Source organism: Haloarcula marismortui ATCC 43049, from assembly GCF_000011085.1.
Taxonomy (GTDB): domain Archaea; phylum Halobacteriota; class Halobacteria; order Halobacteriales; family Haloarculaceae; genus Haloarcula; species Haloarcula marismortui.
Genome location: NC_006396.1, coordinates 279,934 through 726,965, shown reverse-complemented (window position 1 = coordinate 726,965; position 447,032 = coordinate 279,934). Strand labels below are relative to the sequence as shown.

Sequence of the window (447,032 nt, the reverse complement as noted above, 5' to 3'; positions counted from 1 at the left end):
CGGCACGCGGCCGGGCCGCCATGCCGGACGCCGTACCGCCCGGTCGAAGGTCAGATTTAAGCGGCCGACTCACGGTATGAGTAATACATGAGTTCAGCAGCGTCGGAGGCGGACCTTTCTGATGGCGAGCGGGCCGGGCTCGAACTGATTCGTGAGTCCGGTGGCATCCACCAGAGCGACTTCTGGAAGGAACTCGACGTCTCCTCGCGAAAGGGGAGTCGCATCGTCGAGTCCCTGTTCGAGAAGGACCTCATCCAGCGTGAGGAGACGGTGTATGAGGGGCACAACACGTACTACCTGACGCCCGCGGCCCGCGACCTCGACTTCTCGCTTCTGATGGCCGGTGACCAGCTCTCGCCGTTTATCGGCGACGAAGAGGTCGACCCCCACGACGACACCTTCTCGCAGTGGGTCATGACCCTCGCGTACGAGGACTGACCGACGGTTACGCGGCGTGCGTTAGTAGTGCCACGGCACGTCGTCGAAGTCCGGGTCGCGGCCCTCGTTGAACGCGTCCCGCCCCTCCTGGGCCTCGTCGGTCATGTAGGCCAGCCGCGTCGCCTCCCCGGCGAACACCTGCTGACCGACCATCCCATCGGAGTCGAGATTGAATGCGTACTTGAGCATCCGCATCGCCGTCGGTGACTTCTCGTTCATGCGCTCGGCCCACTCTATAGCAGTGTCCTCAAGGTCCTCGTGAGGAACCACGTCGTTGACCATCCCCATGTCGGCGGCTTCGGCGGCGTCGTAGGTCTTGCCGAGGAAGAACACCTCGCGGGCCTTCTTCTGGCCGACCTGTCGCGCGAGATACGCCGAGCCGAAGCCGCCATCGAAGCTCCCCACGTCGGGGTCCGTCTGAAGGAACTTGGCGTGCTCCTCGCTGGCGAGCGTGAGGTCACAGACGACGTGCAGCGAGTGGCCGCCGCCGACGGCCCACCCTGGGACGACGGCGACGACGGGCTTTGGGATGTGGCGGATCTGGCGCTGGACTTCGAGAATGTGGAGGCGGCCGACGTTCTCCGGCGCGTCATCTTCTACGCCGTCGCTCGTCTCTCGTGGGTCGCTTTGCTCCCCGCTCGCTGTGTCCGAGTCGCGTGGCGACTCGCTGTACTCGTAGCCGCTTTCACCGCGAATGCTCTGGTCCCCACCGGCACAGAAGGCCCAGCCGCCGTCCTTCTCGGAGGGGCCGTTCCCGGTCAGGAGAACGCAGCCCACGTCGGTCTGGCGCTTGGCGTGGTCCAGCGCCGTCGCAAGTTCGTCAACCGTCTCCGGGCGGAAGGCGTTGCGCTTCTCCGGCCGGTCGAAGGCGATTCGGACCGCGCCCGTGTCGGTCGAGCGGTGATAGGTGATGTCGGCGAAGTCGAACCGGTCGATGGCTGTCCACCGCTCCGGGTCGAATAGCTCAGAGACCATACCGTGGCTCGGGACGGCCTTCGCAAAAAGATTCCTCGTACGTGTTCCCACAGCAGAGCAAACCCTTTGGTGTCGCGCACGTGAACCGACTAGCGATGCCCTCCACATCGAGGAAAGCGGTGATAGGGATACTCGCTGGCCTCTCTATCGTTGTTGTCGTGTACAGCCTCATCATCGTCCAACAGATTCTACTCGGACTGATTGTGGCCGTGGTCCCTTGGTTCCTCTACCTTCTCGTGCGGTTCATCCTCACGCTCGAACGGATCGCGACGGCACTGGAACGGCTTGCGACAGCGCGTGCCCGCGAGTCGGAACCAGATAGGGATGGACCCGCTGGAGACTACCAGCGGCCGTCGGAGTCATACGGACACAGCACGGAAACCAAAGGAGGCGTAGAGAACGAGTGACCGACGGCGGTCGCGTGCAGCTCCCCTCGCTCACTCGCTTGCAGGTGCTACCCCCGGCATGACAGAGACGTTCTACGAGGTACTGGGCGTTCCAACTGACGCCTCGACGGCGGCTATCGAAGCGGCCTATCGGGAGCGACTGAAGGAAACCCATCCTGACGTGAGCGATGCGGCCGACGCCGGCGAGGCGACACAGCGGCTCATTGAAGCCCGCGACGTGCTCACCGACGAGGGCGAGCGGGCGCGATACGATCGGCTGGGTCACGACGCCTATGTTGCGGGCAAACATGATATACCGGACGACGGCGGCAGTAACGTCTCCGAAGCGGCACGGCGCGCGGGCTACGACGGGTCTGCGTCGGCCGGCGACCGAACCGAAGCGAGCACTGACCGAAGTACAGCCCGGACAAACGCCCGGGATCGGGCGCGACGTGAACGGGCTGCCAGAGACCGCGTCGCCGATGACAGAGACGAGCGATCAACCACCGACACTGATGCGTCGTCGAGCAACGAGCAATCGACTGATACGACCAGCGGGACGGCGACCGCGTCGAACTCTGCGTCGACCCGGCGCTCCGGGGCCACCGCGACCAGCGGCTTCAGCGACAACGCCGGCAACGGTGCCACCTGGAGTTCTTCGTCCGCGTACTCCGTCCGCCAGACTGACACCCCGTCCCGCGGGTCGCTTCTGGAGATGCCGACCGGCCGGGGGCTGACGTTGTTTGCCATCACGTTCGCGCTTTATCCGGTACTGCTGTTCAGCGCGTTACTCCCGGCGTTCCCGCTGTGGGTGAACCTGACAATTGGGGTCTGTACCCTCTTCATGATCGGCTACCTCCAGTCCGAACCTACTATCGCAATTATGGTGTTCGGGAGCTGGAGTCTGACGACGGCGGTGCTGCTGGTCACGTTGAATATCAGCGCGTTCTCGCTTGTGGGGGCCCTCGCGCTGTCGGGGACGTGGCTCCCGTTCGGACTGTCGCTGTTGACAGCATCGGTGTTGCGGCTCTGAAAATCAGTCGCCAGCAAGGGTTTCGGCGACCTGTTCGGTAAGCTGGTCTCTGACTGCGTGGCTGTCACCCGCGTCGAACCGGACCTCGATGACCTGTGTCCCATCTGTCTGGACTGATTCGGCGAACCGCTCGCGGAACTGCCGGCGGTCGGCCACCCGTTCGAACTGCAGGGAATAGAGCGCCTCCGTCGGCTCGAAATCGAGCCCGTGTGGCGTTCGGAACTGGTCCTCGAAGGTGGGATGGTCCTCGATGGGCAGCATGTGGAAGATGCCGCCGCCGTCGTTGTTGAGCAGGACGACCGTCGCGTCTACCGCACAGCGGCCGAGCGCGAGCAGGCCGTTCATGTCGTGGTAGTACGCCAGGTCGCCGGTGACGAGCACGAGCGGGTCGGATGTCGCGCTGCCGGCCCCGAGCGCCGTCGAAGTGATGCCGTCGATACCGCTGGCCCCGCGGTTACCCAGTACGGTCAGGTCGGCGTCACGGGGGCCGCCAAAGCGGTCCATATCTCGTATCGGCATACTGTTCGAAATGAACAGTGTAGCCGGGTCCGGGGCCAACGCAGTCACATCTGAGAGGACGCCCCCTTCCCAGTAGGTCTCCGAAGCGGTTTCAGTAACGGCGTCCCAGTGGGTTTGCTCCGCCCTAATGAACTGTTCTCGCCACGACGCTGCAACGCCACCCAGCGTCTCGCCCGCGAGCGCATCTGCGGTGGCGTCGGGGTTGGCAACAAGTAGGTTCGTGGCGGTGAACTCGGCCTCCGACCAGCCGCCGGCCGGGTCAACGAGGAACTGCTGACAGTCGGCGTCCCGGAGGTAGTGACGCAGTGGCTTCGAGGTCGGCGACGCACCGAACCGGACGACGACATCGGGGTCGTCCCACTGGTCGACGCTGTCGCTTCCGAGATAGCCGTCGTAGCCGCCACAGACCGGCACATCGAGCCGGTCGACGTGGGGGCCGAACCGCAGGTCCGACAGCGGGTCCGCCAGAACAGGGAAGCCCGTGGCTGCCGCCAGCCGTTCAAGCGAATCTGCACTGAGTCCCTGGTCGGCCGGCCCAGCGACGATGAGGCCTCGTTCGGCGGCCTCAAGTGCGTCCTGCACGCGGCGCACTGTCTGCTCGTCCGGTGTCTCGACGCCCTCACTCGTCGTGACGAACGGGCCATCGCGGCCGATTTTGGCCCCGTTGTCACCGCCCGCCCAGTCGGCCGGAACGCCTGCCGGGTCGTCCTCAGGCATCGGCGTCGGCTCCAGTGGCTTCCGGAACCGGCAGTTCAGGTGAACTGGGCCGGGGTCGCTACCGGTACTCTCCGCGAGTGCGCGGGCCGCCGTGGTCCGCAACATCCGGACCTTCCGTGGCTCGGCCTCCGGCTCTGGCATATCGCGATACCAACGGACAGCGTCGCCGTACAGTTTCTCCTGATCGACAGTCTGGTTCGCTCCGCTGTCGATGAGTTCCGGCGGGCGGTCCGCCGTCAGCAGGAGCAGCGGGACGCCCGACTGGTTGGCTTCGATGACCGCCGGGTGGTAGTTCGCCGCGGCGGTCCCCGATGTGCAGACCAGCGGCGTCGGCTCGCCGGTCCGGCGGGCGCGTCCAAGCGCAAAAAAGGCCGCCGACCGCTCGTCGAGGTGAGAGAACACCTCAATATCAGGATGCTCGGCGAATGCGACCGTCAGCGGCGTTGAGCGACTGCCGGGCGAGAGACACACCGCGTCGACGCCGCCGGCGACGAGTTCGCCCACGAGTGTCTCGGCCCACAGCGTGTTGACGTTCGGGGCCGTCATTCTAGCTCGTCGAGTATCGGCCGGTATTTGAGCTGGACCTCGTCCCATTCGCGGTCGGGGTCGCTGTCCGCGACGATGCCCGCGCCTGCAAAGAGCGTCGCCTCGCGCTCCGTGGCAACGGCCGAGCGGATGCCGACGGCGAAGGTGCCGTTGCCGGCGGCGTCGACCCAACCGACCGGGGCGGCGTACCAGCCCCGATCGAATGCCTCTGTCTCGCGGATAGTCCGCAGCGCCGCGTCCGGGGGCAGTCCGCCCACGGCTGGCGTCGGGTGGAGCGCCTCGACGAGCGAGAGGACGTGCTCATCGTCGTCCAGTTCAGCTGTTATCGATGTTCGAAGGTGCTGAACCGTGGCGAGTCGGCGAACGGTCCGGTCGCCGATGCGGACCGTCGAAGCGAACGGTTCCAGTTGGTCCCGTATCGCGTCGGCGACGAGCTTCTGCTCGTGGCGGTCCTTCTCGCTGTCGAGGAGTTCGGCGGCGAGCCACTCGTCCTCGGCGGGTGTGTCGCCCCGTCCCGTTGAACCGGCCAGCGCCTCCGTCCGGACGGTTCGCCCGCGAACTGAGACCAGCCGCTCCGGCGTGGCTCCGAAGAAGGTGCCGCCGGAGTCGGGCGACAACATGAACCGGTAGCAGTCGGGGTACGTCTTCGACAACCGGGCCATCACGTCCGGGACCGATAGCTCCGCGTCCAGTGTGGCGCTGAGACTCTGGGCGAGCACGACCTTCTGGAGCTCGCCCCGGTCGATACTCTCTGTGGCGGCCGCCACCTGCTCGCGCCAGCCGTCCTGTGTTGGCGTGCGCTTCCGGTGTGAGATTCCCGGCGGCGTACCCGGATTGCGCTCGGAGTCTGCGACCAGTCGGTCGCGCCATTCCTCCAGTAGCGCCTCCGCTTCGGTCGCGGCCTCAGGTCCTGTCGCGACCGTTGTGAGCCAGGCATCGTCGTCCCTTCTGGTTACCTGTATTTCGGGGAGGAAAAACGCCGCACTGGGGAACCCATCCCAGGGAGAGTCCTCTCCTTCATGCGTTCCGTTGTGGAAAGCGAACCCGCCGAACGCTCGCGGTCGAGCGATGCTCGGGAGGCTGTCGGGCACTGAGCAGTCATCGAACAGTGCTTCGACTGCTGTCCGCACGTCGTCGAACCGCGACTGCCCGTCGGCAGTCACAGTCGCCGCGCTCCCGCGGGCCGCGATTGACTCTGTACCGGCCGCCCAGAAGAACCGGGGGCGAGCGTCCGTCACCAGTACCGACCGCACCGGTGCATCGTCGAGGCGACACCCGCGTGCGACGACCGTTGTCTCACCAACCGTCGTCTCGTCACCACGCAGTGGTTCCATCAGCCATGCCTTAGGATTGCGCACCTTTGAGCCTAACTATACGCTCGATTCCACACAGTGAACTTCGATCGGACCGCTGTCGTGGCGCGGCCGATTTCACGCCGCTCCGGGCCGCCGCACGACATGGCGGCTCTCGGATTCCGATTCATAGAAATTAATATCTGGGTTCACAAAGTTCCTCTCTCAGTTCTACAATTGTAATTCTGCAATCTACGAACATACCCCCGTCAAGTTTAAATAGGGCATAGTCGAAGCCCCCTATGTTGCGATGCCTAAGGTAGAGATCAATATCCCGGAACACCTGGAGATGCAAATCGCGCAACTCGTCGAGAAAGGCGAGTTCCTCAACCGCGAGGAAGCCATTGAGGACCTCCTGTCGACCGGGCTCAAGGCGTACAAAACCTCCGGACCACAGGACGAAGACGAGGAGCCAGGGTTCGAAGAAGACGGCATGATGGGCCACGACGACGAGTACGTCTTCTGAAAATACAGGCGTGAGCGTCTGGTATCCCTTCTCAAGCAATTCTTATAGACGTGCCACCGCATACTGTAGCTATGCACAAAGACGAGCTTCTCGAGCTACACGAGCAGATGGTGACGATTATGGAGTACTTCCGCGACGACATGGACTCAGTCGACCCGGACCTGTTCGACGCGTACCAGGAACTTGACGTGCGGCCATCGGATGTCCACAAATCGAAAAGCGAGCACAAACACGCCGTGTTCGTACTTGGGAACTCGCTGGCGACGGCGATGAGCGAAGACGAGTTCTCGGATGCGGGTCGGGTCAGCAAGCGGATGAAGGAACTGGCCGAGGACGCCGAGCGGAAACTGTAACCAGGCCGGTCCTGAGTCGCGCCCTCTCGTCTTTATTTCGATCTGTCTCCTCTTGGCTACGATCTCTCGCCGTCAAGCTCGGTGAACAGCTCTGGGTCCGTCTTGAACTTCAGGACGTTGTGAACGACCGAGTTCCGGATGTTCTGAATCACATCGCCGTGTTCCTTGTAGAAGTCGTGTATCCAGCGGGATTCAGCCGTCCGGCTCGGGAACATCATCACTGATTTCCACTGATATTCGCCGTCGGAGAGGAAGTAAAACAGCGTGTGCCGGTCGTCCCGGATGGACACCATCGCGTCGTGCCAGGAGTCGGCAAAATGCTCAGGGTTGAACTTAAACTCAAACAGCGCGAAATTGAACAGCTCCTCGTTCGGGACGATAGTTTCCCTGAAGACGCCTTCGTTGCGCATCTCCCGAATCGATTCACTGATAGTCACATGGGACACGTCGATGTCGTACTTCGATTCGAGGAGATCCGCAAGCTCGCGGGACGAGCGCTTGGGGTCCGCTGAGAGTTCGCGCAGAATGCACATATCCCGCTCACTGAACTCCCAGTCCGGGGCGTTGTCGGTCATGCTGTGGCCTCCCTCCCACTGGGAGCACAGGCGCGCTCGGTGTCAGTGTCGGTGGTCGGTCGAGTCAGTGTTGGAACGTTCGTAGGTACCATCTGTCTGTCTGGTCTCTGGTTGCTGAATCAGTGGTGGTGTCGGCCACGCTAATCAGCTTACTGGCCCGTGAACTCTGGGTCACGCTTCTCGACGAACGCGGTCGTCCCTTCCTCGTGGTCGTCAGTCGTGAACGCGAGCCCCTGCGCGGTGGCTTCGTTTTCGAGTGCCTGTTCCAGCGAACTGTCCAAGCTCCGGTTGACCAGCCGCTTGGCGTGGCTGAGCGCGACTGTCGGTCCAGCGGCGATGTCTGTAACGAGCTCCGAAAAGGCTGATTCGAACGTCTCTGTGTCGAACACACGGGTGAACAGCCCCAGTTCCTCGGCTGTCGAAGCATCCAGCAGTTCGCCGGTAAACAGGAGTTCCTTGGCCTTGTTCGGGCCGACGATACGTGGCAGGAAATAGGAGACGCCGGAGTCACTTGCCAGGCCGACCTGCCGGAAGCCAAAGCCGATCTGGGCGTCAGTGCTTGCGACCTGTGTATCACAGGCCAGCGCGAGTCCTGCACCGGCACCGAAGGCGGGGCCGTCGATTTTCGCGACGACCGGGAGCGGACAGCTGTGGACGGTCCGGATCGCTTCATGGAGTGACGAAACCACCAGTTCGACCTGTGTGGCCGGCGGTCGGTCGTGTTTCACGCCCTGTAACATCGCATTGATGTCCCCGCCAGCGCAAAAGGCTGGGCCTGCGCCTTCCAGTACGACACACCGGGCGTCGCTGTCGGTCACCGATTCGAACGTGGCAGTGAGCGCGTCGGCCAACTCCGCTGACAGGGCGTTTCGCGACTCCGGCTGGTTCAGCGTTATTGTAGCGATCCCGTCGTCAACAGACTGCGTCACGGTCGCGTCTTCCATGTGTGGGCACTTGACCGGCGGAAAGATAACAGTGGTGTCCGTCAGCGCCTGACAGACCAACATCGTTGGGCAGTACCTTTTGCCCGGGCTAGTCCGTGTACTAGGTATGCGCCTGCACTGGCATCGCCGTGATCTCCGGGCAACGGACAACGCTGGCCTCGCCGCGGCGACCCCATCTGACCCGGTCGTCCCGGTATTCATTTTCGACACGGCCGTTCTCGACCACGCCGGCCCGCCCCGGGTCGCGTTCATGCTTGACGCGCTCGACAGTTTGCGCGAGTGGTACCGCGACAAGGGTAGTGACCTCGTCGTTGCCGAGGGCGACCCCACATCCGTCTTGCCAGAACTGGCAGCCCAGCACGGCGCAGAGAAGGTCACTTGGGGCAAGGACTACTCCGGGCTCGCACGGGAACGCGACGCAGCTGTCCGGCAAGCGCTCGACGACGCCGACGTGGCCCGCGAGGCCGTCCAGAACGCTGTATTGCACGAACCGGGCGAGATTACGACGAACGACGGCGACCCCTACAGCGTCTTCACCTACTTCGGCCGGAAGTGGCACGACCGCGAGAAGGCGGCCCCCTACGACCCCCCGTCGGCCGACACACTGGCCGATGTCGACGGCGACGCGCTCCCGACACTGGCTGACCTCGGCTTCGAGGAGCCAGAAGCGGACGTGCCCGCAGCAGGAACCGAAGAAGCGCGCGCCCTGCTTGATGACTTCCTCGACGAGAACGTCTACGAGTACGAGGAGCGACGGGATTTCCCGGCCGACGAATGCACCTCGCGGCTCTCGGCCCATCTGAAGTTCGGAACTATCGGTATTCGGGAGGTGTACGACCGGACACAGGCTGCCAAGGAGGGGACCGGCGGCGACCGCCGGGACTCCGTCCGGGAGTTCCAGTCCCAGCTGGCCTGGCGGGAGTTCTACACACAGGTACTGTTTGCCCATCCACACGTCGTGAGCTCGAACTACAAATCATACGAGAACCCCATCGAGTGGGAGAACGACGAAGAGCTGTTACAGGCCTGGAAAGACGGCGATACGGGCTACCCCATCGTCGACGCTGGGATGCGACAGCTCCGTGACGAGGCGTACATGCACAACCGCGTCCGGATGATCGTCGCCTCCTTCCTCACGAAGGACCTGCTCATCGACTGGCGACACGGCTACGAGTGGTTCCGGGAGAAACTGGTCGATCACGACACGGCAAACGACAACGGTGGCTGGCAGTGGGCGGCCTCCACGGGGACCGACGCGCAGCCCTATTTCCGCATCTTCAATCCGATGACACAGGGCGAAGACTACGACCCGAACGCCGAGTATATCAAGGAATACGTCCCGGAGCTACGGGACGCTGCACCCGAGATCATCCACGACTGGAACGACTGTTCCCTCACACAACGGCGCAGCGCCGCACCGGAGTACCCGGACCCCGTCGTCGACCACAGCGAGCGCCGGGAGGAGGCGCTGGCGATGTTCGAGCGGGCCAGAGGAGACGACTAGAGCGGTTCGTTCAGATCCATTGAACTCTCCTGAGTGCTTACACGCGGGACGAGGCCACGTGCTGGCGTCAGTGCCGCGGGCAGATACGGCTCCGTCTCGCTGCCCTTGTTGAGTGCTACCAAATGGCTCCTAAACGTTTAACAGGCAGCCGCGCGACAATACTGATGGAGGCGTTTTCATATGTCCGAACATTCAAATCCCGAACTGCCACCGCTCCCGTACGACTACGACGCACTGGAGCCACACATCTCCGAGCAGGTGCTCACCTGGCACCACGACACCCACCATCAGGGGTACGTAAACGGCCTCGAATCGGCCGAGGAGACGCTTGCAGAGAACCGCGACGCCGGTGACTTCGGTTCAAGCGCTGCTGCGATGGGTAACGTCACCCACAACGGCTGTGGTCACTATCTCCACACGCTGTTCTGGGAGAACATGGACCCCAACGGCGGCGGTGAGCCGGAAGGCGAACTCCTCGACCGCATCGAGGAGGACTTCGGCTCCTACGAGGGCTGGAAGGGCGAGTTCGAAGCCGCTGCATCAGCTGCTGGCGGCTGGGCGCTGCTCGTGTACGACCCCGTTGCCAAGCAACTGCGCAACGTGCCGGTCGACAAGCACGACCAGGGCGCGCTCTGGGGCTCCCATCCCATCCTCGCACTCGACGTCTGGGAGCACTCCTACTACTACGACTACGGTCCCGCCCGTGGTGACTTCATCGACGCCTTCTTCGAGGTTGTCGACTGGGACAAGGCTGCTGAAGAGTACGAGAAGTCGGTCAGTCACTTCGAGTAACGGGCGACACCCGACGTTTTTTTGCGGCTGTGCCGAGAGCCCGAGCGGTATCTGGGTCGGTTGCGTTCAGTCCGCCGTTAATATCTAACGATACCAACAAAAAATATCGGCGAGACTGTAGCAGACTACGGAACGGCAGTGGCACGGGAGGATATAGTTTTATAAGATGTGAATCAGTGGTAAGTGGTATGAGTAGCGATACCAATCGGCGAGCGTTCCTGAAGCGCACTGGAGCGGTAACCACTGTTGGTCTGCTTGGCGGATTGGCAGGCTGTTCAACCGAACAGACCGGCGGTGACGGTGGAGATGGCGGCGACGGCGGCGACGGTGGGATGACCGGAACCGGGACCGAGTCCGGTGGCGACAGCGGTCCGGAGTCGCCGGATGTGCTGATGGTCGTCGGTTATCCCCAGAGCGGTGTGCAACTGTTCAAGGACTTCTACGCCGACTACGGCGACGACGCCGCCGACATCCTCGTCACCGACGGACTGCAGGACGGCGAACTGCCGAGCAACGTCGGCGACGATATGTCGAATGTCCGTGGCACGGCCCCATCGGCGGCCGGGCCCGGCGTCGATACGTTCACAGAGCAGTTCACTTCCGAGTTCGATTACGAAGAGGCCGGCGTGTTTACGTCACAGGCCTACGACGCGACGGCGGTCCAGATACTCGCGAACATATTGGCCGGCGAAAACGACGGGCAAGCCGTCCGGGACCACATGCGCGTCGTCGCCAACCCGGGCGGCGAGTCGTACGGCCCCTCCGAGTTGCCAGCGGCCGTCGAAGCGGCCGCGGCGGGCGAGAACATCCAGTACGAAGGGGCTTCGAGTGCGGTCAACTTCGACGAAAACGGGGATATGGCCTCGGCGCAGTACCAGGTCTTCGGGTTTCAGGACGGTGGGGGTGTCGATACGCTTAGCACCGTCGACTTCAGCGCTGGCAGCGACATCCCGCAGCCGGAACCGAACGGCTCCGGGAGCGACTCCGGACGGACGATCAAGTTCGGCGTGTTGATGCCCGAAACCGGCGACCTTGGGCCGCTCGGCAGGCCAATCCGCGACGGGGCGCTACTCCCGGCCCTGCAACTCGAAGGCGAAGTCGACTTCGAGTTCGATTACCAGGTCGGTGACACCCAGACGCAGGCGCAGGCGGGCATCGACGCGGCCAACTCTCTCGTCAGCGCAGGCTATCCGTCGATAACCGGGGCGGCCAGCTCCGAAACGTCGATTCAGGTCGCCAGAAACGTGCTCATCGATAGCGGCGTCGTCGGCTGTTCGCCAGCGTCCACGTCACCGACGATTACTGACCTCGAAGACAACGATTACATGTTCCGCACCCCGCCCAGCGACGCGCTGCAGGGACAGGTCCTGGCGCAAGTCGGCGTGGGCGAACTCGGTGCGGAGACCGCATCGACGCTGTACGTGAACAACAGCTACGGCCAAGCGCTACAGGAGGCGTTCGCCGGCGCGTTCGAAGCGGAAGGCGGGACCATCGTCAATCAGGTCGGCTTCGAACAACAGCAGTCCTCCTACACGTCTGAAATCAACAGCGCGATGAACCAGTAACGGGGCTGCCGGCGTCGATTCTTTCTTCGAGCTATCCGCCGAGGAAGTCCTGACGAACCTGCTCGTCGTTGAGGAGGACCGTCCCTTCGTCCTCGTAGCGGTTCTGACCCTGCACGAGCACGTAGCCGCGGTCACACCGCCGGAGGGCCTCCTTTGCGTTTTGTTCGACCATCAGAATAGCCGTGCCGTCGTCGTTGATGCGGTCGATGCGGTCGAACATATCCTCGACGAGGTCGGGGGCAAGCCCGGCGGAAGGCTCGTCAAGCAACAGCAGGTCGGGGTCGAGCATCAGCGCCCGACCCATGGCGAGCATCTGCTGTTGGCCGCCCGACAGCGTCCCTGCTGACTGTTCGGACCGCTCCCAGAGAATCGGGAACCGGTCGTACACGTCCTCGATCCGGTCTTCCGGTACTTCATCGAGGATGTACGCGCCCATTTCGAGGTTCTCGCGCACGCTCAGTGAGCCGAACACGTTGCCGGTCTGTGGGACGTAGCTGATTCCCTCGTAAATGATTTCGTCGGGATTGCGCTGGCTGATGTCGGTCTCGTCGAAAATGACGTCTCCGCCCATGTACGTTGTCAGACCGAAGACGGATTTCATCACCGTCGACTTGCCGGCCCCGTTCGGGCCGACGATGACGACGTACTCGCCGTCCGCAACGTCCATGTGGACGTCACTGAGGACCTGCAGATCGCCGTAGCCCGCATCGAGGTCCCGGATGGCGAGGAGCCGCTCGGCTGGGTCAGGGAGCGTGACAGCCTCGGACTCTGTCGCGCGCTGGCTCATACGTCACCTCCCAGATACGCCTCAAGTACGCGCTCGTCCGACGTGATAGTCTCGGCGTCCCCTTCGGCGAGGACGCTCCCCTGATGCATGACGATGATGTGTTCGCAGTTGTTCATGATAACGTCCATGTCGTGTTCGACCAGCAGGAAGGTCAGGCCCTGCTCTCGGCGGAGTTCGTGAATCCGCTCCAGCAGCTTTTCTTCAAGCGTCGGGTTGACACCGGCAAGTGGCTCGTCCAGAAGGATCATTTCGGGCTCGGTCATCAGAACCCGCGCCATCTCCAGCAGTTTCCGCTGGCCACCGGAGAGATTGCCGGCATTCTCGTGGGCGAGATGGTCGATCTCGAAGAACTCCAGCGTCTCCCACGCGCGGTCGCGAACTGCCGTTTCGGCCTTGACCACATCGCCGCGAAGCCCCGGTGTCACCGACCGGATGACCGACTCGCCGACCTGTCCACCCGGTGCGAGCATCACGTTCTCCAAGACCGTCATCTCGGACAGTTCACGGGCGATCTGGAACGTCCGGACCAGTCCCTGGTTTGCGAGTGTGTACGGCGGGAGCCCGGTAATGTTCTGGCCGTCGAAGGTGACCCGGCCACCAGTTGGCTCGTGAATGCCCGTGATACAGTTGAACGTCGTCGACTTGCCGGCCCCGTTCGGGCCGATGAGGCCGGTGAGCGACCCCTCCGCCACGGAGAACGTTGCCCCGTCCACCGCGACAACGCCACCGAACTCCTTGCGGAGGCCGGTGACTTCCAGCAGCGGCGACTCGATCGCGTCGCTCGTGACGGCGGTCTCCTGTCGCGGTGCCGCGTCGGGTTCACTCATTCGCCTCACCTCCGGACCCGGACTGCGGTCTGTCAAGGCTCACGCTCGTTGCGGGTTCGTTTCGGTGGCCGAGCAGTCCGTCTGGCTGGTTCTGGATGATGTATATCAGCACGACGCCGATGAGGACGAACCGGAGCGTGCTGACGTTGCTAATGGTGTATGCGAGCAGCGGGAGCGGGTCCAGTGACCCGAGCCCGGCGATCGCGTCAACGATGTTGCTAGGTGCGCGAGTGCCGCCCAGCGAGACATTCTCGCCCAGTCGGGCCGGCAGATAGAACAGCAGTCCGGAGAACGTCGCCGCCCCGATGATGCTGCCGGTGTTGGACCCCGAGCCGCCGATGATAAGCGCCGCGAACACGTAGAACGTGATCGTCGGTCTGAACTGCTGTGGGCTGACGTAGCCCGCCTGCCCGCGGAACAGAACGCCGGCCAGCCCCATCAGCGCACAGCCGATCATGAACGTCTTGATCTTGAACCGCCGGGTGTCTTTGCCGAGTGACTGAGTCACGGTTTCGTCCTCGCGGATCGCCTTCAGCACGCGACCGAACGGCGAGTTCGTGATACGGGCGAGCACCCAGTAGCTCGCCGCCACGACCAGCAGGAGGAGTATCCCGTACGTGAGGTTCGCCAGATTTGGCCCGGAGACGCCGACGCCCTCCGCAGCAGTAACGAGTGGCTGTCCGACGCCGTTGATGAGCGTCGACGCGACCTCGTTTGCGGACTTGAACGAGATACCGGTCGCGCCGCCGGTTCCAAACGGCACCCCGAATAGCGAGACCTCGGCGAGCCCGTTCCAGTTGACGACGAGTCGGATGATTTCCGAGAACGCGACCGTCACGATAGCGAGGTAGTCGGCCTTCAGTCGGAGCGCTGGTAGCGCCGCGAGACCGCCGATGATAGCGGCCATTGCCATACCGCCGATGAGACCGACCCACAGCGGGAGGCCGAGCCCCGGGACCGCTCCCGCGGCCGGGTCAGTTGGCGCAGTGAGAACCGCCGTGGTGTACGCGCCGACGGCCATGAACCCCGCAATACCAATGTTGAACAGGCCGGTGTACCCCCACTGAAGATTCAGCGCCAGTGCGAGGATGGCGTAGCCGCCGATGAGGACGGTCACGCTGCCGATGAAGCCGGCGGCGAGGTTCGCCCAGTTCGCCCCGCCGACAGCGATCGCCAGCACGAGCATGACGGCCCAGATACTGGCGATGAAGGCGACGACCAGCCCTACGTCAGGGAGCGCATCCAGACGGTTTCGAACAGTGTCAACAGCACTCATGCTGTCGACACCCCCCCGAAGATACCGGACGGGCGCAACAGCAAGACGACGATGAGCACGAGGAACGCGGAGGCCCGGGTCAGTCCCGATGGCAGCCATATCAGGGCCAGACTGTCGACCAGCCCGATGAGGATGCCACCGGCCATCGCCCCGTATATCGAGCCGATGCCGCCGACGATGACTGCGGCGAAGATGAGCAGGAGCAGAATCCAGCCGAAATTGAATGATATCGTGCCGCTTTCCAACACGAGCAGGTAGCCACCGATGCCTGCCAGGCCGCCACCGAGAATCCAGGTAAGTCGAATCACGCGTTCGGTCGGAATCCCGGTCACGCGTGCGAGGTCCTCGTTGTCGGCCATCGCCCGCATTGCTTTGCCGAGCTTCGTCCGCTGTAGCAGCAGGTGGACGCCGAGCATCAACAGGACCGACACCACCAGCAGGGTGATTTCGTTGTCAGTGACTGAGATCATCGAGAACAGCGTCACCCGGAGCCCGCCGCTTGCGACCCCACTGGTCTGTGTGCCGAAGACGAACGCGATGAGGTAGCGCAACGCGAGTGCGACACCGATTGACGCAATCAGCAAGGAGATGTTGTCCGTATCGCGCATGGGGCGATAGGTGAGTCGGTCGATGAGTAACACGATACCGATCGACCCGACGCCGGCGACGACAAGCCCGAGAAGCACCGGAAGGAACGTCGACACGGTGCTCAATTGCCGCCCCGAATTGAGCATGAACAGTTCCGAGATCGGGGCTCCAGTCCCGAGGCCGGCGGTGATGTACGCGGCGACCCACCCCAGGAACGCCCCGACGGTCACAGTGTCCCCGTGTGCAAAGTTGGCGAAGTCGAGGATGCTGTATGTCATCGACAGGCCGATGCCGGCAAGTCCGACCGCCAGTCCGACGAGCAGTCCGTCCACCACCATTGAGAGCAACGAACTCACGGTGAGAGACCCACCCAGTAACTTGGCTCCGAGGAAGAACACGGTTGTCCCAGCGAGCTTTGCAACTAAATCCAGCAGGAGGAAGCCACTTACAGCGGCCACCACTGCTGCCCCCGGCCGGTCACCCATCACAACACGGCCGTCTCTTGCGAACTCAGCAATTCCCATAGGTTACCCTTCGTTGGACCCTCCTGTCTAAATAACCCACCGGAAATTCGTGCGAAATACCGGTGTAGAAGCCAAGACACCGGTGTCAAAACAGGAATCGTCCCCTCCCATGGTCACGTATCAAGCGAGAGACGATTGATACCACGGGACAGATTGCCGATGGGAGCCACTTCGAACCCAGTGACGGCCGGGTGATCGAGCGCCCGCACAGCGCACGACACCGACTTGGGTCACCAATGCTTTGAGCCGAAACCGTATCGAGAAACCACCGGACATCGGCCCGACATCGACGGAGAACGGTGCTATTCACAGCGCTTTTATGCGGTCCATCGATGATATACGACAGATGGTACGCCTGGTCGTCGCCAGTCTCGTGCTGGCTCTCCTGCTGGGAAGCGGTGCCGCGCCACTGGCGATGTCACAGCCGGCCGACGAGAGCATTGGCGTCCAGACGCCCGACAGGTTCGACCGGACGACGTTTCAGGTCACGCTGTATCAGAACGGGTCGGCGAAGTGGGCCATCCTCTACCGGACGCCGCTTGCAAACGACACTGAACAACAGCAGTTCGAGGAGTTTGCCCGGGAGTTCGAGCAGTCGGAGCAGCCACTGTACCAGAATTTCGTCGAGCAGTCGACGCTGCTGACACAGTACGGGACGAACGTGACTGGCCGGAACATGAGTGCGACCAACTACGACCGGTCGGCGACGGTCGACCCGCTCCAGAACACTGGAACCGTGCGGATGTCGTTCCGCTGGCGTAACTTCGCTGTCGTCGAGGGCGACGCAGTCGTGGTCAGCGACGTGTTCGACGGCGGGTTCTACATCGGGCCGAGCCAGTCGTTCGTCTTCGAGCGCGGCCCCGAGCTAGCATTCGCCGACGTCCAGCCGGCCCCCGCCTCACAGAGCGCCCCGGACTCGCTCGAAAACAGCGAGAGCGTCACGTGGAACGGCGAGCAGTCGTTCAACGACCGTCGGCCCTACGTGGAACTGCAGCCGCGCGAAACCGGGCAGAGCGCTAGTGCTGAGCAGCGCACCACGGCGGACGATGACACACCTGCCGAGGCCGCCGGCGGGCCATCGTGGATGCTCCCGGCCGCCATCGTCGGTCTCATTGTCGTCGCTGGTGGCGTGGCCGCGTGGCGGTCCGGCGCGCTGGGAGGGGTGTTGGGAACCGACGATGACGAACCACCCGCTCCGACGGCGTCGGCCACAGGCGGCACTGAGCAGCCATCGACGGCTTCCTCGGGCGATGCAATGGCGGACACCGACACCCCTGACGAACCGGCAGTCCCCGACGAGGAACTGCTCACCGACAGCGACCGCGTCCGCAAACTGCTGGAGGAAAACGGTGGCCGGATGAAGCAGGTCGACATCGTCGACAGCACCGACTGGTCAAAGTCGAAGGTGAGTATGCTCCTCTCTGACATGGAAGACGACGGCGACATCTCGAAGCTCAGAGTCGGCCGCGAGAACATCATCAGTCTCGCTGGTCAGGAACCCGACGCCGCAGGGTCACCGTTCGACGACGAGTGATACTGGCGGCTGTACGCCTGTGTCGCGTTTCGCTACCGCAGATATCTGGGAATAGTTACAGCTGACAGCATGATAAACCAGCACAGGGCGGGGCTGAAACGCAATGATTATACGTATCTCCTCGCTACGAACTTGTGTATGCTCCGTTGGTGTAGTCCGGCCAATCATATCACCCTCTCACGGTGATGACTAGGGTTCAAATCCCTGACGGAGCATTTCTCTCCGATTCAACGGATACACAGTTACTACGTTCTATGACCGACAGTATTTGTGTCTGCCAGTCCAATCAGGCGGTATGCGCGTCGCGGTAGTCACCGTCGGAGACGAACTGCTCAGTGGCAAGACGGTCAACACAAACGCTGCGTGGCTTGGACAACAACTCGCGGAGCGTGGCGTCACCGTCGGTCGGACGACGGTCGTCCCCGACGAGATCTCGGACATTGCCCGCGTGGTCAACGAGTATCACGCGGAGTTCGACGCCGTCATCGTCACCGGCGGCCTTGGACCGACGCACGACGACAAAACAATCGAAGCCGTCGCCGCGGCGTTCGGACGGGATGTCGTCGAGAGCGAGGACGCCATTGCGTGGCTGGAGGAACACGGCGGGTACACGCGCGACGACCTGACCGACGGAACGGGCGAGGTACCGGAGGGGTCCCGTGTCTTGCCCAACCACGAGGGGGTCGCGCCCGGTTGTGTCGTCGAGAGCTGCTATGTCTTGCCGGGCGTGCCGGGCGAAATGAAGCGGATGTTCGAGGAGGTCGCAGAAGAGTTCGCCGGCGAGCAGCGGTACGTTCGCACCGTCGACGCCGCTGAGCCCGAGAGCGCACTCCTTGACCGACTGGCAGAGGTACAGGAGCAGTTCCCGGTTAAGGTCGGGAGCTATCCGGGCGAGCACGTGACCGTCCGGTTCGAAGGGACAGAGGAGGAGCTAGTCGAGGAGGCGGCTGCGTGGTTCAGCGAACGCGTTGAGTCACCGACGGCAGAGTGACTACCGGTAGAGGTGGTTCAGCCAGAGAAACGTAAGCAGCAGGCCACCGAGCGTGATGGCCGCGCCGGACGCGTTGATAATCCCTGTCTGAACGCCGCTCTGGAGTACGACTGACATAGCTGTGCGTTCTGCGTGGGGTGGCTTGAAAGGCACGCTCCCGGGCCTCTTTTGCCGCGGGGTCGCGTAGTGACGCTGAATGCGACGAATCGGTGTCGTGGTCAACCCCATTGCCGGCATGGGCGGCCGCGTCGGCCTCAAAGGCACTGACGGGAAAGTCGCGGAAGCGCGCCGCCGCGGCGCGGAGCAACGCGCACCGGACCGCGCACGGACAGCGCTTGCCTCACTCGCCGAGGTCGGGACGGACGTGGAACTGCTCACGTACGGCGACCCGATGGGAGAGCGTCTCGCTCGTGAGGCGGGCTTCGATCCGACGGTCGTTGGCACTCCGGCGGGCGCTGATGAGACAGGCAGCGAGGACACCCGAGATGCGGTCCGAGCGTTCGTCGAGGCGGATGCGGACGTGATTCTGTTCGTCGGTGGCGACGGCACGGCTGTCGACGTGGCGACAACCCTCGACGACTTGGACGCGGCTATCCCGATTCTGGGCGTCCCGGCCGGTGTTAAGGTGTACTCCTCCGTGTTCGGCGTGTCGCCACGTGCGGCCGGGCGCATCGTGGCCCGCTTCTCCGAGACGGAGCGCGCGGAGGTCAACGATATCGACGAGGACGCCTTCAGAGGCGGGGAAGTGGTCACCGAACTCCGGGCCGTCGCGGAGGTCCCAGTCGCAGACCAGCGCCAGTCAGCCAAGCAGCTGGGCGGCGGCAGTGTCGAATCCCTCGCCGAGAGCGTCGCCAATGCCGCTGACCCGGATGTGACCTACGTCCTTGGACCGGGGAGTACTGTTGGCGCTATCAAAGAGGAACTGGGGTTCGATGGAACGACGCTTGGTGTAGACGTATGGCGCGACGGAGAGGTGCTCGCCCGCGACGCCGCCGAGTCGGACATCCTCGACGCCCTTGGTGACCGAAATGTCATCGTCGTTTCGCCTATCGGCGGGCAGGGGTTCGTGTTCGGTCGGGGGAACCAGCAGCTATCGCCGGCGGTCATCAGGCAGTGTGACCTCGAAGTGGTCGCCTCGCGGCGGAAACTAGACGGTATCGGCACCCTCCGTGTCGACACCGGCGACCCGGAATTAGACGCGGAACTGCGCGGCTGGCTGCGGGTCCGCGTCGGGCGGCACGAACGCAGACTCGTCGAAGTCGTCTGAAACTCCTACAGCCGATGACAGCAAGCCATGATATATCGCTCCCGGCATTTTATCATGTATAGTCAAGATTAAGGTATCTCACGCCCCACAAAGGACATATGGAAACCCGGAAAGTCCAGCGATTGGGACCGTCGACACTCGCGATGACGTTGCCGGCGGAGTGGGCCAGTGCGCACGATGTCGAGAAAGGCGACGAAGTGTCACTGCGGATGGGCGGCAAAGGCACGCTGACAGTCATGCCCGAGTCCGTCCAGACTGAGGAGTCAGAGGCTATCATCCACGCGGAGAATCTCGATGCCGCGTCCGTCGAGCGGGCTATCGTCGCCCAGTATGTGCTCGGTCGGCGCGTCATCCACGTCGAAGCCCCAGAAGGCGAGACGCTAGAATCGTCCCACATCAACGCCGTCTACAACGCCGAAACCCAGCTGATGGGCCTCGGCGTCATCGAGGAGACGCCGGACAGAATCGCGATTCGCTGCTCCGTCGACCCGGAGGACTTCACGCTCAACAACCTCCTCGAACGGCTGGAATCCACCGGCTCGACAATGCGAAACGAGGCGGTGAAATCCCTCGCCCACGGCAACCCCGACCTCGCTCAGCGGGCGCTCAACCGCGAGCGACAGGCCAACAAGATATTCGTCCTGCTGCTACGGCTCATCTTCACGGCCTACCAGAACCCCAACCTCGCGCGGGCTATCGGCCTCAACGACGGCTTCCCGCTCATCGGCTATCGGTCGATTGCGAAGAACCTCGAACTGACGGCGGACAACGCCGAGGACATCGCCGAGATCGCCCTGGAGACCGAGGACCACTCGCTCAACGTCGACAGCTCCACGATGCGCCGCATCCGCGAGTTTACCGACCAGGTCAACGACATCACCGAGCTGGCGGTGCAGGCGGCTGTCGACCGTAACTACGACACCGCGATTCAGGTCCGAGAACTGTACAAGGATATCGGCGACAAGGAACACGAAATCCTCGACGACCTGCCGGAGATGGACAACGAGGCGCTACTGGAAGTGCGTGAAGTGCTTGTCAGCCTCCAGCAGACCGCCGAGTTCGCGGTCCGGAGCGCAGAGATCGCGACGAACCTCGCGCTCAACGAGGAGTCCGAGCACACGACAATCGAGTGAGGCGGCTCCCGCTGCCCGCAGTTGCGGTTCGCAGCGACAGTCCTGTTTTCCGACTCTACCACGTAATTTGGCAGTTTCACTACCACGATCGGTTGCTGTGAAAAACACCTGCACCTTTCATCGGACATCGTGAACGGTCCAGTATGAAGCGGCCTGTCGACCCATCGACACCCGTTCATATCGCCGTCAAAGAGACCATCGCGGCACTTGAGGACTGCCACCCTACACAACTTGGGAGCCTTGAGATGGTCGTTGACGGTGAACGACTGGACGCGGTGCTGGATGCCCCGTCAGAGGAGTTACCGATGCTGTTCCAGTACTGTGGCTATACGGTATCAGTCGATGACACGGGGACACTCTGTGTCGAGAACTGAGGGAGCAGACTACTATCGGCTACCCGAGGAGGCCGCCATCGTCTGTCTCGGTTTCAGTCGGCGTGGCCGTCTCCGTCGGGGTCGCTGTGGGTGTCTCGGTCGTCGTCGTGGTTTCCGTTTCCGTCTCTCCGTCGTCGAGCAGGCCGTCATCCGTCTCTGTGTCCCCACTGTCCAGTAATCCGCCGTCTGTTTCGGTTTCCGCGGGTGTTGGGGTTGCAGTCGCGCTGTCGGCTGTCGAACGGTCGGACCCATTGCTGGAGTCGTCAGCAGTCCCATCACCGGTCGGGTGCTGCGCCTTGGTGCCGAAGATATCTGTCTCTATCTCCTGCTGGTAGTCAATAGAGTCTAGGTCAACTCTGAACTGCTCGTTGTCGCCCTCAAGCACGAGGTGAACCGCCTCGGGGTCAAGCCCCGAGGCTTCCCGTGGTTTAGTCGGACACTCCCATCCGACCATCGGCCTGATAGCCTCGAACGGTCGGTTGGGTCACGGTCGGGGCGTCCACGGCCCCCGATGCCCGCCGTCGCACCTTCCGAACAACGGGAAGGCTGTTGAGAGCAGGCACATTCCAATCGAGTTTCTTCACGCCTTTCACGGCGATGTTGACGCTTGCACCACGGTCGCTGTGGTCTTGATGCCCACAGTCCCAACAATTGAACCGTTTCTTGTTACGGTTCGCACGTTCCGTGTGTCCGCACATCGGACACCGTTGGCTCGTGTACTCGGGGTTAATCCACGCAGTCGGGATACCCTCGAACGACGCCTTGTACGACGTATAGAACTGGAGGGCGCGGAACGGAAGGTGGTGCAAGCGTCGGTTCATCCGCGTGCCGTAGTCGATACTGTCGCGCATCTCTTTGAGGTCTTCAAAGACGATGCACGGCTTCTCGAACTGACGACTCCACTCCACGATGTGTCGAGACACCTTGTGGAGTCGGTCACGGACGAACCGTTCCTCACGCCCTTCCAGCGTGTCGTGGATGCTGTCTTTCCCCGCGTTCTGGACGCGCTTCCGCATCGTGAAGTAGCGGTGGCGCTCGAACTTGATTTCGGGGAAGTCAATAACCAACGAGTCCTCAATGCCATCCTCGGAGAGAGCGGTGAGAGCCACGTTGTCTTCGTTCACGTCCACACCGACGACCGTCCGCGAGTCCTGCTTGTCTCGAACGGTCTGTTCGGTGTTGGTGACGTTGACGTGCAACTCAGCGTTGTCGTTGTGGAACAGGGCTTCCGCCGTCCCAATCTTCCACTCATCGCTTTCGAGTGCGGTCTGGAGAATGTCGAGGTTGGCGTCACTCCCTTTGAGGACGCCCGTGACGTGCTTGTACGGCTTCGCGCTGATGCGGAACGCCACGTCGCCGTCGTCGGTGAGCGACAGGTTGTACCCCTCCTCGTAGTTCGCTCGGAGGGGGTACGCGCCGTCCTTGGTGTGACTGGGTTTGCCGAAGTCGTCGTACTCGTAGTAGTTCTCCATCGCGCCGAGTGCTTTGGCGACGACGCGCTGTGTCGTGTTTTTCACGAGGTTGGCGTCGTCGGCTACACGGTCGGGAATCGCGTCCCAGTCGACGCCTTGCTTGGCGAGACGGATGGTTTCGTTGTACACCGACCGCGCTTCGAGGGTGGCGTCGTACAGCAGGCTCTCGTTGTCACTCTGGATGTCGAGTTGGAAGTCCAGCGTCTTGACGAGTGCCTGTGAGTCGGTCATTCCTGCTCGTTGGGTTGGACGTGACGGTAGTGGAGGAGGAGCGTGCGGAGTACGCTGTCGAAACTCGTGTGGCCCTCCTCGTCCTTGAGTTCGTCAAGGTCGTCGTACACGGTGTCGGATACCTTGAGTTGTTTCGTCACGTCTACCCCTTGTTCTTCCACAGTTAAAAGTTCACTTGTGGTAGTCTGTGAGTCACTTCAGAGAATACTTTCGATTGGTCGTTGTATTGGTATGTATGGGCGAGAAGCGGTCGAACCACACGGTGTACAACATTAACTACCACTTCGTGTGGTGTCCGAAGTACCGCCACACCATTCTCGAACCAATCGAGGATTCGCTGGAAGCGAGTTTCCGTGCCATGTGCGACGAGTACGGCTACGAGATACTGTCGCTCCACATCTCACCCGACCACGTACACCTGTTCCTGTCAGCCCACCCGAAGCATGCGCCGAGCGAGATTGTGCGAACGGTCAAGAGCATCACGGCGCGGGAGATGTGGGAACAGTACGAGTCGTACTTGGAGGAGTATCTGTGGGGAGGTGGGTTCTGGGAGGAATCGTACTACGTGGGGACGGCGGGTGATGTTTCGACCGACACGATTGAGCAGTATATCGAGCGAACGGAACACGTTTAACGGGGCTTACGGCCTTCACCCTCGGGGTCAAGCCCCGAGGCACTCGGCCTGCTCCGCCTGTAGAGGTCTGTCTGTTGATTTCGCTGGAGATGGGTCACCCACCAGCGGTCTAGATTCTCGTTCTGGATAGCGGTGTTCGCTTCGAGTGTCGTCTTCTCGCCTGGGTTGAGGACGTAGCCACGATCCGTTTCGCCCTCGCCGACGGTCACGTCGTTCATCCGAATGGTGTAGCCGACTTTGGTGATTGTGTAAGGGTACGGCTTTGGGTTGTACACGTCGAAGGCAAGGTTCAGTGGTGTCTCGGACTGGGTGAGGTTCTCCTGGTCCCACGCGCCGCGGGTCTCGTTGATGTAGAGGACGGGGTCCGACACGAGCGGCTGGTCTGCCTCAACGGGCCGCGTCTCGGTGGAGTTGAACTGGCTGAGGAGGTCCGTCTCGATAGTTCGTTCCTGACTGAAGGACACTGACTGTCCGCCGAGCATCGAGGACGTGACGGTGGCGTCGATACCTACTGTCGTCGTCTCGCCGTTGTCGATGTGAGTGACCCACCACGGCGGGATACGGTCGTTTTGCATGTCGGTGGTGAACTGTAGCGTCGAGTTGCCGGTGCCGAGACCGATGCCCTGCCTGTCGCCCTGTGCCATCTCTACGCCGTTCATTGAGACCGTGTAATTGAGTCCGACGCCGCCCAGCTGGACGCCGACCGGGTTGGGATTGGTCACGGTCAGGTCCGTCGCCACGGTAGTCGTCTGGTTCGAGACACCTGCGAAGTGATTGTCCACCGACGCGACACTGGGCGTGCCCAGGACGCCGAGTGCGACGCTGCCCCCCGCGACAGCAGCGACTGCGACAACCAGCACGCCAACTATTTTCAACCGACCCATAGTTGCACATCCATCTCCCATGGGGAGGTATATGTTCTGTGGCTCCAGCCCGAATGAACTAAGTGGGCAACACCGAAAGCGTCGTACATGAGTTCCAAGGCGTCCAAAAGCGACATGGGGACGGGCCTGGCCCTACTGTTCGGGCTCGTCTCTGTCGGCGCGGCCGTGGTCACAGCAACAAACAGCTATAACTACGCGATTCTGCACGCACAGGAACTTGAGACGGGGAACCTGCTCGTGACATCTGGCGGCGCATTCGGGCTTGCGATGCTGGCCGCGGCCGTGGCAATCGTGGCGATCCACGCCTACGACGCCTGATACTGGTATCAGCCGCAAGACTGTGAAGGGAACCGTTAAAAACGCAGAGACCGTATCTCTTGTATGGCCGATTACAGCGAGGAAGACCGACGCATTCTCGAATATCTCCGGGACAGCGTCTCGCGTGGAGAGAGCTACTTCCGCGCGAAGAACATCGCTGAGCAGCTCGGCCTCTCGTCGAAGCAAGTGGGAGCGCGGCTGCCACGCTTAGCTGAAGAGGCCGACGAAGTCGAAATCGAGAAGTGGGGCCGAGCGCGGTCGACGACGTGGCGCGTCACGCCGACCGGATAGCCCCCGTCGGGTTTTACGCACTGTGACAATCGGTGGATTCATCGGCCAGTAGTCCTCAGTACCTTCCATGACTGTCCGGGTCGAACGAACGATGACTGTGCCGGCCACACCGGAACGTGTCTGGGAATTCATCACCGACCCGGATAAACGGGCCCGGCCAATTAGCGTCGTCACTGACTGGGAAATCATCGACGACACACACGCAAACTGGTCGATTGAGCTCCCAATTCCGGTGGTCAGTCAGACAATGACGGTAAAAACTGAGGACGTCGAACAGCGCCGCCCGGAGTACGCCCGCTTTATCGGTCGCTCGAAGGTGATGACCGTCCAGGGCGAGCACGAACTCGAAGAGACGGCCGACGGCGGGACGAAACTGACGAACCGGTTCATCGTCGACGGCAAACTCCCCGGCGTCGAGCGGTTTTTCAAGCGGAACCTCGACGATGAGATGCAAAACCTCGAACAGGCGCTGCGGGACGACCTCGAAGTCGAAGTATGAGGCTCACGCTTGCCCAGACAGACGTATCGTCGGATTCGGTGACCGAGAACGTCAGTCGCGCGACGACCGCCATCAGGGACGCGGCCGCGGAGGGCGCGGACCTCGTTGTGCTCCCGGAACTGTTCAGCATCGGGTACTTCGCCTTCGACCGCTACGCTCGCGAGGCGGAGGGACTGAACGGCGAGACGCTCAGCCAGGTTCGCAGCGTCGCCGCGGACCACGACGTGGCGGTGCTGGCCGGCAGCGTCGTCGAGGACCTCGCGGCCAGCGCTGACAGCGGGTTCGACGTGCCCGCGGATGAGGGGCTGGCCAATACTGCTGTATTCTTCGACCGCGACGGGGAACGCCGGGCGGTGTATCGCAAGCACCACCTGTTCGGCTACGACTCTGCGGAATCCCAGTTACTGGAGCCGGGTGAGACGGTTCCGACTGTCGACTTTGAGGAATTCACCATCGGAGTCACCACCTGCTATGACCTCCGGTTCCCCGAGCTGTATCGCCACCTCGTCGACGAAGGTGTGACGCTGACGCTCGTGCCCAGTGCGTGGCCGTATCCGCGCGTCGAACACTGGAAACTGTTCGGTCGCGCCCGTGCCGTCGAGAACCAACTGTACGTCGCCGCGGCGAACGGCGTCGGACAGTTCGAGGAGGCGGAACTGCTGGGGCGGTCGACGGTGTACGACCCGTGGGGGACGACACTCGCCAGCGCTGACGACCACCCGGCGCTGGTGACTGCCACCCTCGACCCGGCGCGCGTCGAGCAGGTCCGCGAGGAGTTCCCGGCGCTTGCTGACCGCCGGACGGACTGGCCGTAACTGCAGTCGCTGTTTGACAAAAAGCGGTTTTTGAGCGTTCGCCGTCATTATACTGCTCTCAGAACGAGTACGTCCCGTATGGCTTCCCGAATCAGGGTCCTCGCTGTCGTCGGTCTCCTCTTGCTGGCCGGCTGTACCGGCATGGGCGGAAGTGGCGATGCGGGCGAGGCACAGGGCGGCGGCGATGGCGCACAGATGTCCAGCGGCGGCGACGGGTCGAGTCAGCCCGTCGAAGCGGATTCCAAGGCGAGCGCTGGCGATAGCGAAAACATTCAGGCCGGCGACGCGGCGGCCGACCGGGCAATCATTCGCAACGGACGGATGGTGGTCGAAGTGGAGAACTACTCCGCGACAGCCAATGCAATTGCCGCTCGCGCTCGCACGTCCGGCGGATACGTGAGCGACTCGAACCGCGAACTCCACCGTGACGACGGCGAGACGTGGTACACCGGCTACATCGTCGTCAGAGTGCCAAGCGAGGAGTACGAGCCGACGCAGTCGATGGTGAGCAAGCAGGGAACGGTCCGCTCCGAGGAAACAACGACGAAAGACGTGACCGACAAACTGGTCGACCTCGAAGCGCGATTGACCAACCTCCGGGAGCGCCGCGACCGACTGCGGACCTTCTACGAGCGAGCTAACAGCACGGAGGAACTGCTCCGCATCGAAGAGGAACTGTCGTCGGTTCAGAGTGACATCGAACGCCTCGAAGCACAGAAGCGCTCGCTCGAACAGCGGGTCGCCTATTCGACGCTGCGCGTCGAGATCCATGAGCCAGCGCCCGAGCCGTCGGCCCAGCAAGTGCCGTACCACGAGCAGTCGCTTGTCGCTGCGTTCCTCTCGTCAGTGACCGACGTGTACGTGTTCACTCGTGGGCTGCTGGTGACCGCCGCGAGTCTCGCGCCGTGGCTCGTCGTCCTCGCCGTCCCAGTCGTCGGCGGCCGCCGACTCCTCCGCGGTCGGTCGCTCTCGGTGCTGGGCCGACGTGGCACGTCTGAATCGGCCATAGAAGACGGCGACGACGGCAGTAGCGACCCACAGCAGGAACCAACTCCCGAACCGACTGATGAGTCGCCCGACGACGACGCGTAGCCGAAACCCGACACCGGGCCTTTTTTGCGTGTGCACTCGCTACGAGTACCTGCCGGCAAGGCGCTTTTCACGTCGATGCCGGCGCTAACGCCCGTCTCGCTGCTCGGCCACTCGGCGTCGCTCGTCCGCCAAGGCTGTCCGGACAGCCTTTTCACTCCTCTCCCGGAGTCGACCCTTTCGCCTCTCCTCGTCTTTCGGATACTACCGACGAAGCGCTCCCGCTCAGCGGATAGTCCGACCAAGATTCCCAGCGAGCCACGCGAGCTACCGCGTGCGTTCCCGTTCAAGCGCTTCGCTGAAGTGTGCTGGTGTGATCTCCACTTCCTCAGCGTTCTCGGTGGCTTCTTCTGGTCCGTAGGCGGACGCGACCTCCCGGATAGCCAGCATTGACGCTTCGCGGACGACGGCCTCCAGCTCTGCGCCAGAGAAGCCGTCGGTCTTTTCGGCAAGGTCCTCGATATCGGTGTCAGCGGCGAGTGGCTTCCCGGCGGTGTGGACGGCGAGAATCTCTTCGCGGGCGTCACGGTCGGGGTTCGGGACCTCGACGTGCTGTTCGAGGCGACCCGGTCGCAGGAGCGCATCGTCGATCATGTCCCGGCGGTTAGTCGCAGCCAGTACGACCAGATTGGGGTTCTCGGTGATGCCGTCGAGTTCAGCGAGCAGCTGGGAGACGACGCGCTCGGTGACTTCGTTGCCCTGACCGCGGTGGCTGGCGATGGCGTCTATCTCGTCGAGGAAGATGATGCTCGGCGCAGTCTGGCGGGCGCGTTCGAACAGTTCCCGGACCGCTTCCTCGCTCTCGCCGACGTAGCGGTCCATGATTTCGGGGCCGGCGACGTGGATGAAGTTCACGTCGCTCTCGCCGGCGACGGCCCGAGCGAGCAGGGTTTTGCCGGTCCCCGGCGGGCCATAGAGTAGAATGCCGCTTGGCGGGTCGGTGTTCGTCGCGGTGAACAGTTCACCGTACGACAGCGGCCACTCGATGGTCTCGGTCAGCGTCTGCTTGACCTCGGCCAGCCCGCCCACATCGTCGAAGGTCGCCGTCGGCGACTCGGCGACATACTCCCGCATCGCACTGGGGTCGACCGTTGCAAGCGCGGTCTCGAAGTCGTCCTGGTGGACATCGCCATCATCGCGGTCGGTCCGGAGCGCGGCCATCGCGGCCTCAGTAGTCAGTGATGCGAGGTCAGCCCCGACGAAGCCGTGGGTCTGTGCGGCGATCCGGTCCAGATCCACGTCGTCGTGCAGCGGCATGTCCCGCGTGTGGACGTCCATAATCTCGCGGCGGCCGTGCTCGCCGGGGACGCCGATTTCAATCTCGCGGTCGAAGCGGCCACCGCGGCGCAGCGCCGGGTCGATGGCGTCGACGCGGTTCGTCGCGCCAATGACGACGACGCGGCCCCGGTCTTCGAGGCCGTCCATCAGCGTAAGCAACTGGGCGACGACCCGGTTCTCCATGTCGGCGTCCTCGTCTCGGGAGCCAGCGATGGAGTCGATCTCGTCGACGAAGAGGATGGCAGGCGCGTTCGCTTCGGCTTTCTCGAAGGCCTCGCGGAGCCGTTCCTCGCTTTCGCCCTTGTATTTCGAGACGATTTCGGGGCCCGAGATGGTGTCGAAGTAGGCGTCGACCTCGTTGGCGACGGCGCGGGCGATGAGGGTCTTCCCCGTCCCGGGCGGGCCGTGCAGCAGGACCCCGCTTGGCGGGTCGATACCCAGACGGCGGAACTCCTCGGGCTCCGAGAGCGGCATCTCTATCATCTCGCGGATGCGATCCAGTTCCTCGTCGAGGCCGCCGATGTCCTCGTAGCTCACCCCGGACTCTGTTTCGGCGGTCGGCGTGTTCGTTGTTGTTGCCTCGTCGGATGACGACTGGCCCGCGCCGCTGCCGCCGTCGAGTCCCGGCAGCACGGTCACCGCTGTCGCGTCGGTAACCCGGACCGGCCCCGACGGAGACGTTTTGCGGACGAGGAAGGTCCCCAATCCATCGATGTGCGTCCGTTCGTCGGCCTGAATAATCTGGTCGACGAGACGCTTCCTGACCAGACTCTCATAGTCCTCGCTCCCCGGCATCGGTTCGACCGGCTGGACGGCGATTTCGGTGGCCTCTGAGACCGACCCGCTTGTTACTGTGACAGTGTCGCCGATGTTGACGCCGGCGTTCGCCCGAGTGTCCGAATCGATACGGACAAACGAGCCGTCATCGTCAGCCGGCCAGACTTTCACGACAGTCATGTCATCCCCGTCGATGATGACGGGCGACCCGCTCAGCACGCCCAATTCAGTCCGTGCGGACTCCGGCAGTCGTGCGATACCGCGCCCGGCGTCGCGCTTGTTCGCACCCTCGACGGTGAGTTCGACACCGGCCTCAGTGGACCCGCTCATGCCGCCTTCTTGCAATCCGACTCCCTTGAGGGTTCCCGTTGTGTTGCGGGAAAATAATATACGGACGGCAATTCGAGGTTCTGATATGGTTGTCCAAACTGAGCGAGACGAGGTCATGTGGTACAAGTGCGAGACCTGTGGCCTGATGTTCGACGACCAGAACGACGCGCGCCAGCACGAGGAGAACTGTGACGACGAAGACCCGTCCTACATCCAGTAACGGTCCTCGCCCCGCAGTCGCGCCTGTCCCACCGTAGTCTCACCCCTCGACGATTTCGTAGCTCCGCTCGCCGAGTTCGTCCTCCTCGAAGACGAACACCCGGCCGTTCGTCACGTCGTAGTCCACCTCGACCGCCGTCCGCATCTGATTATCCCGGACCGTGACTCCCGGGAACAGTTCGTCCTCCTCACCGTCGTCAAGAATGACCCGTCCGACGCCCGTTTCTTCGAGAATGTCGTCGTGCGTCCGGAGGTCGTTGACGTACACGAGGATACCTGACGTCTCCGTCTTGTCGGTAATCAGGACGTGTGTGTCTTTTCCCGGCGCAGTTTGGATACTCCCCTCGACCGTCGTTGGGACGCCGTGATAGAACGCCTGGCGGCCGTCGAGGTACTCCACGACGACGCCGTCCTCGGTTAATTCGACCGAGACGGTGTCCGGTGCGATGTCCGACCGGTTGCTCATACCAGCCCTTCCGGCGGCGCGCTCAAAAGTGACGCGTTGTCGGTCTGGGTCGAGTGACCGTCCTGCAATCCCACAGACAGGGTGCGAAAGGGACTAGTGACTCGCCTGTCTCCGTCTCACCATGACGAAGACCCTCGTCGTCGGGCTTGACGGAGCGAGCTGGGAACTGCTCGACCCGTGGATCGAGGCCGGCGAGCTCCCGAACCTGGCCGCGCTGCGGGACACCGGCACCTGGGCGGGGACGCGGAGCTGTCTGCCGCCAGTCACGTTCCCGAACTGGAAGTGTTACTCCTCGGGTAAGGACCCCGGCGGGTTCGGCGTCTTCTGGTTCGAGAACGTCGACCTCGCCGCGGGCGAGATCAACGTGATGAACGGCGGCGACTACGACACCGCCGAGCTGTGGGACTACCTCAACGACGAGGGGCAGTCGGCTGGCGTCGTCAACATGCCGACGATGTACCCCCCGCGGGACATCGACGACCTCGTGGTTGCCGGTGGCCCGGACGCCGTTGAAGGGGAGTACCGCTCGATCAGTTCCGGCTACACCTCGCCGCCGGAACTGGCCGAGGAACTCGAATCGCGGTTCGACTACAGCGTCCACCCGGACCCGCTGCTGTCCTCGAACGACGAGCGCGGCGCGGAAGTCGAGGCCATTCTGGACCTGCTGGAGAAGCGCTTCGAGGTTGCCACGACACTCATGGACGAGCGGGACCTCGATTTCGTCCACGTCACGCTGTTCTATCTCAACGTCCTGCATCACTTCTTCTGGGACGACGAGCCGAGCCTGCGCGCATGGAAAATCGTTGATGAGTGGGTCGGCCGGCTCGACGACCGCGAGGACCTGAATCTCGTCCTGATGTCCGACCACGGCTGTGACGCGACTCAGACGGAGTTCTACATCAACGAGTGGCTGGCCGAGAACGGCTACCAAGTCCGGGACACGAGCGTCGACGCCGTGCTCACCCGAATCGGGCTCGACCGAGAGAACCTGCTCGCGGTCGCAAAGCGGGCTGGACTGGTCGACATACTTGCCCGCGTCGTCCCCGAGTCTATCCAGCAACTCGTCCCGCAACGCGACGGCGTCAAACGGGACCGAAAGCTCGAAGCCATCGACCTGGAACAGACGAAGGTCGTCGCCAGCGGGCAAGGGCCGGTGTACATCAATCCCCGATTCGACGTGGAATCGGTCCGTGAGTCGCTGATGGCCGACCTCAGCGAGGTCGAAGACGAGCACGGGCCGCTGTTCACTGACGTGTACAGAGGCGAGGACGTGTACAACGGCCCCTACGTCGACGCCGGCCCGGAGGTCGTCGTCGACCAGCGCCCGGGCGTCCACGTCAACGACGGCATCGGCGGCGGGACCATCCAGAGCGGCCCCGACCGCTGGGCGGCCGAGAACACACCCTACGGCATTTTCGCCGCCAGCGGGCCGGACTTCGAGCCACAGGGCGAACTCGACAGAATCAGCATTCTCGATATCGCGCCGACGGTGCTGGCCGCCCACGGCTGTGCTATCCCGACTGATATGCGCGGCGAAGTGCTCCCGGTGTTCCCTGAGGACCCCGCCATCGGCGAACGTGACCCGCTCAGTATCGAGGACGCCCTCGGAAGCGATGACGGCGACGCAGTCGAGGACCGCCTGAAGCAACTGGGATACATGGAGTAGCCACCTCCGTGAGAGCGACTGGCGGTGAATGAGTGAACCCAATGGGATAAGTAGCCGCTCCCGATACACTCCGGTATGGTTAGCATCGATCTGAACAACAGCCAGCGAACGATGCTTACGACGCTGGTAAACAGGTATCAACAGACCGGTGAGGCGGTTACCGGCGAGACAATCGCGGAGGAGATCGACCGGAACCCCGGAACGGTACGGAACCAGATGCAGAGTCTGACCTCGCTGGGACTTGTCGAAGGTATTCCCGGCCCGACGGGCGGCTACAAGCCGACGTCCGAGGCATTCGACGCAATCGACCGCCAGCAGATAGACGAGGCAGAGAGCGTCGTCGTCGCCCACGACTACGACCGGGTCGACGTCACCGTCGAGGAAATTAATTTCACGAACGTTCACGACCCGGAGAAGTGCCGCGCCCGGTTCCACCTCCAGAGTTCGGTGCAGGATTTCAGTGAGGGACAGGCCGTCATTCTCGGCCCGACGCCGATATCGAAGCTCGTCGTCGCCGGGACAGTTGTCGCTGTCGACGAATCGAACAGCGAAATCCTCCTCGACGTCGCGAAAATAGAAGGGCCTGTAGAAGAACCGGAAAAATAACCGTTCCGTGCGACCACGCAGCGTGCTGTAGCGCTTTCAGGGATCGACGCGGTCGATCCACAGCGTCGGCGTCTCTATCTCGTCTTCGGTGGGGAGGGTGTCCGGCGAATCCCAGACGCGTCCGGCCGCAGCGACGCCGCGGGCGTCGGCGACCGTGTCGAAGAACGCCTTCCCGCGTTCGTACTGCTGGCGTTTCATTCCGAGGCCGAGCAGTCGGCGCATGAGCGACGCGATGGGGCCACGTCCCTGTCGGCGCTCGTCGACTTTCCGCCGCAGGTCGTCGTACTCGTCGTCGAAGGCACGGTCCATCAGCAGTTCCGCGTACCCTTCGACGGCAGTCATCGTCGTATCGAGTTCGCCAAGCGTTGTGCGGTCGATGTTGCCGTCGGTGAGGTTGTCGATGGCGTCCTCCATCGCCGTTTCGAGGTGGTCGGACAGCCACGGGGCCGCGCCGAACTCCGCCGCGTGTGTGACCTCGTGGAATGCAATCCAGCGGCGGAAGCGGTCCCGCTCGACGTTCAACTGGTCGGCGACCCGGTGGATGTTGGGGCGCACGAAGTACAGCGCGTGGGCGTCGTTGTCCGCGAGCAAGACGGGGTCGTACTGGCCCAAGACGTTGTTTCCAAGAAACGACAGCGCAACGGCCATCGATCCGGTGTTGACGACGCGGGCGATGCCGGGCATATACTCGGCCTGCTGTTCTATCGGCTCCATCACGCGGCTGAACGTGGCGACGTTGGCGTCGATCCAGTGATGCCGGTTCTGGATTTCGACGGTTTCGGGAAGATCAAAGGCAAGTTCGCCGACCTCCCGGACGCGATCCCGTGCGTCCCGAACGTCGGTCGCGTAGCCGTCGCGTTCGGGCGTCTCGACGGTGAGGTCACCCGTGTCTGTGGCACCCTTCGCGGCGTCGGCGACAGCACTCCAGTCGATGGGGCCGTCGCCGGTCGCGCTGGCGACAGCCTGAACGCTGTGGTATAATCCCATACGTCTGAAATGTGGCGGGACAAAATAGGCCTTCTCCCTGTGAAAACGACCACTAGCGTTCGGTTCGTTGCTCGCTGTGGCACGAGACGTGGCCCTACAGCGCTTCGTCGCTGTCGTCATCAGCGGCAGACCCGCCGAAATACAGGCGCAAAACGAGCGCGACAACTGCGACGACACCGAGGACCGCGAGCGCGATGCGACCGATGCTGGGGCCACTGCCGCCTTCTGCGTCCGTTTCGTCGCTCGCTTTTTCCGTCTGGGACCGCGACCACCGCGATTTGCGCTCCGATTCGTCGTCATCGTCAGCAGCGCTGAATGGGGCGTTCGCAGTGAACTCCGCGCCGTCGAGATGCAGTTCGAGGAAGGTGAATTCTGCCATACTGACAGTTCGATACCGCGACTCTTAGCCGTGGCGGTACCGGGACCACGCTGGGATGGTCGTAGACCGTCTGCCGTCCGTTGATTTCATCACCACGGGGCGATTATGCTCCATATGGACACACGACGACGAGAGTTCCTTGAATCGCTGCTGACAACGCCCGGCCCGTCTGGATACGAGGCCGACAGCCAGCGGGTGTGGCTCGACTACGTCAGTGAGTTCGCTGACGAGGTCCGAACGGACGACTACGGGAACGCTGTCGCGAAGGTCGAGGGCGGCGACACGACCGTTGCGCTCGCGGGCCACGGCGACGAAATCGGGTTCATCGTTCGGGACTTCACAGACGACGGCTTCGTCAAACTGGGCCGCATCGGCGGCTCTGACAAGACCGTCTCACGCGGGCAACACGTCACTATTCACACGGCTGACGGTCCCGTTTCGGGTGTCGTGGGACAGACTGCGATTCACCTCCGGGATTCGGACGACGATTCAGTCCCCGAAATCTCCGAACAGCACGTCGACGTTGGGGCAGTGGACGGCGACGAGGTAGAATCGCTCGTCGACCGCGGCGACCCGGTGACATTCGTCCAGACGCTGAGTGAACTGGAGAACGGCCGCCTCGCTGCACGGGGGATGGACAACCGTATCGGCATCTGGGCGGCCGCTGAGGGACTCCGCCGCGCAGCAGAGTCAGATGCGGACGCAACGGTGTACGCTGTTTCGACGGTGCAGGAAGAAGTCGGCGTACAGGGTGCGAAGATGGTCGGATTCGACCTCGCGCCCGATGTCGCCATCGCAGCGGACGTGACGCACGCAACGGACGCACCGGGCTCGCCGGGCAAAGCCGCGACGGGTGTGGAACTCGGCGAGGGACCGGTCGTTGCCCGCGGGAGCGCGAACCATCCGGTCGCCGTCGATGCGCTTCGAGAAACGAGCGACGCCGAGGACATTGACATCCAGTTACAGGCGACCGGTATCCGGACCGGGACCGACGCGGACGCTTTCTACACCTCCCGCGGTGGGATTCCGTCAGTCAACGTCGGCCTGCCGAACCGCTACATGCACACGCCGGTCGAAGTCATCGACCCGGACGACCTCGACGCGCTCGCAGACCTGCTGGCTGGCTTCGCCGTCCGAGCGGCCGAGCAAGCGCCCTTTAGCGTCGACGTGTAGGATATCTGAACGCTCTCGCGCGCCATCAGACAAACGGTACGTTTAAGCGGCCATCACTATCCAAACCGTACATGAGTGGACGACCGCTAGATGTACTCGAAGCGTCCCTCGGTGAGACAGTCACCGTACAGCTGAAGGGTGGCGAACTGTTCGAGGGGGAACTCACTGGCTACGACCAACACATGAACCTCGTCGTCGAGGATGAAGACACAACGATTATACGCGGCGATAACGTCGTCTCAATTACTCCATGACTGGCGCAGGAACTCCGAGTCAGGGCAAGAAAAACACCACGACGCACACGAAGTGTCGACGGTGTGGTGAAAAGTCGTATCACACGAAAAAGAAGGTCTGCTCGTCGTGCGGTTTCGGCAAGTCGGCCAAGCGGCGTGACTACGAGTGGCAGTCGAAAGCAGGCGAATAACACACTCAACACAAATGCACGAGAAGTGCGGCGTTGTTGGCATCTCTTTGGAGGACCGTGACGCCGCCCGACCGCTTTACTACTCCTTGTACGCGCTCCAGCACCGCGGCCAGGAATCGGCCGGCATCGTCACCCACGACGGGTTCCAGCAGTACAGCCACGTCGAAATGGGACTCGTCGGTGACGCATTCGACCCCGGCGATCTGGAGGCGCTCAACGGCTCGAACGGTATCGGCCACGTCCGATACCCGACTGCCGGGAGCGTCAACGCCTGCTGTGCCCAGCCGTTCTCCGTCTCGTTCAAGTCGGGGTCGCTGGGACTGTCCCACAACGGGAACCTCGTCAACGCTGACGAGATCGGCGACGAACTGGCTGACCTCGGCCACGCCTTTACCTCCGATGGCGACACCGAGGTCATCGCCCACGACCTCGCGCGTAATCTCCTCGAGGAGGATCTGGTTCGGGCTGTCAAGCGGACGATGAACCGCATCCACGGGTCGTACTCTTTGACCATCATGCACGACGAGACGGTCCTCGGCGTGCGCGACCCGCAGGGGAACCGGCCGCTGTGTATCGGCGAACTCAAGGACGGCTACGTCCTCGCCTCCGAATCAGCCGCCATCGATACGCTCGACGGCGAACTGATCCGGGACGTCAAGCCCGGCGAACTCGTCGTCCTGCACGCCGACGGCACCGGCTACGACACCTATCAGCTCGTCGAACCGGAGAACACGGCCAATTGCTTCTTCGAACACGTCTACTTCGCGCGACCGGACTCGACCATCGACGAGAACCTCGTCTACGAGGTCCGGCGCGAACTCGGTCGGAAACTCTGGGAGGAGTCCGGCGTCGAGTCGGACGTGGTGTTGCCGGTGCCCGACTCCGGGCGTGCGTTCGCCTCCGGATACGCTGAGGCCGCACAGGACGACGGCTCGGACATCGAGTTCGCCGAAGGGCTGATGAAAAACCGGTACGTCGGCCGTACGTTCATCATGCCGACGCAAGACGAACGCGAGCGGGCTGTCCGACTGAAGCTCAACCCCATCAAGTCCACAATCGAGGGCAAAAGCGTCACCATCATCGACGACTCTATCGTCCGCGGGACCACCTCGACGCAACTGATCAAGTTGCTGAAGGATGCCGGTGCCGAAGAGGTCAACGTGCGCATCGGCGCGCCGCCCATCGTCGCTCCGTGTTACATGGGTATCGACATGGCCTCCCGCGACGAACTCATCGCCGGGAATCAGTCCGTCGAGGAAATCCGCGACGAAATCGAGGCGGACTCGCTGTCGTATCTCTCTATCGACGCCATCGCGGAAACGCTGGACAAGAGCCGGACTGACCTCTGTCTCGGCTGTGTCACCGGCGAATACCCCTACGACATCGAGGGCGAGGCGACGGACCGCGACGTTGTCCGCCCGGATATCGGGACCCAATCGAGCCCGGCTGACGACTAGCGTCGTCGGTGCTGCACAGCACTACATTTTTGCCTACTCCGAGTGAGGCGTTGCCCATGCCAGGGCCGTCCTTTTTCGCGACCGACCGAACCGCCCTCCGGTCCCCGGAGCGAGACGACCTCAACTGGATACAGCACGTCTTTCACAACGAGCAGGTCTGGGGCTTGGGGACGTACGCCCGCCCGCCGACCACCGACCAGATGGAAACATACTACGAAGAGACGCTTTCCGACGAGGACTCGGTCCATCTACTGGTCTGTATCGACCCGGCCGGGAGTCCCGGCCCGGTCGAGGAGCGGACCGAGCCGGTCGGACTCGTCGCTATGACGGACCACGACACGGAGCGCGGCACAGCCGAACTGGCATACTGGCTTGACCCGGACGCTTGGGGTCAAGGGTACGCCACTGAGGCGGCGGGCAGGCTGGTCAAGTATGGCTTCGACCAGCGGGCGCTCCGAAAGTGGTCGGCGAAAATCGTGGGCGGGAACGACCGCTCCGTCGCGGTGGTCGAACGGCTGGGATTCACGAAGGAAGGGACACACCGTCAGGAGTGGTATCTCGACGGCGCGTGGCGAGACATGTTGTGGTTCGGCCTGCTCCGAACGGAGCGCGAGTAGTCCTTACCAGACCAGATACAGCATCGCGTACACAACGATACCCATCGAGAAGGAGATGAGCCACAGGCTTGCGGCCAGCTTTCCGGCTCGCGGATGGTTTGTCGATGGCAGTTCCGAGACGGGGTATGTGTAAGCCAGCAGCAGGACGTAGTACACCGCCGGAATGGCGATGATGGCGAGCAAGATGTGGACCGCGAGAAACGGCAGGTAGAAGTAGGTCTCGACGACCGACGGGCCGGTGAAGTCCGTCGGCCCGACAAGCGTTATCCGGTAGAGGTACAGCACGAGAAACAGGGCGAACAGGCCAAACGAGGAGAGCATCAGTTTCCGGTGTCGAGCGATGTTTCCGCGGCGGATGGCCCGGACACCGCCGATGATTGTTCCGATAGCGAGAGCGCTGACTACGGCGTTGGCGTGGGGAATGGCCCCGAGAACGCTCGCGGGCGCAGCGGGGAGAGCCGACTGGGGAATGGCCCCGAGAACGGCCCCGAACACGAGCGCAAGCGACACGACCGTCAACAGGCCAGTGAGTGCTGGCACGCGATACCGAGCCTGAAGATCCATACCACAACTCCGGACTGAATCCAGAATACGGTTTCGAGTCGCGTACGGCGAGGCGGGGTCCTACGTGGTTTTCGCTGACGGCCGCTCAACGTCGGTTACATTCAGCCGGACCCGTCCCGTCGATTCGTTGGCAAGGGTGATTTCCCATCCGTGACCGTGTGCGATTTCCCGAATTACGGCGAGGTGGAGCCCGACTCCTTCATCAGTGGAGGCGTAGTAGAGTTCAAACGGCCCCTCGTTTCCCGCCTCCAACGGAGGGCCGTCGTGTTCGAGGGCGAACCCATCGGCCGTGTCCGTGATCGTTACCTTCCCGGTGTCGGCCTGGTCCGTGGCGAGCCGAAAGAAGTTCTCTGCGAGCTGACACAGCCGGGTGCTATCGGCCAATATCGTCTCGGTACAGTCGATTTCGATGGTCAACCCATCGGTGTCGACCGTCGTCCAGGCGTCCCCCATCACGTCGGAGAGCGCGACCGGCTCGACAGTGTACTGTCTGCCGCCCTGTCGCGCGATTTCCATGAGATCGTCGATGAGGAACGAAATACGGGTGTGGCTGCGCTGGATGGCGTCAAACTCTTCGGCGGCGTGTTCAGCGGCGAGGAGTTCGACCCGTCCCATCGCTGCCTGAAGCGGGTTCCGGAGTTCGTGTGAGATGATCTGTGCGAGCTCTCGGAGTCGCTCTTTTTGTCGTTCCAGTTCCGTCGACCGCTGCTGGAGCGCGTCTTTCGTCTGGCTCGCGTCGATAGCCAGCGCGATGTTGTGGCCGACTTCCCGGAACGTGTCCTGTTCTTCCGTGTCGAAGATATCGACGCGGTCGGCGTACACTCCGAGGACGCCGTACGATGTCCCATCGTACACCAGTGGGACAGCGAGAACTCGGGCGCAGTCCGTTTCCAGTGCGTCTGTGTCATTTGCGAACGTTGCTGGGTCGATATCCGCAACGACCAGTCGGTCCTCCGACTCGGCGCGGCACAACGGCTCCGGCACGGTGATGGAGACGCGGTCCCGCTGTGAACCCAGCGCTCGAACGACCGGCCTGTCGTGCTGACAGGTCACCGTACAGGCTTCGCTGTATCTGGCTGTGCCCGCCAGAACCGCCGAGACGTCGCGTTCGATATCCACCCGCGACTGTGAGCGGACGAGCGCTTGATTGACCAGCCGGACGGCCTCGTTGAGCTGTTTTCGCTTGTTCGCCCGTTGACGGGCCGGGCTGGAAGCGACGGCGGCGTCGACCCGCGCCAGAAGCCGCTGGTGAGCGTCGCTCACTGTGCTCGGAACGTAGCTGAACACGTCGCGGCTGTAGGCCTCGCGGGCGATGTCGCCGTTTGTCACCTCGGCAAAGAGGACGACCGGGAGTTCGGGGTGATTTCGTTGCAGTCGATCAATAAGGGTCAACCCACCGAGATACTGTGTCCCGTCCGGGTTCTCCACTTCGCAGTTCGTGACGACACAGTCCGTGTCGTAGTCGCCGAGCGCACACTCCAGATCGCGAACACCGTCGAACTCGTGGACGGTGAGATCACTGTCCCGGAGCATCGAAATCGCGGCCCTGTCCTGGCTCGGACTACGGACAAACAGGACGGTGGGCTGTGACTTCATCACCCTTCCGAGGAGACACACGCATAAAGAAGTTACACCACGAAACACTCCATTATTGACACCTCCACCATCTCAGCGACACTATTGCCCATTTCAGGGGACGATTTATACACACGGCACCGTATCCTTTGATGATGGCACAACCGGGGCTGGAAATACATCGGACCCAGTCGGCAGTCATCGATGCGATACAATCTCTTATCGACAGTGCCGAGGAGAGCCTCACGGTTGCGGTCCCGAAATCGTCCCTCCCGGAGTTTGTCCCGCAACTCAGCGCCGCTATCGAGCGGGATGTACTGGTACTGTTACTGGTCCACGGCGATGCGACGGCACCGACGCCCGCATACGAGGATATCGCAACAGCGGTCAGGACAATCGAGAGCAACATCACCCCGTTGCTCGTGACCGCCGACACTCAGCGTGGACTCACTGGGCATTCTGGAATGCTGACTGACTCGATTGCAGAATATCAGGCAACCAAGTTCGATAACAAGAACCTCGCGCACGACCAGTTCACGATGTTTCTCGGTAGCCACTGGCTGATGGGGACGGAACGCTACGTCGCCGACGTGTGTGAGTTCCCGCGGACGTTCTCTGCCTTTCAGTTCGCGGTGCTCATGTCGGCGCTGGCGCTTCGCGCGGGGACGCCGATCACTGCTCGCGCCCGGGTACTCTCGACTGCGGACCGAACTGAAACAACGATATCGGGGCCGGTCATAAACGCCCGGCAGAGTCTCGTCTATCCCGCATCGAGCAAGAACCCGGCCGAACGGTCACTCACCATCGAGACCGAGGACGGACCAGTCACTGTCGGCGGGTCCGGTGCCACGAAGGAAGCCTATGAGTGTCTCAAAATCACGATAGACAGGGTTGCAGACGAATAACGCAGCCAGCAAACCGCTCTATTACGCAAAAATCGGCGTCAGTGCCGACCGTCGCTACTGGAAGGTGCGACTGGCCGTGCTCTCGTCAGTGACGCCGGGTTCGGCCCGGTCGAAGCGCTGCTCGATTTCGTCGTAGCGCTCGCGGGTCTCCTCGGTGACGCTGGGGCCGACTTCAGAGAGCGCGTGCTCGAAGTGGTCCATCGTCACGCGGACGTTGCTGACGCTGTCGCCGATGTCCTCGGGGTCCACGCTGTTGATGAACTCCCGGGTCGCGGCCATCGACGCCTCGCGGGCGACCGCTTCGATGTCCGCGCCGACGTAGCCGTCCGTGCGGCTGGCCAGTTCGTCGAGGTCGACGCCGTCGGCCAGCGGCTTGTCGCGGGTGTGGACCTGGAAGATGGCGCGGCGCGCTTCCTCGTCCGGGACGGGCACATGGACGTGCCTGTCGAGTCGGCCGGGGCGCAGGAGCGCGTCGTCGATGAGGTCCGGCCGGTTCGTGGTCGCGACGACCACGACGTTCTCCATGTCCTCGATCCCGTCCAGTTCCGTCAGGAGCTGGGAGACGACGCGTTCGCCGACGCCGGAGTCGGTCGTGCCGCCGCCACGTTCGCCGGCGATGGAGTCGATCTCGTCGAAGAACACCACGGTCGGGGCGTTCTCGCGGGCCTTGCTGAACACTTCGCGGACGCCCTTCTCGGACTCACCCACGAACTTGTTCAGGAGTTCTGGCCCCTTCACGGAGATGAAGTTGGACTGGGCCTCGTTGGCGACAGCCTTCGCTAGCAGCGTCTTCCCGGTGCCGGGCGGACCGTACATCAGCACGCCCTTCGCGGCTTCGAGGTCCATCGACTCGAACACGTCTTCGTACTCGAGGGGCCACTGGATAGTCTCCCGGAGCCGTTCCTTGGTGTCTTCGAGCCCACCGACGGAGTCCCAGGTGACGTCCGGGACTTCGACGAAGACCTCCCGGAGCGCGGAGGGCTCGATGCCCTTCATCGCCTCGCGGAAGTCTTTATCGCTGATCTCCAGGCGTTCGAGCACCTCGGCGTCGATTTCGTCGGATTCGAGGTCGAGTTCGGGTCGGATGCGCCGGAGGGCGTTCATCGCGCTCTCTTTCGTGAGGGTCGCGAGGTCAGCGCCGACGAAGCCGTGGGTGTTCTCGGCGTAGTTCTCGATGTTGATCTCCTCGGAGAGGGGCATCCCGCGGGTGTGGACCTGCAGGATCTCCTTGCGGCCCTTCTTGTCCGGGACGCCGATTTCGATCTCGCGGTCGAAGCGGCCGCCACGGCGCAAGGCGGGGTCGATATCGTCGACGCGGTTGGTCGCGCCGATGACGATGACCTGTCCGCGCTCTTCGAGCCCGTCCATCAGGCTGAGCAGCTGGGCGACGACGCGGCGCTCCACGTCGCCCTGGGTCTCGCCACGCTTCGGGGCGATGGAGTCGATCTCGTCGATGAAGACGATAGCGGGGGCGTTCTCGGAGGCCTCGTCGAAGACTTCCCGGAGTTGTTCCTCGCTTTCGCCGTAGTACTTCGACATGATCTCCGGCCCGGAGATAGTGGTGAAGTACGCGTCGATTTCGTTGGCGACGGCCTTGGCCATCAGCGTCTTCCCCGTGCCGGGCGGGCCGTGCAGGAGGACGCCCTTCGGCGGCTCGATGCCGAGCTGTTGGAACAGTTCGGGGTGGCGCATCGGCAGCTCGATCATCTCGCGGACCTGTTCGAGTTCGCGGTCGAGGCCGCCGATGTCCTCGTAGGTCACATCGGGCGTGTCGCTCGCTTCAGGTGCGCCCTCGCCGCTGTGGACCTGCTCGGCGGGCATCTCGCTGACCTGAATGTCTGTGGAGTCGGTCACGACGACCGTGCCGGAGGGCTCGGTCTCTGCGATCTTCAGCGGGATCTTCTGGCCGGACATCGAGGAAAGCGGTCCGAGACCGAAGCTAACGGGAACCGTCTGGCCCTGCGTGACGGCCTGCCCGCTGAGGTTGTTGCGAATCATCGGCCCGACGTTGCCCCGAACCCGGAGGTTCTGGGGCAGCGCGACGGTGACCGATGTCGCGGGGTTGACATCGGCCTTTTCGATGTTGACGGGGTCGTCGATGCCGACGTTAGCTTCCTGGCGGAGCTGCCCGTCGATACGGACGATGCCGTTCCCTTCGTCCTCGGGGTAACCGGGCCAGACCCGGGCGACTGCGCGGCTGTCCTGTTTCCCTTCGAGAACGATGTAGTCGCCGTTCTCGAGTTCGAGTTCGTCCATCGCGGCGCGGTCGATAGCCGCGAGGCCTCGGCCAGCGTCTTTCTGTTTGAGTGGTTTAACAGTGAGTCTCATCAGTAATCTCCCTCGCTGCCTGACAGTTCGATAGTGAGAACCCCGTGGTTGATAAACGCTCGTGCGTCGCCAGCGGGGATCTCCTGTTCGTACTGGTGGCCGTCAGCGACGACGATGACGGTCCCGTCGACCACATCGACACTCGCATCGGCGGCAGGTCCCACGTCCGCCGCGAACACGACGCTGTCGTCGTACTCGAATCGGCGGAGGGGCGTCTCGTCGAACAACTGCTGTTCTGAAGTCATGCTAACCAAAAGTAAGTGCTATAAGTATATAAACTCATCGCCGAAATACGCCGTACTGCAGAAAAATGAGGAGAGTTGCTTGAATGCGGTTCACACTCTATATGGGTGCGCCAATCTTTTATCCACACCGCTTCCGAACGGTGCCGCATGGAACAGGTCGATCACGATGGGCGAGTCACAGCGTACAGACGAACACAGTCTGCTGGCACAGGGCCGACAGCGTTGTATGTCCACGGCAGCGGTGCGACACACCGTGTGTGGGGCCGCCAGTATGCCCCGTCCGGACCGACCCATCCCGCCGTCGCGCTGGATCTGTCAGGCCATGGGGACTCTGACGACATCGACAGCGGGACCGGGACCACGACACTTGACGCCTACGCGGACGATGTTGTTGCGGTGGGGCAGGAGACAGACGCGGATGTGCTGGTCGGCAATTCGCTGGGCGGGGCCGTCGCCCAGTGGGTCGCGCTGGAGCGGGACTGGACGCCCGAGGCGATAGTGTTGCTGGGGACCGGCCCCGAACTCCCGGTGTTCGACGGGCTGCAGGAATGGCTCGCAGATGACTGGGACCGCGCCGTCGAGTTCCTGCACGAACGGGACCGCCTGTTCCACGACACCGGCCACGAGGCCGCGTCTCGCTCCCGCGAGCAGATGGCGGCGGTCGGGCAGGCGGTAACCCGCCGCGACTTCATGACGTGTCACGGTTTCGACGTGCGCGAGCGACTGGGCGAGATTGACGTGCCCGTGCTGGCCGTCTGCGGCGAACACGACAAACTGACTCCGCGCGCGTATCACGAGACACTGGCTCACGAGATCCCCGACGGAGAGGTGTCGTTTGTCCCCGACGCTGCCCATCTGGCGATGGTCGAACAGGCCGAGACGTTCAACGACCTCCTGAAGGAGTTCATCAAGGACGCGGTCTGAGCGGTTTGAGATATACTGAAGCGGCGCTATTGAGACACACAACTACTGACTGGAGGGGGCGACAGTGGCGGTCACGGCTTCGGCTGTTCTGCTGAAGCAGATGGCAGGCGAATAGTGATGACCGAACCTCGTGGCGTATTCTCGGCAAACGTGATGGTTCCGCCGGAGGTAGTGATAGTCCAGTAGGCGATCCAGAGACCCAGCCCGTTGCTGTGCTTGAGAGCCATTTCTGTCCCCGTTTCGATCACCTCCTGCTCTCGGTCAGGGAGTCCGGGACCGTTATCAGCGACCGCAACCGTAACGTCCCCGTCATCTGTGGGTCCCATAACCGTCACCGATACCTCTGGGACCGACTGGTCGTTGTGTTCGGCCGCATTTTCCAGAACGTTCCTCAGCGCGGAGTCGATCAAATCTACGGCGGATACCTCCGCCCGGTCCGGCCGTTCGACGCGAAACTCCACGTCTGGATACGTCCGTTCGAGGTCAGCTATTACGTCTGCAACGACAGCGCTGAGATCGACGGTCGTAGTTTCGACTGCGCCGTCCCCGACGAACCGCTCAAGGTCGCGAGCCCGCTCGCTTAATGTGACAATATCCTCTCCTTTCCGTTTGATTCGCTTCAGTTGTGGCTGGGCTTGCTGTGATTTGAGGAGGTTCTCAGTGGTCCCCAGAATGACCTGCATATCGTTACGGATGTCGTGGCGGAGGACGCGGTTGACGACCTCTAGGCGCTGGCGCTGGCGCTCGATGCGTTGTTCACGTTGTTTGCGCTCGGTTACATCAGTGAGTGTGATCAGTTGTCCCGTGACTGTGCCGTAGCCACGATGCAGCGGTGTCTGTCGTACTTCGTATGCTCGCTCTTCGCCATTCACGGGCACGGTAATTTCGGCACGGTCTGGGATGTCGTCGGTTGGCGAGTCACGGAGCTCAATCAAACCGGGGAGCACATCCTCAAGTGGCCGGCCGATCCACGCTGCCCCCGGTGTCCCGATAATGGCTTTCGCCTGTGGATTGAGATCGATGACAACGTCGCGTTCGTCGACGACAATGACAGCCTCTTTCATCGACGCGACGATCTCGTCCCGGGCGATCTCTCGGGCTGCAGGAATGACTTGAAGCAGTTGCCGACGAAAAACAGCGCCCCCCAGAAGGACGCCACTGAACACGAATCCGATCTTGGTCAGGTCAAATACGCTTGAGACGCCGGTAAGGTAGAGAATGTTTCCTCCCCACGGGAGGAGTGCTGCCAGGCTGAGTCCGATCGCCTGGGTACGGTAGACGCGTCCTGAGAACAGTGCCAGCTTCAGCATGAGGCCGGTCCCCACAGCCATCACGACGTACGCGTATGCGGTCCATGCCCAGAACGCGGGGCCCCGCTCCGTCACTGAAACGAGGAGCGAGCCCTGGAAAGCCAACTCCATCGAGGACCAGAACCACCCGTGGTATTGGTTTGTCCACACGAGCAAGATCATCAGGACAGGCCCGAGGAGTATGCCCGCCAGCTCTTTGCGGGTCGGAAGGCGAGTCTGACCCGTGTACTGGATGGCGAACAGGAGCCACGCGACGGGAACGGCCCCAATTGCGGGATACATGAGCTTGAGTGCGAGGCGCTTCGTTGCAAGGTCGGTCGCCCCGAGTTCAATCACAGACATCACCGACCACCAGGCGATGGCAACCATCAAAAAAACGAGAGAGCGAGACCCCGTGCAGTCGCGATAGTACACGCCAACACCAGCGATAAGAAGCGAAACTGCGGCGGAGAGAAGAGGGGTATATAGGTACCAAGAGAACTGGAATTCCATTCCTGCTGTTGAACTCCGTATCGCATATGCATGGGATTAACAGACTTTAAACCACCAGATATACCGATCAAGATCGAAAGTTGTACGAGCCTGAGCGGAACTGAACGGCTGAAGCTGCTGGCGTCTTACTCTCCGGGGTAAAACCACGGGCCGAGCGCGAAAAACAGTAGCGCGATGGCGAGCATCGCCCGCGGGCCGGCCCGGAACAGCGCCGCCGGCGCGACGACGGCCACCGCCTGCACGACGCCCATCGGCACCGCGTGTTTGGGACCGGGTTTCGGATAGTCGAAGGGTGCGATCATCGCCAGCGAGAGACCGAGTGCGCCGACACTCAGGACGAGCGGGTTCGTGATGCCGCTCAGATACGCCGTCGCGATGATGATACTCCCGAGGGTGTTCGGCATGCCCGGCCGCTCGTCGGGAGAATCGAAGTACGTCGAGTAGAAGGCGGTCCGGACGATGGAGCACACGACGTACGCGGAAGCGAGCAACGCGAGGCCGACGAACACGGCCGGGTGCGCGGACTCGATACCGCCGTAGGCGTCCGTCAGCAGCACGTAGAGAAAGAGGCTCGGTGTCGCACCGAACGAAACCACGTCGGTCACGGAGTCAAGCAGCGGGCCGACCGCCGAACTGTCGCCGTTCCGGGCAACGATTCCGTCGATAGCGTCAGCGATAACCGCCAGCAGAATGAGCCGAGCGGCCAGATGGGGGTCAGTGAAGGCGATGGCTCCGGCGACGAACCCGACGACGGCGTTGAACAACGTCACCGTGTCGGCGACACTGAGTCGTCGGCGTACCTCGAAGCCCATGGTTCCCCGGTTGGCCACGGCGTATATGAAGGACTCGAAAGCGAACGCTCCACAGTGCCGACCGGCAGCCCATCACTCCTCCGGGAGGTCGTGGCCGATGCGCAGACGGATGGCGGTGGCGAGCGTCCCGACGACGAGGACGACCAGTTCCCAGCCGCTCCGGGCGATTGGGAACACACGGTCGACAGTCTCGGGTTCCGGCTGGCCCGGATTGGGGTCGATACCGGTACTCATCTGCACCTCGCTGGAGTTGCCCATCGACTGCGTGGTCGAGCCACCGCTCCCGCCCGTACCGGTGCCACCGGCTGTCTGAGCGCGCGGCTCGGGTAGCTCGACGAACGTCTGGACGATACCGCGCTGGCTCGACAGCTCCAGATGGCCGCTGAGCTGATAGAACTGGTCGTACAGCGGCCAGAAGAGGTTCGCACCGCCAGTAATCAAGTCCAGCAGTACGTGACCCACCGCATACACCACAACACAGAACCAGCTGACTCGAACACCGTACGCCCCCCAGCGGCGCTTAATATACGATTTGTCGCGCAGGTACAGGTCGGCTCCGATGAGGAGCGCCAGCACCGCCGGGATGACGAGGTTCGTCGTCGCGGCTCGGTGACCGGCCTGCCAGTAGAGACCGAGGAACGCGTCTACATCGGGAAACGTGACGACGAGTATCGACAGGAGCAACGACCGCTTATCGAATGCAGCACCCAGCAGCGTTGCGGCGAGTAACCCAACAAAAGCGTAGTGGACCACCAGCGAAGGCATATAATAATCACTACCACCACAGAAATGAGCGTTGTGGTGGGCTCTATCAGAATTAGAAACTACCCCACCTGATTAATATAGTCACAGTAAATACATTGTCAGTGGGGAATCGGTGGGGTGGAACGGCACCCACTATCATTTCTGTAGATAAGAGCGACACGTCGGGTCAAAACAGCGAAAACGAGGACTGCTCAGTCTGCCGTGATTTCTTGCTGTGTCGTGGCCGTCTCAGTCTTCATTGGGGCGACGAGCCTGTAGACCCCGTACAGGGCCAAGACTAGGAGGCCGGCCAAGACCAGCCCGGTCCGGAGCGTCGGATCGACCATCGGGGTCGCGATGATCTCGCCCGCGTCGTTCGTCAGCGGTGCCGCGCTGTAGGGCTTACCCGCCAGTATCTCCACGATGCCGAGGACAACGACTCCCAGCAGCATCAGTCCGCCGCTGAGTGCCATCGCCGCTTTGTCGATGACGGTGGTGTGTTGTTGCATTGGTGGTCACCTCCTTAGCCGAGCAGGTACCTGAGTTTCGGGTGTCGTTTGACCAGTTTGGTCTTCTCGATGATCGCGTCGAGGCCATAGTAGCGACCGGTGGCCAGCACGATCATCGTCATGAACAGCAGCAGGCCCATGAAGTCGCTGTTGACCAGCCCGTGGCCGAAGCCCGCGTTGCCGATCCAGAACAGGGACATGAAGAAGACCCCGAACACGGATGCGAGCCTGACTAGCGCGCCGACCATCAGTCCCAGCCCGATGAGCGTCTCGCCCAGCGGAACCATCGCCTGAATGAGCCAGCCCAAGTGTTCGCCCATCAGCACGGGGATCGGACCGAGTGCCGTGCCAGTCATCTGCTTGAGATACATCGGCCCGTAGCTGTAGGCCAGCCCGTCTTCGATGAGCTTCGTTACGCCTGCGTGGAAGAACCACCAGCCGGTTACGACACGCAGGAACGCCAGCCAGTATGCGGTCCAGGCCCCGCCGAGCTTGAGCTCGAAGTCGTCTGCCAGGGGGTTCGCCGCTTGATAGGACATCTGTGTCACCTCACATATGGAGTTCCGCACCACGGTGGCATATAAGGGAGAGGGTGTTCCCACAGAGTGAAAACCCATCTCAGCGGCTGAGAAGGCAGATTTCAGCGGCTGGGTGTATCGGGCCCTGTTCGGCTGTGGGTTTTAGGAGCTTTCGCGGGGATGAGAGCCACCTACGGGCCACCGTGAGGTTCAAACCCTCCATGCAACTACGGTACGACACCAATGGTACTCGAACTGACGGGCGAACACACCACAGCACGGGTGATGGTCGACGACGAATCGCTCGTCGAGAGCGGGTGTCGGGAGCAGATCGAGACGCTCATCGACCATCCGGCGTTCACTGAGCCGGTTCGAATCATGCCGGACACGCACTGGGGGGCCGGCGCACCTATCGGCTTTACGATGCCGTTGAGCGAGCGCGTCGTGCCGAACATCGTCGGCGTCGACGTGGGGTGTGGAATGGCCGCGACGAACCTTGGCCCGCAACTCCCGCTAGAAGACGCTGAGCGCGAGCGACGCGTCCGCGAGGCGGTCCCGATGGGGCGGTCGGTCCACGACTACGACGATGCGGTCCACTTCGTCGAAGCGTTCCCGTTCGAGCGGGCCAACCGCATCTTCGAGCAGTTCGACACGGCCTACGCCGAGCGGTTCGGCGAACACATCGACCCCGTCGAGTTCGACTTCAACGGCTACGACGGAGAGTACTTCGAGTCGCTGTGTGACCGCGTTCTAGCTGACCAGCGCCAGGGCATGGGGTACATCATCAAGAGCGCGGGGACGCTGGGCGGCGGGAACCACTTCGTCGAGTTCGGCCAGGCCCGCGAGTCGGGTGACTACTGGCTGGTCATCCACAGCGGTTCCCGGTATCTGGGTAAGTCCGTCGCCGAGTACTGGCAGTCGACGGCGACGGACCGCCGAACAATCGGCGAGATCCGCGACCAGCTTCCCGAAGAGTACGTCGAGTACCTGAAATTCGACCCCGATACAGTCGAATCCCGCGACCTCTACGCCTGGGTCACTGGCGGCATGGGCGAATCCTACATCCGGAAGGACCGCCTCCGCCGCGAACTGGACGGCAAGGAGATCGAGGACGCCTTCGACGCGCTGGGACAGGTTCAGGATGCCATCCACAGCAGCGACGACGAGGACCGCAACACGGACTTAGACTGGCTGGAGGGTCGCGAGGCCCACGGCTACCTCGTCGATATGCTGTTCGCCCAGCAGTACGCCCGCTGGAACCGCGAACTGATGAGCGATGCCGTCTGTGACGCCCTTGGCGTCGACCCCGTCGACCGCTTCCAGTCGATTCACAATTACATCGACTTCCGTGACCTCACTATTCGCAAGGGAGCGACGCCCGCTCGCGACGGACAGCGGTTGCTGGTCCCGTTCAACATGGCCGACGGGTCGATTATCGCACGCGGGAAGGGCAACGACGAGTACCACCAGACAGCGCCACACGGTGCGGGCCGTGTGATGAGCCGCCGGCAGGCCCACAGCGAGGTCGATATGGACGAGTTCGCCGAAGCGATGGACGGTATCTACTCGGAGTCCGTCATCAAAGGCGTCCGGGACGAAGCGCCGATGGCGTACAAGGACGCCGACGCGATACTCTCGGCTATCCAGCCCACTGCCGAGGTCGTCGAGTACGTCGACGCCGTCCATAATCTGAAGGCAACTGAGTGAGCGAACCTGTTGGTCTGGCAGAAAGTGATTAGGACACGAAGGCCCTGTCTCCGGTATGACCATTCTTGTGGCTATCGCCAACGATTCGGTCTCTCCGGCAGTCATTGATACGGCAGTTCGACTCGCCGACGGACTCGACGAGGAACTGTACGTCGTCCACCTCGTCGACGAGAACACCGCTGATGGCACAGCCATGCAACTCCGGGACGAGATGCGCGACCGGTTCCGCGACGCCACCGTCGTGGCGACGGTCGCTATCGAACACGTCGGCCGGTCTGCAATGCGCTCGGGCACGCGGATCGGCAACGAACTGCTCGAACTCGCGGCTGATGTGGATGTTCAGCACATCGTCATGGGCCACGAGCCGAAGGGGCTGGCCGGCAGACTCCGGGAAGGCGACGCCGCAGTCGCCGTCATCGACGCCGCCGATGTGCCCGTTACTATCGTCCCCGAAGGTCCCGTCGACGCGTGAACGCCGTGCGGCGTATCACAGGCCCAGCTCCCGGCCGAGCACCATCCGCTGTATCTCGCTCGTTCCCTCGCCGATTTCCATGAGCTTCGCGTCCCGGTAGAACCGCTGCGGGGCGAAATCCGTTGTGTATCCGTAGCCGCCAAGCACCTGAACGGCGTCTTCGGCGACCTCGCGACAGATTTCGCTGGCGTCGAGTTTCGCTAGCGACGACAGACGCGTCACGTCTTCGCCCTGGTCGTACATCGTCGCAGCCTTGTGGGTCAGCAGGCGAGCGCGCTCGATTTTGCGGTCCATCTAGACGATTTTGTCCCGGACAGCGTCGAACTTCGAGATGGGTCGGTCGAACTGCTCGCGTTCGGTAGCGTAAGACTTCGCGGCCTCAAACGCCCCCTGTGCGAGCCCCGTCGAGAGCGCAGCAATGGAGATGCGGCCGCCGTTGAGCGTCTTCAGGGTCTGTGCCCAGCCGTCGCCTTCCTCGCCGAGCAGTCGGTCCGCGGGAACCCGGCAGTCGTCGAACTGGAGTTCGCAAGTCGGCGAGGCGTTCAGCCCCATTTTGTCCCACTCGGTCGTCACGTCCCAGCCGTCGTCTTCGGGAGCGACGATGAATGTCGAGATGCCATCGTAGCCGGCCTCGGGGTCGGTGACAGCCTTGACCAGCACTGACCCGGCGACAGAAGCGTTCGTGATGAACTGCTTGGTCCCGTTGATGACGTACTCGTCGCCGTCACGCTCGGCCATGGTCTCCATGTCGCTGGCGTCGCTTCCGCTGCCCGGCTCTGTCAGCGCCCAGCCGCCGAGCTGGTCCCCAGAGGCGAGTGGTGTGAGCCAGCGCTCTTTCTGGGCATCCGTGCCGAACAGCTCTATCGGCTTGGCCCCAAGAGAAGTATGGGCCACATACGAGAGCCCGATGCTTCCGGAAACGCGCCCGAGTTCCTCGGCGACGAGCGCATACATCAGCGTATCGCCGCCCAGCCCGCCCCATTCCTCGCTGATCGGCACCCCCATCACGTCCAGCTCGCCGAGTTCCTCGAATATCTCTGCCGGAAACCGGTGCTCGTCCTCGATGTCCTGCGCTATCGGCTGAATCTCGTTTTCACAGAACGTGCGGACCGAGTCCCGTATCATCCGGTGTTCGCCGGGAACGTCGAACTCCATACCGAGCCTATGTGTTGTGTTATTAAATACCACACGAGGGCAGACACAAGCCATTTGACCGCCCACGGCGTTTCTTAGAGGGAATGGCGTTCCGGCGACTCCTCCGTGGAACAGTCCCCTGGGAGCAACTCGAAGGTGTGGTGCGAGCGGTGATAGGGCGGTACGACGAGCCCGCGGCTCGCGTGGCGTTTCTGGAGGCGGACAACTGGCTCTCGACCCCGCTGGTCGTCAACGACCAGTGGTTCGTGAAAGTCATCACGGGGCAGAACTCGCTGGTTCATACACTGTTGACCGCCGGCCGCAACATCGGCGCGTTCTCGTCGGGCACCGAGGGCTTTTTTGAGCACTTCGGGACGCCCTACGAGATGGCGGAACACGAACTGGCGGCGACCCGACGGATGCGGGAGATCGGCGTTAACGCTCCCGAACCAATTGAGGCCTTCGAGTACGACGGAATGGGGGTTCTGGTGCTGGAGTATATTCCCGACTTCGAACCGCTGGATGACCTTCCGACCCAGACCGTCGAGCGACACAGTCCAACGGTGTTTGACTTCCTCAACCGGATGCACAAGGACGGCCTCGCACACGGCGATTTCCGCTGTGAGAACGTGCTCGTGGCCCACGGTGACCTGTACTTCATCGACGCCACGAGCGTCCGCGAGGCGGCTATCAGGGACGCTCGCGCCTACGACGTGGCCTGTGCGCTTGGCGCGCTGGAGCCGCTCATCGGTGCACCGGCTGCTGTCTCCGCTGCCGCACAGTATTACGATACGTCTGAATTGTTGGCTGCCGAGGAGTTCCTCGATTTCGTCAACATTCGCCCGGACCACGACTTCGCCGCCGCCGAAATCCGCGGAGCCGTCGAAAAACACGCGTAGGCCGTCCGGAACAGTTTCAGTCCGCTGGCGCTGCTCCGACCGACCGGCTTCTAGCAACAACGCCGATACCGACGAGCACGACGGCTCCGCCGGCGACGGTCGACGGACCAGGTATTTCCGCGAGCAACAGCAGCGCCAGCAGCGCGCTCCCGACCGGTTCACCGAGCAGTGAGACACTGACCATACTGGATTCGACGTGTGCCAGCGCCCAGTTGAGGACGGTGTGGCCGAATACGCCGGGGCCAACGGCCATCGCGAAGAACAGTGCCCACTCCCGGGGCGGGTAGCCTGTCACAGGGTGGCCCGACGCGACGACGAAGACGAGCAGGCAGACCGCGGCGACACCGTAGACGACGGTCACGTAGGGGATAAGGGGGAACCGCTGGCGGAGCGAGCGTCCGGCGAGCACGTAGCCGGCGGCCATGACACCACCGACGAGGGCCAAGGCGTTGCCGTACAGTGGACGCTGGCCGACAGTCCCGCTTCCGAGCAGTTCGCCGACAGACATCACGATGATACCGCCGATAGCGACCAGAATGCCCGCCGTCGTGCCACGCGTGACACGCTCGTCCAGTAGCGCCCACGCGCCGATGGCGACGAACAGCGGCTGGCACTGGACCAGCGTGACCGACGCCGCAACGCTCGTCCACGCCAGGCTCTCGAACCACGCGGCGAAGTGCACTGCGAGCGCGACGCCCGTCGCCCCGGCCGCCAGTACGTCCCGTCGAGCGAGTCGCCCGAACGCCGACCGATGCCGACCCAGCGCCAGCGGGGCCAGCAGCGCGGTCGTCAACAGGACACGGTAGAATGCCGCTACCGACGCCGCAGCGTCGGTCCAGCGGACGAGAATCGCGCTCGTACTGACCGCAAGGACTGCGACGACCAGCCCGATTCGCGGGTCGATTCGCGGCTCGGTCACGTCCACTCCGCTCCGCTGTGGCGCGGAGACATCACGACCACACCAGTTATCGTAACGACACGTCCACTCATCCTGTGGCAGTATCCGACACGGGGATAAAGAAACACCGGATACGATAGTTGGGACCGTGCCGTCTGCGGGCAGGCCAAGTTACCCTTCGAGTAGTTTCTTCGTCTGCTGATGGCGATACCGGAACATCGGTTCCATCCCGAGACAGCCGAAGGGGCCAAGGGCCCGGCCGAGCGGTCCGCCTGGTAGTTCAAACTCGACGTGGTCGTGGACGAGCGTCTCCCTGTCGCTCAACGCTCGGAAGGTGTGCGTATGCTCCCAGTGGGGAAAGGGCCCTTCCTCCATCACGTCGCGGAACATCGCTTCGTCCTCGCCTTCTTCCCGAGCAACGATGTTCGAGACCCACTGCTGGCGCGGCGGCACGCCAAAGGGCTTGATCGAGGATTCGACGACCGACCCGGCGGTTAGTTCGTCGGGGTTCGGCTCGCCATCCGGTCCCCGCTCCGCCTCGATGCGGATGTTCATCCAGTCGGGGGTCAGTGCGACCAGCCCGTCGCCTGTCGCGTGGAATTTCCAGACTTCTGCTAGCGGGGCTTCGACGCGAACCTGGCGCTCGTAAATGTCCATACACACAGTAGGGGAAGCGCTGGCAAAACACCCGCGGTAGCCGCGACTGATTCCGGGACGCGGTCAGGGCCAGATGCCGCCTTCCTCGGCCGCAGCGACGACGCGCTGGATAGCGACGACGTACATCGCCGTCCGGAAGTTCGGCGCGCCGGTCTCCTCGTAAGTTTCGACGAGGTCGTCAAACGCGTTCGTAATGATGGTCTCCAGTTCGTCGTTGACCCGCTCTTCGGACCAGTAGAACCGCTGGCGGTTCTGGACCCATTCGAAGTACGACACCGTGACGCCGCCGGCGTTGGCGAGGATATCAGGGAACACGGCCACGTCGCGCTCCGTGAATACGTCGTCCGCGTTCGGTGTCAGCGGGCCGTTGGCCGCCTCCACGACGATGTCGGCCTGTACATCCCGAGCGAGGTCGCCGTCGATAGCGTTTTCGAGTGCCGCCGGAACAAGCAGGTCCACGTCCATCGTTAGCAGCTCTTCGTTGGTCAGTTCCTCCGTCGCGCCCTCGTAGCCGGCTAGCGACCCGGTCTCGCTCTTGAACGCCTTCGCGTCGCGTGCGCCGAGCCCGTCGGGATTGTAGACGGCACCTGAGGAGTCCGATACGGCGACGATGTTCGCGCCTAGATCCTCGATGAGTTTCGCCGCCACGGAGCCGGCGTTCCCGTAGCCCTGGACAGCCACCGTCGCGTCCTCGATGTCCTTGCCAAGATAGTCGAACGCCTCGCGGGCCGTGAGCATCACGGACCGGCCAGTCGCTTCGACGCGGCCCGCACTGCCACCCGACTCCGGAGCCTTGCCGGTGATGACGCCGGGTTCGGTGGTGTTCTCCAGCGTCTCGTAGGTGTCCTTAATCCAGTTCATTTCCCGCTGGCCGGTGTTGACATCGGGCGCGGGGATGTCCCGGTCCTCGCCGATGATTAGCCGGAGTTCTTTCGCGAACGACCGCGTTATCCGCTCGATTTCGCTGGCCGAGTACTGGCGCGGGTCGATCTCGATACCGCCTTTCCCGCCGCCGTAGGGGATGTTGACCGCAGCGCACTTGTACACCATCCAGCCAGACAGCGCTTTGACCTCATCGCGTGTGACCTGTGGATGATACCGGATTCCGCCCTTGTACGGTCCCCTGTCACCGTTGAACTGTGACCGGTAGGCACGAAACACCTCGACGGAGCCGTCGTCCATCTCTACGGAGAGGTTCGTCTCCAGCACTCGCTCGGGGTGTTTCAGCCGTTCGAGCACGTCGGTCGAATATTCGAGATAGTCCGACGCGTCGTCGATCTGCTCCTGTAAACTCTCAAATGGGTTTACCTCAGGCGACATACGGCTAATATCTCAGACTGTGGGGAAAAGGGTACCGCCGTCCATGGGATTTTCCAGATAACAGTTACCCACGACGGAACCAGTCGGTCAGACGGAATGTCTGTGACTGAATCGCCCACGGCTACACGATACGTGCAAGATACTGGTCCAGCGAACGAACAGGTAACGTCGGAGAACAACGCAATCCCAGAGCGGCTACAGGCTAACCAAGAGGGCCGCGTTGATCACGACGGCCGCCACCCACGGGAGCGCCAGCCCGAGCGGCACGACGACACCACGTTGGTCGCTCAGCAACTGGCGGGTCAGCCCTGCCAGCCCGAGAACGCCGATCTTCGTCAGGCCAAGAACGGCAATTCCAAACGTCTCTATCGCGGCCCGCATCACGGGGTTTCCTTCGTGGAGACCGTGCTGGAGGCCGATGTGTGTCAGCCACACGTCGACGATGAGCGTCACGGCGACGACAAGCCATAGTTCTCGCTCGACGGCCGCAAGTTCGTCGAGCAGAGCGCTACACCACCCGTCGATGGTCCCTATCAGGACCGTTCGGTCCGTTGTGAACACGTCACCCTCCGCAACCACGCCCCCACGTGGTCTGTTATCCCGTTTTCACCCACCGTATTAGATACACACTGTTTACCACTGAAAGGGAGGGAGTAGGGGCTGTATACTCCCGACGACTACGACCCCAAGGGGTCGACCGTCGACAACACGTTCGATGTCCCAGTGCATATCATCGTAGCTACCCCACGCGTGATTATCACCTCTCATAATGGTGGCATACCATTGATATTGGGTGCCTGAATAGCTAGATACTATGAGTGCCATCGGTCATTCCCGAGTCACGCCTTTGATACCCGGGAGTCCGCGCCGATGGCTCCCGCTTCTGGTTTTGCTTCTCGCGGTCCCGCTTCTCATGCCGATTGCGACAGACACCGTTGTAGCCGAAGACACTGAACCACCAGAATGGGGCAACGCGACGCGGAGCGACGACACGACCATTGAGGTCACTCTGTATGACGACGAGTCGATAGCCACGAACACGATTCAGGCAGACGATTTTACACTGACTGCGGGTCGGGTAGAGAACGTCTCTGTCACGTCGATCAATGCAGCGAAGGGGAATAAAAGTGGGGCGCGTGTGTCGCTCGCCCTCGAAAGCAAGGTAGACAAAAACAATGTCTCAGTCAGCCTCCGCAATACTGCGAACATCACCGATACGGCAGGCAACGAACTCCCGGATGAGGCAGTCACCGCAACCGGAATGGATGCCGTCGTACCGAAGTACAGGGATTTCAATGTCACGCGGGTCAACAGTTCGACCGCCGAAATCACCGTTGAGACACATGAACGATTAGATCAACTACGCGTCTCCATCGGCGGGGCATCGCTTGACACGCTCAATATCTCAGCATTCACTGAACGTACCGGCAACTCAGCCGTCTACACCCGGGAATACACGTTCCCTGAAGAAGGTGAGTACTCACTGTTGCTGATGTCGGTGACCGACAGGCACGGGAACAACAACTCCTTTTCCCGACAGCAGACGTTCCTCTATGATGGGACTGGACCGAACGTCACCGTTACTGGTCCGAGAAACGCGACAGTTGGCGAACCAGTGGCGTTCTCTGCAGCGGAAACGACAGACGGCCAGGGTGTTGAGTCTATCCAGTGGCAGGTGGGTGATGACACGATCCTGAGCGGCGAGAACATCACCGTGGCATTCGCCTCGCCTGGCAGTCACGAGGTTGCAGTGACGGCTACCGATCCATTTGGGAACACGGAAACAGTGACCAGAGTCGTGTCTGTGACGGGGAATGGAACCGTTGGGAACGTGACCGTGCAGCAACCGAATGCGACTGTCGCAAGTGTCTCGGTGAATGGGACTGGGCAGTCACAGGTGATCCAGCCCCAAGTGGGTGCACTCACCAGCGGCCCGAACGGAACACTGGAACGACTCACGGCGTCGTTCCCGTCCAACGAATCTGCGACGCTCACCATCCGCTCTCGCCAGCCTCCGCCGTCGTTCGCGACTGCGACTGGCCACACTGGTATCAGCCGGTTTGCTCTCGACAATGGCGCAGTTCCAACTGCGGATGTGCTGGTTAGGTTTACTGTGAACCGCGACACACTTGCGGCGGTCGACGCGGAGCCCGGAGCTGTGACACTGTTCCGGAACAGCAACGGATGGACGCCGTTACCGACTGAAGTCGCCGACCGGACCGAATCGCACATCGTGTACCGGGCTACATCACCGAGTCTCTCAACGTTTGTTGTCGGAGTCGAGCGGGTGACAGCAGCAGACGCGGATTCGGAGACAGCGACGACAAATGAGACGGCAACGTCTGAAGCCGCGGCAAACGGGATATCGACATCTGAATCCGAGACGACTGAGACATCGACGCCTGAACCCGAGACACAAACAGAGACCGCCGGAGAACCAGATATCGTGGTCACGAACGCCACGGCTGCTCCGTCGACGCTCAGTCCCGGCGACCGGACCGTCATCACTGTCGATCTGGAAAACCGGGGCACTGCAAGCGGCGACCACAACGTAATCGTCGCGCTCAACACCTCGATACTGACAACGCGGACGGTCACCGTCCCTGCTGGCGAGACGCGAACGACGGAGTTTGCCCGCTCCGTTCCGGAAAACAGGACCGGCGAGCTAACGGTCGACGGGCAGCGCGTCGGGAACGTGACGGGTGACAGCGGTGGTCTCCCGATTCCAGCGCTCCCGTCGATCGGCGTTCCGAACCCGCTCTCGCTGTGGCCTGACGGCATCGTCGGAACCGTTCTCGGTGGGCTACTGGGCGTCGCTGTTGGGCTGTACGGCGTTCTCAAAGCGCTGGCGATCTATCTCGGCTACTAAATGACAGAAGCCGGGTCGTCAGTCGATATTCGCTTCGAGACGGTCGATCAGGTCGTCGTTCCCGAGATACAGCGGCGTCCGCTCGTGTAGCTCGTCGGGTTCGATCTCAAGTAACGACTGGTCGCCGTCGGAGGACCGACCGCCGGCTGACTCAAGGATGTAGGCCATCGGGTGGCCCTCGAACTGGACCCGGAGTTTCCCCTCGGGGCGTGATTCAAGTGCGGGGTACGAGAAGATGCCGCCGTAGGTGAGTACCTGATTGATGTCCGCGACCATCGCCCCGCCGTAGCGGAGTTTCAGTTCGTGACGGACCGCCTCGGCGTAGGATTCGAACTCGTCGGTCCAAGAGTCGACGCCGCCGCCAAACCCGAATACGGTGGGGTCTTCAGGGACTGTCACGTCGTCGTCGACGACCCGCTTGTCGCCGTCTTCAAGGATATACTCGCGGACGCTGCCGTCCCGAGCAACGACCATCGAGGTGATCGGACCGTAGATGACGAACCCGGCGGCGAGGAGATTGGTACCGACAGTCGGTGGCTGTTCGCTGTAGATGCCGAAAATCGTCCCCATCCCGCTGTTGGGTTCGAGGTTGCTCGACCCATCGAGGGGGTCCATCGCGACATGCAGGCGACCGTCTGTCGTTTTCACGTCCGCGCGTTCCTCGCTAGCGTAGGAGGCAACGCCGTCGATGCCCAGCACCCGCTGTTCGAACAGTTCGTCGGCGCGCAGGTCAGCCGCGAGCTGGTCGTCGCCAGTGGGGTTGACGGAGTTGCTCTGGCCACGGTAGTCGGCAACAGCGCGGCGGACGTCCGGTGTCGTCGCGACGATGGTGTCGATGACTTCCGTGACTGTCTGCTCGGCTTCGGTGGTCGAAATGTCGAGTGACTTACTCATTTGTCAGGTGTAAGGGCAGAGACTGGCCATCCGGTGACCAGTCGAATTTTCTCCGAGCCTGCTGCCCGCAGGGTCTCTCATCACCAGTTGGTTCTCCGGCACATCATAAGTATCTTTTTGCTGACATTTACTACATTTCGAGTGAATATTCAGCCGCGGGGCAGTGCTTGCCGCTAAGCCTGTGACAGATTCTCTCGGTAGAATTCCAGTCCTGTGACAGTCCGATACCGTCGGCAGACTTACACGACCACCCGACGAAGACGCCGGTATGCATCTCGAAAAAGTAGACACCGTCGGCGTCGTCGGGGCTGGAACGATGGGCAACGGCATCGCGCAGGTCGCGGCGACGGCCGGCTACAACGTCGTCATGCGCGATATGACAGATGAACTGGTTGCCGCCGGGTTTGAGGAGATTCAGTCGAGCTTTGAGACACTCGTTGCGCGGGATACAGTGACAGAACAAGAAGCAGAAGCGGCAACAGCCCGCATCACTGGAACTACCGAGATGGACGACCTCGCGGATGCCGACCTCGTCGTTGAGGCCGTGACGGAAGACATGGATATCAAGCAGTCTGTATTCGAGGATCTCGATGCCGTCTGTGGGCCGGACACAGTGCTAGCCAGCAACACGAGCACGCTCTCGATTACGACTATCGCTAGTGTTACCGAGCGACCCGAACAGGTCCTCGGATTGCACTTCATGAATCCCGTACCGGTCATGAAAGGCGTCGAGCTTGTCGTTGGCGAGAAAACCAGTGACGAGACGGTGACGCTGGGGCGGGAGTTCGCCCACGACATCGGCAAGGAAACCTGGGAGGCCGACGACAAGCCCGGCTTCGTGGTGAACCGTGTGCTGATGCCCTGGATCAACGAAGGCGTTCGCGCGTACGACGAGGGTGTCGCCGACAAGGCCGACATCGACCGTGGGCTGACTCTCGGGACGAACGTCCCGATGGGCCCGCTCGAACTGGCCGACCACATCGGTCTTGATGTGGTTCTCGACGCCTCTGAAACGCTGTATGAAGAGCTGGGAGACCGCTACAAGCCCGCATACCTGCTCAAACGGAAAGTCGCGGCCGGCGACCTCGGGAAGAAGTCCGGGCAGGGCTTCTACGATTACGACTGACCACTCTGCGGTGACAAACGCCGACAGTAGCAGGCCGAATACGATACCCGGCAACGGGCCGCGCGTTGGCCAACAGTAAAGACCCAACCCGCGTTAGAATCTGTCATGGACTTTAGCCCCACACAGGAACAACGCCAGATACAGGACATGGTCGCGGAGTTCGTCGACGACGAGGTCAAGCCGCGGGCAGCGGAGATCGACGAAACCGACGAGTTCCCGTGGGACCTCGTTGACGAGATGGCCGACCTCGGCCTGATGGGGATGCCGATTCCGGAGGAGTACGGCGGGGCCGAACTAGACTATCACAGCTACGCCATGGCCCTCGAAGAGATTTCGCGGGGAAGCGGCGGGCTCGGCACAATCGTCGCCGCACACATCTCGCTGGCCTGCAACATGATCTACGAGTTCGGCAACGAGGCCCAGAAGGAGACCTACCTCACGCCGCTGGCAGCGGGTGAGGAAATCGGCGCGTTCGCCCTCTCCGAAGCGGGCGCAGGCAGTGACGTACCGGCGATGGACACCACCGCCGAACCGGTTGACGGCGGTGACGCCTATCTGGTCAACGGCGGCAAGCTCTGGATTTCCAACGGCTCCGTCGCCGACACTGTTGTCCTGTTCGCCAAGACCGACCCCGAGGCCGGCAACAAGGGCATCTCCTCGTTCATCGTCCGTCCCGAGGAGGACGACGGCTTCATCGTCGAAGGAACCGAGCACAAACTCGGCGATAAGGGCTGTCCGACCGCCGAACTCCGCTTCGACGAGATGCGTATCCCCGCCGACCGGATGCTCGGAGAGGAAGGCCGCGGATTCGTCCACGCGCTCAAGACACTCAACGGCGGCCGCATCACCATTGCGGCCCGCGGTGTCGGCATCGCCCAGGCGGCGCTGGACGAGGCGCTACAATACGCCCAGGACCGCGAGCAGTTCGACCAGCCAATCAGCGACTTTCAGGCCATCCAGCACAAACTCGCCGACATGGACACGAAGACGCAGGCCGCTCGCCTGCTGATGCACCAGGCAGCCGATAAGAAGATGGCCGGCGAATCCTTTGTCAAGGAGGCTGCTCAGGCCAAACTGTACGCCTCAGAGGTGTCCCGGGAAGTGGCGAACGAGGGCATTCAGGTCCACGGCGGCTACGGCTACACGAAGGACTTCCCGGCCGAGCGGTTCTACCGCGACGCCAAACTCAACGAGATTTACGAAGGGACCAGCGAGGTCCTCCGCAACACGATTGCCAGCGAACTTCTCGATTAGGGAAGCGAGAGGAGCGCTTCGACGACCACCGCACGCGTGAAGTAAAACGGCTTTCGGTTCGCACGGTAGCAGTTCGCACTGATTGTTCCGAGCGCGAGGAGTACCGCCACGCCGACGGTCCCGGCGAGCATCCCGACAACTTCCGACGGCTGAACAGCTGTGCGTGCGAAGACGTACGTTGCGACGCTGGCGAGCGCCGCGAACGGGAGGGCGTCCAGGCCTGCCAGGAGGAGCGAGCGGGACAGGGACATACCTGTGTTCTGTGGGAGCGGTCACAAAAGAATATCCCATTCACCAGTGCCGGCGAACGAAATGCAGCAGGTGTCGACGGTCAGCGGCGTCAGCCGTCTTCGTTGAGCGCCTCACGCATCCACTCGAACTGGGCTCGAAGTCGTCGCTTGCCGGCGTCGGTCAGCGAGTACTTGTCGGCGATGCCGTCCTCGCGGTGTTCGACGAACCCGGCCGACTCTAGGGCGTCAAGCGCACCGTAGAAGCTCTTCGGTTCGATCCGTGTGTCATACCGGCGTTCGAGCCGTGTCTTCAGCCGCTGGCCGGAGAGTTCCCCGTCTTCGGCGGCGGCCAGCAGGACACACATATCGCGTCGGCGACCACTCTGGAGCCACTTCGACATAGGCGTTCGTGGCGGGCCGTCCGCTTCGCGTTTATGATTTCGAACGGACCGTCAGGTTCGCATGCCCCCGGTTCATAGTACCGCTGATGACCGATTCCGAACTCCCCGTCGAGGCGTCGGCCGACGGCATCACGGCCACGTACCGAGAGACCGACGAGGAACGGCTACTGATATTCGAGAGCAACGGCGGGAGCGCTGCGGTCGCACAGAACATCGAGGGGTACGCGATGCTGAAGGTCCGCCCGACCGCTGACGGCGACGAACTGGAGCGGTACTACGGCTTCGACATGGCGCTTGACCACGCGGCGGAACTGCTCGGTGTGTCCCCGAACGTGCTTCCGGTCCCCGACCCGGCCGCCGACATGGGGATGTAGCCGTTCGTCCCGCGCTCCACGGCGACGACCTGTTTAATTTTCAACCTGACATATCGTGGTATCGGGCAGTGTCAGCTCCCCGTAGCGCTTACTGGTAAGTAGGTGGGCTCCAACAGGTCCGTGAGCGGATGTTGTCAGAGCTATTCAGTACGTATTCCGCAAAAATAGTACTATTTCTTATACATCTGGAAAATTAGCAGTACGTGTGTATCCGATGTACCAAGACCTCTCTTAATACATCATACAAATATTATAAACTTGCTTTAACAATCACTGCTACCCCTCACTCGCATGGTCGATTTCACTCGACGGCAGGTACTTTCACAGTCGGTGGCTGCTGCACTTGGGGCCAGCGTCATCGGCGTGGCAAGTGGGGAAGAGGTCGAAGAAACAGACACACCCGGGGCACCGAGCGTCGCCGGAAGTCTCAAACGCTTCTCGACGACGGCATTCGGCGCGGAGGTGACGGGACCGTTCGTCTTCGAGGACGGGTCACTGCTGTACAGCCTCCAGCACCCGGAAGGAGAGAACCCCGAACCGTTCGGACGGGCCGCGGTGGGCTATTTCAGCGGCTTCCAGTTCGAGTTCGACGGGAGTAACGACGATTTCTCGGAGGTGGGGATTCCGGACACCGAAGAGAAACAGCGTCAAGTCCGGTCAGCGGCCGGTGACTACGAGGTCCTTATTCAGGGCCGCGAAGAGATTCAGGGCGGCGAGGAGCGCCTCGGTGTCCCACAGACACCCGATGGCGTCGACCTTACTGCGCTCAATGGAAGCAGTGGTGGCTATGGGCAAAATCCGGACTGCAACCAGTTCGTCGCAACAGACGACGAGGGCACCGAAGGATATCTGTTCACAAACTGGGAGAACTACCCCGGTTGCATCTCGCGAGTCCCAATAAGTCAGGATGAGAGTGGTGAGTGGAGTGCCGATGTCGGTTCGGACATGACACTCAACGTCGTCAACACTGAGCCGTTCCGCGATATCGGCGGGACGTGGGTCAACTGCTACGGTGACCTCAGCCCGTGGGAGACGATGATTTCCGCCGAGGAGAACTACAGCCACCCGCGCGTCTCATACACGCACACAGTGGGCGACATCGTGGAGTCCGGCACCGGTGTCGGAAAAATCGGTGGCTGTCAGTTCTGGAACCGTCCGAATCCGTCGGAGATCGGGGAGGCACTCGGTGACTACGTTGAGGCCGGTGACATTGAGGAAGAGTTCACTATTCAGGGCTACTGGTCTCAGGCCGGTGTCGAGAAGGCGGCGTACTACCTCGGTGCGGACACGGTCGACCAGACTGAGGACGGGAACGATATGACGCTAATCGATGACGTCTACCCGAACCCGTACCGCTACGGGTACTTCGTCGACATCCGGGAACCGGCTGCCGAGACGCCGAGTCCGATGAAGTACTACGTCATGGGTCGGGCCGCCTGGGAAGCACCCGATATCCAGGGCGACCAGCGGACTGTCTACGGCTGTTCGGACGGCGATAGCAAGGGCATCTACAAGTTCGTCGCCGACGAGCCAATTCCGGAGTACGACAACACCGACGACATCGCAGGCACGCTGTACGCGCCAAAGATTACAAACGACGCGGCCAACGCCGCCGAAGCCGGCCAACGTAACTCTCCCGCACAGACTCCGCTGGAAATCGAATGGATGGAGCTCGGTCACGCCACGAACGGCGAGGCTGCCGAGTGGATCGCGGAGTACGACGACGTCACGCAGGCCGACTATATCACGGAGCACACCGAATACAGTGTGGACGAAATCGGGACGGACGTCTCGGTGTCCGACGCGGTCAGAGAAGCCGACCTTACAGTCCTCCAGAGCGCAAGCGGCAATCAGAGTTACATCACGAACGAGGACATCGTCGAGTGGGCCGAACAGTACGAGGCGAACGGCCCAGACGGCGTCGACGAGGAACTCCGTCGCATCCCGTTCCTTGAGACCCGCGCAGCCGCCAAGGAGATCGGTGCGACCATCGAGTTCAACAAGGCCGAGGGTGTCGACACCGTGGATAACTCACAGCCCGGCGATTTCATCTACTTCGGCATTTCGGAGTTCAACGACGACCTCGCAAACGACACCGGCGACATCCAGATGGACCGCGTCGACGGCGGCGTCGTCTATCGCGGTGTGCTGGAATCGGATTACAACGTCTCGACGCTCGAACCGGTCATCACCGGCCCCGACTTCACCGACGAGCCAGAAGACGCAAACGACGCACTCCGGAACATCGACAACGTCTACACGATGCGTGATGGTCGCGTCCTCTGCTGTGAGGACGGCTTCGGCGGCCCCGCGCGCTCGTACCCGAACGACGGGCTCTATGTCTACCAGCCGACCGTCACCGTCAGCGCCAACTCCGCCGCGGTCGGGAGTGGGTCGACGGGTACCGTCTCGCTGACTGCCTCGTCGCTCCCTGCTGGCTTCTCCGGCGCTCGGCTCACCGTCAACGTCTCGAACCCCGAAATCGCGTCTATCACCGGCGTCTCATTCCCCGACGCACTCGGACTCACCGAGAGTTCCGTCAGCGATGACGGCTCGTCGGCGACGATTCGCGTGGCCGATGTCAACACGAACGTCCAGTCCGGCGCGAGGGATGTGTCGCTCGCAACGCTCGATGTCCGCGCCAACGGCGGCGGCACGACCGACCTGACTGTCTCCATCGAGCAGATGGATGACGAAAACGGGAACGCCATCGAGGCAGAAGCTCGAAACGGCATCGTTGTGGGTGGCCCGCAGACGGTCGTCGGCGACGCCGCGCCGACCGACCCCGACGGCGACGGTCACTTCGAGGACCTCAACGGCAACGGCCGTCTCGACTACGAGGACGTGCAGGTGCTGTTCTCGAATATGGACTCCGACAGCGTGCAGCTGAACACCGGCGCGTACGACTTCAATGAGAACGGCAAACTCGACTTCGCGGATGTGACGGCGCTCTACGAAGAGGTCAACTGACGGCCGCAACCGACCCCCTCTCATCTTTCCATACAGGAACACAATGACAGACGACAGCCCCCTTTCGATACGCGGTTGCGTCAGAACCGCTGGCACCCCGCTCGCGCTCGTCGCGCTCGTCCTCCTCGCGGGGACGGTCCCCGCGCTCGCTGCAGGGCAGAGTACGCCAGCAATCAGCATCGAGACCGGCTCCGTCGCTGCCGGTGAAACGATGGCCGTGCCGGTCGTTCTCACCAGCGCACCGGACGGACTGGCCGGCTACCAGCTCGAACTCTCCGTTGATGACCCCGCAGTCGCCCGATTTGAGAACGCAAGCTACCCCGACCGCCTCGGCCTCACGACTGACCCTGTCATTAGTTCAGACGGTGGGACAGTCACGCTTGAGGCGGCTGACCTCGACGGGCAGATAGAACCCGGCGCGAGCGACGTGACGCTCGCGACGGTCCAACTCACCGGTGTCGCCGGCGGCGAGACACAGGTGACCGTCGCGTCGAGTCAGGTCGACGCGGACGGCGGCGGCGTGGTCGAACCTGCGACCGAGCCGACGGCGGTCGCAGTCTCTCCGAGCGCATCGACGGAGACAGCGACCGCTATGACCGACGCATCGTCATCCGCCAGCGAGTCCACAGCCGAGTCAGCGGGCACCGCAAACGCCGCAGGTACCACAGCGGATAGCGGCGACCGGTCGACGACTAGCGCGAACGGGCCACTCCCAATAGCGCTGGCCATCGCCGCACTCGCTGCGGTGGCGGCGCTCGCAGCTAGAACGAGCCGACAACCGTAGCATCACCAACCTATCCATGCCACAATCAGACACCACTGTTGCACCGATGGACAGTTCGACCTATCGCGAGTACATCCTCGGCATACGCATCGCAGAACGACCGACAGGCGAGGGTGACACACGCTATCGGTTCGAGGCCCCAGACCACGAGGGCGTCGAGTTCGATGACCCCGAGATGGCAACGCTATACGCTGATGTGTACTTCGATGTGAACGGCTTCCAAGAGGCCGGGACCGGCGAGCGCGGCGTGCCACCGACAGTCATACAGGCTGGCCGTGATACGCTGGTCGCCTACTTTCTCACCCAAGCGGGCGTCGACGTTCACTGGGCGGCGTCGTTCTACGGCGAGAAACCGGAGAAAATTGAACGATACGTCTCACGCGTCCGCAAGCGGTCGAAGAAAATCCGCGAGGGGGCAAAAGAACAGGGCCACGCCTGAGTACCGCTACACTGTGACAGACTGCGGGCCGAGTCCACTGATGGAGCAGACAGACCCCTCACAAGCGTCCTGCTCCTGTAGCACTGTGCCATCTGGCTCGTATATTTAATAGATAATATATTCGGCAAAAATAGCGCTGCATCGTGATTTATTCACAAACTGTCTGTTACCCTGCAACCGAGATATCTCTGTGCAGAAAATATCCTTATACGCACATATTATAAACCGGTTTTAAAGCACCCTCCGCTTGAACAGGTGCATGGTCGATTTTAGTCGACGACAGGTACTCTCGAAATCGGTGGCAGCTGCGCTTGGGGCCAGTGTCATCGGTGTGGCAAGTGGTGATGAGGTCGCAGAATCTGAGACAGTCGGCTCGGGGACTGTCAAGGGTGACCTCAAACGATTTTCGACGACAGCGTTCGGGGCGGAGGTGACAGGGCCGTTTGTCTTCCAGAACGGGGCACTCCTGTACAGTCTCCAGCATCCTGAGGAGGAAAATCCGGAGCCGTTCGACACTGCTGGAATCGGCTATTTCAGTGGTTTCCAGTTCGAACTTGATGGGACTAACGACGACTTCGACGAGCTGTCGACGCCACAGACCGAGGCGGAGCAGCGTCAGGTCCGGTCAGGCGACGGGGAATACGAAATCCTCGCACACGGTCGGGACAAAATCAACGACGGCGAAGAGCGCCTCGGCGTGACGCAGACGCCGGACGGAACGGACATCACGCTAGACAATTTCGAAGGGACGCAGTACGGTGCGGCTGGGACGAACCCTGACTGTAATCAGTTTGTCCCGACAGACGAGGACGGAACTGAAGGGTACCTGTTTACCAACTGGGAGAACAGTCCGGGCAACGTCAGTCGAATCCCGTTGCGCCAGACTTTCGACGGCGAGTGGGAAGCCGACCTCGATGACGCGATCAACCTGGCGAACACGGAGCCGTTCCGTGAGATCGGTGGCACGCGGATCAACTGTTACGGCGATCTTAGCCCGTGGGGAACAATGATCTCTTCAGAGGAGAACTACGCCCACCCCCGTGTGTCGCTGACCAACCAAGTCGGTGACATCGTCGACGCCGGCACCGGAAAGGGACGCATCGGTGGTGCGCAGTTCTGGAACCGACCGAACCCGACTGAGATTCAGAGCGCCGTCGACGACTACTACGGCGACGAAGCTTGGAGCATCCAGGGATACTGGGCGCTGGACGGCGTGGAATTCCTCGCGTATTATCTCGGTTCTGAGCAGTCATATCAGAACTCAAACAGCAATAGCACCGAACCGATCTCTGATACGTATCCGAACCCGTACCGATATGGCTACCACGTCGACTTCCGCGAGCCGACCGCCGACCCGCCACAGCCAGTCAAGTACTACGTGATGGGGCGGGCCTCATGGGAGGCACCGAACATTCAGGCCGACGAGCAAACTGTCTATATGTGCTCGGACGGCGACAGCAAGGGCATCTACAAGTTCGTCGCCGACGAGCGGATTCCGAAGTACGACGACCCGATGGACGTGTCGGGCACGCTGTACGCGCCGAAGATTACGAACCCACAGGCGGACGCGTCGACGGTTGGCACACGGAAGTCTCCGGCTGAGTACTCGCTCGACATCGAGTGGATTCCGCTGGGTAGTGCAAGCAACGCGGAAATCGAAGAGTGGATTGCCGAATACGACGACATCACGCAATCTGACTATCTCCGAGTCCACGCCGGGTCTGACTGGATGGAGGACCGCGAGGCCGCCCTCGAGGAGGCTGACCGAGAAGTCATCGAGAACGGCAACCAGAACTACATCACCAACGAGGAAATTGTCGAGTGGGCCGACCAGTACTACGCCGAAGGTCCTGACGGCGTTGACGAGGAACTCCGCCGGGTTCCGTTCCTCGAAACCCGTGCGGCGGCAAAGGAAGTCGGCGTATCGATCGAGTTCAACAAAGCAGAGGGTGTCGACAGCAAGGACGGTGCCGGACCGGGCGACCCAGTCTACTTCGGTATTTCGGAGTTCAACGACGACCTCGCAAACGACGAGGGCGACATCCAGATGGACCGCGTCGACGGTGGCGTCGTCTATCGCGGTGTGCTGGAATCGGACTACAACATCTCGACGCTCGAACCGGTCATTGTCGGCCCCGACTTCACCGACGAGCCAGAAGACGCCGACGACGCGCTCCGGAACGTCGATAACGTCTACGTGATGGACGACGGACGCGTCCTCTGCTGTGAGGACGGCTTCGGCGGCCCCGCGCGTTCGTACCCGAACGACGGGCTCTACGTCTACGAGCCACAGGAGCCCGAAGAAAAGACGAGAAACGGGAATAGCGGTAACGGCAACAGCGGCAACGGTAACAACGGCAACGAAAATAGCAACAACGGTAACGAGAATGGCCACAGCGGCAACGGGAGCAACAGCTAACGAGGCACGCCGCTGACCAAGCACCACTCCGACAGCTACCCAGCTTTCGATTTTACCCAAGAAATGGCTCAGACTGACAACTCAAACACTGTAACCGACTTAGAGACGTATCGTGAGTATATCCTCGGCGTCCGAATCACCGAACGGACCACTGCTGACGGCGAGACACGGTATCGCTTTGAGGCCCCAGATCACCAGAGAATTGCATTCGACGACCCGGACATGGCGACGCTGTACGCTGATGTGTACTTCGACGTAAACGGCTTTCAGGAGGCCGGGACCGGCGACCGCGGCGTGCCGCCGACAGTCATACAGGCGGGCCGTGATACGCTCGTCGCGTACTTCCTCACGCAAGACGGCGTCGACGTTCACTGGGCCGCGTCGTTCTACGGCGAGAAACCGGAGAAAATCGAACGGTACGTGTCACGCGTCCGTAAGCGGTCGAAGAAAATCCGCGAGGGGGCGAAAGAACAGGGCCACGTCTGACACAGTAGGCGGTTACTCCCGACCAAACAGCCGCTCCCGGAGGGACCGCGACGACGGGCGCTCGGCCAGTAATACTGGTGTATCGAGCGTCTCGATGACATCGAACACCAGCGAGCCACGGACAATACGTGACAGCAATCCCCGCTCTGTGGCACCAACAATAACCAGACTGTAGTCACGACCGAGACGTTCAATAGTGGCTTCGATGTCACCGGTCTCGATACGGAGTTCGGCGTCCGACAGGCCGTGCTCAGCCGCCCACTCGTACATGAACTGGCGGCCGCTCTCCTCCTCGCCGGGGTCGACAACGTGGAGCAGTGAGACGGCCACACCGAACGTTTCTTCGAGAGCTTTGGCGACCGCAGCCGAGAGGTCTGATGAGAGACCACCAGCGGTCGGAACCAAGACATCACTGAGGTCGAGGTCCTGCCCGTCCAGCACGAGGAAATCACAGGGCAAGTCGTGGGCCAGTTCATCCAGCGTGCCTTCGGCGCGGCCGCCGGCAAACTGAGTCCCGCCGTAGCCCATGACAACGGTGTCGGCGTGGTTCGTCCGGGCCGCATCAAACACTTCCTCGATACCCCGGTGTGAGAGAATCGTCTTCGTCTCTATCGGAACATCGAACGCCTCGGCATCGGCCTTCGCGGTGTCCAGCAGGCTCTCTGATGTTGCGTCGATCCGGTCTCTGTTCGCGGCGGCGGTTTCGAGCGCGGTCTGGTCCGGGACAGTCGCGATGTGGGTTGCGAGTACCCGGCCGTCCTCGTGTTGCGCCAGCGCGCTTGCGAGGGTAATCAGTGCGCTCTCGGTACGTGGGTTCGCCAGAGCGACCATGATAGTCGGTCCGCCAGCTCCGTTCGGTGCGACCGCGTCGGCCGCGTTCACCACTTGGTCCGGGAGCTGTTCCTCCCGGTCGCTGATATAGTCAGAGAGCACGCCTTTTTGCGTGGTTTTCCCGCGCGCGTAGACGAAGTACCACACGACCGCGACGAGCACGAAACCGGCCGACAGTGCGATTTCGATGCTATCCATGAATGCGACGAGGCCGAGCGAGAGGACCGCACCGAGTATCGGGGTGATGGGGTACAGTGGCACCGTGAAATCCGGGTCGTACTCCGGCGCATCGGTCTCGCGGAAGACGATGAGCCCCACGTTCAGCAGGGCGTAAACGATGAGGTGCAGGACGCTAGCCGCCTTCGCCAGCACCTCGATGTCCCGCCCGAGGAACGCGATGAACACGATGATGAGTCCGCCGGTGACGAGGATCGAGCGATATGGCGTGGCGTAGTTCGGGTGAATCTCGTTGAGCCAGTTCGTGACGATCTTATCCCGGCCCATCGCGAAATTGATACGAGCCGAGGCGAGAATCGACGCGTTCGCAGAGGACGCCGTTGCCAATAACGCGCCAACCGTCATCACCGCTGCCGCACCGGCGGCGACACCACCGATTGGACCGATGGATTCCGGGAACGCGAGTTGTGCGGCCTGTGCAACCGGCGCGTCCTGACTAAGCTCCGGCCACGGAACGACGCCCAGCATCATCGACACGAGGATAGCGTAGATGACCGTCACGATGCCGACACTGCCGATGATAGCGATTGGGAGGTTCCGCCCCGGATTCTTGAGTTCCTCAGCCACGGTCGCGATCTTTGCGTACCCTAGGAAGGAGACGAACACGAGTGCCGTCGCCGGAAGAATCGCGCCGGTCCCGAACGGTGCTAAGCCGTCTGCGCCGGCGAGCGTCGCGTAGTCGAAGGCGAAAAAGCCCGCAACGGCAAAGACAGTGAGAATCGAGAGCAGAATAAAGACAATGACCGTCTGAACACCACCGGTTTCCTTCGCGCCGATGTAGTTGACAGCGACGAATATTGCCCCCGCGATGAGCGCTCCTATCTGGATGGGATTGAGGAATGCGACTTCCGGCAGCGGGACGAAGACGGCGAGATACTGGCCGAACCCGATACAGTAGAAGGCCGAGGCGAAGGCCAACCCCATCCAGTCACCCATCCCAGCTATCGAGCCAAACAGCGGCCCGAGAGACTTGTTGATGTAGTAGTACCCGCCGCCGGCTTTCGGCATCGCTGTGCCGAGTTCCGACACTGAGAGTGCGTTTACCATCGCAATCAGTCCCCCGACGACGAAGGAGACCACGACAACCGGGCCAGCCGCGTTCGCGGCCACACCAGGAAGGACGAAGATTCCGGCACCGATCATCGTTCCAATGCCGATGGTCATCGCCGACACCAGCCCGAGGTCTTTCGCCAGTTCGTCGTCGCTCATTCGTCCGAGTCCGCTCGCGGAAGTGCAATTACCGGTATCGCTGCGTTCGTGACGAGTTTCAGCGAGAGGTCGCCGGAGAGGAACTGCATGAGACGGCCGCCACCGCGGGACCGGTATGCGATGGCGCTCGCTCCGACCTCGTCCGCGGCATGGAAGATAGCCTCGACAACGTTCCGAGAGTATGCGGTGTGGTCGTCAGCATCAGGGAACACCGTCCTGACGGCCGCGTACGACTCGGCCGCCACCTCCTCCGACTGTGCGACTGGTGTCTTGTCCGGAACCCCCTCGCCTTTCTCGACGACGTGTAGCGCCGTCACCTGCTCCGGCTCGTATGGTTCGAGCGCAGTCACGGTGGCAAGCGCGTCGTCTTCGGTGGCAACCGGCAGCAAGACATGTTCAAGAATGTCCGTGGGTGTGTCGTTGTGGCTACTACTCATACACTGAAGAAGCATATGGATAGGTAAGAATGTATCCACACAATTCGCATATCCGAATCTAATTTAAACGTATACATCCTGATTCGGAAAATATATCGGGTATCGCCGGAACCGCTACACCAGTACCAGGAAGGCCGTGGTGTGTACATGTTGGTATCCCGGCGTGGGGGCACAATCCCACAGCAACGCTGCTTCGGGCATTTCCGCCGGAAGCAGCGCTGTTGGAACGTGGGGCTTTTTCATATCGGGAGTGTGAGCGTCAGGTAATGGTCGGTGTTCAGTGATGTCGGTTCGCGTCGACTGGCGACAGAGCGTCGCCCTGACCGGCACTGTAACCAAGTATCTCGCTGTGGCAATGCTGGTCCCGCTGGGAATCAGTTTCGTGTACGGAGAAGATACCGTCGTGTTCCTGATTTCTATCGCAATTGCCATCGTGGTCGGCCTTGCACTGGAGCAAGTCAGCGATAGCCACGAACTCGGGCCACGCGAAGCGCTGCTGTTCGTCGGGCTCTCGTGGGGGGCTGTCGCAGTCATCGGTGCGATTCCCTACGTTATCGCCGGGTACGGGACCGAATCAGCGCTCGGTGAGCCTGTGAACGCACTGTTCGAGTCGATGTCCGGGTTTACAACCACTGGCGCGACTGCTACCGATGAAATATCGTTTGCTCGCCACTCTCACGCGCTGCTGATGTGGCGACAGCTCACCCAGTGGCTCGGCGGGATGGGTATCATCGTCCTGATGGTCGCCATTCTCCCAGAGGCAGCCGTCAACGGGGCACAGTTGATCGAATCGGAGGCACCCGGCCCCGAACTGCAGAAACTGACGCCGAAGATAGCCGAGACTGCCCGACTCCTCTGGCTGTTCTATCTGGGCTTTACCGTTCTGTATATCCTCATTCTGCTTGGCCTCCATTACACAGGCTACGCACCGAATATGGACGCTTACAACGCCGTTGCCCACGGGTTCACAACGCTGCCGACCGGCGGCTTCTCGCCACAGGCTGAGAGCATCGCCTACTTCTCACCGGCCGTCCAGTGGGCCGTCATCCCGTTCATGCTCATTGCCGGGATGAACTTCGCGTTGTTTTACCTCCTGTTGCAGGACGAGTATGCCGCCTTCCTCCAGGACCGTGAACTCCAGGCGTACCTCGGTGCAAACGCCGGCGTGGCCGTCATCCTCTGGGGCCTGCTGTTTACCGGGTCCGCACCGCCGCTCGAACTCGGTGGCATCACGCAGGGTGCGCTGGAGAACTCGCTCAGGCAAGCCACATTCCAGGTCGCCTCGCTGCTGAACTCGACCGGGTACGCGACGAGTAACTTCGCTGAGTGGGGCAACACCGCACAGGGAGTCCTGTTGTTCGCGATGTTCATCGGCGGCTCCGCAGGGTCGACCGGTGGCGGTGTCAAGATCGTTCGCTGGCTCGTCGTCCTCAAGAGCATCCGACGGCAACTGTTCACGACTGCCCATCCCAGTGCCGTCAGACCAGTTCGGCTCGGCGGGCAGGTTATCGATGAGGACGTTATCAACGCGATATACGGATTCACGCTTTTGTACCTGCTCACGTTCGGCATCGCGACGGTGTTTCTCCTCCTTGATGCGGGCCGTGTCGGACTCGAACTAACTGTCTTCGAGGCCATCAGCGCAAGTCTTGCGACTATCGGGAATATCGGCCCCGGGTTCGGGTTTCTGGGGCCGTTCGGGACCTACGAACTCTTCCCGGAAACCAGCAAACTGCTGATGATATTCCTGATGTGGATCGGTCGACTGGAGATAATCCCGGTGTTCGTGCTATTCACGGGTGCGTTCTGGAACGAGTGAGTCCGGGAAACACCTTCTGCCGTTGTTTGTAGCTGCCAGTTCAGTTATATTCCTCCCAGATAGAGATGTGAGTATGTCTAGTCATGAAAACGAGCCGACACCGCCTGAGGGGCTCCCGGATGAAGTAGCAGCGGAACTGCCACAGTTGACGCCTGATGAACTCCGCAATACGATCATCTATGCGCAGGAGCTGTTACAATTCCACGACGAGACGGCCTCACCGGTAGAGCCGGGCCCCAACGAGGAAATCCTTCGTGCGACCAAACGCGACGGCTACACCGAGGTGGTGAAGCGGACGACCTGTGCTGAAGACTGTGGTGACTGCCCACACGGTCCGTATCTCTACCACGTCAAGGAGGAGACCAGACCCGAGGGCGGTACGAAAGTCCACTGGATGTTCCTCGGCGAAGTCTACCCTGATGAAGAGTGAAAGACTGCGAGGCGACCGCTCAGCTACGGGTCGAGCCCGTACAGCCCGGCTCGGATGAACACGAGTATCGGGATAATCTCCAGTCGGCCGACCCACATATTCAACACGAACATCCCCTCCGCAATCGCGGGCATCGACGGGCCGGTGATGCCCGATGAAAGGCCGACGTTCCCCTGCGCGCTGGCGACTTCGAACAGGGCATCGGCGTAGCCGAACGCTGGTCCTGCGACGTTGGTGAGGACGACGCTGCTGATGATGAGAATGATGAGCCACAGCAGCGTGACGATGGCCGCTTCGCTGAACTCCCGCTCCATCGACTCACGGTCGAGCGTCCGGTTGCCAATACGGGCCGTAATCACCGCGTTTGTCGGGAGGAACACCCGCGAGAACTGCCAGATGATGCCGCGAACGATGGTGTAGCCCCGGATGATTTTGATGCCTCCGACAGTGGACCCCGCAGCGCCGCCAAGCACCATCGCACCGGCCACGAGTACCTTGCCGCCGGCGAGCCAGCGACCGATTGGTGCCGACTGGAAGCCGGTACAGCTGAGGGCGCTGACCCACTGGAACGTCGAGTCCCGGACCGCATCGAGCTGTGCGGCGTTGAGCATCGGCACGGAAACCGGCAGGAACGACTGGGTGGCAAACGCCTCAGTCGTCGCAGGAACGGACCACGCGTTTTGTACTGAGAGACCAACGACGCCGACCGTGAGCAGGATAAACAGCCAGCGGGTCTGCAGGTCCGTCACCAGTTCACGAACCTGCCTGTCGTGTAAGACGACGTAGTGGACCGGGAACGCAATCGCACCGAGAATCATAATCGGCAACAGGACGGTCTCGACAAGCGGCGAGTTGTACGTTGCAATCGAGTTGTCAGTGACCGAGAACCCGCCGGTCGTGAGCCCAGTCATGGCATGGTTGAGTGCCTGCCAGGCGACCTCCCACAGCGGCAGCGACTCCGCGTACTCGCTGTCGCTGGCGAGGATAGCACCGAACAGCAGCGCGAACGAAAGGACTGTGTAGCCGACAACGAGTTTCCAGACCGTTCGGACGGTAGAGACGACGCTTGGATGGATCTTTTCCTCTCGGGCCTCGCTCTGGTAAAGGGCGTAACTACCGCTGCCGGGTCGTGAAAGGATAGACACGGTCAGGACGATGACGCCGACGCCGCCGACGTACTGGATGAACGACCGCCACCACTGGACTGCGCGGGGGAGCGAGGGCTCGTGAATCGCCATCGTCAGGCCGCTCCCGGTCCATCCGCTCATGCTCTCGAAAAAGGCATGGAGCGGATTCCGGAAGTACGCCAGACTGGAAAGCGTCGTCGTTCCGCCGACCCTGATCGGCGCCCACGTACTCGTGTCCGTTCCGACCGGAACGAACGTATCCATGACAGCAGGAGGCGTGAACCACGCGGTCAACAGGAACGGCAACGAGCCGAACGCGGCGACCAGCAGCCACCCGCCGGCGGCGATGACCATGCCGTGTTTCATCTGTGGGGCTGGAGCATCGGAGAACCCGCGGTTCGCGAGACCGCCGACGCCAGCGGTCATCCCGGCCGCGGTAAAGAACCCAAACGCGGCGTAGAACTCTTGAAAGCCCAGCGCAACCGCGGCTGTAATCGTCATCAACCCGGCCTCCATCAGCAGGAGGGACCCGATATCGCGGGCGATTGTCTGCAGGTCTGTCGGGAACAGCCCGCCGTTCCGTCGTGACATATCAGTTGTGGTCCTCGGAGTGACCAAAGATGTCGGTCACCTCCGGCGTCGCACCCTCTCCCGAGTAGACCGTGAGGAGGTCGTCCGCCTCGATACGCGTATCGCCGCGGGGCGTTATTGGGTCACCATCGCCATTACGCTCGATAGCTACGATGAGCGTCTGGCCACCGATGAGGCCCTCCGAGTTGGCTTCCTGTAGCGTCTTGCCAGCAATCGGAGCACCTGGGGTGACCGTTATTTCGAACACTTCCGCGTGATCGCCAATGCGCATGAAGTCAACGATAGACGGCCGTTTGACGGCCCGATAGAGATACTCGGCGATGAGCCGCTGTGGGTTCTGCATCGTGTTGACGCCGATCTGGCGGAACACGTTCATGTGCTCGGGATTGTGGACAACTGAGACGATGTCCGGCACTTCGAGTTCCTGTGCCAGCAGACAGACCATGATGTTGGTCGCGTCCTGATCGGTTGTCGAGATGAGCGCGTCGGCACGGTCTGCACCGGCGTCCTCTAGCGTATCCTTCACCGTCGCGTCGTCGTTGATAACGAGACAGTCGTACTGTCTCGACGCGCGTTCCGCTCGTTCCGCGTCGCGTTCGATAACGACGACCTCGTTGCCCCCTGCTGTCGCAATCTCAAGCAACGGCGACCCGATATCACCGGCACCAACGATGACAATATACATTTTTGCCAGTGTACTGAACCGATGGTTGAAAGCCTACCGTTCCCAGTCACAGGGAGGCCATTGCGGTAATTCGGGGCAGTCCCGCTCCCAAACCACTATACTGTCCCCGACTGAATCCCACGGTATGGCAACTCTCACCGAGCAGTTCGACCATCCAGCGTGGCTGACGGCCGCCGGGACGCTGGCCGGCTATGGCATCATCCTCCTATTCATGTTCCTGTTGCTGTTTATTCTGCCGTATCTCCTGTTCCCAGCCTAAGACGGGGTACTGCAGCCGGACGCCGGTGTATCGCATTACTAGACAGAACCACATCGGCTGCTGCGGTCAATATGACCGCTACAGGGGTATCGCAGTTAGTAAATAGGTCCGTGTGGGAGTACACGTCGATGGAAGGGAAGGCAGCAGCGCCCGCAGCAGGGACGGTCCTCAACGCGCTCGCGACCGGCCGCGGCGCGGCGTTTGCTATCGACGAGTACACGACAGCGACCGTCACGCTCTCGACCGAGACCGACGGCGTCACCGGTGAGGTGGACGGTGCGCCGGACGCCGACACGCGGCTCATCGAACGCTGTGTCGAGTACGTCATCGACGCCCACGGCGGCCCACAGAACGTGGGTGTCCCGGCAGTCTCCGGCGGGACCGTCCGCACCGAGAGCGAGGTCCCGATGGCGTCGGGGCTCAAAAGCTCCAGTGCGGCCGCAAACGCGACTGTCATGGCGACGCTCGACGCGCTTGACGCGACCGAGCGGATGAGCCGCGAGGACATGGCCCGTCTCGGCGTCATGGCCGCCCGCGACGTGGGTGTCACCGTCACCGGGGCCTTCGACGACGCGTCGGCGTCGATGCTCGGCGGCGTCACCGTCACCGACAACGAGGACGACGCGCTCCTTGCCCGCGAGGAAATCGACTGGGATGTGCTCGTCTGGACGCCGCCGGAACAGTCTTTCAGTGCTGACGCGGATGTCGAGCGATGCCGGCAGATCGCACCGATGGCCCGCCTCGTCGAGGACCTCGCACTCGATGGCGACTACCAGCGGGCCATGACCGTCAACGGCCTCGCGTTCTCGGCCGCGCTGGATTTCGAGACGGACCCGGTTCTCGACGCACTCCAGCACGTCGAGGGCGTCTCACTGTCCGGAACGGGGCCGTCGTTTACCGCCGTCGGCGAACGGGCGGCACTCGAAGCTGTACAGGACGCTTGGGACAAGCGACCCGGGGCGACCTGGCTGACGACGACACAAACAGAGGGAACACACACAGTATGAGCACGAATTCAAACCCAGAGGATATGTCGCTGGACGAACTGCGCGACGAAATCCGGACAATCGACCGCGAGATCGTTGAGAAGATCGCACAGCGAACCTACGTGGCCGACACCATCGCACAGGTCAAAGACGAGAAGGGGTTGCCGACGACCGACGAGCAACAGGAGCAGGCCGTCATGGACCGCGCCGGCGACAACGCGGAGCAGTTCGACGTTGACCAGAATCTCGTCAAAGCGATCTTCCGGCTCCTGATCGAACTGAACAAGGTCGAACAGCGAGAGAACAGATAGTAAGAACCTGTTTTGATGTGGTCGGTATAGTCCGAGACTCGGTTTTAACGCTCACTCACCACCTTCACCGCCCTGTTAGTACTCCCAGAGACGGTTGATCCGTGAGTCGATATCGGGATGGGCTGCCCGGAGCGCGTCGACATCGGTTTCGCCGTCGACGTTGATTACGTGGACCTCACCCCGTTGCCCCCCGTACACGTCCTGAAAGTCGTAGACGACACCGAACACGTCGACGGCGTCGGGCACGTCATCGCTGTCTCGGAGGAACTCGACTTGTCTATCGACATTGTACTCGACAAGCCGGTTGATGGCTGCCGCCCGCTCGATATCCTCCGGGAGATGTTCCAGCGCAGGCTCGAGATGGGGCTTGAGAACACCGAGACAGTGCTCGATACCGGCCGGCTCATCGAGGCCGTCCGTCAGGTCGTCGTAGGTCGCCGTCACCGCTCCACAGCCGGTGTGGCCGACGACGATGGCGGTTTCGGTCATCGTGTGCTCGATGGGGTACAACACGTCACCCGAGACCGCCTCGCCGGACGCGGTCTGCTGGATAACTCGGTTCCCGATGTTGCTACAGGTAAAGAGATGTCCCGGCTCGCTGTTGCCCCACATATGGTCCTGCAGCACCCGCGAGTCGGAGCAACAGACCGTGACAGCATCGGGTGTTTGTGAGTTCTGGACGCTGTCGAACCGGTCCCGGAACGCCGCCGCGTGGTCGGCGTTTCCGGCAAGTAAATCACGTAATAACTGACTCATGCGTGGGCAGATAGCCGCCATGCAGTAAACTCATTGGACTTGGGCAGTGTTGGCGTCTGCAACTCGGCACTGACTACAGGTCCGTGCTTTCAGAATGCTCTGGCAGTGCTGAGGATGGGTTTAGAGCCAGATATAGCCGGTTGCGACGTCCTACTGTGATGCAAGCCAGCGAACAGACCGGTCTGAAAGGGTAACGGTATGTGGTCGGAGAGACTTGAGCAAAAGAGCCTCTGCTGGCACTTCTGGAGCGTGAAACGCGAGAAATGGGGTCGGAGGGATTTTCACCTGACTGCGAGACTCACTTCGTTCGTCTCGCGTGGTTCAAATCCCCCTCTCAACAGTTCTGCCGCTCGCGTTGTAGCTCGCGGCAGGAAATGGGGTCGGAGGGATTTGAACCCCCGATCGGCTGATATCTCCGTCCTGCGCCTCGGAACTCCAGAGGGTCATCGTCGCGAACCGGTGATCAGCCGGCCGCTCAGTATATCAGCCCTTGGAGTGTCGTCCCAGGCGCGTGGCCTCTGGAGTCAGCCGCCTTCCCGGACTAGGCCACGACCCCGCACTCCGGCGTAAGCCGACTCGCATTAAAGGGATTTCGATTGGCAGACGGCGCTCAGTCGCGGTCGGTGTCAGACCAGTCGCATTCCTGGCACTTGTATCCAGTAACGAATTCTAGCGCAGAGGGCATGTACCCCACGGAGATGACGTTCTCGCCGCATTCCGGGCAGTCGTCATCGGCGTCTTCGATAGGCTCTGCGTCCATAACACCGTCTCCTTCGATGAGTTCGGCCAGGCTCTCGGGGGTTTGCATCCGACCCTGGACCACGCGATTGTCGCTCATACCGGACGACCGGGCCTGGGAGGCCTAAAAGTTCTCCCTCGTCACAGCCACGGGGCGCGTTCTTGATCCGGTTCGTACTCGACCGCGGCCCCTTCGTCGGTCTGCTCGTCGGCGGCAACGCCCTGGGACGCGCCGCCGTCGGCGAAGGCGGCGGTGAGGTCCACGGCGTCCGGTCGGTATTCCGTGTGACGCGTGCGGGCGTTCTCCGGGTCGAACGACAGCAGCGCCGTGACAGCGAGCACGGCCAGCGCCACGGGCGCGTCGGTCGGCATCACGCCGAGGACCGAAAGGGCGAGGACGCCGAGCGCGACAGCGCTACCGAAGCGAAAGCGGTCGATGTCGACGGCGTTACGCAGCCACGGGCTCGCCAGTGCGACGGCGAGGGCGAAGCCGATACCGACGCCCGTGGTGGCGGCCGCGCGGAGCAAGACACCGGGTTCGATAGCGGTGACCAGCGTTGCGCCGGCGGGGTCAAGGCTCGCCAGGAGGCCGAGGACGACGATGACGGCTGGCCGCGGCAGGTACTCGCCGATTCGGGCGCTCGCGGTCTGTGCTGCGATGGCGAGGATGACGAGGCCGGCGAACCGTTCGAGGGTCCCCAGTTCGACGAGTCCCGCAACCGTCGGCGCAAGGGCCGCTTCGACGAGCGCGATCGGCATCAACACGGCTCCGATGATGAGTACAGAGCGCGCCTGCTGCCGGGGGCCGCCTTCGAGTTCGGCTAACACGACAGCGACGGTGGCCGACCCGCCGAAGACGAGCAAGCCCACTTCGAGGACGCCCATCCAGGTCGAGAGTGCCCCCGCGAGGACGAGCACTGGGAAGATGCCGTCGACGAGCGGCAGACCCATAACGGTCGCCAGCAACCGGCCACCGCGGCCGACCTGCCGCTCGATGTCGAGTGCAATCGGGTGTCTGGAGCTACTCATGTCGTGCTACGGTTGAGCGTAACCCAACTCCCGTCGGGAGGTTCTCACTCGGTCCTGACGAACACGACAGAATTGCCAGAACTTCTTACCGAACCACGTGAACGCTGTATTGCCCGACGCTGTGGACGTCATCTGACGGGCAGTACCGTTCCGTGCGGGTTCGGTGAGTCGCATGTTTTTAATTATCCTTCATTCGCACATAACCGTTGCGTGAGAACTGCGCACATACGCCACCGTTTCTCCGGAATAGCCCGTTGTTTGTGGACGAATGTCTCACCTTCGGGACCAGGGAGTGACAAATGAGAGACCGATAGCGGATTTCTGGAACGGGGTGCCAGAGAGACGTGTGGCATCGAACCTCACGTAGCGCCGAGTCTCGCAACGTTTTTGCCGGGCCGTCGTTGACGATTTACATGGCGAACGATTCCGAGCCTTTCTCAGAGAAGCTCCGAGTGCCGGAGGCGCTGACGTTCGACGACGTACTCCTCAGACCCAAGGAGTCCCGTGTCGAACCCGACGAGGCAGATACCACAACGCGGGTCTCGAAATCGGTCGAACTGACCGTCCCCGTTGTCTCCGCGGCAATGGACACCGTCACCGAGAGTGACATGGCGATCGCGATGGCACGCCAGGGCGGCATTGGCGTCCTCCACCGCAACATGAACGCCGACCAGATGGCGACCGAGATCGAGCGGGTCAAACGCGCCGACGAGCTCATTATCCGCGATGTCGTGACGGCCAGCCCGAACCAGACCGTCCGCGAGGTCGACGAGATGATGGAACACGAGGGCGTTTCCGGCGCGCCGGTCGTCGACGACGACAACGGCGAAGTGCTGGGCATCATCTCCGGGACGGACATCCGGCCGTATCTGGAGGTCGGCGAGGACGACGCCGTCACGGATGCGATGACTGACGAAGTCGTCACCGCCCCCGAAGATGTGACGCCCCGCGAGGCGCTGGAACTGATGTACGACCACAAGATCGAGCGCGTCCCTATTGTCGATGGCGAGAACCGACTCGTCGGACTGGTCACGATGCAGGGCATCCTCCAACGTCGCGAGTACGACCAGGCTGCCCGCGCAGACGACGGCTCGCTCCGCTGTGGTGCCGCCGTCGGCCCCTTCGAGATGGACCGCGCGCAGGTCGCCGACGAGGCCGGTGCTGACATCCTGTTCATCGACTGTGCGCACGCCCACAACGCGAACGTCATCGAGAGCGCCCGCGAGATCAAGGCCGAAGTAGACGCTGACGTGGTCGTCGGCAACATCGGGACCCGGGAAGCCGCTGAGGCCGTCGTCGACTTCGCCGACGGCGTCAAGGTGGGTATCGGCCCCGGCTCCATCTGTACGACTCGTGTGGTCACCGGGTCGGGGATGCCACAGATCACCGCCGTTGCGCAGGTCGCCGACGTGGCGAGCCAGCACGACGTGCCGGTCATCGCCGACGGCGGCATCCGGTACTCCGGCGACGCCATCAAGGCCATCGCCGCGGGCGCTGACGCGGTGATGCTCGGTTCGTACTTCGCCGGGACCGACGAGGCTCCGGGCCGCGTCATCACGATGAACGGCAAGAAGTACAAGCAGTACCGCGGCATGGGCAGCGTCGGCGCGATGAACGAGGGCGGCGGCGAACGCTACCTCAAGGACGACGAAGAGGGCGAGGAGTTCGTCCCCGAAGGCGTCGAAGCCGCGACACCGTACAAGGGCTCGCTGGCCTCCGAACTCCACCAGCTCGTCGGCGGGATGCAGTCCGGGATGGGCTACGTCGGAGCCGAGACGATACCCGAGTTCAAGCAACGCGCCGAGTTTGTTCGGGTCTCTGCCGCGGGACAGCAGGAGAGCCACCCACACGACGTGATGATTACGGACGAAGCACCCAACTACAGCCCCGACAACTAACGCTGTTGACCGAGGAACGCAAGAAAGTCGAAGCCGACTATAATGTGGTTTCGCAGGCCGGACTACACGCTTCTTTCTGTGCCGCATTTGCGTCGGGATACGCTTTGAACGACGCACCACAGCTCGCACACTCGAACGTGTCGAAGTCGGACATAGCGGCCCAATATACTCGCGCCGCGAAAAAAATCATTTCGGGAGTGTCCGTCAGTCGTAGTAGTCTTCGTCCAGCGGCAGTTCCGTCCCGGACGACGTGACTTTGTCGACAGTCGTCTCCAGACGGAGTGTCTCACTGCACTCGGGACAGATGACCGCCACGTCGACCTGAAGAGAGTCATCGGCGTCGTAGATTCCCAGAACCTCCGCGTCAGAGGCGTACAGATACTCCGCCGACAGTTCGTGCTCGTGGTCGCGAGCGTAGTCGTACGTCATACGTGCCCGCTTCACCCGCATCTGTGTTGATGGTTTCGGCGATTCCCAGTGACAGCACATACAGGGGACCCGCTCGAAGTCGCGGACATGGGCGACTTGGAAATCAGTGCCGGCACCTGGGATGCGTTCGAAGATGCGGCAACAGCCGTCAGAACAGCAGTGTTCGTCGAGGAACAAGGCGTCTCCGAGGACGAGGAACTCGATGGAAACGACTCGGATGCGGTCCAGTTTCTGGCCCGTGATGACGAGTATCCTGTCGGGACTGCTCGGCTCCGGTTTCCCGAGTCCACGGTCGGCAAGGTTGAGCGAGTTGCGGTCCGCGAGCCATATCGGGGCGATGGCGTCGGCGCAGCGCTGATGCGGGCTGTCGAAGACGCCGCTCGGGACGACGGCGCAACCGAACTCAAACTCCACGCACAGACCCACGTTGAACCATTTTACCAGCAGCTCGGCTATGAGACGGTTAGCGACGAATTCGAGGAAGCAGGCATCCCACACGTCAAGATGCGAAAGCAACTGGACGGCTAACTGGCCTGCCTAACGGGTCGGAAGAGAGCCAAATCACGGTCGGGCGTGTTCGCTTCGGGCTTCGCGCCCTCTCTGGCTCAAATGTCTCCTACTACACCAGTGGCTCGCGGATTTGCGAGCCACAGTAATAGCGGGCCGGAAGGGATTTGAACCACGGTCGGACGTGCTCGCTTCGCTCCGCGCGACCTCCCTGATTCAAATCCTTCGAACGTTTTCACTGCTCGCTGTCGTTCGCAGGAAAACGGGCCGGAAGGGATTTGAACCACCGGAACTTCGCTCCCACAGGTCGCTCGTTCCATCGTTCAAAACCGCTTCGTAGCCGCTTTGCTCCTCACGAAGTGTTCGTCGCAAAAGCGGGCCGGAAGGGATTTGAACCCTCGACCGACGGCTTAAGAGGCCGTCGCTCTGCCAGACTGAGCTACCGGCCCAGTGCACTCAGTTCTCTGGACGGCCCGGTAAAATAGGTTTTCATTCGAACGCCTCGTGTCGGTTGGTCCCACGTTTCTTGCACACACCAGTCGGCTAGCGGCGATCGGCTATCATCGGTGTCGTTTGGGGCACGACTGTGACCGTGTTAGATGGCGATTGACGGCCCCTCGGGCCGGCTTTTCAGGAAGCCGTTCCCAGTTGTTGGAGAAATAGCTGGCATTAAAGAGGCTTGACGCCAAGCGATACAGACACTAATGAGTACAGCCAGCGGCATCACGATGGCCTCTATGTCGACCTACGCCATCCTCGGGTGTGGGAGTGTTGGCCACGCCGTGGCGGAAGAACTCGTCGAGGAGGGGAAAGACGTCCTCATCCTCGACGCGGACGAGGGGCGAGTCGAGGCGCTCCGCGATCAGGACCTCAACGCACAGCAGGCAGACATCTGCGAGACTGACGTCGCCCAGACGGTCGCCGACCGCGACGTGGTGCTCATCATGTCACCGGACGTGAACGCCAACGCCGAAGCGGTCCGGAACATCCGGGAGTCCGGCGGCGAGCAGTTCATCGTCGCCCGCGCCGACGACCCGGTGTCTGCCGACGACCTCACGGAACTCGGTGCGGACGTGGTCATCAATCCCTCCGCGGTCATCGCCGATTCGGCGCTTCGAGCGCTGGAAACGGGTGAACTGGAGTACAAGGCCTCACAGCTGGGGGATGTCATTGACGGGACCGAAGAACGCATGGCGATACTTATCCACCGGTCGCCGGACCCGGACTCCATCGCCTCGGCGGCGGCGTTGCGGGCCATCGCCGCAAGCCGCGACGTGGACGCCGACATCATCTACGAGGGCGAGATCGGGCATCAGGAGAACCGCGCGTTCGTTAATCTCCTCGGTATCGAGCTAACCTCGAACGAGGATGTCAACCTCGATGAGTACGACACGTTCGCGCTGGTGGACGTTGCCAAGGGAGGCGAACCGGCTGTCGAGTCGGTCGATATCGTCATCGACCACTACGAGCACGAGCACGAACTGGAACACGACGCCGCCTTCTCCGATATCCGGCCGAATATCTCGGCCACGTCGACGATCCTGACGAAGTACATTCAGGAACTGGACCTCAACCTCGACCAGAGCGTCGCCACGGCACTGCTGTATGGCATCCGCGCCGAGACGCTGGATTTCAAGCGAGATACGACGCCGGCGGACCTGACTGCCGCGGCGTACCTGTATCCGTTCGCCGACCACGACACGCTCGAACAGGTCGAATCGCCGTCGATGAGTCCGGAAACGCTGGACGTGCTTGCCGAAGCGATTCGGAACCGCGAGGTGCAGGGAAGCCACCTCGTCTCCAACGCCGGGTTCATTCGGGACCGCGATGCGCTGGCACAGGCGGCCCAGCACCTCCTCAATCTGGAGGGCATCACGACCACAGCGGTGTTCGCTATCGCCGATGATACAATCTATCTCGCCGCTCGGTCCAAGGACATCCGGATGAACATCGGCAAAGTACTATCAGACGCGTTCGGCGGGATGGGCGAGACAGCGGGCCACTCCACCGACGCCAGCGTCGAGATACCGCTGGGCATCTTCACTGGCCTCGATACCAGCGATGACAACAGAGATACACTGCTGGAACTCACTGAAGAAGCAGTTAAGCGGAAACTGTTCGAAGCAATGGGTGTCGACAGTTCCAGTAGCGAGAGTTCGAACGGTAACTAGGCGGGGACTTCTTCTTCTTCGTCGCCGGCCTCGGGCTGGCGGAGCCGTTCGACAATGTCGCTGACGATAACGACATCGCCGACAGCCTGGACCCACCGGTACGGAATGATGACGCCTCGCGACGCGTTCACCTCTTCGTCAAACAGCTCCGTGTTAAGCTGGTGGAGTGCCAGCCCTGTCACTTCCTTGCGGTCGAGTTCCAGCCGAAGGTCCTCGACTTCGCCGACGAACACGCCGTTTTTCGAATACACCTCGCGACCCACGAGGGCTGTAATCTCTTGTGGTAGATTCTCCATTCCCATACGACGGTGGTTGGTCGGATGGCTTATAAAGCTTCTTTGCGACTGAAACGTCCGCGGCGCGGGGAGTCAGTACCATGCAGCACTTCCGAAACCGATTGTCGGGCTAATTCTGTCTTCCCAGTAGCACTACCGGCACACGGGTACCAGTCGTCTGTTCGGGCCGCGGGACTTTTACCCTGCTTTCCCGTTCGCTCGGTATGCTCTCCCCTGGTGACCCTGCCCCGGATTTCGACCTGCAAGGGACCGCGGACGGAGGTGCTGGTGCCTATCGGTTGTCGGCTGCGACGAACCGCGCGCCGGCGGTCGTGGCGTTCGTTCCCGGCGACGACCCCGAGTCGCGGACCGTCCTCAGTGCGCTGGCCGATGCAGACTGGGCGAGCGTATCGGATGCCGTGGCTGTCTTTGGCGTTCTCCCAGCAGGTATCGACGACTGCCGGTCGCTCGCGGCGGCGTTGTCGCTTCCCTACCCGCTGCTGGCCGACACTCACGGCGTCGCTACGCAGTTCGGCGTCCGAAAACAGGGCGGGAGTATCCAACGAGCGGCGTTCGTCGTCGACCAGCGATGTCGTGTTCAGGTGGCAACTGTGTTCGACGACACCGACGGGACCATGCCGGCCATCGACACGGTTCTGCGTGGCCTTGCTGAGTTGTAGCTACTCACCGTGGTCCAGTTCGCCCTCTAACAGACCGTAGATGTACACGTCTTCGTAGCGGCCATCGCGGAACCAGTGGTCCCGCAGCGTCCCCTCTCGCTGGAACCCCGTCTTTTCAAGCACGCGCTGGGAGCCCTCGTTGCCGACGAAGACCTTCGCGTACACTCGATGGAATCGACGCTCCTGAAAGGCGTACTCGGTGAGCCTCCGGGCGGCGTCGGTCGCGTAGCCGTTGCCCCACGCATCCGGCGTGAGCCAGTAGCCAAGTTCGGCCATTCCGATCCGGTCTGTGACATCGTTCAGACCGATTATACCGACCGCCTCGCCGTCGACGCAGATGAGCAGATGCACGTCATCAGTCTCGCCGCTGGTGACGGATTCGACCCACTCACGCTCAGCCTGTTCGGAGATCGGCTCTGTGGCCGAGAGACCGTGCCTGACATCCGGATTGTTGACTGTCTCTTGCAGGAACTCGACATCTTCGCCTTCGACCGTTCGGAGCGTTACTGTTTCGCCCCGGAGGAATGCTGGTCCGGGCATATGTAACCCGACGAAGGGGTGCTGAAAGAAGCTTCGGAAGGTGTGTGAGTGAGCTTCATGGAGCCCAGTTATCGGCGAGCAGGCCGTACTCCAGCAGATCTACGTAGTCGCCGTTGACGAAGGCGTGGTCGCGCCGTCGTCCCTCCTGCTGGAATCCCACTTTTTCCAGCACACGTGCGGAGGCCGGGTTGGTGGCGTAGCAGTCCGCACCGAGTTTGTTCAGTCGCAGTTCCTGAAACGCATACTGTGCGAGACAGTCCACAGCATCGGTCGCGTAGCCGTTGCCCCAGTGGTCCGGACAGATCGAGTACCCGAGCACACCGAATCCCCACGGGTGGTGGTCTTCGTGCAACATACACGTTCCCACCGGATCATCGTCCACACAGACGACGAAGTGCGTGTCAGCACCACGGGCGTTGAGGTCTTCGGCGGCTGGCTCGGAGAGTGGCTCGTTGAACCCGATGTTGTGCCGGACCTGCGGCTCGTTTAATAGCTGCTGTAGCAGGTCGCTATCGGTTGCTTGCTGCGGGTGGAGCGTCACGCGCTCACCGTGGATGAACGCTGGTCCTGACACGCGTGAAACCACTCGCAGATGATACAAGGGTGTTGTCGTGGTATGTGAAGTGACACCATACACATACTAGGCAGTTGAGAACGACACGCCAAAGGGAACCCAGCACTGCCCTGCGGTATGGGAACGCCGCTGGAGTCACGCGAGGAACAGGCAACAGAGGTCGTCGACCGACTACATGAGGAATACCCCGACTCGACGATTTCACTGAACTACAGTAGCCGCCTGGAACTGCTAATTGCCGTCGTCCTTTCGGCGCAGTGTACCGATGAGCGAGTCAATGAGGTCACAGCAGACCTATTCGAGAAGTACCAGGGTGCCGAGGACTACGCTGCGGCCTCCGAGGAGCAACTCGCTGAGGACATCTACGGCATAACGTTCCACAACAACAAGGGCGGCTATCTCCAGGGAATCGGTGAGATTCTGACCGAAGAACACGACGGCGAGGTCCCGGACACGATGTCCGCCCTCACTGACCTCCCGGGTGTCGGCCGTAAAACGGCGAACGTCGTCCTCCAGCATGGCCACGACATCGTCGAGGGCATCGTGGTCGACACGCACGTCCAGCGGCTCTCGCGGCGGCTGGAGCTCACCGAAGAAGAGCGCCCGGAAGCCATCGAGCAGGACCTGCTCGACGTGGTGCCGGAGAGCGAGTGGCAACAGTTTACGCACCTGCTCATCGACCACGGGCGAGCCGTGTGTGGTGCGCGCTCGGCCGACTGCGAGGCGTGCGTGCTCGCGGACATCTGTCCCTCGGAGAAGGGCGACAGCGAGGTCGACCTCGCCAGCGGCGAGGCATGGTAGCCCCGCGCCGAGCGACTCAGCTTTCGTCGTCACTGAAACGCGCAGTGAGCACTGGCACGTCGGACGTGCGAACGACTTTTTCGGCGACGCTACCGAGCAAATACCGTTCAATGCCCGTCCGGCCGTGGGTCCCCATGACGATGAGGTCGATGGCGTTCTCGTCCGCGTAGTCGAGGATTGCTCTGTGCGGGGGACCGCGCTCAATGGCGGTGACGGTGTCGACTGTGTCGACCTCGTCCGCCGCTGCCTCGACGATGGCCTGTGACCGCTCCTGTAGCGACGATTCGATGTTGTGGTCTTCACCGACCATGCCCGGCTCCGACTCGTCGTGTTCCTCCGCAATCATGCCAGTCGTCGCTCCCTCCGGGCCTGCGGAGGTCATCCCAATGTGCGGCGACGACGTATCGAGCACCGTCATGATGTGTAACGTCGCGTCGTGCGTCTCGGCGAGATTGCGTGCATGCGCGAGTGCGGCTGCTGCTCCGTCACTACCGTCGGTTGGAAAGAGGATGTGTTCGTACATTGGAACCACAACTAGAGATGGACATGCAAGGCTAATGAAACATCTAGCCTGTTCGCAGAAACCGAGAATCAGACCCGCTGTCGGCACTCACGCCACGTACCGGAGGGCGTACCGGGCGATACCGACCAGATACGCCAGCAGCCAGAAGATGACGTAGCCGAACACCCCGATGCGGAGCCGAGAACGCCAGTGGCTGAACGTCTCGTCGCCGATTTCGTCCAGCAACAGGTCCTCGTCGTACTCGTTGTAGAGGTCGTGCTCTCGCTTCGCGCGGAAGATGCGGACGATTCCTGTGCCACCGAAGGCAAGCAGCGCGTAGGCTTGCAGGCCGAGCATCGCGTGGACAGCAGACAGGCCACCAAGCTGGTCCGGCAGGCGCGGGATCATCCAGAACACCATTGGGACGGTGGTCAACACCAGCCCTGTTGTGACGAACTTCAGGTGATGTATCAGCACGTCCCAGGTGACTGGCTCCGTCTCGATGATGTAGTACGCACCATACAGGAAACAGGGGAGGCTGAGGCTCACCGACAGTAACACGACTGTGGCCACGAGGCCGTCCGACACCATGGGCCGACCTAGGGACAGTGCTCGCTAAAGACTGCCGGATGCCGAAGGTCAGAACTTGTAAGCCGTCGCGGTCCCTACACCCGAGCAATGGCCGACCCGGACTCGACGTCTCCCACGGAGGACGAGCGCGGGAACACCCCTGCGGATGCGGTAGCTGCCGAAACCGAGCCTGGCGAACCCGGAGCTACGGGCGACAGCGCTGAGACGGCCGGTGCTGGCGAGTCGGGCGATGATGGCGAGTCGGGCGAGGCACTTGATACGGAGGCGCTCCGGAAGCAGGTCGAAGAAAAGTACGACTTCGACAACTTCGGCCCGGCGGACATGGCCGAGATGACCGCCGAGGAGTGGGACGTTGCCTTCGACGAGGAATCCTGGATCATTGGCGACGAACTCCTCGACCGAGTTGCGCGGGACCTGCGAAACCGCGTGGCGAACCGTGATGTGTTCGCTCGCATCGAGCGGCATCAGGACCCGCCGCGGGTGCTCGCGTACTCCGACGAGGGCTACGCAATCGTCTATCCCGATGGGAGCCTCGAAGGTGAGGGGACCGTCATGCGTGACGTAAAGCCCACGGTCGCGCTGTGTTCCATGGATTCCTACGACGTACCTGAGAACGTCCCTGACAGGCCCCTCCCCCAGCCGGAAGAGGTCCCCGAGGGCGGTGGCGAACTCGGAAACTGGATGTTACAGGCGATTGCCGGGGCACAGTTCCTTGCTGGGGTTGCCCTGCTCGGGGGTGCAGCACTGGCGACCGGTGGCGTCATCGGCAACAGGGGGACCAGCATCGCGCTGCTAGTCGTGGCTGGTGTTGCCTTCATCGGTGTGTCGCTTGTCCTCTTTTTCACCGTCGCAAACGCGCGGCTCTCGGACACGTTCCGCTCTGAGGAGTACCGGGACAGACTGCGGGCAATCGGACTCGAGGATGGCGAACGACCGGAGTTCGTTCCGGAGCTGAGCCCGCAGAATTCGGGGTCTGAAGAGGGGGCTGGCGAAACTGACGAAGCCGGGTAATGACGGTTCCTGCGGGTGGTATTCGGTGGGTTTATACAAACTCAGTCCTGATTCCAGAGTGTATATGAATAGACGGGAGTTCGTCCGGACAGCAGGGGGGGCCGCCGGTGCTGCGGCGACCCTCAGCGCCACCGGCGCGGCCGCCGCACAGGAGGAAGGCGGTGACGGTGCCAAAACCGTCCCGGACTACGGCGGTTTCCTGGATTCGGTCGGGAACTTCGACGGGTCGACCGTCGACGCGACCGGGCAGGACACAGTAACTGTCGAGGTCGGCGTGCAGGCCAACGGCGGCGCGTACGGATTCGGTCCGCCAGCCGTCCACGTGGACAACGGCGCGACCGTCCAGTTCGAATGGACGGGTAACGGTGGCGGCCACAACGTCGTCTCTGACGGCGACGGTCCGCTGGACTCCGGCAGCACGGCCTCCAGTGCCGGCGTCAACTACGAGCACACCTTCGAGGAGGACGGCATTTACCCGTACCTCTGTGTCCCCCACGAGGGACTCAACATGAAAGGGGCGATTGTTGTCGGCGAGGAGTACCCGACACAGACAATCGGCGGCGGCGGCCCGGTTGAGGTCGACCCACACTACGCCGGCGTCCCGATTCAGCCCCACTTCGTTGGGTTCGGCGCTGGACTTGCAGTCATCATCCCGCTGATCTTCACCTTCTTCCAGCTGAAGTACGGCGAGTCGCCCCACACTAGCGGAGGGAACAACTGATGGCATCCGAAGGCTCCACCTACGGCGATATTCACCGGTACGAACCGCCACGCGAGAGCACGGCAGCGGCTGTCGGCATCGTGCTCCTGACGATCATTCAGGTCGGCCTTGTCGGGCTCTTCACCTACGGCATGATTGCCGGGTGGGCGTCCGGTATCGGGACGACGTTGACGGTCCGCCTCATCGAGGCCAATATGTTCATGGGCGGCGTGTTGACGGCGATATTCATCGACCTGTCGTTCATCATGCTGCTGTACCGCAAGGAGTTCCTTCCCGACGTGATGATCGTCAAGAAGCGCCGTCGCAAGTGGGAAGACCTCTACATCCGTCAGGAAGACGTCGACGGCACGACGATGGCGGACGGCGACAAGCTCGCAGAGACATTCAAACGCGCAGTGTACCCATACTACAAGAAATAATATGCCACTTGATGAAGACAAATATCCGGCTGAAACAGGCCGTCGTCGCTTTGTAAAGGGCGTCGTCGGGAGTGCAGCACTCTCAGGCGTTGGCGTCGGTGGCGCAGCAGCCGTTGACGCGACAACAGACGCCGCCGGCGAAGGTGGCGGGACAACCCCGTTCGTCGCTGTCGAAAATACCTCCGGACCGGCACCACGGGGAATGCCGATCATCCCGATCGAGATAAACGGTGGCGAGATCAGTGGGCTTTGGCCAGAGTACGACGAGAACGCCGGGGCGGCCGTTGCACCTGACTTCGGCGGGAGCGGTATCGACTACTCCTCGCAGTGGTTCCAGTACTGTGGTATCCAGAGCACTGCCGCTATCTACCCTCAGTCAGACCGGAACAGCACGTTTCTCAACGACACCGGGACCTTCTCCTGGCAGGGAGAGTATGAATCCGGCAAACCACTCACGGTCGATATGTTTGAGGACTACAAGGAGTGGGGCAACGGCATCGGCGACCCCGGCGTCGGGAAGCCTGCAAGCGTCGTCTGGCGGACCAACAGCGACGGAAAGAACGGCGCTCCGGTGCAGATAATCCGATCAGTCGAAGTCGAAAAGATGGCCAACGGCGAGGGCGAGTACGGAGACCTTCCCGGAAACGTCCAGTCATTCATTTCAGAGGCGACTGATCAAGGCTTCATCGCCTGGCTAAACAAATGTACACACTTCTGCTGTGTGCCGGGATTCAAGACGCAGGAAGGGAGTGCAAACTTCGGCGGCGCAAACTCTATTTACTGTCAGTGCCACCAATCAGTGTACGACCCGTTCAGTCCCGTGCAATCGACGTTCGTGGCGCTGCCACGCCCACCACAGACGGATTAACCAATGAGTCTCGAACGCAAAGACGAACACGATCACAAAGGCTGGATGGAATCGCGCGAGCTGACACCGATCGAATCGGTGTACCTGACCGTGCTCATCTGGCTCGACAAACGGCTGCGCGTTGTTGACTATCTGGAGATCCTCGAGGATCTCTACTACAAGGTCAACATGCAGATGCCGAAGAGCCACACGGAACAGTACAACCTCGACAACAAATTCTGGTACTGGTACCCACTGTATGCACTCGGGTCGTTCTCGACAGTTGCGTACATCGTTGCCGCGATATCAGGCGCGCTGCTGGGCTTCTACTACGCTCCGGCCGCCGCGGCTGCTGACGGGTCGCCGACGGTCGCGTACGACTCAGTGATGCTTATCATGGGCCAGCTCAACCTCGGCTACTTCCTGCGCTCGGTCCACCGCTGGGCCGCGCAGATTATGGTTGCCGCGGTGTTCCTCCACATGCTCCGTGTGTACTTCACCGGGGCATACAAGGAACCGCGCGAGCTGAACTGGCTCATCGGCATCGTCCTGATCTCGCTGACGCTGGTGTTCGGATACACCGGCTACCTGCTGCCGTGGAGCCAGCTATCGTTCTGGGCCGGCCAGATCGGTGTCGAGATGTCCCTCTCCATCCCGCTTATCGGTGAGTGGGTTGCACAGCTGATGTTCGGCGGGTTCACGCTTTCGCAGGCCACGCTACAGCGGATGTACATCCTGCACGTGTTCTTCCTGCCGTTCATCACGACTGCCATCATCGCGGTCCACATCGGCATCGTCTGGATGCAGGGGATCGCTGAACCACACTAATACTATGAGCGACAACGACACAGACGACGTTCGCACGGACGGTTCCGGCACCGGTATCGTCTCGCCGGACGACGAGACCCCCGCATGGTCCGAACGCAAAGAGCGGACCCAGGGGCTCTCCCGGCTGACCTACGAGTACTTCGAGCGGGCGCGCCGCGAGGACCAGGACCTTCGCCAGCAGTCGGACTACGTCGAGCGTGACGTGCTCGCGTTCCCGGCTTGGCCCCACGAGATGATGCGCAACATTGCGCTGACTTCCTTCTTTGTGGGCATGATTCTGTTCGTCTCGGCGACACTGCCACCGGAAATGCCGAACCCCGCCAACTCCAGCGTGACGCCGGCGATCATTCTGCCGGACTGGTATCTCTACTGGTCCTTTGGCCTGCTCAAGCTCGGTCCGTTGAACCCGGACCTGAGCATCCTCGGCGGCTCGAAGCTCATGGCTGACCGAACCTACGGTGTGCTGGCAAACGTCGTGGTCGTCGGCTTCGTCGCGATCGTCCCCTTCCTGAACAAGGGGTCTGCACGCCGTCCCGTCGAGCAGCCGTTCTGGGCTGCGGTCGGGATGTCCGGCGTCATCTTCAGCCTGACCATCGCTGCACTGTCCATCAAGAACCTCGTTCCGATGGACTCCCACCTGCTGTTCGACCTGACGTTCCTCGTCCCCATCATCAGCGCGACGATCACCTACGCGGTGCTCAAGACGATGCGCGAGGGCTACATGTTCGACCTCAACCGTCGGTACTACCGGCTGCGACCGCCGAAGTAACCGACTCGGCCAGTTTCTCTGTCGTTTCTTTGCATCCGCCGTTCCATTCCACCGCAAGCGTAGTGACTTCGTCTCGCCGCAGTAAAGTGGCTCCCGTCCGTAGTAGTAGCGATGACAGAGGACCAGTCAGCGGGGACTGAAGACGGGTCGGAGCGGCGGGACGTTGTGGTGCCGCTTCGCGTGTACAAGGCCGTGACAGTGTTTTCAACGCTGTTTGCGGTCGCCAGCGTCGTCGCCGGCTTCATTCTCGTCGACGTGGCAACACAGCGGGCGTCAGCGCCCGCCTCGGAGATCGATGTTCCGGTCGGCATCGCCGGAATCGCGTGCATCCTCGCTGGCACAGTCGTCTATGCGTTTTCGACACGGTTCCGTACCGAGGAAATGGGAAAGTCTAAAGACGACGCTACCTAACGTTCGGATAATGGCTGACGAGTTCATGAAGGGGTTCGCGTGCCTCATGGTCGGCGGACTGGGCTGGATGACCATCAAGGGCTGGTACAACACGCCGAGTTTCGAGGGGGCACAGCTCACCGGCGAACTTACTATCGAGGAACCGACCACGTTCGACCAGATCGCTCTGTTCATGGGCGATGCGTTCTTCTGGTTCGCGGTCCTGGGCGCACTGACCTTCTGGGTCGTGCTCCCGCTGATCAGTGAATTCCAGGCGTACCTCAACGAACGGTCGGCATAATAGTACGCAGTAACCGTGTCTTTCTAGCTGGGACCGACGCTAGTCTCAGTTCGCAGTCTGATCGATCGGTGCGCTGTCCTCGTCACGTACCTGAATTCCGCGAGAACGAAGTGCCGTAGCAAATTTTGTCGGCGACACCCCGCTGTAGGTCGCCGCTTCTTTCAGTGTGAGTGTTTCCCCGCGATACAGTGTCAGCGCCGTAGTGAGGGACCTGTGTGACATTTTCGTCTACACTGAAACAGATACAGTGCGGGTATTAAACTATTTCGGCTAATTCCAGTCCAATTAGTCGCTGAGTTTGTTTCGAATTGGCCATTTGCAGGCTATAGTGGCATAGAAGCACACGAACGCCTGATACTGTCTAGGAAGTAGCTGCTGACCGTATGCGTGCATCTTCCGATAGGCACGGCTAGCAAATTACAGGGACTCGACGCCGGTAGAATGAGAGGACGTGTTTAGACGATGGCGCTCCAAGGACCCTTGATGACCCAGAACAGGCTCTGGTAGCCCGCGTACATGAACACCACGAGAGCGGCGACGATAGCTCCTTTCGGTCGTTCCAGTGGAATGTCACGGCGTGCTTCGACTTTCCGGGACTCGAACTCGAAGAAGTCAGTGATGACTGCGCCGAGCACGAGCACGGACAGGACCATCCCACCGTGATGGTGGAGCGTCATGTAGAAAAACGATAGCACGACCAGTGCGATGTTGGAGAACGTGTGTGCCGGGTGTCGGCTAACCGCCTCCGCACCATCGTTTTTGTACTGTTTGACGTGGCTTCTATGGGCGAGCTGCCGTGTGAGGAAGTTTACAATTACCACTCCGAAGATGACGTATTCGATGAGGAGCGCGCCGCCGACTGTGGGGCTCCCCAGAATGGTATCCAGTGGCCCAAAGAACGTTACGGATGGCTGCATATGCAAAGCTCTGTCCACCGTCCATTAGTGTCTTTCCAATCTCACTCGAACCTGGACTGGCTCTCGTCGACGACAGCAGTCCGAACGGATGACCCGAGCGAGATCGTGATACTTTCCTGATAGCTGACGTGGCGCGAAACCCGGTTATCGACAAGTAACTCGACAGTCGCCTCGTCGCGCTCAATCGAGGCACTGAGTCCGTCGACAGGCAACACCCAGTGGTCCGGGTCGGTCGCAAACGGTGCGATCGGTGCCACCACTGCCTGATTCGACGGCGCCAGAATCGGGCCGTCGACACGGTGGGCGTAGCCCGGTGAGCCAGCGGCCGTCGCAATGACGACACCGTCGGCCCGAAACTGTCCGATGCGGTCGGCTGTCGACGCGATAGTGAACTCGGAGATGCGGGCGGCGTCAGCAGTGACGAGGGTCACGTCCCAGAATGCCTGCTCGACCGTCCCATCAGGCATCGTCACATGGAGAACGGGATGCGTTTCAATCCGGGCGTCAGCAAGCCCCGACACGGCGGCGACAGCGGTGTCCCGTGGTACTGACCGGACGCCGCGACCAGCCGCGACCGGCAACACAAGCGGGTCACCCTCGGCCCGTGCCACGGTAGCGACGGCGTCCTCGCCAACAGCGACGACTCGGTCGGCCTTCGGAACAGCGCCGTCACTACCCCGTTCAACTGCCACGCCGGCGTCTCGAAGCACATCTGCCAGGGCGTCGTCACCGACTACACCAACGGGGGTTCCCATCGTCTGAAACTCCGGGCCGGCGGAAAAAAACCTGCCGCACTTCGCGCGGTCGCCTCAAATATCGAGGCGGCGGCGCGCGTATTCGACGAGAATCGGCATATCCGAGAGGTGGGTTAGCTTCGCAATCGCCCGACGGTCGCCGCCGTTGATCTGCCGAAGGGTGTCCTGTCCGGTGCTCCGGAGGTCGTCCATCAGCTGGTCGTACCGCTCGTTCGGGGCGAGATACAGCAGTTCCGTCATCATCAGGCGGGCGTTGTGTTTCGGGGCCACCTCGCTGTGCCAGAGTTGGTCGTAGACAGAGAGGTTCTCCGCCGAGGTGTCGGGTTCGTCTGGTTTGAGCGCCGAATCAGCCGTTGCGGCGGCGGCGCGGGCCGACTTCATCCCTTTATGAATCCCCTCGCCCCACAGCGGGTCGACGGTCGGAACAGTATCGCCGATAGCCATGAAGTTGTCCGTGCTCATCGAGTCAGGGGGCTGGATGTGGGCCGACCCGCGGTGGGCCTGTGTGCCCTCGATTCGCTCGGCGTCGTCGAACCGGGGGTCCGAATCGAGCCAGTACTCGAGATAGTCGTCGATGCCCATCCCGTCTTTTGCGTACTTCTGGTGGGAGCCGTTCTGGATGTAACAGAGGCCGACTTTCGCCGTGTCTTCGCCGGTGTGGAAAATCCAGGAGTAGCCACCCGGGGCGAGGTCGTGATCCAGGCGGAGCATCATCGCATCTCGGAGGTCAGCGTAGTCGTCGTGGTCGACTTCGACGCCCTCAAACTCGTACTCGACGCCGATAGCCTGATGATTCCGCTGGAGGTTACACACGTCAAGTTCCTTCGCCAGCGGCGCGGCAGGGCCGGTGGCGTCGATGACGATGTCCGCATACACCTCTTCGTCGCCGTCATAGCGGACACCGACGATCTCACCGTTTTCCATGATGGGGGCCGAGACGCGGGAGTCAAAGCGGTAGGTCGCGCCCTTGTCTCGTCCCTCCGAGACAAGCCACTGTTTGAACTCCGCAAACTCCAGAACGGCTCCGGTCTGATTGCGGACGTAGTGGTCGTTAGGGGACTCAAGGACGACGTTGTCCGTGTAGTTCATCACCACGTCATCGGGAATGGCAAAGCCCGTCATCGCCGACATGAATGTCCCGGCGGTGGACTTGTTGCTCTGACGCGGGAACCCGTCTTCGGGCTCGCTTTCGAGAACGAGCACCTCGTAGTTTCGCTCCGCTAGATCACGGGCACACTGCGCCCCGGCAGGCCCGGCTCCGGCTATTACCACGTCAAAGCGCTCGCGCATGGTTGTGAGTATTTCCTGTCGGTAATCAGTCTTTCCGAATCCACCGAGGGCGCTCTCGAAAGGGTAAAGACGGCCCCACTACCATGACGGGAACACCCGGGGCGACATACAATGGTTCTCAAGACAGGCGCGGGCGTGCTCGCGGACAGGCGGCGGCTTCCCACGGCACTACGGGCAGTGCTGGGATACTACGCGGACACCGGCGTGTTCGACGCCGGCAGTCTCTCGCTGAAATCCGAGATCGACGAGCGCACAGAGGCGATGGTCAACGACGTAACCGACCGCATCGAGGACGCCCTCGAAGACGAGTTCGGCCGGCCAGTCGAGTTCTCCTATGACACGAAACTTATTCTGCCCGCACAGCTAACGCTGGGCTACGTCTACCGCAACGCTCGTCAGCAAGCACCCGGTGACCCTGTCATTGACGCTATCGCCAACGGGGTTCCAACAGTCGACGAGACGGCGCTGGAACAGGGGCCGGCACAGGACCTCGCCCCCCGCGAGATGGTCGTCCGCGCCGAGCAGATGACCCGTCTCTCCATTGAGGCGCTCATCGACGGTGACATGCGCGACGCCATCAATGACGACGAGTTCGAAGATTTCGAGGTGGACTTTGACGCGAGCGAGGCCGACCGCCGCCGCGTCGCCGAGGTCGCCCAATCCGCGCTACAGTCCCATCTTGACGGTCTGTTGGAAGACATGCCACCTGTTGTCGAGAACGCGTACCAGTGGGCCGTCGACTACAGCGAAGCCCATCAGGACCGTGACGACTACTTCCGGGAGCTGATGACCGCGGCCGAGGACGGTGACGCCGATGCCCTGACTGATATCCGCGAGGCGTACAAGTTCGCCGAGTACGACGAGGAGCCAGCGACACTCACGGAGACGGAGAAGGAACTCCCCTACAGCAAGACCCAGTACGCCCGTGTCGGCGTCCTTTACGACGGGATGCTTGACCTCTACCGACTCGCTGGCCTCGATATCGACGACGAGTTCGCCAAGGCCATCGTCCTCGCCATCATCGGCGCACAGGTGTGGCTCGACGACGTCGACGACTACGACGACGACCGCGCGGAGGGGCAACTGACACCCGTTACCGCCGAGTACCTGCTCGCGCCCGACGACGAAGCCGCCTATCGGCGCGTCGTCGACGTGACCGAACAGTACCTCGACCTCGCGAAGTCCTACGCAACGGCCGCCGACTCGCCGTTGACCGGCGTCGCTGTCGAGTACATCTACCGCTCCGGCGACCCGGACGTCCTGCCCGGCAAGCCTGAGTAGGCGCACGAGCGATATCGATTCGACCCAAGCGCCAGAGTTTATATCCCGCCGCCCGCACCGAGATTTGAATGCTTCACTCGTGGGTGGGCAGGGCCGCAGCTATCTGCGGATTGCTGGCCGTGCTGTTCGCACTCATGGTCGGATTCGGCACCGCCACGCCGGCCTCCGAACTGGGCGATTATCCCGCAGAGGACGCACTAGCTGCGGACTACGACAGGTACGTCGGCGAGTCTGTTCAGGTGACTGGCACGGTCACCGGAACTGAGCCGGTTGAAATCGCCGTCGAGTACGAGTACGCTGCCAACGGCAAACGCTACAGCGGCACACTCGCGATCGTGGTCCGGAACGTCGACAGAGCCGTCGACGAAGGCGAATCGCTGCAGGTGTACGGGACGCTCGGCCCGGATTGGACCATCACCGCGGAGAACAGCGTGAGTGTGCCCGCGACAAACTACGTTGCGATGTACCTCGTTTCTGCCCTCGCCGGCCTGTGGACCCTCGGACGGCTAGTCTGTGGTTGGCGGCTGAACTGGCAGACAGGGGCACTATGCCGGCGTGAGGAGCCACTCCGGCCGATACGGGCTCTCCGCACACAGGTGCAGGAGGTGCGTGCCTGATGCCGGACCTGCTCTCGCACGCTTTCATCGCGTTCACCATCTGTACCCTCCTGTCACTGCGGTACGACTGGCTCACTGGCGAGTATGTGACTGTGGGTATGGCGGGCGCGTTTATTCCGGATATGGCGAAAATCAAGCTCCTAGTGGACTCCGCGACCGTCGAGGCGGCGCTGGACATCCCCTTTGACTGGCTGGGCGTCCACACGCTCGGCGGCGCGTTCGTCGCCGTTCTCGTAGGGGCGGTCGTCGTGAACCGCTCCGACCGACGGCGCGTGGTCGGGTTGCTGTCGCTCGGGGCGGCCAGTCACCTGTTTGCCGATGCGCTCCTGCTGAAGGCCTCTGGACGGTCGTACGAAGTGCTGTGGCCCCTGACACAGTACCACCCGCCAACGCCGGGGCTGTATCTGAGTACGGACATCTGGCTCACGGGCGTCACCGGAGCTATCGCGGTGTCGGCATGGCTGTTCACGGCCGAATCATGACTATACCGGCTGTCTGCCTGCCAGCCCCGCGGCCATACTTCCCGGGATGACAACTGTATTACCGTTACCTACCTAACTAATTCGTATGGCACTCAGTGCCCGGAACAATCTCAGCGGGACGATTCGCTCGGTGACGACGGACGAAGTGATGGCGGAGATCGTCATCGAACTGGACGGCGGCGAGACGGTCACGTCGACGATCACACGCGGGTCCGCCGACCGACTCGACCTTGCCGAAGGCGACGAGGTGTCGGCGGTAATCAAGGCCAGTGAAGTGATGGTCGACAAGGACTGAAAACGGCGTCAGCAACGCGCTCGAACCGACTACCGCTTCCCCAGCGCTGTCTCGAACACGCGCTGTGCGCGCTCGTAGGCGGCGTTCCGGTCAACGATTGGGTGGTAGTAGTCCGGGGCCAGTTCCTCGCGTTCGCCGTCCGAGAGCGTCGGCCAGTCGACGATCTTGGTCGACGGAACGCCACGAAGTTCCGGAACGTACTCGGTGACGTAGTCCGCCCCACTGTCGTACTTGCTCATCTGTGCGACCGGGTCGAAGATTCGCACGTCCACGGAGTCGGTCCCGGTCGAGGCCGTCCACTGCCAGCTGGCGGCGTTGTTAGCCGGGTCGTGGTCGACCAGTCGCTTCCGGAAGTGTCGCGCCCCCTCGCGCCAGTCGACGAGGAGATGCTTTGTGAGGAAGGACGCGACGTTCTGGCGCGGCCGGTTGTGGATGTACCCCTCCTGTTCGAGCTGGCGCATCCCGGCGTCGATGAATGGATACCCCGTCTCGCCGTGCTTCCAAGCCTCGAAGTTGTCCTCGTCGTTTTCCCACTCGATACGGTTCGGGAACGTCTTGTAGTTCTCCGACAGCAGCGTTGGGTTGTAGTACAGCAGGTGGTAGCTCTGTTCGCGCCACGAGAGTTCGTAGCGGTACTTCTGGATGTTCCGCTGGGCGTCGCCGGTGGCTTCTGTATGTCGGTCAGAGGCATCGCGCCACATCTCGCGGATGCCGATCATCCCCGCTGCGAGGTACGGCGACATACGCGAGACAGCGCTGGTCGGCCGCTCGACGGCGGCCTGCATATCATCTCGGGTATCGTTGTACGTCTCGATGCCGCCGGTGAGGAAGTCGTCGTACCGCTGCCGTGCGCCCTCGTAGCCGGGCGTCGGCAGGTCCATCTCCGTCTCAATGGTCGGCGCTGTCGTCGGGTCCGACACGTCGACGAGTGAGCCCGAGTCCGGACTGCCGACCGGCGGCAGCTTGTGGTGGGCCTGCCAGTCGTCGTAAAAGCGACTGTGGTTCTCGTACTGGCTATCGAGCCCCGCCGGGTCGACGAGCACGAGGTCGGTCAGCGATTTCGTCGGGAGCGCTTCGTCGACTCGCCGCTGGCGGTTCCGCCGCGCGGGCCGGTAATGCTCGTTGTAGTACACCCGGTCGGCATCGTACTCATCGACAACATTCGAAAGCACATCAACGGCGGTCCCCTTCTTGACGAGTAACTCCCCGCCGTGGTCCCGATACGCCTGTTTCAGCGCCCGGACACCAGCCAGCAGAAACGCTTTTTGCCGCTTCCCGATGTTTGCCAGCAGGTCCGTGTCGAGAACGTACACCGGCAGTACTTCGTCGTCCGCGGCGGCGGCAGTCAACCCTCGATTGTCCGGTATTCGGAGGTCCCGCTGATGCCAGAAAACGTGCATGCATTTTGTTAGGGATACCAGCATATGGGTCCGAACCCGATTCTATTGTGTGTGGGCCCGGAGGACATGGTGTCTGGCGCTTCGCCTCCACCATATCGCCGACCTACCGCGACACAGGTTTGCGAACGAAATAGCAGTACTGTGTGAAACTGAAAAACGTCTCCCCGGCGACCTCCTGCTCCCGGAGGTCGTTCGCCCAGGCCTGTGCCGCCATCCGCCCGATAGCTCCATGGTCGGCCGCATAGTCCTCAATGAACTGCATGAGATGATACGCGAACGTCTCTTCTTCGAGTCGGGTGTTGACAATAGTGTTCGGTTCGACCCGGTCGACCGTCAGCCCAGCCTCACGGAGAACAGGGGCCAGACGGGAGCCGAGCCGTGGCTGCGGGCAGTGGTCGTCGAACGCCCTGAGGACGCGGGCCATTCGCTCTGGATTGGGACTGCGCCAGACAAGCGACGCGAAATCAGCGTCACAGACGACAGCGGACCCGCCGGGCCGCAGGACTCGGGCCAGTTCTGCAACCGCCGAAGAAACTGTTTCGAGGTACTCGAACACCTGCACCGCAACGGCCGCATCGACCGATTCGTCGGCCACTGGAAGGTCACCGGCGTCTCCCTGTGACACGGTCACCTGCGGGAGCGAGGCACAGCGTTCTCGGGCGAGTTCAAGCATCGCCTGGCTCCGGTCGATACCGTGAACGTGTCCCTCGTTGCCGACCGCCCAGCCAATCTCCGCCGGCTCGAAGCCCGGCCCACAGCCAATAGAAAGAACGGTGTCGCCTGGTTCGGGTGCGAGCAGGCCCCGGACTCGCTCCCGACGCGCCGCTGCGGCCGGTGTTCTGTATATCGCTTCCTCCTGCCGGGCTTCCGCTTCGTCGTAGTCAAGCGTGCCACCCATCTCCGCACAGTTCTCATTCGGTTGTCATAAATGAAACCATTCGGCAGCGTTACACTCGCCACAACTCGCTGCCAGGGTCCGTTAGTAAAAACGGCCCCCTCGGTAAGCCAATAGAAACAGCAGGTAGCATACGGCGGCCGCAGGCCGCCGTTTCACCGGAATCGAGGCTGTGGCCTCGATTCCGGCCTTTTTAGCGTAGATTTTTGCGCCGAGTGGTGCGCGAAGCGCACCCGAGGCGCAAAAAGGTACTTAGTAGAACTCGCGGACGAGATCCATCGCGCCCTCAGGCGCGCCGTCCGGAATCTCAGCCATCGAGCCCTCGACGCCCTCGCGTTCCTCGAAGGGAACGGAGTCTTCATCCTGATACAGGACGCCCATGTACTCCTTCTCGCTTTCGAGGATCTTGTCCTTGGCCTGGTCGCGGTCCGCCGGGTCGTGGTCGGTCTCGTCGAGGTCCACGATGGCGTCGCGGAAGTAGTCGTAGGTGTCCACGTCGTTGAACGTCACACACGGTGAGTAGACGTTCACGAAGCCGAAGCCGTCGTGTTCGACGGCCTTCTGGACAATCTCGGCGTGTCGCTGTGCGTTCGAGGAGAACGACTGCGCGATGAACGTCGCACCGGAAGCCAGCGCCAGCGCCTTCGGATTGACCGGCGGCTGGTTCGGCCCGTCAGGTGAGGTCGAGGTCTCGAAGTCCTCACGCGAGGTCGGCGAGGCCTGCCCCTTGGTCAGCCCGTAAATCCGGTTGTCCATCACGACGTAGCTCATGTCGACGTTGCGCCGCACCGCGTGGATGAAGTGGCCGGCACCGATGGAGTACCCGTCACCGTCACCGCCCGAGACCATCACTTCGAGGTCCGGGTTGGCCATCTTCACGCCGATGCCCACCGGCAGCGCGCGGCCGTGGACGCCGTGGAGCGCGTAGCTGTGCATGTACGTCCCGATCTTACCGGAACAGCCGATACCGGCGACGATGAAGGTGTTGTCGGGGTCGTTGCCCGTCTCTGCCAGTGCCTTCATCATGCCGTTCATCGTCCCGAAGTCACCGCAGCCGGGACACCAGGTCGGTTGCTTGTCGGATTTGAAGTCTGTGAAGCGAACGTCGGAACTCATTGTGTTGCCTCCGGGGGTGTGTCAAGCGTTTGCTTGATCTCGGTTGCCAGTTCGTCTGCTTTGAACCGCACGCCGTTGTACTTGTTGATGCGCTGTACCCGTTCGAGGACGTCGTGCTCAATGACATCCGCAAACTGGCCAGTGGCGTTACACTCGACGACAATAACGTCCTCTGCGGCTTCGATCTCTTCGGAGAGGTCCGGCCGCGGGAAGATGTACGGCACCGAGAGGAACCGCACGTCGTAGCCGTCTTCCTCCAGCAGCGTCAGCCCCTCGCGCAGGGCTCCTTCGTTGGAGCCCCAGGAGATGACGAGCGTATCGGCGTCGGAGTCGCCGAACTCGCGGTAGTCGAAGTCCTCCTGCTCGCGGGCGGTCTCGACTTTCCGCTGGCGCTTGTCGACCTGCTCGATACGCACGTCCGTGTCTTCGGTCCGCCGGCCGAGTTCGTCGTGTTCGAGGCCGGTCGTCATGTGCGCGCCGTCGGTCGTGCCGGGGAACGCACGCGGCGAGACCCCGTCTGCGGCCGCGAAGTGGGCCTGGAAGCGCCCCTTCTCGTCCAGCCAGGCGTCGATCTCGTTCTCGTCGACGACCTTCCCGCGGTCGATTTCGACTTCGTCCATGTCGAAGGTCTCGGGGGAGAAGGTCTGTTCCGTCACGGCCATTGCGAGGTCCGAGACGAGGAAGACCGGCGTCTGGTATTTTTCGGCGAGGTTGAACGCCTCGACGGTCTTCCAGAAGCACTCCGAGACAGTCGTCGGAGCGACGACGAACCGCGGAATTTCGCCGTGGCCGCCGTACAGTGTCATGTTGAGGTCGCCCTGCTCCTGCTTGGTCGGCATCCCGGTCGACGGACCGGAACGCATCACGTCACAGATGACCAGCGGCGTCTCGCTGGTGGCGACCAGCCCGAACGTCTCGGTCATCAGGTCGATACCCGGACCGGACGTGGCGGTCATGGCTCGGGCACCGGCACGTGCCGCGCCAAGCGCCATGTTGATCGCGGAGAGTTCGTCTTCGGCCTGAACGACTTTGCCACCGAACTGGTCGACACGGCCGGTCATGTATTCCATCACGTCCGTCGCTGGCGTGATTGGGTAGCCGGAGTAGAAGCGACAGCCGGCGGCGATGGCACCCATGCCGATGGCCTCGTCGCCGTTGAGAAGCACGTAGTCCTCGTCGGTCGTCTCCATGTCGTAGTCGAACTCGCCGTACTCCTCCTGGACGTAGTGCTGTCCCTTCCGGGCGGCTTCCTTGTTGTTCTCGACGATGGCCTCGCCCTTGTCGCCGAAGCGCTTTTCGAGGCTTTCGTCGAGGTTCTCGATGGGGAAGCCAGTGACTTCACACGCCGCGCCGAGGGCGACGACGTTGAGCATGATGGCCCCACCCGCGTCTTCCGCGAGTCGTTTCAGCGGTACTTCGAGTGCCGTCGCGTCGCCGGGGACTTCCACGTCCTGCATCGTCGAGCGCTCACCGTCGTAGATGATGACGGAATCCTCGTGGAGTTCGTCCTCGTTCTCGTGGATGGTGCGCTCTGTGAGTGCAATCAGGATGTCTAGGCGGTCAACGACACTCTCGACGCGGTCGACTGACGTCCGTACCTTGTAGGCAGTGTACCCGCCACGGATGCGGGAGGCGAAGTCCTTTGAGGTGAAGACGTGTCGACCAGCCCGGGAGAGTGCCTGCGCGAAAATCTTCCCGGTGGAGTCGATTCCATCGCCGGCTTCGCCGCCGATGGCCCAGTTCAGGTCCTCTGGCATTATATCCCTCGGGTAGCCAGCGTGGTAGGAAAAGCCTTCCGTAACCGCCCGCGCGCGCACTACTCGCTTTTGAGTGAATTCCGGGGTAGTTTCGAGTGAAAACCGGCATAATCACCCGTATGTTAGAAAATTCCGGCAACTGATGCCGGTAGGCGTGAAACTCCGCGACCGTAACCCCCTTGCCCAGTCACGGCAACTCTCAGGTATGGATGAACAAGTCCTCGACGTGGTTGCCGTCCGAGATGTCGGACCGGACACCGTGGCGATCGACTTCGAGACACCGGAGGCCTTCGACGCACAGCCGGGGCAGTTCGTCAAGCTGACGCTGGGCGTCGACGGGGAAGACATCTCACGGTTCTACACAATCTCCTCGCCGACAGTCGACGAGGCGTTCGAGATTACCGTCGGCATCGACCCCGACGGCGAGCTAGCCCCCCAACTCGGCGCGCTTGAAGCGGGCGACGGTGTCCGCATCGCCGGGCCGTTCGGGTCGGATTACTACGAAGGCGAGAGTCGCGCTGTCGTCCTCGCCGGTGGGCCCGGCGTCGGTCCAGCCGTGGGTATCGCCGAGCGCGCACTGGACGACGGCAACGAGGCCGCAGTCGTGTATCAGGACGATGCGCCGGTCCACGAGGACCGACTGGACGCGCTCGCCGAGGCCGGGGCGCTCGTCTCGGTCATCGACAGCGAGGAATCCCTGGCTGAGCCAGTCGCCGACGCTATCGAAGACGGCGGCCAGGTGTTCATTTACGGCTTCGCGGACTTCCTCGACGCCGCCACGGAAGCGCTCGAAGCTGCCGGCGTCAGCACTGACGACGCGAAAGTCGAGAACTTCGGATAGGCGGTCGAGTGCCGTCCAAGCGTCGTCTCGCCGGCTGGCTATAATTCCACGATACACCGCTGGGAGCGGTGTTAGCTTTCCTCGCCGACGTCCGACGCTCGAACGGTCATCACCGGAACCGGCGAGGTTCGGACCAGTTTTTCGGCAACGCTGCCCAGCAGGTAGCGGTCGACACCCGTGCGACCATGGGTCCCGATGACGACGAGGTCGGCATCAGTGTCCTCAATGGCGTCGAGGATGGCCTGATACGGGATACCGTGAGTGATTGCTGTCTCAACGGCTTTGACTCCCATCTTAGTGAGTTGATCGGAGCCATCCTCGACGGCATCCGTCGCGACCGACTCCAGTTCGTCAACGATGACGGTGGACCCCACATCGATACCGAGCGACCGCGTGTCCACCACCGAAACGAGATGGACTGTCGCGTCGGTTTCGCTTGCGAGTGTGCCCGTCGGCTCGATAGCTGCCTCCGCGCCGCTACTGCCATCAGTCGGGAGCAGAATGTCGTCGAATGAGATGGTTCCCGGCTCCGCGTCGGCTTTGACAGAAAGGACGGGCACGTCGGCGAGGCGGACGACTTTCTCGGTGACGCTCCCGAGGAGGAACCGCCGGACGCCGGTTCGCCCGTGCGTTCCCATAATGATGAGGTCGATACCGGTCTCGTTGGCGTAGTCGAGGACCGCGTCATGGACGACTCCCTCGCGAACGGCGGCGGTGATGGACAGGCCCTCGGTGTCGACGTGGTCGGCCTGGGACTCGATGAAGGCTTCCGCCGGAGAGTCGCCGTCGTAGTCCCAGTCGTCCGTGGGTCCGTGCTCGTCAACGACCGAGAGGACGTGGACGGTGGCGTCGTGAGTGCGTGCAAGCGTCGCGGCAGCCTCGAACGCACGCTCGGAACCGGGACTTCCGTCTGTCGGCACAAGGATACTATCGAACATCGATTGGTCTCGCTGTTCACCGCCGTCGGTGATAAAGTACCGTGACGGAGCGAGGAACTGTCCGGGAGACGGCAACGGTGGCGCCACGAGAACAGAACAAAGCCTATAACAGTCGGATGCCAATTTTTCCCATGCGCGAGGCAAGTCGGACGACGCGCCAGCGCATCGCTGACCAACTACGCGACAAAGCGATGGCCGCCGGGACAATCGCAAACGAGTTCGAAATACAGACCAGCGACGCGCTCACACACGTAGAGCATATCTCGAAATCTCTGGAATCAACCGACGAACAGCTCCTTGTTGCCCCACCCGAGTGCGAGGAGTGCGGCTTCACGGACTTCGACGACCTGACGAACCGACCGAGCCGGTGCCCGGAGTGTAAATGCGAGGCCGTCTCGGAGCCGGCGTACCGAATCAGCTGATAGGAGGGCGATTCCCAGCGGCATCGATTCTGTGCGCTCAGTTCCCGGAGAAGCCGATGCGACCGCGTGAGGAAAGGTCATGATTGCCGGAGGGTCCCTGATTTTCGAACTCGTAGCGCTCGTCGGTCAGGTAGACATCACCGTCCTCAGTAGTGATCGCGACTTCCTCCAGCACTGCCCCCTCGCAGGGACCGTAGTTACACAGCCCCGACTCGGATTCGAACGTCGCCCCGTGTTTCTCACACACCAGTTCCCCGTTACGAACCGTCGCCCCACTGCCTTTGTCAAGCCGGACATCTGTCCAGTGTGGACAGTAGTTCTCGAACGCGACGACGGCGTCGGACAACTCAACGATAATCGCTTCTTTTGTGTCGAACCCGTCACGAACAGTGAACAGAAAGGTTCCATCGTCGGGCACTTCATCCAGCGCAACGATACGGCTGTCCTCGTCCATACTACACATCCGTAAGGATGTGAGCCGTTTCAAACCGCCGGTCCCGGCCCTATTCTCGTCTTGAGGAGACGACCACCAGAACTGAATCGGCCTCAGTAATGGCGCTCCTCGATACGCTCGTCGAACAGTCGCTGCAGGAGCTTCGTCATCGGCCCGCTCCCGACGGAGATGCCGTCGACGGTCGCAATGGGGCGGATCTCCCACGTCGAGTTGGTGAGAAACGCCTCGTCGGCGTCACGCAGGGCATCGAGCGAATAGTGACCGGTCTCGACAGGGAAATCCTCGCCGCGAGCGATGTCCATTACCACGTCGCGGGTAACCCCCGGCAGCAGGTCGAGGTCCGTACTCGGCGTCCGGAGGCCGTTGTCCGTGACGAAAAAGAGGTTGCTCGTCGCCCCTTCGGCCAGATTCCCGTCCGTGTCCCGGATGAGACACTCGTCGGCTGGTTCGCCGCCAGCGGCGGCCTTTCGGAGTTCGAGCCGGCCGAGAATCCCGTTGAGGTAGTTGTGGGTCTTCGCGTCCGCTGGAACGGCCTCGCTGGGAATCCGCCGGGTCCGGACCGTCTGAGCCGACGCCGGTTCGTCCCAGACGCGCTCGCCGTCGAGCCCGCCCCGCGGGAGTTCCTTGCAGATGACGACGACCGTCGGGTCGACGTCGGCCCCCGGCGTGAGCTTCCCGGGCTGGACGCCCCGCGTGACAGACAGCCGGACGTACGCCTCCTCGAGGTCGTTAGCCGCGAGCGTCTCGTCGACGCGCTCCCCGAGGTCCTCGGGCACGGCGTCAGCGAAGCCCAGCGTCTCGGCCGTCCGCTGCAGGCGCTCGCGGTGGGCGTCCCACCGGAACGGCTCGCCGCCGTAGGCCCGGAGCGTTTCGAACGCCGCGTCGCCGTACATGAACCCGCGGTCGCGCACCGACACCGTTGCCTCGTCCTCGGGGACGAGCGTCCCGTTTACGTGGTATTGCATAGTAGGCAGAAGTTCTCGATCATGGTCTTGCCGTGGTCTGTCAGGATGCTCTCGGGGTGGAACTGCACGCCGATATGCGGGCGGTCGCTGTGGCGGACGCCCATGACGACCTGCGACTCGTCCGTGCCGTCGGCGGTGGCAGCGTCGGCTGACTCCGGTACCGCAGCGGCCTCAGCGTCGTCGCTGACAGTGTATGCCGTCTCGGTCAGTACGTCGGGGAGGTTCTCGCGGTCGACCGCCAGCGAGTGGTAGCGCCCGACCTCGAACGGGTCCGAGATGTCTTCGAACACACCTGTGCCGTCGTGGGTAACCGACGAAGACTTGCCGTGGACAACCGCCTCGGCGTGGCCGACTGGCGCGCCGTTGGCCGCACACAGTGCCTGGTGGCCGAGACAAACCCCTAGCGTCGGGTATTCCAATTCCTCGAATATCGGCATCGAGACGCCGGCATCCTCGGGCGTCCCTGGCCCCGGCGAGACGACGATGCCATCGGGGTCCATCTCCCGGATACCTTCGACAGCAATGGCGTCGTTGCGCCGAACGACCACATCGTCCTCGGTCCCGCCCAGTCGGAGAACCACCTCGCCGACGTACTGGACAAGATTGTACGCGAAGGAATCGTAGTTGTCGATGACCAGTACGGTCGGAGCCAGCGAGTCCGTCGCCGGGCCGCCCGCAGTGTTGTTGCCGCTATCGTCGCCGCCACGGTGGCCGCTCATTGCTGGTCCTCCATGGCAAGGTCGACACGCCGGCCCAGCGCCTCGTCGACGGCGTTAACGAGCGCGCGGCCCTTGTCCAGCGTCTCCTGATACTCGCGGTCCGGGTCCGAATCGTGAACCACCCCGGCACCGACGCGGAGGTGGTACTCCTCGGCGTACCGGACCAGCGTTCTGATGACGATGTTCAGCGTCGCCCGGCCATCGAAGCCGAACAGGCCGATGGAGCCGGTGTACGGTCCTCGTCGCGTGGCCTCGACCTCGTCGATAATCTCCATCGTCCGGGGTTTCGGCGCGCCGGTAATGGTGCCGCCCGGGAACACCGCAGCGATGGCGTCCTGCAGAGACGCGCCGTCACGGAGTCGGCCCTCGACGACCGAGACGAGGTGCATTACCTCGGAGTAGCGGTCGACGCGGCGGTAGTCAGACACTTCCACGCTCCCGAATTTGCTCACTTTCCCCAGGTCGTTGCGCTCCAGGTCGACGAGCATCGCGTGTTCGGCGCGCTCCTTCTCGTCGTCGAGCAGGTCCGTTTCCAGTCGGTCGTCAGCGTCGGGCGTCTCGCCCCGCGGGCGGGTGCCAGCGATGGGTTCGGTCTCGATACGGTCGCCATCGCGGTGCAAGAGGAGTTCCGGGCTGGCGCTGACGAGGTCAACGCCAGGGAACTCAAGCAGGGCAGAGTACGGTGCGGGGTTCACAGTTCGAAGCGCGTCGAAAGCCTCGACGGGATGGACTGCGGCGGGTGCGCGGAGACGCTGTGAGACGTTCGCCTGAAACGTGTCGCCGTCGCGGATGTACTGCTTGACCGTTTGGACTCGGTCAGCAAATGACTCGCGCGTGCAGTCACTCTCGAAGGTTGCTTCATCGGTCTCGACCGGCGGATCCTCGACACTGGGGTCGCCCTGTGCCGCTGCCCGCGCCAAGTCCAGCGCGTGCTGCTTGCCGAACTCGTAGGCCAGTTCGGGCGTCTCAAAGTCGTCGACCCGCGGGCAGGCTGTCACACGCAGCGTCACCGACTCACCGCGGGGTTCCTCCCAAGCGGCGAAGCGGTCGTAGCGGGCCACCTGCAGGTTTGGGAGCGCGCGGTCGGCATCGGCGCTGTCGGGCAGTGACTCCAGTTCCCGCGCCACGTCGTAGGAGAGCCATCCAACGGCTCCGCAGGGATACGGTACGTCGCAGTCACCACGGACCAGCCGCTCGCCGTCGAGAAACTCAGTCAGTGCGGCGAGGGTCCCGCCAGCTCGGGGGTCGACCTCGCGGAAGTCCGCCGGAGCGGTCCCGAAGTAACCCCACCCCGACTGGCCGCCGGTCGTCGCCAGATACACGCCGCCAGTTTCGTCGCGCGCCCGGCGATAGGCGAGAAACGGGTCATCGACGTCCACTCGAACCTCGACAGGGACGCGCGCCGCTGGATGCGCGTCGGCCGCAAGGTCGGTGAACGTGGTCCGGTCGGTTTCGACCGATTGCATTACCGAACGAAAACAGTGCGGCGACTAATTCCCTTGCGGTTCGGCGCAAAAAGACGGAACGTCAACGGTTTCAGAAGTCTTCGGCCCGCTCGATCCAGCCCGAAACGCGGCTCTCTGAGAGGTCGGTGTCTGCGGCGATGTCCGCTGCATCCGCAGCGGCCAGTTCGCCCACCGTCTCGATACCGATATCAGCGAGTCGGTCGGCGTAGGCGGGACCGATACCCTTTATTTCCGTGACTGGGGCAGTACTTTCCTCGTCCTCAGTCTCGGCATCAGCCTCGGCCGGTTCTTCGTCAGCGGTGGCCTCCGAGTCGCTGGCTTCGTCGTCGACCACTGGTTCTTGCTCGGACCCTGCTGGAGAAGCATCGGTCGCAGATGTCGATTCGTCGTCGGTCGCAGTCGGTGACGCCGCAGTCTCCGACTCGGCCGTCTGAGCAGATGTTGCACTCCCATCCCCTGATTCAGTCCCGGCCCCGTCCGTGGTATCGGATGTGTGGGTCTCGGTAGTCGTCGCGGTGTTCGTCCCCTTCACAGCGTCTTCGTCTTCAGTAGAGGGCTCTCGCTCGACGGTCACGTCCACGTCGCGATTGGTTCCCGACGTGGATGACCCAGTCCCGTCAAGCCCGAGGGCGGATTTCAATTTCTGAAGCAGACCCATACATGAACGTATTTATCCCCAACACAAATCTCTTGCTGGTGACCGCTCCGTTACAAGTGTTCGCGCAATCGGCCGTTCATCCTGTCTACAGGTGCGTCCTCGCCAGTCCAGCGTTCAAACGCTTCAACCCCCTGATACAGGAGCATCCACGCGCCGTCAACGGTCGTTGCGCCCGCGGCCGCCGCGTCCTGTAGCAGACGGGTCTCGATTGGTGTGTACACCGCATCGAGCACCGCGAGGTCGCTGTGTAACGCGTCGGCGGGGACCGGCGTCTTGTCCTCCTCCATGCCGACGCTGGTGCAGTTGACGAGGATGTCGGCGTTTGCGAGCAGGTCAGAGAGCGAATCGAGCCCGTGGCCGGAGGCGTCCGGGACTTCATCGGCGAGCGCGTCGGCTTTAGACTCGGTCCGGTTCGCGATCCGCACCGACAGCCCCTCGTCGGCGAGACCGAACGCGACCGCTCGCCCCGCACCGCCGGCCCCAACGACGACCGCCGTACCCGACAGCGACACGTCGTGGTGGTCCAGCGCTCGGACCGCACCGACCGCGTCGGTGTTGTAGCCCGTCGGCGTCCCACCGGTGAAATCGACGGTGTTGACCGCGCCGATGCGCTCGGCGAGCGGTGCGGGGTCAACGGCGTCTAGCACGTCCTGCTTGAACGGGATTGTGACGTTGAGGCCGTCGACTCCGAGCGTCTCTGCCGCTTCGATGGCTTCGGCACCAGCATCCGCTGGTGGTTCAAACGTGACGTAGCGTGCATCAAGTCCCAGTGCCTCGTAGCCCGCCTCGTGCATCGGGGGCGACAGCGAGTGCCCGACCGGGTTGCCGATGAGTCCGTAAACGTCCATACCAACGCCAGCGCGCCCCGGTCGTATGAACGCCACGCTCTGTGGGAAGCACGGTCTGCAGCCGACACTTTCGCAAGCTTTTCAGCCAGACCCAGCCACACTTCCGACAGTGAGTCGTTTTCGCCATCCACTGATGCAAGTCGCAGTCGCGCTGGCCCTGACTGTCGGCTGGATTTACCTATTTATCTCCGGCATTGAGGTCGGGAACGTGACCACCGTCGCGGTCAGTGGGCTCGCCGTCCTCGGGGCGTCGTTCCTCTTGGCCTGGGGCGCTGAAACCGCCGAGAAAGACGTACCGAGGGCGTTCGCTATCGCCGTCCTCGCCATTCTCGCCGTGGCTCCCGAGTACGCCGTTGACGCGCTGTACGCCTGGAACGCCGGGGCTGGTGGGGCGACGACGGAGGCCTGTCGCCAGTTCACGGCGGCAGAAATCGAGTCCGCAAGCGGGGGGCTCGCTCGCGCCTGTCACGACGCGAACCTCGCGATTGCGAACATGACCGGCGCGAACCGCATCCTCATCGGTATCGGCTGGGCGGGTATCGCCGTGTTCACCGTCTGGCGCGCCGCAAAGACACGGGACCCCGCAGTCACGAAACGCGACGGCTTCCTGAAAGACGCCGTCCAGCTGGACACCGACATCGCAACCGAGATCTCCTTCCTCTTTCTGGCGACGCTGTGGGCGTTTCTTGTCCCTCTCGGCGGCGGTATCGGTATCTTCGATACGCTGTTTCTGGTGGGCCTCTACGTCGCGTACATCGGCCTCGTGCTCAAGTCCGATATCGAACACAACGAGCACACCGTCGGCGTCCCAAAGTACTTCCAGGAGTGGTCGCTGCCGTGGCGGCCACTCGTCGTCTTGGCGTTGTTTGGCTACTCCGGCGCAATGATTTTCACCGCGGTTGAGCCGTTCGCCCACGGCCTCGAAGAGATCGGCGTCGCGAACGGCATCCCCGAGTTCTTCATGATCCAGTGGGTCGCCCCGCTGGCCAGTGAGTCACCTGAGCTCATTGTCGTCGCCGTGCTGGTCAACAAGGCCCGCTCGACGGCGGGGTTCAACGCCCTCATTTCCTCGAAGCTCAATCAGTGGACGCTGCTCATCGGGACTATCGCAGTGGTGTACTCCATCGCACTCGGCGGGTACGACGTCCTGCCGTTCGACGCCAGGCAGGGCGCGGAGATCTGGATTACGGCGGCCCAGTCCTTCTTTGCGCTCGCCATTCTGGTCAACTTCGAGATAAGTATCCGGGAAGCAATCGGGCTGTTCGCGCTGTTCATCTCGCAGGTGGTTCTGGAGTTTGCCATCATCAGGGACCTTCTCGCTCTGCCGATATCGAGTCACGACCTTCTGCTGGCGTATACAGGGCTGTACGTCCTCCTCGGGGTCGGACTGTTCGTCCAGCGCCGCGAGGCGCTGAAACACCTGCTTGGGCTGGCCGGTGACGCCGTCCGGTCCGCGGTGGGTCGTGAACCGGTCCATCTGGAGAACGCCGATTGATGCTCGGAATCGTTGTCTCACACGCCGACGCGGCATCGATGCACATCGGAGAGCACCTGCGCTCATTGCGGGACTGGGAAACGAGCGTCGACGAAACGCGGCCCGACGACGAAGGCGGCGGTACGGTGTACCAGATTGACAGCGTGGAACTCCGCGAGTTCGAGGCGTTACATCTGGACATCGAAAACGTCGCGGCAGCGTTCGACGACCCGGACCTGCTGGTGTTCGCCTCAAAACACGCCGGCGAGACGGACGAGCTCCTGACGGCCCACCATACCGGAAACTTCGGTGTCGCGGAGCACGGCGGCGAAGACGGGCAGTTCGCCCGCGCCTGTCCCGGGGCTCACAAGGCCGTGGTGTCGGCACTCCAGCGCCACGCTCCGCCGGACTACGAAGTCGGGATGGAGTGTACGCACCACGGCCCGACAGCAGTCGGTGTCCCGTCGATGTTTGTCGAGGTCGGCAGTGCGGAGCCACAGTGGGAGGACCCCGACGCCGCCGAGGCCGCTGCCAGAGCGATACTGGACCTCGCCGACGAACCGGCTGACAGGCCGCGTGAGAACGGGACGCGCCGCCACCTCCTCGGGGTCGGCGGCGGCCACTACGCCCCGCGGTTCGAGCGAGTTGTTCGTGAGACGGACTGGGCGGTCGGCCACATCGCCGCCAACTGGTCGTTGGACGCGCTGGCGGAGTGGGCCGACAGCGACGAGGAGCGCGACACAGTGCTCGACCGCGCCTTCCGGGCCAGCGCGGCCGACTACGCTCTCATGGAGGGCGACCGGCCGGACCTCACGGCCGCCATCGAGTCGCTGGGCTACCGCGTCGTCAGTGAGACGTTCGTTCAGGAAGCAACCGGTGTCAACCTTGGCCTCGTCGAGGCGCTAGAAGACGCTATCAGGCCAGTTGACGAGGGCCTTCGATTCGGAGCACTTGCACCTGGATACGACGGCGAGTGGACCGTACTCGACCTCCCGAAGGAACTTATCTCGGACGTGCGCGGCGTTGATAGCGAGGCACTACGTGACACTATTGAGCGTCAGTCCATTGCGTACGCAACCGAGCAAAACGGGACCGTGGTCACCGGACCGATTGTCTGTCCGGCGACGACGGAACTGGAAGCGGTCGTCGACCCACTCGTCGAAATCCTCAAACAACGCTTCGACAGTGTCGAGCGAAACGCGGACGAACTCGTTGCCCGCGAGACAGCGTTCGATCCGGACCTCGCGCGAACTGCTGATATCCCTGAAGGACCGAAGTTCGGGAAACTCGCCTCTGGCGAATCAGTCGAAATCGACGGCGAAGAAATCGACCCGGAGCGGTTCCAGCGCGAGCGTATACGTCGATATACGCTGTGAACACTGGCGCGTTAGCCGCCAAAGGTGGCACTCAACACGTCAGACGGGCGTCAGACACAGGGGGAAAACTAATAACTATTCGTCTGCAAGGACGCTTTAAATTATGGATTCGATAATTGACGACGCTATCGACGAGGCAGAACAAGACGGGGAGGACGCGGCTGGCGGGACTGTCGACGAAACGACATCGACGCCGTCGCAGGACATGTCCACATCGGGGACGATGTCCGACGAGGAACTGGCAAGCGTCGTCAAAGACCTGGAGACGAAGATTACGGTCGTCGGCTGTGGTGGCGCTGGCGGAAACACGGTCACCCGGATGATGGAGGAGGGCATCCACGGGGCCAAACTTGTCGCCGCAAACACTGACGCACAGCACCTCGCCGACGAGGTGGCCGCCAACACCAAGATTCTCATCGGCCGCAAGCGTACCGGTGGCCGCGGCGCGGGCTCCGTCCCGAAAATCGGCGAGGAGGCCGCACAGGAAGATATCGAGGACATCCAGCAGTCTATCGACGGGTCGGATATGGTGTTCGTCACCGCCGGTCTCGGCGGCGGCACCGGCACCGGCGCGGCCCCGGTCGTCGCACAGGCCGCGCAGGAAGCCGGCGCACTCACCATTTCTATCGTCACGATTCCGTTCACCGCCGAGGGTGAACGCCGCCGTGCTAACGCCGACGCTGGCCTCGAACGACTCCGTTCGGTCTCCGATACGGTCATCGTCGTGCCGAACGACCGCCTGCTGGACTATGCGCCGTCGATGCCGCTGCAGGACGCGTTCAAGATCTGTGACCGCGTGCTGATGCGCTCGGTCAAGGGCATGACCGAACTGATTACCAAACCCGGCCTCGTCAACGTGGACTTCGCCGACGTTCGGACCATTATGGAGAACGGCGGCGTCGCGATGATTGGCCTCGGCGAATCTGACTCCGAGAACAAGGCACAGGACTCCATCCGCTCGGCGCTTCGCTCCCCGCTGCTCGACGTGGAATTCGACGGCGCGAACTCCGCGCTCGTCAACGTCGTTGGCGGCCCCGACATGAGCATCGAGGAGGCCGAGGGTGTCGTCGAGGAGATCTACGACCGTATCGACCCCGACGCTCGTATCATCTGGGGTGCGTCGGTCAACAACGAGTTCGAGGGCAAGATGGAGACGATGATCGTCGTCACTGGCGTCGAAAGCCCGCAAATCTACGGCCAGAGCGAGGCCGAGCAGGAGAAGGCCGCCCAGCAGCTCGGCGAAGACATCGACTACGTCGACTAAACTGCCTCGCTGTCTCAGTTTTCTATTTCCCCGTAATCGCCGTTACGTGCCGCCCTATCTACATTTTCTCTATCATAAATGATATTCTCGCCGAAAAGCGTTTATCCGGAAATTCAGACTCTTTCTTTATGTACTCTGACTCGAGGCGTGGTGTTCTCAAAAAATGCATCGCAGCTGGGAGCTTGGGCCTCTCGTCTGGCTGCCTTGGTACCCTGGGCGGGAGCGGTGACACCGTCCAGTTTGGTGCGGTTCTCCCACTCAGTGGTGCGCTCGCTCCGCTCGGGCAACACGGCAAGCGCATGGTCGAGCAGGCAGCGAGCGACGTCAACGCGGCCGGTGGTATCGGCGGTAACGATGTCGAAGTGACCATCCTCGATACCGAAGCGAACGCCGAAACCGCTGTCGAGCAGTACGGGACGCTTGTCGACCGTGGTGTCATCGGCTTCGTCGGTGGCCTCGTCAGTGACGCGTCGCTCGCCCTCGCACCGGAGGCGGCCAGCGACGAGATCATGGAAGTCAGCCCAGCCAGCACCGCCCCGCAACTATCGACGGCCGGCCAGGCCAACGGGCGGAAATTCTTCGCCCGAACGGTCCCGAGCGACGGGACACAGGCGGCGGTGATGGCGAAGGTCGTCGACGACCCGCTGTATGTCGGCGCGGACTCCGTCGCGCTACTGAGCATCGATAACTCGTTCGGGGCCGGACTGGCGGACGCACAGCGTGAGGCGCTGGACGCCGAGGTCGTCGCTGATATTCGGTACGACCCGTCGTCGGAGTCGTTCGACGACACGCTTGCGGACGTGTTCCAGAACGACCCTGATGCCGTCACCTTCACCAGTGTCTCCGGGCAGGAGCGGGGCATCCTCGATGCATACAGCCAATCGGAGTACGATGTTCCGTGGGTGTTGTCTGCAGGGATGTTCGGTGGCGACCTCCCGTCGTACTACGACGGGTTCTACAGCGCGTCGCTGTCCTCTGCACGGACGCAAGCGTACTTCGAACTCGTCCGCCGACTCCCGGATATCGACCAGCCCAGAGCGTACTCGGTCAATGCGTACGACGCGCTGTTTTTGATGGCGTGTGCCGCTGAACAGGCCGGTGAAGCCAGCGGTCCGGCAATCGCCGAGACCATTCAGTCGGTTTCCGGCGGGTCTGGACACACTGTTTCAGTCGGCGACTTCGGTCGTGTTCGGTCACTCACTGAGGCAGGCCGGGCAGTGAATTACCAGGGTGCGTCCGGAAGCGTCGACCTGACTGCGGACCTCGAACCGCTGAGTTCGTACCTGATCGAACAAGTCAATAATGGGTCAGTCGAGTCGCTAGAGCTATTGCAGCGACAGTTCTTCGCATCGGGAGGGAATCAATGAGTTCACTCCCGAGCCGGATGGTTCAGGCGACGGAACGTGCGCTCCCTGACGTTATTCGGCGGCGGTACGCGGCGAAGTTCGGCGTCCTGCTGCTCGGCGTGGTCGTCGTTCTCGCGCTGGGCGGCGCGGCGATCCACCTCGATACGGGGTCGCTGGTCGAGTCACAGACCGAAGAACAGATCATCGGTGTTGCGGAGTCCCAGTCGAGTTCCGTGTCGAGCTGGGTCTCGAACAAGCAGTCGACGGCGACGTTCCTTGCAGCGTCTATCGGTGACCGGTCCGAATCGACATCGGACATAGAACAGCAGCAGTGGCTCGAACAGAAGCTTATCGGGCTCCCCGGAGATGTCCGGGCGCTGCATTACGTCGATGCCGCTGACGGCACAGTCACCGCCAGCACTGACGACGAACTCAACGGCGTCGCACTGAGCAACGTTGACGACCCGTGGACCGACGCGAGTGGTGCAGTCGTCTCGTCGGGACCGACGGGCACGTCCGAAGCGTACCAGAGCGGGAACGAATCGGTCATCGCATTCATCCAGCCCGTCTCCGGCAGCGACGAATACATCGTGCTGACGGCGTCGCTCGAGGCGCGCTCCCACGAGTTCACATCACCATTTGCGACCGGCGACGTGAAGGTCGTCGGGTCGAGCGGGCAGATCATCCTCGACAATCGAAAGAGTTCAATTCTCGAAGAGTATGCGGCAACCGGGGACGCGACCGATACCAGTGTTGACTCGGCACTGAACGGCGAAACCGGCTACAAGTCCGTCTCCGCCAGAACGGGGATGGAAGACGGGCAGTACGTGATGGCGTACACGCCGGTGACCGGCACTGACTGGGCGCTGCTGTATCACGTGCCCCAGGACCGCGCATTCGCCCTGCAGTCGGCTGTCTCGCAAAATATCGCACTCCTGGTGGCGCTTGCTGTTGGGGCACTGTTCGTCGTCGGCGTGACAATTGGGCGCGGAACCGCAAACGCACTCTCCCGCGTGGCCGAAAGCGCCGAAGACATCGCCGCCGGTGAGATCAACAGTACCCTCCCGGAGACCACGCGCGTCGACGAAATGGGACAGTTGTACGACTCATTCGCGTCGATGCAAGCGTACCTGACGACCGCCGCGGACCAGGCTGACGCGCTCGCCGAAAAGCGGTTCGACGACCCATCGCTCGACGAAAGCATCCCCGGAGAGTTCGGTGCGGCGCTGGAGGAGATGGGCGAGGATATCCAGACGTTGATTACCGACGTCGAGGCCGCCAGAGACGAGGCGGAGGCGGCAAAAGAAGACGCCGAGTCGATGGCGTCTGCCCTCGAAGCGAAGGCAGCCGAGTTCAGCAACGTGATGGACAAGTCGGCGGACGGGGACCTCACCCAGCGGATGGCCACCGACAGCGACTACGACGCGATGGTCGATATCGCGGAGAGCTTCAACGAGATGATCGCGGAACTCGAACGGACGGTCAACCGCATCGAAGGGTTCGCTGGAACCGTTGACAGTTCAACGGAGACCATTTCAGCGAGTGCACAGGAAGTGCGGTCGGCCAGCGAGTCGGTGAGCGAGTCGGTGCAACAGATCGCCGAGGGCGCTGACGAGCAAAATCGGAACATCCAGCAGGTGAGCGACGAGATGACCGACCTGTCGGCGACTGTCGAGGAAATCACCTCGTCGACCGACGAAGTCGCGTCGAAGTCCCAGCAGGCCGTCAATGACGGCGAGTCCGGCCGCGAGTACGCCGAGCAGGCCGCCACCGAAATTGAGGCACTCGAACGGAAGTCCACCGAAGCTATCGAACAGGTGGAGTCCCTCGCAGAGGAGATGGAGCGCATCGGCGAGGTCACGACGCTCATCGACGAAATCGCGGAGCAGACGAACATGCTCGCGCTCAACGCGAACATCGAAGCCGCTCGGGCCGGTGAGGCAGGCGAAGGGTTTGCCGTCGTGGCCCGCGAGATCAAGACGCTCGCCGAGGAGACGCAGGAAGCGACGACTGACATCGAGTCGATGATCGGCGAAATCAGGTCCCGGACGAACTCCACCGTCGAGGATATGCGGGACATGGGCGAGAGCGTCGATACCGGGAAAGAGACGGTCGAAAACGCAACCGACTCGCTGACCAGTATTGTCCAGCAGGTCAACGAAGCTAACGACGGGGTGCAGGCTATCAGCGACGCGACCGACGAGCAGGCGGCCTCAATGGAAGAGGTCGTCTCGATGGCCGAGGAAGTCGGCTCGATCAGCGAGGAGACATCCGCCGAGGCCGAGAACGTCGCCGCGTCCGCCGAGGAACAGACGGCGTCGATCACGGAGGTCACCGAGAAGATACAGTCGCTCTCCAGTCAGGCGACTGACCTCAAGCAGCTTATCGACCAGTTCGAAACCAGCGATGCCGATAACGGTAGCGAGCTGGGGACACACGAATCGGGCGGAACTGCGCTGACTGACGACTGACCGAGCGGGTTCGGGTCGCCTGTTCCGGGTATCGCCCCGGTCTGTCGGCTACTTTTCATTCGAGACGATACCCAGCGCATTCTGTGACGGGTTCGGACTCGTCGCCGCGCACCACAATATAGAAAAGCCACCAGTGGGTACGACCCGCTATGGACGTTCCATACGATCTCACCTCCTACATCCGCGTACTCAAACTGGCGAGTACGCCGTCGTGGGAGGAGTTCTCCCAGATCGCGAAAATCGCCGGCGCGGGCATCGCGCTGGTCGGACTGCTCGGGTTCATCATCTTCGCTGTGATGACCTTCGTGCCTGGCAGCAAGCCGGTGTAAACCGATGGGGATCTACGCAGTCAAAACCACGGCCAGCCAGGAACGCACCGTCGCGGACATGATTATCTCCCGCGAGGAAGACGAGATCCACGCCGCGCTCGCGCCGGACTCGCTCACGAGCTACGTCATGGTCGAAGCGGACGACCACAACGTCTTCGACCGCATCCTCGACGAGATTCCCCACGCCAACGGCGTCGTGCAGGGCGAATCTTCGATGGCGGAAGTCGAGCACTTCCTCTCGCCGAAACCGGACGTGGAAGGCATCGCGGAGGGCGACATCGTCGAACTCATCGCCGGCCCGTTCAAGGGCGAGAAGGCGCAGGTCCAGCGCATCGACGAGGGCAAGGACCAGGTCACCGTCGAACTGTACGAGGCGACGGTCCCGATTCCGGTTACCGTGCGTGGTGACCAGATTCGAGTGCTGGACTCCGAAGAGCGGTAGACCCATATCCACCGGCGGAGCCGGTGGTTCACGGGCCTGAACGACTGAGGGCCCGCGTTTTCGCCCACGTTTTTCGAGGAGTGGTGCGCGAGCACAGTGAGCGCACCCGACGAAGAAAAAGGTGGAACAGTAGGAGGCGACGGTCCCGATTCCGGTTACCGTGCGTGGTGACCAGATTCGAGTGCTGGACTCCGAAGAGCGGTAGGCGAACGGGTCTCGTGCAATTCGAACGGATGCGTAGCGACCCGCAAGGGAGCAATCAAGCGTTTTCAAACTAGTTGGCAATCATTGTCGAGCAAAGTCAGGCACCGTCGTAAAATAGCGGTAGTTGCTACGCTTCGCCGCCTTCCAGTCGGTCGATGACCTCGCTCATGTTGGCGGCGGCCTCAACGGATTCCTTTATCTGTTCACGACGGCGGACCTCGGCGGCAGAGGCGTCGTAGGCGCGAACGTACTCCGCGCGGGAGTGTTCGTCGAACGCGTGCTTGATAGCGAAGTAGCCGTCGGGGACGACGGCACCACAGACCTTACACTCGATACGGTCGTGTTCGACCGACTGGTGGATGATAAGCTCCTCGACGCGGTCGAACTGTCTCTCGTCCCCTTCGATGTCGCACTCCCAGCGTGGCATTTGCTCAGTGGCAGGCGACCCGGGGTTAAAAACGTTGGCTGCCACCTGTCAGAAGTCTGTCTCTCAGATTGCCAAAACGGAAACCCCTAATGGCAGTACGGAGTTAGCGTTGACCGTGCAACCCGAGGGGTACGCCGTTGATCTCCACGTGAAAGTGCTCGACGACGGGGTCGTCGAGCGCGCGAAGGCACGTGGCCTCGACGCGCTGGTGTATGCGCCGCATTTCACGCGGCTGTCGGAGATACGGCGGCAAGCAGAGGCGTTTTCCGACGAAGAGCTGACTGTGTTCCCGGCCAGAGAGATATTTACTGGCACCTGGCAACAGCGCCGGCACGTACTGGCGATAGGCCTCGAAGACCCGATTCCGGATTTCATTACCTTCGACGGCGCGATGCGGGAACTGGACCGCCAAGACGCGGCTGTACTGGTTCCGCATCCCGGTTTTCTCAATGTCAGTCTCGGACTGGACGACATCGAAGCGTACGACGACATCATCGACGCGCTAGAAGTGTACAACCCCAAGCAGCTGTCCCATCACCGAGACCGTGCGCAGTCGTTCACGTCGGAAACCGGTCACGAGCCGTTCGTCTCCTCGTATGCCCACGTTCGCGGCACCGTCGGCGAGGCGTACGTAACGTTCACCAAAGCGTTCGAGAGCGTGGCGGGGCTCAGTGCGGCGCTGAAAGACGACGTGGAGCGGTCGCTGTTCCATCGCGATGGTCTCTCACACGACCTCCGCCGGGCGGTCGAGTGGGCGCATCTGGGGCTGGAAAACACGTGGGGCAAGTTCGACCGACTGATGTTACAGGGGACCGAGCCGACACATCCTGACCATGTCGCGTACGACGGTCGATTCAACGACGTGAAGGTGTACTAAACCAGAAACGCGCTGTTCTCGACGACGAAGGTCCTGACCGTTGGCGGCAGATACTGTGGGAGCACGTGGACGAGCAGGGCAACCGCGAGCAGTTCGAAGGCGGTAATCACGACGGTAACGGCTTCGGCGCGGTCGCTTGAGGTTGTCACGCCCGTCGGTGAGCCATACTCTGTGTCCGAGAACGGGTAGAACAGGGCAATCCCCCGTCGGGAACCGAAGTAGTCAAGCACGTAGTGCGTGAGGACACCGAGCCACACCCACTGGAGATTGCCGCCGTGATACAGCGGATGGGCCAAGAATATGATGAGGACGGGGAGATTGTGCAGGGTCTTGCGGTGCTTGCCGAAGGCGGTGTCGACATCGGGAAACAGTGCGCCCAAGACGATGGGAAGGAACACTTCCGCGATTGTTGCGAAGGTCGTCACGTCGCCCGAGGGGTCAAGAACGTATCCCAGTCCGATGCTCAAGAGGACGGCGTTCAGGACGTGCCCACGTTTGTTCATCTACCTGACCGTCCGTGTCCCAACTGAAAGAGCTTACTACTCCTGTAAGGCGGTTTCCAGGTCCCGGAGCGCCTGTGTCGCGATGGCCGATTTGATCTCGCGACGGGTACCATCGAACTCGTAGCGAGACACTGTCACGCCGGACTCGTTGGTTCCCCAGGGGGCGGCCTCGGCGACGGCGATGTACACCGTCCCGACGGGCGTCTCCGGCGAGCCGCCGCTCGGCCCAGCGACGCCAGTCGTAGCGACGCCCCAGTCGGTCCGGGCGGTGTCGCGAACGCCCCGAGCCATTTCGATAGCGACCGGCTCGGAGACCGCGCCGTGAGCGTCCAGCGATTCCCGCGAAACAGCCAGCAGTTCACGCTTGGCCTCGTAGGAGTAGGTGACCAGCGAGCGGTCGAAGTAGTCGCTGGAGCCGGGTATGTCCGTTATTTTCGAACCGACAAGGCCACCGGTACAGGATTCCGCGGTGGCGACCGTGGCAGCAGCTTCTCGGAGACGCTTGCCGACGCGCTTCTCGACCGGGGTCGCAGTGTCGTCTGCCATTGTCCGTAGTTGTCGTGATAGGCGAATAAACGTTCAGGGCAGGCCGATATATTTCAGCTTGGAGACACAACTGTGTATATGAGCTATCAGACGACGCTTGGCTGGTCACTCGTTACATCGGGCCTCGTGACGCTGTTCCTCTGGGTCCTGCCGGGGTCGGACCTCCTGTGGGGGATGCTGTTGCTCGTCCTCGGCGGACTGACGCTGTATATTCGCCAGTAGACAGAAAAGCAGACGGGGCCGGCAGTCGGAGTGGACATATGGACTACACGGAACCCCAGTTCTTCCGGGTCATGCAGTACGCGGCCCGGGCCGACCGGGACGTGGTGGACATGGTGTCGGGCAATCCCGACTGGGACCCGCCTGAGGGGCTTCGGGACGGGCTACGGGACTATGCCGAAGCGTCCGCTGACGACTATCAGTACCCACCCAGCGTGGGGCTGACGCCGCTCCGCGATGAAATCGCCGCTCGGCGCGGAGTGGACCGGAACCGCGTACTCATTACGAACGGCGCTGGCGAGGCGAACCACCTCGCGATGACCGGCGGGCTCCATCACTTCGACGGCAACGAAATCCTCCTGACTGACCCGGTCTACCCGTACTACGCCGGCCGGGCGAACTTCATCGGCGCGGACATCTCCTTCGTTCCGGTCGACGAGCACAACCGACTGGCCCCCGCGGACGTTCGGGCGGCCGCGAGCGAGGAGACGGCCGTCATCGTGGTGAATTCGCCCAACAACCCCACCGGCGCAGTGTACGACGCTGAAGCGATGGCCGAGTTTGCAGCCATCGCCGAGGAGTACGATGCCCTGCTACTCAGCGACGAGGTGTACGACCACTTCGACTACGCAGGTCGGTTCAGTTCAGCGCTGCGCGCCGACTCCGACCACGTCGTCGCCACCAACTCCTTCTCGAAGACGATGGCGATAACGGGGTTTAGGGTCGGCTATGTGATTTTCCCGCCGGAGGACGGCCCCACTGGGACACTGCTCGAACGCGCTCGCACTCAGCACATGCTCACGAACGTCACCGGGAGCCGACCAGCGCAGTACGCCGTCCTGCGGGCGCTGAAGACGACGAGTCCGGACTACTACGCCGCCTGCCGACGGCGACTCGAAAGGCGCGTCGACGACTTCTGTGCCGCACTGGCTGCGGCTGGGGCCGAGTACAACCGCCCCGACGGCGGCTTCTACGTGATGGCGCGGTTCCCTGACTTCCCCGGGTCGTTCGAGAACGTGTACGAACTCATCGACGAAGCCGGCGTCGCCGGGATGCCTGGCGAAGCCTTCGGCGAGTCCCGTAGCGACTGGATACGGTTCGCGCTCGTGACTTCCCGGGTGGACGAGGCAGCCCAGCGGCTGGCGAACTACTTCGGATAAAAAGCTGTTGCCAGCTTAGCCAAAAATCAGTTCCACGTCTCTCGCCCGCGCCAGCAAGTCGTCATCGTAGTACGCCTCGGTCTGGGCAGGGTGTGTCTCGTCGATGGCTCGGACCGTTTTGACGGTGTTGGCGAAGTTCTTGTATGTCGCTTCGTCGACCATCTGGCCGTCGACGACGACCGCGCCAGTGCCCTCGCGTTTGGCCTCGTTGAACGACTCGATTTTGTGGAGGTCTCGCTCCATTTCTTCCACTGTCGGCATGTGGATTCGATTCGCCTGTTCGGTCTGCTTGGGGTGGAGCGACCACGAGCCGTCGATGCCGATTGTCGCTTCGTACGCCACCTGATCGGCGTATCCCTCGGCGTTGTAGTAGGTGACGCCAGCGCGTTCGTGGAACAACTGGTCGAAGGGGCCGCCGATGGCGACGATGTCGGCGGCGCTCGTCTCGTTCGACAGCGCTTCGAGCAGACCGTCCCAGCGGGGCCGCTCGCCGTCGAGCGTGCGCCCGCCGAGTTCTGCCGTGTAGTCGACCGGCCCGAACACGAGCCCGGAGAGCCGGGAGTCTGTTGCGTACTGGCAGATCTCGCGGAGGTCCGAGCGGCCGGGGGCCGTCTCCAGAATGATCGCCATCTCCAGCGTCCCCTCGGGAAGCCCGGCGTCGCGCTCAGCGTCGGCAATGACACCTGCGGCGTCGCGCACGTCGTCAAGGCGACCAACCTTCGGGAAGACGAAGCCGTCGAGTTCCTCGCCGACCGCCTCGGCCAGGCGGGTCACCTGCTCGATGCCACGCTCACGGGCGTTGGCGTCGTCGTAGGCCCACTCGACCCGCGGGAGAATGTCCCCGGCGAAGTCGTCGGCGTGGTCCGGAATGTGTTCGATTATGTTGTCGACGGCTTCGTCTTTCATCGACGGCGCAGTGCCGTCCTCAATGTCGGGGACGAGCCAGTCGGGGGCCTGAAACCCCTTGCTGGTGAGTCCCGAGACGAGGAACTTCGCGCTGTTGTCGTTCGGTATCGCGGCCGGTGCGGTCTGGAATGTGCGACAGAGTCGTGTCATGTATCTCGCTGAATGAGTGCGGTTCGCCGGCCCGAGTAGACCGGGGTCTGGTCCTGATTGAACGCGACGTGCTCGAACGTGACCGCGCCGGCTCGTTCCGGCCCGGCGTCGGGGTCGCAGTCGAGGACGCGAGTGAAGCCGTAGACGGTGTCGCCCAGCGTGACGAAGTCGTGGAACTGCTCGTCAGCGAAGCGACGCTCGCGGTAGGTCGCCTCGTCGGAGCGGGCGTGGGCCAGCGCAACCGAGCGTGTCACATCGCCGTACGCGACGATGTCGCCCGACGGCGAGTCGGCCATTTCGTCGCGATTGTGGTGCTGGCGCGCGGTGTTGAGCGTCGCCAGCGGCAACCCGGCGACGAGCTGGTCGTCCATCGTCCGCCCGCGTTCGTGGCGGTAGGCGACGGCGGCGTTCTCCGTGTCGGCGCGTTCGAGTGCCGCTTGGAAATCCTCGAAGTACTCGCCGTCCGGGGAAATGGGGGTGTCGGGCAGCATAGGCCCATCCTCATCCTGTTCCCCGACTGCGCCGCCATCCGTAGCCGCTGGCTCCCGGCGCGGAATCATGTTCGTTCGCCGGTAGGACACCAGCGTCTCGCCGGTCTCGCGGTCCCGGCCCTCCGTTTCCCAGGTGACGATACCGTACTGGGGTCTGGAGGACGATGTCTTGGTGTCGACGACAGTCGAAGTGACCGACAGCGGCGTCCCGGCCGTCACCGGCTGATGGAACGTCACGTCGTCGCGGCCGAGGAAGTACCCGCCTTTCTCCGAGAGGTCTTCGACGGTGATGCCCATCACACACGCCAGCAGGTAATCCGGGTGGACCGGGCGCTCCTCGAAATCGCGTTCGCGGGCGGTATCGGCCCGCCAGTACGCCGGGTCGTGGTTGAGCGTCTGGCCCATCCACTGCTCGCTGCCGTGATGGGTGAGTCGGAGGCCGGGGTCGTGAGCGAGTTCGTCGCCCTCGGCGAAGAACTCGAAGAAGTGGCCTTTCTCTCGGGTGTCAGCCCGGTCCAGCAGCGAGTCGAACGTCTCGCCGTCCGAGAGGTCCAGCGCGTCCGGGTCAGCCCAGTCAGTCATCAGCCGGCACCTCCTGTGTGGCGTCCCGTCTGGCAAGCGCCCGCCGCATCTCGTTTGTGACAACCATGAACCCCTCATCGAAGCCCATGCCCGGTTTCGCCAGCACCTGCGCGGCGTCGGTTGCCAGCGCGACGTGGGCACAGGCCCGCGCCGAGGTCACTGTCTCGTTACACGTCCCGCCGACGTAGGCCCGGGTGTCCGTGCCGTCGCAGTACAGCACCGCTTCGGCCGAGCGCTGGATGCCGCCGAGGTCCGGCGTCTTTATTTGGACGAGGTCGGCCGCTTCCGCGTCGACGAACGCCTGCACGTCTTCGAAGGTGTTGCACCACTCGTCGGCGACGATGTCCACGTCGACGCCTGCATCGGCCAGTCCCTCGCGGAGTTCGGCCATCTCGGTTATCTGTGCCTGCCGACCGCCAGCGTCCATCGGTCCCTCAACCTGAAGGGGGTACGGTGCGGCGGCCTCCCGCAGCGTCTCGAAGTAGTCGGTCACTTCGGTCCGGTCGTACGGCGGGCCGAACACCTTCCCGAGGATGCCGTACACGTCCACGTGGAAGCGCGGCGAGTACGGCTCCGGCCCGAGCGCTGTCGCCCGGTCCGAGAGCCAGGCGAGGTAGTCGCGCAGCCCCTCGCCGTTCTCGCCGACCTTCTCAACGCTGTTGAACAGGCCGTGGGGCAGGACCGGGACGCCCTTGATGAGCATCTTCTCGGCGTTGATACGACGTTCGTCTCCCGACTGGCCGAACACCGGAACCGGCGAGGTCGCCGGCTCGGTGTCGTAGGTGTCCGCGAGTACGTCCGTCGGCGTCACCCCGCGTGCCTGCGCGGCGGCGTTCAGCAGCGCCTGCGAGACGCCGTAGCGGACCGCGGTGTGGAGCTGGTCGCCGCCCGAGCGCTGTGGGCTCATTTCCTCCAGCATCGTCGCGTTGGCCCCGAACTGGGTCGCGTCCTGCCCACGGAGTGCGTCAGCGACAGCCCCCTCGACGACAGGCCGGTACTTTTCAGCCCGAAACAGCGGGTCACGGCCGCCGGCCCCCGAGTACTGGACCGCGGCGCAGTCGCCCGTTGCGATGGAGCCGTCGGCGAGTTCGATTTCAACGATGAGCGCCTCGCCGGCCTCGCGGATGCGGTCGAACCCGTCCGTGACCGGCTGGCCGTCGTAGGCGAACCCGGTCTGGGTCGCCCCATCCTTGATGGCCTGCTGGTCGTCGAAAAAGAACCCGGAGAGGCCTGGAACCGTTCGAACGTCTTCAATCCGCATCGCTTGCACCCCCTGCGGGGCTGTTGTCGCCGCCCGGCCGCCCGATGAGCTTCCCATCGCTGATGGCGTCCACGTCATCGGCGACCATCCGGAACGACTGGTCGCGGCCTTCGGTCTCGGCTCGCTCGCCGAGTCGCGCGGCGTGAATCTCCTTGATGTCGTCCGGGAGCGCGAGGTCCGCGAACTCGAAGATGCGGACCCGGCCATCGTCGTCTCTGGCCGGGAGCACCGCGCCCTTGGCGGCGTCGCTGGGCGCAAAGGGCACGTCCAGTGCGCCGCTGTCGAAGGCGTTGATAACTCCCTGTGCAACGTCGCCGTCGCCGGCCTCGTAGATAGCGTCCATCAGCGCCCGTGTCTCCCGTTCGATGAGCGCCTGTTCCTCGTCGATACCCCCGAGGTCGATATCCTGTTCAATCATCATATCGATAAGCTGTCTCGTCGTTCGCAGTCCGGCCGCGTTGGCCTCCTTCGTCGGCACGCCCTGGAACTCCTGGGCGGACTTCGTGATGACTTTGTCCGGCTGGGCGACGGCCGCTGTCGCGCCGCCGAGGCTGATGACGCCGTTTGCCCGCGCCTCGTCGGGCGGGAAGCCCCCCATCCACTCGTGGAAAACGGTCGTGACGGTCACTTCATCGCGGAGATACTCGTTGCCGAGCTTCCGCAAGGCCCGCAACGCTGCCACGTCCTGCACGAGGTTTCCGACCTGTCCGTAACCCAGTGTGAGCGACCGGACACCCTGTGTCGCGGCGAGCTCGCCCTCGACGAGCATCACCGCGATTGCGATGCTCGGTGGGACGAGCGTCCCGGTCAGCGGACCGAAGGGCTCGCGGTTGATTGTCACACCGCGCTCAGTGTAGGCCCCACAGAGCCGGTCGACGAACTGCCAGTGTTCGATGGTCGTCGCGAGGTCGTGTCGCTTCGTATATGGGATGTTGTAAGAAATCGGTCCGCCCTCGAAGCTCTGGAAGCCGCCGGCAAGCGTGACCATCGCCAGTAGCCGGGCATCGGGCGTGCCGTGCCGGACCTCGACCGGTGCGTCGAGCGCCCGGATGAGCCGCCGGCAGTCTTCGACGCCGTGGTTCACCGCGGGGAAGCCGTTCAGTTCGTTTTCGTCGCTGCCGCGAGAGGCGGCGAGTCCCTCCTCAGCCTTCTCGTACTCGTTGTCGCGCGTGTATGAGTCGATGGTCGTCGGCAGGAGGTCCGCACCGCCCTCGTCCTGTAGATACCGCAGCAGGTCGATCTGTTCTTCGAGGCAAGGGACGCCCGCTCGCGGCTGGAGGAGCGGCTGGTCGGCGGACTCCAGCACTTGGGCGAACTGCTTTGAGGCCGGCAGCGACTCGTGGAAGGCGATGGCCTCCTCGAAGTCGACTTCGCGGCCTGTGTGCCAGTTGTCTCTGAGGTCGTTTGCGATGCGCTGTAGCTGGTCGTCGCTGAGTCGCTCGTCAGTTGGCATAGTCACCCGTCAACCCTGATCTGCTCCGCTTCTGTTGTCGTCAGTTGCAGGTCTTCGCGGAGCATCTCGATTGCCTCCTCCGGGTCCGTCTCCGCGTCGAAGACGCGGTCGAAACCCATCTGTCGGAAGGTCGCCTGCGTCTCCTCGAAGTCGGACTGTCCGACGGCGAGGTTCCCACCGACGTACGTGAGCACGTCGAGCCCAGCGTCGTCGAGCTCGTCGTGCAGCCCCTCGCAGTCCTGGCGGGCGTGCCCGTACAGCGAGGATACCAGTACTGCCTCGGCGTCATGAGATTTCGCGGCGGAGACGAACTCGTCCTGTGCGGTCTGGACACCGAGGTTGATGACCTCGAAGCCTGCGGCCGAGAGCGCCTGCTCTAGAATCGTGATGCCGACGACGTGCGCGTCGGAGCCAATCACGCCGAGGATAACGGTCCGGGGCATGTACTTCCCCGTCATCGGCGGGTAGTGATAAACCTAATGGTCTTTCATGATAATATGGCCTTAAGGAATTTATAACGGACATTCAAGAAGGTTTATGCGGCCGCCCCGTCGTGGTTTTTGCATGGGTGCGCTTGACGACTTGCGTGTGCTCGACCTGACACAGGTCCTCGCCGGACCGTACTGTACGATGTTGCTCGCAGACATGGGCGCGGACGTGGTAAAGGTCGAACGCCCCGGCGGCGACCTCATCAGGTCGAACCCCCCGTTCGTGAGTGACGGCGACGAGGAAGCCTACGGCGGCTACTTCCAGAGCGTCAACCGTGGGAAACGCTCGCTCGAACTCAACCTGGGGACCGATGAAGACCGCGAGGCGTTCCTTTCGCTCGTTGAGCGCGCAGACGTGGTGGTCGAGAACTTCAAGGCCGGCACGATGGAGAAGTTCGACTGCGGCTACGAAACGTTGCGAGAACACAACCCGGACCTCATCTACTCGTCCATCCGGGGCTTTGGCGACCCGCGAACGGGTGAAACCCACCGACAGGGCCAGCCGTCGTTCGACCTCATCGCGCAGGCGCTGGGCGGGGTCATGGAAATCACGGGGCAGTCGGACGGCCCGCCGACGAAGGTCGGCCCTGGCGTCGGCGACCTCTTCACTGCCGTACTGAACGCTGTCGGCATCCTCGCGGCCGTCCATCACCGCGAACGCACAGGCGAGGGCCAGTACGTCGATACGGCCATGTACGACTCAATGGTCTCGCTGTGTGAGCGAACGGTGTACCAGTACTCCTGTGACGGCGAGTCGCCGACCCGGCAGGGGAACTCTCATCCGACGCTGTTCCCGTACGACTCCTTCGAAGCCGCCGACGGCCACGTCGTCATCGCGGCGTTCGCCGACGGTCACTGGGAGGCGCTGTGTGAAGCGATGGAACGCCCGGACCTCGCCGCGGAGTACCCCGACGCCGGCAGCCGGATTGCGAACCGCGAGTCGCTGCGGGCCGAAATTGCGGAGTGGACCACCGCTATCGATTCGGAAACGCTCCTTGACCTGCTTGAAGGGCGCGTGCCGGCCGCGCCGGTCCAGAATACCGCCGACATCTTCGACGACCCGCATATCCACGACCGCGAGATGCTCGCCGAGGTGGACCAGCCGGGCGCGGACGATCAGATGACCATCGCCGGCAGCCCAATAAAGATGACCGAGACGATGCCCTCGCCCGGCGGTCGTGCGCCGCTGCTAGACGAGCACAAGACGGAACTGCTTGATGAGGCTGGGGTCGATACGGGAACCAATCGAGTGGAAAGCGACGACTAATCGGCAACTGCCGGCAATTTTCACCACATCAGGGCAGGACCATTATCTATCATGAGCCGTAGAATAGGCTATGGTCGAAGTTCCAGATGCGCTCAGTACATTGTTCAGTGCCCAAATAGAGACGGACGGGGACCGATATATTGTTGAAATTCCGAAAAGTGAAGTATCTCACGGTGCAGTCTCGCCGGGCGAGACCTACCGCGTCGGCCTGCTCTCGCAGGTCGACGCCAGTGCGTCGGCAACAGCCCAACCGCAGACGCCCAAACAGGACACCGACCCGGAACGAGCCAACACCGGCGTCCCGCAACCGCCAGTCGACGAAGGCGAAATCCGAAACGTGACCATCGAATCGCTGGGCGACCAGGGCGACGGCATCGCCAAGGTTGAACGCGGATACGTCGTCATCGTCCCCGACGGCGAGCCGGGCGATTCGCCGACCGTCGAAATCGAGACCGTCCAGGAAAACGTCGCGTTTGCGAGCGTCGTCGACAACGACGGCCACACTGTATAGCGGTATCGTCGCGTTTTCAGCGGCTCAGTGACCGCCGGGCTGGCCAGACTACGGGGCCGGAGCAAACTGTCACGGCAGGGTCGTTCAACCGACAGACCCCTACTTGAATGGAATCTGTCGGACGTGGTAGAGGTCGAAGAACGACTAGTAATCACAGCATCACAAACGTTTATATGATTTAAATCCGGTATTTAAAACACTATATGGTCGACCCAAAAGAGAGCATTGACATCGAAAATGTCGTTGCTTCGACCGGTATCGGACAAGAACTCGACCTTGAGAGCGTCGCGATGGACCTCGAGGGAGCCGACTACGACCCCGAGCAGTTCCCGGGCCTCGTCTATCGGACACAGGACCCCAAATCCGCCGCGCTCATCTTCCGGTCGGGCAAGATCGTCTGCACGGGTGCGAAATCGACAGACGATGTCCACCAGAGTCTGCGCATCGTCTTCGACAAGCTCCGTGACCTGAACATCCAGGTCGACGACGACCCCGAAATCGTCGTCCAGAACATCGTCAGCTCCGCTGACCTCGGAAGTTCGCTCAACCTCAACGCCATCGCTATCGGCCTCGGGCTTGAGAACATCGAGTACGAGCCGGAGCAGTTCCCGGGCCTCGTCTACCGACTCGACGAACCCGACGTGGTCGCGCTGCTGTTCGGTTCGGGGAAGCTCGTTGTCACCGGTGGCAAGCGCAAAGAGGACGCCGAAGAAGCCGTTGACACCATCGTCGAGCGGCTGAGCGACCTCGGCCTGCTGGACTAACGGCTCAGTGCCAGTGACTGGGCGGCGGCCAGTCACAGCCCGTTTTTCGGTTCACTGCGGTCCCGACGCGACGCGCACAGAGCAATTACGACGGACAGGAACCCCGCGGTTCAAATACCGGGACGACTAACCCCGTTCCGATGGGAGACCCCGCCTCGACGGGCACAGAGTCCTGGCGCACGTATTTCGGCTTCGACGAGCCCTACGAGAATCAGGCCGACGCCGTCGAACGAGCCATCGAGGCGGGCAAGGCACGCGGCTTTCTCGCGATGGAAGGTCCGTGCGGAACGGGCAAGACGATGGCCGCGCTCACCGCTGGCGCAACGCTAGTCCGCGATACAGACCTGTACGAGCGAATGGTCGTCGTCACGCCGGTCAAACAGCAACTCCAGCAGTTCGTCGACGACCTCCGAGCGCTTAACGCTGGAATCGACGAGCCGTTCGACGGCATCTCACTGGTCGGCAAGCGCGACCTCTGTCCGTACGGTCGTGAGAGCCAGTTCCCGGACGACGTAGGGACACACGACCGCTGTGAGGACCTCAGGGAGGCGACGGCGCGGTTAGTTGAGGACGACGGGCGCTCGGACGGCGCGGCCGTCGCGGACGCCGCAATCGCCGGTGAGGCTGACGATGACCAGTGGTGGGACCCGCGGAAAGGACAGGACCTCGCCGCGGCTGCACGCCCAGATGCGGTCGAGCAATCGACCCTTGGCGACGACACACTTCAGACGGCCGGCGCAGCCTCGCCGTACCGGCAGGCCCAGCCAACGGCTCCAGAGTCGATGGCAGAGGGGTCCGACCCGCCGCTGTACTGTCCGTTCGAGGCGGACTGGTACGCCCGCAACAAGGGCTCGCCCGTCGACTTCTCGGCCGGGGACGAGCACGTGGTGACGATGGACGACTACCTCCCGGCGGCAACGGAGCGCGGGACCTGCCCGCACCGGGTCATGAGCGTGATGCTGAACGAGGCTGACGTTATCGTTGGGAACTACAACCATCTGTTCGACCCGGGCTCTCGCCCGCTGCTGTCTGACGTACTCGACAATCAGACGCTCGTCATCGTAGACGAGGCGCACCGACTCGAAGAGCGCGTGCGAGACCTCCTGTCGGACCGCCTCGGCCGTCAGAGCATCGTGCAAGCGCGCAACGACTGCACGACACTCATCCAGCGCGCCCAGCAGAGCGCCGACCACAAGGCGCAGGTCCGTGAGGTGCTGTCAGCCCGCGAAGTCCCGCTGGACGCAGTTGACCAGGCCCGGAAGTTCTACGACGACCTCGTTCGGTGGCTCGACAACCGCATCGAATCCTTCCTCGACGCCGAACACGAGGGCTGGCGCGCGGACCCGTCAAGCCTCCCCGAGCACGACAGGGAGATTCCGCTTCGGGACCCCGACACGGTCGAACAGGACGAACTGACCGAGTGGGCCGAGCGCAAGGGCTACGAGGGCTCGCTGTGGCGCTCGCTGTCGAAGGTTGGTGCGGCCGTCGAGGACGCTATCGACCAGCTCGGTCTGACCCGCCAGCCGGTGTGTGCCGCTGTCGGCGTGCTGGCCGGGCAGTGGTGGGAGCGCGACCACGCAACGTTCCTCCGGGAGATCGAACTGGAGCATTCGCCGAACCACGGCCAGACCCTTGATGCCGATTACCAGGCCGTCTACACGCCGGGACTGCTGTGTTACAACTGCATGCCAGCGACGGCCCTGCGTAACGTCTTCGACGACCTCGGCGGCGGTATCCTGATGAGCGCGACGCTGGAGCCGCTGGACGTGTTCACCCGCGTGTCGGGGCTGGACTCGATGGCCGAGACGGGCTCGACGGCCCCCGACGAGCAATCCGGCGACGGACGGCCGGTCCGGTCGACGACCTACGACCTGCCGTTCCCGCCTGAGAACCGGGCGTCGTACCTCGTCGACGCGACACCGTTTACCGCACGCAACCGCGGCGACCCCGGAACGATGCGGCCGCTCGGCGACAACTGGAATCCAACGCGAGACGAGTACGCACAGGCGCTACGCGCGCTGGCCCGCTCACCGGGCAACGTCATGGTGGCGATGCCAAACTACCGGGAGGCGCGCTGGGCCGGCGCATACCTGCAAGACGCCGTCGAGAAGCCGGTCCTCGTGGACGAGTCATCGAGCAACGAGGAGACCGAACGGCTGAAACGCGAGTTCTTCAGCGGCGATGGAAAAGTCATGGTCACATCGACTCGCGGGACGCTGACCGAGGGCGTCGACTACGACGGCGAGAAGCTCTCGACCTGCGCGGTCGTCGGCATCCCGCTGGTGAACATCGGGTCGCCACGTGTCCGGGGTGTCCAGCGCGCCTACGGTGACGCCTTCGGCGAGGACAACGCCTTCGAGTATGCCCTGACAGTTCCGGCTGTGCGGCGCGCGCGCCAAGCCATCGGCCGCGTCATCCGTGGCGTTGACGAGGTCGGGGTGCGGGCGCTGGTCGGCCGACGGTACACGCCGGACGCGCGGCATTCGGTGTCTCCGTACCTGCCCGCCGGCGAGCGCGAGGAGTTCACCCGGATGACGCCGGATTTCCTCGCGAGCCAACTGGATTCGTTCTGGGCCGACCACCGTGCCGATTAACCGGAATATTTCGTTGGCAGCGGAAGGCATATACATCGTGGAACGAGTGTACCTATAGATGCCCGAGTGTCAGAACTGCGGTGAATTTGTAACCGAGCAGTACGTACGGGTTTTTACACCAGAAGCCGTCGAAGGCCATGGCCCCCGGGTCTGTCCAAACTGTGAGGACAAACTCCGGGACGGCGCGGATGTCCGTGAAGCGCGGTCCTCGAGACAGTAGGACAACTCCTTTTCGGGAAGTACTCAAGGCCAGACAAGCGTAGCTTCTGGCATGAGCGAACTCGACGTCGAAGCGGTCGACGATATTAATGCACCCGCAGGAATCGATGCGGCGGAGTACGTCCTCTACGGCGGAAAAGGCGGCGTCGGCAAGACAACGTGTGCTGCGGCCACCGCGCTGGCCTCCGCGCGCGACGACACGGCGACGCTCGTCGTCTCTACGGACCCTGCCCACTCCCTGTCGGACACGCTGGATGCGGATATCCCGGCAACGCCGACGCGCATCCGCGAGGACATCCCACTGTACGCCGCGGAGATCGACCCGGAGGCCGCCGTCGGCGAGGGACCGCTCGGTGTCGAGGAGGACGCACTGGGTGGCGTGGGCGAACTGCTCGGCGGCGACGGGATGTTTGGCGGAGGTGCAGGCGGTGCAGCGGGCGCAGGTCAGGCCGAGGACCCGATCGGCGGTGAGGAGGGACTTCTCGGCGGGTCGATGCCCGGAGCCGACGAAGCCGCGGCCCTTCGCCTCCTGCTGGATTATGTCGACGACGACCGGTTCGACCGCGTCGTCATCGACACCGCCCCGACCGGCCACACGCTCCGGTTGCTGGAACTCCCAGAGACGATGGATTCGATGGTCGGGAAGATCCTCCAGCTCCGCGAGCGCTTCTCCGGGATGATGGACAACCTCACCGGCATGTTCGGCGACGATCAGGACGTCGACGCCGAGGCCGGCATCGAGGACCTGCAGGAGCTTTCGGACCGCATTGAGCACCTCCGGGGGATTCTACAGGACCCACAAAGGACGGATTTCCGCATCGTGATGGTGCCCGAGGAACTGTCCGTTGTCGAATCCGAGCGTCTGCTCGCCCAACTCGGCGAGTTCAACATCCCCGTCAGCACCGTCGTCGTCAATCGAGTGATGCAAGACCCGAGCGAGGTGCTTGGCGAGGACGTGGACATCGCCGGCCCGAACCACGCCGACTGCGAGTTCTGCGCGCGGCGCTGGCAGGTACAGCAAGACGCCCTGGCCCGGTCACAGGACATGTTCCGCGGCCACGACGTACGCCGTGTGCCGCTGTTCGCCGAAGAAGTGCGCGGCGAGCGACTGCTGTCGGTTGTGGCGGCCTGTCTGGACTAAACTGAGCGGGGCGGTGATTAGCGTGTCAGCTTCCGGATGACACCGAACGCTGCGTCGCGCCACCGCGCCGGCAAGTAATCGAGCATAAGCAGTAGCTGTGCGCCCTGTCCGACCGGATACCGCGGTTCAGGGTCGCTGGCGTTGGCAGCGTCACGGATAGTCAGCGCAACTGTCCCAGGCGTGACAGAGAGCGCGTCCTGAATGCCGACGAGGTTCGAATCCTCGTGGGCTTGATACAGCCAGTCGTACGCGCCGGACGTATCAAGGTCATCGAGTTCCTCGTCGGCGCGGTTGTCGAAGTTGGTCTCAACCGGCCCGGGTTCGACGAGCACCACGTCGATGCCGAACTCCTCGACCTCCATCCGGAGCGCGTCACTGAGTCCCTCCAGCGCGAACTTCGAGGCGGCGTAGCTACCCTGATTGGGGAAGGCGATACGGCCCGCGACGCTGGAGACGTTCACGATGGTTCCGTTCTCGCGAGCCCGCATGTGCGGGAGCGCTTCACGGATGAGTCGGTGCGGGCCGTAGAGGTTCACGTCAAACTGGTCGTGCAGGTCCGCCGTCGACACATCCTCAACCGCGCCGAACTGCGCATAGCCGGCGTTGTTTATCAGGCAGTCGAGTCGCCCTTCGGACTCGATAAGCGCCTCAACGACCCGCTCGCACTCCCGCGGGTTCGTCACGTCAAGCTCAGCGGTTTTACAGCCTGCATCTTCGAGGTCTTCGATGTCCGATTCCTCGCGGGCGGTCGCCCAGACAGTCCAGTCGTCGGCCAGGAACGCCTCGGCACTCGCCCGCCCGATACCCGAGGACGCCCCCGTAATCAGCACCGTCTTCGCCATGTGTTGGCCGGGAGAACACACCCCGGGAAGTTATACTGTCGGTTATCCGAACGAGCTACTCGACGGTTGCCTTTGCCTCGTCGGCGTAGCTGTCGGCCAGCCGGGTCGGCTCGGGGAGCTTGTAGCCGTCGGCGGTAGCTTCGACGATATCCGCCGCCGTGCTTGCGCTGACGCGATGGCCGGGACTGACGATGAGCGGGTTGATGTGCCGATTCGGTGAGTCGTACTGGCGCGTCTGGAGTGCGTGGCCAATTACTGTCCCGTCGGGGCAGGTCTCGACGCTGTCGTCGGCTGTAATCGGAATCCGCGTCCCTTCCGGGTATCTCTCGTCGAGGGACTGCTCCGGTGTGCCACAGAGGAGGTTCTTTGCGACGCCGACGGCCGGCACGTCCAGCGTGACGCCGATGTGTGTCGCCAGCCCGGCTTCCCGGAAGTGGATGCGGCCACTACCGTCGACAAGTACCACGTCGGGGTCAGTCTCTAGCTCCGCAAACGCGGCCAGAATTGCGCCGCCCTCACGGAACGACAGCAGGCCGGGAATGTACGGAATCTCGGTGCGTTCGACGGCGCTGACTCGCTCGATGACCTCACCGTTCTGTAGCACGACAATCGCCGAGACGGCCTTGTCGTCGACGAACGCTTGGTCGACGCCAGCGATGAATGGCGGCTCCGTTCGGTCGTCGGCGCTGGTGCTCAGTGTCGTCTGGTCGACGTCCGGTGCATCTCCGGTGCGCGTGATCGCCTCGGGCAAAACGTCCATCTCGTCCTCGAACCGCGCCGCCGCCGCGATATCACGTTGCAACTCCTCCATCTCAGTCTGCGAGAGCGACGGGTCGGGAACGAATTCGGGGCGAACCGGGTGCACCGTCATGGACGACGCCGGCCCGGACCGCCGGGACCGCCCGGTCCACCAGGGCCGCCGGGGCCGCCGCCACCGCCGAACTGTATCTGGCCGGGCATCCGGGTCTGGCCCTTGATTTTCTGGCCGTACCAGAGCCCGATGATGAGGCCGATAAGATGGGCGAGATGCGCGATGTTGCCACCAAGCAGGCCGGCCCCCATCGGATTGAGCGACCCGAAGATGCTCAACAGGAAGTAGAAGCCGGTGATCGCCCAGATCGGGACGGGAATCAGGAAGTACAGGTAGACGCGGAGGTCCGGTTTCAGGACCGTCAGGAACGCCATGATCGCCAGCGCCGCGCCACTGGCTCCGAGGACACCAGCAGACGTTCCCTGCACCGTCTGGATTGCGATCTGTCCGAGGCCTGCCAGCGCGCCGGACACGAGGAAGAAGACCGCGAACTTCTTCGACCCGATCTGCTGCTCGACGAGTCGGCCGAAGAAGTAGATGATAATCCCGTTTCCGAAGATGTGATAGAATCCGAAGGGGGCGTGTGAGAACACGGACGTAACCCAGGTCCAGACGTACTCAGGGTTGTTCGGATGGAGAACGAACAGCGTCTGGAACGCTTCGCGGCCAAGCGAGAGGATAACAATATGTTCGAGAATGAACACAATTCCCATAATCGCCAGGAACAGATACGTGACGTTCCCCCGGAAGTACGCCAGCGGACCACCGGGCCCGGTGTCGATACCGAACCGGTCGGCGACACCGCCGCTCCCTGATGTCTGGCCAGTATTTACACTCTCGTCGAACCCGCTGTCGAACACGCCGCCCGGATCGCTCCAGTTGTCCAGTCCGGGGCAATCGTGGGCCTCGGGAAGCCGGTGTTCCGCACAGTAGGTCCCCCCACAGTGCCCACACTGGTACGGCATGTTCTCCTGCTTTCCACAGGCATCGCACTCCGACATTATACTACGGTAGGAGTGGACGGTGCAAAGGGATTGTGCTTATACTGTCGGCTGTTCGTCTGTGACAACTCTCGCCTTCGTGAGAGAGCTGATATCTCGTAACAGGGACAGTCAACAGCAGGACAGTGGACCGGCCACCGATCGATTATCGCGTAGCTGAGAAGTACCCTGCAAAACCGTACGAGCCAGCGAGCAGCACACAGCAGTCAAACGGCGATTCACTCGCCAATATCGGGGTTGGTTTCAGCGTCTCGAAGCACACCGATCCACGCCGGTTCGCCATCGTACTCGATGGACCCGCCGGAGACCTCGATGGTCCGCGTTTCGCCGTTGGCCTGTCGGCCCTCAAACTTCGAATGGAACGTATCGAGCTCGTCTGAGTCCGCTGCTCGGAGTGACTCGGGAAGTCGGTCGCCGTCGCCCTCTGCCGTGAGGAGAGCCGGGGATTCGTCGATGAGTTCACTCTGGTCATAGCTGAAAATGTCGGCCAGCTTCTGGTTCACGTAGACAAACGTCCCGTCCTGAATGATACAGACGCCCGCCAGCTCCTGTTCGACGAGCCGTTGATACCACGAGAGGGCGTTCCAGAACCGCTGCTCGGTTCGATGTTGCTCGACGGCATTTTCGATTCGGTTGGCGAGAACATCGTATGTGTCTGACCGCCCTCCCTTCTGCATGTAGTCCGTAACGCCCGACGCGATTGCCTCGCTCGCGATCTCTTCGCTACCTTTGCCAGTGAACAGAATAAATGGGATATCCTGATACTGCTCGCGGACGAGTTCCAGAAACTCCAGCCCATCGGTGTTTGGCATATCGTAATCGCTGACGATACAGTCGACCTGCTCTGTCCGGAGGAAATCGAGCGCGGCAACGGCGCTGGTCTTCGTCACGACATCGAAGTCGTCGTTGATCCGTTCGAGATACACCTCGACCAGTTCACCCACCTGTGGGTCGTCGTCGACGTGCAACACGGTACACTGCTGGGACTGCTCGACTTTCGCCAGCGGAATCGGGACCTCTGCCCGCATCTCGTCGCGTCGGTCTACTGATTCAGTCCGGAGAAGCGGTGTATGCCGCGTTGCCACGCGTCGGCTCCCGCTGATGGCTGCACTGGAGAGCTCCACTGTCTTGTCTCCGAGCCGCCACTGTTCCTCAGAAGCCATCTTTCCCCCCGGTGCTGCCGACAAAGCCACCAGTGATCATCAATTGCATCAAGAAAGTAGCGATCGTTGTATACCTCGACCACCCTACGTCCGGCAACTGAAGGGAGCCGGTAGGATGTCTATATTTCGGATAGTCATCAGTTAATTTCCATTCATACATCAATACACAACCCTGATTGTCAGTTACATACCTGCCTACTAAACGTTACTGATGGGGGGTATCGCTAGCGTCTTCTCATGCGTACATACGACCTGCGCGTGTAATTTTCCCACTAAATACGCGATTTAACTCTTGTGTCGGTTGTTTTCTGGATTTATCTTTTAATTCTATCCTTAATACAACATATAATATGTAGGTACTTTTCAAATAAATTTAATTATCTCCCACCCAACATCCAAATTGTATCATGTCAGATACCACCATGCGCGAATACCTCGCAGAGCACCCAAAAATGGCCGGCGCACTGTTCACCCTCCTGATGTTACTGTCACAGGCAGGGACTGCAGCAGCTAATAACAATATCTATATTGGACCATAAAGCATAGAACTGGCAGTATTAGCAATTATCAGCGTCTCATTCTTCACGGAAGCAAATACAAAGTCAGCTGATATCTTCGAGTTCCATCGAGTCACTCCAATAGAGATCTCCATCAGCTTTAACAGGTACTTGCTGCATCTGAAGGAACTCGGATAGTTCAGAGCTAGAAATATTGAAACTCCCAACCGACCCCGGCGCTAAAAAGTACTCTTCACATTCCTCAAAAAACGGAAATACGATGGCTCCTAAGCCTTTGTTATCCATCGAATACGCCTTCATTTCTACGTTGTACCCTGCCGTAGTGGCAGAGACATCCAATAGATTCGGTGTCCCGTTCTCTGTTTGTGCAACTGTCACTCCGCCGTCGCCAACAACGATATATTGTCCACCAAGAACGCTCTTTTTGCGTGCAATAGTAAGCGCCGCTCGAAGAGGGAACCCACAGTTCAACAGTCGGGCAACCGCCTCGCCGATGCGAACCGCGCCGTCGTTCAGGACTTCGTTGAGCGTGACGATGCCGGCGATGGCACCCTTTTCGACAAGCCCGAGACCCTGATTGTACGAGTTGCAGGCGTTCAACAGGAACGTGTCGATGCCGACCGAATCGACCGTCGTCACGTCGAGCTTGCCGTCGGAGCAGACGAAGCCGTCGTGTTCAGTGTGGCCGATGTAGTGGAAGAACTCTGCATCGGTCGTGAGAACGGTCCTGAGTTCCGCCGTCGTCAGGTTGTCGTGGACCGTGACATCGAACGGCAGGTCGTCGCGGGTGCCATACACTTCGTCGACGAGCTGTCGTTCCTCGTCCATCCGGGCGTCGTTCTGGACGACTCGAATCGTGATATCCTCGGCGTTCGTATCGCGGTCGAGTCGGTGTTCGAACGCCGCTTTGGTCAGCTTGCTCGCACCGATAGGAATGCTGTCCCCGATCCAGGCCTGTTCGAGTGAGTCGTGGGCCTGTGGCTCGACGTAGTCCGTCTCGGCTGTGGCGGTGCCAGCGTCGGAGCTCGCAGCACGAGTGATGACATCGTCGCGGGTGAACTCGGCCTCGGCCTCCGCCGGAACGCTCGCCTGGTTCAGCCGCTGTTGCTGGTGCGTTCGGACGATAGCGAGGTCATCGACGACGTACGGGAGCTGTTCCGCGTTCGCCGGCACCGGGTCGATGTGCGTTGTCAGCCGCCACTTCGGGATGTGGTCCTCAATAACGTCGTACGGGACCTGCAGATAGGTGGCGACCTGCTCCGCCAGTGGTTGCTGGTACAGCGACTGGAAGTCGAGGTCGACGTAGGGCTCGATAGCTGCTCGCTCGTGCAAGTCGATCTGGTGGAACCCCTCAGTGCGTGTGACACAATCGAGGAAGAAGAGACGCTTGAGCGTGCGTCCGACCTCGGATTCGAAGCCTCGTGCGGTATCGAGCGAGTACGTAAATCCCGTGTCGGTCGTGAGCCGTGGCTCGGATGCGGGGACGAGCGAGGCTCCGAGGTAGTACGAAAGCGGCGCGGCGACGAAGATAGACGCGAGATCGGGCGGGAGTTCGAGCGTGACACCGGTATCCGGACTGTCGATATCCGCTGGGATGTCCAGCGTATCACCGATTTCAAGCGCCGGCGGGTGGCCGCGGAGCGTCGGATAGGAGCGCTCGGGGTCGTGGGCCTTGAGCGCCGACCCGAAGGTTTCGACCGCGGCCATCACGTCAGCCGGCTGCTCGGTCGTCGTGACCGTGGCAGCCGGCCGGTCGTGCTGGGAGCGAGCGCCGATGAGCAGGTCCGTCGGAGCGTCGAACTCGATTCGGGTCCGGTCCGAGTCGACGGTGACCTCGACTTCGGCGTCCTCGACCCGCATATACGGCTTGATCTGCGTCAGCGGGTCAAGGACGTAGTCATCCGCCGGCAGCGTCTCAGACTCGAACTGCGCAACCTCGGCGGCTATCGCTCCGTCGTCGTCACGGACGTACACCATGACCACCGTCGGTAGTTCGATAGCGCGCGTCCGTATCCGGACAGCGTCTCCGACGGGATACTGAAACACGTCGGCCGCCGCCTCCCTGAGCGCGATTGGCGTCGGCGTGTGTATCCGGTAGCGCTGGCGCTCGATCTGGTCAATGACCGCGAGCCCAGGACGGTCGTCAAGCGGTTCGAACGTTAGAGTCATATAATAAACGAGGGGGACAGTATTACTCTCGTACAATGAGAACGGCAGAGACAATGAAAAAGATATCGCCGACCTCGTTTTATTTCAGTCAGGACCGTTCACAGCGTCTCCCAGAAACACGGAGGCTGAACGGGCACACGTGGGTAGAGCAAAAACAGGCGACGCCGTACAACCGCTGGCGACCGATGGGCGAAGCGGGTAAGGGCAACCCGGTCTAAGGCGCTGCTAGTGAAAGAGTTCGAGCGCAAACAGTTGCTGGAGCGCATCGAACGCGACAGCGCGACCGTCGGTGCGAACATTCCCGATGAAATCACCGTGCAGGGCGAGGAGATCGAACTCCAGTCGTTCGTCTTCGAGATCAAGCGTCGGGAGACAATTCCGCGGGGCGAGCGCGAGCGCGTCGAGCAAGCGAAAAAGAACCTGCGGCGCGAGCGTCTCCAGCGCAAGCAACGGATCGAGGACAACGAAGTGAGTTACGAACGCGGCGAGGAGCTTGCCACGGCCATCATCGGCATCGACCGGGCGCTCAACGCCCTCGAACAGCTCGGTGCGGCCAACATCGAGCAGGAAGCGCAGGCTCAGGAGACGGCCGACAGGAAACGCTGGATGAAGTTCCTGCAGAAAGCGCTTGGACACGAGGACGCAGACTCCGGCACGGGTCGTGCCGGACGGAGCTACTAACATGAGCCGGAACGACGAAATCGCAACACTGCTCGAAGAGTTCGCCGACCTGCTAGACGCCAAAGGCGTCGAGTACAAGCCCCGGGCCTACCGCCGGGCGGCCGAGAACATCAGGGACTTCCCCGGCGCAATCGAGGGGCTGGCCGCCGAGGGCGAGGACAGCGTCGGTGAAATAGACGCCGTCGGCGACGCCATTTCTTCGAAGGTGGTCGAATACGTCGAGACCGGCGAAATCGAGGAGCTGACCGAACTCCGCGAGGAGCTTCCCGTCGAGATGGACGCACTCACAGCGGTCGAGGGGGTTGGGCCGAAATCCGTCGGCTCGCTGTACGAGGCGCTGGGTATCACCACCCTTGATGAACTGGAAGCCGCCGCAGAGGCCGGCGAGATACAGGCGGTGTCGGGCTTCGGTGCGAAAACAGAGCAGAACATCCTCGACAACATCGACTTCGCCCGTGAGGCCCACGAGCGGTCGCTGCTCGGCGAGGCCCGACCGTACGGTGACCGGATTCGGAGTTACATGGCCGCCGGTGACGCCGTGACCGAGTGCGCGCTCGGCGGCTCGATTCGCCGCTGGCGGCCGACTATCGGCGACGTGGACGTGCTCGTCGGGAGTACCGACGCTGAGGCCGTCGTCGAGCGGTTCGCCGACTGGGAGGGACTCGACCGGGTTATCGAGTCCGGCGAGACGAAAGCCAGCGCCTACGCAGACGACGTTCGGGTCGACCTTCGAATCGTCGACCCATCGGAGTTCGGTGCGGCGCTGCAGTATTTCACCGGCAGCAAGGACCACAACGTGGCAGTCCGAAACCGCGCCATCGAGCGGGACCTGAAAGTCAACGAGTACGGCGTCTTTGATGTCGAGGACGTCGAAGACGATGACCAGCGGACTGGCGAACTGGTGGCCAGCGAAACCGAGGAAGCGGTGTACGACGCACTGGGAATGGACTGGGTTCCGCCGGAACTCCGCGAGAACCGCGGCGAAGTCGAAGCCGCCGCGAACGGGACGCTCCCCGACCTCCTCGCCAAGGGCGAAGTCCGCGGTGACATCCATACCCATACGAACTGGTCGGACGGCAGCAACAGTATCACGGAGATGGTCGAGGGCGCGGCCGCGTTCGGCCACGACTACCTCGCCGTCACGGACCACGCGACCGGGCCGGGGATGGTCGGCGGCGTCGGCGTCCCGGATGAGAAACTCCGCGAGCAGTTGACCGAGGTCGAATCGGTTGCGGCGGATGCTTCCATCGACGTGTTCACCGGCGTCGAGGCCAACATCGCCGCGGACGGCAGTGTCTCGGTCGCCGACGACCTGCTGGCAGAACTGGATGTCGTGGTCGCCTCGCCACACGCCGCGCTGGACGGGGACGGCACAGACCGCCTCGTCGCGGCCGCACAGCACCCCGACGTGAACGTCATCGGCCACCCGACGGGGCGCTATCTGAACCGTCGAGAAGGGCTGGACGTGGATGTGGAGCGGCTCGCATCTGTCGCTGCCGACAACGACACGGCGCTGGAAATAAACGCCAACCCCGCCCGGCTGGACCTCGGCGGTGGCGCGGTCAAGCAGGCCGTTGAGGCTGGGGCGACAATCGCCATTAACACAGACGCCCACAGCCCGGGTAACTTCGAACTCTTGCGCTACGGCGTCCACATGGCTCGGCGGGGCTGGGCCGAGACGGACAACGTACTGAACACCCGCGACGCCGAGGGCCTCCGCGAGTTCCTCGATGCCTGAGCACACCCCTAGCGACCGACTCGCGCTCGATGCGATGCTCGGCAAACTCGCCACCTATCTGCGGATGTGTGGCTACGACACGGCGTACGCGCTGGACCGGGACGCCGAGGCCGATGACGACCTCCTCGACATAGCGGAACGTGAGGACCGGCTGGTGATTACCCGGGATAGTGACCTCGCCACCCGCGCACCCGAGAGTGTGCTCCTCAGCGAGCGTGAGATTGAAGACCAGCTGCGAGAACTCGCAGACGCCGGCTTCCGCCTCTCGTTGGCTCCGGAGCCGGACTACTGTGGCGTCTGCAACAGCCCGGTCGAGGAAGTCGACCCGGTAGAACCGACGCCGGAGTACGCACCGAGTGCAGGTGACGAGCGGGTCTGGCGCTGTACCGACTGCGGGCAACACTTCTGGAAAGGGAGCCACTGGGCGTCAGTCGAGGCGACGCTGGAAGACGTATAGAATACAGAAAATTACCGGGCGTCGCTACAGTTCTTCAGCGACGGCGACAGCCTCGTCGGTCGTCCCCTCGACGACCACGCCAGTCGTGACATCGTCTTCAGTCCAGTAGACCACAGCCCTGTCGCCGCGTTCGATTGCGGTCGCGTTCTGGCCGTTCACCTGCACCGCCGTCCCGTTCTCCGCATCGTCCAGATAGCTCGATGCGCCGGTCGCGGTCAGAACCGTCACGTTCTCGCCGTCAGTGTCGTACTGCTGTGCCACAGCCGTACTCTCGGGCCGGCTAATGTACCGGGCTTCTTCGAAGGTCCCGTTCTCGTACTCTGGCAGGTCCAGGTCCGTCGCGGACTGGGCTGCGTCGTATGAGTCGTACGTCTCGACGGTCGTAACGGCAACTCGGTCAGCCGGTGGGGCGAACTGGCTGTCGTCGATGCTGACATTGAAGTTCGTCTCCTCGACGGTGAGTTCCGTCCGGTTCGTCCCGTCGTCAGTGGTCATCTTGTGGACGCGGTAGTCCTCAGTATCGACCCACAGCGTCGTGTTCGGCGCGTCGATGCTCTCGTTGGTCGGTTCGAGGTCGAGAACGTACGTCGATTCGCCGTTGACCTCCTCAGTTCCCCGGAGCGTCGCAGTGACGTTCTCCTCGGGAACCGGGTCGGTGGTGCCGTTCATCGCCACGGATTCCTCGGTCAGTTCGCGGGCATACGACTGGTTCTCGCCGACCGCCCAGACGACGGTCCCATTCGTCCCCATCTCGTAGGACCGGTTCTCACTCGTGACGGCGGCCCACGTCTTGTTCGGCTCAGCGGCAGCGTACTCCACCGTCGCAGTCTTCGATTCCGAGTCGTTCGTGACGGTCACTATCGCGGTCCCGGTAATTGTCTCGGCCGCGTCGTAGCGCTGCTCGGTCTCGTCGAGCACGTCGTCGCCGGATGGCTGCCCCATCTGCTCGAAGCCGGAAACGCCGGCGACTGCCCCCACAGCCAGCAGTCCGATGGTGACAAACACAGCGACGATAGCCAGTCTCCGTCCGGTATCGGCTGTCATTGTCCAGCCTTAGGACTGGAATGGTAAGTGGGTTGCTTCTGTCACAGTACAACCACTATCGCCGAGCCTGACCGTGGTCGAACCCCTCATTGCCGTCCAGTCCGTACGCGTGGCCGTGAGCGAGTCAGCGAACACGACTGTCCGCGTCGACGGCGTCAGCAAGCAGTACGACCTCGGCGGGACGGTGACGGCGCTGGACGACGTGAGTCTGGACCTGTCGGCGGGGTCGTACACGGCGGTGATGGGACCGAGCGGCTCCGGGAAGAGCACGCTGTTGAACCTCATCGGCGGGCTGGACACGCCGTCGTCGGGGCAGGTCATGGTCAACGGACAGGACGTTTCGGCGGCCAGCGAGGCCGAGCGGGCCGACATCCGCGGGACAGAGGTCGGGTTCGTCTTCCAGACGTTCAATCTCATGCCGCGACTCTCCGCGGTGGAAAACGTCGCTCTGCCGCTGGTCTTCGACGGTTGGGACCGCGCCCGTCGCCGCGAGCGGGCGAGGTCACTCCTCTCTGAGGTTGGACTCGGCGACCGCACCGACCACGTCCCCTCGGAACTCAGCGGCGGCCAGCGCCAGCGGGTCGCCATCGCCCGTGCGCTGTCGACCGACCCGGCGTTGATTCTCGCCGATGAGCCCACCGGCAACGTCGACACGGACACCGGTGCACAGATACTCGACCTGTTCGATGACCTCCATGCGGCGGGCAATACGTTCCTGCTGGTGACCCACGAGCGCCACGTCGCCGAGCGGGCGGAGCGAATCGTCCACGTCGAAGACGGCCACATCCAGTCCGTCGAGGACGTCTCCGGGGGCGAACACTGATGGACACCAGCGAGAGCGTCCGCATCACGCTCCGGTCTATCAGGGCGCACAAGCTCCGGTCGGCGCTGACGGTCGTCGGCGTCGTTATCGGCATCGCGTCGGTCATCACGTTCGCCACGTTCGGGGCCAGTGTTGAGGCCGAAATCGTCGGCGACATCGAGACATCGAACGCAGGCAACATCTACGTGTTCGGAACCCCGTCCGGCGATGACGACTTCGACCGGACCCTCCAGCCGGTGTTTACCGAGCACGACATTCAGGAGCTAGAGGGGATTGCTGGGGTACAGGCGGTGCTCCCGCGTGGTATCGTCCAGACACAGTCGGTACGGCACGGGAATCAAACGCTTGCTAGACAGCAGGTCACAGCGACGCGGCCGGCCAGTTTCACGCCGGGGGTCCTCGTCGAGGGGCGCTCCTTCGAGACCGACGAGAATGCCGTCGTTGTCAACGAACGCATGGCCGGCTCGTTCTCCGAGAACATCACCACCGGTGAGCGCCTCACGATGACGATGCCTGACGGGAGCGAGCGGAACGTTACTGTCGTCGGCGTCGTCAACGGGACTCGCGGGGAAGTCCCGGTTAGCGAGTTCGCCCGTCAGCCCCGGGTGTACGTTCCTATCGACGCCTTCTATGAGTCCGTCGTCGAGAGCCCGTCGGCGGGTGTGCGGCAACGCGCGTACCCGCAGGTAACCCTCGTCGTCGACCCGCGAGAGATTCCGGAGACGCAGTCGGAGATTCAGACGTACCTCTCCGGTGAGTCCGACGCGCGGTCACTCTCGGCCGACGACACGGAGCTGGTCGCCCGGTCCGGGAACGACTTCGTCGAGGAGATCAGCGATGTCATCGAACGCATCACGCGCTTTGTCACCGGCATCGCCGTCATCGCACTCGTCGTCGGCGCTATCGGCATTGCTAATGTAATGCTCGTCAGCGTCACCGAGCGGACCCGCGAAATCGGCATTATGAAAGCCGTCGGCGCGCGCAACCGTGACGTGATGCAGGTGTTTCTCGTCGAGGCCGCACTGCTCGGAACGCTCGGCTCGCTGCTCGGGGTGCCGCTCGGACTGCTCGTCGGCTATGGGGCGACGCGGTACGCTGAAGTGACCTTCTCGCTCGCGCCGCTGTGGATGGCGCTGGCGGTCGGCGTTGGCGTACTGGTCGGCGTCGTCGCCGGCCTCTACCCGGCGTGGCGAGCGGCGCGGGTCGACCCCATCGACGCACTCAGACACGAGTGAGCCTTACCCGGATTCAGAACACCGAAATACGTGGTCGTCGTACCGACGCGCCATGACCCTCTCGGAGGAGGCCCGCGAGCGACTCGCCGACATCGTCGAACTCCAGCCGACGAAAAACGGCGAGCTACAGGAGCGCTGGGACATGGACAGCGGGAGCGAGGTACACCAGTACCTCGAAGCCGAACTCAAGGAGTACTACTACCGCAACGACAACAGCCTCATCTGTGCGACGCCGGAGGCGACGACGCTCATCGACGGGGAGGACTCCGAACGGATACAGACGGTGACAGTCACCTCGCTCCAGCAGGCTGTCGTCGACGTGATTGCCGGCCCGGATGAGGAGAGCCAGAGCGTCGTCGCCGTGTTACACGCCCTCCGCGAGGTCGGCGAGGACCGAGATACCGATGACGTTCGTTCTGCGCTCCGGAGCCTCGCAGACAAAGGTATCGTGGAGACAGTCGAGAAGACCGTCCCGACGTTCAGGCTGGCCGTTCCGCGCGACGAGCTAGATATTGAGCTGTCCGAGGAGTGAGGGCGGACCGCGGTGTCGGTCAGCTACTCTGACAGCCCCGGCCGCTGGCGGCGTCGTCGCCGCGCTAACAGCCGCTTTATTGCCTTGCCCGGCCCGCCGTCAAGCGGCCAGTCCTTCGACCGCCACGTCGGCGGTTCCGGCTCGTAGGACGGACACTGCCCCCGACACTCCGCCGCTGTCGGTAGACACTCCTTTGCAGCGCAGTGGGGGTACACGCCAGTCTCGCCGGCAGTGAGCTGGAAGTGGCGGCAGTCGGGGCGCATCGTGTCCGCGTAAGCGCGCCACCCGCGAGCGTACGCCCGCTCAGCGATGGCGAGACGCCGCTCGTGCTTCCAGTCGGTGTCTACGTACTCGAACCGGGCGGCGCTGGTGTCATCGTCCGGTCGGTCCAGAATTCGCGTTCCGGGCTCAGCCACTGACAGCGACCGCGGTTGCCAGACCGCCTCAGCCGTTCCGGATTCGGAGTCGACCGTCAACACGCCGGCGGCTGCGGGCAGGTCCGCCAGTAGAATCGGCTCCACGCGCTCGTCGGTCGCCGCCGTCGCAACCCACACCTCATCGGCCAGCGAGAGCGCGATGTCCCGCTCCAGTTGTGGGACGAGATTCCTGGCGGCGCTGGCCGTCAGGTCGGGCTTGTTCTCGATGGCGACGACCCGCCGGAGCCAGTCCGGATAGGGACGTACCCGACGAATTTCGATGCGATTGCTGCGCTTGCGAGTCTCAATGGCATCACGGTCGGCCGCCTCGTGAATCGACTCCCGGACGTACCGCCACGGGTAGCCCGGGTCAGGCAGCGCATCGCGATAGTAGGTCCAGTCCGCCGGCGCGTTCTGCAGGACGTGCAGGTGGTCCGAGTCGAACGCTTCGGTGCCGAATTTCGCCCGTTCCCGGAGTCCATCGGGATCGCACTCCAGTACAATCGTATCCCAGCGGCGGTGTTTCGTTCCGAACTGTCTGGCGACCAGCACCGCCGCGTCGTCGGACGGCGACCACTCGCGCTCGGCCCACTGGCAGACGGACAGTTCGAAGGCGAACTCGGAGTCGACGGACACGAACAGTCGTTGTCGGGTTCGGACCAAAACCCTTTGTTACGACACCGGGGCCTCCGTCCGCGATGGGGTCCTCCAGCGACCGTTTTCGTTCGGTAACACAACCCAATTATTTATGTAATCCCTTCAGAAACAAATCGTCGGTTACACATGATACGTCACAGGTCCGAAGACAGCACACCAGAAAGTGCTGGTACCGCTACAGCGTACCGACCGACAGAGAATAGAGCGCCCAGCGAAGCCGACGGGGGTGCGGTATGAGCGCTGGGGCCGGGAGTAATGGGATATTTGACCAGTACACGACGCTACAGTGGATCGCGGCAGGCATCGTCGCGGTGTTGACGTTCCCAATTGGACTCGCCGTTCCCGCTTACTTCTACATCAAAACGTCCAACGGCAGCGCCCGGGAACAGGGGGCCTGGGAGGCGTGGGCGGTCATCCTTGTCGGAATTCTCGGCATCGTCGCGGTCGAACTCGGCGGGGAAACAGGCGCGAAAATCATCATCGCGCTCGCACTGCTGGGGATTCCGGTGCTATTCATCATCTTTGCCGCTGTGGTCGGAAGCTTCGTGGTCGGCATGGGCAACGCGACGGTAGTAGCGCTGCTACTCGCCGGCGTCGCGGTCTGACAAACGAGTTCCCTCGGCTTCCGCTATTCCTCGTCGTCCGTTCGTTCGTCGAGGAACCCGTGTGCCTGTTCGAGTATCTCGCGGGGGCCGTCCTGCGTGACCGTGTTGATGGCCTGCTCGTAGTCGCGCCACTGCAGGTCGCGGTGTTCTGTGGACAGTTCAGCTGACGCTTCGAACGATTTCGCGACGAACAGGTGGACCGTCTTGTGGATGGTGTTGCCGTTCGCCTCGAACACGTAGTCGTAGTCTTCGCGGAACCCGTCTAAAAGCCGGAAATCGCCGATACCGGCCTCCTCTTTCACTTCGCGTATGGCGGTCTGCTGGAGTTCTTCCTCGCCCTCAACGCCGCCCTTGGGGAATTCCCAATCGCCGGGTCGGCTCTTGAGCAGGAGGTACTCCCGCCGGCCACGCGTATCGCGAAAGAGGATGGCTCCCGCGCTCGTGGCCTCTATCATTATCGGATTTTATGACACCGCTACTTAAGAGAATATCGGAGACACAACGGAAACAGATGGCCTTTTGTCACTCGCGGCTGAGTGTTCGTCTACAGATGCCCTTCGTCACAACGCTGACTTTCACCAGTGGGGACCGACACCGCCTCGAAGACACTGTCACAGAGATTAAACAGAGTGCCGAGCAGAAGGGAGTTGAACTCAAGGGCCCGCACCCGAAGCAACCTCAGGAGTTGCGGATTCCACAATCGAAATCGCTGGGACCAGACGGTGGCCGCTTCGACTCCTGGACCCATACCGTCTACACTCGGACCATAGAGATTGTCGGGTACGAGGAGTTCGCCCGGGACGTTACCCAGCGTACTTTCCCGAATGCCATCCACGTTGAGGCCGGCGTCGAACAGCGGACGCAGGTCGGCAGCGGGTCGTAGGGCCGCCGTCCGCTCCTGTGGATTCTTATAAGTAACTGTGACCCGTTTCGCCGACATGAACGAGGCCCAACAGGAGCGGCGCAGGTCCGTCCGGCGTGACCTACACAGCTACCCTGAACCCGCGTGGCGGGAGTTCTACACTACCAGTCGCATCGCTGAGGAAATCGAGCGAATCGGCGTCGACCAGTTGTATATTGGTCGGAATGTCGTGGACGGCGATGCGCGGATGGCAGTCCCCGACGACGATGAACTCGAAGACTGGCAACGGAAGGCCCGTGACGCCGGTGCCCGCGAGGACGTGCTGGAGGCCGCCGCCGGAGGATTTACTGGGGCTCTCGCTGTGCTCGAACAGGGCGAGGGACCGACCGTCGCGCTCAGAGTCGACATCGATGCGCTACCGATAACGGAGTCAGACAGTGTGGCACACGCCCCAGCGACGGAGGAGTTCCGTTCAACAAACGAGGGGTACATGCACGCCTGCGGGCACGACGCCCACGCGACGATTGGCCTTGGCGTGCTGGAGGCGGTGAAAGAGAGTGATTTCAAGGGGACGTTCAAAGTCGTCTTCCAGCCGGCCGAAGAGGTCATCGGCGGCGGGAAGGCCGTCGCCGAGAGTGGACATCTGGATGACGTGGACCACTTGCTGGCGATACACATCGGTCTCGATCATCCGACCGGAGAGATTGTCGCCGGCGTCGGCGGCTTCCTCGCCGTTCGGCAGTTTGAGGCGACCTTCACCGGTGAGACAGCGCACGCTGGCGGGCATCCAGCACAGGGACGGGACGCTGTGCAGGCCCTGGCGACCGCCGTACAGAACCTCCATGCGATTCGCCGGCACGGTGACGGCGCAACGCGTGTCAACGCCGGGGTTGTCGAGGGCGGCACAGCAACGAATATTGTCCCCGGAGAAGCGACGCTGGAAGGCGAGGTCCGCGGCGAAACGACGCCACTCAAGGAGTACATGAGCGAGCGGGCAGACACCGTCATGTCGTCCGCGGCCGAGATGCACGACTGCGAGGTCGCTATCGAGACGACCGCAGAAGCGCCGAGTGCGGTGAGCGACGATGCGCTCGCGGGTGTGGTGTACGATGCGGCAGACTCAGTTCCCGGCGTCACCAGCCGCCTCCGGACTGACGACCTCGGCGGAAGCGAGGACGCAACCTACCTGATGGACCGCGTCCAGAACCACGGCGGAACGGCGACGTTCGTCGGTATCGGGACTGACCACCCCGGCGGCCACCACACGCCCCTGTTCGATATCGATGAAGACTCGCTGACTATCGGTATCGATGTCGTCACTGAAGCGATCAGCCAACTGAGCGGCTGAATACGCTACGGTGCCTCCCAGCTGGCAAGCTGAATAGATTTGCCGCTGTCCGGCGACTTCCAGTTCAGCGTAACTGCCGCATCCGAGAGGTCAGACGCCTTCGAAAACGTCACACGTGACCCGGCCGTGATTTTTGAACCCGCCGCCGGCGCGCCACTGAGACTTGTGAAATCGTGCTGTCCGTTGGCGGTTGAAGCACCGCTAACGGTGATATACAGATTTCCAGCCTGAATCGAGTCACCACTCCGGTGTTCGATTGTCAGGCTATCAGGACTCCCAGACTCATAATCGAAGGTAAACGCCGCCTGTGGCGCGTTTTGGCCGAGACTCCCAGAGCCAAAATCTAAGAAGAACGTCGCTGCTGTGGCCGCCAGCAGCACCGTTATTGCAACCATTAGTATAACTCCCACAACTGGTGAGACTGCACTATCGTCGGATTTGAATCTGCGTGCTAGCATGATTGACCCCCACTTGGGCGACGGTCGACACGCTGTCGCCGTCTCGGTGACCCCCCGGTCGACCGACCCCAGTGTGACTTCATTTTGATATCATGTTGTTAGATAATAAAACTTGTTGTTCAAAACTATAGTTTACGAATTAATCAACCACTATCCAGATTGCCGTCAAAAACGATAGTTCCGCCGCTGACAACAGGACCAGTATATCAGAATCAGCCGAAAACGCAACGAGCCACCGACTCAGTACTTCGGCTCTGCGCCGGTGACCTCGTAGATATCGTCCATAATCGAATCACGTTCACGTTGCCAGGCCTCGAAGCCGCTACGGTCGCTGGGGTAGGATTCGTAATGCTCCAGCAGCCGGTCGGCGGCCTTTTTCGTCTGGTAGAGGTCCCGGATAGTCCCGAGGTGGCCGATGCTCTTGACGGCCATCTTGAGTTTGAGTCCGAGCCCGATACTGGTCGAACCGCCGTACAGCGCTTCGGCGAGCTTTTCGCCGGGCAGCGCGGCCAGCAGCGCCATCAGGTCGTCGACGTCGTAAGCGGTGGTGAAGATGTTGTATACGTCAAGCGCCGCATACCGGGCGCCGAAGTGGTCCATCACGCGCTCGTTGTACTCCCAGAGGGCGGCTTCGTCGTCTGTCCGTCCGGCTTCGATAGCCTCGATAGCCTGCTCAGCGGCGTAGGTCCCAGCGTAGGCCGCCCCAGCAATACCGCCGCCGGTCGTCGGGTTGACGTGTCCGGCAGCATCGCCAACGGCCATGAATCCGGGCGCAACAGCGGAATCGTACGGCCGGCGCGTCGGCAGTGCAGCGCCGAGTTTATCCTGTACCTCTGCGCCCTCGAACTCGCTTCGGCCCTGAAGGTCGCGTTTGAGGTCGTCGACCAGTTCCATCGGCTCCTCGTTCATCTGGAAGCCGAGGCCGGCGTTGATTTCCGTGTCCGTGCGCGGGAAGTACCAGAGGTAGCCGGCGGAGCGCTCGGTCGGCTTGAACACGAGCGCGTCGTCCCATTCTACCGGTTCGTCGACTTCGATTATCTCGCGGTATGCCGAGCAAAACTGCGAGTACTGGACGTTTGTATCGAAGGTCGCGGCTTCGAGGTCGGTCTTGTCCTGCAGAATCGACAGCGCGCCGGCCCCATCGATGACCATGTCACCCTCGTATGTGACAGGGTCGCCTTTCCGCATGGCTTTCACGCCGGTCACACGGCCACTATCGTCCTGTAACACGTCCTGAACCACCGTATCGTAGTGGAACTCCACACCGCTGTCGTTTGCGCCTTCGATGAGACAGCGACCGTACTCCCAGCGGTCGATGACGGCGAGTTCGCCCGGGACAGGGATTTCGAGAACGGTGTCCTCCTGTGGGATCTCGAACCGGCCGTGGTCGACATCCGTGTTGGTAAACGCCGGTTCGAGCTGGGACTTCGGGATCGCATCGGGGAAGTCGCTGGCTCCTTTTAGTGCGTCCCCGCAGGCGATGTGGCCGGCCTCGGTTTCGTCTTTGCGCTCTACGATGACGACGTCGTAGCCCGCATCTGCGACGGTCGCAGCGGCGTAACAGCCGGATGTCCCGGCCCCGACGACGACAACGTCCAAGGACACGGTCCGTGCCGTCGCCGACGCACCGTCGGCGTTGCCGTCCTGGTGTGTGGTCATGCACTCTCGTCCTGCCCGGAGAGAGAAAATTATTCCGCTACGGGTTTCAGACGGACTGCTAGAACAATCTTTCGAGATGAACGGCCGACTGCGGGTGCTCGGTACAGCATTGACCGATAGCAGTCCGTTTCGCTCCGGGGCGGCGGTGATAAAGAGTTTTGCTGGGGGGTATCAAAAGGCCGAATATGACCGAGCATACGGTGACATTTGTGGGGACGGGCGAGGAGATCACCGTCTCTGAGAAGGAGACGATTCTCTCGCGGTGTATCGAGGAGGGTATCGCACAGGAGTACTCCTGCCGTGTGGGGATGTGCTTGGCCTGTTCGGCGGAAATCGTTGAGGGGTCGGTCACCCAGCCTGCTGCCCGTGGACTGACCGACCGGGAACGGGAGAACTACGCACTGACCTGCATGGCGCGCCCACAGTCGGACCTGAAACTTGACCGTGGAAAGTACCCGCCCAGTATTGAAGGGGATGTCAGTCCAGAGGACGGCGACCCCACACCTGCGGACGACTAGTAGGAACTGGATACCACTAACATATGGCTTGCTAGATGGTCTGTAAATACCTTTAACATACGCCTCAGATCTGGCCTGATATAGAGCGGTCAAACCGCGAATGAAGGACAGGTCATATAAGCAAGTGGCTCCTATAGAGTGATGACTACAGCGTCAGCGGACGGCCTTCGACGACTGATACACGCTTCCCCAACCATGACCAGCCGCGTATACAGACTTCACTCGACACTTGAACTGCCACTGGAAGACGCATACGATTTCTTCGAGGATCCGGACCTTCCACCTGAAATCGCTGACATCGACATCACCCGTCGAAATAATACGCTAATCGTCAGCGCCGTCGCCAAAGACGACTCCATGAGCAAGTACACCCCGACGGCCCAGCTCAAGGCGAGCGTCACGGAGAACCGGGTGTACGAGGAGGACCCCGACGAGATGGGGCCGCCCGGGGCCGCGAGCACCGGAAGCGCCGGCGGTGGCCCCCAGTGGGGCGCACTCGAGGAGGAAGAAGAAGAGATCGAGTCCGAGCTCGTCGAGTACGCCTGCTTCAAGGGCGACCGCGAGACCGTGCTCCAGAATACTGCACTCCAGTACGCGATGTTCGAGGTCCTGTGTGAGGTCGCGAAAGTCGCTGAAAAGGGCACGCTGACGGCGATTGCCGCGGTTGACGAGGAACTAACGGCTGTTCGGATTGTCGATGGGGAGGAACGACCTGCCGCGATCAACGTTGCAGAGGAACCTCGCGACGGCGAGGAAGAAGAGGGCGTCAACTGGCGCGACAACGAGTTCATCTCGTAACGCGGTCTGTCACAGCGTCCAGTCACGGATTCAATTTTCTCGAGCCGCAGCTCAACACTGTGTAGCCGACAATCCAAGCCGCTATGCTGGTGTAATGCCTGAGAGGTCGGTATCTGTAAACCGTGACGCAACTTCGATGGTGAGGTTTGCTTCGATGTAGGCCGCAATCACGATGAGCACGGCAGCCGTCGCAAGCAGCCATCCGGCTTCCCGGATATCCTGTCCAGTGACTAGCTCGTTCGTGCGGCCGCGGATGTACTGGATTGTGTGCCACCCGAACCGGAGCCCGACGGCGGCGACAATAAGCAGTGCAGGGATCTCGATGAAGCCGTGCGGGACAATAAGCGCGGCAACGACGACGGGTGAGACCTGCTTGAGTGCGATGCCGACGACGACGCCGATGAGCAGGCCGTTCAAGACGAGCGAGAGCACCGTCATCGAACCGAGCGAGATAGCACCGAGTGCCATCACGAGCAGTGCGCCGAGGTTGTTAATTGTTAGCGAAAGCGTCGTCAGCTCTGCCGGCATAAAGGGAGTATCGCCGGTCGTTCCGGGGTTCTGGAGCCATTCAGCGGGGATCTGGCTGCCGAGTCCGTAGCCGAGCAGGACACTGACTACCAGTATCAACGCGGCCACGGGGACATAGTGCAACAGCCAGCGGTGAAAGAGACGGGCTGGGAGGCTTGGGCGGTCGTCCATACCATACCTTTCGGACCGGCACCAAAAAACCCGAGTGACCTACCGGGTGTCCGCAATTTTATTTGCCACCGTCTCACACACCTGTCTATCATCCAAAAAGTACTTGGCATTCGTAATTATATCTCATTACACTATGTCCGAATCAGCAGAGTTCCCGGACTATCTGGACGTTGATTACACTGACGGGGAAGGCGAAGACCCCGCTGAGTACCCAACTGTCAACCACAAGATCGAGAAGGCTATCGAGGTCACGAAGACTGGCCTCGAAGAATACGAGAACCCTGTCGTGATGTGGACCGGCGGCAAGGACTCGACGCTGACGCTGTACTTCGTCAAGGAAGTCGCCGAGCGCTTTGACCTCGAAGTACCGCCGGTTGTCTTCATCGACCACTACCAGCACTTCGACGAACTCATCGACTTTGTCGAACACTGGGCCGACGAGTGGGACCTCGATGTCATCTGGGCTCGCAACGAAGACGTGGGGAACTATGTCGACGAGAACGGTCTCGAACCGGGCGACGACATCCCCGTCGACGAACTCTCCGAGCACAACCAGCACCACATTCGGAACATCCTCGAATACGAGGAGGACACGTTTCCGTTCCTGCTCGACACCTACGTCGGCAACCACCTCCTGAAGACGGTGGCGCTCAACGACACTATCGAGGAGCACGACGTCGACGGCATCCTCTCCGGCATCCGCTGGGACGAGCAGGAGTCCCGTGCCGACGAGACGTTCTTCTCGCCGCGTCACGACCCGGACATCTACCCGCCGCACGACCGCATCCAGTCGATTCTCCAGTTCGCGGAAGCCGACGTGTGGGAAGCCTTCTGGAACTTCGTCGTCCCGGACACAGTCGAGGGCTACCCGGACGAGGGCTACGTCCCGCAGGGGCAGGACGACCTGCCTGAGGGTATCGAGAAGGAAGATGTGCCGGTCTCGCCGAAGTACTTCGCCGGGTTCCGCTCGCTCGGGAGCGAGGTCAGCACTGACAAGTCCGCCGAGGAGCCCGCCTGGCTGCAAGACATGGAGAACACGACCGAGCGCGCCGGCCGCGCCCAGGACAAGGAAGACCTGATGGAGCGCCTGCGCGACCTCGGCTACATGTAAGCGGACGCGGAACGACGCCGGTTCCGTGTCGGTGTTTTTCTTATTGACCCAGTAGCAACGTTCGCCACGACAGACAGTAAGCACGCTGCCGAATCTGCCTGTCGACCGGGACGAGCGGTCTTCAGTAGCTGTCCCCCGGAACTCAGAACCGTCTAACGATGTTCCGTATTATCGATCTAACACTTCGACAGGAGTCGATGGAGCCTGCGCCGCCAGCAATCTCAGGGCCAGTGCGCTTGAACGCACAAAGTGGCCACGCCTGTCGGTACGGACGCAGCAACGGCTACAGGCGTCGACCGCCACCAGTTAGGGACCCTTGTTCATCCGTACTGAACGATGTAATTATCCGTCCCACAAACTGGTAGAACGCAGTCTAAGCCTCGGTACTCCGTATAAATCGGTCCAAAAAGTGCTATAGACAATTGTCGAGAAAATGTTTAGGTAATGTCGAACACTACCAGTAGGTGAATGAGTTCAGACCAGTACAACTGTCCGAACTGCGGGGCAGAATTGAGCTACCAGACGACGAAGCACAACGGCTGTTCGAACTGCGGTTTCGTTCCACCACACAGTGCTGAGTAACGCGGATTGGGCTGAGTTAGCGGACGCGCTGTTCTGTCGTCGGTAGTTGGCGTGTTCTACGAGTAGCGTGCCGTATTTTGGTCCGACATCTATTTTTCTCGGCTCGCTGTAGCATTGCCTGTGACGGACCGCACAGACCGGGGCGTTCTCGCGGGTGTTATCTTCGCCGTGTTACTGGCGCAGGTCTTGCTGTATCCGGGAGTCGACAGGCTTGTCCAGTCGCTTGGTGCGACGACAGACCTGAACGCGAGTATGTGGTTTCTCGCCGCTGAGTTCGGGGCGTTCGTCGTCTTTGCTGGTGTGTGGGGCGTACTCAGCGACGCCACCGGGCGGCGTACACCGTACATTGCCGGCGGGGCAGGCGCAGGTGCAGTGCTGTACGCCCTCATCGCGTGGCTCCCTGGAGCGGTTTCGCTCTCCTTTGTTGGCGTGCTGGCCTTGCGAGTTCTTCAGGGTGGGGCCACTATCGCCGCGTTCTCGCTGGCAATGACGATGCTGATGGACCTCGGCGGCGGCCACGGCAAGAACATGGGTGCGGCAGGCATCGCTATCGGCAGTGGGACGGCGCTTGGAGCGCCACTCGGCGGCCAACTCTACGAAATCCAGACGACGCTCCCGCTGTATGTGGCGAGTACATTGTCGCTTGTCGTCGCAGTGGCCGCGCTGCTCGTGACCGACCGCGCACCGTCGGACGGGCGGTCAGGCCTGGCCGCGACCGTGTCCGGGCTCAAACAGCGACCGACGCTCGGCGTGCCGTACGCTTTCGGGTTTATCGACCGGCTCACTGCGGGCTTTTTCGCGCTTGTCGGCACGCTGTATTTCAGGGAGACGTTCGAACTGGGCCCCGGCGAAACCGGAGTCATGCTGGCGCTGTTTTTTGCTCCGTTTGCCCTGCTGCAGTATCCCTTCGGCGTGCTCTCTGACCGCATCGGTCGAACCGCTCCTATCGTTGTCGGGTCGGTGCTGTACGGACTCACTGTTGTCGGCGTCGGGCAAGCGCCGACGGTGGCCATCGCCGGTGCAGGGATGGTACTAACCGGCGTTATCGGGGCACTGATGGCCCCTGCGACGATGGCGCTCGTTTCGGACCTCGCCGTCGAGACGGAGCGTGGGACCGCTATGGCCGGCTTCAACATTTTCGGTAGCGTCGGCTTCCTCGCCGGCATCCTCGTCGGCGGCACTGTCGCCGGAGCCTTCGGCTACCCCGTTGCGTTCCTCGTCGCCGGCGGGACGGAGGTCGTCCTCGCAGTGCTGGCGCTGCCCGGACTGCTACGACTGGAGAAGCCGACCGAGGACGCCGTCGGCGGCTGACTACGACGCCTCGCGAACCTCGTCCAGCGCCGTGGGGTTCTCGATGCTGGACATATCGCCAAGGTCCTCGCCGCGGTAGACGCCAGCAATTGCTCGGCGGATGATCTTGCCGCTCTGGGTCTTGGGGAACTCATCGACGAACAGCACTTCGCGGGGCCGGAACGGCTTGCCAAGTTCCTCGCCGACAGCGGCGCGGATATCGTCCCGGAGGTCGTCATTGGATTCGTAGCCGGGTTCCAGCACGGCGTAGAGGACGACGGCAGTGCCGGTGGTGTCGTCCGGCACACCGACAGCGGCGGCCTGATTGACGGCGTCGTGCTCCATTGCTGCGCCCTCGACCTCCGCCGGCCCGACCTTCCGCCCGGCGACGTTGAGCACGTCATCGGCCCGGCCATGGAGGAACCAGAGCCCGTCCTCGTCTTTCTGGGCCCAGTCGCCGTGGTCCCAGACATCGTCCCAAGTCGACCAGTACTCGTGCAGGTAGCGGTCGTCACCCGACCAGAGCGACCGGGTCATCGAGGGACAGGAGTCCCTGGCGACCAGATAGCCGCGCTCGTGTGTGTCGGCGATTGATTCGCCGTCGGAATCGACGATATCGATGTCCATTCCAAGCCCTGGACCGCCAAGTGTGCAGGGTTTGAGCGACTGAGTCGGCATCGGCATCAGGAAACAACCCATGATCTCGGTTCCGCCGGAGATGTTAATGATAGGACAGTCCTCGTCCCCGACGTGCTCGTAGAACCACTGCCAGCTCTCGGGGTCCCAGGGTTCGCCGGTCGAGCCCAGCAGCCGTAGACTGGAGAGGTCATGCCCCTCCAGCCACTCGTCACCTTTCTTCCGGAGCGCCCGAATTGCGGTCGGCGAGACGCCGAACGTGGTGATGTCGTGCCGGTCGATCATCTCCCAGAAGCGGTCCGGCTCCGGGTGGTCCGGCGCGCCCTCGTACATGAAGACGGTCCCGCCGAAGGCGTGGTTACCGAGCAGCGTCCACGGGCCCATCATCCAGCCGATGTCGCTCACCCAGAAGAACCGATCCGACGGCTTGTGGTCGAAGCCGAAGTAGATCTCTTTGGCTGCCTGCATGAGCGCGCCGGCGTGCGTGTGGACGATGCCCTTCGGTTTCCCGGTCGTCCCTGAGGAGTACAGCAGCATCGACTCTTGATTGCTCGGGAGTTCCTTGGCCGCGTACTCATCGTCAGCTGTCGCTATCGCTTCGTCCCACCACTCGTCGCGGCGGGTCCAGCGGATGGTCTCGTCGGGGTCGTCCGCGATACCGAGGCGGTCATAGACGACAGTGTGTTCGACCGGTGTCGTCCCGAGTTCCTCGCCGGCCTGCTTGATGGCCTCGTCGGCGCTTTCCTTGAGGTGGACACCGGAGCCCCGTCGATAGAAGCCGTCACCAGTGAACAGGACGGAGCACTCGGCATCGGCGATGCGGGTCGCCGTCGCGTCAACGCCGAACCCGGAGAAGATCGGCACGGCGATCGCGCCGACCTTGAGACAGCCGTACAGTATCGACGCGACTTCGGGGACCATCGGCATGTACAGGCCGACGGTGTCGCCGGTGCCGACGCCGACGGATTCCAGATAGTTCGCTACCTTGCTGGCCTGTCGATTCAGTTCGTGGTACGTAATCTCCCGCACGTCGCCGGGCTCGCCCTCCCAGATGAGCGCGACTGTGTTTCGGGTCGGACTGTCCCGTGCTGCGTGGCGGTCCAGGACGTTGTGGGCAGCGTTGATTGTCCCACCGGCGTACCAGTCGGTGAACTGCGGCCCCTCACTGTTGTCCCGGACCTGATCGTATGCGTCGAAGAATTCGATGTCGAGGTACTCCGGGAGCAGGTCCCAGAACCACTCGACGCCCGAGTCGGGTTCCTCGGGCAGGTCTGTGGTCGTTCGCTCGATGAGTTCGTCGTAGTTGTCGATGTCGTATTCCTGCATGAACTCCCAGACGTTCGTCGATTCGACGAACGAATGGCTCGGTTCGTGGACGATAGAGTCTACGTGGTCTTGTTCGCTCATTGCGTCAGTATTCCGTAGTGTTTGTCTGTCTGGTATAAACCCGTACCGCCGCCCGGGACGCCAGACGCGTGGACCGGCCGGGGAACTTGGTTCCGGGCACCTCGTGGGTGTCGGAGAGACAGTGCATATCCGCACACCACCGTCTCACTCGTACGTTTTTGTCATGCCGCCGTCGAACAGCAGGTCCCCGCCGTTGAGATGGTTGGCGTGCCTCGAGAAGCCGAACACGAAGAGGTTCGCCACGTCGATAGGGTCCATCATCTCCTTGATCCGGGCCTGGCCCAGCATCACGTCATCAATGACCTCGTCGACGCTGATGCCCCGTTGCTCGGCGGTGTCGGGAATCTGGTCGACGACCAGCGGCGTCTTGACGTAGCCCGTGCTAATGGAGAACCCACGGAGGCCGTCACCGCCCTCGGCGGCGATAGACTGTGTCAGCCCCCGAAGACCGAACTTCGAGACGTTGTAGGCCACCTTATCGGAGGTGACGTAGTGGCCGTGGACCGACGCCATGTTCCCGATGGCACCCACGCCGTCGTCGGTGCCGCGGATGTGCGGGATGACGCGCTTCGACAGCGCGAGTGGGGCGCGAAGCATTACGTCGTGCATCTGGTCGTACTTCTCCATCGGGAAGTCTTCGATGGCGTCGATGTGCTGGAGACCGGCGATGTTGGCGAGGTAGCGCACGGTGCCGTGAGAAGCCGCGGTCTCGACGATAGCTTCGATGTCCGCGTCGTTCGCAAGATCGCCGGCCACGGTCTCGACGGCCCCATCAAGGTCGAGGTCCGCCGCCGTGTCCGCGACCTCTGCGAGGCCGTCCGCGTCGATGTCTGTGGCAACGGCGGTCACCCCGTTAGCGGCCATCGCAAGCGCCGTCGCCCGGCCGATGCCCGACCCACCACCGGTCACCAGACAGACGGTGTCGCTCGTGTAGTGGTCGTCGTCGGCGAACAGGATCGAAGACTCGTCGATGGGCTCGACTTCGAGCCGTTCGTGAGAAGTGCTGGATGCCATTCAGTCACACGTTCTCCAGACATCTCCGAATAGGGGCGGGTTGACATGTATACCCGACTGACTGCTGTGGTGCTGTCGCAGCACGGCGCGAGAACGCTGTTCCGCTGCCTCACCGGCGACGTGGTTTACGTGTAAACCTCCCGTTATTCGGGGGTTACGTCGGAAGAATCAGTCATCCCTGTGAGCGTGGCACATACCGCGTGACCAGACAGCCCGGGCTTGTCCGGGGCGTATTGGGACACACCTATGCAACAAACGACAACGGACCATGACACTGGTGGCATCGGCAGGCGACAACTGCTCTCCGCCGTCGGCGGCTCGGCCGTCGCCGCAGCGCTCGCTGGCTGCTCGACGCTGCTGAGCGACGGTGAAACAGCGGATCAGGGCGAGCAGTCCGGCGGTGAGATTTCCGACGAACCGATACAGGCCGGGTTGTTGACGTTCACACGTGGCGCACCGGGCGTACTCGGGATTCAGGCCCAGCGCGGGGCCGAACTCGCCGTCCAGCGCATCAACGAAGCCGGCGGCATCGGTGGACAACGCGAAATCGAACTGGACGTCGTCAACGAGGGGTCGAACCCGCTCGACAGCTACAACCAGTTCATCGAGGAGGGGAAAGAGGTCACCTTCGGCCCGATTTCCAGTGGCACACACAGCCAGATCGCCCCTGAGATCGAGAAGAACGGAATCATCAACGTCAGCACTGACGGGACGGTAACGACGCTCTACGAGGAGACCGTCCCCGACCCGACCTACTCCTTCCGCTTCCAGAACTACGACATCATGGAGGTGGTGACGATGGCCCGGGAAGCTGTTGAACGCATCGGCGCTGACAACATCTCGACTGTCGCCGGGGTCAACCCCGGCTACTCCTTCGGCGAGGACGAGATGCGAGTGTTCACGCAGGCCATCCAGAGACTCACTGACGCCGAAATCGTCTACGAGGGGTTCCCGGAACTCGGGGCCAGCGACATGGCGAATCACATCACCTCGATCAACAACGAGGAGCCGGACGTGACCTTCTCCAGTCTGTGGGGCGGCGACGTGACGACGTTCGTCCGACAGGCGAACGCCAACAACATGTTCGAGAACACGACGGTGTTCGGCACGACGCTGTACAGCGCGGCCGGCGATGTGCCGGGCGACGCGCTGGCTGGGACGGATATCTACTCCGGGTCACGGAACTACTACTGGGGGAAGCCGGCGTTGGGCAACTGGCAACCCGGCCGGGAGCTGTTCGACGCCGCGACACAGCAAGAGGGCGTGACGGTCCCGACGGCGCACTACATGAGCGGGTACGGGGCGGTCACCGCCTGGGCAACGGCCGTCGAGAAGGCCATCGACCTGCTGGGCACCTATCCGACTCAGGAGCAGATCGCGCAGGTGCTGGAGGGCCACGGCTTCTTCACGCCGGCCGGCTACCACAACATCGCCGAGGACCATCAGGGCGCGTCGAACTCCTTCGCCGGCCAGATGGTGTATGATGACGACCTCGGGGCGGCCAGGCTTGAAGACGTGAACACATACGCAGCCACCGAGACAGCGCCGCCACCCGGTGTCACCGGGAGCGACTGGCTGGATAGCTGGAGCGCCTGATACCGAGCCATGGCCGTAACACCCACAGCCGCGCTCGTCCAGACGCTCAACGGCATTCAGTTCGGGTTTATCCTGTTCATGATCGCCTCAGGACTCACCGTCATCCTGGGGATTCTGGATGTCCTGAACCTCGCCCACGGGGAACTGTTCTCGCTGGGCGCGTACACCGCCATCGGCGTGTTCGGGTTTATTATCGGCATCATCGGCCCGCCGGGGGGCGGCGTCGTCGGCACCGCCGTGTTCATACTCGCGGTTCTCGCGGCCGTGCTGGTGACGGCAGCCATCCTCCTTCCCGTGGGAACCCTCTTCGAAGCGGTGTTCCTGCGCCAGATTTACGACCGCGACCAGGTGTACCAGCTGGTGCTGACCTTCGCCCTCTTGCTCATCCTCCTCGACGTGAAGAAGTTCATCTGGGGGGACAGTTCGATCCGGACTGACGCCGTCTACAGCGCCATCAACGCGATTCCGACGAGCGAACTCGTCGGACTGAACTACCCGACTTACAACGTGTTCGTCATCCTCGTCGGCTCGGCCGTCGTCGCGGGCCTGTTCTGGTTCTTCGAGCGCACGAAGACCGGGCGCATCATCAGAGCGACGGCTATCGACCGTGAGATGGCGACCGCGATTGGCGTCAGCACCGACCGCGTGTTCACGCTCGTGTTCGCGTTGGGGGCGTTCCTCGCCGGCTTTGCCGGCGCGATGGCCGTCCCGCCGACATCGGCGACGCTGGAGATGGGCACCAATCCGCTGGTGTTGTCCTTTGTCGTCATCGTCATCGGCGGCCTCGGCAGCCTTCGCGGGGCGTTCGTCGGCGCACTTCTGGTCGGCGTCATCCGAAGCTGGATGATTACGCTGTACCCGCCGGGCGAGATTGCGGCCCCGTTCGCCATCATGGCACTCATCCTGCTGGTCAAACCCGAAGGGCTGTTCGGGACGTGGGGTGAGACGGCGTGATGCCGGAGCGCGTCGACCGCGACGGGACGCCGGCGTATCGCGTCCTCGGGGTCGAGGTGACCCGCCGAGAAGCGGTCTTCCTCGTCCTTGGAGTCGTGTTCCTGTTCGTCATTCCAGATATCGCAAGCCTCTCCGACAGCCTCCAGCTCAGCGTCATCCACCAGGGCCTGCTGTTCGGCTTCGCGGCGGTCGGGCTGAATCTCTTGCTTCGGCACACGAAGCTAACCTCGTTCGGCCACGCGGCCTTCTTCGGCACCGGCGCGTACGCGACCGCGGTCCTCGCACGCTATGCCGGCGTCCAGAGCGTCGGCTTGCTGTTGCTCGGAGCCATCGCCGCCGCGACGGTGATGGCGGCCATCATCGGAGTGCTGTCGCTGCGACATACGGGGCTGTACTTCGCGCTCCTGACGCTGGCCTTCGGCCAACTCCTGTACGCCATCGCGCTGGGCCAGAGCGCACTCGGCGGGAGCGACGGGCTCCCGGTCCGGCCGGGGCCGGCGAACCAGCCGCTCCTGTTCGGGACCGCGTTCAGCCCCGACGTGTACCAGATTCTGACGTACTACCTGACAGTGGTCGTCATCCTCATCGGCCTGTTCGTGATGTACCGCATCACGCAGTCGCCGTTCCGAAACGCCCTCGACGCCATCGGGCAGGAACGGACCCGGGCGCGGTTCATCGGCCTGCCGGTCCGCCGCTACGTCTGGGCCGCGTTCGTCATCTCGGGCATCTACGGCGGCGTCGCGGGCGGGCTGTTCGCCGTCGTCCGCCAGTACGTCCGTCCGGAGGGGACGCTGTTTTTCCTCCGGTCGGGCGACATCCTGTTCATGGCGATACTGGGCGGGTTCCGGACGCTGGTCGGCCCGCTCATCGGCGGTGTCGTCCTCGTCTTCCTGCAGGACGTGGGGCAAGACGTGACCCAGTACTACGAGTTCCTGACCGGTGTGGTGCTCCTGATACTCGTGTATGGCTTCCCGCGGGGCATCGTCGGGTCGCTCCGGTCCGGCGGCATCGTCAATGCACGGCTCAGTGAACTGCGTCGTGAGCCGTCCGTCCTGTCGGCGTGGGGCCGGAGCGCCGCGCAGTCGATTGAACGGAAGGTGACAGAGGCGCTGACTAGCCTGCGGATAATCCTCTTTGGAGTCGACTGAGATGCTCGAAGCACGCAATCTGCAGAAGTCCTTCGGTGAACTGGTCGCAACTGACGACATTACGCTCGAGTTCGGCAAAGAGGAGGGTGAACTCGTCTTCATCGTCGGTCCGAACGGGGCCGGGAAGACGACGTTCATCAACCTCCTCACCGGTTTTCTCTCGCCGGACGAGGGGTCCATCGTCCTCGACGGCGACGAGATTACCGGCATGTCGGCAAACGGTCGTGTCGACGCCGGCATCGCCCGGAGCTTTCAGGTCGTCAAGGTATTCGAGGAGATGACGGTCCGTGAGAATCTCCGGACGGTGGTGCTGACCGAACAGGGCAAGACCTGGAGCCTGTTTTCGATGGCCGACGGCCACGAAGAGGTGGAGGCGCAGGTCAACGAGCTGTTGGAGAAGTTCCGGCTCGGAGACGCGGCTGACACCGTCGCCGAGGAACTGCCCCACGGTGACCGGAAACTGCTCGACGTGGCGATGTCGTTCGGTCTCGACCCGGACTATCTCCTGCTCGACGAGCCGACCTCGGGCGTGTCGACCCGCGAAAAGGAGTACGTCATCGAAACGATTGTCGAGGTCGGCCGGGCGGAGGGCGTGACGACAGTGACCATCGAGCACGATATGGACATCGTCACGGAGTACGCCGACCGCGTCGTCGCCCTTCATCAGGGGGCTGTCCACGGGGTCGGCCCGCCGACGATGCTCGAAACCGACGACGAACTCCGGCGACTCCTCCTGGGGGTGGGCGAGGATGAGTAGCGAACCACTGCTGTCCGTTCGCGGGCTCAACGCCGCTGTCGAGGGGTTTCAGGTTACCGAGGACATCGACCTTGACGTGAACGCCGGGGAGGCGGTCGGCCTCGTTGGCCGCAACGGGGCCGGCAAGACGAGTACCTTCCGGGGAATCATGGGTTTGACACCGGTCTGGAGCGGCTCAGTCAGGTTCCGCGGCGAGGAGCTGACCAGCATTCGCTCGGAGCTGATTCCCAAGCGGGGCATCGGTTACCAGCCCGAAGACCGGAAGCTGTTCACCGGGATGACCGTCGACGAGAACTTCCGCCTCCCGATCTGGACCAGCGGGAAAGCCCGCGGTATCGACGACGAGGACGCGGTCATCGAGAGCGTCTACGACGTGCTCACCGAACTCGATGAGCGCCGGGATGCGAAAGTCCAGAACCTCAGCGGCGGCCAGGCGAAGATGGTCGCTATCGGTCGGGCGCTCGCGCTTCAGCCCGACCTGCTCATCCTCGATGAACCGCTGGAGGGATTAGCTCCGGTCGTCGTTGAGAACCTCAAGCGCCACATCCGGGCCATCAACGAACGCGGCATTGCGGTGCTCATCGCTGAGTCCAACGTCACACACGTGCCTGAGGTCGTTGACCGTCTCTACGTCATTGAGCGTGGGGATATCGTCGCCAGCGGTGACCCGGAAGAGCTGGCGGCCGACGAGGACATCCAGAAACTGATGCAGGGTAGCGGAGCGGAGTAGCAGCACACAGCCCCAACCGCTGCTCTCACTCGGTCACGTCGTTCATCGCCGTCGTGACGCGGTCGAGTATCTTCCGCTGACTGCGCCGGAGGTTCTTCGAGATAGCCATCTTGGACACGTCGAACTCTTCGGCAAGTGATGACAGGGTCGCGTCCCGCGGCGTGTCGAAGTAGCCGCCTTCGACGGCCTTCTCCAGCGTGTTTCGCTCTACTTCCGAGAGTTCCCGACAGCCATCGACCAGCCGCTTCGCCGAGTCGATGTTCTGTAGCAGGTCGTAGTAGTCCTCCAGATCGACCGATTCGCGGGACCTGATAGTGTAGTCATTGTCGCGCTCTAGTTCAGACAGGGTCCCTTCCGCGACGCGTTCGGTGTCGAAGCCAACGTGCCAGATTTCCGACCCGTCACGGATGCGGAACGGGCCGGTGATGTAGCCACTGTGGTCGCGGATGACGCTCATCGCGTTCGTCTCATCGATGCGCGAGCGGATGAGCGCCAGGTCGCCCTTCCGGCGGAGAAGCTGATAGGACTCCATGTGGTCGTGCGTCTCCAGTGCGTTCAGCCCGCGGTCCAGCTCTTCCCGGTCCGCGCCGTTGACCATGATCCGCGTCTCCAGCTCCCGCTCGACAGGGTGGAAATCCCACTGCTTGGCCAGAAACGACACCTCGTAGTCCCGTGTCGTGTCGATGTACGGACAGTCGTACTGGACCATGTCCATCTCGAGCGATATCATGAACAATCAATCATGTTGAACTGTCTTAGTGATTGCCTCTCCGCTAGATCGTCTCCAGTCTCAATCACGCCGCAAACCCTTTTGACTGCGGCAGTCAAGTTTAGAGCATGTACGTCCGGGATGCGAAAAACCGCGAGGAAGTCTGGTTGCTCGACCGTATCGAAGAGATGGGGCTGGACGAGACGGCTTTTAGATCCCGGGACTACGTCGTCGCTATCGACGAGGAGAGCCACGAGAAGGCCGGCTTCGGCCGCATCCGTATTCACAAGGGCGGCGACGAGCCAGTCTGTGAACTGACCAGCATCGGCGTCCTGCCCGAATGGCGCAATCAGGGCGTCGGCGCACACGTCATCGAACGGCTGGTCGAGTACGCGGGCGACGAGGGGTTTGACACCGTCTACTCACTGACGAACGCCTCAGAATTTCTCGCGCAGTTCGGCTTCGAGCGCATCGAGCCGGCACAACTCCCCGACGCGCTCCGGGACCGGCTCGCGACCAAACAGGAGAACATCCAGCCGGACGCGGTGCCACTCCGGGTGGCCGTTGACCGCTTCGAGGTGCCCGGCCACCTCCGCAAGCAGTTCAAGCAGGCCAGTGCCGGCGAGTCCGAGGAACCTGAGCCAGAGGAGGGTCCCGAGGACTTCGGCATCGACCCCGACGAAGCGACCTACAAGTACGACACGGGCGACTGATAATCTGCTGACGGCGGACCGATTATCTGACGTCGACGACTTCGATATCGAACACGAGCGTCTTGCCGGCCAACTCGTGGTTGAAATCCACCTCGACGGCGTCGTCTCGGACAGCAGTTACGTCCCCATGAAGCCCGTTTTCGGCCTCAACATGGGTTCCGACTTCCGGCTCTTTTCCCACCATACCTTCGAACGTTTCGGGGTCGTACTCGCGGACGCGGTCGGTCTGAAACTCACCGTAGGCTTTCGCCGGGGGTACCGTGATAGTGGCCTCCTCGCCCGCGACCATGCCGACGAGCGCCTCGTCAATTCCCTCAATGATTTCTCCTGCACCGACAGTGAAAGAAAGCGGTGCATACTCGCTCACATCGACGCCCTGTGCCTCGATGAGTCCGTGCTCCCTGGCGACTTCGGGACGTGACGTATCGAAGATGGTCCCGTCCTCGAAGCGGCCGACGTACTCGATGGTAACGCCGTCACCCGGTTCGATTGGCATACGCCCTCGGTAGATGGCGAAGATATAAACCCACCTCGGAACAGCGCGCCGCCATACCACGGCGAGACGCGTATTACAAATCGTGAAGGATTTAAGAACCCTTAAGCCTCCGCCGTCCGACAATCCGTCCATGTTTGACCCCGACGAGCTGGAGGAGATACGGGAGTCGAAGGCTCAGTGGGAGGAAGACGACGTCCAGCCCACCGTCGACCGCTTTGGCGAACGCAAGGAGACGTTCACCACGGACACCGAAGGTCACGAGGTAGACCGCCTGTACACCCCGGCCGACATCTCCGATCTCGACTACGAGGAGGACCTAGGGTTTCCCGGTCAGGAACCGTACACCCGCGGCGTGTATCCGACCGGCTATCGGGGCCGGCTCTGGACGATGCGCCAGTACGCCGGGATGGGGACTGCGACGGAGACCAACGAGCGGTTCAACTATCTGCTTGACCAGGGCCAGACCGGGCTGTCGATGGCGTTTGACCTCCCCACGCAGATGGGCTACGACTCCGACCACGCGATGGCCGCCGGCGAGGTCGGCAAAACCGGCGTCGCCATCGACTCGCTTGACGACATGGAGACCGTGTTCGACGGCATCCCGCTGGACGAGGTGTCGACGAGCATGACAATCAACGCCCCCGCGTCGGTGCTGCTGGCGATGTACATCGCCGTCGGCGACAAGCAAGGCGTCGACCGCGAGGAACTCCGCGGGACTATCCAGAACGACGTGCTCAAGGAGTACATCGCTCGGAACACGTTCATCTACCCGCCGGAGCCGTCGATGCGGCTCATCACCGACATCTTCGAGTTCTGTGCCGCCGAAACGCCGAAGTTCAACACCATCTCCATCTCTGGGTATCACATCCGGGAGGCCGGCTCGACGGCCGCCCAGGAAATCGCGTTCACCCTCGGTGACGGCATCGAGTACGTCGAGGCCGCTATCGAGGCCGGGCTCGACGTGGACGAATTCGCCCCGCAACTCTCCTTTTTCTTTGCCTCCTACAACAATATCTTCGAGGAGGTGGCGAAGTTCCGGGCGGCGCGGCGTCTCTGGGCGAAAATCATGGACGAGCGCTTCGACGCCCAGAACCCCAAGTCCAAACAGTTGAAGTTCCACACCCAGACTGCCGGATCGACGTTGACCGCCCAGCAAATCGAGAACAACGTCGTTCGCGTGTCTTACCAGGCGCTGGCGGCCGTTCTGGGCGGGACTCAGAGCCTCCACACCAACGGCAAGGACGAGGCCATCGGCCTGCCGACCGAGCAGTCTGTCAGAACCGCGCTGCGGACCCAGCAAATTCTCGCTCACGAGTCCGGCGCGGCCGACACAATCGACCCACTGGCCGGGAGCTACTACGTCGAGTCGCTGACCGACGAACTCGAAGCCGAGGCCCGCGAACTCATCGAGGAAGTCGACGAACGCGGCGGGATGCGCCGCTCCATCGAGGAGCAGTGGGTCCAGCGCCAGATTCAGGACGTGGCCTTCGAGCGCCAGCGCGAACAGGAAGCTGGCGACCGCATCATCGTCGGCGTCAACGAGTATCAGGTCGAGGAAGAGGGCGAGCAGGACATCGAAGAGGTCGACGAGGCCGTCGAGCAGGCCCAGCAGGACAACGTGGCCACCGTCCGGGAGGAGCGTGACGACGAGGCAGTCGAGGCGAAACTTGACGCGCTCCGGGGGGCCGCCGAGGGCGACGAGAACGTCATGCCCTACATCATCGACGCCGTGAAGGTGTACGCCACGACCGGTGAGGTGTGTGACGTGCTCCGGGACGTGTTCGGCGAGTATCAGCCCGGTTCGTCGATGTAAGGTCAGTCGAACCGCGTGGCCGTCCTGTTTTCGAGCCATCTGTGCTCCCAGAATTATAAGCTACCCCGGTGTACGGCCGTCCATGCAATTCGACCACGCCGGTATCGCAACTGACGACGCCGCCCCGCTCGCGGAACTGTTCGCCGAGGCTTTCGAAACACCGGTCGTCCACGACGAGACGTTCGACGGCCTGCAGGTGACGTTTCTGGAGATGGACAACGGCTACTTCGAACTGCTAGAACCGTTGCCGGACGCCGACGGCGCGATTCCCAGATACCTCGACAGCAACGGGCCGGGCATCCATCACGTGGCTCTGGAGACAGACGACATCGCCGCCGCGCTAGAGACGGTCAGCGACTGTGGGATCGACCTCATAGACGAGGAGCCACGGCCGGGTGCGTGGGGCCACGACGTGGCGTTTCTCCATCCGAAGACGACCGGCGGGGTGCTCGTGGAGTTAGTTGAACACTGAACGACATCCGGTCCCGGCTTCACTCGTCGTTTCGGAAGGCCGCAAACCGTTCTTCGGCCCCGGGAGTTAGCTGCTCTGGCGGCTCCGCGAACCACGCCGCGCCGACGAGTTCCGATTCGTCCACATCGAGACTTCCCTTCTTGTACTCCGCTTCGAGGTAGATGTCTAGCGTGTGCACCGACCCCTGCGCGTCAGTGTCGGGATAGTACTTCGAATGGACGACTTCCGCGACGCCGGTAACTGTGCAGCGGATGCCAGTCTGTTCGTTGACACGGCGCACAGCAGTCCCCTGAACAGACTCGTACTCGTCTCCCTTGCCGCCGCCCGGCAGCGCCCACATATCAGCGCCGCGGCCCAGCACCAGCAAGACCCGGTCGCGGGTGTCGCCGGCCGCCTGGTCGGGTATCTGGTCGCTCAGTTCCGGGAAATCGGTGCCATCACGCGTGACGAACACGACGCTGTTCCCGGAGTAGCCAGTCCCGCGGGTCGCAGCGAACACATCAGCGTATTCATCGGGCGATAGCTCGAAGGTCTCCTCGGTGACCGGCACCTTGTCGTAGGCCGCTTCCAGACTCGAAATACGTTCATCAACGTTCGTCTGATTGATTTTCTCCGTGAGGTTCACATCTCCCGCTCCAGCCTCAGGGCCGTCAGCGTCGTCAGTCATACGAGGTTGTACTCCGGGCCACCGATAAGTGCCGTGGTCCAGTCGATGAAAAAGAACTTGTATTCTGGTTGTCTCCTTCCGGACATGAAAGCGATTGTCCTTGCAGGCGGGTACGCCACCCGGCTCTGGCCTGTCACTAAGAACCGGCCCAAGATGCTGCTCCCTGTCGGTGAAACAACCGTCATCGACCGGATTCTCGGGGAGTTAGAGGAGGACGATCGCATCACTGACGTGTTCGTCAGTACGAACCAGCGATTTGCCGGCGATTTCCGAGACCACATCGCTGCGAGTCGCTTCGAGAAAGCATCCCTGACCGTCGAGGAAACTGCCGAGGAAGACGAGAAGTTCGGCGTCGTCGGTGCGCTTGCCCAGCTAGTCAACCGGGAAGGACTCGGTGACGAGGACCTGCTCGTCATCGCCGGCGACAATCTCATCAGCTTCGACATCGCCGAGTTCATCGATTACTTCGAGCAGTACGACGACCCCACGCTTGCCGCCTACGATGTCGGGTCCCTAGAAAAGGCCAGCTCCTACGGCCTCGTCGAACTCGACGGCGAGGAAGTCACAGACTTCCAAGAGAAACCTGACGACCCTAACAGCACCCTCGTCTCGATTGCCTGCTACGCGTTCCCAGCCGATGCGATCCGCTTCGACGAGTACCTCGAAGACGGGAACAATCCGGACGAACCGGGCTGGTTCATCCAGTGGCTCGTCGACGACGGTCCCGTTCGTGCGTTCACCTTCGACGACGCCTGGTACGACATCGGGACGCCCGAAAGCTATCTGGAGGCCGTCGCGTGGGAACTTGACGGGGACAACGTCGTCGCGGAGGACGCTACCATCGAGAACACTACGCTCGGCGAGAACGTCCACATCCTTTCCGGGGCTGAGGTCGTCAACTCCAGTCTCGACGGCACCATCGTGTTCCCGGACACGACTATCCTCGATTCGGATATCCGTCAGTCCATTATCGACCGGGATACACAGGTCGAGAGTTTAGACCTCGCCGGCGCGCTCATCGGTGCGCACACGCAGTTGACGGACGAGAGCTAACGGCCGCCGATTCCGCACGCTCCGCAAGTCACGCCAGCCACGCGTCTTCGATCTGTACCGTCCCGCGACTGCCGTCCCACTCCGTCTCGTACTCAATTTCGATCCGGCGGTCCATGTGCGGACCATCGGTGACGAGCGTCTCGAACTCGCCGCCTTCCCCAAGGATGTGGACGCCGTACTCGTCGTTGAGCGCCTCCAGTTCGTCGAGCGCGTCGGCGTCGAGCGTGCGACCCAGCCAGGACTCGTCGAGGCCGTAAGCGGCCACGCGGATGATCTGTATCTCGAAGCCAGCATCCAGCATTGCGTCGGCGAGGTCACGGGGGTTCTCCTGCCACAGCGGCGCAAACACGTTGGCTTCGAGGCGGTCGGCCATCGACTCGATGCGAGTCGTCTGGTACTCGCTTTCGACAGCCCCGGCGGTGACACCGCTGATACCGCCGTCAAGTTCGGTGTCGAGTTCGTGCAGTGCTGCTTCCAGCGGTTCGAGTTCGGCATCGCCCTGCTCGCCCGAGTCAGGCACGTCGTCGGCCTCGAAGTCATCGGGCTCGATTTCGACCAGTTGGATGCCGATACTCTCGGCGGCCAGGCGGGCTAACCGGGTCGCCGGAACGTGGTACATGTAGGAGTCGCCCTCTGGGTGGACCGTCACCAGACGCTCGACGGGGTGGCCCCGCTCCAGTGCCCGGTACAACGCCCACGAAGAGTCTTTGCCGCCGGAGAACAGCGAAACCCACGCGCCGTCTGTCATAGCCGCCGGTAGCCGTCGGCGGCGTAAATCGCTGTCTATTCCACCAGTTCGTCCTCGATATCGGTGTGGCTGACGTAGGTCGCCACCCGGACGCCAACGAGGCTGATGAGAATGCCTGCGAGGATGAACAGCGCGAGACGGGTGCCAGCCTCCAGCGAGAACCCCTGAATCTGTACGATGCCGAGGTTCGTCTCCGGCACCTGAAACGGCTCGAACACGCCACCGCGTTCGAGGAAGTACGCAGAAAAGCCGCGAACGACGAGCCCGACCGCGACCGCACCGAACGGAAGGTTCACGTACGCGCTCCGGACCCCCTCTTGCTGGATGAGTTCGTCCAGCAGGCGGCCCAGCGAGGCGGCCAGTGCCGCGCCGGTCAGCCACGGGACGGACGCGAAGGCAAAGCGGTTCGCAAGCAGGAAGGGACTGATATCGCCGACCGCAGAAACGCCCAGCACGCCGGCGAAGACGCCGACGAGCGAGAGGCCGGCCGCGACGACGTAGGTCACAAGCGACACCTGCCCCGAGTACAGCGCTTCCCGGGTCTGACTGGGGAGTCGCGACAGGTACGCGTCGATACCCAGTCCCTTGTAGATGAGGAAGACGCCGATGGCGGCCGCGATAGCGCCGACGGCGATGGTCGGGCTGGTGACGACGAGCAACAGCGGGAACGCGAGCATGATGATGCCGACGGGGACCAGCACCGTCTTGCGCAGTTCCTCGTCAGCCAGAAACTGCTTGAGCAGATAGTACGTCGACTCGATGTCGCGGGCCTGGCGAACGACAACGCGGTCGACGGCATCGACCTGAACGCGGCTCTCGATGATGGGAACCAGCCGCTCGTCGTCGGCGCTGTCGACGACGACGACCGCGGAGTCCGGGTTGTGCTCGGCGACCAGACTGTCGATCTGGCTGGCGATCTCCCGGTCCGAGCCGACGCTGTCACTCCCGCCACCGACGACGGCGAGGACCGGCGCAGACTCCTCGGCTTCGAGTTCATCCGCGACTGCGAGCCCTTCGAGGAGGCAGTTGACTCGGCTGTCTTCCGGGTCAACGACTCCTGTCTGCGTGATGAGTGACTCGACGGCGTCGCGGCCGACGACGGGACACGCGGCTGTGGCCGGGCTGTCCCTGTCGATACACACCACCAGCGTGGTCACACTACCGCGAAGGCGGTCCCCGGATAAAAAACCTCCCGAGGCTATCGACGGAAGGAGAGCCCCTCGATATCGCCGTCAGCGACGCCGGCGATACCTGCTCCCAGCGCGAACGCGACCTGCTGTGCGCCCCCGCGGAGCTTGCCCGTCAATCCGCGCTCGGGCTCGTACTCCTTGATCGTCACGTCCTCGCCAAGGCGTTGCTCCAGGCTCGCCTCGACATCGTCTCGCGTCCCGAGTCGGTCGACGAGCCCACGTTCTTCCGCCTCATCGCCGAGGAAGATGCGCGCTTCGGTGTCTTTGAGCGCCTCGGCGTCCATCTCGCGGCCTTCGGCTACGGTGTCGATGAACTGGTCGTAGTAGTCGTCGACAATACTCTGGAGATACTCGCGCTCGTCCGCAGTCATCTCCTTTAGCGGGACGCCGGCGTCTTTGTACTCGCCAGCGGTGAACTGCTCGTAGGAGAGGCCGACTCGGTCGGCCAGTTCCTTGGCGTTGACCCGCGAGCCGACGACGCCGATGGAGCCGACGATAGAGCCCTCACGAGCCCATAGCTCGTCGCAGCCGGCGGCGATGTCGTAGCCGCCGCTGGCACAGACATCCGTCGCATAGGCGATAGTCGGGCCGTCGAACTGCTCGGCGGCGATGCGGATGTCCTCGCTGGGGACGATTTCGCCGCCCGGCGTGTTCAGCTTCAGAAGCAGTGCCTCCGAGCCCCGGTCGGAATCAGCGCGCTCGATCTGTTCGACGATGTCGTCGGCCGACGCACCGACCGGCGGACTGGTGATGCCGCCACCGCCGTCACGACTGATCGGCCCTTCGACGGCGACTTCCGCGACGTTGTGTGCTGGGAGGAGGGAGCCGGCGATGTTGCTGCCGATACGGGCTGTAGCAACGGCGACAGCAACGACCAGCAGGACGCCGAACAACTGAGCAAGGTTGTCGGGTGTTCTGACAAACAACACCCACCCAAGGACCGTGCCGATACCGACGACAAGCACCACCAGCAACCCACGAACGATGTCATCTGCGCCCGCCATTACTGATACATCCCGAGCGGCTGTGCGCTCGTGCTTTCCTCCTGGTTTTCCTGGAGTTGCTGTGCGAGCTGTGCCTTGGCGCGACCGATTTCTTCGGCCTGCTCGACCAGTGCCTCGGTGTCGATATCAAAATCTGCCAGTGGGCTGATCGCTGTCTGCAGCAGGGCTCGCGCCGCTTCGGGGTCGGGGAACCGCTGGTCGGCTTCGACGATGAGTCCGACACTCGTCAACCCGGTTCGCTGTGATTCATGAACTAGCGCGCCGGTCGGCCCGGTAATCGCGCCGTTCTCCGAGGGCGGATCTACGTCCGCCTCCGCAAGCATTGCCGCCCCGTCGCCCGTCGAGATGCCGTACACGTCCGGAACGCCGTCTTTCTCGGCGGGACGGCCGCTGAGGTAGACCGGCGTTGCATCGTTGGCCTCAAACCAGCTAACCATACAGCCGGCGAACTCCGTCGCGCCGGACGGGGAGATCGGGGCATCGCTCTGGAGGACGAGCAGGTCGCGGTCTTCGTCCGCGTACAGCCGGACCGGCGGGCGAACCTCTGGGTCGTCCGTTCCGTACACGGCGATTTCTGGCAACCCTTCGCAGTGGGCCGACGCGTAGTACTCCATGTCGTAGACATCGACAAGATGGTCAGCGGCTATCTTGCCGACGAGTCCGACCCCTGGGAGTCCCTCGATCAGTGTCGGTGAGTCGAGGGACATATCCTCGCGGTGGACCTGTATGTGTGCCATACCTCGGATATCGTCCGCCGACGGCTTGAAAGCCATGGGCCGATGCCGTTCGAAACCCACAAACCGACCGCCAGCGAACGCCGGACAATGGAACCACTCGACCGCTACCGGCCCATCATCGACGACTTCGAGGCGTTCATCGACGCGTGTGAACGCCCGCTGCCGTCGGCTATCAGGGTCAACACGATCAAAGCCACCGTCGAGCGGGTCCGGACGGCGCTTGCGGATGCAGACATCGCCTACGACCCCGTCGACTGGCACGACGGCCTGTTCGTCCTGCCCGAGGACTCTCCCGGCGCGAACTGGCCGTACTTCCACGGCTGGATTCACGGTCAGGAGGAAGTATCCGTGATTCCAGCGACCGTACTGGACCCCCAACCCGGCGAACGAGTCTGGGACGCCTGTGCGGCACCGGGGAGCAAGACGACCCAGCTCGCCGCCCTGATGGAGGATACCGGCGAAGTCGTCGCAACCGACAACAATCTCGGGCGGATTTCGGCGCTGCGGACCAACACCGAGCGGCTGGGTGCGACGACGGTCGCCGTCACCCACGAGGACGGGCGCAACCACTCGCTCAAGCCCTTCGACGGCGAGGGATACGACCGTGCGCTCGTCGACGTCCCTTGCTCCTGTGAGGGAACAATCAGAAAGAACCCGGATACGCTGGAAGACTGGTCGCTCTCGCACGTCGAGGGCATCTCCGGCGTGCAGAAGGGTATCCTCAAGCGGGCCGTCGAAGTGACCGAGCCCGGGGGAACCGTCGTCTACTCCACCTGTACGTTCGCCCCGGAGGAAAACGAGGCCGTGCTGGACTACGTGCTCGACGAGGTGGCCTGTGAAATCGTGGACTACGACCTCCCGCTCAACCACGCACCGGGAATCACCGACTGGGAAGACGAGAGCTTCGACCCCAGCGTGGCAGACGCCAAGCGCATATACCCGCATCACAACGACACGGGCGGGTTCTTCTGTGCGAAACTGGAGGTGCCCGCAGAATGAGCGACCAGAGCACGGAGTTCACGCGGCTCCCAGAAACGAATGAAGAGCGAGACGACCCCGAGCGAGCGACCCGCGAGGAAGTGCTCGACTTCTGGGCGGACCGCTTTGGCGTCCCTTCGGAGACGTTCGAGGGGTACACCTTCTGGGAACGGGGCGCTGGCAAACTGTGGCTGTATCAAGGCAGCCCGCCGTCGCCGGTAGACATCGAAGGACTGGGAATGACGTTCCTACGAACGCGACAGGAACACTGGAAACCGACGCTGGAGGCCGTCCAACGGTTCGGCGAGCACGCCAGCCAGAACGTCATCCATCTTGACGAGGACGCTGCCCGGGCGTTTGTGGCCGGCGAAGACCATGAACTCGACTGGGACGGCGACTGGGGGTATCTGGTCGTCACCCACGACCTTGCTGGTGCGGCTGAACCGGTCGGCGTCGGCCTGTACGTCTACGGCGAACTCAGGTCACAGGTGCCGAAAGGGCGCCGTCGAGACGTCTAACCCGAGGACCCACCCGTCCCACTGAGAACCGATTAGCCACTGGAAGACTGTGCGGCTGCCGTTCCCTGCATCGCGTACAGCTCCGCGTACGTCCCGTTGTCGTTGAGCAGCTCGGCGTGGCTGCCTCGCTCTGTGACCTGCCCGTCCTCAACAGTGTATATCCGGTCGGCGTTTGAAACCGTCGAGAGTCGGTGGGCGATCGCGATCACAGTCTGGTCCCCGTCAAGCGTCTCAACGGTTCGATGGATTTGCTGTTCCAGATTCGAGTCGAGGTCGCTGGTGGCCTCATCAAGCACGAGTACCTCCGCATCGGCCAGAAGCGCGCGAGCTAGTGCGACGCGCTGGCGCTGCCCGCCGGACAGTTTCACGCCGTCGTCGCCCAGTACCGTGTCGAGTCCCTGCGGAAGGTCGTCAAGGAATTCGAGGATGAGTGCCTTCTCAGCGACTTCATAGAGCGTTTCCTCGGTGATATCCCGACCGGCAGTGAGATTGTACCGCAGCGTATCGTTGAAGATATGCGGGTCCTGTCGAACCATCGCAACAGCCTCACGCCATTCCTCAAGCGCATAGGCCGAAATTGGCGTCCCGTTCGCCAGAACCTCACCGCTATCCGGGGTATAGAGTCGCGTGAGCAGTGAGACGACTGTCGATTTGCCGCCGCCGGACTTGCCGACGATGCCGACGAACTCCCCTCGGTCGACGGCCATCGAAAAGTCCGCAAGCACTGGCTCGTCCTCGTAGGCGAACGAGACGTTCTCGAACGCGATTTCCTCAATGCTGTCCGGGACCGACTGCCCGCCAGTTGGTTCCTGCTGGGCTTCGAGGCGGTCGATGAACTGGTGAGTTCGGACCAGATGTGGGAGTTCTCCCTCGATCGCGTAGATGGTGGAGCTGAGCGAACTCAGCCGGGGGGCGAGTCGGAGCATCGCGAACAGGAACACGCCGAGTTCCGCGATAGACAGCGCCCGGAAACTGATGGCGACGTAGACAAGGCCAAACAGGAGCAGCGAGACCGAGAGCCGATAGAGGCTTCCGATTGCAACCTGGTTCCGGCGAACGGCGACGCTAGTCGAAGTGTACCGGTCGAGTGTGGACCGGAACTCGGCAAGCAGCCCGTCGCGCATACCAAACAGCTTCACGTCACGGATACCTTGCGTCCCCGCCTGTGTTGTCTCCTGTAGCTGTTCGTTTGCCGTCGCCACACGGTCGCCAACGGCGTACCCGGGCTCGATGCCGTATCTGATGATCGCCGTGACACCGCCGAGAGCGACAGCTGCACCGACTGCCAGCACCGGAGCGATAGCGAGTGCGATCCCGATATACACCAGACAGAGGATTGCCTGCTGGAAGAACTGGATAATCCGGCCGATGACACGCCCGGCGTAGCGGGTCTGTGTCAGAATCGTGTTCATGATGTCGTCGGACCCCTTGTCGTCGTAGTAGGCGACTGATGCGCCCATCGCCAGTTCGTAGGCCCGGTCTTTGAGGTCACGCTCGTACGTCTGTGTGAGTTTTGCTGCGAGCCATTTCACCGCAAACGACGCCGTAAACCGGATGACCATCACGCACGCGAGGCCGACCAACAGGAATTCGAGTGTGACCGGCAGCCCTGCAGCGACGTACACGGAAAGAAACCGGCCGGTGACGCCGTTTGCCTGAAGCGGAAGGCTCTGCCCGGCCTGTGCGGCGTCGAGTATCGGAAACAGGAACGAGAGGCCAACACCTTCGAGTAGCATTACAAAGAGGCTGGCGGCAACGATACTCCCCGTCAGCGCCGGCCGATACAGCGCCACGCGGCGCAACGATGCGTATTTTTCACTGACGGAAGGAGTAGCAGCCATTGTTCGGCATGCGGTTTCTATGGGGCATAGTTACCGACTTACTACGGTCGGTTCGTTCTGGAACGAAGGGCACGTCTAACGGCAGTCAGAGTTACCACGGGGGCGAAAAGAGGCTATAACAAATAGTACGAGTATCGCCGATAGCCACATGGTCGCGATAGATTTCGAGTCGGCTGTTGTCGCAACTGACGACTGTGTCACTACGACTATCGACGGGGAGATCGTGTTGCTCAACAACGAGACGGGGCGGTATCAGGGCCTGTCAGGGGTCGGCCCGGATATCTGGGAGCGAATTCAGGAACCGACTGAGCCAGTGGACATCGTCTCGGCGCTGGTCGGGGAGTACGATGTCGAGAGAGACCGAGTGGCAAATGATGTGGAACGCTTTCTGAAAACGCTTGCCGCGGAGCAACTCATCAAGGTCGATGCGAGCCCGATTCCGTGAGTTCAGGGCGTTGTCACGGGCGCAGAAGCTATTACTCTGTGAAGCAGTGGCACTGATCGTTGCGAGCAAAGTACTGCTTACAGTCGTTGGGCTGGAGGACGCAGAGCGCTGTTTCGGCACGGTCTCTCAGTTCCTCCCGTGTCATCGTCAGCCTGAAGCACCGAAGTCAGTACGCTGGGCGGTTTTAACAGCAGGGTCGCGTCTTCCGGGCACTTACGATTGTCTTGAGCGAGCACTCACCGGGAGTACCTTGCTGGAGGCGAGTGACTTCCCACATTGTCTCCGCTTCGGTGTGGATACACAGTCCGATACGTTCGAGGCTCATGCTTGGGTCGAGTCAAACGGTGATGTCCTTATCGGGGATGTCGACGACTTTGGGCGTTTCCGAGCACTCACGGAACGCGAAGTACGTGGCTAACAGATAGTAAACACCACATTCTGTGGAAATTCAAGAGTAATAGATAATATAACAAATACAATGATATCTGAAAGCAGGCGTGGAGGTAACCAATGAAGGAATACGAAACGCCGTCGGTCGAAACGTACGGAACTGTTGAAGAGAAGACGAACTGGTGGGACCACGACGACGGATACGGGAAGTGGAGTTAACGTCCACAGCCGGTTCACACATCTAACTGATCCCTCTTTTATCGGTCCTCGACACTGGCACCGTGCAGTGGATACATCGCGATGGTTTCGTGGCTGTGTGATGGAAGTAGAGAGCGCATTCTTATCCACCACAGCAGTCAAGCGCTCTGGTATGAATCAGGGGTGTCGTAGATGGGGTGTGTTTCAGGATGGACGGAATAGATGGACAACTACGCAAGGGGGAAACTAGCAGGATGGCGACGGCGAACACAGCCACGTACGAAGCCTTTGGACTGACAGTCCGCTCGGCCTTCGACGTACCAGAGCTTCCGTCCGCTGAGACAGCGCCTGGCGGGCGGGCTGATGTCACCATCACTGAGGAACGGATTCCTCGCCCTCTGTCTGCTGCGTCCGGGTCGACCTTTCACGCGGTAACCGAGCGCGAATACTACCTTCTATACGACGCCGCAACGGTCAGAATTCTCGACGGTAAATCCATCGCTGTAGACCCGGCTCCGGACGTGCCAAGCGAAGTCCTCCGCCACGTACTGGTCGGCCCGGCGTTGAACCACCTGCTGGATCAACGGGGCTACTTCGTGCTGCACGCCAGTACCGTCAGTATCGACGGGCGTGCAGTTGCCTTCGTCGGAGAGTCGGGGGTCGGAAAAACGACGACTGCGATGGCCTGCCTGCTCGACGGACATCGTATCCTGAGCGACGACGTGGCTGCGATAGCGCTGGACGATGCGGGGCCGGTCGTCCGGAGCGGCTACCCGTCGATGAAACTCGATCCGGAGGCAGTTGAAGCATTTGACCCTCCGGTCGAACCGCCGGAACAGGTCCACAGCGGACGCCCTCGACACTTCTACGGACTCAGGCACGACCAGCCCGCAACCCCGGTGCCGCTAGAACGGATTTACCTGCTCGAAGACGGCGAGACAATCGAGGTGGACGCAGTCAGGCCGGACAAGCAGGTCATGGCGCTCGTGGATAATACGTACACGCTGGGCGCGCTGGAGGCCGACGGCCAGGCCGTGTCCAACTTCACTGCCTGCGGTGAGATTGTCGATATGACCGAAATAAAACGGCTCCGCCGGCCGCGCACTCTCGATATGCTTCCGGATGTCGCAGCCCGAGTTCAGTCTGAGCTCAAGAGTGAGTCATGCTGACGGAGGCTGAACCCGAACTTCAGGTGGTGGTCGACTGTGCTCGTACCGCGATCGTCACCGACGCCGCTCCCGACCCGCCCCCGCTTGATGACGCGCCAGACTGGGACCGTGTCGTTGCACTCGCCCGGTATCACGGCATCGTGCAACTCCTCTACGAGGGACTGGAAGCAATGGCACGCGAGAGTGGTGATGAGTTCACCGTGCCGGCGGCCGTGTTGACCCGACTTAGCAGCATCGTACAGGGAAAACGGATGCGGAATCTCGCGTTCACGACCGAGCTACAGGAGATACTAGAACGCTTCGAGACACGTGGTGTGCGTGCGGTACCGTTCAAGGGACCGGCGCTGTCCGCCGCTGCTTACGACGACGCAACGGTGCGTGAATATAATGACCTGGATCTGCTCGTCCATCCGGAAGATATCCCCGCCGCTGCGGATATTCTCGAAGAGCGAGGATACGAGTGGCGCGGGGGCACGCCGCGGTTGGATGATGCCGCGCTGTTAGGCGGTCCTGTGACGAAGGCTATCGTTCACGAGTACGAAATGCGCGGTCCGGAGTTCGACGTGGAACTTCGCTGGCGCGTTGGCGATGCCGAGCGACCGTTCTCCACATCCTTCGGTGAACTCTGGGACCGCCGCGACACCGTATCGGTCGGCGGCCAACCGCTTCCGGCGCTTGCACAGCCAGATCGGCTACTCGTATTAGCGTTCCATGGCACCAAGCACCGCTGGTATCTCCTGAAGTGGCTCTGTGATTTCGTTGCGGCACTGGAGGCAGCGGAAACCGACTGGCCACACGTCCTCGTTCGGGCGCGGGAAACCGGCGTTGAGCGGAACCTATTACTCGGGGCCGCGCTCGCCCGTGCTGTCTTCGGATACGCCCTCCCAGCGCCGCTCCTGGACCGCCTTCGCACGGACGGCCGCATCTCCGAATTAGCTGAGGCCGTCGTTGAGTCGCTGGCCGCTGGGACGCCACAGGCACCCACGCAGTTTGAGGCCGCTCGATTTTACCTGGCGGCCAGCGATTCGATGACTGCGCTGGTACCGCTCCTACTGTTGCATTCGTCACTTCACCCGACCTACTCGGAGTACCAGTTTTGCCCGCTTCCCGGCCCGATGCACCCGCTGTACTACGTCATCTGGCCGCTCCGACTCCTCCTCGAAACACCACAGTGGCGGCGACAGCTTTCCGAGGAGCGACGTGACGAAGCGACCTGAACGACGATTGCTCGTTTGATAGCGATGTGGAGATGCTGTATCTGAGACCGGGTTCCCCACCGTTTCTCACAGACCACTCACTCCCGTGGCTGGATTGTCCCCTTCCCAAGTCCTTCCCAAGCGACGCGGTAGCCAAGGTGTGCGAGCGCAGCGCTGTCGTCCTCGATTCCGTGCGCGGAGAGTCGGCCAATCGCCGCCTGATACGCCATTTCGGGTTCAATCTCCTCGGCCAGTTCGTCCAGCACAACTGGGTCGATAAGCGTGCGGCCGACGCGCTCGTGCGCCGGAAAGGCCACGTCTTCCAGCGCATCCTCGCTGACACCGTGCTCCGCGGCGAGGTCGGTGAGCGAGATAACGTCAGCGTCCGGCCGCAGTTCGTCGGGTATCTCCGCAACGCTCTCACGCACGAGTCGCTCCTCGTAGGGTCGCAGGGCGTCCCGCACATCTTTTACTCTGACTGTGCCGGAGTACGGAATTGCCCGGTTGTCCGTCGCCTCGATTTCCTCGCCGACGCCAAGTGATTCGTCGACGGCGACCAGCATCTCGACATCCTCCAGTGCGTCGAGGCGGGTGAGTTTCTTCTTGACATACTCCGGCGTCCAGAACCCCATAATTTCGAAGAAGATGCGGAAGGGTGTGTCGCCGTCGGTCCGGTCTGTGCTCTCTCCACGTCCCGTGTCTTGAACACCGGTGTCAGCGCCGGGCCGCCACTCGAATGCGAAGTCCGGAATGACGACGTGTTCGCCGGCCGCCAGCGGCTCCGGTTCGCGTATCAGGTCCCAGTCGAGGTCCAGCGCGGCAAACCGGCCGGCGAAGTCGGCTTCGACGCCGCTATCGTAGCTGACCTCTGTTACGGGCTCGACACCCGGCACGGAGACATCTCCATCTGAGAGCGTGAGTTTCCGCTCGGTGCCCCGGTCATCGACGGTCGCCGTCAGCTCCCACTCGTTCGCGGTCGCGACCGTTCGCAGGAGGCGAGCGAAGCGGGTGCCGTACCGGCGCGTGTTCGAGAACAGCGCGTCGGGTCCTGTAACGACGACTTCCCGGCCGTTCCCTGTCCGGCGAATCTCGTACATCAGCCGGCAGCGTTTGACCGCCGAGACGAGCGCTTTCGGGTCCGACGAGCGGACTCGTACCTCGGTGGCATCGAACAGCGCTGTCTGCGCCAGTGAGAGGTTGTACTGGGTCCGCAGTTCGGCCGGCCCCCAGCGAGAGTCCACCGCAGTAAGGACCTGTCGAGAGTCCCGGTCGGCGTACAGCGTGTCGGCTAGCGACGCGGCGTCCGTTCCGAAGTGATCGGCCGCCTCGGCGAGTGCCTGCTCGCGTTCGGCTTCGGTCACGACGCCAACGTCCGAAGCGGCTTCGAACACCCGCCGACGGGCTCGAACAGGGTCGATCGGGGCTTGTGTCTCAAATGTTGCCTCCCGTTCGACGAGTTTCGCCAGCCCGCGGACCAGCTTGAAATCGTCGGCCTCCTGTTCGACATCCGCGAGTGCCGTTTCCAGCATCTCTCGGGACTCGCCGACGTGGCCCTGATAGATACCGAGCACGCGGGCCGCCAGTCGCTCCGCGTCGGCGTCGGCGAACTGCAGGTGATAGCCGCCGCCAGCGCGGGACACCCGCAGGAGGTCTTTCGTCAGCACGCGCCTATCTCCGCCACGGAGCAACAAAAACACGGGGAGTGACGACGCCCCCGGTCGAGACGCCCGTAGCAGCCAGCATCATTCCGTCGGATGTCTGTCCTCGAAAGTGACTTCGACAGTTGTGTCGTCCGCTATCGACCGGCCAACGGCACGTTCAAGGTCGGAAACCAGAGCCGGATACGGCCGGTCGGCGGGCCGACTGACCGTAACGGTGACCACCCGGTCAGGCCGGTACACCGAGACGCCGCCGAACCGGGTCTGGACCGACTGTAATCGGAGCCGTTCGTATGATTCGTTGGATAATGCTTCGGTAACAGCGTTGTTTACAGACGTTTCGACCTGCATCTGTTGGGCGGTGACCGTCCCGGCACCGGCGAACGCGACCAGCAGCGTCAGGACGGCGACGACGGTCGGTGCGTACGTCCGGACCGTCTCGCTCGGCGGGCGGTCAGCCGCCCAGTTTAGCGGACGGAATCCGAGCCCCCAGAGGACGAGAACGCCGGTGAGGTTGATTGACGCGACGTTGACCAGCAGGAGAATACCCGCCCCAAGTGCGACGGCCGGCAGTCCCCAGGCGATACCGACCCCGATGGCCGCGGCGGCAGGAATGAGCGCGGCGGCAATCATCACACCGACCAGTGAGACCGGTAGCGCCGTTGCCAGTCCAAACGCCCCGGCGGCTCCCGCACAGAGGCCGACCACAAGCGAGAGAAACCCCGGTGAAATACGCTGGACGATCTGCTGGACTGTCGTGACACGGAGCTGTCCGGGGACAAACCCGCTGTACCGGATGAACAGTCCGAACAGGGCCGCGCTCCCGATGGCGACAGCGAGCCCGAGCAACTGGTCGCGGACGCCATCGACAATGAGCCGGCGGTCGCTGAGCGTCGTCCCGACGCTGGCGATGAGTGCGGATCCGACCTGTGGTGCGATGACCATCGAGCCGACGACGATAGCCGGAGAATCGAGGAGCAGACCCGCCGTTGCGACGATCGCACTCAGGACCGTCAGTCCGTAGTATGTCCCTTGTCCGGGGTTCATGCCGACCGCACGATCGCGGAGTTCATCGTGGGAGATGCGGTCCTCGTGGCGGCGGGCGGAGTTCGACTGGTCTGGCCGGGCGGTCTCGGCGTTCCCGACAACAGTGTACCGGTCGGCGTCGAGCCCGGTCGCTTCGAGGTCGTCAAGTACCTCGTCGACGGCTTCCGGCAGGAGCGGAAACTGCAACAGCCACGCCGCCTCGTCGTCGCTCGTCTCCTTGGTCTGAACGTAGCTGATGTCACGGTCGTCCAGCACGTCGCGGACGCTGTCGAGGACGGCATCGGGAACACGGATGTGTATCAACCGCACTCGGACGCACCTCGCGACCCGCAACACTGGCGATTAGCATCGAACATTTCTCTGCTTCTCGCCAGGGAGAGCCATAGTTATCAAGGAGGTAATCCCGCTCAGCGTGGGAGAACGCTTGGACAACGACGGACCGCCTGCTATCTGCGTCGCCTGGCGACTCGCTCCTCCGCGGTTTCCTCAGTCACAAGTTCGTACAGCAGTGCCCGCCCGCCGTCGGCTTTCGGTCGGAGAACACGGCCAAGTCGCTGGGTAAACTCCCGCTCCGAGCCGCTCCCAGAGAGGAGAACGGCGACGTTCGCGTCGGGCACGTCCACTCCTTCGTCGAGGACGTTCGCGGTTACGACCCGGGAGTACGTCCCGTCGCGGAACCGCTCTAGTATCTCCCGGCGCTCGCTCGCGCCGGTTTCATGCGTTATCGCCGGAATGAGAAACCGCTCGGAGAGGCGATACACGAGGTCGGTGTGGGCGGTGAAGACGATTATCCGGTCCTCGCGGTGGCGGTCCAGAATCGTCGCCAGCCGGTCGACCTTTCGCTGGGCATTCATCATCACCTCGCGGGCGCGCTGTTTCGCCAGCAGCGCCTCGCGGGCCGCCGGGTCGTTGCCGGACCGCTTGACGAGTTCCTGATAATCGCTGCCGGACCGGAGCTGGATGTTGGATTGTTTGAGGTAGTCGGTGAACGTCCCCTGATGCTCTTCGTAGCGGTCCCGTTCGTCCGGCGTGAGTGAAACTTCGAGCCGCTTGATATCGTAGTCAGCGAGGTGCTCGCCAGCCAACTCGTCGACGCTGACCCGCTGGACGAGCGGTCCAACGAGGTCCGCAATGGCTTCGTGGGCTCCGTCCGGCCGCTCGAACGTCGCTGTCAGTCCGAGCCGCGGCGGCGCAGCGAGCAGTCGAGCGATATCCCGATACCCTTTTCCACCAAGATGGTGGACCTCGTCGAAGACCACGAGTCCGAAGCGGTCGCCGAGTTCGTCGGCCCGCAGGTACGCCGAGTCGTACGTCGACACCGTGATATCCTCGACGCGCTGCTCGCCCCCTCCCATGCAGCCAATGGGCCGGTCGAACTCCCGCTGTAGCTCGCGCTGCCACTGCTCCAGCAGGTCGATGGTCGGGACGACGACCAGCGTTGGCGTCCCCAGTGCGACCATCGCCGCGATGCCGATGACGGTCTTGCCGCTCCCGGTCGGTAGTTCGAGACAGCCCCTGTCCTCGGCTTCACGCCAGGCGTCTAGCGCTGCCTGCTGGTAGTCTCTGAGGTCGTACGCCGTCGAGAGCGACAATGACGGGAGCGAACAGACGTGGTCCTCATACGCCACCTCACGATCGTCAAGCGCGCTTCGGAGGTCGGCGTACCGGTAGGCCGGCGCTCGCCCTGTCTGTGAACGCCGGTCGTACTCGACGCCGGGCAGGTCCGACGGCAGGTCTCCCGACACGCGAATGGTCCCTGACTCGTACGTCAGCTCCAGCACACTCCGGGGTTCGCCGGTCCGGCTGATAACGCTTTCGCGGGCTGTATCGCTGTGTGTCGCCGGGACTCTCAGCTTCATCTCAGCGTCACGTCGCCAGCAGGTGAATGAACACTACAGTTTACATCTATTCGCCCCCTACACCTCCAACTATGGACGACGCCCGAACGACATTGCCTGCCCTCTTGCTGTCGCTAGTGTTGACGCTGGCTGTCGTGCCAGCCGGCGTGGCCGGAACACAGACGGCGCAGGACACACTGACCGTCGATAAAGACGGGAGTGCCGAGTACCAGTCAATACAGGCCGCTGTGAACGCTGCCGACAGCGGTGACACCGTCGAGGTCCGGCCGGGCACCTACCGCGAAGAAGTCCGAATCAACGAGAGTATTACCCTCGTCGCACCCGACCGGGCGATACTGGGCGGTTCGCGGTTCGTCAACGGAACCGGCGTCACGGTGGCCGGCGCAGCCGACGCGAACGTCACCGGATTCACCGTGCGTAACTACCGCTTTGGCGTCGCCGCCAACGAAACCAGCGGTGACTGGACAGTCACTGACACGACTGTTATCGCTGCCGATGTCGGGGTCTACGCGCCGAATACGGCTGGAAACTGGACTATCGAGGACGCCGCCGTCGCCAGCACAACCTACAGCGGCGTGTTCGTCCGCGGCACCAGCGGCGACTGGACGATTCGCGACACCCGATTCGTCAATGTCGGTGGCGACGGCGTCGATGTCCGCAAGTCCTCCGGTGACTGGACAGTCGCAACGGTTGTCGTCGACCGGTCCGGCGCAGACGGAGTCGACGCCTCCGGGACAACTGGCGACTGGACGGTCCGGAACACAGAGGTCCGCCGAAGCAACACCGGCGTCAAAGCCATCGACAGTGGCGGCAACTGGACGGTGACTGACCTGACGGTCCACCGAAGCGATACCGGCCTCGTAACCGCCTTCTCTGGAGGTGCGTGGACACTTGAAGATTCTACCCTTGAAACCCGAGACATCGGTGTCTTCACCGCTCGAACGACCGGAGCATGGACTATCCAGAATACGACCATTGAGAGCCAACAGCAGGGAATCCACGCCGTCAACACGAACGCGTCATGGACTGTCTCCGAGTCGACTATCTCCGTGACCGCAGAGCAAAATGCCATCGGTGTCGACGCCCGGTCCGCGAGTGGGGACTGGTCGCTTACCGATGTCACCATCGAAAGCCCCGGCATCGAAGTTGCCGAGTGACGGGACCACGCTGGCGGTGTCTTCCCCGTCACAGGCTGCCAATCTCGTCACCAAAGCGAAGCCCTTAATTAAAACACCCCCCTCTCCCAGAGTGCGGGACCGTGGGGTAGCGGTATCCTCGGCGCATGGGGTGCGTCGGACCTGAGTTCGAATCTCGGCGGTCCCACTCCAAAATAAAGGATAGCGGCCTTCTCTGCCGCTTTCTCACTGCAACGAGGTGGTCAGCGTGAGCCACACGGCTGACCCCTCCACCCGGCAAATCTGCCGGTTCTGTGGCTTCGTCATCGACCGTGAGTTGAAACGCTGTCCTGCGCTGGATGAGGGGGTGTGTCGGCCATGAGCCGTGCCGAGCGCAGCTGGCAACCGAGCAACGACCTCCCCGGAACGGTCGGCGGGCCGTCTACGCTGTCGATGCCTGACGACTGGACGCTGTCGACGCCGTGGCAGCGTGCCCAGCAAGAGAGCGACGACGGCGGCGCTATCAACGACGCCGAGCGTATCGTGAGTCTGTCCGACGGCGACGACTACCACCGCGTTCTCTGGGCGCTCAAGAGCCGTACACTCGTCGCTGAGTGCGACTGTCAGGGCTACCACTACAGCGACGGGTGGTGTGCCCACGTCGCTTCGCTGTGGTGGCAGTGGGTCCGTGGGCAGATCGTCGTGGCCCACCTCGACACCGGCCGCGAGTACCCAGCGCCACCAGCATGGCTCCGCCTCGACGACGACCCGACCGCCTACGATCACCTTCCTCCCGCTCAACTCGATGCCTACCTCGCCTGTGACCTCGGTAGCTTCGGTGTTCGGGAGTTCGCCCGCTACACCGACCGGGCGGCCGGCACCATCGGAAACCTGCTGACGGATGCCCGAAAGAAAACGGAGGGCCGCCTATGACGCGCACACACCCGCCCGCCCTCACGCGAGACCTTCTGGCGACCCCACGGGGGGCTGTCCTACAAGTACCAACATCGGCGTCCGTCACCGCGCCGTATGGGGATTCGGCCCCGTCTTACGAGGAGGTGCCTAGTCAGACATGACTGGCGGTTCCCAGCTCCACGAGGAGACCGGCAGCGACAAGATCACCTTCCGACTGCCGACTCACCTGAAAGAGCAGTACAAGGAGCAGGTCGACAACATGAGTGCTGACCTCGAAGAGTACGTGCGACGGAAAGTTTCGGAGCCGACCGAAGACGGTGGCGTGGAACCCTACGCCGACCCCGACGACCGAGACCTCGCCGTCGCCTACCGAACGCTGTGCAAGAAGCGTACGAAGGGTGGAATCGTCCGGGGCGAAACCGCCAAGCGGGCACTGGCCCAAGCCGTCGACAACATCGACCAGCAAGGCGCACAGCGTCTTCTCAACCGACTGGCGAAGCGTGGGTACGTCCACCTACAGAACGGGATTCCCCCAAGCGACTACATGGCGGTCCACGTTCGGCCGTTCTCCCGCCACGACCCCGCTCAGGGAGGTGCAAAAGCCGATGTGTGAACAGTCTGGCGCTGAACACACGCACTACTGTGACGACTGCGAGGAACCACTCTCGTTACTATACGACGACCGCAACGACGACAGTGTCTCGGTAGTCTGTGGACACTGCGGCGGTACCAACACGCGGCGGCTTGAGGAGCCGGAAGTTCTTCCAGAGTAATGGCCTAATCAGTCATTCACCCATTCAGCGGCGCGTTTTACGGGGTTTTAGCAATTCTGTTTCTGCGTATGCTCGTTCATCGAGTGGTGATAATTTGACGGAGCGAATAGAGTACGGAAGTAAGGACGCCGCAGATGCCGCGAGAGACCGACACAGTGAGTATCTGTGTAGCGATGACGACCGCCGGCTCAAGACCGTGGCGTGGGCGGAGAGCGGCACACCTGAGTGGGTCTTAGAGCAGGAGCGACTGGAAGCGGCCGACAGCCGCGACGACGGCGGCGACGACGGCGGACAGGTCGCTCTCTCGGACACTGAGCGCGACGGCATCGACTTCTCCGACGGCCGGGCCAACGTCCTACACGCCCGCTCTGTAAAGGGCATCGCACAGTCTGAGGGCGTAGAGGACTGGACGAGCTACTACGACCCGACCCTGACCGTAGACGAGCACCGGGAGGTGATGGCCGACGCCGCCCGAGAGAGCGGCAGCCGGACGGCCGAGGAGTCCGTCGAGGAGAAGGCCGGCCGTGCAGCCCGAGCCGCCCAATCCAGCCAGTGCGACCACGCCCGAGGGCACTGCGAGAACGGCGACCCCGAAGCCTGCGAGTTCCTTCAGCAGTCCTGTGGCTACGACGACGACGAGGTATCACTGCTGCTCGATGACCAGCGCCATGCGAACGAGCAGGACGTACTCGTGACTGTCGGCGGCGACGAGTACCCCGAGATGGAAGTGACGCCGGAGGTAGCCGGGGCGCTCCGCGACTCCTGGACCGGCTACAAAGCCGGCATGGGACAGCTAGACGACGCCCTCACGAAAGCGAGGGAAGCAGTCATCAACGCCCGGCAGGCATGGCGAGCCATCAACCGGATTCGAGAGGCGAACGGCCAAGAGCCGATGCATCCCGACCGGCTGCATACGCTGCTCGACGCCCTCGACACCATGCCCGACAGCATCCCCGAGGTGCGGACGCTCGATCACTTCACTCAGACCGAGACTGCCGACGAGCAGGCCGACGAACCGGACCAGTTCGCCACTGAGCAGCAGGGAACGCTCGGGATCGACACCGACGCCGAGCAGGTGGCCGAGGAAAAGCAGGTCACGCTTGCAGGTGGCGACGAAGCAGGTAACGAGGTGGCCCCGAAGGCGTGGCGGCAGAAGGGGACGACGTGGACCGGCGGCCCTCACAAAATCGCACTGGACAGCCACCAGCGCGGCAAATGGAACGTCAAACTGACCGGCCCAGCCGGCCCGCTCGACCTCGCTACCAACCTGCCCGACCCGACCGTGGCCGAGACGGTGGCCGTTGGCATCACCGAGCGAGTCCAGCCTGACGAGGTGACGGGCCACAACGCCGACGCAACCCTACAGGAAGCAGCAGCAGCGGCCAAGAGCGAAGCCCTGCCCGACGATGAGGGCGGGCTGATGGAGTACGCATGAAAGAGCCATACTACTGCCCCGCAGAGGGGTGCGACTACGGCACAGAATCGGACAAGTCCCTCGCGGCTGTCCGCTCTCACATCAACGCACTGGGGGACGATCACGACTGGGGCAGCCTCAAACCGCTCCTGCACGAGCAGGGAGAGAGCAACGACGACCAGCCAGACGACCAGCAGGGCGACCCCGACGACGACCCGCCCGGCACGGGGGGCGCGGCTGGTAGCGAAGGGGACAGCGACGACGACCAGCAAACCGAGGGGGTAGAGCAGACTGAAACCCCCCAGAACGGGGAGAACGACCAGCAAGACATGGACCAATCCGACGAGTACGACCAGCAGGTACAGCAGGCACAGCAGGCAAACGACCAGCCAGACGACCTCAACGACAGCAGCCAAAGCGGGGGACAGCAGGGAGGACAGACCAGCCAGACGACCAGCGGCCGAGGGGTGCCTGTGGTCCCCCTCGTGGCTGGTATCCTGCTGCTCGGGCTGCTGCTCGTTGCCCTCTCCGGGGGCGACGACCAGCCGACCGAGGTAGACAGCGAAGTGACCGAGGAGACCGAGCAGGCCGACCCAGTTGCCGACGACCCGGAGGCTGATGTAGCATGGTAGAGACCGAACAGGTCGACCCGGCCGAGCAGGAGAGCGACGAGGGAGAGACCGAGGAAGACGCGCCCGACATCGACCCCGACGAGAAAGCGGACATATCGCTAGACGAGTTGGATGTAGACCCCGACGACGTCGAGGAGGAAGCAGGGGCCGCCAGCGCCGACGAGAGCGACCCCGACGACCAAGACGATACGGACGAGCAGGGGACCGACGAGACGGCCAGCCAGCCGGCCATGCACGACGGCGAGACATGGGGCGACCAGTACGTTTCGATGCTGGCGCTCCTGCTCGGCGAAATTGCGGAGTCGACCGACGGCGAGCCGGGCAAGACCGCCGAGGACATCGAGGAACTGGCCCGCGCTCCGCCGGTCGAACTTGACGAGAACGTGGACGAGTGGCTACAGCAGGCCGGCATGGGGGCCGATGTGCCCCCCGGCAAGGCCGTCGCCATCGGCACGGCCGGTCTCGTCGCGGTGGTCCTGCTGACCGAGACCGACGCAGCGAGCGACCTGATGGATGGACTGAGCGACCAACTGACCGACGCAGACCTACTCTAAGACCATGATGGACAAACTCAAGCAGATTCAGCGAGCAAAGGCCGAACTCGAAAACCCCCGCGAAAGTGACCATATCAGGGTCATAGCGGAGGTGCTGGCAGAAATCGAGACAGCCCAGCGGCGGGCGGTCATGGAGCAGCGGGCCGAACTAGAGCTCGAAACTGGCGACGGCCGGACCAACCTCGACAAGCAGGAGCGAGTGGGGGCCATCCTCGATGTGGTCGACGCACAGACCCCCGGCGGCCCGTCGCTGGCAGAGACGTGGATAGAGCAGTGTGTCGACATCGACGGCGACCCGGCGGCGCTCTCGCACTACTCGGCGATGGACAGCGATGAATGGGCGGCTCAAATCGGCCGCTGGGCAGACACCTACCGCAACGCCGAAGCCGGCGAAATCGACGCGACCGACCGAGACCTCGCCGACCATCACATCAGCCAGAAGTGGGGTGTCTCGCTCTCCGAGTTCGAGGGAACCATTGTGGAGTTCGACGGTGAGAAGGCTATAGAAGACCTGCTCGCCGGTCCGTCGAAAGAGACCAAGCAGGCCATCGAAGCAAATACGGAGGCGATGGCATGAGGCACACTGACATTTGGCTCGAAGCAATGGGAGCGGCACTGCTCTCCTGTGCCGTCTACGAGGTGCTGACCGGGACGCGCTCAACCGACGGCGACCGCGACGACCGGCCCGACTGGGCGACCCTCACCGAGTGCGACCTGCAAGCCCTCGCAGACGGGGACGCTCAGACCATCCGCACCAGCGGGACCGGAGACCTGTACCGTCTCGAAGCCGTCGACGTGGAGACCAACACCGACGAATGAGCGACGACTGCACCAACTCGCGCCGGGAGTGTGACGCCTGCGGCCGCCCTATCTGCCGGCGCTGTAGCCGGTGCATGGTGCGGCGTGCCCACTCGGTCGGTCCGCTCTCGTGGACCTACCGCTGCCCGTCGTGGTGGTGCCGGTTCCGCAAGCGGCTCCGACTCCGACCGCTCCGGCTCGGCGACACACCAAGAACCGGCGTCTGCACGGAGGGAGACGGGTGAACCTCGCGTTTGTCGCACAGAGCGGCTGGGGTAAGGGGTTCCATGCCCAAAGCTGGATGGAAAGCAACGCCAAGGACTACGACGCGCTGGCCGTCCTGGACTACTGCGCGGAGTACCGGGGACTCGTCAAAGCCGGCGTGGCCGACCACCTGATAGTCGGCCCCGTCGAAGCGCAATGGTCCGTACAGGACTGGATGGCGGTCCTGAGAGCGAACCCCTACGTCGTGCTGGAACGGCACAAAGCGAAGATCGGGACCGACCGCTGGCGGGAAATCGCTACCCGCATTGCCTCGGCGCTCCGTCGCCTCGACCGTGACCAGTTGGTGGTCGTCGACGAAGCCCACTTCGTCGCTCCCCAACGCGAGAAGCTGCCGAAACCCATCAAGGAACTGGCGACGACCGGCCGGGGCGCTGGCACGTCGACCATGTGGGTAACGCAACGGACGGCTGAGATAGACAAGACCATCCTAACGCAGTGTCAGGCCCGCATGGTCGGGGGCTTCGACGGCGGGGAGATCGGCCCGCTCTCCACGTCGATAGAGTACCCTGCCGAACTCCACGACCCGCGAGCAGACCCGGCCCCGTCGACGCTACCCGAGGAACTGCTACCGAGCGGAAGAGAGCGGCCCACATCGCTCCAAAAGCACAAGAACGACGAGGGCCAGACCGTCGGGAGCGAGTGGATTTACTCAGACGACGACGGGAACCGGCGGCGTGTCGACACTGGCGGCGTCAAGATGAGCAGCACGCACTACGGCAGCGAAGGCAACGACCTCAACCCACCGGAGTACGCATGATGACACAGATTACCCTACGAGGCGACGACAGCGAACGGTTCGAGGATGCACGCGAGCGAATCGACCGAGACCTTCCCGGCAGCAGCCCCTCAAACGCTGAGGTGGTGCGTATCCTGCTGGACGACTCGCAGTACTGACCCACTCCGAAGCACCCCGAAGCAGACCACTCCGCTTTTTCGTCGGTTCTTGAATATATACCGGTCTAAACGGGGTGATTGCATGGATTTTGGTAATGCGATGGGCACACTCGCCTCGGAGGACTACGTTGTGGACGTAGCCCTCGTGATGGGCGGGTTCGTGGCCCCTGCTGCTGTCAAGTACGGAGTCGAGAACAAGATGGGCAAGGACCTGCCCGACGAGGCGTACGGCGCGACCGTCGCGGTCGGTGGCGCTCTCTACGGAGGGGAGGGACGCAAAGTCGCGCTCGGTGGCGGTGTCCACGTCGTGGAGTCGCTTCGCACCCGGTTCATGGGGGATGACTGAGCATGTCCGAAGACCTATTCGCGTCTGAGGGCAGCACGGCCGAGGCGGTCACGGTCGCGCAGAACGCGCCGGCCAGCCCTCGGCCCACCCCTATCCTCGAAATCACGCCGGAGCGGGGCCAGTTCCTCCGGTTCCTGAACCGAGTCGCACAGGGCGAGCAGGACGGGATGCCCGTCTACATGGACCTGCGCGACTCCAACGGCGACAAGCTCCCGACCAGCACCTCGCTGTACTTCGCCGTCGAGCCGTCCGGTCACGAATCGGCGATGAAGGTCTCCGAGGTGCTGAAGAACATCAGCCAGTACGTCAAGCTCGGCATTTCCGAGCAGCGCAACGTCGACAACATCGACAGCGTGAAAATCGAGCTACAGGCCCCGGAGAACGCCCCGAACGGCGGCGACTCCGTGCCCAAGGTCGATGTGCGCGACATCGACACGCTGTACCTGATGTGCGACTCGCCTGCCCAAATCGATTGGGCGCAGTCCGAGGTGTACATCGAGAGCAACGCAGTCGAGCAGCACGGACGGCGGTGATTCCGATGGGACTGATGGACCGACTGGCCGACGCTCGCCGACAGCCCGGCCACATCACGCCCGACGAGATGGACACCTCGGTCAACTCGCAGGGCCAGCGGTCGCGCATCGGCCGCTACCGGGCCACCACGGCCCACATGCTCCGCGAGGGCCGGCAGAACCCTCTCAAAATCGCTATTCCTGCCTACCAGCAGGAGACGACCAACGCGACGGCTGACGACTCCGAGCAGTTCAACCTCGGCCACTCCGTGACCGACACGCCGGTCACGCAGCCGGTCGTCGTGTGGCTCGACGGCGAGTACTACGGCACGCCGGACTCGGTGGACTACGACAACGACACCATCACCGTAACCGACTCGGGAACCGACAGCACCGTCCACATCTACTACATCAGTGACGCCGCCGCCTCTCTCGAAATCCGCAAGGCGGCGAGCAACGCCGATACAGGTTCTCAGCGGGTGTACACGGGGAACCTCGGGCTGGTACACGAGGCTCCGCAGATCGAGCAGCCCGAGTACCTACGGCTGAATCAGACCCCGCTGCACAACTGGGTCGGCACGGACATGACCGTCGACGTGTACCTCGATGCGCCGTACACCGTCCGCTGGACGGACACCAACGGCGACGGGACAGAGCCGACGAACGCACTCCTGCACGTCCCTGCCATGGTCGGCCAGAGTGAGATACAGGGCCTCACCTCGGCCGTCGCGGCAGACATGGGACGGCAGTAGGAGACTTCTTAGCCATGTTTTCGGCTGACTACACGCCAGTATGGGAAGAAGGAGCATCGGCAACAGAGAGCGGCGACTTCGAGGACTCGGTAACGTTCACGACGACCGACGCTGACCCCGACGAAGTGGCCGGCAGCAACAGCGAGACGAACGGCCCGCTGACCGCGACAGTCGAGCAGTCGGGATGGACGACCGACGATGTGATGATGGCGCTGTCGGCGCTGAACGTCCTGATGTTCGCCATCCTGCTGTACCTGTCCGTGCAGGAGGGTACCTAATGGCCGAGTGGCTACCCGACGACCTCGAACCCGAAGATGGGACGCTGGCAGACTCGGCGGCCGACGCGACCGGCACATATGCCGATTGGGCACTCTCACCAGTCCAGGAGGCCACCGGAGTCGGCCCCACGGCCTCTGAAACGGCTGACTTCATAGTCGGGGCCTACGGCACCCCGCCCGAGGAGGGCGAGGAGTACAACCAAGACGCGGTTCTGACCGGCCCCGCACGGGACGCCTACGACTACGCTTTCGACTATGATGGCGAGTGGGGCGGTCAGGACGATCAGCACGACCTCGCTGGCCCATCCGTGGACTTGGGGGCCGCTCTTGACGCTGAGAGCGATGAGCCGGTGTTTCGTCGACAATCTGACCCGGACGCCGGGAGCGGCCTGCTCGGCTACGGCATGGTCGGCGCTCGGGAAGCCGGCGGTATCGTCGTCGTGGTGGCGCTGCTGTTGCTTGGCGCTCCCTACGTCCAAGCGGCCGCATCGGCAACAGGAGGGAGCGCGTGATGCTTCCCGACCCAATTGTCTACCAGACTGCGGCCATCGTAATCGCGGGAGCACTGTCAGCTATCGCTATCGAAGCCAGATGGACGCACAAGGCAGTCCTACGGCACGACCGGCAGCTAAACGGAAGCGACCATCGGAAGGGAATCGCTGTGCTGGTGAACGAGCATCTACGCGGTACGGAGAAAGATGAGAACTGACGTAACAGCAGAAACGAGAGAGCTATCCGAGGAGGAGATCGAGGAGCAACGCCGTCAAATCGACGGGGAGGGGGGTGCGGCGTGATCGTCCCCCAGCCGGCGGCTGACGACGTGCCGTACAACGACCCTATCTCTCGGTCGCTCGACCCCGGATCACAGCTGACCGTGACCTTCGAGCCGACCAAGCAGGTGACGGAGTTTGTGCTGCCGATTCTGGCCGTTTCGAAGCATCCTAACAGCAGTTATGAGGTGTGGCAAGACGGCGAGAAGATTTACGGACCGGCCCCAATACCGCCGACCGACATTGACGACCTGACGGCGACATGGCTTCCGGCCCGGCGGTTTTCCAGCAAGCTCCGTATCATCGTCCGCAACCTTGGAGACACGACGACGCGGACCTACTCGATTCAGCCCATCGGCTGGGAGGTGAGCGGATAATGCTCGACACAAACGCGGCAGTCGAGCGTATCAACAAGGTGCAGGACTCCGACGGCGAAGACACCACGCCGGCCAACGAGGACCGGCAGCAGGCGATTCAGAGGGCCGTCGGGAACCCGTCGGGGGCGACCATCGAGACCTACACGACCGGCGGAACGGCCGCCGAGCAGCTGCCCGATCTCTCCATCCCGGACGGGGTGACGGCACTCGTCGTCTACCTGCCCGCCAACAGCGGAGACGTGTTTCTCGGAGACACAGACGACCAGTTTATCCCGCTGACCGACGCGGGCCACGTCTTCGAGTGGGAAGGAGCCACGCTGTCGGACCTGCACATCAGGACCAACACGGCCGGCGACGGCGTGGGCATCGTCTTTGAAGGAGGGACCTGAGATGGCGGGACTCTCCGCTACCTCCGGCGGTGGCTTCGACTACATCCAGAGCGCCGAGCCAGCAGACCCGAAGAACGCCGAACTCTGGTTCGACACGGACGGCGGGACCGACCGCAACGGCGAGGTGAAGGTCTACGACGGCAGCCAGTGGGACACGACCGGCTACGTCAGCCACGACCAACTCACGAACGTCTCGCCCGGCGACCACCACGACCCGGTGACGGTCTCTTCACCGCTCACTCGGTCGGGGCAGGCTCTTGCACTGGCACTCGGCAACGCGCTGACGCTGGATAGCAACGACGACCTCGCCGTCGCGGAGGGCAATATCTCGCTGTCGAACCTGTCGGGGTATCCCATCGGGACCGGCGATTTAGGCTTTGACACGGCCACTCAGTCGGAGTTAGACAGTCACGCCGGGGACACTGGCAACCCGCACAACGTTACGGACGACCAGACCGGCGCTGCCACGGCCCTGTCAAATCATGCGAGCGATTCGACGGCCCATCACAGCAAGCCGACCCAGACCCAATCTGCCAGTGCCGACGCGCCGACCGTAACAGTCAGTGAGAACATCAGCGAGGGGTCGACTCAAACCGTCACAGTCTGGACGGCTGCAACGTCTGTCGACGTATCGACCGCCCACACGGTAGATGCCACGGTTGAGGGTTCGACGCAGACCCACGGCAGTGTCTCGGTCAGTGACGGGACCCAAACCGTGCAGGTCGACGGCATCATCAGCGAGATAACCGTTGAGATGACCGCCACTTCCGGCGGGCTGCTCTCGGGCAACGTCGACCTGACCATCTCGCTGCCGACCGGCCCCGGCCACTCTCATCAGATATGACCCTCACAACCATCTCAGATACCGGTATCCCGGTCAAAGCCGGCATATCATCCATCGGTCCAGAGCCGAGCGGTCCCGATGGTTCGTGGCACTCATTCCGGGACCAGATTCCCATCGGGGTCTCCTCTCGTGAGTGGACCGGCAACGGTTATCAGTACAGCAGTCGTGCCGGCCAGCGCCTCCCGGTCGAGATTGGCGGAGTGCCGACTCGGATGGTCGATGTGCCCGGAGCCGAGGATTTCGGCGGTTTCCAGCTTGTCGACATCCCGTTAACTTTGGGGTCCGGTCAACATGCCATCACGGTCGACGGCACGACGGTTTCGACGGTTCAAATCTACAACCCCGACGACCCACCCAAGCCGGACACTGACAGCCAGCCGGACCCGGAGGTGCCCGGCACGACAGGGACCGACGAGCAACCCGGCACACAGCCGTCCGCAGGCGGCTCGGAGAGCAATCAGCAGCGTAGCACAGTCCCGACAAAGACGGTTGCGGCGGCCGGCATCGCCGCGCTTGCACTATTGATATGGGCACGCTAATCACAGGAGGAGCATACGAGGGAGACGCTGGAGAATCGTACGACGGGGTAGTCATCGACGCAGGCGACTACGACTCGACGGAAGAGCTAAACGATGCGAACGACGAGGCCATGACCGACGAGTGGGCCGACGAGGTATCCAACGTCGAGCATCTGGCCGAGTCCGTCCAGTCGTCCGACAGCAGCCTCTCGCAAGACGAGGTAGAGGCACTGGTTGAGGCCAGCAACGGCAGCCTATCGGACGGCGGTGACGACAGCGACGAGACCGCGACCACTCCCGACGACACGGGTTCGAGCGGTTCGGGGTCGAGCGATTCGGGAGGCACTGGACAGCCTCCTATCATCCTGCCGTCGACAGGAGACGGCGACGACGGCATGGGCAACCTGCTGTTGATTGGCGGGCTGGCCCTGCTCGGGGTCGCGGTGGTGGTTCAGCGATGATTCCTCTCCAAGCACTGCCGCAAATACCGGACCCGCAGACCGTCGCGCTGTGCCTGCTGTTTTTCATTTCGGGCATGGCAGTGCCGACCCGCTACGGGATGGAGCGCATCGAGGGCTTCGGGCGGCTGGTGGCGTCGAAGCTCCCATACAAGGCTCCGCCGGGTACAGACGAGGAGACCGCAATGCAAGCAACGCAGGAGGGCGATAAGTGAGCTTCCCGTACCATACTGTGCCGGATGGGTCGGCGGTACTCCCACATCACTACCTGTGGGCCACGCTGGCGGCGCTGGTGCCTATCCTCATCGTGTGGGACAACTACCCGCGCCGAGAGCCATGGGTGGCGCTGTGCGGCGTGCTGGGTGGTCTCGTGAGCTTCGCTCTGATATGGCCCCGGTATCCGGTCATCGGCGCGAGTCTGACGCTGGCGGCGAACGCGGTGGTGCTACTCGCCCCGTTCCGTCCAGGGTGGCGCGAGTGGCCCCGGCGGCACGCGGTCGCGGTGGTACTGCTAGCACTGCTGGCGGCCGACGACTCGCTACAGCACGCGCTGGGCTGGCACACGCCGATAGATTCGGTGTGGAAGGCCGGCGGCCGGCGGGCGATGGTCAACGCGGCGGAAGTGGTGGCAAATGCCGTCTGACGACGCGCCACCGCTCCGGTTCGAGAAGGTCGACGGGCGGCTACTCGTGACGGTCGACGGGACCGACGAGGTACTACGAGCGGATCCGTCGGCTGCTGTCGAACCGCCGCGGTAGGTGTCCGGTTCTGTGGGGAAAATGGGACATCTTTTGCATAGTGATTCTCCACTTATGACCTATATTGTCAATCCTACAGCTAGGAGTAACTCTCTAAAACCGCGAACATTGTTTACCGGACAAACTATCTCAAGTGTTTTCAAATGTTGTAAACTGGCCATACTTTTTTATTCTTCACACCTCGTAGAGTACGATATACAGTACCACGCTGCCGACAGAGAATGGGCAGATATAACAACCGCGTGTAAGCTAGAGTGTTACGAGAACAATAGTACGTCCGACCGATCAATCATGTCCACTACATTAACTTTCGATGAAAGTGCGGCTGAATTCATCATCGAATCATTCGGAAAAACAACCGATGGTGAGGGATACATAGTTGACCCTCAGCGCAATGAGCGCGAAACAACTCCAGAAGGAAACGAGATTCATATTGATGATTTTGCTGGGGTTGAAAAGGGATCCCAGCTATTCCTTGACGATGATTTCACTACACTGGTAGAACACGTGAAGCGTCGTCGTCAGGACTAATATGGTTCTTGAGGCTTTAGAAAAAATCTTAGATATCAATTTTCGACCCAACATTGATATCCGTAATGTTAGTCTAATTAATTATGAAAGCCGAGACAAGCTTCAAAAAGAAGGCGACTCGTTAAAAATAAACATTAGCGAATTATCAGAAAAAGAGCGGAGAGAATTGCTCAATGTCCCTCCTGAGCAATTCGAGATTCAAGGACGGGTCCTTGATGAAAAAGAGGAGTCAGACGCCAACGCGATCGAACAAGGGTATGATGAGTCTGCTGATGAGATCATAGACTATTTTGATGGGATTTTGTCCGAAAATTACCTCTCTATCGTAGATGCGTCTTTATATTTGAGGGCTCTCATTAACCAGAAGGATATAGATAGAGACGAGATTCATGAGAGAAAAAAGGATATTGCAAAAAAATACGGAACTGATGCATTCTATCTATCGTCACTAGTTACGGCTGGTTATTTTGATCCAGATGGCGGTGTGAGAGACATTTATGTCGGAATGGAACTCAATGACCAGTACGACCGATATAAATTTCAAGAACGTCTTGAGGAATTAGTTGGCAAAAAATTACTGTGTATCTTTGTTGAGAATGATGACACTATTCACGATGTTACACAGGAAACCATCCAGAGGCTTGCGCTATACCAGCGTAAAGAGCCGGTAAACGAATGGTTAGATATGAGGGGCATTGGTGATCAATGTGAAGAAATCATTGATGGGGCTCTGACAAACCTAGAAGAAGAGTATATTGGTATTGACTACGATCAATGGAGCGACGGAGATAACCTCTATGTCCGGATACATCCCCATTCACTACCTGATATCACATCATAAACTGGCTACTGCAACTCTATAAGCCGTCGCACCAGAATCCTCCATTACCGTTCAAATCCGCAGATGCATTGCCACACCCAGATTCATATCTTATTATTTCCTTGGTATATTTCTTCTATGAATTCACGGTCAGTGAATGCCCTCTCAAATTTGTTTAGAACCTCAAATGCGTCATTCATCTTCTTTGGAACATCATCTCGATGCCAACCAATCTGCATAAACGTGCCATGTGCGACATCGTTCCTCAGACCCTTGAAATTGCTAATTCGACCCTGTGTCTGATTTGAAAGTATTTCGCAATTGACTAGCAACCTCTCCCTATGCGACTGGCTCATTCCAGAATAAAAATACTCGAAGGCGCGTTCAGAGAAGGAATCTTTGACAACGAAAGCAAGAATTAGGTGTGCTGTGAGGTCTTCAATAGCTGCGTGGGTGGAAATAATGAGCGGTATAATATCTTCCTCCACAGACCGTATGTTCTCCCGGTCATCCCAATTTTCGTAAATTTCCTGCCACTCTTCTTCAAGATGCCCGATTTTCAATCGCAATCTATCTAAGTTCTCTGCGGACTCACAATATGGATCCATATTTTGAATTAAGATTGTCTGAATTAAAATCTATTCCGGTGGTTACTTGGCTTCAGTTCAGTATCGACAACGCCCGAGAACCCGGCATTCTGGTGCAATCTGGCCAAATCTGGGCCCTGTTACCCCCCGAGTTGACCGAAAAAACTAGATGTTTTGCAATAGAACTGGGGAACGAGTGCATGAGGCTGAAGGACTACGACAACGACGACGGGAAACGGGTGTGGCTGTCGGACGACGAACTAACGAGATTCATCGAGCAGGCTGAGACACCACACCAGCGGCTTGCCTTCCTGCTCGCCGGTCGGGTCGGACTCCGGCGCTCGGAAATCATCGAGGTATGTCCGCAAGACCTCGTCGACGGACCGACTGGCGATCACATCCGAGTCTGGGAGAGCTACGCGAAGCGGGACAAGTACCGAGAGCCGCCAGTCCCGCAGGAAGTCGTTACCATCGCGGAGACGCTGGCGTACCAGCAGGACGACGACGAGCCGCTGCTGGACGTGGCTGGGTCAACTGTGTACCGCTGGGTCCGGCGTGCAGCTGACGAACTGGAGGAAGAAACCGGCGACAGGGGTTGGCAGTACCTCGACGTTCACGATCTCCGCCGGACTTGGGGCACGTACCTACTGGAACAGGGTGTGATCCCGTCGGTCGTGATGTCCTTCGGAGGTTGGGAGGACTGGGACACGTTCAGGAAGCACTACCTCGGTGAGTTCAGCCCGGAGGCGATTCGACGAGAGCGCGGGAAGGTCGACTTCCTCGAGGGCGGCGACGAGAGCGCGGAGGTGGTACATCCAGGTACGATGCCGCCGGCCTCTCACCATACAGCGGACTAATTCTCTCAGTCACCGAAACAGATACCAACCTCTTGTACACAACGTATACATATGAGCACTATCCGAGTCACCGACGAAGTGAAAGAACGACTGCGTGACCTGAAGCGAGACGACGAAAGCTTCAACGACCTTCTGGACCGACTCAGTCGAAGCGAGAAAGACGTAGAAGCAATAGCCGAGTCAATTCCCTCTGTCGACGAGAAAGAGATCGAGCAAATGGACGAAGCCCGCGAACGGCTGAATGAATCGCTGGAGGACCGCCGGTAGATGATTGTTCTCGACAGAGATATTCTGGTTAAGCTTCGAAATTCCGAGGCAGCGGTGGTTGAGCATTTGAAGCAGTACCGTACCGACGAATGGACAATCCCCTCTCACGTCGCGTGGGAGTCGTTTCAGCGCTACGACAGTCGGAGCGATATGCTTCAAGAGCAACAGCATCTCCGGTCAAGTCTTGACCGGATACTCCCGTTCACGTCGGACACCGCACTCGAAGCCGCCTATCTCGATGAGAAACTACAGTCCCAAGGCGTGACTCTTGACTCCGCGGACCTCCTGAATCTGGCTACCGCACACACTGAGGGTGGCACCTTCATTACCCACAACAAGAATGATTTCGACAAGGAGCCCCTTCTGGAACTTACCGACGTGGATGTTGTGCATACCGCCTAATCTTGCTGAGGCTTCATTTACTGGACGTTATGATAGTCTGTGACTGGAGCGGCTGGGACGGTCTACAGACGTTCCTCGACCACTACCGCGGGACGCATACGCCCGAGGCGCAACTGCGAGAGCGCGGGAAGGTCGACTTTCTCGGGGGCGGCGACGAGGGCACAGAGGTGGTTCATCCCGGTACAATGGGGATTACAGAAGCTCGAAGTACCTGTAGATAAACTCTACTGGTTGGGAGCACACAATATCTTATTTTTACTTTATTAGATTAATTGACAATGGTATGATTCCGTAGATACCAATAAATAATGAGAATGCGACCAATAATGCGCTTTCCGTCCAAATATCGCTCATGAATAATGCCATACCGAATAGATACAGACCAGTTGACCCGGATAGCGATTTCATTGGATTATCAAGTGTCCAAGCGAAGACCGTCGTAGCCTGTCTCCGAAACAGACGGTATAATAATTCACGAAGAAGGTTGATAAATCTAAAAATGAATCCTGCACTCCCCTCCAAGACAGCATATATGTGTCCAGCTGCGTACATATAGGGAGTTAGTGATAGGATTATTATAGCAAGTAGAGATATTCGCAGCCATACTGGGAAGTCAGCATCCAAGATATCCCTCAGCAGGTAGGCTAGCGAGCCAAATGATACTAAGAGTGATAGGGAAAGAACGCCCCTAACGAATGCTTCAATTGAACCCATTCCGGGATAGCCGTATAAGAGTTGCTCCTGTGCAGTCTGTTCCTCTGGGACGGATTCTAATTCTTTAGCCGTTTCCTCACTGCTCAGGTATGTAACTAAACGAGTCAATTTTGGAGCCGGTTTTTTTGCAAGCCCCTTTCTGTAGAGTAATAACGCTGGCAACGTATTAGCTCTCCATCTGCAGTAGTGGTACGAGGAAATAACAGAAATTATCGCAACTATGGCAAACGAGAAAGCTATAATCAATCCACTAAGTTCCGGTGGAGCAATATTCTCTTTCGATAATGCGGATGAGGTGCCGACAAAAGGTAAGTTACCCTGCTCAATTAAAGAGATAATACTTAAAGAGATTGGCACTATGAACAGCTGTATACTTAATATCTTTAGAGAGTCGTTCGCCAGCGATTCAAATATCTGAATTTTATGGTTTAGAAGTGTTTGGAACTCATCGTGATCATCAATTCCCCTTTCAATACCCGCTAACTGACTGAGTTCCTCGTTATCTTCGGTCATTGGTCAAAACGAGTTATCCGTTTAATACCCGCTCCACGGTCGGTTTTGGCCGATGCCTTGCGTCGATCTGCCCTCTAAGATACTGTATCCCATCAGTCGTTAGTTCGTACATATCGCTTGTGATGGGCGCGACGAAACCGGTGTACTGTAGCATCAGACACCGCTCCCGAATATGTCCCTCTGAGGCGCTGAAACCCTTTGTTTTGGCCATAATTGATGGGGTAGCCCAGCCCTCGCGGTCAAGATGTTCAAGAATCCGTTCGTCCAACTGCTTCATCCAGAATGCCGACTTTCGCCTGCTCATGTTTTAGACCTGCTCGTGATTTTCTCCGGATTTGGACTCTCCCTCAAATACCGACTCAACTTCGTCGGGGGAGTCCTCTGAGGTATCAATTTCACCGTCTAAGTATCGTTCTCCACGTTCCGTGATGACGTAGACACCATTCCCAAGGTCATCAAGCAGTCCATGATCTGAGAGCTTCTTACATCGAGTACTGATATACTGCTTAGAGTAGCGGACGTATCCACTCTCTTGCATTTCGGTTGGACGACCAGATCCTTCTTCTCGGATATATTCGAGAATCCGGTCATCAGCTAGTACCATCCAGCCGCCCGAATAGCGCATGAATCAATCATTGATGCCATAGTCCATAATAGGGCGGATTGTCTGTATCTAATTCAACTGGCCCCTAATATTGCTGCCGTAAACTATATCTGACAAGGGCAACGATTGATTCATGCAATGCCACATGCAAATGTGACCGTGGGCATGGAGCCGTCGATGCTCGCGGACATCGAAGAGGAAAGGAAACGACACGGAATGAGTCGGGCCGAGTATATTCGCCATCTCATTCGCCAGGCGCACGACTCTCCGTTTGATGTTCCAGAAACCGAACTGTGTACAGACGAAAACCGACGAACTGAAGAGTCGAAAACGGGGGCCGCGTAAACTATGTCCAGTAGCTCTGAGGCCCCAGTTTCTGATGACGATTCGAGCGACCAAGAGAGTGGCGACAGCGACACGGAGGACGGCCCATGAGCCTTGCCGACAACCCGGACCCGGAGAACCTTACCAACGCCGACAAGCCTGCCGTCGTTGACGTGGACGGGTCTGGGAACGTGTATGTCGTTTCGGCGAAGGTCCGCGAAAACGGCTGGCTGTGGCTCAAGCAGTGGGACGGGCAGACGTTCAAACTGCCCCCTCACCGCGTGAACGCTGTCCAGAGAATCCGGAAGGAGCGGTACGGCGAAGCCGGCAGCAGCGGGATGAAGCCCCAGCGCATCGAGGACGAGGATTGGCGGCGGCGAGCACGGGAGATGACTTCCGGAACCACCGACGTCGACGGGGCCGACGAGGCCGTGGTCGCTGATGACTGAGAGGCCGTCACTCTCTCCGCGAGAGGCGAGAGATCGCTATCTTGCCCACCGCCAGACGGACGCGGCCGACGCCTCTATCAAATCGTTTCGGTATCGGCTGAAGCACTTTGTCGAGTGGGCAGAAGAGCGCGATATCACCGCCATGCGCGAGCTGACTGGCTGGAAGCTCGATGAGTACGAGACCTTCCGTCGCGGCTCGGATGTCTCGCCGGCCACGTTGAACGGCGAGATGCAGACTCTCAAGAACTGGTTGGAGTATCTGGCACGCATCGACGTGGTTGATGAGGACTTACCCGAAAAAGTCCACGTCCCTACGATACCCGATGGAGAAGAGTCCAACGACGAGATGCTGGAACCGGAGGCAGCCAAGAAACTGCTTCGAGCTATGCGGTCAGATCCTACACACTACGGGACAGTAAAGCACGCTCTGCTCGAACTTCTCTGGTTTACGGGATGCCGGGTAGGTGCAGCCCGTAGCCTTGATCTACGGGACTACCACAGCGGCGAGCGGTTCGTGACTTTCCACCATCGAGAAGGGACGCCGTTGAAGAACGATAGCGATGGTGAGCGGGCGGTTGGGCTACCGGAGGCAGTCTGTGAGGTGCTGGATTACTACATTGAGCATCACCGGGAGAGTAGCCACGACGATCATGGCCGCAAGCCGTTGTTCACCACGACTCAGGGCCGCGCGAGTGAGAACACTGCACGGGTGTGGACGTATCTCGCTACTCAGCCGTGCCTGCATGGCCCGTGTCCCCACGGGAAGGAGCGAGAGACTTGTTCGTATCTCCACATTCACAGCGCGAGTAAGTGTCCGTCGTCGCTCTCTCCCCACCGGATTCGGACGGGGAGCATCACCTGGCAGCGTGACTGTGGCTTACCGGCCGAGGTGGTTTCAGAACGGGTGAACGCCACTCTCGAAGTCATCGAAAAGCACTACGACCAGGCAACGAAGCGCCAGCGGTTGGAGGAGCGCCGCCGCCCCTACATCAACAACTTAGAACTCGACTTAGAGGCCGATTCATGATGAATCCACCATCACCAAAAGAGCTATTAAGCGGTTCAGTGCGGTACAGTGCGCCAATTTTCCTACGTGGGCATTCTCGGCGGTCCCACTTTTCACGAAGCGAAACGAGCGACGGAGTCGTTCAAACAGGCAATCAATGAAAGCTGCCACGCGTCACTTCCAGGTGAAGTACGTCAGCACGCCGATACCAATCGTTTCGAGCATCTGGAGCACCATCATCACCTGAACGGCAATCGCGGGCATCGCCGGTGCGGTGAAGTAGAAGTACAGGGCAACGGCGTTTTCGGCCAGCAGGAACGACGCGAACACGATAGAGCCAAGCGTCAGCGGGGCACGGATTTCCCGGTACGTCTGCACCCAGATGCTGATGAGGACGCCCAGCAACAGGATGTTGACTGCGGCGGCGATACGAGCCCCGTTCAATACAAGACTCATGGTGCGGGCTCCTGTCGTTGGTCAGTGGCCAACTGTCGGCGATGTGGTGTCGTGCTCATGTCAATCGTCCACCTGTGTGAGGATTTGTTCGACCGTGTCCCAGTGGGTTCTCGCGCGCTCACTGGGGAGATAGATAACGCCGTAGTCGGCATCGCTGCTGGTGATGACGCCGTTGTCTTCGAGGACATCGAGATGGTATCGGACTGTGTTGTACGCGAGGTCAAGGTCATCAGCGAGCTGGTTGGCGTTTCGCGGCTGGTCGGCCAGCGCGCGAAGCACGCGGGCACGGTTGGGTCCTCCGCGGGTACCTGCAAGCGTTTGCCAGAGGACCGTCTCCATTCTGGTTCCATTTCCGGACGGGGTGGCAAGAATCCACCGACATGGGGCACGACCGGCCGCGCACGGCCGGAGATTGCGCCCCACGGCTGAGTGGGCGGCAGCCAGGGTGGAAAACACCACCGTTTGGCCCGGGTCTGAGAACCGTCGCCGCACCCAGCGCGAGAAACCTGTTGTCCATGTTGCAAACGTCCGGGAATGTTCGATAAAACAGTTTCGGGGAATTCGAGCAAACGGCGGGTTCGAGCTCTCTAGCCGGATTTGAGAGAGAATTGAGAGAGAGTCTCGCCCGAGTCACGAAATGTACTATTTAACTGACAATCCCAGCAGATGATGGATGTCATCAGACACGACCCGACGACGGATCTTGCTCGGTATCGGAACCGGTGTGACAGTCGGCATCGCTGGCTGTAGCGGCGGCGGTAACGGCGGTGCCGAAGAGCCAGACACCGAGACGGACAGCGGCATGGACACGCCGATGGAGACCGAAACAGACACTCAGACCGAAGCGGAAACCGATCCGGGGACTGCGGCGGTCCGAGTGGCGCACATGTCGCCGAACGCCCCGAACGTGGACGTCTATCTTGAGGGCGATGCAGTCCTCGAAGACGTTCCCTTCGGTGCGGTGAGTCAGTACCTCGACGTGCCCGCGGGAGAGCGGTCGGTCGAGATAACCGCCGCTGGTGATCCGGACACGTCGGTGTTTTCGGGGCCTGTTGCGGTGGAAGCAGACACAGCGTACACCATCGCCGCAGTCGGTGAAATCGGCGATGACGCCGACCAGGCGTTCGAACCGCTGGTCCTGGAAGACGACAACAGCGACCCCGGCGGCGACACCGCACGCGTCCGCCTGGTCCACGCTTCGCCCGACGCGCCGGCCGTCGACGTGACCCTCGCGTCGAACGGAGATGCGCTGTACGACGGCGTCGAGTACGGCGGCTCCGGCTACGTTGAAGTGCCTTCAGGGGACTATACGCTCCAAGTACGTGGTGACACGGAGAGCAACGACGGCGACGTCGCCGCGGAGTTCGACGTGAGCCTGTCCGGTGGCGAGGTGTACACGGCCTTCGCAGCAGGCTATCTCACGCCGGACGACGACCCGGCGGACGCGCCCTTCGACCTGCTCGTGACACAGGACACTGGCGGCAGCGCTACGGAAACTGAAACAGAGTCTGAGCCAGCGAATGTCCGGGTGGCACACATGTCGCCGAACGCCCCGAACGTTGACGTGTACGTCGACGGGTCGGCCGTGCTCGAAGACGTGCCCTTCGGCGCTGTCAGTGACTATCTGGAGGTCCCCGCTGGCGCGCGAACGGTCGAAATCACTGCTGCCGGCGACCCGGACACGTCGGTGTTCGAGGGTGACGTGACCGTTGAGGGCGGACAGGCGTACACCGTCGCAGCGGCCGGCGAAATCGGCGACGATACCGGTGACTCCTTCCAGCCACTCGTGCTCGCCGACAATCTCACCGCACCCAGCAATGGGACAGCCCGCCTCCGACTGGTTCACCTCTCGCCCGATGCCCCACAAGTCGACGTGACAGTCGGATCGAGCGGCGACGTGCTGTTCGATGCTGCCGACTTCCGGGAATTCGACAGCGTCGAGGTGCCAGCGGGTGAGTATACGATACAGGTCCGCGGAGCGACACCTGACAACGACGGGGACGTTGTCGCGGAGTACGACCTTAGCCTGGCTGGCGAAACCGGGTACACCGCCTTTGCGGCGGGCTATCTCACGCCGGACGACGAACCGGCAGACACACCCTTTGATCTGATTGTCGCACAGGACACCGGCGGAATGTAGCGGCCCGCGGGACGCCGTGGGCTCCCCGCAGGTATCGACGCAGTCGACCGTGTCGGAACGAGACCGATTTCCTCTACACTTTTGTGACGCCACTAGCAAGCGGGGGTATGGGAAAGGCAAACGACGTAGACTACGCTGACCTGCACGACCCGAACGCAGAGTACACCATGCGGGAGCTCTCTGCGGAGACAATGGGTGTCACCGCCAAGCGCGGCGGCGGTCGCGACGTGGAGATCACCGACGTTCAGACGACGATGGTCGACGGGAACTTCCCGTGGACGCTCGTCCGAATCTACACCGACGCAGGCATCGTCGGCACGGGCGAGGCCTACTGGGGCGCTGGCGTCCCGGAACTCATCGAGCGGATGAAGCCGTTTGTCGTCGGCGAGAACCCGCTGGACATCGACCGCCTGTACGAGCACCTCATCCAGAAGATGAGCGGCGAGGGGAGCGTCGAGGGTGTCACCGTGACGGCCATCGCTGGCATCGAGGTCGCGCTACACGACCTTGCGGGCAAGATCCTCGAAGTACCGGCATACCAGTTGCTCGGTGGGAAGTACCGCGACGAGATGCGCGTGTATTGTGACTGTCACACCGAAGAAGAGGCTGACCCCGAGGCCTGCGCCGAGGAGGCCCGTCGCGTCGTCGACGAACTGGGTTACGACGCACTCAAGTTCGACCTCGACGTGCCAAGCGGCCTGGAGAAAGACCGCGCGAACCGACACCTCCGCCCGGGTGAAATCCGGCACAAGGCCGAGATCGTCGAGAAGGTCACCGAGGAGGTCAAAGACGAGGCTGACGTGGCCTTCGACTGTCACTGGACGTTCTCGGGCAGCTCCGGGAAGCGCCTCGCGGAGGCCATCGAGGAGTACGACGTCTGGTGGCTCGAAGACCCCGTTCCGCCGGAGAACATCGAGGTGCAGGAGGAAGTCACCAAGTCCACGACCACGCCGATCACCGTGGGCGAGAATCGCTACCGCGTCACCGAGGAGCGACGGCTTATCGAGAACCAGGCTGTCGATATGATCGCGCCGGATATGCCGAAAGTCGGTGGAATGCGCGAGACGCGCAAGGTTGCCGACGTGGCGAACCAGTACTACATCCCAGTCGCGATGCACAACGTCTCCTCGCCGATCGCGACGATGGCGAGCGCACACGTCGGGGCTGCAGTCCCGAACTCACTGGCCGTCGAGTACCACTCCTACGAACTTGGTTGGTGGGATGACCTGGTCGAGGAGACCGTCATCGAGAACGGTTACATCGAGATTCCGGAGGAGCCGGGTCTCGGGCTGACGCTCGACCTCGACGCTGTCGAAGAGCACGTTGTCGAGGGCGACACCGTCTTCGACGAGGCGTAAGGTTCGACCCCCATCGTTGGTGTTGACTGGGGCGGCACCGGGTGACGTGGTGGTCACCCGATAGTACTCACGACGGCACAGTTACGCCGTCTCGAACTCGACGCCGGTGATCTCGAAGCGAGCACCGCCGGCGTCGCTTTCTGTGACCGTTATCGACCAGCCGTGGGTATCGACGATCTCATCGACGATTCTGAGGCCAAAACCGGGACCCGACGCCAGCGAGTAGCCACCCTCAAACACAGTGTCGCGCTCGCCGGCCGGAATCCCAACGCCGTCGTCCGCGACGTAGAAGCCGTCGTCCAGTTCGCCAACAGTAAGCGTCAGGTCAGCGGCTGGTCTCTGCGACTGTGAGAGAGAGGTCGTCGCACGCTGTTCGCCGGCGTCGTCTTGTCTCTCGGTGTGTGGCGTCTGTCCGTGTTCCACGCTGTTGCGGATCAGGTTCCCGAAGAGTTGCCGGAGCCGGCTTGGGTCCGCCCGCACCACGGTCGAGGTCTGTAGTTCCAGTGTCGTGTCGCCGGTCTCGACAGTTTGCCAGCACTGCTCGACGACTGTCTGGAGCGGCACCGGCTCGCTGTCGAGCGCTGTCTCGCCGTTCTGGGCCAGCGTCAGGAGGTCATCGATGAGCTGTCCGATACGGCCGTGGGCTCGCTTGACCGCGTCGAGGTGGTCGCTATCGTGCTCAATCTGTGCGAGTTCTAGCTGGCCCCGGGCAACGTCCAGCGGGTTCCGGAGGTCGTGACTGACGACGCTGGCAAACTCTCCGAGGCGCTTGTTTTGCTGTTCAAGCGCCTGTTGGCGGCTTTCGCGGGCGGAGATATCCCGTCCGATACCGACCACGCCGAGCGGCGAGCCGTCAGCAGCTGTTATCCGGCCCCCGGTGAATTCGTACGGCACTGTCGTGCCATCGGCGGTTAGCAGATCGGCCTCGAACGACGTTTCACCGGTCGAAAAAGCCGTCTCGATGCCCTGTCGAACGGTTTCACGATCTGATGGGGCGAAGAGTGCTGTCAGCGACATCGGCCCGAGATCAGCGTCTGTATATCCGGTGGCTGCCGCCAGTGCATCGTTCCAGCGAGCCAGCTCGCCGTTCTCATCGAGTTCATAGAACAGATCCGGCACTGCATCGACCGGTGCGTCAGGGCGGTCTATTTCTGCAATATGTTCGGACTCGCATCGCTTCCGTTCGGTGATGTCACGCGAGGCACCGACGATTCTGGCGACCGTGCCATCTTCAACAATGGGCTGTGCCTTGGCTCGCACCCAGCGCTGTTCGCCATCCGGTCTGGTGATTTGGAATTCGAGTTCGACGGATTCTCCGGCTGAGACGCGCTGCATCGACTGGATGACTCTATCCTGATCCGTGGGATGAATCGCTGTCATGAACTCATCGGGGCTGGTCTGCAACGACTCGACGGAGCGGCCGTAGAGCGTTTCGTATGCCGAATTGACGAACTGTATCTCGGTCCAGTCCCCGGAGAACACCCACAGCAGTTCGCTCGACTGTTCTGCCAGTTCTGTGAGTTGCTGTCTAGTCCGACTCGCGAGTTCTGTCGACCGGTGATGTTCGACGAGTAACCGAATCCGATTGGCGAGAAGGTCGCGACGGGCAACAGCTGTATCTCTTCTGAAAACGTCGGTAACCCCGTTCGAGATTGCGTCGCTGGCGACGGATTCCGGCTCGGTCAGTAGCAACACCGGGACATTACTGTCCCGCTCGCGGACTATCTCAGCGAATTCACGGCCGGACCGGTCCGGGAGGTTGTCGGCGGCAACGATGCCATCGATAGCGGTGCCTTCGAGACGGTCGAGCGCACTGTCTGCCCGGTCGGTCGTCGTCAGCGTCAGCGAGTCCGGGCCCCGACTATCCGGGAACTCGACAGTCTCGTCGAGTAGCGGCCTGTCGTCTACCTGCAACACGTGCATCGAATTCGCAGCCGCATATGTGTCAGACATATTGTGTAAATAGAAATTCATCATCCCTCTTGAAGCTACGCCTGCAGTGATACATTACGCACCGAAGCGGTCTGAAACTGCACCCCGATCAATCTTGTCTGGGCCGCTGGTCGGCATCGCCTCGACGAACGCGATATCGTGGGGGTGTTTGTACCGTGCCAGGCGGTCGTCGAGGAACGTTCGGAGGTCGTCAAGCGTCAGCGGTCGATCGCTAGCCCCGTCGGTCACAGCAGTGGATGCGGGCTCGATGACAGCCTTTCCGACCTGCCCCCATCTGTCGTCGGGGACCGGAATCACGACGACTTCACCGACCATGGGATGGTCGGCGATAGCGTCCTCGACCTCCGGGGGAAAGACGTTCTCGCCGCCGCTGACGAACATGTGCTTGGTGCGGCCCTCGATGTAGTAGTAGCCGTCCGCGTCGACGCGGGCGAGGTCGCCGGTCGACACCCAGCCGTCGCCAAATGTCTCGGCGGTCGCGTCCGGATTGTCGAGGTAGCCCGCCGCGGCGTGGGGCGAGCGCAACTGGAGTTCGCCAACGGTGCCGGGGTCGACCGGGTCCCGTGAACCGGCAGGGCTGCCTTCGTCGTCGCTATCTTCGGGTTCGACGACTCTGGCGTCGACGTGTAGCACCGGCTTACCGACGGAATCAGCCTTCTCGTGGGGCCAGTCCTCGGGCATCGCGAAGTTGTTCGGCCCGCACTCGGTGAGGCCGTACCCCTGTGAGAGGTCGACGCCCCGGTCCCACCACGTCTCCATCACGCTTTTGCGACAGGGGCCGCCGCCGGATTTGGCGAAGCGGAGCGACGAGAGGTCCGTCTCCGCCCAGCGGTCGTGGTTCGCCATCATCCGCAGGATTGCCGGGACGGCGACAAGGACGGTCCCGCCCTCCGAGTCGATGATCTCCAGTACGTCGCTAGGGTCAAACGCACGGGCGATGACCACTGTCCCGCCCATGTGCCACAGGGGGACGGTGAGAACGTTCCAGCCACCGGTGTGAAACATCGGAAACACCATCGGCGTCACGTCGTCCTCGCGCAGTCCCCAGGCCGTAATCGTATTCAGAGAGTTCCAGACGATGCCGCGGTGGGTTAGTTCCGTCTCCTTTGGCGTTCCAGTCGACCCACCGGTGTGCAGGAGGAGATGTGTGTCGCTGGGGGCCGGCGTTGCTGTCTCGACGGGTGTGTCGTCCTCGGGGAGGGCCGAAGCGTAGGGCGTGCTGTCGAGCGTGGCAGCCGAGGACGCGCTGTCGGCGGCGGTTCCGAGATGGATAAGCTGGGGAGCCGCCGTATCGGCTGTCTCCAGAGCAGTCGAGACAGTCTCGGCGGAGGAAGCCTCGACAACGAGGAGTTCCGGGTCCACGCGGTCGAGGAGTTCGGCGAGTTCCGGGGGCGCAAGCCGGTGGGACAGCGGAGCCAGTCGGCTCCCGGTCTTGGCGGAGGCGAAGAACAGGTCGACGACAGCTGGGCGGTTCCGCGAGACGACGGCGACAGTACCGGTAGACTCACCACTGTCGCCGACGCCGTACCGCCGAAGCAGGCGAGCGGTCCGGTTCGCTCGCCGGTCCAGTTCGGCGTACGTGAACCGCTCGCCGGTGGTCGCATCCACCAATCCCTCGCGGTCCGGCGTGAGCGCGGCCCGGCGCTCGCTCCAGGCACCGACCCACTTTTGTGGGGTACCGGGGCCGAGTTCAGACATCGTCGATAAACTCCTGTATCTGTGTGTTGACGCGCTCGTACTCCTCGATGAACAGCAGGTGCGGGCCGCCGTGGACGGTGATGAAGTCGGCGTTCGGGAGCCCGCGTGCCAGTAGCTTCCCGTTCTCGTAGGGGACCACCTCGTCGGCGGTCCCGTGGATGACGAGGGCCGGGACTGTGATTTCACCGAGGCGGTCCGACGCGTTGAACGCCTGAACCGCCGCGCCTTGCCAGTCCAGTGCCTGGTCGCTGGCGTCGCTGTCGATGCGCCAGTCGATGATGCGCTCGATGAGGTCCTCGTGGGCTTCCATGAACGAATCTGAGAGCGCCGGCTGCATCTTGTACCGTCGGAGTTCGCGTTCGTCGAGGTCATCAGGGACGGCGAACATCCGCTGCTGTGTCTCCTCAGGGACGGGGACCGCTTCGGGACCACCTGGGGAGGTACACATGAGCGTCAGCGACCTGGCCCGGTCGTACTCCAGGGCGTATTGCTGGGCGATCATCCCGCCCATGCTGGCCCCGACGACGTGGGCCTGCTCGATGCCGGCGTCGTCGAGTACGGCCTCCAGGTCGCTCGCCATCTGGCTCATGGTGTACGGACCTCCGGGTTCGTCCGAATCGCCGGTTCCGCGGTTGTCCCACACGATAGTCTGGTACTCCTCAACGAGCGCTTCCTGTTGCCACAGCCACATCCAGCGGCCGTAGCCGATGCCCTCAACGAAGACGACGGTTTCGGCGTCAGGCGGCCCCTCGCGCTCGTAAGCGAGCGAGACGCCGTCGTTGGTTGCGTAGTGCATACTGACTGGTTCTGGTTGAATATTCTTCAAGTAGTTCGGTTCCGCGTTCATTGCTCTGGCTCTGCGTTCGGGTGGTCGCGCGGCGTATCGTTTCGCCGTCGATACGTCTCTGTCGGGTAGCCGGGCAGTGACCGGCCGCTCCATGCCCAGGTCGTCGTTCTGTCAGGCGGTTCGATTGTCGTTTTTACGGGTTTCATTGGTCGGACTCACCCCAGACCTTCGCCGGCAGCGCCTCTGCGAACGTCCCACCGACACGTGCCCGGAGCGTCCCAAGCAGCCCGTCGGGGACGTAGAGCACGAACAGCACAAACACGATTCCGACGTAGAGGCTCGCGTGGCCGTTCAACAGCAGGTCGATGAGCCCGCCGATGGTCGTCTCGCCGACCAGCGTCGCGTCAAGGGTTTCCTGCCCTAACAGCGCACGGAGATAGGGCAACAGGCCGCCACCCTGCCCGGCCTTCGAGAGGAACTCTCGGACGGTCTCGTCGAATAGATGCCCGTACAGCGAGCCGGCAAGCGTGCCGAAACCGCCGATGATACTCGCAAGCAGGGCGTCGCCAGTCACCAGGAAGTAAAAGGAGTTCTCCGGGCTTGCCGAGCGCTTGAAGCCGGCGAATAAGCCACCGGCAACGGCAGCGAAGAAGCCACTGATGGCGAAGGCCCCGAGCTTGTACAGATACGTGTTGTAGCCGATGGCGACGGCGCGTTCCTCGTTTTCCCGGATGGCGAGCATCACTCGGCCAAAGGGGGAGTGGATGATGCGCTGCATAGCGAAGTAGCAGGCCAGAACGACGAGGCCGATCATGTAGTAGGACACTTCTGTGCCGGACAGCGTCGACCCCAGCAGGGCGACCTCGTCGCCGGTAAGGACGCCGATTGACAGCGAGAGCTGGTCGATGCCGGGAACCCCGATCTGAAAGCCCTCGGCGTGGCTTGGCCCGACCGCCGGACCGTCGCGGGGGTTGGTCGCCACGTAGTCCCAGCCGCGGACGAACACGTAGAACACCTGCGCGAAGCCGAGCGTAATCATCGCGAAGTAGACGCCAGAGAGGCGGAACGAGACGAGGCCGACGAGCATCGCCAGCACGACGGCGATGAGACCGCCGACCAGCAGGGACAGCATGAACGGCGTCCCGGGGCCAAGCAGCGGCAGCTTCCCGTTGGCGATGAGGATGACGGTGTACGCGCCGGTGCCGTAGAACACCGCGTGGCCAAACGAGAGGTAGCCGGTGTAGCCGCTGATGAAGTCAAACGAGATAGCAAAAAGGCCGAAGTACAGCACGCCGACCATCGTCTCCACCGTCGGCAGGAGCATCTGCGTCTCGGCGCTGACCGCCGAGTTCAACAGCGTGTGATACACCGGCGGGTATAGCGCCAGCAGGGCAATGACGAGGATGTGGGCGGTGTGGTCTCGCAGGTATTCGCGGGGCCATCCAGTTTCCACAGTCGTGGCCGGTGGCTCGGACGCCGCCTCGGCGTCAGCCTCGGGTTCGGCGCTAATGGCCCCCCACCTCCTCGACGCCGAATAGCCCTTGCGGGCGGACGATGAGTGTCACCACGAGGACCAGAAACAGCACGAGTTCCGGCAGGCCCGTGAACTCGATGACGTTCTGGAACCACCAGGTCGTTACCGCGTCGGCCATGCCGACGACCAGTGCGGCGACGACGGTGCCACGGAACGTTCCGAGGCCGCCGACGATGACGACGATGAACGCCGGCAGCAGCGTCTCGGCCGCGAGCGGGACGCTCGCACCCCACGTCGGGTCCCACATCAGCAGCGTTCCGGCCGCGCCGGCCAGCCCGATACCCAGCGCGAACACGACGGTAAACACCTGCCGAACGTCGATGCCGAGCGCCGACGCCATCTCCGTGTCCTCGCTGCCGGCCCGAATGTACAGGCCGTAGCGGGTCTTTGTGAGGAACGCCCAGATGCCGACCACCGTGATAGTTCCAAGGAGTATCTGGAACAGCGACATCCAGCCGACGCTGACGGGACCGAGGGCGACCGGTTCGCGGAGGAACTGGGGCTTGGTCGCCAGCGCGGCCTGCCAGTCCGACAGCGGCTGGAGGCCGTAGACACCCAGTACAATGCGAACGACCTCCTCGATGACGAGCGTCAGGCCGAACGTCAGCAGGATCTGGTATATTGGCGGCCGGTCGTACAGCGGCCGGATGATGGTTGTCTCGATAGCCCCGCCCAGCATCGTCAACAGTGCGAAGACGACGACGATGGCGACGAAGAACAGGCCGAGGCGGGTCAGCGGCGCTGTTCCGCCAGTGACTGTGACCACCATCAGGAGGCCGCCGAGGTACGCCCCGACCATCGTCAGCGACCCGTGGGCGAAGTTCAGCACGCCCATGAGGCCGAAGATGAGTGTGAGGCCGCTGGCGATCATCACGTACAGCGCCGACTTGGCGAGTCCGTTGACGATGACACCGCCGAGTTCACCGAGGGTCAAAAACTCCGCGAGCGCTTCGACAATCATGCCGATAGATACCTCCTGAACCGCTCGTCGTCAGCCGTCACCGCCGCTGTCTCGCCGTCGTCGACGACGCGGCCCTTGTCGAGGATGTAGAACCGGTCGGCGAGGTCGAGCGCCAGCGGAAGGTTCTGCTCGACCAGCAACATCGTCACCTCCTCGCTCGCCTTCGACAGCGCCTCGGCCACGTCGGCGACAATCTGGGGAGCTAGCCCCTCGCTCGGTTCGTCGACCAGCAGCAGGTCGTTGTCGCCGACCAGCCCGCGAGCGATGGCGAGCATCTGCTGTTGGCCGCCCGACAGCGTGCCGGCGTCCTGCCCCCGCCGCTCTTCGAGAATCGGGAACGAATCGAACGCCAGTTGCAGACCGTCGCTCACATCGTCGGGGTCCGGTATCGCCGCCCGGAGGTTCTCCTCGACACTGAGTTGGCTGAACATCCGACGGTCCTCAGGAATCCAACCCAGCCCCCGAGTCGCAACCTCGTGTGTTTCCAGCCCGACCAGCGACTCATCGCGGAACGTGATCGACCCCTCGCGGGGCGGCGTCAGCTGTAGAATCGTTCGGAGCGTCGTGGTCTTGCCAACGCCGTTTCGGCCGGCCAGCGCGACCACCTCTCCCTCCTCGACGGAGAGGTCAACGCCTTCGAGGATGTGGCTGTCGCCGTAGTACGTGTGGACGCCGCCGAGTTCGAGCAGGCTCACGCCGTCCCCTCCTCCGAGTCCGTTTCGGACCCCGCCGCAGTCGTATCGTCGTCAAGACTGCCCGGTTCGTAGCCGCCGAGATACGCCGACTGGACGTCGGGGTTAGCCCGTACCTCTGCTGGCGGTCCGTCGGCGATGACCGCACCCTGATGGAGCACGACGACGCGGTCGGAGACGCCCATCACGATGTCCATATTGTGCTCGACCAGCAGGACTGGGTAGTCCTCCGCCACTGCTTCGATGAGGTCCCGGATTTCGTCGACGCTCTCCGAGGAGACGCCGGCGTTTGGCTCGTCCAGCAGGAGCACTGCGGGGTCGCCGGCCAGCGCGATGGCGACTTCGAGTTTGCGCTTTGCGCCGTGGCTCAGCGTGCTCGCGAGGTCCTCGGCCCGGTGGGCAAGCCCGACCCGGTCGAGAATCTCGTGGGCGCGCTCCGTGAACTCGTCGTAGTGGTCGACGTTGCGCCAGAACGTCGTGGCGTCGTCGCTGTGGGCCTGTTCGGCGACCCGGACGTTCTCAAGCACCGTGCTGTTGGGGAAGACGTTCGTCACCTGATAGGAGCGGTGGATGCCCTTGCTGGCCGTCTCGTGCGGCGACGCGTCGGTGATGTCCTGCCAAGTTCTGTCACGCCGGAGTTCGACCGTCCCCTCGGTGGGCGAGAGGGTCCCGGTCAGCAGATTGAAGAACGTCGTCTTGCCGGCCCCGTTCGGGCCGATAAGTGAGCACAGTTCCGCTTCGAGTTCAAAGTCGACGCTGTTGACGGCGGTGAGTCCGCCGAACTCCTTTGTCAGTCCCTGTGTTCTGAGCATCCCTACAGTGAACAGTCCATCTGGTCGCTATCCTGTGGGATAGTCGTCTCGTCGGCACTGATTCGGGCTAGCGGTTCGCCGGGCATGATGGCGGCCCCCCAGTTGTCGGCCCACTCGTCGGTCGTCGGAATCGGGTTCGCGACGGTCATCGCCGACTGTGCCTGGTTGTTGTACTCCTGGAAGGTGTAGCCGTTCTCGCCTTTCGGCGTGTCGGTGACGGTCATCCCCTTCAGGGCGTCGGCGATGTCCGCGCCCTCGGTCGACCCGCTCTCCTGGACGGCCTGGTGGATCGCCGACGCGCCCGTGAACGTCCCGGCCGTGAAGAGGTCCGGGACGACGCCGTAGGCGTTGGTGTAGCTCTCGACGAACGCGTCGTTGATCGGGTTGTCGTACTGGTTCCAGTGGTAGCGAGTCGTGAACGGCCCGAGCTGTGAGTCCCTGATCTTCTCCGCTGTCAGGGGCTCGCCGAGCACGCTCTGCATCGTCCCACCGACGACGCTGTTGGTGATTCTGGTGGCGAACCCGCCGAACACCCGATAGGAGTACTCACCGGAGAGGAAGGCGTTGAACATCGCCGGAAGCGTCGCAACGGTGAACCCGCCGACGACGCCTTCGGCCCCGGCCTCCTCGGCGTTGTCAAGCAGCCCATCCCACTCGGCGTAGCCCTGTTCGACGAAGCGTTCGCCGACGATATCGACGCCTTCGGCCTCCAGCACGTCCCGGTAGTTGTTGACGACCGCGCGGCCGAAACTGTAGTCCGCGCCGAACAGATAGACGCTCGATACGTCCGTCTCTCTGGCGACGTACTTCCCGCCCGAGCGGGCGTCCATCGCGGTGTTCTCGCTCGCTCGGTAGACGAGGTCGCTACAGGTCTCGGAGTTGGACGTGATGTCGGCCGACGCCGCCGGACCGAGCATGATGGGGACCTGCGCCTGATTGACGACCGTCGTGACGACCCGGCTGGCGACCGCCGAGGACGCACAGCCGGCGAGCATGTCTACGTCTTCGTTCTCGACGAGGTTCGTCGCTGCCGTCTGTGCCGTGTCCGCCGAGAACTCCGTGTCCCGAATTAGCAGGCGATACTCCGTGTCACCGGCGGTGATCGTAACCTCGCCGCTGCCGGGGTCTGTCGGCGGATCGGTATCACCCTTGTACGCCAGCCCGGAGAGGAACCCCCACAGCGACTGGTCGCCGTAGTACTTCAGGTCACCAGCGCGGGGCTGAAGGACCCCGATACTAACGGTCTGTGCCGAACCACTGCCGCCCGATTCGCCGTTCGTGCTACTGTCCGTCGTCCCGCCGTCCGAATCGTCCTGTTCAGTCATGGATGAGTCGTCACTGACACAGCCGCTGAGCCCGACAACGCCAGCACCGAGCGCGCCGAGAACGCGCCTCCGTGTAGCCGTATTCTGCATAACAGATTATTGTAGACTCGCCGACCATATAGTGTTCTGAGTTAACATGTTAACGCAGTTCTCGTCCGGACCGGGATTGGTACAAAATGGCGGTAGACGGCCTATCTCGCCCCTCGCTTGCGTACTGTCCTCTCACACCGATTTGACTATCTGCTACGTAGCTGCTTCAGCGACTGTTGCCCGGTATATCTCAGCGGTCACCCACGTTAGTAACGGGGGAATAATAGAGAGTCCCAGTCCAAGGGCCACCACGAACTGTGTGTCAGACGAAATGGAGTAGATACCTGCGACAAAGGTCCATCAGAGAACTGTTTATCAACCCGACCAGAGTTCGGACGAAAATACGCCGCTATTCGCTGTCCCAGTCGCATTGCGGGTAGTTAGAGAATTTCGTGGTCAGTGTATCGATGCAGGATACCGAGGATGACCACCCACGGCAAGGTCATTCCGACGGTGATTGAAATCAGAAACCCAATCTGACGGTTCACACCGAGGAAGTCAAACAGTTCCATTCCTCCCGCAAACCCCGCAAAAATGAACACGCCGAGGAATACGGCAACTGGTATCAGGATAACTCCAACAAGCAACCGCCTTGCGAGCCGACGGTACGGTGCGAGTATGATTCGCAAGAGCAACCCGAATACCGTTTTGAAAAGCATCTCAAGAGCCGGTATGGCTCTTCTAGATGATGATTCGTCTTCTTCAGCAGTCATGATTATGTTGTCTTTGCTTTTGTATAAAAATATCTTTGGTCGAAATATTTATTTGACCGGTCCCCTCCTTTGCACTCGTATTGCGTCCGGCCGTGGGAATATGATTTAAGCAGGTCTCAATCTCGGAATCATGCATGGAAGTAACCCTTACTCTATCCGTCTGGGTGGAACCAGCGGTCACCACCCAGCAGCACAGATATGCGGACAGTTCAGGATTCGTTTGACCGGCATTTGCTGATTCATATCTCAGCCCACACAATCGGTGTTGTCTTGTATTGATGTCGCTCTCACGAGTGTCAGTTATGCAGTAAAACAACGCTAAGGCCTACAGTGGGAGCTAGGTACGGCCGTTGTGACAATTGCACCTAGCTGTCATTCTGGACAGAGTAGCGAACAGGCCGGCGGGAACACCGAACTCAGTCCTCGATGTCATCAAGCGCTTCGACGACGCGTTCGATCATCTTGCGCTCGCCGCGCCGGAGGTTCTTCGAGACGGCGGGTTTGGACACGCCGAAGTCCTCGGCCAGCGACCCCAGTGTCGCGTCCCGGGGTGACTCGAAGTAGCCTTCGGAGACGGCGGTTTCCAGCGTCTCGCGTTCGGTGTCCGAGAGGTCCCGACAGCCGTCCACGAGTGTCATCGCCGCGCCGGCGTTCTGCACGAGGTCCTGCAGTTGTGGGAGCGTCGCCGACGTCCGCTCAACCACGTCGTACTCGTTGTCACGGTCAAGTTCCGAGAGCGTCGTGTCGGCGTCTCGGCCACGGTCGAAGCCGACGTGCCAGGTCTCGCTGCCTGCCTCAATGTGGAAGGGCCCGGTGATGTAGCCGCCGTTGTCTCTGATGGTCTGCATCGCCGCCGTTTCCTCGATAGTCGTCCGGATGTGAGCGGCGTTGTTCTCGCGGCGCAACAGCACACAGTCGTTCATGTTCTCGTGGGTCTGCAAGCTGTCCAGCCCCGTATCGAGTACCCCCGCATCCTCAGCCTCAACAACCATCCGTGTCTCCAACTCCCGCGCACGCTGGTCGAAGTCCCAGTGTACCGCTGCAAAAGCGACATCGTGGTCTGCCGTCGTGTCGATGAAGGGGCAGTCGTACTGCTCCATGTCCAGAGCGATATCTATCATTGGCAGTCCACTGTATCACGAACAATTCGTGTGATACGGTAAAGAACCCCACGATTAATAGTAGCTATTTCTCGCAACCGGGTTCTTCACGAACGTCTATCCCTGATACACCGTTTCAATAGTGTTTTAGGGCTCGGTTCTGGATGAAGTGGTATGACTTTGCACGCCAGAGAGATAAACCAGGACGTACGGGAGTTGGGTGCGCTCCTGGGCGAAGTGCTGGAAGCACAAACCTCGACCGAGGCGTTTGACACGGTAGAAACTATCCGGAACTCGTGTATCGACTACCGGCGCGGTGACGCCGAGACACGGGACGAGGTCCACCGGGCGCTGAACCGACTGAATCCGGAAACGCAGGACATTGTCGCACGCGCGTTTACGACGTACTTCGAGCTTATCAATCTCGCTGAGGAACGCGAACGGGTCCGCGAAATCCGAGAGGGCAGTCAGGGGGATGTGCTGGCCGACAGCGTCGAGGAAGCCGTCCGGGATCTGGCCGAACGCGGAGCTGACCCGGAGGAGTTCGAGCAGGTACTCGAAGACGTTCTCATCCAGCCGACGTTCACGGCACACCCCACCGAAGCCCGCCGGAAGACGGTGAAAGCGAAGCTCCGGTCGGTCGCCCGTGACATCGAACGACTCGACGAGCGGCGACTCACCGAACGCGAACAGAAGCGCATCGAGCGGAACCTCGACGCCGAGGTGACGAGCCTCTGGCAGACGCCACAGGTCCGGGACCGCCGCCCGGAGGTCACCGACGAAGCGCTGAACGTCCAGTGGTACCTCGAAAACGTCCTGTTCGACGTTATCGACGAGGTGTACGACGAACTCGAACACACCCTCGAAGACGTGTACGACGAGGACATCGACATCGACACGCTCTACGAGTTCCGCTCGTGGGCCGGCTCCGACCGCGACGGCAACCCGTTTGTCACGACCGACGTGACCGAGGAGACGCTGGAGCGCCAGCGCGAGACTGTACTGCCGCTGTACCGCACCAAGCTCAAGGAACTCTCCGGCGTGCTGAGTCAGGATGCCTCGAACATCGCGACCGACGCGCTGTTCAACGAGCGACTGGACCGTCACAAGTCCAAGCTCCCTGGCGTCGCCAAGGAAGCCGAAGAGCGGTATCCCGACGAGCCCTACCGCCAGAAGCTCCGGCTGATGCGCGAATCCGTCATCCGGGTCAGCGATGTCCGCCAAGGCGGCTACGAGAGCGAGGAAGAACTGCTGACCGACCTCCGCGTCATCGCCGACAGCCTCCGGGAAAATGACGCCGAGGTCATCGCCGAGGCCCACGTCGACCCACTGATCCGCAAGGTCGAGACGTTCGGCTTCACCCTCGCCAGCCTCGACCTGCGCGACCACCGGAAGATGCATACCGACGCCATCGCCGAAGCTGTCGACCGGCAAGGCATCGACTACGCGTCGATGGACGAGGACGAGCGCGTCGAGTTCCTGACCGAGGCCATCCTCCAGGATAACACCGTTATCGACATGGAAGACACCGAGGGTCTCTCGGAGGACGCTACCCGCGTCCTCGACCGCTTCCGTGCGACCGCCGACTGGCAAAACGAGTTCGGCATCGACGCCATCGACACCTACGCTATCTCGTGGTGTGAAGAGCCCAGCCACGCGCTTGAGGTCCTGTTCCTCGCTGACCAGGTCGACATCGTCGACCTGCCCGGCTACTGCGGGTTCGACGTGGTCCCGCTGCTGGAATCGGAGTACGCCCTCTCCGGAGCCCGCCGCATCATGGGCACGCTGTTCGAGAACGAGGCCTACTCCCAGGCGCTGGAAGCCCGGGACAACATTCAGGAGATCATGCTTGGCTACTCCGACTCGAACAAAGAGAACGGCTTCCTCGCCGCCAACTGGTCGCTGTACAACAACCAGAAGCGACTGGCGGACATCACCGACGACTACGACGTGGAGATGCGCCTGTTCCACGGCCGCGGCGGCTCCATCTCCCGCGGCGGCGGCCCGATGAACGACGCCATGCTGGCCCTGCCAAACGAGACGGTGACCGGCCAGATCAAGTTCACCGAGCAGGGCGAGGCCATCGCCGAGAAGTACGCCAACCACGACATCGCCGAGCGGAACCTCGAACAGATGCTCAACGCCCAGATACGGGCGCGGCAAAACGCAATCGAGGAGCCCGTCGAAGAGATTCCCGACGAGTGGGCGGAGGCGATGGAGACAGCGGCCGACGCCGCCCGCGACGAGTATCAGGACCTGCTTGAGACCGACGGCTTCGTCGAGTTCTTCGAGCAGGCGACGCCGATCACCGTCATCGAGAACCTCAATATGGGCTCGCGGCCGGCTTCCCGAAGTGAGGACCGCAGTGTCGAGGACCTCCGTGCCATTCCGTGGGTGTTCTCCTGGACGCAGGCCCGCTGTATCATCCCTGGCTGGTACTCGATCTCGACCGGGCTGGACGCCTATCTGGAAAATGGCGGCGACATGGAAACCTTACAGGAGATGTACGAGAACTGGCCGTTCTTCCGGACGAAACTCGACAACGCGTCGCTGGCGCTCGCCCGAACTGACCTCGGAATCGCCGAGGAGTACGCCGACCTCGCTGACCCCGAACTCCGCGAGCGCATCTACCCGCGTATCGTCGAGGAGTACGAGAACACCGTCGCGAAGGTGCTCGAAATCACCGGGCAGGACGGCCTGCTCTCGCGGGACTGGCTCAAGGAGAACTTGGAGCGCCGGAACCCGTACGTCGACCCACTGAACCTGTTGCAGGTCCGCCTGCTCAAGCAGTCCCACCGGACTGAAACCGAGCGCCGGACTCTGCGGCTGACCGTTCAGGGTATCGCGGCCGGAATGAAAAACACCGGGTGAGCCACTGAACGACGCCGGCCAAGGCGTCGTTGTAACAACTTACTACAAAGGTAGTACCCATCGAAGGATTTACGCGTCTGCCCACGGAGTAGCCGGTATGGCACTCGAAACAGTTCTTCTCGCAGTTGGACCAAACGACGCCGACCGAATCGACGAACTCGCTGACGCCGTGCTTGATATCGCGAGCCCGGCCGATGCGACGGTTATCGTCGCACACGTATTCACCGACGACCAGTACGACGGCGTCGTCAACAGGCTCGAATTCGAATCGACCGGCGAAGCCGACCCCGACGAGGTCGCCGACCGCCACACAACAGTCCGGGAGCTCGTCTCACGGTTTGACGACGCCGGTCTGTCCACACAGGTCCGCGGTGCCGTTGGCAACCACGGCGAGCAGATCGTTAGCCTCGCCGAAGTGACAAACTCGGATCTCGCCGTCGTCGGCGGCCGCAAGCGCTCGCCGACCGGGAAGGCCGTCTTCGGCTCCACAGCACAGGAAGTCATGCTGAACGCGCCGTGTCCGGTCACGTTCGTCCGCGGCGACGAGTAGCGAGGAAGTGTACAACTCCGTTTCAGGGTCGCTTTGCAGGCGTCTATACCGCGATATCGTTCGCCAGCCGCGCATCTCGTATCCCGAATACTACCATAGTACGTACCAGATACACAAATGTTGAAGTCTGAGCAGTCCTGCGAAACGATATGGCACAAGAGATCGTTTGGTACGGGGCTGGGGCTGGAGCGTTTTTCGTGTCAGCTGTTGTCTTCGTGTGGTTCGCTGCAACGAGGGGTAATATCAGGTCCTCGTTCTACTACCTGCCGCCGATACACACCTCAGTCGCGGGAGCGGCATACGTGGCGATGGCACTCATAGCGGGCGGCCAGCTCGGGGACACGGTTAGCATCACGACGCTCAGGTTCGCCGATTGGATCGTCTCGACGCCGATCATCACGTACTATCTCGCACGGCTGGCTGGCGTCGACACACAGACGCGGCGGCTCGCAGTGGCCGCAAACGTGGTGATGATCGGCGTGGGATACGGCTTCGTCAGTATGTCGGGGTCGCTCCGGTGGATTGCCTTCGCCGTGTCCACGGTCGCATTCATCGGGCTACTCTACTTGTATATCAAAACGTTTGCCCGGAAAATTAACGCTGCAACAGCGAGCGTCCGCAGCCTGTTCCAGAGCCTCCGAGACTTGACTGTCGTGACGTGGTCACTCTACCCGGTTGTCTACTTCCTGGGTCCTCTCGGGACGGGGATCATTCAGGCCCCTGACCTGAACTTCCTCGTTGCAGTTCTTGACACCATTGCCAAAGTCGGATTTATGTCGATTCTGCTTGTCAGATACAATTCGGTTGAGACGTTCGTCGACAGCTGGTCCGTAGCTCCCGCCAAGTGACTGACACTGGTACCTCCATGTATATACCAGATACACCGGATTTATCCGAGAAAAATCCCTAAAGAGGCTATATGTCGGCAGTAACCAAGCGGAGCGGCTCGTACGGTCGGACCTTGGGGGTAGGAGCGGTGTTGGTTCTTGTGTTGGCTACGCTGGCGGTGGTGAATGTGTACACCAATCTAGCGCCCGAAATGAGCGGTTCACAGCAGTCGATGCTTCTCTCGGGACTCGTGAGTATACTGTTGATCGTCGCAGTTGCGTTGCTGTTCGTGGCGACGATCATCGGCCGGGAGCGGACCGCAGCCGTAGAGACACTCGCTGCGCAGGCGCGCCAGATTGAGCAGGGAGAGCTTGATGTCGACCTTGCGACGAACCGGACGGACGACGTGGGGGACATATACCGAGCGCTCGCCGTGTTACGCGATTCAGAGCAGCTAGACCGGCAGCATGGGGTCTCTGCGGAAGTCGTCGCACAGTACTGTGAAACGGCTGTCGAAATTTCGAACGGTAACGACGACAGCCGGCTTGAGGAAAACGTAGACGACCCACAACTGGCGGAGTTAGCGATGCGATTCAACGAGATTCTGGACCAACGTAAACGGGACGCAGAGATCGATTCCCGATAAAGCATCTTATCGTTGAACTGTTACCAGCAGATTTGCCGGCGGCAATTGGCCGCGAGAGTCACGAAAGTCAATGACAGACAAGCCTGACGAAGACGCGTTCGAACCGAACCGTGTGAGAATCTCTGGGGAGACCGAAGCGGACATGGTGGCGCTGTCACTCAGTCTCGACTCCGATACGATTACCATCGACACGCGGACCGGCACAGTGTCGAGCGAACAACTGACGCTCCCGTATGACCGCCTAGAGTCAGTCCACATCGTCCGCGAGGGAACATACACTGTGGTCTTCGAGACGGACCGGTGTGAGTACGCGGTCACAAACCTCGCTGCCGACCGGGCAGCCGTACGGGAGCTCGTCGATTACGCCCGGCAACAGGGTGGACTCAGAACCGAGCGAGAGTCGAGCGACTCGACAGCGGAGTCACAGGCTACAGATGCACCAACAGAGCGGGACGACGGAGAGACAGAACAGGAAGCGGCACCGAAGACGGAACTCGACGAGTGGACCTGGGGAGAGACGTCCGGGACCGACTGACCGTCTCAATCACGGCGGCAGTCCGTGAACTGTCGGCCGGACGTTACTCCACCAGCGCAGCTTCCAGCAGTTCGAGCGGATGTCGGATCTCGTAGCCGCTGCCGTGTTCCATCTGCATCGCGCAGGTCGGGCACTCGGTCATGCCGGTTTCGCCTTCGGCGTGTTCCATGTGCTCGAACATCTCCTCGCCGATCTCCATCGACTTCTCGTATTTCTCCTCTTTCCAGCCGTAGGTCCCCGAGATGCCGGAACAGGAGTCACCCACGTCCTTGACCTCAGCGCCGTCGAGGTCGCGGAACAGTTCGACGGCCTGGCGGTCTAGTCCTTGATTGCGCGAGTGACACGGGGCGTGGTAGGCGAACTCCTCGGCGAGGTCGCCGTCCACGTCGGCCGCCTGCACTTCGCCCTTGAGGTCTTCGTGAATGCGGAGGTACTCGACGGCCTCGAAGGTGTTCTCGGCGACCTTGTCGATGCCGTCGATGTCGAACAGTTCGGGGTACTCCTGTCGGAGCGCCATCGAACACGAGGTACAGGAGGCAATGGCGTGGTATCCCTCGTCGACGAGTTCGGACATCGACGAGACGTTCGTCTCGGCGTGGCGGCGGGCGTCGTCGAGCATCCCGTTGGCGAACATCGGCGTCCCGGAACACTTCTGTTCGGGCGCGACGACCTCGTAGCCGAACTCCTCGTACACGCGGACCATCGCCTTGCCGACCTCCGGCGTGTTGTAGTTGGAGTAACAGCCGTGGAAGTACGCCACTTTCTTGTCGGCGTCCTCGGGGAGCCCGCGACGTTTGCGGGCTGCCTTCGCGTTCTCTCGCGACTGGACCTGACCGCCACGGTCGGCCCACCACTCGCGGAAGGTCTGTTTTGCGAATTCTGGGAAATCACGCTCGCTGGTGACGCCGAGCGTCTTCTCCATGACCCAGCGGGCCGGCCCGAAGTTCATGGCGAAGTTCGCCAGCCGCGGGACCTTGCTCGCGAAGAACGCGGAGGTGCGGTAGTTCGCGAGGATGCGGTTCCGGATGTACTCGACGGAGAGCTTGTCCATCTGCTCGCTGACGTACTCCCCGCGAGCGGTGTTGTGCATCTGGCTGAGCGGGACGCCCGATGGGCAGGCGTTGTCACAGCGCATGCAGTTCGAGCAGTCCATCACCGAGTCGTCGATCTCGTGGTCGTCGTCGGACTGCTTGAGCCGCCACTGCTCGGGGCCCTGAAACTTTGGGCCGGGGAAGTCGTCGTCGACCTCCGCGACGGGGCAGTTCGTGTCGCAGGTCGAGCATTTGAAACAGGAGTCCGCGCCGGGCCGGAGGTCGAAGTCGTCGCTGTCGGGGAAGACATCAACTGGTTCGAACTCCTCGCCTGTGTTCGGTGCTACCGGGTCAAACTCTGTCTCTGGTGGGGTTTCAGCGTCACTCATCGTGCTTCCTGTGCGGCGCGCTGGCCCGCCGCGTAGCCTGTTGCGATCGAGACCCCGCTACCGGATTTCTCAGCGGCGAAATCATAGCCGCCCAGTACGGAGCCGGCAGCGCGCAGGTTCTCGAACTCGCTGTGCTCGCTCGCATCGAGGGGTCGAAGGTCGTCGTCGGTCGCCACGCCGTAGCGGGCGAACTCGTGGTCGCCGAACAGTTCACCCTCGAACCAGTCATAGCGGTCCGCGGCGTGGGGGATGTGGCAGTCAAACACCGGTTCGTACACGCCCTCGCGGTCGGATTCGACGCCCTTGCCGACGAAGCCACCGGTCGCGAGAACGTACTGGTCGGCGCTGTTGGGTATCTTCGCGCCGTTCTTCTCGATGAATACCTTCTCGATACGGTCCTCGCCGTCGAAATCGACGACTGGATTGCCGGTCTCGATGCTGGCCCCGGCCTCGTCCAGTGCCGAGAACAGCGCGTCCTCCAGTCGGAGGCCGGGTAGCGACGGCGGCCCCATCGGGACCTCGAACACGTCGACGCCGAGGTGGTCGCCCAGTGCATCACGGATCGCACCGGGGTTGTCGTCGCCGAGAATCGCCGGGAAGCCGACCCGCTCTTCGTCCTCCAGCAACGGGTTCACGCGCTGGGCGAGCGCCTCGCGGGCCGGGACCATTCGCCCGCGAACTGCCACCTCGCTGTTGGTGTCGAGCAGTTTTGCGTACCGCGTGACCTTCGCGTCCGCGCGCAGGTCGCCCGGGAACCGGATGGTCTCGCCGCGGACATCGAATGGCACGCCCGTTGCGTCGAGATGGGCAGCGACGTGGGGCGCGTCGAAGTCGACCATTTCTTCGATGCCGACCAGCAGCGTGTCGCGGGTGTCGCTGGCGAGACCGGCGCTGGCTCCGGCCGGGTAGCGGGCAGTCGGTTTGATACTTCCGCCGTGGGTCGGCAGGAGTGCGTTCGTGTCCGTGTGCTCACCTTCGTAGGTCGGGACCGCATCGTCGAACAGCGATAGTGCGTCCCGGACCGTCTGGACGCCGACCTTTCGGTAGGGATGTGCCTCCGGCAGTGACGGGATCGCCTCGTACGGGTCGGTTAGCGGGCCGTCGCCGTCCGGTGTGTAGCCGAGCACGTCTACCAGACCCGACGCCTGTCGGAGCGTGCTCTGTTTATACGAAACCAGTCGCACGTCGGCTCCCTCGCGGGCGGCCGCCAGTGCGCTGGTCAGCCCGCCGAGGCCGCCGCCGATGACGAGTACCTCCGACTCAATAGCCATTTGTCCCTCCGTCGGCGGCCACGTCTGCGCTATCCACGCTGCCGCCTGTTTGTCCGCGGCCCGAATCGAACGCCGAGAAGTCGACCGGCTCGCCGTCCGCCGGGTCCTGGTCGCGGTTCTGCGTGGTAGCGTGCAGTGCGTAGTTCAGGGCTGCCTGAGAGAGCTGTTCACCCCAGAGGGCGTGTCGCTGCCCCTTCCAGCGTTCCTGAAGCAGTTCGTCCCAGGCCTCCCGGACAACTGGCTCGTCGTACTCCGAGTGGAGTTCACTCGCCATCCGGTGCGAGCAGAAGCCGCCCTGACAGTTGCCCATCGACGCACGGGTCCGGATGCGGACAGCGTTGAGGTCCGAGCCCGAGCCCCCGATAGCGTCTTGAATTTCGGCGCGGGTAACGCCTTCACACGCACAGACTGTCGGGTTCGGCCCGTCGGTCTTGAGCACGTCATCAGCCCGGGAGCCGAGCCGTTCGACGCTCCGACGACCGATCGGCGACCGGAGCCCGAACTCGTCCATGTAATCCCGTAGCACAGAGAAGTCCTCGCTGCCCGGGAGCGGCTCGTCGGCGGTCCGACAGTCAGCGTCGATGCCGAACTTCCCACAGACGTGGTCAGCGATCTGCTCACCCATCATTCGGTAGGTGGTGAATTTCCCGCCGACGATGCTGGTCATGCCGGGCAGGTCGTCGCGCTCGTCGTGGTCGAGCAGGAAGAAGTCCCGCGTGATGTCGGTCGGGTCGTCGCTACCGACATCCGGCGGTTCATACAGCGGACGGACGCCCCAGAACGAGCGGATGGTCCGGGCCTCATCGAGCATCGGAATCAGCTCCGAGAGAGTGTCGATCATCATGTCGACTTCCCACTGCTCTTCGGGGTAGTCCTCGGGGTCCTCGACCTCTTCGTCGGTCGTGCCAAGAATCGCGGTCGTCTCGTGGGGCACGACGATGTCGGCGTCGCCCTTGGGCCGACAGCGGTTGATGACGGTGTCGACCTGACGGATGTTCATGATGGTCATGACGCCCTTGGATGGGCGGACCTCGATGTCCAATCCGGCCATGTCGCCGATGCGACCGGCCCAAGCTCCTGTCGCGTTCACGACGTAGTCGGCCCGGATCTGCTCGGTCCCGCCTTCAGTGCCATGAACTCGCTTCCCGGGGCCAGAGTCGTGTTCGACCTCGATACCGACGACCTCGCCGCTCTCGACGAGGAGGTCAGTGACTTTGGTGTGTGTCTCGATGCGTGCGCCGTGCTCCTGTGCGCTCGCGGCGTTCGCGACGACCAGCCGGAACGGGTCGATAGCGCCGTCAGGGACGCTGATTGCCTTGTCGATGTCCTTGGCAAGATGTGGCTCCATCGCGCGGGCTTCCTCGCCGGAGACGACTTCGGCGGGAATGCCGCATTCCTCACAGCCGTTGAGCTTCTTCTGGAAGTACTCCTCGGAGTCCTCAGGTCGCTTGACGAACAGGCCACCGGTCATTTCGACACAGTGGCTTGCGATATCTCGCAGAACTCGATTTTCCTCGATACACTCGGTCGCACTGGCCTGGTCCGAAACGGCGTACCGCCCGCCACTATGGAGCAGCCCATGCATTCGACCGGTGGTCCCGTGGGTCAGATTCCCCTGTTCTACGAGGGTTACGTCGAGCCCGCGCATCGCGAGGTCCCGCGCGATGCCCGCCCCAGTCGAGCCGCCACCGATGACGGCGATGTGTGGTGTCGGTCCCATCTATCTTTCCGTGATTTTGGAGCGCACACACTTCACTTTACCGTTGCTGGTGCTTGGGTAGTAAATTTTCTATGTAATCATGAGGAATACCGACGAACTGTACTGTCAATTGTAAACGCCTGACATGGAATGTTTCGACTGACAGTTGTCCGAGTGATCGTACACAACTACTCGAATGTGGAAAATAAAATCGAATATTAAAATTCTGGAGCTATAATGACGGGCTCTGGCAGTATTTTACCCCCTCAAACTTTAATTATCACCGCTACCCACCCAACAGTAACTATTATATATTTTGATAGTTGATTATCCCCGAGACCGTGTTGGCCGTTTGGCCAACGGGAGTGACAATGAGTAAATGGAACCCACTTGATTCAGAAGACGGCCCGCCTGACGGGGAACGCACCGACGGTGGCGTCACAGAGGGGCGGGATGGAAGCGAGTCAGAGCGTGGACGGCCGTCAACAGAAGCCCTCCAAGAAGAACAAGCGGCCGGGGAAACGGAACCCGACCCCGAACGGGCGGAACTGAAAGCACAGTGTGAGCAACTGGCGGCGGAACTCGAACAGGAGCGGGCAGACCGCCGGGCGCTCGAAACCGCTGTCGACCACCTCGCCACTGTTGCCAGAGAAAACGCCGACGGCGACCTCACCGTGAAACCGGGAGAGCCGCCGATTGAGACGGCTGCACCGCTGTATGAGGCATACGATGAACTGCTCCGGGAGTGGACAGACACCGTCGACCGGATGGCATCGTTCAGCGAGCAGGTGACCGCCGCAACGGAACAGGTCGACACCCGCCTCGGGTCAGTCAAATCAGCTAGCCGGGACGTGAGCGGTGCTGTCGGAGAGATTTCTACCGGTTCGGACGAACAACGCGACGAGATACAGTCGATCTCCGACGAGATGCGGAACCTCTCGGCGACGATTGAGGAGATAGCGAGCGCCGCAAACGAGGTCGCGGACACGTCAGGCAAAGCCAGCGTTCGAGGCGAATCCGCACTGGAGTCGGCATCCTCGGCAATGACGACGCTTGACCAGCTGACCGACAACGCCGAAGCGACCGTCGACAAGGTCGAACAGCTGAACGACCTGCTGTCGGACATCGAGGAGATTGTTGATTTCATCACGGACGTCGCGGACCAGACCAACATGCTGGCGCTGAACGCCAACATCGAAGCGGCCCGAGCAGGGGAATCCGGCGACGGATTCGCTGTTGTAGCCGAGGAGGTCAAATCGCTCGCAACCGAGACAAAGGAAGCGACCGACGAGATTGCGACCTCCATCCAAGAAGTTCACGAACAGGCTGACGCAACGGTTTCGGAGATGCACGACACTCGAGACAGTGTCGAAGATACCCGCTCGTCAGTCGCCAGCGCACTCGACGAACTGGATGCCGTCGTTTCGATGGTCGAAGAGGTCGATTCGAGCGTACAGGAAATCGATGATGCGACGGATACGCAGGCCGATTCCACACAGGAAGTCGTGTCGATGGTCGACGATGTCGAGGGGATAAGCGCCCGGACGGCCGAAGAAGCGGCCGTCGCCGCTGACGCCGCAGCGGACCAGACGACGGAACTCGCAGAGGTCTCGACGCGTGTCTCGACGCTCACTGAGCGAGCCGAGTCACTGGATGCATCACTCGATTCCTTTGAACTGGCGACCGGTGCGGCGGCGGCCAACACAAACGGGACCGTCGTCGAGTTCTGGCACGCAATGGGCGGTGAGAAAGCGTTACTGCTGGAAGAGCTCGTTCGCGAGTTCGAATCACAGACTGACGGCATCAGCCTCGCACTGCGGTCGAAAGGGAGCTACCGCGGGACGCTCGATGCGACGCTAAACGCCGCTGAAAACGGTAATCCACCGGCAATCGCACAGATATTTGAGATCGGCACCACGCGTGCGCGCGACAGTGGATATTTTAGACCTGTCGAGGAACTCCTCCCGACAGCCCACATCGACTCGCTGCTCGACCCGGTGACGAACTACTACCGGTTCGACGGGACGCTCCACTCGCTCCCGTTCAACGCGTCGAACCCGGTGATGGCGTACAACCGCGATGCGTTCAAACAGGCTGGACTTGACCCTGATTCGCCGCCAGAAACTCTCGCTGACGTTCGGAGCGCGGCTGAGACGCTCGTCGACAGGGGTGGCGTGGATGCTGGGATCACGTTTGCGAACTACTCATGGTTCGTCGAGCAGTGGTTTGCCGAGGCCGACCAACTCCTCGTAGACAAGAACAACGGGCGGTCCGGGGCACCGACAGAGAGCTATCTCGATGGCGAGTTCGCCCACAACTTATTCGACTGGTGGCAGGGCCTCGAAGCGGACGGCCTGTACCACGACCCCGGTATTGAGGCCAGAGGCGCGGCTCGCACCCATTTCGCTGAGGAGAACGCCGCGATGCTGATCGGCTCGACATCGTCGCTGAACAGTATCGAAAGCAGCGCCGACTTCGATGTCGGGACCGGCCGATTCCCCGTCCTTGACGACCGGACCGGCGTACTCGTCGGCGGCGCATCGCTCTGGGTCGGTGACGAAGTTTCCGAGGGGGTTCACGAGGCTGTGGGTGAATTCCTCACCTGGCTCACTGAACCCGCTCAACAGCGTCGGTGGCATCAGGAAACCGGCTACTTCCCAGTGCACGCGGATGCGATTCCACAGCTCCGGTCGGCGGACTGGTTCGAACAGAACCCACACTACAGGACGGCGTTCGACCAGCTCACGGAGACACGTGACACCACGGCGACGCGGGGCGCGCAGATAGGCCCGTTCGACACAGTGCGAACGATCATCGAAGACGCCGCCGACAGTATGGACGGACCCGATTCGGTCCCGTCCGCGCTCAAGCGACTCGACACACAGGTCACAAAACAGCTTGAACGGTACGATTCCGGCCGGTAGCACCGTCATATTCTTTCTTTACTCGCCAAACATCACCATTAGTAATCTTTATAATGGTTCACTATGTTGTTTACTGGCAAGGTGGTAGCTTTCATAAATAAGCTACCTCCACCACGGAGAACACAACAATGGCAGACACATACGTTGGCGCGATCGATCAGGGAACGACCGGTACCCGCTTCATGGTGTTCGACCACAGCGGCCAGGTCGTTGCGAATGCCTACGAGAAGCACGAACAGATTTACCCGGAGCCCGGCTGGGTTGAGCACGACCCCGTCGAAATCTGGGAAAACACGCAGGAAGTCGTGACGAAGGGGCTGGCGGATGCAGGTGTCGGTGCCGAACAGCTCGAAGCGCTTGGCATCACGAACCAGCGTGAGACGACGATCGTCTGGGACAAGGAGACCGGCAAACCGGTCCACAACGCGCTGGTCTGGCAGGACCGCCGAACCACCGACCGCGTCGAGGAAATTCAGGAAGAGGACAAAGTCGAATGGATCCGGGGGAAGACCGGGCTGGAATGTGACGCCTACTTCTCGGCGACCAAGACCGAATGGATCCTCGACAACGCGGAACCACTCAAGATGCAGAGCTCGCGCGGCGCTGACCTCCGTGAGCGAGCCGAAGACGGTGAACTCCTGATGGGGACCATCGACGCGTGGCTCATCTACAAGCTCACCGGCAACCACATCACGGATGTCTCGAACGCATCGCGGACGATGCTGTACAACATCCACGACATGGAGTGGGACGATGAACTCCTCGAAGAGTTCGGCGTTCCGGAGTCCATGGTTCCGGAAGTCCGCCCGTCCTCCGACGAGAGTCTGTACGGGCACACCGACGCGGACGGCTTCCTCAAAGAGGAAGTCCCCGTTGCGGGCGCGCTGGGCGACCAGCAGGCCGCGCTGTTCGGCCAGACCTGCTTCGACAAGGGTGATGCGAAGAACACCTACGGCACCGGCGCGTTCTACCTGATGAACACTGGCTCCGAAGCAGTCGCCTCGGATAACGGCCTGCTGACGACCGTCGGCTTCCAGATGTCCGGTGAGCCCGTCCAGTACGCGCTGGAAGGCTCCATCTTCATCGCCGGCGCGGCCATCGAATGGCTCGAGGACGTCGACCTCATCAACAACGCCGCCCAGACAGCAGAACTGGCCCGCTCGGTTGAATCAACCGACGGTGTCTACATGGTGCCGGCCTTCACGGGTCTCGGCGCTCCGCACTGGGACGGCCGCGCCCGCGGGACGATTGTCGGAATGACCCGCGGAACGCGAAAAGAGCACATCGTGCGTGCGACCCTGGAATCCATCGCGTACCAGACCCGCGACCTCGCGGAAGCGATGGAGGAAGACTCCGGTGTCGAGATGACGACGCTGCGAGTCGACGGTGGTGCAGTCAAGAACAACTTCCTCTGTCAGCTCCAGTCCGACATCATCCAGACGGACATCGCTCGACCACAGGTTGACGAGACCACTGCCCTCGGGTCGGCATACGCAGCCGGCCTCGCCGTCGGGTACTGGGACACCGTCGACGAACTTCGGGACAACTGGCAGGTCGACGAGGAGTTCTCGCCGGAGATGGACGCTGGAAAGGCAGACAAGATGTACGCCCGCTGGGACGACGCCGTCGACCGTTCCCGTGACTGGGCACAGGAGGAATAACAGATGGCAATCGCATTCGGACTCACGGCGGTTGATATGCTCGTCCTTGCCATCGCGGCGTTCGCGGGTGGCGCGTTCGGGGCCTCTATCGGTGCACTCCCGGCGTTCTGTTTCACCGGCTTCATGGTGCTTATCGGAGAGGCCGGCAACGTTGTCTCCGAGTCATTCGTCGGCGGTTCGCCTGATGTCATTGCAGGTGCCGCCGGTGGCTACGGCGCTGGCATCGTCGGTCCACTGGCCTTCGGTCCTGTGTTCGGGCCGCACGTCGCCTTCGCCGGTGGTGTGGCAGCAGCAGCGTACGCTGCGAAGTACGACGGTATGTACGAGCCGGACGACGGTGACTACCACCCAGCGAAGGACATCGCCTACGCCCTCGGTACTCGACCGGATGTCCTTGCTGTCGGTGGGGTCTTCGGTATCCTGGGTATGGCAATCCGGCAGACGTCCGGTGGACTCGGGATTCCGATTGACCCGCCTGCAGCAGGTGTCATCCTGACGGCTGTTATCGCCCGTCTGGTCTTCGGGTACCCGGTTATCGGACGTGTCCGCGGCAGCAGCCTGCTGGATATGTCGCCATTCGAGAGCGGCAAGATGCGGTCGAGTAGCAGTGAAGAAGTCGCAACGGATGGTGGAATGGCCGCCGAACGACCGGCTGTCGAACCGTGGCTCCCACACCAGTACAAGTGGACGCACGTCGCAATGCTCGGGCTCATTACCGGCATCCTTGGTGCGTACATCTTCGCGAAAACGGGGAGTCTCTTCCTCCCGTTCGGTATCTCAGCAGCGAGCCTGCTGTTCCTGAACCTCGGCGTGGAGAAATTCCCGGTTACGCACCACATGACGCTCCCGGCAACGTTCGTCGCCAGTATGGCGATGACGGACGGAGCGAGTGTCTTAGTCGCACTTGTGCTCGGTGCAGCCTTCGGTATCCTGGGTGCGCTGCTCGGTGAGGTCTACCAGCGTATCTTCTACGCCCACTCAGATACGCACTTCGACCCGCCAGCCGCGTCGATCATCACGACGACCCTCATCCTGGGCATTCTGGCACTGGCTGGAGTGTTCACGACCTCCGCAGCTATCCCCCTGCCGTAAGAACTCATACGGCTTTTTATTTACAGGTCCAATCGAATATACACACGATCTAATTTCCAAGCATGGACATTGAAGCGAGAATCAAGCGTCGACAACGCCGGAACGGTGAGCCACGCCTCATTCAGGATTACGAGTCTATCTCACCGGTCGTCCACATAGAGGAGCCGGCCGACCGCGGGCCGGTCCTCGAACGGCTCCTCGACCACCTCGATCCAGTGTTCGATGGGCAGCTTCCGCCGAACGCGTACGTGTACGGCCCCTGCGGTTCAGGGAAGTCCGCGGTTATCACGGCGCTGTTCGCCAACTTAGAACAGCTCCCGACGGAGCAACAGGCGATTATCCACACAACGACCCGTGCACAGCCACCGACCTCTCCGTCGTTCGTCTACGTGAACGCCCGAGAGACCGCAAGCGAGTTCGCGTTCTACCACGCGGTTCTGGACGCACTCGTTGACGACTCGGTGCCGGAGCATGGGATCGGGACGGAGACGCTCAAGTCACGGCTCCACGACCTGGTCCGAGGGCAACGCACAGGCATCGTCATTGCTGTCGACCACATCGGCGAACCGGAGAGCATCCAGGCCCCGGCCCTCGTTGACCTGTTTGCTGGCTTACCGAGCAACGTTAGCTGGCTCGCTATCGGTCGCGATGACCCGTCGACAACTGAACTGACGCGGTACACCGCCGAGTCGATCAGTATCGACCGCTACCAGCGTCAGATGCTCGTCGACGTGTTGATGACCAGAACCTCGAACGGGCTGGCCCAGCAGGGACTTGATCACGGTCAGGCGAGACATATCGCTGACTGGGCCGACGGCAACGCCCACGATGCCCTTGCCGCTTTGTTTATCGCTGCAGAACTGGCCGAGGAACGGGGCCAGGACCGGATCACACAGGCCAACGTCGACGCGGCCATCGCGGAGGTGCCCGACCCCTGTGTTTCGTTAGGCGTTGTTCTCTCTCTGCCGACAAACCGACAGACCGTTCTCAGGGAACTCATCGACCTAGAGGAGAGCGAACGCTCCTCGGTAACGGCGACGACGGAGGCGATTGCCTCGGCACAGTCAGTCGATCTCTCTGCCGGGACCGTCAAACGGTTCCTCTACGAAATGGCTGAATCCGGCGTCGTTGACCGCGTCGAAGCGACGGTCACTAATGGTCAGGGACGCCCACCGAGCCGCGTCGAACCGCGGTTCCCGCCGACTGCGTTCCGACGGCTGTACGACTTGCAGCAGTAGCCCAACGGTTCGCGGTCAGGTCGACGCTCTTTAAACGCGCTGTGACGGGTCGCCTGTGCCGCCAGTCAGTGCGGACGCCAGTGCACCACGAACCACGACATCGTCGCCAAACTGCGTTAACTGGATATCCGGAATGTTCGACATCACCATGTCATCGAGCCGCTCCCGGATCGGATTTAGCACCTGCTCGGGGTTGTTGAGTGCAACGGCCCCACCGACGTAGACAACGAGAGGTGCATACGCGTGAACGATGTTCGCGACGCCGATAGCGTTCCAGTGACAGATCTGGTCGAGAACGTGAGACGCGAACTCATCTTCACCAGCATACTCGAAGATATCTGCCGCCGAAAACTCCTCAGTCTCGATTGGGAGCGCCGTCTCGACGGGGTCCTCTCGGTGCAGTTGTGTGGCATACCGGGGAATGTTCTCGCCCGAGCAATATGCCTCCCAGTGGCCGTCGTGCCCACAGCCACAGGTCATGAAACCGTGCGGATCGATGGTCAGATGCCCGACTTCGCCGGCGTTGCCGTCCCAGCCTGACAGGATGTTCCCGTCAACGGCGACCCCAGCGCCGACTCCGGATGAGATAGTGAGATACACCATGTCATCGGGGCTCCGGTCCGAGTAGAACCGTTCGCCGATGACGCCGGCGTTGGCGTCGTTGTGTAGCGACACTCGCTCGCTGCCGATGAGGTTTTCGACCGGCCCAGTCAGCGGAATCCGGTCGATGGTGTCTGGAAGGTTCGCTGGGTTTTCGACGACACCTTCGGCCAGATCCATCGGGCCGAAGGATCCGATACCGGCGGCAACCACGTCTGTGGGGGCGATGTCGGCGGCGTCACAGGCCTGCCGGATCGCGTCGAGGACCGCCTCCGTGACCGCAATGCCCGCCGGTCCACGTGGTGTTTCAGTTTTGTGTGACGAGACTATCGAGCCCGTCTCGTCACCGATAACAGCGCGAATATGTGTCGCTCCGAGGTCGACCCCTGCGTAAGCGCCCATGCTGGTCGAAGGGTTGCCCCACCGATACTTAACTACACAGATTCTACTGCGGTCAGTAGTCTCGCTCCCTGCCTGAGATGTCCTCTCGTCCAACGGACTCCTCGTAGACGACGCCGCGCTCGGAGTCTAGTGTAACAGTCGACCCGTCGGAGACAGCATCAGGCAGGTCCGCGTTCGATATCATCGGAATCGAAAGCTCGCGGGCGACGATAGCTGCGTAGCTCGTGACGCCCTCGTGGCCGTCGATGATGCCACCGATGCGGCTGGTGTCGCCAACGAACTCGCCGTCGAACCCTTCTGGAACCGCCAGTATCGCCCCCTCGGGGACGTTCGAGAGGTCGCCTGGCGACTCCCGGGGCGGGGCCGTCGAAATCCGATGGACGGGGCCAGTCACTAGGCCATCAACAATGGACCGACCGCTCGCGACCGTTTCGGCCGCAACGTGGACTTTCAGCATATTCGCCGTATTCATTCCCTCCAGTTCGGTCATCATCCCAGAGAGGACGACGACCGTGTCACCGCTGTCTGCGGCCTCGGTGTCGAGGGCTGCCTGCACTGCCGTCTGGATGACGGCATCAGCGCCCTCGGTAGTGTACTCGGTCGTTACGGGTGTGATACCCCACGAGAGCGCGAGCTTTCGGCGGACGCGCTCGCTCGGTGTCGACGCGACGATGGGAATCGACGGCCGGTATTTCGCCGATTTCAGGGCAGTGTAGCCGGACTCGGACGCGGCGACAATCGCCGACGCCCCGATGTCGCGGGCGAGGAACCGACCCGAGCGTGCGAGCGCGTCTGTTCGGGTATCCCCGGCGTTTGGCACGCGCTGTTCGCGGGATTCGGCGTACTCTTCGCTGCCCTCGACATCGCGGATAATCCGGTCCATCGTCTCGACGACACGGGCCGGGTGGTCACCGATCGCCGTCTCACCAGAGAGCATCACTGCATCGGTACCGTCCAGAACTGCGTTTGCCACGTCTGAGGCCTCCGCGCGGGTCGGCCGCCGGGAGTGGACCATCGAGTCAAGCATCTCGGTGGCCGTGATGACCGGGACGCCGGCCTCGTGACACCGGCGGATGATGCGCTTTTGAATGATAGGGACATCCTCAAGGGGGCACTCCACGCCGAGGTCACCGCGGGCGACCATCACGCCATAGGCCTCGTCGATGATCGAGTCGAGGTTTTCGACGGCACCGGCCCGTTCAATCTTGGCGATGATCGGAATGTCGACACCGCGCTCTTCGAGTGCCTGGCTGATCTCGTAGATATCCTCGCCGTCACGGACAAACGAGGCGGCCACGAAATCAGGCTCCTTCTCGGCGGCCACGTCGAGTTCTTGTTCGTCGTTTTCCGTAATCGTCGGCAGGTCGAGTTCGACGCCGGGAACGTTGACGCCTTTGCGGGCGGCCAGTTCGCCGCCGTTCTCGACGGTCGCAAACACTGTCTCGTCCTCGACACGTTCGACGGTCGTCTCGATTCGGCCGTCATCGAGTAACACCCGGTCGCCCGGCTCGACTGCCGTAATCGACTGCGAAAGCCCGACCTCTTCTGGCGTCGCGTCGTCACCGACGACGTACCGGATGGTAGACCCCTCCGTGAGCTGAATCGGTTCGTCGATCTCCGCGGTCCGGACTTCCGGCCCAGGCATATCGAGCATGGCCGCGACCGGTTCCTCGACTGCCTCGTCCACCTGCCGGATGCGATCGATCATTTCACGGCGGTGTTCCGGCGAGCCGTGGCTCGCGTTCAGTCTGGCAACGGACATACCGGCTTTTGCGAGTGACGCGATGTCGTCGACCGAGTCCGACGCAGGACCGAGAGTACAGACGATCTTTGCGCTACGCATTGTGACCTCCGCATCCGGGGAGCCACAGTTTACAGCGTTCATAGTTAATCATACCCTGCCGTTCCCCGCGAAGGGATAAGAAGCTTGCTGGACGCCGTAGCTACCGCGAAATCGCTTCCGTATCACCGCTGAGAATAGAACGGATTTCGTCTGGCGATACGACAGCAATATCGCCTGGTATCGTCCGTTTGAGTGCGGCCGTCGCGGCACCCCAAGCAAGCCCGTCTGCAACGGTGCCACCGGAGAGGTACTGCGAGAGGAAACCACCGACAAAGGAGTCGCCGGTCCCAACCGGGTGCGCATCGGTCGACTCGAACGTCGGTTGCTCCGTTACAGTCCCATCAGCAAGCGCGAGCGCCCCATCGCTACCACGGGTGATCACTGTCGCTTCGAACCCGTACTCGGCGGCGAGGTCCCGAGCGATCGTTTCGGCGTCGCCGGTCCGGTCCAACACGACGTTCGCATCGCGTTCGGCAACAACGAGCAGGTCGACAGACGGGAATAGCTCTGTCAGAACTGAACGGGCTTCCGCCGGCGTCCAGAGCTTCGAGCGGTAGTTCAGGTCGAAGCTCGTCGTCGTGCCCGCGTCTTGTGCGAGCGAAAGGAGGTCAGCAGTGGTCGATTCGAGCGTCTCCGAGAGCGCCGGTGTGATCCCCGAGGTATGGAACCCCGCGGCGTCTGCGATGGCCTCCGTGGGAAGCTCAGCTGGTGTGGCGGTTGTGACACTGGCGTTTTGGCGATCGTAAATAACGTCGTTGCCCCGTGGTGGGCTGCCCTGTTCTAGATAGTATGTTCCCTGTCGGGCGCTGTCGGAGTCGTCCCAGGCAACATCGACCGACACGCCGTGGTGCTTGAGTTCACCCGTGACTCGGCGACCGACCGGTGAATCGGGGAGTTTCGACGCCCACATCGCGTCGACTCCAAGCCGTTGCGCAGCAACTGCGACGTTCGACTCCGCGCCAGCCGCCCTGACGGCGTACTGGTCTGCAGTCTCCAGTCGCTCGTCGCCAGGTGGCGATAACCGCAACATCGTCTCACCGAACGTAACTAACTCCGTCATATCCACCGTTGCTCACTGGCTTAGTATAAATCCCGGAGAACCAGTCGTCTGACGGCGGTGGTAATCACCTCTTACTATATTATAGACAGTTACTTCGTAGTTTTAATTGGTGAGTACCGCCAGCATTAGTTTCATCGTGTTCAGATAAGCTGATTCCATGCGAAGCTGAACGATCTGATCCAATCATCGGCTGTTTCCGCTTCGGCGTTGCTGAAACAGTTTGAGAAACAGACAGTTCGTCGTTTTATTTCTCTGAAGACACGTTCAACAGCATTCCGATTTCCATGTTTTTCGTATCTGAAATCGAAGCCATGTCGTTGACACACAGCTTGTAACGATCTGGAGCCATCGACGAGAAACACGGCGTCGTCGACGTCGTGTTTCTCAGAGAGTTCGGTGAGAAATGCATGGGCGAGAACCTTTGTTGTAGTTGGTCTAAGCTTCGTATGAAGCAATTTGTTCGTTTGTGGATCGACAGCGGCGTACAGCCAATATCTCTCACCGTTGAGTTGGATCACAGTTTCGTCAACCGCAACGTGATCCGGTGACTGTCCATCTTTGGGCTGTAAATCTGCTTTGTGAACCCAATTATAGACAGTTGATCGAGCGCGTTGGACACCGAATATTTCAAGAACCGAGACAGTATTCGAAAGTGATAGTCCAGCCAAATGCAGCTGAATACTCAGCTTCATCAGCAGTCGCGGTGTCGCTTCTCGCTCCACAAAATCTAAGTCGATTTGGTCGATACTACCGCCGAGGCCGGCGTTTTTGGGCATAGACACTTCAAAATCGCCGTGCCTCACTCTTCAATCCTTATCTGAACACTACGACCTCGACAGCCCGTCACACCGGACAGGAACGTTTTAATCGCCGGACCGGTCACACATCCGTATGGATACCGCCGAGCGACTCGATCTGGTGACGCGACACACCACAGAGGTCGTCACCGAGGACGAACTGCGGACGCTGTTCGAGGAGAGCGACCCGTCGGCGTACATCGGCTACGCGCCGACCGGCGAGATGCACATCGGCCACTTCACGACGATGCGAAAGCTCGCTGACTTCCTGCGGGCCGGCGTCGACGTGACGGTTCTCATCGCGGACCTGCATGCTCACCTCGACGACAACAAATCGCCTTTCGATCTGCTGGATGCCCGTTCGGCCTACTACGAGACGGCCATCGAGGGCATGATTGAAGCGGCCGGCGCGGACCCCGAGGACGTGACCTTCGTCCGCGGGACCGACTTCCAGCTCGACGAAGAGTACACGCTGGAGATGTACCGGATGGCCGCTGAGACGACCATCTCTCGTACGCAGCGCGCGGCCAGCGAGGTCGTCCGCGAATCTGAGAGCCCGAACCTCGGCGGACTCATCTACCCGCTGATGCAGACGCTTGACGTGAAGGCGCTGGACGCCGACATCGCCTACGGCGGCGTCGACCAGCGCGGCATCTACATGCTCTCGCGCGAAATCCTCCCGGATCACGGCGGCGAGTCGCCGATCTGTCTGTTCGCGCCGCTGCTGTCGGGCCTGTCCGGCGGCAAGATGAGCGCCTCGGACGAAGCGTCGAAGGTCAACCTCACCGACAGCCCCGATGAGGTCGACGAGAAAATCAACCAGGCGTACTGCCCGGCCGGCGAGGTCGAGGAGAACGGCGTGCTGGAGTACCTCCAGCACCTCGTCTTTCCGGTGCTGGACGTTCGCGGCGATTCGTTCGTCGTCGAGCGCCCGGAGGAGTACGGCGGCGACCTGACCTACGAGAGCTACGACGAGGTCGAATCGGACTTCGTCAGCGGCGAACTCCACCCCGCCGACCTGAAGCCGTCGGCCGCCAGCGCGATCTCGGACGTTATCGACCCGGTTCGGGAGCGACTGGCCGACAAAGACGAGCTACTCGCCGAGGCCTACCCCGAAAAGTACGGCGCGGAGTGACGCGGTCGACCGATGTCACCCTCCGATTCGAGCGGCGACAGTGACGACCCGGCGCGCTCGCGGGCCGCCGTCCGCCGGACCTACGAGGACATCGGTGACCACTTCTCGAAGACCCGCGAGTATGCCTGGCCGGAGGTCGAATCGTTCGTCGACGAGTCCGGCAGTGTCGGGACGGCGCTCGATGCCGGCTGTGGCAACGGCCGCCACGCGGAACTGCTCGCGGGGGTCGCTGACCGCGTCGTCGGCCTTGACGCCAGCCGCGCGCTCCTGCGGGCGGCGACCGACCGCGTCGGCGACAGCGTTGCGCTACTGCAGGGCGACGCGACCCGCCTTCCGCTCGCTGCCGGGGCCGTCGACCTCGCGGTGTACGTCGCGACGCTGCATCACCTCCCGTCACAGACCGCCCGTCGCGCCAGTCTGGACGAACTGGCCCGCGTCCTCGCGCCGGGCGCTCGGGCGCTCGTCAGTGCGTGGAGCACGGCCCACGACCACTTCGACGCCGACCCCGACGCGGACGAGGGCTTTGACACGACCGTCGACTGGACGCTCCCCGGCGGCGAGACGGTCCCGCGGTTCTATCACATCTACGCGCCGGCCGAATTCGAGCGCGATGTCGCCGACAGCGACCTCCGGCTCGTCTCGATGGAGCTGTCAAGCGGCAACTGTTACGGGGTTGTCGAGCCAGAAGGGAAACGCACTTAATTGCCTTCCATCTATGAGGGTATACGTTCGCACTCGGGCGAAACACAGTCCGCCGAGTCTGTGTCTGCACGAGTGAGCGGCGGTGGTGAGCAAATCCGACGGATTTGCGAACGACGCCGCGCGTGAACGAAGACGCGAAGCGATGAGCGGCGGTGGTCTAGTGGTAGGACCTGAGCCTTCCAAGCTCATGGCCCGGGTTCAAATCCCGGTCGCCGCATCCTGCGAGGAACGGACGTGACGAGCGGATGCTGTACAGAGTGATTTGAACTACGGAAAGCCGAGCGATAGCGAGGATTTGCAGTCGAGTTCAAATCCCGGTCGCCGTACTGTGCCACAGACAGTGACGACCAGCCGAGGCGTTTGAATTTCGCCGCGTTCGTTCTCTGGTCGACTCCGCAACTGCCGACACCCTCACTCCGGTTCGACGGCAGCCTGCTCGAACTCCTCCCAGTCGTCGCCCATCCACTCTTGCAGGCGGTCGGTGACGCCGGCAAAGTCCTCGCCGTCCTCAAAGGACTCGACGACAACCCAGCCGTCGCCATCGCGGTCGTAGCCGAGGCTGTAGCCATGGTCCCCGTTGATAATGACGACGAACGCGGCCACTACATCGAGGTCAGGGAAGAACCCGACCGGCGCAAACCCGTAGTCGTCGTGCTGGGCTTCGAGGGCCGAAATCTCGCTCGTCGAGAGCGGTCTATCCGGCAGCGAGTCCGTCAGTTCGGTCATTACGTCGCAGTCGTGGGGAGAGGACTGAAAGCGTTTCGAGCGGAGCGCGCTCAAAGTGTGAGCTAGATATAACTTCAGCCAACATTGAAGTGCTATCATGACTTTTGTTAACATGGAGCTTCCTACGCTCCCGGCGGGAACGACCGTCGTACCATCCGGGATTGGCATCGGCGGACGACAACTCGCCGGTGGAGCAATGGCCACTCCACCGGCCACGTATCGCTTTGCAACCAACGGCGTACAGAGCATCTGGCACCCCACCCCCACCCCACCACTTTCCCTGCGCCCGTTTTTCGAGGAGGATTCGATACACCAGACTACGACTTGACCTGATTGGCTCGGCGAGGGCCGGTGGGGTTTTCTGCCAGTACGCGTAGCGTCGGGTATGGACGCTGCGCGGCTCCCCGGGACCAGCGGCCCCGAGCAGATAGTCGCGCACGTCGATATGGACTGTTTCTACGCCGCCTGTGAACAGCGGCGGGAGCCCGCACTCAGAAATGAGCCACTCGTCGTGGGGATGGGCTACGAGAACGGCGCGACCCACGGGGCTGTTGCGACAGCGAGCTACGAGGCCCGAGCGTACGGTGTCGAATCAGCGATGGCCATCTCCGAAGCACTGGAACGCCTTCCACGGAAGGTCAAGGCTGTTGCGGACCCGGACCTCACTGTCGAAGACGCCGGCTTCTATCGCCCAGTCGACATGGATTTCTACGAGTCCGTTGCTGCGGATGTCCGGGAAATCCTCCATACAGAAGCGGATGTCGTCCGCGAGGTGAGTATCGACGAGGCGTATCTGGATGTGACCGAGCGGGTCTCATGGGAGACGGTCATGTCGTGGGCGCAGGACCTGAAAGACACAATCGAGTCAGCGGTGGGCGTGGTCGCGAGTGTCGGCGTTGCCCCGACGATGAGCGCCGCGAAGGTGGCCAGCGACCGCGACAAGCCGGACGGCCTGGTCGTCGTCGAACCGGGGGCCGTCCGAGAGTTCTTCGATGACCTCCCTGTCGAGGACGTGCACGGCGTCGGCCCGGTCACCGCCAGAGAACTCGCCGCACTCGATATCGAAACCGCGGGGGACCTCGCGGCCGCTGACCCGGAACTGCTGGCCGAACGCTTCGGCGAGCGCGGTCGTGAAATACGCCGCTACGCCCGCGGTGAGGACGAGCGCTCGGTGACGCCGAAAGGCGACCCCAAGAGTCTCTCACGGGAGTCCGCGTTCACTGACGCGACGACCGATATAGAAGCCAAGTGTCGACAGGTCCGCACCCTCGCCGATGCCGTCGCTGACCGCGCCGAGCGAAAAGGCGCGCGGTATCAGACCATCGGCATCAAGGTCGTGACGCCGCCGTTCGATGTGAATACGCGGGCCCGGTCGCTCCCCGGTCCAGTCGAGGAGCCTGAACTGGTCAGACGCATCGCGCTGGACTTGCTCGGCGAGTTCGCCGACGATCCCGTTCGGAAGGTCGGTGTCCGTGTTTCGAACCTGGACTTCTCTGCCGGCGAACAGGCCAATCTGGACGGGTTTGGCGGTGACAATGGTTCCGAGGAGGCGTCCGGTAGTTCCCGCACCAGCAGTACCCCAGCGGCAGCCGACGAGTTGGATGACGACGGGCAGGTCGGACTCGGGACGTTCGTTGCGAACGACGGGGATACCGAGGCTGTCGAAGACACGGCGGGCGAGGGAACAGACGCCAGTGAGACGCATATCTCGCTCCCGCCCGGTCAGACCACGCTCGCAGAGTTCTAGACGTTCTCAGGCGACACCGTGTTCCAGATTTTCCAGCAGCTTCCCGACGAACAGGCCGGCTCGCGGCGAAATAGTGTCATCAGCTGGGACATCCGTCGGATGTGCGGCCAGCGTGTCGACGAACCGCTGGCTGTGGGTCATTGCGTGCAGCATATCGACCACGTCGACCACCAGCCCCTCGTCGCTGGTGTCCATCCCAGCGTAGCGTTCTTTCTCCGCCTCGGTGTAGGAAATCGTCCACGCCGGGCCACCTGCGGCCGCGACGATATCGTCGAGCGGGGCCACTTTCAGGGGACCGTCGTCACTCCCGACGTACACGGTTCCGTCCTCGACGAACGTCTCGTATCTGTCCATGGACAGCCTTACCGAACGGCTATGCTAAGGTGTCCCATCGCAATAGCCGTTACCCCTCCCCGGACTCCGCCGTGAACGTGTACCACAGTTGACGGTCGTCTGACGGAGAGTTATGGGGCCTGCGCGTCTCCGTTCTGACAGAAACGCATGGCAGAGACCGAACAGATAACTGTCGCGACGACGAGCGCGGGGCCGGGTGGGACCGGGGAGCCGGGTGAGACTGTCAATCTCCCGGTGGTGGAGCTGCTGACCGGCCGGGGGTTCATCACCGGCAAGAGCGGGTCCGGAAAGTCGAACACGGCGAGTGTCATCGCCGAGAAACTGCTTGACAACGGGTTCGGACTGCTTATCGTCGATATCGACGGCGAGTACTACGGTCTGAAAGAGGAGTACGAGATACTCCACGTCGGCGGCGACGAGGAGTGTGACATTCAGGTCACGGACGACCACGCCGGCAAGATCGCTTCGCTGGCGCTTGAACAGAACGTCCCCATCATCCTCGACATCTCGTCGTTCCTTGACGAGGAGGAAGCAGAGACGCTACTGACAGAAGTCGCCAAGCAACTGTTCGCGAAGGCAAAAAAACAGAAACAGCCCTTCCTGATGCTCGTCGAGGAGTGCCACGAGTGGATGCCGGAGAAGGGGTCGATGGGCGAGGTCGGGAAGATGCTCATCAAAATCGGGAAACGCGGCCGGAAACACGGGCTTGGCATCGTCGGCATCAGCCAGCGCCCGGCCGACGTAAAGAAGGACTACATCACACAGTGCGACTGGCTTGTCTGGCATCGCCTGACCTGGAACAACGACACGAAAGTCGTCGGGCGCATTCTTGATAACAAGTACGCTGACGCCGTCGAGGACTTAGACGACGGCGAGGCGTTCATGATGAACGACTGGGCCGAGCAGGTCAGCCGGGTCCAGTTCCACCGCAAGCAGACGTTCGATGCCGGTGCGACGCCGGGTCTTGACGACTTCGAGCGCCCTGAACTCAAGTCCGTCAGCGACGACCTCGTCTCCGAACTGGAGACCATCAGCGAGGACCAGCAGGAGACGGAGAACCGCATCAAGGAACTCCGTGAGGAACTGGACAAAAAGAATTCCCGCATCGCCGAACTGGAGGCAGAACTGCAGGACGCCCGGGACCTCTCGCGGATGGCCGAGCAGTTCACCGAAGCAATGCTGGATCAGGCCGAGGACTACAACCCCGGCCGGACAGAACAGGAGAAGATGCGCCGCCAGCGCGAACGGTTCGCCGACCAGCAAGCGTCGGACGGCGACACAGACGCCGTCAGTGAGGCGGACGCCGACGGTCCCCATGAGCAGCCCCCGGAACCAGACGAGACCGCTGACGCCACGTCTGGCGGCGGATTTGGCGATGCGTTCAGTGCCTTTGCCGAGGACGGGGCCGCGATGAACGGCGGCAGCGCCAGTGGCGGCGCAGACGCGAATGAGAGCAGTGCGGACGCCGGACAGGAGTCGGATGCTAGCAGCACGGACGCTGAATCGGCGTCAGACTCCAGCAGTGTGGACGCTGAACCGACATCGAACGGTCACGCTGCGAACACCGACGTAGTGGCGAACGGGGCCGTCGCAAACAACGGTGCGGTGGCCGCGCCAGTCAACGGCCAGACTGAGACAGAAACTGCTGAGGCTGATGACGAAGCTCTGAGGGCGGCCATCGCCGAGGCCGTTGAAGCTGAGCAGTCGGACGAGGCAACGGGGTCCGCTGACAGCGAGACGCCAGCCGACTTTGACGGCCCCGCTGTCTACGGCGATCTGCAAGCCGATATCGAGGAGTTGGACCGAAAGACCTGCCGGATGCTCGCGTACTACCGCGAGCAGGGCCCCGGGACGCCGCTGAACGCACATTTCTCGGCCGGCGGCTCCGGCGACCGGACGGCGGCCTATGCGCGAAACAGAGAACTCCGGCTCCGCGGGCTGGTCGAACACGTTGGCCGCGGACAGTACGACACGCGGCTGGCGGCGCTGGTTCAGGAGGAGAGCGACCGCCGGCTCGACGACAACGAGGTCGAGTCAGTTGTCTCTCGACTCGAATCGGTGTTTCTGGACGGGGACAGCGACTGAAAAGGTAGTACTGCGACGCCGTCGATTTTACAGCAGCGGTTCGACGAGGTCTTCGAGTGCGGCGCGCGGGTCGTCAGCCTTCGCAACGCCGCTTGCCAGTAGGACGCCGCTCGCGCCGAGGTCGCTCGCCGAGACGAGGTCTTCGCCGGTCGAGATGCCGGCCCCACAGAGCACGTCCACGTCACCGTTAACGCGAGCGGCAGCATCGACTGCGCCGGTCACGATATCTGGGTCTGCCTTGCTGACGGGCGTGCCAGTCCCGATGAGTTCCGGTGGCTCGACGGCCACACCGTCGGGGTCGAGCGCGGCGGCCGCGCCGATCTGTGCGGGGTTGTTCGCACAGACGATCGTTTCGAGGTCCGCGCGGTCGGCGGCGTCGAGTGCCCCATCGATGTCCGCGAGCTTGAGCCGGTTTTCGGAGTGGTTCAGCAGCGTCCCGACGGCACCGGCGTCTGCAGCGGCCTCGGCGAGGGTGCTGCCGGTGTGGCTGCCGTGCTCGACGGCGCTGACGTGCTGAGCCCACGTTTCGACGCCGGTCTCCGCCACAGCGCTGATCTGGGCAGCCTGTGGCGCGACGGCAACGCGAACGCCGGAATCGTCGCTGACGTCAGCAGCAGCGGTTGCTACCTCGACTGGGTCACACGGGTACGCCTTCAGATTGACAAGGACGAACATACGAAACGAACCGGTTGCTGTGGGGAAATAGGTTGCGAAGCCACCGCTTGGCGTCCCTACCACTGCGACTTCGTTTTCTCGGTCCACCGCTCGGGGATGACAGTTATTACGATTCAGCCGAGACAAGAAATGAGACAAGCCGTGACAGCAGGGGATGACGACACACCGACCGTTCTGATAGTCGAGGACGAACAACATCTGGCCGACCTGTACACCGATTATCTGGCCGACCAGTACCACGTACAGACGGCTTACAGCGGCGAAGAGGGCTTAGAACTGCTGTCGACCGATATCGACGTGGTGTTACTCGACCGCCGGATGCCGGTCGTCTCCGGCAACGAAGTGCTCGCACAGATTGAAGAGCAGGGGCTCCGGTGCCGCGTCGCGATGGTTACCGCCATCGACCCCGACTTCGACATCATCGAGATGCGCGTCGACGACTACCTCGTCAAACCTGTCACCCGTGACGAGCTACAGGAGGTCGTCGACCGGCTGTACAGTATTCGGGAGTACAACGACCGACTCCGGACACTCACATCAAAAAAGCTCAAGCGCAACGTCCTCCGCGTCGAGAAAACCGACCGGGAACTGCAGGACAGCGAACGGTATCAGAAACTCCAAGACGAGATTGAAACTATCTCGTCGAACGTTGAGTCACTCGCCGACGAACTCGACGTCGAGGAAGGCGACCTCCAGCTGTAAACTAATCCTTTCGCTTCACGACATCGCCGAGCGTGTACTCGCCGTCGCTGCTCCCGCCGGACCACTCCGTCTCGTCGGCGCTCCCGCCGGCGCTCAGGGAGATTTCGAGTGCGCTTTCGAGTTTCTTCTGGACGTCGTCGCTGGGCAGTGAGTTACCCTGTTCGAGCTTCCGGATCAGGCTTGCCTTTTCGTTGAGTTGCTTTGCGAGTTCCTCCTGACTGAGGCCCTGGGACTCACGGCCCTTGCGGATCCGGTCGTCGTAATCCTGTGCGACCTCGTCCATCTCGTCGAACATATCCCGACGGCGGCCACTGGACCCGCCACCCGTGGAACTCGACGAGGAGGACGAACTCGACGACGATGACGAGGAGGACGACGTCGAGTACTTCGTCGACGTAGACGACGTCTCCTCCGTTTTGACCTCCGTGCCGAAGTCGGTACACTCGTCACAGACGTCGAGTTCGGCTCCCTCGATTTTGACGCGGTTCGGAGACGAAACCTCCGTCCCGCACATCTCGCACTGAACCATACCGACGGCTTGGACGGGGCGCGGTTTGAATGTTGCCCTGCGCACGCTGGCGCGGGGAATCCTGTTCTCACGTAGACAGGCTTCCTGTTTCGATGACGTGACTTGCAGACATTCGCTGAAGATCAGCGGTGTCCGTAGCGGTTACAGTCTCCACAGGCGTTGATTCGGGCCATCCCAGCCCTAGTTCAGAAAACCCCTTTGCAAGACGTTCATCGCTGCATTCGCATCCCTATCTGTCTCAAACCCACATGATGGACAGGAGTGTTCCCGGACCCAGATGGACTTCGATGACTCCACACCACACACCGCACATTCTTTTGTCGTCCCTGCCGCTTCGACCTGCACAACGTGCGTACCGTACACATCGCCCTTGTATTCAAGCAAAGTGATACACTGTCGCCACGCCGCATCCTGCTTGTTCCGACCGTTTCCATCCGCTCGAAGCATACTCTGAACGTTCAAGTCCTCCACAAACACGGCATCGTACTCCTTGACGAGCCACGTCGTTATTTTGTGCTGGTAGTCCAGTACTTTCCGGTGGATGTCGCGTTTGGCCTTCGCCACTTCGACTCGCTGATTCTCGTAGTTGTTCGACCCCTGTTCTTTCCGCGAGAGTTTGCGGTGCGCACGTCGGAGTCGTTCGTATTCGCCTTCGAGGTTGAGCCAATCCACGGTCTTCCCGTCGCTGGTATGGATGTAGTTCAAGATGCCGAGGTCAATACCCACGCTGTTGCTCGGGTTGAGTGAGTCCACATCGGGCTTCTCGGGCAAGTTAGCGTCGTCGATTTCCAACCCAAAGGAAACGAACCACTCACCGGTAGTCTCTTTCTTGAACGTGGCTTCCTTTATTGAGGAATCAGCAGGGATTGGACGGGAGTACCGTATTTTGACCCATCCGACTTTGCTGAAGCGAACGTACGCAAACCCGTCTTGGCCCCTCTTTTCATCGAGGTCGAAACCAGACTGGTTGTACGTCACGCTCCGGTAATCGGTAGGTGCTTGCCGTTTGAGACGACCAACGGTGTGCCCGTTCTCTTTTTGTTTACGAAGGTTCGAGAGGTTGCGGTGGAAGCGGGCAACGGTAGCTTGCGCGGCTTTCGAATACGTTTCCGCGAACACTGGCCATTTTTGCTTCCACTCAGGGAGTTTGTTGTTCTGGTCGAACTCACTCGGCTTAGCATCCACGGGGCTGTTCGTGTAGTCCCATCGGACGTGGTTGTATAGTTGGCGATGAATATCTACCTGATGTTCCAGTTCGTCCGCTACCCCTTCTGTCGGATAGGCACGGTAGCGGTAACTGTGTTCCATCGCTATCCTTTATTGTCGACATGTTTATTTAATGGTTTGTGACATGGAGTTTCGGCTTCATCCCCGTTCATGGTGTGTCGGGGGATTCGCCACGCTGATCAGTATAAATAGTGCACTGGTCGTTCTCAGCGGGATGCCGGTCCGTCAATTGCTGAACCGATGTTCAGTCGAGCGCCCGCATCGCGTGATAGAATCGCTGGGCAGCGGTGACGTGGCCGACGACGGCGAACACGACCAGCAGCCAGCCGACCAGCGTCAGTCCGGCCAGTGCGTTCGGGACGAACGCCGCGACGCCCGTGACCACACCGACAAGTGCAAGCCGGTCAGCGCGACCGAGCAGGCCGCCGTACACGCGGTCGAGGCCGACCGCCTGTGCCTGCGTCCCGAGATAGGAGGTCATCAGGACGCCAGTGACGGCGGCGATGCCCAGTTCCCACTGGCTCACACCGGCAGCGAGGCCGACGATGATGCCGATGTCGGCGTAGCGGTCGAGCACGTGGTCCAGCAGGTCGCCGCCCGAGGACGCGACGTTCAGTTCCCGCGCGAGCGCGCCGTCGACGAGGTCCAGCCAGCCATTCAAAAAGACGAGAACGGCACCACCGAGATACAGCAGGGGCTCCCGCGCCGCAACGGCGTACACTCCGCCCGCTCCAAGGGCCAGCAGAAACGCGATGACGCTGACGCCGTTGGGTGAGAGGCCGGCCACCTTGGCGGCGCTGACGAACGGGCCAAGCGCGCGGTCGGCCAGCGGGCGGAACTTATCGAGCGTCATAGCCAGTCGATGTAGGAGACAGTCCCTGCACTCGGCTCGCGTTCACCGGCCACGACGGCCTGAATCTCCTGTGCCACCTCGTCGGGGTCCCGGTCCGTCGTCTCGATTTCGTAGACGGACTCCATCCCGTGCTCCTCGACGGCCTCGCCGAGGATGACATCGAGCGCTTCCGATTCCGCGTTCTCGTAGGCCTTCGAATCGTCGTCGCCGCGCTCACGAAGCCGCTCGACGATGGTTTCAGGGTGGGCTCGCAGCACAATCACCCGGTCGGCGGCGAAATGATGCGCGAGGTGGGATTCGAACAGCACGTCGTCGCGGCTGTCAAGCCACTCCGACAGCCTGTCGAGGTCCGCGACGAGGCTCCCGCGGTCCTCGTCGATGCCCGTTGAAAACCCCTCGTCCTTGATGATGTCATTGAGATGGAGGACATCGAGGTCTGTGTCGAGGTGTTCCGCTGCCGTGGTCTTGCCTGTCCCCGGAGTGCCGGTAACGGCGACTCTCACGCCTTAACCTCCTCGATAACCTCGTTCAGTACCGAGACGGCGCGTTCCGTGTCCTCGCGCGTTCCGCAGGTGATACGGATGCATTCGGGGAGCCCGAACGAGGAACAGTCGCGGATGATGACGCCACGCTCCTGGGCGGCATCCGCGATGGCCGACGCGTCGCCGACCTCCGCGAGGATGAAGTTCCCCGCGCTGTCCCAGGTCGGTGCGTCGAGTTCCGCCGAGAGGTACTCCCGGGCCCACGCGGCGGTGTCGACGGAGCGCTCGACGTGCTCGTCGTCGTCGAGCGCCGCCAGCCCGGCGCGGCAGGCGAGTTCGCTGGCCGAGAACGGCGTGTTGATGCGGGCGTAGGCATCGGCCCAGTCCTCGGGAACGACCGCGTAGCCGAGTCGAATCCCTGCGAGTCCGTACGCCTTCGAGAACGTTCGCAGGAGCGCAACGTCGTCGCGGTCGGAAAGTAACGGCCGTTTGCTCGGCTTTTCGGTGAACTCACCGTAGGCTTCGTCGACAACGACGAGGGTCTGCTCGTCGGTTTCCTCGGCGATAGTCCGGACCGCGTCGGTCGTGAACTCCGCGCCAGTCGGGTTGTGCGGACTGGTGAGATAGACGATGCGCTCGCCGTCGTAATCCTTCAGGACGGTGTCGGCGGTCTGGGCGAAGTCGTCGGCCTTCGAGAGCGTGTACTCGTTGACCTCGCCGTGGTGATAGCGGGCGCTCATCGCGTAGTACGCGAAGCCCGGCGACGGGACGAGCACGTCCTGCCCGGGGTCGAGCATGGCTCGGGCGAGGCAGTCCAGCGCGCCGTCGCCGCCGTTGCTCAGCCACACCTGTTCGGGCGTTACGTCCCACATATCCGCCAGTTCGTCGACGAGGTCGGCGTGGGAGGCCTTCGGATAGGAATGCATCCGTTCGGCCGACCCGCGAATCGCCTCGACGGCGTCCGGGCTCGGTCCGAACATATTCTCGTTTGACGCCAGCTTCACCATGTCGTCCGGGTCGAGACCGAGTTCCCGGGCGACCTCTTCGATACCGCGACCTGCCCGATAGACAGTGTGAGCGGAGAGGTCCCGTGGTTCCATGGCTGTGCAAAACGGACGGGGCGGCTTAAGCGTGCTCACATCGGGCGTGGCCGTGGCTCCCCAGCGCGTATGGCACAGAAATTCGATGGCGGCTTCCCGTGAGAAACCCGTCGATGACGGGTAAGACACGGAATAGCACGCTCCCCACCAAATCTCTGTCAGTCAGTGGTAATGAGGGTTACGGTGGCCCACCGTCGGGTTGCCGACCCTGCAGCCACCGAAAACGGTAACACATCATAGGTCCTGATACTGTGCAATGCCGCTTCTCATCGATATTCGGAAACTCACACTCATCACCAGACTCATTCAGGACGGGGCCGAGCAGGTCGCCGATTCGCTGGCGACACTGGCCGGCGTCGACGCCGCCGTCGAGATCAAGAGCCTCTCGTTTGTCCAGCCGGAGGACATCGCCACCGAGATGGGCGGCGGGACCATCTACAGCGCTCGTGTTCGGCTGACAGAGCCGCCGTACGGCGTCTTCCTGATGACATTCGAGACGGAGACGGCCGCGGAGATCGCGGAGCTGATGACCGGCTCCAGTGTCGAAGATGGGTTCACACAGCTCCACGAGTCCGCGCTGCAAGAGATGTGTAACATCCTCACCTCGGGCTTCATCGACGGCATCGCGAACACGCTGAACGCGACAATCAACATGGGGACGCCGACGGTCGTACAGGACGACGCGACCGAGATTGCAGACAAGGCCCTCTCGCACGTCCGCCGGGACTCGCTGACTATCGTGCTCGACTCGCTCGTCGACATCAAGGAGAGCGATGTGGCGTTTTCGCTCCGCATTTTCCTCATCCCCGATCCCGGCTCATTCGTCCACCTCATCGACCAACTGGACTACGACACCGACCGGGAAACGCACATCTCTGCCGACACCGACGCAGTCAAAGAACTCGATATGTCAGGTGACGCGGACGCGCTCGATGCCTTCGATTCCTCAAAGTAGCTGTGTCGAACCCACGACGTTGAATAGGGTCGCGTCCAACCGCCGCATATGAGTGTCGTAAACGCGGCTGTCTTCGGGGTGCACCTGATATTCGCCGCGCTGTGGGCTGGAACCGTGTTGTTCATGACTTATGCTATTCTCCCGACGGCGATGAACGGCGACTCTTCGCCGGGACCGCTGTCAGCGATTACCGGGAAGCTCCGGACGGTGTCCCGGGCGAGTGCGACGCTCCTGTTTCTGACGGGTGGGCATCTGGCAGCGACCCGCTACACCGCCGAGTCGTTGACGGGAACTGGTCGCGGCCACCTCGTCATCACGATGATCGTCCTGTGGTTCATTCTGGCTGGGCTCGTCGAGGTTGGCGCGTCGAAGCTCAGCGACGGCTTCGACCAGCAGAAGGTGCGCGAACCGGCCCGGAACGCACGGCCGTTCCTGCTGGGGGCGTCTCTTGTGTCAATCCTCCTCCTGCTTGACGCCGGCGCGATTCTCGGCCTGTACTGACCGGCCGACATCTCGGTTGCCGCTTCCTCCTCACGCATACCTGTATCAGCAGATACAAGTCACCATCCGGCATATCAGTTCACAATGTGGCCGTGGGGACATCTCGCCGTCGCCTACCTCGTCTACGTCGTGTACACTCAGTTTGACCCGACCCGTCGCCAGACAGCGGCCACGCTGACCGCGTTGGCGGTGGGGTCGCAGTTTCCAGACCTGATCGACAAGCCCTTCGCCTGGACGTTCGGCGTCTTGCCGTCCGGGCGGTCACTTGCCCATTCGCTGTTCACGCTCCTCCTTGTTGCCGTAGTCTTACACCGGCTCGCAGTCCGATATCGCCGAACGGACCTCTCGACAGCGTTCACGCTCGGTGCATTCGTACACACGCTGACTGATATGGGCCCGACAGCAGTAATCGGGGTGCTTGGCGGTGACCTGACACAGCTTCAGTGGCTTCGCTTTCTCGTCTGGCCGCTCCAGCCACCGCCGCCGTACGCCAACGACACCTCCTTCGTTGAGCAGTTCGCCTCGCTCTCGTTCGACCCGTACGTCCTGTTTCAGTTCGGACTGTTCGGCCTCGCTGTCGCCGTATGGCTCGCTCACGGCGCGCCCGGGCTTCGGTCGGTCACTCGCCGGAGCAAAGCAGCGTTCACCGAATCTGCAGACTAGAGTCGTTCAGAAACGTGGTCCGCGCACTTCAGCGCGAGCGCGGCGATGGTCAGCGTCGGATTCATCGACCCGGCGGTAACGAACACCGACGAGGACGCAATCGAGAGGTTCGCCACGTCGTGTGTCCGTAGTTGCGGATCGACCACGCTCTTGTCAGGGTCGGTCCCCATCCGCGTCGTGCCCATGTGGTGGTACGCCGGCCCGGTGTCAGCCGGTCCGACCGTCCACGAGATGTCGACGCCCAGCTCCGACAGCACGGCGTGTTGAATCTCGTTCGCCCGCGAGAGCGACCGTTCCAGCCTGTCGCCCCACGACCACTTGATGTCCGGCACCGGGTTCCCGTGGTCGTCCGTCGTTGACGTGTCCAGCGTTACGCGGTTTTCCTTCCGCGGCGGCTGGCCGACCAGTCCGCCCATCGCGATGCTGTTGCCGTAACTCTCGCGGAGGCTCGACAGCAGCGTATCGCCCCACTCCTCGCCAGAGAGCGCGAGTTCGACCGGCGACGGACCGGCGTAGTTCAGGAACTCCAGTTTCAGCGGCGACAGCGCCTCGTCGGTCGCCGCAACGACCGTCTCGCTGTCCGCGACACGCTCGACTGCCTGCCCGGGGTCGTCGTAGAACTGGTGGCACTCGCTCGTGAGAAAGCCGACGTGGTTCTGGCGCGTTTCACGGTCGAGCGTCCCGCCTGCCCCGGCGAACAGATGGTCCATGAAATAGTGGCCGACCAGTCCAGAACTGTTCGCCAGCCCGTCCGGGTGGTCCTCGCTCGCCGACAGGAGAAGGAGTCGGGGCGTCTCGACGCCACCTGCCGCGATGACGAACTCGCGGGCCGTCTGTCGGTGTTCAGTCCCGTCCGGCGTCGCGTAGACGGCCGCCTCGATGCGTCCGTCGGTGTCAGTAACAAGACGCTGGACCGGCGCGCGGTCGACAACGCGTGCCCCTCTGGCTTCCGCGTCCTCGATATGGACGCTGGCATCATACTTCGCGCCGGAGGGACAGACCGGCTGGCAGGTCCCGTAGCCGACGCATGGCCCTCGCCCATCGTACGGTTCTGAGTTCCGGGCGTTTGGCACGGAGTGCATCGTGATGCCCAACCGCTCGCAGGCCTCAGCAAACAACGAGTCGCTGTATGATGGCGGGAACCCGGGCAGCGGATATGCACCGTCTCGCGGCGGTGCAAAGGGGTTGTCTGCGTCGCCGGCGACACCCAGCGCCCGCTCAGCGTCGGCGTAGTACGGCCGCAGGTCGTCGTAGCTGATCGGCCATGCCGGATCGTCGGTGTCGTGGCTCCCGTCGAAATCCGAGGGGTGCAGCCGCATCACCATCCCCTGCCAGTGCAGCGTCGACCCGCCGACGCCTTTCACTCGTGAGATGTTCAGCGGGTAGTACCGCTCGCCGCTCGCACTGAACGCGTCGCGGTCGCCGCCCATCTCCCAGACGGAGCCGTGGTCGCCGGGTCGGATTGCCTCTTCCATCTGCTGCTCTCGGTTCGACCTGTCGAACCGCGGCCCGGCCTCTAACACGACTATGTTCTGTCCGTCGCTGGCGAGTTGGCTCGCGACGAGTGCCCCTGCCGGCCCGGCCCCAACGACACAGACATCCGCCCGCTCGGACGGCTCCCGGTCCATTTCAGCAGGAGTTAGGCAAGCCTAAACTTATACGTTGGCATCTCAGGTGCCGTGTCTGGTGGCGACGGCTCGGTTCGCTTGTTGGCTCGCTGTTGCTTCCAAAAGTGGGCGTGGCGGGACTGAGCAAACACGACGCGTTTGCGAGCTACGCGAGACCCGTCTCGACGGGTCTCACGGGATTCGAACCGGAGCAAGACGGTCGCCTCGCTTCGCTCGGCGCTGCGACTTGCAGGGTTCGAACTCCGTGCCCGTTCGCTCGTCGCGTCCGATCCTCGCAGAACGGGCGTGGCGGGACTGAGCGAAACCGCAGGTTTCGCGAAGGTCGCCACGGCCGCGAGTGTGTTTCGAGCGAATGCGAGAAACCACGAAGCGGGCGTGGCGGGATTCGAACCTCCTGAACTTCGCTCGCTTCGCTCCCTCGTTCCGTGCTTCGAATCTCCGTGCGTTTTCACGGCTCACTGTCGTTCGCCGGAAAACGGCCGTGGCGGGATTCGAACCACGGTCGGACGTGCTCGCTTCGCTGCGCACGACCTCCCTGATTAGAATCCCGACATGCCGGTTCGCTCCCTGCGGTCGCTGCACGGGCGTGGCGGGATTCGAACCCGCGTTCTAGGGGTTAGGAACCCCTCGCCCTGGTCCACTAGGCCACACGCCCTACCGGGTGGTCGATTGAGCGGTGAAAAATCCTTTCGTTATCACTGTGGCCCGCTGAAAACGGAGAAGTGGTCGAGATTACGTCTCGGTTTCCGTCGCCGTTTCGGTCGACTCGGCCGAGTCCACGGTGGACGCATCGGTCCCTTCTGCAGCGCCGCCGTCGCGCATTTCTTCGAGTTCCTGTTCGACTTCTTCTCGCCCCTTCTGGAACTCACCCATGGCTTCGCCAGTCGACCGCGCTAGTTTCGGAATCTTGTTCGCGCCGAACAGCAGGACGGCGATGAGGAGGATGACCATCATCTCCGTCGTCCCGGGCATCCCCGGGAACAGTACTCCGGATGTCCCTAACATTGTATCCGAAGGTTACGTGGTTGCTATTATAACCTTTTTGCTCAGGACGGCCTCCTGAGTGACTCACTGCCAGTGGGACTGACGCTGCGCTGACATCGGGTAGAGACAGGATATGTGACACAGGCGAGGCGGACCCACTCAGTCTGTGGAAACGGCCTCGCCGGGAACTGCCGGCGAGGCCCGACAACGGGGTGTGAATCGGACGGGGTAACGCGAGGCACCAGGTCTCCGACCGTTCCATGTCGCTGGTCTGGGTCGGCACGTCGACAGACGGACCACACCATGTCCACGGGACCAGATTGATAGCTGAGGGACCCAAGTGACACGGCTTGCGTGGCCATGTGCTACGTTCGTGGGCTGTCCGTCTGCGGGTTCGCACCCGCGGCACTGGCTACATCGCCCTGTCAATTCATTATCCGCTTGTTAATCTACTTCACAGCGGGAACAGCCCTAGCGAGATGCCTCCGCCGCCCGGGGATATAACTGCTATCGGGCGCTCAGAGATACCAGATGCCGGCCGATAGTCACACGATGGAAGTCAGGAGCGGGGAAGAAGTAACGATTCGACCGATCAAACCCGTCGGGGAGGACGTTGTTCGGGTTGACATCGAGGCTGAGGGGGTGTGGCGACTCGATATCACGCGTGAGGGCGAAATCGCCGATGTTGTCACGACCCGTGATGCCGACGGAACACTTGCGGACCGCGACCTGCCGGAGTGGATCGACGAGGTCACGGCGAAGTTCGCACAGTTCTAATCTCGCCCGGACTCGATCAGGTCGGAAAGGGTTTTACTCGCCTGGGTCCACTCGGCAGTATGGTCTCAGTTGGAGACGTTGCACCTGATTTCACGGCACCGATCGCAAACGGCGACGTTGACGAGATAACGCTGTCTGAAGCGCTTGACGACGGGCCCGTTGTGCTCGCGTTCTTCCCGGGCGCGTTCACCAGCGTTTGCAGTCACGAGATGAACTCGTTTCAGGACCGACTCGACGAACTCACTGAAGCGGGGGCGACGCTGTACGGTGTCAGCATCGACACACCGTTCTCACAGAACGCGTTCCGGGACGAACTGGGGCTCGAGTTCGACCTCGTCAGTGACTCAGGCCGGGAGATTGTCGATTCCTACGACATTTCGATGGACTTTGAGGCGCTCGGCGTCCCGAACGTAGCCAAGCGGGCCGTCTTCGTTATCGACGAAAATCAAGAAGTCACGTACGCTTGGGTCAGCGACGACCCTGGCGTCGAACCGGACTACGACGAGGTTATTGACGCCGCCACCTGACCGCGCCGGAAGGGGGATTTTTCGCGGTGGGTCGTCTGGGTTGTAGTATGAGTGTTGATAGACCTGATACCGGTGGCCGTATTTATGACCCCGAGGCGGATCACGCGTTCCCGGACGGGCGGCTGAACGCAGTTCTCGACACCGTCACGACTGACGAAGAGATTCAGGCGTATCTCGAAGCTCAGAACATCAACCCCGTCGCACGCAAGCGGTACAACGACCACGGCGCGAAACACATCGGCATCGTTCGAAACCGAGCGCTGTGTCTGTATGACCTCCTCAAGCAGGCCGGCGTTGAGTTCAACGGCGCAGCCGACCACGGACTCGATGAGGCCGATGAGGCCGTTATTATTGCACTTGCGACGACGCTACACGATATCGGGCACGTTGTCCACCGCGATTCACACCCGTACTACTCGATTCCACTGGCCGCTGACATTCTCGATGACTTGCTCGATGAGTTCTACGACATCCGTCAGGCGGTTCAAATAAAAGGTGAAGTACTCCACGCAATTCTCTGCCATCACACCGAGGAAAACCCACTGACGCTGGAAGCCGGCGTCGTCCGCGTCGCCGACGCGCTGGACATGGAACGTGGCCGTTCGCGCATTCCGTACAAGCGCGGCGGTCGCGGTATCGACACCGTTTCCAGCCAGGCTATCGAGACGGTGACGCTGAGCCTGGGCGACGACTATCCCGTCCTCGTCGAAATCGCGATGAACAACGCGGCCGGTGTCTATCAGGTCGATAACCTTCTGAAAGCCAAACTCAAGGACTCTGGCCTGGAAGAACACGTCCGTATCGTCGCGCTCAACACTCGGGAGGACGGCAACCAGATTGTCGAGCGAATCGAACTCTAAACCGGACCGACACAACGGTTTTGTACCGTGCTTCCCTAGCTATGTTCATGAGTCTCACACCCATGGATGAGCCACGGGGTGCCCGGGGGAGGACGGACGACGGCGACGCGCCGCCGCCCTCGCTGCTGGACCGGGTCAGGTACCGCGTGCGCTCAGCCATTGAGACCATTTCGTTTGGGGAGCGATGTTTTGCGTGGCTTGATAACCGTGGTCGGGACAAGCCACAGTCGAAGATCCACACCGATGGGTTCGCTGACGACGTTGTTGCGCCGCCGGAGTGCCCGTCGATCAGCGACCTTCCAACGCGGTCACGGCCGTTTACGTACCCGACACGGAATCACACGGAGAGCAACACTGTCGACCTCATCGCAGTCGAGGGCGGGGACCAGCTCACCATGACGCATCCGGACAACTCGGACGCGAAAATAACATCTGATATCTGGATGGACGTCGAACAGTAATCAGTGGAATCGTTGCTCCATTTATTATCGAGTCTTGGTATTTGATATCTTGACGTGATATTTTCGTGTTCGCTTTTGTGTCAAAGTTATCCAGTCGCAGCAGGCCATTAACGGAGCCCAGAGTGCGAAGCGGCAGTCGCGATAGTTGTTGAAACGAAGACGATCCTTGAAGTCTAGACTAGTGTGACCGTCTCAGGAGTGACAGATTTACAGACCGGTGTCGAGCGAGCTGGGGGACTTCTCGCTCGTCGCCCAGTTTGATGGACAGGAACAACAGGCCCAGTCAGGGGCTGTGGGTGCGGGAGCGACGACGGACTAACTGGAGACAACGACTAGAAATCGTACCGCGCGATGTCACTGGAGCCACAGGCCGGACAGGCCGTCCCGTCCGTTTCGAGGGTGGTTCCACAGCGTCGACACTCCAGATGTGACTGCTGTCGAGTCCCCACGACCCGGCGTAATCGCTCCATCATATTGCCAGACAGGACACCGGGACTCATATAATCGGGTAATTCACGGTGAAAGTGAAAACCGCACGACTCGACGCCGATTCTGAGTGCCCGTCAGCCGAGCGTCAGACGCCGTTGTCACACCGCCCGGCCCGCACAGTCACTCACTTACGCGCGAGCCTGCTCACGCCGGTCCCGCCTGCCGGACGCGTACAGAAGTGCCAGAAACAGTCCAACTGCGAACAGCCAGACCGCCACCAGCCAGAGCAGTATCGAGTGGCCCCCACTCCCGAGCATGGACTGTAAAGATCACTGTCGATACTTAATTAGTAGCACTGTATCGGGAGCGGATGCGGTGTCACACAGCGGATTGTGCCACCGGTAACTGTGAGGGCGGCGTCAGTCACCCCTACCGACTCGGTGCACACGAGGGCTGCGCTCTTGTCGGCTGGGTGGCCCCAGACGACTGTCTGGGGTACGCCCAGACATTTTTGTTCACGCCGCCGTAGCCACGCCCGATGACGGGAACAGCCGCAGCCGAGCCCACTGTGACGACCTTCACGTCGAACGTCGACCGTATCGATACGACTGCTGTCGTGCTAACAGACACGTACTTCTACGCTGAAGGCGGCGGACAGCCGGCGGACCGGGGAACACTCGATGGCGTCGCGGTCGTTGACGTCCAGCACCGAAACGGCGACATCGTTCACGAACTGGCCGAGCCGCCGACGTTCGGCCCGGGCGAGACAGTCGAAGGTCAGGTTGACACGGCGTTTCGGACGTACTGCATGCGTGCACACACCGCCAGCCACGTCCTCTACGGCGCTGGTCGGCGGCTGCTGTCGGACCTCGGCTACGGCGGCTTCGACATCAGCGCGAGAGTCCCGGACGAAGCCGATGACGACGACTTTGGGCCGGCCATCACCGGAAAGGTGCGGGTAGATTTCGAAACGACGACCGAAATCGGCGACGAGACACTCACCGAACTTGAGCGGCTGACTAACCGCGCCGTCTGGGAATCCTACGACGTGACCTGGGAAGAAATTCCGCGTGACGAGGCACTGGGTCGCGACGATATCGCGTTCAATACGAAGACCGAAGAGGGAATCGAGGGCGAGACAGTTCGGGTCGTCACCATCGACGGCTGGGACGTGGCAGCCTGTGGTGGGACACACGTCGGGAACACCCGCGAAATCGGGCCCGTGACGGTACTCGGTCGGTCCAATCCCGGAGAGGGATTGACTCGCGTCGAGTTCGCCGTCGGCCCGCGTGCTATCCGCCGGCGGGCGACCGAACACGAGCGGGCGATGACTGCCGCCCAGTCGCTGGATACGAACGTTGCGGAGCTCCCGGCCGCTGTGGACGGACTCCAGTCAGAATGCGACGACCTCCGGGAGACGGTGTCGTCCCTCCGAGAGCGCCTCGTCGATTCCCGTCTCGCTGACCTGCGTGACGACGCCATCGAAGTGGACGGGCAGCGGTGGCTCGTCGGCACCGTGGCAGGGCTCGACGCAAACGCACTGGCCGACCGAGCGGAGTCCGCTGTCGGTGACGACGTCGACGTGGCCGCGCTGGTGGACGCCGACGGCCAGTACCTGGGCGTCGGGACGACCGGCGGCGTCGACGCCGGTGAAGTGGTCGATCAGGTGACTACAGAGTTCGGTGGCGGCGGTGGCGGGCGACCGACAGTCGCTCAGGGCGGGGGACTCGGTGCCGACGGGGACGAAATCGTCGCGTTCCTCCGGGACGAGTCAGTGACGGCAGACAGCGGCGACTGAGCTTACTCCCCGCGGTTCGGCGTCCCGCTGAACCGCGCAACCTCGTTTCGTAGCGCGTCCCGTTTCAGCAGTCCGAACCCGACGAGGATACAGGTGAATCCGACACCTGTGTAGACCGTCGGCGTCTCGCTGAGAAACAGCAGTCCAGTGGCGGCGGCGACGACTGGCGCGGCGTAGGAGACGAGGTTGATTTCGATGGGTCCCAGCCGCTCAAGCAAATCGAAGTAGATGAGGAAGCCGAGGGCGCTGGCGACGACAACCAGATACAGCAGGGCCAGCACGGCCTCAGTAGTCCACTGAACGTCGGCAACCGATTCGGAGACACCGAAACTGATGCCGTGCATGAGCACTGCACCGAGCAGCATCGACCACGCTTCCATCGTCTCTATCTCCAAGTCGTCGTCGAACCGACGGGTCAACACGCTCCCGAGGGCGAACGACGCGGCCGCGAGGAATACAAGAAACAGCGACACGGTCCGGGGGTTGAGAAGGTTCCCCGGGTCGGGGTTGCTGAGAACGCCGACACCGAGGAACCCGACAAGGAGGCCGACGATGCCCAGCGTCGTGAGCCGTTCGTCCGGGAGAAACGCACGCGCGAACCCGGTGGTAAGAATCGGCGAGAGGCTCACGACGATAGCGGCGGCGGCACTGGTGGTTCCTTGCTCGCCGACGAACAAGAAGATGTGGTATGCGGCGATCAGGAGTGAGCCGCCGATACCCACGACAATCCAGTCGGTCCGACTTTTCGGGACCCACTGGTCGGTAGCGTACACCGCGTAGCCGAGCATCAACAGGCCGGCGAGGTCGTACCGGAACGCCGCAAACAGGATTGGCGGGAAATACTCCAGCCCAGCCTTGATCGCGGTGAAGGCGCTGCCCCAGGCGATTGCGAGCGCGACGAAGAGGATGGCGTTGCGGAACCGCATCGTCTGCTCAGTCGGCCGCCTCGCCGCCGTCGTCCGGCTCGTACGTCTCCGCAATCGCGTCGAGGGCCTCGTGATGCTCCGTCGTGTGCGGCGCGGTCAGCGGCGAGACGCTGACCTTTCCGTCGACGACGGCGCGACGGTCGGTCCCCTCAGGGTCGGGGATGTCGCCGTCGGCCATGTGCTCCCAGATGCGGTCGTGGAGCGTCACAGCGTCGCCATCCTGTTCGGCGTCCATCTCGTAGAGGTGGGACGGTCGGGTGACCGTCATCTGTGCGTCGCCCCACTCGGCGACGGGGGCGTTGATATTCAGGTAGTCGCACTGCTCGAACACGCCGGCGTCGACGGCGTGGTCGGCAAGGTAGGTTGTCGCTTTCGCCGCCTCGCGGTAACTGTCGCCGTTGGCCTCGATGTCCGCGAAGGCGGCGTCTTCGCGGACCGGGATGTACATCGAGACGGCCATCGCCGGCACGTCAAAGAAGGTGGCCTCGACGGCGGCGCTGACGGTCCCCGAGCGGCCGAGAACGTACGCGCCGAGGTTCGCCCCGCGGTTACAGCCCGCGACGACGAGGTCGGTGTCGGTGACGAGCGCTTCCAGCCCCGCCACGACGCAGTCTGAGGGCGTCCCCTCGACAGCATAGCCGAGTTCGTGCTCGTGGACGGTTACTTCGTGGGAAATAGCCCGACCGACCGCGCTCTGGTCCTCCGCCGGGGCGACCGCGGTCACGTCGCCGACCGTCGAGAGACCATCGTACACTGCCCGGAGGCCGGCGCTCTCGATGCCGTCGTCGTTCGTCAGCAGAATCGTCGGCTCGTCCATACGCTCCGTGGGGCCGTCCCCGAGAAAAGCCCACCGCTAGCGGGCCCGGTCGATGACCGTCTCGCCGTCGACGACAACGTTGTACGCCTCCTCGTCGTCGTTCCACAGCACCAGCGCGTTCTCGAAGGACAGCAGGTCGCCGTAGTCGGCTTTCCGGAGGTCCTCGTTCAGTATCGACGCCTCGGTGAGCACGGCGAAGTGGTCGACCTGCTGACTTCCATCGCCCAGCAGATACAGCGGATTTGCGCCCTCCCGCTCGGCGAGGTCGTGGCTGAGTTTCACACCCAGAAAATTCACCCGGTCGGTGACGTAGTTCTCGGCGTCGGCCATCGGCGCGTGGATGCCCCGGTCCGGTGTTACATCGTGCACTCGCTTGCCGTCGGTTCGCAGGACGCTGTAGGCGAACTGCACGTCCGTATTGACGAACTCGCCTGTCCCGCCGGCAGGGTCGTCGAGGCGCTGTTGCATGGTTGGCACCTCGATGTCCGGCTTGCGGTCGAACGACCACGACTCGCTGTTGGGGGACTGGTGAGGCCAGAGTCGCACGGTCGGCCCATACACCGTCGCCGGGCCGCCGTCGGCCACCTCGCGCTCGACAGTTCGGAGCTGTATGGCCGTGTTCCGGTCGGCGGGGGCCAGCGCCAGCAACGTCCCGTCGTCGGCAAGCGCCTCGACGTACCGGTAGAGGGTCGCCGCCGCGTCGTCGAGTTCGCTGAGGACGTTGCCGAAGATGATGAGGTCGTATCCCTCGTCGGTGCTGTCGTCGCTACCGCTGTCCCCGTCTCCGGCCCCACTACCGCTGTCGTCGCCGACAAGCGGCGACGACGGGTCGAACTCCTCGGCGAGTGCCCGGTGAATCTCCCAGCGGACGTTCTGGCCGCTGTCCTCCAGCAGATGTTCCAGCACGTCCGCGGCGGCGCTCGGTTCGACCGCGTGGTAGTCGAGCAGCGCGTCGTCCGGAAGCAGGTCGCGCAGGGCGACCGCCGGGCCGCCGACACCGGCCCCCACGTCCAGCACTCGAAGCTGTGACGGGAGCAGGCCGTCGGCGGCGAGGTCCGCAAGGACGTACTTCGCCACGGCGTAGTAGTCCGGGAGGTGGTAGACGGCGTAGCCCAGCGCGGTCAGTTCGTCGTATTCGACGGCCTGGCCCTGCAGATACCGCTCTTTGATGTCGCGGATGCGCTCCCTGAGTTCGTCACCGCTGTCGCCGCTGTGCCACTCCAGCCCGCCCCACTCTGTCAGCAGGTCGATGACCTGCTGTTCGTAGCTGTCGGGGAACCGCTCGACGCCGTCGAAATCTACTGAAAGCCGGCCCTCTGGTGCCGGCACGAAGGTCCCGTCATCCTGCTCGACGATGCCAAGGTCGAATGCCTCCTCTCGGAGCACCTGCTTGACGACGGCGGGGTGGGGCTGGCCCTCGACGTATTCGTGTAGCTCCTCGGGGTCCAGCGGTCGGACGTTCCGGAGGTACTGGGCGTTGTCGCGTATCTGCTGGCGTGTGTCCTGGTTCATGAGAGTTGCTCGTAGAGCCGCTCAAAAGTATCTGCGTCGGCGTCGGCGAGTTCGCTAGCGGCGTCGGCGACCGCGTCCGCGCCGTCGAATGTCCGCTGGATATCGGCGTACACCCGCGAGTCGCCGCCGGTCACCTGCTCGACAAGGTCGAACAGGCCGGCCGAAATCGGCGTCTGAAACTGGTCGGGCACGTCCGCGGCGGCCATCGCGAACGCGAGTACGGCGGCGTGAGCGCTGGCCTGTACCGTTTCCATGGCTTCGTCGTGTTCCGACACCGTCGTCTCGAAGCAGTTGTTTCCGGCTGCAGCGATTGCGTCGACGACGGCAGTAGCATCGGGTCCCAACGCGTCAGCGACGACAGCGACGTTGCCGGGCGCGTTCTCGGGGGCAAACAGTGGGTGCAGGCTGAGTCGCTGGCCATCGGGCATCGCGTCCCGCATTGCTGCGATGGGGCCTGCCATGCTCCCCGTTACGTCAACGATTGCGTCCGTGGCACACGGCGCGAACTCGTCGATAGCCGTCTCGGCGACAGGCATCGGCACTGCGATACAGACAACATCGAAAGTCTCGGCCGCGTCGCTGGCGACAGCGCGCCCGCCGACCGCGTTTGCAGCAGCTTCAGCAGCCGACTGGTCGACGTCGGTAAAGGCGACGGCCGCGTCGGCGTGGGTCCGGACTGTGCGTGCGAACCACTGGCCCATCGCGCCGGCACCAACGACGAGGACGTTCATCGGCCCAGCGTAGCCCGTCCCGTCTCAAAAGCCGTTCGGTCACACGCCTGCTCGCCGCGACACCGCAGGTGACGATGGTCGGGTAGACAACCGTCGAATAGCCCGCTGTAGTCCGGTTTCCCCCTCCTAAACGCTTATCCGTCGGCCCTGAGAGAACGGTGACATGAAGCGCGTTCGATTCCGTGATACTGGGGGGAACGTTCGCGGCGGTCGCTGGACCGTCGAGGACGGCGAGCCCGTCGTCACCGCCGCCGCCGGACCGTACGGCCGTATTGCCTTTGGCGACGAGTCTTACGACCCCGACGAGGTGGACATCCTCCCGCCTTGCGAGCCGACGAAAGTCGTCTGTATCGGGCGCAACTACGCCGACCACGCCGAGGAGATGGACTCGGAGCTTCCGGACCGGCCGATGCTGTTTCTCAAAGCCCCGAACGCCGTCGCGTCCCACGGCAAGCACCTCACGATGCCCTCGGGGAAGGAACGCATCGACTACGAGGCTGAACTCGGCGTCGTCATCGGCGAGCAGTGTCGGAACGTCAGCGAATCGGGGGCGATGGACGTCGTCGCGGGCTACACCTGCGTCAACGACATCTCCAACCGTGACGACCAGCGACGGGAGCAGAACTGGGTCCGCGGGAAGGCCTTCGACAACGCGTGTCCAATCGGCCCGCTCGTGGCCACGCCAGAGCACGTTCCGGAAGACGCCAGTATCGAACTCCGTCTCAACGGCGAGACGAAGCAGTCCTCCTCCCGCGAGCACCTCATCTTCTCTGTCCCCGAACTAATCGCCGAAATAACGTCGTACATGACGCTGGAACCGGGCGATGTCATCGCCACGGGGACCCCTGAAGGGGTCGGACCGATGGAAGACGGCGACGAAGTCGAAGTCGAAATCGAAGGTATCGGCACGCTCAAACACAGCGTCAAGATTCCGTAGGCGGCTGCCACACTAGTTCGGTAGTTATTCCACGACGACCGCGCCTCTCATCCCCAGGCCCTTATGCGGTTTACAGGAGTACAGGTAGGTCCCGGTTTCCGCGAAGGTGTGCTCGTAGGTGTTTCCTTCCTCGGCGACGAGTTCCGAGTTGAGCGGGCCATCGCCTTTTGAGACGATGTTGTGTGGCCCTCCCTCGCCGGTCCACTCCCAGCGGACGGTCGTCTCGGTCGAGATCTTCAGCGCCGGGGGGCCGAACGCGAACTTCCCACCATTCCCTTCCACACCGGCGGTAACAGTTGCAGTGTCAGTGTCGGTGCGGTCGACAATGGTGCCGTCGAAGTTACTCGCCGCTGCGAGCCATTCATCAACAGTGTCGTTACCCGAAGACGGTGGCTCTTTCACAATAATCGCACCTTTCATGCCACCGTCACGATTGGGTTCGGAGACGTAGCGATACTCGCCGGTCTCCTCGAAAAAGTAGTGATACATTGTTCCGGCCTGCGCGTTTGTCCGGCCGCTGTCGAAGGTGCCATCAAGCGCGACGATGTTCTGCTGGCCGCCGTGCCCAGTCCAGTCCCACCGAACTGTCGTCATCGGTGGGATTTCAATGACAGGCGGGTCGAACGCCAGTCCGCCGTCCATCTCCTGCCCAACCCAGACCGTTGGCCGAGACTCGGGGCCGAACCTGCGGGGCTCGCCGTCGTAGCCGTTGGCATCATCAAGCCAGTCGTCAAGCGACTCGGGCGTCGATTCAGGCGTCGCGGTTGGGGTCGCAGTTTCCGTCGCGGTTTCAGTTCCGGTTCCGGTTTCGGCCGCTGGTTCTGAACTACTTCCCGAGGACACGCACCCGGCGGTAATGGCAAGCGCTGCTACCCCTGTGCCTGTAAGAAACTGTCTGCGAGTGGAGGGCCGTTGCATAGCAAGCTAGTCGTTATTTTTCGATGATAGAAAAGTCGGTGTGCCCTTTCCAGATTCTGGAAACAAACAGTCGCCCTTTATCTGAGGGTGGTTTATATTCCCGACACTGACTGGGAGCGGCTGCCGGGGTACCGCAGGACACCGTGGGAACAATATCCCACAGGTTTCACGTCGATGCCCCGTCATATCGAGACCGAACCGTCCGCAGAACCACTTCCACCCGTCCCCTGAGAGGGCCCCTCCGTGGCATACAACGACGCGAGCGAGACACAGGCGCTGTTCGACGCCCTCGCCGACCCTGACTGTCGCGACATCCTCAGGGTGCTCGACGAGCCGTTGCCAGCCAAAGAGGTTGCCTCGGTCTGTGACCTGCCCCAGACAAGCACCTACCGGAAGCTCGAGCAGTTGAGCGAGGCCGAGCTGGTCGCTGAGGAAACAGAGGTGCGTGCCGACGGTCATCACGCGACGGCGTACATTCGGGACTGTGACGGGGTGTTCGTCGGGATCGACGCCGATGGCGCGTTCGAGGTCGACGTGCTGCCTGCCGAGGAGCGGCCAAGCGACCGGCTCGCACTCCTGTGGTCGCGCGTCAGCGAGGAACTATGAACGGAGATATCCCACTCATCGTCATCGGATTCAAGACGGTAACAGTGTTACTTGGCGGGCTCATCACCTACTTCGCTGCTCGCGCAGCGTTGACAACGAGGGCGACCGGGCTCACGTATCTCGCCGTCGGATTCGCGACCATTACTGTCGGGTCGCTCATCGCTGGCGTCGCGGACCAGCTGTTCGGTTTACCCACCGATGCCGCACTGATTTTCGAGAACGCGCTCACCGCGGTCGGCTTCGCCGTCATCGCGTATTCGCTGTACGTCACCAGTCGCTCCACGCTGGTAACACGATAAAATCTGCCAGACAGCTATCCGTTATTCGACGACGACTGCGCCGACCATCCCGAGCGCCTTGTGCGGGACACAGTTGTAGAGGTAGGTGCCGGTTTCCTCAAACGTGTACTCGTAGGTGGTTCCTTCCTCTGCGACAGCCGAACCCGAGTCAAGCGGCCCGTCGCCTTCGGACTTGACGTTGTGGCCGGCCCCCTGGCCGGTCCACTCCCAGACGACCGTCGTTCCGGTCGAGACGTTTATCGCCGGCGGGTCGAAGGCGAACGCGCCGCCGTTGCCTTCGGCCCCGACGGAGACGGAAACCTCGTCTTGGTCCGTCATCACGACCATGGAGCCATCGAAATTCGACGACTCGCCAACGTAGTCTGCGACCTCGCTCGGCGCTTCGGCGGTTTCCATCCCACCGCTGCTTTCGGTGTCCATTTCCTCAGTTTCAGTGGATTCCATCTCCTCGGCTTCGGTGGTCTCCATTTCTTCGGCTTCCGTCTCGTCGCTGCCACCGTCGCCGCCGGACCCGCCACAGCCAGCGAGGAGTCCAGCGCCTGATACGGCCGCCGTCGTGCGAATGAACGTCCGTCTGTCGAGGTCGTTTGTCATGCATTTAAAGTTATGACTGTGTACTTATAAGGAAGTCGCTTCTGTCGTTTGTAAAGAAACAATAATTGAGGTTTTGACCACCCCGCTGTCCCGGGATACCAACACAGTTCGGACGGGGATTGATGCGGATACAGGCATATACTGTAACTAATGGGAGTGTCCGTTTGCCGATGACTGTCTGGCTTCGCGGTGACCACCTCATCCGGCGGTCCGGACCCGTCGCTCGACGACCTGACGAACCGGTGCTTCTGATAGAATCGGAGTCTTTCGCCCGCAAGCTGCCGTACCACCCACACAAGCTGATTCTGCTGTTCAGCGCGATGCGACATTTCCGCGACAATCTCCGGGACGACGGCCGAACGGTCCGATACCAGCAGACAGAGACCTTTGAGGACGGACTGGCGGCACACTTTGAGGCCAACCCTGACGACACACTCGTGACTCACCGACCGCAGACTGAGTCCGCACAGGCGCGCCTCGAATCGCTGGTCGCCGAGGCAGGCGGAGCCGTCGAGTTTGTCGCCGACGACCGCTTCCTCTGCGCACCGTCCCAGTTCGACGAGTGGCGCGGCGACGGCCGCTACCGCCACGAGGACTTCTACCGGTTCATGCGCCGGGAGACGGGCTACCTGATGGCGGATGGCGACCCAGTTGGCGGCGAGTGGAACTACGACGACCAGAACCGTGAGACGCCACCCGACGGGTGGACGCCACCGGAGCCACCGCAGTTTGAGCCGGACGACGTGACCGAAGACGTTATCGAGTGGGTCTATTCGACGTTCGATGGAAGCTACGACGAGCAGCCATTCGGCGGTGATTGGACCGACCCGGAGCCGTTCCGCTGGCCCGTCACTCGCCGCCAGGCCGTCCAAGCACTGGACCATTTCGTCACGAATCGACTCACGGAGTTTGGCTCGTACCAGGACGCGATGCTGGAAGATGAGTGGGCGATGAGCCACAGCCTGCTTTCCACGTCGCTCAATCTGGGACTCCTCGGCCCTGCGGAGGTCATCGAGCGCGCTATCACCGCCTACGAGGACGGCGATGCGCCACTGAACAGCGTTGAAGGGTTCATCCGACAGGTGCTCGGCTGGCGGGAGTTTCTTCGGCACGTGTACCGCCGGGAGATGCCCAGTCTGGCCGAAGCGAACCAGCTTGGCGCGAACGAGGCCTTGCCCGACTTCTACTGGAACGGCGACACCGACATGGCGTGTCTCTCCGACGTGGTCGACGGGGTCCGGGAGCGCGGGTATTCACACCACATCGAGCGGCTGATGATTCTCGCGAACTTCGGCCTCATCTATGGCGTCGAGCCAGCGCAACTGAACCGCTGGTTCCACGCCGGCTACGTCGACGCCTTCCACTGGGTGACCACGCCGAACGTCGTCGAGATGGGGCTGTACGGCGCGGGCGTGTTCGCCACCAAACCCTACGCCTCCTCGGCGAACTACGTGGACAAGATGAGCGACTACTGCTCGGGCTGTCCGTACTACAAAACGAAGACTACTGGTGACGGAGCCTGCCCGTTCAACGCGCTGTACTGGGACTTCCTCGACCGCAACGAGGAGACGCTCCGGTCGAACCACCGGATGGGACTGATGTACAGCCACGTCGACAACAAAAGCGACGAGGAACTCGGGGAGATACGCGAACGGGCCGCAGAAATCCGTGAAATGGCGACCAAAGGCGAACTCTGAGCGCCGCTGTCTTGTGGGAAACCGTCGGCGCTTGCCTACTCGTCTCCGTCCGCAGCGTCGGTCGCCTGCCGCTGTTGCATCTCGTGGCGGGTGAACTGTGGCGTCGACAGCGCTGGTCCGCGCCGTCGGCGGAACGACCACGCGAGAATTCCGAGCACCGCCGCGCTCCCGCCCAGTGCGAGGCCTGCTGGCTGAAGCCCGCTCACGGTGTAGAGGTAGGCACTCACCGGCACGCCGGCACTGGCGACGATACCGAGCAGGAGTCGCTTGGCGAGCACCCGGCTTAGCCCATCAGAGTCTTCGAGCACGGTCTTGACGAGCAGTTCTTCGCGCTCGACTCTGTCGAGTGCGTCCTCCACCTTCGGGGCTGCCCGCACTGCTGACCGGGTCGAGCCAGTCACTGCCTCTTGGATTTCCGTCTTGATCTGCTCTCGAACGTCGTCCCCAGCGCCCTGCTCCATGACGTACTCGGAGATGATCTCGATGAAGTCGAACTCGGGGTCGAGCGTGCGACAGACGCCTTCAAGGACCGTCGTTACCCGGACCACCAGCGCCAGATCCTGTGGCAGCCGCATCGGGAACTCGTACAGTTGCGTCTCGAACTGGCCGACGAGCTGTTCGATGCGGTACTCACTGATGTCCTCGCCGCGGAACTGCTCGATAACGATGTCGAACGCTTCCCGCATCACGTTACGGTCTGCCATCGGGTCAAGCGCGCCCATTTCGACGAAGGCGTCCATCACGCGGTCTACATCATCAGTCGCCAGTCCGACGTAGAACTCAAGCAGCTGGTCCTGTGTTCGGGGACCGAGGTAGCCGGTCATCCCGAAATCGTAGAAGACGAGCGTCCCGTCGGGCTGGACCGCCAGATTGCCGGGATGGGGGTCAGCGTGGAAGAGGCCGTCCTCGACGATCATCTGGATGTACACCTCTTCGAGCCGCCGGACGAGTGCCGGCCTGTCGATGCCGAGTTCGTCCAGCCGCTCTACGTCGTCGATTTTCACGCCGTCGAGGTACGTCATCGTCAGCACGCGGTCCGTCGAGTGGCTCCCAACGACGTCCGGGATGGCGATGTCGTCGTCGTTTGCGAAGTTGTCGCCGATTTCACGGAGCATTCGCGCCTCGTGGCCGTAGTCCATCTCCCGGCGGACCGTCGTTGCGAACTCTTCGGTGAGATTTTCCAGCGTAAATGCCTGGCCCGGGTCCGCGCCGTAGGTGAGCACGGGCAGCAGCGTCGACAGCACGCGCAGGTCGGATTCGACGCGCGTTCTGATGTTGGGTCGAAGCACTTTCACGGCGACCCGCTGGCCGTCGATCTGTGCCTCGTACACCTGGCCCAGCGAGGCTCCCGAAATGGCTGTCGTGTCGAATGCCTCGAACAGCGTATCGATATCGTCGCCCAGTTCGCGTTCGATAACTGGCTCGATGGTCGCCCACGCGTCAGGTGGGACGTTGTCCTGTAGCTCTGAGAGTACGTCGACGTACGCCCGTGGCAGGGCGTCAGGCCGAGTCGAGAGCATCTGTCCGAGTTTAATGAACGCCGGGCCGAGGTCGACGAACGTATCCTTCAGGTAGCGGGCGCGCCGCGTCCGCGTCTCGGGGGCCACTGACCGGGACCGGCCGAACAGGAGGAACCGCTTCCGGTCCCGGCCCCACTGCCAGAGCAGCGGGACGAACTGCCAGACGATGACGAGCGCCCGCCAGAGCGCACGGAGCCGAACGCCGAGGCCGCCCGGCTGTGACACTGTCTCTCCTGTCGGCTCGTCGGCGACACGCTCCTCAGCAGTCACTGTTTGCAAGTGAGGCCCGGCGACAAATGAGTCTGCTGGAGACGGCTCAGCGACGGAGGGACCCGAGCAGCCGGTACGCCGAATCAGGTGTGTACCGGCGGAACGCGAGGCTGTTTGCGAGCACCGACACGGACGAGGCGGCCATCGCCGCGGCGGCAAGCACCGGCTGGAGGAGTCCCAGCGAGGCCAGCGGAATCATCACCGTGTTGTACCCGAGTGCCCAGAAGAGGTTCTGCTTGATCTTCTGGAGCGTGGCCTCGGAGATCCGGATGGCCTTCATCACGTCGGCGGGGTCGTCCCGGAGCAGTGTCACGTCTCCGGCCTCGATTGCCACGTCGGTCCCCGAACCGATAGCACAGCCGACGCTCGCGGCCGCCAGCGCTGGCGCATCGTTGACGCCATCGCCGACCATCATCGCCTGGCCGCCGTCGCTCTGGAGGTCGTCGACGGCGTCGGCCTTGTCCTCCGGCAGCACGTCGGCCATCACGTTGTCGGGGTCGATTCCGACCTCCTCGGCGACGGCGCGGGCAGTCCGCCCGTTGTCGCCGGTAATGAGCCAGACGCCAAGCCCGCGCTCTCGCAGCCCACTGACGGCGGCCTTCGCCGATTCTTTGACCGTGTCCGCGTCGGCGACGATGCCAATGAGCCGATAGTCCGGGTCGCTGTCGTCATCGTCTGCATCTTCGGCCAGCGCGACCAGCATCGCCGTCTTGCCCTCGCGTTCGAGCGCGTCCATCCGCTCCTCCGCCGGCGCGGTGTCGACGCCGGCCTCGGACAGCAGTTTCCGGTTGCCGACGAGGACGCGACCGTGGCGCGTCGTCGCCTTCACGCCCTGTCCGGGAACGTTCTCGAATTCGTCGGGATCATCGACTTCGATACCGCGCTCGCGTGCGCCGTCGACAATGGCCTCAGCCAGCGGGTGTTCGCTGGCGTGTTCGGCGCTGGCGGCGACTTCGAGGACGAACGCCTCGGTCCGTTCGCGCTCGGGCTTGAGCGCCCCGCCGTCCGTCGCAGGACCGACAACCTCCACATCCGTGAGTTCCATCTCGCCTTTCGTCAGCGTCCCTGTCTTGTCGAAGACGACGGTGTCGACCTCGTGGACGCGTTCGAGCACGTCCCCGCCCTTGAACAGGACGCCGTTGCGTGCGCCGATTGCCGTCCCGACCATCGTCGCCGCGGGTGTCGCCAGCCCCAGCGCGCAGGGACAGGCAATCAGGACGGCAGACGCGAACACGACGATAGCGAACTCGCTCACGCCGACGCCGGGCGGGCCGCCCGCAGCCAGCCCCCACAGCGGGAGCGCGTCGACGACTGCAGCCAGCGTCTCCGGCGCGACCGCCCACAGCACCGCCCAGAGGACGGCGTTGCCGATGACCGCCGGGACGAAGTACGCCGAGATACGGTCGGCGACGTTCTGGATGTCCGGCTGGCGCGACTGGGCCTGCCGGACCCGCTCTGCTATCTGCTGGATAGCCGTCTCCGAGCCGATTTTCGTCGCCTCGACTTTGAGGACGCCATTCTGGTTCACCGTCGAGCCGATGACCTCGTCGCCCTCGCCTTTCTCGACCGGGACCGACTCGCCGGTCACCATCGACTCGTCGACCGCCGAATCGCCGTCAACGACGACGCCGTCCGTCGGAATCTTCTCCCCGGGCCGGACTTTCAGCCGGTCGCCGACCCCGACCTCGTCGATAGGAATCTCTTCCTCGCTGCCGTCCTCGCGGACGACCGTTGCCGTGTCGGCTTCCATCTCGAGGAGTTGCTGGATGGCGGCCCCGGCCTGACTCTTCGAGCGGGCTTCGAGGTAGTTCCCGAGCGTGATAAACACGAGAATCAGCGCGGCCGTGTCGAAGTACAGCCCCGTGCTCGCGATGAGACCCGCCAGCGCGGCAACTGAGTAGACGTACGCCGTCGAGGAACCCAGGGCGATGAGCACGTCCATGTTCGCCCGCCCGTTGTTGACCAGCGCCTTGTAGGAATTCTCGTAGAACGGCTTGCCCAGCAGTATCTGGACCGGCGTTGCCAGCGCGAAGGCAACCCAGCCCTGTGGCACTCCCAGCACCGTCTCGCCGACGAGGCCGAGCGAGAACAGGTGGTCCGCCATGAACAGCAAGAGCGGGGCCGACAGCACCGCTCCGAACAGCGTGAGCCGGAGCTGTCTGCGCGTCTCCTCGTTGCGCGCGGCGGCACGGCGGTCAGCGCCGGACTGCTCACCATCGTCGCCGTCGCCGTTTGCACTCCCACTGTCCTCCCTTACGGGTGTATAGCCGGCGGATTCGATAGCGTTGTAGAGGTCCGCACGTGACACGTCGGCCGGGTTGTAGGTGACCTGGGCCTCGTCGGTGGCGTAGTTCACGCTGGCGTCGATGACGCCCGCGGTCCCTTCCAGCGCCTCCTCGTTGGCGTCTGCACAGTTCGCACACGACATGTCGGTGATGCCGACGGTCACCGTCTCCGTCGCCACACCGTAGCCAGCGTCTTCGACGGCGGCGACGATATCAGCCAGTGACACCACGTCAGGGTCGTACTCGACGCTCCCCCCGTCGGTGGCATAGTTCGCACCGACGGACGAGACCCCGTCCAGCTCGCCCACCGACTCCTCGATAGTGCCCGCGCAGTTGGCACAGCTCATCCCCGTCAGTTCGAGCCGAGTGGTCCGGTTACTCATCTTGTTTCATTGTACGTCCCCCGTATTCATGCGGTTTGTCCCTTTGATTCGAATCTCAAAGCAGACTATTAGGTTGGTATCCAAACTCCAACCGCCGGAAAGTCAGCAATCAAAAGGGACTATCGTAGTTTAGGCACTGTCTTTCAGCGACTTGTACTGGTCGACAAATCGCCCTGCACAGGACCCACAGCAGAAGTAGTATCGCTCTCCGTCGAGTGTGCGCTGCTCGCCTTCTTCATCGACGGTGTTGCCACACTCCGCACAGTCGGGCGCGAACTCCGCCGCACCTAGCCCCGCGGTCCATTCGCTGTCCGCAATCATCCGCACTTCATAGCGGTCCACGTCGCCGAGGTCGACGTGTTCGGCGAGGAGTTCGCTCGCGTCGGCCTGAGGAACGGTCGCCGCGAGCACGACTCGGCCGCCGGCAGTTCGATAGACCCGCTCGATGGTGTCGGCGTCGCTGACCGACTCGGCGATATCGGCGGCCCGACCCGGCTTTGCATCTATCTCGATCAGGAACGGTACGCCGGCCTGTAACAGCGAGCGGTCGACATCGACAGTAAACCCCTGTATCAGTCCCATTTCGACGAGTCGGTCGACGCGGTCGGAGACCGCAGGGGCCGAGAGATCCACTCGCTCGGCGATATCGCTGTAGGGCCGTCTGGCGTCTTCGAGCAGCAACCGGAGGATTTCGTGGTCCGTGTCGTCGAGTCCGGGCATATCGGACCAACTTCGAGCGCCGGTTTATGTGTTGTGTCCGCTCGTGTCTGTGACACCGAGTAGATTTCAGCCACGAGTGACCTGCTTTATTAGATTAGTCTAATACTCTAATTAGAGGAGAACTATTATACCCTTTCCCGATAGCAAGCAACACATGGAAACTAACCAACCCTGTGACGATAAGTCGTGTAGGGTCACCCGCAGGCAGGCACTCAGTGCCGGGGCGGGGGTCCTTGCGTCCGGCTTTGCCGGCTGTCTGACCGGCGGCGGGACGGAAGCGGCAACGAATAGCAGCGACAGCGCCAGTGGTGCGGACGGACCGGTCGCGGTTGCGTCGTTTTTCAGTTTCTATGACTTTGCTCGAAAGGTCGCCCGCGGGACGCCGATAACGGTCAAGAACCTCATCCCGACCGGACTGCACGGCCACGGCTGGGAACCGGACGCTGGGATCACGCGAGATATCATCGACGCGGACGCGTTCATTCACGTCGGCCCGGACTTCCAGCCATGGGCCGACCGCGCGATTCAGACCCTCGAAGACGACAACGTCGATACCGAACTCATCAACGTCCGTGAGGGTATCGAACTCGAATCGCTCGCGGCGAGTCTCGACCGCGACGAAGAGGGTGTCGGACAGAACAGAGCCAGCGACCCCCACTTCTGGCTTGACCCGCAACGCGCGAAACAGTCGGTCAACAATATTACCGAGGGGCTGGTCGCGCTCGCACCGGACGCCGAAGATACGCTCCGGGACAACGCCGAGACGTACAACGCGGACGTTCTCGACCGCATCGACGCGGACTACGCCGATATTTTCGACCGGGCCGACAGGAACGTGGTCCAGCTCGCGGCGCACAACGCCTTCCAGTACATCGGCTCGCGTTACGGCGTCGAGATGCGCCCGCTCGTGGTCAACCTCGCTGCCAGCGGTGACGTGAAGCCCTCGGACATCACCGAAGCGAAAGCGGTCATCGAGGACAATGACATCCGGTACATCGGGGCCGGTGTCTTCGAGACGCGCAAGCCTGCAAAGCAGCTCCTCGCCGAGACACCGGTCGAAGCCTACTACCCCGTGACGCCGTATGCTGGCGTCCGTGAGGAGTGGGTCGAAAACGGCTGGGGGTACGAGGAAATCGCCTACCAAATAAATATGCCGACGTTCGAGGTCGTTCTGGGCAACACGGCACCTGCAGACGCGGGCCCCGACGGCTGGAGCGAGAAGTGGCGGAACTTCGAATAAGGATGACCATGCGCTCACACCATCGAGACGATGCCGACGAAGCGACGACCGAATCGAGCGAGAACAGGCCAGCTGTCGTCGAACTCACGGACGTGTCGTTCGGGTACACGTCTACGCCCGTCGTTGAAGACATCAGTGTCAGTATCGACGCCGGGGAGTACGTCGCCGTGGTCGGCCCGAACGGCTCCGGCAAGTCGACGCTCATGCAGTTGCTGCTCGGGCTTCTGGAACCGGATAGCGGAACTGCGGAGTTGTTTGGCGTCGACGCGACGGCGTTCGACGACGGGGCCAGAGTCGGCTACGTCGCACAGCGTGCCGGGACGAGCCGGGAAATGCCCATAACGGTCCGCGAAGTGGTCAAGATGGGCCGGTTCCCACACGTCGGGTTCGGGCGTCTCTCCGCGGCCGATTGGCGTATCGTCGACAGGGCCATCGATACCGTTGGGATGTCGGGGTTCGCCGACCGGCGAATCACCCAGCTCTCCGGCGGGCAGCGCCAGCGGGCGTTCATCGCCCGGGCGCTCGCAGGTGAGGCTGACCTGCTCGTTCTGGATGAACCGACCGTCGGCGTGGATACCGAATCGGTCGACGCCTTCTACGGACTGCTCGAATCGCTCCACGCCGAGGGCATCACCGTCCTGCTCATCGAACACGACCTGCAGGCCGTCATCGAACACGCGGAGCGCGTTATCTGCCTGAACCGCGAGATATACTTCGACGGGCCATCGGCAGAATTCACCGACAGTGCGGCGCTGGCCAGAGCGTTCGGGACGGGTGCGCAGTCGCTGACCGGAGGTAACCGATGACGCTTGCGTTCGCTGCTGGCGGCGTCTACGAGGCGTTCCTCCCGATTCTCGAAGTGTGGTACTGGCTTCTGGCACTACTCTACCAGCTGACCGGACTGGACCTCATCAATCCAGAGTACACGTTCATGTACCGGGCGATACTGGTTGGGCTGTGTGTCGGCGTCATCGCACCGTTAATCGGGACTTTTCTCGTCCACCGCCAGCTCGCCCTCATCGGGGACGCACTCGCCCACACAGCCTTCGCTGGCGTCGCTGTCGGGCTGTTTCTCAACGCCGTCCTCGAACTGAGTGTTTCGCCGTATCTCACCGCCGTCGTCGTGGCTGTCATCGCGGCGTTGCTTATCGAACTCATCTCCGAGGCGACCGACGCCTACAACGACGTGTCGATGGCGATTGTCCTCTCGACGGGGTTCGCGCTGGGGACGGTCCTCATCAGTCTCAACGCTGGCGGTCTGGCCGTCGGTATCAATCAGTACCTCTTTGGCAACCTCTCGACGGTGTCCGCCGAGAATGCGGTCATCATGCTCGGGCTGTTCAGCGTCATCGTTGGGACGGTCGCGCTCACCCGCAATCAGTTGCTGTACGTCACGTTCGACGAGACCGCCGCCGCCGTCGCCGGGCTCCCGGTCGCCTGGTACAACCGGATTATGGTGATGCTGACGGCGCTCGTCGTCGTCGGCGCGATGCAGATCATGGGCGTCATCCTCGTCGCGGCCATGCTGGTCGTCCCGGTCGCCGGCGCGACACAGGTGTCCCGGAGCTTCTCGGAATCACTGCTGGTCTCGATTGTACTGGCTGAACTGGCCGTCCTGCTCGGTATCGGTATCTCGTACTACGCCGGTGCGACAGCCGGCGGCGTCATCGTTCTCGTCGCAGTGGGAATCTACGTCCTCTCGGTCTTTGCCGGGAAAGTCCGACAGACAGGCGCGCCGGATGAAACGCGAGAACTCGACACTATCAGCCAGGACTGAACGACTTTCTCGACTGAAGTTGATGATTGCAACCGGGAGCCACGGCTGGCGACGAAACGCTGGCCGATGAGCGAGTCACTGGAATGCGTCACAGTCGCTGCGCCCGCTCTGCCAGTGGACGACGTTGTCAGCGGTGTACTCGACAATGACATCGTAACAGTTGTTATCATCAAACGTTGTCTCCTCTGAAATATCGGTCCCGGCGATGGCCGTCGCTATCGTTATCTTGCCCTGTCTGTCCGGCAGCGTATCGTCCAACTCCACGGTTGCACCGTCCTCCGCGGCCCTCACAGTATGTGTCTCCTCGTACATCGTCTCACTGTCGACCGTGACCGTGAATTCGAACGTACGTGTCGCCGAACCGGTGTTCGTTAGCCGTACGCCAGCGAGTCGAGCGCTCGCAGGACTGAGTGCTGCACAGCCCGAGAGTGCAACGAGTGTTCCTGCTGTGAGAACGCTACGTCTGGAGGGCATTACTCGGAACTGTTCAGCCGTTCTGGAAAAGTCTTCTGTCGCTCAAATCAGCCGTTCGTCTCAGGCGCCCACCTGCGCCGCGATGGATGAGACCATCGTTTCCCACAGCGAGACCCCCATCGTCACGCTCAGGGCGAAGTCCGCGGCGAAAAACAGGAACAGCCCTGCGCCGACGAAGTGAGCTTTCCGCAGGTTGAACCGATGGGCGAACCGGTGGAAAAACAGCGCATTGGCGAGGCTCACCGGAATGATGGCGAGCATCTCACCGGTCCAGATAGCGCTGGCGTGGGCGCTGTACTGGGCGGCGAGCGTGATTGTAATGAGCTGAGTCTTGTCGCCGAACTCGCCGAAGGCCATCATCGCAAAGATTGGGAGGAAGCCGCCGAGCTTGTTCGGTACTTGCCAGTCGACGACGGGAACGCGAACGTCTAGCTGTCCGCCGTCAGTGGTGAAGCCGGACGCAGGCTCCTGTTGCTCTGCGCCGGCTGCCGGGGCACTGCGGAGCAGTAGTATCGCGAACAGCAGGAACATCCCGGCGGTGAGGCTTTCGAGGACGATGCCGGGCAATAGCGACGTGATTGCGGAGCCAAACCATATCTCCAGCGCCGTCCAGCCAGCGAAGGCCGTCCCCGCCGCGCTGACGACGAGGAGGGGGTTGAACCGCGTCGACAGGCCGGCGATGATGAACTGGACTTTCTCTCCGGGGAGGACCGCCAACTGCGCACCGGCCGCTATCGCGACCACTGTCAGCCACGTCGCGTCGCTCACGCCTGGCTCACTCCGTCTTCGCCCTGCGTATCCGGTGCGCGGACCTGAATCGCATCGGCGATGTGGTCCGGGAGCGACACCGACGACCCGCTCTCCAGCTGGACTGTCACCATCCCGATGGGTGCAACCTCCTCGATAGTCAGCACGGTCCCCGGCGTGATGCCGGCGTCGGAGAGATACGTGAGTTCGTCGGGGTCACGGTCCCGGACCCGTGCAACTTCAAGTCGCCCCCCTTCGCCGTGTTCTGACAGCGCCGTCGCGGACTCGTCGTCGATGGGGTCCAGCGAGTCGCTGGGAATCGGGTCCCCGTGGGGGTCGAACTCCGGTTCGTCGAGGACTGCCGCGACCCGTCGCTCGAACTCCTCGCTGATGTGGTGTTCGAGCACCTCCGCTTCCTCGTGGACCTCGGCCCAGTCGTACCCCAACTGCTCGGTGAGAAACGTCTCAAGCAGGCGGTGGTGGCGGATAATCTCCAGCGCCACCGTCTCGCCTTCCGGCGTTGTCTGCACGCCCTTGTACTTCTCGCGTTCGACCAGCCCGCGGTCAGCCAGCTTCTCGACCATACTGGTGACCGTCGGTGCCGTAACGTCCAGCATCTCGGCGATAGTAGACGGAGCAATCGGCGGGTCGCCGTCCCGCTCAAGGCGATAGATAGCCTTCAGATAATCCTCCATCTTGGCACTCAGCATACACCAAATTAGACGAATCTAACCCAAAAGATTGGCGGTTCCAACAACATTGTGCGCCGTCCACATTTGGCTGCCCGCTGTCACTCGTCGGCAGCGTACGTTTCGCGTCGGTTCCGGGTCAGCAGCCACAGGAACAGATAGCCGATGGCACCCAGAACGAACAGCGTTGCGGGGATGAGAAACGGTCCGAACGTCTGAACAAGCGTCTCAATCCCCGGCAAGCCGACCATACATTGACTAGGGACGTTGCCCTGATAAACCTCAAGGGTACGCCGGAACGGCTAGCGACTCGTTCGTCCGGGACTCTCGCGAGTTATCGCGTGAAACCGGTAAAACGGCCGAGAGCCAGTGTGGCCCGTCAGATGAGGTCCTGGTCTTCGAGCGAAGCCATGACGTCGTCGACGAAGTCGTCGACACTCTCGTACGGGAACTCCCCGTTGAGCTTCGTGTTCAGTTCCATCGCTGTCATCGAGAAATCGCCGGACTCGAACTTCGTCGACGGACCGCCCGGAAGTGCCGGGACGAGGTCCATCGGACTGGATATCGGGTAGTCTGCTTCCTCGAACGCCTCAACGAACTGTGAGCGGAGGTCTTCTCTGTCAACCATGGTCGGACGTTGTGGGAGTATTATGATAAAAGGTTCGACATCGGTACACTTTCCCATTGTTTGGAGTTTATTCGAGGCCTGCGACGTTCTGGACCCTCGTGGTACAGTCCCGATGTCTGAACAACCCACGCCTACAGTCGATGGGATATCCCGAGTACTCACCGGACGCGACTTTCGTCGTCTGTATCGCGCCGAGCAAGCCGTTCGGCGGTCTCACGGTCCGTCTCGACGCGTTGGTCGTGCTCGCTTCGAACCAGCGCGTACAGGGCCAGCGGTGCGGCCACCGCGAGCAACACGACCACGAGGAACAGCCCGGTCATGGCAGGCATCGTTAGCCGAGGAAGATGTCTGCCAGGTCGCTCCCGCCAGACCCGGTGTCACGGTACAGCTCCGAGTAGCCGCAGTTTGTACACGTGACGACCTGAAACTGGTTGGTCTGAATATCGAACATCTTCGAGAGGCCGCCGCCCGTGGTCGAGATGCTACCCACGTCAGTGCCGGTGTGACCACACTTCGGACAGCCGCGGTCATCAGTGGAATGTGTGTCGGAGGGCATTACACGCAACTGTTCTCTCCCCAGCATAACAAATCTGGTGCCACTGTGACACGTCCGTGGCTCCCTGCCAGTCGTCACAACCAGTTACTAGTATCTATCATATTCTATAAGCGCTGAAAACGAGGCGGGCGAACGTAATGGTGCACTATGCCAGTTCCCACCCGCCTCAACGGAGGGAAACGCCCACGTTATTTGTTTGTTATGAATCCCACCAAACTTCTGTGGCCTCAGTCGTCAGCGGGAATCGGCTCGCCGTGGGACACGTCGTCGCCAAGGAGCGTCATGAACTGTGCGAGCCACTCGGGATGGTCGGGCCAGGCCTGCCCGGTGACGAGGTTGCCGTCGGTGACCACTTCGTCGACCCACGAACACCCGGCGGCCTCACACTCGGCGCGACAGGCCGGGTACGACGTCATCTCGTAGCCGTCGAGCACGTCGGCGGCGGCGAGAATCTGCGGACCGTGACACAGCGCTGCGACCGGCTTGTCCTCCTCGAAGAAGTGCTGTACTGCATCCAGCACCTCGTCGTACGTCCGGAGATATTCGGGGGCACGCCCGCCGGGAACGACGAGTGCGTCGTAGTCACTGGGATTTACGTCGGCCATCGTCGCGTTCAGGACGAAGTCGTGGCCGCGGGACTCCATGTAGGTCTGGTCGCCGCGGAAATCGTGTATCGCTGTCTTGACTGTCTCCTCGGCCGCTTTGTCGGGACACACCGCGTCGACCTCGTGGCCAACCATCTGTAGTGCCTGAAACGGCACCATTATTTCGTAGTCTTCGACGAAGTCACCGGCGATCATGAGGATGTCTTTGCCCATTGGAAACACCACTGCAAGGTACGGCCGCCGTCAAAATAAAGTCGCAGGTGAATTACCAGCTCTGTGTCACACGTCGAGCGACGTCAGCACTTCTTCGATGTCTCCCAGCGAGTCGATGACGTAGTCGGGCGTTACGGCGCTCCGTTCCAGTGACCGCTCGTTGGACACGCCGGTCCGGACGAGAACGGTCGTCATGCCGTTCCGCTCGCCCATCGCGATGTCTGTCTCCAGTCGGTCGCCGATAATAACACACTCTGTTGGGGCACAGTCCAGCCGTTCCAGCGCCGCCTGAACGGCAATCTCCGATGGCTTGCCGAGTATCCGGTCCGGATCCCGCTCGATGACGCCGGCAACGGCGTTGATTATCGCCCCGGAACCGGGGACCGGGTCGCCGTCCTCACCGGGGAACGTCCGGTCCGGGTCAGTCCCGAGGAAGACGGTTTCCTCGTCGATGGCCCGGAGCGCGTCAACCATGTCGTGGTAGTGGAAGCCATCCGTCCAGGAGGCCAGCAACACGTCGGTCTCAGCGGGGTCCTCGACCAGCCGTGCCTCTGTCCCCGTGACCATACTGCGGAGCGGGTCACTCCCGATGACGAACACGTCGTCACCCGCATGGGACCCGTTGAGGTACTCGCGGGTGACGACGCCAGAGGAACAGGCCTCACCCTCACGGGCGTCGACACCCAGTCCACGCAATCGCTCGACGTACTCGCTTCCGTCGTGGATGGGGTTGTTCGAAAAAAAGCAGATTCCCAGGCCACGCTCTCTGAACACATCAATTGCCGACGCCGCGCCCGGCAACAGCGTGTCTCCGTGGTACACCGTTCCGTCCAGGTCGATGATAGCCCCCGCAACTGTCATTACCACTACTGGGGACCCGGCAGTAAAAAGTCCGTCTCAGTCGTGTAGTTCGACGCTCGACACCTCAAAACGCGCCCCGCCGCTGTCGCTCTCGGTCAGTGACACTTCCCAGCCGTGGGCCTCAGCGACCTGTTCGACGATAGCCAGGCCGAACCCGGTTCCGTCCTTCGTCGAGGAATAGCCCATCTCGAACACGTCCTCGGCGTCGCCTTCGACACCTTCGCCGTTGTCTGCGATGTAGAAGCCGTCGTTGGACTCCAGTAATCCGATCTCGATTTCGACGTCGCCGTCGTTGTGTTCGATGGCGTTCCGGAACAGGTTCGCCAGCAGGTCCTGCGCACGCCCACTGTCGGCGGCGAGTTTCGTGCTCGACGCGACCGACATGGATGCCTGTTCGGCCTCGATCCAGGTCCACGCGGTCGACGCCAGCGTCGATAGCTCCGTCTCCTGCGGATCACTGACGGTCTGGCCTTGCCGCGCCAGTGTGAGTACGTCCTCGATGATACAGCCCATCCGGTCCAGCGACCGGTCGATCTTGGCGACCAGTTCGGCCTCCTTGCTATCGGCGGGCTCCCCGAGCAAGTCGACCGCGCCCTGAGCGACATTCAGCGGGTTCCGCAAGTCGTGGCTGACGACGCTGGCGAACTCCTCGAGTCGGTCGTTCTGGCGCTCCAGTTCGCGCTGACGCTCGACACGTTCAGTGATATCGCGTGAGACCAGCTGGAAGGTATCTGACTTGCGATGGCTGTCGACAGGGATATACTGGTTGTGGTAATGTCGGCCTCCGACAGCGTCCTCGGAGCGTGTCGCAGTCCCGTTTTCGACCGCGCTTTTCCCGGCTTCGAGACGCTGGTTGGCCGCCTCGCTGTCCATCACCGCACTCAGTTGCTGGCCGACGAGCGTATCGGGGTCAGCACCCAGCCTGCCTGCCATCGAAGGGTTCACTGAGAGGATGGTTCCGTTAGTCGTCAGGTGGACAATACCGTCTGGTGAGTCCGACACAAGCGATTCGAACTTCTTGCGGGTTCGCTCCTGTGAGACGACGTTCTCGATCCGGTTTGCCAGCCGACCGTACTGTTTGTCTTCGACGACTTCGAGTTTCAGGAGGTAGTCGGCGACGCCCGCCGCGATAGCCGCGCTCGCTGTCTCCTCGTCTCCTCGCCCGGTCAGGAGAATGAATGGGATAGACGGGTTTGTCTCTCTGATCGCCTCAAGGAGCTCCAGCCCGTCCATTTCGGGCATTTCGTAGTCACTGACGACGCAGTCGAACCCGCCCCCCTCGAGCCGTTCCAGCGCTTCCGCAGCGCTGTTTGCAGCGACGGACTCAATGTCGTGTTGTTGCGTGAGCGTATCAGCGGTCATCTCTGCGAAAAAATCGCTATCGTCAACAACAAGCGTCCGTATATTAGTTTCAGATGTCATATGGGCGGCAAGGTCCTTATCCCCCCCAACGGTCTGTCCGTACTTATATTTCAAGGGAGCCAGGTTGCCCGCTGGTCCCGGCTATGGCGGTACCGGTGGGGCAATTGACACTCGAAGCGCAGGACTGTGATGAACCAGTGGGTCCGAGTTACGGGCCGATATGTCAACTAGTGAGAGTACAGACCCGGTCACAGTAGCGTCAACGCGGTCGAGTCGCCACGGGTCGTGGCCGACGCTGCCGACGAGCCGTGTCCCAAAGCGTCCCGTTGTGAAGTAACGCTGCCGGTCGACGAGGAACGAGGCCAGCGAGTCCGGCGGGATAGCCACTGGGTCACCACCGGCTGTGTACCGGCACTCGAACAGCCGCCTGTTGCCGGCATCAAGGACCCGGCGACGGTCAGCCGTTGAGAGCATCCGCGGGACGGCATCTCCCACTGTGATACGAAACAGTTCGGAGACCGCTGTCGCCGTCCGCCTGTCGTCACCGAACAGCCCGAGCACGCAAACCCCGCGCTGACCGGTTGGGCCGCGGACGTAGGTCCGAACCGTGAGCAACTCAGACGGCCCGGCGACCTCGATACCAAACGTCTCGACGCGGTCGACAGTCGCCACGACGGCCGACACCCAGGCGTCGCCATCGGCCGTCTCGACGGTAAGCCAGTCGGGAACTGCCGCTCGTACCGCTGCCTCGGAGACCGGCCAGTGACAGAAGCACACGTCGTCTAACGTGACCTGCAGCGGACGGAGGGCGACCACACAGTCATTGGGGGCGACACGCTAATCAGTGTACTGGGCGACCCCGTCGAGCCGGTGGAGCCGCCCCGCAGTCACCGGTATCTCGGCGCAGTAGTGAACGAGCGGGTCGCCGTCGGGCCTGTCGAACCCCGACGCGGCGAACAGGCCGTTCGTCCGAATATCTGCCTGCCCGCGCTGAAGCGGCCACGGCTCGTGGTCGATGTCGGCGTAGTACACCGTCCCGTCGTCGCTCGCGGCATAGAAGCGGTACCGCTCCACCAGGAACGACTCCACCGAGCCCGGTTCGGGTGTCGACGGCGGCTCAGTCGGCTCGTAGGTGGCGTGGAAATCCGCCGGTGGGGCCCGCGAACTGGTCCGCCGGCTCCGGAACTCGACGCTGTCGCCGTCGGTCCGGACCTGCATCGACGCCTGATAATAGGACAGCTGGAACAGCTGTCGGGCCAGCGTCACGCTGAGCCGGTCGTCGGCGTCGAGGTTGTAGAAGTACACCCCTGGCGTCCCGTCGGCGACCACGTAGGTCCGGAGGTTTAGCTCGCCGAAGGACCGCCCGATTGGACTGCCGCGCGGTCTGATGTCCGCCATCTGGAACGGGACCACACTGAGCCATGCCTGCCCGTCGTACGTGTCGACATCGAGCCCGTCCGGCAGTGTCGTCTGGACACTGTCAGGCTCGACTGGCCAGTGCATGAACCCCACGTCCCGCCACGTCATCGTCAGCAGGTCCATACCTGTCCATAGGAACTAGACGGGTTTCTGCCTGTTGTGGGGCGCGGTGACAGACAGCATAAGAGCGGCCGGTCGTGTCAGCACTAAAACTTTGTCAGTGCCGCTCCCAGCATCGCATATGGAGTTCGAGGTAATCCAGGGCGACATCGCTGCACAGTCGGCGGACGCACTGGTCAACGCGGCGAACACGAGTCTGCGGATGGGCTCCGGCGTCGCGGGGGCGCTCAAGCGTGCGGCCGGGTCGGGCCTGAACGACGAGGCCGTCGCGAAAGGCCCGGTCGACCTCGGCGGTGTCGCCACGACCGACGCCTACGACCTCGACGCCGAGTACGTTATCCACGCCGCCGCGATGCCACCGGGTGGTCAGTCAACCGCTGAAAGCATCCGCAACGCAACCCGAAACGCACTGGCTGAAGCAGACGCGCTAAACTGTGAATCAGTCGTTTTCCCGGCCATCGGCTGTGGCATCGCTGGGTTCGATTTCGAGGAGGGTATCAGAATCATCTGTGCTGTCATCGAGGAGTATCAGCCCGAATCCTTGACAGACGTGCGACTCATCGCCTACTCCGACGACGACTTCGAAGGGATGCAACGCGTCGCGGCTGGCGTTCGCAACTGACTGTCTGTCACAACAGGTGGACGCGCCCAGCACGCCACTCCCAGGCGACTTCCAGTGCGATCCAGCAGACGAGCCATATCGCGGCGAAGCTAAACACCAGCCACGTCGGCCCGAGATACGACGTGGTATCGGCGACAGACTGTAGCCACGGATAGGCCTGCAGACCGACGATGAGCGTCGCGACGAGCCCCAGTATCCCGGTCATGTAGTGTTCGGCTGCATTGCCTATCGAGCAAACGCAGGCGTCACCGCCCGCCGTTTCCTCGAGTGTCTCGCTGCTCGGCCCCCGAGCGTTGGTCATTGTTACCTTTCCTCATGCTAGGTTTGATTTTACTGTATCTTAACAATTTCGCCGGGATAAACCGCTGTCTGTACCCGTTTCAGGACACTCGCTTGGGGCGGCGAAACTCCCACGGGCGGACAGCCGACAGTATTATTCGTGGCCTGACACCCGAACCGGCTCGTAGGGGGCCTCCAGCCACTCCACGTCGCTCTCTGAGAGGTCGATTTCGAGCGCTGCAACCGCTTCTTCGAGGTGTTCGAGGCTACTTGTCCCGATAATCGGTGCGTCGACCCACTCCTTGTCGAGCACCCATGCCAGCGCTATCTGTGCCATTGAGGCGTCGTACTCGTCGGCCAACTCTTGTACGCGCTCGTTGACCTCGCGGCCGTTGCCCTCGTAGTAGGGGTGTTCGCGGGCGTAGTCGTCCGTCTCGCCCCGGACCGTCTCCTCGACCTGCTCGTGCGGCCGGGTGAGATAGCCCCGGGCCAGCGGACTCCACGGGATGACGCCGACGTTCTCTTTGTCACACAGCGGCAGCATCTCGCGTTCCTCCTCGCGGTACAGCAGATTGTAGTGGTTCTGCATCGTCTCGAACCGCTCCAGCCCCTCGCGCTCGCTCGTCCGGAGCGCATCGGCGAACTGGTGGGTCCACATCGACGACGCGCCGACGTGCCGCGCCTGTCCCCGCCGGACGGCGTCGTCCAGCGCCCGGAGCGTCTGCTCGATGGGTGTGTCGTAATCCCAGCGGTGGGTCTGATAGAGGTCGACGGTGTCCATCCCGAGCCGGGAAAGCGAGTTCGACAGTTCCTGCTCGATGGCCTTCCGCGAGAGCCCGCCGGAGTTAGGGTTGTCCTCGTCCATCTGGAAGTACCCCTTCGTCGCCACGACCTGCCCGTCGCGGTCGTAGTCATCGAGAACGGTCCCGAGGACGCGCTCAGACTCGCCCATCGAGTACATGTTGGCCGAATCGAAGAAGTTGATGCCGAGGTCGATGGCCCGCTCGATGACCTCGCGGCTCTCGTCCTCGTCGAGCACCCAGTCGCGCCACTCTGAGGTGCCGAAACTCATACAGCCCAGGCAGAGCCGGCTGACCTCCATGCCAGTCGACCCGAGTGTCGTGTACTCCATGCTCGGACTCGCGTCCGCGCTGGCGAAAAAAGTTCGCCGTCGGTTACAGTGATTCGGCTGCGACTCGCCCGATGTACACTCTGGCGACGGCGTAGCCGGCAACCGCCAGCAGGACCGCCCCGCCGACGTGGCTGTAGGTCAGTAGGGTTGGACTATCGACCGCAAGCTTCGCCACCGTCGTTGCCGGGTGTTCCGGGAGGAGTACGGCTCCGCCAAAGAGCACGAGCGTGAGCACGGAGAACAGTAACTGCGCCGGGCGACGGTTCTGGAGCGTGATGCCCAGCACGACCCCGAGCGTCACGACAACGACGGTGACTGCGGTGATGAACAGCAGAATCGCCGCCGGGTTCGAAACGGCGATGCCGTTCGTCGACAGCAGCGCAAGCCACATGAGAGCCTGTGCAGGGGCAAGCAACACCATCCCGAGCGCCTTTCCGTCAATGATGTCGAGCAGCGACACCGGGGCCACACGGAGCAGTTCCATCGTCCCACGTTCGAGTTCCTCGGTAACGGTGTCGACGGCCACCGAGCCGCTGATGAACGGCGGGAGGAACAGGAGCAGCGGAATCAGAATGGTGTAGGTGAACCCGAAGTACTGGCTCGCGCTGACGGTGTCCGGGAGCGGCACGGGCGGCTGGTTGAGATACGGCGTCCGCTCCAGTCGCTCCTGGCGCTCTAGGGCGCTGAGGACCCGGCGCACTTCGACGACAATAAGCGTCGACCGGATGCTCCCTTCGGGGACGGTGGCAGTGACTGCTATCTGCTCCCCCGGCCCGCTCGTCGACGGCACGTACTGGCCGCGCAATATCGCATCTACCCGTCGCTGGTCGAACGCCCGCTGTGCGGCGGCCTCGTTCTCGAAGGCGGTGACGCTGGTCCCGTCCTGTTCAGCGGCCGCGGCCTCCAGCTCCTCGCGGGCGTCGCCGGTGACGGCCATCTCCACCTCGCCGGCTGCGACCGAGCTGGGGTCGTACAGCGACGTGAGGCCGACGACGAGGAACGAGGAGAACCCCGCGACGAACAGCTGAATGAGCAACGCCAGCACGATAGTCTTCTCGCGGGAGAGCGACCGGATGTCCCGCCGGGCTATGACGACCCGCGGGTCGCGCCAGAGGGGGCGGTCCTCAGACAAGGGTGCTCACCACCGTGAAGTTGTAGGCGAAGTGGACGACGATAGCCACAGTTAGCGCAGCGACGTAGGCCCGTCGCCCGCGGCTCGCGCCAACCGATGAGATGGCTGCTGTCACCGTGTGCAGCGCCAGCGGGAGCAAGAACAGGAGCCCTGCAACCCACAGCGGCAGGCCGGCGGGCAACGTTGCGCCCTGCAGGGCAGCTTCGCCGATAGGCAGGCTCTCAAGGTCTGACAGCCTGGCGATAAGCAGCCCTTTCTCCCCGATAAAGAAGCCGAGTCCGGAGAGCGCACCGATGCCGAGCGCCGACCGGAGCGTCCGCTCGTAGCGGGCGTGCTCGTAGCCGGCGTAGACGTGCAGGCTCTTTGCCAGTTCCTCTATGACGACGATGACGCCGAGCACGAGCACGATGCCGAGCGACTGATTGGTCCCGAAGACGTTCAGCGACACCGAGTCGAGGACGAACAGGAACGCGATGGCCGCCAGTTCGGCGACGATGACCAGCGGCAACAGGACGATACTCATCTTTAACGCGCTCCGGCGGGAGTTGATACCACCAGCCAGCGCATCGAGCACCTTCAGCGGAATCGGCCGCTGAGTGAACATATCTTCTTCTCGGTAGAGACCGGCCCCCAGACCGAACAACACCAGTCCGGTCAGGAGCGGCGGTGTCGTCGAGAAGACGAACGACGAGAGCCCGACGGACTGGCCAGTCAGGTCGAGCACGACCAGCGTCAGCGGCGAGATGAGCGCAATCGGCGTCACGTCGGTGAAGATGGCCGGAACGAACGCGTAGGAGGTCAGCGTCACCGTAATGGTCACCGTCACGAAGGTGAGTTCCTTGAACGAGCGGGCGAACATCGCCCCGCAGAACGTCGCCGAGAGGAAGAGCACGACGAGCGGGACCACCGCCAGCACCGCGACGTAACTCCCCGCTGGCGCGATGTTCCCGAACCGTAGCGCCGCGGTGATGAGCGCCGCCACGCCGACAGCGCCCGCGAGGTACGGGAGTGTCTTTCCGCCGATGATGTCGCCCCGCGAGGCCGGCGTCACCAGCAGGAGTTCACCGCGGCGGTTCAAGCGTTCCGAGAGCATCGACGAGCCGTAGGCCTGAATAACGAAGTTCATCGGCACGATGTAGAGGAAGGCAAGCACGAGCGACTCGAAGGGGAACGGCGGCGAGATGTCCGACGGGGTGCCACCCTGTACGTCGCCGGTCAGCCGCGCGCCGATAGCGCCGAGGTTTGCGCCGCTGCCACCGGCGGTTCCGCCGTCACCGCTCGCGACCGAGCCGCTGGTGCTCACATTGCTGTCGACGGTCTCTTGGCTGCTACCGCTGCTATCGCTGTCATCGCCCGTTGCCGAGCTATCGCCATTGCTTCCGTCGCTATCATCGCTGCTGCCGTCGCCCGTTCCAGTACTGCCACTGGTGTCCGAATCGCTCCCGCTCGGAGCACTCGTCTCTCCCTCATCGGCGACACTGGTGCCGCCGTCCGAGGAGCCAGACCCGTCACTGCTGTCGCCGCTCCGGGGGTCGAGTTGGCTGCCCCCCGACTGTTGCTCGTAGACAAGCGTCACAGAAACGGGGAACGCGGCGGTCTGGTTGTCGTCCCGAGCGAGCGTCCGGTCGTTGTACTGCGCCGTGCTGTCGCGGAGTTCGGTAAGCGCAGCCCGCTCTTTGGCTGTCTGTGGCACGTTCTGAAGCCGTATCCCCCGATACAGGAGTTCCTGTTGGCGTCGTTCGATGGCTGCTGGGTCCGGCTCACGGATATCGAAGGTCGAATCATCGGCCGCGACGCCGTAGTAGGGACTGCTCTCGTCGACGCCGATCCGGTAGATGCCGTCGTCCATCCCCGCACCGGTGCCGCCACTGACGGCTATCGCGGCGACCGCGCCCATCGCAACGAGGGACAGCGCCATCACGACGATGGTCCGCTTGTCGACACCGCCAGCGTTTTTTGTCACCTCCCACTTCGCGACGCGCAGGAGCTTATCCAGTTGCATCTACTCCGCGTCCTCCTCGACGTACCGCGTGCCGCGAGTGCCGGCCTCAGCGACGTTGAGGAACACCTCCTCTAGGCTGGACTCCTCCGTCCGTATGTCGACCACGTCACCGCCGTTTGCCTCCGCCTGTTCTCGCGTCGCTTCGACGGCGTCCATGCTCTCGACGACCCGCTTGTACGACCCGTTCTCCTGTACTGCGTCGGGCACGTCGACTGTCGTGTAGACGTGATACCGCGTGTGGCCGTACTCGGCCTGGAGTTCTTCGAGGTCGCCGCGGGCGACGATTTCGCCCTCGTTCATGATGACGACCCGGTCACAAATAGATTCGACGTGAAAGAGGTTGTGCGCCGAGAAGACGATGGTCTTGCCTTCCTTTGCTAACTGCTCAGTGAACTCGATGACGTAGTTCGTCGTCAACGGGTCCAGCCCCGACGCCGGCTCGTCGTAGATGAGCACGTCAGGGTCATTGATAAGGGAGCGAGCGATGGCGACCTTCCGTTTCATCCCTTTGGACATATCGCCGAGCTTTCGGTCGCGGTGTTCGAGTTCGAGTTCGTCCAGCGTGTCGTGCATCCGTTCCTCGGCCACGTCCGGGTCCACGTCGTAGAGGTCGGCGAAGAATTTCAGGTAGGAGATCGGCGTCATCTCCTCGTACAGCGGCGATTCCTCGGGCAGAAAGCCCAGCTGCTGTCGCATCTCCGCGGTTTCGGTATCGAGTCCCGCTATCTCGGCGGAGCCGCTCGTCGGCTCCAGCAGGCCCGCAAGCATCTTTAGCGTCGTTGTCTTGCCGGCCCCGTTTGGCCCGATGATACCGAACACTTCGCCGCGGTCGACCGAAAACGAACTGCCCTGTACAGCGACGAAACCGCCGTACTCCTTCCGAATATCACGGGCGTCAATCATCTGCCGATTGATTACGAGTGAACTAACCTATACCTTGGCTCCGGTCTATTGCTTCTGATAATGGCACTCGAACTGGGAACGAGCAGCGTTTCGCTTGAAAAAACACCGGACGGACGGCGGCTGGTCGTCCGGCACGGCGCCGACACGTCGGTCGACACCGTGTGGAATATCCTGACCGACACCGACTGCTGGGCAGACTGGGGGCCGTCTGTCACAGCCGTCGAAACAGCGACTCGGTATATCGACGACGGGACGACCGGCCGCGTTTGCGTTGCTGGTGCGGTGTGGCTCCCGTTTGAAGTGACAGCATGTACGCCGTACCGCTGGACGTGGACCGTCGCACGGCTTCCGGCGACTGGACACTTCGTCGAAGAACGGGCCGGTGGCTCCGTCGTCGGGTTCGAAATTCCCCCGCTGGCAACTGGCTACGCCCCGGTGTGTGCCCGAGCGTGCCAGCGGATCGCCACTCTGGCACAACAACGCGACGCGTAAGCAGCGACCGCGCCGAGCATCAGGGCTGAATCGGTGTCTTCGAGCGCGTGTCGGTGTCTTCGTCGGAGCGAGGTGTTTTCGTGACGTTCGTGATTTCAAAGCGTGTCCCGCCCTCGTCGCTTTCAGTTATGTCGATTTCCCAGCCGTGGGCTTCGACGATGCGCTGGACGATTGCCAGTCCGAGCCCGCCTTCGCCGTCAGTGGTGGTGTAGCCGTCGTCAAGCACTGCATCACGCTTGGCGGGCGGGATTCCGGAGCCGTTATCGGCGACGTAAAACCCACCAGCCATCTCGCCGACACGGACCGTCAGGTCAACACTGCCACGTTCGAGAGTGTCCGCTGACGGTGACTGCCTGCCCGTGGACCCGTGCTCGACACTGTCGTCGGACTCCGTCTGACTGCCTGTGGAACCATGTTCCACGGCGTTCCGAAACAGGTTCTCGAACAGGTGACGGAGCCGATCCGGGTCAGCGTCGATGACGGCTGTTACCTCGTTTTCTAGCGTCCCATCCATCGTCGGCACGGCCTCCCAGCAGCCGTCGACCAGTTCTGCGAGAGCAACGGTCTCCGTATCGCTGATGACGTGCCCGCTCCGGGCCAACGTTAGCGTCCGGTCAATGAGCGTTTCCATCCGGTCCATCGCTGTTGCAGCCGCCTGCAGGTGCTTCGAGTCGCGGTCCATTCGTTCGAGTTCGACCTGCCCAGACGCGACGTTGAGCGGGTTCCGGAGGTCGTGTGCCACAACGGCGGCGAATTCGTCAAGCCGTTCGTTGCGCTGCTCGATGGCCTCCCGTTGGAGTCGCTGCCGCTCGGCCTCGACAGCCCGGGATATCGCACGTGCCTCGAAGATACCCATCACAAGGCCGCCAGCGCCGCCGACGACAGCCGCGAACAGTGCCCAGCCGATGTCTTCACCCAGCGACCCCGTCGGCCAGGTGAAAATCATCACCACATTCAACAGCAGAAAAGCGACCAGTCCGCCAGCGAACCAGACCCCGATACGCCGATACTGGTCCGGGTCAATCTTCGAGTTGTCGAGCCAGAACCCGCCGACGATGATCGCTGCTGCAAACGGCACAACTGCCAGCATACTGACTACGAAATCTGCCGTCAAAAGGGCTGGCAGTCCAGCGTCAGAAAAATAAAAATAGTTACCCACACCTCCGAGGAGGAGGAAAAACCCGACTCCCTGAATAAGGGCTGGCAGGCGGTCTGAGCGGCGATCTGGGTGTGTCACTTCCGCATTTGTTTGTGATACGCGCATTTACCGCTACTGGCCAACTGAACAGGCGAGCGACATATGTCCAATCGTTGTCGTCCGACAGCTACCGTCCCGGTCTGTTCTTTCTACCAGCTACTGCTTGGTTACGCGTGCGTCCGATACTTTGTGGATGTCGTCGTCAATGCCGGTGCCGTCGCAGTCATCGTTCGGACATCGATAGTGCCAGCCATCTTCTGTGGCCGCTCGTTCGGTAAACCGGTCGCCACATTCGTCACAGTAGAGCTGCCCGTCCGAACACGTGTCGCGGTGGAGTTCGAGTTCGAGCTCTGTGCCAAAGGTCCGCTTGCAGTTCCGACAAATATGAGGCATATTCGAAAATACAGATTCATCCCTTATAGCGATACCGGAACGTTCACGGCCGCTTCTTTCCGTTGACGGAAGGTACCGGTCGGCTGCCGTCCGTCGGTTTTCGGTGTCACATACATCTCACATCTCGGACAGTAAAGCGTGGCAGAGCTGACTATCCATGTACACATCCCGGCAAAGGCCAGTTCGGGGCCAGATACTTCGGCCACTGTGTCTCCGACTCACCACTCTGCTATATGTGACAAAATCGCTAGCCCGTCGTCACGTCGATCCGCGTGCCGCCAGATTCGCTCTCATCGACCGACACGGTCCACCTGTGGGCTCTCGCCGCGGTGTCGACAAGGAACAGTCCGTACCCCTCACCCTCCCGCGTTGTCCCAAAGCCCTGTTCAAACACCTTGTCGCGGTCCGCTTCGGGAATTCCCGGGCCGTCATCGGCCACGTAGAATCCCGAATCAGTGTCACCGACGGTGACGGTTACCGGTCCCTCGCTGTGTGCGACCGCGTTGTCGAACAGTTCGCGGAGGAGCAACTGCAGTCGGTCGTGTTCGGCGTCAATAGCCGCGTCCGTCTGTACTTCGAGCGTCGCGTCCTCGTAGCTTGCTGCGGCCCAGACCTCAGTGGCTACGTCAGCCAGTGCAAGTGAATCGGTTTCCGAGACAGGACATGCGGTGCTTCCGATGCGAGAGAGGTCGGTCAGCAGCGACTCGACTCGGTCGACGGACCGAAACAGGGCATCTTCGTGGGGCTCACCGATGTCCAGTAGCTCTAACCGGCCCATGACGACGTTCAGCGGGTTCTTCGCGTCGTGGGAGACGCCGCTCGAAATCTCGTCCCACTGTCTGGCACCGACCCGCCAGTCAGTCGGCCACCGGGTCGCGTACGCGTCGAGCTTCGCGGCCAGCAGGGATGCCGGCGTTTCTGCGGTCACATACTCGGTGACGCCGGCCCGGAGCGCCTCGGTGACCCGGTCCGGTTCGGGGTTGGTCCCGACAAGCACAATCGGAATCTCAGCCCCGCCTGCCCGCAGTTCCTCGAATGCCGCAACCCCGTTGTACTCACCGTCGTCACCGAGAACGACACCCCTGACGTCCCCGTCGTTCAGCCGGTCCTGTACGGTGCTCGTGTCTGGGACTGCCTCGGCGGTTGTCTCGTCCGTCGTCAGTGCTTCGGAGAGTGCCTTAGCCAGGTCAGTCGCTTCGGTACCGGCCACGAGATAGACGGTGCCACGAGCAGGCGTCATCCCGTGCTACTACGAAAACAGGCGGTAAGAAACCGACGGTGCCCTACAGTAGGTCTTCGACGTGGTCGGCGACTTCTTCCGGCGTGTCACCGACAGGGACGCCGTTGTCCTCTAGCGCGGTAATCTTCGACTGCGCGGTCCCGGTACCGGAGCCGGAGACGATAGCGCCGGCGTGGCCCATGCGCTTTCCGGGCGGTGCGGTCCGACCGGCGATGAAGCCGGCGACCGGCGTGTCCATGTGCTCGCCAATGAAGCGCGCGGCCTCCTCCTCGTCTTCACCGCCGATTTCGCCGCACATCACGACGGCGTGGGTGTCGGGGTCGGCCTCGAACTGTTCGAGCGCGCCGATGAAGTCCGTCCCGATAATGGGGTCGCCGCCGATGCCGATGGCCGTCGACTGGCCGATGCCGCGGTTAGTGAGGTTGTCGACGACCTGGTAGGTCAGCGTCCCCGAGCGGGAGACGAGACCGACGTTCCCGGACGAGAAGATGTTCCCCGGGAGGATGCCGAGCTTGGCGACGCCGGGCGTGATGACACCGGGGCAGTTCGGACCGACGAGATGCGTGTCGGTCTCCTGCAGTTTGCGGTAGACCCGGGCCATGTCCTGGGTCGGAATGCCCTCGGTGATGGCGACAACGAGGTCGATACCCTTCGCATCAAGCGCCTCGAAGCAGGCGTCACCAGCGAAGGCCGGCGGCACGAACACGACGGCAGCGTTCGCATCGGCCTCACGGGCCGCGCCCTGCACGGTGTCGAACACCGGCACACCGGCGACTTCCTGTCCGCCGCGGCCGGGCACTGCGCCGGCGACGACGTTCGTGCCGTACTCCAGCATCTGCTCGGTGTGGAACTTCCCTTCACCGCCGGTAATTCCCTGTACAACGACGCGCGTGTCTTCGTCGACTAGAACACTCATGCTTCCACCTCCTTTGCGTACTCAACCGCACGCTGGACGGCGTCCTCCAGCGTGTGCTCGACCGTCACCAGATCCTCGTTCAGGATTTCCATCCCCTCCTCTGCGTTGGTCCCTGCGAGTCGGACGGTGACCGGCTTCGGGATCTCGTCGAACTGCTCCAGCGCCTGATTGATGCCGTTGGCGACCTCGTCACCACGGGTGATACCGCCGAAGATGTTGAACACGACCGAATCAACATTCTCGTCGGAGAACACCATATCGAGCGCGTTTGCGATACGGTCGGCCTTCGCGCCGCCACCGACATCGAGGAAGTTGGCGGGCTCGCCGTCGTAGTAATCAACGAGGTCCAGCGTCGTCATCACGAGGCCCGCACCGTTACCGATGATGCCGACGTTGCCGTCGAGTCGGACGTAATCGAAGCCGTACTCGTCGGCCTTCTGTTCGAGTTCATCGCCTTCCGCCGCTTCCTCGCCCATCTCCGCGATTTCGGGCTGGCGGAACAGGGCGTCACCGTCGACGTTCATGACGGCGTCGGCCGCGATGACCTCGTCATCGCTGGTAATCATCAGCGGATTGATTTCCGTGTCAGCGCCGTCGCGGTCGTCCCAGAGCTGGTACAGCGTCGTGAGGACGCTCGCCACGTCGTTTGCGACCTCGCGGTCGACACCGGCCTCGTAGACGACTTTCCGGGCCTGGAACGGGTGCATCCCGAAGGCCGGGTCGATGTGCTCGCGGGCGATGGCGTCGGGGTCCTCCTCGGCGACCTCCTCGATGTTGACGCCGCCTTTGGTGGACACCATTGCGACGGGGCGGCCCTCGCCGCGGTCCATCGTCACGCCGACGTACAGCTCGTTGACGAAGTCGACGGCTTCCTCGACAAGCACCTTCGAGACGTGGTAGCCCTTGAGGTCCATCCCGATGATGTCCTCGGCGGCCTCGCGGGCCTCCTCCTTGGACTCGACGAGTTTGATGCCGCCGGCCTTACCGCGGCCGCCCACGTGGACCTGTGCTTTGATGGCGACCGGATATCCGATTTCCTCGGCCGCGTCGACGGCCTCATCTACTGTCTCGGCCAGCTGCGAGGCGGGCGTCGGGATGCCCGCGTCAGCGAAGACTTGCTTCGCCTGGTATTCGTGCAAGCGCATGTCATGCAGAAAGGCGAGCGGTGGCGATTTAAATCCGTCCGTTTCTCTTCTTGCGACCAAGCAGGTAGTCCCAGTTTACTGTGGGTAGCGAGAGCGAGCTATAGTAGCTATTGAAAATCAATGCACACCTGATCGCACGACAGCAGTGCGATTAGTGTGTAAACCGTTTCAATTGTTACTATAGACGCACGCGGTGGTATCCAGTTGCAGTATAGAGGCTCGAAACACGAAGGCGCATCCACGGTCGTCCCTGCTGTCCCGTTCAATCCGATAGACCCACAGCGCTGGACTCCGAAGCAAGCGTATGGCCGACGACAGGCACGGGATCGACGATATTGACGGCGAAACGCTCGATGCGGTGGCCGAGGCGCTTCGCACCGCCGAAACTGCTGTCGCGCTCACCGGCGCAGGCGTCTCGACCGCATCGGGCATCCCCTCCTTTCGCGGCGACGACGGTATCTGGGAACGCCACGACCCCGCGGACTTCCACCGCCGTCGGCTCGACGCCGACCCAGCGGGCTTCTGGGCGGATCGGCTCTCGCTTCGAGAGGCTATCTACGGCGACATCGACCCCGAACCCAACGCCGCCCACGAGGCGCTGGCGGCGCTTGAAGCGGACGGCCACCTCGACGCCGTGCTCACGCAGAACATCGACGGGCTGCACGACGCCGCCGGGACGGACCGGGTCGTCGAACTGCACGGAACCCATCGGCGCGTGGTCTGTGATGACTGCGGTCACCGCCGGGACGCGGAAGTGGTATTCGAACAGGCCGCCGAAAGCAGCGACTTGCCGCCACGCTGTGACTGCGGCGGCGTCTACCGGCCCGATGTGGTGCTGTTCGGCGAACCAATGCCCGACGTGGCGATGAACGAGGCCCAGCGTCTCGCACGGGACAGTGACGTGTTTCTGGCGGTTGGCTCGTCGTTGTCGGTCCAGCCGGCGTCGCTCCTGCCGAAAATCGCGGCTGAGGGAGACAGTACGCTGGTCGTGGTAAACTACGAGGAGACGCCGCGTGACGCGAGTGCGGCCCATGTGCTCCGTGCGGATGTCACGCAGGTGCTCCCGGCGATTGTCGAGCGGCTGTAGCGGGTTACAACTCGACGCCGCCGGGAATCAGGCTCTGCCCGCGCAGGAGGCTCCCGTCGTGGTCGTAGACGAGCAGCGTCCGTAGCTCGTAGGTTCGTGACTCGCCCTCGCCGTCGGTGAGACGGACTGTAAACTGTGGGTCTTCTTGAGCGTCCGCCGCGGAAACGAGCGCGTCGATGTCCGCTGTCGGTGCTGTCGCCTCAAAGATGTACTCACCGGTGAGGCGGTTCGTCAGCGAAAGCACCCCGTCGCTTTCGGGCTGGCGGCGGAAGGTCACGTCGATCTCCTCGCCATCGAGTGTGCCGCCGTCTACTTTACTGAGGCGCTCGCGGAGCTCTCCTGTCGGCCCATCGTATACAATCGCGATCGTCGGGTCGTCGTTGTCGGTGGCCGAAGCCTGGATGTCGACGGTGAAGTAATCACGCCTCATTCCGGTGTTTACAGGTACGTGGCCTGGCCAAATGAACGTAACGGCGCACCGACTGTCGGTATCGGTAGCTTTTACCGGACCGGCCCACCCTCTGACAGTAGTATGGCATGGGTGAAATCAGAGTACGCGGGCGAGTTCGCGGTGCTTGCGACGTGGCTCGTGGGGCTGGCCCCGTGGTCGGTGTCGCTGTTCGAGATTGAGGGGGTGACTGTCGTCGGGCTTCGCTTTCTTCCGTTCCGGTTCCAGTTCATCTTCGGAGCGACGCTCCCCGGAGAGCGGCCGTTTCTCTGGGCGTGGCAGGTCGCCGCGTTCCAGGAGTCGGAGCCGCTTGCGCTCGCCGGGACACTCGGGGTCGCGGCCCTGGTCGGCTTCCTGTTCCCGCTCGGCCTCAGCCTCTACTACTACGCCGCGGAGGACCGCGTTGAAGCGGTTCTCCCTATGGACCCAGTGCGACTGTTCGGCGGGCTGCTTGGACTCGTCGGCGTCCTCACGCTCGCGGCCAGCGGGCTGTTCATCACGTCGTTTCCCGGCGTCACCGTTCCCATCGGCGCGCTCGTCGCGCTCGTGTTCGCCTATCTCCTGTTGACCGTCGACCGAGCCTGACGGGCAGTGCCGTCTCGTTCGTTCGACCGCTGGCGATTATACTCCTGATAATTTGGCGAGCGAATTTAAGTAGGTGGATACGATAGCAGAGGTATATTCCGCGGAGCACCGTGGGCTCCCAACTGAACCATCGATGTCGAACCCAGAAACCCCCGAACCCGGTGACTTCGTTTCGGACCCGCTCGGCCACATCCAGTCGTGGCTCTCGCGGACTGCAACGGTGTTGAGCGGGTCGGCGGTTCCGACGGCGAACTACGACCCCAGCCGCCACGGGACGCTGGTCGAGTTCGACGGCCTGGACGGCTACAACGAGGTCGAACGCTACTGGCTGAACGCCCCCTTCGCCTTCGCCTCTATCAACCACGACCCGGACCGCGACGAGCACCTGTATCAGGTCGTCGAGCCGTCGCTGACCGACATCGAGCGAGAACTGCTCGACCGTCTGTTCGAGGACATCCGCATCCCGCTCATCTACCGCGACGACGTCGACACCGACCCGGAGCGCGTCCTCGCCGAAGAACTCGAAGCCAGGCTTGAGGAGTACGGCGTCGTCATCGAACCCGAGACGTTCTACCGCCTGTTTTATTACCTGCATCGCTCCTTCCAGGGCTACGGTCACATCGACCCTCTGATGCACGACCCGGACATCGAGGACATCTCCTGTGACGGGGCGAACCTCCCCATCTTCGTCTACCACGACGGCTACACGGACATCGAGACGAACATCACCTACGACGCCGACGAACTGAACGACTTCGTCATCCAGCTAGCCCAGCGTTCCGGTCGGCACGTCTCCGTCTCTGACCCTGTCGTCTCGACGACGCTCCCGGGCGGCTCCCGTATTGAACTGGCGCTCGGCGAGGAAGTGACCCCACGCGGCTCCGCGTTCACGATCCGGAAGTACGCCGACGAGCCGTTCACGCCTATCGAACTGCTGGAGTACGGCACGTTCTCCGTCGAGATGCTGGCTTACCTCTGGCTGGCAATCGAGTCCAACAAGTCGCTCATCTTCGCCGGCGGAACGGCGGCCGGCAAGACCACGTCGATGAACGCGCTGGCGATGTTCCTCCCGCCCCGGTCGAAGGTACTCTCAATTGAGGACACCCGCGAGCTATCCCTGTATCACGACAACTGGCTCTCCTCAGTCACCCGCGAGCGACTGGACGATTCGGACATCACGATGTACGACCTGCTGCGGTCCGCGCTCCGGCACCGCCCCGAGTACATCATCGTCGGCGAGGTTCGTGGTGAGGAAGCTATCACGCTGTTCCAGGCGATGAACACCGGGCACACGACGTTCTCGACGATGCACGCGGACTCGGTCCAGACCGTCATTAACCGGCTGGAGAACGAGCCAATCAACGTCCCGCGGCCGATGGTTCAGAGCCTCGATATCCTCTGTGTGCAGGTGCTGGCCCGCTCGGGTGACGAGCGCGTCCGCCGTGCCAAAACGCTCGCCGAAATCGAGGGCATCGACCAGCGAACCGGCGAACTGGACTACTCGACGACATACAACTGGCGGGCCACCGAGGACCGTTTCTCCGAGAACAACAGCGAGCTACTGGACGAAATCCGCGAGGAACGCGGCTGGAGTCAGTCAGAACTGCTGACCGAACTCCGTAACCGCCAGCGGTTCCTCCGCTACCTCCAGTCCGAGGGCATCACCGACTACCGGAAGTTCACGGCGATGGTCAACAAGTACTACGCGGACAAGGAACAGGTCATAGCGAACATCGACGATGCGATAGCCTGACATGGCGCTGAACCCGCTCGGTCTGGCTCCGCTCGCCGTCGTCGTCGGGATTCTCGGGCTTATCGGCTACAGCACCGTCAACGAGCGCTTCGACCGCAACGTCACGCGGCTGTCCCGACGGCTCTTCGGCCGGTACGTAGGCCAGTCGCCAAAACGCGAACGACAGCTCGAAGCCGCCTACATCGACGAGACGTACCGCGGCTACGCCGCCAGAACGCTGGTGTACGCCTGTGTGGGGGCTGTCGCCGGCGCTATCACCGGCGCGTACGCCATCGGCGGCTTTCTGCTTGTGCTACCGGCGCTAGTGAACCTTGCACAGGGGCTCCCCTCGACGATGGTGACCGCCTTCGGCCTGCGAACGTTCGAACTCGTGTTGACGCCGACGCAGACGCTCTACATCCTCATCGGCGGCGGCGTGCTCTCGGGCGCGGCGACGGCCGGCCTCACGTACCTCTACCGCTGGGAACGGCTCAAGAATCAGGCAGACGTGCGAAGCCGGAACATCGACGAGGGGATGGCCCGCACCATTGCCTTCATGTACGCGCTCTCCCGCGGTGGGATGTCCTTCTCGGACGTGATGCGTGTACTGGCCCGGAATCAAGAAATCTACGGTGACACAGCCAGAGAGGTCGGCGTCGCTGTCAGGGAGATGGACCTGTTCGGCCGGGACATGATTACGGCGCTCGAACACGTCTCCCGGCGGACCCCCAGCGAACAATTCAAGACGTTTATTGAGAACCTCTCCAGCGTCCTCCAGAGCGGCCAGTCGCTGGCCCCGTTCCTCCGCGAGCAGTACGAGCGCCATCAGGAGGAAGCCGCCGAGCGTCAGGAGGACCTGCTGGAACGGCTGGCCACGGTCGCCGAGGCGTACGTCACCGTGTTCGTCGCCGCCGTGCTCTTCTTGATGACGATTCTCCTCGTGTTCGGCCTGACGACGACGGACACGCTCTGGCTGTTACAGATGATGGCATATCTCGTCATCCCGCTGGCTAACGTCGGGTTCATGGTATATCTCGATAGCAAGCTCCAGTCGCTTGGTATCGGGAACGGCGGGACGACAGACATTCTGGACCGGTACGAAACGGCGACGCTGGGGAAACCCAGTCTGGGGTCTGGCCCTCTCGGCCTGCCTGATGGCGGCGTCGTCCCGGCCGACGAGGCGAACTGGGACCGGCTCAGGTTCCACGACCGCGTGAAATCGCTTCGGGAACTGCTCAGCTCCCCGATTCAGTCGCTGGTCTGGAACCCGGTGTACGTCCTCTATCTCACCGTGCCCGTCGCGGTAGTGCTGTTGCTCGTCCGTGCCCCACCTGCGTTCCAGGCATCGACGGTCAACATCCGTCTCCTCGACGACCTCGTCATCCAGTCAGTCCTGCTGATTCTGGGGCCGTTCGCGCTGGTTCGGTTCATCTACACGCAGCGGCTGTCCCGCATTGAGGACGCGACGCCGGACCTGCTCGAACGGTTGGCAAGCCTGAACGAGGCCGGGATGACTGTCGTCGAGAGCCTCCGTCGGGTCCGCGGCAGTGACATCGGCGTACTCACAGAGGAGATGCACCGTATCTGGGCCGACATCAGGATGGGCGCGAACGTCGACGACGCGCTCGTCCGGTTTGGCCGCCGGGTCCAGACCACGGCGGTAACGCGTATCGTAACGCTACTGACACACGCGATGCACGCCTCGGGCCAGCTCGGCCCGGTGTTCCGCATCGCGGCGACCCAGTCACGGGCCGACCTCCGGCTGAAACGGCGGCGACGCCAGCAGATGCTTACCTACCTCGTCGTCATCTACGTCGCCTTCCTGGTGTTTCTGGTCATCATCGTCGCCGTGCAGGAAGTGCTCGTCCCGAGCCTGCCATCCAGCGTACCGACGCCGGCCGGCGAGTCGAACCGCCTCGGTGTTGGCGTCGACCAGTTCGCTCGCTTTGGGCGCGTCGACAAGGCCGCGTACACGCTGGTCTTCTTCCACACTGCGCTGATTCAGGCGGTCCTGACCGGCTTCATCGGCGGCCAACTCGGGGAAGGAACGCTCAAGGACGGCGCGAAACACGCTGCGATTCTGCTGGGCGTCGCGTACGTCGCGTTCATCTTGCTGTCCTCGCCGGTCGCGTCGATGACGGTCACCAGCCCCGCCGTGTCCGGCGACCAGATAACGGTCGAATCAGCGTCTCTTTCGGAGGGAGGGTTCATTGTTGTCCGGGAGTTCGAGGAGGACGGCAGAGTGCTCGGGACCTCCGAGTACCTTTCTTCAGGGTCCCACGGCGACGTACAGATAACGCTTGACAGGCCGCCGTCGACTGGCCAGTCGCTCGTACTCGTCGCCCATCAGGACACCAACGGGAACCAGCAACTCGACTACCCCTTCGACAGTAATTCAGGGACCCCGGACCAGCCGTATTCGTCGTCGACGGCTGGCGAGAACGTCACCGTCGAGTACACGGTCGAGTGACGCTGGATTTACGGTTCACAATCGGGTAGGAGGCGCTGATGGAGTTTGCCGCCTTCGCCGACCGCGCCGAAGCAATAGAATCTGAGAGTGCCGATACCGCGATTACGGAGGCGGTGACCGACCTGTTCCGAGCATCCGGTTCGGACCTCTCGACGCTTGCTCGCTTCGTTCAAGGTCGAGTGTTTCCGGCCTATGAATCCCGCACGCTCGACATCGGGCCGCGGCTGTGCTACGAGGCGATTGCTCGGGCGGCCGGCCAGAACGTCAGTGCCGACGACGTAGAGCAGCGCCTCGCGGACCTGGGCGAAATCGGGGCCGTCGCGGCCAGCTACGACCTCGGTGGTCAGCAGGGCCTCGCCGCGTTCGGTGCTGGTGGTGGAGGGGACGACGCGCTGACCGTCGCGGAACTCGACGACGAGCTACGGAACCTGGCGGCTGTCGACGGCAGTGGGAGCCAAGGGACGAAAGTCGATATCCTCTTTGGCCTGTTCTCGCGGTGTTCGTCGACGGAAGCCGGCTACCTCGCCCGCCTCGTCCTCTCAGAGATGCGTATCGGCGTCGGCGAGGGGACGGTCCGGGACGCCGCCGCGGCCGCTTTCGACGTGCCGGTCGAGGCCGTCGAACGGGCCGTGCAGGTGTCGAACGACTACGGTATGGTTGCCGAAGTGGCCCGCGACGAGGGGGAGTCCGGACTGGCAACCGTCACCCTCGAAATCGGCCGCCCCGTTCAGGCGATGCTGGCACAGGCGGGCACGGTCGCTGGCGCGCTCGAAGACTGGGACCGCGCCGCGGTCGAGTGGAAGTACGACGGCGCTCGCGTGCAGGTCCACTTCGACGGCGAGGACGCGCGGCTGTTCTCCCGGAACATGGAGGAAGTCACCGACCCGCTCCCGGAGGTTGTCGAGACCGTGGAGTCGACGCTGGACGCACCGGCAATCCTCGACGGTGAGGTGGTCGCGGTCGACGACGGCGGCGACCCGCTCCCGTTTCAGGAGGTCTTGCGGCGCTTTCGCCGGAAACACGACGTGGCCGCGGCACGCGAAGACGTGGCCGTCCGGCTACACGCATTCGACTGTCTGCACGCCGCCGGTGAGGACCTGCTCGACGCCGCGCTGGAAACGCGCCACGACCGTCTCGAATCACTGTTCCCGGCTGACAGCGACGTTTTCTCGCAGATGTGGCTGTCCGACGACGCCGAGGAAATTGAAAGTCTGGAGGCTGAGGCCCTCGCCGCCGGACAGGAGGGGATCATGCTGAAAGACCCGACTGCAGCATACTCCCCCGGAAAGCGGGGCAAGCACTGGCGCAAGCGCAAACCCGACGTAGAGACGCTGGATTGCGTCGTCACCGGCGCGGAGTGGGGTGAGGGCCGCCGGGCGAACGTGCTCGGCTCGTTCGAACTTTCTGTCCGAACCGACGACGGCTACGCCACCGTCGGGAACGTCGCGACTGGCATCACCGACGAGGAACTGGACGACCTGACCGAGCGGTTCGAACCGTACATCCGGAGCGAGGACGGCCGCGACGTAGTGCTCGACCCGGCCGTTGTCTTCGAAGTCGGCTACGAGGAGATACAGGCTTCCCAGTCCTACGCCTCGGGCTACGCGCTTCGGTTCCCCCGGTTCCTCTCGGTCCGCGAGGACAAGACGCCTGACAGCGCTGACTCGCTTGCGCGCGTCGAGCGACTGGCCGAGTCACAGTAGCGCCGCTGGGCCGTTTCGAGACGGACCGACACGCGTAATGGGCGTCTCCGAGAACACCTGCACATGACAGTCAGACACGACGGCATCACCGCGGAGTGGCTCGGCTACGCGACGCTCCGACTGGAAGGCGAGGACACAGTCGTCTACTTCGACCCCGGCCGGTACGGCGTCCTGACCGGCGAGTGGGAACCGGACACGCCCGGTATCGGCCATCCGCCGACGCAGGACTACGCCCCGAAAGACGGGGATATCGTCTGTGTGACCCACATTCATCACTACGACCCCGACGGCATCCGCCGTGTCGCAAGCGAGGACGCCACCGTCGTCGCGTTCGAGGGTATCAACGTCCACGCGACCGACCGCGACCTCGACCGCCTCGCCGACCTCGACTACGAGGTCCGCAAGGTGTCGATGGAGGCCGACGTGCTGGTCGACGACGTCCCGATCTGGACCATGCCGGCGTACAACCACGAGGACGGCCGGAACCTGAAGGACGACGGCAGCCCGATTCACCCGAAAGGTATCGGCTGTGGCTTCCTCGTCGCCATCGACGACACCCGCGTGTTCTGGCCCGGCGACACCGACGTGCTGGACGGCCACGCCGAACTCGACGTCTCGCTGTTCGTCCCCTCTATCGCCAAGAACTACACCATGAACCGCCACGAGGCCGCCGATCTGGCCGAGGCGATGGACCCGGACCTCGTGCTCCCGATGCACTACAACACGTTCGAGTTGCTCGAAGCCGACTCGGGTGCGTTCGCCGAGGATGTCGCAAAACGCGGCGTTCCGGTCGTGTTGGACGAGAACTGACTGGCGAACCCGTCTTCGGCGACCCGAGACAGCAGACGGTCTATCTGTCAGTCAAAACAATATTGAAGGATTCAGCAGAACACCACCGACATGGAACGCGCCAGTGACCGAACAGGGGAAACACGTTCCCCAGCCGAACGAACGCCCTCGTTCGGTCACCTACTGCTCGTCTGGCTCCTCGTCGGGCCGTCGCTGTGGTCCCTTGGTTCTGCCGTGGCCGATGCGATTCAGGCCGAACTGCCGCTGTCGACGATGGGAGCCGGCCTGCTGTTCGGAACGATAGTCGTCGTGTCGTTCTGGACCGCCGGCTTTCAGCCCTCACTCAGGGCCAGTTTCGGCTATTTTGTCGCGGAACTGAGTATCTATCTGGTCTTGGCTGTCGGGGTCGTTACGGTCTTCGTTCCGACCTTTACACCGTGGGTTACGATTGCTGTCCAACTCGTGTCTATCTGTCTCGCCGCGACGCTGGTGTTCACCCCGGTCGGTGCGAACATACGGAACTGGTTCCGGCGACATGTCCGCTCTCTGCTGAAACTACCGCCACAAGACCGGTCAGTCGATCACGACTGATGGATTCTCGACCGAGCAAACGCGGATTCGTTTTGCCGGTCAGTCGTTCCGGGTAGTACACTAATTGCGCACTGGTCTCACCACGACTGTTCCCGTTTTCCACTCGACAGAAAACATTTACCGAGTGATAGGAGATGGACTCCTAATGCCCTCCTCCCGTCGGCGATACCTTCGTGGCTGTGTGGCGACCCTCGGACTGGCGTCCGCTGGCTGTCTCGGTTCGAACGGGTACATAGAGACTTCACCGATTGGAACTGAGACGACACCAGAATTAGAGGCTGGGGCGGCCGCCCACAAGCAGAGCAGGGAAACGGAACCGTTCGTCGCCTGGCAGCAATCACTCGGTTCACCGATCACTGCCCCGCCAATTAGTACGGGGAGCGGTCTGTACGTCGGGACTGAGTCGGGAACGGTCAAATCATTTGCAACTGCTGACGGGAGCCAACAGTGGATGTACGATGCGAGCGACCCCATCCGCGCGCAGCCGAGATGCGTCGGAAACACCGTCTTCGTCGTAAGCGGGAAAGAAGGGTTGTACGAGGACCACATCGTCGTGGCACTCGACGCCGAAAGCGGTGCAAAGCAGTGGACGTTCTCGCCCGGAGAGTGGTGGCTTGAGTTGCTCGGCGCGACCGATGAGATGGTGTACGTCGGGACGAACACCGACGCCCCGTCGAAGCAGGGACGGACGCTCTACGCGCTCGCTGTTTCTGACGGGTCGGTGCAATGGTCCGGGGAAATCGGGGACCAGTACGAGGGAGCGGTGCGCAACGGGGCGATATACGTGGCGTCGTACGGTCGGTTCTATGCGTACGACGCTGAAAGCGGTGAGCAACAATGGGTCACTGACGTTTCCGACTACTACTCCCAGACGATGGTCGCCGACGACGACACGCTCTGTTATGCCGCCGACGTGGACGAGACCCGCGGTACGCTAGTCGGCGTGGATTCCGACACTGGGGAGACCATCTGGAGCTACGACGACGGGTTCGTGACATCGACGACGCTACACGATGGAACGCTCTACGTCGGTGGCACACACGTCACTGCGCTCGACCCCGAGAGTGGTGAGCAACAGTGGCAAGCGGAGCAGTCGGGCTACGTCCAACAAGCCCCGGTTCAGAACGGCGTCCTCTATGCAGGCGGTGACAAGATACGCAGCTACGACAGTAGCGACGGCGAACAGAGATGGACGTGGGAGCCCAACGTAGACGTTGAAGGGGTGGTGCCGGCAGCGGTCGTTTCCGACACCCTGTACGTGGACTCGTGGACGGACGGCGACCCGCGGAACCGATTCAAGTTCGCGGTCGATACGACGGCCGAAACGAAACGGTGGGCGTTCGATGTCGGGAGCAATCTGACCGATCTGTCCGTCGACGAAAATGGGGCCTATGTCGCCGCTGCCGATACCGTGTACGCGCTGGAATAATCGAGAACGCTCTGTCGATGCCGTGCCTACAGTATGCCCATCTCGTCCAGCCGTTCGGGCAGGTACGTCTCCGTCACGAAGTCAAGCCCCCGAGAAGCGAGCGCCTGCTGCTCAGCTTTCTTGTTGATATCAAGCTGGAGTTCGATCTGCTCCTCCCAGAAGTCAGTCTGGAAACGCGGGTCCTCAAGTTCGCTCTCTAAGGCGTTGACGTCGGAGTCCGACAGGGGGTCCGTCGGCAGTTCGTACTCGACGATGTCCTCCGGGCGGATGCCGATGAACTGCGCTTCAGGCGTCGCCAGATACTCCGAGAGGTGCGCGCTCTTGATGGAGCCGTAGGAGACCGACCCGAAGATGCGGTACGACCACGGGTCACCGTCAGTGAATACCGTGACCGGAAGGTCGAGTTCGTCGTGGAGGCGCTTGATGAGCCGCCGAGTCGCCCGCGCGGGCTGACCGCCGAGGTGGACCACCAGCGCGTCGTACTCGTCGTCGAAGCCGTTCTCGACGAGTCGGTCGCGCATGCCACCAGTCTCCACGCAGAGGACGAACTTCGCGTCGTTGTCGAGGAACTCGATGGTGTCAGGATTGTTCGGAATCTGGTAACCGCCCTGGCCCACGTCGTCCTGACAGTGGATTTCGCGGTCCCCGCGGTTGGTCTGCTCGCGGAGGAGCAGCGGTCCCATCACCTTCGCACCAGACTCCTCCGGACGCATATGGAAGTCCTCGCGCTTGACATCGGAGACGATTTCCAGATCTTCGATGAGGTTGTTCGACTCGTCTTGCGTGTTGAACTGGGCCTCGTCGAGGTCCCAGGACTCCGAGAGGTAGTACAGTTCACGCAGGGTCGATGAGCGGTCCTCCTCTAGTTGCTGGGAGAGGAAATCGATAGTGTAGACGGCCTTCAGGATCTTCTCGGCCCCGGATATCGTCTTGGCCGACCGCGTGGAGTTCCGGTCGCCGTACACCCAGACCTGCTCGTCCTCGTCGAAGACGATGTTGGACTTGGTCCGGGTCGGGATGGTCATCGTCGGCACCTCGCCGTCGGCGAACTGGTCGTAGAAGTCCGCCGCGAGGTCGATGAGTTGCTCGCGCGCTTCCTCGGTGTCGGGTGTGGTGTCTGAGTCGGTGCTCATATCAGGCGTTCACCGTGAGTTTCTCCTCTTCGATGCCGTCGACCGAGACGGTGAACTCGGCCTCGTCGGTCACGCTGTATTCGAGGACGGCGGTTTCACCGGCCCCGACAGTCGGGGACCACTTGACGAACCACTCGCCGTCCATCTCGACGACCGTCGCGCCGTTGGTGACCTGCGGTTCGGCGGTGACGATGTCGGTCAGTTCCACGTCCGCGTTCGTGTCGTCGTTGTTCTCGATACGGACCCGGACCGTGTCGTCCTCGACCTCGCGCTCGACGAGGACGTTGTTCATGATGCGGGCCAGCGAGTCATCAATGTGTAGCTCGTCGTTGTCCGTGACTTCGGTGAGCTTTTCGGCCATCTCGGGCAGGATAGTCGCCAGCTTGTCCTGCTTCTCGCGGCGCTGTTGCATCGAGCGACGCTTGTTCAGGTAGCTCTTGAGTTCGCGAGCAGCCTCCCGGATGGCGAGTTCGATTTCGTCTTCCATCTCGGGGACGTTGGCGATGGCGTCCTTTGACTCGCTGGTGAAGGGCACGTTCGTCGAGGCGACGTGGACCATGATGACGGCCGGCCCCTTCGGGATGCCCGAGCCGCCGGGCTGGTCGAGGTTGTAGTTGCGCCAGCGGATGGACTTCACAACGTCAGTCGTCGCACAGGCCCCGCGCTGGTACACCAGCGGGACCCGGTTGGCGAATCGCATCACGTCGACTGTCCCCTCGCTTTCGAGTTCACCGCCGTAGGCGATACCGGCCTCGACGATGAACGGGTCGCCGCCGTGGACCGACGCGTCTCGCGTCGACGCGGCGTAGAAGTCCGCATCGAACTCTTTCCGGAGTCCTTCCTCGACGAGTTCCGCGCTGATGGGGGAGAGACAGTCCGTCGGCGGCGCGATGATGTCCGTCTCGCGCATCGCCGACAGCAACTGACTCGCCGTATCGCGGTCGTCGGCGATGTCGGAGACCTTCGGCGGCTCCTCCCGGACGCCCTCTGCGGCCGTCCAGAGCGCCTCTAGCACGTTCTCACGGGCCGTCTCGCCGAAGGTGGCGTCGTCTTGCTCCTCGGTCATGTCGGCCGCGCGGTCGATGTAGCCCCGGAGTTCGTCGCGGGTCAGCCGGTGGCGGCCGTCGTCGTCGAACTTGTCGGCCAGTCGGCTCGCCAGCCCCTCGACTGCGGCGTCGTCCTTGCGTTTCGTCGTCACGTCGTCGACGAGGGCGTAGAGGTCACTCGACAAGTTGTCGCTGACGGCGTTCCAGGCCGCGTCGACGGCGTTTTCTCGAACTGTCGCGCCGAACGTCGTGTCGCCGTCCGCTTCGGCGTCTTCGGCCGCCGAATCGACGATGGATTCGACCTCGTGGTACGCGACCCGGTCGCGGTCGTGGATAGCATCGGAGACGGCGGCTGCGAACGTCGCAGTGGTTTCAGCGCCCTTGTTCGCCACGGCGTCCTCGACAGCGCGCTCGATATCGGCGTCCTCGTTGACTTTCGGCGGCTGCCAGGCCATGCCGCGGCCGTAGTGCCGGTCGTTGAAGTTCGCGATGACGCTGTCGGCGGTCTTCCCGCCGACGCGGGTGAACTCCTCCTGCATGAAGCCGGATACGGAGTACGAATCTGTCGCTTCGAGCATCTTCAGGAGCGTCCCCAACTCGACGCCGTGGGGGTGCGGGCGGATCTCTTCGGTCTCGTCGGGGAGCTCCGCGCGCTCGGCCCGCTCGAACTTCAGGGACTCGTCCAGCCCCGGTTCGTCGAACTCGACGCGGGCGTGAGGGTTGACAACAGCGGTGTCCTGAATGTAGTCCCGCAGCGTCGACCGGGCTCGCATGTTGGCCTCCATCTCCAGTTCGATTCGCGTCCCGTGGGGTCGCTCCCACGTCGTTGTCTCGTCGACGCTAATCTCGGGTTCGTTAGTGTCCGTGTCGACGATGAGTTCGAAGTACTGCGCCTCGTCCTGCCCCTTCGGCCGGGACGTTATTTTTGCGGGCTTGCCGGAAGTCAGCTGTGAGTAGAGCACGGCCGCGGAGATACCGATCCCCTGCTGGCCGCGGTTTTGCTCTCTGGCGTGGAATCGGGACCCGTAGAGGAGCTTCCCGAAGATCTTCGGCGCTTGTTCCTTCGTAATCCCGGGGCCGTTGTCCTCAACGACCAGCTTGTAGTAGTCCCCGGACTCCTGAATCTCGACGTAGATATCGGGGAGAATACCGGCTTCCTCGCAGGCGTCGAGCGCGTTGTCGACGGCTTCTTTGACGGCCGTAACGAGCGCCCGGGCCTCCGAGTCGAAGCCCAGCATATGCTTGTTCTTCTCGAAGAACTCGGCGATGGAGATGGCCCGCTGGGATTCGGCCAACTCCTCGGCGATCCCCTCGCCCTCGCCGAGTTGCGACTGATACGAGGTCATTGTCGTGCGGTACGTACCCGCGTCGGGGTTAAAAGGTAATCGCCACCGGAGTGAAAGTAAACCTTCGCTTCAAAATCGCAGTCCCGCGCGCGTGCGGGAGCTTTATACGTCCCCCTCTATTAGGACTGGTAAGTTCCTATGTCAGGAGAGTCTGATGAGTACGGCGCAAAGTCGATCCAGACCCTTGAAGGGCTGGAAGCCGTCCAGAAGCGACCCGCGATGTATATCGGGTCGACGGACGCTCGTGGCCTCCACCATCTTGTCTACGAGGTGGTCGACAACGCGATCGACGAGGCGCTCGCCGGCTACTGTGACAACATCGACGTAACGATTCACGACGACGGCTCCGTCTCTGTCAGCGACGACGGCCGGGGAATCCCCGTCGATACCCACGAAGAGCACGGCCGCCCGGCCGTCGAGGTCGTGATGACGATCCTCCACGCGGGTGGCAAATTCGACAACAAGTCCTACCAGGTCTCCGGCGGACTCCACGGGGTCGGGGTGAGCGTGGTTAATGCGCTTTCGAAGTGGCTCGAAGTCGAAGTCAGGCGCGACGGCGCGCTCTGGAAGCAGCGCTTCGACCACGGCAAACCGGAGTACGACCTGAAGAAGGTCCGCGACCTCAAGCCCGACGAAGAGACGGGGACCACGGTCCGGTTCTGGCCTGACGACGAGATCTTCGAGACCGGCGAGTTCAAGTTCTCGACGCTATCGTCCCGACTGCGTGAACTCGCCTTCCTCAACTCCGGTGTCGCCATCTCTATCGACGATGAGCGCGACGGCGAAACTGAGACGTTTGCTTACGACGGCGGCATCCGCGAGTTCGTCGAGTACCTGAACGAGACCAAGGACCCGCTCCACCGGGATATCATCTACTTCGAGGACGAAGAAGAGATCGCGGAGGGGCCGGTACAGGTCGAGATTGCCATGCAGGGGACCGACGACCTGCAGGGCTCGATCCACGCCTTCGCAAATAACATCAACACACGCGAGGGCGGGACACACCTCACAGGATTCAAGACATCACTCACACGGGTCATTAACGACTATGCGACCGACAATAATCTGCTGAAAGATCTGGACGATACACTCAAAGGCGACGACATCCGGGAAGGACTGACGGCCGTCATTTCTGTCAAACATCCCGACCCACAGTTTGAGGGCCAAACCAAGACAAAACTCGGAAACAGCGAGGTCCGTGGCATCGTCGAATCGGCGATGCACGACGGACTGGCGACTTTCTTCGAGGAGAACCCCGACACGGCCGAAGCTATCGTCGGGAAGGCCGTTGAGGCCGCAAAGGCGCGGAAGGCCGCACAGAAGGCCGAAGAGCTCACCCGGCGGAAGTCGGCACTCGACTCGACCGCACTGCCCGGAAAGCTGGCCGACTGCCAGACCCGGGACCCCGAGGAAGCCGAACTGTTCATCGCCGAGGGTGACTCCGCGGGCGGCAGCGCCAAACAGGGCCGCAACCCGGATTTCCAGGCGATCCTCCCCATCAAAGGGAAGATCCTGAACGTCGAGAAACACCGTCTGGACCGGATTCTGGAGAACAACGAAATCCGGAACCTCATCACCGCGCTGGGGACCGGTATCGGCGACGAATTCGACATTGAGGACCTGCGGTACGAGAAGATCATCCTGATGACCGACGCAGATGTCGATGGGGCACACATCCGGACGCTCCTGCTGACGCTGTTCTACCGGCACATGAAGCCGTTACTGGAAGCCGGCTACGTCTACGCCTCCCAGCCGCCGCTGTACCGGATTCGCTACCGCGGTAACACCTACGACGCGATGACGGACGCGGAGCGCGACCAGATCATCGAAGAGAAGTGTGACGGCAACCCCACCCATGTCCAGCGGTTCAAGGGCCTCGGTGAGATGAACCCCGAACAGCTCTGGGAGACGACGATGAACCCCGACAACCGGATTCTCAAACAGATCACCATCGAGGACGCCGCGGCCGCCGACAAGATGTTCAATATCCTGATGGGCGACGCCGTCGAACCGCGCAAGGAGTTTATCAAGGAGCACTCGCCTGAAGCGGAGTGGGTCGATATATGAGTTCTGACGCTAACGACGCCAACGCCCCGGCAGAGCGGATCGAGCACGTCCGCATCGAGGACGAGATGGAGCAGTCCTACATCGACTACGCGATGTCGGTCATCGCGGGTCGGGCGCTCCCGGACGTTCGGGACGGTCTCAAACCCGTTCATCGACGCATCCTCTATGCGATGCACGAGATGGGCGTCTCCTCGAACACCGCCCACCGGAAGTCCTCCTCGATTGTCGGCGACACCATGGGTGATTACCACCCACACGGCGGCTCAGCCATCTACGACACGCTCGTCCGGATGGCACAGGACTTCTCGATGCGGTATCCGCTGATAGACGGACAGGGGAACTTCGGCTCGATGGACGGCGACCCCGCGGCCGCCATGCGATACACAGAGGCCCGGATGGACCCCCTTGCCGAGGAACTGCTCAAAGATATCGAGAAAGACACCGTCGACTTCTCCAGTAACTACGACGACCGCCTGCAGGAACCCGACGTGCTGCCGTCGAAGGTCCCGAACCTCCTGTTGAACGGGTCGTCCGGGATTGCTGTCGGCATGTCGACCAACATCCCGCCGCACAACCTCGGCGAGCTGGTCGACGCGACGGTCCACCTGCTCGGAAACCCCGACTGTACGGTTGAGGACCTGATGGAGCACATCAAGGGGCCGGACTTCCCGACCGGCGGCAACATCGTCGGCCGCGACGCCATCTACTCGGCGTATGCGACCGGTCGAGGCCGCTTACGGGTCCGCGCCGAATACGAAGTCGACCCCGAAGAGGGGCGAATCGTCATCAGCGAACTCCCCTATCAAGAGAACAAGGCCCGCGTCGTCGAGCGTATCGCCGACGACGTGAACGAGGGGAAAATCGAGGGGATCTCGGACCTCCGCGACGAGTCCGACCGCAACGGCGTCCGTATCGTCGTCGAACTCAAGCGCGGGGCAAACATCGACGTGGTCGAAAACCGACTGCTCGACCATCACCTCGAATCCACGTTCGGCGTGATCAACCTCGCGCTGGTCGATGGCCAGCCCAAGGTCCTCTCGCTGAAAGAGAGCCTCCAGCACTACATCGACCACCGCCGCGAGGTCGTCCGCCGACGCTCCGAGTACGACCTCGCCGAAGCCGAGGACCGTGCCCACATCCTCGAAGGTCGGCTGAAGGCACTCGAAAACGTCGAGGACGTAGTTGAGCTTATCCGTAACAGGGAAGACCGCGACGCCGCTCGCACCGGGCTGCAGGAGTCCTTTGATTTCTCCGAGGAGCAGGCCGCCCACATCGTCCGGATGCAACTCGGTTCGCTCACCTCGATGGAAGCGGCCGAAATCGAAGACGAGTACGAGGACGTGCAGAACACTATTGACTACCTCGAATCCGTCCTCAACAGCCGCGAAAAGCTCGACAGCGTCATCGCCGACGAACTTCAGGAAGTCAAGGACGACTACGACGACGACCGCCGGACAAGCATCATCGAGGACGAGGGGCAGGTCACTCACGAGGACCTCATCCCTGAAGAAGACTGCGTCGTCGTCATCACCGAGGACGACTACATCAAGCGGATGCCGGTCGAGAACTTCGATCCCCAGAACCGCGGCGGCAAGGGAATCATCGGGGCCGACCCCAAGGAGAACGACCGCGTCTCGAAGGTGTTCCGGGCCAACAGCCACGACTACCTGCTCTGTTTCACCAATCAGGGACAGGTCTACCGGCTCAAGACCTACGAGATCCCCGAAATGTCCCGAACCGCACGGGGCAAGTCCGCTATCAACCTCATCGACCTGGACGACGGCGAGGAACTGACCGCCGTCGTCTCGACCGACGAGTTCGGCGACGACGAGTGCATCACGATGGTGACCCGGAACGGCTACGTCAAGCGGACCTGCTGTTCTGAGTTCGAGAACATCCTCTCGACGGGTATCATCGCGGCCAAACTCGAAGACAGCGACGAACTCATCGACGTGGATGTCACCGACGGCACCGGCGACCTCGTCATCGCCACGGAGGCGGGGATGACCATCCGCTTCAGCGAGAGCGAAGTCAGCGAGATGGGCCGTTCCGCACGCGGTGTCAACGGCATCAAACTGCAGGACGATGATAAGGTCGCGGCGATGGTTGCCACTGACGACGACGACCCCCGGTCGCTGTTGACCGTCACGGAACACGGCTTCGGGAAGCGGACCAAACTCGACGAGTATCGCACCCAGTCACGCTACGGCAAGGGCCTCATCGACATCAAGACCGACGACCGCAACGGTCGCGTGTCGACGGCCAAAGCCGTCACCGACGAGGACCATCTGGTCATCATGTCCGAACAGGGCCAGATCATGCGCATCCGCGCCGGCGACGTGTCCCAGGTCGGTCGGAACACAAAGGGTGTGACGATTATGGGACTCGAAGAGGATGACCGCGTGGCGAGTGTGACAGTTGTGCCGGCAGAAACTGAATAGCAGCCGCGAGCGAAGCGAGCGGCCTTTTTCGCCCACGTTTTTGCCGCGAGTGGTGGCCTCCGGCCACCCGAGCGGGAAAAACGTGGAAGCGGGGTGACGATTATGGGACTCGAAGACGACGATCGCGTGGCGAGCGTGACAGTCGTGCCAGCCGTCACCGACGAATACGGCCCGATTCCCGGTCGCGCGGTTTGGATTGCCTTCTTGCCGTCTAAACAGTTACAGTACGCGCTTGCCGAAGGCACTGGCGACGAGTTCACAGGCCAGTTCGGCAGTGCGGTTGTGTTCGTCGAGAATCGGGTTCACTTCGACCAGTTCCATAGAGCGCAGCTGGTCGTGCTGTTCGGCGACGTACTCCATTGCGATGTGGGCCTCGCGGTAGGAGACGCCGCCACGAACCGGTGTCCCGACGCCGGGGGCCTCCGTCGGGTCGAGCCAGTCGAGGTCGAGCGAGACGTGTATCCCGTCCGTCCCGTCTGTTGCGATATCCAGCGCCTCATCGACGACTGCCGGCGCGCTCCGGGCGTCGATATCCGACATCGTGTATGCCGTGATATCGCTTTCTTCGATCAGCCGGCGTTCCCCGTCGTCCACGTCTCGCAGCCCAACGATGACGACGTTTTCTTCGCTTACCGCTGGTGTGTGCGCCCACGCATGGTCGGAGAACGCACCGAGACCGAGGACAGCCGCCAGCGACATCCCGTGGATGTTCCCGCTGGGTGTCGTCGCCGGCGTGTTGAAATCGCCGTGCGCGTCGAACCAGATGACGCCCAGCTCTTCGTCCTCGCGGGCTGCACCGGCGACGGTTCCAATGCCGATAGAGTGGTCGCCACCCAGAACGAGCGGGAACCGTCCCTCCCGGAGGGTCGCGTCGACCGCCGTCGTCACGTCCTCACAGACCTCTTTTGTCTCTCTGAAGAACTTCGCGCGCCCACTGTCCAGACCACCGGCATCGGGGTCGCGCTCCTCCGGTCGCGGCACAGCGATGTCGCCGCCGTCGATGCAGTCGATACCAATATCCGACAACTGGTCGGCGAGGCCGCCGTACCGTATTGCTGACGGTCCCATGTCGACGCCGCGCCGGTCAGCGCCGAGGTCCATCGGCACGCCGAGAACACGAACCTGTTCTTGCATACTGTCGCCTCCACGGGCGGCGAATAAAGACCCAGCGTTGAGCCGACGGCAGTCAGTTATCGCCTACGTATACGGCGCACAGACCAGCTCGATGCCCTCTTCGAAGCTGGTCTCCGGTTCCCAGCCCGTCGCCTCGTGCATCTTCGAGAAGTCGGCACAGGTGTCGTGGACGTACACGTCCTCGGGGATCGGGTTCTCGATGTACTCCGGCTCGATGTCCGTTCCGAGCTCGTCGTTCAGCATCTCCACGACGGTGTTGAAGTCGTAGGCCTCGCCGGTACCGAGGTTGTACACGTCGTTCAGTTCGTGTTCGGCGGCCAGGACGAGCCCGCGGACGATGTCGTCGACGTGGGTGAAATCGCGGGTCTGCTCGCCGTTGCCGTACAGCTTCGGCGCGTCGCCGCTGGCAAGGTCGTCGGCGAACTGGGCGATGACGTTAGCGTACTCGCCTTTGTGTTCCTCCGCGCCGCCGTAGCCCTGATACACCGAAAAGAAGCGCATCCCGGCCAGCGTAAGGTCGTAGTGGTTCTGGAAGTACTCCGCGTACGTCTCCCGGGCCATCTTCGAGGCCTCGTAGCCGGTGTTGACCGTCACGTCCATGTCTTCCGGCGAGGGCTCGGTCCGACTGCCGTAGATTGAGGACGTCGAGGCGTAGACGATGGTGTCACAGCCGTCGTCCCGGGCCTGCTCGACCGTGTTGACGAACCCCTCGACGTTCACGCGAGCGCCGTGGGTCGGATTGTCCTCGTGCATCGCGTAGGAGGAGAGTGCCGCGAGGTGAAACACCACGTCCACGTCAGTCGGCAGGTCGTCGTCGAGGACACTCTGTTCGACGTACTCTACGTCTTCTGATACGTTCTCAGGCGTGCCAAGATAGCCGTCATCCAGGGCGACGACATCGTTGTTCTCGGCCAGTTTGTTTGCGAGGTTTGCCCCGATAAACCCCCCACCGCCAGTCACCAGAACGCGCTGATTTTCCATATCTGTGTCAGGTCAGCGCTGGAATAAAGTACTAACGTTTTCCGCGATTCTAAGACGGTTCCAGACGGTTTACCGTCGCATTTAAGGACGGCTGTACCGAACAAGAGATTATGTCATCTATCGAACTGACACCCAGTCAAAAGAACATTCTGCAGGAACTGGTAAATCTCTATCGGGAAAGTGAAAGCGCTGTCAAAGGCGAGGACATTGCCGAGAAAGTCGACCGGAACCCCGGCACGATTCGAAACCAGATGCAGAGCCTCAAAGCCCTGCAGCTGGTCGAGGGCGTCCCTGGCCCCAAAGGTGGGTACAAGCCCACCGCCAACGCCTACGACGCGCTCCAGATTCAGGACATGGACCAGGCCGCCGAAGTCCCGCTACGCCACAACGGCGAGCTTGTCGAACACTCAAACGTCGAGGAGATCGACCTGACCAGCGTCCACCACCCCGAGGAGTGCCGCGCCGAGATTCAGCTTCAGGGCACGATGTCCGAATTCCACGAGGGCGACTCGGTGACAGTCGGACCGACACCGCTGTCGAAGCTCCAGATTATCGGGACCCTCGAAGGCAAGGACGACACCAACAACAAACTCATTCTCGCTATCGATGATATGCGGGCACCGGCGGGCGAGCCGGAACACTAGTACGTCTCACTGGTCTTTTGAATTGTTTTTTGCGGTCACCGGGGCCGCATCGTACCGCTCTGACGATGAGCAGCGCTGTGGAATTGTTCCCCCGCTGAGAGGGATTTCAAAGGGTTTGTATCAGTCGGTTGCGGAGTCTGCGATATGACAGAGAACGTAGTGGTGCTCGGTTCGGGGTACGCCGGCGCGGGGGCAATAAAGAGTTTCGAGGACGAGTTAGATGGCCAGACGGACGTTGATGTCACCTGGATTTCTGAGACGGACTATCATCTGGTCTTGCACGAGTCCCACCGTTGCATCCGGGACCCGAGCGTGCAGGAGAACATCGCCATCCCTGTCCACGAAATCAAGCAGCCGTCGACATCATTCATTCAGGACGAGGTCGTCGGCATCGACACCGATGCTCAGGAAGTAGACCTCGCCGACTCCGACACCGTCGAGTACGACTACTTGCTCGTTGGGCTGGGCTCCCAGACGGCCTTCTTCGGCATCGAGGGCCTCAAAGAGCACGCTCTGACGCTCAAGAGCCTCGACGACGCGCTTGAAATCCACGACAAGGTTCAGCAAGCGGCCCGCGAAGCCTCCACAAACGACCCAGCACAGGTCGTCATCGGCGGCGCTGGCCTCTCCGGCATTCAGACCGCCGGCGAGGTCGCCGAATTCCGCGACGAACACAACGCGCCAATCGACATCCACCTCGTCGAAGGCCTCGACCAGGTCCTGCCCAACAGCGACCCGGAACTGCAGGGTGCCCTGCGCAAGCGTCTGGAAGCCGCCGACGTGAACATCAAGTGCGGGGAGTTCATCGGCGAAGTCGACGAGGAGACGGTCTACATCGGCGACGAGGACGAACTGGATTACGACGTACTGGTCTGGACGGGCGGCATCACCGGCCGCGATTGTATGCAAGACGTCGATCTGGACAAGGACGAGCGCAACCACCGCGTCCACGCCGAAGGGAACTTCCAGACCGAGGACGAACACGTCTTCGCAATCGGCGACTCGGCGCTGATCGACCAGCCGGGCGACCAGCCCGCCCCGCCGACCGCGCAGGCCGCCTGGCAGGCCGCCGAAGTCGCCGGTGAGAACCTCGCTCGTGCGGTTCGCGGCCAGCCGCTGAAGACGTGGACCCACAAGGACAAGGGGACGGTTGTTTCGGTCGGCGAGAAAGCCGTCGCCCACGACGTGGTGAATATGCCTATCGAGACGTTTGGCGGGATGCCCGCGAAACTGCTGAAGAAAGCGATTGCCGCCCGCTGGATCAACGACATGACCGGTGTCGGTCGGGCCGCCAAGGCTTGGCCTGACATGTAGCGAGTACCTTTTTACGTCACCTCCTCTCCTCGCGCCTCCGGCGCTGCGGGGAGCGGGTTCGTAAAAATCTACGCTAAAAACGACCTTCTCGCTCCCGCTGGTCGCGAGAAGTGAAACCGCTCGCCACTGGCGAGCGGTATGCTGTCTCCTACCGCGCCGCGACTACACGGCGTCCGTTACCGCGCCGCGACTGCACAGCGTCCGCTACCGCACTACTTCTATACTGCAACAGCGGCCGCTCGCGGCTATCGGGTGTTGAGAAGCCTAGCGGTCGATAGACAGGCCGGCGTGCCACCCATCGGCGTCAGCTTCCTCGACAGCCGCGTCCATCTCCGCCAGATACGAAACGGCGAGGCTGGCACATTTGGCCGCTTTGCGCTCCCCTTCGGTGCGGAACTCGCCGGTAACGCGGTTGGCGTACACCGTACAGACAGCGCCGGCCCGCAGGCCGTACAGGTTCGCGAGCGTGAGAATCGTCGCGGCCTCCATTTCGAAGTTGAGGACGCCGGCCTCCTGAAGCGCCGCGATGCGTTCGTCGCTGCCGCTGGCCTCGAAGTCCTCGAACCCCGGGCGTGACTGTCCGGCGTAGAAACTATCCGTCGAGCAGGTGACGCCGAGGTGGTAGTCGTAGCCGAGTTCCTCGGCGGCGGCGACGAGCGCCGAAACGATCCGATGGTCGGCGCTGGCGGGATAGTCCTCGCGGACGTACTCCTTGCTGGTCCCCTCCTGTCGTACTGCGCCGGTCGTGATGACGAGGTCGCCGATGCTGGCTTCCTCCTGGATTGCGCCACAAGAGCCGACCCGAATAAAGGAGTCAGCGCCGACGCGGGCCAGTTCTTCGAGCGCGATAGCGGCCGACGGACCGCCGATACCGGTTGAGGTCACGGAGATTGGCGTGCCGTCGTGATTGCCCGTTGCTGTGCGGTACTCGCGGTGTTCGGCCACGATGTCGTGGTCGTCCCAGTAGTCGACGACCTTTTCGACACGCTCCGGGTTCCCCGGCAGCAGAACGCTGTCGGCCACGTCGTCCTCGCCTACTTCCAGATGGTACTGTACGTCGTCGTTCGGATCTTCACTATCGCTTGTCATTTGTCGAGATGGTCGCTGGTGATTGTCGTCGGCAGAAGCTCCCCGAGCTCGTACACCGTCGGCTCGTCGCCGTCAGTGATGATTTCGAACGACTCGTCACAGAACTCGCTAAACGTCTGGCGGCACATCCCACAGGGAGTGACGCCGTCTCGCTTGCCAGAGGTGACAGCGACGCGTTCGAACGACCGGTGCCCGTCGCTGACAGCCGCACCGATGGCCACTTCCTCGGCGTGCAAGCTGTTGCTGTAGTTGGCGTTTTCGATGTTACAACCGGTGTAGACGCTTCCATCACTCGTTTCGAGCGCCGCGCCGACCGTGTACTCCGAGTACGGCGCGTACGCCTCGTCAATGGCGTCTCTCGCTGCGTCGAGGAGGTCCTCCATGCACTGGGCGTCGAAGGGCCGTGTAGAAATTCTATCGGTCTCGGTAGCAGTCGGTGCTCGGGCGTCAGGCGTCAGCGGCACTGACGACCGCGACGGCGTCACGGACCGCCTGTGTGGTGTCCGCGACCAGCGCGTCGATGTCGTCGCTCTCTGCGTACACCCGGACGTACGGCTCGGTGCCACTCGGCCGGACGAGCGTCCACGACCCGTCGTCGAAGGAGAGTCGGACGCCGTACTCGGTCGAGACGTCGGCCTCGGGGAACGCGTCCGGCAGGTCGGATTCCAGTCGCTCCATCGTTTCGGCTTTGGCGTCGTCGGGGCACTCCACACTTACTTTCTCATAGGGTCGCTCGGAGATGACAGCCCGCCTGTCGCCCACACTCTCTCCGGCGAACAGGCGCGTCAGCACGGCTGCGCTAGCAACGCCGTCGATCCAGCCCCCGAAGGCGGTGTGGATATGCTTCCAGGGTTCTGCGGCAAAGACGACCTCAGTTTCGTCGGTCGCGTCCGCGCGAACGTCGGCGATTCCGACGTGGAGCGAGCCGAGGTGGATACGTTCGACACGGCCGCCGGCGGCTTCGACCCGTTCATCGATGCGGCCAGAGGCGTTGGGCGTCGTTACGACCACAGGGTCCGAAACGTCCGCAGTACGCGTGTAGTGTTCGGCGAGCATCGCGAGTATCGTATCCTCGTGGATGACATCACCGTCGGCATCAACGACGACGATACGGTCAGCGTCGCCGTCGTGGCCGAACCCGAAGTCGGCGTCGGATTCGGCGACGAACTCGCGGAAATCGGCCAGTGTCTCCGGCGTCGGCTTGCTCTCACGGCCGGGGAAGGTTCCGTCGACGTTCGCCTCCGTCGCCAGCACGTCGGCACCCAGTTCTCGGAGGACCTGCGGCGTCGCCACGCTGGCCATGCCGTTCCCGCAGTCAACGGCGACTGTCAGCCTCGACGGGTCGCCACCGAGCGACTCGGCGTAGTCGGCGACAGCGCCTCGATACTCGTCGAGGTAGTCGACCGACTCCGTGTCGCCCCAGTCGCGCCAGGCTGTCGGCGTCGAACCGCCCTCGATTCGCCCTTCGATGCGCGTCTCGTCGTCGTCGCCGTACTCGGTGCCGTCTGCAAACAGCTTGATGCCGTTGTCGGTCGGTGGGTTGTGGCTTGCGGTAATCATCACGCCGTGTCGGCCCTGCGAGGCGTACGCCAGCGTCGGCGTCGGTACGCGGCCGATTCTGACGACGCGCGCGCCGGCGCTTTGCAGTCCCGCGGCCATCGCATCAGCGAGTGCTGGCGAGGTTACGCGCCCGTCGTACCCCAGCACGAACGTCTCGCCGTCTCGGCCAGTCGCCTGTCCAACTCGCAGTGCAAGGTCCGGCGTCACCTTCGATACGACATCACCGCGGATTCCCGCGGTCCCGAACAGTTCCATACCGGCGATGCGGAAGCCGACCGTATAATTCTCTCGTTCGGCCCTCACTTCTTCCCGATGAGGAATGTGTCGCCCTTGCCGTCACGGATGACCCGTTCGGCCACAGCAAAACCATGGCCCTCCAGTTGGCTCCGGATGCCAGCGACGGAGTGGCCATTGGCTTCGAGTCGGTTTCCGTGGACTTCACAGTAGACGAGTCGGCACGAGGGCTGGTCAAGCGTCGTCGAGAGACCATTGAGAACAGCGCCCTCCGTTCCTTCGACATCGATTTTAATTGCGGTTGGTGTCGGCAGTTGGTTGTCGGCGATGAACTCGTCGCCGTGTCGCTTGCTAATTGTGATTGTCTCGTGCGTGTTGGCTGTCGTCACCAGTGAATGCCCGGCTGAACCGACTTTTTCGAGCGTAATGGAGAGTTCTGCCTCACCGTTTTCATCGACCAGTGCGTGTTCGAATAGCGAGATATCGGTCCGGTTGTGTTGCATATTCTGTCGCAACCGCTCGGCGTTGTCAGGGTGTGGTTCGAATGCGATCACCGGACTGTCGGTCACCTGTGATGCCAGACAGGCATACAGGCCGATATTAGCTCCAATATCGTAGAACACGTCGTCGGGCCGAAGTTCCCCCAGTAGATCGGCGAGTACCGGCCGTTCATCTATCTTCCAGAGGTCGGTAAATTCGTTGTAGGTCGGTATCAGAAACTCTGTGCTGACATCGCCGACCGTAACTGCGTACGTCTCACCAGCAATCCGATAGGAGAAGTTGCGATACCGGCTGTAGAGGGTACCGAGAAGCGGTTTAACTCCAGCCTGAGATGCAAGGTGAACAGCTACATCGGAAAGTGTCATTTGGAAACATTATTAAGACCACCTACCTATACTTGTCGATTAATGGTTATTTCACGCGCTTCCACAGTTCCACTCAGGTCACACGACGGTGCGTCCGCCTGCCGTTCAGACTCTCTGGTCGAACTGCTAAAATATCGCAGACTTCGGCAGTGAAAACAGGGTCGGAGACGAGACTTGACTGCAACAATTATGTCGCGTGCCGCTACAGCAGTTCGTCGAAGTCGTAGCCGTTGATATCGACGCCGTCGGCAGTGACATCGGCGAGGTAGATGCCGTTACCGGAGCCGGTGTCACGCTCGGCGGCGGCCTTGATGGAGGCAGCAGCGACCTCTTTTGCCTCCTCGTTGGTCATGTCTTCCTCGTAGCGGTCTTCGAGGGTCCCGTACGCGACGGTGAGCCCGGAGCCGGTGACAGTGTAGTCGTCTTTCATGACCCCGCCAGCCGGGTCGATGGAGTAGACGTGGTGGCCGTCGTCGTCGACGCCGCCGAGGATGGGGTTGATCGCAAAGAAGGGACCGCCGCGAGCGAAGTTGCCGGCCAGCGTCGAGAGGGCTTTCATACTGATGTCCTCGCCGCGCCGAGCTTCATAGAGGTTGACCTCCGCACGAAGCGTCCGGATGAATGACTGTGCGCCGCCGACGCTTCCGACGAGGGTTAGCGCCGCCGTGGGGTGAATCTCCTCGACCTTTTGAACGTTCTTATTCGAGACGAAGCGACCGCCAAGTGAGGCACGCATGTCCGTCGCGATGACGACGCCGTCGGACGTACTGATGCCGATGGTGGTCGTCCCGGTCTTGTTGACCTTCTCCGAATCCTGTGCGGACTGTTCAGGGAGCTCGCCGACTTCGGGCGCGTACGGGTCACTCTGGAACTCGTCGGCAGCCTGGGGTCCAGAAAGGTCCGGCCCCGGAGTCATATCTCGCATTACTGTGGGATACTAGTCGGGTGCTGATAAAACCTCTTTTCCTGATAGACCTGACGGCATCCACTGCGGGCAGGTCTTCAGTCGGCTGCTTCGTCTTACGCGCTCGCCTGGTCGTAGGCCTCGTTGAGTCCCGACACGGCCCGGTCCATCGGCAGCCGGAGTCCGAACTGCTCTGTGAGCATTGCCACCGGCAGCAGCATGATGCCCAGCAGCAGGGTGAGTTGGTACAGTGCGAACAGCGTTGCGGAGTACAGTCGAGCTACCATCTTCCTCGGTCGTTCCAGAGTGAGTCTAGTATATAAGCTTTGTTGCCGAATTTCAGTTGCGCAGTATTGATTATGATGAACTAATGGGCCGCTGTCTTGCGGTTTGCTGAGATGCATGAAAGACAGGACTGTTACTCGACTGATCTCCCGATTAGACATAATGGGAGTATGAGTCAGATAGCTGGTTCGCATAAGTTATAGAGATGGTAATGGTGACGTGCGCAACAGCGGCGAATCAAAACTATCGAATAGTCGGACCACGAGAGTTCGTGTATGAACTACCTCGTGGCGATGGAAGCAGCCTGGCTGGTTCGTGACGTAGACGACATCGACGACGCTATCGGTGTAGCAGTGAGCGAAGCGGGGAAGCGACTCAACGAAGCCGAGATGGACTACGTTGAGGTCGAAGTCGGTGCGACCGGCTGTCCGGCCTGTGGCGAACCGTTCGACTCGGCGTTCATCGCGGCCGACACGGCGCTCGTCGGACTGGTACTTGAGATGGATGTGTTCAACGCCGAATCCCCCGAACACGCACAGCGGATCGCCAAAAGCGAAATCGGCGGCGCACTTCGGGACGTCCCGCTGAAAGTCGTTGAGGTGTTCGAGACCGAAGCCGACGAGGACGAAGCCGAAGCCGAAGCATAGTCGCGCTCCACTTGATTCGCCCGCCGCAGTAGCCGTGGGCTTTTTATATTACCTCTGGTAATTAGCGGATATGGACTTACCGACGCCACAGGATCTGCGGGAGCGCCGCAACGAACTCGGGCTAACTCAGAGCGAACTGGCGGAACGGGCTGACGTCTCTCAGCCCCTTATCGCTCGTATCGAAGGTGGCGACGTGGACCCGCGGCTGTCGACACTCCGTCGGATCGTGACCGCCCTCGAAGAGGCCGAAGGCGGTATCATCAAGGCCCGCGACCTGATGAACTCTCCCGTTGTTGGCGTCGCACCCGACGATTCCGTCCACCAGACGAAGGACCTGATGGACGAGAAAGGGTACTCGCAAGTCCCCGTCATCCGTGACGGGGCACCGCAGGGACTCATCGGGAACTCCGACATCCGACAGCGCCCCGAGGAAAACGTCGGCGACCTCCCCGTGGCTGAAGTAATGAACGAATCTATCGCAACCGTTGAGCCCGACGCTCCTATCGACGAAGTCGACGCTTACTTGAACCACAATGCCGCTGTGATGGTTGTCGAAGGTGGGGAAACTATCGGTGTCATAACCGAAGCGGACCTCGCGCGTACGGTCAGCTAACTCCAATTCTCACAAACGCAAATAGGGATAGTGGGTCCGTACTCCCCGTAGGAGGGACTTAATACCGAAAACAGTGTCAGGGGTATATGTCTATTCTCACTAACGAGAGACGTACGCATATGGCCAATCCCAGCGACCCACTGTATACCGAACTCGAAAAGGCCCTCGAAACCGCCGAAAGTGAAGCGGCCAGATACCACATCCGACAGGCACTCCAGATTCGGATTGCGGAGGAAACCGCCGGCAAAGACATCCTGTCCGCCTGATCGGCTTCTGTCAGCGCCCCAAATCGGTTACTCGGTGAGTTCGAGGTTGCGAATCGCAACCGCCTCGTCTCCGTCAGCCACTTCCCCGATCACGCGAGCGTCCTCGCTGTCGGCGACAATCTCCGCAGCGTCGGCCTCGGGGACCGCAGCGACGAACCCGGTCCCCATATTGAACGTCCGGTGCATCTCCTCGTCAGAGACCTCGCCTTCCGCCTGAACGAACTCGAAGACGGGCTGGGCCTCGAAGGGGTCGGTAATCTCGTACCGATAGCTCCCCATCCGCGTGAGATTTGTCCAGCCGCCGCCGGTGACGTGCGCGGCTGCGTGGGTCTCGCTGGCCCGAAGCGGCGCAAGCACCTCGCTGTAGATCCGCGTTGGCGTCAACAGTGCCTCGGCGATGGTCGTGTCAGGGTTCGGCGGGAACGGGTCGGTGTACTCGTGGTCCTGCGTGACCGCCTCACGAGCGAGCGTGAGTCCGTTGGAGTGGATGCCTGAGGACGGCCAGCCGACGATAGCGTCACCGGCCTCGGCCTCACCGGGGAAGACGGCGTCTTTCGGTGCCAGTCCGGCGCAGGTCCCGGCGATGTCCAGCCCCTTGATGACATCCGGCATCACGGCGGTTTCGCCACCCACGAGCGCCACGTCGGCTCGCTCGGCCCCTGTCCGGAGCCCTGCGCCGATGTCCTCGCTCGTCTTCTCGTCGGGCGTTTCGACTGCGAGGTAATCGACGAAGGCGACCGGCTCGACACCAGTCGCGATGAGGTCGTTGGCGTTCATCGCGATGCAGTCGATGCCGATAGTCGAGTAGTCGTCGACGGCCTCGGCGACGAGGAGCTTCGTTCCGACGCCGTCCGTCGCGAGCGCGAGGTACTGGTCGCCGATGTCTACCAGTCCCGCGTAGTCGCCCTTGAACTCGCCGGCCGCGCCGATGAGCGCCTTCGTGGCCGCCTCGCTGGCGTCGATGTCCACACCGGTTTCTGCGTAGGTCAGTCCCTCCTCGCTGTCGGCGTCGTCGGCCTCGGACTCACTGTCGGTCATACCCGAGAGCGTGCGTGGCGGGGGCAAAAGAGCGTCGTTCCGCCGGAGCGCTCCGACTGCTCAGAGGACGAACAGCGCGCCGACCCCGAGCAGAATCGACGGCACCGCAACGGCAAGAAACACCGGCGTGCTCCACTCTCGAACCGTTCGACCGTCGAGCGGGCCAAAGGGCAGCATATTGAAGCCGGCGAGCAGGAGATTGATCTGCAGGCCCATCTCTGTGAGTTCCCGGAGAAATCCTCCGATGCCCATAGATGCGGTGAGAAAGAACGGAACGAGAAACACAACAGCGAGTGCGAGGTTCGTTACCGGCCCAGCGACGGCGATGAGGCCGTGTTGCTTCGCTGTGAGTCGGCCACGGTGGACGACCGCCCCCGGCGCGGCAAACAGGAAGCCGACGAGGCCGCCCAGAACTGCAAATCCGAGCATCCGGTAATCGGCCTTGAATGCGGCAATCTGACCGAAGCGGACGGCGACAACCTTGTGAGCCAGTTCGTGTAGCAGGAAGCCGACGCCGACCGTCAGCAGGCTGACCGCGAACGTGCTGGCGATTTCGGCACCCGAGAGGCCGCCGAACTGGCCGAAGACGATGCGGCGGAACTCCCGTTCGAGGAAGAAGGTAAACGCCAGTCCGAGCGCGAGCCAGGCGACGAGGAGGTCCCGGAGTTCGCGCTGGCTGAAGCTGAGGCCACCGATAGTTCGGTCCGTGGTGGGTCGCCGTCGTCGACCCGCCATCAGAGCACCCCCACGAGTATCTGGGTCCCTTCGCGGACACCCTGCCAGAGCAAGCGCGAGACACCTTGCATCCCGCCGATGTCCGAGGAGATGTACGGAATCAGCACCGGGAACACGACGTAGGAGGCGATTGCGCTGCCGACGTTCGTCAGCGCGACGACGAGGATCAGGCGGAACAACGGCACCGCACGCATCCGGCTGACGAGGTCCATCACCGGTGATTCCTGGTCGTTGAGTATCTCATTGAGCGTCGCGATATCGCTGATATTGACGGAGATATACCGTAGTTCGACGTAGCCCGCGAACCAGCCGGCCGCGAGCAACGGAAACAGGCTCGTCAGCCAGCCGAACGCGCCGGCGGCGGCCGCACTCGACCAGTGTGCACCGGCCACCTTCGCTAGCCCGCCGGCTAGCACGGCGTTAACGGCGACTAAGGCGACGAACAGCTGCAGTAGGACGGCCTGACTCGCGCCACCGAGGATGAGCAGGCCGAAGAAGACGAGAAAGACGACGCCAAAGCCGTAGCCGACGAGTTTGTACAGCGAAACGCGACGCCCGCCCTCGGTTCCGGTGAGCGACTCCATCGGTGGGAGCGTCTCCGGGTTGTCGAGATAGCCCTGAATCCCCTCGCGGTGGCCCGCGCCGACGACGGCAAGGACGTGATAGCCGGCCTCACGGAGGGCGATAAGTCGGTGAGCAATGAACGCGTCACGTTCGTCAATGAGTGCCTCCGCGCCGCCGGGGGAGAACTGACGGAACTCCTCCATCATCGCGCTAACGACATCAGTGTCGGTCAGTTTCTCCATGTCGAACTCCTCCACGTCGGCCTCGCCGCGGAACCGGACCAGCAGTGCGGCGATGGGGATTCCGATACCGGCCGCGGCTACACAGATGAGCAACAGCGTATCGAGCAGGCCCTCAACCGTTCCGCCGAGACCCCCCGGCAAAACTGAAAGAGCTCCACTCGGGACAATAAACGGACCACCGAAGGCTCCGGCGACCACTGCAAACAGCCCGCCGAAGACAGCACCGATGGTCAGTCCGACGGTCAACGGCGGCCCCATCTCGGCTGCGAGACTGCCGACAAGTTTGAGCTTCTCAACGGCCGTCAGCCGCGCCCAGAACCGCTGGACGGTCGTCTGGATGTCCCGGTCGACGAGTGCAACGCCGAGGCCGAGCCGTTCGGCGGTGTCGATGCCCGCTTTCATATCCGCACCCGGCTCGATGTCGAACCGGTCGCCCAGCCGGGTCTGGATGTACGACAGCATCCAGTACGCGAGGAACTGAAAGACGGTGTTCCCGCGCAGGAGGTCGCTCGCATCGAGGTCATCAGGTGTTTCGCCCTTGATCTGGCGATACCGGCCCTCGTCGAGTTCGACGGCGACGATATCGGGTTCGGATTCTTCAATCGCTGATTCCACTTCCGTGACGCTGTGCTCGGAAACGTGAGCGGTTCCGACGACATCGACGCGTCCCGCCCCTGACGGTTCCGGGAACTCGTCTGCCGCCGACTCCGCGTGTTCGGTCATCACCCGCGTTACACATTCGTTTCCTTTACCCTTGTCGGGTCCGGGTGACCGCCGAGAAACGGCGACCAAAATCATGTCCGCGGCGTTGTATGTTCTCGATACGTGCCGAAGCTATTACCCACTCTTGTGTTAATACAGCCACAGATGCCGTGGTAACTACTGGACGGGGGCGGGATTTGTAAATACACAATAGATTTACTGATTCAAAAGACTGATATGTACGGGGTCAAACTGTATCGGATATACGATGTATGACCTGACTGGATTCCAGCGGGACCTGCTGTACGTCATTGCAGGCCTTGACGAGCCCCACGGGTTAGCAATCAAGGAAGAGCTCGAAAACTACTACGAGAGCGAGGTCAACCACGGCCGACTGTATCCGAACCTTGACACGCTCGTTGAGAAGGCACTCATCGAGAAGGGCGAACGCGACCGCCGAACGAACTTTTACACGCTGACCAAGCGTGGCCAGCGCGAACTCGACGCCCGAAAGGAGTGGGAAGCGCAGTACGTTTCGGCATAGTCACCTTTTCGAACTCCGTTCGACAGACTCAACCCCGGTGCTGGCCAACCTCGCGCCATGCCAACGGTACTGGAAACCTATATCGAGAACCGCTGGATGGTCCAGCCCAACCATTCGAACCACCTGGGCTCGACCCACGGTGGAAACGTACTGAAGTGGATGGACGAACTCGGGGCGATGTCGGCGATGCGCTTTGCCGGCGAAACCTGCGTTACCGCGCGGATGGACCAGGTGAATTTCAAGCGGCCGATACCTGTCGGTGATACGGCCCTCATTGAGGCGTTTGTCTACGACACTGGCGAAACGAGTGTCAAAGTCCGGCTCCAAGTTGCCCGAGAGAACCTCAGAACTGGTGAGACTGAGTCGACGGCAGAGTCGTACTCGGTGTACGTCGCAGTCGACGAGGACAGGAACCCCGTTCCCGTTCCCGACGTGACGACCGAGACTGAGCGCGGTGAACGACTGCGACAGCGCGCCCTTGACGGGGAAGCGAACCGCTGATACTGCTGGCTGTAGTCCCGTGAAATATTTGTCACCGCGGAGTGGCGCATATTGTCACGGAGGCACAGCCAACAGTATGAGCTTTATTCGGCTCCGCCACGTACCACGATTATGACACTCGATGTTGAGACGCCGGAGCGGCCGGAGCTGTCCACCGGCGTCGCTGCCGACGAGTACGATGACGCGGAGGTACAGGGCGACGAATACCGGCGCGAGGAGCTCGCCGAGGCCCTGGACGACGGCGCGTGGGCGGACGCCTTCGAGGAATGGGCCACGGACGCGTCGCTCGATGCCGACCAGTGGAAGATTGTCACGGATCTGGGGCTCATCGAAGAGTTCGATTTCTTCTGGGACTCCTTTGCGGGCCGCGTCGGCTACCACGCTCCGGGCTTACCCGAGGACTGGCGCGAGCGGGAGATTCATCCGGACATCGACTCCTGGGGCACTGTTTCAGGTATCAACGCCGGACTGACCGAGTTCGGACAGGTCGTCTGCGAGGTGCTGGCCGATGAGTACCTCGACTGGGAAGCCGAAGAGGTTGACGCGGACGACCTCCCGGACTTTTGAACACGCCAGCGGTTGCACTACCGGCGTCAGCGTCGGTACAGCACTCTCACGTCGTCGGCTGTGAATCGTTCCGGTCGGACCGGTCAGGGACCGGCAGCCTGATAATCACCCACGCGCTTGCACCAGATATGGCTGAAATTGTCACCCCACGCAAACGCGAGTGTGAGCGGTGTGGGCGGGTCGATGAGTGGGACCCGGACCAACACAGTTGGCGTATCGTCACCGACAGTGGAACCAAACAATCCGGCGACCCACACTGTCTCCACGAGTGGGACATCAACGGCACGTTCAATCCGCTGGCCGAGTGACCGTTCCGCTGCTATCGCCTTTTTGACTGACAGGGCTGTCACCGTTAGAACGTACTCCGCTGACGGAACCCTGCAAAAATCTCAGGTAGATCAAACAGGCGGTCGGCCAGCGACCGACCGCTGGGACTCCGCTATGCGCCCGCTTCAGCTGCGTCTTCAGTCATTGGCGTGCGAGATTCACCGCTGGTGCCATTGCCCTGCTGAATCGTTACCGGTTCCAGTTCGACGGTTGCGGCGTCGTCGTCCTCGCCGATGACCTGTCCTTCAGTGACCTCGGTCGCGCCGGTAAAGCCGGTTCGGTTGCCGTTGTTGGCCCCGATTGCGGTGAACTGGTACTGAGTCTCGGCACGGACGCTCACGTTCGTGTAGCCTTCGTCAGTACCCCAGTCGTCGTACCCAGTAGTCGAGTAGGGAACGGTCATCTCGAAGTTCCCGTTCTGATCTGTCTGGGTCCGCTGGCGGTAGACGAACGTCTTGTTCGTGGCCGGGTTGCGCATCTGGACGGCGGCCCGGACTGTCGCGTTCGCCGGTCCGGTCCCTTCAATTGTTGCCCCTGGGACGCGCTCGAATATCTTTGCCCAGGCGGAGGACTGATACCGCGGGTTGTTCGGGAACGCCTCAGTCTCACTGGAACCGACTAGGCGGTAGTGCTCCATTGCTGAAACCCGTTCAGATGGGTTGTCGCCGAACCCACCGATCTGTGCGGTCGCGTCTTCTTCGACGTACTGACGGGCCTGTTCCATGCTCTCGAACTGGCGGACGATCTGTCCCTGTCGCTGGCCCTCTGGTTCCTGCTCGTTGGTCGGCGCACCGCGGTACTGGGCCCCCTGGCCTGTCTGCTTGTTCTCCCAGTCAACGACAATTGGTTGTGGCTCTGCGGCGCTGCCGTGGAACCGGTACAGCCGAGCGGTCATCGTCTCGTAGTAGGCCTGTTGCTGGAACGTTATCTGTCTGGCACCGTCCTGCGACTGGATGTACATTCGGCTGTAGTAGTCACCCGGCTCCACGCCATCAGCGAAGGTCGCTGGCGCGAAGAACTTGCCATTGAGGTTGCCGTTGGTTTCAGCCATCTTCCAGTCGACGGCGATGTACCGCGTCTTCGCGTCATCCTCATCTGTACTGTCAAGGATGTTGTTCGCCTGCGTTTCATTCTGTGCGACGAGGAACGGGGCGACTGTCTCAGTTCCCTGCTGGAACGGGTTCGCGTTCGGCACGCGCTCTGCTCTGGTGGTAATCCAGTGCCCGTAGTCCCACCACGACAGAACACCATACTGTCCCTCTTGGTAGTCGAAGTCTTCTTGTCGCTCATAGGTGCCGTAGTGCTCGAGTGTCGCGTCACCGCCGGAGCCGTAGGCTCCCTCTGCAGGTGTGTTGCCTTCCATCCACTGCAGGCTCTCGTCCCAGCCCTGAATACTCGGCCCGGGACCGGTCGAACCGGCTTCAACCGGCGTCGTGCCGAACGCAAACAGCGGGACGACGATGACGAGAAGTACCGTGAGAATTGTCATGACCTGATAGTACTCGATACCATCGTCGGCACTGAAATCGAACCAGCGGATGAATCGGCCGACAACCATTCCCGATAGCACTGCAATCGGTGCGACGAGATAGTAGGCGAACCGTCGCTGGGTGAACGTGGCCAGCAGAATGAATACCGCCCAGACTACGACGAGCATCTCTTCCGCAGGCGCGTCGTCGGAGAGGAACTGTTTTCCGAGCAGGAGGAGGCCGCCGATTCCCGCCACGATGACAGCGAACCCGTGCCGGTCAAACAAGACGCCAGCGTTCCGCAGTGGCGAGGCTTCGCCGACGGTGTTGGCCGTTTCGCTGGTTGTGAGTCCGATTATCCGCATCACGTTGTTTGTGAAGAAGCTCCACAGGTCAGGGGTCAATACTGCCATCAGAACGGCCCCGAACGCGAGGATTCCGAACACGGTCGCCGGATACACGTACTGGCCGTACTCTCGCTGCTCCATGAATCGAGCTAGCCACGCCATGAACACACAACCGAAGCCAACGGCCAACGCCAACCCCGGCTGTAGCAGCGACTGAGCGGTTGCTGTAATTTCCAGAACGTTGATCCTCGATGCACTCACCACAGCGGCAGTCACCATCGTGATTGCGCCCGCGATGGCCGTGTGTTCCGGGCTACTGTCGTGAACGTACTCAAGACACAGTCGGAGCAGGAAGAAGACACCGAGTATCCCGAGAAGGAGCACACCCGGCGGCCAGACCCAGAGATACATCGCAATTGCCACACCGGCCAGCATGGACCAACTGATGGTATCCCGGAGTGCGTCTATATCTCGTTCGATAAACTGCTCATAGATCGGCTTGTCCCGCGCGGCGACGCTGACAGCCACCATGACACCGAGGACACCGAGAATCTGGAAGAGCGCTTCAGCGACGTGGTGGTCAGAGAACCCGACGCGGCTCCGCTGTAGGAGCCCCCCCGTCGAGAATGCCATCACAGTAACCGCAGTTACGCCGCCGAGGCGGCCGCCGAGTCGCCGTCCGACAAGGTACGTCGGAACCGCAACGAGCGTCCCGAGCACGGCTGGAGCAAACAGGAGTGTCATCGCAACAGTCTGCTCACTGGGCGAACCCAGACCGATAATCAGGGCAACTGTCGCGACGATCTGATCGAGCAGCGTTCCGAACTGCCCCGTGCTGGTTCCGTATGGGAAATACGTCCAGGGATCAAACGGCATCGTCGCGGGCCAGTTGTTAACGACGTACTGGGTCGACCGGTAGTGATACCAGGCGTCGTTTCCGCTGAAGAGTACCTCGCCGTCAACAATGAAGTTCTCCCAACTCCGTACGCGATTCCACAGCATGAACCCGAGCAGTACCAGGAGGACCGGAACGTGGTACCAGCGCTCGGCCCACTCCAGGGCGGACTCGAGTTCGGGGTTGTCGTCAAGATAGCCCCGTGATTGACTCATTGCACGGAAAAACTGCCAAGGCGCGCATAAGCCTTTTGACCTCTATGCGAGCGCAGGATGGAAACGCCTAACAGCACCGGTGGCACACCACCGACCATGCGAGTCTCGGTCGTGCTCTGTACGCACACGATGGAGCGATATGACGACTGTCGAGCGGCGGCCGAGAGCGTCTTAGCCCAGACCTACGACGACGTGGAACTCGTACTGGTCTCAGATGGGAATCGGGACGTGTACAAGCAGTACCAATCTGACTTCGGCAACCGAGACGATGTCCTGACGCACTGTAACGATGCAAACGTCGGACTGCTAGAGAGCCGGAACAACGGGGCCGAGGTCGCTACCGGAGACGTTGTCGCGTTCATCGACGACGACGCGATCGCTGACGAGGAGTGGGTCGCGGCGCTAGTCGATGCCTACGAACAGCAGGACGCGCTCGCGGTCGGCGGCCGAATGACGCCGGCGTGGGTCGCCGGCAAACCCAGCTTTCTCCCCGCGGAGTTCTACTGGCTCATCGGTGTCACCCACCGCGGGTTCGGACCGAACGGCGACCCCGACGAACCCGGCGTCGTTCGCAACACCTTCGGCTCAAACATCTCCTTCGACCGGGACGTGTTTCTCGAACTAGGCGGCTTCGACGATGACATCGGCGGTCGACAGGGTGAAAAGAACCTGCAGGGCGGCGAGACGGAACTCTGTGCGCGCCTACGAACTGAATACGACGAAGGGGTGTACTACACCCCGGAGGCCCTTGTCGCGCACAAGATATTCGACTATCGGACTGATCCCGGCTGGCTGTTAGACCGGGCGTTCTGGCAGGGGTACTCGAAGCGCGGTATGGAGGTGTTTGTCCCGGAATCGACCGGCGAGGAGTCCGATTTCCTCAGCGACCTCCTGTTCCGGTTTGCCCCCGAAAGGATCTGGGGCCTCGTCCGCGCTCCCTCTGTGGCCGGCGTGTTACAGTTCGTGTTCCTGTTTGCCCTCACCGCCTTCGTTGGCTTTGGCTACTTGTACGGCATGACTGTCTGGGGGTAACAGATGACGGAACCAACACGTCATCAAGAGCATGAAACGGAAACACAGGAAGCGGACCTGCCGAACGTCTGTGTCGTCACGCATCCGCTTGCCGCGGCCGGCGAGAACGCCACGCGGAGCCTGCTGGATATCCTCTCTGCGATCACATCGGTTGCGCTCGTGACAGCTGATCTGCCAGCTGATTCCGAGATCCGCGACCGGCACGAACTCGTCGAACTCACGCAGAAAGGTGCGGGTGACTCCGTTGTCATCGCCGCGTTCCGGTTTCTGCTGAACCAGCTCCGGATGTGTCGCGTCATCGCTGGCCGGGACGAGGACGTGGTCCTGTTTTTCGGCGCAACGTCGTACTTACTACCCATTGTCGTGACTCGGTTGCTGGGGAAGACCGTCCTCGTCGAACCCCGCGGCGACGTGCCGCTGACGCTCCGGTTGAACTGGGAACAGCAGTTGCCTGACCAGGTGGCGGCTGTCCTCGCTGGGGCCGTCCGTGCACTCGAACGAGCCGGCTTCGCCGTGGCACACGGCGTCATCACCTACACGCCCGAGATGGCTCGCCAACTGGACCTGCATCCGGAATCTCCGAGCGTATATCCGACAGGGGCGCGCTACGTCCGGACGAACGAATTCTGCGTCCAGCGACCCTACGCTGACCGCGACCGCGTCGTCGGGTTCCTCGGACGGCTCGACGAAGAAAAAGGTGTCCGGGAACTGGCTGCAGTTGCCACACAACTCCCCGACGACATCACCTTCCGGTTCGTTGGGGACGGCGACCTCCGAGAGTGGCTGGAAGAAGACCTCGCCGCAGATATCGAGGCCGGTCACGTGGAACTGACCGGCTGGGTAGACCACGATAAGGTCCCACACGCCCTGAATGACCTCGAACTCCTGATACTGCCCTCCCAGCCGACCGAAGGGCTCCCGACGACTATTCTGGAGGCGCTGGCTTGCGGAACGCCGGTATATGCCAGTCCGGTCTCAGGTGTCCCGGACGTGGTCAGGGACGAGGAGACCGGTTTCACCATCGATTCGCGCGAATCCACGGCACTGGCGGCGGGTATCGAGCGGATTCTCGACAGGAACGATCTGGCAGCAATCAGCGAGAACGGACGCACCCTGATCGAACGCGAGTACAGTTTCGACGCGGCCTGTGAGCGATACCGCGGTATTCTTCGTTCCGTCGCCGGCTACTCGTCGTAACCCAGCCGTCGGAGCCGTTCCTTGACATCCTCATCCATATCCGGGCGCTCGACATCGTCAGCCTCCGTTGCTCGAACGAGTTGCCGGTGGTCATCGAGCTGTTTGCGCAGCCGCCGTTCCCGAGATGGATGCTCCTCGATGACGTTCACCTGCTCTTCAGGATCCGCTGTCAGGTCGTATAGCTCGTCATCCTCGTCGTCCTCGTGGGCAATGAGCTTCCACTCGGGCTCTCGTATGCGGAGGTGTTCGTAACCGTCGCTATCGCGGTAGCCGCCCAGAATCTCGTTGCGGTCCCACTCTCCGTCGAAGGCGAGTCGCCGGAGGCTCTGTCCAAACCAGTTGTTCGGAATATCGAGCCCAGCGGTGTCGACGAGCGTGCAGGGCAGGTCGGTCAGCCCGACTAGCTCGTCGTAGCTTCCCGTATCGTCCCAGCCGTTAATCAAGAGCGGGACGTGGTTTTTCACATCAAGGAGGCGGGCGCCGCCGAAGTAACCGTGTTCGAGGAAGTGGTCGCCGTGGTCCGCGGTCAGCGCCATCACGTAGTCGTCTCCCCACGTTGACTTGACGGCGTCCATGAGACGACCGACCTCCGCGTCGTTGAACCGTATCTCCGCATCGTAGAGGTCGATGAACGTCTGGTGCTCTTCCGGAGTCACTGCCTCGGGCTCCTCGATATACTTGCGACGAAGTTGGATCGATTCGTCGTCGGACACTGGCTCATCCCGGAACTTCCGCTGGTATTCCTCGGGTGGGAGGAACGGATGATGGACGTCCATGTAGTGTGCCCAGACGAACGTCGGCGTCTCATCGTCGCTCTCCTCGATGAACTGGATCGCTCGGTCTGTGATTTCGTCGGCCGGGACGTGATAGGACCCGACATTGATACCCTGTGAAGACTCAAGGAAGTCGTAGCCCCGCCGCAGGAGGGAGAGCAGTGTGCCGTCGAGGTTCGTCTTGGCCCACTTGCGGAGCTTCGAGGTCGCCGACTCATCGGGCGCCGAGTCGTAGAACTCGTCCCACCCCCGGTCGTAGCCGAACTTCCCAGAGACGTAGAGATTCGAGTGAAACCCGCCGGTGCGGTAGCCGGCGTCGTTGAATACCTCCGAGATGAGTGTCTGTTCCTCGGAAATCCGTTCGTGACCGCCGTACATCATCGGCGTCACGCCCGAGAGGATGCCGGGAAATGAAAAGCGGGTGCCACCGACATGAGAGAAGGCGTTCAGAAACGTACTGCTTTCTTCCGCGTAAGTGTCAATCTGTGGTGTAGTATTTCGCTCGTATCCGTGGTACCCCACGTGGTCCGCTCGTAGCGAATCGATAGTAACGAGGAGGACGTTGTTCATGCTACTGCGTCCGCCAGTGGCACAATTAAGGATTGCTATAGTGTCGTTTCCGGCATAACCAATCGGGCCTTCGCACGGACCCGCGCCGAAATGATTACTAGGACGACAGCGTAGACGACCCCGCCGAAGCCAGCGAGCAGCAGCGTCCCCAACCGACCCGGAGGCATCAGCATGGCGACAGGGGAGACTGCAGCGGCCATCACCGTGGCAGCGGCGACCTGGGTGCCGAGTGTCCGGTACGGAATGTGGATGGATCCGACGATGTTCCCGAGCACCCAGTACCCGATCAGCGCCCGAAGTAGTGACGACAGCGCGGTGGCGATGGCCGCACCTGTCCAGCTGAGTTGCCAGATGAGAACTGCATTCAAGATCGCGTTAGAGACAATAAAAACCATGTTGACACGGAATGCTGCGTCAGGCCTGTCGACCCCGTTGATGACGTTTGTGAACTGGGAGGCGAACGCGTCGGCAAGATAGGCCGCAATGAGGATGAGTAATACTGTCGCACCTTGGTCAAACTCCGGGCGGTAGAACCGAAGGACCCGGTCGCCGATGACGGCCGCGCCGACGAGTCCCGGAATGACGAGGATACTGCTGAACGCCAGTGCCTCGTCGAGGTAGTGAACAATACGGTCGTAGCCGTCCGCCGTACTCAGGTCGCTGACCTCGGGAAAAAGCGTCTGGCTGATGGAAGAACTCGCGATCGCGAGCATCGATGCGATGCCCCACGCCGCCTCGTAGATACCGATGAGAGATGCACTGACAAAAAACGAGAGAAAGATGGTGTCGAGCCAGCCGAAGACCCGGCCTCGAAGCGCTCCCATCCACGCGTACTTGGCGTAGTCGACGAGGCTCCGGAGCTGGTCGACGGTGGGCAGCGCCGGCCGCCGTTCGCTCAGCAGGAAAGCGACCCCAGCAGCAATGGCTAGGGATGAGGCGTGGCCCAGCGCGATACCGGCAACGCCCATCGCCGCCAGAAGCGCCCCGACCTGTAGAGCGGTTCGCATCACGCGCTCGCCGGCCTTGAGCCAACCCGTCGTGGCAACTCGTTTTTGTCCCTGCAAGCTTCCCTGTGTCGTCCGGTATGCTACTGCCGCGGCCAACATCACCACGATCTCCACGTCGTAATCGATGAGGACCCGCATGAGCTCGCGGTTACGGGAGACAATCCCACCAAGGAGTTCGCCGGCCGCCAAGATGAGGACGCCGAGTACGGCAGTCGTAACCGCGTTGAGCAGGATACCGCCGCCGATGAAACCGGCAGGGCTGTCACCCTCGCTAATCCGCTTTTTCATCGCGTTCGCAACAGCGTTACCCGGAATCACCAGCCAAAAGAAGCCCAGCGAGACGATAACAGAATACCGCCCAAGACCGTCTGCACCCAGAACGACAGCGATGAGCCATGTTGCAGCGAAGCCAGCCAGCGAAACGACCACCTGCGAGACGAAATGTGAGAGGGCGGTCTTACCGAGCCTCATTCCATGTAGCCCAGGTCTCGGAGCTGGCGCTGGACCGTGCCGGAGAACTCTTCCTGCTGGCCCTCAGACACCGGCTGGCCGTTCGCCTCAACCCAATCGGTCAGGTCGGACTGTAGCGACTCGGCAACCTCAGGGTACGCCTCGCGAACGTCTGTCTCTTGATCGGCTAGATCGAACAGTTCCGCACCCTCTCCACTCTCCTGATAGCGCCACTCCTCTGTCCGGAGCGCGTTCAGCGTTCCGGTGTGGAACGCCGAGTAGTCGAAGTCAGGGTTGTGTGTGAGCAGTTCCTCGTACGTGTTCGGGCCCCGCTGAGAGACGGCGAATTCACGGCCCTCCTCACGGAGGTCGACTCCGATGGTATCCGACCCGTCCACGCCGGCGACTTCGAGCAGCGTCCGCATCACGTCGCTGTGCTGGATGATGTCGCTATCGTCAACGGTTAGCGACTCGTCAAGTCCGTTAATGACGAGCGGGACGCGGGTAACGGCATCGTTCAGGACGTAGCTGTGCGAGAGCAATCCCCATTCGCCGAACAGTTCGCCGTGGTCCCCAGTCACCACGACGACAGTGTCGCCGAGATCGAGCGAGCGCAAATGAGAGACGAGCCGCCCAACCATCTCGTCTGTGTATGCGATCTCCGCGTCATACATCGCACGCAGCGCGGCCCACTCTTCATCGGTCAGGTCGCAGCCGTTTGCGACGATTTCATCGAGGCTGTAGTGGATCTCGAGCGCACGTTTGGCGGCCTCGCGCCCGGACATCTCTAGATCGTCGGTGAATGTATCGAGGTATTTCCCCGGCGGGTAGTAGGGCCGGTGGGGTTCGTTGTAATGAAGATAGAAAAAGAACGGCTCAGACTCGGATTCGAAGTCGCCCAGCCATCGCTTCGCGACGCCGTTCATCAGCAGTGGCGACGCGTGTTTCGCCGTGTCTGTCGTCAGCCCGGCTGAGTGGCTCCGGATGTTCCAGAGGTACGAGGCGAGGGTCTTTGCACCGGCCCGGTGAATCGTTGATGATGCGAGCCACTGAAACCGATCGAAGCCGCGGTCAAGATTGGTCGCAGAGCTAACATACGAGTTGCGGGACAGGCAGGCCGTCCGGTAGCCAGCGTCGCGGAAGCGCTCCGCGACTGTAGTAATACCGTCTGGAACTGCGTTCCCTTCGATGCCGATATTCGTGTGGGTCGGAGCGTAGCCAGTTAAGATTGCGCCAGTGGAGGGTAGTGTGGATTTACCGTGGGCGATGCACGTATCGAACCCGTGGCCAGAATCAGCTATGTCGGCCATCTCCGGGGTCGTGTCGCGCTCGTATCCCCCGATTGTCGTGTGATCTGATCGGAGGCTGTCGAGAGTTATCCAGACGATATTCGGCGTCGACATGTAGTGTACTATTTGTTGATTTCTCCTCCGGTAATTTATATTCCGGTTCCAGCCGGAGAAGGACGATTTATCACGCATTGTGAGAGAGCCGAATATATGCCAGAGAGCCCGACGGCAGAAACCAGCGCGAGCGAGCAGCTTTCATACCGGCTCAGGAAATGGTTGCTCCAGCATGCCACCTCGACGGTCGGCGCTGATCAGCACCAGCGAATCGCTGAGGACGACTGGGACATCTTGATCATTCTTGACGCCTGTCGGCTTGACACCTGTCGGGACGCCGTCGATTGGCCTGTCCAAGAAGTCACCACACCAGCCAGCTGTACCCCAGACTGGCTCGCAGCTGCTAGAGATCGGAACCTGTTTGCTGACAAGACAGTTTTGACTGCCAATCCGCAGTACAAAAAGTTCGAATTTGAGGCTGACTCACTCGAACACTTCTGGCAGAGCCACTGGGATGAGCGCCGCCAGACCGTGCTGCCTGAACCAGTTCTCGATAGAGTTACCGAACACGTCAGCGGGGACGGACCACCTGTCATCGCGCACCTCCAGCAACCTCACTGGCCCTACGTCGCCCGGATCGAAGATAATTGGGAACTCGCATACCCCGACCTCGGTCCGTGGACGGATGGTGACGAGGAGATAGCCGGAATGCAAGTTGCGATGGCCCGCGGAAAGATCGATGTTGAAAGAGCCTACAATGCCTACCGCGCATCAGTTCGGAGCATCTGGCGGACGTTGCTTCCAGCCATCGAGTCGTGGGTCGCAGACGGTCACAGTGTCGTTGTCACTGCCGACCACGGTGAAGTGTTTGGACGACTCACAGAGGCCACAATGTACGAACACCCTTGCAAGGTGGGAATCAGACCATTGACGGCTGTCCCATGGGTCGAGTTTGGACCCTCTCAGCCTGAGTCGGTAGACAACGGGACGGTCAAAGACCGCTTGGAGGCCTTGGGGTATGCTGAATAGCCAGAGTAAATAAAGTGTTAAATGGGCACGTAGCCGAGTTGAGACAATCATGGTGCTGGTCGTTCTTGGTATCGACGCGCTGGACCCGGAGTTGGTAGACCCTGCGAACCATCCAAACCTCACGCTCGATACCTATCAGTCCATAGAGACAATAAACAGTGTTGAGGGGGAGCCGAGTACCCACGAACTGTGGCCAACGATTATCACTGGGCTTGCTCCCAAAGAACACGGACTCAAACTGGAAGACGGTGTCGCATGGGAGAATCCCTTGCTACGGTACGGGAGTGCGGCCGCGAGCTACCTGCTGCCTGACGGGATTCAAACCAGCATTGGTGCGTGGCTGCTCAACAATACCGGTGAAGACGCGTTTCGTGTTCCATCGACCTACTACGAAAAAGAAGGGATCTCGACGGTATTCGACGGGCGTGAAGCGGCGACCATTGGCATCCCGAATTACGTCGTCGATCCCGAAAATGAGGACCGAGAACACAGCCTTCGGCGGAGCCTCGGAGACCTGTTCGAACGTGACGGAAGCGCTCAGGGTGGCCATACATCATCCGACCCGGCAGCGTTTTATGAACAATGTCTGGAGATGTCGATGGTTCGGATCGCCCGAGCACGAAGAGCACTCCGAGGTGGTCGAGAGAGCCTCATATTCGCTTACACGAGCGGACTTGATCTTATCGGACACGTTACCTACGACCAGCCTAACCTCCAGATGCAGGCCTACAGTGAACTCGATGATTTTGTCGGCGAGGTGGCCAGCGACTTACGCGAGGACGATGAGCTCCTCCTCGTGAGCGATCATGGGCTTCAGAACGGTGTCCACACCCACGAGGCGATGGTGGCAGGCACGTCACCGCGTCTCGTTGAGGGGATAGATAGCGTTCTCGATGTTCGAGGAGCAATTGAGGCGGAACTTCGTCACCGAGATCACAGCGGCCCAAGTAGCGATTCTCTCAGCATAAAGGGGAACGACACAGTGACATCACAACTCGAAGACCTCGGGTACATGTAACCTATCGTAGTGAGATTTATACCGACGACGTGATTCCGATTAGATATGACCAGCGTCGCCCTGATTGTGCTGGATACGCTCCGGAAAGACGCCTTCGACAAACACTTCCAGTGGCTTCCGGGAACCAACTTCGAGAACGCCTATGCACCGAGTCATTACACCGTCCCATCACACGCCTCGTTGTTCACTGGCCTTTACCCGAGTGAAACGGGAACAAACGCCAATTCCCACCAGTTCACCGCGCCCAGTCCCCCGCTTGCCCGCCGACTTCAGGGCGAGGGACTGGAAACCCACGCCTTCAGTGCGAACGTCCAGATTTCACGGCAGTTTGGCTGGGACTGGGGATTCGACAGCTACAGCGGCTCTTGGAACTCCAAACACGCCAATGCGACCGACAACATCTTCGAGTGGAACGCGTTCATTCGGGAACACCGCGATGAGGGCCCAAAGCGCTATTTGAAGGCGCTGTGGTCGTGTCTTTCGGGCGACTGTGACACAATCCCCAGTCTTAAACACGGGCTAGAAATCAAATACCGGACCCATACGGTGTCCGACTCCGGAGCACAGGAGGGGCTTTCATATGTTCGAGGGACAGACTTCGCAGACGATGCCTTCCTTTTTATGAATCTAATGGAAGCTCATGGACCGTACAGGCCACCCGAGGAGTACCAAACAGTGGATTTCGATGAGATGCCTGGCTTTGCCGAGTCTGTCCAAGAGGAACCAATCGACGAAACATACGCTGAAACCATCAGACAGGCCTACGACGACTCGGTACGGTATCTCTCCGAGAAGTACGAGGCTATATTTTCGGAACTCCGTGATGAGTTTGACTATGTGATCACACTGGCCGACCACGGAGAGAACCTCGGTGAAAACGGGATATGGGGCCACGGGCTGGGCCTATATCAGGAGCTGACCCATGTTCCACTGTCAATATGGGGGATGGACGATGTGGAGACACGTGAAGAGATTGTCAGCCTGATTGATGTTCACCGAACGATACTGGGGATGGTTGGCGTTGAGGACGACAGGTACGAGGGTCGTGGCCGAGACCTCCGGTCACCGGTAGATCACGAACCGCAGCTGACTGAGTATCTTGGTCTAAACATGTGGCGTGAACAAAAGCTAGAGGCCGCCGGGAAAGCCGACGAGTTCTCGACGTATGACCGGGAGCTGTATGGCATCGCTGCGGCCGAGAACTATTACGGGTATGAGGACTTCGACGGGAGTTTCGTCGAATCCGGGACAGCCTTGCTTGAAGCTCCCCGTAACCGGATGGACGAACTAGTCGATGATCTCGAATATCTGGAGGATGCCGACGACATCGATGTCTCGGACCCAGTGATGGAGCGCCTCGAAGATCTGGGCTACGCCTGAGGTCACAACCGTTTTGTCCGGTCTCAGCGAAGATGGACCATCGTGGTTTCGTTGGACATCTGTTTCGTCGTGAATGCGGTCGGGGAAGGGAGCATCCCGGCGGAGATTGCGACGGCGGTAACACGGCACACCGATCATACCGTCGACATCCTGACCTGGTTCGATTCAGGACCGTTTGCTGGCGAGGAGCTACTGGACGTTCGGTCCCTTGACGCGCCGGATTCAGCGCTCGGTATCGATCCGGCGACGTACCGCCGTGCTACCGACATCCTTTCGGAGTACGACCTTATCCAAGCCCACCACAACCACTCTGGGGCATTCGCGAAGGTCATTGCGCGACGCGTCGACGTACCGGTCGTCTCTCGCGAGGGGAACACCCGCGACGGGTTCACCAGAAAGGGTCGGATAGCCAATGGCGTCACCAACCCGCTTGCCAGTCGTGTAGTCTGTATCTCCGACAGCGTCTATCAGTCATTCACTCTCTGGGAGCGAGCGATACTACCCAAACGAAGAGTTCGACGAATCCCAAACGGAGTCCATATGGACCGAATCGACGAGACTGCACCTGCGCTACCAGATGACATCACCCCCTCAGACAACGCTTTCCTCGTCGGCAACGCGGCCATGCTTTATGAACAAAAGGCACAGGACACGTTGATTCGGGCCGTCGCCCAACTGAACAGGCGAACCGACCGACCGGTCGAACTCGTTATCTGTGGCGACGGACCCGAACGACCACGGCTTGAATCGCTTGCCGAGGCACTTGGCATTACATCGCGGGTTTATTTTGCGGGTCTGGTCGAGCGCCGGGCCGTCTACGCTATGGCGAAGGCCGTTGATGCCTTCGCAATGCCGTCCCGCTGGGAGGGGTTTTGCTCAGCTGTCGCTGAGGCACTGGCCGCGGAGACCGCGACGGTGCTATCGAATATTGAGACGTTCAGAGAACTGTACGACGGCGCCACGCTGTATCATGAGGTCGACAACGTCGACGGCCTCACCGGCTGTCTGGAGGTGCTGTTGTCGGACGAATCACGTCGGGAGGCGCTGGCACAGACAGGACGGAACTTAGTTGAAAAAAAATACACGATCAGGACCGTCGCACAGCAGTACAGCGCACTGTACGACGATATTGTTGGGTAATTTCAGTTCGACCGCTGGACACTCTCATACTCCCAGACTAGATCGAAGTAGCGTTTCATCCCAGCGACGAACGACCCGTTGTCCGTAATTGCGGCCTGGCGCATATGGTTGGGAACGTCCGGCTCCTCGACCAGCAGAATCGCCTCGCCGCTGTCGTAATCCATACTTGGGTCGACGAGCGTGCCGCGCCAGGGGAGCTTCTCTGTGCTGAACCGCAGGTCGATGGCGGGATATTCCGCCGTCAGGCGGTCAACGATGTCAGCCTGAACAGCAGCTTTCTCCGGTGGGAGTGCATCGGGGTGCAAGAAGAGAACGTTAACTTCGACCCCGCGGTCGAGTGTCTCCGCCAGTGCGCGCTCGACGTTGTCGAGGTAGGCGAAGCTATTGGTAATAACCCGAAGCGTTTCATCGGCGTCGTCGTACAGCCGTCTGGTCTCGCGTTCGCTCGGTTCGCCGACGTCGACGACATGGAACAGTTCGGCCGTCGGTGAGATGTCCTCGTTAGCGCGTTCGAACCGCGGCTCGTACTCGGCGAGGAAGGCGTCGCGGTAGGAGTCCATGTCCGCGGCGAACGATTCGTATGACTGCTTCCGGTTTTCGACGGCCCGGTCGAGGATGTCGCTGGGAGATTTCGGCTGGTACTCCTTGGGGCGGCCGGGTATCAGCTTGATGAAGCCGCGGTCGGACAGCGACTCCAGCACACCGTAGACGCGGGCCTTGGGGATGCCGCTGGCTTCCGCGAGATTCGGGGCTGTCGTTCGGCCCAGCGAGAGCAACTGTTCCAGCGCCGTCGCCTCGTATTCGGTCAGCCCAACCAGGTCGAACACGTCCGCAGGGTCGCTCATACACGCCCATGTGTGGCACGGGATGTAAAACGCGTCGCCCGGCGCCCAAATCTATTAGTGGGTGGCGGCAAGTAGTTACTCGCAGAGTGAGTAACATGACTGCGACATCCCAGACCGAGGAAGACGAGCACTTGGCAGACATCGAAGACGGCTGTGGCTGCGCGGAGGTCTGGGAACACATGAGCGAGCAGCGCGACGACTGAGGTCAGACCCGCATTTATTTGCCTTCGCGTGGATGACGTTGAGTCAATGGCCGACCGAGACGACGTCTGTATACTGTTGCCGACATTCAACGAGGCAGAGACCATCGAGTCGGTCGTGTCCGGGTTTCGTGAGCAGGGCTTCGACAACATCCTCGTCATTGACGGCGGCTCGACTGACGGGACACAGGACCGCGCCGAATCGGCCGGCGCACGAGTCGTCGAACAGTCCGGCTCGGGGAAGGGACAGGCTGTCAGGGAGGCGGTGACGCGCCACATCGAGCAGCCGTACGTCCTGATGGCCGACGGCGACGAGACCTACCGACCCGACGAGGCGGACAGACTACTCGAACCGCTGTTGTCGGGCCAGGCCGACCACGTCATCGGAAACCGGTTTGCGGATATGCGACCCGGAGCGATGACGAAACTGAATCAGGTTGGCAACCGTATCATCAACAGTGCCTTCGAAACGATCCACGGACGAGACCTCACCGATATTCTCTCGGGCTATCGCGCGTTCACGCGTCAGTCCTTCCAGCGGAGTTCGCTGACGGCCTCGGGCTTCGGTATCGAGACGGAGATGGCCGTCGAGTGTGTCAAACACAACATCTCGACGGCGGTGGTGCCGATCACCTATCAGCCCCGCCCGGACGAGTCCGACACGAACCTTCGCCCGTTCCGGGACGGCGCGACGATCATCCTGACGCTGTACCAGATGGCAAAGACAAACAATCCGCTGTTTTACTTCGGGAGCGTTGGTCTCGGGAGCACTGTGGTCGGGTTTCTGCTCGGCGCGTACGTGGCCTACGACTGGGTTGTCAACAGCATCTCACACGAGGTGATTGCGGTTGTGGGCTCCTTTGCTATTCTGCTGGGAATCCAACTCCTCATGTTCGGCGTCCTGTCGGATATGCTCGTGGCGGTGAACCGCGAGCAGACGCGCCGGCTGGAGGACATCGCTGTCCAGCTCACACATGAGAGCCACAGTCAGCCGGCGGACGTGTTTGACGACCAGCAGGTCAGCGGCGCGGAGGGCATCGAAGATAGCGACACAGAGACAGAGCCGGCGGTATCTCCGCACCAGTCCGACGAGTAATGTAAACGACCACGGGTCAGGTGACCCGTGGAACTTTCACTGTTTCCTTTAGAACGGGACCAGCGCGCGTAGCTGGGAGAGAATACTGTTTCTGGTGGCTTCCCGTTTTCGTTCGAATATCGGATGGAGGTCGTTGAGTAGCTCCTGCTCGTTGTCGAACTCCGTAGCGGTCGTCTCGTCGAGCGCCTCGGAGAGCGTCATCGAGTGACCCGACGCGTCGAACGGGACCGCGACGTGTCCGGCGGCGTCCCGGACCTCCCTCGCAGTCGCGGGATACTCGATGTCCACGTCCGACAGGCGGGCGTCGAGTGCCGCGATACCGAACTCGATGACGTCTGGCTCGTCACTGTTATCGGCTGGTGGCCGTACTCCCATTGGTAACGTGATGGGGCCGGGGGATAGAAAAGTCTGCGTTGTCGGCCTAATTCTCGCAACCAGCCAGCCACTCCTCGGCCCAGCCCTCGATTTCGGCGAACACCGGACAGAGGGATTCGCCCTTGGGCGTGAGCTGGTAGTACGTTGCGACGGGGGCGTCCTCTTCGAGCCGCCGGTCGACGAAGCCCATCTCTTGGAGGTCGTCGAGGACCCGCGAGAGGGTGCGAGAGCTAGCGTCGGTGGCGCGTTTGAGTTCGTTGAACCGCTGTTCGCCGTTCTGGAGTTCGTGGAGTACGACAAGTCGCCAGCGCGACCCGATCTGTTCTAGCGATTCGATGACGGCACACGGCCCGCTTTCTTCCTCCTCGTCCGCGGCAGTGAATACTTCAGATGACATCGGTGCTACCTAGTATCTTCTTTGTCCGGGAACGTACAAATAGGTTCGCATACGAACCAAGTAACGTAATGAAACCACCAATCGCGGTTCGACAGTCTCGCAGCGAAATGACCCCTGGCCCGGAGGTGAGCGACTGATGGCGTTCGAGTCCGCCGGTGCGGGCGAGCTGTTCCTGCTGGGCCGACTCCTGTTCGGCGGGGTGCTTGCGTTCATGGGTCTGAACCACTTCCAGAACGCCGGACAGATGGCCCCCTACGCGGAGGCAAAGGGGCTCCCGGCACCGGTGGCGTCGGTCTACGGGAGCGGCGGACTGCTCCTCGTCAGCGGCGTCCTCGTTATCCTCGGCGCGTACCCCGTCATCGCGGCCGGGGCGCTGGCGACGTTCCTCGTCGCTTCCGCCGTCATGATGCACAACTTCTGGGCGGTCCCGGACGACCAGATGCAAGACGAGATGACGCAGTTCCTCAAGAACATCGCACTCGCTGGCGGCGCGCTATCGCTGCTGGCGGTAGCCGGCACGTCGTGGCCGTACACCGTCGGCCTGTCCCTGTTCTGAGGCGGCGACCCAGTCTATGCCGGTCTCCTGACTGTGGCTCAATCACTGTTCGGGAGTGACACCTGCCGCCATCCATAAGCCGTCCCGTACCCGAATAGCTGACAGATGATGCAGTCGCTGCCGACGCCGGCCGTGCCAGCGTGGCTCCCGTGGCAGGAAGCGGTCGTCCTCGTCGTGGTGCTTGCCGTCCTCCTTACCATCTGCCGCGTCTCGGATATGCGGCTTGGCGACGGCTTGCGGGAACGACTACTCCTCGGGGCCCCGTGGGGAACGTTGCTGACGATCGCGGGTGTCGCGGCGGTGTACCTGTTCCTGCAGGGCGCGTGGTGGCATCCACGGAACCCGCTTGTAACCCCGTTCCGGACGTGGTCGTACTTCTACCCGTTCGGGATGCTCACCGGCGCGTTCACCCACGGCAGTCAGGGCCACATCACGGGAAACCTCATGGGCACACTGGTGTACGGGACGGTCGCGGAGTACGTCTGGGGACACTACCCTCGCAAGCGCGGGGTGCAGACTTTCACGTCGCTTCGGACGAACCCGTTTGCCCGAATTCTGGCCGTTCCCGCCGCCATGTTCGTTGTGGGCGTGTTCTCCGCGGTGTTCGCTATCGGGCCGATTGTGGGCTTTTCCGGCGTGGTGTTTGCCATTGCCGGGTTCGCGCTCGTGACACGGCCGACGCTGTTTCTCGGCGCGTTTCTCGGAAACCGCGTGCTCGACCTCCTGTATTCGGCGCTCCGCTACCCGGTGTCGACGGCCTCGGGTCAGACCCGCTTTGTGACGCCGTGGTGGTCCAACATCGCCATTCAGGGGCACGCCATCGGCATTCTGGCAGGCGTCGTCGTGGCACTCGCACTCCTGTGGCGTCGGGACGAACGCCCCGACACGCTGCGGGTGTTCTTTGCGACGCTCGTGTTCGCGGTCGCACAGGGGCTCTGGGCGGTGTACATCCCGCTCGGTGGCGGCCGGTTTCGGCTGTTCCGCTGGGCCGGGACGGCGCTGGTGTTCGTCCTCGCGCTCGTCGTCGCCGCGGCGACCATCGGTTCTGGCCGGCGTTTGCGCCCGTCGTTCGACCGCCGCCCGGCGTCACTCGCAGTGATGGTTCTGCTCGTCGTCCTCGGCGCACTGAGTCTCGCTGCCGTCCCGACGAACGTCGTCGACCTGCAGGCGGACCAGCTCCCCGAAGACGGCATCGAGGTCAGAGACTACGTAGTGACCTACGATGAGAACGTGCCTAACGCGTACTTCGACGGTATCTGGGTCCCAACACAGCGGGGCGGGGCGAGCGTCAACGAAAGCGGTGTCATCGTTGCCAGCGCAGAGCGGGAGGTCTGGATCGCCGCTATCCAGCCGGGCCAGCTCGCCGTCGACGGTCAGGAGCGGGTCACAGTCGGCGGGCCGACCTGGCGCGAATCGGTGTACGCAAACCGGGTGGACTGGTCGGTACTCGGCAATTCCAGCGTCTATCGGGTCCAGCTCAGGCGCGAGGGCGGCCAGCCCCGGACGGCATACACCTCGGAGCCGTTGACGGCGGACGTGATACTCGACGGCCGGAACGTGACAGTCGCGGCCCGGCAGAACGGATTCGACGTGGTCGTCACACAGGGGAACGAAACGGTCGGGCAGGCACCGCTTCCGGCGAATATGACGCAGACGCGGATCGGCGGGCTGACCTTCGAGCGGAACCGCTCACGGCTGTACGCAGAGACAGATGGCACTCGCGTCAAGATCGCGGAGCGTCGCCAGCAAGCGGCGCAGAGCTAGGTCCAGTCGATGCGATACACTTCCGCGGTAATCACCTGTCGCTCCGATTCGTGGAAATCGAACTGTCGCGGCAGGTCGAACTCCGTCTCGAAAGCGTGGGTCACCTCGCCGCCGTTGTCGTCAGTGAAGGATTCGACAAACGATTGGCTTCCGTCGTTGTGAATCGAGTACGAAACGCCCGCGATGGACGCGGCAGTTTCGAGAAACCGTCGGTCAGCGTGTTCATTGTCCGACTGTGCGCCAAAGGGCGGATTCATGACGACAGTGGTTTCCTCGACAGGAGGTGCCAGCGGGGCCATGGTGGCATCTGCTCGAACCCACGACACTGGCGTCGTCGACCCGACCTTCCGTTCGTTTTCGCGTGCTGTCGACAACGGCGCAGGGTCGATATCCAGCCCGACAACCCGCGCCGGTGACCGCAACGCTGCACCCAACGACAGCATCCCGGTGCCACAGCCCAGATCGACGACAGTCTGGCCCTGAATGTCGCCCTGAAGGTCTGCAGTATGGACCAGATGCGCTGCCAGGTCCGGCGGTGTCCGGTACTGTTCGAGACTGGCCCGTGGGTTGTCAAACCCGGCGACAACGGCGAGTTGCTGGGCGAGCGCACTCTTTGTCGGCATTACCCGAGATACGCCCGATTCATTCAAAAACGTTTGGAAATGCCCAGTAGTTATCTTACCGGGAGCGCAACGACGAAGTCGCTGCCGGCGAGGTCGCTTTCTTCAACCCAAATGTTGCCGCCGTAGCTATCGACCATCACTGAGACGAAATAGAGTCCGAACCCGGTCCCTGTCGATTCGGTTCCACGCTCTCCCTTCTCGAAGATTGCATCACGCTCTGCGGGTGGTATCCCGGGCCCGTCGTCAGCGATATGAAGGTGAACCATCGGCCCGACACGTTCCGTCGTCACCTCGATTGTGGTACCTGGGCCGCCGTGCTCGACAGCGTTTGTCAGGATGTTTCCGACGACATCGTCGAGAAGGTCGTCAGCCACGACCTCGATATCGTCATGGATGTCTGTCCTGAGCGTGCAGTCCTCGTCCATCGAGGCCGCTTTTTTCGTTGCCCCTTCGACGACCGGTCCTAGGGCGATTGTCTCTGCCTCTGTCAGCCCGTCGTCCGACATCGTGTTCAGGACGCTCCGGACCTTCTGTGTGAGGTCGACGATGTCCTGACTCCAGTCCAGAATCGTCTCTGCATAGTTCGACTGTGCGCCGTCGAGCGTGTCTGCAAGCGTCTCGGCGCGCGCTTCGATGACAGTCATCCCGTTGAGGATGTCGTGTCTAAGTATACTGTTGAAAAACTCCATCTGCTCTTCGCGGCGCTTGAGGTCCGTGATATCTGTCCCCTCGACGATTATCTTTCGAACAACGCCGTCGGCCGTTACCGGTCGGGCCACGACGGAAGTTGAAATACGCTGGCCATCTGCGCCGACGTGTTCGGCCTCGAACCTGACGGTCTCACCCGCTCTCGTCCGCTCGACGGCCTCCCGACACCGGTTCGCGACCGCCTCGTCGTGGTTCCACCAGGGCGTTTCACAGAACGGCTCCCCGCAAACGTCCGCAGCATCAGCGTCGATGAACCCGAGCGCCGTTTCGTTTGCTCTGATGAGAGTCCCATCCGCGTCGAGAATACCGATGAACGTCTCCGGTGAATTGAACGTCGCTTCTAACAGCCGCTGGCTCTCCTCATGTGAATCAACAGCGATATCGCGTTCAATCTCCGCTTCGACCCACTGCGTTAGATGCTCGAGCAGCGTCTCCTGCCAGTCCGAGAACTCCGAAATCGCCTCATCGTCGTTGACGAAACACAGCGTCCCGTATTCCGACCCGTCCGCCCGAAGCGTCGTGCCGACGTACGCTTCCAGTCCGGCCTCCTTGTATGCCGGGTCGGCCGCCATTGATTCACTCGCGTTAGTGATGATGTGAATCCCGGAATCGTTGAGCGTGTGCTTGCAGTATGTCTCGGAGAGTGGGCGTTCGACGCCCGGTGAAATCGTCGATGGCAGACCACTACTGGCGACGACTTTGTGTTCGTCGCCGGAGACAACTGCAATGTGACCGTTCGGGAACCCCAGATGCTCTCGACCGACGGCCAAGACCGGCTCGACACGCTCCTGAAAGGTGGTTCCGCTGGCCGCCATCGCCGCAGTGAGGTCCTGCATAGCCGCGAGATAGCGATCCCGCTCGTCCGAATCGCTCCCCTCGTTCCCGTCCAGCGGATCATCCATAGCAGGTGACTCGACCTCCCCGGAATTGAAGATTCGGACCCGTTTCTCAGAAGCTGAAATGCGGCTGACCGATGGTAATGTGACAATCGGCCACCCCTACAGAGTTGCGTGCGGGAGTTCAACGTAGAAGGCTGCGCCGCCGAGGTCGCTGTCCTCGACCCAGATGTCGCCGCCGTAGCTCCGGACCATTGTGTCCACGAAGTAGAGGCCAAAGCCAGTCCCACCGGATTCAGACCCCTTCTCCCCACGCTCGAAGATGCGGCGAGCGTCACTGCTCGGAATCCCGTCTCCGTCGTCCGCAAGACAGACAGTCACGGTACCGTCCGCAACCGTCGTCGTCACGTCGATAGTCACGTCGTCGCCGCCGTGTTCGACCGCGTTGAGAAAGAGGTTCCCGAACACGTCATCGAGTAACTCGTCGGCAACGACAGTGACCGCCTGTTGATCGATCGTAACGGTACAGTCGTCGCTGACCGACCGGGCGCGGTCCGCTGCGTCCGCGAGGACGGCCTGTAGTTCCCGGTGCTCCTGGTCCCGCCCGTCGCCATCGGTGACGGTCTCAAGCACTGACCGGACCTTCTCGGTGAGTTCGATGAGGTCGTCGCTCCACTGGACGATTGTCGACGCGTGCTCGCGTTCCTCGCTGTCGAGCGTCTCTTCGAGGAATTCGCCCCGCGCCCGGATGACGTTCATCCCATTGAGGATGTCGTGTTGCAGGATGCTGTTGAAGAAGTCCATCTGGTCGGTCTGGCGCTGAATGGCACGCTGCTGACGGCTCCTGACGACTGCGTACCGGAGCGCTCTCACAAGCCGGTCGCCGTCCAGATCCGCTTTCGGCAGGTAGTCCTGTGCGCCCCGGTTGATCGCTTCGACCGCCATCTCCCGGTCCTGCATTCCGGTGAGGACGATGATCGGCACCCCCTCTATTATCTCGGTTGCCCGGTCGAGTGTCGCGAGCCCTGTTGACTCGGGGAGTCCGAGGTCAAGCAGTACCACGTCGTAGGCTGCCCCCGACCGTTCGTCGACCGGTGCCAGTGACTCGACGTGGGAAATCGTCACGTCATCGACGAAATGCGCTACAGCCGGCGAATTTAGCTGGTGCTCGACGAGGCGGGCGTCACCCGGGTTGTCCTCGACGAGGAGCACGTCGAGCTGTATCGTCTCCGTCATGGCTATTTCGGCGGCCGCTTGACCACTGTAAGGAAGAATTCCTCGACGCTACTCACGATGTCGACGAAGCCGTCGAAGTCGACCGGCTTCGTCAGGTAGGCGTTTGCGTGGAGGTCATACGATTCGATGATGTCCTCCTCCGCCTCGGAACTGGTCAGCACGACGACTGGAATCCGGCGGAGCGACTCATCATCCTTCATTTCTTCGAGGACCTCCTGTCCCCCTTTACGTGGCATATTGAGGTCGAGCAACAACAGGTCGGGCCGCGGTGCGTCGTCGTACTCACCTTCTTGCCGGAGGAACGATAGCGCCTCGACGCCGTCGTTGACCACGTGCAGATTGTTCAGCACCTTCCCCTTCTCCAGCGCTTTCTCGGTCAGTTTGACATCGCCGGGATTGTCCTCCGCCAGTAGAATCTCTACCGGTCGCCCCTCGCTGGACTCAGTCATCGCCGCTCACCTCCGTCACCGCGGGCAACGTAAACTTGAACATCGCGCCGTTGTCCGACGGTTCGACCCAGATACGCCCGTCGTGGCGCAGGACGATTCGCTGGCAGACGGCCAGTCCGATGCCGGTTCCGTCCGTGTCGTGTGCTCCAGCGCGATGGAAAATGTCGAACACCTCCTCGTGGTCCGCCGCCGGAATCCCCGGCCCGTTGTCCGAGACGGTGAACACAACATCGTCGTCATCTCTGTCCGCGCTGACCTCGATACGTGGTTCGATGCCGGCTTCCACGGCGTACTCAATGGCGTTGTCCAGCAGATTCTGAAACACCTGACCGACCTGATTGGGGTCGGCTTCGACGGGTGGCAGTGACTCCGCTGTGATGGTCGCGTCAACCTCCTCTATTCGCATCCGCAGGGCGTCCAGCGTGCGGTCGAGAACCGCCTCCGGGTCTGTCTCCTCGAAGTCACCCGAGTTTGTCTCGACCCGCGAGTACCGGAGCAAAGCATTGACCATCTCCTGCATTCGGCGGGCCCCGTCGACAGCGAAGGCCATGTACTCGGCGGCCTCGTCGTCGAGGTCGTCACCGTATTCGCTGTCCAGCAGGTCGACATAGCTCGACACCATCCGGAGGGGTTCCTGCAGGTCATGCGACGCGATGTAAGCAAACTGCTGGAGCGCCTCGTTTGAGCGCTCCAGTTCCGCCTGTTTGGACTTGAGCCGCGTCTCGCGTTCGACCCGGTTCAGTGCGGCGGCCCCGGTGCTCGCGAGAATTTCGAGCAGGAACCGCTCGTGGCTGTCGAAGGACTCGACAGTTGGCGAACCGATACACAACATTCCATAGTCCTCAAGCGGGAGAAACAACACCGTCCGTAGCGGTGCCTGGGGCGCTGATGGGTTCGACAGCGCCTGATAGTCCTCGACGACGGTCGGACTGCCATCGTGAAACAGGCGGTTTTCGTCGCTTTCGGGACCCATCGGTGAGAGGTCAGACGCCGTCTCCACCGCCGCGAAGTCTGCCGCCTCGCTTGTTGCACCAATCGGATAGAGGGTATCGTCGTCGCTGTTGTAGGACCACATCGCCGCCAGTGGCTGGTCGATGATGTGCTGTGCGATCTGTGTCACCGTGTCCGCGACCGCGCGCTCCGTGCGGGTGTACAGCAGTTCGTTCGTCGCCTCGCTGAGTGTTTCGATGCGTGCTTCGCGCCGTTTGAGGTCAGTGATGTCGCGGGCGACGCTGACCACCTGCGTTAGATCGCCGTCATTGTCGAACACCGGCCGATACCACGTCTCGAAGACGAGGTCATTGACCTCCTGTGTCACGCGAACCTCTTCGCCATCGAGAGCTTGTTCAACAGCCTCGATGATTTCCGGATACTGTTTATAGACCTCATACACCGGTATCCCTTCGAGTTCGCCGGGTTCTATCCCGAGTCCGTCCAGCCCCTTTCCGGCCGAGTACGTAAAGACGCCATCGGGGTCAAGCGTGAACACGACGACCGGGAGGTTCTCCATCAGCGTCTGGAGTTGCTTGCTCCGTTCAGTGTGTTTGCGCTCCTGTTGGCGGATCTCGGTCACGTCGTGAATGAACGCCACAACGCGGGTTGTGTCGCCGATGACGGCGCGTTCGAGCGACACTTCGACCCGCCGGCTCTCGCCGTCCGGGCCCCGTGTCGTCCACTCGACCTGTGCCGACCCCGATGTGGCTGCCTCCGTAATCAGGGCGTTTGCGTCTGCTGTCGAGAACCCCGGCGGGCTAAACTCGCCGACGTGCATCCCGACGATATCCGCCGGGGGACGCCCGAGCAACGCGCCCGCTGCCTCGTTAGCCCTGACGACTATCCCGGTGTCAGCGTCGTGGATCATAATCGGGTCCGGATTCGCCTGGAAAACGTCGCGGAAGAGAGCAGTGTCCTCCGTAGAAGCCATACGTGTGGTGCGGTGGCAGGCTACAAGACTGTACGCTCTCTGTTATCATATATGATTCTTATCCACACTGATTTGATAGATACGCGGGCCGAGGTAGAGTCCACCAAGATTGGGAGTTGTATTCCAGTCAAGGTACACTTTATTTCGGTTCACCGTGCTATTTCTGTCTTCGAATAGATGGGTAAAATTATATGTTGGTGGCAGATGACCTGAAAGAATATGACGCTATATGGATACATTGTTGGGGGGTTCTGTGTCCTCCTCACTGTCTGGTTGATCGGTTCGTACTTTCGACGGGCACACGACAATCTTGTCGAGGCCCGCGAGAGTTGTGACGCTGCCTGGGGGAACGTCGAAGTGCTACTTCAGCGCCGTCACGACCAGGTCGGAAACCTCATCGAAATCGCTGACGAATATATGTCCATGGAGCAGAACGTTCTCGCTGGCATGGTTGAGGCTCGCGAGAGCGCGATTGATGCAAGCACTCCTGCGGAGGCAGCGATGGCCCAAGTTGACATCCGAGAATCCGTCCGCGAGTTCTACTCGATTGCCGAGGAGACGCCAGAACTGCGGACCGACGAGAAATTCGATGACGTTCGCGATGCTCTCGAAACCATCGAGCAGCGATTGGAAAACCGTCGGGAGTATTACAACGACACTGTGAGACGGTACAACGCGCTGTTACAACAGATCCCAGAGCGGTATCTCGCGGCCCATAGAGGATACAAGCCTCGTGACTCGTTTGAGGCTGACGAGGCTGCAAAAGGGGAATTCTCCGTACGTGACCGTCTTCAAAACTGATGCTGTTTGGCATTCTGTTGTATCTCGGTATTCTGGCGCTCTCGGGGTTTGGTGTTCTCTGGGGAATCGGATCAATACTGATGGGATTTGACCGCTATGAGGAAGAGCACGCAATTCGAACGACACCGCTTTCGGAACTCGATTCAATTGCTGCTGGTCCGACAGCAGTCCGGGGTCGCATCGAACCTGCTGGTCGACATATCGGAACACTGTACGACTGTGAGGCATGTGTTGCCTACGAACTCACAATTGAGGACGCGGGAAGTGATTCGAGCAGGACACACGTCAACAAATCGGAAGCGGTGCCGTTCGACATTGTAACTGATGAGGGCTCAGTCCGGGTTTGCAACGCGGAGTTCGACTTCCATGTTTCCGAGGACCGTCGCTGGAACGAGAAGCGCAAGAGCCACACCTCGCCTGACGACAAGTTGGCGCGCTTTGAGCGCGACTGGCAAATCCCGGACCTGCGGGCCGGTGACGACCGACGTTATGAGATGGCCTACATCGAACCCGGCGATACCGTGTATGCGTACGGGACGGCTGAACTGGACAACTCGTTGTCCGGGGAGCAATCGAAACCGCTCGTATTAACTGGCCGCGATGGGTTGTTTTTCCTCTCCGACCAAGATCCGGACGAACTGCTCCGGGAGCGACGGTTCGTGCTTGCGAAAAACGGGCTGCTCGGCATCGCCGTTGCAGTCATTTCGCTGGCTGTGTTTCTCTGGCTGACAGGTATCGCACAGATATTTCTCGGCGCGTAGATTACCGGATGCTCTCGACAACTATACGGCTGAGTCCCTTGATAACCGCTCGACAGTTCCTGTAGACGACCCATGCAACAGCAGCAGTGATGACGACAATGACCCAGGTAGCTGCATCTGAATCCGTGATGGCGAGTCCGACGACTTCTTCGAGCAGACCAATCAGAACAAGCAGCGTCACGATGAATGCGACCCCGTAGCCGAGTACTGACACCCAGAAGCGAGCAGTGCCAGCGAGGAGGTGTGTCAATTCATCCGTCGAACTATCTTGTGGTCCGTTATCTGATTGGCTCACCGATTTCTCCGTGGGTCTATTCTCTGCCGACTCGGAGTCCGTTGTCGCATCGCCAGATGTGATGGCCTCGGCAAGTTTCGTCTGGCAGGCCTCACAGGGAGACTCGTCGACCGCATCCAGCGTCGCAACTGAGTCTGCTCTCCTGTACGGGCACTGCTCGTTTGGACAGAGCTCAAGCCCCAGCATGTACCCGACCTCACTGACAGCCAGTTTTCGAACCCGGTCGTCGAACTTGTTCTCACCCAGACGGAACGTCGAGAGTAACGATGCCCGGCCGTATCGGATTCCAATTCCGAACAGCGACTGCCGCCGGCCTTGTGAGACATCTTGATTCGTCACAACAAGCGTTCGGCCGCCATCCGTCTCACTGGCTACGTATTTCGCCAGCTCAACCGCGTCGTACTGATCACTGTCATCGGTAGACTGGGCGCTATCGGGGATTCCGTCGGTGTGAAACTGCCTATGATCAACGCGTGGCGTCAGCGGGATGTGTTCATCGACGGCATCTACGGCGAGTTCAAGCGTCTCTCGCTCTATTGCGCCGACGGCAGCGATTGTAAGCTGTTCGTTTTCGACCCTCCGGCCCATGGATCACCAGGTGCCGTGGAAGGTGTCGAACTCCAGGGAGTCCAGTGGTTTCTCGCCGATAGCGATTTCGTACTCGCCGGGCGTGAGCATCGGCTTCTTGAACTGTGGGCCGTCGTCGGTGGTGATTCGGGGACAGCCGGTGTTAACGTATGCGTCCATCCCGAAGTTCGTCAGCCGGTCCGGTGTCACCTCGTCCATGGTGATGAGGTAGGCGTTTTCGTTGTTTTCGACGATTTCCTCGGCCTGATCCCAGCGACCCTGGCCGATCTTGGTGCAGAAGATGACGCCCCATGACTCGGCGTCCATCGCGCGGTGGACCGCGCCGTAGCGCTGTTTCATGAACTTCTCCGTGTCGGCGACGGTGACGACGTTGTTGACGGGGTCGGCGATGACGACGTGTTTCTCCGGGTGCTCCATCGCCAGCCCAAGCGGGTGGAACTTCCCGCCACCGACATACAGCATCTGGTCGGCGTCAACGTCGGCACTGGCGTAGTTACAGCCGAGCACCTGTCCTTCGTGGGTCAGTCGCTCGTCGCCGCGCCGCGTGTGGACCGTGTAGCCACGCTCTTCCAGCCACTCGCGCATTTCGTCGAACTTGTTCATGTGCTGGGCCGTTGTCACGAGCCCCACATCAGGGTCGTCTTCGGGGTCGGCGAGCTGTTCCTCGCGGGCCTGCTCCATGATGGGGAAGACGTCGACGTTGGAGAACAGCGGGACGTAGATGATCTTGTCCGATTCTTTCATCGGCGAGTGGCCGAAGTGGACGAACACGTCCGTCCGGCGCATCATGTACGTATCGAGGTCACAGGCACCGTAGCAGGGCTGGCCCGAGAGCAACACCGTCACGTCGTCAGGCAGTTCCTCGCGGAGATCATCGGCCACGGCCGGGCCACGGCGCTTCAGCCCCTCGGGGAACTGCAGTCCCACTTTCTCTGCGTCGCGTTCCTCGACGGCCTCGACGATTCGGTCGAGTTCGTAATCCCACTCGCGGTCGTGCTTGAGCGACAGTCCAGTGTTCCGGAGGTCGCCGTCAGTCCGCTCTTGACTCATTGCACCCCTGTATCCGTTCGAGAGTCATAACCCCCGTGTTTCGATGAGCGCCAGTCACTCCATAATCTCGGCGAGTCGGCGCTCGACCCGCTCGACGTTTTCTTCTAGGTCCTGCGCCAGTCGGTGCTGGGTCTCGTTTGCGTCAGCCAGCTCGTCGATGGACTCGGACACCTCGGCGGCACGTTGGGCGATTTCGTCGATCATGCTAGCGATTTCTTCGGCGCTTGCGGCCTGGTCGTCCGTCGCCGCCGCGACTTCGCCGATGCCCTGTTCCGTCTCCGAGGTCGCGTCGACGATGGCCTGCTGGTTGTCTAGCACCGTCTCTATGTCGGTGAGTGCCTGCTGAATCGCGTCCGTCGTCTCCTCGACGTTTTCGGCGGTGCTGTCGGCCATCTCGCGGACCTCCCCGACGATGCGCTCGACTTCGTCAGCGTGCTGTTTGGACTCGTCGGCCAGTTCCTTGATCTCGTCGGCGACGACCGCGAACCCGTCGCTGTCGCTGTTGCTTCGCGCGGCTTCGATGTTGGCGTTCAGCGCCAGCATATTCGTCTGGTCCGCGATGTCGTTGATCACCTCGACGAATTCGTCGATCTCCTCGATATGGCCCCGGAGTTCCGTCGAGTCCGACGCGACCTGTTCGGCGGATTCAGTCGCGTCTTCGACGCGTTCGATGGTTTCCTCGGCTGTCTCGACGGATTCCTCGGCGAGTTCCCTGGCCTCACCGCTCTGGCTGCTCACTTCCTCGGCACTGGAGGCAATTTCCTCGACAGTCGCACTGAACCCGGAGACCTCGGACTGGACCTCATCGAGGTTTTCAGACTGCTCGCCGGCCATCTGCTTGATATCGTCGGACTGCTCGGTAACGGCCGCGGCGGAGTCGCCGATTTCGCCGACCGCTGACTCGACGTCCGTCGCCATCTGTGACTGGAGGCTCTGGAGCGCCTCACGCTGTTCGACGATATCGCTGAAATCGATCAGTAGCTCTAAGGCACCGATAGCGTCCCCGCCGGGACCCATGAGCGGAATAGCCACCGCTCGCGCGTGTGCCATCGTCCCGTCGGGTCGTTCTGCGGAGCGGAACTCGTCTTCCCGGACTGGCTCCCCGGTTCTGATGACCTCCTGGGCGAGCGTCTCGTCCTGTCCCTCTGTGCCGAACACGTCGTATGCGTTCATCCCGACAGCCTCGCTCGCCGGGAGCCCAAGGATGTTTTCAACCGCCTGGTTCCAGTGCGTGATATCGCCGTCCGCGTCGACCACGAACGCCGGCTCCGGTAAATCTGCCACAAGCGATTCGAATGCGTGAAGCCAGAACTCTCCACTGTTGTCCATAGATTCCGGCAACAGTCTGCTCGTTGTAGCTTGTTTAGCCATTATTGTAAGGACCAACGGGCAGGATATATCATTTCTGGCTGATTACAACCACTGATAACTCCGGCTCGCCATATCGAGACCGAGCAAGGCTGGCTATGTGCAACTGGAACCACAGTTCCGGGTCCTGCCCAACGTAACAGACGCAGCCTATTGTGCTAGCACTGAGGCACTGTCCTGCGTATAACAACCCGGTTTCGGCAGGCCTATACCGCCCGAGTCCATACGATATAGCGATGAGTATCGAGACCGATACCGCCGCTGACATCGACGGTGACCGCGTCGAGGCACTCGCTACAGAGTTCGGCGAAGCAATCGCCGAGCTCCCGGTGTACCAGCGATTCAAGGAGACGAAAGACGCCGTCGAAAACCACGACGAGGCGCAGGCGGCCATCAAGGAGTTCGAGCAGATCCGCGAGGAGTTCATGCTCGCCCGCCAGACCGGGAACGCCTCTCAGGAGGACCTCCGGAAGGTCCAGCAAAAGCAGGAGGAACTTCACGACATCCCGGTGATGAGCGACTATCTTGAGGCCCAGAACGAACTCGAACTGCGCCTGCAGGAACTCAACGAGATCGTGTCCGAGGAACTGGCTGTCGACTTCGGCCAGAAAGCCGGCGGTTGCTGCGAGGACTGAACCCCGGTATTTTTCGCGGTTGTACTTTTCGCCGACCCTGAAGCTGCCGGTCAGGAGCGCCGATGCCGCCGACAGCTATTGCCAGTCAGCGAAACACTTGACCGACTGAGGGTTACTCCTCGACTTCGGTTTTCACCACGACCGCTGGTCGCTCGCTCAGCCTGAGCACTTTGTCGGTGATGCTGCCGAGGAGACTCCGGTACTCCGCCGGCCGCCGCTTCGTCCCGAGCACGAGCAGATCGACGTCCGCCTCGTCGGCGGTTTCGATGACGGATTCGGCCGGCCGTCCGTGTTTCAGGGTCGTCGTTGCGTCGACGCCCGACGCCTCCGCGTCGGCCTGTATCCGGGCCAGCGTCTCCTGACCCGTCTCTTCGAGACCATGCTCGGGCCCCTCCGATTCGTCGACGTATTCGTCACCGCTGTAGGCCGTGTACACGTCCTCGTCAACGACATACAGCACGTGGAGGGCCGCACCGTGTTCCGCTGCGAGGGAAATCGCGTGGGACTCGGCGTTGGTTGAAGCTTCTGTTCCATCCGAGGCGAGGAGAATGTGATCGTACATACAGGTTGTATTTCTCTCAGTTGGTAAATAAACCGAGGGCTCCGTTCTCAGACAGCGAGAGGCCCCACGACGACCGAAAGCCATCGGCGACTGCGGAGGTCGGTTCGAATTGCTGGCCGAAGTATCCGTACAGCAGCCAGCGACCGACGGCCCGGCGTCTTCGAAACATCTTAGCGACCGGGCGTGGCATCTCCCGACATGACAGTCGAATCTGATTGGGACGACTGGCTCCCGCGTGCGGTGGAGTCGGCGACACCCGACGGACTGGCGATCTGGTATCTGGGCTGTAACGGCTTCATCGTGAAATCCAGTGGCGGGACGACCGTCTTCATCGACCCGTATCTCGGCACGGGCGACCCGCCGCGAACCGTCCGGATGGTCCCAGTGCCGTTCAATCCCGAAGACATCACCGAGTGCGACGCGGTTCTGGGTACCCACGAGCATACCGACCACGTTCACGGGCCGTCACAAGCGCCGATTCTCGCCGGGACGGGCGCGGACTACTATACGACTGACAGTGGTCACGACGTTATCCGAGAGGAGGCGTGGCTGGAGAACTATAGCGTCACCGACGACCAGCTCCACGAAGTCACGGAGGGGGACACGCTCGAAATCGGCGACCTGACAGTTCACGTCGAACCGGCCAACGATCCCGACGCCGAGCACTCGGTGTCGTACGTGTTCGAACACGACGCCGGTACGTTCTTCCACGGCGGCGACGCCCGCCCCGGCGAGTTCGAGTCTGTCGGCGAGCGCTACGACATTGACGCCGGCGTTCTCGCGTTCGGGACGGTCGGGATGATCGACGACAAGGAGACCGGCGAACCGACGCGAACGCAGTGGTACAACGACGAGAACATGATTATCGAAGCCGCGAACGAACTCCAGCTGGATACCCTCATCCCGACCCACTGGGACATGTGGAAGGGAATGACAACGGAGCCGACCGTCCTGCACAACCACGCCAACAGCTTCGAGCATCCCTCGACGTTTTCAATCATTGAAATCGGCGATCGGTACGACCTCGACTGAAAGCGGTCTGCCAGTGCTGAGCAGACGGATTATCAATCCTTCCTGTCTCACGCCCTGTTCGTGTTACTGAGCTTACGTCTAACACATTATATTAATGACCGTCGTATAGAAAAAAGGCGTAAATGTTGGTCAGGTACGTACCTTTAATACTATTGCTGAGACCATACAGACCATGAGCAATTCGCAAGCCTACGACGAAGTCACTGTCGCTGCCGATGGTGTGACAGTGACCAAGCGGTTCGAGGCGGACGAGTTTCCCGTGCCCGCGATAGCGTTTAATCTCACTTCGCGGCGGTCCGTTCCGGTGACAGTCAGGCTAGTCGACACTGTTCCAGACGACGTGGCAGTCGAGGATCTGGGCTTCCACCCCGAGTACGGCAGCGAGTACTGGGACATCAACGAAAACCGGATCGCCTTCGAGAAGGAACTTGAAGCCGAAGCCGACTACACGACTGTCTACGGCATTCGTGCGACGGGCACCGACGACGTCGAGAAATTCTTGACGGAACCCGAAATCGAGAGTGTGGACCCGCCACTGGATGAAGACCAGGAGGACCTCGTCGGAGGCGGCGACGAGGCTGTCCGAGACGTCATCGCTGGTGACGCTGACAGCGTTCCCGGTCTCGAAGACGATGACGACGAGGATATCGAGACGCTCGACCTCTCGGACCCGAACAACCCGGACGCAAGTGTCGAAGCCCCCGAAGAGAGCAACGCCGCACCGGCGGACTCCGAGGTACAATCCGGCGCTGTCGTTGCGACGATGGCACAGGAAATCCGCGATCAGAACGTCTCACCCGAAGACGTGAAGCTCCTCAAGCGCGCGCTTGACGCCGTTTCTGAGGACGACAGCGACACTGGCGGCGTCAATGATGCTCGGATTCAGCGCATCCAGAGCGATGTTGCAGACCTCCGTGCGTACACCGATGCCCTCGAAGAGTTCCTCGAGGAGAACGGCACTGGCGAGGACATGATTCAGGAGTTCGGCGAGCGCCTCAATTCCTTCGAAGAGGCCTTGGAAGGGTTTCAGGACGAGGTCCAGTCGGCGACGAATACAGCCACGTCCGCCTCCGACAAGGTCGACGAGCTTTCCGGAGAAGTCGAGAGCGTCGAAGGGCAGCTTGACGATCTCGAAGACGACATCGAAGCCGTCCGCGAGGAGATTGACGATGGGAAACTCGCTGACCGGATAAACGAAACCGAATCGGAGATCGAAGAGCTCAAACAGTGGCGCGAACAGCTGTCGTCGGTCATCGGCGGCGGCGACTAACCGAACTCGTTTTACCGGTCCCCCGTCTGTGCCTGCATAATGACGACGACGAGAGTGGCCGTCCCGCGCAAGGGCCGGCCCCTCGAAGCAGTGCTGGAGCGACTCGCCGGACGCACGGGGACGACCGACCTGGCCGACGATATCATCTCGACGCTTCGCTACGAGAAGGCCGTCACCAAAGGCAATCAGGACGCGGTCGCCGACGTGTACCATCGCATCAGCGATTACTCCTCGCTCGATGCGCCATACAAGCCAGAGTATACGCTGCTCCGTGACGACCGCGACGGGATGCCCCGACGGATCGTCTTCGACAGCGTCACTGTGCCGACCGAACACGGTGACGTCCAGCTGGTCGGCCGCGAGGAACCGTTCCGGGCGCTCCGGACACACGAGTTTGCGCTCGGGTTCGACAGCGCCGACCTTGTGCTCGAGGAAGTCGTTCAGCTTCGGGACGAACCGCTGACCGCCATCCACGAGATCAACGACCGCATCGATCCGCTGGACACCGACGTACGGGTCGTGACCGGGCTGGGCGATACAGTGTATCACACACTGCTAGCGACGCCGGAGGTCATGGACACACAGGACGGGCCTCTCGACCGGGATTTCGTCACCAACTACGAGGGTGAACTCTGTATCTCACCGCGGTACGAGCGGCTCGTTGAAGCCGTCCTCGGAACGAGTGCGCTCGATGGCGTCTCCTTTACGTATCCCACGGAGGGCGGCGAGGAAGAGGCAGACATCGCGGCGACCGGCCTCGGCGTCTACCTCACCGTTACGGGGTCGACTGCGCGGGACCACGGGCTCGAACTCGGCGAGCAGCTGTTCCCTAGCGAAACCGTCCTTCTGGAAAACGCTCACGAGCGCACCGAGACGACGGAACGGGTCGCCAGTCTGTTCGAGGAACCAGAAGAAACAGCGCTGCAGTCGATTTAGGTTCAGAGACGCCGCCGCTGAATGAGTTTCGCGGCGACGCCGACGGGCACGACGACCCACGCGACGAGTCCCGCGGCGACCATTGGCGTGGTCAGCCCGGCCTGTGCCAGCACGCTCCCGAAGCCGCCAGCGACCACGTTGACCTGTGCGAGTGCGAGCACGCGGAAGCAGTCCACGGGGTTGAGCAGTATCGCCGCGGCGATAGCGCCGGACCCGAGGTCGAACCCCGCGACGGCCCCTAGCGCCACCAAGTCGTGCAACAGCGCGACCCACAACCAGATGGCCAGTGCGGCACCGAGCGCGTGCGTTTTCGTCCGTGCGACTGTCGAGACCAGCACCGCCACGCCGAGCATCGCACAGCCGGTCAACACCGCAGCGAGGGCGACGGTCGCGTACTGGCCGACGCTGGCGAAACCGATGTAGCGGACAGTCAACAGCGCGCCGGGAACGAAGCCGAGCAACATCGCGCCGGACAGCACCGCCGCCCGGCCGATGGCAGTGCCGACAACGACACGGCCTTTCGTGACCGGGAGCGCGAGCATGAGTTCGAGCGACCCGCGCTCGTCGGCACCGACAATGGCGTCGTAGCCGACCGCTAGCGCGGTCAGCGGGACGAGGTAGACGCCGAGTTCGGCGATAGTCGCAACCACCGCGTCAAACCGACCCGGGCCGACCGAGCTCGCGCCGAACTGGACGACTGCGGTGGTGAAGAGGCCGAACAGCAGCGCCACGCCGAGCGCCCACCGGCTCCGGACGGCCAGCCGGTACTCCCGGCGAGCGATGGTCAGCAGACTGCTGTCGGCAAGCCGGGCGAGCGCCGATTCGTCGGCAGCGTCCGTGGCCGTACTTCCCTCGGTTCCGCCGTCGTGCAACCGGGTAGCCGGAGCGTCGACCGAAACGACGCCGCCGTCGGGGGCCGGGTCCGTCGATGACTCGTCCTCGCTCATGCCGGCTCACCTCCCGAGTCCTCGGTCGCCGCCTCCGCAGCCGCTGCCGACGCTGTGCTGTCGGAGCCGGAGCCATCGCCGTTATCCGCCCCGACGGCCTCGTGGAACGCGGCTTCGAGGCCAGGCTCGCGGACCTCGAAGCGGTCGATGTTGGCCCCCTCACCAACGGCGGTCAGGAGGTCGTAAGCATCAGCCGGCGTGGTCCGTGCCGTCACGTCTGCACCGGAGCGGCTGACGGTGGACACTGCCTCGGAGGTCCCGAGGTCGGTCGCCACGTCGCTTGCAGCCGCCTCGGACGCAAGCGACAGCGACACCGTCACCTCGTCGGCGGCAGCGCGGCGAAGCTCCTCGACTGGCCCCGCGGTTGCCACCTGTCCGTCGGCGATGATGACCGCCGCCGAGCAGAGCCGCTGAATCTCCCCGAGCGCGTGCGAGGAGAAGACAATAGTCACGTCCGTCTCGGCTGCAAGGGCTTCCACGACCTCGTGGAACGCCCGGATGCCGTCGGGGTCGAGCCCCGCGGTCGGTTCGTCGAGTATCAACACGGCCGGCTCGCCGACGAGCGCCGTCCCGAGGCCGAGCCGGCGGTTCATTCCGTTTGAGTAGCCGCCGACCCGGCGGTCCGCGGCGTCCGCGAGTCCGACAGTGTGCAGGATGCGCTCGACGTGGTGGTCTCGGTCCTCCCGGGGTACCGAGCGCATCCGGGCGTGGAAGCTGAGTATTTCGCGGCCAGTCAGGCTCGGCGGGAAGCCGGCGTGTTCCGGCAGGTATCGCACCCGCTCGCGAACGGCGGTCCCGTCGGTCGGGTCCGCACCGGCGACTGAGACGCTCCCCTCGTCCGGTCGGTTCAGCCCGACAAGCAGTTTGAACAGCGTTGTCTTGCCGGCCCCGTTCGTGCCGAACACGCCGAGGGTAGCTCCCCGTTCGACAGACAGACTCAGTCCATCGAGCGCCTGCACGTCGCCGTAGGCTTTCGATACGTCGTCGACGTCAATCACGTTCATAGTAGCTCCTCCAGTTCTCGTGGGGTGGTTCGGTGAGCGGGCGGGCATCGACCACGCCGGGCGACTGAACGACTGGAACGGACGACTCAGCCAGCCGAACGGCGTCGAAGGCCGGGCTACTGGCGAACACCCGCGCAGCGGGCTTTTCCGCGGTCACCTGCTGGACCGTCCCAGCCGGCTGGTAGCGGGTGTCGCCGACACCGTCGTCATCAACGTCCGTCGGGTTCGCCCGGGACCAGTAGTTCCCGACGCTTTCGTTCCAGTGGACCTGGTCGCTCATCACCGCGAGCACCGGCCTGTTGTTGCGAATGAAACTGTTCTCGGTCACGGTGCCGTCGGTGCTCCCCGCGGCGATGTGGACGCCGACGTCGTTGCCGACGACGAGGTTTCCGATGATGCGGTTGCTGACGGAGTTGTAGACGAACAGCCCGTTCTCGTTGTCGACGAGGTGGTTGCCGCGGATGTCCGTGTCGTCGATACTCTTGACGAGGATACCGTGGCCGGACTGCCCGCTGTTGTTGACCGCGACGTTGTCCTCAATGACGAGGTGTTTCGACACCATCAGCGCGTACCCGACGTCGTTGTCGAAGGCGGTGTTATCCCGCAGATGCGAGTCGTCCGAGTACATGTAGTGGACGCCGTAGCGGAGGTCCCACATCGTGTTCGCGCTGGCGTTGACGTCTTTCGCCCAGTTGAAGTAGAGCCCGTCCCGGACGGTGGTGATGTCGTTGTTCCGGATGACGCTGTCCTCGGTCTTCCAGATCTGGATGCCGTTGCCGCGTCTAGTCAACTGCGTTATCTCCTCGCGGCCGACGATGGTGTTGTTCTGTATCTCGGAGTCATCGACACCGTCAAGCCAGATGCCGAAGGTCATGTCGGTCACGCGGCTGTCGCGGACAGTGACCTCGCTTGCGTTGACGAATATCGCGGCGTCATTCGTCGCGGTGCTGTAGCCGCTGTTGCGGACCCAGATATCCGACACGGTCACACCCGGTGCTTCGACGGCGAGCACATCGCCATCGCCATCACCGTGCAACAGCGTCGACGCGGAACCGCTCCCGGAGAGCGTGACGTTCGGCGTCCTGACGACGAGCGTCTCGTTAAAACGACCGTCGAGCGTGACGGTGTCGCCGGAGTCTGCGGCGTCGACCGCCGCCTGCGCGCTGTCGTACGTTTGGCCGTCGACCGTCGCGGTGCCGTCGGCCGACGGGGTGGTGAACGAGCCGGTGTCGGGCACGTCGGGGTCGAAGGCGAGGTCGTCGCGGGTGCCGTCGGCCTCGCCGGCGCTGGCCATCCCGACAGCCACGACCGACAGCACGAGCAGGACCGCGGTACCAACGGCGAACACGCGCTCGAAATCGTGGGACAGTGGGCTCATGAGTGGGTTTCTGGTTTGTCAGGTTCGGCCGCGGTGGTCGTCGGGTGATGCGGGGCGTCCTCCTCGTCGTCGGTGTCGCCATCACGGTCCCGAACGGCGTCGGGAAGCCCGGTGAGCCCGTTACGGAATCGGGCCGGGAGTTCGCTGAACGTCGCCGCCTGGTCGCGGTAGTAGTACGAAACCGCGAGCAGTCCAACGGCCGTGGCGGCCATGTACGCGCCGAGGCCGAACCGGGAGACGCTGGTGATGTTGGCGACCTGGTACTGCCCCCACAGCGGCGGTGTGAAGCCGGCGACGCCCATCACCGGCGCACCCGGGTCGAGCGTGTGGCCGGCCTCCCAGAGCCGGTACTGGATATCGGCCAGCATCACGGTGAACACCAGCACGGTGCCGCCGAACTGGTATTTCAGGCCGCGCTTGAGCTTGTCGACGGTCGGTGCGACGGCGACGAACACTGACAGCAGTGATACGCCGATGAACGCGACGGGCCCGAGCGACCACTCGGGTACGTCGATGGCGTTCTCCTCAACGGGGAAGTTCGGCTCGACTAACACCGGGTCGGGGAAGTAGAACCCGACGTAGTGGTTCAGCCGCGCCATCTCGATGAAGTCCCCGGTCAGGTGGGGGTAGGCGTACAGGGAGACGCGGAGCGTCGTGCTGGGGTATTGCACCGCATCAACGCTGATGCGCCACATCGGGAACGCGAGCGCCGCGACGAACAGCAGCGCCGCTACCGCGGGGAGGCCCCGCCGGATCTCACGGAAGTCGTCGATGGTGGGTCGTTGCATGGCTGAACACCTCCGAAATGGGTTGTGGCGCTACCCCTCCGCCGGTTCGACGATCATCCGGCTGCGCATCTCCAAGTGCAGGGCGCTACAGAAGTACGTGCAGTAGATCCAGTACACGCCGGGGTCGTCAGCGGTGAACGTGACCTCCCGGGTGTCCTGTGGCGCCACGGCGTAATTGATGTCGTGCTCGGGGATGGCAACGCCGTGGATGATGTCCTGTACGCCCTCGATGTTGGTCGTGGACAGTTTCACCTCGTCGCCCTCCTGAACCGTGAAGTCCGGCAGGCCGAACTCCGAGCGCTTGGTCGTCATCTTGACGTGGACGCTGTTCTCGCCCGTGCGCTCGACACCCGAGTCCTCCTCGGTAATGTAGGTCTCCTCGTAGTCGTCCTTGTCGTAGACCTTCTTGGCGTCTATCTTGTCTTTGTGGGCGAACACGCAGTCGTGTGGCTCGGGGTAGGCCGGATGGTCCGCGACCAGTTCCATCTCTTTTTCACCTTGCCCGATGTGGATAAGCTGGTCGTTATCGGGCATGATGGGGCCGACCGGGAGGAACCGGTCTTTCGAGAGCTTGTTGAGGCTGACGAGCCACTCTCCGTCCGGGTCGGTCGTCATCGCCTCAAGGGCCTGAATGTGGCCCGGGTTGTAGTGGACGTCCTGCTTCTCGATGATGGAGTCCTCGGACCCTTCTTCGGCCTCGACGGCGGCCTGAATGTCCCATTTGACTGTCTGAGAGTCGATGAACAGCGACGTGTAGGCGTGCCCGTTCCCATCGAAGGTGGTGTGAAGCGGGCCGAGCCCAACACGCGGTCGCCCGGCGACGACCTCATCGGGGTCGGAGGAGTCGGCCAGCGCGTTCAGGTCGAGCATCGTCACCGTCGGGGAGAGCTTCCCCGCGATGAAAGCGTAGTCGCCGTTCGGCCCGACCTCGACGCAGTGGGGGCTTTTCGGCGTCGGAATGTACTTCACGACGGGGCGGTCGCCCTGGTTGAGCGAACTTCCCTGCGTGCCGTCGACGACGGGGATGCCGTTGACCTCCTCGTAGTTGCCGTTCTCGACAGCCTGCTCAATAGCCGGGATGTCGAAGGCCTTGACGTTGTCCCGGTCGTCCTTCGTCATGCCCTGAATGTCGGTGGCCTCCTCGCTGTTGTACGCCGAGGAGATGGCCCACCGACCTTCTTTGCCGGTGTCGACGATGTCGAGGTTCCCGTCGACTTTGACCTGCCACTGGGTCTCCATCGAGTCGGGGTCGACGGCGACGAACAGCGACGTGTAGTTGTCCGGGTTCTTCGCGTCGGTCCCATCGTTTGGCAGCGGCGCGCGGAACTCGCCGTTGCCCAGTACGTACTTCGTGTCTGGCGAAAGGACACAGCACCCGTGGATGGCCTGCATGTTCGGGACGTCAGTGATTGCGTCCGTCTCGAAGTACGTGAGGTTCACGCGGGCGATGCGGCCATTGGCCTTGTCGTTGACGTACAGATACTCGCCATCGTAGTCGCCGTCCGTCTCCGAGAGGTTCGGGTGGTGGTTGTCACCCCAGCTGTAGCCACCGCCTTCCTCCAGCATCTCCTGCGTGCCGTCGGTGAAGCCATAGCCCGACGCACAGTCGGTGTTGAACACCGGAATACGGGTGAGTTCACGCATCGACGGGATGCCGATGACCCGCAGTTCGCCAGAGTGGCCGCCGGACCAGAAGCCGTAGTACTCGTCGTGTTCGCCCGGCTCGACCGTGTGACTCGCACCGCTGCTCGAGGGCGTTGACTGGCTGCCAGCGCTGCTGTCGCCGCCGCTCAACGCTGAACAGCCGGCCACCGACCCCATCGCACCGGCGGCGACGCCGGCTTTCATGAAGTCCCGGCGACCGAGCGAAAGGCCGGGTAGTCCCAGGGAGATGTCGTCATCCGTTGTCGCCTCATCGGGGGACTCGACCTCCGCCAGCACCGAGTCGAGCGTTTCTTCGTACTCTTCGAGGACTTCGTTCGGGTCGCGTGGGGTTTCGTGCTTACTCATATCAGACCACCTTGATTGTGCCGACCATCCCGTTCATCTCGTGGGGGATGCAGTAGTACTCGTACGTCCCGGTCGTCTCCAGCGTGACCTCGTAGCTCTCACCTTTCGGAATATTACCCTTCTGTCCGTTGCTGTAGCCGTCTTTCGCGGCCTGCAGGGAGTCGAACCCGCCGGACGCGAAGTAGTTCGCGCCGTCGGGAATCTCCTCCTCGTAGGCCGTCACCGTGTGGCCAATGCTACCGACGTTCTCGAACGTGACCGTCGTCCCTGACTCGACCTGGATTTTCTTCGGCTCGTATGCCAGTTCGTCCGTCATTTCGACGGTGCTCGTCTCGGCCCACTCGGACCCGCTCCCGCCGTCACTGGACTCGGTCTCGCCGCCGTCTGACGCGTCACCGCCGCTCCCCGAATCGCCGTCATCGCCACTGTCGGACCCGCCGCCCGACGAACAGCCAGCCAGCGCGACTCCAGCCGCGAGACCCAGACCGCGTACGAATGTTCTACGCGTTTCCATGATAGCTCACGGCTGCAACTCGAAGACCAGCCTGTATATATAGGGAACCGCACTCTCATTTGGCAGGAAGCCGGGCGAATATGTTCGCCGGTAAATAGTGAATGGTGACTCTTCGTGACGATTGCCACAGAATACAACGACTGTGTAATCGTCTCTGGGCTCCCCGAGTTGGGTGGTGGATGCCGGCGGCCAGTTCACCGCGCTTCGGTGACGCCTACGACTGTCTGCTCTGGGGACCGCCTTCGTTCAACTGTCCACAGATTCCTGTAGCCGCGCGAGACTGGTCAACACCGGATACGTCCAGAACTGCTCTTCGTACATATACGTGCAGAACTCGTGTGTCTCGAACCGGTGAACGCTTGCGTGGAGTTGGTCTTGGCGCTCCTGTAGCAGCGCTGTAACGTCGTTTCGGAACGTCTCGCGATACCACTCAGGCACGACTGTGCTGTCGAGTGTCTCGATGATCTCCTGTAAACTGCTGTGGTACTCCTGCATCGATTCCTGTTCGATTTTGACAGCGCGGTCCAGCGAGATCCGTTCGTCGATTGCTTGCTCAGCCGCGGCCACCAGCGAGCGTTTGAGCGGCGGTGAGAACCCGACGTTCGTCTCAGGGTGAAACAGCGCTGCGTAGTCTGGCCCGAACTCGATAGCGACGTTCTCGACCAGCGATTCGTCGTACACTGACTCGTAATGGTCGACAGCCAGCACCGTGTCGGCGTAGGCGTCCCGTAGCGCTTTGACGGGGCCAGATTCGGACTGTCGACTTCGCGCACCAACGGGGGCGGAGGGCTGTTGGGCGGGGTCGACGGCACGCAGACGCTGTAGAAAGTCCTCGAGCCCGTCTTGCTCGGCTGCAAGCTCGGTATGCTCCACGTCGAGCACAGTGAGAGCCGTCTCTATCGGCTCGAGAATGTGGTCTCGCCATGTGTGCAGGAACCACTGCGTGCCGTCCTGCGCAGGCGTCGTTGACATACTAGTCTCTCGTTCAGTAACAACAATAAGTGTTTTAGTTACCCGTCAACACCACCGTGTTCTGGACGGTTATTTATAAAGGCACTCGGGACAGGAGCGTTGCGTTCGCTGTGTGTCTTGCGGTCTCGGTACATCGGCAATTCCAGTTGGAATGGAATAGCATCTGGTTCCGGGACCAAGACCTACCGATCAGATTTGGATATAAATACGTACCATCTAAAATATACGAGGGTCAAAATTCGCTACTGAATCAAAAATAGGCACATCTGTGATTATTTTTGCGCCTAACTAAATCTACAAACTCGGATTATTGAGATATAATTGCGATATCGATAGCTGAAGGCTGTCTATCTGCATGAGTAATATTAAAAAAACACGACTTTGGATATGTTTCGAGCGAAGTATTTCTATATACCGGTACCCGTACAGTCTTATTGTGTCGGGTATTGACAGGTGTCGGTTGCCAGCGGCCGCTGGTTGGTCCGGCCGCTCATCGCTTACATCTGGGTTTTAAATAATGACGGCAACTCTACTCGGTAATGACCGACGACGCCGACACACAAAACACGGGCCGGCGGATACAGTCCGTGGAGAACGCCTGCGAAATCATCGAAGCCGTACAAGAGGCAAACAGCGCGACATTGCAGGAACTGAGCGAGCGAATCGAACTCTCCCAGGGAACGCTGCACACGTATCTTGCGACCCTGACCGACTGTGGCTTTCTCACGAAGGACAACGACACGTACCAGCTTGGCTTTCGGTTCGTCACGATGGGCGAACACGTCCGCAACGAGACAGAGCTCTACACTGCCGGCCAGGAGGAAGTCGACAAACTGGCCGACAGGTCCGGTGAGTACGTCCATCTGGTCGTCGAAAACGACGGCCGCGAAGTCGCCATCTACGAGCGGCGGGGCGAACACGCCGTCGGGATGGACTACCACCTCCAGTTGCGGGAGGCCCCACAACACCTCCACGACAGCGCTTCGGGGAAGGCAATCCTCTCGTGTCTCCCGGACGAGCGCGTTGAGAAAATAATCGACCGGGAAGGCCTTTCACAACAGACACAGCACACGATTACGGACCGAGAGACGCTCTGTGACGAGCTAGAAACAATTCAGGAGCGAGGATACGCGACAAACGACGAGGAAGAGATCCGTGGCCTCCGGGCAGTCGGTGCGCCGATTTTGGACAACGATGGGACCGTTGTTGGCGCGGTCAGTGTGACTGCACCGACCAGCCGTCTGAAAGGGGCCCGCTTCGACAGCGAAATTCCTGAGATGGTGATGGAGGCAGCGAACCTCATCGAAGTCAATCTCGAAATGACCTCGTTTGACCGGAGCACGTAACAGCGGCGTCAGACGCTCGTCGCTGTGTGTCAGCGATGACCACTAACCAACGACAGTATCCGCCCTCCAACATTTGGATAGCTCAAATCTCGGCTACGCTACTGTGACGGTGGGTCGGGGCGATTCTTCCAGCAAGGCATCCACAATAACAGTCGTACCATCGTTAGTGGCCCTGCCAGGATAGCACAGCGGGTCGAGTAGCTGTGGCTGTATGCGGTCTACGGCCGGAGACTCCGAGATTGGACCGTTGTCGCCGACATACCTCGATACAGTACTCCGCTGCTACGACGCTAAGCCTGTTTTTGACTTTCTCAAACCAGTTGCCGGCACCCTATCCGGTAGTTAGACGCGATATAGCGCGCATACAGTATCCTCTGTGCCAGCAGGCGCACCTTTGTGCAAATACTGTAATCCCTCTCAAATTGAGCATATCAAGTCCATCTAACGGCAGTATTTTACAGATAGGGCATTAGAGGTGCTTATTGTTCCCTGAGAACTGCTTGAGGAATTTTTGTTGACTTTTGCTAGTATCAAATTATCTGCCTCGAAGACAGTCCCAAATGTTTATTAACAATACCAGTATTGATGCCGATACACTGTCTCACTCCAGCCGTCGGATGTTGACAGTACATACGGACACAGCGTGCTGAACAACCCAGCGTACTCGCCCCATTGGTCCCGAGTGGGCGTACGCACCGCCAAACCTACCAACCAATCATGAGCACACAGAAGGAGCCACCAGAGCAAGCGACAGACGAGGACGAATCGCCAATCGCGACTGCCCGCCGCCAACTGGAGCGAGCGGCCGAACACCTCGACCTTTCTGAGGGGATGCTTGAACAGCTCCGTCACCCATCGAAAACTGTCGAGGTATCCGTTCCGATCCACCGGACAGACGGGAGTGTTGAAGTGTTCAACGGATATCGCGTCCAGCACTTCGAGGTCCGAGGGCCATACAAAGGCGGTATGCGATACCACCCAAGCGTCTCCGCCGAGGAGTGTACGGCGCTGGCGATGTTGATGACGTGGAAGTGCGCGGTGATGGACCTGCCCTTCGGCGGCGCGAAGGGCGGCATCGTCGTCGACCCGTCGACGCTCGACGCACAGGAGACCGAGCAGTTGACCCGCCGGTTCGCCGAGGAACTACGCGAAGTCGTCGGGCCGACAAAAGACATCCCTGCACCCGATATGGGGACCGACGAGCAGACCGTCGCCTGGTTCATGGACGCGTATTCGATGCAGGAAGGCGAGACGGTTCCCGGAATTGTGACCGGCAAGCCGACGGCAGTCGGCGGGACGCACGGCCGTGAGGAGGCACCCGGCCGAAGCGTCGCTATCGTTGCCCGCGAAGCACTCGACTACTACGATGGGAGCGTCGAGGGAGCCACTGTGGCTGTACAGGGCTTCGGCGCTGTGGGCGCGAACGCCGCACGCCTCCTCGATTCCTGGGGCGCCTCCGTTGTCGCTGTCAGCGATGTCGACGGCGGTATCTACGACGAATCCGGCCTCGATATCGAATCCATTTCCGCCGATGGTGACGAGCACGGCCAGCTGGGGGCTGTTGACGCACCACGTCAGCTATCCAACGCCGAGCTACTGGAACTCGATGTCGATGTCCTCATTCCCGCAGCAGTCGGGAACGTCCTGACCGAGGAGAACGCTGCGGACGTGCAGGCGAGCATTATTGTCGAAGGAGCGAACGGCCCGACAACGACAGCGGCCGATACAGTGTTTGAGGAACGCAATATCCCAGTCATCCCGGATATCCTCGCCAACGCCGGTGGCGTCACCGTGAGCTACTTCGAATGGCTCCAGCACATCAACCGACGGAGCTGGTCCCGGGAAGAAGTCAACGACGAACTCGAAGCCGAGATGCTCGATGCCTGGGAGGCCCTGCAGGCCGAAGTCGAGGATCGCGATGTCACGTGGCGAACGGCTGCCTATATTGTCGCGCTCTCGCGAATCGGTGACGCTATGAACGCCCGTGGGCTATGGCCGTAACAACGGATGTCGCTTCAGTCAACCCAGTCGCGAGACCGCAGTCGTCCCACGTCACCTGTCGCGGTGCTCGGTGTCCCGTTCGCCCTCGGTGCCGACCGACGCGGCGTCGACATGGGTCCGTCAGCGATTCGCTACGGCGGCCTCAGCGCCGCGCTCGATACGGCCGGCGTCGACTACACTGACGCGGGGGACCTTTCACCGCCGACGCTACAGTCCCAACCGGCGTCCGCCGACGCCAGTGCGAAGTACCTCGATGCTATCGCGGAGATGACCGACACGCTTGCTGACCGGGTGGCGACCGAAATAGCCGACGGGAGCGTGCCGCTGGTGTTAGGCGGTGACCACTCTATCGCAATGGGCACGATGCGCGGTGCGGCTCAGGCGTCCGAACTCGGCGTCATCTGGTTCGACGCGCACGGGGATTACAACACCCCGACCACCTCGCCCAGCGGCAACGTCCACGGGATGCCGCTTGCGGCCGCTCACGGCTACGGCGATTTCGCAGAGATGCCGTGGGCCACCGCCCCGAATGTCGCCGAGGAGAACACTGTCATCGTCGGCGCACGGAGTCTGGATGCTGACGAACGAGCGGTCCTCCGCGAGAGCGACATCTCCGTCTTTACGATGGCGGACATCGACAAGCAGGGTATCGGCTCAGTCACCGATGAGGCACTTGATATCGCGACTGACGGGGTCGATGACATCCACGTGAGCCTCGACCTCGATTGGCTTGACCCGGATGACGCGCCGGGCGTTGGGACGCCGGTCCCGGGTGGCGTCACCTACCGGGAGGCACATACGGCGATGGAACGGGTCGCCGACCGCGACGCCGCCGAATCAGTGCTGCGCTCGCTCGATGTCGTCGAAGTCAACCCCATCCTCGACCAGCGCAACACGACGGGCGAGCGAGCGGCCGAACTCGCCGCCAGCGCATTCGGCAAGCGGATCCTGTAGCCCAGTTTCGAACCGCAGCAAGGACCCAGTTATGCGGCCGGTACGCGGGCCCGGAACACAGTGATTTATTACTGATGATTTCGATTATGCTAGCATGGACCGCGATACTGCAGAGCCATGTGTCGATAGTATGCCTGGCCCACAGAGCAGCGAGTGGGTCGAGTACCATCACGAAACCGCCGCGCCGAGCACGTATGTGTACGACTTCGTCTGGGACATCACTGAGGACGCAATCGGTCCGTTCTGTACAGACGCGGACGGCAACGTCCTGCTGGATTTCACGTGCCACGTCGCTGCGTCGCCGCTCGGATACAACAACCCGAAGATGCTCGACCGTGCCGACGAGTTCGACATGGTCGACCCGCTGAAGATCGCCGGCCAGGACTTCTACATCAGCACCGGCGGCTCACCCGACGAAACGTCGCTACCGGGACCTGCCCACCTGATGGACAAACTGACCGATATTACCAGCCAGTACGACTTCGACACCGTCTTCCTCTCGAACTCCGGTGCCGAGGCCGTCGAGAACGCGATGAAGATCTGTTACGATAATTGCGAGACGCCGAAGTACGGCATTACCTTCGACGGCGCGTTCCACGGTCGGACGCTGGGGGCGCTTTCGCTGAACCGTTCGAAATCCGTCTATCGCCGGAAATTCCCCGAAATCAGCGGGATTCACGACGTGGAGTACTCCGAGGCTGGCGTCGAGCGCCTCCGTTCGAAACTCGACGCAGACACCGGCCACATCCCGCCCGAGGAAGTCGCGTTCCTCATCCTCGAGCCGATACAGGGCGAAGGCGGCTATCGCGTTCCGAATCCCGAGTTCCTCTCGGCCGTCGACGACCTCTGCCGGGAACACGATATCCCGATCATCGCCGACGAAATCCAGTCAGGAGTCGGCCGCACTGGCGAGATGTGGGCCGTCGACCACTACGACATCGAACCGGATGTCATCACGAGCGCGAAAGCGCTCCGGGTCGGCGCAACCGTCTCCCGGTCGGACATCTTCCCGTCCGAAACGTCGCGGCTCTCCTCGACGTGGGGGGCCGGCGACATCCTCGGCTCGATGCGCGGCGCGCTGACTCTTGCTGCTATCGAGGACCACGACCTGCTAGATAACGCCGCCGAGAAGGGGACGTACTTCATGGATCGGCTCCGCGAAATCTCGGCGGGCCGTTCGCTGGTCGAAGACGTGCGCGGCCTCGGCCTGATGACCGCGCTGGAGTTCGATACGGCTGATCGACGCGACGCCGTGATGGAAACCGCGCTCCAGCACGGCCTCCTCACGCTCGGTTGTGGCCAGAAATCTCTCCGACTCCTCCCGCCACTCGACGTTACCGAGCGCGAACTGGAACTCTGTCTCGACATCCTCGATTCGGTGTTTACCGAGGTTGCAGACCCTGTCGCGTCCGCCTGACCCTCGCTATTTCTGCGGTAACCGAAATGTTAAAATATGACTGATTCGACTGTGGCACTATGCCACGAGAGGCACGCGTAGACAGACGGAGGTATCTGCAGGCAATCGGTGGTACTGTCGCGACCCTGTCGGTCGCTGGCTGTCAGTCGGACAGCGGGGACTCACAGACGCTCACCGCGGGCACAGCGCCGGGCTTTCCGCCGTTTGAGATGAAACAGGACGGCGAACTCGTCGGCTTCGACGTCGAGTTGCTGGAAGCCGTTGTCGCGGCGACGGAGTACGAACTGAGCGGCTGGGAAGAACTTGAATTCAAATCACTCATTCCAGCGCTGAACAACGGGAACGTCGACGTCGTTGCGGCGGGCATGACGATAAACGACGAACGCGACAAAGCCATCGACTTCTCTGACCCGTACTACAGTTCGAATCAGGCCATCATCGTCCGGGAGAACGGGTCGTTCTCACCGTCGTCGCTGGAAGACCTCTCTGAGGCAGCGGTCGGGGCACAGAAAGGGACGACCGGTGAATCCGTCATCAAGGATCAGCTCATCGAAGCGGGGACGATTCCAGAGTCGCAGTACAATGCATACGGTAACTACGTACTCGCCGTCGAGGATTTGCTAAACGAAAACGTCGACGTCATCATCATCGATGTCCCCGTCGCGAACTCGTTCGTGGCAGACCGCCCGATCAAGTCTGCGTTCGTCCACGAGACTGGTGAGCAGTTCGGCTTCGGGATTCAGTCCGGTAACGACGAGCTTGCGGGCGCGCTCAACAGCGGGCTAACCACAGTCGAGGACGACGGGACGTACCGAGACCTGACCGAGAAGTGGTTCGGACAGAAGTGAGGCCATGGCAGCAATCCTACTCCAGACTGCCGACTGGCTGTTCGTTGTCGATAACATGGGGCTGTTGCTCGGCGGGACAGCTGTCACCGTCGCGCTTACCGTAGCCAGTATTCTCCTTGGATTCGCCATCGGGTTCCCGGCCGGTGCGATAGAGGTGTACGGCTCGGACAGAGCCCGTCGGCTGGTCGAACAGGTCGGGGTTGTCCTTCGTGGCACGCCGCTGCTTGTCATCATCATGATCCTGTACTTCGGCCTGTCCGTTTCCAGTAGCGCGTTCGTCACGGCGACCATCGCACTCGGACTCCGGAGCGCCGCCTACCAGTCCCAGATCTTCCGCGGTGCGCTCCAGAGCGTCGACGATGGGCAACTGGAAGCGGCACGCGCCGTCGCAATGTCCCGGTTCGAAGCGATTCGGCACGTCGTCGTCCCGCAGGCGCTGCGCCGGAGCGTTCCGGGCTTCCAGAACGAGTTTACTATCGTCCTCAAGGACACGAGCATCGCTATCGTCATCGGTATTGGCGAACTCCTAACGACGGGCCAGAACCTCTACGAAGGCGGGCAGTCGACTGCGGCACTCGAGATATTCCTCGCCGTCAGCCTCGTCTACTTCGTGCTGACGTTCGCGACGAACCGGTCGCTCGACAGACTCAGCGACTACTACGCGGTACCGGAGGGAACGACATGACACAGCCACTACTCTCAATCGACGACCTGCACAAGTCCTACGGGAGCGAAGAAGTACTGGAAGGCGTTGGCCTCGAGATGGATCAGGGCGACGTGACGGTCCTCATCGGGCCCAGTGGTTCGGGCAAATCCACGTTGCTCCGATGTGTGAATCGGCTAACCGAGATCAACAGTGGCCGGATTGCGCTCGACGGGGAAGACGTGACTGGGGCAGACACCGACGTCAACGAACTGCGAAAACAGGTCGGGATGGTGTTTCAGGATTTCAACCTCTTTGCGCACCTGACTGCGCTCGAAAACGTCACGCTCGGGCCAAAGAAAGTACTCGGGATGGACGCTGCTGACGCCGAGGCCGCCGGACGGACGCATCTCGAACAGGTCGGATTGCTGGAGCAGGCGGACTCATACCCCGCCGAACTCTCTGGCGGACAGAAACAGCGCGTCGGCATCGCTCGCGCACTCGCGATGGACCCGGAACTGCTGCTGTTCGACGAGCCAACCAGCGCGCTCGACCCCGAACTCGTTGGCGAGGTCGTTGAGGTGATGCGCGACCTCGCAGCGGAGGGCATCACGATGCTCGTGGTCAGTCACGAGATGGATTTCGCCCGGTCGGCCGCGTCTGACATCGTGTTCCTCGATGACGGCGAGGTCGTCGAACACGGCCCACCGGAGCAACTGTTCCAGAACCCCACAGCGGACCGAACCGAGCAGTTCCTGAGCAGATTGCACGCGCACGAGGAAACGGCATGAGCACAGCTGAATCCACAACATCACCGCTCCGGGACCGCGTCGGGACAGTCTTTACCGTCCGTCCACTTACAATCGGCCTGACGCTGTTCTGGATCTGGGTTCTGGCCCGGTGGACTACCGATTTCGTTCTCGCAGGAGTATTTGGACTCGACCGTGGCACACCGTTTCTCCCGGCGGCCCCGTTCCTGACAGCAGCGGATACCGTCGCATCGCTCGCCGCGCCGCTCGGTGCCGCCGGAGCGCCGCTGGCATGGTTCGCTGAGACGCTCCGGTTCGCCGCCGACGCGACGGCGTACCTGCCGGCGCTGGCACATGGCATCTGGACGACGGTCCTACTGACGGTCTTCAGTGTCTGTCTCGGGTTCGCGCTGGCGCTCCCGCTCAGCGTCGTTCGCGTGTACGGAGGGCGGTGGGCACGGTGGCTCGCCCTATCCTACACTGAACTCATCCGCGGAACGCCGCTGCTCGCCCAGTTGTTCGTGCTTTACTTCGCGACCTCACTCACGCAGGTTCTCAGAGGCGTCCCGGGGGTCGGTGTCGGATTCATTCCAGCACAGGCGTTCTGGGTCGCCGTTATCAGCTTCACGCTGAACAGCGCCGCCTACCAGTCCGAATATCTGCGCGCGTCACTGGACTCGGTCGACGGCGGCCAGTTGACTGCCGCACGCGCAATTGGGCTCTCAAAGCTCGAAGGGATACGGTACGTTGTCGTTCCACAGGGTCTGCGACTCGCGCTTCCCAGTTGGACGAACGAACTCGTGTATCTCATCAAGTACTCCTCGCTGGCGAGTTTCATCACTGTTCAGGAACTGTACGGCAGGACAAGCACCCTCGCTAACGAGACGTACCAGTATACAGAACTGTTTGTGCTGGTGGCAATACTGTACCTGGCCCTCGTTGTGTCGGCATCAGCACTGATGGACCGCGTCGAATCGCACACTGCAACCGCCGGTGTCGGACACACTAGACAATGACCACTCTCTTAGGGCCCCCAACCAATCATTTCAGCACATCCCATGAGTCACACTGAAAGCGCCGGCGCACGACTGACGCTCGACCTGTGGCACCCGAACTGCTGGGCTATCGAAGCAACCGACCGCACCGATGGCGGTATCCTGGCACACACGGTGCAACAGACTGCACAGTCGCCGACAGCATCGGTCAACGGCGTGTTTACGGCGTACGGTGCCACGAAGTCGGCTGTCGAGGACTGTCTCGACGCAGTCCGCGCGTCATCCCACGCTGGAGAGATACAGGAACTTCAGGCACGTGTCGGCCACAAGCGCGATGCGCCGGGCACCGTCGTCAGGCAGTTCCTGCTTGAGTACGACCCGGGTGAGTTGGTCTGTCCGACGCTACTTGAACACGGGTTCGTCCACAGCGCCCCCGTTCGCATCGAAGACGGCCGCGAACGGTGGCAGGTGAGTTTCACCGGCGAACGGCCCGAGATTCAGCCCGCACTCGAGGCTGTTGAGGCTGATGCCGACGCTGACGTGTCGGTCGAATCCATCGTCACGCCGGACAGCGATACTGAGCGGTCAGTGGGTGGGCTGCGAACCGACTCGCTAACGCCGGCTCAGCGACGAGCCTTCGAAGCAGCCCGCGAAGCAGGCTACTACCAGTGGCCGCGCGGGATTTCGGTCCGCGAACTCGCCGCCGAGATGGATATCTCGAAGACGACGCTTCTCGAACATCTCCGAACCGCCGAGTCGAAACTTCTGGACCCTGAGTAGTTTCTCCAGATGGCCCTTCCTCCAGATAGCGTCTGATATGTGAGTGTGTGCGCTTAGTGCCGACAGTCTCTGGTTCTGCCCCCGTCTCAGTCTGTGGTGTGCTATACACTGGCTTGCTGTTTGGAAAGTGCCTGTCAGCGGACTGTTCGACCGATTTCACCACAGGATCGTTCCACGGGGCAACCGGCGCATGGAACCCGCCTGTCCCGTATGCAATTAGCAAAACAGTCATTGAGACTGCATAAATCCGAAGCAGAACGCACCCAATTCAATATAGCGCTATGAAGTTTATTAGTTCAGCAGCGACCATCCCGAATGCGATTACGGTGTTAAACAATTGATTAAAAAATTACAATAGCGAGTAGATTTCAGCCTCGTATACATCCCTGACTCGGGTCCCCCACTCGTGGGTGTACGTGTCGATGACGTCTTGGGCCACGTCGCCTCTGAGGTATTTGACGACGCCGCGGTCGCCGGTCCGGTCCCGAAGATGCGTCGTGAAGAAGTGCCGGAAGTAGTGCGGCGTCACGTTCTCTTCGGCTCCCCCACCGTCCGTGTACCAACCGAACTCGCGGGCGTGGGATTCGACGATGTGGTGTACCATGTTCGGCGTGACCCGCTCTCCCCAGCTGTCGCTTGTAGACACAAACAGCGGCGCTGCCGGGGACTGTGTGTCCGGCCGAATCGCGAGCCAGCGTCGTAGCACGGATGCCAGCTCGGCGTCGACTGGAATCGTCGTTTCCCGCTTCCGCTTGTTGGACGCGGTCCGTTCTTCCCCGTTGCTGGCCTCGCCACGGGCCGGGTCCGAGGCGACGAACAATGAGTCCGGACGCCCGTCGAGGCCCGCTCGGACCGGGATCTCCGGTCTGGGCCCGGGGGTTTCGAGGTTGAGGTCACGGATATCGAGGTTACACAGTTCGCCGGCCCGCATTCCCGTCTTCAACAGTGTCACTATGATAGCTCGCTCTAGCGGGTGCGAGACGCTGTCTACGAACGCACGCATCGACTGGAGGTCTATCTCCCGGCGGGTCGGGTCGGTGTTGATGGACTCATCCATCTCCTCCATGACCAGCGTCATCGGGTTCGATTCGAAGGCGCCTACCTGAGTCATGTACGCGAAAAACCGGTGCAGATAGGAGGCATACGTCGCGACAGTGCTTTCCTCGACATCACCACGGAGGCTGTGGACGTATGCCATGCAGTCCCGGTGCGAGGCCTCTCGGACAGGGAGGGGCTGGTGGCCGTCCGCCAGATAGGATTCGAAGTCCCGAAGGACGCGCTCGTAGGACGCACGAGTCCGGTCGCTCTTTCCGTGGTACGTGATATCATCGAGGAAATACCCGACCGGGTCCGACTCGGCGTCCGGTGTCGCTGTATCTGTGCTCATTCGTCTCGAACATACCCCCCGTGTCGCCCACTGTACTGCACTTTGTTGTCTGACTGCAGTTCCTGCAGTACGTCTTCGAGTCGCTCCTCGATATCGTCGGTCAGCTCTGCGAGCAGGTCGTCCCACTCGTAGTAGTCCCCGTCAGCAAGGATCTCCTGGACCCGGTCTTTCAGCCCGTCACCCCCAGGGGTAGCGTCCGGAGAATGGGGTTCCTCACTATTGCTCCCAGCGGCGTCTGATTCAGTTGTCTCGGAGGCTGTTGACTCGAATCCGCTTCGACCCGCCTGTACCATCGTCCGGACGAACTCGCTTTGACTCATATCCAGTTCCTCGGCGTGGGCCTGCCACTGTTCTTTCTGGTAGGCCGGAATGTACGTCCGAACCGTCGTTCGCTCACTGTCACTGGACACATTTCACCCTCGGACGCCGGGAACTTCAATGTAGTCCCATACTCAGAGATAAACACACTTATTTGGGTGTGTAGTACCCTATTTCACCGGAATTTGCTGCGTTACTGCAAAAAATTCTACATTTTGACGGATAGTAAGCACACACTCACAAATATTAAAACAGGTGCAGATCGCCGTACTCTCTGGTTGGTCCGCCTGCCCAACCAGATTCAGGTGGACGAAAGCAGACTACCACCTGTTAACAGGTATTAGTATTCGATTTGGTGCAGTGAACGACCACGGGGAGAGTCCGAGACTATACAGGATCCACTACTCGCCGAAGTCGAACCTATGGAGCTGGCAGTCTGTCTACCTGCTCGGCCTCACTGACTTCCCTGCACGGTTCGGTTGGCTCCTTGACCTTCCCACGCTACGTAGCATCCACAGTCCCTCGGATGTGGTATGTGTCACTGTAGCTGGCATCCTCTCAGCGGAGAACGGCGGCAGTTTTCCTCTTGAGTCTCAGCCAGTCTAGTGTTCCCGGACGCGAGATGCTTGTCACACAGGACGGTACTCCGGTCTATGCGCTAGTCTTTGAGACAATGAAGGGTAGACTCCAAATAGGCGTGGTCGTCTCGCTCAATCCCACGAGCCGCGTCGTCAGCTTGACTGCCTGTTTTGCGTGCCACTCCAGAACCGTTTCTGACAACGTACGGTCGGCTCGGCCTTTGATACATACCGGACAGTGAGCGTGGTCTTGATCCCCCGTCAACAGGCCTGCATCGCCCACTGCAGGCACTTCCGGCATCCTTCTCACCGAGAGACACTGAGTCCACGCTGCCCTCGTCCAGTCGTTCCAGGAGGGCGCGACATAGCGCTTCTAGAGCGTGGCGGCGTCGGGTCCGCTTCCGGGACAGTTGCCGGAAACGCTCGCTACTGCATTGGCCTCTGTGGCCGTCCAGAAAACTCCGCCTTCCGTGGTTCCGAGCGATTCCGTTTCTCGGGCAACTTGGACTGTCACTGGGCGCTTTTCTGTCGTTTTACGGAACCGCTGGACCAACTCACAGCCTTCGTACAGGTATTGCTCGTCAGTCGTGGAGTACGGGAGACGAGAGTATGCGCACCAATGTCCGGAGCGCCATTTCGTCGGCCAGTAGCGTGTCCCGTGCCTCGCCAGAAACAGTCGCGGGTTGCAACGCTCGACAGGTGCACTCAGCCCCGTCGTGCCGTAGGTCCAGCCTGCTTCTTGTCGTCGGAATAATGTGGGTCACCAGCGGTTTCGAGCTGGAGACGCCTGGTGTGGTTGTATCAGTTTTCAATTGGACCCCATTCGGCACCTCAGACTCAGACTCAGACTGCTCGCCTCATTCGACGATGTATGAGTGCTGCGAATGCTACCTTTGCGTACACGCCAATCACGATCATTGCCACGGAAGTCCGGCGGGCTCGGTATCCTGTGACTGACGTATTCGGCTCGTCACGAGACCTGTTCGTATCGAAGAACCCGCGTAGCGCTTCGCTGTCTTTGTGTATCATCCGGAGAGTGTAGTGCACCGAGAATAGCCTTGTATTGGCTTCAAGCGACCCTGTCTCGGCGTGGCAGCTCCGCGCACGTAACACCAAACACCTCCGATAGATGGACTCCAGTATAACTCACGAGCACTAATATTGCTGAACCGAAACCCTCCTACATTAGCGTGTCGAGACTGAAGCTAGCGATATGCGTTCCCGACGACACGCGTTCTCTCAGGAGAGTGAGTCCGGTGGCTAACGACGCACTCGTCCTTTTGTTCATGATTGCGATTGTACTGGTAGTCATGGCTGTCACCCTTATTGGCGGGTTCTATCTGGTCAAATACCTCGTCGAGCGTACGTTTAATTCATAAGTTCGGGCCTGCTGGGGTTTCTGACTGTGGGGCTGACTGACTGATATTTCCGCGGGTGATCCATTCCGTAATTACCGATGGTAATCTCTATACTCCACCCTCGGTGATCTACCCGGAACACATAAACTGTATGTGGCTATATCGAATTTGAGTTAGCACTACCTATTCAGATTGGAGAGCAATCCCTTGGGGAACGGCGGGCTATCTCACGCTGGCACGTCGACTGACTCCGGAAGAGGTGAGCCGGGCTCCTTCGTGGCGAGGACAGTCTCTCCCCACGAGCTACTTGAATTCAGCGTTGGCTCACCGTGAGGGCTGTCAGCAGAAGCCGACGCTGTATAACCGCCTGTTCACTGTGAAATCAGCCGTCCCCATCTTCTCCGGTCGCCGCTCCCAGAATCGTCGTTTCGGTGTCGAAATACGTCGGCGCATCGGTGTCGATTTCGAACTCCAGAACGGTCTCAAGATCGCCGGAGCCCCCGGCGAGTTGTTCTGCAAGATCGGTATACCCCTCAGCGAGCGTTCGGTACTCGTCTAGTTCTGCCTGTTTCGCTTGCGCTTGCTCCTGCTTGGCCTCAATGTCTGCGACAGTCGCCTCCGCACTGGCGTCCGGTCGTTCGGGACCCCCAGTCAATGAGGCGCGCGCATCAGCAGTGTCCTGTTCGATCTCCGCAAGTAAATCGGAAAGCTCCGCACTGCGCTGGTCCAGATGGCCCGCAAGAATCGCAGCTTGGGTTCGACAGTACTCGGCGAGTTCTGCTCGTGAGATATCGCCTGCGTCGTCGCTCATTGAATCTGGTACGACGCCAGCGCGAAAGTCGGTTTCGGTGAGAGCAGTGAGGCGGGTTACTCCTCTTCCTCTTCTCCGAGGCTCTGTGACGGACCGCCCGAGAAGACGAACTCGTGCTCGGCTTCAGTTTCGAAGCGGTTCAGGATGTCACCGAGTGGTTTCGCATATCGTTTGAGCTGCTCGGCTCGCGAGGACACTTCGTTGAGCTCTGCAGCCTGCTCTTCGGCTGCGCCGGCGACGGTCTGGGTTTCGGCCATCATCTGGTCACTCGTTTCGGCGGCTGACTGTAGCGTCGTCGCCACCGTCCGGAACCGCTCAAGCGAGTCGCCCAGATCGATGTCCGGATTATCCGCTTCCAACTCTTCGAGCGTGTCTACGAGGGTGTCGAGGTCCTCGGAGATGGTTGCGAGGCGGTCCTTCTGGTCGTAGGCGTCGTCGGAGATCTTCTGTGTCGATTCGGCGACCTGTTCGGACGCGTCACGGACGGACTCCGCACTCGACAGAACGACGTCTCCAGATTCCGCGACTTCGTCGGCGAAGCTGTTGAGCTGGCCGATGGTCTTTTCGAGTTCGTCGACCATGCCGTTGAATTCGCTGGCGATACGGTCCATCGACTCGTTCTCGCCGTCTGTCGCCATCCGTTCAGTGAGGTTTCCAGCGGCCGTCTCCTCCATCACGTCGGAGAACTCCTCGGCCTTCTTCTGGAGGTACTTGTTGACTTCGAGGGCTTCGGCGCGGGAAACCTCCGCTTCCTTCTGTGCACGCTCGGCCTCGTTGATCTGTTCTTTGAGGGCGTCGCGCATATCAGCGAACCCGCTGTACAGGCGACCGATGTTGTCGATACGACTGGTAGCGATATCGATGTCGAGGTTCCCCTGTCGCATCTGGTCCGTCTTTCGGGTCAGGCGGTCGATCGATGTTGCCGTGTTGTATCCGAGTATCGCACCGACGCCCGCAATGAGCAACACCATCAGCGCCGTCCCGATGAGCCCGTACTGCTGGACGTTCTGGACGAAGCCAAAGACCGCGGAGTTGGGCGCGTGCACGAGGACGACCCAGTCTGTCCCCTGTATCGGTGCGTAGCCGACGGTGTAGCGCTCGCTGAGCACGTCGGCTGCCGGCATATCAGCGGTGACACCGGATTGCTGTTCCGAGGACCGAAGGTCGTTCGCCTCGCTGATCGGTTCGTTAGCGCGACTGTTCTCGCTGTATGACTGCAGCATATTCCCACCGAGGCCGCGGCTCCCGTCTCTGGGTTCGTCGATCATGACGACCGCCGACCCGTTGACGACTTGGGTAAACCCGCCTTCAGCCCTGTTGTTCCCCTGAAGCGAGTTCGCGATCTCGTCAAGCGAGTATTCGATGAGGATATACCGATTCTGCGAGGCATCGACAGGGCTGACAAAGCCGACGACCGGGCCCGAGTTCGTCTGGTACACGTCGGAAACGACGACATCGCTTGCCGTTTCGAAGTTCGTACCGGTAAGCCAGGCCCTGCTCGTCGATTCGAGCGGTGAGTTGGTCAGCACCTGTGAGTTAGATGTGCTGGCGACAACTTGCGATTGGGCGGCATTGCGTTCAACCAGATGGATGTCGGCAGCATCTGCGGACAAAGCGGCTTTCCGATTGTTGAGTTCGATATCGATATCATCGGTATCACTACTGGCCCAGATGTCGTTGGAAGAGACGAACTGGGTCGATAGCCGGTTTCGGTCGACCCACTGTGACAGGATGTCAGCTTCCTGTGCGGCGGCGTTTTCGTAGTCACTCAGAACCTGTTGTTCCGTGTAGTTTTTGACCTGCTCTGTCGCGGCAAGGCCAACGAGACCAACCGACAGCGCCATAATAAAGAGGACGATACCGAATTTGAGTGCGAAGTTTCGCCGGATGGCATCCGGGACGACTGTCGCCAGAATCCCACCGGAGGCGTTCGAATCGTTCTCTGAACTGTCTGGTATCTGTGTCTCTCCTGAACTCATACTTAGCTCCCTCCAAGCGAGCAGTTAGCCGCTGGCCCGCTGTCGCACGCATATTGTACATCCGCTGGCTCCCCAATCAGGTCGTAGTAGGTGCCGTAGGATTGCTGTATCTCTGACTTCCCCCTTACAACCGGTACTTGACGCATCGCCTGATGGTCACAGGCCCGGAGCGTCTGCGGTCCGAGACCGGCGTCGTACTCGTGTCCTTCGAGCGCTCCGATGACATCGATCGGGTTGAACGTTCCCGCCCGCTCGACTGCGCTGGCGTATTGCAACGCTTGCGTGTACGCGATGTGCGCTGCCCCCGATGGGGCTGCCGATTTCGAGGACCCCGTCGAACTGCCATACTCCTCACGGAACGTTTCTCGGAAGGTGTTAGACAGCGGCGAGTTGATCGCCCGACTCCAGGCGACTGTTCCGATAACGCCCTCTATCGCACCGCCTGCGGTCTCGGCAATCTCTCTCGAAGCCATCGGAAGGACGATATTCGATTCCGGGAACTCGTCTCGGAACGCTCTGAGTGCGTTTACTGCGTCGAGGCCGCCGAGCCCGAGGACGATCACGTCGAAATCAACCGACTTGATGTCTGCGGCGTACTGGGAATAATCGCTTGTCCCGACCTGTGCAGTCGTATCCCAGACAGGTGCCCAGCCGACATTCCCGAGGGCTGCATCCATATCGTCCCGGAGCGTCTGACCCCAGTCGTTGTCCTGAAAGATCTTGACGTAATTGGCATTTTTTCCGAACTCGTCACTGAGGGCTGGGGCCAGCGCCTCGGCCGCCATGTGGTTGTTGAACATCTCGCGGAAGGAGTATCGGTTGCAGTCAGCACCCGTCAGCGAGTTCGTGTTAGCCATCGTCGCCATGTAGATAACCTGGTTCTGCGCAGCAACCTCCTGATTTGCCAGGCCAGCACTGCTTGATGTCCCACCAGCAAGCATAATCACCTCCTCACCATCAACAAGCCGCTGTGCGTTGCTTCGGGCAGTATCTGAACTTCCACCCGTGTCCTCGACAACGAATTCGACATCTTTGCCCAGAAGTCCGTCACCGTCCAGAGGCGAATTGTACTTCTCGCTTGTTACCCACCCACCACCGTTGTTAATGTGCTTGACCGCGAGTTTGAAACCGCGTATCTCCTGCTTACCGGCCGTTGAGTACGCCCCGGAGGAAGCAACGTTGAAACCGAACGTCACCGAATCCCCGGATACCGGAAAGTTTCCAACTGGAGTTGGGGCCGGCGTCCCGTCCCCATCTGTCACACCCTCGCTGCCACCACAGCCCGCAAGTCCGGCCAACCCGGCGGCACCAATCGAACGGAGTAGGTCTCGCCTAAAGACGGACGGCCCACCACCATTTCTCCCTGAATCCATACTGGCGTGTGTAAATTACTATAGCACATAAACTTTTGGAGAAAACTAATCGTAGTGTTCAGATAAGGATTGAAGAGTGAGGCACGGCGATTTTGAAGTGTCTATGCCCAAAAACGCCGGCCTCGGCGGTAGTATCGACCAAATCGACTTAGATTTTGTGGAGCGAGAAGCGACACCGCGACTGCTGATGAAGCTGAGTATTCAGCTGCATTTGGCTGGACTATCACTTTCGAATACTGTCTCGGTTCTTGAAATATTCGGTGTCCAACGCGCTCGATCAACTGTCTATAATTGGGTTCACAAAGCAGATTTACAGCCCAAAGATGGACAGTCACCGGATCACGTTGCGGTTGACGAAACTGTGATCCAACTCAACGGTGAGAGATATTGGCTGTACGCCGCTGTCGATCCACAAACGAACAAATTGCTTCATACGAAGCTTAGACCAACTACAACAAAGGTTCTCGCCCATGCATTTCTCACCGAACTCTCTGAGAAACACGACGTCGACGACGCCGTGTTTCTCGTCGATGGCTCCAGATCGTTACAAGCTGTGTGTCAACGACATGGCTTCGATTTCAGATACGAAAAACATGGAAATCGGAATGCTGTTGAACGTGTCTTCAGAGAAATAAAACGACGAACTGTCTGTTTCTCAAACTGTTTCAGCAACGCCGAAGCGGAAACAGCCGATGATTGGATCAGATCGTTCAGCTTCGCATGGAATCAGCTTATCTGAACACGATGGTCGAGGTGGGCCGTACTGTTTTATGACAGCAGGGCACATTCGGGGGTAGATGTCGCTCCTGTTCGACCACGTCATCGGGTCCTTCGACCTCGACGGCGCATCGCTGTGTGTCCCCGACGACGACGCCCTCGACGACCACGGCGATGTCGTCCCTGTGCGGCCGGTCGCCGAGTTTGCGGGCCATCACGACGAACTCGCCCACCCCGAGGCGGACTGGGTCTGTATCCCGCTGCACGAACCGAACTCGGCGCGGGTCACCGACGAGTTCGTCGCCTTCACCGACCACTCCCTCCACGGCGGGATATTCGTCTTCGAGCGCGACGGCGAGCGGGACTTCGTCGACGCGGATGCCTTCGGAGCCACGGGGCTGGCCGACCGGATCCGCTTCTGGCACTCCGACTACGTCCCGGAGACGTACCCACCCTCCTACGACTCGCCAGTAGACGACAGCGAACCGGCCCGAAATCCGATCCCGTCTGCAGAGTTGCTCGACGGCTTGCGTTCCCACGTTGAGCGCGAACGCGAGGCGACTCGCCGGCAAAACCGAGAGCGCGCCGAGCGGCGCTCACCTGACAGGGTGTACGAGGCCGGTGGCGACGCAGTCCCCGAACTCCATGCGCGGGGCCGAGACGACGGCACATACCGGTTCCACGTCGACCCGCCCGCGGATGTCGCCGCCAGGCAGGACGGCGACTGGGCGTTTGTCGTGGAGTCGGTGTTTGGCATCCACGAGGGAAACGAGGTGCTGGTTCACGACGTGGACGGGACCCGAGAGAACGGCCCGTTCCCGGTGCCGGCGACAGTCGAGCGTATCCGCGGCCGGTCGGTCTGGGTCGCGGTGAACTGGGCCGAGGTCGACGGTGCGACGGCGCTCGAAAGCGCACTCACCGACGGTGACACCACCTACGGGCTCACAGCAGTGCTCAATCCCGTTCCGTTTGACCGCGAACGGGAGGCGATTGACTCGCTGGCCGACCACCGCTTCCGGGACGTGCTCGCCGGCGACCGGCCGATAACATTCTCAAACGGAGCAGCCGCCCGGAGCGACCAGTTCGACGCGGAACTGAATCAGGAGCAGCAACTGGCCGTCGAGCACGCGCTGCTGGCCGACGACCTGTTCTGTATTCACGGCCCGCCGGGGACCGGGAAGACGCGGACGCTGGTCGAAATCGTCCGGCGTGCTGCACAGGCCGGTGAGGACGTGCTGGTGTGTGCGGACTCGAATCAGGCCGTCGACAACCTCGTGGCGGGGTCGTCGAGGAGCGACGAGGCCGACCCGCAGTCGCTGCACGCCTACGGCCAGCACGGCGACGGCGACTACACGCTCGACCGCGTGAACGCGAGCCAGTCGGCAAACGACGTTGTCCGGCGCGCCTACAGCGACGTGCCCGGACGGGCCGACGTAGTGGCGGTGACAAACAACAGCGCCGCCACGCTCGCCCGTGAGTTTGACCTGGTCGTGCTCGACGAAGCGACACAGTCCACCTGCGCGGCGTCGTGTATCCCGCTGGTCCGGGCCGACCGCGCCGTGCTGGCCGGCGACCATCGACAGCTCCCGCCCTACAGCGCCAGCGATGAACCGCCAGAATCGAGCTACGGCCACTCGCTGTTCGAGCATCTCTACGCCGACGGCGGCGTCTACGACGGTGTTGGCCTTCAGCTACAGACCCAGTATCGAATGCACCGAGACATCGCGTACTTCCCGAACCGGCGGTTCTACGACCGAACGCTGCGGAACGGGCGGGCCGTCGACCCGCTTCCCGACCGGCCAGCGATAGAGGGGTACAACGTCGGCGGGCGGGTCGAGACCGTCGGGCACTCCAAGTCCAATCCCACCGAAGCCCGCCTTGTCGCGCATCTCGTTGAGGACCTGCTGTCGGACGTGCCGGCCAACGAAATCGGCGTCATCACACCGTACAGCGCGCAGGTGTCACGTATCCGCGAGACGCTCACAGAGCGGACCGACGCTGGAGACAGGGTGACTGTCGACACCATCGACTCGTTTCAGGGCGGTGAACGGACGGCCATCGTCCTCTCGCTCGTCCGAAGCAACGCCGAGGGGACCGTCGGGTTCCTCAGGCGGCCGGTCGACGGCCCCCGTCGATTAAACGTCGCGCTCACCCGAGCGAAGCAGTACTGCGCCGTTGTCGCCGATTGGCACACGCTCCGCTACGACGTGGACGGGAAGTGTACGGACCTCTACAGCGACTTCTATCAGTTCGTCTCGAACACCGACCGCCTGAATGACGTGGACCCCGAGTTCATTCCGGTGTAGAGAGCCACCGTCCGACTGCGATGGGTCCAAATATCTCCGACCCAACTGTCGCACATGTACACGGGGAAAACGGAGAAAGCCTGCTGTCTGTGCGGGAATCCCGACACGAAGACCCGTCTGGACCTGCCGCCGCGGGCGGTCCCGTTGCTCAAGCACGCCGACCCCATCGCCTGGCAGGACATCGTCGGCGAGGTGTCCATCTATTTCTGTGGCTCCGACTGGGAGACGGTGCGGGACCTCGTGTTAGAGACCGGGATGAGCCCGCTGTCCCGGTGTAACGCCGCCCGCGCCTCCTTCGACCTCCGGGAGGACTTCGAGGCGCTGCTGAACGACATTCGGGACGAGCCGGACCACACGGACATCGAGGCGGAGATGCGCGCCGAGGCCGAGGAGGCGCTGGCGAATCGCGACGACCCCTACGTCGAGGAGCGGGACCTCGTCGAGGCCCGCGTCATCGAATGGGTGTTCGAAGACACTGAAAACGAGTAACCCGACGAGGGCGGCGGTATGGCTTCGTATCCAAACTGTTTTGACCACCCGTAGCCGTGTGTCAAGCGATGACTGTACGCGTAGGTGTGCTCGGTGCGACTGGCGCAGTCGGGCAGCGACTTATCCAGCTGCTTGACCCCCACCCCGAGTTCGAAATCGCAGCACTGACCGCCAGCGACGCGAGCGTTGGCGAAACATACAAGGACGCCGCCAAGTGGCGCGTCAACTCTCCGATTCCCGAGGACGTGGCTGGGTTAGAAGTCCGCGCCACCGACCCGGATTCGGTGCCCGACGACGTCGGTCTCATCTTCTCCTCGCTCCCGTCGAGCGTCGGCGCGGAAGTCGAACCGGAGTTCTGTGAAGCCGGCTACACAGTCTCGTCAAACTCCTCGAACGCCCGGATGGACGAGGACGTGCCCCTCATCATCCCCGAGGTCAACGCCGACCATGTCGACCTTCTTGAGGTCCAGCGCGACGAGCGCGGCTGGGACGGCGCGCTCCTGAAGAACCCGAACTGCTCGACGATCACGATGGTGCCGCCGCTGGCCGCCCTCGACCGCGAGTTCGACCTGACCGACGTGCGCGTCTCGACCCTGCAGGCCGTCTCCGGCGCGGGCTACTCCGGCGTTACGTCGATGGAAATCATCGATAACGCCATCCCACACATCGGCGGCGAAGAGCAGAAGATGGAGAGCGAATCGCGCAAACTGCTCGGCTCGTTCGACGGCGCAGAAGTCCAGCTCAACGAGATGGACGTGGCCGCCTCCTGTAACCGCATCCCGACGCTCGACGGCCACCTCGAGAACGTCTGGGCCGACACGGCTGAGGACATCTCTGCGGCCGACGCCGAGGCCGCGATGGAGTCCGTGACCGGCATCGACCTGCCGTCTTCGCCGGAGAAACTCATCACGGTGTTCGAGGAACCGGACCGCCCACAGCCCCGCCTTGACCGCAACGTTGAGGACGGCATGGGCGTCGCAGTCGGCGGGTTCCGCGAGACGACCGACGGCGTCCAGTTCAACTGCCTCGCACACAACACGATGCGCGGTGCCGCGGGCGCGAGCGTGCTGAACGGCGAACTGCTCAACAAGCGCGGCTATCTGTAACGGTCGGCCTCGCCGAGTGCGGTTTTTCGGAACTGACCGAGATCCGGTCGCCAGGTAGACACTTTTCACGATCAGTATCGACTGCGTACACATGGTCTCCCGCGATACGAAGCTTCAGATCGGGGTGGTGAGCGCTGTCGTCCTCGTCTGGGCGCTCCTGTTCCGGGCGGTTCCGCTCGGCCCTGTCGCCTCGGTCGTGCTCGTCGCAGCTACGTACTTCGCCGTTCTGGCTGGCACACACCTGTATCTCGCGCTGGCAGGTGATAGCGAGACGCTTCCGGTCGCGGCCCGCTGGCGGTACATTGGGCTCGCGGCGGTAGTGGCCGTAGTCGAACTGCTGCAGGGTACCGTCGGGAGCACTAGCCTCGGGAGCGGTACAGTCGCGCACCTACTCGGCGGCGTGTTCGGTGTGACCGTCGTCTCGTATCTGGTGTACGAAGCCCGCGCCGGATATCTCGCCAGCCGGCAGTGACTAGAGGTCGATTTGGTTCCTGAGACCGCCCCATTCGCCGGTTCGCTCGGCCTTCTGGACGTTCTCGGCGACGATATCAGCAAGCCGTTCGTAGTAGCTCGGCGTGTGGCCGGCGTTATGTGGCGTGATGAGGACGTTCTCGAAGTCCCACAGCGGATGGCCGCTGGGCAGCGGTTCGGGGTCGGTCACGTCCAGTGCCGCGCCGCCGATGTGGTTGCGCTGAAGCGCACTGACCAGCGCGTCGGTATCGACAACTGGGCCGCGGGCCACGTTGGTGAGCACGGCGTCAGGATGCATCGTCCGGAACACCGCCGCGTCAATAAGGTGGCGCGTCGCGTCGGTGAGCGGGCAGGCGAGCCCAACGTACTCCGTGTCGGTGACCGCTTCGTGGATCTCGTCGAAGCCGTACACCTCGTCCGTCGGGCCACCCTTCTCCGGCGAGTAGCGGACGCCAACGGTCTCCACGTCGAATCCCTGCACGCGGTCGACGATTGCTTCGCCGATTTCTCCCAGCCCGACGACGCAGACGCGGCTCCCGGCGAAGTCGTCGGTGTGGAACGACTGCCAGATGTGGTCGCGCTGGTGGCGACGGGCAGTGAAGAAACCCCGGGCAAAGGCGAGCCACGAGCCGACGACGTTCTCGGCGACGTTCGGCCCGTGGACGCCGGAGGCCGTCGTGAGCGCGATGTCACGGTCTGCCAGGTCCGAGAGCGGGAGGTGGTCGTATCCAGCGTATGTCCCTGCAAACAGCTTCAGCGAGTCGGCAGTATCGACCAGTTCCGGCGAGACATCGTTGCCGGTCAGAACTGTCGCATCCGCAATCAAGTCCCGCTCGGCTTCGGGCGTCTCTGCGACGGCGACATCCCACTCCGGCAGTCGTTCCCGGAGCGCTGTCACGTACTGGTCGACCGGCATTCCGTGAACGCCGTAGCGCGTCACGACGATGTCGGCCATTGAACCTCTCCTGTGGCGTGCGGAGCCATACCGTCTGCTCCACGCGGGGGCCTCAAAACGGTGCCGGCAGTCTGGTGACCGCGCGCCGGAGATATTGTTAGAATTTTAGTATTTAGAGAACGGGGGAATTACCAGTCTAGATTAGTAAAATTTGTACTAATAGTATACCGATATCTTAGCATATTTGTAGGATGACCAACGTAGAACTTCGAAGGAATGGGGAGACCGACGAGCGTTGCGGTAATTGATGACGATACGGACTATAGACAGCTCTACAAACTTTGGCTTCCGGAAGAATACGAGGTTATAGAGGCCGGTGACGGCCGTACAGGGTTACAGCGGATTGACGACTCAATCGATGCGGTACTGCTGGACCGACAGATGCCGAAACTGAGCGGCGAAACGGTCGCCGAAAAGCTCCGACAGCGGTCAGTTACCCCTGCGGTCGTGATGATAAGCAGCGTCAAGCCTGACGTGGATATTCTGGACATTCCCGTCGATTCGTATCTCAGAAAGCCCGCCGACCGGGATACCCTGTTGTCGGTACTCTCGGCAGTTCAGCGCCGGTGCGAATACGAGACGGAACGTCGGGAACTCCTGGGACTTGCCGACCGACGAGACACAGTCGCTGACGCAGTACGGGCAACGGCACTCGCGGAGAGCGACGCGTACAAGCGGGCCGTCGAACGGCTGGAACAACACGACGTATCACTCGCCGACGCAGTGTCCGAGTCGTAGGGCACAGTGCGTTCCAGTTCAGTCAGGTGAGCGCGTCAGACCCCAGTTTCGATGCAAGACAATAGGTTTTAGCGGGCGCGGGACACCGTAGCGGGTATGGAACACGTAGACGTCGCCATTGTGGGTGGTGGCCCGGCCGGGTCGTCGGCGGCCGAGGCTGCAGCCAACCACGGGGCCGACGCCGTCCTCCTCGAAAAGGGGGTCCCCAGAGCCGACCGCGAGGGGACGGGGCCGGACTCGACGGACGCCGCCGGGTTGCTCGATTACTGGTTCGACATCATGGATATCCCGCGGTCGGAGTTCCCCGAAGACGTGGTGTTGAGCGAACTCGACGGGGCGAAGTTCTACGGCCCCTCGACGGAGATGACGCTTACCGAGACCGGTATCAGTTCCAGCGCTGACGGCTTCGGCATTACCTTCCATCGAGCGCGGTTCGACGACTGGCTTCGTGAGCGGGCGACGGACGCGGGCGCAGACTACCGCGTCGGCGTCAGCGTCACCAGCGTCGAGACAGACCTCCGGAATTCGCCGCGACACACCGTCCGGCTGGCCAACGGCGAAGACATCGCCGCCGAGTACGTGATTCTCGCCGACGGCCCACAGCGGACTATCACCGGCGGCACGCTCGACCAGTTCCTCCCGGCCGGACAGACGATGGCCGATATCATGCCGTCGAACAAGGTCAACCACATCGCCTATCAAGAGCACCGCCGGATGCCAGAGGAGCTGTTCACACCGGAGTTCATCGAGTTCTGGTGGGGCATTATGCCCGGTCACACGGCGTACCCGTGGATTTTCCCGAACGACAATTCCGTCGCCCGCATCGGTCTGACGATGCCCATCGGGCTGGATATTGACGCCTACGACAGTGCCGAGTGGGACCTCCTCAACGCGAGCGACGACAGCATCCCGCAGGGCCGGCAGTACATCGAGCGACTGCTCGAACGGGAGTTTCAGGCGTACGACCTCGACGACTTCCCGCTCGTCGAAGAGCGCGGGAAATCGAAGGGGACCGAAACGTACCCCATCTCCTCGACCCGGCCGATAGAATCCCCAGTGGGTGCTGGCATCGCTGTGGCCGGTGGGGCAATGGGGACCACCTCGGCGTTCCACGAGGGCGGCGACCACGTCGCCGTTCGCACCGGAAAAATCGCCGGCCGCCTCGCCGCGAACGACCGCCTCGAACGGTACAACGACGCCTGGCACGACGCCATCGGCGACGAAATCCTCCGGAACGTCACCTTCGCGGACATGGTTCGGGACTGGCGACCCGGCGACTGGGACCGAGCCTTTAGGACCGCCAACGACCTGATGGACGCCCGCGGAATCAAGGCCGATGCGGCGCTCCGTGGCGGCTACAACGGCATCAAGATGGTTCTGGCTTACAAATGGGGGAAGTTCTCCTCCCGCAACGGCAAGTACGTCCAACTGCGCGAGGACGACTACGCCGTCTGAACGTCACCCTTAGGTGTGCGACCGGCTAACTACGGCTGCGTGCCTTTAATCCCCGGCTGAGACCCGTCACCGGGACAATGACGACCCGGAGAACCCGGGCACGCGACATGACCGCGGTTCACACCGCATCTGGTCGTTATTCAACGACCCGCCAGACGGTTGCACCGTCTGGGCGTTCGGTGATTACGCCGTAATCACCCGCGCTCGCGGCTGACGCCGCTCGCGCAATCGGTCGCCGTATCCGGCGACCCGCCCGGCACGAGGGTTTGCCGGCTGACGTGGCACACCGCCGAGGATGATGCCGGACGTTAGTGTTCCGGGCGTACATTTCGAGTGTGTTAGTGGGTACGTCTGAAATAGTACTGACACTGTCCACATTGGCTCTAGTGTGTCACTGAGGCAGGTATTTTCGTAGTTGCACCCTGTTAGTCGGATATTCAGGAATAATTGATGCCGGTGCTCCCGGGACTATGGCCATCGAGTAGACCCATGTCTGTCATTTTTACAGCCTCAGTAATATCGTTAGGCGACCACTATCGTTCGAGGGGTAATGATTCACTCAGGGTTGCGTCGTATTTTCTCACGGTCGATCCCAGTACGACAAAAGTATTTGCAGTAACATTTAAATATTGTTTGGTTGACATCATATTTGTAGATTAGATAATGTTCAGGAACGATAAACATAGTCTGGTTTCCAAGCGGCGTAGCTTCTTGAAAATGGTCGGCACAGCTGGCCTGGCAGGCCTCGCTGGCTGTGGTGGGGATAGCGGTAGTGGCGATGGCGGCGGTGGTGGCGACAGTGGCGGCGAGAGCGGTGGTAGTGATGGGAGTGATGGCAGTGGCGGCAGTACAAGCTGGACAATTGGGACGTCGGGACCGGAGACAGCGACTCACGCATCAGGGGTAGCGATGGCACAGCTGATCTCCGACAAGTCAAGCAACATCAGCATGAGCGCCCAGACCACCGGCGGGACCGCGGCAAACCCTCGGTTAATCGCTCAGGGAGACATCGATGTCGCCCAGAGTACTGACTGGGCAGTCGCACGCTCGAACAGTGGGGGAGACCCCTATGGGGAACCAGTCGGTAAGACGATGACCCAGGTGCTACCGTTCATGACTCTGGAGTATTACCTCGTCAGACGAACTGACGACGCACTGGCGGGCATCGAGACAGTATCTGACATTCCCCAGGACGGATCGGTATCGATGGCGTTCGGCCAGCGCGGCGGGACGAACTTCTTTGCCGGGCTTGACGGGTTCCGACTGTCCGGGATCGACAATGTCGAGGACAAGTACGACCTCCAGTCAATGAGCTGGGGAGATCAAGGGGCACAGTTCGCAGACGGCCGCCTCGATATGATGATGGTCTACGGGGTCAGCCGCGAGGTCCTGACCGGATGGGCGCAGGAAGCCAGCGCCCAGGCCGATGTTGCGGTCGTCAATTGGGAGTTCGACCAGTCAGATCTGGCCAACTCCGACCTGCCCTACACGTATATCGAGACGCCCGCCAGCCTCTGGGACGGGCAGGATATTCGAATGGACTCCATTCCGGCAGTCGGTGTCGGCTACGAGACGATCTTCCCGGCCGAGGTATCAGAGGAACTGGGCTACGAGTTCGTACGCACGGTCATGGAAGACATTGGCGCGGTCCGTGAAGCGAGTTCGGTGCTCTCGCGCGCCGGCCCGGACTTCGCGCAGGAATTCTTACTTCCCTCGCCGAACGCACCAGTCCATCCCGGCGCGGAGAAGTACTACAAGGAACAGGGTCTGTGGAAGGACGGACTAACCACACTTGAGGAATATGAGGGGTAACGCGGGCTACCCGTATCTCCTCCGGCTCCCCCATCGATGCCAGCCATGACGGGGGAAAACCCACCCGGGGGCTGGGTCGGTCCCGACCGGGTACGCATGGGCAAGTACGGGTTCCTGATAGCCTTGGGAATCGCCTCGACGGCCTATCACCTCTGGTTTACCCAGCTGTTTCCGTTCGAACAGGACCAGCACAAAATCGCCCACCTCGGCTTCATGCTTGTCGGAGCGGCTGTCCTCGCATTTGAACCCGAACCCAAGACACGTCGGGAGCGATTCGGAAACTACGCGACACTACTTGAGGCCGCTCTCTCGGCCGTCGTCGCCGGCTACCTCTTTATCGCCTTCAACCGCATCGTCTACGAGCAACTCGGGATATACACCGACCTCGACTTATTCATGGGGCTGTTGCTCATCCTGCTGTTGTTGGATGTTTGCCGGCGGGTTTACGGTCCAATGCTGTCGCTGGTCGGGGTAGTTGGCCTTGCGTATGCGCTGTATGGCCCGTACTTCCCGGGGATTTTGAACCACAACGGGGTTCAGGCCGAACGGCTCGTGCAGGGCCTGACGGTTGAGTTCGGTAGCGGCGTTTTCGGCGTCATTGTCGAGGTTTCGGGGACATTCATTATTATTTTCATGATCCTTGCGGGACTGCTGGAAGCGTACGGTGCGCTGGAGTATTTTGTCCAGGTTGGAACGCTGATCGGCAAGCAGGTCCGGTCCGGGTTAGCGCAGATGACAACGGTCGCAAGCATGGGCATGGGGTCGGTTAATGGCAGTGCGGCCGCCAATGCGGCGACGACGGGCGCGTTTACCATTCCGTTACTCAAGCGTCACGGGCTCGACAGAGATACCGCAGCGGCCTACGAGGCGGTGGCTTCCAGCGGCGGCCAGATTATGCCACCAATCATGGGTGCGGCGGCATTCATAATGGCCGAAATAACTGGGACGAGCTACCTGCGGATTATCGTTGTCGGATTTCTGCCGGCACTCCTCTTCTACGGGACGGTCGCAATCGGTGTCCACATGACGACGATCAAGGAAGGGCTCACAAGCGAGATTGATGAGGACGAACTGACCGACGTCGAAACGGTCGACAAGGATCGGAAAAACGCACTAAATGCGATCTTCGGTCGGACGACAACCGCTGTTTCGTTCGGGCAGATATCGGTTCGTAACCTGATCGTCGAGGGACTCGCGCTGTGGGTCCCGCTGGCCGTGCTCCTGTACGCACTGGTCATCCTTCTGTACGACCCGTTGTACGCAGGCTTCCTCTCGATCATGTCCGCGTTCCCGGCTGCGTTCGTTCAGGGGATCTTTTTCCGCGATGGCTACGGGATCCGCGATTTTCTCGTGGACACTCTGGATGGCCTGGGCCGCGGGATGGAGAACGCAGCCCCGATCGCGGTGTCGCTGGGCGTGATGAACATCTTTGTCGGTGTGTTGAACCTCACCGGGTTCACGCAGGTGTTCGCTTCCAGCCTCGTTGAACTCTCGGGTGGCGTGCTCGCGCTGTTGCTCATGTTCGCGATGGTCGCCGCGCTTCTCTTTGGTCTCGGGATGCCGACCGTCGCGGCCTACATCACGGCCGTGCTGCTGATCGCACCAGCACTGACCGAGGCTGGCATCGACCTGCTCGCTGCCCATTTCTTTGTGTTCTACTTCGCAATTCTCTCGGCGCTGACGCCGCCGGTTGCCATCGCCTGCCTCGTCACGGCACGGGTCGCAGGCGGGAACTTCTGGCGGACCGCCGGAAAGTCGCTCGTGCTCGGGGCGCCGCTGTTTGTTCTCCCGTACATCTTCGTCGTCAACGATAGTCTGTTGTTCTGGTCGGTTCCGGCGACACCGATTACGTTCGTCGTCGTGGGCACCGGTCTCGTCGCCACCGTGACCGCCATTGTCAACTATTTCTCAGGCCAACTCAGGCTGCCGAGCCGCGCCGGGTTACTGGTAGCTGCGGGAGCAGCGGTGTTCGCTCCACTGGCGCCGATGACCGTTGCCGTGCAAACTCTCGCAACACTCACCATCGTCGCATTGCTGTACATAGAGGTGAAATACGACTCCGGATCCGAAACCGGACAGCCCGAACAAGCCGCAGTCGATGACTGACCTACCCGCTATCAATCAGGCCGTACGTCAGCGCGAGCCGTCGCCCGACAAGGAGACGTTTCAGATGTTCACATTTTTAACGGCCACTGTATCTGTCCATCGCGTCGGCTCAGTTCGTACTTGAACCAGCGGGTGAGCAGTTCGACAAAGGCCTGTTCGTCCTGTCTGAACTGGCCCGACCGGGGGTCACGAGCAACGAAACAGACCGTCCCGAACAGTTCACCGTCAACTTCGATCTTCGCACCGAGGTAACAGCCGATACCGTACCGCTGGTATGCGGGGTCGTCATCCAGACCCTGCTGCTCGGCGCTGTAGATAGAGAGCAGACCGTCGGAGTCGACGGTTCGTCGGCAGTAGGTCTCGGAAAGCGACGTGATATCGCCGGGGGTAGTGAGAGACGGGTCGCCGCTAATGGCGATTATTTCATGCGTTCCCGCCTCAGGGTCGATTGCAACGAGATGGGCCTGGTCGACATCAAGATACTCGACACCGAGTTCCAACACGTCCACTAACCGCTGTTCGAACCGGCGATCCGAATCGTTCGTGATCTCGTAGAGTTTCTCCCGGTAGCGTTCGGCCATTGCCTGCTGTCGCTCCCGTTCGATCTGCCCCGTGATGTCCTTGATCACTTTCGCAAAGCCGCGGGCGTCGCTGTTTTCTTGGAGCGCCGTGACGGTCACATCGGCCCAGAACGTGCTCCCGTCCTTCCGAACCCGGAGCCCGCGGTCGATGGCCTTACCGCACTCCTCGGCTTCTTGCAGCAGTTGCTCGGGGATGCCGTCGGCTACCTGTTTCTCGGTGTGGAACGTCGAGACATGCTCGCCGAGGATATCAGATTCCTCGTACTGGGTGAGCTGTTTTGCACCCACGTTCCACGACTGGATGAGACCGTCGGGGTCAAGCAGGAATATCGCGTAATTCTCGACCGCATCGACGAGCAGCCGGAACCGTTCGCGCTCGTGTCGCAGTTGTTTGTCAAGTTCTTCGCGGTCAGTCCGGTCACGGACCACGCAGACAGCACCGTCATCTTCGATGCTCGCGACGGTGTGTTCGCCGATGAACTGTGTCCCGTCGGCGCGTTCGAGCAGTGTCTCACCCGTCCACGTCCCGGTCTCGTCGACAGCCGGGAGGATTTCACCATTGACCGTTTCGAGGCCCTCTGCCGAGTGGATTTTCTGCCAGTGGTCGCCCAGAAGCTCCTCGCGCTCGTAGCCGAACGTGGCCGCGTAGGCGTCGTTCAGATACGTGAATCGGCCCTCGTGGTCCAGCGTGCTGATGCCATCCCAAGCCGCGTTCATTGCGCGGTGCCCACGCGTGACCTGCAGTTCGTCTCTGCGGGCTTCGACGGCGTTTTGGACCCGGTTCGCTAGCACCGTGTACTGAGACGTTCCCGGTTCCTTCTGAATATAGTCCGTAACACCTGCGGAGATTGCTTCGGCTGCGATCTCTTCACTGCCTTTCCCAGTATAGAGAATGAACGGAAGCTTCGGTGCGTCCTCGCGAATCCGTTCGAGGAACGCCAGCCCATTCATGCCAGGCATATCGTAGTCGCTGATGATACAGTCATACGTGTCCTGCGGACGGTCCGCGATAACCTCGTCGGCCCGCATCGCGGTGTCGACGGTGAGTGAATCCATGGTCCGCTCGAGATATGCCGCAGTTAGATCGGCAAAGTCCGGTTCGTCATCGACATGTAAGACACGCACTGAACCAGCCATCTGTTTAAACATTGTGCGAAAACTGCAATAAGAGGGTTGTCATTTCAAAGTAATAGCATCAATGTATCGCCTGTCTCTGGGTAAAAATCGGGTGATAGATAGAATGCTAATTCTGTCTTAGAGAGTATAAAAGTCACAAAAACCGGATTTAAGAAATACTTGTCGAACACGAATGTCACCTTCCCTTGCGTGTAAAGGTCAGTAAACTAACCACATGATTTACAAACGTCAGACAGCACGGCCCTGCTGTGACAGGGTCGGTCAGAACCCGCTGCTACTGAGGACGTTCGCGGCGGACGAGAGTTCACCACTGAACTTCACGGTGACATACAGACCAGTAAACAGCGTGGCGTTGTATGCACCGTGGATGAGTGACGGGACGATGATGTTGTCCGTGTACTCATAGGTTGTGCCGAGGATGAGTGATGGAATGAGGAGGGCACTCACCGCGACCAGCTTCCCCGTGACCGACCCACCGCTGAGGGCGGGGTAGTGAATGCCAGCGAAAATGACGCTTGCAATGGCGACGCCCGAAATCGGGCCGAAGTAGTCCCGGATGCGGCCCTGAACGACGCCGCGGAACAGCAGTTCCTCGCCCGGGCCGATGAGGAGGAAGGAGGCGGGAATCAACAGGAGGAGGACATCGGGGTTCTCCATCCCGGTCTCCGCTGCCTGATTGGTTGCCGGTTCTATCCCGAACATCGAGACGAGCGCCGTGATGACGACAGCCACCACTACGAGCCCGCCCATTGCGCTGGCGTAGCCCAGCACGACGATGCCGACCTCACGGAGGCTCGGCACAGAAATGCCGATACTGAATGCTCCGGTGTCTGGCGCATACGAGAATACCTCACGGAGCTTCGCTCTGATCACCGGCCTGAGTTTGATGTACGTGTATGCGATGACCGGGCAGCCGATTCCCTGGACCGTTATCAACCCAAGAACCAGTGTCTGTACTTCGGTTATCTGGACTCCTGCGCCGAGTGACAGGGAAAAAGCGATGGTAAGGAGCAGGACTGATCCGAACCCGAGTCCTATCACACCCAGCGAAAGCGCCGAGAAAAGCGTAAACCCGTACTGGAAGGCCTGCAGAATCGGACGGTCGCGGGTCGCCGTTGCCATACACTGTCTTGGTCGTGGCGATGTGTAAACAATTCGTTTGGTGTTGGTGTCGTGACTGCCGGCAAGGACGCCTCAGTCTGTCCGCTCCCCGGCCGTCACCGCAGTTTCGAGCCAGTTTGACTCCGGCGGGAGCGGACAGGAGAAGGTGTCGCTGTAGGCACAGAATGGCGAGTACGCGAGATTGAAATCCAGCGTAATCTCGTCGCCGTCACTCAGGTCGCGGTCGGGTTCCAGTTCCATGTATCGGCCGCCGTCGTAGCTCTGTTGCCCGGTCGTCTTGTCCCGGAACGGAACAAAGAGCGTCCGTGACTCGTCGGCGGCCTGCCGGAACGCATGGAGGTCGCGGGACTCGCCGTCGAGGTCGAACGAGAGCGTTGCGACGTGGAGATAGCGCACTGTTCGGTCGTCACTCGTCTCCAGATCGACTGATTCTGGTGTCTCGTGGACGGTAACCGTTGCTTCGACCCGATAGTCGGGGTCCGGGTCGAAGTAGCTGAGTCCGTCGAAATCATCGCGTTCCTCCGGTGGAATCGGTGATTGGCGGTGTTCGGAAAAAAAGCGGTCTTTCTCGTCCCGGTTGGCTTGCAACTGTGTCTCCCAGTCCTCGGTGTCTTCGTCCATACAGAGACGGTGGTGGCCACGCAGTTTCAGTCCGGCGACTCGGCGACAGACGAGCGATATCGTAGCGTGAGGGAGTGAATACCTTATTATACGCCTAGTCCAACTGGATAAATACACAGGGGTGTGTATGGAAGCGACGTTCTACGGTATTCTGGGGGTGGACCCAGATGCCACCGAAGAGACGATAGTCCGCGCCTACCGGGAGCAGACGAAAGCGCATCACCCGGACGTGAGTGACGACCCTGCCGCCGGAGAACGGTTCAAGCGACTCACGCAGGCGAAGAACGTGCTCACTGATGAGGCCGAGCGAGCGCGATACGACCGACTCGGTCACGACGCATACGTCAACAGGCACGTCGACAGCGGCGCGGACGGAGGCACAGCTACGGGTGGTGTCAGTGACATCGCACAGCAGTACGTCGACCAGCGGGTCGACGCAGAAACGACGGACGAGGCAGCGGCGAAAGCGACACAGCGGCCCACCCAGACTCGGGGCGGGAGCACGGGCTACGGGACTGCCACGGAGTACTACCGGCCCGGTAAGCGAGTTCGGCCCACACAGCCGTCGGGAGTCGAGACGCTGCTCGATTCACTGCGACGTATCGGTCCGTGGCTGTTCGTCCATCTGGCCCTGCTGGTCTGTACGATCATTGCCGCCGTGCTGCTCGCAGTCGGTGGCCTCACCGGGAACCTCTCACCGGTCGTCGCCGGTGTCATGGCTGTCTCGATGGTAACGATTTCGCTGGTCGTCTCCGCGACCCACGTCCTCACACACGTGTCGGGCTGACTGACGAGGGCGGTTTCGAGCGATAGCAGTTTCGAACAGCCAGCGAACACATGACTGCCAGAACGGCTACATCCTCACGCCAGCGGCCGGAACCAGACAGCGGTCACGAGGACGGCCAACAGGAGATACGACCCGCGAATCAGCAGCATCGTCGCAGTTTCGGGGTCGCCTCGCTGAGCGATAGCCGCGACCGCCCCGAAGACGAGCGCGGCCGCCGCAGCACTCGGCGGGATACCGGGCAATGCCACGGACAGCCCCACGATTCCAAGGAGGGCCACTCCGAACAGGCCGAGCGCAAGCTGTCGGGCACGCTGGTGACCCAGTACGACAGCGACGGTCCGTTTCTGTATCGACCGGTCGTAGTCGTAGTCTTGCTCATCGTCGATGATCTTGATGCCGGTCAGCAACAGGAGGAACACGGCCGCGAGACCGACGGCACGCGGCGTCAGCGTCGTCACCTGCGCGTAGTAGCCGCCCAGTAGCGCCAGCGCGATACCCGCCGGATAGCCCATCGTCGCGCCGACGGGGTTCATATCCAGTTGCGGCGCGTGGGTGTAGCCGATAATCCAAGTCGGAAGCGTCAGCAGTGCCGCACCGGGACCGACCAGCAGCCAGATGGCCGCCGTACAGAGCGCGAAGCCGACACCAGCACCGACCAGCGCCATGCGACAGCCAGCACCAGTGAGGGGATGGTCGTCGTCCTCGCCGCGGACGTGGAAATCGACGTAGCCGTCCTTGACGTGGGCCGTGTAGACGGCGAAGAACATCGCGCCCGCATGGAGCACAGCCACCGGTGGCCAGAACCCACCGGAGAGCAACCCACCGAACAGCGACGTCGCGAGCGGTGGCAACATGAACACCGGATGTACCTGCGAGGCCAGGGCACTCACGGTCGCAAACGGACCGGTCTCGTGTCGGGCGACTGCCATAGGGCAACAAGACACGGCTGTGTAAAAAAGCCACAGCCGTGTTGGTTCGGCACTACCGCCAGTTCGACCGGTCCAGCACGAACCCAGAGATGTGCGAGGCTAATTCTCTGGCAGCCTGTTCGGTACCCGCGTGGAGTTCGCCGGACACCGGGCCGGCCTCGCCGCCGACGCCCTCCGTCTCCGAGATCGGGTCCGTCGTCGTCGGGTACGGTCGGCGGGACCGCACACGGTCCCGAAGCGCCTGAACGGTGGCGTCAGAGAGCTCATAGGACAGGTGCTGGAGGTCGTACCGGACGATGAATCCCCGCGTCGCCTCTCTGACGGCGAGGACCGGGTGTCCACGGTCCCGACAGCGTTCCCAGATCTCGCGCTGGTGTTCCCGCGTCGCGTACACCGGCACGTTCGACGGTGCGAGGTGTTCCATTGCCTCTTTGTACGGGCTGGAAGTGTATTATCTTTCGGCAGTGCCCCGCACAGAAATGCCATGCAGGAAACGTTTAGGGGGAGGGCCGTGTCCACAGGATTGCTATGGCAGATATTGAAGTCGAGAGCACCTGCGAGGAAGGATACACAGTAGAGAGTATTATCAACGGCGAGTGGGAGCTTATCGTCGATGCGCTGAGCGAGAACGGCCCGTCGCCGAACGAGATTCTGGCCGCCGACTACGCCTCCTGTTATATCCCGGCACTGCGCGTCGCCGCCGACAAGTACGGCCACGAGGACATCGGCAGCGTCGATGTCGAGGTCGCTGCGGGTCTCGATGAGGACGACGACCTGGAATACATTGACTTCCACGTCGAGGTCGAGGCGTCACTCGCCGACGAAGAGCAGGATATCGTGGAACTCGCCGAGGACATCTGTCACGTCCACTCGGCGCTGCAGGATGAGCTACACGCCGAAATCACCATCGAGTCCGGCGTCTGAGGGACAGGAACAAGAGTGGCGTTTATTCTTCGCTGGTCGCAGTCCCGTAGTCGTCACTCCGGGAACAGCAGGATGACTGAGGAAGTGTTGTGATAGCCAGTGTAATCCTCGTCGGCCGAGCAGACTTCACCGTAGGTTTCGAAGCCGGCGAAGGGCGCGTCGATAGCGCTGTGAATCGTGTCGACGGCGTCATCGAAATCCTCGCCGAGAATCATCGCACGGCAGGCACAGTCGTAGACGAACCCACCCGCGACGCTTCCGCCGCGGAGTTCATTGACAGCGTTGTTGGCGGCGTTCCGGACCGCATACACCTGGTCGGATTTATTGCTATGTGTCACCACCACTTCCGTTCCTTCGGAGACAGTGACAGCGAAGTCCAGCGGCCCCTCGGTGTCGGTTGTATGGCCCGGCCATCGGATGTTGTATCCCGTCGTCGAGATGAGTTTACTCTCGATGAAGGTCTTGATTCGGGAAGCGAGTCCGTCCGCGTCAGATTCTGGCTCCGACTCGATACCGAGCTCGTAGCGACCGAGCAACATGACAAGGTCTTCCGACCCCGCCTCCAGCTCGTCGACATCGATATCGTATGTCTCCATCGCGTCCTCCCGAATCGCGTCCCGCCAGGCTTCGAAGGCAGGTCTGCCGTCGAGTTCGTACACAGTGCTTCCCTCTGCACGGGTTACCGTCATCGCCTCGGAGATCGGTTCGTGGCCGTGATTGACGGTCACCGGTAGCGCGTCCTCTGCGGCGATGAGCGTGAGGACGACGGCGTCCGTCTCGACGCGGTCGTTCCGGAAGACGTGGGTCTGCTGTAACTGGAGGTCGTCACCCGCAGACCCGCCGACGACCGGCGTCTCCTCGTCGTCGAGGTACTGCTCGGTGAGTCGCGTGACCTTGTTTCCGATTCCGGCCATGCCGTCGTGGAGGTTGATGATCGTCCGATGCGGATACCCATCGACAGCAGGGTCGCCGCTCGCGGGGAGGTCATGAACGGCTTCGAACAGACAGCGTTCGGGATCAGCACTGAGTTCAGTCGAAATGCTGGAGAAGAACCGCATCGAGTCCGACGAAACGACGCCGACTGTAACAGTTCCGTTCCCCGAGCCGGTTTCAGTGAACTCCCCGGAAGACGAACAGCCCACGATTTCGGTATCTGAACCGACAACACTTCGCGCACCCCACAGTACCGCATCGTAATCATATGCCGGGGAGCAGAAAATCTGACAGAAGTCCGGTTCGCTGGCCGAGATGTCGGCCATAGCTTCCCGTATGGCGTCCATCGCTGCTGCATCTCCAGAGTCCCCCGTCGCCTGCCCTGTCCCAAACTCAGTAGTCATTGAGATACAAGTATATCATGAGCTAACTTAACATATTGGAACCGTTTTGGAGACAATAATACGTAGCGGTCGCGGCAGTCAGCGCCGTAACAGTCGGCCCGGACACGGTACTTTTTACCGTATAACACCGCACGGAGCGGGAAACGCTCATACCGCCGGCCCGCAAACACCAGTTTATGAGCGATTCAAACTGGACCGACCGCATCGCCGGCGAACGGATGGCGGTCGACCAGCGGTTCAACGAACAGGTCAAAGCGTCGTCGTTCTCAAGCCAGCAGTGGGGGCTGGTGATGACTGCCGTTGAGTTCGAGATCGAGAACCCGGGTGACCCCGACGCCGCTCGAATCGTCGCCGATACGTCGAAGCTCTCTAGCGTCATGCCCGAGATGGAACGGGTCGCCAATCAAGGGCCGATGGGCGGTCCCGGCGGTGACCAGTCCGGAGGCTCAGGCGGCGGTCTCCTCTCAGGTGTCAAGGACGCGCTTGGACTAAGTGGGTCCGGTGGCGGGAACAAACAACAGGAGGAAGAGGCGGCACGGCTCGCACAGGCGTACGCTGAGCAACTGCAGGAGAAACTGGAGTCGAACGGGCGCTGGAAGTCCGTCTGTGAGCAGGCCCAGGGTTAGTCGCCGCTGTGAAACAGTGTTAGCTCCTCGGCCTCGTAGATGTTGATGAGTTCCGTCACGATTTCGTCGTACGACTCGTCCTCGACACGGAGGTCGTCAAGGCGCGCCACTGTTTCGGCGTCCAGTTCCACTGATGGCATAACCGAACCTTTCACTGGAACACACTTAATTCCCGCCCTCGCTCAAAAACAAACGCGAACAGTAGTAACAAATCAGAACCGAAAACGGTTAATGGTCGTTCTGGGTAGAAACATGACACATGCGACCACTGGGTGACTCACCGCTCGTACGGAACGACAAGACGCTGGTGCTAGCACACGACCACGGACTGGAGCACGGTCCCAAGCAGTTCAGCGGCGTCGAGGAGCGCCTCGACCCGCGTGAGGTGTTCGAGATGGCGACCCACGACGCCGTGACGGCGCTAGCTGTCGGGAAGGGCCTCGCCGAAACGTACTACCCGAGCTACGAGGACGACGTGAACCTGCTGGCGAAGCTCAACGGCGGTTCGGACCTCTGGATGGGCGACCCGTACTCGCCCCAGAACTGGTCGGTCGACTACGCGGCCGAACTCGGTGCTGACGCCATCGGCTACACCGTCTACCCGGGTGTCAACCGCGAGACCGATATGTTCGAAGACTTCCGCCCGGTGCAGGAGAACGCCCGCGACCACGACCTGCCGATTGCAATGTGGTCGTACCCGCGCGGACAGGCCATCAAGGAGCACCGCAGTCCGTCGACCATCGCCTATGCGGCCCGAATCGGGCTCGAACTCGGGGCTGACTTCACGAAGGTCAAGTACCCGCGTGACAAGGAAGCGATGGCCCACGCCGTCCGCTCGGCCGCAGACAACCGCGTCCTGCTCTCCGGTGGCTCGAAGACTTCGGACCGCGACTTCCTCGAACTCGTCGAGGACTGCATGGACGTCGGCGTCGCCGGCCTCGCGGTCGGTCGCAACGTCTGGCAGCGCGACGACCCCTACGACATTCTGGACAAACTCGAAGGCGTCATCTTCGAGGACGCGACAGCCGACGACGTCCTGTAGGCCATGGACGAGGAGACGCGCCGAGCCGTCGCCACAGCGGATGAGGCGTTGCCCACCAGCGACGCGCTCCCCGACGCTATCGATACCGGGCGGGTCGTCTTCGGTTTCGACGGCTACCTCGACCGCGTCCGAGAGGTCGTCGCTGACCGCATCGACCCCGAGAGCCACGAGCGCCTCGCTACACTGGAGAGTTTCGGCGACCGTATCGACCGCTCCGTTGCCGCCGACAGTTCGCTCTCCTTCGAGTGGCTCCAGCAGGGCAGCCGAACCGGCGGCCACACCAGCCACCTCGCGCGGGCCTTCGGCGGCTGGTCGTTCGACCCCGTGATGGTCGGGATGTACGGCGACCCGGTCCACGACGCATTCGAGACGGAGTTCGGCGAGTACGAACTCCATTCGCTGGGTGAACCCGGCGTCACCGACGCTGTCGAGTTCGACGATGGGAAGCTCATGCTCACGGAAATCGGCGACACGATGTCGCTTGACTGGGCCGAACTCGACACGGCCTTCGGCCACGACCGATTGGCCGAGAAACTCGACGGCGCGAGCCTGTTAGGAACTGGCTACTGGTCAGAGACGCCAGACCTGCCGACGGTCTTCGACGGCCTCCGTACCCTGTGGGATGGTATTGACGACCCGCCCGAGACCGTGCTGGTCGACCCCGGTGACGTACGAAAACTCGACGCCGACCGGCTGCGCGCCGGTCGGGAGGCCATCGGCCGGCTGGACGAAGTGACCGACGTGGTGGTCACGTCGAACCGTGCCGAAACGGGTGTCCTCGCGGACGCCTACGCCGGCGACGCCGAGCGGTCGTTCGCCGACGACGCCGAGGCAGTGTTCGAGGCGCTGGAACCGACCTGGTTCGTCGGCCACGGTGTCGAGCAGTCGGTCGTCGTCACCGCCGCGGGCACCGACAGCGTGGCCGTGCCTTCGGTCTCGGACCCGGAGCTGACGACCAGCTCCGGCGACCATTTCAACGCCGGACTGGGGCTGGCCCGCATCGCCGACCTCTCGCCTGCGGCCGCCGTCGTCGTCGGCAACGCCGTCGCCGGCTACTTCGTCCGGACCGCGGACCAGCCGTCGCTGGCCGACGTGCGCGCGTTCGTCGACGAGTATCTGGAGAAGTTCTGAGCGGTCCGCACCGTTTCTGATTTTTCGACTGCCGCCAAAACCAGTTTCCGCCTGCTACAGCCGTCGGACCGTCACGCCATCCCGGAGTGAGCCGATATCGTTCAGGTCCGGAACGGCCGTGCCGGCCCGCTGGACGACCTGCGATGAGACGGCCACGCCGGTTCGGAGCGCCGTCTCGTCGTCCGCGCCGGCTTCCCACGCGCTCAGGACGCCAGAGAGGAGCGCGTCGCCGGCCCCGACGGTGTCGACAACATCGATGTCGAGCGCCTCCGCGTACAGTCGGCCTGTGTCGCCGACAAGGACCGCGCCGTCCGCGCCGAGGGAGGCCAGCACCCGGTCGAAGCCCCGGTCCCGGAACGCGTCCGCCGCGTCCGCACACCCCTCGACGGTAGAGACGTCGGCCCCGGTCGCGTCACCGAGTTCGGCGCGGTTCGGCTTGCAAAGTCCATACTGCGCGTCGAGTTCTCGAAGGACATCGCCGCCGGTGTCGACGATGGTCTCCCAGTCGCCACCGGCCGCAATGCGGTCGATAGCATTGGGGGACAGCCCCGGCGGCAGGCTCCCACCGATGAGTACGCGGTCGGGGGACTGCGCTCGCACCTGTTCGAGCAGCGCGTCGACAACCGACTCGCCGACAGTCGGGCCGGCCTGATTTAGCTTGTACTCCTCCACGGCTGCGATAGCGGTGGTGTTGAGCCGCGTTGTCCCGTCCACGTCGATGAAGGCTGTCTCGACGCCGTCGTCTTGCAGCGTCTCTCTGATGAACGACCCCGTGAACCCACCTAGCAGTCCCGTCGCAACGCAGGGCCGGTCCATCGCGGTGAGGAACTGCGCGGCGTTGATGCCTTTCCCGCCGGCGTCGAACTGCGCTTTGTTGGCCCGCATGACACGCTCGGGAGCCATCTGCTCGTCGAACTGGATCGTCTGGTCGACCGCGGGATTGTAGGTGACGGTGACAATCATGTGCTGACCTCCTCGACAGCCACGTCGGCGTCCGCGAGTGCCGCAGCGAGCGCCCCGGGTGGGCTGGCATCGGTGACAAGCAGATCGACCTCATCCAGAGCGGCAAAGCTGACGAAACTCCGGTCGCCGAACTTCGACGCATCGGCGACCAGCACGACCCGGCGGGCACGCTCGACCATCAGTTCCTTGATCGCCGCCTCGTCCTCGTTCGGGGTCGACAGCCCGGCGGCGCTGTCGAGCGCGTTCGTCCCCAGAAACAGCAGGTCAAAGTTCATCCGTTCGACGGCGCGCTCGGCCGTCGGGCCGACGAGCGCGCGGGTTCGCGGTCGGAGGCTCCCACCGGTGAGTTTGGTGTCGACATCCCCCTCGGCCAGTTCAGTGGCGAGGTCCGGCATGTTCGTCGCCGCGACGTAGTCGGTGTCCGGGATCGCACGCGCAACCTCCATTGTGGTCGACCCGGCATCGAAACAGACCACCTGCCCTTCCCGGACTTCCTGAGCGGCCCGCTCCGCAATCGCCTGCTTCTCGGCGTAGTGGTCAACCTCACGCTGGCCGTAGGGGCGTTCAGTCCCAACGGAGGACGCCGGCACCGCGCCGCCGTGGGACCGCTCGATCCGGCCTTGTGATTCCAAGTCCCGGAGGTCACGGCGTATCGTCGCCTTCGAGAACTCCAGTTCCGCGGCCAGCTCCGACACTGAACAGCCGTCTCGCTCTGTCACCAACTGGACGATAGTGCGCTTTCGCTCGGCCGGGAGCATTCTTTCGGCTGTGATTGTTTCGCTTCGGTTTTACCTCTTTCTATTGGGCCGTGCTTGTTTCTGCCCAGATAGAACGCGAGAAAACTGCTTACAGTTCGTCGATAACCGCGGCGGTCACGTCCTCAGTGGATGCGTCGCCGCCCAGATCCGGCGTTCGAGGCCCCGAATCGAGCACGGACTCGACAGCCGTCCGAACTGCATCGCCCTGCTCGTCGTAGCCGAGGTGGTCGAGCAACATCGCTGCGGAGAGAATCATCGCTGAAGGGTTGGCGATGCCTTCGCCAGCGATGTCCGGGGCGGAGCCGTGGACCGGCTCGAACAGCGCGTTCTCCTCGCCGATGTTGGCCGACGGCAGCAGGCCGAGGCCGCCGACGAGGCCCGCGGCGAGGTCCGATAGCATATCGCCGGCGAGGTTCGGACAGATGACGACGCCGTAATCCTGTGGGTTCATGACCAGATGCATCGCAAGCGCGTCCATGAGCGCCGTATCGTAGGACGCGTCCCGGTCCTCGCCGACTGCCGAGGCCGCATCGAGGAACAGCCCGTCTGTAGTGCGCATGACGTTGGCTTTGTGGGCAATCGTCACATCGTCGTAGCTGTTCTGCTTCGCGTAGCTGAACCCGTATTCGGCGATTTTCTCAGAGGCGTCTTCGGTGATGACCCGCGTACAGGTAGTGACGCCTTCCGAAATCTCGCTCTCGATGCCCTTGTAGACACCCTCGGTGTTCTCCCGAATGAATACGATATCGGTGTCGGGCTGGACGGCATCGAGTCCCGGATACGAGCGGGCCGGGCGGACGTTTGCGAAGGAACCGACGACCTGCCGGAGCGGCAAGATGACATCGGCCGCTGTCTCGCCAGCCGCGCCGAACAGCGTCGCGTCGGCGTCGGCCGCCAGTTCGCGCGTCTCCTCCGGGAGCGCGTCGCCGGTTTCTTCCTTCACTGCGTCGCCGGCTTCACCCTCGACGAAGTCGAAGTCGACGCCGTCGATGGCCTCCAGCACTTCGACCGCGGCGGGTGTGACCTCCTGTCCGATTCCATCGCCCGGAATAACGGCTATCTCGTGTGTCATAGCGGGAGGCACGTAGCCGGCTGGTGAAAGTCGTTCGGTTCCGGCGTATCGGTTCCGAACGTCTCCTGTGAACTGGCGGCGCTCCACACGCGAGTGAACGGGGTGCGATATCGGCTCGGCAACACAGAAAACGGACACGCTCAGGGGGATGGCACGGGTGACCAGCGGACGACGTGAGCGTGTGGAGGGCCGAAGCAAATCGGGGGTGATCGCTGGCGACCCGTGCGCAACTGTTCGTAGCGATGGCGACTATGTAGGTTCTATCTCAATACTACAGAAACAGTTGATACTATGTATACTATCAATACAATTGCTACTACTGGTGTAATCCACGGACTGAGACAGACAAACGGCGTCGTCCAACATTCTAAATGTGCAATCGTCCCCCGGCTATCGGTACACCATCGCCTGAGCGACCTGCTCGCCGCGGTAGTAGCCGGGTGCGGTGGCAATCGTCGCTGTCTTCACCTCGCCCTCGGCGGTCATCACGCGGTACTCTCGTTCCGGAACCGAGACGCCCTCGCGCATCAGCCGCTGGAACCGCTTTCTGGCCGCGTCCCGCTCGTCAGGATGGAGAAAGTCGCTCGCCTTCTTCCCGGCTATCTCTGTGAAGGAGTCCGCATCGAGGAACGCTATGGCCGCCTCGTTGGCGTACAGGGCCTTCCAGTCACGGTCGAAAAGGAGAATCGGGATCGGCGCAGTGTCGACGAGGTTGTGGTACCTGTCCTCCGTGCGCTGGACCGCGGTTTCGGCCCGTGCGCTCCGGACCGCGTTCCTGATTCGGTTTGCCAATACGGTGTACTGCTCCGTTCCGGCCTCCTTCTGGAGGTAGTCAGTGACGCCGGCCGAAATCGCCCGACTCGCAATTTCCTCTGATCCCTTGCCGGTGAACAGGAGGAACGGGAGATCGGGGTAGTCGTGCCTGACCAGTTCCAAGAAGTCCAGTCCGTCCTTTTGGGGCATATCGTAGTCGCTGACGACGCAATCGACCTGGATGTCCTGAAGCATCACCAGTGCATCGTCGACGCTCGTCGCGGTCTCCACGGAAAAGGCGTCATCTTCCCGTTCGAGGAATTCTGAGACGATTTCGGCGAAGCCGGGGTCGTCGTCAACGTGGAGTACCCTGATGTCATCTATCGAGAAGTGGTTCATGTGGGCGTCGCCCAACTGTGTTCAAATATAATGTGGAACTATGAAAGCATTAGGTTCTGTTTCTTGCGTGTTACAACCGTCTGAGTGACATATATTCAGAGTTTGTGTCGGAACGCTTGGAGAACGTTTTCACCGGTCTCTGTCAGTGCAACCTGTTTCGTCCGTCCGACATCGTTGACTTCGATGTAGCCGTCCTCGACCAGCGGGTCCACGATGTTCGCGTTCAACAGCGCGAACTTCGCCTTCTCGTTTGCCGGGTCGGCGTCGTCGATGAACGAAAGACCAGCGTCCTCGGCGAACTCGATGAGGTCCGACTTTTTTGCGGTGTAGGTGTCCGTATTTGTCCGCTTGAGATAGTCCAGCACCGCGACCTGGTCACGAGAAATAGCTTCGATGGGATACGACGGGAGGACCTCCGCGCGCTCCATCCCGCGGGTGAGTGGCTCCGCAGCGACCGATGGGACGTGTTCCTCGGGATGGACGTAGTATGCCGTCGCCGCCGTCGCCATACACGCGATGGCGCTTCCGATAGCCGCCACCTTCGGCCCGCTTGAGACGTTGACACGCACGATGTCCTCGGGATGGTCCGCAGTTAGTGTCGTGACCTCGGCCAGCACGTCGTAGAGGTCGTGTAAATCCGCTCGGTGTAGTTCGACGCTAACGCCGTTGGCGTCCAGTTCCTTGACGAGTGCCTGCTGGTACGGCGTCAACCGTGACAGCTCTGTGGTCGCTGTGAGGAGGTACACGTCGTCGGCGTTGTGCTGGTGAATCGGCTCGGCGATCCGGTCACGCTCGTGCCCCAGCGGCGCGATGTGTATCTCCCGAATCTGGTCCATGCAGGAAGAACGCGCCCCGCACAGCTATTGTTCTTGCCATCTCCAAGGGAGAAATCGACAGAGGCCGACGGTAGTAGCTGCCCTCCGCGATCTGGATATCGGCGCTTCAAAAGGAGCGCACTGCGCGCACGGCTCTGCCGTTCGCACAAACCGAGGTCACAAAGTGACCTCGCGTCAATCGTCTGCTTCGATATCCGACCGCGTCTGATCGAGGTACGGCAACTGCGAGGCTGTCTCCTCGATAGCGTTCTTGTTAGCCTTCATCAGCGCCGTCGTGTCCCAGTTGCCCTCGACAAGGGCTTCGCGCTGGGCGCGGTCAACGCTGACGTTGATCTCGTTGTCGCCGTAGGTGACAGTCTCCGCTCGCACGTCAACCTCAATCTCGCCGTCGGGGTTGTCATCAACCCACTGCTGGAGCGCGTTGATCGTCTCGTGGTCGGCGGTGACCGTCGGGATGCCGAGCGCCAGACAGTTTCCGGCGAAAATCTCGGCGAAGCCCTCGCCGATGATGGCGTCGATGCCCCAGCGCATCAGGGCCTGGGGCGCGTGTTCGCGGGAGGAGCCACAGCCGAAGTTGTTGTTGACCACCATCACGTTCGAGTCCTGGAACCGCTCCTCGTTGAACGGATGGTCCTTCTCGTTGTCCTCGTCGTCGAACCGCAGGTCGAAGAAGGCGAACTCGCCCAGCCCGTCGAAGGTGACGACCTTCATGAACCGCGCAGGGATTATCTGGTCCGTGTCGATGTCGTTCCCGTGGATCGGGATGCCAGACCCCTCGACATAGTCGACTTCAGGGATGTCCTCAGTCGCGTCGCTCATGCCAGGGTCACCTCCTTCAGGTCGCGCACGTCAGACACTTCGCCGGTGATGGCCGCAGCAGCCACCATCCGCGGGTTCATCAGGACGGTCCGGCCGTCCTTGCTGCCCTGCCGGCCGACGAAGTTCCGGTTCGAGGAGGAGGCACAGGCCTCGTCGCCTTCCAGCTGGTCCTCGTTCATGCCCAGACACATCGAACAGCCGGCGTTGCGCCACTCGAAGCCGGCTTCCTCGAAGATGTCTTTCAGGCCTTCTTCCTCGGCGGCGCGCTGGACGCGCTGGCTACCGGGGACGACGAACGCTCGCACGTCGTCGGCGACCTCACGGCCCTTGACGATGCGGGCCGCGCGGCGGAGATCAGGCAGCCGAGCGTTGGTACAGGAGCCAAGGAAGGCAACGTCGATGTCGTACCCTTCCATCGTCTCGCCGGGCTCGACGCGCATGTGCTTCTGGGCGCGGCGGGCGGTGTCGACCTTGTCGTCGGCCAGATCCTCGGGCTCCGGAATCGGGTCGTCGATACCGATGCCCTGGCCGGGTGTGGTTCCCCACGTGACGACAGGGTCCAGTTCGCCCGCGTCGATTTCGACGACGTCGTCGTACTCGGCGTCCTCGTCGGAGCGGATGGACTCCCAGTAGGGCTTGAGTTCCTCGAATTTCTCGGGGTGTTCCTGGAAGTAGTCCGTCTCTTCGAGCCACTCGTAGGTGGTCTCGTCGGGGTTGACATAGCCCGCGCGAGCGCCGCCCTCGATGGACATATTACAGATGGACATCCGACCTTCCATGTCGAGGTTCTCGATTGTCTCGCCGGCGTACTCGTACACGTAGCCGACGCCGCCCTCGGTCCCGAGCCGGCGGATAATTTCGAGGATGATGTCCTTTGCCTCGACGCCCTCGTCGAGTTCGCCGGTGACCTCAATTTTGCGGACCTTCTGTTTCTCCATCGCGATGGTCTGGGTGGCCAGTACGTCGCGGATCTGGCTCGTCCCGATACCGAACGCGAGCGCGCCGAACGCGCCGTGGGTCGAGGTGTGGCTGTCACCACAGACGATGGTCTTGCCGGGCTGGGTGATGCCCTGCTCCGGGCCGATGACATGGACGATACCCTGGTCGCCCGTCGTTGGGTCAGAGAACTGGATACCGGCGTCGCGGACGTTCTCCTCAAGTTCGGCCATCATCGTCTCGGCCGCGTCGTCGCTGTAGGGCCGGTCCTGATTGGCGGTCGGGACGATGTGGTCGACCGTCGCGTGGGTCAGGTCCGGGCGTGCGACCTCAAGACCACGCTCTTTGATCATGCCGAAAGCCTGCGGGCTGGTGACCTCGTGAATGAGGTGCAGCCCGACGAACAGCTGGTCTTGGCCGTTCGGCAGGGTCGTGACTTTGTGCTGGTCCCATACCTTGTCGTACAGCGTTCCCTGACTCATACTGTCTCGTCCCGTCCTTCAGTTCCGCGTTCGTACGCGCGGGTGACACCCTCGTCGGGTGCTTCGTGGTCGATGTCCTCCATCGTCTCGTCAGTCTCCTCCTCCTCCGCGTCGCGTTCGCCGCCGTCAGCGGCCACGACCGGGCCGCGGCGGAACACCGCGCCGAAGGTTCCGTTGGTTTCAGGGTGGGTGTGCTGGATGCTTCCCATCGTTGTGCGCGATTCGCTCTGTTCGCCGTCCGTTGGATCCGTGCGTTCGTTAGTCATCTGCTGGGGCTTCTGTCGTCTCTGCGTCGGCGTCCTCACCCCACGCGAACAGTTCGCGCAGGTTCTCGCCGACGGCTTCGATCTGGTGGTTCTGTTCGGCGTCGCGATACTGCTTGTAGGCGGGTCGGTTGGCCTGATTCTCGTTGATCCACTCGCGAGCGAACTCGCCGTTCTGGACCTCTTCGAGAATTTTCTCCATGCCCTCACGGTCGATGACCTCCTCACCGCGGGTCAAGCCGCCGTACTCGGCCGTGTCGGAGACGGAGTTCCACATGCCCATGTGGCCGCCCTCGTACATCAGATCGACAATGAGCTTGAGTTCGTTCAGGCACTCGAAGTAGGCCATCTCCGGCGCGTAGCCGGCGTCGACCAGCGTCTCGAAGCCGGCCTTGACCATCTCGGTGACGCCGCCACAGAGGACGGCCTGCTCGCCGAAGAGGTCCGTCTCGACCTCTTCCTGGAAGGAGGTCTCGATGACGCCAGCGCGGGTACAGCCGATGCCCTTCGCGTAGGCCAGCGACTCCTGCTTGGCGTTGCCGGTCGCGTCCTGATACACCGCGATGAGACCCGGCGTCCCCTCGCCGCGTTCGTAGGTCCGGCGGACGAGGTGGCCGGGCGATTTGGGCGCGACCATCGTCACGTCGACGTCTTCCGGCGGTTCAATCTGGCCGTAGTGGATATTGAAGCCGTGTGCGAACTGGAGCGTGTCGCCGGCGTCCAGTTCGTCCTCGATGGCCTCGTAGACGGCCGGCTGAATCGTGTCCGGGACGAGCATCACGACGCGGTCCGCCTCGCCGGCGGCCACGTCGGGCGTCTCGACACGGAGGCCCGCGTCCTCGGCGTCAGCCCACGACGAAGAGTCCTGTCGGAGGCCGACGATTACGTCGACGCCGGACTCGTGAAGGTTCAGCGCGTGGGCGTGGCCCTGCGACCCGTAACCCAGCACGGCTACGGTCTCATCGTTGATTGTCGATACGTCAGCGTCCTCGTCGTAATAGACTGTTGTGGTAAGTTCGTCAGACATCTTTCTCTAATGTTTTCGGGCCGCGTTCCAGTGCGGCGGCCCCGGTTCGCACAATTTCCTGCACATCGAACTGCTTGAACGCCTCGATGGCGGCGTCGATCTTCTGCTTGCTACCCGTAATCTCGACGGTGACCGAGTCGGTCGACGCGTCGACTGCCTGCCCGTTATACATATCGGCGACCGCATTGACATCGTCGGGCTTCTCGCCGCTGACTTTCACCAGCGCGAGTTCCCGGCGGACGGCCTCGCCTTCGAGTTCCCTGACCGAAATGACTGGCACGAGCTTCTGCAGTTGCTTTTTCGCCTGGTCGATCCCCGGTTCCGGCTCCTCAATGAGGATCGTCATCCGGGCTGTGTCGTCGTCGACTGTCGGCCCGACGGTCAGGCTTTCGATGTTGAACTGCCGTCGGCTGAACAGCGCTGACACTTCCGACAGCACGCCCGGCCGGTGTTTGACCAGCGCGGACAGCACCGCCTGTCGCGGTTCGTGTGTCACTTCGGCCTCGGGGTCGACGCGGATTCCCTGCGTGTTGCGTCGGCCCTTCGGGCGCATCCGTTCGTCCGGCGCGGGGCCTGGCATTCCTCCAGTCATTGTTAGATCATGTCCAGATGGTCTTCGTTGAGCGCGAACTGGCCGTTGTCACCGCCGCTTGGGACCATCGGGAAGACGTTCTCCCCGGGGTCGATGTGAGCGTCGATGACGCTCGGCCCGTCGTAGTCGCGTGCTTCCTGTATCGTCTCCTCGACATTGTCGTAGGATTCGAGCGTGAACCCGCGTGCGCCGAAGGCCTCGGCGAGCTTGTCGAACTGTGGGATCCACGGGTACTCGGAGGCCATCCGGCGGCCCTCGTAGAAGCCGTCCTGCCACTGGCGGACCATCCCGACCGCCTCGTTGTTCAGGACGACGTAGGTGATATCGAGTTGCTCACGCACCGCGACCGACAGGCCCTGCACGGTCATCAGGAACGAGCCGTCGCCGTCGAAGCAGACGACCTCCTGGTCCGGCGCGGCGAGTTTGGCACCGATGGCGGCTGGCACGCCGTACCCCATCGTCCCGAGACCGTGGGACGACACCCACGTCCGGGGCTCGGTGTACTCCCAGAACTGGGAGGCCCACATCTGGTGCTGGCCGACGCCGGTACAGACGATAGTGTCGTCCGGCGTCATCTCCGAGAACTGCTCGACGACGTACTGCGGCTTCAGCGGCTCGTCGTCGGGCGTGTCGTAGTCCATCGGGTACTCATCTTTCCAGGTCTGGCACTGGTCGCGCCACTCGTCGGCGTCCGGCGCACGCGGCATCGCGTCGAACAGCTGCCGGAGCACGTTCCGGGCGTCTCCGATGAGTGGGTAGTCAGCGTAGACGTTCTTGCTGATTTCGGCCGGGTCGATGTCGACGTGGATGACCTCCGCGTCGGGGGCAAAAGAGTCGACGCCGCCGGTCAGGCGGTCGTCGAAGCGCGTCCCGATGGCCAGCATGCAGTCGGTGTTGCTAATCGCCATGTTGGCGTAGCCGGTGCCGTGCATCCCGGCCCACTCAAGCGAGAGTTCGTGGTCCTCGGGGAAGGAGCCGATGCCGGGCATCGTCGTGATGACCGGAATCTCGTACTCCTTTGCGAACTCACGGAGCGCACTCGATGCGTCTGCCTTGATGACGCCGCCACCCGAGAGGATGACCGGGCGGTCGGCTTCGGCTAGAGCTTCTGCGGCCTCCTGGACGTTTTCGTCGTCGGCCTCCTCCGGCACCTCGTAGGTCTCCGGCGTCTCGGGGGAGCCGGGTTCAACCTCGGTTTCGCCCTGAGTCACGTCCTTCGGCAGGTCGACCAGCGTCGGTCCCTGCCGGCCGGCGTCAGCGAGCGCGAACGCTTCGCTGACATCGTCGCCGACAGTGTCTGAGTCGGCAGCGAAGTAGCTCTCCTTCGTGATCGGCTGGGTGATGCCCACCGTGTCCGTCTCCTGGAACGCATCGTTGCCGACGAATTCCGTCGGGACCTGGCCGGTCAGCGCGATGACCGGGTCCGAGTCCATGTTGGCGTCGGCGATGCCGGTCACGAGGTTCGTCGCCCCGGGGCCGGACGTGGCGAAACAGACGCCGGGGTCGCCGGTGACGACGCCGTACGCGTCCGCCGCGTGTGAGGCCCCCTGTTCGTGGGCCATCGTGACGTGGTTGATATCGGAGTCGTACAGCGCGTCGTAGACGGGCATGATTGCACCGCCCTGAACGCCGAAGACGTAATCGGTCTCGGCGTTTTCGAGCGCGCGAATAACCGACTGCGCGCCCGTTGTGACCGGCTCCTGTTCGGTTTCTGGTTCTGTTTCTTCCTCTTCCTTGGGGACGGATGCGCGCTCGCTCATCGTGTCATCCCTCCGTCTGTTCGTGTTCGGGGTCGATACCGCGGTGATGTGTGTGCTGCGTGCATGACTGATGACTCTGTGGTGGTATGACGAATCGATTCGGCCGGGGGTGAAAAGGTAAAGAGAGGGGCTATAGTGCCCCTACAATACGCACGCCGAGAATAGCGGTCGCGGTGCTGGTGGGGGTTCGAACCTGACGTCCAGCAGCCGCGGTCATCACATCCGAATGCAGTTCGTCCCGAATAATAAACGTTCTGTGATAGCTGTTGGCGGGCAACCGCTCGAAACCGGGTACTCACCGGTGGCTGCTCACTCGTAGTGACAGCCGGAAGCGAGGTCATTGGCCTACGCCCGGACCTCCTCGCTCTCCTCGGTCACGCCGATCTCCTCGGCGAACCGTTCAAGCACCGACATGGTGACCTGCTCTTCCGCGCCGTACTCCTTGACGCGGCGAGTCACTTCGCGGACCTCCGCCTCGCTCGGGTCGTATCCGGCGTCGACGAGCCGTTCCCGAACCGAGTGGGCTCCGGTGTGCTTGCCGAGCACGAGCTCGCGTGTGGCCCCGACCATCTCGGGAGTCATGACACCCGGCTCGAACGTGTCGGAGTTCTCGATGACACCGGCAGCGTGGATACCGCTCTCGTGGGAGAAGGCGTTACGCCCGACGACAGGCTTGTTCGCCGGCACCCCGATGTCGGATTTCTCCTCGACGATCCGCGACAGCTCTGTGATGCGGGTGGTGTCGATTCCGGTGTCGACATCGTAGAGCGACTCCAGCGCCATCACGACCTCTTCGTAGGCCGCGTTGCCGGCGCGTTCGCCGATCCCGTTGACCGACACCTGCGCCTGACTGGCTCCGGCCTCAAAGCCGGAGATGGCGTTGGCCGACGCCAGTCCGAAGTCGTCGTGCGTGTGCACGTCGATGTAGGCGTCGGTGCAGTCGTCGACGATCTCGATGAGGTCGTAGAACCGCCGCGGCGTGGCGACCCCACACGTGTCCGGAATGTTGATCCAGTCCGCCCCCGCCGCGGACGTGGCCTCGATGACTTCGACGAGGAAGTCCTCGTCAGTCCGAGTCGCGTCCATCGGCGAGAACATGCATTCGACGCCCGCATCTTTGATCATCTCGACACAGTCGACGGCAGTGTCGAGTGCCTCCTGACGGGTCGCGTGCATGGAATCCTGCAACTGTACGTCCGACGTCGAGACGAAGGTGTGGACCATGTCCACACCGGAATCCAGAGCCGCCTCGATGTCTTTCTCGACCACACGCGCCAGTCCGCAGGTCGTCACTTGCGTGGACTCAGCGATGTCGCGTACTGCCTCGAACTCCGCGTCGGAATTGACGGGGAACCCGGCCTCGATGACGTGGGTGCCCATCTCGTCGAGCAGCGCGGCTATCTCGCGTTTGTCCTCGTAGTTGAACGACGTGCGTGGTGACTGCTCACCATCGCGCAGCGTGGTGTCGAAAATCCGTGCGTCTGTTATCTCAGACGTGGAATCCAGTGTGCCCTGGAAGAACTCGATCCGCCGGAGATTCCGACGTGCCCTCGTTGTTGGACATAAGCACCCGTAACTGGATGCTTCCACTATTTATACCTGTCCATAAGGCGGTGATGCGTACACACGTCACACAGGTACGACCGCGGCTAGTGCGACTGCCGCGCGTCAGACAGGTGGGGAGGATTTTTGCTCTATCCGCCCATGTATGTGGCTATGAGTGATTTCGAGGGGCTGGACCTACAGGCCGTGGAGGACCAGATGGATGAGGACCGTGATGGGGCCGGTAGCAATCGCGTCGTGCTCGGCGTCCTTGACGGATCGGAATCGCCCGACCAGTGGATCGACACCATCGAGAACGGGTCGGTACTGGTCCTCAACGTCGAGGGCGACCTGAACGAGCTTGCAGCCGGGTTCGCCCGACCGGTCCGCGAGGCCGGCGGCGAACTGATGCACTTCCGCGGGTTCCTGATTGTGACGCCGCCGGGGGTCAGCATCGACTCTGAGCGGCTGGATTGAGCGACACAACAGGCTGCATCCACCGAGCGGTGCTGTCGTGGGCGATACATTTCTCTGTGATGTCTATCGAAACCACGGGCGTAGCGATTTCGGCCGACGACAGAACAGCTAGCACGACCGCTCACGGCGAGAGCAGTCGCTGCAACAGGCCGTGCCACACGCGAATACCGTGGTTCCACGCTTGCCAGTAGGTGTCAAAGAAACGAGGGGACCCACTGTCAGTGTGGCGCGGTCGGGTCGTGATCTGGGTGTGGCAATCCGGGCAGCGGTAGTGCGTACTACCACACCGTTCGACCACAGCCCAGTCACCGTCGTACCTGCTCTGGTGCCCACAGTCCGGACAGAACAGCGTCGCCTTCGCGGGGACATCGTGTTCAGTCCGGGAGTCAGTCAGGGACATCCTCGACTCGAACGTGGCTCTCGATACGAAAAGAACCTACCTATGAGGGGCCTATACGGCTACTAGTACAGGGGGAGGTCATTATATTCGCATCCAGCGAGTGCATCCCCGAATATCACTGGGCGGCCACGCCGACACCAGCGGCCGCCTACGCTGATACCAGCGTCAGGTAGTGGCCGTCCCGGTCCCTGATTTGGACGCCCTCGTCGACCGATGTGACCGCAAGCGCGTCGTCAGCGACTTCCCTTGCCGTCGATTTCGGGTCTTCGGCAACGACGCCGAAGTCCACGTGGACGCCGCCGCGGGCGTCGGCGATGCCGAGCCGTGGTGACCACAACTCTAGGTCGAGGTCGCCGGTCGACAGCCTGACCCGGCCTTCGTCGCGGCCGTCGTCGACCAGTTCGAACCCTAGCGTGGTGTAGAACTCCACCGCCGAAGACAACTCCTCGACTTCGAGGACGAGTTCGAACAGGCCGGTGACGCCAGCGCCGTCGACCGCCCGCTCACCGAGTTCCACACAGTTACCCTGCGGGTCATAGAAGTACAGTGACCGCGCGTCCCCGAAGGTGTGTTCGACCAAGTCGAAACGCTCGTCCAGCCGGTCGTACCAGTCATCGTACTCCCGCTCGGGAATCGTGAGCGCGTAGTGGGTGTGGAGCCCGCCGCGCGGCACCGCCCCCGGAGAGCGGAGTCTGAGTTCGGTGTCGCCGGCTGCGAGTACGGCCTCGTCTGGGCTCTCTGAAACGACATCAAGTTCCAGAAAGGCCTCGTAGAACGCCGTCGCACGGTCTGGGTACTTCACCTCTAGCGTGATCCAGGCGGGCGATGAGAGCATATCGGCGCTTCGACCGCCACTGACAAAGCCGCTGTGGACGCCGTTTCACAGGCGAAACAACGACAGCACGCGTGTTTCCCGTTCGCGACCATTTATTCGCGTCAGGCTCGTACAGAGGCGTATGCCAATGAAAGGTCAGAGCGAGGCGACGGAGTGGCTGGAGACGAACCGCTGGGAGCGCGGCGTGAGCTACATTCCGTACCCCGACGAGATGATGGTCCGGGCGAGTCACGTTCTCAAAACGGATGCCGGCGTGTTCGTCGCCGACCCGATAGACGTCGACGGTATCGACGACCTGTTCGCGGAGTTCGGCGAGGTGGCTGGCGTCGTCATTCTGTTAGACCGACACAAACGCGACAGCGCCGCCGTTGCGAATCGACACGACGTGCCGGTGTATATCCCCGACTGGATGTCAGGTGTCGAAGAAGATATCGACGCACCGGTTGAACGCATGCACCAACAACTGCCGGGCACGGACTACGGCGTCCACAAGATCATCAAGAACTCGTTCTGGCAAGAAGCCGCGCTGTATGGCGACGAAGACGACACGCTCGTCGTCCCAGAAGCGGTCGGGGCGGCGGACTACTTCCTCGCCGGCGACGAACGACTCGGTGTCCACCCGATGTTGCGCCTGTTCCCGCCGAAGAAGCTCACGCGGCTTGACCCCGAACGAGTGCTGGTCGGGCACGGAGACGGTGTGATGGAAGACGCCGCCGAGGCCATCGACTACGCGCTTCGCGGGTCCCGCGGCCGAACGCCGGGGCTGTACGCGAAGAACCTCAAGTCGCTCGTGCTCGGCTAAATCGGGTCAAACGACGCCGTTTTACCCGGGCCGTGCGAAAGTATGGCGTGGTCTACGTCACACGCGGACTCGTCGAGACGCTGTTACGGCTCGCCAGCGAGGCCGAACCTGACGACGTGACGATTTCGCTGGCCGTCACGCCTGCTGGAGAGCTTCCTGACACAGACTTGCCGGACGAGACGCCGGTGTTCACTGACTTTTATCTCCCCTCAGCCGGGGCCTCAGTGAAGGCAGTGTTCGGCGTCGACCTGGGGACGCCAGCCGGCCAGACGCAGGGCCGGTTCGTCTCCCATCCCGAGGGGTACATGGGTGTTAGCAAGACCGACGACCTGCATGAAGTGATTTTCGTCGGCATCCCGCCGTGGGATATCGACACCTTCGGAGCCTTTGACAGAGCCGGGCAAGCGCAGGATGTCACGATTCTCGACATCGAGCCGCCCGAGAAGTATCCGCAGTAGCGACCCAGCTACTCCAAGTAGCCCAGGTCTCGCAGCTGGTCAGTGATATCCTGAAACTGCGCTTCGGTCAGTTCCCCTTCCCGCTGGTGTTCAACGACGATACTCCGGAGCAGGAACCGGACGAGGTCGGACGTACTGGAGAAACTCGTCCCTTCGATGGTCTCTTCGACGCGCTCCGCGAGGTCCTTCGGAATCGATACTGTGGTGTAATCAGCCATATCGACACGGAGGTTTGCCTGCGGGATATGCGTTGTGTCCCAGTTTAGCGCGGGTCCGTGGCCTCAGTGTCGAACTGGCCCATCGTGGCGTGATTGGTCGGCGAGAACATCTTCGGCGCGCGGCGGGACCGAGACTGGTCGTCCGCGTTGTCAAAGGGCAGTGTGGTTGTCGGGTACGAGTCCTCGTTTCGGGGGGTCGTGATTCGTGTTGTCATCCTAGGGGTCGTGTCGGCCGGCGTCTGTGGTTTGTAGGCAGTGCAGTGTGGGTGTCGCGTGCAGGGCGTACATCTGATACAAGCATTGGGTACCACCACCTTTTGACCCATCCATAATAAATGTTCATGATGGTGGCGCAGAAATATTGTTGTGTGGTAACAAGCCGGTTGAAAAGGAGTATCATAGAGTAACGGCGGCCAGAATGAAACTGCAACTATAGCTTTCGGGCCGATTCAATTACCTCAGACCACAAACTGGATCTCGTACTCGGTCAAGTTTTCGTAGCCGTCGGCAGTGACGACGGCGATGTCCTCGATTCGGACCCCGCCGACAGCAGAGTCGTAGAGGCCGGGCTCGATAGTGACGATGTGCCCCGGTTCGAGTTCGCCGCCGTTCGGCGCCAGCCGTGGAAGCTCGTGGACGTCCAGCCCGACGCCGTGGCCTGTGCTGTGGATGAATCCCGTCTCCGTTCGGTCGTCGTCACGCAGCGTCGGTTCGCCGGCGTCCTCGTACACGTCACAGACCGCGTCGTGTACGTCCGCGCCGGTCGCACCGGGTTCCAGCGCGTCGAACGCGGCCTCCATCGCGCGTTCGGTCAGGTCGTACCACTCGCGCACCGTCTCGCTGGGCTCGCCTTTCACAAATGTCCGCGTCATGTCGGCGTGGTACTTCGTCGCCTTGTCCTTCGGGAAGATATCGATGATAACCGGCTCGTGGGCGACGAGCGGCCCGCTCCCAGAGTCGTGAGGGTCCGCAGCGTCCGCCCCGCAGGCGACGATAGTCTCGTCCAGCGAGCAGCCGTGCCGGAGCAGCGTCACCTCGATCTCCTCTTTCACCCGCTCGCTCGTCAGCGTCTCACCGTCAACTTCGAGCGTCTCGTCTTCGGCAATGTCCGACGCTTCGAGCAGCGATTCAGCAGCCTCCATTGCCGCCTCGTTGGCCCGCTGTGCCGTCCGGACGTAGTCGACTTCTGTCTCGGTCTTGGTTGCTCGGATCTCCGTGACGATGCCGTCGGTGTCTGCCGACACGTCGACACCACGTTCGCGCAGGCTGTCTGCGGTCCGGAGCGGGAACCGCGGCGGGACGGCCACGCTATCTACGTCATAGGCCGCGAGGAAATCTGCGAGAACGTGTGAAACGGCCTCGTCAGGGCCGTACTCCTCGACTTTGCTCTGGTGGTCGAAATCGACGTAGCGTTCGACGGTCTCGGCCCGCGACTCGCGCTTGGCTCGGCCGAACTCCAGACTCCGCGGGAAGAGCAGATGTGTGTCACCGTCGTACAGCGTGATGAACGGGTCCGGCGCGTCGAAGCCGGAGAGATAATACTGGTCTGACACCTCAGAATCCGCATCGAGGAGGTAACCGTCGACGCCGGCGTCATCGAGATATGCGTCCAGTGCTGTGAGGTCAGGTTCCATACGTGTCAGTCTGGCCCCCATCCCCATATACGTCTCCCACTGAGTCGCTCGGTGGCCCGATATATGACCACGAATACCATACCGATGTAGTTTGGCCGCTCATTTATTGACGCTCCAGCCCCTCAATACTAGTAATGAGTGACTTGTCCGGTGAAGACGTGACTGTCGTCGGTGGCGGCATCGGTGGGCTCTCCGCTGCGTGCTATCTGGCGGACGCAGATGCGAACGTTTCGCTACTGGAGAAAAACGAGCAACTCGGGGGTCGCGCCTCCCGGCTGGAGGTGGATGGGTTCCGGTTCGATATGGGTCCGTCGTGGTATCTGATGCCCGACGTGTTCGAGCGCTTCTTTGCGTACTTCGGCAAGGAGCCACGCGATTACTACGACCTCCAGCGGCTCGACCCGCACTACCGGGTCTTCTTCAAGGACGGCGACCAGATCGACGTGACCGGCGACAACGACCAGATGGCCCAGAAATTCGAGGAGTACGAACCCGGTGCGGGCGAGGCCTTCCGGGACTACCTCGCGACGAGCGAACGCCACTACGAGACGGCGATGAACAAGTTCGTCTATGAGGACCGCTCGGAGCTGCGCGACTGGGTCGACCTCGACGTGATGACTGCCGCGCCGGTCGGCCTCCAGCTCATCGGCACGATGCAGAGCCACGTCGAGGACTACTTCGAGCACCCGAAGCTCCAGCAGATCATGCAGTACACGCTGGTCTTCCTCGGTGGCTCTCCGCGGACGACGCCAGCGCTGTACAACATGATGAGCCACGTCGATTTCAACCTCGGCGTGTACTACCCCGACGGCGGCGTCGGCGCGGTCGTCGACGGCCTTGTCGAACTCGGCGAGGAACTCGGCGTCACCTACGAGACCGACGCCGAAGTCAACGAGATTTCCCGGCGGAAGGATGGATTCCTCGTGGAGACAGTCCACGGCGACACGACCCACCCCGACGAAGTGGTTGTCAACGCCGACTACGGCCACGCCGAACGGGAACTCCTGCCCGACCACGAGCGCCAGTACGACGACGACTACTGGGACGACAAGACGTACGCGCCGTCCGCCTTCCTCATGTACATGGGCGTCGAGGGCGACGTGGAGCCCCTGAAGCACCACACGCTCGTCCTGCCGACGGACTGGGACCCCCACTTCGACGACATCTTCGACGAGCCCGCGTGGCCCGATGACCCGGCGTACTACCTCTGTGTGCCCTCGAAAACCGACGACACCGTCGCCCCCGACGGCCACTCGAACCTGTTCGTCTTAGTCCCCATCGCGCCGGGGCTGCACGACGGCGACGAGATCCGCGAGGAGTACCGCGAGAAGGTGCTTGCCGACATCGCTGACAACACCGGCGTCGACCTGCGCGACCGCATCGTCTACGAGAAGCAGTTCGCCGTCTCCGACTTCGGCGAGCGGTACAACGCCACGGAGGGCACAGCTCTCGGGCTGGCACACACACTCCGCCAGACCGCCCTGCTGCGACCCAACAACCGCTCGTCGGCCGTCGACGGCCTCTACTTCACGGGGTCGTTCACGACGCCCGGCATCGGCGTGCCGATGTGTCTCATCAGCGGCGAACACACCGCGGAGGCGCTCATCGAGGATATCGCCTGAGTAATGCCCGAACTCCCGACCGACCGCATTACCGCCGTCATTCCGCCGGAGGAGACGCTTGTGGGCTACCTGTTGCGGCTCTCCCGGCCGCGGTTCTGGCTGTACCTCGGCGGCCCGGTCATCGTCGGCGTCAGCTACGCGGCCGACGGCCCGGGAGAGTTGTTCTCGCCGCTGGCTATCGCGCTGTTTCTGTACTTCACCATCCCTGGGAACGTGTTCCTCTACGGCGTCAACGACATTTTCGACGCCGACATCGACGAGCACAATCCCAAGAAAGACGAGGGCCGGGAGGTCAGCTACCGGGGGGACAGCGCTATCACAGCCATCGTCGTCGCCAGCGGCGCGCTCGCGTTACTGTTCGTTCTCGGGCTGCCGACGCTCGGGGTCGTGGCCCTGCTCGCCTGGATTGGGCTCTCTGTCGAGTACTCGGCCCCGCCGCTCCGGTTCAAGACGACGCCGTTCCTTGATTCCATCTCGAACGGCCTGTACATCCTGCCCGGTGTCATCGGCTACGCCGCTATCGAAGGGGTGGCCCCGCCAGCGACAGCGGTCGCCGGCGCGTGGCTCTGGGCGATGGGGATGCACACCTTCTCGGCGATTCCCGATATCGAACCCGACCGCGAGGCCGGCATCCAGACGACGGCGACGTTTCTGGGCGAGTCAAACACCTACTACTACTGCGTGATGTGCTGGCTCACGGCCGCGTTCGTATTCACCTACACGCACTGGGTATTCGGCCTGATACTACTCGTCTACCCCGGCCTTGTCTTCGGGATTCTCGGCATCGGCGTCGACATCGACGAGGCGTACTGGTGGTATCCTGCGATCAACACCGTCGTCGGCATGGTGTTCACGCTCATTGCGCTGTGGGTGATGCTGTATGGGTAGTGGCGAAGACCGAACGCTGGCGGGCTGGACGCTCCCGGAGACAAAGACCGACGCGACCGCGCAGTTCGACCAGTTCGTCACCGAGAACCGATTTACCATCGCCGTCGTTTTCCCGCTCGTCGGCGCTGTCACCCTGCTTGCCAGCGCCGAGGGACTGTTGCCCGACCCGCTCGCGTTCAACCCCTACTTCGTCCTGTTCGGAACGTTCGTGATGCGACTGCCCCTCGTGGCCGGCGTCTTTCCGCTCGTGGACCGCCGTGCCGGGCTGGCGCTGGTCGCGCTGACGCTCTACTCCTACGGCATCGAACTTGTCGGTGTCCGGACCGGCTGGCCCTACGGCGAGTTCATCTACGGCGTCGACCTCGGCCCAATGTTGCTCGGTGAGGTACCGTTCGGGCTCCCGGTCTTCTTCTTCCCGCTAGTCCTGAATGCCTACCTGCTCGTCCTGCTGTTGCTCGGCAACAGGGCGGCGTCAACCGCGGTCCGGCTGCTGGCGACGCTGGCGACGGTCATGCTCGTTGACCTCGTGCTTGATCCGGGTGCTGTGGCCATCGGCTTCTGGATCTACGAGATGCCGCAGTTCTACGGCGTCCCGTGGCAGAACTACGCCGGCTGGCTCCTGTCGGGATCAGTCGCCGTCCTCCTGTTCGACTTCGGGTTCGACCGCGCGGGGCTCCGCCGGCGACTCCGGGACTGCCCGTTCATGCTCGATGACCTGGTGAGCTTCGTCCTGCTGTGGGGCGGTATCAACCTGTTTTACGCGAACTGGGTACCGGTCGGTCTGGCCGCGCTGCTGGGGGCTGGCCTCCTCTGGACGGACCGCTTCGACTTCGACCTCTCAGAAACCCGGCTCGGCCGTGCCGTCTGGCGGTGACCTCGTGGCTTGCTGTTGCCCGCCTGTCACGACCGCCGAGACAGGCCAAGCGTTTAAGCAACCACGTAGGTAGGTGGACGTATGGATCGAATCCCGTTTGGAATCCGCCAGCTTGATTCCATCATCAACGGTGGAGCGCCCGCGGGGAGCGTCGTCCTGCTCTCCGGCGAGGCCGGCGCTGGCTCCCGGGAGTTCATGCATACGAGCGCACTCATCAACGGGCTCGAACAGGTAGACACGGAGCTGCACGACCTCTACTACGGCGACCGCTCGCCGGACGCTGTCGCCCCGGACGAGGTCCACTACATTTCGTTTACGACAAACGAATCGCAACTGGTCAGCGAGATGCGGCTGGCGATGGACGACGATGTGGTCGATAAGGGGAGCCGGGCGGTCGAGTTCCACGACCTCTCAGAGCGATATTTCCACATCAGTCCGGTGCCACGGGAATGGTACGCCAGCGAAACCGCATCGATCACCGACCTCCGGGCGCGGCACGAGCGGGAGGACCTGCTCGGGACGCTCGGCATGGTGCTGAACGAGGTGGCGGCGAACAACCTCGTCGTCATCGACTCGCTATCGGATCTTGTCAGCGCCATGGGTGAGGAAATCGAGTGGTCGGACATCAGCTCACTCGTTCAGGGGCTTCAGAAGGCGGCCCATCAGTGGGGCTGTCTGCTCCTCTTGCACATCAATCCCGAGACGCTGTCGACGGTGCGACACGGGCAACTCGTCGACGCCTCCCACGGCACGATGGAGTTCGCGTGGGAATCCGGCGGCTCCACTCGCGCCCGAACCCTCGTCGTCCAGCAGTTCCGTGGCGTCCTCTCACAGATCGAGGACGAGGACATCGTGCAGTTCGAGACTGAACTGGGCGATGCCGGCTTCGACATCAGCGACGTGCGCAAGATTCGATAGCGATAGTCGGCGGGACAACTGGCTGTAGCTGTCGGCAGAGAACAACGAGAACGCTGCTGCGTGGTCGCTTCCACTCTCGGTATCTGAAATCGGCGGTAAACCCTTATCAGTGTTGTTCGTCAAGGGTGTCGTAATGTCCTCCGAGTCGACTGATGACGGGGGAGTGTACGTCGAGCTATCTGCAGATCTAGACGAGTGGCTGACCGAGCAAGCCGAGGCACTCGGCGTGCCTCGCGACGCCGTCATGGAGCAACTGCTGGCCGCATACATGACAACAGCCGATTCGGACGGCGAAATGGGCGACCACCTCCAGCCGTCGTCGGACGAACTGGATGCCGTCGTCGCCGCAACCGTAGACGAGAAGCTGAACGGCTCAGTCGAAGCGGCGACCGAGAGCGCTGTGAGTGCCCAGATCCCCGATATCGTCGATACGGTGGAACGCCAGCTTGCCGATCGGTTTGACGCGCTCGAAGCGGACTTTCAGACGAAAATCGACGACGTTCGCGAGCGCGTCGTGCAGGTCAAACGGGAGGCTGACGCGAAAGCGCCGGCTGACCACAGCCACGAGGAGTTCGACCGCATCGAGGCACTCTCACAGGAGATTGACGCGATGGAGACGGAACTCACCGCGCTTCGAGGCGATCTGACCGATTCGGTCGAAACGCAGGACGAGCGAGTCGCCGACATCGACGCCCGTCTCGACGATGTCGAAGACAAACTCACTCGCGTCGCCTGGGTCGTCAGCGACCTCCGCGACGACCATGGCGGCCGGGACCAGAACCAGAAAGCGGTCGACCGGCTGAAACGCGCCGCGGCACAGGAGAACATCTCGACGGCACGGTGTTCGAACTGTGACGAGCAGGTCGATATTGGGCTCCTGACCGAACCCCAGTGTCCGCACTGCAACACGACAGTGTCGGACGTGCGACCCGAGGGCGGCATTATCCGCTCGAAGGCGCGGCTGGTGGCCGCAGCACAGCTTGAACCGGGCGAGACCAATGAGTGACGACGAACGAGACCCCTTCGAAGAACTCGATTCTGGCGACGAGCGCGAGGGCGACCCGTTCGAGCGCCTCGATGCGGGGCCTGACGGCGCGAACGACTCGACAGACGCACGCCAGCCACCCGACGATAGCTGGACCGACATCGAATCGAGCGACGAACCGACCGACGATATGTCCGAGACGGGTCCCAGTGCAACTGATGATGACGACCTGCTCTCAGCCGTCGACACGGAAGAGTTTCGTTCAGATTCGGTAACTGACTCTGACAGGCCACTTTCTGGATCGTCACCCGATTCAGATGACCCCTTCTCGGGAATGGACGAGCGCGGCGAAGACCCCTTCGGGAGCGGCGAAAGCGCGTTCGAGCGGGTCGATGTCGACCACATCGACGCGGATAAGGTGTGGGCAGAAATCGCCGCGGACGACGATAACGAAACCACACCAGAGAGCCGGTACGCGGAGGTGTCGAAACACCGCTACTGTGAGCAGTGTGAACACTTCTCCGCGCCGCCGAACGCACACTGCACGAACGACGGGACCGAAATCATGGAGTTCCTCGACATGGAGACGGTCCGGCTGCTGGACTGTCCGGTGGTCGCAGAGCAACACGAGATCGAAGACGAGCAGTAACGGCTTTTTGCCTCGGTGTCGGACGGGCGTGTATGCAGTTCTGCGACGACTGTGGCTCGATGATGCACGCCGATGGTGACGAGATGGTCTGCCAGTCCTGTGGCGCGCGGGTCGCGAAAGACGAGGACCGCGCGGCGGCGTTCGTCAGCACGGACGAACAGAGCGACGACGAACTGATAGAGA

General features: G+C 62.0%; 470 protein-coding genes, 6 tRNA genes and 3 pseudogenes (2 of these 479 only partly in view). 249 read left to right on the top strand and 230 right to left on the bottom strand.

The window, feature by feature from the left end; all coding sequences use genetic code 11:
* Both RR_RS07730 and RR_RS07725 read left to right on the top strand, forming a co-directional pair.
* Positions 1–60: the 3' end of an NRDE family protein gene (locus RR_RS07730; RefSeq protein WP_004961474.1), read on the top strand. The gene continues 678 nt to the left of window position 1, outside the view; 60 of the gene's 738 nt are visible here — the last part of the coding sequence; its start codon lies off the left edge, out of view; its stop codon occupies positions 58–60.
* Positions 61–87: 27 nt separating this feature from the next.
* Positions 88–438: a helix-turn-helix transcriptional regulator gene (locus tag RR_RS07725; RefSeq protein ID WP_004517952.1), complete on the top strand. Its 351-nt coding sequence runs from the start codon at positions 88–90 to the stop codon at positions 436–438.
* Positions 439–459: 21 nt separating this feature from the next.
* Here the strand turns inward: RR_RS07725 and RR_RS07720 are convergent, their stop codons facing one another.
* A complete protein-coding gene (locus RR_RS07720) occupies positions 460–1,413 on the bottom strand; it encodes a 1,4-dihydroxy-2-naphthoyl-CoA synthase (protein ID WP_007190401.1) in 954 nt (317 codons plus the stop codon).
* Positions 1,414–1,508: 95 nt separating this feature from the next.
* On the opposite strand from RR_RS07720, the gene RR_RS07715 reads away from it, so the two are divergent.
* Positions 1,509–1,820: a hypothetical protein gene (locus RR_RS07715; RefSeq protein ID WP_007190402.1), complete on the top strand. Its 312-nt coding sequence runs from the start codon at positions 1,509–1,511 to the stop codon at positions 1,818–1,820.
* 58 nt (positions 1,821–1,878) lie between these two features.
* Entirely contained in the window at positions 1,879–2,832 is a 954-nt protein-coding gene (locus tag RR_RS07710) for a DnaJ domain-containing protein (protein WP_011223266.1), read from the top strand.
* Positions 2,833–2,835: 3 nt separating this feature from the next.
* Here RR_RS07710 and menD read toward each other — a convergent pair whose 3' ends face one another.
* Complete coding sequence (gene menD / locus RR_RS07705; protein ID WP_049938828.1) at positions 2,836–4,614, bottom strand: 2-succinyl-5-enolpyruvyl-6-hydroxy-3-cyclohexene-1-carboxylic-acid synthase; 1,779 nt, start codon at positions 4,612–4,614, stop codon at positions 2,836–2,838.
* Positions 4,611–5,948, bottom strand: coding sequence for an isochorismate synthase (locus tag RR_RS07700; protein WP_011223264.1), 1,338 nt, complete (start codon positions 5,946–5,948; stop codon positions 4,611–4,613). The genes menD and RR_RS07700 overlap by 4 nt, the downstream gene beginning before the upstream one ends.
* Before the next feature lie 268 nt (positions 5,949–6,216).
* Between RR_RS07700 and RR_RS07695 the strand changes: the two genes are divergently transcribed.
* Both RR_RS07695 and RR_RS07690 read left to right on the top strand, forming a co-directional pair.
* Complete coding sequence (locus RR_RS07695) at positions 6,217–6,432, top strand: ribbon-helix-helix domain-containing protein (RefSeq protein WP_004517946.1); 216 nt, start codon at positions 6,217–6,219, stop codon at positions 6,430–6,432.
* A gap of 71 nt (positions 6,433–6,503) precedes the next feature.
* Positions 6,504–6,785 carry a UPF0058 family protein gene (locus RR_RS07690; protein WP_004517945.1) on the top strand — a complete coding sequence of 94 codons (282 nt, stop codon included), beginning with the start codon at positions 6,504–6,506 and terminating at the stop codon, positions 6,783–6,785.
* A gap of 56 nt (positions 6,786–6,841) precedes the next feature.
* On the opposite strand, the gene RR_RS07685 is transcribed toward RR_RS07690, so the two are convergent.
* Both RR_RS07685 and RR_RS07680 read right to left on the bottom strand, forming a co-directional pair.
* The gene (locus RR_RS07685; RefSeq protein ID WP_011223263.1) at positions 6,842–7,360 is read right to left on the bottom strand and encodes an Lrp/AsnC family transcriptional regulator; all 519 of its coding nucleotides are present in this window, start codon (positions 7,358–7,360) and stop codon (positions 6,842–6,844) included.
* Between the two features lie 149 nt (positions 7,361–7,509).
* On the bottom strand, positions 7,510–8,367 hold the full coding sequence (locus RR_RS07680; protein ID WP_011223262.1) for an enoyl-CoA hydratase/isomerase family protein: 858 nt from the start codon (positions 8,365–8,367) through the stop codon (positions 7,510–7,512).
* Between the two features lie 43 nt (positions 8,368–8,410).
* Here RR_RS07680 and RR_RS07675 point away from each other — a divergent pair, with 43 nt between their 5' ends.
* The 3 genes from RR_RS07675 (at position 8,411) to RR_RS07665 (ending at position 12,165) form a co-directional block, all read left to right on the top strand.
* Positions 8,411–9,808: a cryptochrome/photolyase family protein gene (locus tag RR_RS07675; RefSeq protein ID WP_011223261.1), complete on the top strand. Its 1,398-nt coding sequence runs from the start codon at positions 8,411–8,413 to the stop codon at positions 9,806–9,808.
* Positions 9,809–9,988: 180 nt separating this feature from the next.
* Entirely contained in the window at positions 9,989–10,600 is a 612-nt protein-coding gene (gene sod, locus RR_RS07670; RefSeq protein ID WP_004961502.1) for a superoxide dismutase, read from the top strand.
* A 188-nt stretch (positions 10,601–10,788) separates the two neighbouring features.
* Positions 10,789–12,165, top strand: coding sequence for an ABC transporter substrate-binding protein (locus RR_RS07665; protein WP_011223260.1), 1,377 nt, complete (start codon positions 10,789–10,791; stop codon positions 12,163–12,165).
* A gap of 31 nt (positions 12,166–12,196) precedes the next feature.
* Here RR_RS07665 and RR_RS07660 read toward each other — a convergent pair whose 3' ends face one another.
* From RR_RS07660 to RR_RS07645, 4 genes are read right to left on the bottom strand one after another with little or no spacing between them, the layout of a single operon-like run.
* The gene (locus RR_RS07660; RefSeq protein ID WP_011223259.1) at positions 12,197–12,952 is read right to left on the bottom strand and encodes an ABC transporter ATP-binding protein; all 756 of its coding nucleotides are present in this window, start codon (positions 12,950–12,952) and stop codon (positions 12,197–12,199) included.
* Entirely contained in the window at positions 12,949–13,779 is an 831-nt protein-coding gene (locus RR_RS07655; protein WP_011223258.1) for an ABC transporter ATP-binding protein, read from the bottom strand. The genes RR_RS07660 and RR_RS07655 overlap by 4 nt, the downstream gene beginning before the upstream one ends.
* Positions 13,772–15,055: a branched-chain amino acid ABC transporter permease gene (locus tag RR_RS07650; RefSeq protein WP_007190408.1), complete on the bottom strand. Its 1,284-nt coding sequence runs from the start codon at positions 15,053–15,055 to the stop codon at positions 13,772–13,774. Before RR_RS07650 ends, RR_RS07655 begins: the two co-directional genes overlap by 8 nt.
* Positions 15,052–16,167: a branched-chain amino acid ABC transporter permease gene (locus RR_RS07645; RefSeq protein WP_007190409.1), complete on the bottom strand. Its 1,116-nt coding sequence runs from the start codon at positions 16,165–16,167 to the stop codon at positions 15,052–15,054. The genes RR_RS07650 and RR_RS07645 overlap by 4 nt, the downstream gene beginning before the upstream one ends.
* 319 nt (positions 16,168–16,486) lie before the next feature.
* Here RR_RS07645 and RR_RS07640 point away from each other — a divergent pair, with 319 nt between their 5' ends.
* The 6 genes from RR_RS07640 (at position 16,487) to RR_RS07615 (ending at position 21,466) form a co-directional block, all read left to right on the top strand.
* Entirely contained in the window at positions 16,487–17,701 is a 1,215-nt protein-coding gene (locus RR_RS07640; protein WP_011223256.1) for a helix-turn-helix transcriptional regulator, read from the top strand.
* Between the two features lie 140 nt (positions 17,702–17,841).
* A tRNA-Glu gene (locus RR_RS07635) sits at positions 17,842–17,916 on the top strand.
* Between the two features lie 80 nt (positions 17,917–17,996).
* Positions 17,997–18,692, top strand: a complete 696-nt coding sequence (locus RR_RS07630) for a competence/damage-inducible protein A (RefSeq protein ID WP_011223255.1) — start codon at positions 17,997–17,999, stop codon at positions 18,690–18,692.
* Positions 18,693–18,888: 196 nt separating this feature from the next.
* Positions 18,889–19,959, top strand: a complete 1,071-nt coding sequence (locus tag RR_RS07625) for an ATP-NAD kinase family protein (protein WP_011223254.1) — start codon at positions 18,889–18,891, stop codon at positions 19,957–19,959.
* Between the two features lie 98 nt (positions 19,960–20,057).
* Entirely contained in the window at positions 20,058–21,092 is a 1,035-nt protein-coding gene (locus tag RR_RS07620) for a phosphate signaling complex PhoU family protein (RefSeq protein ID WP_004961528.1), read from the top strand.
* Positions 21,093–21,235: 143 nt separating this feature from the next.
* A complete protein-coding gene (locus RR_RS07615; protein WP_011223253.1) occupies positions 21,236–21,466 on the top strand; it encodes a HalOD1 output domain-containing protein in 231 nt (76 codons plus the stop codon).
* A 19-nt stretch (positions 21,467–21,485) separates the two neighbouring features.
* Here the strand turns inward: RR_RS07615 and RR_RS07610 are convergent, their stop codons facing one another.
* Genes RR_RS07610 through RR_RS22345 form a run of 3 tightly spaced genes read right to left on the bottom strand, consistent with a single transcriptional unit; the run spans position 21,486 to position 23,309 of the window.
* Positions 21,486–21,920, bottom strand: a complete 435-nt coding sequence (locus RR_RS07610) for a hypothetical protein (RefSeq protein ID WP_011223252.1) — start codon at positions 21,918–21,920, stop codon at positions 21,486–21,488.
* Complete coding sequence (locus RR_RS07605) at positions 21,895–23,169, bottom strand: RNA-guided endonuclease TnpB family protein (RefSeq protein ID WP_011223251.1); 1,275 nt, start codon at positions 23,167–23,169, stop codon at positions 21,895–21,897. The genes RR_RS07610 and RR_RS07605 overlap by 26 nt, the downstream gene beginning before the upstream one ends.
* Entirely contained in the window at positions 23,166–23,309 is a 144-nt protein-coding gene (locus RR_RS22345) for a hypothetical protein (protein ID WP_023843275.1), read from the bottom strand. The genes RR_RS07605 and RR_RS22345 overlap by 4 nt, the downstream gene beginning before the upstream one ends.
* A gap of 95 nt (positions 23,310–23,404) precedes the next feature.
* On the opposite strand from RR_RS22345, the gene tnpA reads away from it, so the two are divergent.
* Positions 23,405–23,803: an IS200/IS605-like element ISHma7 family transposase gene (gene tnpA, locus RR_RS07600; protein ID WP_011223250.1), complete on the top strand. Its 399-nt coding sequence runs from the start codon at positions 23,405–23,407 to the stop codon at positions 23,801–23,803.
* Here tnpA and RR_RS07595 read toward each other — a convergent pair.
* Positions 23,800–24,687 carry an LEA type 2 family protein gene (locus tag RR_RS07595; RefSeq protein WP_117614921.1) on the bottom strand — a complete coding sequence of 296 codons (888 nt, stop codon included), beginning with the start codon at positions 24,685–24,687 and terminating at the stop codon, positions 23,800–23,802. The genes tnpA and RR_RS07595 overlap by 4 nt on opposite strands.
* A 114-nt stretch (positions 24,688–24,801) precedes the next feature.
* Between RR_RS07595 and RR_RS07590 the strand changes: the two genes are divergently transcribed.
* The 5 genes from RR_RS07590 (at position 24,802) to RR_RS07570 (ending at position 27,702) form a co-directional block, all read left to right on the top strand.
* Complete coding sequence (locus RR_RS07590; protein ID WP_004961543.1) at positions 24,802–25,005, top strand: hypothetical protein; 204 nt, start codon at positions 24,802–24,804, stop codon at positions 25,003–25,005.
* 63 nt (positions 25,006–25,068) lie between these two features.
* Positions 25,069–25,296, top strand: a complete 228-nt coding sequence (locus tag RR_RS07585) for a DUF7123 family protein (protein ID WP_004592831.1) — start codon at positions 25,069–25,071, stop codon at positions 25,294–25,296.
* A 67-nt stretch (positions 25,297–25,363) separates the two neighbouring features.
* Complete coding sequence (locus RR_RS07580) at positions 25,364–25,795, top strand: SRPBCC family protein (protein WP_004961545.1); 432 nt, start codon at positions 25,364–25,366, stop codon at positions 25,793–25,795.
* Complete coding sequence (locus tag RR_RS07575; protein ID WP_011223247.1) at positions 25,792–26,610, top strand: carbon-nitrogen family hydrolase; 819 nt, start codon at positions 25,792–25,794, stop codon at positions 26,608–26,610. Before RR_RS07580 ends, RR_RS07575 begins: the two co-directional genes overlap by 4 nt.
* A gap of 78 nt (positions 26,611–26,688) precedes the next feature.
* Complete coding sequence (locus RR_RS07570; RefSeq protein ID WP_011223246.1) at positions 26,689–27,702, top strand: DUF4349 domain-containing protein; 1,014 nt, start codon at positions 26,689–26,691, stop codon at positions 27,700–27,702.
* Positions 27,703–27,966: 264 nt separating this feature from the next.
* Here RR_RS07570 and RR_RS07565 read toward each other — a convergent pair whose 3' ends face one another.
* A complete protein-coding gene (locus RR_RS07565; protein ID WP_011223245.1) occupies positions 27,967–30,084 on the bottom strand; it encodes a CDC48 family AAA ATPase in 2,118 nt (705 codons plus the stop codon).
* An 85-nt stretch (positions 30,085–30,169) separates the two neighbouring features.
* Between RR_RS07565 and RR_RS22950 the strand changes: the two genes are divergently transcribed.
* Positions 30,170–30,304 carry a DUF7128 family protein gene (locus RR_RS22950; RefSeq protein ID WP_004961558.1) on the top strand — a complete coding sequence of 45 codons (135 nt, stop codon included), beginning with the start codon at positions 30,170–30,172 and terminating at the stop codon, positions 30,302–30,304.
* A gap of 39 nt (positions 30,305–30,343) precedes the next feature.
* Here RR_RS22950 and RR_RS07555 read toward each other — a convergent pair whose 3' ends face one another.
* Positions 30,344–30,769, bottom strand: a complete 426-nt coding sequence (locus tag RR_RS07555) for a DUF5796 family protein (protein WP_011223244.1) — start codon at positions 30,767–30,769, stop codon at positions 30,344–30,346.
* Positions 30,770–30,890: 121 nt separating this feature from the next.
* Here RR_RS07555 and RR_RS07550 point away from each other — a divergent pair, with 121 nt between their 5' ends.
* Positions 30,891–32,435 (top strand): alkaline phosphatase family protein, encoded by a 1,545-nt coding sequence (locus RR_RS07550; protein WP_011223243.1) that lies wholly within the window; start codon positions 30,891–30,893, stop codon positions 32,433–32,435.
* Positions 32,436–32,510: 75 nt separating this feature from the next.
* Positions 32,511–33,041 (top strand): Rrf2 family transcriptional regulator, encoded by a 531-nt coding sequence (locus tag RR_RS07545; RefSeq protein WP_004961567.1) that lies wholly within the window; start codon positions 32,511–32,513, stop codon positions 33,039–33,041.
* A gap of 36 nt (positions 33,042–33,077) precedes the next feature.
* On the opposite strand, the gene RR_RS07540 is transcribed toward RR_RS07545, so the two are convergent.
* The gene (locus RR_RS07540) at positions 33,078–34,028 is read right to left on the bottom strand and encodes a zinc-dependent metalloprotease (protein WP_049938826.1); all 951 of its coding nucleotides are present in this window, start codon (positions 34,026–34,028) and stop codon (positions 33,078–33,080) included.
* Between the two features lie 94 nt (positions 34,029–34,122).
* On the bottom strand, positions 34,123–34,407 hold the full coding sequence (locus RR_RS07535; protein WP_004961574.1) for a hypothetical protein: 285 nt from the start codon (positions 34,405–34,407) through the stop codon (positions 34,123–34,125).
* Between the two features lie 114 nt (positions 34,408–34,521).
* On the opposite strand from RR_RS07535, the gene RR_RS07530 reads away from it, so the two are divergent.
* The 5 genes from RR_RS07530 to RR_RS07515 all read left to right on the top strand — a co-directional run bounded on the left by RR_RS07530 (position 34,522) and on the right by RR_RS07515 (position 38,078).
* The gene (locus RR_RS07530) at positions 34,522–35,580 is read left to right on the top strand and encodes a M20/M25/M40 family metallo-hydrolase (protein WP_007190422.1); all 1,059 of its coding nucleotides are present in this window, start codon (positions 34,522–34,524) and stop codon (positions 35,578–35,580) included.
* Positions 35,581–35,651: 71 nt separating this feature from the next.
* Positions 35,652–35,834 carry an LSM domain-containing protein gene (locus RR_RS07525; protein ID WP_004517917.1) on the top strand — a complete coding sequence of 61 codons (183 nt, stop codon included), beginning with the start codon at positions 35,652–35,654 and terminating at the stop codon, positions 35,832–35,834.
* A complete protein-coding gene (locus tag RR_RS21465) occupies positions 35,831–36,004 on the top strand; it encodes a 50S ribosomal protein L37e (RefSeq protein WP_004517916.1) in 174 nt (57 codons plus the stop codon). The genes RR_RS07525 and RR_RS21465 overlap by 4 nt, the downstream gene beginning before the upstream one ends.
* 14 nt (positions 36,005–36,018) lie before the next feature.
* Positions 36,019–37,461, top strand: coding sequence for an amidophosphoribosyltransferase (gene purF, locus RR_RS07520; protein WP_011223240.1), 1,443 nt, complete (start codon positions 36,019–36,021; stop codon positions 37,459–37,461).
* Positions 37,462–37,517: 56 nt separating this feature from the next.
* Positions 37,518–38,078: a GNAT family N-acetyltransferase gene (locus RR_RS07515; RefSeq protein WP_011223239.1), complete on the top strand. Its 561-nt coding sequence runs from the start codon at positions 37,518–37,520 to the stop codon at positions 38,076–38,078.
* Between the two features lie 3 nt (positions 38,079–38,081).
* On the opposite strand, the gene RR_RS07510 is transcribed toward RR_RS07515, so the two are convergent.
* Together RR_RS07510 and RR_RS07505 are read right to left on the bottom strand one after the other, a co-directional pair.
* On the bottom strand, positions 38,082–38,642 hold the full coding sequence (locus RR_RS07510; RefSeq protein ID WP_004961586.1) for a DUF420 domain-containing protein: 561 nt from the start codon (positions 38,640–38,642) through the stop codon (positions 38,082–38,084).
* A gap of 60 nt (positions 38,643–38,702) precedes the next feature.
* Positions 38,703–40,238, bottom strand: a complete 1,536-nt coding sequence (locus RR_RS07505) for a hybrid sensor histidine kinase/response regulator (RefSeq protein ID WP_011223238.1) — start codon at positions 40,236–40,238, stop codon at positions 38,703–38,705.
* A gap of 131 nt (positions 40,239–40,369) precedes the next feature.
* Between RR_RS07505 and RR_RS07500 the strand changes: the two genes are divergently transcribed.
* Entirely contained in the window at positions 40,370–41,122 is a 753-nt protein-coding gene (locus tag RR_RS07500) for a TrmB family transcriptional regulator sugar-binding domain-containing protein (protein WP_011223237.1), read from the top strand.
* Between the two features lie 54 nt (positions 41,123–41,176).
* Here the strand turns inward: RR_RS07500 and RR_RS07495 are convergent, their stop codons facing one another.
* Together RR_RS07495 and RR_RS07490 are read right to left on the bottom strand one after the other, a co-directional pair.
* Positions 41,177–43,450, bottom strand: a complete 2,274-nt coding sequence (locus RR_RS07495; protein WP_011223236.1) for a CDC48 family AAA ATPase — start codon at positions 43,448–43,450, stop codon at positions 41,177–41,179.
* Positions 43,450–43,695, bottom strand: coding sequence for a DUF7127 family protein (locus RR_RS07490; protein WP_011223235.1), 246 nt, complete (start codon positions 43,693–43,695; stop codon positions 43,450–43,452). The genes RR_RS07495 and RR_RS07490 overlap by 1 nt, the downstream gene beginning before the upstream one ends.
* Before the next feature lie 147 nt (positions 43,696–43,842).
* Here RR_RS07490 and RR_RS07485 point away from each other — a divergent pair, with 147 nt between their 5' ends.
* On the top strand, positions 43,843–44,619 hold the full coding sequence (locus tag RR_RS07485; RefSeq protein WP_011223234.1) for an alpha/beta fold hydrolase: 777 nt from the start codon (positions 43,843–43,845) through the stop codon (positions 44,617–44,619).
* A gap of 71 nt (positions 44,620–44,690) precedes the next feature.
* Here RR_RS07485 and RR_RS07480 read toward each other — a convergent pair whose 3' ends face one another.
* The 5 genes from RR_RS07480 to RR_RS07460 form a co-directional block, all read right to left on the bottom strand.
* A complete protein-coding gene (locus tag RR_RS07480; RefSeq protein ID WP_011223233.1) occupies positions 44,691–46,421 on the bottom strand; it encodes a histidine kinase N-terminal 7TM domain-containing protein in 1,731 nt (576 codons plus the stop codon).
* 125 nt (positions 46,422–46,546) lie between these two features.
* Positions 46,547–47,233, bottom strand: a complete 687-nt coding sequence (locus RR_RS07475) for a protein sorting system archaetidylserine synthase (RefSeq protein WP_011223232.1) — start codon at positions 47,231–47,233, stop codon at positions 46,547–46,549.
* 72 nt (positions 47,234–47,305) lie between these two features.
* Positions 47,306–47,998, bottom strand: coding sequence for a metal-dependent hydrolase (locus tag RR_RS07470; protein WP_004961609.1), 693 nt, complete (start codon positions 47,996–47,998; stop codon positions 47,306–47,308).
* A gap of 191 nt (positions 47,999–48,189) precedes the next feature.
* A complete protein-coding gene (locus RR_RS07465) occupies positions 48,190–48,486 on the bottom strand; it encodes a hypothetical protein (RefSeq protein ID WP_004961612.1) in 297 nt (98 codons plus the stop codon).
* A gap of 14 nt (positions 48,487–48,500) precedes the next feature.
* Positions 48,501–49,025, bottom strand: coding sequence for a DoxX family membrane protein (locus RR_RS07460; RefSeq protein ID WP_049939142.1), 525 nt, complete (start codon positions 49,023–49,025; stop codon positions 48,501–48,503).
* A gap of 222 nt (positions 49,026–49,247) precedes the next feature.
* Here RR_RS07460 and RR_RS07455 point away from each other — a divergent pair, with 222 nt between their 5' ends.
* Together RR_RS07455 and RR_RS07450 are read left to right on the top strand one after the other, a co-directional pair.
* A complete protein-coding gene (locus RR_RS07455; RefSeq protein ID WP_011223230.1) occupies positions 49,248–50,711 on the top strand; it encodes an RNA-splicing ligase RtcB in 1,464 nt (487 codons plus the stop codon).
* 55 nt (positions 50,712–50,766) lie between these two features.
* On the top strand, positions 50,767–51,183 hold the full coding sequence (locus RR_RS07450) for a universal stress protein (protein ID WP_011223229.1): 417 nt from the start codon (positions 50,767–50,769) through the stop codon (positions 51,181–51,183).
* 15 nt (positions 51,184–51,198) lie between these two features.
* Here RR_RS07450 and RR_RS07445 read toward each other — a convergent pair.
* A pseudogene (locus RR_RS07445) lies at positions 51,199–52,338 on the bottom strand (acyl-CoA dehydrogenase family protein).
* Between the two features lie 83 nt (positions 52,339–52,421).
* Here RR_RS07445 and RR_RS07440 point away from each other — a divergent pair.
* On the top strand, positions 52,422–53,216 hold the full coding sequence (locus tag RR_RS07440; RefSeq protein ID WP_011223226.1) for an RIO1 family regulatory kinase/ATPase: 795 nt from the start codon (positions 52,422–52,424) through the stop codon (positions 53,214–53,216).
* 16 nt (positions 53,217–53,232) lie between these two features.
* Here the strand turns inward: RR_RS07440 and RR_RS07435 are convergent, their stop codons facing one another.
* From RR_RS07435 to RR_RS07420, 4 genes are all read right to left on the bottom strand, one after another.
* Positions 53,233–54,141: a DMT family transporter gene (locus RR_RS07435; RefSeq protein WP_007187811.1), complete on the bottom strand. Its 909-nt coding sequence runs from the start codon at positions 54,139–54,141 to the stop codon at positions 53,233–53,235.
* 144 nt (positions 54,142–54,285) lie between these two features.
* Positions 54,286–54,771: an SRPBCC family protein gene (locus RR_RS07430; protein WP_004961629.1), complete on the bottom strand. Its 486-nt coding sequence runs from the start codon at positions 54,769–54,771 to the stop codon at positions 54,286–54,288.
* 63 nt (positions 54,772–54,834) lie between these two features.
* A complete protein-coding gene (locus RR_RS07425) occupies positions 54,835–56,091 on the bottom strand; it encodes a Glu/Leu/Phe/Val family dehydrogenase (RefSeq protein WP_007187810.1) in 1,257 nt (418 codons plus the stop codon).
* Positions 56,092–56,286: 195 nt separating this feature from the next.
* Positions 56,287–56,670 carry a DUF5658 family protein gene (locus RR_RS07420; protein WP_007187809.1) on the bottom strand — a complete coding sequence of 128 codons (384 nt, stop codon included), beginning with the start codon at positions 56,668–56,670 and terminating at the stop codon, positions 56,287–56,289.
* Between the two features lie 235 nt (positions 56,671–56,905).
* Between RR_RS07420 and RR_RS07415 the strand changes: the two genes are divergently transcribed.
* Positions 56,906–58,960: a PKD domain-containing protein gene (locus tag RR_RS07415; RefSeq protein WP_011223223.1), complete on the top strand. Its 2,055-nt coding sequence runs from the start codon at positions 56,906–56,908 to the stop codon at positions 58,958–58,960.
* Positions 58,961–58,978: 18 nt separating this feature from the next.
* Here RR_RS07415 and RR_RS07410 read toward each other — a convergent pair whose 3' ends face one another.
* Positions 58,979–59,854, bottom strand: coding sequence for a class 1 fructose-bisphosphatase (locus RR_RS07410; protein WP_004961643.1), 876 nt, complete (start codon positions 59,852–59,854; stop codon positions 58,979–58,981).
* A 268-nt stretch (positions 59,855–60,122) separates the two neighbouring features.
* On the opposite strand from RR_RS07410, the gene RR_RS07405 reads away from it, so the two are divergent.
* Positions 60,123–60,980 (top strand): 3-hydroxyacyl-CoA dehydrogenase family protein, encoded by an 858-nt coding sequence (locus tag RR_RS07405; protein ID WP_011223222.1) that lies wholly within the window; start codon positions 60,123–60,125, stop codon positions 60,978–60,980.
* A 105-nt stretch (positions 60,981–61,085) separates the two neighbouring features.
* Positions 61,086–62,234 (top strand): acyl-CoA dehydrogenase, encoded by a 1,149-nt coding sequence (locus RR_RS07400; RefSeq protein WP_007187807.1) that lies wholly within the window; start codon positions 61,086–61,088, stop codon positions 62,232–62,234.
* Here RR_RS07400 and RR_RS07395 read toward each other — a convergent pair.
* Both RR_RS07395 and RR_RS07390 read right to left on the bottom strand, forming a co-directional pair.
* Positions 62,231–62,485 carry a hypothetical protein gene (locus tag RR_RS07395; protein WP_011223221.1) on the bottom strand — a complete coding sequence of 85 codons (255 nt, stop codon included), beginning with the start codon at positions 62,483–62,485 and terminating at the stop codon, positions 62,231–62,233. The genes RR_RS07400 and RR_RS07395 overlap by 4 nt on opposite strands.
* Positions 62,486–62,574: 89 nt before the next feature.
* The gene (locus tag RR_RS07390) at positions 62,575–62,865 is read right to left on the bottom strand and encodes a PadR family transcriptional regulator (protein WP_004961654.1); all 291 of its coding nucleotides are present in this window, start codon (positions 62,863–62,865) and stop codon (positions 62,575–62,577) included.
* An 86-nt stretch (positions 62,866–62,951) separates the two neighbouring features.
* Between RR_RS07390 and RR_RS07385 the strand changes: the two genes are divergently transcribed.
* The 6 genes from RR_RS07385 (at position 62,952) to RR_RS07360 (ending at position 70,337) form a co-directional block, all read left to right on the top strand.
* Positions 62,952–63,239: a DUF7111 family protein gene (locus RR_RS07385; protein WP_011223220.1), complete on the top strand. Its 288-nt coding sequence runs from the start codon at positions 62,952–62,954 to the stop codon at positions 63,237–63,239.
* 291 nt (positions 63,240–63,530) lie between these two features.
* Complete coding sequence (locus RR_RS07380; RefSeq protein WP_011223219.1) at positions 63,531–66,209, top strand: alkaline phosphatase PhoX; 2,679 nt, start codon at positions 63,531–63,533, stop codon at positions 66,207–66,209.
* Between the two features lie 43 nt (positions 66,210–66,252).
* Positions 66,253–66,993 (top strand): cell surface protein, encoded by a 741-nt coding sequence (locus RR_RS07375; protein ID WP_011223218.1) that lies wholly within the window; start codon positions 66,253–66,255, stop codon positions 66,991–66,993.
* Between the two features lie 16 nt (positions 66,994–67,009).
* Positions 67,010–67,432 (top strand): hypothetical protein, encoded by a 423-nt coding sequence (locus tag RR_RS07370; protein WP_011223217.1) that lies wholly within the window; start codon positions 67,010–67,012, stop codon positions 67,430–67,432.
* Positions 67,433–67,691: 259 nt separating this feature from the next.
* On the top strand, positions 67,692–69,851 hold the full coding sequence (locus tag RR_RS07365; protein ID WP_011223216.1) for an alkaline phosphatase PhoX: 2,160 nt from the start codon (positions 67,692–67,694) through the stop codon (positions 69,849–69,851).
* Positions 69,852–69,914: 63 nt separating this feature from the next.
* Positions 69,915–70,337, top strand: a complete 423-nt coding sequence (locus tag RR_RS07360; protein WP_011223215.1) for a hypothetical protein — start codon at positions 69,915–69,917, stop codon at positions 70,335–70,337.
* Positions 70,338–70,349: 12 nt separating this feature from the next.
* Here RR_RS07360 and RR_RS07355 read toward each other — a convergent pair whose 3' ends face one another.
* Entirely contained in the window at positions 70,350–72,614 is a 2,265-nt protein-coding gene (locus RR_RS07355; RefSeq protein WP_011223214.1) for an amino acid permease, read from the bottom strand.
* Positions 72,611–73,051, bottom strand: a complete 441-nt coding sequence (locus RR_RS07350; protein WP_049938825.1) for a universal stress protein — start codon at positions 73,049–73,051, stop codon at positions 72,611–72,613. The genes RR_RS07355 and RR_RS07350 overlap by 4 nt, the downstream gene beginning before the upstream one ends.
* A 283-nt stretch (positions 73,052–73,334) precedes the next feature.
* Between RR_RS07350 and RR_RS07345 the strand changes: the two genes are divergently transcribed.
* Together RR_RS07345 and RR_RS07340 are read left to right on the top strand one after the other, a co-directional pair.
* A complete protein-coding gene (locus tag RR_RS07345) occupies positions 73,335–74,870 on the top strand; it encodes a TrkH family potassium uptake protein (protein WP_011223212.1) in 1,536 nt (511 codons plus the stop codon).
* A 73-nt stretch (positions 74,871–74,943) separates the two neighbouring features.
* Positions 74,944–75,300 (top strand): hypothetical protein, encoded by a 357-nt coding sequence (locus RR_RS07340; RefSeq protein WP_007187798.1) that lies wholly within the window; start codon positions 74,944–74,946, stop codon positions 75,298–75,300.
* A 23-nt stretch (positions 75,301–75,323) separates the two neighbouring features.
* On the opposite strand, the gene RR_RS07335 is transcribed toward RR_RS07340, so the two are convergent.
* Both RR_RS07335 and RR_RS07330 read right to left on the bottom strand, forming a co-directional pair.
* Positions 75,324–77,018, bottom strand: a complete 1,695-nt coding sequence (locus RR_RS07335; RefSeq protein WP_011223211.1) for a potassium transporter TrkG — start codon at positions 77,016–77,018, stop codon at positions 75,324–75,326.
* A gap of 1 nt (position 77,019) precedes the next feature.
* Positions 77,020–77,703, bottom strand: a complete 684-nt coding sequence (locus tag RR_RS07330) for a potassium channel family protein (protein WP_011223210.1) — start codon at positions 77,701–77,703, stop codon at positions 77,020–77,022.
* 124 nt (positions 77,704–77,827) lie between these two features.
* On the opposite strand from RR_RS07330, the gene RR_RS22945 reads away from it, so the two are divergent.
* From RR_RS22945 to RR_RS07320, 3 genes are all read left to right on the top strand, one after another.
* A complete protein-coding gene (locus RR_RS22945; protein ID WP_004961683.1) occupies positions 77,828–77,962 on the top strand; it encodes a hypothetical protein in 135 nt (44 codons plus the stop codon).
* 128 nt (positions 77,963–78,090) lie between these two features.
* Positions 78,091–78,969 carry a shikimate kinase gene (locus RR_RS07325; RefSeq protein ID WP_049938824.1) on the top strand — a complete coding sequence of 293 codons (879 nt, stop codon included), beginning with the start codon at positions 78,091–78,093 and terminating at the stop codon, positions 78,967–78,969.
* Positions 78,966–79,259 (top strand): chorismate mutase, encoded by a 294-nt coding sequence (locus RR_RS07320; RefSeq protein WP_004961688.1) that lies wholly within the window; start codon positions 78,966–78,968, stop codon positions 79,257–79,259. The genes RR_RS07325 and RR_RS07320 overlap by 4 nt, the downstream gene beginning before the upstream one ends.
* A 75-nt stretch (positions 79,260–79,334) precedes the next feature.
* On the opposite strand, the gene RR_RS07315 is transcribed toward RR_RS07320, so the two are convergent.
* The 4 genes from RR_RS07315 to RR_RS07305 form a co-directional block, all read right to left on the bottom strand.
* The gene (locus RR_RS07315) at positions 79,335–80,015 is read right to left on the bottom strand and encodes a carbonic anhydrase (RefSeq protein WP_004961690.1); all 681 of its coding nucleotides are present in this window, start codon (positions 80,013–80,015) and stop codon (positions 79,335–79,337) included.
* A gap of 375 nt (positions 80,016–80,390) precedes the next feature.
* Positions 80,391–80,571 (bottom strand) — tRNA-Trp (locus tag RR_RS22025).
* Positions 80,572–80,625: 54 nt separating this feature from the next.
* Positions 80,626–80,853 carry a DUF5795 family protein gene (locus RR_RS07310; protein WP_004961693.1) on the bottom strand — a complete coding sequence of 76 codons (228 nt, stop codon included), beginning with the start codon at positions 80,851–80,853 and terminating at the stop codon, positions 80,626–80,628.
* 41 nt (positions 80,854–80,894) lie between these two features.
* A complete protein-coding gene (locus tag RR_RS07305) occupies positions 80,895–81,782 on the bottom strand; it encodes a DUF5794 domain-containing protein (protein WP_011223207.1) in 888 nt (295 codons plus the stop codon).
* A gap of 413 nt (positions 81,783–82,195) precedes the next feature.
* Between RR_RS07305 and guaB the strand changes: the two genes are divergently transcribed.
* Positions 82,196–83,680 carry an IMP dehydrogenase gene (gene guaB, locus RR_RS07300; RefSeq protein WP_011223206.1) on the top strand — a complete coding sequence of 495 codons (1,485 nt, stop codon included), beginning with the start codon at positions 82,196–82,198 and terminating at the stop codon, positions 83,678–83,680.
* Between the two features lie 204 nt (positions 83,681–83,884).
* Here the strand turns inward: guaB and RR_RS07295 are convergent, their stop codons facing one another.
* Complete coding sequence (locus tag RR_RS07295) at positions 83,885–84,109, bottom strand: hypothetical protein (RefSeq protein WP_004961702.1); 225 nt, start codon at positions 84,107–84,109, stop codon at positions 83,885–83,887.
* 87 nt (positions 84,110–84,196) lie between these two features.
* On the opposite strand from RR_RS07295, the gene RR_RS07290 reads away from it, so the two are divergent.
* The gene (locus tag RR_RS07290; protein WP_011223205.1) at positions 84,197–84,637 is read left to right on the top strand and encodes a GNAT family N-acetyltransferase; all 441 of its coding nucleotides are present in this window, start codon (positions 84,197–84,199) and stop codon (positions 84,635–84,637) included.
* 354 nt (positions 84,638–84,991) lie between these two features.
* On the opposite strand, the gene RR_RS07285 is transcribed toward RR_RS07290, so the two are convergent.
* Positions 84,992–85,065 (bottom strand) — tRNA-Lys (locus tag RR_RS07285).
* A 255-nt stretch (positions 85,066–85,320) separates the two neighbouring features.
* On the opposite strand from RR_RS07285, the gene RR_RS07280 reads away from it, so the two are divergent.
* A complete protein-coding gene (locus tag RR_RS07280; RefSeq protein WP_011223204.1) occupies positions 85,321–86,787 on the top strand; it encodes a DHH family phosphoesterase in 1,467 nt (488 codons plus the stop codon).
* Here RR_RS07280 and RR_RS07275 read toward each other — a convergent pair.
* Positions 86,784–87,083: a PRC-barrel domain-containing protein gene (locus RR_RS07275; protein ID WP_004961709.1), complete on the bottom strand. Its 300-nt coding sequence runs from the start codon at positions 87,081–87,083 to the stop codon at positions 86,784–86,786. The two genes, RR_RS07280 and RR_RS07275, sit on opposite strands and share 4 nt — an antisense overlap.
* Positions 87,084–87,286: 203 nt before the next feature.
* Here RR_RS07275 and RR_RS07270 point away from each other — a divergent pair, with 203 nt between their 5' ends.
* Complete coding sequence (locus tag RR_RS07270; RefSeq protein ID WP_004961712.1) at positions 87,287–87,742, top strand: redoxin domain-containing protein; 456 nt, start codon at positions 87,287–87,289, stop codon at positions 87,740–87,742.
* On the opposite strand, the gene RR_RS07265 is transcribed toward RR_RS07270, so the two are convergent.
* Complete coding sequence (locus RR_RS07265; RefSeq protein WP_011223202.1) at positions 87,743–88,282, bottom strand: GNAT family N-acetyltransferase; 540 nt, start codon at positions 88,280–88,282, stop codon at positions 87,743–87,745.
* Between the two features lie 55 nt (positions 88,283–88,337).
* Positions 88,338–88,856, bottom strand: a complete 519-nt coding sequence (locus tag RR_RS07260; RefSeq protein WP_049938823.1) for a GNAT family N-acetyltransferase — start codon at positions 88,854–88,856, stop codon at positions 88,338–88,340.
* Between the two features lie 117 nt (positions 88,857–88,973).
* Here RR_RS07260 and nth point away from each other — a divergent pair, with 117 nt between their 5' ends.
* Entirely contained in the window at positions 88,974–89,657 is a 684-nt protein-coding gene (gene nth, locus RR_RS07255; RefSeq protein ID WP_004961721.1) for an endonuclease III, read from the top strand.
* 16 nt (positions 89,658–89,673) lie between these two features.
* On the opposite strand, the gene RR_RS07250 is transcribed toward nth, so the two are convergent.
* Positions 89,674–90,180: a universal stress protein gene (locus tag RR_RS07250; RefSeq protein ID WP_004961725.1), complete on the bottom strand. Its 507-nt coding sequence runs from the start codon at positions 90,178–90,180 to the stop codon at positions 89,674–89,676.
* An 87-nt stretch (positions 90,181–90,267) separates the two neighbouring features.
* A complete protein-coding gene (locus RR_RS07245; RefSeq protein ID WP_004961726.1) occupies positions 90,268–90,750 on the bottom strand; it encodes a DUF7321 family protein in 483 nt (160 codons plus the stop codon).
* Between the two features lie 87 nt (positions 90,751–90,837).
* Here RR_RS07245 and RR_RS07240 point away from each other — a divergent pair, with 87 nt between their 5' ends.
* The 8 genes from RR_RS07240 to RR_RS07205 all read left to right on the top strand — a co-directional run bounded on the left by RR_RS07240 (position 90,838) and on the right by RR_RS07205 (position 96,036).
* Positions 90,838–91,761, top strand: a complete 924-nt coding sequence (locus RR_RS07240) for a DUF7319 domain-containing protein (RefSeq protein WP_011223200.1) — start codon at positions 90,838–90,840, stop codon at positions 91,759–91,761.
* A 64-nt stretch (positions 91,762–91,825) separates the two neighbouring features.
* Positions 91,826–92,482: a halocyanin domain-containing protein gene (locus RR_RS07235; RefSeq protein ID WP_004961731.1), complete on the top strand. Its 657-nt coding sequence runs from the start codon at positions 91,826–91,828 to the stop codon at positions 92,480–92,482.
* Positions 92,482–92,901, top strand: a complete 420-nt coding sequence (locus tag RR_RS07230; protein WP_011223199.1) for a DUF7318 family protein — start codon at positions 92,482–92,484, stop codon at positions 92,899–92,901. The genes RR_RS07235 and RR_RS07230 overlap by 1 nt, the downstream gene beginning before the upstream one ends.
* Position 92,902: 1 nt before the next feature.
* The gene (locus tag RR_RS07225) at positions 92,903–93,769 is read left to right on the top strand and encodes a hypothetical protein (protein WP_004961736.1); all 867 of its coding nucleotides are present in this window, start codon (positions 92,903–92,905) and stop codon (positions 93,767–93,769) included.
* A gap of 3 nt (positions 93,770–93,772) precedes the next feature.
* On the top strand, positions 93,773–94,576 hold the full coding sequence (locus RR_RS07220) for a cytochrome b (protein WP_004961742.1): 804 nt from the start codon (positions 93,773–93,775) through the stop codon (positions 94,574–94,576).
* Between the two features lie 4 nt (positions 94,577–94,580).
* Positions 94,581–95,345: a cytochrome bc complex cytochrome b subunit gene (locus RR_RS07215; RefSeq protein WP_004961745.1), complete on the top strand. Its 765-nt coding sequence runs from the start codon at positions 94,581–94,583 to the stop codon at positions 95,343–95,345.
* A gap of 111 nt (positions 95,346–95,456) precedes the next feature.
* On the top strand, positions 95,457–95,756 hold the full coding sequence (locus tag RR_RS07210; RefSeq protein ID WP_005534631.1) for a DUF7315 family membrane protein: 300 nt from the start codon (positions 95,457–95,459) through the stop codon (positions 95,754–95,756).
* Between the two features lie 10 nt (positions 95,757–95,766).
* Positions 95,767–96,036, top strand: a complete 270-nt coding sequence (locus RR_RS07205; RefSeq protein WP_004517812.1) for a DUF7314 family protein — start codon at positions 95,767–95,769, stop codon at positions 96,034–96,036.
* A 455-nt stretch (positions 96,037–96,491) separates the two neighbouring features.
* Here the strand turns inward: RR_RS07205 and RR_RS07200 are convergent, their stop codons facing one another.
* Genes RR_RS07200 through RR_RS07190 form a run of 3 tightly spaced genes read right to left on the bottom strand, consistent with a single transcriptional unit; the run spans position 96,492 to position 98,998 of the window.
* Entirely contained in the window at positions 96,492–96,953 is a 462-nt protein-coding gene (locus RR_RS07200) for a DUF7313 family protein (protein ID WP_011223198.1), read from the bottom strand.
* Between the two features lie 41 nt (positions 96,954–96,994).
* On the bottom strand, positions 96,995–97,708 hold the full coding sequence (locus tag RR_RS07195) for an NAD(+)/NADH kinase (protein ID WP_011223197.1): 714 nt from the start codon (positions 97,706–97,708) through the stop codon (positions 96,995–96,997).
* A gap of 54 nt (positions 97,709–97,762) precedes the next feature.
* Positions 97,763–98,998 carry a digeranylgeranylglycerophospholipid reductase gene (locus RR_RS07190; protein ID WP_004961756.1) on the bottom strand — a complete coding sequence of 412 codons (1,236 nt, stop codon included), beginning with the start codon at positions 98,996–98,998 and terminating at the stop codon, positions 97,763–97,765.
* A gap of 111 nt (positions 98,999–99,109) precedes the next feature.
* Between RR_RS07190 and RR_RS07185 the strand changes: the two genes are divergently transcribed.
* The 4 genes from RR_RS07185 (at position 99,110) to RR_RS07170 (ending at position 101,673) form a co-directional block, all read left to right on the top strand.
* Complete coding sequence (locus tag RR_RS07185; RefSeq protein WP_011223196.1) at positions 99,110–100,279, top strand: hypothetical protein; 1,170 nt, start codon at positions 99,110–99,112, stop codon at positions 100,277–100,279.
* A 68-nt stretch (positions 100,280–100,347) separates the two neighbouring features.
* Positions 100,348–100,896, top strand: a complete 549-nt coding sequence (locus RR_RS07180) for a hypothetical protein (protein WP_011223195.1) — start codon at positions 100,348–100,350, stop codon at positions 100,894–100,896.
* Positions 100,896–101,378: a metal-dependent hydrolase gene (locus RR_RS07175; protein ID WP_011223194.1), complete on the top strand. Its 483-nt coding sequence runs from the start codon at positions 100,896–100,898 to the stop codon at positions 101,376–101,378. Before RR_RS07180 ends, RR_RS07175 begins: the two co-directional genes overlap by 1 nt.
* Before the next feature lie 85 nt (positions 101,379–101,463).
* The gene (locus RR_RS07170) at positions 101,464–101,673 is read left to right on the top strand and encodes a TOBE domain-containing protein (RefSeq protein ID WP_007190449.1); all 210 of its coding nucleotides are present in this window, start codon (positions 101,464–101,466) and stop codon (positions 101,671–101,673) included.
* A gap of 29 nt (positions 101,674–101,702) precedes the next feature.
* Here RR_RS07170 and RR_RS07165 read toward each other — a convergent pair whose 3' ends face one another.
* From RR_RS07165 to RR_RS07150, 4 genes are all read right to left on the bottom strand, one after another.
* The gene (locus RR_RS07165; protein WP_049938822.1) at positions 101,703–103,073 is read right to left on the bottom strand and encodes a cryptochrome/photolyase family protein; all 1,371 of its coding nucleotides are present in this window, start codon (positions 103,071–103,073) and stop codon (positions 101,703–101,705) included.
* Between the two features lie 103 nt (positions 103,074–103,176).
* Positions 103,177–103,971, bottom strand: a complete 795-nt coding sequence (locus RR_RS07160) for a class I SAM-dependent methyltransferase (RefSeq protein ID WP_011223192.1) — start codon at positions 103,969–103,971, stop codon at positions 103,177–103,179.
* A 249-nt stretch (positions 103,972–104,220) separates the two neighbouring features.
* Positions 104,221–105,084, bottom strand: coding sequence for a 2-oxoacid:ferredoxin oxidoreductase subunit beta (locus RR_RS07155; RefSeq protein WP_004961781.1), 864 nt, complete (start codon positions 105,082–105,084; stop codon positions 104,221–104,223).
* On the bottom strand, positions 105,081–106,841 hold the full coding sequence (locus tag RR_RS07150) for a 2-oxoacid:acceptor oxidoreductase subunit alpha (protein WP_004961782.1): 1,761 nt from the start codon (positions 106,839–106,841) through the stop codon (positions 105,081–105,083). Before RR_RS07150 ends, RR_RS07155 begins: the two co-directional genes overlap by 4 nt.
* Positions 106,842–107,046: 205 nt before the next feature.
* Between RR_RS07150 and RR_RS07145 the strand changes: the two genes are divergently transcribed.
* Positions 107,047–107,682, top strand: coding sequence for an FAD-dependent oxidoreductase (locus RR_RS07145; RefSeq protein ID WP_049938821.1), 636 nt, complete (start codon positions 107,047–107,049; stop codon positions 107,680–107,682).
* 71 nt (positions 107,683–107,753) lie between these two features.
* Here RR_RS07145 and RR_RS07140 read toward each other — a convergent pair whose 3' ends face one another.
* On the bottom strand, positions 107,754–108,620 hold the full coding sequence (locus RR_RS07140; RefSeq protein WP_011223190.1) for a universal stress protein: 867 nt from the start codon (positions 108,618–108,620) through the stop codon (positions 107,754–107,756).
* Positions 108,621–108,751: 131 nt separating this feature from the next.
* Here RR_RS07140 and RR_RS07135 point away from each other — a divergent pair, with 131 nt between their 5' ends.
* On the top strand, positions 108,752–109,042 hold the full coding sequence (locus RR_RS07135; protein WP_007190454.1) for a transcriptional regulator: 291 nt from the start codon (positions 108,752–108,754) through the stop codon (positions 109,040–109,042).
* Positions 109,043–109,079: 37 nt separating this feature from the next.
* Here the strand turns inward: RR_RS07135 and RR_RS07130 are convergent, their stop codons facing one another.
* From RR_RS07130 to RR_RS07105, 6 genes are all read right to left on the bottom strand, one after another.
* A complete protein-coding gene (locus RR_RS07130) occupies positions 109,080–109,496 on the bottom strand; it encodes a Rieske (2Fe-2S) protein (protein WP_007190455.1) in 417 nt (138 codons plus the stop codon).
* Positions 109,497–109,588: 92 nt separating this feature from the next.
* Entirely contained in the window at positions 109,589–110,461 is an 873-nt protein-coding gene (locus RR_RS07125) for an aminotransferase class IV (protein ID WP_011223187.1), read from the bottom strand.
* Complete coding sequence (locus RR_RS07120) at positions 110,446–111,180, bottom strand: anthranilate synthase component II (protein ID WP_011223186.1); 735 nt, start codon at positions 111,178–111,180, stop codon at positions 110,446–110,448. The genes RR_RS07125 and RR_RS07120 overlap by 16 nt, the downstream gene beginning before the upstream one ends.
* The gene (gene pabB / locus RR_RS07115; RefSeq protein ID WP_011223185.1) at positions 111,177–112,646 is read right to left on the bottom strand and encodes an aminodeoxychorismate synthase, component I; all 1,470 of its coding nucleotides are present in this window, start codon (positions 112,644–112,646) and stop codon (positions 111,177–111,179) included. Before pabB ends, RR_RS07120 begins: the two co-directional genes overlap by 4 nt.
* A 70-nt stretch (positions 112,647–112,716) precedes the next feature.
* Positions 112,717–113,304, bottom strand: a complete 588-nt coding sequence (locus RR_RS07110; RefSeq protein ID WP_011223184.1) for a helix-hairpin-helix domain-containing protein — start codon at positions 113,302–113,304, stop codon at positions 112,717–112,719.
* Positions 113,305–113,354: 50 nt separating this feature from the next.
* Entirely contained in the window at positions 113,355–114,152 is a 798-nt protein-coding gene (locus tag RR_RS07105) for a shikimate dehydrogenase (protein ID WP_007190460.1), read from the bottom strand.
* Between the two features lie 133 nt (positions 114,153–114,285).
* Here RR_RS07105 and RR_RS07100 point away from each other — a divergent pair, with 133 nt between their 5' ends.
* From RR_RS07100 to RR_RS21880, 8 genes and pseudogenes are all read left to right on the top strand, one after another.
* Positions 114,286–115,647, top strand: a complete 1,362-nt coding sequence (locus RR_RS07100; protein ID WP_049938820.1) for a sodium:calcium antiporter — start codon at positions 114,286–114,288, stop codon at positions 115,645–115,647.
* Entirely contained in the window at positions 115,647–117,002 is a 1,356-nt protein-coding gene (locus RR_RS07095) for a D-aminoacyl-tRNA deacylase (protein ID WP_011223182.1), read from the top strand. The genes RR_RS07100 and RR_RS07095 overlap by 1 nt, the downstream gene beginning before the upstream one ends.
* A 103-nt stretch (positions 117,003–117,105) precedes the next feature.
* On the top strand, positions 117,106–118,266 hold the full coding sequence (gene ftsZ / locus RR_RS07090; protein WP_011223181.1) for a cell division protein FtsZ: 1,161 nt from the start codon (positions 117,106–117,108) through the stop codon (positions 118,264–118,266).
* A gap of 128 nt (positions 118,267–118,394) precedes the next feature.
* Positions 118,395–119,633, top strand: coding sequence for an ABC transporter substrate-binding protein (locus tag RR_RS07085; protein ID WP_011223180.1), 1,239 nt, complete (start codon positions 118,395–118,397; stop codon positions 119,631–119,633).
* Positions 119,630–122,083, top strand: coding sequence for a methyl-accepting chemotaxis protein (locus RR_RS07080; RefSeq protein ID WP_011223179.1), 2,454 nt, complete (start codon positions 119,630–119,632; stop codon positions 122,081–122,083). Before RR_RS07085 ends, RR_RS07080 begins: the two co-directional genes overlap by 4 nt.
* A 149-nt stretch (positions 122,084–122,232) precedes the next feature.
* The gene (locus RR_RS07075) at positions 122,233–122,412 is read left to right on the top strand and encodes a protein translocase SEC61 complex subunit gamma (protein ID WP_004516835.1); all 180 of its coding nucleotides are present in this window, start codon (positions 122,233–122,235) and stop codon (positions 122,410–122,412) included.
* A gap of 4 nt (positions 122,413–122,416) precedes the next feature.
* Entirely contained in the window at positions 122,417–122,854 is a 438-nt protein-coding gene (locus tag RR_RS07070; RefSeq protein WP_004516836.1) for a transcription elongation factor Spt5, read from the top strand.
* A 133-nt stretch (positions 122,855–122,987) separates the two neighbouring features.
* Positions 122,988–123,059: pseudogene (locus RR_RS21880) on the top strand (transcription elongation factor Spt5); the annotation flags it as partial.
* A gap of 126 nt (positions 123,060–123,185) precedes the next feature.
* Here the strand turns inward: RR_RS21880 and RR_RS07065 are convergent.
* Positions 123,186–123,485 (bottom strand): DUF7565 family protein, encoded by a 300-nt coding sequence (locus tag RR_RS07065; RefSeq protein ID WP_004961826.1) that lies wholly within the window; start codon positions 123,483–123,485, stop codon positions 123,186–123,188.
* Positions 123,486–123,600: 115 nt separating this feature from the next.
* Here RR_RS07065 and RR_RS07060 point away from each other — a divergent pair, with 115 nt between their 5' ends.
* Positions 123,601–124,362, top strand: coding sequence for a PHP-associated domain-containing protein (locus tag RR_RS07060; protein ID WP_049938819.1), 762 nt, complete (start codon positions 123,601–123,603; stop codon positions 124,360–124,362).
* On the opposite strand, the gene RR_RS07055 is transcribed toward RR_RS07060, so the two are convergent.
* Entirely contained in the window at positions 124,359–124,865 is a 507-nt protein-coding gene (locus RR_RS07055; protein ID WP_004961832.1) for a metal-dependent hydrolase, read from the bottom strand. The two genes, RR_RS07060 and RR_RS07055, sit on opposite strands and share 4 nt — an antisense overlap.
* A 36-nt stretch (positions 124,866–124,901) precedes the next feature.
* A complete protein-coding gene (locus RR_RS07050; RefSeq protein ID WP_011223177.1) occupies positions 124,902–125,411 on the bottom strand; it encodes a CinA family protein in 510 nt (169 codons plus the stop codon).
* 78 nt (positions 125,412–125,489) lie between these two features.
* Between RR_RS07050 and RR_RS22340 the strand changes: the two genes are divergently transcribed.
* Entirely contained in the window at positions 125,490–125,633 is a 144-nt protein-coding gene (locus RR_RS22340) for a hypothetical protein (protein WP_004961837.1), read from the top strand.
* A gap of 38 nt (positions 125,634–125,671) precedes the next feature.
* Complete coding sequence (locus RR_RS07045; RefSeq protein ID WP_007190467.1) at positions 125,672–126,790, top strand: pyridoxal phosphate-dependent aminotransferase; 1,119 nt, start codon at positions 125,672–125,674, stop codon at positions 126,788–126,790.
* A gap of 15 nt (positions 126,791–126,805) precedes the next feature.
* On the opposite strand, the gene citE is transcribed toward RR_RS07045, so the two are convergent.
* The 5 genes from citE to glmS are packed head-to-tail and all read right to left on the bottom strand — an operon-like array spanning position 126,806 to position 132,076.
* A complete protein-coding gene (gene citE / locus RR_RS07040; protein ID WP_011223176.1) occupies positions 126,806–127,846 on the bottom strand; it encodes an L-malyl-CoA/beta-methylmalyl-CoA lyase in 1,041 nt (346 codons plus the stop codon).
* Positions 127,843–128,919 carry a 2-methylfumaryl-CoA hydratase gene (gene mch, locus RR_RS07035; protein WP_049938818.1) on the bottom strand — a complete coding sequence of 359 codons (1,077 nt, stop codon included), beginning with the start codon at positions 128,917–128,919 and terminating at the stop codon, positions 127,843–127,845. The genes citE and mch overlap by 4 nt, the downstream gene beginning before the upstream one ends.
* On the bottom strand, positions 128,912–130,180 hold the full coding sequence (locus RR_RS07030) for a methylaspartate ammonia-lyase (protein ID WP_049938817.1): 1,269 nt from the start codon (positions 130,178–130,180) through the stop codon (positions 128,912–128,914). Before RR_RS07030 ends, mch begins: the two co-directional genes overlap by 8 nt.
* Positions 130,170–131,633 (bottom strand): methylaspartate mutase subunit E, encoded by a 1,464-nt coding sequence (locus RR_RS07025; protein WP_007190471.1) that lies wholly within the window; start codon positions 131,631–131,633, stop codon positions 130,170–130,172. The genes RR_RS07030 and RR_RS07025 overlap by 11 nt, the downstream gene beginning before the upstream one ends.
* A gap of 2 nt (positions 131,634–131,635) precedes the next feature.
* The gene (glmS, locus tag RR_RS07020) at positions 131,636–132,076 is read right to left on the bottom strand and encodes a methylaspartate mutase subunit S (protein WP_004592954.1); all 441 of its coding nucleotides are present in this window, start codon (positions 132,074–132,076) and stop codon (positions 131,636–131,638) included.
* 121 nt (positions 132,077–132,197) lie between these two features.
* Between glmS and mct the strand changes: the two genes are divergently transcribed.
* The 5 genes from mct to RR_RS06995 all read left to right on the top strand — a co-directional run bounded on the left by mct (position 132,198) and on the right by RR_RS06995 (position 138,617).
* On the top strand, positions 132,198–133,388 hold the full coding sequence (mct, locus tag RR_RS07015; protein WP_049938816.1) for a succinyl-CoA:mesaconate CoA-transferase: 1,191 nt from the start codon (positions 132,198–132,200) through the stop codon (positions 133,386–133,388).
* 70 nt (positions 133,389–133,458) lie between these two features.
* Positions 133,459–133,899, top strand: a complete 441-nt coding sequence (locus tag RR_RS07010) for a TRAM domain-containing protein (protein WP_004961865.1) — start codon at positions 133,459–133,461, stop codon at positions 133,897–133,899.
* A gap of 203 nt (positions 133,900–134,102) precedes the next feature.
* The gene (locus RR_RS07005; protein WP_004516850.1) at positions 134,103–134,663 is read left to right on the top strand and encodes a TATA-box-binding protein; all 561 of its coding nucleotides are present in this window, start codon (positions 134,103–134,105) and stop codon (positions 134,661–134,663) included.
* A 140-nt stretch (positions 134,664–134,803) separates the two neighbouring features.
* Positions 134,804–137,257 (top strand): ATP-dependent DNA helicase, encoded by a 2,454-nt coding sequence (locus RR_RS07000; protein WP_011223172.1) that lies wholly within the window; start codon positions 134,804–134,806, stop codon positions 137,255–137,257.
* A 271-nt stretch (positions 137,258–137,528) separates the two neighbouring features.
* Complete coding sequence (locus RR_RS06995; RefSeq protein WP_004961875.1) at positions 137,529–138,617, top strand: ArsA family ATPase; 1,089 nt, start codon at positions 137,529–137,531, stop codon at positions 138,615–138,617.
* Between the two features lie 17 nt (positions 138,618–138,634).
* Here RR_RS06995 and RR_RS06990 read toward each other — a convergent pair whose 3' ends face one another.
* The 5 genes from RR_RS06990 to RR_RS06970 form a co-directional block, all read right to left on the bottom strand.
* A complete protein-coding gene (locus tag RR_RS06990) occupies positions 138,635–139,459 on the bottom strand; it encodes an SDR family oxidoreductase (RefSeq protein WP_007190475.1) in 825 nt (274 codons plus the stop codon).
* A gap of 55 nt (positions 139,460–139,514) precedes the next feature.
* A complete protein-coding gene (locus RR_RS06985) occupies positions 139,515–140,330 on the bottom strand; it encodes an endonuclease V (RefSeq protein WP_007190476.1) in 816 nt (271 codons plus the stop codon).
* The gene (locus RR_RS06980) at positions 140,327–141,271 is read right to left on the bottom strand and encodes a rhomboid family intramembrane serine protease (RefSeq protein ID WP_011223171.1); all 945 of its coding nucleotides are present in this window, start codon (positions 141,269–141,271) and stop codon (positions 140,327–140,329) included. The genes RR_RS06985 and RR_RS06980 overlap by 4 nt, the downstream gene beginning before the upstream one ends.
* Positions 141,272–141,489: 218 nt before the next feature.
* Entirely contained in the window at positions 141,490–142,434 is a 945-nt protein-coding gene (locus RR_RS06975) for a response regulator (protein ID WP_004961887.1), read from the bottom strand.
* A 602-nt stretch (positions 142,435–143,036) separates the two neighbouring features.
* Positions 143,037–145,121, bottom strand: coding sequence for a caspase family protein (locus RR_RS06970; RefSeq protein WP_011223169.1), 2,085 nt, complete (start codon positions 145,119–145,121; stop codon positions 143,037–143,039).
* A 53-nt stretch (positions 145,122–145,174) separates the two neighbouring features.
* On the opposite strand from RR_RS06970, the gene RR_RS22335 reads away from it, so the two are divergent.
* The 4 genes from RR_RS22335 to RR_RS06955 are packed head-to-tail and all read left to right on the top strand — an operon-like array spanning position 145,175 to position 147,997.
* Positions 145,175–145,339 carry a hypothetical protein gene (locus tag RR_RS22335; protein WP_170221557.1) on the top strand — a complete coding sequence of 55 codons (165 nt, stop codon included), beginning with the start codon at positions 145,175–145,177 and terminating at the stop codon, positions 145,337–145,339.
* A gap of 10 nt (positions 145,340–145,349) precedes the next feature.
* Positions 145,350–145,802 carry a DUF5788 family protein gene (locus RR_RS06965; protein ID WP_004961894.1) on the top strand — a complete coding sequence of 151 codons (453 nt, stop codon included), beginning with the start codon at positions 145,350–145,352 and terminating at the stop codon, positions 145,800–145,802.
* A 1-nt stretch (position 145,803) separates the two neighbouring features.
* Complete coding sequence (gene polX, locus RR_RS06960) at positions 145,804–147,540, top strand: DNA polymerase/3'-5' exonuclease PolX (protein ID WP_011223168.1); 1,737 nt, start codon at positions 145,804–145,806, stop codon at positions 147,538–147,540.
* Entirely contained in the window at positions 147,533–147,997 is a 465-nt protein-coding gene (locus RR_RS06955; protein WP_004961900.1) for a Mut7-C RNAse domain-containing protein, read from the top strand. Before polX ends, RR_RS06955 begins: the two co-directional genes overlap by 8 nt.
* Positions 147,998–148,021: 24 nt before the next feature.
* Here RR_RS06955 and RR_RS06950 read toward each other — a convergent pair whose 3' ends face one another.
* A complete protein-coding gene (locus RR_RS06950; RefSeq protein ID WP_011223167.1) occupies positions 148,022–149,041 on the bottom strand; it encodes a LolA family protein in 1,020 nt (339 codons plus the stop codon).
* A gap of 115 nt (positions 149,042–149,156) precedes the next feature.
* On the opposite strand from RR_RS06950, the gene RR_RS06945 reads away from it, so the two are divergent.
* From RR_RS06945 to RR_RS06935, 3 genes are read left to right on the top strand one after another with little or no spacing between them, the layout of a single operon-like run.
* A complete protein-coding gene (locus RR_RS06945; RefSeq protein ID WP_049939139.1) occupies positions 149,157–149,864 on the top strand; it encodes an ABC transporter ATP-binding protein in 708 nt (235 codons plus the stop codon).
* Entirely contained in the window at positions 149,864–151,099 is a 1,236-nt protein-coding gene (locus tag RR_RS06940) for an ABC transporter permease (protein WP_011223165.1), read from the top strand. Before RR_RS06945 ends, RR_RS06940 begins: the two co-directional genes overlap by 1 nt.
* 52 nt (positions 151,100–151,151) lie before the next feature.
* Positions 151,152–151,631, top strand: coding sequence for a DUF5797 family protein (locus tag RR_RS06935; protein ID WP_004961911.1), 480 nt, complete (start codon positions 151,152–151,154; stop codon positions 151,629–151,631).
* A gap of 23 nt (positions 151,632–151,654) precedes the next feature.
* Here the strand turns inward: RR_RS06935 and RR_RS06930 are convergent, their stop codons facing one another.
* A complete protein-coding gene (locus RR_RS06930; RefSeq protein WP_049938815.1) occupies positions 151,655–152,683 on the bottom strand; it encodes a DUF5787 family protein in 1,029 nt (342 codons plus the stop codon).
* 254 nt (positions 152,684–152,937) lie between these two features.
* On the opposite strand from RR_RS06930, the gene RR_RS06925 reads away from it, so the two are divergent.
* On the top strand, positions 152,938–153,309 hold the full coding sequence (locus RR_RS06925; protein ID WP_011223163.1) for a hypothetical protein: 372 nt from the start codon (positions 152,938–152,940) through the stop codon (positions 153,307–153,309).
* A 23-nt stretch (positions 153,310–153,332) separates the two neighbouring features.
* Here RR_RS06925 and RR_RS06920 read toward each other — a convergent pair whose 3' ends face one another.
* Complete coding sequence (locus RR_RS06920; RefSeq protein ID WP_011223162.1) at positions 153,333–153,764, bottom strand: bis(5'-nucleosyl)-tetraphosphatase; 432 nt, start codon at positions 153,762–153,764, stop codon at positions 153,333–153,335.
* Between the two features lie 95 nt (positions 153,765–153,859).
* Between RR_RS06920 and RR_RS06915 the strand changes: the two genes are divergently transcribed.
* Both RR_RS06915 and RR_RS06910 read left to right on the top strand, forming a co-directional pair.
* The gene (locus RR_RS06915; RefSeq protein ID WP_007190485.1) at positions 153,860–154,192 is read left to right on the top strand and encodes an uS10/mL48 family ribosomal protein; all 333 of its coding nucleotides are present in this window, start codon (positions 153,860–153,862) and stop codon (positions 154,190–154,192) included.
* 55 nt (positions 154,193–154,247) lie between these two features.
* Entirely contained in the window at positions 154,248–155,519 is a 1,272-nt protein-coding gene (locus tag RR_RS06910; RefSeq protein WP_011223160.1) for an amidohydrolase, read from the top strand.
* A 5-nt stretch (positions 155,520–155,524) separates the two neighbouring features.
* Here the strand turns inward: RR_RS06910 and RR_RS06905 are convergent, their stop codons facing one another.
* Positions 155,525–155,977 carry a type IV pilin gene (locus tag RR_RS06905; protein WP_011223159.1) on the bottom strand — a complete coding sequence of 151 codons (453 nt, stop codon included), beginning with the start codon at positions 155,975–155,977 and terminating at the stop codon, positions 155,525–155,527.
* Positions 155,978–156,217: 240 nt separating this feature from the next.
* The gene (locus tag RR_RS06900; RefSeq protein WP_011223158.1) at positions 156,218–157,636 is read right to left on the bottom strand and encodes a geranylgeranyl reductase family protein; all 1,419 of its coding nucleotides are present in this window, start codon (positions 157,634–157,636) and stop codon (positions 156,218–156,220) included.
* Between the two features lie 185 nt (positions 157,637–157,821).
* Between RR_RS06900 and RR_RS06895 the strand changes: the two genes are divergently transcribed.
* Together RR_RS06895 and RR_RS06890 are read left to right on the top strand one after the other, a co-directional pair.
* Positions 157,822–158,154 (top strand): 2Fe-2S iron-sulfur cluster-binding protein, encoded by a 333-nt coding sequence (locus RR_RS06895; protein WP_004516873.1) that lies wholly within the window; start codon positions 157,822–157,824, stop codon positions 158,152–158,154.
* A 195-nt stretch (positions 158,155–158,349) separates the two neighbouring features.
* Positions 158,350–158,952 (top strand): DUF7110 family protein, encoded by a 603-nt coding sequence (locus RR_RS06890; protein ID WP_004961939.1) that lies wholly within the window; start codon positions 158,350–158,352, stop codon positions 158,950–158,952.
* An 81-nt stretch (positions 158,953–159,033) separates the two neighbouring features.
* Here the strand turns inward: RR_RS06890 and RR_RS06885 are convergent, their stop codons facing one another.
* Entirely contained in the window at positions 159,034–159,651 is a 618-nt protein-coding gene (locus RR_RS06885) for a stage II sporulation protein M (protein WP_011223156.1), read from the bottom strand.
* A gap of 133 nt (positions 159,652–159,784) precedes the next feature.
* Here RR_RS06885 and RR_RS06880 point away from each other — a divergent pair, with 133 nt between their 5' ends.
* Both RR_RS06880 and RR_RS06875 read left to right on the top strand, forming a co-directional pair.
* The gene (locus tag RR_RS06880) at positions 159,785–160,762 is read left to right on the top strand and encodes a phosphoadenosine phosphosulfate reductase family protein (RefSeq protein ID WP_004961944.1); all 978 of its coding nucleotides are present in this window, start codon (positions 159,785–159,787) and stop codon (positions 160,760–160,762) included.
* Positions 160,763–161,464: 702 nt separating this feature from the next.
* Positions 161,465–162,655 carry an MFS transporter gene (locus RR_RS06875; protein ID WP_049938807.1) on the top strand — a complete coding sequence of 397 codons (1,191 nt, stop codon included), beginning with the start codon at positions 161,465–161,467 and terminating at the stop codon, positions 162,653–162,655.
* Here the strand turns inward: RR_RS06875 and RR_RS06870 are convergent, their stop codons facing one another.
* On the bottom strand, positions 162,656–164,677 hold the full coding sequence (locus RR_RS06870) for an AMP-binding protein (RefSeq protein ID WP_011223154.1): 2,022 nt from the start codon (positions 164,675–164,677) through the stop codon (positions 162,656–162,658). It lies immediately after the preceding gene.
* A 144-nt stretch (positions 164,678–164,821) separates the two neighbouring features.
* Complete coding sequence (locus RR_RS06865; protein ID WP_011223153.1) at positions 164,822–165,691, bottom strand: SDR family oxidoreductase; 870 nt, start codon at positions 165,689–165,691, stop codon at positions 164,822–164,824.
* Positions 165,692–165,937: 246 nt separating this feature from the next.
* On the opposite strand from RR_RS06865, the gene RR_RS06860 reads away from it, so the two are divergent.
* From RR_RS06860 to RR_RS06840, 5 genes are read left to right on the top strand one after another with little or no spacing between them, the layout of a single operon-like run.
* Complete coding sequence (locus tag RR_RS06860) at positions 165,938–167,287, top strand: ABC transporter substrate-binding protein (RefSeq protein WP_011223152.1); 1,350 nt, start codon at positions 165,938–165,940, stop codon at positions 167,285–167,287.
* A gap of 9 nt (positions 167,288–167,296) precedes the next feature.
* Positions 167,297–168,241 (top strand): branched-chain amino acid ABC transporter permease, encoded by a 945-nt coding sequence (locus tag RR_RS06855; protein ID WP_004961965.1) that lies wholly within the window; start codon positions 167,297–167,299, stop codon positions 168,239–168,241.
* Positions 168,241–169,389: a branched-chain amino acid ABC transporter permease gene (locus tag RR_RS06850; RefSeq protein ID WP_011223151.1), complete on the top strand. Its 1,149-nt coding sequence runs from the start codon at positions 168,241–168,243 to the stop codon at positions 169,387–169,389. Before RR_RS06855 ends, RR_RS06850 begins: the two co-directional genes overlap by 1 nt.
* A 1-nt stretch (position 169,390) precedes the next feature.
* Positions 169,391–170,146, top strand: a complete 756-nt coding sequence (locus RR_RS06845) for an ABC transporter ATP-binding protein (RefSeq protein ID WP_007190496.1) — start codon at positions 169,391–169,393, stop codon at positions 170,144–170,146.
* Positions 170,139–170,876 (top strand): branched-chain amino acid ABC transporter ATP-binding protein, encoded by a 738-nt coding sequence (locus RR_RS06840; RefSeq protein ID WP_011223150.1) that lies wholly within the window; start codon positions 170,139–170,141, stop codon positions 170,874–170,876. The genes RR_RS06845 and RR_RS06840 overlap by 8 nt, the downstream gene beginning before the upstream one ends.
* Before the next feature lie 25 nt (positions 170,877–170,901).
* Here the strand turns inward: RR_RS06840 and RR_RS06835 are convergent, their stop codons facing one another.
* Positions 170,902–171,606: a helix-turn-helix domain-containing protein gene (locus tag RR_RS06835; protein ID WP_007190498.1), complete on the bottom strand. Its 705-nt coding sequence runs from the start codon at positions 171,604–171,606 to the stop codon at positions 170,902–170,904.
* Positions 171,607–171,713: 107 nt separating this feature from the next.
* Here RR_RS06835 and RR_RS06830 point away from each other — a divergent pair, with 107 nt between their 5' ends.
* Positions 171,714–172,298: a GNAT family N-acetyltransferase gene (locus RR_RS06830; RefSeq protein ID WP_004961978.1), complete on the top strand. Its 585-nt coding sequence runs from the start codon at positions 171,714–171,716 to the stop codon at positions 172,296–172,298.
* A 22-nt stretch (positions 172,299–172,320) separates the two neighbouring features.
* On the opposite strand, the gene RR_RS06825 is transcribed toward RR_RS06830, so the two are convergent.
* Positions 172,321–172,794, bottom strand: a complete 474-nt coding sequence (locus RR_RS06825; RefSeq protein WP_049938805.1) for an FKBP-type peptidyl-prolyl cis-trans isomerase — start codon at positions 172,792–172,794, stop codon at positions 172,321–172,323.
* A gap of 130 nt (positions 172,795–172,924) precedes the next feature.
* On the opposite strand from RR_RS06825, the gene RR_RS06820 reads away from it, so the two are divergent.
* Entirely contained in the window at positions 172,925–174,607 is a 1,683-nt protein-coding gene (locus RR_RS06820) for an acyl-CoA mutase large subunit family protein (RefSeq protein WP_011223148.1), read from the top strand.
* A gap of 82 nt (positions 174,608–174,689) precedes the next feature.
* Positions 174,690–175,079, top strand: a complete 390-nt coding sequence (mce, locus tag RR_RS06815) for a methylmalonyl-CoA epimerase (protein WP_011223147.1) — start codon at positions 174,690–174,692, stop codon at positions 175,077–175,079.
* 19 nt (positions 175,080–175,098) lie between these two features.
* Here the strand turns inward: mce and RR_RS06810 are convergent, their stop codons facing one another.
* Positions 175,099–175,746: an NUDIX hydrolase gene (locus RR_RS06810; protein ID WP_011223146.1), complete on the bottom strand. Its 648-nt coding sequence runs from the start codon at positions 175,744–175,746 to the stop codon at positions 175,099–175,101.
* A gap of 84 nt (positions 175,747–175,830) precedes the next feature.
* Between RR_RS06810 and RR_RS06805 the strand changes: the two genes are divergently transcribed.
* The gene (locus RR_RS06805) at positions 175,831–176,799 is read left to right on the top strand and encodes a sugar phosphate nucleotidyltransferase (RefSeq protein ID WP_007189848.1); all 969 of its coding nucleotides are present in this window, start codon (positions 175,831–175,833) and stop codon (positions 176,797–176,799) included.
* A 28-nt stretch (positions 176,800–176,827) separates the two neighbouring features.
* On the opposite strand, the gene RR_RS06800 is transcribed toward RR_RS06805, so the two are convergent.
* From RR_RS06800 to RR_RS06785, 4 genes are read right to left on the bottom strand one after another with little or no spacing between them, the layout of a single operon-like run.
* Entirely contained in the window at positions 176,828–177,547 is a 720-nt protein-coding gene (locus RR_RS06800) for a diphthine--ammonia ligase (RefSeq protein WP_004961993.1), read from the bottom strand.
* 35 nt (positions 177,548–177,582) lie between these two features.
* The gene (locus tag RR_RS06795; protein WP_007189850.1) at positions 177,583–178,704 is read right to left on the bottom strand and encodes a DUF373 family protein; all 1,122 of its coding nucleotides are present in this window, start codon (positions 178,702–178,704) and stop codon (positions 177,583–177,585) included.
* A 41-nt stretch (positions 178,705–178,745) separates the two neighbouring features.
* A complete protein-coding gene (gene sppA / locus RR_RS06790; protein ID WP_004961999.1) occupies positions 178,746–179,741 on the bottom strand; it encodes a signal peptide peptidase SppA in 996 nt (331 codons plus the stop codon).
* Positions 179,741–180,514, bottom strand: coding sequence for a proteasome assembly chaperone family protein (locus RR_RS06785; RefSeq protein WP_004962003.1), 774 nt, complete (start codon positions 180,512–180,514; stop codon positions 179,741–179,743). The genes sppA and RR_RS06785 overlap by 1 nt, the downstream gene beginning before the upstream one ends.
* A gap of 51 nt (positions 180,515–180,565) precedes the next feature.
* Between RR_RS06785 and RR_RS06780 the strand changes: the two genes are divergently transcribed.
* Both RR_RS06780 and RR_RS06775 read left to right on the top strand, forming a co-directional pair.
* The gene (locus RR_RS06780) at positions 180,566–181,477 is read left to right on the top strand and encodes an RsmB/NOP family class I SAM-dependent RNA methyltransferase (RefSeq protein ID WP_049939138.1); all 912 of its coding nucleotides are present in this window, start codon (positions 180,566–180,568) and stop codon (positions 181,475–181,477) included.
* Complete coding sequence (locus RR_RS06775) at positions 181,474–181,974, top strand: DUF7122 family protein (protein ID WP_011223142.1); 501 nt, start codon at positions 181,474–181,476, stop codon at positions 181,972–181,974. Before RR_RS06780 ends, RR_RS06775 begins: the two co-directional genes overlap by 4 nt.
* Before the next feature lie 32 nt (positions 181,975–182,006).
* Here RR_RS06775 and RR_RS06770 read toward each other — a convergent pair whose 3' ends face one another.
* Complete coding sequence (locus RR_RS06770) at positions 182,007–183,815, bottom strand: ABC transporter ATP-binding protein (RefSeq protein WP_011223141.1); 1,809 nt, start codon at positions 183,813–183,815, stop codon at positions 182,007–182,009.
* Between the two features lie 148 nt (positions 183,816–183,963).
* On the opposite strand from RR_RS06770, the gene RR_RS06765 reads away from it, so the two are divergent.
* The 4 genes from RR_RS06765 (at position 183,964) to RR_RS06755 (ending at position 187,234) form a co-directional block, all read left to right on the top strand.
* Positions 183,964–184,260: a PqqD family peptide modification chaperone gene (locus RR_RS06765; RefSeq protein WP_011223140.1), complete on the top strand. Its 297-nt coding sequence runs from the start codon at positions 183,964–183,966 to the stop codon at positions 184,258–184,260.
* On the top strand, positions 184,241–184,678 hold the full coding sequence (locus RR_RS21460) for a lasso peptide biosynthesis B2 protein (protein ID WP_079890974.1): 438 nt from the start codon (positions 184,241–184,243) through the stop codon (positions 184,676–184,678). Before RR_RS06765 ends, RR_RS21460 begins: the two co-directional genes overlap by 20 nt.
* 424 nt (positions 184,679–185,102) lie before the next feature.
* Entirely contained in the window at positions 185,103–186,017 is a 915-nt protein-coding gene (locus RR_RS06760; RefSeq protein ID WP_049938800.1) for a hypothetical protein, read from the top strand.
* Positions 186,011–187,234 carry a nucleotidyltransferase domain-containing protein gene (locus tag RR_RS06755; protein ID WP_011223138.1) on the top strand — a complete coding sequence of 408 codons (1,224 nt, stop codon included), beginning with the start codon at positions 186,011–186,013 and terminating at the stop codon, positions 187,232–187,234. The genes RR_RS06760 and RR_RS06755 overlap by 7 nt, the downstream gene beginning before the upstream one ends.
* A 77-nt stretch (positions 187,235–187,311) precedes the next feature.
* Here RR_RS06755 and RR_RS06750 read toward each other — a convergent pair whose 3' ends face one another.
* The 3 genes from RR_RS06750 to RR_RS06740 all read right to left on the bottom strand — a co-directional run bounded on the left by RR_RS06750 (position 187,312) and on the right by RR_RS06740 (position 191,699).
* Positions 187,312–188,877, bottom strand: coding sequence for a DUF790 family protein (locus RR_RS06750; RefSeq protein ID WP_049938799.1), 1,566 nt, complete (start codon positions 188,875–188,877; stop codon positions 187,312–187,314).
* 78 nt (positions 188,878–188,955) lie between these two features.
* On the bottom strand, positions 188,956–190,227 hold the full coding sequence (locus RR_RS06745) for a TIGR00341 family protein (protein WP_049938798.1): 1,272 nt from the start codon (positions 190,225–190,227) through the stop codon (positions 188,956–188,958).
* 137 nt (positions 190,228–190,364) lie between these two features.
* Positions 190,365–191,699 (bottom strand): DEAD/DEAH box helicase, encoded by a 1,335-nt coding sequence (locus tag RR_RS06740; protein ID WP_049939137.1) that lies wholly within the window; start codon positions 191,697–191,699, stop codon positions 190,365–190,367.
* Positions 191,700–191,848: 149 nt separating this feature from the next.
* Here RR_RS06740 and RR_RS06735 point away from each other — a divergent pair, with 149 nt between their 5' ends.
* From RR_RS06735 to RR_RS06615, 28 genes are all read left to right on the top strand, one after another.
* Positions 191,849–192,934, top strand: coding sequence for a right-handed parallel beta-helix repeat-containing protein (locus RR_RS06735; RefSeq protein ID WP_049938796.1), 1,086 nt, complete (start codon positions 191,849–191,851; stop codon positions 192,932–192,934).
* Positions 192,935–193,029: 95 nt separating this feature from the next.
* Positions 193,030–193,100, top strand: a tRNA-Pro gene (locus RR_RS06730).
* 170 nt (positions 193,101–193,270) lie between these two features.
* Positions 193,271–193,825: a sigma-70 region 4 domain-containing protein gene (locus RR_RS06725; protein ID WP_011223133.1), complete on the top strand. Its 555-nt coding sequence runs from the start codon at positions 193,271–193,273 to the stop codon at positions 193,823–193,825.
* 139 nt (positions 193,826–193,964) lie between these two features.
* Positions 193,965–194,420 (top strand): hypothetical protein, encoded by a 456-nt coding sequence (locus RR_RS06720; RefSeq protein WP_011223132.1) that lies wholly within the window; start codon positions 193,965–193,967, stop codon positions 194,418–194,420.
* Complete coding sequence (locus tag RR_RS22330) at positions 194,413–194,580, top strand: hypothetical protein (protein ID WP_011223131.1); 168 nt, start codon at positions 194,413–194,415, stop codon at positions 194,578–194,580. The genes RR_RS06720 and RR_RS22330 overlap by 8 nt, the downstream gene beginning before the upstream one ends.
* A 94-nt stretch (positions 194,581–194,674) precedes the next feature.
* Positions 194,675–196,015, top strand: coding sequence for a hypothetical protein (locus RR_RS06715; protein WP_049938794.1), 1,341 nt, complete (start codon positions 194,675–194,677; stop codon positions 196,013–196,015).
* On the top strand, positions 196,012–196,626 hold the full coding sequence (locus tag RR_RS06710; protein ID WP_011223129.1) for a hypothetical protein: 615 nt from the start codon (positions 196,012–196,014) through the stop codon (positions 196,624–196,626). The genes RR_RS06715 and RR_RS06710 overlap by 4 nt, the downstream gene beginning before the upstream one ends.
* Positions 196,620–197,180 carry a hypothetical protein gene (locus tag RR_RS06705; RefSeq protein ID WP_011223128.1) on the top strand — a complete coding sequence of 187 codons (561 nt, stop codon included), beginning with the start codon at positions 196,620–196,622 and terminating at the stop codon, positions 197,178–197,180. The genes RR_RS06710 and RR_RS06705 overlap by 7 nt, the downstream gene beginning before the upstream one ends.
* A 4-nt stretch (positions 197,181–197,184) precedes the next feature.
* Positions 197,185–197,757, top strand: a complete 573-nt coding sequence (locus tag RR_RS06700) for a hypothetical protein (protein WP_011223127.1) — start codon at positions 197,185–197,187, stop codon at positions 197,755–197,757.
* Positions 197,754–197,999, top strand: a complete 246-nt coding sequence (locus tag RR_RS06695) for a hypothetical protein (protein ID WP_011223126.1) — start codon at positions 197,754–197,756, stop codon at positions 197,997–197,999. Before RR_RS06700 ends, RR_RS06695 begins: the two co-directional genes overlap by 4 nt.
* A gap of 220 nt (positions 198,000–198,219) precedes the next feature.
* Positions 198,220–199,020: an ATP-binding protein gene (locus tag RR_RS06690; RefSeq protein ID WP_232508554.1), complete on the top strand. Its 801-nt coding sequence runs from the start codon at positions 198,220–198,222 to the stop codon at positions 199,018–199,020.
* On the top strand, positions 199,017–199,157 hold the full coding sequence (locus RR_RS22325; protein ID WP_011223124.1) for a hypothetical protein: 141 nt from the start codon (positions 199,017–199,019) through the stop codon (positions 199,155–199,157). Before RR_RS06690 ends, RR_RS22325 begins: the two co-directional genes overlap by 4 nt.
* An 82-nt stretch (positions 199,158–199,239) precedes the next feature.
* Positions 199,240–199,503, top strand: coding sequence for a hypothetical protein (locus RR_RS06685; protein ID WP_049938792.1), 264 nt, complete (start codon positions 199,240–199,242; stop codon positions 199,501–199,503).
* Positions 199,504–199,505: 2 nt separating this feature from the next.
* Positions 199,506–200,036 carry a hypothetical protein gene (locus RR_RS06680; protein ID WP_011223123.1) on the top strand — a complete coding sequence of 177 codons (531 nt, stop codon included), beginning with the start codon at positions 199,506–199,508 and terminating at the stop codon, positions 200,034–200,036.
* 14 nt (positions 200,037–200,050) lie between these two features.
* The gene (locus RR_RS06675) at positions 200,051–200,767 is read left to right on the top strand and encodes a hypothetical protein (RefSeq protein ID WP_232508553.1); all 717 of its coding nucleotides are present in this window, start codon (positions 200,051–200,053) and stop codon (positions 200,765–200,767) included.
* Positions 200,768–200,781: 14 nt separating this feature from the next.
* Complete coding sequence (locus RR_RS06670; RefSeq protein WP_011223121.1) at positions 200,782–201,045, top strand: hypothetical protein; 264 nt, start codon at positions 200,782–200,784, stop codon at positions 201,043–201,045.
* Positions 201,045–201,557, top strand: a complete 513-nt coding sequence (locus RR_RS06665; protein WP_011223120.1) for a hypothetical protein — start codon at positions 201,045–201,047, stop codon at positions 201,555–201,557. Before RR_RS06670 ends, RR_RS06665 begins: the two co-directional genes overlap by 1 nt.
* Positions 201,557–201,754, top strand: coding sequence for a hypothetical protein (locus RR_RS06660; RefSeq protein WP_011223119.1), 198 nt, complete (start codon positions 201,557–201,559; stop codon positions 201,752–201,754). Before RR_RS06665 ends, RR_RS06660 begins: the two co-directional genes overlap by 1 nt.
* A gap of 81 nt (positions 201,755–201,835) precedes the next feature.
* Complete coding sequence (locus RR_RS06655) at positions 201,836–202,192, top strand: hypothetical protein (protein WP_049938791.1); 357 nt, start codon at positions 201,836–201,838, stop codon at positions 202,190–202,192.
* Positions 202,192–202,581: a hypothetical protein gene (locus tag RR_RS06650; protein WP_232508552.1), complete on the top strand. Its 390-nt coding sequence runs from the start codon at positions 202,192–202,194 to the stop codon at positions 202,579–202,581. Before RR_RS06655 ends, RR_RS06650 begins: the two co-directional genes overlap by 1 nt.
* 1 nt (position 202,582) lies before the next feature.
* The gene (locus tag RR_RS06645; RefSeq protein WP_011223116.1) at positions 202,583–203,425 is read left to right on the top strand and encodes a hypothetical protein; all 843 of its coding nucleotides are present in this window, start codon (positions 202,583–202,585) and stop codon (positions 203,423–203,425) included.
* Positions 203,422–203,964 (top strand): hypothetical protein, encoded by a 543-nt coding sequence (locus RR_RS06640; RefSeq protein WP_011223115.1) that lies wholly within the window; start codon positions 203,422–203,424, stop codon positions 203,962–203,964. Before RR_RS06645 ends, RR_RS06640 begins: the two co-directional genes overlap by 4 nt.
* Entirely contained in the window at positions 203,952–204,404 is a 453-nt protein-coding gene (locus RR_RS06635; RefSeq protein ID WP_011223114.1) for a hypothetical protein, read from the top strand. The genes RR_RS06640 and RR_RS06635 overlap by 13 nt, the downstream gene beginning before the upstream one ends.
* Positions 204,401–204,616 carry a hypothetical protein gene (locus tag RR_RS06630; RefSeq protein ID WP_011223113.1) on the top strand — a complete coding sequence of 72 codons (216 nt, stop codon included), beginning with the start codon at positions 204,401–204,403 and terminating at the stop codon, positions 204,614–204,616. Before RR_RS06635 ends, RR_RS06630 begins: the two co-directional genes overlap by 4 nt.
* Entirely contained in the window at positions 204,613–205,044 is a 432-nt protein-coding gene (locus RR_RS06625) for a hypothetical protein (RefSeq protein WP_049938789.1), read from the top strand. Before RR_RS06630 ends, RR_RS06625 begins: the two co-directional genes overlap by 4 nt.
* Positions 205,034–205,159: a hypothetical protein gene (locus RR_RS22940; RefSeq protein ID WP_011223112.1), complete on the top strand. Its 126-nt coding sequence runs from the start codon at positions 205,034–205,036 to the stop codon at positions 205,157–205,159. The genes RR_RS06625 and RR_RS22940 overlap by 11 nt, the downstream gene beginning before the upstream one ends.
* A 291-nt stretch (positions 205,160–205,450) precedes the next feature.
* On the top strand, positions 205,451–205,690 hold the full coding sequence (locus RR_RS06620) for a hypothetical protein (protein ID WP_049938788.1): 240 nt from the start codon (positions 205,451–205,453) through the stop codon (positions 205,688–205,690).
* A gap of 1 nt (position 205,691) precedes the next feature.
* Positions 205,692–206,531, top strand: coding sequence for a hypothetical protein (locus RR_RS06615; protein WP_011223110.1), 840 nt, complete (start codon positions 205,692–205,694; stop codon positions 206,529–206,531).
* Between the two features lie 83 nt (positions 206,532–206,614).
* Here RR_RS06615 and RR_RS06610 read toward each other — a convergent pair whose 3' ends face one another.
* Complete coding sequence (locus RR_RS06610; RefSeq protein ID WP_011223109.1) at positions 206,615–207,118, bottom strand: hypothetical protein; 504 nt, start codon at positions 207,116–207,118, stop codon at positions 206,615–206,617.
* Positions 207,119–207,297: 179 nt separating this feature from the next.
* Between RR_RS06610 and RR_RS06605 the strand changes: the two genes are divergently transcribed.
* The 4 genes from RR_RS06605 to RR_RS22670 are packed head-to-tail and all read left to right on the top strand — an operon-like array spanning position 207,298 to position 208,844.
* Positions 207,298–207,954 (top strand): site-specific integrase, encoded by a 657-nt coding sequence (locus RR_RS06605; RefSeq protein ID WP_049938786.1) that lies wholly within the window; start codon positions 207,298–207,300, stop codon positions 207,952–207,954.
* A 51-nt stretch (positions 207,955–208,005) separates the two neighbouring features.
* On the top strand, positions 208,006–208,221 hold the full coding sequence (locus RR_RS06600) for a DUF7557 family protein (protein WP_011223107.1): 216 nt from the start codon (positions 208,006–208,008) through the stop codon (positions 208,219–208,221).
* Positions 208,222–208,623 (top strand): type II toxin-antitoxin system VapC family toxin, encoded by a 402-nt coding sequence (locus RR_RS06595; protein ID WP_049938785.1) that lies wholly within the window; start codon positions 208,222–208,224, stop codon positions 208,621–208,623.
* Positions 208,624–208,652: 29 nt separating this feature from the next.
* The gene (locus RR_RS22670; RefSeq protein WP_011223105.1) at positions 208,653–208,844 is read left to right on the top strand and encodes a hypothetical protein; all 192 of its coding nucleotides are present in this window, start codon (positions 208,653–208,655) and stop codon (positions 208,842–208,844) included.
* Between the two features lie 34 nt (positions 208,845–208,878).
* Here RR_RS22670 and RR_RS06585 read toward each other — a convergent pair whose 3' ends face one another.
* Both RR_RS06585 and RR_RS06575 read right to left on the bottom strand, forming a co-directional pair.
* Positions 208,879–209,850, bottom strand: a complete 972-nt coding sequence (locus RR_RS06585; RefSeq protein ID WP_049938783.1) for a hypothetical protein — start codon at positions 209,848–209,850, stop codon at positions 208,879–208,881.
* A gap of 307 nt (positions 209,851–210,157) precedes the next feature.
* On the bottom strand, positions 210,158–210,475 hold the full coding sequence (locus tag RR_RS06575) for a PhiH1 repressor (RefSeq protein WP_011223104.1): 318 nt from the start codon (positions 210,473–210,475) through the stop codon (positions 210,158–210,160).
* Positions 210,476–210,592: 117 nt separating this feature from the next.
* Between RR_RS06575 and RR_RS06570 the strand changes: the two genes are divergently transcribed.
* The 3 genes from RR_RS06570 (at position 210,593) to RR_RS06560 (ending at position 212,254) form a co-directional block, all read left to right on the top strand.
* The gene (locus tag RR_RS06570; RefSeq protein WP_011223103.1) at positions 210,593–210,799 is read left to right on the top strand and encodes a ribbon-helix-helix protein, CopG family; all 207 of its coding nucleotides are present in this window, start codon (positions 210,593–210,595) and stop codon (positions 210,797–210,799) included.
* Positions 210,800–210,885: 86 nt separating this feature from the next.
* Complete coding sequence (locus RR_RS06565) at positions 210,886–211,227, top strand: hypothetical protein (protein WP_011223102.1); 342 nt, start codon at positions 210,886–210,888, stop codon at positions 211,225–211,227.
* Complete coding sequence (locus RR_RS06560) at positions 211,220–212,254, top strand: tyrosine-type recombinase/integrase (protein ID WP_008309592.1); 1,035 nt, start codon at positions 211,220–211,222, stop codon at positions 212,252–212,254. The genes RR_RS06565 and RR_RS06560 overlap by 8 nt, the downstream gene beginning before the upstream one ends.
* A 153-nt stretch (positions 212,255–212,407) precedes the next feature.
* On the opposite strand, the gene RR_RS06555 is transcribed toward RR_RS06560, so the two are convergent.
* Positions 212,408–212,689: a hypothetical protein gene (locus tag RR_RS06555; RefSeq protein WP_011223101.1), complete on the bottom strand. Its 282-nt coding sequence runs from the start codon at positions 212,687–212,689 to the stop codon at positions 212,408–212,410.
* Positions 212,690–212,749: 60 nt separating this feature from the next.
* Positions 212,750–213,028, bottom strand: coding sequence for an ArsR/SmtB family transcription factor (locus RR_RS06550; RefSeq protein WP_004516907.1), 279 nt, complete (start codon positions 213,026–213,028; stop codon positions 212,750–212,752).
* Between the two features lie 334 nt (positions 213,029–213,362).
* Between RR_RS06550 and RR_RS06545 the strand changes: the two genes are divergently transcribed.
* Positions 213,363–214,829 (top strand): DUF4397 domain-containing protein, encoded by a 1,467-nt coding sequence (locus RR_RS06545; protein ID WP_004962032.1) that lies wholly within the window; start codon positions 213,363–213,365, stop codon positions 214,827–214,829.
* Between the two features lie 107 nt (positions 214,830–214,936).
* Positions 214,937–216,187, top strand: coding sequence for a mandelate racemase/muconate lactonizing enzyme family protein (locus RR_RS06540; protein WP_011223100.1), 1,251 nt, complete (start codon positions 214,937–214,939; stop codon positions 216,185–216,187).
* 81 nt (positions 216,188–216,268) lie between these two features.
* Here RR_RS06540 and RR_RS06535 read toward each other — a convergent pair whose 3' ends face one another.
* The 11 genes from RR_RS06535 to RR_RS06490 all read right to left on the bottom strand — a co-directional run bounded on the left by RR_RS06535 (position 216,269) and on the right by RR_RS06490 (position 227,873).
* Positions 216,269–218,140, bottom strand: coding sequence for a hybrid sensor histidine kinase/response regulator (locus RR_RS06535; RefSeq protein WP_049938781.1), 1,872 nt, complete (start codon positions 218,138–218,140; stop codon positions 216,269–216,271).
* A gap of 54 nt (positions 218,141–218,194) precedes the next feature.
* On the bottom strand, positions 218,195–219,838 hold the full coding sequence (locus tag RR_RS06530; protein WP_011223098.1) for an AMP-binding protein: 1,644 nt from the start codon (positions 219,836–219,838) through the stop codon (positions 218,195–218,197).
* On the bottom strand, positions 219,831–220,685 hold the full coding sequence (locus RR_RS06525; RefSeq protein WP_011223097.1) for an alpha/beta fold hydrolase: 855 nt from the start codon (positions 220,683–220,685) through the stop codon (positions 219,831–219,833). The genes RR_RS06530 and RR_RS06525 overlap by 8 nt, the downstream gene beginning before the upstream one ends.
* Positions 220,682–220,831: a hypothetical protein gene (locus RR_RS22320; RefSeq protein WP_007189867.1), complete on the bottom strand. Its 150-nt coding sequence runs from the start codon at positions 220,829–220,831 to the stop codon at positions 220,682–220,684. Before RR_RS22320 ends, RR_RS06525 begins: the two co-directional genes overlap by 4 nt.
* The gene (locus RR_RS06520; RefSeq protein ID WP_079890973.1) at positions 220,828–221,994 is read right to left on the bottom strand and encodes a branched-chain amino acid ABC transporter permease; all 1,167 of its coding nucleotides are present in this window, start codon (positions 221,992–221,994) and stop codon (positions 220,828–220,830) included. The genes RR_RS22320 and RR_RS06520 overlap by 4 nt, the downstream gene beginning before the upstream one ends.
* 136 nt (positions 221,995–222,130) lie before the next feature.
* Positions 222,131–223,120, bottom strand: a complete 990-nt coding sequence (locus RR_RS06515; protein WP_004962050.1) for a branched-chain amino acid ABC transporter permease — start codon at positions 223,118–223,120, stop codon at positions 222,131–222,133.
* The gene (locus tag RR_RS06510) at positions 223,117–223,815 is read right to left on the bottom strand and encodes an ABC transporter ATP-binding protein (protein WP_007189869.1); all 699 of its coding nucleotides are present in this window, start codon (positions 223,813–223,815) and stop codon (positions 223,117–223,119) included. The genes RR_RS06515 and RR_RS06510 overlap by 4 nt, the downstream gene beginning before the upstream one ends.
* Positions 223,812–224,624 (bottom strand): ABC transporter ATP-binding protein, encoded by an 813-nt coding sequence (locus tag RR_RS06505; RefSeq protein ID WP_011223094.1) that lies wholly within the window; start codon positions 224,622–224,624, stop codon positions 223,812–223,814. Before RR_RS06505 ends, RR_RS06510 begins: the two co-directional genes overlap by 4 nt.
* 2 nt (positions 224,625–224,626) lie before the next feature.
* Entirely contained in the window at positions 224,627–226,039 is a 1,413-nt protein-coding gene (locus RR_RS06500) for an ABC transporter substrate-binding protein (protein WP_011223093.1), read from the bottom strand.
* Between the two features lie 380 nt (positions 226,040–226,419).
* Positions 226,420–226,752, bottom strand: coding sequence for a hypothetical protein (locus RR_RS06495; protein ID WP_011223092.1), 333 nt, complete (start codon positions 226,750–226,752; stop codon positions 226,420–226,422).
* A gap of 416 nt (positions 226,753–227,168) precedes the next feature.
* Complete coding sequence (locus RR_RS06490) at positions 227,169–227,873, bottom strand: helix-turn-helix domain-containing protein (RefSeq protein WP_011223091.1); 705 nt, start codon at positions 227,871–227,873, stop codon at positions 227,169–227,171.
* 153 nt (positions 227,874–228,026) lie between these two features.
* Between RR_RS06490 and ppc the strand changes: the two genes are divergently transcribed.
* From ppc to RR_RS06465, 5 genes are all read left to right on the top strand, one after another.
* Complete coding sequence (gene ppc, locus RR_RS06485) at positions 228,027–230,723, top strand: phosphoenolpyruvate carboxylase (RefSeq protein ID WP_011223090.1); 2,697 nt, start codon at positions 228,027–228,029, stop codon at positions 230,721–230,723.
* A 97-nt stretch (positions 230,724–230,820) separates the two neighbouring features.
* Positions 230,821–231,273, top strand: coding sequence for a universal stress protein (locus RR_RS06480; RefSeq protein ID WP_011223089.1), 453 nt, complete (start codon positions 230,821–230,823; stop codon positions 231,271–231,273).
* Between the two features lie 149 nt (positions 231,274–231,422).
* Positions 231,423–232,121, top strand: coding sequence for a sensory rhodopsin III (xop2, locus tag RR_RS06475; RefSeq protein WP_004962072.1), 699 nt, complete (start codon positions 231,423–231,425; stop codon positions 232,119–232,121).
* Between the two features lie 191 nt (positions 232,122–232,312).
* Positions 232,313–232,747 carry a HAMP domain-containing protein gene (locus RR_RS06470; RefSeq protein WP_004962075.1) on the top strand — a complete coding sequence of 145 codons (435 nt, stop codon included), beginning with the start codon at positions 232,313–232,315 and terminating at the stop codon, positions 232,745–232,747.
* 70 nt (positions 232,748–232,817) lie between these two features.
* Positions 232,818–233,282: a hypothetical protein gene (locus RR_RS06465; RefSeq protein WP_011223087.1), complete on the top strand. Its 465-nt coding sequence runs from the start codon at positions 232,818–232,820 to the stop codon at positions 233,280–233,282.
* 43 nt (positions 233,283–233,325) lie between these two features.
* Here the strand turns inward: RR_RS06465 and RR_RS06460 are convergent, their stop codons facing one another.
* From RR_RS06460 to glpA, 3 genes are read right to left on the bottom strand one after another with little or no spacing between them, the layout of a single operon-like run.
* Positions 233,326–234,702, bottom strand: coding sequence for an anaerobic glycerol-3-phosphate dehydrogenase subunit C (locus RR_RS06460; protein ID WP_011223086.1), 1,377 nt, complete (start codon positions 234,700–234,702; stop codon positions 233,326–233,328).
* Positions 234,699–235,973: a glycerol-3-phosphate dehydrogenase subunit GlpB gene (gene glpB / locus RR_RS06455; RefSeq protein ID WP_011223085.1), complete on the bottom strand. Its 1,275-nt coding sequence runs from the start codon at positions 235,971–235,973 to the stop codon at positions 234,699–234,701. Before glpB ends, RR_RS06460 begins: the two co-directional genes overlap by 4 nt.
* Positions 235,963–237,693 (bottom strand): anaerobic glycerol-3-phosphate dehydrogenase subunit GlpA, encoded by a 1,731-nt coding sequence (glpA, locus tag RR_RS06450; RefSeq protein ID WP_004962086.1) that lies wholly within the window; start codon positions 237,691–237,693, stop codon positions 235,963–235,965. The genes glpB and glpA overlap by 11 nt, the downstream gene beginning before the upstream one ends.
* 350 nt (positions 237,694–238,043) lie before the next feature.
* Between glpA and RR_RS06445 the strand changes: the two genes are divergently transcribed.
* The 4 genes from RR_RS06445 (at position 238,044) to RR_RS06430 (ending at position 244,587) form a co-directional block, all read left to right on the top strand.
* Positions 238,044–240,596 (top strand): methyl-accepting chemotaxis protein, encoded by a 2,553-nt coding sequence (locus tag RR_RS06445; RefSeq protein WP_011223084.1) that lies wholly within the window; start codon positions 238,044–238,046, stop codon positions 240,594–240,596.
* 128 nt (positions 240,597–240,724) lie between these two features.
* Positions 240,725–242,257: a glycerol kinase GlpK gene (glpK, locus tag RR_RS06440; protein WP_011223083.1), complete on the top strand. Its 1,533-nt coding sequence runs from the start codon at positions 240,725–240,727 to the stop codon at positions 242,255–242,257.
* Between the two features lie 3 nt (positions 242,258–242,260).
* On the top strand, positions 242,261–243,349 hold the full coding sequence (locus tag RR_RS06435; RefSeq protein WP_004962095.1) for a hypothetical protein: 1,089 nt from the start codon (positions 242,261–242,263) through the stop codon (positions 243,347–243,349).
* Between the two features lie 62 nt (positions 243,350–243,411).
* Positions 243,412–244,587, top strand: a complete 1,176-nt coding sequence (locus RR_RS06430) for a Cdc6/Cdc18 family protein (RefSeq protein ID WP_004962098.1) — start codon at positions 243,412–243,414, stop codon at positions 244,585–244,587.
* A 30-nt stretch (positions 244,588–244,617) separates the two neighbouring features.
* On the opposite strand, the gene RR_RS06425 is transcribed toward RR_RS06430, so the two are convergent.
* The 4 genes from RR_RS06425 to RR_RS06410 form a co-directional block, all read right to left on the bottom strand.
* Positions 244,618–245,589, bottom strand: coding sequence for an ROK family protein (locus RR_RS06425; protein ID WP_004962100.1), 972 nt, complete (start codon positions 245,587–245,589; stop codon positions 244,618–244,620).
* A 52-nt stretch (positions 245,590–245,641) separates the two neighbouring features.
* Positions 245,642–247,432: a pyruvate kinase gene (gene pyk, locus RR_RS06420; RefSeq protein ID WP_049939135.1), complete on the bottom strand. Its 1,791-nt coding sequence runs from the start codon at positions 247,430–247,432 to the stop codon at positions 245,642–245,644.
* A gap of 100 nt (positions 247,433–247,532) precedes the next feature.
* Positions 247,533–248,492 (bottom strand): bifunctional 2-dehydro-3-deoxygluconokinase/2-dehydro-3-deoxygalactonokinase, encoded by a 960-nt coding sequence (gene kdgK1 / locus RR_RS06415; protein WP_011223082.1) that lies wholly within the window; start codon positions 248,490–248,492, stop codon positions 247,533–247,535.
* A 140-nt stretch (positions 248,493–248,632) separates the two neighbouring features.
* Positions 248,633–249,268: an IS6-like element ISH15 family transposase gene (locus RR_RS06410; protein WP_011222305.1), complete on the bottom strand. Its 636-nt coding sequence runs from the start codon at positions 249,266–249,268 to the stop codon at positions 248,633–248,635.
* A gap of 115 nt (positions 249,269–249,383) precedes the next feature.
* Between RR_RS06410 and RR_RS06405 the strand changes: the two genes are divergently transcribed.
* The 3 genes from RR_RS06405 (at position 249,384) to RR_RS06395 (ending at position 251,343) form a co-directional block, all read left to right on the top strand.
* A complete protein-coding gene (locus RR_RS06405) occupies positions 249,384–250,424 on the top strand; it encodes a tyrosine--tRNA ligase (RefSeq protein WP_011223081.1) in 1,041 nt (346 codons plus the stop codon).
* A gap of 12 nt (positions 250,425–250,436) precedes the next feature.
* On the top strand, positions 250,437–251,126 hold the full coding sequence (locus RR_RS06400; protein ID WP_011223080.1) for a class I SAM-dependent methyltransferase: 690 nt from the start codon (positions 250,437–250,439) through the stop codon (positions 251,124–251,126).
* A 146-nt stretch (positions 251,127–251,272) separates the two neighbouring features.
* Positions 251,273–251,343 (top strand) — tRNA-Gly (locus tag RR_RS06395).
* 194 nt (positions 251,344–251,537) lie between these two features.
* On the opposite strand, the gene RR_RS06390 is transcribed toward RR_RS06395, so the two are convergent.
* Positions 251,538–251,852, bottom strand: a complete 315-nt coding sequence (locus tag RR_RS06390; protein WP_049938778.1) for a hypothetical protein — start codon at positions 251,850–251,852, stop codon at positions 251,538–251,540.
* Between the two features lie 385 nt (positions 251,853–252,237).
* Here RR_RS06390 and dinB point away from each other — a divergent pair, with 385 nt between their 5' ends.
* The gene (gene dinB, locus RR_RS06385; RefSeq protein ID WP_011223078.1) at positions 252,238–253,599 is read left to right on the top strand and encodes a DNA polymerase IV; all 1,362 of its coding nucleotides are present in this window, start codon (positions 252,238–252,240) and stop codon (positions 253,597–253,599) included.
* A gap of 6 nt (positions 253,600–253,605) precedes the next feature.
* On the opposite strand, the gene RR_RS06380 is transcribed toward dinB, so the two are convergent.
* Entirely contained in the window at positions 253,606–253,953 is a 348-nt protein-coding gene (locus RR_RS06380) for a hypothetical protein (RefSeq protein ID WP_007188033.1), read from the bottom strand.
* 147 nt (positions 253,954–254,100) lie between these two features.
* On the opposite strand from RR_RS06380, the gene RR_RS06375 reads away from it, so the two are divergent.
* Positions 254,101–256,038, top strand: coding sequence for a helicase HerA domain-containing protein (locus tag RR_RS06375; RefSeq protein WP_007188032.1), 1,938 nt, complete (start codon positions 254,101–254,103; stop codon positions 256,036–256,038).
* Between the two features lie 27 nt (positions 256,039–256,065).
* On the opposite strand, the gene tpiA is transcribed toward RR_RS06375, so the two are convergent.
* Complete coding sequence (gene tpiA, locus RR_RS06370; RefSeq protein WP_005535122.1) at positions 256,066–256,713, bottom strand: triose-phosphate isomerase; 648 nt, start codon at positions 256,711–256,713, stop codon at positions 256,066–256,068.
* A 96-nt stretch (positions 256,714–256,809) separates the two neighbouring features.
* Between tpiA and RR_RS06365 the strand changes: the two genes are divergently transcribed.
* Positions 256,810–257,415: a response regulator gene (locus RR_RS06365; RefSeq protein ID WP_011223077.1), complete on the top strand. Its 606-nt coding sequence runs from the start codon at positions 256,810–256,812 to the stop codon at positions 257,413–257,415.
* A 1-nt stretch (position 257,416) separates the two neighbouring features.
* On the opposite strand, the gene RR_RS06360 is transcribed toward RR_RS06365, so the two are convergent.
* The 5 genes and pseudogenes from RR_RS06360 to hisC form a co-directional block, all read right to left on the bottom strand.
* Entirely contained in the window at positions 257,417–257,944 is a 528-nt protein-coding gene (locus RR_RS06360) for a multiprotein bridging factor aMBF1 (protein WP_011223076.1), read from the bottom strand.
* 67 nt (positions 257,945–258,011) lie between these two features.
* Positions 258,012–259,252, bottom strand: a pseudogene (locus RR_RS06355) (RNA-guided endonuclease InsQ/TnpB family protein).
* A 163-nt stretch (positions 259,253–259,415) separates the two neighbouring features.
* The gene (locus RR_RS06350) at positions 259,416–260,024 is read right to left on the bottom strand and encodes a CDP-alcohol phosphatidyltransferase family protein (protein ID WP_011223074.1); all 609 of its coding nucleotides are present in this window, start codon (positions 260,022–260,024) and stop codon (positions 259,416–259,418) included.
* Positions 260,021–260,527, bottom strand: a complete 507-nt coding sequence (locus tag RR_RS06345; protein WP_049938776.1) for an adenylate kinase family protein — start codon at positions 260,525–260,527, stop codon at positions 260,021–260,023. Before RR_RS06345 ends, RR_RS06350 begins: the two co-directional genes overlap by 4 nt.
* The gene (gene hisC, locus RR_RS06340; protein ID WP_011223072.1) at positions 260,524–261,606 is read right to left on the bottom strand and encodes a histidinol-phosphate transaminase; all 1,083 of its coding nucleotides are present in this window, start codon (positions 261,604–261,606) and stop codon (positions 260,524–260,526) included. The genes RR_RS06345 and hisC overlap by 4 nt, the downstream gene beginning before the upstream one ends.
* Before the next feature lie 256 nt (positions 261,607–261,862).
* Between hisC and RR_RS06335 the strand changes: the two genes are divergently transcribed.
* From RR_RS06335 to RR_RS06325, 3 genes are all read left to right on the top strand, one after another.
* Positions 261,863–262,561 carry a chemotaxis protein CheC gene (locus RR_RS06335; protein ID WP_011223071.1) on the top strand — a complete coding sequence of 233 codons (699 nt, stop codon included), beginning with the start codon at positions 261,863–261,865 and terminating at the stop codon, positions 262,559–262,561.
* Positions 262,562–262,609: 48 nt separating this feature from the next.
* Complete coding sequence (locus RR_RS06330; RefSeq protein WP_004962482.1) at positions 262,610–263,062, top strand: hypothetical protein; 453 nt, start codon at positions 262,610–262,612, stop codon at positions 263,060–263,062.
* 84 nt (positions 263,063–263,146) lie between these two features.
* Entirely contained in the window at positions 263,147–263,725 is a 579-nt protein-coding gene (locus tag RR_RS06325; protein ID WP_011223070.1) for a metal-dependent hydrolase, read from the top strand.
* Here the strand turns inward: RR_RS06325 and RR_RS06320 are convergent.
* The 3 genes from RR_RS06320 to RR_RS06310 form a co-directional block, all read right to left on the bottom strand.
* The gene (locus RR_RS06320; protein WP_011223069.1) at positions 263,722–265,353 is read right to left on the bottom strand and encodes a GMC family oxidoreductase; all 1,632 of its coding nucleotides are present in this window, start codon (positions 265,351–265,353) and stop codon (positions 263,722–263,724) included. The genes RR_RS06325 and RR_RS06320 overlap by 4 nt on opposite strands.
* A gap of 581 nt (positions 265,354–265,934) precedes the next feature.
* Positions 265,935–266,008, bottom strand: a tRNA-Arg gene (locus RR_RS06315).
* A gap of 77 nt (positions 266,009–266,085) precedes the next feature.
* A complete protein-coding gene (locus RR_RS06310; RefSeq protein ID WP_004962460.1) occupies positions 266,086–266,325 on the bottom strand; it encodes a twin-arginine translocase TatA/TatE family subunit in 240 nt (79 codons plus the stop codon).
* Between the two features lie 543 nt (positions 266,326–266,868).
* On the opposite strand from RR_RS06310, the gene RR_RS06305 reads away from it, so the two are divergent.
* The 4 genes from RR_RS06305 to RR_RS06290 all read left to right on the top strand — a co-directional run bounded on the left by RR_RS06305 (position 266,869) and on the right by RR_RS06290 (position 268,962).
* Complete coding sequence (locus RR_RS06305; RefSeq protein WP_004962457.1) at positions 266,869–267,114, top strand: hypothetical protein; 246 nt, start codon at positions 266,869–266,871, stop codon at positions 267,112–267,114.
* Positions 267,115–267,173: 59 nt separating this feature from the next.
* Complete coding sequence (locus RR_RS06300) at positions 267,174–267,641, top strand: peroxiredoxin (protein ID WP_004962455.1); 468 nt, start codon at positions 267,174–267,176, stop codon at positions 267,639–267,641.
* Positions 267,642–267,688: 47 nt separating this feature from the next.
* Positions 267,689–268,501, top strand: coding sequence for an HD domain-containing protein (locus tag RR_RS06295; protein WP_007188022.1), 813 nt, complete (start codon positions 267,689–267,691; stop codon positions 268,499–268,501).
* A gap of 62 nt (positions 268,502–268,563) precedes the next feature.
* A complete protein-coding gene (locus RR_RS06290; protein WP_007188021.1) occupies positions 268,564–268,962 on the top strand; it encodes a hypothetical protein in 399 nt (132 codons plus the stop codon).
* A gap of 332 nt (positions 268,963–269,294) precedes the next feature.
* Here the strand turns inward: RR_RS06290 and RR_RS22315 are convergent, their stop codons facing one another.
* Both RR_RS22315 and RR_RS22935 read right to left on the bottom strand, forming a co-directional pair.
* The gene (locus RR_RS22315; protein ID WP_165896476.1) at positions 269,295–269,435 is read right to left on the bottom strand and encodes a hypothetical protein; all 141 of its coding nucleotides are present in this window, start codon (positions 269,433–269,435) and stop codon (positions 269,295–269,297) included.
* A gap of 144 nt (positions 269,436–269,579) precedes the next feature.
* Positions 269,580–269,708: a hypothetical protein gene (locus tag RR_RS22935; RefSeq protein ID WP_004962446.1), complete on the bottom strand. Its 129-nt coding sequence runs from the start codon at positions 269,706–269,708 to the stop codon at positions 269,580–269,582.
* Positions 269,709–269,929: 221 nt separating this feature from the next.
* Here RR_RS22935 and RR_RS06285 point away from each other — a divergent pair, with 221 nt between their 5' ends.
* Positions 269,930–271,189: an alanyl-tRNA editing protein gene (locus RR_RS06285; protein ID WP_011223066.1), complete on the top strand. Its 1,260-nt coding sequence runs from the start codon at positions 269,930–269,932 to the stop codon at positions 271,187–271,189.
* A 2-nt stretch (positions 271,190–271,191) separates the two neighbouring features.
* Here the strand turns inward: RR_RS06285 and RR_RS06280 are convergent, their stop codons facing one another.
* Genes RR_RS06280 through RR_RS06265 form a run of 4 tightly spaced genes read right to left on the bottom strand, consistent with a single transcriptional unit; the run spans position 271,192 to position 275,175 of the window.
* The gene (locus RR_RS06280; protein WP_011223065.1) at positions 271,192–272,115 is read right to left on the bottom strand and encodes a DMT family transporter; all 924 of its coding nucleotides are present in this window, start codon (positions 272,113–272,115) and stop codon (positions 271,192–271,194) included.
* Between the two features lie 7 nt (positions 272,116–272,122).
* Positions 272,123–272,932 (bottom strand): 5'/3'-nucleotidase SurE, encoded by an 810-nt coding sequence (gene surE / locus RR_RS06275; RefSeq protein WP_004962440.1) that lies wholly within the window; start codon positions 272,930–272,932, stop codon positions 272,123–272,125.
* Between the two features lie 36 nt (positions 272,933–272,968).
* Positions 272,969–274,444, bottom strand: a complete 1,476-nt coding sequence (locus RR_RS06270) for a small ribosomal subunit Rsm22 family protein (protein ID WP_011223064.1) — start codon at positions 274,442–274,444, stop codon at positions 272,969–272,971.
* On the bottom strand, positions 274,441–275,175 hold the full coding sequence (locus RR_RS06265) for a prephenate dehydrogenase/arogenate dehydrogenase family protein (RefSeq protein WP_011223063.1): 735 nt from the start codon (positions 275,173–275,175) through the stop codon (positions 274,441–274,443). Before RR_RS06265 ends, RR_RS06270 begins: the two co-directional genes overlap by 4 nt.
* 163 nt (positions 275,176–275,338) lie before the next feature.
* Between RR_RS06265 and RR_RS06260 the strand changes: the two genes are divergently transcribed.
* Positions 275,339–276,112, top strand: a complete 774-nt coding sequence (locus RR_RS06260; RefSeq protein ID WP_004962437.1) for a fumarylacetoacetate hydrolase family protein — start codon at positions 275,339–275,341, stop codon at positions 276,110–276,112.
* A 24-nt stretch (positions 276,113–276,136) separates the two neighbouring features.
* Here the strand turns inward: RR_RS06260 and RR_RS06255 are convergent, their stop codons facing one another.
* Positions 276,137–276,955: a halocyanin domain-containing protein gene (locus tag RR_RS06255; RefSeq protein ID WP_049938774.1), complete on the bottom strand. Its 819-nt coding sequence runs from the start codon at positions 276,953–276,955 to the stop codon at positions 276,137–276,139.
* A gap of 318 nt (positions 276,956–277,273) precedes the next feature.
* On the opposite strand from RR_RS06255, the gene RR_RS06250 reads away from it, so the two are divergent.
* Positions 277,274–277,636 (top strand): winged helix-turn-helix domain-containing protein, encoded by a 363-nt coding sequence (locus RR_RS06250; protein ID WP_004962434.1) that lies wholly within the window; start codon positions 277,274–277,276, stop codon positions 277,634–277,636.
* The gene (locus RR_RS06245) at positions 277,633–277,935 is read left to right on the top strand and encodes a DUF7521 family protein (protein ID WP_004962433.1); all 303 of its coding nucleotides are present in this window, start codon (positions 277,633–277,635) and stop codon (positions 277,933–277,935) included. The genes RR_RS06250 and RR_RS06245 overlap by 4 nt, the downstream gene beginning before the upstream one ends.
* A 21-nt stretch (positions 277,936–277,956) precedes the next feature.
* On the opposite strand, the gene RR_RS06240 is transcribed toward RR_RS06245, so the two are convergent.
* Positions 277,957–278,529 carry a halocyanin domain-containing protein gene (locus tag RR_RS06240; RefSeq protein ID WP_004962431.1) on the bottom strand — a complete coding sequence of 191 codons (573 nt, stop codon included), beginning with the start codon at positions 278,527–278,529 and terminating at the stop codon, positions 277,957–277,959.
* A gap of 170 nt (positions 278,530–278,699) precedes the next feature.
* Here RR_RS06240 and RR_RS06235 point away from each other — a divergent pair, with 170 nt between their 5' ends.
* Positions 278,700–280,226 carry a cryptochrome/photolyase family protein gene (locus RR_RS06235; protein ID WP_049938773.1) on the top strand — a complete coding sequence of 509 codons (1,527 nt, stop codon included), beginning with the start codon at positions 278,700–278,702 and terminating at the stop codon, positions 280,224–280,226.
* Between the two features lie 35 nt (positions 280,227–280,261).
* Here the strand turns inward: RR_RS06235 and RR_RS06230 are convergent, their stop codons facing one another.
* The 3 genes from RR_RS06230 to RR_RS06220 all read right to left on the bottom strand — a co-directional run bounded on the left by RR_RS06230 (position 280,262) and on the right by RR_RS06220 (position 285,404).
* A complete protein-coding gene (locus tag RR_RS06230; protein WP_049938771.1) occupies positions 280,262–282,016 on the bottom strand; it encodes an ABC1 kinase family protein in 1,755 nt (584 codons plus the stop codon).
* A 46-nt stretch (positions 282,017–282,062) separates the two neighbouring features.
* Entirely contained in the window at positions 282,063–284,684 is a 2,622-nt protein-coding gene (locus tag RR_RS06225) for a heavy metal translocating P-type ATPase (protein WP_011223059.1), read from the bottom strand.
* Positions 284,685–284,813: 129 nt separating this feature from the next.
* Positions 284,814–285,404, bottom strand: coding sequence for a winged helix-turn-helix transcriptional regulator (locus tag RR_RS06220; protein WP_011223058.1), 591 nt, complete (start codon positions 285,402–285,404; stop codon positions 284,814–284,816).
* 154 nt (positions 285,405–285,558) lie between these two features.
* Here RR_RS06220 and RR_RS06215 point away from each other — a divergent pair, with 154 nt between their 5' ends.
* From RR_RS06215 to RR_RS06205, 3 genes are read left to right on the top strand one after another with little or no spacing between them, the layout of a single operon-like run.
* On the top strand, positions 285,559–286,644 hold the full coding sequence (locus RR_RS06215; RefSeq protein ID WP_007188011.1) for a metal ABC transporter substrate-binding protein: 1,086 nt from the start codon (positions 285,559–285,561) through the stop codon (positions 286,642–286,644).
* 2 nt (positions 286,645–286,646) lie between these two features.
* A complete protein-coding gene (locus RR_RS06210; RefSeq protein ID WP_011223057.1) occupies positions 286,647–287,450 on the top strand; it encodes a metal ABC transporter ATP-binding protein in 804 nt (267 codons plus the stop codon).
* Positions 287,447–288,421 carry a metal ABC transporter permease gene (locus RR_RS06205; protein WP_011223056.1) on the top strand — a complete coding sequence of 325 codons (975 nt, stop codon included), beginning with the start codon at positions 287,447–287,449 and terminating at the stop codon, positions 288,419–288,421. Before RR_RS06210 ends, RR_RS06205 begins: the two co-directional genes overlap by 4 nt.
* A gap of 75 nt (positions 288,422–288,496) precedes the next feature.
* Here the strand turns inward: RR_RS06205 and RR_RS06200 are convergent, their stop codons facing one another.
* From RR_RS06200 to RR_RS06155, 12 genes are all read right to left on the bottom strand, one after another.
* Positions 288,497–288,895, bottom strand: coding sequence for a hypothetical protein (locus tag RR_RS06200; RefSeq protein ID WP_011223055.1), 399 nt, complete (start codon positions 288,893–288,895; stop codon positions 288,497–288,499).
* 60 nt (positions 288,896–288,955) lie between these two features.
* The gene (locus RR_RS06195) at positions 288,956–289,663 is read right to left on the bottom strand and encodes a TMEM165/GDT1 family protein (protein WP_049938770.1); all 708 of its coding nucleotides are present in this window, start codon (positions 289,661–289,663) and stop codon (positions 288,956–288,958) included.
* Complete coding sequence (locus RR_RS06190; protein WP_004962401.1) at positions 289,660–290,352, bottom strand: metal-dependent transcriptional regulator; 693 nt, start codon at positions 290,350–290,352, stop codon at positions 289,660–289,662. Before RR_RS06190 ends, RR_RS06195 begins: the two co-directional genes overlap by 4 nt.
* A gap of 80 nt (positions 290,353–290,432) precedes the next feature.
* Positions 290,433–290,582: a hypothetical protein gene (locus RR_RS22310; RefSeq protein WP_004962400.1), complete on the bottom strand. Its 150-nt coding sequence runs from the start codon at positions 290,580–290,582 to the stop codon at positions 290,433–290,435.
* A gap of 128 nt (positions 290,583–290,710) precedes the next feature.
* A complete protein-coding gene (locus RR_RS06185; RefSeq protein ID WP_004962398.1) occupies positions 290,711–290,959 on the bottom strand; it encodes an MTH865 family protein in 249 nt (82 codons plus the stop codon).
* Positions 290,960–291,117: 158 nt separating this feature from the next.
* A complete protein-coding gene (locus RR_RS22305; RefSeq protein ID WP_004962397.1) occupies positions 291,118–291,279 on the bottom strand; it encodes a hypothetical protein in 162 nt (53 codons plus the stop codon).
* A gap of 11 nt (positions 291,280–291,290) precedes the next feature.
* Positions 291,291–291,515 carry a zinc ribbon domain-containing protein gene (locus tag RR_RS06180; RefSeq protein WP_004962392.1) on the bottom strand — a complete coding sequence of 75 codons (225 nt, stop codon included), beginning with the start codon at positions 291,513–291,515 and terminating at the stop codon, positions 291,291–291,293.
* Between the two features lie 227 nt (positions 291,516–291,742).
* Entirely contained in the window at positions 291,743–292,333 is a 591-nt protein-coding gene (locus RR_RS06175) for a DJ-1/PfpI family protein (RefSeq protein ID WP_004962389.1), read from the bottom strand.
* 66 nt (positions 292,334–292,399) lie between these two features.
* Positions 292,400–293,194 (bottom strand): HAD-IIA family hydrolase, encoded by a 795-nt coding sequence (locus RR_RS06170; protein WP_004962387.1) that lies wholly within the window; start codon positions 293,192–293,194, stop codon positions 292,400–292,402.
* 36 nt (positions 293,195–293,230) lie between these two features.
* Positions 293,231–294,616: a response regulator gene (locus RR_RS06165; RefSeq protein ID WP_011223050.1), complete on the bottom strand. Its 1,386-nt coding sequence runs from the start codon at positions 294,614–294,616 to the stop codon at positions 293,231–293,233.
* Positions 294,617–294,697: 81 nt separating this feature from the next.
* Entirely contained in the window at positions 294,698–295,372 is a 675-nt protein-coding gene (locus RR_RS06160) for a DUF2071 domain-containing protein (RefSeq protein ID WP_004962383.1), read from the bottom strand.
* Positions 295,373–295,393: 21 nt separating this feature from the next.
* A complete protein-coding gene (locus RR_RS06155; RefSeq protein WP_004962378.1) occupies positions 295,394–296,098 on the bottom strand; it encodes a YqjF family protein in 705 nt (234 codons plus the stop codon).
* A gap of 118 nt (positions 296,099–296,216) precedes the next feature.
* Here RR_RS06155 and RR_RS06150 point away from each other — a divergent pair, with 118 nt between their 5' ends.
* Positions 296,217–296,717, top strand: coding sequence for a macro domain-containing protein (locus RR_RS06150; protein ID WP_011223048.1), 501 nt, complete (start codon positions 296,217–296,219; stop codon positions 296,715–296,717).
* A 7-nt stretch (positions 296,718–296,724) separates the two neighbouring features.
* Here the strand turns inward: RR_RS06150 and RR_RS06145 are convergent, their stop codons facing one another.
* From RR_RS06145 to RR_RS06125, 5 genes are all read right to left on the bottom strand, one after another.
* The gene (locus RR_RS06145; protein WP_011223047.1) at positions 296,725–297,018 is read right to left on the bottom strand and encodes a hypothetical protein; all 294 of its coding nucleotides are present in this window, start codon (positions 297,016–297,018) and stop codon (positions 296,725–296,727) included.
* A 132-nt stretch (positions 297,019–297,150) separates the two neighbouring features.
* Positions 297,151–298,128, bottom strand: a complete 978-nt coding sequence (locus RR_RS06140; RefSeq protein ID WP_011223046.1) for an aldo/keto reductase — start codon at positions 298,126–298,128, stop codon at positions 297,151–297,153.
* Positions 298,129–298,171: 43 nt separating this feature from the next.
* Positions 298,172–299,260, bottom strand: coding sequence for an ABC transporter permease (locus RR_RS06135; protein WP_049938769.1), 1,089 nt, complete (start codon positions 299,258–299,260; stop codon positions 298,172–298,174).
* Positions 299,253–301,262 carry an ABC transporter permease gene (locus RR_RS06130; protein WP_007188002.1) on the bottom strand — a complete coding sequence of 670 codons (2,010 nt, stop codon included), beginning with the start codon at positions 301,260–301,262 and terminating at the stop codon, positions 299,253–299,255. Before RR_RS06130 ends, RR_RS06135 begins: the two co-directional genes overlap by 8 nt.
* Positions 301,263–302,165 (bottom strand): ABC transporter ATP-binding protein, encoded by a 903-nt coding sequence (locus tag RR_RS06125; RefSeq protein WP_007188001.1) that lies wholly within the window; start codon positions 302,163–302,165, stop codon positions 301,263–301,265.
* 60 nt (positions 302,166–302,225) lie between these two features.
* On the opposite strand from RR_RS06125, the gene RR_RS06120 reads away from it, so the two are divergent.
* On the top strand, positions 302,226–302,657 hold the full coding sequence (locus RR_RS06120) for a hypothetical protein (protein ID WP_007188000.1): 432 nt from the start codon (positions 302,226–302,228) through the stop codon (positions 302,655–302,657).
* Between the two features lie 19 nt (positions 302,658–302,676).
* On the opposite strand, the gene RR_RS06115 is transcribed toward RR_RS06120, so the two are convergent.
* The 5 genes from RR_RS06115 to sucC form a co-directional block, all read right to left on the bottom strand.
* Positions 302,677–303,747 (bottom strand): sensor histidine kinase, encoded by a 1,071-nt coding sequence (locus tag RR_RS06115; RefSeq protein WP_004962350.1) that lies wholly within the window; start codon positions 303,745–303,747, stop codon positions 302,677–302,679.
* A gap of 264 nt (positions 303,748–304,011) precedes the next feature.
* On the bottom strand, positions 304,012–304,248 hold the full coding sequence (locus RR_RS06110) for a hypothetical protein (RefSeq protein WP_004593153.1): 237 nt from the start codon (positions 304,246–304,248) through the stop codon (positions 304,012–304,014).
* 247 nt (positions 304,249–304,495) lie between these two features.
* Positions 304,496–305,488, bottom strand: coding sequence for an ATP-binding protein (locus RR_RS06105; protein WP_011223043.1), 993 nt, complete (start codon positions 305,486–305,488; stop codon positions 304,496–304,498).
* 43 nt (positions 305,489–305,531) lie between these two features.
* Positions 305,532–306,404 (bottom strand): succinate--CoA ligase subunit alpha, encoded by an 873-nt coding sequence (sucD, locus tag RR_RS06100; RefSeq protein ID WP_011223042.1) that lies wholly within the window; start codon positions 306,402–306,404, stop codon positions 305,532–305,534.
* Positions 306,401–307,549 (bottom strand): ADP-forming succinate--CoA ligase subunit beta, encoded by a 1,149-nt coding sequence (gene sucC, locus RR_RS06095; RefSeq protein ID WP_004962343.1) that lies wholly within the window; start codon positions 307,547–307,549, stop codon positions 306,401–306,403. The genes sucD and sucC overlap by 4 nt, the downstream gene beginning before the upstream one ends.
* A gap of 304 nt (positions 307,550–307,853) precedes the next feature.
* Here sucC and RR_RS06090 point away from each other — a divergent pair, with 304 nt between their 5' ends.
* Entirely contained in the window at positions 307,854–308,636 is a 783-nt protein-coding gene (locus RR_RS06090) for an NAD-dependent protein deacylase (protein WP_011223041.1), read from the top strand.
* Between the two features lie 4 nt (positions 308,637–308,640).
* Here RR_RS06090 and RR_RS06085 read toward each other — a convergent pair whose 3' ends face one another.
* Complete coding sequence (locus RR_RS06085; protein WP_004962337.1) at positions 308,641–309,066, bottom strand: DUF5793 family protein; 426 nt, start codon at positions 309,064–309,066, stop codon at positions 308,641–308,643.
* A 102-nt stretch (positions 309,067–309,168) separates the two neighbouring features.
* Here RR_RS06085 and RR_RS06080 point away from each other — a divergent pair, with 102 nt between their 5' ends.
* From RR_RS06080 to RR_RS06050, 7 genes are all read left to right on the top strand, one after another.
* Positions 309,169–309,669 (top strand): TIGR04206 family protein, encoded by a 501-nt coding sequence (locus tag RR_RS06080; protein WP_011223040.1) that lies wholly within the window; start codon positions 309,169–309,171, stop codon positions 309,667–309,669.
* 133 nt (positions 309,670–309,802) lie between these two features.
* Entirely contained in the window at positions 309,803–311,422 is a 1,620-nt protein-coding gene (locus tag RR_RS06075; RefSeq protein WP_011223039.1) for a type II/IV secretion system ATPase subunit, read from the top strand.
* Position 311,423: 1 nt separating this feature from the next.
* On the top strand, positions 311,424–313,871 hold the full coding sequence (locus RR_RS06070; RefSeq protein ID WP_011223038.1) for a type II secretion system F family protein: 2,448 nt from the start codon (positions 311,424–311,426) through the stop codon (positions 313,869–313,871).
* 38 nt (positions 313,872–313,909) lie between these two features.
* Positions 313,910–315,574, top strand: a complete 1,665-nt coding sequence (ligA, locus tag RR_RS06065; RefSeq protein ID WP_011223037.1) for an ATP-dependent DNA ligase LigA — start codon at positions 313,910–313,912, stop codon at positions 315,572–315,574.
* Positions 315,575–315,637: 63 nt separating this feature from the next.
* On the top strand, positions 315,638–316,384 hold the full coding sequence (locus RR_RS06060; protein WP_011223036.1) for an MBL fold metallo-hydrolase: 747 nt from the start codon (positions 315,638–315,640) through the stop codon (positions 316,382–316,384).
* Between the two features lie 90 nt (positions 316,385–316,474).
* On the top strand, positions 316,475–316,954 hold the full coding sequence (locus RR_RS06055; protein WP_007187990.1) for a hypothetical protein: 480 nt from the start codon (positions 316,475–316,477) through the stop codon (positions 316,952–316,954).
* A 145-nt stretch (positions 316,955–317,099) separates the two neighbouring features.
* Complete coding sequence (locus RR_RS06050) at positions 317,100–318,383, top strand: PQQ-binding-like beta-propeller repeat protein (protein ID WP_011223035.1); 1,284 nt, start codon at positions 317,100–317,102, stop codon at positions 318,381–318,383.
* Between the two features lie 26 nt (positions 318,384–318,409).
* On the opposite strand, the gene RR_RS06045 is transcribed toward RR_RS06050, so the two are convergent.
* The gene (locus RR_RS06045; protein WP_004962323.1) at positions 318,410–319,516 is read right to left on the bottom strand and encodes a DNA topoisomerase IV subunit A; all 1,107 of its coding nucleotides are present in this window, start codon (positions 319,514–319,516) and stop codon (positions 318,410–318,412) included.
* Between the two features lies 1 nt (position 319,517).
* On the bottom strand, positions 319,518–321,908 hold the full coding sequence (locus RR_RS06040) for a DNA topoisomerase VI subunit B (protein WP_011223034.1): 2,391 nt from the start codon (positions 321,906–321,908) through the stop codon (positions 319,518–319,520).
* Between the two features lie 138 nt (positions 321,909–322,046).
* Between RR_RS06040 and gyrB the strand changes: the two genes are divergently transcribed.
* The gene (gyrB, locus tag RR_RS06035; protein ID WP_004962319.1) at positions 322,047–323,975 is read left to right on the top strand and encodes a DNA topoisomerase (ATP-hydrolyzing) subunit B; all 1,929 of its coding nucleotides are present in this window, start codon (positions 322,047–322,049) and stop codon (positions 323,973–323,975) included.
* Positions 323,972–326,416 carry a DNA gyrase subunit A gene (gyrA, locus tag RR_RS06030; RefSeq protein WP_011223033.1) on the top strand — a complete coding sequence of 815 codons (2,445 nt, stop codon included), beginning with the start codon at positions 323,972–323,974 and terminating at the stop codon, positions 326,414–326,416. The genes gyrB and gyrA overlap by 4 nt, the downstream gene beginning before the upstream one ends.
* 219 nt (positions 326,417–326,635) lie before the next feature.
* On the opposite strand, the gene rocF (RR_RS06025) is transcribed toward gyrA, so the two are convergent.
* Positions 326,636–327,550 carry an arginase gene (gene rocF, locus RR_RS06025; protein ID WP_004962314.1) on the bottom strand — a complete coding sequence of 305 codons (915 nt, stop codon included), beginning with the start codon at positions 327,548–327,550 and terminating at the stop codon, positions 326,636–326,638.
* 63 nt (positions 327,551–327,613) lie between these two features.
* Positions 327,614–328,531 (bottom strand): NAD-dependent epimerase/dehydratase family protein, encoded by a 918-nt coding sequence (locus RR_RS06020; protein ID WP_004962311.1) that lies wholly within the window; start codon positions 328,529–328,531, stop codon positions 327,614–327,616.
* A gap of 110 nt (positions 328,532–328,641) precedes the next feature.
* Between RR_RS06020 and RR_RS06015 the strand changes: the two genes are divergently transcribed.
* Positions 328,642–329,175: an Rrf2 family transcriptional regulator gene (locus tag RR_RS06015; RefSeq protein WP_004515710.1), complete on the top strand. Its 534-nt coding sequence runs from the start codon at positions 328,642–328,644 to the stop codon at positions 329,173–329,175.
* Positions 329,176–329,319: 144 nt separating this feature from the next.
* A complete protein-coding gene (locus RR_RS06010; protein ID WP_011223032.1) occupies positions 329,320–330,489 on the top strand; it encodes an NAD(P)/FAD-dependent oxidoreductase in 1,170 nt (389 codons plus the stop codon).
* Between the two features lie 264 nt (positions 330,490–330,753).
* Here the strand turns inward: RR_RS06010 and RR_RS06005 are convergent, their stop codons facing one another.
* The 6 genes from RR_RS06005 to RR_RS22300 form a co-directional block, all read right to left on the bottom strand.
* Entirely contained in the window at positions 330,754–331,578 is an 825-nt protein-coding gene (locus RR_RS06005) for a nucleoside phosphorylase (protein ID WP_011223031.1), read from the bottom strand.
* On the bottom strand, positions 331,575–331,961 hold the full coding sequence (gene cdd, locus RR_RS06000) for a cytidine deaminase (RefSeq protein ID WP_004962275.1): 387 nt from the start codon (positions 331,959–331,961) through the stop codon (positions 331,575–331,577). Before cdd ends, RR_RS06005 begins: the two co-directional genes overlap by 4 nt.
* Before the next feature lie 64 nt (positions 331,962–332,025).
* Positions 332,026–333,393, bottom strand: a complete 1,368-nt coding sequence (locus RR_RS05995; RefSeq protein ID WP_011223030.1) for a phosphopentomutase/phosphoglucosamine mutase — start codon at positions 333,391–333,393, stop codon at positions 332,026–332,028.
* 44 nt (positions 333,394–333,437) lie between these two features.
* On the bottom strand, positions 333,438–334,238 hold the full coding sequence (locus RR_RS05990) for an FkbM family methyltransferase (protein ID WP_011223029.1): 801 nt from the start codon (positions 334,236–334,238) through the stop codon (positions 333,438–333,440).
* A gap of 202 nt (positions 334,239–334,440) precedes the next feature.
* Positions 334,441–335,163: an archaeal proteasome endopeptidase complex subunit beta gene (gene psmB / locus RR_RS05985; protein ID WP_004962269.1), complete on the bottom strand. Its 723-nt coding sequence runs from the start codon at positions 335,161–335,163 to the stop codon at positions 334,441–334,443.
* Between the two features lie 95 nt (positions 335,164–335,258).
* Complete coding sequence (locus tag RR_RS22300; RefSeq protein WP_004962266.1) at positions 335,259–335,429, bottom strand: hypothetical protein; 171 nt, start codon at positions 335,427–335,429, stop codon at positions 335,259–335,261.
* 273 nt (positions 335,430–335,702) lie between these two features.
* Here RR_RS22300 and RR_RS05980 point away from each other — a divergent pair, with 273 nt between their 5' ends.
* The 3 genes from RR_RS05980 to RR_RS05970 all read left to right on the top strand — a co-directional run bounded on the left by RR_RS05980 (position 335,703) and on the right by RR_RS05970 (position 336,953).
* Positions 335,703–336,074 carry a DUF555 domain-containing protein gene (locus tag RR_RS05980; protein ID WP_004515717.1) on the top strand — a complete coding sequence of 124 codons (372 nt, stop codon included), beginning with the start codon at positions 335,703–335,705 and terminating at the stop codon, positions 336,072–336,074.
* Positions 336,075–336,144: 70 nt separating this feature from the next.
* Complete coding sequence (locus tag RR_RS05975; RefSeq protein WP_004962262.1) at positions 336,145–336,687, top strand: CBS domain-containing protein; 543 nt, start codon at positions 336,145–336,147, stop codon at positions 336,685–336,687.
* An 86-nt stretch (positions 336,688–336,773) separates the two neighbouring features.
* Positions 336,774–336,953, top strand: coding sequence for a hypothetical protein (locus tag RR_RS05970; RefSeq protein WP_011223028.1), 180 nt, complete (start codon positions 336,774–336,776; stop codon positions 336,951–336,953).
* Positions 336,954–336,980: 27 nt separating this feature from the next.
* Here the strand turns inward: RR_RS05970 and purM are convergent, their stop codons facing one another.
* The 3 genes from purM to RR_RS05955 are packed head-to-tail and all read right to left on the bottom strand — an operon-like array spanning position 336,981 to position 340,255.
* Complete coding sequence (gene purM, locus RR_RS05965; RefSeq protein WP_011223027.1) at positions 336,981–337,991, bottom strand: phosphoribosylformylglycinamidine cyclo-ligase; 1,011 nt, start codon at positions 337,989–337,991, stop codon at positions 336,981–336,983.
* A 60-nt stretch (positions 337,992–338,051) separates the two neighbouring features.
* Entirely contained in the window at positions 338,052–338,726 is a 675-nt protein-coding gene (locus tag RR_RS05960; protein WP_011223026.1) for a Zn-dependent protease, read from the bottom strand.
* Positions 338,726–340,255: a TraB/GumN family protein gene (locus RR_RS05955; RefSeq protein ID WP_004962251.1), complete on the bottom strand. Its 1,530-nt coding sequence runs from the start codon at positions 340,253–340,255 to the stop codon at positions 338,726–338,728. The genes RR_RS05960 and RR_RS05955 overlap by 1 nt, the downstream gene beginning before the upstream one ends.
* A gap of 247 nt (positions 340,256–340,502) precedes the next feature.
* On the opposite strand from RR_RS05955, the gene RR_RS05950 reads away from it, so the two are divergent.
* From RR_RS05950 to RR_RS05935, 4 genes are all read left to right on the top strand, one after another.
* Positions 340,503–340,778, top strand: coding sequence for a PadR family transcriptional regulator (locus tag RR_RS05950; protein WP_004515723.1), 276 nt, complete (start codon positions 340,503–340,505; stop codon positions 340,776–340,778).
* A 57-nt stretch (positions 340,779–340,835) separates the two neighbouring features.
* Entirely contained in the window at positions 340,836–341,279 is a 444-nt protein-coding gene (locus tag RR_RS05945; protein ID WP_011223024.1) for an acyl-CoA thioesterase, read from the top strand.
* 111 nt (positions 341,280–341,390) lie between these two features.
* On the top strand, positions 341,391–341,846 hold the full coding sequence (locus RR_RS05940) for a hypothetical protein (RefSeq protein WP_004962246.1): 456 nt from the start codon (positions 341,391–341,393) through the stop codon (positions 341,844–341,846).
* A gap of 128 nt (positions 341,847–341,974) precedes the next feature.
* Positions 341,975–342,154: an HEWD family protein gene (locus tag RR_RS05935; protein ID WP_007189933.1), complete on the top strand. Its 180-nt coding sequence runs from the start codon at positions 341,975–341,977 to the stop codon at positions 342,152–342,154.
* A gap of 131 nt (positions 342,155–342,285) precedes the next feature.
* Here RR_RS05935 and RR_RS05930 read toward each other — a convergent pair whose 3' ends face one another.
* Positions 342,286–345,099, bottom strand: coding sequence for an oligosaccharyl transferase, archaeosortase A system-associated (locus RR_RS05930; protein ID WP_011223023.1), 2,814 nt, complete (start codon positions 345,097–345,099; stop codon positions 342,286–342,288).
* A 96-nt stretch (positions 345,100–345,195) separates the two neighbouring features.
* On the opposite strand from RR_RS05930, the gene aglG reads away from it, so the two are divergent.
* Both aglG and RR_RS05920 read left to right on the top strand, forming a co-directional pair.
* The gene (aglG, locus tag RR_RS05925; RefSeq protein WP_004962239.1) at positions 345,196–346,131 is read left to right on the top strand and encodes a glucosyl-dolichyl phosphate glucuronosyltransferase; all 936 of its coding nucleotides are present in this window, start codon (positions 345,196–345,198) and stop codon (positions 346,129–346,131) included.
* A gap of 3 nt (positions 346,132–346,134) precedes the next feature.
* Positions 346,135–347,328, top strand: coding sequence for a glycosyltransferase family 4 protein (locus RR_RS05920; protein WP_004962237.1), 1,194 nt, complete (start codon positions 346,135–346,137; stop codon positions 347,326–347,328).
* Here RR_RS05920 and RR_RS05915 read toward each other — a convergent pair.
* Genes RR_RS05915 through RR_RS05905 form a run of 3 tightly spaced genes read right to left on the bottom strand, consistent with a single transcriptional unit; the run spans position 347,316 to position 351,531 of the window.
* Entirely contained in the window at positions 347,316–348,671 is a 1,356-nt protein-coding gene (locus RR_RS05915) for a sulfatase (RefSeq protein ID WP_011223021.1), read from the bottom strand. The genes RR_RS05920 and RR_RS05915 overlap by 13 nt on opposite strands.
* 35 nt (positions 348,672–348,706) lie before the next feature.
* The gene (locus tag RR_RS05910) at positions 348,707–350,149 is read right to left on the bottom strand and encodes a lipopolysaccharide biosynthesis protein (RefSeq protein ID WP_011223020.1); all 1,443 of its coding nucleotides are present in this window, start codon (positions 350,147–350,149) and stop codon (positions 348,707–348,709) included.
* Positions 350,146–351,531, bottom strand: coding sequence for a sulfatase (locus tag RR_RS05905; protein WP_049938763.1), 1,386 nt, complete (start codon positions 351,529–351,531; stop codon positions 350,146–350,148). Before RR_RS05905 ends, RR_RS05910 begins: the two co-directional genes overlap by 4 nt.
* Positions 351,532–351,627: 96 nt before the next feature.
* Between RR_RS05905 and RR_RS05900 the strand changes: the two genes are divergently transcribed.
* Genes RR_RS05900 through RR_RS05885 form a run of 4 tightly spaced genes read left to right on the top strand, consistent with a single transcriptional unit; the run spans position 351,628 to position 356,038 of the window.
* The gene (locus tag RR_RS05900) at positions 351,628–352,500 is read left to right on the top strand and encodes a hypothetical protein (protein ID WP_011223018.1); all 873 of its coding nucleotides are present in this window, start codon (positions 351,628–351,630) and stop codon (positions 352,498–352,500) included.
* A 49-nt stretch (positions 352,501–352,549) separates the two neighbouring features.
* A complete protein-coding gene (locus tag RR_RS05895; protein WP_011223017.1) occupies positions 352,550–353,518 on the top strand; it encodes an alkaline phosphatase family protein in 969 nt (322 codons plus the stop codon).
* A gap of 45 nt (positions 353,519–353,563) precedes the next feature.
* Entirely contained in the window at positions 353,564–354,898 is a 1,335-nt protein-coding gene (locus RR_RS05890) for a sulfatase-like hydrolase/transferase (protein WP_011223016.1), read from the top strand.
* A gap of 42 nt (positions 354,899–354,940) precedes the next feature.
* The gene (locus tag RR_RS05885; RefSeq protein ID WP_232508550.1) at positions 354,941–356,038 is read left to right on the top strand and encodes a glycosyltransferase family 4 protein; all 1,098 of its coding nucleotides are present in this window, start codon (positions 354,941–354,943) and stop codon (positions 356,036–356,038) included.
* 2 nt (positions 356,039–356,040) lie between these two features.
* Here the strand turns inward: RR_RS05885 and RR_RS05880 are convergent, their stop codons facing one another.
* Positions 356,041–356,883: a TrmB family transcriptional regulator gene (locus RR_RS05880; protein WP_011223014.1), complete on the bottom strand. Its 843-nt coding sequence runs from the start codon at positions 356,881–356,883 to the stop codon at positions 356,041–356,043.
* A gap of 249 nt (positions 356,884–357,132) precedes the next feature.
* Between RR_RS05880 and aglJ the strand changes: the two genes are divergently transcribed.
* Complete coding sequence (aglJ, locus tag RR_RS05875; protein WP_011223013.1) at positions 357,133–358,179, top strand: S-layer glycoprotein N-glycosyltransferase AglJ; 1,047 nt, start codon at positions 357,133–357,135, stop codon at positions 358,177–358,179.
* A gap of 48 nt (positions 358,180–358,227) precedes the next feature.
* Here the strand turns inward: aglJ and RR_RS05870 are convergent, their stop codons facing one another.
* Complete coding sequence (locus RR_RS05870) at positions 358,228–358,554, bottom strand: hypothetical protein (RefSeq protein ID WP_004962210.1); 327 nt, start codon at positions 358,552–358,554, stop codon at positions 358,228–358,230.
* Between the two features lie 46 nt (positions 358,555–358,600).
* Entirely contained in the window at positions 358,601–358,951 is a 351-nt protein-coding gene (locus RR_RS05865) for a winged helix-turn-helix transcriptional regulator (protein ID WP_004962207.1), read from the bottom strand.
* Positions 358,952–359,087: 136 nt separating this feature from the next.
* Here RR_RS05865 and RR_RS05860 point away from each other — a divergent pair, with 136 nt between their 5' ends.
* Both RR_RS05860 and RR_RS05855 read left to right on the top strand, forming a co-directional pair.
* Positions 359,088–359,507, top strand: coding sequence for a DoxX family protein (locus RR_RS05860; RefSeq protein ID WP_011223012.1), 420 nt, complete (start codon positions 359,088–359,090; stop codon positions 359,505–359,507).
* A 105-nt stretch (positions 359,508–359,612) separates the two neighbouring features.
* Positions 359,613–361,271 carry a rhomboid family intramembrane serine protease gene (locus RR_RS05855; protein ID WP_011223011.1) on the top strand — a complete coding sequence of 553 codons (1,659 nt, stop codon included), beginning with the start codon at positions 359,613–359,615 and terminating at the stop codon, positions 361,269–361,271.
* Here the strand turns inward: RR_RS05855 and RR_RS05850 are convergent.
* The 5 genes from RR_RS05850 to RR_RS05830 all read right to left on the bottom strand — a co-directional run bounded on the left by RR_RS05850 (position 361,268) and on the right by RR_RS05830 (position 367,047).
* Positions 361,268–361,894, bottom strand: coding sequence for an METTL5 family protein (locus tag RR_RS05850; RefSeq protein WP_011223010.1), 627 nt, complete (start codon positions 361,892–361,894; stop codon positions 361,268–361,270). The two genes, RR_RS05855 and RR_RS05850, sit on opposite strands and share 4 nt — an antisense overlap.
* 50 nt (positions 361,895–361,944) lie before the next feature.
* Positions 361,945–363,504: a sensor histidine kinase gene (locus RR_RS05845; protein WP_011223009.1), complete on the bottom strand. Its 1,560-nt coding sequence runs from the start codon at positions 363,502–363,504 to the stop codon at positions 361,945–361,947.
* A gap of 96 nt (positions 363,505–363,600) precedes the next feature.
* On the bottom strand, positions 363,601–364,674 hold the full coding sequence (locus tag RR_RS05840) for a hybrid sensor histidine kinase/response regulator (RefSeq protein WP_011223008.1): 1,074 nt from the start codon (positions 364,672–364,674) through the stop codon (positions 363,601–363,603).
* A 2-nt stretch (positions 364,675–364,676) separates the two neighbouring features.
* Entirely contained in the window at positions 364,677–365,123 is a 447-nt protein-coding gene (locus tag RR_RS05835) for a response regulator (RefSeq protein WP_004962190.1), read from the bottom strand.
* Positions 365,116–367,047 carry a PAS domain-containing sensor histidine kinase gene (locus RR_RS05830; protein ID WP_011223007.1) on the bottom strand — a complete coding sequence of 644 codons (1,932 nt, stop codon included), beginning with the start codon at positions 367,045–367,047 and terminating at the stop codon, positions 365,116–365,118. Before RR_RS05830 ends, RR_RS05835 begins: the two co-directional genes overlap by 8 nt.
* 219 nt (positions 367,048–367,266) lie before the next feature.
* Here RR_RS05830 and RR_RS05825 point away from each other — a divergent pair, with 219 nt between their 5' ends.
* Positions 367,267–367,848 carry a LemA family protein gene (locus RR_RS05825; protein ID WP_011223006.1) on the top strand — a complete coding sequence of 194 codons (582 nt, stop codon included), beginning with the start codon at positions 367,267–367,269 and terminating at the stop codon, positions 367,846–367,848.
* Positions 367,848–368,609, top strand: coding sequence for a hypothetical protein (locus RR_RS05820; RefSeq protein ID WP_011223005.1), 762 nt, complete (start codon positions 367,848–367,850; stop codon positions 368,607–368,609). Before RR_RS05825 ends, RR_RS05820 begins: the two co-directional genes overlap by 1 nt.
* A gap of 1 nt (position 368,610) precedes the next feature.
* Here the strand turns inward: RR_RS05820 and RR_RS05815 are convergent, their stop codons facing one another.
* Genes RR_RS05815 through RR_RS05805 form a run of 3 tightly spaced genes read right to left on the bottom strand, consistent with a single transcriptional unit; the run spans position 368,611 to position 371,871 of the window.
* On the bottom strand, positions 368,611–369,492 hold the full coding sequence (locus RR_RS05815) for a cytochrome-like protein (protein ID WP_011223004.1): 882 nt from the start codon (positions 369,490–369,492) through the stop codon (positions 368,611–368,613).
* Between the two features lie 3 nt (positions 369,493–369,495).
* The gene (dph2, locus tag RR_RS05810) at positions 369,496–370,542 is read right to left on the bottom strand and encodes a diphthamide biosynthesis enzyme Dph2 (protein ID WP_007189913.1); all 1,047 of its coding nucleotides are present in this window, start codon (positions 370,540–370,542) and stop codon (positions 369,496–369,498) included.
* A 54-nt stretch (positions 370,543–370,596) separates the two neighbouring features.
* Entirely contained in the window at positions 370,597–371,871 is a 1,275-nt protein-coding gene (locus RR_RS05805; protein WP_004962182.1) for a methyl-accepting chemotaxis protein, read from the bottom strand.
* A 275-nt stretch (positions 371,872–372,146) separates the two neighbouring features.
* Between RR_RS05805 and RR_RS05800 the strand changes: the two genes are divergently transcribed.
* Positions 372,147–372,545 (top strand): YlbF family regulator, encoded by a 399-nt coding sequence (locus RR_RS05800; RefSeq protein WP_004962180.1) that lies wholly within the window; start codon positions 372,147–372,149, stop codon positions 372,543–372,545.
* Positions 372,546–372,657: 112 nt separating this feature from the next.
* Here RR_RS05800 and RR_RS05795 read toward each other — a convergent pair whose 3' ends face one another.
* Both RR_RS05795 and RR_RS22295 read right to left on the bottom strand, forming a co-directional pair.
* Positions 372,658–373,107, bottom strand: coding sequence for a universal stress protein (locus tag RR_RS05795; protein WP_011223002.1), 450 nt, complete (start codon positions 373,105–373,107; stop codon positions 372,658–372,660).
* Between the two features lie 16 nt (positions 373,108–373,123).
* A complete protein-coding gene (locus tag RR_RS22295; protein WP_160164319.1) occupies positions 373,124–373,276 on the bottom strand; it encodes a hypothetical protein in 153 nt (50 codons plus the stop codon).
* Positions 373,277–373,305: 29 nt separating this feature from the next.
* Here RR_RS22295 and RR_RS05790 point away from each other — a divergent pair, with 29 nt between their 5' ends.
* From RR_RS05790 to RR_RS05780, 3 genes are all read left to right on the top strand, one after another.
* A complete protein-coding gene (locus RR_RS05790; RefSeq protein WP_011223001.1) occupies positions 373,306–374,139 on the top strand; it encodes an MBL fold metallo-hydrolase in 834 nt (277 codons plus the stop codon).
* Between the two features lie 172 nt (positions 374,140–374,311).
* Complete coding sequence (locus RR_RS05785) at positions 374,312–375,409, top strand: hypothetical protein (RefSeq protein ID WP_011223000.1); 1,098 nt, start codon at positions 374,312–374,314, stop codon at positions 375,407–375,409.
* Between the two features lie 39 nt (positions 375,410–375,448).
* Positions 375,449–376,345 (top strand): hypothetical protein, encoded by an 897-nt coding sequence (locus RR_RS05780; protein WP_007189908.1) that lies wholly within the window; start codon positions 375,449–375,451, stop codon positions 376,343–376,345.
* Positions 376,346–376,347: 2 nt separating this feature from the next.
* Here RR_RS05780 and RR_RS05775 read toward each other — a convergent pair whose 3' ends face one another.
* The 7 genes from RR_RS05775 to RR_RS05745 form a co-directional block, all read right to left on the bottom strand.
* Positions 376,348–377,292 (bottom strand): ABC transporter permease, encoded by a 945-nt coding sequence (locus tag RR_RS05775; RefSeq protein WP_011222999.1) that lies wholly within the window; start codon positions 377,290–377,292, stop codon positions 376,348–376,350.
* A complete protein-coding gene (locus RR_RS05770; RefSeq protein ID WP_049938759.1) occupies positions 377,289–378,296 on the bottom strand; it encodes an ABC transporter ATP-binding protein in 1,008 nt (335 codons plus the stop codon). Before RR_RS05770 ends, RR_RS05775 begins: the two co-directional genes overlap by 4 nt.
* Entirely contained in the window at positions 378,283–379,674 is a 1,392-nt protein-coding gene (locus RR_RS05765) for a right-handed parallel beta-helix repeat-containing protein (protein WP_011222997.1), read from the bottom strand. The genes RR_RS05770 and RR_RS05765 overlap by 14 nt, the downstream gene beginning before the upstream one ends.
* Positions 379,671–380,462, bottom strand: a complete 792-nt coding sequence (locus tag RR_RS05760) for a hypothetical protein (protein ID WP_011222996.1) — start codon at positions 380,460–380,462, stop codon at positions 379,671–379,673. The genes RR_RS05765 and RR_RS05760 overlap by 4 nt, the downstream gene beginning before the upstream one ends.
* Positions 380,463–380,492: 30 nt before the next feature.
* Complete coding sequence (nosZ, locus tag RR_RS05755; protein ID WP_011222995.1) at positions 380,493–382,472, bottom strand: TAT-dependent nitrous-oxide reductase; 1,980 nt, start codon at positions 382,470–382,472, stop codon at positions 380,493–380,495.
* Between the two features lies 1 nt (position 382,473).
* Positions 382,474–382,986, bottom strand: coding sequence for a plastocyanin/azurin family copper-binding protein (locus RR_RS05750; RefSeq protein ID WP_011222994.1), 513 nt, complete (start codon positions 382,984–382,986; stop codon positions 382,474–382,476).
* A 246-nt stretch (positions 382,987–383,232) separates the two neighbouring features.
* Positions 383,233–383,958 (bottom strand): DUF7260 family protein, encoded by a 726-nt coding sequence (locus RR_RS05745; RefSeq protein ID WP_007189901.1) that lies wholly within the window; start codon positions 383,956–383,958, stop codon positions 383,233–383,235.
* A 539-nt stretch (positions 383,959–384,497) separates the two neighbouring features.
* Between RR_RS05745 and RR_RS05740 the strand changes: the two genes are divergently transcribed.
* The 9 genes from RR_RS05740 (at position 384,498) to RR_RS05700 (ending at position 393,691) form a co-directional block, all read left to right on the top strand.
* Entirely contained in the window at positions 384,498–385,304 is an 807-nt protein-coding gene (locus RR_RS05740) for an IclR family transcriptional regulator (RefSeq protein WP_011222993.1), read from the top strand.
* A gap of 717 nt (positions 385,305–386,021) precedes the next feature.
* Positions 386,022–387,305: a glutamate dehydrogenase GdhB gene (gene gdhB / locus RR_RS05735; protein WP_004962147.1), complete on the top strand. Its 1,284-nt coding sequence runs from the start codon at positions 386,022–386,024 to the stop codon at positions 387,303–387,305.
* A 6-nt stretch (positions 387,306–387,311) separates the two neighbouring features.
* Positions 387,312–388,259: an arginase gene (gene rocF, locus RR_RS05730; RefSeq protein ID WP_004962144.1), complete on the top strand. Its 948-nt coding sequence runs from the start codon at positions 387,312–387,314 to the stop codon at positions 388,257–388,259.
* Positions 388,260–388,353: 94 nt separating this feature from the next.
* On the top strand, positions 388,354–389,676 hold the full coding sequence (locus RR_RS05725) for an aspartate aminotransferase family protein (protein ID WP_011222992.1): 1,323 nt from the start codon (positions 388,354–388,356) through the stop codon (positions 389,674–389,676).
* A 59-nt stretch (positions 389,677–389,735) separates the two neighbouring features.
* Positions 389,736–390,524 carry a transporter substrate-binding domain-containing protein gene (locus RR_RS05720; protein WP_004962138.1) on the top strand — a complete coding sequence of 263 codons (789 nt, stop codon included), beginning with the start codon at positions 389,736–389,738 and terminating at the stop codon, positions 390,522–390,524.
* Between the two features lie 4 nt (positions 390,525–390,528).
* On the top strand, positions 390,529–391,209 hold the full coding sequence (locus RR_RS05715) for an amino acid ABC transporter permease (RefSeq protein ID WP_004962136.1): 681 nt from the start codon (positions 390,529–390,531) through the stop codon (positions 391,207–391,209).
* Entirely contained in the window at positions 391,206–391,958 is a 753-nt protein-coding gene (locus RR_RS05710) for an amino acid ABC transporter ATP-binding protein (RefSeq protein WP_004962134.1), read from the top strand. Before RR_RS05715 ends, RR_RS05710 begins: the two co-directional genes overlap by 4 nt.
* Positions 391,955–392,932 carry an amino acid ABC transporter permease gene (locus tag RR_RS05705; RefSeq protein WP_007189893.1) on the top strand — a complete coding sequence of 326 codons (978 nt, stop codon included), beginning with the start codon at positions 391,955–391,957 and terminating at the stop codon, positions 392,930–392,932. The genes RR_RS05710 and RR_RS05705 overlap by 4 nt, the downstream gene beginning before the upstream one ends.
* 42 nt (positions 392,933–392,974) lie before the next feature.
* Positions 392,975–393,691: a helix-turn-helix domain-containing protein gene (locus RR_RS05700; RefSeq protein ID WP_011222991.1), complete on the top strand. Its 717-nt coding sequence runs from the start codon at positions 392,975–392,977 to the stop codon at positions 393,689–393,691.
* 349 nt (positions 393,692–394,040) lie between these two features.
* Here RR_RS05700 and RR_RS05695 read toward each other — a convergent pair whose 3' ends face one another.
* Both RR_RS05695 and RR_RS05690 read right to left on the bottom strand, forming a co-directional pair.
* A complete protein-coding gene (locus RR_RS05695) occupies positions 394,041–395,078 on the bottom strand; it encodes a tyrosine-type recombinase/integrase (protein WP_011222990.1) in 1,038 nt (345 codons plus the stop codon).
* Positions 395,075–395,488, bottom strand: a complete 414-nt coding sequence (locus RR_RS05690; protein WP_004962123.1) for a DUF5805 domain-containing protein — start codon at positions 395,486–395,488, stop codon at positions 395,075–395,077. Before RR_RS05690 ends, RR_RS05695 begins: the two co-directional genes overlap by 4 nt.
* Positions 395,489–397,230: 1,742 nt before the next feature.
* On the opposite strand from RR_RS05690, the gene RR_RS22930 reads away from it, so the two are divergent.
* Positions 397,231–397,353 (top strand): hypothetical protein, encoded by a 123-nt coding sequence (locus RR_RS22930; RefSeq protein WP_004962120.1) that lies wholly within the window; start codon positions 397,231–397,233, stop codon positions 397,351–397,353.
* Positions 397,354–397,714: 361 nt separating this feature from the next.
* On the opposite strand, the gene RR_RS05680 is transcribed toward RR_RS22930, so the two are convergent.
* From RR_RS05680 to RR_RS05670, 3 genes are read right to left on the bottom strand one after another with little or no spacing between them, the layout of a single operon-like run.
* Positions 397,715–398,143 carry a hypothetical protein gene (locus RR_RS05680; RefSeq protein WP_011222987.1) on the bottom strand — a complete coding sequence of 143 codons (429 nt, stop codon included), beginning with the start codon at positions 398,141–398,143 and terminating at the stop codon, positions 397,715–397,717.
* A gap of 56 nt (positions 398,144–398,199) precedes the next feature.
* Positions 398,200–400,122, bottom strand: a complete 1,923-nt coding sequence (locus RR_RS05675) for a HAMP domain-containing protein (RefSeq protein WP_011222986.1) — start codon at positions 400,120–400,122, stop codon at positions 398,200–398,202.
* A 2-nt stretch (positions 400,123–400,124) separates the two neighbouring features.
* Positions 400,125–401,318, bottom strand: coding sequence for an ABC transporter substrate-binding protein (locus RR_RS05670; protein ID WP_049938755.1), 1,194 nt, complete (start codon positions 401,316–401,318; stop codon positions 400,125–400,127).
* A gap of 280 nt (positions 401,319–401,598) precedes the next feature.
* Between RR_RS05670 and RR_RS05665 the strand changes: the two genes are divergently transcribed.
* The 5 genes from RR_RS05665 to RR_RS05645 all read left to right on the top strand — a co-directional run bounded on the left by RR_RS05665 (position 401,599) and on the right by RR_RS05645 (position 406,585).
* Positions 401,599–402,234, top strand: a complete 636-nt coding sequence (locus tag RR_RS05665; RefSeq protein WP_011222305.1) for an IS6-like element ISH15 family transposase — start codon at positions 401,599–401,601, stop codon at positions 402,232–402,234.
* 58 nt (positions 402,235–402,292) lie between these two features.
* Complete coding sequence (locus RR_RS05660) at positions 402,293–404,518, top strand: AAA domain-containing protein (RefSeq protein WP_011222984.1); 2,226 nt, start codon at positions 402,293–402,295, stop codon at positions 404,516–404,518.
* A gap of 54 nt (positions 404,519–404,572) precedes the next feature.
* Positions 404,573–405,007 carry a hypothetical protein gene (locus RR_RS05655; RefSeq protein ID WP_011222983.1) on the top strand — a complete coding sequence of 145 codons (435 nt, stop codon included), beginning with the start codon at positions 404,573–404,575 and terminating at the stop codon, positions 405,005–405,007.
* A gap of 68 nt (positions 405,008–405,075) precedes the next feature.
* The gene (gene asd, locus RR_RS05650) at positions 405,076–406,113 is read left to right on the top strand and encodes an aspartate-semialdehyde dehydrogenase (protein WP_011222982.1); all 1,038 of its coding nucleotides are present in this window, start codon (positions 405,076–405,078) and stop codon (positions 406,111–406,113) included.
* A gap of 91 nt (positions 406,114–406,204) precedes the next feature.
* Positions 406,205–406,585: a hypothetical protein gene (locus RR_RS05645; protein ID WP_004962547.1), complete on the top strand. Its 381-nt coding sequence runs from the start codon at positions 406,205–406,207 to the stop codon at positions 406,583–406,585.
* Here RR_RS05645 and RR_RS05640 read toward each other — a convergent pair whose 3' ends face one another.
* Positions 406,586–407,539, bottom strand: a complete 954-nt coding sequence (locus RR_RS05640) for a D-2-hydroxyacid dehydrogenase (protein ID WP_011222981.1) — start codon at positions 407,537–407,539, stop codon at positions 406,586–406,588.
* Between the two features lie 216 nt (positions 407,540–407,755).
* Between RR_RS05640 and RR_RS05635 the strand changes: the two genes are divergently transcribed.
* From RR_RS05635 to RR_RS05620, 4 genes are all read left to right on the top strand, one after another.
* Positions 407,756–408,277: a response regulator transcription factor gene (locus RR_RS05635; protein WP_011222980.1), complete on the top strand. Its 522-nt coding sequence runs from the start codon at positions 407,756–407,758 to the stop codon at positions 408,275–408,277.
* A 96-nt stretch (positions 408,278–408,373) separates the two neighbouring features.
* Entirely contained in the window at positions 408,374–409,732 is a 1,359-nt protein-coding gene (locus RR_RS05630; RefSeq protein WP_011222979.1) for an NAD(P)/FAD-dependent oxidoreductase, read from the top strand.
* Between the two features lie 717 nt (positions 409,733–410,449).
* Positions 410,450–411,544: a TAXI family TRAP transporter solute-binding subunit gene (locus RR_RS05625; RefSeq protein WP_232508549.1), complete on the top strand. Its 1,095-nt coding sequence runs from the start codon at positions 410,450–410,452 to the stop codon at positions 411,542–411,544.
* A gap of 45 nt (positions 411,545–411,589) precedes the next feature.
* Positions 411,590–413,650 (top strand): TRAP transporter permease, encoded by a 2,061-nt coding sequence (locus tag RR_RS05620; protein ID WP_049938752.1) that lies wholly within the window; start codon positions 411,590–411,592, stop codon positions 413,648–413,650.
* Between the two features lie 68 nt (positions 413,651–413,718).
* Here RR_RS05620 and RR_RS05615 read toward each other — a convergent pair whose 3' ends face one another.
* The 3 genes from RR_RS05615 to RR_RS05605 all read right to left on the bottom strand — a co-directional run bounded on the left by RR_RS05615 (position 413,719) and on the right by RR_RS05605 (position 417,111).
* Positions 413,719–415,368 carry a PAS domain S-box protein gene (locus RR_RS05615; RefSeq protein WP_049938751.1) on the bottom strand — a complete coding sequence of 550 codons (1,650 nt, stop codon included), beginning with the start codon at positions 415,366–415,368 and terminating at the stop codon, positions 413,719–413,721.
* A gap of 261 nt (positions 415,369–415,629) precedes the next feature.
* Positions 415,630–416,490 carry a CPBP family intramembrane glutamic endopeptidase gene (locus RR_RS05610; RefSeq protein ID WP_011222975.1) on the bottom strand — a complete coding sequence of 287 codons (861 nt, stop codon included), beginning with the start codon at positions 416,488–416,490 and terminating at the stop codon, positions 415,630–415,632.
* Between the two features lie 72 nt (positions 416,491–416,562).
* On the bottom strand, positions 416,563–417,111 hold the full coding sequence (locus RR_RS05605; protein WP_011222974.1) for a DUF1684 domain-containing protein: 549 nt from the start codon (positions 417,109–417,111) through the stop codon (positions 416,563–416,565).
* Between the two features lie 127 nt (positions 417,112–417,238).
* Here RR_RS05605 and RR_RS05600 point away from each other — a divergent pair, with 127 nt between their 5' ends.
* Complete coding sequence (locus RR_RS05600; protein ID WP_007188423.1) at positions 417,239–417,898, top strand: DnaJ domain-containing protein; 660 nt, start codon at positions 417,239–417,241, stop codon at positions 417,896–417,898.
* A gap of 74 nt (positions 417,899–417,972) precedes the next feature.
* Here the strand turns inward: RR_RS05600 and RR_RS05595 are convergent, their stop codons facing one another.
* Entirely contained in the window at positions 417,973–418,827 is an 855-nt protein-coding gene (locus RR_RS05595; protein WP_007188422.1) for a UbiA family prenyltransferase, read from the bottom strand.
* Positions 418,828–418,879: 52 nt separating this feature from the next.
* Positions 418,880–419,251, bottom strand: a complete 372-nt coding sequence (locus RR_RS05590; RefSeq protein ID WP_004962582.1) for a hypothetical protein — start codon at positions 419,249–419,251, stop codon at positions 418,880–418,882.
* 104 nt (positions 419,252–419,355) lie between these two features.
* Between RR_RS05590 and RR_RS05585 the strand changes: the two genes are divergently transcribed.
* On the top strand, positions 419,356–419,751 hold the full coding sequence (locus RR_RS05585) for an OsmC family protein (protein ID WP_004962584.1): 396 nt from the start codon (positions 419,356–419,358) through the stop codon (positions 419,749–419,751).
* 53 nt (positions 419,752–419,804) lie between these two features.
* On the opposite strand, the gene RR_RS05580 is transcribed toward RR_RS05585, so the two are convergent.
* The gene (locus RR_RS05580) at positions 419,805–421,088 is read right to left on the bottom strand and encodes an FIST signal transduction protein (protein WP_011222973.1); all 1,284 of its coding nucleotides are present in this window, start codon (positions 421,086–421,088) and stop codon (positions 419,805–419,807) included.
* A gap of 176 nt (positions 421,089–421,264) precedes the next feature.
* Here RR_RS05580 and RR_RS05575 point away from each other — a divergent pair, with 176 nt between their 5' ends.
* Entirely contained in the window at positions 421,265–421,714 is a 450-nt protein-coding gene (locus RR_RS05575) for a DUF5799 family protein (RefSeq protein WP_011222972.1), read from the top strand.
* Here the strand turns inward: RR_RS05575 and RR_RS22290 are convergent.
* Positions 421,711–421,854 (bottom strand): DUF7557 family protein, encoded by a 144-nt coding sequence (locus RR_RS22290; protein WP_004962590.1) that lies wholly within the window; start codon positions 421,852–421,854, stop codon positions 421,711–421,713. The genes RR_RS05575 and RR_RS22290 overlap by 4 nt on opposite strands.
* A 119-nt stretch (positions 421,855–421,973) precedes the next feature.
* Between RR_RS22290 and RR_RS05570 the strand changes: the two genes are divergently transcribed.
* On the top strand, positions 421,974–422,756 hold the full coding sequence (locus RR_RS05570) for a class I fructose-bisphosphate aldolase (protein ID WP_004962592.1): 783 nt from the start codon (positions 421,974–421,976) through the stop codon (positions 422,754–422,756).
* A gap of 3 nt (positions 422,757–422,759) precedes the next feature.
* The gene (locus tag RR_RS05565) at positions 422,760–423,887 is read left to right on the top strand and encodes a hypothetical protein (protein WP_011222971.1); all 1,128 of its coding nucleotides are present in this window, start codon (positions 422,760–422,762) and stop codon (positions 423,885–423,887) included.
* A gap of 54 nt (positions 423,888–423,941) precedes the next feature.
* On the opposite strand, the gene pfkB is transcribed toward RR_RS05565, so the two are convergent.
* The 12 genes from pfkB to RR_RS05505 form a co-directional block, all read right to left on the bottom strand.
* The gene (pfkB, locus tag RR_RS05560; RefSeq protein WP_011222970.1) at positions 423,942–424,850 is read right to left on the bottom strand and encodes a 1-phosphofructokinase; all 909 of its coding nucleotides are present in this window, start codon (positions 424,848–424,850) and stop codon (positions 423,942–423,944) included.
* Positions 424,847–425,608, bottom strand: a complete 762-nt coding sequence (gene glpR / locus RR_RS05555; RefSeq protein ID WP_004962600.1) for an HTH-type transcriptional regulator GlpR — start codon at positions 425,606–425,608, stop codon at positions 424,847–424,849. Before glpR ends, pfkB begins: the two co-directional genes overlap by 4 nt.
* Positions 425,609–425,696: 88 nt before the next feature.
* Positions 425,697–426,680 (bottom strand): isocitrate/isopropylmalate dehydrogenase family protein, encoded by a 984-nt coding sequence (locus RR_RS05550; protein ID WP_007188416.1) that lies wholly within the window; start codon positions 426,678–426,680, stop codon positions 425,697–425,699.
* Positions 426,681–427,070: 390 nt separating this feature from the next.
* On the bottom strand, positions 427,071–427,832 hold the full coding sequence (locus RR_RS05545; RefSeq protein WP_011222969.1) for a response regulator: 762 nt from the start codon (positions 427,830–427,832) through the stop codon (positions 427,071–427,073).
* A gap of 95 nt (positions 427,833–427,927) precedes the next feature.
* Positions 427,928–428,668 (bottom strand): DUF6293 family protein, encoded by a 741-nt coding sequence (locus RR_RS05540; protein WP_011222968.1) that lies wholly within the window; start codon positions 428,666–428,668, stop codon positions 427,928–427,930.
* 174 nt (positions 428,669–428,842) lie between these two features.
* The gene (leuD, locus tag RR_RS05535) at positions 428,843–429,487 is read right to left on the bottom strand and encodes a 3-isopropylmalate dehydratase small subunit (RefSeq protein WP_004962615.1); all 645 of its coding nucleotides are present in this window, start codon (positions 429,485–429,487) and stop codon (positions 428,843–428,845) included.
* A complete protein-coding gene (leuC, locus tag RR_RS05530; RefSeq protein WP_011222967.1) occupies positions 429,484–430,905 on the bottom strand; it encodes a 3-isopropylmalate dehydratase large subunit in 1,422 nt (473 codons plus the stop codon). Before leuC ends, leuD begins: the two co-directional genes overlap by 4 nt.
* Positions 430,902–431,171 carry a hypothetical protein gene (locus RR_RS05525; protein ID WP_004962621.1) on the bottom strand — a complete coding sequence of 90 codons (270 nt, stop codon included), beginning with the start codon at positions 431,169–431,171 and terminating at the stop codon, positions 430,902–430,904. Before RR_RS05525 ends, leuC begins: the two co-directional genes overlap by 4 nt.
* Positions 431,164–432,195 (bottom strand): ketol-acid reductoisomerase, encoded by a 1,032-nt coding sequence (ilvC, locus tag RR_RS05520; protein ID WP_011222966.1) that lies wholly within the window; start codon positions 432,193–432,195, stop codon positions 431,164–431,166. The genes RR_RS05525 and ilvC overlap by 8 nt, the downstream gene beginning before the upstream one ends.
* Positions 432,188–432,775, bottom strand: a complete 588-nt coding sequence (gene ilvN, locus RR_RS05515; protein WP_049938748.1) for an acetolactate synthase small subunit — start codon at positions 432,773–432,775, stop codon at positions 432,188–432,190. Before ilvN ends, ilvC begins: the two co-directional genes overlap by 8 nt.
* Before the next feature lie 14 nt (positions 432,776–432,789).
* A complete protein-coding gene (gene ilvB / locus RR_RS05510) occupies positions 432,790–434,547 on the bottom strand; it encodes a biosynthetic-type acetolactate synthase large subunit (protein ID WP_004962630.1) in 1,758 nt (585 codons plus the stop codon).
* Positions 434,548–434,892: 345 nt separating this feature from the next.
* The gene (locus RR_RS05505; protein ID WP_049938747.1) at positions 434,893–436,137 is read right to left on the bottom strand and encodes a LeuA family protein; all 1,245 of its coding nucleotides are present in this window, start codon (positions 436,135–436,137) and stop codon (positions 434,893–434,895) included.
* A gap of 126 nt (positions 436,138–436,263) precedes the next feature.
* Between RR_RS05505 and RR_RS05500 the strand changes: the two genes are divergently transcribed.
* Positions 436,264–436,566: a DUF5779 family protein gene (locus RR_RS05500; protein WP_005535188.1), complete on the top strand. Its 303-nt coding sequence runs from the start codon at positions 436,264–436,266 to the stop codon at positions 436,564–436,566.
* A 121-nt stretch (positions 436,567–436,687) separates the two neighbouring features.
* Here RR_RS05500 and RR_RS21450 read toward each other — a convergent pair whose 3' ends face one another.
* Positions 436,688–436,966: a hypothetical protein gene (locus tag RR_RS21450; RefSeq protein WP_004962635.1), complete on the bottom strand. Its 279-nt coding sequence runs from the start codon at positions 436,964–436,966 to the stop codon at positions 436,688–436,690.
* 148 nt (positions 436,967–437,114) lie between these two features.
* The gene (locus tag RR_RS05495) at positions 437,115–437,801 is read right to left on the bottom strand and encodes a VOC family protein (protein ID WP_011222962.1); all 687 of its coding nucleotides are present in this window, start codon (positions 437,799–437,801) and stop codon (positions 437,115–437,117) included.
* 127 nt (positions 437,802–437,928) lie between these two features.
* Here RR_RS05495 and RR_RS05490 point away from each other — a divergent pair, with 127 nt between their 5' ends.
* Positions 437,929–438,603 (top strand): hypothetical protein, encoded by a 675-nt coding sequence (locus tag RR_RS05490; RefSeq protein WP_007188409.1) that lies wholly within the window; start codon positions 437,929–437,931, stop codon positions 438,601–438,603.
* Between the two features lie 47 nt (positions 438,604–438,650).
* Positions 438,651–439,061 (top strand): hypothetical protein, encoded by a 411-nt coding sequence (locus RR_RS05485; RefSeq protein WP_049938745.1) that lies wholly within the window; start codon positions 438,651–438,653, stop codon positions 439,059–439,061.
* An 8-nt stretch (positions 439,062–439,069) separates the two neighbouring features.
* Here the strand turns inward: RR_RS05485 and RR_RS05480 are convergent, their stop codons facing one another.
* The 3 genes from RR_RS05480 to RR_RS05475 all read right to left on the bottom strand — a co-directional run bounded on the left by RR_RS05480 (position 439,070) and on the right by RR_RS05475 (position 440,913).
* On the bottom strand, positions 439,070–439,279 hold the full coding sequence (locus RR_RS05480) for a ribbon-helix-helix domain-containing protein (RefSeq protein WP_004593281.1): 210 nt from the start codon (positions 439,277–439,279) through the stop codon (positions 439,070–439,072).
* Between the two features lie 44 nt (positions 439,280–439,323).
* Positions 439,324–439,494, bottom strand: a complete 171-nt coding sequence (locus RR_RS22285) for a hypothetical protein (RefSeq protein ID WP_007188407.1) — start codon at positions 439,492–439,494, stop codon at positions 439,324–439,326.
* Positions 439,495–439,737: 243 nt separating this feature from the next.
* Positions 439,738–440,913: a M24 family metallopeptidase gene (locus tag RR_RS05475; protein ID WP_049938744.1), complete on the bottom strand. Its 1,176-nt coding sequence runs from the start codon at positions 440,911–440,913 to the stop codon at positions 439,738–439,740.
* Between the two features lie 134 nt (positions 440,914–441,047).
* Here RR_RS05475 and crtD point away from each other — a divergent pair, with 134 nt between their 5' ends.
* The 7 genes from crtD to RR_RS05440 form a co-directional block, all read left to right on the top strand.
* Positions 441,048–442,535: a carotenoid 3,4-desaturase gene (gene crtD / locus RR_RS05470; protein ID WP_011222958.1), complete on the top strand. Its 1,488-nt coding sequence runs from the start codon at positions 441,048–441,050 to the stop codon at positions 442,533–442,535.
* A gap of 3 nt (positions 442,536–442,538) precedes the next feature.
* On the top strand, positions 442,539–443,423 hold the full coding sequence (locus RR_RS05465) for a prenyltransferase (protein WP_007188404.1): 885 nt from the start codon (positions 442,539–442,541) through the stop codon (positions 443,421–443,423).
* Positions 443,416–444,297, top strand: coding sequence for a bisanhydrobacterioruberin hydratase (gene cruF / locus RR_RS05460; protein ID WP_004962658.1), 882 nt, complete (start codon positions 443,416–443,418; stop codon positions 444,295–444,297). Before RR_RS05465 ends, cruF begins: the two co-directional genes overlap by 8 nt.
* An 81-nt stretch (positions 444,298–444,378) precedes the next feature.
* Positions 444,379–445,215 (top strand): RAD55 family ATPase, encoded by an 837-nt coding sequence (locus RR_RS05455; protein WP_007188402.1) that lies wholly within the window; start codon positions 444,379–444,381, stop codon positions 445,213–445,215.
* Between the two features lie 133 nt (positions 445,216–445,348).
* On the top strand, positions 445,349–446,221 hold the full coding sequence (locus RR_RS05450) for a hypothetical protein (protein ID WP_007188401.1): 873 nt from the start codon (positions 445,349–445,351) through the stop codon (positions 446,219–446,221).
* Positions 446,214–446,849: a hypothetical protein gene (locus tag RR_RS05445; protein ID WP_011222957.1), complete on the top strand. Its 636-nt coding sequence runs from the start codon at positions 446,214–446,216 to the stop codon at positions 446,847–446,849. Before RR_RS05450 ends, RR_RS05445 begins: the two co-directional genes overlap by 8 nt.
* Positions 446,850–446,881: 32 nt before the next feature.
* Positions 446,882–447,032, top strand: partial view of a transcription factor S gene (locus RR_RS05440; protein WP_004593290.1) — the 5' portion only. It continues 173 nt past the right edge of the window; 151 of the gene's 324 nt are visible here — the first part of the coding sequence; its start codon is at positions 446,882–446,884; its stop codon lies off the right edge, out of view.

What these genes read in the sequence shown, in the direction of transcription:
- RR_RS05905 (WP_049938763.1), bottom strand. Translation starts at nt 351,531, where the DNA reads ATGTCGACGCCGAATATCGTCTGGATAACTCTCGACAGCCTCCGATCA.
- RR_RS06480 (WP_011223089.1), top strand. Translation starts at nt 230,821, where the DNA reads ATGGCACTCGAAACAGTTCTTCTCGCAGTTGGACCAAACGACGCCGAC.
- RR_RS05980 (WP_004515717.1), top strand. Translation starts at nt 335,703, where the DNA reads ATGAACTACCTCGTGGCGATGGAAGCAGCCTGGCTGGTTCGTGACGTA.
- RR_RS07545 (WP_004961567.1), top strand. Translation starts at nt 32,511, where the DNA reads ATGGTTAGCATCGATCTGAACAACAGCCAGCGAACGATGCTTACGACG.
- RR_RS06445 (WP_011223084.1), top strand. Translation starts at nt 238,044, where the DNA reads ATGAGTAAATGGAACCCACTTGATTCAGAAGACGGCCCGCCTGACGGG.
- RR_RS06185 (WP_004962398.1), bottom strand. Translation starts at nt 290,959, where the DNA reads ATGGTTGACAGAGAAGACCTCCGCTCACAGTTCGTTGAGGCGTTCGAG.
- RR_RS06085 (WP_004962337.1), bottom strand. Translation starts at nt 309,066, where the DNA reads ATGAGGCGTGATTACTTCACCGTCGACATCCAGGCTTCGGCCACCGAC.
- RR_RS06835 (WP_007190498.1), bottom strand. Translation starts at nt 171,606, where the DNA reads ATGATATCGCTCGAGATGGACATGGTCCAGTACGACTGTCCGTACATC.
- RR_RS07475 (WP_011223232.1), bottom strand. Translation starts at nt 47,233, where the DNA reads ATGGGCTTCGAGGTACGCCGACGACTCAGTGTCGCCGACACGGTGACG.
- RR_RS06870 (WP_011223154.1), bottom strand. Translation starts at nt 164,677, where the DNA reads ATGAGCGAACAAGACCACGTAGACTCTATCGTCCACGAACCGAGCCAT.
- RR_RS07510 (WP_004961586.1), bottom strand. Translation starts at nt 38,642, where the DNA reads ATGGATCTTCAGGCTCGGTATCGCGTGCCAGCACTCACTGGCCTGTTG.
- RR_RS06495 (WP_011223092.1), bottom strand. Translation starts at nt 226,752, where the DNA reads ATGACTGCTGAAGAAGACGAATCATCATCTAGAAGAGCCATACCGGCT.
- RR_RS06320 (WP_011223069.1), bottom strand. Translation starts at nt 265,353, where the DNA reads ATGGACCGGGAGCCGTCCGAGCGGGCGGATGTCTGTGTCGTTGGGGCC.
- RR_RS07095 (WP_011223182.1), top strand. Translation starts at nt 115,647, where the DNA reads ATGCTCGGAATCGTTGTCTCACACGCCGACGCGGCATCGATGCACATC.
- cruF (WP_004962658.1), top strand. Translation starts at nt 443,416, where the DNA reads ATGGGTAGTGGCGAAGACCGAACGCTGGCGGGCTGGACGCTCCCGGAG.
- RR_RS07030 (WP_049938817.1), bottom strand. Translation starts at nt 130,180, where the DNA reads ATGCGGATTGAAGACGTTCGAACGGTTCCAGGCCTCTCCGGGTTCTTT.
- RR_RS06595 (WP_049938785.1), top strand. Translation starts at nt 208,222, where the DNA reads ATGATTGTTCTCGACAGAGATATTCTGGTTAAGCTTCGAAATTCCGAG.
- RR_RS07310 (WP_004961693.1), bottom strand. Translation starts at nt 80,853, where the DNA reads ATGAGCGACAATCGCGTGGTCCAGGGTCGGATGCAAACCCCCGAGAGC.
- RR_RS07375 (WP_011223218.1), top strand. Translation starts at nt 66,253, where the DNA reads ATGACAGACGACAGCCCCCTTTCGATACGCGGTTGCGTCAGAACCGCT.
- RR_RS06170 (WP_004962387.1), bottom strand. Translation starts at nt 293,194, where the DNA reads ATGACAGTTGCGGGGGCTATCATCGACCTGGACGGAACGGTGTACCAC.
- RR_RS22325 (WP_011223124.1), top strand. Translation starts at nt 199,017, where the DNA reads ATGATGACACAGATTACCCTACGAGGCGACGACAGCGAACGGTTCGAG.
- RR_RS06900 (WP_011223158.1), bottom strand. Translation starts at nt 157,636, where the DNA reads ATGACCACACACCAGGACGGCAACGCCGACGGTGCGTCGGCGACGGCA.
- RR_RS07625 (WP_011223254.1), top strand. Translation starts at nt 18,889, where the DNA reads ATGCGACGAATCGGTGTCGTGGTCAACCCCATTGCCGGCATGGGCGGC.
- RR_RS06860 (WP_011223152.1), top strand. Translation starts at nt 165,938, where the DNA reads ATGCAACAAACGACAACGGACCATGACACTGGTGGCATCGGCAGGCGA.
- RR_RS07265 (WP_011223202.1), bottom strand. Translation starts at nt 88,282, where the DNA reads ATGCCCGGACCAGCATTCCTCCGGGGCGAAACAGTAACGCTCCGAACG.
- RR_RS22310 (WP_004962400.1), bottom strand. Translation starts at nt 290,582, where the DNA reads ATGGTCGGCTTGCCGGGGATTGAGACGCTTGTTCAGACGTTCGGACCG.
- RR_RS06245 (WP_004962433.1), top strand. Translation starts at nt 277,633, where the DNA reads ATGAACGGAGATATCCCACTCATCGTCATCGGATTCAAGACGGTAACA.
- RR_RS07365 (WP_011223216.1), top strand. Translation starts at nt 67,692, where the DNA reads ATGGTCGATTTTAGTCGACGACAGGTACTCTCGAAATCGGTGGCAGCT.
- RR_RS06360 (WP_011223076.1), bottom strand. Translation starts at nt 257,944, where the DNA reads ATGGTTCAGTGCGAGATGTGCGGGACGGAGGTTTCGTCTCCGAACCGC.
- RR_RS07485 (WP_011223234.1), top strand. Translation starts at nt 43,843, where the DNA reads ATGGAACAGGTCGATCACGATGGGCGAGTCACAGCGTACAGACGAACA.
- RR_RS07575 (WP_011223247.1), top strand. Translation starts at nt 25,792, where the DNA reads ATGAGGCTCACGCTTGCCCAGACAGACGTATCGTCGGATTCGGTGACC.
- RR_RS07290 (WP_011223205.1), top strand. Translation starts at nt 84,197, where the DNA reads ATGGGCGACTTGGAAATCAGTGCCGGCACCTGGGATGCGTTCGAAGAT.
- RR_RS22670 (WP_011223105.1), top strand. Translation starts at nt 208,653, where the DNA reads ATGATAGTCTGTGACTGGAGCGGCTGGGACGGTCTACAGACGTTCCTC.
- RR_RS06570 (WP_011223103.1), top strand. Translation starts at nt 210,593, where the DNA reads ATGCCACATGCAAATGTGACCGTGGGCATGGAGCCGTCGATGCTCGCG.
- RR_RS07045 (WP_007190467.1), top strand. Translation starts at nt 125,672, where the DNA reads ATGGACTACACGGAACCCCAGTTCTTCCGGGTCATGCAGTACGCGGCC.
- RR_RS05610 (WP_011222975.1), bottom strand. Translation starts at nt 416,490, where the DNA reads ATGGCAACGGCGACCCGCGACCGTCCGATTCTGCAGGCCTTCCAGTAC.
- RR_RS06800 (WP_004961993.1), bottom strand. Translation starts at nt 177,547, where the DNA reads ATGACAGACGGCGCGTGGGTTTCGCTGTTCTCCGGCGGCAAAGACTCT.
- RR_RS05725 (WP_011222992.1), top strand. Translation starts at nt 388,354, where the DNA reads ATGGACCGCGATACTGCAGAGCCATGTGTCGATAGTATGCCTGGCCCA.
- RR_RS06840 (WP_011223150.1), top strand. Translation starts at nt 170,139, where the DNA reads ATGAGTAGCGAACCACTGCTGTCCGTTCGCGGGCTCAACGCCGCTGTC.
- RR_RS06505 (WP_011223094.1), bottom strand. Translation starts at nt 224,624, where the DNA reads ATGCTCAGAACACAGGGACTGACAAAGGAGTTCGGCGGACTCACCGCC.
- RR_RS06950 (WP_011223167.1), bottom strand. Translation starts at nt 149,041, where the DNA reads ATGACAGCCGATACCGGACGGAGACTGGCTATCGTCGCTGTGTTTGTC.
- RR_RS07395 (WP_011223221.1), bottom strand. Translation starts at nt 62,485, where the DNA reads ATGTCCCTGTCCCGCTCGCTCCTCCTGGCAGGCCTGGACGCCCTCCCG.
- RR_RS05565 (WP_011222971.1), top strand. Translation starts at nt 422,760, where the DNA reads ATGGACGAGGAGACGCGCCGAGCCGTCGCCACAGCGGATGAGGCGTTG.
- RR_RS05845 (WP_011223009.1), bottom strand. Translation starts at nt 363,504, where the DNA reads ATGGATGATCCGCTGGACGGGAACGAGGGGAGCGATTCGGACGAGCGG.
- RR_RS07550 (WP_011223243.1), top strand. Translation starts at nt 30,891, where the DNA reads ATGACGAAGACCCTCGTCGTCGGGCTTGACGGAGCGAGCTGGGAACTG.
- RR_RS06850 (WP_011223151.1), top strand. Translation starts at nt 168,241, where the DNA reads ATGCCGGAGCGCGTCGACCGCGACGGGACGCCGGCGTATCGCGTCCTC.
- RR_RS06825 (WP_049938805.1), bottom strand. Translation starts at nt 172,794, where the DNA reads ATGCCAATCGAACCGGGTGACGGCGTTACCATCGAGTACGTCGGCCGC.
- RR_RS06845 (WP_007190496.1), top strand. Translation starts at nt 169,391, where the DNA reads ATGCTCGAAGCACGCAATCTGCAGAAGTCCTTCGGTGAACTGGTCGCA.
- RR_RS07525 (WP_004517917.1), top strand. Translation starts at nt 35,652, where the DNA reads ATGAGTGGACGACCGCTAGATGTACTCGAAGCGTCCCTCGGTGAGACA.
- purM (WP_011223027.1), bottom strand. Translation starts at nt 337,991, where the DNA reads ATGACCGACAGTGAGTCCGAGGCCGACGACGCCGACAGCGAGGAGGGA.
- pfkB (WP_011222970.1), bottom strand. Translation starts at nt 424,850, where the DNA reads ATGATTGTCACCGTCACCTACAATCCCGCGGTCGACCAGACGATCCAG.
- RR_RS05890 (WP_011223016.1), top strand. Translation starts at nt 353,564, where the DNA reads ATGACCAGCGTCGCCCTGATTGTGCTGGATACGCTCCGGAAAGACGCC.
- RR_RS06865 (WP_011223153.1), bottom strand. Translation starts at nt 165,691, where the DNA reads ATGGCATCCAGCACTTCTCACGAACGGCTCGAAGTCGAGCCCATCGAC.
- RR_RS07335 (WP_011223211.1), bottom strand. Translation starts at nt 77,018, where the DNA reads ATGTCACGACGGAACGGCGGGCTGTTCCCGACAGACCTGCAGACAATC.
- RR_RS05975 (WP_004962262.1), top strand. Translation starts at nt 336,145, where the DNA reads ATGGACTTACCGACGCCACAGGATCTGCGGGAGCGCCGCAACGAACTC.
- RR_RS22290 (WP_004962590.1), bottom strand. Translation starts at nt 421,854, where the DNA reads ATGCCATCAGTGGAACTGGACGCCGAAACAGTGGCGCGCCTTGACGAC.
- RR_RS07660 (WP_011223259.1), bottom strand. Translation starts at nt 12,952, where the DNA reads ATGAGCCAGCGCGCGACAGAGTCCGAGGCTGTCACGCTCCCTGACCCA.
- surE (WP_004962440.1), bottom strand. Translation starts at nt 272,932, where the DNA reads ATGGACGAGCCGACGATTCTGCTGACGAACGACGACGGCATCGAGAGC.
- RR_RS07370 (WP_011223217.1), top strand. Translation starts at nt 67,010, where the DNA reads ATGCCACAATCAGACACCACTGTTGCACCGATGGACAGTTCGACCTAT.
- RR_RS06775 (WP_011223142.1), top strand. Translation starts at nt 181,474, where the DNA reads ATGAGCGACCAGAGCACGGAGTTCACGCGGCTCCCAGAAACGAATGAA.
- RR_RS06560 (WP_008309592.1), top strand. Translation starts at nt 211,220, where the DNA reads ATGACTGAGAGGCCGTCACTCTCTCCGCGAGAGGCGAGAGATCGCTAT.
- RR_RS05570 (WP_004962592.1), top strand. Translation starts at nt 421,974, where the DNA reads ATGCGACCACTGGGTGACTCACCGCTCGTACGGAACGACAAGACGCTG.
- RR_RS07360 (WP_011223215.1), top strand. Translation starts at nt 69,915, where the DNA reads ATGGCTCAGACTGACAACTCAAACACTGTAACCGACTTAGAGACGTAT.
- RR_RS05630 (WP_011222979.1), top strand. Translation starts at nt 408,374, where the DNA reads ATGGAACACGTAGACGTCGCCATTGTGGGTGGTGGCCCGGCCGGGTCG.
- RR_RS07165 (WP_049938822.1), bottom strand. Translation starts at nt 103,073, where the DNA reads ATGCACGTTTTCTGGCATCAGCGGGACCTCCGAATACCGGACAATCGA.
- RR_RS06640 (WP_011223115.1), top strand. Translation starts at nt 203,422, where the DNA reads ATGACCCTCACAACCATCTCAGATACCGGTATCCCGGTCAAAGCCGGC.
- RR_RS06265 (WP_011223063.1), bottom strand. Translation starts at nt 275,175, where the DNA reads ATGAACGTCCTCGTCGTTGGTGCCGGCGCGATGGGCCAGTGGTTCGCA.
- RR_RS22320 (WP_007189867.1), bottom strand. Translation starts at nt 220,831, where the DNA reads ATGAAACCCGTAAAAACGACAATCGAACCGCCTGACAGAACGACGACC.
- RR_RS06260 (WP_004962437.1), top strand. Translation starts at nt 275,339, where the DNA reads ATGAAGCGCGTTCGATTCCGTGATACTGGGGGGAACGTTCGCGGCGGT.
- RR_RS06080 (WP_011223040.1), top strand. Translation starts at nt 309,169, where the DNA reads ATGGCATGGGTGAAATCAGAGTACGCGGGCGAGTTCGCGGTGCTTGCG.
- RR_RS06530 (WP_011223098.1), bottom strand. Translation starts at nt 219,838, where the DNA reads ATGTCTGAACTCGGCCCCGGTACCCCACAAAAGTGGGTCGGTGCCTGG.
- RR_RS06785 (WP_004962003.1), bottom strand. Translation starts at nt 180,514, where the DNA reads ATGGCTTTCAAGCCGTCGGCGGACGATATCCGAGGTATGGCACACATA.
- RR_RS06090 (WP_011223041.1), top strand. Translation starts at nt 307,854, where the DNA reads ATGGCCGACGACAGGCACGGGATCGACGATATTGACGGCGAAACGCTC.
- RR_RS22305 (WP_004962397.1), bottom strand. Translation starts at nt 291,279, where the DNA reads ATGACCGGGCTGTTCCTCGTGGTCGTGTTGCTCGCGGTGGCCGCACCG.
- RR_RS06295 (WP_007188022.1), top strand. Translation starts at nt 267,689, where the DNA reads ATGAGTGTTGATAGACCTGATACCGGTGGCCGTATTTATGACCCCGAG.
- polX (WP_011223168.1), top strand. Translation starts at nt 145,804, where the DNA reads ATGAGCCGGAACGACGAAATCGCAACACTGCTCGAAGAGTTCGCCGAC.
- RR_RS06465 (WP_011223087.1), top strand. Translation starts at nt 232,818, where the DNA reads ATGACAGACAAGCCTGACGAAGACGCGTTCGAACCGAACCGTGTGAGA.
- RR_RS06955 (WP_004961900.1), top strand. Translation starts at nt 147,533, where the DNA reads ATGCCTGAGCACACCCCTAGCGACCGACTCGCGCTCGATGCGATGCTC.
- RR_RS05995 (WP_011223030.1), bottom strand. Translation starts at nt 333,393, where the DNA reads ATGGAACTGTTCGGGACCGCGGGAATCCGCGGTGATGTCGTATCGAAG.
- RR_RS05915 (WP_011223021.1), bottom strand. Translation starts at nt 348,671, where the DNA reads ATGAACAACGTCCTCCTCGTTACTATCGATTCGCTACGAGCGGACCAC.
- RR_RS05825 (WP_011223006.1), top strand. Translation starts at nt 367,267, where the DNA reads ATGACGCTATATGGATACATTGTTGGGGGGTTCTGTGTCCTCCTCACT.
- RR_RS05540 (WP_011222968.1), bottom strand. Translation starts at nt 428,668, where the DNA reads ATGGACCAGATTCGGGAGATACACATCGCGCCGCTGGGGCACGAGCGT.
- RR_RS06435 (WP_004962095.1), top strand. Translation starts at nt 242,261, where the DNA reads ATGGCAATCGCATTCGGACTCACGGCGGTTGATATGCTCGTCCTTGCC.
- RR_RS05765 (WP_011222997.1), bottom strand. Translation starts at nt 379,674, where the DNA reads ATGAGCCCACTGTCCCACGATTTCGAGCGCGTGTTCGCCGTTGGTACC.
- RR_RS06535 (WP_049938781.1), bottom strand. Translation starts at nt 218,140, where the DNA reads ATGTCTGACACATATGCGGCTGCGAATTCGATGCACGTGTTGCAGGTA.
- RR_RS07190 (WP_004961756.1), bottom strand. Translation starts at nt 98,998, where the DNA reads ATGCGCGAGCGCTTTGACGTGGTAATAGCCGGAGCCGGGCCTGCCGGG.
- RR_RS06985 (WP_007190476.1), bottom strand. Translation starts at nt 140,330, where the DNA reads ATGACGGTGCACCCGGTTCGCCCCGAATTCGTTCCCGACCCGTCGCTC.
- RR_RS07315 (WP_004961690.1), bottom strand. Translation starts at nt 80,015, where the DNA reads ATGAGTCAGTTATTACGTGATTTACTTGCCGGAAACGCCGACCACGCG.
- RR_RS07240 (WP_011223200.1), top strand. Translation starts at nt 90,838, where the DNA reads ATGGCCGACCCGGACTCGACGTCTCCCACGGAGGACGAGCGCGGGAAC.
- RR_RS06190 (WP_004962401.1), bottom strand. Translation starts at nt 290,352, where the DNA reads ATGCTGAGTGCCAAGATGGAGGATTATCTGAAGGCTATCTATCGCCTT.
- sucC (WP_004962343.1), bottom strand. Translation starts at nt 307,549, where the DNA reads ATGCGCTTGCACGAATACCAGGCGAAGCAAGTCTTCGCTGACGCGGGC.
- mct (WP_049938816.1), top strand. Translation starts at nt 132,198, where the DNA reads ATGGGTGCGCTTGACGACTTGCGTGTGCTCGACCTGACACAGGTCCTC.
- RR_RS05715 (WP_004962136.1), top strand. Translation starts at nt 390,529, where the DNA reads ATGGCAGCAATCCTACTCCAGACTGCCGACTGGCTGTTCGTTGTCGAT.
- hisC (WP_011223072.1), bottom strand. Translation starts at nt 261,606, where the DNA reads ATGGAACCACGGGACCTCTCCGCTCACACTGTCTATCGGGCAGGTCGC.
- RR_RS07515 (WP_011223239.1), top strand. Translation starts at nt 37,518, where the DNA reads ATGCCAGGGCCGTCCTTTTTCGCGACCGACCGAACCGCCCTCCGGTCC.
- RR_RS05960 (WP_011223026.1), bottom strand. Translation starts at nt 338,726, where the DNA reads ATGGCGGGTCGACGACGGCGACCCACCACGGACCGAACTATCGGTGGC.
- RR_RS07160 (WP_011223192.1), bottom strand. Translation starts at nt 103,971, where the DNA reads ATGGGTGGCACGCTTGACTACGACGAAGCGGAAGCCCGGCAGGAGGAA.
- RR_RS06240 (WP_004962431.1), bottom strand. Translation starts at nt 278,529, where the DNA reads ATGACAAACGACCTCGACAGACGGACGTTCATTCGCACGACGGCGGCC.
- RR_RS05445 (WP_011222957.1), top strand. Translation starts at nt 446,214, where the DNA reads ATGAGTGACGACGAACGAGACCCCTTCGAAGAACTCGATTCTGGCGAC.
- RR_RS05500 (WP_005535188.1), top strand. Translation starts at nt 436,264, where the DNA reads ATGAGTGATTTCGAGGGGCTGGACCTACAGGCCGTGGAGGACCAGATG.
- RR_RS07065 (WP_004961826.1), bottom strand. Translation starts at nt 123,485, where the DNA reads ATGCCACGCTGGGAGTGCGACATCGAAGGGGACGAGAGACAGTTCGAC.
- RR_RS06610 (WP_011223109.1), bottom strand. Translation starts at nt 207,118, where the DNA reads ATGGATCCATATTGTGAGTCCGCAGAGAACTTAGATAGATTGCGATTG.
- ftsZ (WP_011223181.1), top strand. Translation starts at nt 117,106, where the DNA reads ATGGATTCGATAATTGACGACGCTATCGACGAGGCAGAACAAGACGGG.
- cdd (WP_004962275.1), bottom strand. Translation starts at nt 331,961, where the DNA reads ATGGAGGACCTCCTCGACGCAGCGAGAGACGCCATTGACGAGGCGTAC.
- RR_RS05970 (WP_011223028.1), top strand. Translation starts at nt 336,774, where the DNA reads ATGTCTATTCTCACTAACGAGAGACGTACGCATATGGCCAATCCCAGC.
- RR_RS05780 (WP_007189908.1), top strand. Translation starts at nt 375,449, where the DNA reads ATGACGACGACGAGAGTGGCCGTCCCGCGCAAGGGCCGGCCCCTCGAA.
- ilvB (WP_004962630.1), bottom strand. Translation starts at nt 434,547, where the DNA reads ATGAGCGAGCGCGCATCCGTCCCCAAGGAAGAGGAAGAAACAGAACCA.
- RR_RS06060 (WP_011223036.1), top strand. Translation starts at nt 315,638, where the DNA reads ATGACAGTCAGACACGACGGCATCACCGCGGAGTGGCTCGGCTACGCG.
- RR_RS06720 (WP_011223132.1), top strand. Translation starts at nt 193,965, where the DNA reads ATGACTGGCGGTTCCCAGCTCCACGAGGAGACCGGCAGCGACAAGATC.
- RR_RS05590 (WP_004962582.1), bottom strand. Translation starts at nt 419,251, where the DNA reads ATGGAACACCTCGCACCGTCGAACGTGCCGGTGTACGCGACGCGGGAA.
- RR_RS07185 (WP_011223196.1), top strand. Translation starts at nt 99,110, where the DNA reads ATGGTTCTCAAGACAGGCGCGGGCGTGCTCGCGGACAGGCGGCGGCTT.
- RR_RS07715 (WP_007190402.1), top strand. Translation starts at nt 1,509, where the DNA reads ATGCCCTCCACATCGAGGAAAGCGGTGATAGGGATACTCGCTGGCCTC.
- RR_RS06005 (WP_011223031.1), bottom strand. Translation starts at nt 331,578, where the DNA reads ATGACAAGCGATAGTGAAGATCCGAACGACGACGTACAGTACCATCTG.
- RR_RS05545 (WP_011222969.1), bottom strand. Translation starts at nt 427,832, where the DNA reads ATGAACCACTTCTCGATAGATGACATCAGGGTACTCCACGTTGACGAC.
- RR_RS06810 (WP_011223146.1), bottom strand. Translation starts at nt 175,746, where the DNA reads ATGACTGACGACGCTGACGGCCCTGAGGCTGGAGCGGGAGATGTGAAC.
- RR_RS05800 (WP_004962180.1), top strand. Translation starts at nt 372,147, where the DNA reads ATGAGTATCGAGACCGATACCGCCGCTGACATCGACGGTGACCGCGTC.
- RR_RS05950 (WP_004515723.1), top strand. Translation starts at nt 340,503, where the DNA reads ATGTATGACCTGACTGGATTCCAGCGGGACCTGCTGTACGTCATTGCA.
- RR_RS06990 (WP_007190475.1), bottom strand. Translation starts at nt 139,459, where the DNA reads ATGGCGAAGACGGTGCTGATTACGGGGGCGTCCTCGGGTATCGGGCGG.
- RR_RS07440 (WP_011223226.1), top strand. Translation starts at nt 52,422, where the DNA reads ATGGCGTTCCGGCGACTCCTCCGTGGAACAGTCCCCTGGGAGCAACTC.
- RR_RS05645 (WP_004962547.1), top strand. Translation starts at nt 406,205, where the DNA reads ATGGTCTCCCGCGATACGAAGCTTCAGATCGGGGTGGTGAGCGCTGTC.
- RR_RS22950 (WP_004961558.1), top strand. Translation starts at nt 30,170, where the DNA reads ATGGTTGTCCAAACTGAGCGAGACGAGGTCATGTGGTACAAGTGCGAG.
- RR_RS06550 (WP_004516907.1), bottom strand. Translation starts at nt 213,028, where the DNA reads ATGGAGACGGTCCTCTGGCAAACGCTTGCAGGTACCCGCGGAGGACCC.
- RR_RS06705 (WP_011223128.1), top strand. Translation starts at nt 196,620, where the DNA reads ATGGTAGAGACCGAACAGGTCGACCCGGCCGAGCAGGAGAGCGACGAG.
- tpiA (WP_005535122.1), bottom strand. Translation starts at nt 256,713, where the DNA reads ATGTTCGTCCTTGTCAATCTGAAGGCGTACCCGTGTGACCCAGTCGAG.
- RR_RS05635 (WP_011222980.1), top strand. Translation starts at nt 407,756, where the DNA reads ATGGGGAGACCGACGAGCGTTGCGGTAATTGATGACGATACGGACTAT.
- RR_RS05815 (WP_011223004.1), bottom strand. Translation starts at nt 369,492, where the DNA reads ATGGGCCGGAGGGTCGAAAACGAACAGCTTACAATCGCTGCCGTCGGC.
- RR_RS05940 (WP_004962246.1), top strand. Translation starts at nt 341,391, where the DNA reads ATGACACTCGATGTTGAGACGCCGGAGCGGCCGGAGCTGTCCACCGGC.
- RR_RS05830 (WP_011223007.1), bottom strand. Translation starts at nt 367,047, where the DNA reads ATGGCTTCTACGGAGGACACTGCTCTCTTCCGCGACGTTTTCCAGGCG.
- RR_RS07470 (WP_004961609.1), bottom strand. Translation starts at nt 47,998, where the DNA reads ATGCCTTCGCTGGTGGTCCACTACGCTTTTGTTGGGTTACTCGCCGCA.
- RR_RS05790 (WP_011223001.1), top strand. Translation starts at nt 373,306, where the DNA reads ATGACAGTCGAATCTGATTGGGACGACTGGCTCCCGCGTGCGGTGGAG.
- RR_RS07690 (WP_004517945.1), top strand. Translation starts at nt 6,504, where the DNA reads ATGCACAAAGACGAGCTTCTCGAGCTACACGAGCAGATGGTGACGATT.
- RR_RS07205 (WP_004517812.1), top strand. Translation starts at nt 95,767, where the DNA reads ATGGCTGACGAGTTCATGAAGGGGTTCGCGTGCCTCATGGTCGGCGGA.
- RR_RS05785 (WP_011223000.1), top strand. Translation starts at nt 374,312, where the DNA reads ATGAGCAATTCGCAAGCCTACGACGAAGTCACTGTCGCTGCCGATGGT.
- RR_RS06470 (WP_004962075.1), top strand. Translation starts at nt 232,313, where the DNA reads ATGAGCGGTTCACAGCAGTCGATGCTTCTCTCGGGACTCGTGAGTATA.
- RR_RS05640 (WP_011222981.1), bottom strand. Translation starts at nt 407,539, where the DNA reads ATGGCCGACATCGTCGTGACGCGCTACGGCGTTCACGGAATGCCGGTC.
- RR_RS06675 (WP_232508553.1), top strand. Translation starts at nt 200,051, where the DNA reads ATGGACCGACTGGCCGACGCTCGCCGACAGCCCGGCCACATCACGCCC.
- RR_RS05450 (WP_007188401.1), top strand. Translation starts at nt 445,349, where the DNA reads ATGTCCTCCGAGTCGACTGATGACGGGGGAGTGTACGTCGAGCTATCT.
- RR_RS06820 (WP_011223148.1), top strand. Translation starts at nt 172,925, where the DNA reads ATGTTTGACCCCGACGAGCTGGAGGAGATACGGGAGTCGAAGGCTCAG.
- RR_RS07650 (WP_007190408.1), bottom strand. Translation starts at nt 15,055, where the DNA reads ATGAGTGCTGTTGACACTGTTCGAAACCGTCTGGATGCGCTCCCTGAC.
- RR_RS06630 (WP_011223113.1), top strand. Translation starts at nt 204,401, where the DNA reads ATGATTCCTCTCCAAGCACTGCCGCAAATACCGGACCCGCAGACCGTC.
- RR_RS07295 (WP_004961702.1), bottom strand. Translation starts at nt 84,109, where the DNA reads ATGACGTACGACTACGCTCGCGACCACGAGCACGAACTGTCGGCGGAG.
- RR_RS06045 (WP_004962323.1), bottom strand. Translation starts at nt 319,516, where the DNA reads ATGAGCACCGACTCAGACACCACACCCGACACCGAGGAAGCGCGCGAG.
- RR_RS05865 (WP_004962207.1), bottom strand. Translation starts at nt 358,951, where the DNA reads ATGTCATCTGAAGTATTCACTGCCGCGGACGAGGAGGAAGAAAGCGGG.
- RR_RS05655 (WP_011222983.1), top strand. Translation starts at nt 404,573, where the DNA reads ATGTACACGGGGAAAACGGAGAAAGCCTGCTGTCTGTGCGGGAATCCC.
- leuC (WP_011222967.1), bottom strand. Translation starts at nt 430,905, where the DNA reads ATGAGTCAGGGAACGCTGTACGACAAGGTATGGGACCAGCACAAAGTC.
- RR_RS06890 (WP_004961939.1), top strand. Translation starts at nt 158,350, where the DNA reads ATGACCAGCCGCGTATACAGACTTCACTCGACACTTGAACTGCCACTG.
- RR_RS05935 (WP_007189933.1), top strand. Translation starts at nt 341,975, where the DNA reads ATGGCTGAAATTGTCACCCCACGCAAACGCGAGTGTGAGCGGTGTGGG.
- RR_RS07490 (WP_011223235.1), bottom strand. Translation starts at nt 43,695, where the DNA reads ATGACTTCAGAACAGCAGTTGTTCGACGAGACGCCCCTCCGCCGATTC.
- RR_RS06885 (WP_011223156.1), bottom strand. Translation starts at nt 159,651, where the DNA reads ATGGACGACCGCCCAAGCCTCCCAGCCCGTCTCTTTCACCGCTGGCTG.
- RR_RS06760 (WP_049938800.1), top strand. Translation starts at nt 185,103, where the DNA reads ATGGCGACGGCGAACACAGCCACGTACGAAGCCTTTGGACTGACAGTC.
- RR_RS06925 (WP_011223163.1), top strand. Translation starts at nt 152,938, where the DNA reads ATGAGCGCTGGGGCCGGGAGTAATGGGATATTTGACCAGTACACGACG.
- RR_RS05455 (WP_007188402.1), top strand. Translation starts at nt 444,379, where the DNA reads ATGGATCGAATCCCGTTTGGAATCCGCCAGCTTGATTCCATCATCAAC.
- RR_RS06935 (WP_004961911.1), top strand. Translation starts at nt 151,152, where the DNA reads ATGACCCTCTCGGAGGAGGCCCGCGAGCGACTCGCCGACATCGTCGAA.
- RR_RS06365 (WP_011223077.1), top strand. Translation starts at nt 256,810, where the DNA reads ATGACAGTTATTACGATTCAGCCGAGACAAGAAATGAGACAAGCCGTG.
- RR_RS06910 (WP_011223160.1), top strand. Translation starts at nt 154,248, where the DNA reads ATGAACGAGGCCCAACAGGAGCGGCGCAGGTCCGTCCGGCGTGACCTA.
- RR_RS07325 (WP_049938824.1), top strand. Translation starts at nt 78,091, where the DNA reads ATGGAAGGGAAGGCAGCAGCGCCCGCAGCAGGGACGGTCCTCAACGCG.
- RR_RS05880 (WP_011223014.1), bottom strand. Translation starts at nt 356,883, where the DNA reads ATGAGCGACCCTGCGGACGTGTTCGACCTGGTTGGGCTGACCGAATAC.
- RR_RS07280 (WP_011223204.1), top strand. Translation starts at nt 85,321, where the DNA reads ATGAGTACAGCCAGCGGCATCACGATGGCCTCTATGTCGACCTACGCC.
- RR_RS07700 (WP_011223264.1), bottom strand. Translation starts at nt 5,948, where the DNA reads ATGGAACCACTGCGTGGTGACGAGACGACGGTTGGTGAGACAACGGTC.
- mch (WP_049938818.1), bottom strand. Translation starts at nt 128,919, where the DNA reads ATGACTGACTGGGCTGACCCGGACGCGCTGGACCTCTCGGACGGCGAG.
- RR_RS07415 (WP_011223223.1), top strand. Translation starts at nt 56,906, where the DNA reads ATGAGTGCCATCGGTCATTCCCGAGTCACGCCTTTGATACCCGGGAGT.
- RR_RS06980 (WP_011223171.1), bottom strand. Translation starts at nt 141,271, where the DNA reads ATGTCGGAGTGCGATGCCTGTGGAAAGCAGGAGAACATGCCGTACCAG.
- RR_RS06460 (WP_011223086.1), bottom strand. Translation starts at nt 234,702, where the DNA reads ATGAGTGACGCTGAAACCCCACCAGAGACAGAGTTTGACCCGGTAGCA.
- RR_RS05720 (WP_004962138.1), top strand. Translation starts at nt 389,736, where the DNA reads ATGCCACGAGAGGCACGCGTAGACAGACGGAGGTATCTGCAGGCAATC.
- RR_RS06765 (WP_011223140.1), top strand. Translation starts at nt 183,964, where the DNA reads ATGGTCGCGATAGATTTCGAGTCGGCTGTTGTCGCAACTGACGACTGT.
- ppc (WP_011223090.1), top strand. Translation starts at nt 228,027, where the DNA reads ATGACTTTGCACGCCAGAGAGATAAACCAGGACGTACGGGAGTTGGGT.
- RR_RS06155 (WP_004962378.1), bottom strand. Translation starts at nt 296,098, where the DNA reads ATGGACCTGCTGACGATGACGTGGCGGGACGTGGGGTTCATGCACTGG.
- RR_RS07640 (WP_011223256.1), top strand. Translation starts at nt 16,487, where the DNA reads ATGCGGTCCATCGATGATATACGACAGATGGTACGCCTGGTCGTCGCC.
- RR_RS06140 (WP_011223046.1), bottom strand. Translation starts at nt 298,128, where the DNA reads ATGGAGTACACGACACTCGGGTCGACTGGCATGGAGGTCAGCCGGCTC.
- RR_RS22285 (WP_007188407.1), bottom strand. Translation starts at nt 439,494, where the DNA reads ATGACAACACGAATCACGACCCCCCGAAACGAGGACTCGTACCCGACA.
- RR_RS06605 (WP_049938786.1), top strand. Translation starts at nt 207,298, where the DNA reads ATGAGGCTGAAGGACTACGACAACGACGACGGGAAACGGGTGTGGCTG.
- RR_RS06210 (WP_011223057.1), top strand. Translation starts at nt 286,647, where the DNA reads ATGACCATGCGCTCACACCATCGAGACGATGCCGACGAAGCGACGACC.
- RR_RS07585 (WP_004592831.1), top strand. Translation starts at nt 25,069, where the DNA reads ATGGCCGATTACAGCGAGGAAGACCGACGCATTCTCGAATATCTCCGG.
- RR_RS06670 (WP_011223121.1), top strand. Translation starts at nt 200,782, where the DNA reads ATGTTTTCGGCTGACTACACGCCAGTATGGGAAGAAGGAGCATCGGCA.
- RR_RS05805 (WP_004962182.1), bottom strand. Translation starts at nt 371,871, where the DNA reads ATGGACAACAGTGGAGAGTTCTGGCTTCACGCATTCGAATCGCTTGTG.
- RR_RS07465 (WP_004961612.1), bottom strand. Translation starts at nt 48,486, where the DNA reads ATGCAACAACACACCACCGTCATCGACAAAGCGGCGATGGCACTCAGC.
- RR_RS06290 (WP_007188021.1), top strand. Translation starts at nt 268,564, where the DNA reads ATGGATGAGCCACGGGGTGCCCGGGGGAGGACGGACGACGGCGACGCG.
- RR_RS06855 (WP_004961965.1), top strand. Translation starts at nt 167,297, where the DNA reads ATGGCCGTAACACCCACAGCCGCGCTCGTCCAGACGCTCAACGGCATT.
- RR_RS05910 (WP_011223020.1), bottom strand. Translation starts at nt 350,149, where the DNA reads ATGAGGCTCGGTAAGACCGCCCTCTCACATTTCGTCTCGCAGGTGGTC.
- RR_RS07340 (WP_007187798.1), top strand. Translation starts at nt 74,944, where the DNA reads ATGTCTAGTCATGAAAACGAGCCGACACCGCCTGAGGGGCTCCCGGAT.
- RR_RS07620 (WP_004961528.1), top strand. Translation starts at nt 20,058, where the DNA reads ATGGAAACCCGGAAAGTCCAGCGATTGGGACCGTCGACACTCGCGATG.
- RR_RS07080 (WP_011223179.1), top strand. Translation starts at nt 119,630, where the DNA reads ATGAGTTCACTCCCGAGCCGGATGGTTCAGGCGACGGAACGTGCGCTC.
- RR_RS07720 (WP_007190401.1), bottom strand. Translation starts at nt 1,413, where the DNA reads ATGGTCTCTGAGCTATTCGACCCGGAGCGGTGGACAGCCATCGACCGG.
- RR_RS07565 (WP_011223245.1), bottom strand. Translation starts at nt 30,084, where the DNA reads ATGAGCGGGTCCACTGAGGCCGGTGTCGAACTCACCGTCGAGGGTGCG.
- RR_RS05675 (WP_011222986.1), bottom strand. Translation starts at nt 400,122, where the DNA reads ATGAGTTCAGGAGAGACACAGATACCAGACAGTTCAGAGAACGATTCG.
- RR_RS06205 (WP_011223056.1), top strand. Translation starts at nt 287,447, where the DNA reads ATGACGCTTGCGTTCGCTGCTGGCGGCGTCTACGAGGCGTTCCTCCCG.
- RR_RS07140 (WP_011223190.1), bottom strand. Translation starts at nt 108,620, where the DNA reads ATGTTCGATAGTATCCTTGTGCCGACAGACGGAAGTCCCGGTTCCGAG.
- RR_RS22945 (WP_004961683.1), top strand. Translation starts at nt 77,828, where the DNA reads ATGGCAACTCTCACCGAGCAGTTCGACCATCCAGCGTGGCTGACGGCC.
- RR_RS05820 (WP_011223005.1), top strand. Translation starts at nt 367,848, where the DNA reads ATGCTGTTTGGCATTCTGTTGTATCTCGGTATTCTGGCGCTCTCGGGG.
- nosZ (WP_011222995.1), bottom strand. Translation starts at nt 382,472, where the DNA reads ATGAGTAAGCACGAAACCCCACGCGACCCGAACGAAGTCCTCGAAGAG.
- RR_RS07180 (WP_011223195.1), top strand. Translation starts at nt 100,348, where the DNA reads ATGCTTCACTCGTGGGTGGGCAGGGCCGCAGCTATCTGCGGATTGCTG.
- RR_RS07580 (WP_004961545.1), top strand. Translation starts at nt 25,364, where the DNA reads ATGACTGTCCGGGTCGAACGAACGATGACTGTGCCGGCCACACCGGAA.
- RR_RS06235 (WP_049938773.1), top strand. Translation starts at nt 278,700, where the DNA reads ATGACTGTCTGGCTTCGCGGTGACCACCTCATCCGGCGGTCCGGACCC.
- RR_RS06780 (WP_049939138.1), top strand. Translation starts at nt 180,566, where the DNA reads ATGGAACCACTCGACCGCTACCGGCCCATCATCGACGACTTCGAGGCG.
- RR_RS06410 (WP_011222305.1), bottom strand. Translation starts at nt 249,268, where the DNA reads ATGCCCAAAAACGCCGGCCTCGGCGGTAGTATCGACCAAATCGACTTA.
- RR_RS05465 (WP_007188404.1), top strand. Translation starts at nt 442,539, where the DNA reads ATGCCCGAACTCCCGACCGACCGCATTACCGCCGTCATTCCGCCGGAG.
- RR_RS07460 (WP_049939142.1), bottom strand. Translation starts at nt 49,025, where the DNA reads ATGTCCTATCAAGCGGCGAACCCCCTGGCAGACGACTTCGAGCTCAAG.
- RR_RS07430 (WP_004961629.1), bottom strand. Translation starts at nt 54,771, where the DNA reads ATGGACATTTACGAGCGCCAGGTTCGCGTCGAAGCCCCGCTAGCAGAA.
- RR_RS06555 (WP_011223101.1), bottom strand. Translation starts at nt 212,689, where the DNA reads ATGAGTCTTGTATTGAACGGGGCTCGTATCGCCGCCGCAGTCAACATC.
- RR_RS06310 (WP_004962460.1), bottom strand. Translation starts at nt 266,325, where the DNA reads ATGCCCGGGACGACGGAGATGATGGTCATCCTCCTCATCGCCGTCCTG.
- RR_RS06200 (WP_011223055.1), bottom strand. Translation starts at nt 288,895, where the DNA reads ATGCCCTCCAGACGTAGCGTTCTCACAGCAGGAACACTCGTTGCACTC.
- RR_RS06425 (WP_004962100.1), bottom strand. Translation starts at nt 245,589, where the DNA reads ATGGGCGCTTACGCAGGGGTCGACCTCGGAGCGACACATATTCGCGCT.
- RR_RS06105 (WP_011223043.1), bottom strand. Translation starts at nt 305,488, where the DNA reads ATGACGCCTGCTCGTGGCACCGTCTATCTCGTGGCCGGTACCGAAGCG.
- RR_RS05710 (WP_004962134.1), top strand. Translation starts at nt 391,206, where the DNA reads ATGACACAGCCACTACTCTCAATCGACGACCTGCACAAGTCCTACGGG.
- RR_RS07050 (WP_011223177.1), bottom strand. Translation starts at nt 125,411, where the DNA reads ATGGCAGACGACACTGCGACCCCGGTCGAGAAGCGCGTCGGCAAGCGT.
- RR_RS05680 (WP_011222987.1), bottom strand. Translation starts at nt 398,143, where the DNA reads ATGAGCGACGACGCAGGCGATATCTCACGAGCAGAACTCGCCGAGTAC.
- RR_RS06735 (WP_049938796.1), top strand. Translation starts at nt 191,849, where the DNA reads ATGGACGACGCCCGAACGACATTGCCTGCCCTCTTGCTGTCGCTAGTG.
- RR_RS06280 (WP_011223065.1), bottom strand. Translation starts at nt 272,115, where the DNA reads ATGCGGTTCCGCAACGCCATCCTCTTCGTCGCGCTCGCAATCGCCTGG.
- RR_RS07155 (WP_004961781.1), bottom strand. Translation starts at nt 105,084, where the DNA reads ATGAGTTCCGACGTTCGCTTCACAGACTTCAAATCCGACAAGCAACCG.
- RR_RS05665 (WP_011222305.1), top strand. Translation starts at nt 401,599, where the DNA reads ATGCCCAAAAACGCCGGCCTCGGCGGTAGTATCGACCAAATCGACTTA.
- mce (WP_011223147.1), top strand. Translation starts at nt 174,690, where the DNA reads ATGCAATTCGACCACGCCGGTATCGCAACTGACGACGCCGCCCCGCTC.
- asd (WP_011222982.1), top strand. Translation starts at nt 405,076, where the DNA reads ATGACTGTACGCGTAGGTGTGCTCGGTGCGACTGGCGCAGTCGGGCAG.
- RR_RS05870 (WP_004962210.1), bottom strand. Translation starts at nt 358,554, where the DNA reads ATGGGAGTACGGCCACCAGCCGATAACAGTGACGAGCCAGACGTCATC.
- RR_RS06645 (WP_011223116.1), top strand. Translation starts at nt 202,583, where the DNA reads ATGGCGGGACTCTCCGCTACCTCCGGCGGTGGCTTCGACTACATCCAG.
- RR_RS06615 (WP_011223110.1), top strand. Translation starts at nt 205,692, where the DNA reads ATGGTTCTTGAGGCTTTAGAAAAAATCTTAGATATCAATTTTCGACCC.
- RR_RS06880 (WP_004961944.1), top strand. Translation starts at nt 159,785, where the DNA reads ATGTCCGAATCAGCAGAGTTCCCGGACTATCTGGACGTTGATTACACT.
- RR_RS06120 (WP_007188000.1), top strand. Translation starts at nt 302,226, where the DNA reads ATGGCACTCGAACTGGGAACGAGCAGCGTTTCGCTTGAAAAAACACCG.
- RR_RS06175 (WP_004962389.1), bottom strand. Translation starts at nt 292,333, where the DNA reads ATGGGCAAAGACATCCTCATGATCGCCGGTGACTTCGTCGAAGACTAC.
- RR_RS07480 (WP_011223233.1), bottom strand. Translation starts at nt 46,421, where the DNA reads ATGGAATTCCAGTTCTCTTGGTACCTATATACCCCTCTTCTCTCCGCC.
- RR_RS06325 (WP_011223070.1), top strand. Translation starts at nt 263,147, where the DNA reads ATGTGGCCGTGGGGACATCTCGCCGTCGCCTACCTCGTCTACGTCGTG.
- RR_RS07495 (WP_011223236.1), bottom strand. Translation starts at nt 43,450, where the DNA reads ATGAGACTCACTGTTAAACCACTCAAACAGAAAGACGCTGGCCGAGGC.
- sod (WP_004961502.1), top strand. Translation starts at nt 9,989, where the DNA reads ATGTCCGAACATTCAAATCCCGAACTGCCACCGCTCCCGTACGACTAC.
- RR_RS06300 (WP_004962455.1), top strand. Translation starts at nt 267,174, where the DNA reads ATGGTCTCAGTTGGAGACGTTGCACCTGATTTCACGGCACCGATCGCA.
- RR_RS06285 (WP_011223066.1), top strand. Translation starts at nt 269,930, where the DNA reads ATGACGGGAACAGCCGCAGCCGAGCCCACTGTGACGACCTTCACGTCG.
- glpB (WP_011223085.1), bottom strand. Translation starts at nt 235,973, where the DNA reads ATGGCTATTGAGTCGGAGGTACTCGTCATCGGCGGCGGCCTCGGCGGG.
- gdhB (WP_004962147.1), top strand. Translation starts at nt 386,022, where the DNA reads ATGAGCACACAGAAGGAGCCACCAGAGCAAGCGACAGACGAGGACGAA.
- RR_RS06515 (WP_004962050.1), bottom strand. Translation starts at nt 223,120, where the DNA reads ATGATTGTCGAAGCGCTCGCGGAGTTTTTGACCCTCGGTGAACTCGGC.
- RR_RS05850 (WP_011223010.1), bottom strand. Translation starts at nt 361,894, where the DNA reads ATGCCGACAAAGAGTGCGCTCGCCCAGCAACTCGCCGTTGTCGCCGGG.
- RR_RS22295 (WP_160164319.1), bottom strand. Translation starts at nt 373,276, where the DNA reads ATGTTTCGAAGACGCCGGGCCGTCGGTCGCTGGCTGCTGTACGGATAC.
- gyrB (WP_004962319.1), top strand. Translation starts at nt 322,047, where the DNA reads ATGTCAGGAGAGTCTGATGAGTACGGCGCAAAGTCGATCCAGACCCTT.
- RR_RS21465 (WP_004517916.1), top strand. Translation starts at nt 35,831, where the DNA reads ATGACTGGCGCAGGAACTCCGAGTCAGGGCAAGAAAAACACCACGACG.
- RR_RS07320 (WP_004961688.1), top strand. Translation starts at nt 78,966, where the DNA reads ATGAGCACGAATTCAAACCCAGAGGATATGTCGCTGGACGAACTGCGC.
- RR_RS05620 (WP_049938752.1), top strand. Translation starts at nt 411,590, where the DNA reads ATGACGGGGGAAAACCCACCCGGGGGCTGGGTCGGTCCCGACCGGGTA.
- RR_RS07235 (WP_004961731.1), top strand. Translation starts at nt 91,826, where the DNA reads ATGAATAGACGGGAGTTCGTCCGGACAGCAGGGGGGGCCGCCGGTGCT.
- RR_RS07195 (WP_011223197.1), bottom strand. Translation starts at nt 97,708, where the DNA reads ATGGGAACCCCCGTTGGTGTAGTCGGTGACGACGCCCTGGCAGATGTG.
- RR_RS06995 (WP_004961875.1), top strand. Translation starts at nt 137,529, where the DNA reads ATGAGCGAACTCGACGTCGAAGCGGTCGACGATATTAATGCACCCGCA.
- RR_RS06055 (WP_007187990.1), top strand. Translation starts at nt 316,475, where the DNA reads ATGGAACGCGCCAGTGACCGAACAGGGGAAACACGTTCCCCAGCCGAA.
- RR_RS07355 (WP_011223214.1), bottom strand. Translation starts at nt 72,614, where the DNA reads ATGAGCGACGACGAACTGGCGAAAGACCTCGGGCTGGTGTCGGCGATG.
- RR_RS06110 (WP_004593153.1), bottom strand. Translation starts at nt 304,248, where the DNA reads ATGCCTCATATTTGTCGGAACTGCAAGCGGACCTTTGGCACAGAGCTC.
- RR_RS06150 (WP_011223048.1), top strand. Translation starts at nt 296,217, where the DNA reads ATGGAGTTCGAGGTAATCCAGGGCGACATCGCTGCACAGTCGGCGGAC.
- RR_RS06350 (WP_011223074.1), bottom strand. Translation starts at nt 260,024, where the DNA reads ATGACGCTCGATAAGTTCCGCCCGCTGGCCGACCGCGCGCTTGGCCCG.
- RR_RS05600 (WP_007188423.1), top strand. Translation starts at nt 417,239, where the DNA reads ATGGAAGCGACGTTCTACGGTATTCTGGGGGTGGACCCAGATGCCACC.
- RR_RS06215 (WP_007188011.1), top strand. Translation starts at nt 285,559, where the DNA reads ATGGAAACTAACCAACCCTGTGACGATAAGTCGTGTAGGGTCACCCGC.
- RR_RS07105 (WP_007190460.1), bottom strand. Translation starts at nt 114,152, where the DNA reads ATGGACGTTTACGGACTCATCGGCAACCCGGTCGGGCACTCGCTGTCG.
- RR_RS07170 (WP_007190449.1), top strand. Translation starts at nt 101,464, where the DNA reads ATGGCACTCAGTGCCCGGAACAATCTCAGCGGGACGATTCGCTCGGTG.
- RR_RS07110 (WP_011223184.1), bottom strand. Translation starts at nt 113,304, where the DNA reads ATGGGTCTGCTTCAGAAATTGAAATCCGCCCTCGGGCTTGACGGGACT.
- RR_RS21450 (WP_004962635.1), bottom strand. Translation starts at nt 436,966, where the DNA reads ATGTCCCTGACTGACTCCCGGACTGAACACGATGTCCCCGCGAAGGCG.
- citE (WP_011223176.1), bottom strand. Translation starts at nt 127,846, where the DNA reads ATGACACGACTCTGTCGCACATTCCAGACCGCACCGGCCGCGATACCG.
- RR_RS05795 (WP_011223002.1), bottom strand. Translation starts at nt 373,107, where the DNA reads ATGTACGATCACATTCTCCTCGCCTCGGATGGAACAGAAGCTTCAACC.
- RR_RS06380 (WP_007188033.1), bottom strand. Translation starts at nt 253,953, where the DNA reads ATGGACAGATACGAGACGTTCGTCGAGGACGGAACCGTGTACGTCGGG.
- RR_RS07390 (WP_004961654.1), bottom strand. Translation starts at nt 62,865, where the DNA reads ATGTCGAAGTGGCTCCAGAGTGGTCGCCGACGCGATATGTGTGTCCTG.
- RR_RS07210 (WP_005534631.1), top strand. Translation starts at nt 95,457, where the DNA reads ATGACAGAGGACCAGTCAGCGGGGACTGAAGACGGGTCGGAGCGGCGG.
- RR_RS06830 (WP_004961978.1), top strand. Translation starts at nt 171,714, where the DNA reads ATGTACGTCCGGGATGCGAAAAACCGCGAGGAAGTCTGGTTGCTCGAC.
- RR_RS06695 (WP_011223126.1), top strand. Translation starts at nt 197,754, where the DNA reads ATGAGGCACACTGACATTTGGCTCGAAGCAATGGGAGCGGCACTGCTC.
- RR_RS07505 (WP_011223238.1), bottom strand. Translation starts at nt 40,238, where the DNA reads ATGAAGTCACAGCCCACCGTCCTGTTTGTCCGTAGTCCGAGCCAGGAC.
- glmS (WP_004592954.1), bottom strand. Translation starts at nt 132,076, where the DNA reads ATGCCCCGGACCGTTATCCTCGGCGTGATTGGCTCCGACGCGCACGTC.
- aglG (WP_004962239.1), top strand. Translation starts at nt 345,196, where the DNA reads ATGCGAGTCTCGGTCGTGCTCTGTACGCACACGATGGAGCGATATGAC.
- RR_RS05660 (WP_011222984.1), top strand. Translation starts at nt 402,293, where the DNA reads ATGTCGCTCCTGTTCGACCACGTCATCGGGTCCTTCGACCTCGACGGC.
- RR_RS05750 (WP_011222994.1), bottom strand. Translation starts at nt 382,986, where the DNA reads ATGGAAACGCGTAGAACATTCGTACGCGGTCTGGGTCTCGCGGCTGGA.
- RR_RS07595 (WP_117614921.1), bottom strand. Translation starts at nt 24,687, where the DNA reads ATGGGTCGGTTGAAAATAGTTGGCGTGCTGGTTGTCGCAGTCGCTGCT.
- RR_RS05895 (WP_011223017.1), top strand. Translation starts at nt 352,550, where the DNA reads ATGGTGCTGGTCGTTCTTGGTATCGACGCGCTGGACCCGGAGTTGGTA.
- RR_RS07685 (WP_011223263.1), bottom strand. Translation starts at nt 7,360, where the DNA reads ATGACCGACAACGCCCCGGACTGGGAGTTCAGTGAGCGGGATATGTGC.
- RR_RS07615 (WP_011223253.1), top strand. Translation starts at nt 21,236, where the DNA reads ATGAAGCGGCCTGTCGACCCATCGACACCCGTTCATATCGCCGTCAAA.
- RR_RS06400 (WP_011223080.1), top strand. Translation starts at nt 250,437, where the DNA reads ATGTCACCCTCCGATTCGAGCGGCGACAGTGACGACCCGGCGCGCTCG.
- RR_RS05495 (WP_011222962.1), bottom strand. Translation starts at nt 437,801, where the DNA reads ATGCTCTCATCGCCCGCCTGGATCACGCTAGAGGTGAAGTACCCAGAC.
- dph2 (WP_007189913.1), bottom strand. Translation starts at nt 370,542, where the DNA reads ATGAGTCAAGAGCGGACTGACGGCGACCTCCGGAACACTGGACTGTCG.
- RR_RS07025 (WP_007190471.1), bottom strand. Translation starts at nt 131,633, where the DNA reads ATGCCAACTGACGAGCGACTCAGCGACGACCAGCTACAGCGCATCGCA.
- RR_RS07540 (WP_049938826.1), bottom strand. Translation starts at nt 34,028, where the DNA reads ATGGGATTATACCACAGCGTTCAGGCTGTCGCCAGCGCGACCGGCGAC.
- RR_RS05900 (WP_011223018.1), top strand. Translation starts at nt 351,628, where the DNA reads ATGCCAGAGAGCCCGACGGCAGAAACCAGCGCGAGCGAGCAGCTTTCA.
- aglJ (WP_011223013.1), top strand. Translation starts at nt 357,133, where the DNA reads ATGGCCGACCGAGACGACGTCTGTATACTGTTGCCGACATTCAACGAG.
- guaB (WP_011223206.1), top strand. Translation starts at nt 82,196, where the DNA reads ATGGCGAACGATTCCGAGCCTTTCTCAGAGAAGCTCCGAGTGCCGGAG.
- RR_RS07530 (WP_007190422.1), top strand. Translation starts at nt 34,522, where the DNA reads ATGGACACACGACGACGAGAGTTCCTTGAATCGCTGCTGACAACGCCC.
- RR_RS05575 (WP_011222972.1), top strand. Translation starts at nt 421,265, where the DNA reads ATGAGCGATTCAAACTGGACCGACCGCATCGCCGGCGAACGGATGGCG.
- glpK (WP_011223083.1), top strand. Translation starts at nt 240,725, where the DNA reads ATGGCAGACACATACGTTGGCGCGATCGATCAGGGAACGACCGGTACC.
- RR_RS07425 (WP_007187810.1), bottom strand. Translation starts at nt 56,091, where the DNA reads ATGTCGCCTGAGGTAAACCCATTTGAGAGTTTACAGGAGCAGATCGAC.
- RR_RS06635 (WP_011223114.1), top strand. Translation starts at nt 203,952, where the DNA reads ATGGGCACGCTAATCACAGGAGGAGCATACGAGGGAGACGCTGGAGAA.
- RR_RS06650 (WP_232508552.1), top strand. Translation starts at nt 202,192, where the DNA reads ATGCTCGACACAAACGCGGCAGTCGAGCGTATCAACAAGGTGCAGGAC.
- leuD (WP_004962615.1), bottom strand. Translation starts at nt 429,487, where the DNA reads ATGAGCGACGCGACTGAGGACATCCCTGAAGTCGACTATGTCGAGGGG.
- RR_RS07075 (WP_004516835.1), top strand. Translation starts at nt 122,233, where the DNA reads ATGGACGTTCCATACGATCTCACCTCCTACATCCGCGTACTCAAACTG.
- RR_RS06805 (WP_007189848.1), top strand. Translation starts at nt 175,831, where the DNA reads ATGAAAGCGATTGTCCTTGCAGGCGGGTACGCCACCCGGCTCTGGCCT.
- RR_RS06665 (WP_011223120.1), top strand. Translation starts at nt 201,045, where the DNA reads ATGGCCGAGTGGCTACCCGACGACCTCGAACCCGAAGATGGGACGCTG.
- RR_RS06390 (WP_049938778.1), bottom strand. Translation starts at nt 251,852, where the DNA reads ATGACCGAACTGACGGACTCGCTGCCGGATAGACCGCTCTCGACGAGC.
- RR_RS06920 (WP_011223162.1), bottom strand. Translation starts at nt 153,764, where the DNA reads ATGATAGAGGCCACGAGCGCGGGAGCCATCCTCTTTCGCGATACGCGT.
- RR_RS07230 (WP_011223199.1), top strand. Translation starts at nt 92,482, where the DNA reads ATGGCATCCGAAGGCTCCACCTACGGCGATATTCACCGGTACGAACCG.
- RR_RS07200 (WP_011223198.1), bottom strand. Translation starts at nt 96,953, where the DNA reads ATGCAGCCATCCGTAACGTTCTTTGGGCCACTGGATACCATTCTGGGG.
- RR_RS05490 (WP_007188409.1), top strand. Translation starts at nt 437,929, where the DNA reads ATGAAAGGTCAGAGCGAGGCGACGGAGTGGCTGGAGACGAACCGCTGG.
- RR_RS06220 (WP_011223058.1), bottom strand. Translation starts at nt 285,404, where the DNA reads ATGCCCGGACTCGACGACACGGACCACGAAATCCTCCGGTTGCTGCTC.
- RR_RS07000 (WP_011223172.1), top strand. Translation starts at nt 134,804, where the DNA reads ATGGGAGACCCCGCCTCGACGGGCACAGAGTCCTGGCGCACGTATTTC.
- RR_RS07675 (WP_011223261.1), top strand. Translation starts at nt 8,411, where the DNA reads ATGCGCCTGCACTGGCATCGCCGTGATCTCCGGGCAACGGACAACGCT.
- RR_RS06905 (WP_011223159.1), bottom strand. Translation starts at nt 155,977, where the DNA reads ATGCTAGCACGCAGATTCAAATCCGACGATAGTGCAGTCTCACCAGTT.
- RR_RS07400 (WP_007187807.1), top strand. Translation starts at nt 61,086, where the DNA reads ATGGACTTTAGCCCCACACAGGAACAACGCCAGATACAGGACATGGTC.
- RR_RS22940 (WP_011223112.1), top strand. Translation starts at nt 205,034, where the DNA reads ATGCCGTCTGACGACGCGCCACCGCTCCGGTTCGAGAAGGTCGACGGG.
- RR_RS07380 (WP_011223219.1), top strand. Translation starts at nt 63,531, where the DNA reads ATGGTCGATTTCACTCGACGGCAGGTACTTTCACAGTCGGTGGCTGCT.
- RR_RS07350 (WP_049938825.1), bottom strand. Translation starts at nt 73,051, where the DNA reads ATGAGTAGTAGCCACAACGACACACCCACGGACATTCTTGAACATGTC.
- RR_RS06490 (WP_011223091.1), bottom strand. Translation starts at nt 227,873, where the DNA reads ATGATAGATATCGCTCTGGACATGGAGCAGTACGACTGCCCCTTCATC.
- RR_RS21460 (WP_079890974.1), top strand. Translation starts at nt 184,241, where the DNA reads ATGCGAGCCCGATTCCGTGAGTTCAGGGCGTTGTCACGGGCGCAGAAG.
- RR_RS07070 (WP_004516836.1), top strand. Translation starts at nt 122,417, where the DNA reads ATGGGGATCTACGCAGTCAAAACCACGGCCAGCCAGGAACGCACCGTC.
- glpR (WP_004962600.1), bottom strand. Translation starts at nt 425,608, where the DNA reads ATGCTCCCGGCCGAGCGAAAGCGCACTATCGTCCAGTTGGTGACAGAG.
- RR_RS06305 (WP_004962457.1), top strand. Translation starts at nt 266,869, where the DNA reads ATGCCGGCCGATAGTCACACGATGGAAGTCAGGAGCGGGGAAGAAGTA.
- RR_RS07555 (WP_011223244.1), bottom strand. Translation starts at nt 30,769, where the DNA reads ATGAGCAACCGGTCGGACATCGCACCGGACACCGTCTCGGTCGAATTA.
- RR_RS06165 (WP_011223050.1), bottom strand. Translation starts at nt 294,616, where the DNA reads ATGACATCTGAAACTAATATACGGACGCTTGTTGTTGACGATAGCGAT.
- RR_RS06770 (WP_011223141.1), bottom strand. Translation starts at nt 183,815, where the DNA reads ATGGCTGCTACTCCTTCCGTCAGTGAAAAATACGCATCGTTGCGCCGC.
- RR_RS07245 (WP_004961726.1), bottom strand. Translation starts at nt 90,750, where the DNA reads ATGGTGTCGGACGGCCTCGTGGCCACAGTCGTGTTACTGTCGGTGAGC.
- RR_RS22340 (WP_004961837.1), top strand. Translation starts at nt 125,490, where the DNA reads ATGAGCTATCAGACGACGCTTGGCTGGTCACTCGTTACATCGGGCCTC.
- RR_RS06130 (WP_007188002.1), bottom strand. Translation starts at nt 301,262, where the DNA reads ATGCAACTGGATAAGCTCCTGCGCGTCGCGAAGTGGGAGGTGACAAAA.
- RR_RS06500 (WP_011223093.1), bottom strand. Translation starts at nt 226,039, where the DNA reads ATGCAGAATACGGCTACACGGAGGCGCGTTCTCGGCGCGCTCGGTGCT.
- RR_RS06660 (WP_011223119.1), top strand. Translation starts at nt 201,557, where the DNA reads ATGCTTCCCGACCCAATTGTCTACCAGACTGCGGCCATCGTAATCGCG.
- crtD (WP_011222958.1), top strand. Translation starts at nt 441,048, where the DNA reads ATGAGTGACTTGTCCGGTGAAGACGTGACTGTCGTCGGTGGCGGCATC.
- RR_RS07665 (WP_011223260.1), top strand. Translation starts at nt 10,789, where the DNA reads ATGAGTAGCGATACCAATCGGCGAGCGTTCCTGAAGCGCACTGGAGCG.
- RR_RS22330 (WP_011223131.1), top strand. Translation starts at nt 194,413, where the DNA reads ATGTGTGAACAGTCTGGCGCTGAACACACGCACTACTGTGACGACTGC.
- RR_RS07220 (WP_004961742.1), top strand. Translation starts at nt 93,773, where the DNA reads ATGAGTCTCGAACGCAAAGACGAACACGATCACAAAGGCTGGATGGAA.
- RR_RS05760 (WP_011222996.1), bottom strand. Translation starts at nt 380,462, where the DNA reads ATGCAACGACCCACCATCGACGACTTCCGTGAGATCCGGCGGGGCCTC.
- xop2 (WP_004962072.1), top strand. Translation starts at nt 231,423, where the DNA reads ATGGCACAAGAGATCGTTTGGTACGGGGCTGGGGCTGGAGCGTTTTTC.
- RR_RS07250 (WP_004961725.1), bottom strand. Translation starts at nt 90,180, where the DNA reads ATGTACGAACACATCCTCTTTCCAACCGACGGTAGTGACGGAGCAGCA.
- RR_RS07345 (WP_011223212.1), top strand. Translation starts at nt 73,335, where the DNA reads ATGTCGGTTCGCGTCGACTGGCGACAGAGCGTCGCCCTGACCGGCACT.
- menD (WP_049938828.1), bottom strand. Translation starts at nt 4,614, where the DNA reads ATGACGGCCCCGAACGTCAACACGCTGTGGGCCGAGACACTCGTGGGC.
- RR_RS22315 (WP_165896476.1), bottom strand. Translation starts at nt 269,435, where the DNA reads ATGATGGAGCGATTACGCCGGGTCGTGGGGACTCGACAGCAGTCACAT.
- RR_RS06180 (WP_004962392.1), bottom strand. Translation starts at nt 291,515, where the DNA reads ATGCCCTCCGACACACATTCCACTGATGACCGCGGCTGTCCGAAGTGT.
- RR_RS07645 (WP_007190409.1), bottom strand. Translation starts at nt 16,167, where the DNA reads ATGGGAATTGCTGAGTTCGCAAGAGACGGCCGTGTTGTGATGGGTGAC.
- rocF (WP_004962314.1), bottom strand. Translation starts at nt 327,550, where the DNA reads ATGCAAGAACAGGTTCGTGTTCTCGGCGTGCCGATGGACCTCGGCGCT.
- RR_RS07150 (WP_004961782.1), bottom strand. Translation starts at nt 106,841, where the DNA reads ATGCCAGAGGACCTGAACTGGGCCATCGGCGGCGAAGCCGGCGATGGA.
- RR_RS05550 (WP_007188416.1), bottom strand. Translation starts at nt 426,680, where the DNA reads ATGACACACGAGATAGCCGTTATTCCGGGCGATGGAATCGGACAGGAG.
- RR_RS07725 (WP_004517952.1), top strand. Translation starts at nt 88, where the DNA reads ATGAGTTCAGCAGCGTCGGAGGCGGACCTTTCTGATGGCGAGCGGGCC.
- RR_RS06270 (WP_011223064.1), bottom strand. Translation starts at nt 274,444, where the DNA reads ATGAACCAGGACACACGCCAGCAGATACGCGACAACGCCCAGTACCTC.
- RR_RS06010 (WP_011223032.1), top strand. Translation starts at nt 329,320, where the DNA reads ATGACAGAGAACGTAGTGGTGCTCGGTTCGGGGTACGCCGGCGCGGGG.
- RR_RS05605 (WP_011222974.1), bottom strand. Translation starts at nt 417,111, where the DNA reads ATGGACGAAGACACCGAGGACTGGGAGACACAGTTGCAAGCCAACCGG.
- RR_RS06020 (WP_004962311.1), bottom strand. Translation starts at nt 328,531, where the DNA reads ATGGAAAATCAGCGCGTTCTGGTGACTGGCGGTGGGGGGTTTATCGGG.
- RR_RS07450 (WP_011223229.1), top strand. Translation starts at nt 50,767, where the DNA reads ATGACCATTCTTGTGGCTATCGCCAACGATTCGGTCTCTCCGGCAGTC.
- RR_RS07695 (WP_004517946.1), top strand. Translation starts at nt 6,217, where the DNA reads ATGCCTAAGGTAGAGATCAATATCCCGGAACACCTGGAGATGCAAATC.
- RR_RS06755 (WP_011223138.1), top strand. Translation starts at nt 186,011, where the DNA reads ATGCTGACGGAGGCTGAACCCGAACTTCAGGTGGTGGTCGACTGTGCT.
- RR_RS05775 (WP_011222999.1), bottom strand. Translation starts at nt 377,292, where the DNA reads ATGAGCGAGGACGAGTCATCGACGGACCCGGCCCCCGACGGCGGCGTC.
- RR_RS06970 (WP_011223169.1), bottom strand. Translation starts at nt 145,121, where the DNA reads ATGACTCTAACGTTCGAACCGCTTGACGACCGTCCTGGGCTCGCGGTC.
- RR_RS07125 (WP_011223187.1), bottom strand. Translation starts at nt 110,461, where the DNA reads ATGCAATACCACGTAAACGGGACGCTCGTCCCCGAGGACGAGGCAACG.
- ilvN (WP_049938748.1), bottom strand. Translation starts at nt 432,775, where the DNA reads ATGCCAGGCCCCGCGCCGGACGAACGGATGCGCCCGAAGGGCCGACGC.
- RR_RS05835 (WP_004962190.1), bottom strand. Translation starts at nt 365,123, where the DNA reads ATGACTGAGTCCAGCGAGGGGCGACCGGTAGAGATTCTACTGGCGGAG.
- RR_RS05595 (WP_007188422.1), bottom strand. Translation starts at nt 418,827, where the DNA reads ATGGCAGTCGCCCGACACGAGACCGGTCCGTTTGCGACCGTGAGTGCC.
- RR_RS06700 (WP_011223127.1), top strand. Translation starts at nt 197,185, where the DNA reads ATGATGGACAAACTCAAGCAGATTCAGCGAGCAAAGGCCGAACTCGAA.
- RR_RS06015 (WP_004515710.1), top strand. Translation starts at nt 328,642, where the DNA reads ATGTCATCTATCGAACTGACACCCAGTCAAAAGAACATTCTGCAGGAA.
- RR_RS06545 (WP_004962032.1), top strand. Translation starts at nt 213,363, where the DNA reads ATGTCATCAGACACGACCCGACGACGGATCTTGCTCGGTATCGGAACC.
- RR_RS06575 (WP_011223104.1), bottom strand. Translation starts at nt 210,475, where the DNA reads ATGCGCTATTCGGGCGGCTGGATGGTACTAGCTGATGACCGGATTCTC.
- RR_RS06335 (WP_011223071.1), top strand. Translation starts at nt 261,863, where the DNA reads ATGCCGCTTCTCATCGATATTCGGAAACTCACACTCATCACCAGACTC.
- RR_RS06600 (WP_011223107.1), top strand. Translation starts at nt 208,006, where the DNA reads ATGAGCACTATCCGAGTCACCGACGAAGTGAAAGAACGACTGCGTGAC.
- RR_RS06540 (WP_011223100.1), top strand. Translation starts at nt 214,937, where the DNA reads ATGGGAAAGGCAAACGACGTAGACTACGCTGACCTGCACGACCCGAAC.
- RR_RS05945 (WP_011223024.1), top strand. Translation starts at nt 340,836, where the DNA reads ATGCCAACGGTACTGGAAACCTATATCGAGAACCGCTGGATGGTCCAG.
- RR_RS05770 (WP_049938759.1), bottom strand. Translation starts at nt 378,296, where the DNA reads ATGAACGTGATTGACGTCGACGACGTATCGAAAGCCTACGGCGACGTG.
- RR_RS07405 (WP_011223222.1), top strand. Translation starts at nt 60,123, where the DNA reads ATGCATCTCGAAAAAGTAGACACCGTCGGCGTCGTCGGGGCTGGAACG.
- RR_RS05990 (WP_011223029.1), bottom strand. Translation starts at nt 334,238, where the DNA reads ATGACACTTTCCGATGTAGCTGTTCACCTTGCATCTCAGGCTGGAGTT.
- glpA (WP_004962086.1), bottom strand. Translation starts at nt 237,693, where the DNA reads ATGGGACCGACACCACACATCGCCGTCATCGGTGGCGGCTCGACTGGG.
- gyrA (WP_011223033.1), top strand. Translation starts at nt 323,972, where the DNA reads ATGAGTTCTGACGCTAACGACGCCAACGCCCCGGCAGAGCGGATCGAG.
- RR_RS07175 (WP_011223194.1), top strand. Translation starts at nt 100,896, where the DNA reads ATGCCGGACCTGCTCTCGCACGCTTTCATCGCGTTCACCATCTGTACC.
- RR_RS07120 (WP_011223186.1), bottom strand. Translation starts at nt 111,180, where the DNA reads ATGAGCGGCCACCGTGGCGGCGACGATAGCGGCAACAACACTGCGGGC.
- RR_RS07710 (WP_011223266.1), top strand. Translation starts at nt 1,879, where the DNA reads ATGACAGAGACGTTCTACGAGGTACTGGGCGTTCCAACTGACGCCTCG.
- RR_RS05745 (WP_007189901.1), bottom strand. Translation starts at nt 383,958, where the DNA reads ATGTCAACGACGCCTGCGCAGGACGGCACGCAGTGGTTCCTGCACACA.
- RR_RS07535 (WP_004961574.1), bottom strand. Translation starts at nt 34,407, where the DNA reads ATGGCAGAATTCACCTTCCTCGAACTGCATCTCGACGGCGCGGAGTTC.
- RR_RS05615 (WP_049938751.1), bottom strand. Translation starts at nt 415,368, where the DNA reads ATGGCTGGTTCAGTGCGTGTCTTACATGTCGATGACGAACCGGACTTT.
- RR_RS05525 (WP_004962621.1), bottom strand. Translation starts at nt 431,171, where the DNA reads ATGACTAACGAACGCACGGATCCAACGGACGGCGAACAGAGCGAATCG.
- RR_RS07305 (WP_011223207.1), bottom strand. Translation starts at nt 81,782, where the DNA reads ATGAGTAGCTCCAGACACCCGATTGCACTCGACATCGAGCGGCAGGTC.
- RR_RS06405 (WP_011223081.1), top strand. Translation starts at nt 249,384, where the DNA reads ATGGATACCGCCGAGCGACTCGATCTGGTGACGCGACACACCACAGAG.
- RR_RS05695 (WP_011222990.1), bottom strand. Translation starts at nt 395,078, where the DNA reads ATGAGCACAGATACAGCGACACCGGACGCCGAGTCGGACCCGGTCGGG.
- RR_RS07385 (WP_011223220.1), top strand. Translation starts at nt 62,952, where the DNA reads ATGACCGATTCCGAACTCCCCGTCGAGGCGTCGGCCGACGGCATCACG.
- RR_RS05475 (WP_049938744.1), bottom strand. Translation starts at nt 440,913, where the DNA reads ATGGAACCTGACCTCACAGCACTGGACGCATATCTCGATGACGCCGGC.
- RR_RS06915 (WP_007190485.1), top strand. Translation starts at nt 153,860, where the DNA reads ATGCCCTTCGTCACAACGCTGACTTTCACCAGTGGGGACCGACACCGC.
- RR_RS06375 (WP_007188032.1), top strand. Translation starts at nt 254,101, where the DNA reads ATGGCAGAGACCGAACAGATAACTGTCGCGACGACGAGCGCGGGGCCG.
- RR_RS07455 (WP_011223230.1), top strand. Translation starts at nt 49,248, where the DNA reads ATGGTACTCGAACTGACGGGCGAACACACCACAGCACGGGTGATGGTC.
- RR_RS05955 (WP_004962251.1), bottom strand. Translation starts at nt 340,255, where the DNA reads ATGACCGAACACGCGGAGTCGGCGGCAGACGAGTTCCCGGAACCGTCA.
- RR_RS07570 (WP_011223246.1), top strand. Translation starts at nt 26,689, where the DNA reads ATGGCTTCCCGAATCAGGGTCCTCGCTGTCGTCGGTCTCCTCTTGCTG.
- RR_RS07010 (WP_004961865.1), top strand. Translation starts at nt 133,459, where the DNA reads ATGGTCGAAGTTCCAGATGCGCTCAGTACATTGTTCAGTGCCCAAATA.
- sucD (WP_011223042.1), bottom strand. Translation starts at nt 306,404, where the DNA reads ATGAGTGTTCTAGTCGACGAAGACACGCGCGTCGTTGTACAGGGAATT.
- RR_RS05740 (WP_011222993.1), top strand. Translation starts at nt 384,498, where the DNA reads ATGACCGACGACGCCGACACACAAAACACGGGCCGGCGGATACAGTCC.
- RR_RS06725 (WP_011223133.1), top strand. Translation starts at nt 193,271, where the DNA reads ATGAGCCGTGCCGAGCGCAGCTGGCAACCGAGCAACGACCTCCCCGGA.
- dinB (WP_011223078.1), top strand. Translation starts at nt 252,238, where the DNA reads ATGGACGCTGCGCGGCTCCCCGGGACCAGCGGCCCCGAGCAGATAGTC.
- RR_RS06330 (WP_004962482.1), top strand. Translation starts at nt 262,610, where the DNA reads ATGAGTGTCGTAAACGCGGCTGTCTTCGGGGTGCACCTGATATTCGCC.
- RR_RS07225 (WP_004961736.1), top strand. Translation starts at nt 92,903, where the DNA reads ATGCCACTTGATGAAGACAAATATCCGGCTGAAACAGGCCGTCGTCGC.
- RR_RS06145 (WP_011223047.1), bottom strand. Translation starts at nt 297,018, where the DNA reads ATGACCAACGCTCGGGGGCCGAGCAGCGAGACACTCGAGGAAACGGCG.
- RR_RS07270 (WP_004961712.1), top strand. Translation starts at nt 87,287, where the DNA reads ATGCTCTCCCCTGGTGACCCTGCCCCGGATTTCGACCTGCAAGGGACC.
- RR_RS05855 (WP_011223011.1), top strand. Translation starts at nt 359,613, where the DNA reads ATGATGCAGTCGCTGCCGACGCCGGCCGTGCCAGCGTGGCTCCCGTGG.
- RR_RS06430 (WP_004962098.1), top strand. Translation starts at nt 243,412, where the DNA reads ATGGACATTGAAGCGAGAATCAAGCGTCGACAACGCCGGAACGGTGAG.
- RR_RS06070 (WP_011223038.1), top strand. Translation starts at nt 311,424, where the DNA reads ATGGCGCTGAACCCGCTCGGTCTGGCTCCGCTCGCCGTCGTCGTCGGG.
- RR_RS06895 (WP_004516873.1), top strand. Translation starts at nt 157,822, where the DNA reads ATGACCGAGCATACGGTGACATTTGTGGGGACGGGCGAGGAGATCACC.
- RR_RS07410 (WP_004961643.1), bottom strand. Translation starts at nt 59,854, where the DNA reads ATGAGTAAGTCACTCGACATTTCGACCACCGAAGCCGAGCAGACAGTC.
- RR_RS07085 (WP_011223180.1), top strand. Translation starts at nt 118,395, where the DNA reads ATGTACTCTGACTCGAGGCGTGGTGTTCTCAAAAAATGCATCGCAGCT.
- RR_RS06685 (WP_049938792.1), top strand. Translation starts at nt 199,240, where the DNA reads ATGGATTTTGGTAATGCGATGGGCACACTCGCCTCGGAGGACTACGTT.
- RR_RS05930 (WP_011223023.1), bottom strand. Translation starts at nt 345,099, where the DNA reads ATGAGTCAATCACGGGGCTATCTTGACGACAACCCCGAACTCGAGTCC.
- RR_RS06680 (WP_011223123.1), top strand. Translation starts at nt 199,506, where the DNA reads ATGTCCGAAGACCTATTCGCGTCTGAGGGCAGCACGGCCGAGGCGGTC.
- RR_RS22300 (WP_004962266.1), bottom strand. Translation starts at nt 335,429, where the DNA reads ATGGTAGCTCGACTGTACTCCGCAACGCTGTTCGCACTGTACCAACTC.
- RR_RS06125 (WP_007188001.1), bottom strand. Translation starts at nt 302,165, where the DNA reads ATGATTGACGCCCGTGATATTCGGAAGGAGTACGGCGGTTTCGTCGCT.
- RR_RS07215 (WP_004961745.1), top strand. Translation starts at nt 94,581, where the DNA reads ATGAGCGACAACGACACAGACGACGTTCGCACGGACGGTTCCGGCACC.
- RR_RS06620 (WP_049938788.1), top strand. Translation starts at nt 205,451, where the DNA reads ATGTCCACTACATTAACTTTCGATGAAAGTGCGGCTGAATTCATCATC.
- ligA (WP_011223037.1), top strand. Translation starts at nt 313,910, where the DNA reads ATGGAGTTTGCCGCCTTCGCCGACCGCGCCGAAGCAATAGAATCTGAG.
- RR_RS06050 (WP_011223035.1), top strand. Translation starts at nt 317,100, where the DNA reads ATGCCCTCCTCCCGTCGGCGATACCTTCGTGGCTGTGTGGCGACCCTC.
- RR_RS07680 (WP_011223262.1), bottom strand. Translation starts at nt 8,367, where the DNA reads ATGTTGGTCTGTCAGGCGCTGACGGACACCACTGTTATCTTTCCGCCG.
- RR_RS05625 (WP_232508549.1), top strand. Translation starts at nt 410,450, where the DNA reads ATGGTCGGCACAGCTGGCCTGGCAGGCCTCGCTGGCTGTGGTGGGGAT.
- RR_RS07590 (WP_004961543.1), top strand. Translation starts at nt 24,802, where the DNA reads ATGGGGACGGGCCTGGCCCTACTGTTCGGGCTCGTCTCTGTCGGCGCG.
- RR_RS07135 (WP_007190454.1), top strand. Translation starts at nt 108,752, where the DNA reads ATGCGCGAGGCAAGTCGGACGACGCGCCAGCGCATCGCTGACCAACTA.
- RR_RS06710 (WP_011223129.1), top strand. Translation starts at nt 196,012, where the DNA reads ATGAAAGAGCCATACTACTGCCCCGCAGAGGGGTGCGACTACGGCACA.
- ilvC (WP_011222966.1), bottom strand. Translation starts at nt 432,195, where the DNA reads ATGTCTGACGAACTTACCACAACAGTCTATTACGACGAGGACGCTGAC.
- RR_RS06525 (WP_011223097.1), bottom strand. Translation starts at nt 220,685, where the DNA reads ATGAACGCGGAACCGAACTACTTGAAGAATATTCAACCAGAACCAGTC.
- RR_RS07275 (WP_004961709.1), bottom strand. Translation starts at nt 87,083, where the DNA reads ATGGAGAATCTACCACAAGAGATTACAGCCCTCGTGGGTCGCGAGGTG.
- pyk (WP_049939135.1), bottom strand. Translation starts at nt 247,432, where the DNA reads ATGCGTAGCGCAAAGATCGTCTGTACTCTCGGTCCTGCGTCGGACTCG.
- RR_RS22935 (WP_004962446.1), bottom strand. Translation starts at nt 269,708, where the DNA reads ATGCTCGGGAGTGGGGGCCACTCGATACTGCTCTGGCTGGTGGCGGTC.
- RR_RS06940 (WP_011223165.1), top strand. Translation starts at nt 149,864, where the DNA reads ATGGACACCAGCGAGAGCGTCCGCATCACGCTCCGGTCTATCAGGGCG.
- RR_RS07130 (WP_007190455.1), bottom strand. Translation starts at nt 109,496, where the DNA reads ATGGACGAGGACAGCCGTATCGTTGCGCTGGATGAAGTGCCCGACGAT.
- rocF (WP_004962144.1), top strand. Translation starts at nt 387,312, where the DNA reads ATGTCGCTTCAGTCAACCCAGTCGCGAGACCGCAGTCGTCCCACGTCA.
- tnpA (WP_011223250.1), top strand. Translation starts at nt 23,405, where the DNA reads ATGGGCGAGAAGCGGTCGAACCACACGGTGTACAACATTAACTACCAC.
- RR_RS06565 (WP_011223102.1), top strand. Translation starts at nt 210,886, where the DNA reads ATGAGCCTTGCCGACAACCCGGACCCGGAGAACCTTACCAACGCCGAC.
- pabB (WP_011223185.1), bottom strand. Translation starts at nt 112,646, where the DNA reads ATGCAATCGGTCGAAACCGACCGGACCACGTTCACCGACCTTGCGGCC.
- RR_RS05860 (WP_011223012.1), top strand. Translation starts at nt 359,088, where the DNA reads ATGGCGTTCGAGTCCGCCGGTGCGGGCGAGCTGTTCCTGCTGGGCCGA.
- RR_RS07330 (WP_011223210.1), bottom strand. Translation starts at nt 77,703, where the DNA reads ATGTATATTGTCATCGTTGGTGCCGGTGATATCGGGTCGCCGTTGCTT.
- RR_RS05840 (WP_011223008.1), bottom strand. Translation starts at nt 364,674, where the DNA reads ATGACGGAGACGATACAGCTCGACGTGCTCCTCGTCGAGGACAACCCG.
- RR_RS05920 (WP_004962237.1), top strand. Translation starts at nt 346,135, where the DNA reads ATGACGGAACCAACACGTCATCAAGAGCATGAAACGGAAACACAGGAA.
- kdgK1 (WP_011223082.1), bottom strand. Translation starts at nt 248,492, where the DNA reads ATGACGGAGTTAGTTACGTTCGGTGAGACGATGTTGCGGTTATCGCCA.
- RR_RS07145 (WP_049938821.1), top strand. Translation starts at nt 107,047, where the DNA reads ATGGATGAACAAGTCCTCGACGTGGTTGCCGTCCGAGATGTCGGACCG.
- RR_RS07055 (WP_004961832.1), bottom strand. Translation starts at nt 124,865, where the DNA reads ATGAACAAACGTGGGCACGTCCTGAACGCCGTCCTCTTGAGCATCGGA.
- RR_RS07630 (WP_011223255.1), top strand. Translation starts at nt 17,997, where the DNA reads ATGCGCGTCGCGGTAGTCACCGTCGGAGACGAACTGCTCAGTGGCAAG.
- RR_RS06225 (WP_011223059.1), bottom strand. Translation starts at nt 284,684, where the DNA reads ATGAGTAACCGGACCACTCGGCTCGAACTGACGGGGATGAGCTGTGCC.
- RR_RS07610 (WP_011223252.1), bottom strand. Translation starts at nt 21,920, where the DNA reads ATGGTCGGATGGGAGTGTCCGACTAAACCACGGGAAGCCTCGGGGCTT.
- RR_RS07500 (WP_011223237.1), top strand. Translation starts at nt 40,370, where the DNA reads ATGATGGCACAACCGGGGCTGGAAATACATCGGACCCAGTCGGCAGTC.
- RR_RS07100 (WP_049938820.1), top strand. Translation starts at nt 114,286, where the DNA reads ATGCAAGTCGCAGTCGCGCTGGCCCTGACTGTCGGCTGGATTTACCTA.
- RR_RS06975 (WP_004961887.1), bottom strand. Translation starts at nt 142,434, where the DNA reads ATGGCTTCTGAGGAACAGTGGCGGCTCGGAGACAAGACAGTGGAGCTC.
- RR_RS05580 (WP_011222973.1), bottom strand. Translation starts at nt 421,088, where the DNA reads ATGACTACTGAGTTTGGGACAGGGCAGGCGACGGGGGACTCTGGAGAT.
- RR_RS07005 (WP_004516850.1), top strand. Translation starts at nt 134,103, where the DNA reads ATGGTCGACCCAAAAGAGAGCATTGACATCGAAAATGTCGTTGCTTCG.
- RR_RS06585 (WP_049938783.1), bottom strand. Translation starts at nt 209,850, where the DNA reads ATGACCGAAGATAACGAGGAACTCAGTCAGTTAGCGGGTATTGAAAGG.
- psmB (WP_004962269.1), bottom strand. Translation starts at nt 335,163, where the DNA reads ATGCGAGATATGACTCCGGGGCCGGACCTTTCTGGACCCCAGGCTGCC.
- RR_RS06040 (WP_011223034.1), bottom strand. Translation starts at nt 321,908, where the DNA reads ATGACCTCGTATCAGTCGCAACTCGGCGAGGGCGAGGGGATCGCCGAG.
- RR_RS05700 (WP_011222991.1), top strand. Translation starts at nt 392,975, where the DNA reads ATGAGTCACACTGAAAGCGCCGGCGCACGACTGACGCTCGACCTGTGG.
- RR_RS06075 (WP_011223039.1), top strand. Translation starts at nt 309,803, where the DNA reads ATGTCGAACCCAGAAACCCCCGAACCCGGTGACTTCGTTTCGGACCCG.
- purF (WP_011223240.1), top strand. Translation starts at nt 36,019, where the DNA reads ATGCACGAGAAGTGCGGCGTTGTTGGCATCTCTTTGGAGGACCGTGAC.
- RR_RS05585 (WP_004962584.1), top strand. Translation starts at nt 419,356, where the DNA reads ATGGCAGATATTGAAGTCGAGAGCACCTGCGAGGAAGGATACACAGTA.
- RR_RS07655 (WP_011223258.1), bottom strand. Translation starts at nt 13,779, where the DNA reads ATGAGTGAACCCGACGCGGCACCGCGACAGGAGACCGCCGTCACGAGC.
- sppA (WP_004961999.1), bottom strand. Translation starts at nt 179,741, where the DNA reads ATGGCGGGCGCAGATGACATCGTTCGTGGGTTGCTGGTGGTGCTTGTC.
- RR_RS22335 (WP_170221557.1), top strand. Translation starts at nt 145,175, where the DNA reads ATGAAAAAGATATCGCCGACCTCGTTTTATTTCAGTCAGGACCGTTCA.
- RR_RS06115 (WP_004962350.1), bottom strand. Translation starts at nt 303,747, where the DNA reads ATGCTGGCAGTTGTGCCGTTTGCAGCAGCGATCATCGTCGGCGGGTTC.
- nth (WP_004961721.1), top strand. Translation starts at nt 88,974, where the DNA reads ATGGGAACGCCGCTGGAGTCACGCGAGGAACAGGCAACAGAGGTCGTC.
- RR_RS07605 (WP_011223251.1), bottom strand. Translation starts at nt 23,169, where the DNA reads ATGACCGACTCACAGGCACTCGTCAAGACGCTGGACTTCCAACTCGAC.
- RR_RS05480 (WP_004593281.1), bottom strand. Translation starts at nt 439,279, where the DNA reads ATGGCTGATTACACCACAGTATCGATTCCGAAGGACCTCGCGGAGCGC.
- RR_RS05705 (WP_007189893.1), top strand. Translation starts at nt 391,955, where the DNA reads ATGAGCACAGCTGAATCCACAACATCACCGCTCCGGGACCGCGTCGGG.